This window comes from Shimia thalassica (assembly GCF_001458215.1).
Classification (GTDB): domain Bacteria; phylum Pseudomonadota; class Alphaproteobacteria; order Rhodobacterales; family Rhodobacteraceae; genus Shimia; species Shimia thalassica.
Window position 1 is genome coordinate 284,632 of record NZ_CYTW01000001.1, and the last position, 460,127, is coordinate 744,758.

Annotated in this window: 428 protein-coding genes, 5 tRNA genes, 1 other RNA gene and 1 riboswitch (2 of these 435 only partly in view); of the genes, 257 read left to right on the forward strand and 177 right to left on the reverse strand. The window is 55.7% G+C overall.

What is annotated here, in order from left to right; all coding sequences use genetic code 11:
• The 6 genes from PH7735_RS01315 to PH7735_RS01340 form a co-directional block, all read left to right on the forward strand.
• Window positions 1–50 carry the 3' end of a carbon-nitrogen hydrolase family protein gene (locus PH7735_RS01315; protein ID WP_058309535.1) on the forward strand. Its footprint begins 829 nt before the window's first position, so only the last 50 of its 879 coding nucleotides appear in the window; its start codon lies beyond the left edge, outside the window; the stop codon is at window positions 48–50.
• A gap of 81 nt (window positions 51–131) precedes the next feature.
• Complete coding sequence (gene infA / locus PH7735_RS01320) at window positions 132–350, forward strand: translation initiation factor IF-1 (protein WP_058309536.1); 219 nt, start codon at window positions 132–134, stop codon at window positions 348–350.
• A gap of 43 nt (window positions 351–393) precedes the next feature.
• The gene (locus PH7735_RS01325; RefSeq protein WP_058309537.1) at window positions 394–972 is read left to right on the forward strand and encodes a Maf family protein; all 579 of its coding nucleotides are present in this window, start codon (window positions 394–396) and stop codon (window positions 970–972) included.
• A complete protein-coding gene (locus PH7735_RS01330; RefSeq protein ID WP_058309538.1) occupies window positions 969–1,994 on the forward strand; it encodes a ribonuclease E/G in 1,026 nt (341 codons plus the stop codon). Before PH7735_RS01325 ends, PH7735_RS01330 begins: the two co-directional genes overlap by 4 nt.
• Window positions 1,991–2,173: a DNA gyrase inhibitor YacG gene (locus PH7735_RS01335; RefSeq protein ID WP_058309539.1), complete on the forward strand. Its 183-nt coding sequence runs from the start codon at window positions 1,991–1,993 to the stop codon at window positions 2,171–2,173. Before PH7735_RS01330 ends, PH7735_RS01335 begins: the two co-directional genes overlap by 4 nt.
• A 78-nt stretch (window positions 2,174–2,251) precedes the next feature.
• Window positions 2,252–2,326, forward strand: a tRNA-Phe gene (locus tag PH7735_RS01340).
• 772 nt (window positions 2,327–3,098) lie between these two features.
• Here PH7735_RS01340 and PH7735_RS01350 read toward each other — a convergent pair.
• On the reverse strand, window positions 3,099–6,407 hold the full coding sequence (locus PH7735_RS01350; protein WP_058309541.1) for a hypothetical protein: 3,309 nt from the start codon (window positions 6,405–6,407) through the stop codon (window positions 3,099–3,101).
• A gap of 438 nt (window positions 6,408–6,845) precedes the next feature.
• On the opposite strand from PH7735_RS01350, the gene PH7735_RS01355 reads away from it, so the two are divergent.
• Window positions 6,846–7,364, forward strand: coding sequence for a ParA family protein (locus tag PH7735_RS01355; protein ID WP_082645096.1), 519 nt, complete (start codon window positions 6,846–6,848; stop codon window positions 7,362–7,364).
• On the opposite strand, the gene PH7735_RS01360 is transcribed toward PH7735_RS01355, so the two are convergent.
• Window positions 7,353–8,485, reverse strand: a protein-coding gene (locus PH7735_RS01360) for an IS3 family transposase (protein ID WP_370737382.1) whose coding sequence is annotated in 2 segments (ribosomal slippage) — window positions 7,353–8,222 and window positions 8,225–8,485 — 1,131 coding nt in all. Because the reading frame shifts where the segments join, the coding sequence is not laid out codon by codon here. The two genes, PH7735_RS01355 and PH7735_RS01360, sit on opposite strands and share 12 nt — an antisense overlap.
• Window positions 8,486–8,787: 302 nt before the next feature.
• Window positions 8,788–9,408 carry a recombinase family protein gene (locus tag PH7735_RS01370; RefSeq protein WP_058309545.1) on the reverse strand — a complete coding sequence of 207 codons (621 nt, stop codon included), beginning with the start codon at window positions 9,406–9,408 and terminating at the stop codon, window positions 8,788–8,790.
• 112 nt (window positions 9,409–9,520) lie between these two features.
• Between PH7735_RS01370 and PH7735_RS01375 the strand changes: the two genes are divergently transcribed.
• From PH7735_RS01375 to PH7735_RS01460, 17 genes are all read left to right on the forward strand, one after another.
• Entirely contained in the window at window positions 9,521–11,299 is a 1,779-nt protein-coding gene (locus PH7735_RS01375; RefSeq protein WP_082645097.1) for an inositol monophosphatase family protein, read from the forward strand.
• A 59-nt stretch (window positions 11,300–11,358) separates the two neighbouring features.
• Window positions 11,359–11,619, forward strand: coding sequence for a hypothetical protein (locus PH7735_RS01380; RefSeq protein ID WP_058309547.1), 261 nt, complete (start codon window positions 11,359–11,361; stop codon window positions 11,617–11,619).
• Between the two features lie 523 nt (window positions 11,620–12,142).
• Complete coding sequence (locus PH7735_RS01385; protein WP_058309548.1) at window positions 12,143–13,549, forward strand: Wadjet anti-phage system protein JetA family protein; 1,407 nt, start codon at window positions 12,143–12,145, stop codon at window positions 13,547–13,549.
• Complete coding sequence (locus PH7735_RS01390; RefSeq protein ID WP_058309549.1) at window positions 13,546–14,388, forward strand: DUF4194 domain-containing protein; 843 nt, start codon at window positions 13,546–13,548, stop codon at window positions 14,386–14,388. The genes PH7735_RS01385 and PH7735_RS01390 overlap by 4 nt, the downstream gene beginning before the upstream one ends.
• Entirely contained in the window at window positions 14,381–17,983 is a 3,603-nt protein-coding gene (locus PH7735_RS01395) for an SbcC/MukB-like Walker B domain-containing protein (RefSeq protein ID WP_058309550.1), read from the forward strand. Before PH7735_RS01390 ends, PH7735_RS01395 begins: the two co-directional genes overlap by 8 nt.
• A complete protein-coding gene (locus PH7735_RS01400; RefSeq protein ID WP_058309551.1) occupies window positions 17,980–19,155 on the forward strand; it encodes a Wadjet anti-phage system protein JetD domain-containing protein in 1,176 nt (391 codons plus the stop codon). The genes PH7735_RS01395 and PH7735_RS01400 overlap by 4 nt, the downstream gene beginning before the upstream one ends.
• A 179-nt stretch (window positions 19,156–19,334) precedes the next feature.
• The gene (locus PH7735_RS01405) at window positions 19,335–20,315 is read left to right on the forward strand and encodes a helix-turn-helix transcriptional regulator (protein ID WP_058309552.1); all 981 of its coding nucleotides are present in this window, start codon (window positions 19,335–19,337) and stop codon (window positions 20,313–20,315) included.
• Window positions 20,316–20,727: 412 nt separating this feature from the next.
• Entirely contained in the window at window positions 20,728–23,268 is a 2,541-nt protein-coding gene (locus PH7735_RS01410; RefSeq protein WP_058309553.1) for a PD-(D/E)XK nuclease family protein, read from the forward strand.
• A 2-nt stretch (window positions 23,269–23,270) separates the two neighbouring features.
• Window positions 23,271–26,468: a UvrD-helicase domain-containing protein gene (locus tag PH7735_RS01415; RefSeq protein ID WP_058309554.1), complete on the forward strand. Its 3,198-nt coding sequence runs from the start codon at window positions 23,271–23,273 to the stop codon at window positions 26,466–26,468.
• 666 nt (window positions 26,469–27,134) lie between these two features.
• Complete coding sequence (locus tag PH7735_RS01425; RefSeq protein ID WP_058309556.1) at window positions 27,135–29,195, forward strand: hypothetical protein; 2,061 nt, start codon at window positions 27,135–27,137, stop codon at window positions 29,193–29,195.
• Complete coding sequence (locus PH7735_RS01430) at window positions 29,192–30,307, forward strand: OmpA family protein (protein ID WP_058309557.1); 1,116 nt, start codon at window positions 29,192–29,194, stop codon at window positions 30,305–30,307. The genes PH7735_RS01425 and PH7735_RS01430 overlap by 4 nt, the downstream gene beginning before the upstream one ends.
• Entirely contained in the window at window positions 30,304–31,647 is a 1,344-nt protein-coding gene (locus PH7735_RS01435) for an EH signature domain-containing protein (protein WP_058309558.1), read from the forward strand. The genes PH7735_RS01430 and PH7735_RS01435 overlap by 4 nt, the downstream gene beginning before the upstream one ends.
• On the forward strand, window positions 31,640–34,759 hold the full coding sequence (locus PH7735_RS01440; RefSeq protein WP_058309559.1) for a DEAD/DEAH box helicase: 3,120 nt from the start codon (window positions 31,640–31,642) through the stop codon (window positions 34,757–34,759). Before PH7735_RS01435 ends, PH7735_RS01440 begins: the two co-directional genes overlap by 8 nt.
• A gap of 99 nt (window positions 34,760–34,858) precedes the next feature.
• Window positions 34,859–35,650: a hypothetical protein gene (locus PH7735_RS01445; RefSeq protein ID WP_145865241.1), complete on the forward strand. Its 792-nt coding sequence runs from the start codon at window positions 34,859–34,861 to the stop codon at window positions 35,648–35,650.
• A gap of 830 nt (window positions 35,651–36,480) precedes the next feature.
• The gene (locus PH7735_RS01450; RefSeq protein ID WP_058309561.1) at window positions 36,481–37,176 is read left to right on the forward strand and encodes an ABC transporter ATP-binding protein; all 696 of its coding nucleotides are present in this window, start codon (window positions 36,481–36,483) and stop codon (window positions 37,174–37,176) included.
• Window positions 37,170–38,462, forward strand: coding sequence for an ABC transporter permease (locus PH7735_RS01455; protein WP_058309562.1), 1,293 nt, complete (start codon window positions 37,170–37,172; stop codon window positions 38,460–38,462). Before PH7735_RS01450 ends, PH7735_RS01455 begins: the two co-directional genes overlap by 7 nt.
• Window positions 38,463–38,476: 14 nt before the next feature.
• Entirely contained in the window at window positions 38,477–39,121 is a 645-nt protein-coding gene (locus PH7735_RS01460) for a DUF3299 domain-containing protein (RefSeq protein ID WP_158503160.1), read from the forward strand.
• Between the two features lie 102 nt (window positions 39,122–39,223).
• Here the strand turns inward: PH7735_RS01460 and PH7735_RS01465 are convergent, their stop codons facing one another.
• The 4 genes from PH7735_RS01465 to PH7735_RS01480 form a co-directional block, all read right to left on the reverse strand.
• Entirely contained in the window at window positions 39,224–47,125 is a 7,902-nt protein-coding gene (locus PH7735_RS01465) for a beta strand repeat-containing protein (RefSeq protein ID WP_058309564.1), read from the reverse strand.
• 141 nt (window positions 47,126–47,266) lie between these two features.
• Window positions 47,267–47,902 (reverse strand): ChrR family anti-sigma-E factor, encoded by a 636-nt coding sequence (locus PH7735_RS01470; protein WP_058311086.1) that lies wholly within the window; start codon window positions 47,900–47,902, stop codon window positions 47,267–47,269.
• A gap of 2 nt (window positions 47,903–47,904) precedes the next feature.
• Complete coding sequence (locus PH7735_RS01475) at window positions 47,905–48,420, reverse strand: sigma-70 family RNA polymerase sigma factor (RefSeq protein WP_058311087.1); 516 nt, start codon at window positions 48,418–48,420, stop codon at window positions 47,905–47,907.
• 148 nt (window positions 48,421–48,568) lie between these two features.
• Window positions 48,569–49,381 carry an SDR family oxidoreductase gene (locus PH7735_RS01480; RefSeq protein ID WP_233488290.1) on the reverse strand — a complete coding sequence of 271 codons (813 nt, stop codon included), beginning with the start codon at window positions 49,379–49,381 and terminating at the stop codon, window positions 48,569–48,571.
• A 110-nt stretch (window positions 49,382–49,491) separates the two neighbouring features.
• Between PH7735_RS01480 and PH7735_RS01485 the strand changes: the two genes are divergently transcribed.
• The 15 genes from PH7735_RS01485 to PH7735_RS01555 all read left to right on the forward strand — a co-directional run bounded on the left by PH7735_RS01485 (window position 49,492) and on the right by PH7735_RS01555 (window position 66,991).
• On the forward strand, window positions 49,492–50,172 hold the full coding sequence (locus tag PH7735_RS01485) for a TetR/AcrR family transcriptional regulator (RefSeq protein WP_058309566.1): 681 nt from the start codon (window positions 49,492–49,494) through the stop codon (window positions 50,170–50,172).
• Complete coding sequence (locus tag PH7735_RS01490) at window positions 50,169–51,203, forward strand: alcohol dehydrogenase catalytic domain-containing protein (protein ID WP_058309567.1); 1,035 nt, start codon at window positions 50,169–50,171, stop codon at window positions 51,201–51,203. Before PH7735_RS01485 ends, PH7735_RS01490 begins: the two co-directional genes overlap by 4 nt.
• A gap of 78 nt (window positions 51,204–51,281) precedes the next feature.
• Window positions 51,282–52,157 (forward strand): branched-chain amino acid ABC transporter permease, encoded by an 876-nt coding sequence (locus PH7735_RS01495; RefSeq protein ID WP_058309568.1) that lies wholly within the window; start codon window positions 51,282–51,284, stop codon window positions 52,155–52,157.
• A 4-nt stretch (window positions 52,158–52,161) separates the two neighbouring features.
• Complete coding sequence (locus tag PH7735_RS01500) at window positions 52,162–53,259, forward strand: branched-chain amino acid ABC transporter permease (protein WP_058309569.1); 1,098 nt, start codon at window positions 52,162–52,164, stop codon at window positions 53,257–53,259.
• Window positions 53,256–54,020 (forward strand): ABC transporter ATP-binding protein, encoded by a 765-nt coding sequence (locus tag PH7735_RS01505; RefSeq protein ID WP_058309570.1) that lies wholly within the window; start codon window positions 53,256–53,258, stop codon window positions 54,018–54,020. The genes PH7735_RS01500 and PH7735_RS01505 overlap by 4 nt, the downstream gene beginning before the upstream one ends.
• Window positions 54,017–54,790 (forward strand): ABC transporter ATP-binding protein, encoded by a 774-nt coding sequence (locus PH7735_RS01510; RefSeq protein WP_058309571.1) that lies wholly within the window; start codon window positions 54,017–54,019, stop codon window positions 54,788–54,790. Before PH7735_RS01505 ends, PH7735_RS01510 begins: the two co-directional genes overlap by 4 nt.
• Before the next feature lie 2 nt (window positions 54,791–54,792).
• The gene (locus PH7735_RS01515) at window positions 54,793–56,679 is read left to right on the forward strand and encodes an AMP-dependent synthetase/ligase (protein ID WP_082645101.1); all 1,887 of its coding nucleotides are present in this window, start codon (window positions 54,793–54,795) and stop codon (window positions 56,677–56,679) included.
• Between the two features lie 40 nt (window positions 56,680–56,719).
• Window positions 56,720–57,880 carry an ABC transporter substrate-binding protein gene (locus PH7735_RS01520; protein ID WP_058309573.1) on the forward strand — a complete coding sequence of 387 codons (1,161 nt, stop codon included), beginning with the start codon at window positions 56,720–56,722 and terminating at the stop codon, window positions 57,878–57,880.
• Window positions 57,881–57,937: 57 nt separating this feature from the next.
• Window positions 57,938–59,116, forward strand: coding sequence for an acyl-CoA dehydrogenase family protein (locus PH7735_RS01525; protein WP_058309574.1), 1,179 nt, complete (start codon window positions 57,938–57,940; stop codon window positions 59,114–59,116).
• Between the two features lie 4 nt (window positions 59,117–59,120).
• A complete protein-coding gene (locus PH7735_RS01530) occupies window positions 59,121–60,221 on the forward strand; it encodes an acyl-CoA dehydrogenase family protein (protein ID WP_058309575.1) in 1,101 nt (366 codons plus the stop codon).
• A gap of 20 nt (window positions 60,222–60,241) precedes the next feature.
• A complete protein-coding gene (locus PH7735_RS01535) occupies window positions 60,242–62,335 on the forward strand; it encodes a molybdopterin-dependent oxidoreductase (protein ID WP_058309576.1) in 2,094 nt (697 codons plus the stop codon).
• 72 nt (window positions 62,336–62,407) lie between these two features.
• Window positions 62,408–62,794, forward strand: a complete 387-nt coding sequence (locus PH7735_RS01540; RefSeq protein WP_058309577.1) for a RidA family protein — start codon at window positions 62,408–62,410, stop codon at window positions 62,792–62,794.
• 258 nt (window positions 62,795–63,052) lie between these two features.
• The gene (locus tag PH7735_RS01545) at window positions 63,053–64,819 is read left to right on the forward strand and encodes a PHA/PHB synthase family protein (RefSeq protein ID WP_233488256.1); all 1,767 of its coding nucleotides are present in this window, start codon (window positions 63,053–63,055) and stop codon (window positions 64,817–64,819) included.
• Window positions 64,820–64,822: 3 nt separating this feature from the next.
• Window positions 64,823–65,599 (forward strand): enoyl-ACP reductase FabI, encoded by a 777-nt coding sequence (fabI, locus tag PH7735_RS01550; protein ID WP_058309578.1) that lies wholly within the window; start codon window positions 64,823–64,825, stop codon window positions 65,597–65,599.
• A 3-nt stretch (window positions 65,600–65,602) separates the two neighbouring features.
• Window positions 65,603–66,991, forward strand: a complete 1,389-nt coding sequence (locus tag PH7735_RS01555) for a bifunctional enoyl-CoA hydratase/phosphate acetyltransferase (RefSeq protein WP_058309579.1) — start codon at window positions 65,603–65,605, stop codon at window positions 66,989–66,991.
• Between the two features lie 92 nt (window positions 66,992–67,083).
• On the opposite strand, the gene PH7735_RS01560 is transcribed toward PH7735_RS01555, so the two are convergent.
• On the reverse strand, window positions 67,084–68,682 hold the full coding sequence (locus PH7735_RS01560; RefSeq protein WP_058309580.1) for a phosphoenolpyruvate carboxykinase: 1,599 nt from the start codon (window positions 68,680–68,682) through the stop codon (window positions 67,084–67,086).
• Between the two features lie 361 nt (window positions 68,683–69,043).
• Here PH7735_RS01560 and PH7735_RS01565 point away from each other — a divergent pair, with 361 nt between their 5' ends.
• The 7 genes from PH7735_RS01565 to PH7735_RS01595 are packed head-to-tail and all read left to right on the forward strand — an operon-like array spanning window position 69,044 to window position 74,456.
• Window positions 69,044–69,745, forward strand: a complete 702-nt coding sequence (locus PH7735_RS01565; protein WP_058309581.1) for a response regulator transcription factor — start codon at window positions 69,044–69,046, stop codon at window positions 69,743–69,745.
• A 9-nt stretch (window positions 69,746–69,754) separates the two neighbouring features.
• Complete coding sequence (locus PH7735_RS01570) at window positions 69,755–71,476, forward strand: sensor histidine kinase (RefSeq protein WP_058309582.1); 1,722 nt, start codon at window positions 69,755–69,757, stop codon at window positions 71,474–71,476.
• A gap of 3 nt (window positions 71,477–71,479) precedes the next feature.
• Entirely contained in the window at window positions 71,480–71,935 is a 456-nt protein-coding gene (locus PH7735_RS01575; RefSeq protein ID WP_082645102.1) for an HPr kinase/phosphorylase, read from the forward strand.
• A 4-nt stretch (window positions 71,936–71,939) separates the two neighbouring features.
• Entirely contained in the window at window positions 71,940–72,866 is a 927-nt protein-coding gene (gene rapZ / locus PH7735_RS01580; RefSeq protein WP_058309584.1) for an RNase adapter RapZ, read from the forward strand.
• Window positions 72,863–73,255, forward strand: coding sequence for a PTS sugar transporter subunit IIA (locus PH7735_RS01585; RefSeq protein ID WP_058309585.1), 393 nt, complete (start codon window positions 72,863–72,865; stop codon window positions 73,253–73,255). Before rapZ ends, PH7735_RS01585 begins: the two co-directional genes overlap by 4 nt.
• Before the next feature lie 4 nt (window positions 73,256–73,259).
• On the forward strand, window positions 73,260–73,538 hold the full coding sequence (locus PH7735_RS01590) for an HPr family phosphocarrier protein (protein WP_058309586.1): 279 nt from the start codon (window positions 73,260–73,262) through the stop codon (window positions 73,536–73,538).
• A gap of 60 nt (window positions 73,539–73,598) precedes the next feature.
• Entirely contained in the window at window positions 73,599–74,456 is an 858-nt protein-coding gene (locus PH7735_RS01595; protein ID WP_058309587.1) for a lysophospholipid acyltransferase family protein, read from the forward strand.
• Window positions 74,457–74,520: 64 nt separating this feature from the next.
• On the opposite strand, the gene PH7735_RS01600 is transcribed toward PH7735_RS01595, so the two are convergent.
• On the reverse strand, window positions 74,521–75,396 hold the full coding sequence (locus tag PH7735_RS01600; protein ID WP_058309588.1) for a 3-hydroxybutyryl-CoA dehydrogenase: 876 nt from the start codon (window positions 75,394–75,396) through the stop codon (window positions 74,521–74,523).
• A gap of 162 nt (window positions 75,397–75,558) precedes the next feature.
• On the opposite strand from PH7735_RS01600, the gene PH7735_RS01605 reads away from it, so the two are divergent.
• The gene (locus PH7735_RS01605; protein WP_058309589.1) at window positions 75,559–76,377 is read left to right on the forward strand and encodes a DUF6473 family protein; all 819 of its coding nucleotides are present in this window, start codon (window positions 75,559–75,561) and stop codon (window positions 76,375–76,377) included.
• Between the two features lie 70 nt (window positions 76,378–76,447).
• Here the strand turns inward: PH7735_RS01605 and PH7735_RS01610 are convergent, their stop codons facing one another.
• Both PH7735_RS01610 and PH7735_RS01615 read right to left on the reverse strand, forming a co-directional pair.
• Window positions 76,448–77,377 carry an electron transfer flavoprotein subunit alpha/FixB family protein gene (locus PH7735_RS01610; RefSeq protein WP_058309590.1) on the reverse strand — a complete coding sequence of 310 codons (930 nt, stop codon included), beginning with the start codon at window positions 77,375–77,377 and terminating at the stop codon, window positions 76,448–76,450.
• On the reverse strand, window positions 77,377–78,135 hold the full coding sequence (locus PH7735_RS01615; RefSeq protein WP_058309591.1) for an electron transfer flavoprotein subunit beta/FixA family protein: 759 nt from the start codon (window positions 78,133–78,135) through the stop codon (window positions 77,377–77,379). Before PH7735_RS01615 ends, PH7735_RS01610 begins: the two co-directional genes overlap by 1 nt.
• Window positions 78,136–78,426: 291 nt before the next feature.
• Here PH7735_RS01615 and PH7735_RS01620 point away from each other — a divergent pair, with 291 nt between their 5' ends.
• Entirely contained in the window at window positions 78,427–79,215 is a 789-nt protein-coding gene (locus tag PH7735_RS01620; RefSeq protein ID WP_058309592.1) for an enoyl-CoA hydratase/isomerase family protein, read from the forward strand.
• 87 nt (window positions 79,216–79,302) lie between these two features.
• Here PH7735_RS01620 and PH7735_RS01625 read toward each other — a convergent pair whose 3' ends face one another.
• The 4 genes from PH7735_RS01625 to PH7735_RS01640 form a co-directional block, all read right to left on the reverse strand.
• Window positions 79,303–79,875, reverse strand: coding sequence for a cob(I)yrinic acid a,c-diamide adenosyltransferase (locus PH7735_RS01625; protein ID WP_058309593.1), 573 nt, complete (start codon window positions 79,873–79,875; stop codon window positions 79,303–79,305).
• Window positions 79,876–79,879: 4 nt separating this feature from the next.
• Window positions 79,880–80,098, reverse strand: coding sequence for a twin transmembrane helix small protein (locus PH7735_RS01630; RefSeq protein ID WP_058309594.1), 219 nt, complete (start codon window positions 80,096–80,098; stop codon window positions 79,880–79,882).
• A 65-nt stretch (window positions 80,099–80,163) separates the two neighbouring features.
• Entirely contained in the window at window positions 80,164–80,997 is an 834-nt protein-coding gene (locus PH7735_RS01635) for an SDR family NAD(P)-dependent oxidoreductase (protein WP_058309595.1), read from the reverse strand.
• Window positions 80,998–81,108: 111 nt separating this feature from the next.
• Window positions 81,109–81,732: an SH3 domain-containing protein gene (locus tag PH7735_RS01640; RefSeq protein ID WP_058309596.1), complete on the reverse strand. Its 624-nt coding sequence runs from the start codon at window positions 81,730–81,732 to the stop codon at window positions 81,109–81,111.
• Window positions 81,733–81,887: 155 nt separating this feature from the next.
• Between PH7735_RS01640 and PH7735_RS01645 the strand changes: the two genes are divergently transcribed.
• The 3 genes from PH7735_RS01645 to PH7735_RS01655 all read left to right on the forward strand — a co-directional run bounded on the left by PH7735_RS01645 (window position 81,888) and on the right by PH7735_RS01655 (window position 86,726).
• A complete protein-coding gene (locus PH7735_RS01645; RefSeq protein WP_058309597.1) occupies window positions 81,888–84,230 on the forward strand; it encodes a DNA topoisomerase IV subunit A in 2,343 nt (780 codons plus the stop codon).
• A 103-nt stretch (window positions 84,231–84,333) separates the two neighbouring features.
• A complete protein-coding gene (locus PH7735_RS01650) occupies window positions 84,334–85,611 on the forward strand; it encodes a DUF898 family protein (RefSeq protein WP_233488257.1) in 1,278 nt (425 codons plus the stop codon).
• The gene (locus PH7735_RS01655) at window positions 85,608–86,726 is read left to right on the forward strand and encodes a M48 family metallopeptidase (RefSeq protein ID WP_082645104.1); all 1,119 of its coding nucleotides are present in this window, start codon (window positions 85,608–85,610) and stop codon (window positions 86,724–86,726) included. Before PH7735_RS01650 ends, PH7735_RS01655 begins: the two co-directional genes overlap by 4 nt.
• Before the next feature lie 78 nt (window positions 86,727–86,804).
• On the opposite strand, the gene PH7735_RS01660 is transcribed toward PH7735_RS01655, so the two are convergent.
• Window positions 86,805–88,157 carry a cytochrome P450 gene (locus tag PH7735_RS01660; RefSeq protein ID WP_058309598.1) on the reverse strand — a complete coding sequence of 451 codons (1,353 nt, stop codon included), beginning with the start codon at window positions 88,155–88,157 and terminating at the stop codon, window positions 86,805–86,807.
• A 126-nt stretch (window positions 88,158–88,283) separates the two neighbouring features.
• Here PH7735_RS01660 and PH7735_RS01665 point away from each other — a divergent pair, with 126 nt between their 5' ends.
• The 3 genes from PH7735_RS01665 to PH7735_RS01675 all read left to right on the forward strand — a co-directional run bounded on the left by PH7735_RS01665 (window position 88,284) and on the right by PH7735_RS01675 (window position 91,277).
• On the forward strand, window positions 88,284–88,895 hold the full coding sequence (locus PH7735_RS01665) for a hypothetical protein (protein WP_058309599.1): 612 nt from the start codon (window positions 88,284–88,286) through the stop codon (window positions 88,893–88,895).
• 104 nt (window positions 88,896–88,999) lie between these two features.
• Window positions 89,000–90,175, forward strand: a complete 1,176-nt coding sequence (gene tuf, locus PH7735_RS01670; RefSeq protein ID WP_058309600.1) for an elongation factor Tu — start codon at window positions 89,000–89,002, stop codon at window positions 90,173–90,175.
• A 190-nt stretch (window positions 90,176–90,365) separates the two neighbouring features.
• Entirely contained in the window at window positions 90,366–91,277 is a 912-nt protein-coding gene (locus tag PH7735_RS01675; RefSeq protein ID WP_058309601.1) for a hypothetical protein, read from the forward strand.
• Window positions 91,278–91,282: 5 nt separating this feature from the next.
• On the opposite strand, the gene PH7735_RS01680 is transcribed toward PH7735_RS01675, so the two are convergent.
• Window positions 91,283–91,972, reverse strand: coding sequence for a lysophospholipid acyltransferase family protein (locus PH7735_RS01680; protein ID WP_082645105.1), 690 nt, complete (start codon window positions 91,970–91,972; stop codon window positions 91,283–91,285).
• Between the two features lie 122 nt (window positions 91,973–92,094).
• Between PH7735_RS01680 and PH7735_RS01685 the strand changes: the two genes are divergently transcribed.
• Window positions 92,095–92,170 (forward strand) — tRNA-Trp (locus PH7735_RS01685).
• A gap of 157 nt (window positions 92,171–92,327) precedes the next feature.
• On the opposite strand, the gene PH7735_RS01690 is transcribed toward PH7735_RS01685, so the two are convergent.
• Together PH7735_RS01690 and PH7735_RS01695 are read right to left on the reverse strand one after the other, a co-directional pair.
• Window positions 92,328–93,689: a tyrosine-type recombinase/integrase gene (locus PH7735_RS01690; protein WP_058309602.1), complete on the reverse strand. Its 1,362-nt coding sequence runs from the start codon at window positions 93,687–93,689 to the stop codon at window positions 92,328–92,330.
• Window positions 93,689–94,201, reverse strand: a complete 513-nt coding sequence (locus tag PH7735_RS01695; protein WP_058309603.1) for a hypothetical protein — start codon at window positions 94,199–94,201, stop codon at window positions 93,689–93,691. Before PH7735_RS01695 ends, PH7735_RS01690 begins: the two co-directional genes overlap by 1 nt.
• Before the next feature lie 215 nt (window positions 94,202–94,416).
• On the opposite strand from PH7735_RS01695, the gene PH7735_RS01700 reads away from it, so the two are divergent.
• From PH7735_RS01700 to PH7735_RS01705, 3 genes are all read left to right on the forward strand, one after another.
• Window positions 94,417–94,611: a helix-turn-helix domain-containing protein gene (locus PH7735_RS01700; protein ID WP_058309604.1), complete on the forward strand. Its 195-nt coding sequence runs from the start codon at window positions 94,417–94,419 to the stop codon at window positions 94,609–94,611.
• 61 nt (window positions 94,612–94,672) lie between these two features.
• Window positions 94,673–94,804 carry a hypothetical protein gene (locus PH7735_RS21130; protein ID WP_267885799.1) on the forward strand — a complete coding sequence of 44 codons (132 nt, stop codon included), beginning with the start codon at window positions 94,673–94,675 and terminating at the stop codon, window positions 94,802–94,804.
• Between the two features lie 29 nt (window positions 94,805–94,833).
• A complete protein-coding gene (locus PH7735_RS01705; RefSeq protein WP_058309605.1) occupies window positions 94,834–95,157 on the forward strand; it encodes a hypothetical protein in 324 nt (107 codons plus the stop codon).
• A gap of 90 nt (window positions 95,158–95,247) precedes the next feature.
• Here the strand turns inward: PH7735_RS01705 and PH7735_RS01710 are convergent, their stop codons facing one another.
• Together PH7735_RS01710 and PH7735_RS21215 are read right to left on the reverse strand one after the other, a co-directional pair.
• Window positions 95,248–95,697 (reverse strand): helix-turn-helix domain-containing protein, encoded by a 450-nt coding sequence (locus PH7735_RS01710; RefSeq protein WP_058309606.1) that lies wholly within the window; start codon window positions 95,695–95,697, stop codon window positions 95,248–95,250.
• Between the two features lie 18 nt (window positions 95,698–95,715).
• Complete coding sequence (locus tag PH7735_RS21215) at window positions 95,716–96,039, reverse strand: DUF4258 domain-containing protein (protein ID WP_058309607.1); 324 nt, start codon at window positions 96,037–96,039, stop codon at window positions 95,716–95,718.
• 306 nt (window positions 96,040–96,345) lie between these two features.
• Here PH7735_RS21215 and PH7735_RS01720 point away from each other — a divergent pair, with 306 nt between their 5' ends.
• From PH7735_RS01720 to PH7735_RS20655, 11 genes are all read left to right on the forward strand, one after another.
• Complete coding sequence (locus PH7735_RS01720) at window positions 96,346–97,470, forward strand: hypothetical protein (protein WP_058309608.1); 1,125 nt, start codon at window positions 96,346–96,348, stop codon at window positions 97,468–97,470.
• A gap of 221 nt (window positions 97,471–97,691) precedes the next feature.
• Window positions 97,692–98,960, forward strand: coding sequence for an AAA family ATPase (locus PH7735_RS01725; RefSeq protein ID WP_058309609.1), 1,269 nt, complete (start codon window positions 97,692–97,694; stop codon window positions 98,958–98,960).
• Between the two features lie 659 nt (window positions 98,961–99,619).
• The gene (locus PH7735_RS01730) at window positions 99,620–100,183 is read left to right on the forward strand and encodes a hypothetical protein (RefSeq protein ID WP_145865242.1); all 564 of its coding nucleotides are present in this window, start codon (window positions 99,620–99,622) and stop codon (window positions 100,181–100,183) included.
• Between the two features lie 2 nt (window positions 100,184–100,185).
• Window positions 100,186–100,407, forward strand: a complete 222-nt coding sequence (locus PH7735_RS01735) for a type II toxin-antitoxin system HicB family antitoxin (protein WP_145865243.1) — start codon at window positions 100,186–100,188, stop codon at window positions 100,405–100,407.
• Between the two features lie 141 nt (window positions 100,408–100,548).
• Window positions 100,549–100,983: a hypothetical protein gene (locus tag PH7735_RS01740; protein ID WP_058309612.1), complete on the forward strand. Its 435-nt coding sequence runs from the start codon at window positions 100,549–100,551 to the stop codon at window positions 100,981–100,983.
• Window positions 100,984–101,240: 257 nt separating this feature from the next.
• A complete protein-coding gene (locus PH7735_RS01745) occupies window positions 101,241–102,266 on the forward strand; it encodes an adenine-specific methyltransferase EcoRI family protein (protein WP_058309613.1) in 1,026 nt (341 codons plus the stop codon).
• A 22-nt stretch (window positions 102,267–102,288) separates the two neighbouring features.
• Window positions 102,289–103,311 carry a DNA adenine methylase gene (locus PH7735_RS01750; protein WP_058309614.1) on the forward strand — a complete coding sequence of 341 codons (1,023 nt, stop codon included), beginning with the start codon at window positions 102,289–102,291 and terminating at the stop codon, window positions 103,309–103,311.
• A 2-nt stretch (window positions 103,312–103,313) separates the two neighbouring features.
• Window positions 103,314–103,871 (forward strand): hypothetical protein, encoded by a 558-nt coding sequence (locus PH7735_RS01755; protein ID WP_058309615.1) that lies wholly within the window; start codon window positions 103,314–103,316, stop codon window positions 103,869–103,871.
• Between the two features lie 7 nt (window positions 103,872–103,878).
• Entirely contained in the window at window positions 103,879–105,051 is a 1,173-nt protein-coding gene (locus tag PH7735_RS01760) for an AAA family ATPase (RefSeq protein ID WP_058309616.1), read from the forward strand.
• 62 nt (window positions 105,052–105,113) lie between these two features.
• On the forward strand, window positions 105,114–106,319 hold the full coding sequence (locus tag PH7735_RS01765) for a 5-methylcytosine restriction system specificity protein McrC (protein WP_145865244.1): 1,206 nt from the start codon (window positions 105,114–105,116) through the stop codon (window positions 106,317–106,319).
• Window positions 106,320–106,453: 134 nt separating this feature from the next.
• Window positions 106,454–106,571 (forward strand) — tRNA-OTHER (locus PH7735_RS20655).
• Window positions 106,572–106,694: 123 nt separating this feature from the next.
• On the opposite strand, the gene PH7735_RS01770 is transcribed toward PH7735_RS20655, so the two are convergent.
• Window positions 106,695–107,435, reverse strand: a complete 741-nt coding sequence (locus PH7735_RS01770; protein WP_145865245.1) for a hypothetical protein — start codon at window positions 107,433–107,435, stop codon at window positions 106,695–106,697.
• 419 nt (window positions 107,436–107,854) lie between these two features.
• Window positions 107,855–108,676, reverse strand: a complete 822-nt coding sequence (locus PH7735_RS01775) for a sulfotransferase family 2 domain-containing protein (RefSeq protein ID WP_145865246.1) — start codon at window positions 108,674–108,676, stop codon at window positions 107,855–107,857.
• A gap of 515 nt (window positions 108,677–109,191) precedes the next feature.
• Between PH7735_RS01775 and PH7735_RS01780 the strand changes: the two genes are divergently transcribed.
• The 10 genes from PH7735_RS01780 (at window position 109,192) to PH7735_RS01825 (ending at window position 123,052) form a co-directional block, all read left to right on the forward strand.
• The gene (locus PH7735_RS01780) at window positions 109,192–109,659 is read left to right on the forward strand and encodes a hypothetical protein (protein WP_145865247.1); all 468 of its coding nucleotides are present in this window, start codon (window positions 109,192–109,194) and stop codon (window positions 109,657–109,659) included.
• A 145-nt stretch (window positions 109,660–109,804) separates the two neighbouring features.
• The gene (gene secE, locus PH7735_RS01785; protein WP_058309621.1) at window positions 109,805–110,002 is read left to right on the forward strand and encodes a preprotein translocase subunit SecE; all 198 of its coding nucleotides are present in this window, start codon (window positions 109,805–109,807) and stop codon (window positions 110,000–110,002) included.
• 367 nt (window positions 110,003–110,369) lie between these two features.
• Entirely contained in the window at window positions 110,370–110,903 is a 534-nt protein-coding gene (gene nusG, locus PH7735_RS01790) for a transcription termination/antitermination protein NusG (RefSeq protein WP_058311092.1), read from the forward strand.
• A 104-nt stretch (window positions 110,904–111,007) separates the two neighbouring features.
• Window positions 111,008–111,433 carry a 50S ribosomal protein L11 gene (gene rplK / locus PH7735_RS01795; protein ID WP_058309622.1) on the forward strand — a complete coding sequence of 142 codons (426 nt, stop codon included), beginning with the start codon at window positions 111,008–111,010 and terminating at the stop codon, window positions 111,431–111,433.
• Window positions 111,433–112,131: a 50S ribosomal protein L1 gene (rplA, locus tag PH7735_RS01800; RefSeq protein ID WP_058309623.1), complete on the forward strand. Its 699-nt coding sequence runs from the start codon at window positions 111,433–111,435 to the stop codon at window positions 112,129–112,131. The genes rplK and rplA overlap by 1 nt, the downstream gene beginning before the upstream one ends.
• A 246-nt stretch (window positions 112,132–112,377) precedes the next feature.
• Window positions 112,378–112,896 (forward strand): 50S ribosomal protein L10, encoded by a 519-nt coding sequence (gene rplJ, locus PH7735_RS01805; RefSeq protein ID WP_058309624.1) that lies wholly within the window; start codon window positions 112,378–112,380, stop codon window positions 112,894–112,896.
• 72 nt (window positions 112,897–112,968) lie between these two features.
• Entirely contained in the window at window positions 112,969–113,346 is a 378-nt protein-coding gene (rplL, locus tag PH7735_RS01810; protein ID WP_058309625.1) for a 50S ribosomal protein L7/L12, read from the forward strand.
• A 242-nt stretch (window positions 113,347–113,588) separates the two neighbouring features.
• Complete coding sequence (gene rpoB / locus PH7735_RS01815) at window positions 113,589–117,725, forward strand: DNA-directed RNA polymerase subunit beta (RefSeq protein ID WP_058309626.1); 4,137 nt, start codon at window positions 113,589–113,591, stop codon at window positions 117,723–117,725.
• 54 nt (window positions 117,726–117,779) lie between these two features.
• The gene (gene rpoC / locus PH7735_RS01820) at window positions 117,780–122,027 is read left to right on the forward strand and encodes a DNA-directed RNA polymerase subunit beta' (protein WP_058309627.1); all 4,248 of its coding nucleotides are present in this window, start codon (window positions 117,780–117,782) and stop codon (window positions 122,025–122,027) included.
• 146 nt (window positions 122,028–122,173) lie between these two features.
• Window positions 122,174–123,052, forward strand: coding sequence for a DMT family transporter (locus tag PH7735_RS01825; protein WP_058309628.1), 879 nt, complete (start codon window positions 122,174–122,176; stop codon window positions 123,050–123,052).
• On the opposite strand, the gene PH7735_RS01830 is transcribed toward PH7735_RS01825, so the two are convergent.
• Complete coding sequence (locus PH7735_RS01830; protein WP_233488258.1) at window positions 123,049–123,873, reverse strand: putative rhamnosyl transferase; 825 nt, start codon at window positions 123,871–123,873, stop codon at window positions 123,049–123,051. The two genes, PH7735_RS01825 and PH7735_RS01830, sit on opposite strands and share 4 nt — an antisense overlap.
• A 329-nt stretch (window positions 123,874–124,202) precedes the next feature.
• On the opposite strand from PH7735_RS01830, the gene rpsL reads away from it, so the two are divergent.
• From rpsL to tuf (PH7735_RS01850), 4 genes are all read left to right on the forward strand, one after another.
• Window positions 124,203–124,574, forward strand: a complete 372-nt coding sequence (rpsL, locus tag PH7735_RS01835) for a 30S ribosomal protein S12 (RefSeq protein ID WP_054000841.1) — start codon at window positions 124,203–124,205, stop codon at window positions 124,572–124,574.
• 15 nt (window positions 124,575–124,589) lie between these two features.
• Window positions 124,590–125,060: a 30S ribosomal protein S7 gene (rpsG, locus tag PH7735_RS01840; protein WP_058309629.1), complete on the forward strand. Its 471-nt coding sequence runs from the start codon at window positions 124,590–124,592 to the stop codon at window positions 125,058–125,060.
• Between the two features lie 21 nt (window positions 125,061–125,081).
• Window positions 125,082–127,199, forward strand: coding sequence for an elongation factor G (fusA, locus tag PH7735_RS01845; protein ID WP_058309630.1), 2,118 nt, complete (start codon window positions 125,082–125,084; stop codon window positions 127,197–127,199).
• A gap of 66 nt (window positions 127,200–127,265) precedes the next feature.
• On the forward strand, window positions 127,266–128,441 hold the full coding sequence (tuf, locus tag PH7735_RS01850) for an elongation factor Tu (RefSeq protein WP_058309600.1): 1,176 nt from the start codon (window positions 127,266–127,268) through the stop codon (window positions 128,439–128,441).
• A 184-nt stretch (window positions 128,442–128,625) separates the two neighbouring features.
• Here the strand turns inward: tuf (PH7735_RS01850) and PH7735_RS01855 are convergent, their stop codons facing one another.
• The gene (locus PH7735_RS01855) at window positions 128,626–129,399 is read right to left on the reverse strand and encodes a lysophospholipid acyltransferase family protein (protein ID WP_058309631.1); all 774 of its coding nucleotides are present in this window, start codon (window positions 129,397–129,399) and stop codon (window positions 128,626–128,628) included.
• Window positions 129,400–129,735: 336 nt separating this feature from the next.
• Here PH7735_RS01855 and PH7735_RS01860 point away from each other — a divergent pair, with 336 nt between their 5' ends.
• The 13 genes from PH7735_RS01860 to PH7735_RS01920 all read left to right on the forward strand — a co-directional run bounded on the left by PH7735_RS01860 (window position 129,736) and on the right by PH7735_RS01920 (window position 138,697).
• Entirely contained in the window at window positions 129,736–129,990 is a 255-nt protein-coding gene (locus tag PH7735_RS01860) for a hypothetical protein (protein ID WP_058309632.1), read from the forward strand.
• 149 nt (window positions 129,991–130,139) lie between these two features.
• Window positions 130,140–130,448, forward strand: a complete 309-nt coding sequence (gene rpsJ, locus PH7735_RS01865; RefSeq protein WP_044028221.1) for a 30S ribosomal protein S10 — start codon at window positions 130,140–130,142, stop codon at window positions 130,446–130,448.
• Window positions 130,449–130,463: 15 nt separating this feature from the next.
• Entirely contained in the window at window positions 130,464–131,189 is a 726-nt protein-coding gene (gene rplC / locus PH7735_RS01870) for a 50S ribosomal protein L3 (RefSeq protein ID WP_058309633.1), read from the forward strand.
• Window positions 131,186–131,803, forward strand: a complete 618-nt coding sequence (rplD, locus tag PH7735_RS01875) for a 50S ribosomal protein L4 (protein ID WP_058309634.1) — start codon at window positions 131,186–131,188, stop codon at window positions 131,801–131,803. Before rplC ends, rplD begins: the two co-directional genes overlap by 4 nt.
• A complete protein-coding gene (locus PH7735_RS01880; protein ID WP_058309635.1) occupies window positions 131,800–132,096 on the forward strand; it encodes a 50S ribosomal protein L23 in 297 nt (98 codons plus the stop codon). Before rplD ends, PH7735_RS01880 begins: the two co-directional genes overlap by 4 nt.
• Window positions 132,097–132,675: 579 nt before the next feature.
• A complete protein-coding gene (locus PH7735_RS01885) occupies window positions 132,676–133,710 on the forward strand; it encodes a fatty acid desaturase (RefSeq protein ID WP_058309636.1) in 1,035 nt (344 codons plus the stop codon).
• 264 nt (window positions 133,711–133,974) lie between these two features.
• Complete coding sequence (locus PH7735_RS01890; protein ID WP_233488259.1) at window positions 133,975–134,934, forward strand: Hint domain-containing protein; 960 nt, start codon at window positions 133,975–133,977, stop codon at window positions 134,932–134,934.
• Window positions 134,935–135,295: 361 nt separating this feature from the next.
• Complete coding sequence (gene rplB, locus PH7735_RS01895) at window positions 135,296–136,138, forward strand: 50S ribosomal protein L2 (RefSeq protein ID WP_058309637.1); 843 nt, start codon at window positions 135,296–135,298, stop codon at window positions 136,136–136,138.
• A 3-nt stretch (window positions 136,139–136,141) separates the two neighbouring features.
• Complete coding sequence (rpsS, locus tag PH7735_RS01900; protein WP_058309638.1) at window positions 136,142–136,423, forward strand: 30S ribosomal protein S19; 282 nt, start codon at window positions 136,142–136,144, stop codon at window positions 136,421–136,423.
• Window positions 136,424–136,426: 3 nt separating this feature from the next.
• The gene (gene rplV / locus PH7735_RS01905) at window positions 136,427–136,807 is read left to right on the forward strand and encodes a 50S ribosomal protein L22 (protein ID WP_058309639.1); all 381 of its coding nucleotides are present in this window, start codon (window positions 136,427–136,429) and stop codon (window positions 136,805–136,807) included.
• The gene (gene rpsC / locus PH7735_RS01910) at window positions 136,807–137,514 is read left to right on the forward strand and encodes a 30S ribosomal protein S3 (RefSeq protein ID WP_058309640.1); all 708 of its coding nucleotides are present in this window, start codon (window positions 136,807–136,809) and stop codon (window positions 137,512–137,514) included. The genes rplV and rpsC overlap by 1 nt, the downstream gene beginning before the upstream one ends.
• A 13-nt stretch (window positions 137,515–137,527) precedes the next feature.
• On the forward strand, window positions 137,528–137,941 hold the full coding sequence (gene rplP / locus PH7735_RS01915) for a 50S ribosomal protein L16 (protein ID WP_058309641.1): 414 nt from the start codon (window positions 137,528–137,530) through the stop codon (window positions 137,939–137,941).
• A 174-nt stretch (window positions 137,942–138,115) separates the two neighbouring features.
• Window positions 138,116–138,697: a pyridoxamine 5'-phosphate oxidase family protein gene (locus PH7735_RS01920; RefSeq protein ID WP_158503162.1), complete on the forward strand. Its 582-nt coding sequence runs from the start codon at window positions 138,116–138,118 to the stop codon at window positions 138,695–138,697.
• 168 nt (window positions 138,698–138,865) lie between these two features.
• Here PH7735_RS01920 and PH7735_RS01925 read toward each other — a convergent pair whose 3' ends face one another.
• The gene (locus tag PH7735_RS01925; protein WP_058309643.1) at window positions 138,866–139,333 is read right to left on the reverse strand and encodes a DM13 domain-containing protein; all 468 of its coding nucleotides are present in this window, start codon (window positions 139,331–139,333) and stop codon (window positions 138,866–138,868) included.
• Window positions 139,334–139,459: 126 nt separating this feature from the next.
• Between PH7735_RS01925 and PH7735_RS01930 the strand changes: the two genes are divergently transcribed.
• A complete protein-coding gene (locus tag PH7735_RS01930) occupies window positions 139,460–140,080 on the forward strand; it encodes a TIGR02466 family protein (RefSeq protein ID WP_058309644.1) in 621 nt (206 codons plus the stop codon).
• A 48-nt stretch (window positions 140,081–140,128) separates the two neighbouring features.
• On the opposite strand, the gene PH7735_RS01935 is transcribed toward PH7735_RS01930, so the two are convergent.
• The 6 genes from PH7735_RS01935 to PH7735_RS01960 are packed head-to-tail and all read right to left on the reverse strand — an operon-like array spanning window position 140,129 to window position 145,311.
• A complete protein-coding gene (locus tag PH7735_RS01935) occupies window positions 140,129–141,208 on the reverse strand; it encodes a CaiB/BaiF CoA transferase family protein (protein WP_058309645.1) in 1,080 nt (359 codons plus the stop codon).
• A gap of 12 nt (window positions 141,209–141,220) precedes the next feature.
• Window positions 141,221–142,045, reverse strand: coding sequence for an SDR family NAD(P)-dependent oxidoreductase (locus PH7735_RS01940; protein WP_058309646.1), 825 nt, complete (start codon window positions 142,043–142,045; stop codon window positions 141,221–141,223).
• Window positions 142,046–142,058: 13 nt separating this feature from the next.
• The gene (locus PH7735_RS01945) at window positions 142,059–143,207 is read right to left on the reverse strand and encodes an acyl-CoA dehydrogenase family protein (RefSeq protein ID WP_058309647.1); all 1,149 of its coding nucleotides are present in this window, start codon (window positions 143,205–143,207) and stop codon (window positions 142,059–142,061) included.
• Window positions 143,208–143,225: 18 nt separating this feature from the next.
• On the reverse strand, window positions 143,226–143,642 hold the full coding sequence (locus tag PH7735_RS01950) for a MaoC family dehydratase (protein WP_058309648.1): 417 nt from the start codon (window positions 143,640–143,642) through the stop codon (window positions 143,226–143,228).
• Window positions 143,639–144,121 (reverse strand): FAS1-like dehydratase domain-containing protein, encoded by a 483-nt coding sequence (locus PH7735_RS01955; protein WP_058309649.1) that lies wholly within the window; start codon window positions 144,119–144,121, stop codon window positions 143,639–143,641. The genes PH7735_RS01950 and PH7735_RS01955 overlap by 4 nt, the downstream gene beginning before the upstream one ends.
• A 2-nt stretch (window positions 144,122–144,123) precedes the next feature.
• Entirely contained in the window at window positions 144,124–145,311 is a 1,188-nt protein-coding gene (locus PH7735_RS01960) for a lipid-transfer protein (protein WP_058309650.1), read from the reverse strand.
• A 98-nt stretch (window positions 145,312–145,409) separates the two neighbouring features.
• On the opposite strand from PH7735_RS01960, the gene PH7735_RS01965 reads away from it, so the two are divergent.
• The 13 genes from PH7735_RS01965 to PH7735_RS02025 all read left to right on the forward strand — a co-directional run bounded on the left by PH7735_RS01965 (window position 145,410) and on the right by PH7735_RS02025 (window position 164,175).
• The gene (locus tag PH7735_RS01965; RefSeq protein ID WP_058309651.1) at window positions 145,410–146,345 is read left to right on the forward strand and encodes a LysR family transcriptional regulator; all 936 of its coding nucleotides are present in this window, start codon (window positions 145,410–145,412) and stop codon (window positions 146,343–146,345) included.
• A gap of 62 nt (window positions 146,346–146,407) precedes the next feature.
• Window positions 146,408–147,409, forward strand: a complete 1,002-nt coding sequence (locus PH7735_RS01970) for a GlxA family transcriptional regulator (protein ID WP_058309652.1) — start codon at window positions 146,408–146,410, stop codon at window positions 147,407–147,409.
• Between the two features lie 87 nt (window positions 147,410–147,496).
• Window positions 147,497–147,573 (forward strand) — tRNA-Met (locus tag PH7735_RS01975).
• A 138-nt stretch (window positions 147,574–147,711) separates the two neighbouring features.
• Window positions 147,712–148,338: a hypothetical protein gene (locus PH7735_RS01980; protein WP_058309653.1), complete on the forward strand. Its 627-nt coding sequence runs from the start codon at window positions 147,712–147,714 to the stop codon at window positions 148,336–148,338.
• Window positions 148,339–148,478: 140 nt separating this feature from the next.
• A complete protein-coding gene (locus PH7735_RS01985; RefSeq protein WP_058309654.1) occupies window positions 148,479–151,334 on the forward strand; it encodes a nidogen-like domain-containing protein in 2,856 nt (951 codons plus the stop codon).
• 154 nt (window positions 151,335–151,488) lie between these two features.
• Entirely contained in the window at window positions 151,489–153,147 is a 1,659-nt protein-coding gene (locus PH7735_RS01990; protein WP_058309655.1) for an ABC transporter ATP-binding protein/permease, read from the forward strand.
• Window positions 153,144–154,790 (forward strand): amino acid ABC transporter ATP-binding/permease protein, encoded by a 1,647-nt coding sequence (locus tag PH7735_RS01995; protein WP_058309656.1) that lies wholly within the window; start codon window positions 153,144–153,146, stop codon window positions 154,788–154,790. The genes PH7735_RS01990 and PH7735_RS01995 overlap by 4 nt, the downstream gene beginning before the upstream one ends.
• A 183-nt stretch (window positions 154,791–154,973) precedes the next feature.
• The gene (locus PH7735_RS02000) at window positions 154,974–156,572 is read left to right on the forward strand and encodes a cytochrome ubiquinol oxidase subunit I (RefSeq protein WP_058309657.1); all 1,599 of its coding nucleotides are present in this window, start codon (window positions 154,974–154,976) and stop codon (window positions 156,570–156,572) included.
• Between the two features lie 5 nt (window positions 156,573–156,577).
• A complete protein-coding gene (gene cydB / locus PH7735_RS02005; RefSeq protein WP_058309658.1) occupies window positions 156,578–157,741 on the forward strand; it encodes a cytochrome d ubiquinol oxidase subunit II in 1,164 nt (387 codons plus the stop codon).
• Window positions 157,742–157,756: 15 nt separating this feature from the next.
• Entirely contained in the window at window positions 157,757–157,870 is a 114-nt protein-coding gene (gene cydX / locus PH7735_RS02010) for a cytochrome bd-I oxidase subunit CydX (RefSeq protein WP_058309659.1), read from the forward strand.
• Window positions 157,871–158,049: 179 nt separating this feature from the next.
• A complete protein-coding gene (locus tag PH7735_RS02015) occupies window positions 158,050–159,168 on the forward strand; it encodes a hypothetical protein (protein WP_058309660.1) in 1,119 nt (372 codons plus the stop codon).
• A gap of 116 nt (window positions 159,169–159,284) precedes the next feature.
• The gene (locus PH7735_RS02020) at window positions 159,285–160,751 is read left to right on the forward strand and encodes a Y-family DNA polymerase (RefSeq protein ID WP_058309661.1); all 1,467 of its coding nucleotides are present in this window, start codon (window positions 159,285–159,287) and stop codon (window positions 160,749–160,751) included.
• Window positions 160,752–160,845: 94 nt separating this feature from the next.
• A complete protein-coding gene (locus PH7735_RS02025; protein ID WP_058309662.1) occupies window positions 160,846–164,175 on the forward strand; it encodes an error-prone DNA polymerase in 3,330 nt (1,109 codons plus the stop codon).
• Window positions 164,176–164,177: 2 nt separating this feature from the next.
• On the opposite strand, the gene PH7735_RS02030 is transcribed toward PH7735_RS02025, so the two are convergent.
• Window positions 164,178–164,849, reverse strand: coding sequence for a GntR family transcriptional regulator (locus PH7735_RS02030; RefSeq protein WP_058309663.1), 672 nt, complete (start codon window positions 164,847–164,849; stop codon window positions 164,178–164,180).
• Window positions 164,850–165,076: 227 nt separating this feature from the next.
• Between PH7735_RS02030 and phnC the strand changes: the two genes are divergently transcribed.
• The 5 genes from phnC (at window position 165,077) to PH7735_RS02060 (ending at window position 169,808) form a co-directional block, all read left to right on the forward strand.
• Window positions 165,077–165,871: a phosphonate ABC transporter ATP-binding protein gene (phnC, locus tag PH7735_RS02040; protein ID WP_058309665.1), complete on the forward strand. Its 795-nt coding sequence runs from the start codon at window positions 165,077–165,079 to the stop codon at window positions 165,869–165,871.
• Window positions 165,872–165,926: 55 nt separating this feature from the next.
• Window positions 165,927–166,829 carry a phosphonate ABC transporter substrate-binding protein gene (gene phnD / locus PH7735_RS02045; protein WP_058309666.1) on the forward strand — a complete coding sequence of 301 codons (903 nt, stop codon included), beginning with the start codon at window positions 165,927–165,929 and terminating at the stop codon, window positions 166,827–166,829.
• 67 nt (window positions 166,830–166,896) lie between these two features.
• A complete protein-coding gene (phnE, locus tag PH7735_RS02050; protein WP_058309667.1) occupies window positions 166,897–167,775 on the forward strand; it encodes a phosphonate ABC transporter, permease protein PhnE in 879 nt (292 codons plus the stop codon).
• Window positions 167,776–167,777: 2 nt separating this feature from the next.
• Entirely contained in the window at window positions 167,778–169,094 is a 1,317-nt protein-coding gene (phnE, locus tag PH7735_RS02055) for a phosphonate ABC transporter, permease protein PhnE (protein WP_058311094.1), read from the forward strand.
• Between the two features lie 96 nt (window positions 169,095–169,190).
• Window positions 169,191–169,808, forward strand: coding sequence for an LbetaH domain-containing protein (locus tag PH7735_RS02060; RefSeq protein ID WP_058309668.1), 618 nt, complete (start codon window positions 169,191–169,193; stop codon window positions 169,806–169,808).
• A 4-nt stretch (window positions 169,809–169,812) separates the two neighbouring features.
• Here PH7735_RS02060 and PH7735_RS02065 read toward each other — a convergent pair whose 3' ends face one another.
• The 3 genes from PH7735_RS02065 to phnF form a co-directional block, all read right to left on the reverse strand.
• Entirely contained in the window at window positions 169,813–170,214 is a 402-nt protein-coding gene (locus PH7735_RS02065) for a DUF1801 domain-containing protein (protein ID WP_058309669.1), read from the reverse strand.
• Window positions 170,215–170,274: 60 nt separating this feature from the next.
• Complete coding sequence (locus PH7735_RS02070; RefSeq protein WP_058309670.1) at window positions 170,275–171,456, reverse strand: alpha-D-ribose 1-methylphosphonate 5-triphosphate diphosphatase; 1,182 nt, start codon at window positions 171,454–171,456, stop codon at window positions 170,275–170,277.
• 87 nt (window positions 171,457–171,543) lie between these two features.
• On the reverse strand, window positions 171,544–172,275 hold the full coding sequence (phnF, locus tag PH7735_RS02075; protein ID WP_058309671.1) for a phosphonate metabolism transcriptional regulator PhnF: 732 nt from the start codon (window positions 172,273–172,275) through the stop codon (window positions 171,544–171,546).
• A gap of 101 nt (window positions 172,276–172,376) precedes the next feature.
• Between phnF and phnG the strand changes: the two genes are divergently transcribed.
• From phnG to phnN, 7 genes are all read left to right on the forward strand, one after another.
• The gene (gene phnG, locus PH7735_RS02080) at window positions 172,377–172,823 is read left to right on the forward strand and encodes a phosphonate C-P lyase system protein PhnG (protein ID WP_058309672.1); all 447 of its coding nucleotides are present in this window, start codon (window positions 172,377–172,379) and stop codon (window positions 172,821–172,823) included.
• Entirely contained in the window at window positions 172,820–173,389 is a 570-nt protein-coding gene (phnH, locus tag PH7735_RS02085) for a phosphonate C-P lyase system protein PhnH (protein ID WP_058309673.1), read from the forward strand. The genes phnG and phnH overlap by 4 nt, the downstream gene beginning before the upstream one ends.
• Window positions 173,389–174,474: a carbon-phosphorus lyase complex subunit gene (locus tag PH7735_RS02090; protein WP_058309674.1), complete on the forward strand. Its 1,086-nt coding sequence runs from the start codon at window positions 173,389–173,391 to the stop codon at window positions 174,472–174,474. Before phnH ends, PH7735_RS02090 begins: the two co-directional genes overlap by 1 nt.
• 259 nt (window positions 174,475–174,733) lie before the next feature.
• On the forward strand, window positions 174,734–175,603 hold the full coding sequence (locus PH7735_RS02095) for an alpha-D-ribose 1-methylphosphonate 5-phosphate C-P-lyase PhnJ (protein ID WP_058311095.1): 870 nt from the start codon (window positions 174,734–174,736) through the stop codon (window positions 175,601–175,603).
• A complete protein-coding gene (phnK, locus tag PH7735_RS02100) occupies window positions 175,600–176,370 on the forward strand; it encodes a phosphonate C-P lyase system protein PhnK (protein ID WP_058309675.1) in 771 nt (256 codons plus the stop codon). The genes PH7735_RS02095 and phnK overlap by 4 nt, the downstream gene beginning before the upstream one ends.
• Window positions 176,371–176,388: 18 nt before the next feature.
• Entirely contained in the window at window positions 176,389–177,069 is a 681-nt protein-coding gene (phnL, locus tag PH7735_RS02105) for a phosphonate C-P lyase system protein PhnL (RefSeq protein WP_058309676.1), read from the forward strand.
• Window positions 177,069–177,617, forward strand: a complete 549-nt coding sequence (phnN, locus tag PH7735_RS02110; protein ID WP_058309677.1) for a phosphonate metabolism protein/1,5-bisphosphokinase (PRPP-forming) PhnN — start codon at window positions 177,069–177,071, stop codon at window positions 177,615–177,617. Before phnL ends, phnN begins: the two co-directional genes overlap by 1 nt.
• Here the strand turns inward: phnN and PH7735_RS02115 are convergent.
• On the reverse strand, window positions 177,593–178,279 hold the full coding sequence (locus PH7735_RS02115; protein WP_058309678.1) for a DUF1045 domain-containing protein: 687 nt from the start codon (window positions 178,277–178,279) through the stop codon (window positions 177,593–177,595). The genes phnN and PH7735_RS02115 overlap by 25 nt on opposite strands.
• A gap of 52 nt (window positions 178,280–178,331) precedes the next feature.
• Between PH7735_RS02115 and PH7735_RS02120 the strand changes: the two genes are divergently transcribed.
• The gene (locus PH7735_RS02120; protein WP_058309679.1) at window positions 178,332–179,477 is read left to right on the forward strand and encodes an alpha-D-ribose 1-methylphosphonate 5-triphosphate diphosphatase; all 1,146 of its coding nucleotides are present in this window, start codon (window positions 178,332–178,334) and stop codon (window positions 179,475–179,477) included.
• A gap of 51 nt (window positions 179,478–179,528) precedes the next feature.
• Here PH7735_RS02120 and PH7735_RS02125 read toward each other — a convergent pair whose 3' ends face one another.
• Genes PH7735_RS02125 through PH7735_RS02135 form a run of 3 tightly spaced genes read right to left on the reverse strand, consistent with a single transcriptional unit; the run spans window position 179,529 to window position 182,300 of the window.
• Entirely contained in the window at window positions 179,529–180,902 is a 1,374-nt protein-coding gene (locus tag PH7735_RS02125; protein ID WP_058309680.1) for an FAD/NAD(P)-dependent oxidoreductase, read from the reverse strand.
• Complete coding sequence (locus PH7735_RS02130) at window positions 180,899–181,210, reverse strand: (2Fe-2S)-binding protein (protein WP_058309681.1); 312 nt, start codon at window positions 181,208–181,210, stop codon at window positions 180,899–180,901. Before PH7735_RS02130 ends, PH7735_RS02125 begins: the two co-directional genes overlap by 4 nt.
• The gene (locus PH7735_RS02135; protein WP_058311096.1) at window positions 181,191–182,300 is read right to left on the reverse strand and encodes an NAD(P)/FAD-dependent oxidoreductase; all 1,110 of its coding nucleotides are present in this window, start codon (window positions 182,298–182,300) and stop codon (window positions 181,191–181,193) included. The genes PH7735_RS02130 and PH7735_RS02135 overlap by 20 nt, the downstream gene beginning before the upstream one ends.
• A 282-nt stretch (window positions 182,301–182,582) precedes the next feature.
• Here PH7735_RS02135 and ilvD point away from each other — a divergent pair, with 282 nt between their 5' ends.
• On the forward strand, window positions 182,583–184,433 hold the full coding sequence (gene ilvD / locus PH7735_RS02140) for a dihydroxy-acid dehydratase (RefSeq protein WP_058309682.1): 1,851 nt from the start codon (window positions 182,583–182,585) through the stop codon (window positions 184,431–184,433).
• Between the two features lie 66 nt (window positions 184,434–184,499).
• Here the strand turns inward: ilvD and PH7735_RS02145 are convergent, their stop codons facing one another.
• The 10 genes from PH7735_RS02145 to PH7735_RS20660 all read right to left on the reverse strand — a co-directional run bounded on the left by PH7735_RS02145 (window position 184,500) and on the right by PH7735_RS20660 (window position 193,965).
• A complete protein-coding gene (locus PH7735_RS02145) occupies window positions 184,500–185,678 on the reverse strand; it encodes a thiolase family protein (protein ID WP_058309683.1) in 1,179 nt (392 codons plus the stop codon).
• A complete protein-coding gene (locus PH7735_RS02150) occupies window positions 185,650–187,155 on the reverse strand; it encodes an AMP-binding protein (RefSeq protein ID WP_058309684.1) in 1,506 nt (501 codons plus the stop codon). Before PH7735_RS02150 ends, PH7735_RS02145 begins: the two co-directional genes overlap by 29 nt.
• 9 nt (window positions 187,156–187,164) lie before the next feature.
• Complete coding sequence (locus PH7735_RS02155; protein ID WP_058309685.1) at window positions 187,165–187,695, reverse strand: biotin transporter BioY; 531 nt, start codon at window positions 187,693–187,695, stop codon at window positions 187,165–187,167.
• Between the two features lie 108 nt (window positions 187,696–187,803).
• Complete coding sequence (locus PH7735_RS02160) at window positions 187,804–188,400, reverse strand: energy-coupling factor transporter transmembrane component T family protein (RefSeq protein WP_082645106.1); 597 nt, start codon at window positions 188,398–188,400, stop codon at window positions 187,804–187,806.
• Window positions 188,400–189,074 carry an energy-coupling factor ABC transporter ATP-binding protein gene (locus PH7735_RS02165; RefSeq protein ID WP_058309687.1) on the reverse strand — a complete coding sequence of 225 codons (675 nt, stop codon included), beginning with the start codon at window positions 189,072–189,074 and terminating at the stop codon, window positions 188,400–188,402. The genes PH7735_RS02160 and PH7735_RS02165 overlap by 1 nt, the downstream gene beginning before the upstream one ends.
• Window positions 189,075–189,204: 130 nt before the next feature.
• Window positions 189,205–190,632 (reverse strand): TRAP transporter large permease, encoded by a 1,428-nt coding sequence (locus tag PH7735_RS02170; RefSeq protein WP_058309688.1) that lies wholly within the window; start codon window positions 190,630–190,632, stop codon window positions 189,205–189,207.
• Window positions 190,625–191,260: a TRAP transporter small permease subunit gene (locus PH7735_RS02175; protein ID WP_058309689.1), complete on the reverse strand. Its 636-nt coding sequence runs from the start codon at window positions 191,258–191,260 to the stop codon at window positions 190,625–190,627. Before PH7735_RS02175 ends, PH7735_RS02170 begins: the two co-directional genes overlap by 8 nt.
• A 71-nt stretch (window positions 191,261–191,331) precedes the next feature.
• Entirely contained in the window at window positions 191,332–192,345 is a 1,014-nt protein-coding gene (locus PH7735_RS02180) for a C4-dicarboxylate TRAP transporter substrate-binding protein (RefSeq protein WP_058309690.1), read from the reverse strand.
• A 237-nt stretch (window positions 192,346–192,582) separates the two neighbouring features.
• Window positions 192,583–192,807: a hypothetical protein gene (locus tag PH7735_RS02185; RefSeq protein ID WP_058309691.1), complete on the reverse strand. Its 225-nt coding sequence runs from the start codon at window positions 192,805–192,807 to the stop codon at window positions 192,583–192,585.
• A 405-nt stretch (window positions 192,808–193,212) separates the two neighbouring features.
• Window positions 193,213–193,965, reverse strand: a complete 753-nt coding sequence (locus PH7735_RS20660; RefSeq protein ID WP_082645107.1) for a hypothetical protein — start codon at window positions 193,963–193,965, stop codon at window positions 193,213–193,215.
• Between the two features lie 743 nt (window positions 193,966–194,708).
• Between PH7735_RS20660 and rpe the strand changes: the two genes are divergently transcribed.
• Window positions 194,709–195,398, forward strand: a complete 690-nt coding sequence (gene rpe, locus PH7735_RS02200; protein ID WP_058309693.1) for a ribulose-phosphate 3-epimerase — start codon at window positions 194,709–194,711, stop codon at window positions 195,396–195,398.
• A 204-nt stretch (window positions 195,399–195,602) separates the two neighbouring features.
• On the forward strand, window positions 195,603–195,926 hold the full coding sequence (locus PH7735_RS02205) for a hypothetical protein (RefSeq protein WP_058309694.1): 324 nt from the start codon (window positions 195,603–195,605) through the stop codon (window positions 195,924–195,926).
• A gap of 76 nt (window positions 195,927–196,002) precedes the next feature.
• On the opposite strand, the gene PH7735_RS02210 is transcribed toward PH7735_RS02205, so the two are convergent.
• Complete coding sequence (locus tag PH7735_RS02210; RefSeq protein ID WP_082645108.1) at window positions 196,003–196,521, reverse strand: SH3 domain-containing protein; 519 nt, start codon at window positions 196,519–196,521, stop codon at window positions 196,003–196,005.
• Window positions 196,522–196,628: 107 nt separating this feature from the next.
• Between PH7735_RS02210 and PH7735_RS02215 the strand changes: the two genes are divergently transcribed.
• From PH7735_RS02215 to PH7735_RS02225, 3 genes are all read left to right on the forward strand, one after another.
• On the forward strand, window positions 196,629–197,615 hold the full coding sequence (locus PH7735_RS02215) for a 2-hydroxyacid dehydrogenase (protein WP_058309695.1): 987 nt from the start codon (window positions 196,629–196,631) through the stop codon (window positions 197,613–197,615).
• A gap of 169 nt (window positions 197,616–197,784) precedes the next feature.
• The gene (ggt, locus tag PH7735_RS02220) at window positions 197,785–199,557 is read left to right on the forward strand and encodes a gamma-glutamyltransferase (RefSeq protein ID WP_082645109.1); all 1,773 of its coding nucleotides are present in this window, start codon (window positions 197,785–197,787) and stop codon (window positions 199,555–199,557) included.
• 59 nt (window positions 199,558–199,616) lie between these two features.
• Window positions 199,617–201,020: an FAD-binding oxidoreductase gene (locus tag PH7735_RS02225; RefSeq protein ID WP_058309696.1), complete on the forward strand. Its 1,404-nt coding sequence runs from the start codon at window positions 199,617–199,619 to the stop codon at window positions 201,018–201,020.
• A 63-nt stretch (window positions 201,021–201,083) separates the two neighbouring features.
• On the opposite strand, the gene PH7735_RS02230 is transcribed toward PH7735_RS02225, so the two are convergent.
• The 4 genes from PH7735_RS02230 to panC all read right to left on the reverse strand — a co-directional run bounded on the left by PH7735_RS02230 (window position 201,084) and on the right by panC (window position 204,028).
• The gene (locus tag PH7735_RS02230) at window positions 201,084–201,773 is read right to left on the reverse strand and encodes a glutathione S-transferase family protein (protein WP_058311099.1); all 690 of its coding nucleotides are present in this window, start codon (window positions 201,771–201,773) and stop codon (window positions 201,084–201,086) included.
• Between the two features lie 64 nt (window positions 201,774–201,837).
• On the reverse strand, window positions 201,838–202,380 hold the full coding sequence (sigZ, locus tag PH7735_RS02235; protein WP_199534961.1) for an RNA polymerase sigma factor SigZ: 543 nt from the start codon (window positions 202,378–202,380) through the stop codon (window positions 201,838–201,840).
• Window positions 202,377–203,186, reverse strand: coding sequence for a 3-methyl-2-oxobutanoate hydroxymethyltransferase (panB, locus tag PH7735_RS02240; protein ID WP_058309697.1), 810 nt, complete (start codon window positions 203,184–203,186; stop codon window positions 202,377–202,379). The genes sigZ and panB overlap by 4 nt, the downstream gene beginning before the upstream one ends.
• On the reverse strand, window positions 203,183–204,028 hold the full coding sequence (panC, locus tag PH7735_RS02245; RefSeq protein ID WP_058309698.1) for a pantoate--beta-alanine ligase: 846 nt from the start codon (window positions 204,026–204,028) through the stop codon (window positions 203,183–203,185). Before panC ends, panB begins: the two co-directional genes overlap by 4 nt.
• 204 nt (window positions 204,029–204,232) lie before the next feature.
• On the opposite strand from panC, the gene PH7735_RS02250 reads away from it, so the two are divergent.
• The gene (locus PH7735_RS02250) at window positions 204,233–204,580 is read left to right on the forward strand and encodes a hypothetical protein (RefSeq protein ID WP_058309699.1); all 348 of its coding nucleotides are present in this window, start codon (window positions 204,233–204,235) and stop codon (window positions 204,578–204,580) included.
• A gap of 176 nt (window positions 204,581–204,756) precedes the next feature.
• Complete coding sequence (locus tag PH7735_RS02255) at window positions 204,757–207,264, forward strand: GcvT family protein (RefSeq protein WP_058309700.1); 2,508 nt, start codon at window positions 204,757–204,759, stop codon at window positions 207,262–207,264.
• A gap of 76 nt (window positions 207,265–207,340) precedes the next feature.
• Here the strand turns inward: PH7735_RS02255 and PH7735_RS02260 are convergent, their stop codons facing one another.
• From PH7735_RS02260 to PH7735_RS02315, 12 genes are all read right to left on the reverse strand, one after another.
• On the reverse strand, window positions 207,341–207,928 hold the full coding sequence (locus tag PH7735_RS02260; protein WP_058309701.1) for a DUF937 domain-containing protein: 588 nt from the start codon (window positions 207,926–207,928) through the stop codon (window positions 207,341–207,343).
• 101 nt (window positions 207,929–208,029) lie between these two features.
• The gene (locus PH7735_RS02265; protein WP_058309702.1) at window positions 208,030–208,434 is read right to left on the reverse strand and encodes an EF-hand domain-containing protein; all 405 of its coding nucleotides are present in this window, start codon (window positions 208,432–208,434) and stop codon (window positions 208,030–208,032) included.
• Between the two features lie 63 nt (window positions 208,435–208,497).
• On the reverse strand, window positions 208,498–208,833 hold the full coding sequence (locus PH7735_RS02270; RefSeq protein WP_058309703.1) for a carboxymuconolactone decarboxylase family protein: 336 nt from the start codon (window positions 208,831–208,833) through the stop codon (window positions 208,498–208,500).
• Window positions 208,834–209,008: 175 nt separating this feature from the next.
• A complete protein-coding gene (locus PH7735_RS02275; RefSeq protein ID WP_058309704.1) occupies window positions 209,009–209,671 on the reverse strand; it encodes a DUF938 domain-containing protein in 663 nt (220 codons plus the stop codon).
• On the reverse strand, window positions 209,671–210,741 hold the full coding sequence (locus PH7735_RS02280; RefSeq protein WP_058309705.1) for an NAD(P)/FAD-dependent oxidoreductase: 1,071 nt from the start codon (window positions 210,739–210,741) through the stop codon (window positions 209,671–209,673). Before PH7735_RS02280 ends, PH7735_RS02275 begins: the two co-directional genes overlap by 1 nt.
• A complete protein-coding gene (locus PH7735_RS02285; RefSeq protein WP_058309706.1) occupies window positions 210,738–211,676 on the reverse strand; it encodes an aldo/keto reductase in 939 nt (312 codons plus the stop codon). Before PH7735_RS02285 ends, PH7735_RS02280 begins: the two co-directional genes overlap by 4 nt.
• A gap of 153 nt (window positions 211,677–211,829) precedes the next feature.
• On the reverse strand, window positions 211,830–212,411 hold the full coding sequence (locus PH7735_RS02290) for a VOC family protein (protein WP_058309707.1): 582 nt from the start codon (window positions 212,409–212,411) through the stop codon (window positions 211,830–211,832).
• A gap of 59 nt (window positions 212,412–212,470) precedes the next feature.
• Window positions 212,471–213,082, reverse strand: coding sequence for a DUF502 domain-containing protein (locus PH7735_RS02295; protein WP_058309708.1), 612 nt, complete (start codon window positions 213,080–213,082; stop codon window positions 212,471–212,473).
• 163 nt (window positions 213,083–213,245) lie between these two features.
• Window positions 213,246–214,328: a BMP family ABC transporter substrate-binding protein gene (locus tag PH7735_RS02300; protein ID WP_058309709.1), complete on the reverse strand. Its 1,083-nt coding sequence runs from the start codon at window positions 214,326–214,328 to the stop codon at window positions 213,246–213,248.
• 39 nt (window positions 214,329–214,367) lie between these two features.
• Window positions 214,368–215,288 carry an ABC transporter permease gene (locus PH7735_RS02305; protein ID WP_058309710.1) on the reverse strand — a complete coding sequence of 307 codons (921 nt, stop codon included), beginning with the start codon at window positions 215,286–215,288 and terminating at the stop codon, window positions 214,368–214,370.
• Window positions 215,288–216,367, reverse strand: coding sequence for an ABC transporter permease (locus tag PH7735_RS02310; RefSeq protein ID WP_058309711.1), 1,080 nt, complete (start codon window positions 216,365–216,367; stop codon window positions 215,288–215,290). The genes PH7735_RS02305 and PH7735_RS02310 overlap by 1 nt, the downstream gene beginning before the upstream one ends.
• A gap of 63 nt (window positions 216,368–216,430) precedes the next feature.
• Window positions 216,431–217,948: an ABC transporter ATP-binding protein gene (locus tag PH7735_RS02315; protein WP_058309712.1), complete on the reverse strand. Its 1,518-nt coding sequence runs from the start codon at window positions 217,946–217,948 to the stop codon at window positions 216,431–216,433.
• 320 nt (window positions 217,949–218,268) lie between these two features.
• On the opposite strand from PH7735_RS02315, the gene dnaE reads away from it, so the two are divergent.
• Entirely contained in the window at window positions 218,269–221,787 is a 3,519-nt protein-coding gene (gene dnaE / locus PH7735_RS02320) for a DNA polymerase III subunit alpha (RefSeq protein ID WP_058309713.1), read from the forward strand.
• 33 nt (window positions 221,788–221,820) lie between these two features.
• Here dnaE and PH7735_RS02325 read toward each other — a convergent pair whose 3' ends face one another.
• On the reverse strand, window positions 221,821–222,015 hold the full coding sequence (locus tag PH7735_RS02325) for a SlyX family protein (protein WP_058309714.1): 195 nt from the start codon (window positions 222,013–222,015) through the stop codon (window positions 221,821–221,823).
• A gap of 101 nt (window positions 222,016–222,116) precedes the next feature.
• Between PH7735_RS02325 and PH7735_RS02330 the strand changes: the two genes are divergently transcribed.
• From PH7735_RS02330 to hisG, 4 genes are all read left to right on the forward strand, one after another.
• On the forward strand, window positions 222,117–222,920 hold the full coding sequence (locus tag PH7735_RS02330; protein WP_058309715.1) for a crotonase/enoyl-CoA hydratase family protein: 804 nt from the start codon (window positions 222,117–222,119) through the stop codon (window positions 222,918–222,920).
• A 105-nt stretch (window positions 222,921–223,025) separates the two neighbouring features.
• Window positions 223,026–224,516: a histidine--tRNA ligase gene (hisS, locus tag PH7735_RS02335; protein ID WP_058309716.1), complete on the forward strand. Its 1,491-nt coding sequence runs from the start codon at window positions 223,026–223,028 to the stop codon at window positions 224,514–224,516.
• The gene (locus tag PH7735_RS02340; protein ID WP_058309717.1) at window positions 224,516–225,601 is read left to right on the forward strand and encodes an ATP phosphoribosyltransferase regulatory subunit; all 1,086 of its coding nucleotides are present in this window, start codon (window positions 224,516–224,518) and stop codon (window positions 225,599–225,601) included. Before hisS ends, PH7735_RS02340 begins: the two co-directional genes overlap by 1 nt.
• Window positions 225,598–226,296: an ATP phosphoribosyltransferase gene (gene hisG, locus PH7735_RS02345; protein WP_058309718.1), complete on the forward strand. Its 699-nt coding sequence runs from the start codon at window positions 225,598–225,600 to the stop codon at window positions 226,294–226,296. Before PH7735_RS02340 ends, hisG begins: the two co-directional genes overlap by 4 nt.
• A 37-nt stretch (window positions 226,297–226,333) precedes the next feature.
• Here hisG and PH7735_RS02350 read toward each other — a convergent pair whose 3' ends face one another.
• A complete protein-coding gene (locus tag PH7735_RS02350; protein WP_058309719.1) occupies window positions 226,334–226,765 on the reverse strand; it encodes a DUF1489 family protein in 432 nt (143 codons plus the stop codon).
• A gap of 199 nt (window positions 226,766–226,964) precedes the next feature.
• Here PH7735_RS02350 and PH7735_RS02355 point away from each other — a divergent pair, with 199 nt between their 5' ends.
• Both PH7735_RS02355 and PH7735_RS02360 read left to right on the forward strand, forming a co-directional pair.
• Window positions 226,965–229,244 carry an adenosylcobalamin-dependent ribonucleoside-diphosphate reductase gene (locus PH7735_RS02355; RefSeq protein ID WP_058309720.1) on the forward strand — a complete coding sequence of 760 codons (2,280 nt, stop codon included), beginning with the start codon at window positions 226,965–226,967 and terminating at the stop codon, window positions 229,242–229,244.
• A 298-nt stretch (window positions 229,245–229,542) separates the two neighbouring features.
• A complete protein-coding gene (locus PH7735_RS02360; protein ID WP_058309721.1) occupies window positions 229,543–230,634 on the forward strand; it encodes a mechanosensitive ion channel family protein in 1,092 nt (363 codons plus the stop codon).
• Window positions 230,635–230,652: 18 nt separating this feature from the next.
• Here PH7735_RS02360 and PH7735_RS02365 read toward each other — a convergent pair whose 3' ends face one another.
• The 3 genes from PH7735_RS02365 to PH7735_RS02375 form a co-directional block, all read right to left on the reverse strand.
• On the reverse strand, window positions 230,653–231,114 hold the full coding sequence (locus tag PH7735_RS02365; protein ID WP_058309722.1) for a phage holin family protein: 462 nt from the start codon (window positions 231,112–231,114) through the stop codon (window positions 230,653–230,655).
• Between the two features lie 10 nt (window positions 231,115–231,124).
• Window positions 231,125–231,385: a hypothetical protein gene (locus tag PH7735_RS02370; protein WP_058309723.1), complete on the reverse strand. Its 261-nt coding sequence runs from the start codon at window positions 231,383–231,385 to the stop codon at window positions 231,125–231,127.
• A gap of 160 nt (window positions 231,386–231,545) precedes the next feature.
• The gene (locus tag PH7735_RS02375) at window positions 231,546–232,793 is read right to left on the reverse strand and encodes an AI-2E family transporter (RefSeq protein ID WP_058309724.1); all 1,248 of its coding nucleotides are present in this window, start codon (window positions 232,791–232,793) and stop codon (window positions 231,546–231,548) included.
• 220 nt (window positions 232,794–233,013) lie between these two features.
• Here PH7735_RS02375 and cls point away from each other — a divergent pair, with 220 nt between their 5' ends.
• The gene (gene cls, locus PH7735_RS02380) at window positions 233,014–234,420 is read left to right on the forward strand and encodes a cardiolipin synthase (protein ID WP_058311101.1); all 1,407 of its coding nucleotides are present in this window, start codon (window positions 233,014–233,016) and stop codon (window positions 234,418–234,420) included.
• A gap of 4 nt (window positions 234,421–234,424) precedes the next feature.
• On the opposite strand, the gene PH7735_RS02385 is transcribed toward cls, so the two are convergent.
• On the reverse strand, window positions 234,425–236,356 hold the full coding sequence (locus PH7735_RS02385; RefSeq protein ID WP_158503164.1) for a capsular polysaccharide export protein, LipB/KpsS family: 1,932 nt from the start codon (window positions 236,354–236,356) through the stop codon (window positions 234,425–234,427).
• A 471-nt stretch (window positions 236,357–236,827) separates the two neighbouring features.
• Here PH7735_RS02385 and PH7735_RS02390 point away from each other — a divergent pair, with 471 nt between their 5' ends.
• The 3 genes from PH7735_RS02390 (at window position 236,828) to PH7735_RS02400 (ending at window position 240,147) form a co-directional block, all read left to right on the forward strand.
• The gene (locus PH7735_RS02390; protein WP_058311102.1) at window positions 236,828–237,892 is read left to right on the forward strand and encodes a Hint domain-containing protein; all 1,065 of its coding nucleotides are present in this window, start codon (window positions 236,828–236,830) and stop codon (window positions 237,890–237,892) included.
• A 390-nt stretch (window positions 237,893–238,282) separates the two neighbouring features.
• Window positions 238,283–238,903, forward strand: a complete 621-nt coding sequence (rpsD, locus tag PH7735_RS02395; protein WP_058309726.1) for a 30S ribosomal protein S4 — start codon at window positions 238,283–238,285, stop codon at window positions 238,901–238,903.
• 236 nt (window positions 238,904–239,139) lie between these two features.
• Complete coding sequence (locus PH7735_RS02400) at window positions 239,140–240,147, forward strand: serine hydrolase domain-containing protein (protein ID WP_058309727.1); 1,008 nt, start codon at window positions 239,140–239,142, stop codon at window positions 240,145–240,147.
• Window positions 240,148–240,218: 71 nt separating this feature from the next.
• Here PH7735_RS02400 and PH7735_RS02405 read toward each other — a convergent pair whose 3' ends face one another.
• Genes PH7735_RS02405 through zrgA form a run of 4 tightly spaced genes read right to left on the reverse strand, consistent with a single transcriptional unit; the run spans window position 240,219 to window position 243,314 of the window.
• Window positions 240,219–240,722 carry a DUF3299 domain-containing protein gene (locus PH7735_RS02405; protein WP_058309728.1) on the reverse strand — a complete coding sequence of 168 codons (504 nt, stop codon included), beginning with the start codon at window positions 240,720–240,722 and terminating at the stop codon, window positions 240,219–240,221.
• Window positions 240,723–240,763: 41 nt separating this feature from the next.
• The gene (locus tag PH7735_RS02410) at window positions 240,764–242,014 is read right to left on the reverse strand and encodes an ABC transporter permease (protein ID WP_058309729.1); all 1,251 of its coding nucleotides are present in this window, start codon (window positions 242,012–242,014) and stop codon (window positions 240,764–240,766) included.
• Window positions 242,011–242,712: an ABC transporter ATP-binding protein gene (locus PH7735_RS02415; RefSeq protein WP_058309730.1), complete on the reverse strand. Its 702-nt coding sequence runs from the start codon at window positions 242,710–242,712 to the stop codon at window positions 242,011–242,013. The genes PH7735_RS02410 and PH7735_RS02415 overlap by 4 nt, the downstream gene beginning before the upstream one ends.
• Before the next feature lie 2 nt (window positions 242,713–242,714).
• Window positions 242,715–243,314, reverse strand: a complete 600-nt coding sequence (zrgA, locus tag PH7735_RS02420) for a zinc uptake protein ZrgA (RefSeq protein ID WP_058309731.1) — start codon at window positions 243,312–243,314, stop codon at window positions 242,715–242,717.
• Between the two features lie 257 nt (window positions 243,315–243,571).
• Here zrgA and PH7735_RS02425 point away from each other — a divergent pair, with 257 nt between their 5' ends.
• From PH7735_RS02425 to PH7735_RS02440, 4 genes are all read left to right on the forward strand, one after another.
• A complete protein-coding gene (locus tag PH7735_RS02425) occupies window positions 243,572–244,099 on the forward strand; it encodes a TIGR00645 family protein (RefSeq protein WP_306341218.1) in 528 nt (175 codons plus the stop codon).
• Between the two features lie 114 nt (window positions 244,100–244,213).
• Window positions 244,214–245,299 carry a histidinol-phosphate transaminase gene (gene hisC / locus PH7735_RS02430; RefSeq protein WP_058309733.1) on the forward strand — a complete coding sequence of 362 codons (1,086 nt, stop codon included), beginning with the start codon at window positions 244,214–244,216 and terminating at the stop codon, window positions 245,297–245,299.
• Complete coding sequence (locus tag PH7735_RS02435; protein WP_058309734.1) at window positions 245,296–246,222, forward strand: prephenate/arogenate dehydrogenase family protein; 927 nt, start codon at window positions 245,296–245,298, stop codon at window positions 246,220–246,222. The genes hisC and PH7735_RS02435 overlap by 4 nt, the downstream gene beginning before the upstream one ends.
• Window positions 246,219–247,064, forward strand: coding sequence for an extensin-like domain-containing protein (locus tag PH7735_RS02440; protein ID WP_058309735.1), 846 nt, complete (start codon window positions 246,219–246,221; stop codon window positions 247,062–247,064). The genes PH7735_RS02435 and PH7735_RS02440 overlap by 4 nt, the downstream gene beginning before the upstream one ends.
• A gap of 1 nt (window position 247,065) precedes the next feature.
• Here PH7735_RS02440 and PH7735_RS02445 read toward each other — a convergent pair whose 3' ends face one another.
• Window positions 247,066–248,061, reverse strand: coding sequence for a DUF2125 domain-containing protein (locus PH7735_RS02445; protein WP_058309736.1), 996 nt, complete (start codon window positions 248,059–248,061; stop codon window positions 247,066–247,068).
• A 66-nt stretch (window positions 248,062–248,127) separates the two neighbouring features.
• On the opposite strand from PH7735_RS02445, the gene PH7735_RS20495 reads away from it, so the two are divergent.
• The 3 genes from PH7735_RS20495 to PH7735_RS02460 all read left to right on the forward strand — a co-directional run bounded on the left by PH7735_RS20495 (window position 248,128) and on the right by PH7735_RS02460 (window position 252,087).
• Window positions 248,128–248,658: a gamma-glutamylcyclotransferase gene (locus PH7735_RS20495; protein WP_058309737.1), complete on the forward strand. Its 531-nt coding sequence runs from the start codon at window positions 248,128–248,130 to the stop codon at window positions 248,656–248,658.
• 96 nt (window positions 248,659–248,754) lie between these two features.
• On the forward strand, window positions 248,755–249,957 hold the full coding sequence (locus PH7735_RS02455; RefSeq protein ID WP_058309738.1) for a hypothetical protein: 1,203 nt from the start codon (window positions 248,755–248,757) through the stop codon (window positions 249,955–249,957).
• A 3-nt stretch (window positions 249,958–249,960) separates the two neighbouring features.
• Complete coding sequence (locus tag PH7735_RS02460; RefSeq protein WP_058309739.1) at window positions 249,961–252,087, forward strand: peptidoglycan -binding protein; 2,127 nt, start codon at window positions 249,961–249,963, stop codon at window positions 252,085–252,087.
• 5 nt (window positions 252,088–252,092) lie between these two features.
• On the opposite strand, the gene PH7735_RS02465 is transcribed toward PH7735_RS02460, so the two are convergent.
• The 3 genes from PH7735_RS02465 to gloB all read right to left on the reverse strand — a co-directional run bounded on the left by PH7735_RS02465 (window position 252,093) and on the right by gloB (window position 256,452).
• Entirely contained in the window at window positions 252,093–253,061 is a 969-nt protein-coding gene (locus tag PH7735_RS02465; RefSeq protein ID WP_058309740.1) for a M23 family metallopeptidase, read from the reverse strand.
• Entirely contained in the window at window positions 253,058–255,382 is a 2,325-nt protein-coding gene (gene clpA, locus PH7735_RS02470; RefSeq protein WP_058309741.1) for an ATP-dependent Clp protease ATP-binding subunit ClpA, read from the reverse strand. The genes PH7735_RS02465 and clpA overlap by 4 nt, the downstream gene beginning before the upstream one ends.
• 302 nt (window positions 255,383–255,684) lie before the next feature.
• Window positions 255,685–256,452 carry a hydroxyacylglutathione hydrolase gene (gene gloB, locus PH7735_RS02475; RefSeq protein ID WP_058309742.1) on the reverse strand — a complete coding sequence of 256 codons (768 nt, stop codon included), beginning with the start codon at window positions 256,450–256,452 and terminating at the stop codon, window positions 255,685–255,687.
• Between the two features lie 61 nt (window positions 256,453–256,513).
• Here gloB and PH7735_RS02480 point away from each other — a divergent pair, with 61 nt between their 5' ends.
• The 7 genes from PH7735_RS02480 (at window position 256,514) to PH7735_RS02510 (ending at window position 262,966) form a co-directional block, all read left to right on the forward strand.
• A complete protein-coding gene (locus PH7735_RS02480) occupies window positions 256,514–257,254 on the forward strand; it encodes a class I SAM-dependent methyltransferase (RefSeq protein WP_058311103.1) in 741 nt (246 codons plus the stop codon).
• Between the two features lie 419 nt (window positions 257,255–257,673).
• Window positions 257,674–258,234 carry a F0F1 ATP synthase subunit delta gene (locus PH7735_RS02485; protein WP_058311104.1) on the forward strand — a complete coding sequence of 187 codons (561 nt, stop codon included), beginning with the start codon at window positions 257,674–257,676 and terminating at the stop codon, window positions 258,232–258,234.
• On the forward strand, window positions 258,234–259,772 hold the full coding sequence (atpA, locus tag PH7735_RS02490) for a F0F1 ATP synthase subunit alpha (RefSeq protein ID WP_058309743.1): 1,539 nt from the start codon (window positions 258,234–258,236) through the stop codon (window positions 259,770–259,772). The genes PH7735_RS02485 and atpA overlap by 1 nt, the downstream gene beginning before the upstream one ends.
• A 12-nt stretch (window positions 259,773–259,784) precedes the next feature.
• Window positions 259,785–260,660 carry a F0F1 ATP synthase subunit gamma gene (locus PH7735_RS02495; RefSeq protein ID WP_058309744.1) on the forward strand — a complete coding sequence of 292 codons (876 nt, stop codon included), beginning with the start codon at window positions 259,785–259,787 and terminating at the stop codon, window positions 260,658–260,660.
• Window positions 260,661–260,676: 16 nt separating this feature from the next.
• Window positions 260,677–262,101, forward strand: a complete 1,425-nt coding sequence (atpD, locus tag PH7735_RS02500) for a F0F1 ATP synthase subunit beta (protein ID WP_058309745.1) — start codon at window positions 260,677–260,679, stop codon at window positions 262,099–262,101.
• Window positions 262,102–262,112: 11 nt separating this feature from the next.
• The gene (locus PH7735_RS02505; protein ID WP_058309746.1) at window positions 262,113–262,508 is read left to right on the forward strand and encodes a F0F1 ATP synthase subunit epsilon; all 396 of its coding nucleotides are present in this window, start codon (window positions 262,113–262,115) and stop codon (window positions 262,506–262,508) included.
• Window positions 262,509–262,615: 107 nt separating this feature from the next.
• Window positions 262,616–262,966, forward strand: coding sequence for an H-type lectin domain-containing protein (locus tag PH7735_RS02510; protein ID WP_058309747.1), 351 nt, complete (start codon window positions 262,616–262,618; stop codon window positions 262,964–262,966).
• 81 nt (window positions 262,967–263,047) lie between these two features.
• On the opposite strand, the gene PH7735_RS02515 is transcribed toward PH7735_RS02510, so the two are convergent.
• Window positions 263,048–264,067, reverse strand: coding sequence for a ribose-phosphate pyrophosphokinase (locus PH7735_RS02515; protein WP_058309748.1), 1,020 nt, complete (start codon window positions 264,065–264,067; stop codon window positions 263,048–263,050).
• 116 nt (window positions 264,068–264,183) lie between these two features.
• Between PH7735_RS02515 and PH7735_RS02520 the strand changes: the two genes are divergently transcribed.
• Window positions 264,184–264,783: a 2-hydroxychromene-2-carboxylate isomerase gene (locus tag PH7735_RS02520; RefSeq protein ID WP_058309749.1), complete on the forward strand. Its 600-nt coding sequence runs from the start codon at window positions 264,184–264,186 to the stop codon at window positions 264,781–264,783.
• Window positions 264,784–264,786: 3 nt separating this feature from the next.
• Window positions 264,787–265,593 carry an alpha/beta fold hydrolase gene (locus tag PH7735_RS02525; RefSeq protein WP_058309750.1) on the forward strand — a complete coding sequence of 269 codons (807 nt, stop codon included), beginning with the start codon at window positions 264,787–264,789 and terminating at the stop codon, window positions 265,591–265,593.
• 131 nt (window positions 265,594–265,724) lie between these two features.
• Here the strand turns inward: PH7735_RS02525 and PH7735_RS02530 are convergent, their stop codons facing one another.
• The 5 genes from PH7735_RS02530 to PH7735_RS02550 form a co-directional block, all read right to left on the reverse strand.
• Window positions 265,725–266,771: a threonine aldolase family protein gene (locus PH7735_RS02530; protein ID WP_058309751.1), complete on the reverse strand. Its 1,047-nt coding sequence runs from the start codon at window positions 266,769–266,771 to the stop codon at window positions 265,725–265,727.
• On the reverse strand, window positions 266,771–267,247 hold the full coding sequence (locus tag PH7735_RS02535) for a YcgN family cysteine cluster protein (RefSeq protein ID WP_058309752.1): 477 nt from the start codon (window positions 267,245–267,247) through the stop codon (window positions 266,771–266,773). Before PH7735_RS02535 ends, PH7735_RS02530 begins: the two co-directional genes overlap by 1 nt.
• Window positions 267,244–268,176 carry a bifunctional riboflavin kinase/FAD synthetase gene (locus tag PH7735_RS02540; protein ID WP_058309753.1) on the reverse strand — a complete coding sequence of 311 codons (933 nt, stop codon included), beginning with the start codon at window positions 268,174–268,176 and terminating at the stop codon, window positions 267,244–267,246. The genes PH7735_RS02535 and PH7735_RS02540 overlap by 4 nt, the downstream gene beginning before the upstream one ends.
• A 279-nt stretch (window positions 268,177–268,455) precedes the next feature.
• Window positions 268,456–268,899, reverse strand: a complete 444-nt coding sequence (locus tag PH7735_RS02545) for a MaoC family dehydratase (protein WP_058309754.1) — start codon at window positions 268,897–268,899, stop codon at window positions 268,456–268,458.
• 103 nt (window positions 268,900–269,002) lie between these two features.
• Window positions 269,003–269,878 carry a TIGR01459 family HAD-type hydrolase gene (locus PH7735_RS02550; protein ID WP_058309755.1) on the reverse strand — a complete coding sequence of 292 codons (876 nt, stop codon included), beginning with the start codon at window positions 269,876–269,878 and terminating at the stop codon, window positions 269,003–269,005.
• Window positions 269,879–270,070: 192 nt separating this feature from the next.
• On the opposite strand from PH7735_RS02550, the gene PH7735_RS02555 reads away from it, so the two are divergent.
• The gene (locus PH7735_RS02555) at window positions 270,071–271,216 is read left to right on the forward strand and encodes an acyl-CoA dehydrogenase family protein (protein ID WP_058309756.1); all 1,146 of its coding nucleotides are present in this window, start codon (window positions 270,071–270,073) and stop codon (window positions 271,214–271,216) included.
• A gap of 128 nt (window positions 271,217–271,344) precedes the next feature.
• Here PH7735_RS02555 and PH7735_RS02560 read toward each other — a convergent pair whose 3' ends face one another.
• Window positions 271,345–273,303: a bifunctional 2',3'-cyclic-nucleotide 2'-phosphodiesterase/3'-nucleotidase gene (locus PH7735_RS02560; RefSeq protein WP_058309757.1), complete on the reverse strand. Its 1,959-nt coding sequence runs from the start codon at window positions 273,301–273,303 to the stop codon at window positions 271,345–271,347.
• A 153-nt stretch (window positions 273,304–273,456) separates the two neighbouring features.
• Here PH7735_RS02560 and PH7735_RS02565 point away from each other — a divergent pair, with 153 nt between their 5' ends.
• The gene (locus tag PH7735_RS02565) at window positions 273,457–274,635 is read left to right on the forward strand and encodes a winged helix-turn-helix domain-containing protein (protein ID WP_058309758.1); all 1,179 of its coding nucleotides are present in this window, start codon (window positions 273,457–273,459) and stop codon (window positions 274,633–274,635) included.
• A 587-nt stretch (window positions 274,636–275,222) separates the two neighbouring features.
• Here the strand turns inward: PH7735_RS02565 and PH7735_RS02570 are convergent.
• Both PH7735_RS02570 and PH7735_RS02575 read right to left on the reverse strand, forming a co-directional pair.
• The gene (locus PH7735_RS02570) at window positions 275,223–276,143 is read right to left on the reverse strand and encodes a manganese-dependent inorganic pyrophosphatase (RefSeq protein WP_058309759.1); all 921 of its coding nucleotides are present in this window, start codon (window positions 276,141–276,143) and stop codon (window positions 275,223–275,225) included.
• A 132-nt stretch (window positions 276,144–276,275) separates the two neighbouring features.
• A complete protein-coding gene (locus PH7735_RS02575) occupies window positions 276,276–277,277 on the reverse strand; it encodes a TraB/GumN family protein (protein WP_058309760.1) in 1,002 nt (333 codons plus the stop codon).
• Between the two features lie 120 nt (window positions 277,278–277,397).
• Between PH7735_RS02575 and PH7735_RS02580 the strand changes: the two genes are divergently transcribed.
• From PH7735_RS02580 to PH7735_RS02610, 7 genes are all read left to right on the forward strand, one after another.
• On the forward strand, window positions 277,398–278,066 hold the full coding sequence (locus PH7735_RS02580; protein ID WP_058309761.1) for a DUF2161 domain-containing phosphodiesterase: 669 nt from the start codon (window positions 277,398–277,400) through the stop codon (window positions 278,064–278,066).
• A 3-nt stretch (window positions 278,067–278,069) separates the two neighbouring features.
• Entirely contained in the window at window positions 278,070–278,843 is a 774-nt protein-coding gene (locus PH7735_RS02585; RefSeq protein WP_058309762.1) for a potassium channel family protein, read from the forward strand.
• Window positions 278,844–278,905: 62 nt separating this feature from the next.
• Entirely contained in the window at window positions 278,906–279,556 is a 651-nt protein-coding gene (locus PH7735_RS02590) for a sulfotransferase family 2 domain-containing protein (protein WP_058309763.1), read from the forward strand.
• 145 nt (window positions 279,557–279,701) lie between these two features.
• Window positions 279,702–279,989, forward strand: coding sequence for a co-chaperone GroES (locus tag PH7735_RS02595; RefSeq protein ID WP_058309764.1), 288 nt, complete (start codon window positions 279,702–279,704; stop codon window positions 279,987–279,989).
• A gap of 42 nt (window positions 279,990–280,031) precedes the next feature.
• Window positions 280,032–281,681: a chaperonin GroEL gene (groL, locus tag PH7735_RS02600; protein ID WP_058309765.1), complete on the forward strand. Its 1,650-nt coding sequence runs from the start codon at window positions 280,032–280,034 to the stop codon at window positions 281,679–281,681.
• A 140-nt stretch (window positions 281,682–281,821) separates the two neighbouring features.
• Window positions 281,822–282,655 carry a DMT family transporter gene (locus PH7735_RS02605; protein WP_058309766.1) on the forward strand — a complete coding sequence of 278 codons (834 nt, stop codon included), beginning with the start codon at window positions 281,822–281,824 and terminating at the stop codon, window positions 282,653–282,655.
• 36 nt (window positions 282,656–282,691) lie between these two features.
• Entirely contained in the window at window positions 282,692–283,159 is a 468-nt protein-coding gene (locus PH7735_RS02610) for a GNAT family N-acetyltransferase (protein WP_058309767.1), read from the forward strand.
• On the opposite strand, the gene PH7735_RS02615 is transcribed toward PH7735_RS02610, so the two are convergent.
• Entirely contained in the window at window positions 283,156–283,605 is a 450-nt protein-coding gene (locus tag PH7735_RS02615; protein WP_058309768.1) for an NUDIX domain-containing protein, read from the reverse strand. The genes PH7735_RS02610 and PH7735_RS02615 overlap by 4 nt on opposite strands.
• Before the next feature lie 66 nt (window positions 283,606–283,671).
• Here PH7735_RS02615 and PH7735_RS02620 point away from each other — a divergent pair, with 66 nt between their 5' ends.
• The gene (locus PH7735_RS02620) at window positions 283,672–284,391 is read left to right on the forward strand and encodes a lipase family protein (RefSeq protein ID WP_058309769.1); all 720 of its coding nucleotides are present in this window, start codon (window positions 283,672–283,674) and stop codon (window positions 284,389–284,391) included.
• Window positions 284,392–284,452: 61 nt separating this feature from the next.
• Here PH7735_RS02620 and PH7735_RS02625 read toward each other — a convergent pair whose 3' ends face one another.
• From PH7735_RS02625 to PH7735_RS02635, 3 genes are all read right to left on the reverse strand, one after another.
• On the reverse strand, window positions 284,453–285,529 hold the full coding sequence (locus PH7735_RS02625) for a 5-(carboxyamino)imidazole ribonucleotide synthase (RefSeq protein WP_058309770.1): 1,077 nt from the start codon (window positions 285,527–285,529) through the stop codon (window positions 284,453–284,455).
• Entirely contained in the window at window positions 285,522–286,010 is a 489-nt protein-coding gene (gene purE, locus PH7735_RS02630) for a 5-(carboxyamino)imidazole ribonucleotide mutase (protein ID WP_058309771.1), read from the reverse strand. Before purE ends, PH7735_RS02625 begins: the two co-directional genes overlap by 8 nt.
• A gap of 195 nt (window positions 286,011–286,205) precedes the next feature.
• Window positions 286,206–286,430, reverse strand: coding sequence for a YdcH family protein (locus PH7735_RS02635; RefSeq protein WP_058309772.1), 225 nt, complete (start codon window positions 286,428–286,430; stop codon window positions 286,206–286,208).
• A 158-nt stretch (window positions 286,431–286,588) separates the two neighbouring features.
• Here PH7735_RS02635 and PH7735_RS02640 point away from each other — a divergent pair, with 158 nt between their 5' ends.
• The 4 genes from PH7735_RS02640 (at window position 286,589) to PH7735_RS02655 (ending at window position 289,027) form a co-directional block, all read left to right on the forward strand.
• The gene (locus PH7735_RS02640) at window positions 286,589–287,002 is read left to right on the forward strand and encodes an Hsp20 family protein (RefSeq protein ID WP_058309773.1); all 414 of its coding nucleotides are present in this window, start codon (window positions 286,589–286,591) and stop codon (window positions 287,000–287,002) included.
• Window positions 287,003–287,004: 2 nt separating this feature from the next.
• On the forward strand, window positions 287,005–287,235 hold the full coding sequence (locus PH7735_RS02645; RefSeq protein ID WP_058309774.1) for a DUF1150 family protein: 231 nt from the start codon (window positions 287,005–287,007) through the stop codon (window positions 287,233–287,235).
• 118 nt (window positions 287,236–287,353) lie between these two features.
• Complete coding sequence (locus PH7735_RS02650) at window positions 287,354–288,220, forward strand: glycosyltransferase family 10 domain-containing protein (protein WP_058309775.1); 867 nt, start codon at window positions 287,354–287,356, stop codon at window positions 288,218–288,220.
• Between the two features lie 105 nt (window positions 288,221–288,325).
• Window positions 288,326–289,027: a vWA domain-containing protein gene (locus PH7735_RS02655; RefSeq protein ID WP_233488262.1), complete on the forward strand. Its 702-nt coding sequence runs from the start codon at window positions 288,326–288,328 to the stop codon at window positions 289,025–289,027.
• A 71-nt stretch (window positions 289,028–289,098) separates the two neighbouring features.
• On the opposite strand, the gene PH7735_RS02660 is transcribed toward PH7735_RS02655, so the two are convergent.
• The 3 genes from PH7735_RS02660 to trxB form a co-directional block, all read right to left on the reverse strand.
• Window positions 289,099–291,177 (reverse strand): bifunctional sulfate adenylyltransferase/adenylylsulfate kinase, encoded by a 2,079-nt coding sequence (locus PH7735_RS02660; protein ID WP_058309776.1) that lies wholly within the window; start codon window positions 291,175–291,177, stop codon window positions 289,099–289,101.
• A gap of 139 nt (window positions 291,178–291,316) precedes the next feature.
• Entirely contained in the window at window positions 291,317–292,996 is a 1,680-nt protein-coding gene (locus PH7735_RS02665; RefSeq protein ID WP_058309777.1) for an adenylate/guanylate cyclase domain-containing protein, read from the reverse strand.
• Between the two features lie 181 nt (window positions 292,997–293,177).
• Window positions 293,178–294,119, reverse strand: coding sequence for a thioredoxin-disulfide reductase (gene trxB, locus PH7735_RS02670; protein WP_058309778.1), 942 nt, complete (start codon window positions 294,117–294,119; stop codon window positions 293,178–293,180).
• Window positions 294,120–294,333: 214 nt separating this feature from the next.
• On the opposite strand from trxB, the gene PH7735_RS02675 reads away from it, so the two are divergent.
• Window positions 294,334–294,834 carry an Lrp/AsnC family transcriptional regulator gene (locus tag PH7735_RS02675; protein WP_058309779.1) on the forward strand — a complete coding sequence of 167 codons (501 nt, stop codon included), beginning with the start codon at window positions 294,334–294,336 and terminating at the stop codon, window positions 294,832–294,834.
• An 88-nt stretch (window positions 294,835–294,922) separates the two neighbouring features.
• On the opposite strand, the gene PH7735_RS20785 is transcribed toward PH7735_RS02675, so the two are convergent.
• The 4 genes from PH7735_RS20785 to lgt form a co-directional block, all read right to left on the reverse strand.
• Complete coding sequence (locus PH7735_RS20785) at window positions 294,923–295,069, reverse strand: hypothetical protein (RefSeq protein WP_199534963.1); 147 nt, start codon at window positions 295,067–295,069, stop codon at window positions 294,923–294,925.
• 143 nt (window positions 295,070–295,212) lie between these two features.
• Window positions 295,213–295,971, reverse strand: a complete 759-nt coding sequence (pgeF, locus tag PH7735_RS02680) for a peptidoglycan editing factor PgeF (RefSeq protein WP_058309780.1) — start codon at window positions 295,969–295,971, stop codon at window positions 295,213–295,215.
• Complete coding sequence (locus tag PH7735_RS02685; protein ID WP_233488263.1) at window positions 295,953–297,041, reverse strand: class I SAM-dependent methyltransferase; 1,089 nt, start codon at window positions 297,039–297,041, stop codon at window positions 295,953–295,955. The genes pgeF and PH7735_RS02685 overlap by 19 nt, the downstream gene beginning before the upstream one ends.
• On the reverse strand, window positions 297,022–297,909 hold the full coding sequence (gene lgt, locus PH7735_RS02690) for a prolipoprotein diacylglyceryl transferase (RefSeq protein WP_058309782.1): 888 nt from the start codon (window positions 297,907–297,909) through the stop codon (window positions 297,022–297,024). The genes PH7735_RS02685 and lgt overlap by 20 nt, the downstream gene beginning before the upstream one ends.
• A gap of 116 nt (window positions 297,910–298,025) precedes the next feature.
• Here lgt and PH7735_RS02695 point away from each other — a divergent pair, with 116 nt between their 5' ends.
• The 8 genes from PH7735_RS02695 (at window position 298,026) to PH7735_RS02730 (ending at window position 305,586) form a co-directional block, all read left to right on the forward strand.
• Window positions 298,026–298,265, forward strand: a complete 240-nt coding sequence (locus PH7735_RS02695; protein ID WP_058309783.1) for an accessory factor UbiK family protein — start codon at window positions 298,026–298,028, stop codon at window positions 298,263–298,265.
• Window positions 298,266–298,409: 144 nt separating this feature from the next.
• Window positions 298,410–299,123, forward strand: coding sequence for an ABC transporter ATP-binding protein (locus tag PH7735_RS02700; RefSeq protein WP_058309784.1), 714 nt, complete (start codon window positions 298,410–298,412; stop codon window positions 299,121–299,123).
• Window positions 299,124–299,127: 4 nt separating this feature from the next.
• Window positions 299,128–301,491 carry an ABC transporter permease gene (locus PH7735_RS02705; RefSeq protein WP_058309785.1) on the forward strand — a complete coding sequence of 788 codons (2,364 nt, stop codon included), beginning with the start codon at window positions 299,128–299,130 and terminating at the stop codon, window positions 301,489–301,491.
• A gap of 6 nt (window positions 301,492–301,497) precedes the next feature.
• Window positions 301,498–302,718, forward strand: coding sequence for an efflux RND transporter periplasmic adaptor subunit (locus PH7735_RS02710; protein ID WP_058309786.1), 1,221 nt, complete (start codon window positions 301,498–301,500; stop codon window positions 302,716–302,718).
• 231 nt (window positions 302,719–302,949) lie between these two features.
• Window positions 302,950–303,450 carry a type III secretion system chaperone family protein gene (locus PH7735_RS02715; RefSeq protein ID WP_058309787.1) on the forward strand — a complete coding sequence of 167 codons (501 nt, stop codon included), beginning with the start codon at window positions 302,950–302,952 and terminating at the stop codon, window positions 303,448–303,450.
• 30 nt (window positions 303,451–303,480) lie between these two features.
• Window positions 303,481–304,296 carry a pyrroline-5-carboxylate reductase gene (proC, locus tag PH7735_RS02720; protein WP_058309788.1) on the forward strand — a complete coding sequence of 272 codons (816 nt, stop codon included), beginning with the start codon at window positions 303,481–303,483 and terminating at the stop codon, window positions 304,294–304,296.
• Window positions 304,289–304,627, forward strand: a complete 339-nt coding sequence (locus PH7735_RS02725) for a tRNA-binding protein (protein WP_058309789.1) — start codon at window positions 304,289–304,291, stop codon at window positions 304,625–304,627. The genes proC and PH7735_RS02725 overlap by 8 nt, the downstream gene beginning before the upstream one ends.
• Window positions 304,624–305,586, forward strand: a complete 963-nt coding sequence (locus PH7735_RS02730; protein ID WP_058309790.1) for a 2-hydroxyacid dehydrogenase — start codon at window positions 304,624–304,626, stop codon at window positions 305,584–305,586. The genes PH7735_RS02725 and PH7735_RS02730 overlap by 4 nt, the downstream gene beginning before the upstream one ends.
• A 51-nt stretch (window positions 305,587–305,637) precedes the next feature.
• Here the strand turns inward: PH7735_RS02730 and PH7735_RS02735 are convergent, their stop codons facing one another.
• Entirely contained in the window at window positions 305,638–306,216 is a 579-nt protein-coding gene (locus PH7735_RS02735) for a thymidine kinase (protein WP_058309791.1), read from the reverse strand.
• Window positions 306,217–306,575: 359 nt separating this feature from the next.
• Here PH7735_RS02735 and PH7735_RS02740 point away from each other — a divergent pair, with 359 nt between their 5' ends.
• Window positions 306,576–307,031, forward strand: coding sequence for a hypothetical protein (locus PH7735_RS02740; RefSeq protein ID WP_058309792.1), 456 nt, complete (start codon window positions 306,576–306,578; stop codon window positions 307,029–307,031).
• Between the two features lie 2 nt (window positions 307,032–307,033).
• On the forward strand, window positions 307,034–307,936 hold the full coding sequence (locus tag PH7735_RS02745; protein WP_058309793.1) for a helix-turn-helix transcriptional regulator: 903 nt from the start codon (window positions 307,034–307,036) through the stop codon (window positions 307,934–307,936).
• A 353-nt stretch (window positions 307,937–308,289) separates the two neighbouring features.
• Here PH7735_RS02745 and PH7735_RS02750 read toward each other — a convergent pair whose 3' ends face one another.
• Together PH7735_RS02750 and truA are read right to left on the reverse strand one after the other, a co-directional pair.
• Window positions 308,290–309,411, reverse strand: coding sequence for a beta-ketoacyl-ACP synthase III (locus PH7735_RS02750; protein WP_058309794.1), 1,122 nt, complete (start codon window positions 309,409–309,411; stop codon window positions 308,290–308,292).
• 172 nt (window positions 309,412–309,583) lie between these two features.
• On the reverse strand, window positions 309,584–310,354 hold the full coding sequence (gene truA, locus PH7735_RS02755) for a tRNA pseudouridine(38-40) synthase TruA (protein WP_058311106.1): 771 nt from the start codon (window positions 310,352–310,354) through the stop codon (window positions 309,584–309,586).
• 121 nt (window positions 310,355–310,475) lie between these two features.
• On the opposite strand from truA, the gene PH7735_RS02760 reads away from it, so the two are divergent.
• On the forward strand, window positions 310,476–311,891 hold the full coding sequence (locus PH7735_RS02760) for a YcjX family GTP-binding protein (RefSeq protein WP_058309795.1): 1,416 nt from the start codon (window positions 310,476–310,478) through the stop codon (window positions 311,889–311,891).
• A complete protein-coding gene (locus PH7735_RS02765) occupies window positions 311,888–312,883 on the forward strand; it encodes a YcjF family protein (RefSeq protein ID WP_058309796.1) in 996 nt (331 codons plus the stop codon). The genes PH7735_RS02760 and PH7735_RS02765 overlap by 4 nt, the downstream gene beginning before the upstream one ends.
• Here PH7735_RS02765 and PH7735_RS02770 read toward each other — a convergent pair.
• Complete coding sequence (locus PH7735_RS02770) at window positions 312,875–313,288, reverse strand: group III truncated hemoglobin (protein WP_058309797.1); 414 nt, start codon at window positions 313,286–313,288, stop codon at window positions 312,875–312,877. The genes PH7735_RS02765 and PH7735_RS02770 overlap by 9 nt on opposite strands.
• Window positions 313,289–313,370: 82 nt before the next feature.
• Here PH7735_RS02770 and PH7735_RS02775 point away from each other — a divergent pair, with 82 nt between their 5' ends.
• From PH7735_RS02775 to PH7735_RS02785, 3 genes are all read left to right on the forward strand, one after another.
• Window positions 313,371–314,081 carry a VIT1/CCC1 transporter family protein gene (locus tag PH7735_RS02775; RefSeq protein WP_058311107.1) on the forward strand — a complete coding sequence of 237 codons (711 nt, stop codon included), beginning with the start codon at window positions 313,371–313,373 and terminating at the stop codon, window positions 314,079–314,081.
• Window positions 314,082–314,344: 263 nt separating this feature from the next.
• On the forward strand, window positions 314,345–317,254 hold the full coding sequence (gene ileS / locus PH7735_RS02780; protein WP_058311108.1) for an isoleucine--tRNA ligase: 2,910 nt from the start codon (window positions 314,345–314,347) through the stop codon (window positions 317,252–317,254).
• Between the two features lie 78 nt (window positions 317,255–317,332).
• Window positions 317,333–317,785 carry a methylated-DNA--[protein]-cysteine S-methyltransferase gene (locus tag PH7735_RS02785; protein WP_058311109.1) on the forward strand — a complete coding sequence of 151 codons (453 nt, stop codon included), beginning with the start codon at window positions 317,333–317,335 and terminating at the stop codon, window positions 317,783–317,785.
• On the opposite strand, the gene PH7735_RS02790 is transcribed toward PH7735_RS02785, so the two are convergent.
• Both PH7735_RS02790 and PH7735_RS02795 read right to left on the reverse strand, forming a co-directional pair.
• Window positions 317,782–318,474: a CDP-alcohol phosphatidyltransferase family protein gene (locus PH7735_RS02790; protein ID WP_058309798.1), complete on the reverse strand. Its 693-nt coding sequence runs from the start codon at window positions 318,472–318,474 to the stop codon at window positions 317,782–317,784. The two genes, PH7735_RS02785 and PH7735_RS02790, sit on opposite strands and share 4 nt — an antisense overlap.
• A 121-nt stretch (window positions 318,475–318,595) precedes the next feature.
• A complete protein-coding gene (locus PH7735_RS02795; protein ID WP_145865249.1) occupies window positions 318,596–319,402 on the reverse strand; it encodes an NAD(P)-dependent oxidoreductase in 807 nt (268 codons plus the stop codon).
• A gap of 162 nt (window positions 319,403–319,564) precedes the next feature.
• On the opposite strand from PH7735_RS02795, the gene PH7735_RS02800 reads away from it, so the two are divergent.
• Window positions 319,565–320,044, forward strand: a complete 480-nt coding sequence (locus PH7735_RS02800; protein ID WP_058309799.1) for a DUF4405 domain-containing protein — start codon at window positions 319,565–319,567, stop codon at window positions 320,042–320,044.
• A 44-nt stretch (window positions 320,045–320,088) separates the two neighbouring features.
• Here the strand turns inward: PH7735_RS02800 and PH7735_RS02805 are convergent, their stop codons facing one another.
• The 14 genes from PH7735_RS02805 to PH7735_RS02870 all read right to left on the reverse strand — a co-directional run bounded on the left by PH7735_RS02805 (window position 320,089) and on the right by PH7735_RS02870 (window position 333,173).
• Window positions 320,089–321,396 (reverse strand): DUF8689 domain-containing protein, encoded by a 1,308-nt coding sequence (locus PH7735_RS02805; RefSeq protein ID WP_058311111.1) that lies wholly within the window; start codon window positions 321,394–321,396, stop codon window positions 320,089–320,091.
• A 112-nt stretch (window positions 321,397–321,508) separates the two neighbouring features.
• Window positions 321,509–322,003, reverse strand: a complete 495-nt coding sequence (locus tag PH7735_RS02810) for a prepilin peptidase (protein WP_058309800.1) — start codon at window positions 322,001–322,003, stop codon at window positions 321,509–321,511.
• Between the two features lie 15 nt (window positions 322,004–322,018).
• Window positions 322,019–322,867, reverse strand: coding sequence for a tetratricopeptide repeat protein (locus tag PH7735_RS02815; RefSeq protein ID WP_058309801.1), 849 nt, complete (start codon window positions 322,865–322,867; stop codon window positions 322,019–322,021).
• Between the two features lie 32 nt (window positions 322,868–322,899).
• On the reverse strand, window positions 322,900–323,463 hold the full coding sequence (locus PH7735_RS02820; protein WP_058309802.1) for a tetratricopeptide repeat protein: 564 nt from the start codon (window positions 323,461–323,463) through the stop codon (window positions 322,900–322,902).
• Window positions 323,464–323,490: 27 nt separating this feature from the next.
• On the reverse strand, window positions 323,491–324,456 hold the full coding sequence (locus PH7735_RS02825) for a type II secretion system F family protein (protein ID WP_058309803.1): 966 nt from the start codon (window positions 324,454–324,456) through the stop codon (window positions 323,491–323,493).
• 14 nt (window positions 324,457–324,470) lie between these two features.
• The gene (locus tag PH7735_RS02830; RefSeq protein ID WP_058309804.1) at window positions 324,471–325,439 is read right to left on the reverse strand and encodes a type II secretion system F family protein; all 969 of its coding nucleotides are present in this window, start codon (window positions 325,437–325,439) and stop codon (window positions 324,471–324,473) included.
• Window positions 325,440–325,444: 5 nt separating this feature from the next.
• Window positions 325,445–326,911, reverse strand: a complete 1,467-nt coding sequence (locus tag PH7735_RS02835; protein WP_058309805.1) for a TadA family conjugal transfer-associated ATPase — start codon at window positions 326,909–326,911, stop codon at window positions 325,445–325,447.
• 14 nt (window positions 326,912–326,925) lie between these two features.
• Window positions 326,926–328,203 carry a CpaE/TadZ family protein gene (locus tag PH7735_RS02840; protein ID WP_058309806.1) on the reverse strand — a complete coding sequence of 426 codons (1,278 nt, stop codon included), beginning with the start codon at window positions 328,201–328,203 and terminating at the stop codon, window positions 326,926–326,928.
• A 337-nt stretch (window positions 328,204–328,540) separates the two neighbouring features.
• Entirely contained in the window at window positions 328,541–329,182 is a 642-nt protein-coding gene (locus tag PH7735_RS02845; protein ID WP_082645182.1) for an OmpA family protein, read from the reverse strand.
• A gap of 16 nt (window positions 329,183–329,198) precedes the next feature.
• Window positions 329,199–330,626: a type II and III secretion system protein family protein gene (locus PH7735_RS02850; RefSeq protein ID WP_058309808.1), complete on the reverse strand. Its 1,428-nt coding sequence runs from the start codon at window positions 330,624–330,626 to the stop codon at window positions 329,199–329,201.
• A gap of 186 nt (window positions 330,627–330,812) precedes the next feature.
• Window positions 330,813–331,679: a Flp pilus assembly protein CpaB gene (cpaB, locus tag PH7735_RS02855; protein ID WP_058309809.1), complete on the reverse strand. Its 867-nt coding sequence runs from the start codon at window positions 331,677–331,679 to the stop codon at window positions 330,813–330,815.
• 253 nt (window positions 331,680–331,932) lie between these two features.
• Complete coding sequence (locus PH7735_RS02860; protein WP_058311112.1) at window positions 331,933–332,112, reverse strand: Flp family type IVb pilin; 180 nt, start codon at window positions 332,110–332,112, stop codon at window positions 331,933–331,935.
• Window positions 332,113–332,278: 166 nt separating this feature from the next.
• The gene (locus PH7735_RS02865; protein WP_058309810.1) at window positions 332,279–332,458 is read right to left on the reverse strand and encodes a hypothetical protein; all 180 of its coding nucleotides are present in this window, start codon (window positions 332,456–332,458) and stop codon (window positions 332,279–332,281) included.
• 535 nt (window positions 332,459–332,993) lie between these two features.
• Complete coding sequence (locus PH7735_RS02870) at window positions 332,994–333,173, reverse strand: hypothetical protein (RefSeq protein WP_058309810.1); 180 nt, start codon at window positions 333,171–333,173, stop codon at window positions 332,994–332,996.
• A gap of 359 nt (window positions 333,174–333,532) precedes the next feature.
• On the opposite strand from PH7735_RS02870, the gene PH7735_RS02875 reads away from it, so the two are divergent.
• Window positions 333,533–334,345, forward strand: coding sequence for a lytic transglycosylase domain-containing protein (locus PH7735_RS02875; RefSeq protein ID WP_058309811.1), 813 nt, complete (start codon window positions 333,533–333,535; stop codon window positions 334,343–334,345).
• Window positions 334,346–334,358: 13 nt separating this feature from the next.
• Here PH7735_RS02875 and PH7735_RS02880 read toward each other — a convergent pair whose 3' ends face one another.
• The 3 genes from PH7735_RS02880 to PH7735_RS02890 all read right to left on the reverse strand — a co-directional run bounded on the left by PH7735_RS02880 (window position 334,359) and on the right by PH7735_RS02890 (window position 337,043).
• The gene (locus PH7735_RS02880) at window positions 334,359–335,732 is read right to left on the reverse strand and encodes an L-serine ammonia-lyase (RefSeq protein ID WP_058309812.1); all 1,374 of its coding nucleotides are present in this window, start codon (window positions 335,730–335,732) and stop codon (window positions 334,359–334,361) included.
• Window positions 335,733–336,428 carry a glutathione S-transferase family protein gene (locus PH7735_RS02885; protein ID WP_306341219.1) on the reverse strand — a complete coding sequence of 232 codons (696 nt, stop codon included), beginning with the start codon at window positions 336,426–336,428 and terminating at the stop codon, window positions 335,733–335,735.
• Window positions 336,429–336,587: 159 nt separating this feature from the next.
• Window positions 336,588–337,043 (reverse strand): hypothetical protein, encoded by a 456-nt coding sequence (locus PH7735_RS02890; protein ID WP_058309814.1) that lies wholly within the window; start codon window positions 337,041–337,043, stop codon window positions 336,588–336,590.
• A gap of 75 nt (window positions 337,044–337,118) precedes the next feature.
• On the opposite strand from PH7735_RS02890, the gene PH7735_RS02895 reads away from it, so the two are divergent.
• The 7 genes from PH7735_RS02895 (at window position 337,119) to PH7735_RS02925 (ending at window position 343,704) form a co-directional block, all read left to right on the forward strand.
• A complete protein-coding gene (locus tag PH7735_RS02895) occupies window positions 337,119–337,550 on the forward strand; it encodes a MarR family winged helix-turn-helix transcriptional regulator (protein ID WP_058309815.1) in 432 nt (143 codons plus the stop codon).
• Window positions 337,551–337,634: 84 nt separating this feature from the next.
• Window positions 337,635–338,423, forward strand: coding sequence for a ribose-5-phosphate isomerase RpiA (gene rpiA, locus PH7735_RS02900; protein ID WP_058309816.1), 789 nt, complete (start codon window positions 337,635–337,637; stop codon window positions 338,421–338,423).
• 9 nt (window positions 338,424–338,432) lie between these two features.
• Entirely contained in the window at window positions 338,433–339,788 is a 1,356-nt protein-coding gene (gene gor, locus PH7735_RS02905) for a glutathione-disulfide reductase (RefSeq protein WP_058309817.1), read from the forward strand.
• A 67-nt stretch (window positions 339,789–339,855) separates the two neighbouring features.
• On the forward strand, window positions 339,856–341,019 hold the full coding sequence (gene hflK, locus PH7735_RS02910) for an FtsH protease activity modulator HflK (protein ID WP_058309818.1): 1,164 nt from the start codon (window positions 339,856–339,858) through the stop codon (window positions 341,017–341,019).
• Window positions 341,016–341,885 (forward strand): protease modulator HflC, encoded by an 870-nt coding sequence (gene hflC, locus PH7735_RS02915; protein WP_058309819.1) that lies wholly within the window; start codon window positions 341,016–341,018, stop codon window positions 341,883–341,885. The genes hflK and hflC overlap by 4 nt, the downstream gene beginning before the upstream one ends.
• Window positions 341,882–342,079, forward strand: a complete 198-nt coding sequence (locus PH7735_RS02920; protein ID WP_199534964.1) for a DUF2065 domain-containing protein — start codon at window positions 341,882–341,884, stop codon at window positions 342,077–342,079. Before hflC ends, PH7735_RS02920 begins: the two co-directional genes overlap by 4 nt.
• Before the next feature lie 248 nt (window positions 342,080–342,327).
• Entirely contained in the window at window positions 342,328–343,704 is a 1,377-nt protein-coding gene (locus tag PH7735_RS02925) for a DegQ family serine endoprotease (protein ID WP_082645183.1), read from the forward strand.
• Between the two features lie 73 nt (window positions 343,705–343,777).
• On the opposite strand, the gene PH7735_RS02930 is transcribed toward PH7735_RS02925, so the two are convergent.
• Window positions 343,778–344,323 carry a peptidoglycan-binding domain-containing protein gene (locus tag PH7735_RS02930; protein WP_058311114.1) on the reverse strand — a complete coding sequence of 182 codons (546 nt, stop codon included), beginning with the start codon at window positions 344,321–344,323 and terminating at the stop codon, window positions 343,778–343,780.
• 229 nt (window positions 344,324–344,552) lie between these two features.
• Here PH7735_RS02930 and PH7735_RS02935 point away from each other — a divergent pair, with 229 nt between their 5' ends.
• Window positions 344,553–344,876 (forward strand): 2Fe-2S iron-sulfur cluster-binding protein, encoded by a 324-nt coding sequence (locus tag PH7735_RS02935; protein WP_058309821.1) that lies wholly within the window; start codon window positions 344,553–344,555, stop codon window positions 344,874–344,876.
• The gene (locus PH7735_RS02940; protein ID WP_233488264.1) at window positions 344,876–345,652 is read left to right on the forward strand and encodes an FG-GAP repeat domain-containing protein; all 777 of its coding nucleotides are present in this window, start codon (window positions 344,876–344,878) and stop codon (window positions 345,650–345,652) included. Before PH7735_RS02935 ends, PH7735_RS02940 begins: the two co-directional genes overlap by 1 nt.
• A gap of 23 nt (window positions 345,653–345,675) precedes the next feature.
• On the opposite strand, the gene PH7735_RS02945 is transcribed toward PH7735_RS02940, so the two are convergent.
• From PH7735_RS02945 to purD, 3 genes are all read right to left on the reverse strand, one after another.
• Window positions 345,676–346,299 (reverse strand): LuxR C-terminal-related transcriptional regulator, encoded by a 624-nt coding sequence (locus tag PH7735_RS02945; RefSeq protein WP_199534981.1) that lies wholly within the window; start codon window positions 346,297–346,299, stop codon window positions 345,676–345,678.
• A gap of 90 nt (window positions 346,300–346,389) precedes the next feature.
• Entirely contained in the window at window positions 346,390–347,283 is an 894-nt protein-coding gene (locus PH7735_RS02950; protein WP_058309823.1) for a bestrophin family protein, read from the reverse strand.
• 119 nt (window positions 347,284–347,402) lie between these two features.
• Window positions 347,403–348,665: a phosphoribosylamine--glycine ligase gene (purD, locus tag PH7735_RS02955; protein ID WP_058309824.1), complete on the reverse strand. Its 1,263-nt coding sequence runs from the start codon at window positions 348,663–348,665 to the stop codon at window positions 347,403–347,405.
• A 76-nt stretch (window positions 348,666–348,741) separates the two neighbouring features.
• Here purD and xseA point away from each other — a divergent pair, with 76 nt between their 5' ends.
• Window positions 348,742–350,226, forward strand: a complete 1,485-nt coding sequence (xseA, locus tag PH7735_RS02960; protein ID WP_058309825.1) for an exodeoxyribonuclease VII large subunit — start codon at window positions 348,742–348,744, stop codon at window positions 350,224–350,226.
• A gap of 5 nt (window positions 350,227–350,231) precedes the next feature.
• On the opposite strand, the gene PH7735_RS02965 is transcribed toward xseA, so the two are convergent.
• A complete protein-coding gene (locus PH7735_RS02965; RefSeq protein WP_058309826.1) occupies window positions 350,232–350,621 on the reverse strand; it encodes a hypothetical protein in 390 nt (129 codons plus the stop codon).
• A 39-nt stretch (window positions 350,622–350,660) separates the two neighbouring features.
• Window positions 350,661–351,695: an alkane 1-monooxygenase gene (locus tag PH7735_RS02970; RefSeq protein ID WP_058309827.1), complete on the reverse strand. Its 1,035-nt coding sequence runs from the start codon at window positions 351,693–351,695 to the stop codon at window positions 350,661–350,663.
• Between the two features lie 179 nt (window positions 351,696–351,874).
• On the opposite strand from PH7735_RS02970, the gene PH7735_RS02975 reads away from it, so the two are divergent.
• The 5 genes from PH7735_RS02975 to PH7735_RS02995 all read left to right on the forward strand — a co-directional run bounded on the left by PH7735_RS02975 (window position 351,875) and on the right by PH7735_RS02995 (window position 357,354).
• Complete coding sequence (locus PH7735_RS02975) at window positions 351,875–353,563, forward strand: NAD(P)H-dependent oxidoreductase subunit E (protein WP_058309828.1); 1,689 nt, start codon at window positions 351,875–351,877, stop codon at window positions 353,561–353,563.
• Between the two features lie 176 nt (window positions 353,564–353,739).
• Window positions 353,740–354,420 carry a lysoplasmalogenase gene (locus PH7735_RS02980; protein WP_058309829.1) on the forward strand — a complete coding sequence of 227 codons (681 nt, stop codon included), beginning with the start codon at window positions 353,740–353,742 and terminating at the stop codon, window positions 354,418–354,420.
• A gap of 44 nt (window positions 354,421–354,464) precedes the next feature.
• The gene (ftsY, locus tag PH7735_RS02985) at window positions 354,465–355,691 is read left to right on the forward strand and encodes a signal recognition particle-docking protein FtsY (protein WP_058309830.1); all 1,227 of its coding nucleotides are present in this window, start codon (window positions 354,465–354,467) and stop codon (window positions 355,689–355,691) included.
• Window positions 355,692–355,797: 106 nt separating this feature from the next.
• A complete protein-coding gene (locus tag PH7735_RS02990) occupies window positions 355,798–356,700 on the forward strand; it encodes a DMT family transporter (RefSeq protein WP_058309831.1) in 903 nt (300 codons plus the stop codon).
• Between the two features lie 48 nt (window positions 356,701–356,748).
• Window positions 356,749–357,354 (forward strand): inner membrane-spanning protein YciB, encoded by a 606-nt coding sequence (locus PH7735_RS02995; protein ID WP_058309832.1) that lies wholly within the window; start codon window positions 356,749–356,751, stop codon window positions 357,352–357,354.
• A gap of 108 nt (window positions 357,355–357,462) precedes the next feature.
• Here the strand turns inward: PH7735_RS02995 and PH7735_RS03000 are convergent, their stop codons facing one another.
• Window positions 357,463–358,158 carry a glutathione S-transferase N-terminal domain-containing protein gene (locus PH7735_RS03000; RefSeq protein WP_058309833.1) on the reverse strand — a complete coding sequence of 232 codons (696 nt, stop codon included), beginning with the start codon at window positions 358,156–358,158 and terminating at the stop codon, window positions 357,463–357,465.
• 23 nt (window positions 358,159–358,181) lie between these two features.
• Window positions 358,182–359,117: an alpha/beta hydrolase gene (locus PH7735_RS03005; protein WP_058309834.1), complete on the reverse strand. Its 936-nt coding sequence runs from the start codon at window positions 359,115–359,117 to the stop codon at window positions 358,182–358,184.
• 113 nt (window positions 359,118–359,230) lie between these two features.
• Window positions 359,231–359,309: riboswitch (SAM riboswitch) on the forward strand.
• Between the two features lie 61 nt (window positions 359,310–359,370).
• On the opposite strand from PH7735_RS03005, the gene metZ reads away from it, so the two are divergent.
• From metZ to PH7735_RS03035, 5 genes are all read left to right on the forward strand, one after another.
• Window positions 359,371–360,552, forward strand: a complete 1,182-nt coding sequence (metZ, locus tag PH7735_RS03010) for an O-succinylhomoserine sulfhydrylase (protein WP_058309835.1) — start codon at window positions 359,371–359,373, stop codon at window positions 360,550–360,552.
• A 301-nt stretch (window positions 360,553–360,853) separates the two neighbouring features.
• Entirely contained in the window at window positions 360,854–361,954 is a 1,101-nt protein-coding gene (gene folE2, locus PH7735_RS03020; protein ID WP_058309837.1) for a GTP cyclohydrolase FolE2, read from the forward strand.
• A gap of 144 nt (window positions 361,955–362,098) precedes the next feature.
• A complete protein-coding gene (locus PH7735_RS03025; protein ID WP_058309838.1) occupies window positions 362,099–362,329 on the forward strand; it encodes a hypothetical protein in 231 nt (76 codons plus the stop codon).
• 202 nt (window positions 362,330–362,531) lie between these two features.
• Window positions 362,532–363,980: a TrkH family potassium uptake protein gene (locus tag PH7735_RS03030; protein ID WP_058311116.1), complete on the forward strand. Its 1,449-nt coding sequence runs from the start codon at window positions 362,532–362,534 to the stop codon at window positions 363,978–363,980.
• A 1-nt stretch (window position 363,981) separates the two neighbouring features.
• Window positions 363,982–365,604, forward strand: coding sequence for a thiamine pyrophosphate-binding protein (locus PH7735_RS03035; RefSeq protein ID WP_082645112.1), 1,623 nt, complete (start codon window positions 363,982–363,984; stop codon window positions 365,602–365,604).
• 86 nt (window positions 365,605–365,690) lie between these two features.
• Here the strand turns inward: PH7735_RS03035 and PH7735_RS03040 are convergent, their stop codons facing one another.
• Window positions 365,691–367,451, reverse strand: a complete 1,761-nt coding sequence (locus PH7735_RS03040) for a serine protease (RefSeq protein WP_058311118.1) — start codon at window positions 367,449–367,451, stop codon at window positions 365,691–365,693.
• A 156-nt stretch (window positions 367,452–367,607) separates the two neighbouring features.
• On the opposite strand from PH7735_RS03040, the gene PH7735_RS03045 reads away from it, so the two are divergent.
• Complete coding sequence (locus tag PH7735_RS03045; protein WP_058309839.1) at window positions 367,608–368,537, forward strand: glycine--tRNA ligase subunit alpha; 930 nt, start codon at window positions 367,608–367,610, stop codon at window positions 368,535–368,537.
• Between the two features lie 8 nt (window positions 368,538–368,545).
• Here the strand turns inward: PH7735_RS03045 and PH7735_RS03050 are convergent, their stop codons facing one another.
• Window positions 368,546–369,178 carry a MarC family protein gene (locus PH7735_RS03050; protein ID WP_058309840.1) on the reverse strand — a complete coding sequence of 211 codons (633 nt, stop codon included), beginning with the start codon at window positions 369,176–369,178 and terminating at the stop codon, window positions 368,546–368,548.
• A gap of 98 nt (window positions 369,179–369,276) precedes the next feature.
• Here PH7735_RS03050 and PH7735_RS03055 point away from each other — a divergent pair, with 98 nt between their 5' ends.
• The 8 genes from PH7735_RS03055 to glmM all read left to right on the forward strand — a co-directional run bounded on the left by PH7735_RS03055 (window position 369,277) and on the right by glmM (window position 380,129).
• Entirely contained in the window at window positions 369,277–369,801 is a 525-nt protein-coding gene (locus tag PH7735_RS03055) for a DUF6446 family protein (protein WP_058309841.1), read from the forward strand.
• Window positions 369,802–369,804: 3 nt separating this feature from the next.
• A complete protein-coding gene (gene gltS, locus PH7735_RS03060) occupies window positions 369,805–371,016 on the forward strand; it encodes a sodium/glutamate symporter (protein ID WP_370737383.1) in 1,212 nt (403 codons plus the stop codon).
• Between the two features lie 10 nt (window positions 371,017–371,026).
• On the forward strand, window positions 371,027–373,252 hold the full coding sequence (glyS, locus tag PH7735_RS03065; RefSeq protein ID WP_058309843.1) for a glycine--tRNA ligase subunit beta: 2,226 nt from the start codon (window positions 371,027–371,029) through the stop codon (window positions 373,250–373,252).
• A gap of 98 nt (window positions 373,253–373,350) precedes the next feature.
• Complete coding sequence (gene ppdK / locus PH7735_RS03070; RefSeq protein ID WP_058309844.1) at window positions 373,351–375,891, forward strand: pyruvate, phosphate dikinase; 2,541 nt, start codon at window positions 373,351–373,353, stop codon at window positions 375,889–375,891.
• Window positions 375,892–376,042: 151 nt separating this feature from the next.
• Entirely contained in the window at window positions 376,043–376,696 is a 654-nt protein-coding gene (locus tag PH7735_RS03075; RefSeq protein ID WP_058309845.1) for a cell wall hydrolase, read from the forward strand.
• Between the two features lie 117 nt (window positions 376,697–376,813).
• Window positions 376,814–377,737 carry a dihydroneopterin aldolase gene (locus tag PH7735_RS03080; protein WP_058309846.1) on the forward strand — a complete coding sequence of 308 codons (924 nt, stop codon included), beginning with the start codon at window positions 376,814–376,816 and terminating at the stop codon, window positions 377,735–377,737.
• Between the two features lie 39 nt (window positions 377,738–377,776).
• Entirely contained in the window at window positions 377,777–378,796 is a 1,020-nt protein-coding gene (gene folP, locus PH7735_RS03085) for a dihydropteroate synthase (RefSeq protein ID WP_058309847.1), read from the forward strand.
• Window positions 378,786–380,129 (forward strand): phosphoglucosamine mutase, encoded by a 1,344-nt coding sequence (gene glmM / locus PH7735_RS03090; RefSeq protein ID WP_058309848.1) that lies wholly within the window; start codon window positions 378,786–378,788, stop codon window positions 380,127–380,129. Before folP ends, glmM begins: the two co-directional genes overlap by 11 nt.
• Window positions 380,130–380,181: 52 nt before the next feature.
• On the opposite strand, the gene PH7735_RS03095 is transcribed toward glmM, so the two are convergent.
• The 3 genes from PH7735_RS03095 to ilvC all read right to left on the reverse strand — a co-directional run bounded on the left by PH7735_RS03095 (window position 380,182) and on the right by ilvC (window position 382,554).
• Complete coding sequence (locus tag PH7735_RS03095) at window positions 380,182–381,060, reverse strand: DMT family transporter (RefSeq protein WP_233488265.1); 879 nt, start codon at window positions 381,058–381,060, stop codon at window positions 380,182–380,184.
• 35 nt (window positions 381,061–381,095) lie between these two features.
• A complete protein-coding gene (locus PH7735_RS03100; RefSeq protein WP_058309850.1) occupies window positions 381,096–381,446 on the reverse strand; it encodes a hypothetical protein in 351 nt (116 codons plus the stop codon).
• Between the two features lie 85 nt (window positions 381,447–381,531).
• Window positions 381,532–382,554, reverse strand: coding sequence for a ketol-acid reductoisomerase (gene ilvC / locus PH7735_RS03105; RefSeq protein WP_058309851.1), 1,023 nt, complete (start codon window positions 382,552–382,554; stop codon window positions 381,532–381,534).
• Between the two features lie 133 nt (window positions 382,555–382,687).
• Between ilvC and PH7735_RS03110 the strand changes: the two genes are divergently transcribed.
• Together PH7735_RS03110 and PH7735_RS03115 are read left to right on the forward strand one after the other, a co-directional pair.
• Window positions 382,688–383,143, forward strand: a complete 456-nt coding sequence (locus PH7735_RS03110; RefSeq protein ID WP_058309852.1) for an Lrp/AsnC family transcriptional regulator — start codon at window positions 382,688–382,690, stop codon at window positions 383,141–383,143.
• Entirely contained in the window at window positions 383,140–383,604 is a 465-nt protein-coding gene (locus PH7735_RS03115) for an Lrp/AsnC family transcriptional regulator (protein WP_058309853.1), read from the forward strand. The genes PH7735_RS03110 and PH7735_RS03115 overlap by 4 nt, the downstream gene beginning before the upstream one ends.
• Here PH7735_RS03115 and PH7735_RS03120 read toward each other — a convergent pair.
• Window positions 383,601–384,722, reverse strand: coding sequence for a Hint domain-containing protein (locus tag PH7735_RS03120; protein WP_058309854.1), 1,122 nt, complete (start codon window positions 384,720–384,722; stop codon window positions 383,601–383,603). The two genes, PH7735_RS03115 and PH7735_RS03120, sit on opposite strands and share 4 nt — an antisense overlap.
• Before the next feature lie 204 nt (window positions 384,723–384,926).
• Here PH7735_RS03120 and PH7735_RS03125 point away from each other — a divergent pair, with 204 nt between their 5' ends.
• Window positions 384,927–386,054 carry an aminotransferase class V-fold PLP-dependent enzyme gene (locus PH7735_RS03125; RefSeq protein ID WP_058309855.1) on the forward strand — a complete coding sequence of 376 codons (1,128 nt, stop codon included), beginning with the start codon at window positions 384,927–384,929 and terminating at the stop codon, window positions 386,052–386,054.
• Between the two features lie 53 nt (window positions 386,055–386,107).
• On the opposite strand, the gene PH7735_RS03130 is transcribed toward PH7735_RS03125, so the two are convergent.
• The 3 genes from PH7735_RS03130 to PH7735_RS03140 form a co-directional block, all read right to left on the reverse strand.
• Window positions 386,108–387,310, reverse strand: a complete 1,203-nt coding sequence (locus tag PH7735_RS03130) for a UbiH/UbiF family hydroxylase (RefSeq protein WP_058309856.1) — start codon at window positions 387,308–387,310, stop codon at window positions 386,108–386,110.
• A 58-nt stretch (window positions 387,311–387,368) separates the two neighbouring features.
• Entirely contained in the window at window positions 387,369–387,599 is a 231-nt protein-coding gene (locus PH7735_RS03135; RefSeq protein ID WP_058309857.1) for a hypothetical protein, read from the reverse strand.
• A gap of 123 nt (window positions 387,600–387,722) precedes the next feature.
• Entirely contained in the window at window positions 387,723–388,367 is a 645-nt protein-coding gene (locus PH7735_RS03140; RefSeq protein ID WP_058309858.1) for a pyrimidine 5'-nucleotidase, read from the reverse strand.
• Window positions 388,368–388,481: 114 nt separating this feature from the next.
• Between PH7735_RS03140 and PH7735_RS03145 the strand changes: the two genes are divergently transcribed.
• Window positions 388,482–389,120, forward strand: a complete 639-nt coding sequence (locus tag PH7735_RS03145; RefSeq protein WP_058309859.1) for a GntR family transcriptional regulator — start codon at window positions 388,482–388,484, stop codon at window positions 389,118–389,120.
• Here the strand turns inward: PH7735_RS03145 and PH7735_RS03150 are convergent.
• Both PH7735_RS03150 and carA read right to left on the reverse strand, forming a co-directional pair.
• Window positions 389,076–390,992 carry a glycosyltransferase gene (locus PH7735_RS03150; protein WP_058309860.1) on the reverse strand — a complete coding sequence of 639 codons (1,917 nt, stop codon included), beginning with the start codon at window positions 390,990–390,992 and terminating at the stop codon, window positions 389,076–389,078. The two genes, PH7735_RS03145 and PH7735_RS03150, sit on opposite strands and share 45 nt — an antisense overlap.
• Window positions 390,993–391,079: 87 nt before the next feature.
• The gene (gene carA, locus PH7735_RS03155; protein ID WP_058309861.1) at window positions 391,080–392,234 is read right to left on the reverse strand and encodes a glutamine-hydrolyzing carbamoyl-phosphate synthase small subunit; all 1,155 of its coding nucleotides are present in this window, start codon (window positions 392,232–392,234) and stop codon (window positions 391,080–391,082) included.
• A gap of 181 nt (window positions 392,235–392,415) precedes the next feature.
• Here carA and PH7735_RS03160 point away from each other — a divergent pair, with 181 nt between their 5' ends.
• From PH7735_RS03160 to PH7735_RS03170, 3 genes are all read left to right on the forward strand, one after another.
• The gene (locus PH7735_RS03160) at window positions 392,416–392,874 is read left to right on the forward strand and encodes a GatB/YqeY domain-containing protein (protein WP_058309862.1); all 459 of its coding nucleotides are present in this window, start codon (window positions 392,416–392,418) and stop codon (window positions 392,872–392,874) included.
• A 267-nt stretch (window positions 392,875–393,141) separates the two neighbouring features.
• Entirely contained in the window at window positions 393,142–393,798 is a 657-nt protein-coding gene (locus PH7735_RS03165) for a hypothetical protein (RefSeq protein WP_058309863.1), read from the forward strand.
• Between the two features lie 222 nt (window positions 393,799–394,020).
• On the forward strand, window positions 394,021–396,075 hold the full coding sequence (locus tag PH7735_RS03170) for a calcium-binding protein (RefSeq protein ID WP_058309864.1): 2,055 nt from the start codon (window positions 394,021–394,023) through the stop codon (window positions 396,073–396,075).
• A 2-nt stretch (window positions 396,076–396,077) separates the two neighbouring features.
• Here PH7735_RS03170 and PH7735_RS03175 read toward each other — a convergent pair whose 3' ends face one another.
• The gene (locus PH7735_RS03175; protein ID WP_058309865.1) at window positions 396,078–396,878 is read right to left on the reverse strand and encodes a phytanoyl-CoA dioxygenase family protein; all 801 of its coding nucleotides are present in this window, start codon (window positions 396,876–396,878) and stop codon (window positions 396,078–396,080) included.
• Window positions 396,879–396,964: 86 nt separating this feature from the next.
• Window positions 396,965–398,635: a phospholipase D family protein gene (locus PH7735_RS03180; protein WP_233488266.1), complete on the reverse strand. Its 1,671-nt coding sequence runs from the start codon at window positions 398,633–398,635 to the stop codon at window positions 396,965–396,967.
• Between the two features lie 146 nt (window positions 398,636–398,781).
• On the opposite strand from PH7735_RS03180, the gene PH7735_RS03185 reads away from it, so the two are divergent.
• From PH7735_RS03185 to PH7735_RS03195, 3 genes are all read left to right on the forward strand, one after another.
• A complete protein-coding gene (locus PH7735_RS03185; RefSeq protein WP_058309866.1) occupies window positions 398,782–399,435 on the forward strand; it encodes a protein-L-isoaspartate O-methyltransferase family protein in 654 nt (217 codons plus the stop codon).
• Window positions 399,436–399,493: 58 nt separating this feature from the next.
• Complete coding sequence (locus tag PH7735_RS03190) at window positions 399,494–400,912, forward strand: TolC family outer membrane protein (protein WP_058309867.1); 1,419 nt, start codon at window positions 399,494–399,496, stop codon at window positions 400,910–400,912.
• A gap of 72 nt (window positions 400,913–400,984) precedes the next feature.
• Complete coding sequence (locus PH7735_RS03195; RefSeq protein WP_058309868.1) at window positions 400,985–401,896, forward strand: hypothetical protein; 912 nt, start codon at window positions 400,985–400,987, stop codon at window positions 401,894–401,896.
• A 142-nt stretch (window positions 401,897–402,038) separates the two neighbouring features.
• Here the strand turns inward: PH7735_RS03195 and PH7735_RS03200 are convergent, their stop codons facing one another.
• A complete protein-coding gene (locus PH7735_RS03200) occupies window positions 402,039–402,359 on the reverse strand; it encodes a DUF6280 family protein (RefSeq protein WP_058309869.1) in 321 nt (106 codons plus the stop codon).
• Window positions 402,360–402,577: 218 nt separating this feature from the next.
• On the opposite strand from PH7735_RS03200, the gene efp reads away from it, so the two are divergent.
• Entirely contained in the window at window positions 402,578–403,141 is a 564-nt protein-coding gene (gene efp, locus PH7735_RS03205; RefSeq protein ID WP_058309870.1) for an elongation factor P, read from the forward strand.
• Between the two features lie 129 nt (window positions 403,142–403,270).
• Here efp and PH7735_RS03210 read toward each other — a convergent pair whose 3' ends face one another.
• Both PH7735_RS03210 and ygfZ read right to left on the reverse strand, forming a co-directional pair.
• Entirely contained in the window at window positions 403,271–404,077 is an 807-nt protein-coding gene (locus tag PH7735_RS03210; RefSeq protein ID WP_058309871.1) for a fructosamine kinase family protein, read from the reverse strand.
• Window positions 404,074–404,814 carry a CAF17-like 4Fe-4S cluster assembly/insertion protein YgfZ gene (gene ygfZ / locus PH7735_RS03215; RefSeq protein ID WP_058311120.1) on the reverse strand — a complete coding sequence of 247 codons (741 nt, stop codon included), beginning with the start codon at window positions 404,812–404,814 and terminating at the stop codon, window positions 404,074–404,076. The genes PH7735_RS03210 and ygfZ overlap by 4 nt, the downstream gene beginning before the upstream one ends.
• Before the next feature lie 71 nt (window positions 404,815–404,885).
• Here ygfZ and PH7735_RS03220 point away from each other — a divergent pair, with 71 nt between their 5' ends.
• Window positions 404,886–405,569: a TIGR04283 family arsenosugar biosynthesis glycosyltransferase gene (locus PH7735_RS03220; protein WP_058309872.1), complete on the forward strand. Its 684-nt coding sequence runs from the start codon at window positions 404,886–404,888 to the stop codon at window positions 405,567–405,569.
• Window positions 405,570–405,571: 2 nt separating this feature from the next.
• Here PH7735_RS03220 and PH7735_RS03225 read toward each other — a convergent pair whose 3' ends face one another.
• Entirely contained in the window at window positions 405,572–407,446 is a 1,875-nt protein-coding gene (locus PH7735_RS03225) for an ABC transporter ATP-binding protein (protein ID WP_058309873.1), read from the reverse strand.
• A 220-nt stretch (window positions 407,447–407,666) separates the two neighbouring features.
• On the opposite strand from PH7735_RS03225, the gene PH7735_RS03230 reads away from it, so the two are divergent.
• Entirely contained in the window at window positions 407,667–408,863 is a 1,197-nt protein-coding gene (locus tag PH7735_RS03230; protein WP_058311121.1) for a pyridoxal-phosphate-dependent aminotransferase family protein, read from the forward strand.
• Here the strand turns inward: PH7735_RS03230 and PH7735_RS03235 are convergent.
• Window positions 408,860–409,054 carry a hypothetical protein gene (locus PH7735_RS03235; protein ID WP_058309874.1) on the reverse strand — a complete coding sequence of 65 codons (195 nt, stop codon included), beginning with the start codon at window positions 409,052–409,054 and terminating at the stop codon, window positions 408,860–408,862. The two genes, PH7735_RS03230 and PH7735_RS03235, sit on opposite strands and share 4 nt — an antisense overlap.
• A 73-nt stretch (window positions 409,055–409,127) precedes the next feature.
• On the reverse strand, window positions 409,128–410,231 hold the full coding sequence (locus PH7735_RS03240; protein WP_058309875.1) for a pyridoxal phosphate-dependent aminotransferase: 1,104 nt from the start codon (window positions 410,229–410,231) through the stop codon (window positions 409,128–409,130).
• A gap of 93 nt (window positions 410,232–410,324) precedes the next feature.
• Here PH7735_RS03240 and PH7735_RS03245 point away from each other — a divergent pair, with 93 nt between their 5' ends.
• Together PH7735_RS03245 and PH7735_RS03250 are read left to right on the forward strand one after the other, a co-directional pair.
• A complete protein-coding gene (locus PH7735_RS03245; RefSeq protein ID WP_058309876.1) occupies window positions 410,325–411,395 on the forward strand; it encodes an SMP-30/gluconolactonase/LRE family protein in 1,071 nt (356 codons plus the stop codon).
• A 64-nt stretch (window positions 411,396–411,459) separates the two neighbouring features.
• A complete protein-coding gene (locus PH7735_RS03250) occupies window positions 411,460–412,254 on the forward strand; it encodes a crotonase/enoyl-CoA hydratase family protein (protein WP_058309877.1) in 795 nt (264 codons plus the stop codon).
• An 82-nt stretch (window positions 412,255–412,336) separates the two neighbouring features.
• Here PH7735_RS03250 and PH7735_RS03255 read toward each other — a convergent pair whose 3' ends face one another.
• From PH7735_RS03255 to PH7735_RS03270, 4 genes are all read right to left on the reverse strand, one after another.
• Entirely contained in the window at window positions 412,337–413,527 is a 1,191-nt protein-coding gene (locus PH7735_RS03255; RefSeq protein ID WP_058309878.1) for an MFS transporter, read from the reverse strand.
• Between the two features lie 74 nt (window positions 413,528–413,601).
• Entirely contained in the window at window positions 413,602–416,730 is a 3,129-nt protein-coding gene (locus PH7735_RS03260) for a valine--tRNA ligase (protein ID WP_058309879.1), read from the reverse strand.
• Window positions 416,731–416,896: 166 nt separating this feature from the next.
• A complete protein-coding gene (locus tag PH7735_RS03265; protein WP_058309880.1) occupies window positions 416,897–417,523 on the reverse strand; it encodes an HD domain-containing protein in 627 nt (208 codons plus the stop codon).
• Window positions 417,524–417,753: 230 nt separating this feature from the next.
• The gene (locus tag PH7735_RS03270) at window positions 417,754–418,191 is read right to left on the reverse strand and encodes an Lrp/AsnC family transcriptional regulator (protein ID WP_058311122.1); all 438 of its coding nucleotides are present in this window, start codon (window positions 418,189–418,191) and stop codon (window positions 417,754–417,756) included.
• A 109-nt stretch (window positions 418,192–418,300) separates the two neighbouring features.
• Between PH7735_RS03270 and PH7735_RS03275 the strand changes: the two genes are divergently transcribed.
• The 3 genes from PH7735_RS03275 to PH7735_RS03285 all read left to right on the forward strand — a co-directional run bounded on the left by PH7735_RS03275 (window position 418,301) and on the right by PH7735_RS03285 (window position 422,878).
• Window positions 418,301–419,434, forward strand: a complete 1,134-nt coding sequence (locus tag PH7735_RS03275; protein WP_058309881.1) for a type III PLP-dependent enzyme — start codon at window positions 418,301–418,303, stop codon at window positions 419,432–419,434.
• A gap of 104 nt (window positions 419,435–419,538) precedes the next feature.
• On the forward strand, window positions 419,539–421,836 hold the full coding sequence (locus tag PH7735_RS03280) for a xanthine dehydrogenase family protein molybdopterin-binding subunit (protein WP_058309882.1): 2,298 nt from the start codon (window positions 419,539–419,541) through the stop codon (window positions 421,834–421,836).
• A complete protein-coding gene (locus tag PH7735_RS03285; RefSeq protein ID WP_058309883.1) occupies window positions 421,814–422,878 on the forward strand; it encodes a T6SS phospholipase effector Tle1-like catalytic domain-containing protein in 1,065 nt (354 codons plus the stop codon). The genes PH7735_RS03280 and PH7735_RS03285 overlap by 23 nt, the downstream gene beginning before the upstream one ends.
• A gap of 75 nt (window positions 422,879–422,953) precedes the next feature.
• Here the strand turns inward: PH7735_RS03285 and PH7735_RS03290 are convergent, their stop codons facing one another.
• The 8 genes from PH7735_RS03290 to PH7735_RS03325 all read right to left on the reverse strand — a co-directional run bounded on the left by PH7735_RS03290 (window position 422,954) and on the right by PH7735_RS03325 (window position 430,703).
• The gene (locus tag PH7735_RS03290; protein ID WP_058309884.1) at window positions 422,954–423,625 is read right to left on the reverse strand and encodes a nitroreductase; all 672 of its coding nucleotides are present in this window, start codon (window positions 423,623–423,625) and stop codon (window positions 422,954–422,956) included.
• A 5-nt stretch (window positions 423,626–423,630) separates the two neighbouring features.
• Window positions 423,631–424,740 carry a TFIIB-type zinc ribbon-containing protein gene (locus PH7735_RS03295; protein ID WP_058309885.1) on the reverse strand — a complete coding sequence of 370 codons (1,110 nt, stop codon included), beginning with the start codon at window positions 424,738–424,740 and terminating at the stop codon, window positions 423,631–423,633.
• A 48-nt stretch (window positions 424,741–424,788) separates the two neighbouring features.
• Window positions 424,789–425,325, reverse strand: coding sequence for a cytochrome b (locus PH7735_RS03300; RefSeq protein WP_058309886.1), 537 nt, complete (start codon window positions 425,323–425,325; stop codon window positions 424,789–424,791).
• Between the two features lie 96 nt (window positions 425,326–425,421).
• A complete protein-coding gene (locus PH7735_RS03305; protein ID WP_058309887.1) occupies window positions 425,422–426,564 on the reverse strand; it encodes an SPFH domain-containing protein in 1,143 nt (380 codons plus the stop codon).
• 22 nt (window positions 426,565–426,586) lie between these two features.
• On the reverse strand, window positions 426,587–427,483 hold the full coding sequence (locus PH7735_RS03310) for a DUF2927 domain-containing protein (protein WP_199534982.1): 897 nt from the start codon (window positions 427,481–427,483) through the stop codon (window positions 426,587–426,589).
• 33 nt (window positions 427,484–427,516) lie between these two features.
• Entirely contained in the window at window positions 427,517–428,716 is a 1,200-nt protein-coding gene (locus PH7735_RS03315; RefSeq protein WP_058309888.1) for a toxic anion resistance protein, read from the reverse strand.
• 4 nt (window positions 428,717–428,720) lie between these two features.
• Window positions 428,721–429,626, reverse strand: a complete 906-nt coding sequence (locus PH7735_RS03320) for a 5-bromo-4-chloroindolyl phosphate hydrolysis family protein (protein WP_058309889.1) — start codon at window positions 429,624–429,626, stop codon at window positions 428,721–428,723.
• 240 nt (window positions 429,627–429,866) lie between these two features.
• The gene (locus tag PH7735_RS03325; protein WP_058309890.1) at window positions 429,867–430,703 is read right to left on the reverse strand and encodes a pseudouridine synthase; all 837 of its coding nucleotides are present in this window, start codon (window positions 430,701–430,703) and stop codon (window positions 429,867–429,869) included.
• Between the two features lie 63 nt (window positions 430,704–430,766).
• On the opposite strand from PH7735_RS03325, the gene PH7735_RS03330 reads away from it, so the two are divergent.
• Window positions 430,767–431,219 (forward strand): nucleoside deaminase, encoded by a 453-nt coding sequence (locus PH7735_RS03330; protein ID WP_058309891.1) that lies wholly within the window; start codon window positions 430,767–430,769, stop codon window positions 431,217–431,219.
• Window positions 431,220–431,251: 32 nt separating this feature from the next.
• On the opposite strand, the gene PH7735_RS03335 is transcribed toward PH7735_RS03330, so the two are convergent.
• Window positions 431,252–432,427 carry a M24 family metallopeptidase gene (locus PH7735_RS03335; RefSeq protein ID WP_058309892.1) on the reverse strand — a complete coding sequence of 392 codons (1,176 nt, stop codon included), beginning with the start codon at window positions 432,425–432,427 and terminating at the stop codon, window positions 431,252–431,254.
• A gap of 1 nt (window position 432,428) precedes the next feature.
• Window positions 432,429–433,121, reverse strand: a complete 693-nt coding sequence (locus PH7735_RS03340; protein WP_058309893.1) for a metal-dependent hydrolase — start codon at window positions 433,119–433,121, stop codon at window positions 432,429–432,431.
• A 283-nt stretch (window positions 433,122–433,404) separates the two neighbouring features.
• Here PH7735_RS03340 and gatC point away from each other — a divergent pair, with 283 nt between their 5' ends.
• The 5 genes from gatC to rnpB all read left to right on the forward strand — a co-directional run bounded on the left by gatC (window position 433,405) and on the right by rnpB (window position 437,208).
• Window positions 433,405–433,692, forward strand: a complete 288-nt coding sequence (gatC, locus tag PH7735_RS03345) for an Asp-tRNA(Asn)/Glu-tRNA(Gln) amidotransferase subunit GatC (protein ID WP_058309894.1) — start codon at window positions 433,405–433,407, stop codon at window positions 433,690–433,692.
• Entirely contained in the window at window positions 433,692–435,179 is a 1,488-nt protein-coding gene (gatA, locus tag PH7735_RS03350) for an Asp-tRNA(Asn)/Glu-tRNA(Gln) amidotransferase subunit GatA (RefSeq protein WP_058309895.1), read from the forward strand. The genes gatC and gatA overlap by 1 nt, the downstream gene beginning before the upstream one ends.
• Before the next feature lie 40 nt (window positions 435,180–435,219).
• Window positions 435,220–436,059 (forward strand): hypothetical protein, encoded by an 840-nt coding sequence (locus tag PH7735_RS03355; RefSeq protein WP_058309896.1) that lies wholly within the window; start codon window positions 435,220–435,222, stop codon window positions 436,057–436,059.
• A 7-nt stretch (window positions 436,060–436,066) separates the two neighbouring features.
• The gene (locus PH7735_RS03360; protein ID WP_058309897.1) at window positions 436,067–436,744 is read left to right on the forward strand and encodes an N-acetylmuramoyl-L-alanine amidase; all 678 of its coding nucleotides are present in this window, start codon (window positions 436,067–436,069) and stop codon (window positions 436,742–436,744) included.
• 85 nt (window positions 436,745–436,829) lie between these two features.
• Window positions 436,830–437,208: RNase P RNA component class A (gene rnpB / locus PH7735_RS09840), an RNA gene on the forward strand.
• A gap of 145 nt (window positions 437,209–437,353) precedes the next feature.
• Here rnpB and rsgA read toward each other — a convergent pair.
• Window positions 437,354–438,565, reverse strand: a complete 1,212-nt coding sequence (rsgA, locus tag PH7735_RS03365; protein WP_306341222.1) for a ribosome small subunit-dependent GTPase A — start codon at window positions 438,563–438,565, stop codon at window positions 437,354–437,356.
• Between the two features lie 291 nt (window positions 438,566–438,856).
• Between rsgA and rpmG the strand changes: the two genes are divergently transcribed.
• Both rpmG and PH7735_RS03375 read left to right on the forward strand, forming a co-directional pair.
• Window positions 438,857–439,024: a 50S ribosomal protein L33 gene (rpmG, locus tag PH7735_RS03370; protein ID WP_007814563.1), complete on the forward strand. Its 168-nt coding sequence runs from the start codon at window positions 438,857–438,859 to the stop codon at window positions 439,022–439,024.
• A 112-nt stretch (window positions 439,025–439,136) separates the two neighbouring features.
• Window positions 439,137–439,643 carry a GNAT family N-acetyltransferase gene (locus tag PH7735_RS03375; protein WP_058311125.1) on the forward strand — a complete coding sequence of 169 codons (507 nt, stop codon included), beginning with the start codon at window positions 439,137–439,139 and terminating at the stop codon, window positions 439,641–439,643.
• 64 nt (window positions 439,644–439,707) lie between these two features.
• On the opposite strand, the gene PH7735_RS03380 is transcribed toward PH7735_RS03375, so the two are convergent.
• Window positions 439,708–440,484 carry a Bax inhibitor-1/YccA family protein gene (locus PH7735_RS03380; RefSeq protein ID WP_058309898.1) on the reverse strand — a complete coding sequence of 259 codons (777 nt, stop codon included), beginning with the start codon at window positions 440,482–440,484 and terminating at the stop codon, window positions 439,708–439,710.
• A 120-nt stretch (window positions 440,485–440,604) separates the two neighbouring features.
• The gene (locus PH7735_RS03385; RefSeq protein WP_058309899.1) at window positions 440,605–440,814 is read right to left on the reverse strand and encodes a DUF1127 domain-containing protein; all 210 of its coding nucleotides are present in this window, start codon (window positions 440,812–440,814) and stop codon (window positions 440,605–440,607) included.
• Window positions 440,815–440,941: 127 nt separating this feature from the next.
• On the opposite strand from PH7735_RS03385, the gene PH7735_RS03390 reads away from it, so the two are divergent.
• Complete coding sequence (locus PH7735_RS03390) at window positions 440,942–441,850, forward strand: LysR family transcriptional regulator (RefSeq protein WP_058309900.1); 909 nt, start codon at window positions 440,942–440,944, stop codon at window positions 441,848–441,850.
• A gap of 19 nt (window positions 441,851–441,869) precedes the next feature.
• Here PH7735_RS03390 and PH7735_RS03395 read toward each other — a convergent pair whose 3' ends face one another.
• The gene (locus PH7735_RS03395) at window positions 441,870–442,835 is read right to left on the reverse strand and encodes an NADPH:quinone oxidoreductase family protein (protein ID WP_058309901.1); all 966 of its coding nucleotides are present in this window, start codon (window positions 442,833–442,835) and stop codon (window positions 441,870–441,872) included.
• Between the two features lie 303 nt (window positions 442,836–443,138).
• Here PH7735_RS03395 and PH7735_RS03400 point away from each other — a divergent pair, with 303 nt between their 5' ends.
• The 3 genes from PH7735_RS03400 (at window position 443,139) to PH7735_RS03410 (ending at window position 445,816) form a co-directional block, all read left to right on the forward strand.
• A complete protein-coding gene (locus tag PH7735_RS03400; protein WP_058309902.1) occupies window positions 443,139–443,507 on the forward strand; it encodes a helix-turn-helix domain-containing protein in 369 nt (122 codons plus the stop codon).
• Between the two features lie 107 nt (window positions 443,508–443,614).
• Complete coding sequence (hisN, locus tag PH7735_RS03405) at window positions 443,615–444,364, forward strand: histidinol-phosphatase (RefSeq protein ID WP_058311126.1); 750 nt, start codon at window positions 443,615–443,617, stop codon at window positions 444,362–444,364.
• A gap of 117 nt (window positions 444,365–444,481) precedes the next feature.
• A complete protein-coding gene (locus PH7735_RS03410; RefSeq protein ID WP_058309903.1) occupies window positions 444,482–445,816 on the forward strand; it encodes an 8-oxoguanine deaminase in 1,335 nt (444 codons plus the stop codon).
• A gap of 47 nt (window positions 445,817–445,863) precedes the next feature.
• Here the strand turns inward: PH7735_RS03410 and PH7735_RS03415 are convergent.
• Window positions 445,864–445,938: transfer RNA gene (locus PH7735_RS03415), tRNA-Gly, on the reverse strand.
• Between the two features lie 134 nt (window positions 445,939–446,072).
• Here PH7735_RS03415 and PH7735_RS03420 point away from each other — a divergent pair.
• Together PH7735_RS03420 and PH7735_RS20665 are read left to right on the forward strand one after the other, a co-directional pair.
• A complete protein-coding gene (locus PH7735_RS03420; protein ID WP_058309904.1) occupies window positions 446,073–446,435 on the forward strand; it encodes a hypothetical protein in 363 nt (120 codons plus the stop codon).
• 28 nt (window positions 446,436–446,463) lie between these two features.
• The gene (locus PH7735_RS20665; RefSeq protein ID WP_158503167.1) at window positions 446,464–446,622 is read left to right on the forward strand and encodes a hypothetical protein; all 159 of its coding nucleotides are present in this window, start codon (window positions 446,464–446,466) and stop codon (window positions 446,620–446,622) included.
• Window positions 446,623–446,639: 17 nt separating this feature from the next.
• Here the strand turns inward: PH7735_RS20665 and PH7735_RS03425 are convergent, their stop codons facing one another.
• The 5 genes from PH7735_RS03425 to fsa all read right to left on the reverse strand — a co-directional run bounded on the left by PH7735_RS03425 (window position 446,640) and on the right by fsa (window position 451,566).
• A complete protein-coding gene (locus PH7735_RS03425) occupies window positions 446,640–447,371 on the reverse strand; it encodes an NAD(P)-binding domain-containing protein (RefSeq protein WP_058309905.1) in 732 nt (243 codons plus the stop codon).
• A 106-nt stretch (window positions 447,372–447,477) separates the two neighbouring features.
• A complete protein-coding gene (locus tag PH7735_RS03430; protein WP_058309906.1) occupies window positions 447,478–448,392 on the reverse strand; it encodes a tyrosine recombinase XerC in 915 nt (304 codons plus the stop codon).
• Window positions 448,389–449,096: a DUF484 family protein gene (locus tag PH7735_RS03435; RefSeq protein ID WP_058311127.1), complete on the reverse strand. Its 708-nt coding sequence runs from the start codon at window positions 449,094–449,096 to the stop codon at window positions 448,389–448,391. The genes PH7735_RS03430 and PH7735_RS03435 overlap by 4 nt, the downstream gene beginning before the upstream one ends.
• A gap of 174 nt (window positions 449,097–449,270) precedes the next feature.
• Entirely contained in the window at window positions 449,271–450,764 is a 1,494-nt protein-coding gene (locus PH7735_RS03440) for a BCCT family transporter (RefSeq protein ID WP_058309907.1), read from the reverse strand.
• 148 nt (window positions 450,765–450,912) lie between these two features.
• Window positions 450,913–451,566 (reverse strand): fructose-6-phosphate aldolase, encoded by a 654-nt coding sequence (gene fsa / locus PH7735_RS03445; protein WP_058309908.1) that lies wholly within the window; start codon window positions 451,564–451,566, stop codon window positions 450,913–450,915.
• 129 nt (window positions 451,567–451,695) lie between these two features.
• On the opposite strand from fsa, the gene PH7735_RS03450 reads away from it, so the two are divergent.
• Window positions 451,696–453,891 (forward strand): primosomal protein N', encoded by a 2,196-nt coding sequence (locus PH7735_RS03450; RefSeq protein WP_058309909.1) that lies wholly within the window; start codon window positions 451,696–451,698, stop codon window positions 453,889–453,891.
• A 103-nt stretch (window positions 453,892–453,994) separates the two neighbouring features.
• Here PH7735_RS03450 and PH7735_RS03455 read toward each other — a convergent pair whose 3' ends face one another.
• Entirely contained in the window at window positions 453,995–455,059 is a 1,065-nt protein-coding gene (locus PH7735_RS03455) for a YeeE/YedE family protein (protein ID WP_058309910.1), read from the reverse strand.
• Window positions 455,060–455,184: 125 nt separating this feature from the next.
• Between PH7735_RS03455 and PH7735_RS03460 the strand changes: the two genes are divergently transcribed.
• The 4 genes from PH7735_RS03460 (at window position 455,185) to PH7735_RS03475 (ending at window position 459,278) form a co-directional block, all read left to right on the forward strand.
• The gene (locus PH7735_RS03460) at window positions 455,185–456,414 is read left to right on the forward strand and encodes an MFS transporter (protein WP_058309911.1); all 1,230 of its coding nucleotides are present in this window, start codon (window positions 455,185–455,187) and stop codon (window positions 456,412–456,414) included.
• 3 nt (window positions 456,415–456,417) lie between these two features.
• Entirely contained in the window at window positions 456,418–457,749 is a 1,332-nt protein-coding gene (locus PH7735_RS03465; protein ID WP_145865251.1) for an MATE family efflux transporter, read from the forward strand.
• Window positions 457,750–457,801: 52 nt separating this feature from the next.
• Window positions 457,802–458,671: a 50S ribosomal protein L11 methyltransferase gene (locus PH7735_RS03470; RefSeq protein ID WP_058309912.1), complete on the forward strand. Its 870-nt coding sequence runs from the start codon at window positions 457,802–457,804 to the stop codon at window positions 458,669–458,671.
• 253 nt (window positions 458,672–458,924) lie between these two features.
• A complete protein-coding gene (locus tag PH7735_RS03475; protein WP_058309913.1) occupies window positions 458,925–459,278 on the forward strand; it encodes a hypothetical protein in 354 nt (117 codons plus the stop codon).
• A gap of 170 nt (window positions 459,279–459,448) precedes the next feature.
• Here PH7735_RS03475 and PH7735_RS03480 read toward each other — a convergent pair whose 3' ends face one another.
• Window positions 459,449–459,649, reverse strand: coding sequence for a DUF1127 domain-containing protein (locus tag PH7735_RS03480; protein ID WP_058309914.1), 201 nt, complete (start codon window positions 459,647–459,649; stop codon window positions 459,449–459,451).
• Window positions 459,650–459,977: 328 nt separating this feature from the next.
• On the opposite strand from PH7735_RS03480, the gene ruvC reads away from it, so the two are divergent.
• Window positions 459,978–460,127 carry the 5' portion of a crossover junction endodeoxyribonuclease RuvC gene (gene ruvC / locus PH7735_RS03485; protein WP_058311128.1) on the forward strand. 357 nt of this gene lie beyond the right edge of the window, so 150 of the gene's 507 nt are visible here — the first part of the coding sequence; its start codon is at window positions 459,978–459,980; the stop codon falls past the right edge of the window.

A 460,127-nucleotide genomic window follows, 5' to 3' on the forward strand; every position in this document is an offset into this window, starting at 1 on the left:
CCGAACAATCCCCACGTGACAGCGAGGTCACATATCTGTCGATGAAGTGAGAAACGCCCTTGAAAATCAGGCGGATTGCGACCATTTAGGGGCAGCCCGCGTTCGGGCGGGTGTAATGTGAAGGAGAAAACATGGCCAAGGAAGAACTGCTCGAATTTCCCGGTGTCGTTAAGGAACTCTTGCCAAATGCGACATTTCTGGTCGAGCTTGAAAATGGCCATACGATCATCGCACATACGGCAGGCAAGATGCGCAAAAACCGCATCCGTGTTCTTGCAGGGGACCGCGTTCAAGTCGAAATGACCCCCTATGATCTGTCCAAAGGACGGATTAACTATCGCTTCAAATAAGCGTTCCATCGTCGTTGACGTGGCGTAGAACAGGACCGATGGCATGAAACTTATCCTCGGGTCAGGTAGTCCGCGCCGTAAGGAATTGCTTGCTCAGATTGGTGTAGTGGCGGATGATATTCGTCCGCCCGACATCGACGAAGACCCTCTCAAAGGCGAACTGCCCCGCCCTTATTGCGAGCGTATTGCCCGCGAAAAGGCCATGGCTGTGGTGTCGGATGCACAAGATATCGTTCTGTGCGCTGATACAACAGTTGCCCTGGGCCGCCGCATCATGGGGAAACCCGAGGATGCAGGCGAAGCTGCCGAATTTCTCATTGCTCTTGGTGGTCGGCGCCATCAGGTGATCACCTCGGTCGCATTGCGACGCGGAGATCAGCTTTGGGAAAAGACGGTTGTCAGCGCTGTCAAAATGAAGCGCTTGTCAGACGATGAATTGAATGCATACCTTGCCTCGAATGATTGGCAAGGCAAGGCTGGCGGCTATGCAATCCAAGGCCCTGCTGGCGCATTCGTGCCATGGATCAGCGGCTCTTTTACAGGAATTGTTGGCCTTCCCGTTGCCGAAACAGCATCTCTTTTGCTGGCTGCGGGGTATCCTCTTTACAAGGAAACACCATGAAGGGTTCACAGATCATCCTTGACCATCTGAACGGGCGCGAAGCTGCGGCCCTGATGGTGGACGGACGTCTCGAAGATGTGCTGATTGAAAATGATGCGCCAAATCCTGGGACAATCTACCGTGCGATTGCGGATCGACCCGTCAAAGGGCAGGGGGGCATGTTCCTCAAGTCGCCTGATGGCATGGTATTCTTGCGTCAGGTCAAAGGACTGGCGCCGGGCCAGCCCCTTTTGGTGCAGGTGACGGGATACGCCGAAGATGGCAAAGCCATCCCTGTCACGCAAAAGGTCTTGTTTAAAAGCCGTTATGCCATTGTCACTCCCGGTGCACCGGGCCGCAATATCAGCCGCTCGATCAAAGACGACGATCTGCGTGACATGCTTTTGGGCATCGTGAACGAGGTCATGGACGACGACGAAGATATGGGCCTGATCCTGCGATCTTCCTGTGCCACAGGCGAAGTCGGCGAGATCGCGGAAGATATTGATGCGATGTTGTCGCTTGCACGTCAGGTGATGGCGGATGCCGAAGGGCCTGCTGAGTTGCTCGTCGAAGGCGACACTCCCCATACCGAGGCATGGCGCGAATGGACGGATACCGCAGAAATTGTCACGCGTGAGGACAGTTTTGACACTCACGGTGTGCTGGATGCGCTGGAAGATCTAAAATCGATCCGTGTGCCCCTTGGAAGTGGCGCATCGATGTTTATCGAACCCACGCGTGCGCTTGTCGCCGTGGATGTGAACACCGGTGGCGACACATCGCCTGCGGCCGGCCTAAAGGCGAATATGGCCACGGCCCGGTCCTTGCCCCGCCAACTGCGCCTGCGCGGACTGGGCGGGCAGATTACGCTTGATCTGGCACCCATGCCCAAAAAAGATCGGCGTGCCTTTGAAAGCACGCTTAGAACGTCTTTGCGCGCTGATCAGATTGATACGACGATGGTCGGCTGGACACCGCTTGGTCATTATGAACTGCAACGCAAGCGGTCGCGTCTTCCCATTCTGGATGCCCTGTCATGACCTGCCCGGTTTGCAAGAAAGAAACCGACAAAGCCTATCGCCCTTTTTGCTCTAAACGCTGTGCGGATGTGGATTTGGGCAAGTGGTTGGACGGGGTATATTCCGTCCCGTCGCAGGATCCGGAAGAGCAAATTGAAGCATTTGAAGAGATCGCAAAACAAAACAGCACCCTACACTGATTTTTTTGCAGAATACCTCTGGACACCCTACTTCGGCTGACATAGAACGCCGCAACCCGAACGTAAACGTTCACCCGTGCCCGGGTAGCTCAGGGGTAGAGCAGTGGATTGAAAATCCTCGTGTCGGTGGTTCGATTCCGCCCCTGGGCACCACTAAGCCACTGAAAATAAACAATTTTATATGATATGACTTAGCCGAGGTATAGTGAAAATCAATGCTGTACCACCACCGTACCACTTTGATCTCATGTTAATCCGTCTTTTTGTGAGGTTAACAAATCTCTTTCATACGCACTCGAAGGCAATCCAGGCGTTTGGTTGAGCGGTCTCTGTTTTTGCAGATAGCCCCGACTGCCCACTTCTGAGAGTTGGCAAATTGAGCTGACTTTTTGGTTGGCATTGAAGATCAAGAAGGTGCCGCCGTCAGGTTTGGCCGCGTTTATAATCAAAGAAGTGTAAGGTGAAAGTAGTTTTGCTTTTCGTCACCACGACATATCCAAGCGGCTGCGGCAACGATCTCATCCGAGATCCTTAGATGGCCGAACAAATGTGGATCGGTTGCTCGCAGTCTATGCCTTAGTGTTTCTAGTTTTCCGCGGTTGTAACCAGTGCCGTTCTTGTCGCTTCGAAAGAACTCCAGAAAGAGGCCGTATTCCTTTTTTGAATAAAGCTCGAATTGCCCAAGAACGAGAAAGCGATGTTCGCCCATATCTTTAATAGCGGACCAAATCGGCTGATCTGGTCCGCTGAGGACTCTGTCCTTGTAAAGTCTAAGGCCGCATGCGCGCATTCTGGTCTCCCTTTCAACGGAAATTATGGAAACCGTGGCAAGGGACAAGATTGGTTTGAGGCGTAATGGCAACGACTTGTTTAGCGACCTCGTTCGGCGCAATTGGGTTGATCGGCCGAAGTTGCTAAGTGAAAGCTATGGCTTCTCGGAGATGAAGGGTTTTGTTCCCGTCAGAACTTCAATCTCGTTGATCGCGTTTAATGCATCGACGAATGCAAGCGCTTTTATCGCACGAGAATTCTTGTGTAGTGTTGCATCCAAACTGAAGCTCAAAGCGAGTGGGTGCTCCCCGTCAATTTCCCCATGTAGAATATATCTAAATGGCTCTTTTGACATTGCCTTCGCGTGCTTGAGGTCGAGGCTGGCTAGTTGTTTGGATTTCCAAATGTGGGGCATGTACCTTGCACAATCTGATGGTGATAGGAACACCAGCCCGTGCTCGCGGATTGCTCTTTCGATGCGTGTGCCACCCTTTTTGAAATCACCCCATTTGCTGATTGCATCAACCGTTATATCAATCACTACAGGACTCAGAAGAAAAACTGATTTCTTATTCTGGTTATGTATCAACCTGATGCGATCAATCGCCTGTTCGATTTCCTTTTCACGTATTTGCCGCAGAATTCGATCTCCCCATTTGTCAGGGTGAGCAAAAACTTCGATTGATTTCACTCCATCCCTTAACCGGATACCCCTTGAAACTTGTTTGAAGTCACCAGAAACGAACGCATCTCCAGCAGCCGCAGCATAGGCTCTCGCTCGAGCCTCAACGTCCCGAGGGCTAGGCTGTTCCCGACCAATGACAATGACAGAGTCCCTGTCTTCCCACCTGTTCTGGCCCCGGAGAGCCCCAAAGTGCCCCATTCTGGCGGCATCAGTTACTGTCAATGATTGAACGATACTCTTGTTGCTGAAGACCGCCGCACCTGGATATCTATCCAAAACGTCTACAACGTACTTTTTCAAGTTTCGGTTTTCGGCTTTTTGTTTGTCGGAAAGACGTGACCAATTCCCGCTGTCTTCAATCAGTCTGCGCTTCGCAAAATTGCAGCCAACGATCTGTGTGACATGTGCATGCCTTTCTACCGGATAGTGATGGCATTCCAGGTCGTTCCCAAATGCAATCTTAGCGAGGTCCATATCCGCAGTGCCATCAAGGTGCAAAAAGGGGGTGCTGCTTCCATGCGCCAGTTCCTTCACCCTCACAGCTATTAAGCCTGGCTCATTTTGAGAGGATTTGGGGTACTTCCCGCACTTGAAAACTGAAGTCACGAATTCATGAGATGCGTCCATTTCGGCTCGCAAACATTCAAACAGAATCTGAAGTCTACGAGCTGAATTCGCCGGCAAGACTTCCAATTTGGATGCCAAAGAAGCGAGATCACTGGCGCAGGTATCCCGCTCTTCCCGGCCAAGGGTTTTCCAAACAACGCGTTTGACATTACTAGACCTGAACCCTTTTAGGTCTTCAATTGCTACGTCAAGTAATTCCGAAGTCACACCAGCTGCCTTTAGAGCTGCCAGCGAAACACGATGTGGATTGAGCCCTGCCACTTTGAGCAGCGCTTGCTTAATCGGTTGGATGGCGTCGTCTTGAGCCAGAAAAGAGTCGCCGACTTGTACGTCCCGAAGGTCATCGCCACTTTGAGGCCTGTTTGACGGCGGAATAAGGTAATCCACCAATTCACTCAGCGACACGTGCGTGTCTTCAACCGCAAAATCTCTTGGTCGTTCATCAAACACGACCAAGTCCGGCTTTGCTTCAGCTGGAAGAGGTAGATATCCGAACTCGTGCGGCGCGAAAATGACCAGACCTTGCTTGGCCTTCAAGTGCTGTGCAATTTGTGCTTCTTGCCTCATATAGCCACAACTATCAGAATGAGGGCAAAGTTTGCACAAGTTGGCCCGAACTGAGATTCCATGCTGCGCAAGTTGCTTTGCCGCCGGAAAGGCTAGACACATTTTCGTCGACCGATCTCCTATCTCTGGATCGAGACGATCCCGACCAAGAAGCGTGATGGCTGGGGGCGCTTCCTGAGGCGTATTTGTCAGATAATCGCCATAAGCTTCCTGAGCTTTGTTGTGATCAGGCAGAAGCATCAGGCAAACCAACCCGTGGGCTTCATGTAGGAACCCTGGCTGACCACGTCTTCCGACGAGAGCCGCTGTTTTGCCGACGCCTTGGGCGCCGGAAAGCAGAATTCTTGAAGGTGAAGCCAAGTCATTCTCCTCCAAGCCTTTCCTTGTTTTTGAAAGCCAAGCCTTGGATAGTCTTCCCCAGTCTTTGATTGTCTTGAAATGCAAAGAAATGGCTTCTTTCCTGTCGATGTCGGAAGCCGGGTAAAAGGGCGTGGTTGCGGTGAAATCTGTGCTGGTTGAAAGAGGGCGACTTAAACCGGTGTTCAGGCCATTTCTGACGGCTTCTTCGTAGCGTTCATGACCAGTTTTCGAAGCGGCCAATAGTAGGTGGTCGAGGGCGTCGTTGAACGCAATTTCACCAGAAGCAACATATCCACCGATCACTTGGGATTCGTTGTAGATGTCTGTGTTTCCTGCGTCCTTGCCCTGGTGAAGTCTTGAGCAAGTTGCCGACAGGATGTTCCGGCCATCTTCAGTTGTTTTTCCCAAAGCAATGCTTTGCTTTGAAAGCGTAGCCTTTGCTTGCCTTGACTTTGGAATCCTTGGCTTTCCTTGTGTTTTCTTGTTTTCCTTTGGAAAGCTAATGGAAGAGGTCTCAAGGAAATCCTTTTCTTTCTTGAACACCCCTGATCGCTGCAAGCCTTGAAGAGGATCGGGTACGCCATCAAAAGTGGGAGAAGCAGTGTAATTTGGTTGTGCAATCAGAGCCAATTGCGTGTCGCTGCCAACGGTTTCAAACAGAAATCTGCGCTCATGTGTTTTAAGGGGGCGATCAGCAAGCATCCAGAAATGAAATTTTGCCAGATGATCTTTGCCTGGAACCCCGGCACTTGACGACGCTTGCCAAAAGGCTGACACGGATTTGAGAATCGGTAGCCGATTGCAGGTTCGAGACAAGGTCCACTGAGCCAGCCTTTCTGGATCATTCCATCCTAAATTCGCAGGTCTTTCCAGCTCGTCAATATCAAAATGAATTGCACGCGATCCAAGGTCTTCCAGCGTTGCCGGATGCCCGTTTTTCTCATTTGAACGACGAAGAATACTCTCTTGATTCTGGAATTCGGATTTGACCGATCCCATTATTATCATTTTGTTCGTCCGCCGCTCCAAATCTTGGAGAAGGCTCGCGAGATCTGACAAGCTGGATACTGAAACACAGTCATGCTTGAAGTACTTGGCTCGCGCATACTGGTCACAACCACCCTCGTGAAATCTTTTGGTAAGTAGTTTGTGTCCTGTCGCTTCTAAAACCGTAACTCTGTTGGATCCATTTTCTTGAAAACTTGTTTTGTGGGTTTCGCCCATTTTGACTGCTCCTTGAGCCGTCAAACGGGGGATGCGTTAAGGACATGTTTTGCAATGTATTCATAGTCTTTACCCGGCCTTTGCGGCTCTTGTTTTTTTGGCCGGCGGAATTGCCGACGGGAGCGTTTTTGCAGCAAAAGGTTTCGCAGAAATTTATTCGAGAACGCAAAGGGTTGAATGTCGTCAACCTTCAGGATTCCTTAACCTTTCCATGAATTTGAAATGCAAGTCATGCAAAGGCAAGGCTTGGAAAGACTTGTTTTGAAAAGCATTGGAAAGTCCCGAAATGGAAACTCGTGCCTTTGCTTGGCATTTCAAGAAATGTCTTCGATTTTCTTTGTTTGGCATCCAAAATCTATCAAATCCAATTTTCTTAAATCTTTCCGAAATCATGTTGCTGGTAAGTTGATTTTAGGTTTTTGAAGAAAGGAAATTACAATGCCTACCATTTCATTTTGCTCGACCAAAGGAGGCAGCGGAAAAACAACCTCCTGTGCAGTACTTGCGCTCGAACTCGCCCGAAGTGGCTGGAACATCAAAGTCATGGACACGGACCCGAAGAACTGGTTGACAAGTTGGGCTCTACTGAAACCTTTGCCGAAGAATTTGCAAGTTTACGCTGTGCCGCAAGATCAACTGACGGATGCCGCTGAAAGCCTCGCACTTCAGTCAGATTTCTTGCTCATTGATGTCGAAGGATCAGACGATGCGTCTCTCATTGACGCTGTCCTCGTAAGTGATTTTGTTGTTTCACCTTGCAGCAGCTCTCGAATGGATGCGCTTGCGTCTGTGCAAGTTTTGAAGCAAGTGCGCCAGAAATCTCGCATGCTGAAGCGGCCAATTCTTTCAAATGTTCTTATGACAAAGACCGCACCAGGTGCCATAGAGGTGGTCCTAGGTTTTAGACCAGTTTGCAGCCTTGTTAAGATGGATCAGGGTTTCAGTTCAGGCTGCTAGTCTCATTGGTTCGGCTTTGCTTGCATAGGCCTCGTCAGGGGTCAAGATGCCGTGGGTCGAGTGCGGGCGCTCAGCGTTGTAATAGGTCAGCCATTTGCCGATACCTGCCCGCATTTCTGATCCTGTCTCAAAGGCATTCAGATAGGCGCATTCATACTTCAGCGACCTCCAAAGCCGCTCAATCATCCGGTTGTCGCGCCACGCGCCTTTACCATCCATACTGATCTTGATGCCTGCGTCGATTAGCCTATCGATCCATGCCCCACTGGTAAATTGGCTGCCTTGGTCGGTGTTGAAGATTTCCGGCTTGCCATGCTTGGCTAACGCATCCTTCAATGCCTCGACGCAAAAGTCAGCATCCATGCTATTGGACAATCGCCATGCCAGCACCTTGCGACTGTACCAATCCATGATTGCGACCAGATACAGGAAGCCGCGACGCATTGGGATGTAACTGATGTCCGCACACCAAACTTGATTTGGTCGGTCGACCACGACGTTCCTGAGAAGATAAGGCCAAATCTTGTGTTGCGGATGCTTCTTGCTGGTGTTGGGCTCCTGATAGATGGGCACCAGGCGCATGAGCCGCATCAAACGGCGAACCCGGTGACGGCCGCATTTATGGTTATTGCGTTTCATATGCCGGGCCATCTGGCGCGATCCGTACCAAGGCGTTTCCAAGAACTGCTTGTCTATCATTTCCATAAACCGCAGGTTCTCGGCGCTTTCACCGACAGGCTGGTAGTAAAGCCGTGACCGCGACAGCTGCAACAGTTCGCACTGTTTACGCATACTTAACTTATGATCCCGGCTCACCATTTTTTGCCTCGCGTCCCGAGCAACTGATGCGAGGCTTCGGTCAAAAAATCCCGTTCCACCACCAACTGACCAATCTTGGAATGCAGCTTATCTACATCGGCGGCACTCATCTGCTCGGGGGCAGCACCCCGGCGTGTAAATGCTGTCGCCATGTTCTCTATAGCTGCCCGTTTCCAAGTCCCGATCTGCGTCGGATGCACACCGTATTTCTTGGACAGTTCAGCCAGCGTCATCTCTTCGCGGATCGCTTCAAGAGCAACCTTAGCTTTGAACTCAGGCGAGTGGTTCTTGCGTTTCTTCATTTGGGATCGTCACTTTCATCATGCGATCCACCTTAACAACTGGTCCGATTTCCGCGACCACCTCTGTTTTGCCTACTGACCCAATTCCAGGTGAACGCTTGTACATTCCAAATCTAATTGAAGATTGCCTCGTCACAGAATTTTGGAGTTCGATTTACTTGGCCGGCAGCGGCTTCGCTTTTTGGGATGGCATCGATTTGGAATTGGACAAGTCCGAGTTCGAGAAAGTGTACTTGATAGGGTAGCGACCAATCCGTCTCCATCAAGAGCTTCCCGCGACGGGACGCCCAGTGGGCCTCTGGCTACCTCTGCTTTTTGAGAAATGCCCTGAGGTTGCTCTCGGTCCACGGCTTTCCAGTAGAGGAGGCAATTTTCTCGGTGTTGAGCTGCTTTGCTACCGCGCTAACACCCAAACCCTTTGCCTTCAGTTCCAAAGCCCTATGGCTCGCCGCGGCTTCACGTTCTAGCTTTGACCCCATCCATTCAGTGTGCCGCTTCCGCCATTTTCCGAAATGTACTCCTGGATCAAATGACCAATCTGCGGTCAGAAGTGGATCAGGTGGAATCCGGATGAACGGAATATCTGTTTTTTCAAACCAACTGTCCAAGTAACCATGCCCGCGCCAGTTCTGAACCATCGAAAAGTCGACGATCAAAATCGTTGCATCGGCCGCATTGCAAGTATCTTCCAGCGCTTCAAGGCTATCCTGAATGTGAACACTGCCTCGATCTGGTGAAATCTCCAGAAACACTTCTTCCCGGATCAGGCCAAAGCCATGGTCTTTCGCATAGCGACGTATCATCTGCATTTGATAGCGAATTGTATTGCTCTCAGCTGCCGCAGCCTCAACATCCGATGGCAGGTCAGTGAACTGGGCCCACGTCACGGGTAATGTCCAATAGAACCCAACAGCTTTTGTCATTTGGCTTTCCTCTTTCTTCGGTCAGTCATCCGCAAAATCCCGAGGTATCCCCCAGACGGTCTCAACACAATTTAGGTTGGTGCCAATCGAAACAAATCAAGGGGTATCCAAAATGACAGAGAGCACCAACCAAGACCTTTCCGGCCTACTACTCACAACCGCCGAGGTTGTGAAAACTGCCGGAGCTATGATCCGGGCCGAGTTTCATCGTCCCGCTGGTCCACGGGGCACTTTGCACAAGGCAGTGATAGATAACGAAGTGGAAGCCTTCTTGAAGGCACAGTTGGTGAGTCTTCATCCTGCAAGCTGGCTGGGTGAAGAAACCGAAAGAACTGAAGTTCACGGGCCTGACACATGGGTTGTTGACCCGCATGATGGAACAGCCGACTTCATGAAAGGGTTGCGAGGATCCGCAATTTCGGTGGCACTTCTTAGAAACGATGAGCCTGTTCTAGGAGTTGTATTTGCCCCGACTGCTCCTGATGACAAGGGTGACTTGATCTGCTGGGCAAGAGGTGAAGATCTCACGCGCAACGGTTTGACCATCAAGCCAACGATGGATCGGAAACAGCTGATTGTTGGGCTGAACGCAGATGCCGCGGACTATGCTTTTGCGAACCATGTAAACTTAGGGGGAGCTCGCGTAAGGGCTCTTCCCAGTCCCGCATATCGGCTGGCATTGGCGTCTGTTGGCGAAATTGACGCCGCAATCAGCTTGGTAAATGGCCTTGCCCCCTGGGACATTGCCGGAGGGCATGCTCTTCTTATCGGTGCTGGCAAAACGCTCACCCAGAGGAATGGCCGGGTAGTCGACTACAAATCGGAAACGTTCAATGGAGTCATTGCGGGGGCGCCTGATATCGTAGAAAGGTTGAAATCAGCAAAAATAGAGCCGCATCCCAAATCAAGGCGCACCCCTGCGAGTCCGAAGGTGCGAATACAAATGGCTGATACTCTTGCTCGAGCGCAGGGTACGTTGCTGGGTCAATTGGCAGGCGATGCCTTGGGATCATTCGTAGAGTTTCAGGATGCGGCCACGATTGCGCACCAGCACCCGGAAGGCGTCGTTGAGCTTAGCGATGGTGGGACCTGGAACCTGATTGCAGGGCAACCGACCGACGATGGCGAAATGGCCTTGGCACTTGCCCGAAGCCTGTGCGCACAGGAGTGTTTCGATACAGAGCACGTAAAGCAGTCATATATTGACTGGCGTCGCTCGAGGCCGTTCGACATCGGGATGACCACTAGTCGGGCTATTTCCGCGCTAGAGACTGGAAGCGATGTTTCTTTCGATAGCCAAGCCAACGGGGCCTTGATGCGAGCCAGCCCAATCGGTGTTTTTGCACATGGAAATCCGGAATTGGCCTCAGAGATTGCTCGAAAGGACGCCCATCTGACGCACCCCAATCGCGTCACCGTGGCGGCAAATTCGGCATTTGCAGCAGCGATCTCGATTGGCACCGCCGGAGCTAACGAAGAAGAAATGTGGTCTGCTGCTTACGCCTACTCCGGAGAGAATAGCGGAGGAGATGTGGTTCGGAAGCGCCTCATCGATGCCCGAACAAAACGCCCGGCTGAGTATCAGCATCAGATGGGTTGGGTTCTGACCGCCTTTCAAAATGCGTTCTATTGTTTGATGGCTGGGAAATCTCTTCGTGATGCTGTGGTAAGCACGGTAGCTCAAGGCGGGGACACAGATACGAATGCGGCAATCTGTGGTGCGCTTGTTGGTGCCAGGCAAGGTCGTGATGCTGTTCCATTGCAATGGCGAAATGCCGTCCTTACGTGCCGGCCAATCGAAGGCAAGGGTATCCGTCACCCCCGGCCAAAAGCCTTTTGGCCCGATGATACGCTGGAGCTTGCCGAAGCACTTTTGGCTGCCAATCGATGACTGGCAGTCCATCACAACGAAATATGACGGAACACATAGGAAGGCATTGGGGAGGCGATATGAGTGATTTCAATCATCTGGACAAGCGAAGGAAAGTAGTGCTGCAAATCAAGCTGGATGGGTTCATCGAGGCCGCGGTGTTTACGGCAAAGGCCAACAGCGTGGGCCTTACCGAAGCCACGGCGCTTATTGTCCGGGCTTTGGCTAGGGAAATGGCAGCGCATTCGATTGATAGGGATTCGGCCCAGAACCTGTTTGTAAATGCCGTGCAACTTTCGTTTCAGGAGGGTCATTTGCGTTCAACCCAGCGTCAACACTGAAGGGGCTCCGCCGCTTTGAGGTTGATGATATGTGTGTGACGTCTGACACCCCTGCTTTTTTGAGAAACGCTCCGAGGATGCTCTCGGTCCACGGCTTTCCGGAAAACCCCCAGCCGTGGTCTATTGGTTGAGAAGAAACGAAACACAAACTAACGAGCAGGAGCAGAGAATAGTTTAAACTACTTTGGAAACTGTCCAAACATTGGGGGTAGCTCAGTTCGTTACGGAGTAGAGTTTCATGCACAGGTTGATATCTGGCCTAGAGTTAATACCTCTGGCGGCGGGTACTTTGTAAACCGGCAAGTCGATTTTTTGGGGTTCGCGTCAGGCACTACACATCCGACGAGTCGCGGTGTTCTGATTTTGCGGCACCAATTTGATTCTGTTCCCATTTTGTTCTGATCGTCAAGAGTTTGGTTTTAGTTGGGTCGTCAGGGTGTGACAGGTTTTGACACCCTCAAATGTCAAATCAGGTGAGCGCGTAGTAACAGGCCGCGTCACTACGATTAGAAGAGGGTAACGGATGGTTGCTTCGATATTCGGTTCTTTGGAGCCAAGTCAGTTCAGGATCTTCAGCACCGAAAACGCAACCTTCTATGCGGACTTGGTCGAATACCTTGCAACCGAGGTGTTTCGCTTTGCGGCGGAAACCATTCGCAAGAAACAGGTTCAGCGCGCCATTGAAGACTTCATCCTGGCACGTGAATGGCAAGCCAGCCTCTCCAGCGAAGAAGGTCTCCTAGATGGGCCGGTACATTACGCGGTCTACCGCCACCTTGTGAAATCCAAGTGGCTGGAGGAAGGCCGGGATGGCCTCAGAACCGTTGTTGACCTCAACAGTGAAGCGCGCCTTCTGCTTCAAGCATTACTGGACATCAAATCCGGAAAGGTTCGCTCCTTTGGCGGGGAAGTCCTTCAGGTGAAAACCCTGATAGACGCAGTTCGTCGCGACCCGGAAAGCACATCAGAGAACTTGACCTGGGCAGGTGCGCACGCTGAGCGCTTCATGACCAATCTACGAGCAATTGTTGGCGCTATGCGCAAGGTCGAGCAGAGTATGAAGGGTCAGTCCAGTGTATCCGGCATGATGGACGCTTTCTTCCACAACTACATCACCGATAATTACATCGCGGACTTCAGAAAGCTCCGCGGTGAAAACAGCCCCTACCGGTTTCGCCATGACCTCGTTGAAGATGTACGCGCCATGATGGAAGACGCCCTTCTTATCAACGTGCTTTCCTCGGCCTTTGTTCGCGAAGGCCGAGCCCCCTCTCTGGAGGAGGCTGAAGACAACATCATCAACTCTCTGAGTACGATTTCAGAGGTCTTCAGCAGTATCGACAGCCACATCGATATGATCGAGGCAACCAACTCTCGTATCGAGCGGCGCGTACTCAACATCAATCGCTTCCTTAGCCGCATGGGGGATGACCAGACAGGTCAATTTATCGATGCCGCCAAGCGTCTGGGGCGGTCGAAGCTTACCAGTAAATGTAAGCTTCCAGTCAGATATGACGTAATGGATGTGCTTCCTCATTATGACCGCGGCTCGCTGCATAAATCACGGCCACCACGAAAGATCCCGGCGCCGGTCATCGCAAGAAAGCGTATGAAGGATCCAGCCTTAGTGGCCTATGAGGCCGCCAAGCGTCACTATATTGATCGGACACGGGTCAACCCAGATCGGGTTCGGCAATTCCTTGATGTCAAAATGGGCAAGGAGATTTCTATTCGGGCATCTGACATCAAGATTGGCTCTTTGGATGAGTTCTTCATTTTTGAACGCCTGTTGATCATCAAGACGATCTTCCCCGATGACCTTAAAGAAGTAGAGATCAAGCGGCTCCCAACTCCACTTCAGAACGAGTGGATTAGTTGTTCCGATTTCGAAATTAAAAAACGCGCCGAAACATTGGAGATTTCACAATGATGATGCTGGATGACTTCGAGCGCGCTCTCGACCGCGAAATCAAGTACCGCCAACAAGGAGGCGACAATATAACGAAGGATGACGATGACCTAATCGTTGAACAGTTCCAGAAAGCAGCCCGCCAACTCATTGAGCGGCAGGTTCTACATGCTGATGACCGCCATAAAAGCGTCTACCGTCTAATCTGTCGGCACGAACCCTACTTCGACCGCCTCATGCATGGGCTGGGCTACGTCCTCCTGATTGACTCGATCTACGAATACATCATCGTGATGCCGGGCAACGTCGATGGCGCCACACGACGCGGAAAACTTAAAAAAGACGAAAGCCTCCTTCTTTTGACGTTGCGCATCATGTGGGAAGAAAGCTCCCGCGACGGTGAAATGGATGATCTTGGTCGCATCCTGATCGATACCGACTCCCTGCTTGATCGCCTGACCACACTGGGTGGCGGAAACACCCCGAGTAAATCCCGCCTCAAGGAAATGATGGATCTTTGGCGAACCAAGGGGTTTGTCCGGATTGGCGAGGAAGATCGTGAAGAGGAGATCATCCCGGTCACGATTATGCCGGCAATCAAACATCTGGTTACACCTGACCTCGTGAAGGAGATCGAGATCTTCCTGGATGCCGAGGACCCTGAAAGCGATGTCTTCGTAAACATCGAGAAGAACCGCGTCGCGGCTGAAGATGCTGTTCGACAGAAAGCTCTGAACACCTCAAAAAAAGAAGAGGTCCTAGAGACTAACTTCTTCGACGACCTGCATGCCGACATTCCCCAAGAAGAAGACACCCAGATGAGCAACTCCAAGGTTGCCGAGGAGATGCCTGATGTTTGAGCTCAAGCGTATCAGCGTGATGAACTGGAACCTCCTCGATCTGGAGGATATCGAAATTGACGGCATCACAGCCATCATCGGAATGATGGGATCCGGCAAATCGACACTTCTGGATGCCATTCAAACCGTGAAGACGGGTAATCAGGTATCAAAGCTGAGTCTCAACCGGGCCGCCAGTTCGATTAAATCGACCCGCTCGGTCAAGGAATACTGCCTGGGTGTTACAGAAGACACCATCCGTCTTGGTGTGACTAGGGATGCCTGTCACAGCATGCTTGTCCTGAGCTATCGAGATGACAAACTGAATGCGGAATGCGCGGTCGGCATCACGATGTTTGCCGATAAGGATGAACCTCGTGAGCACACCACCTGTCGCTTCATCGCAGAGGGCACGATGTTCTCCTTTGAGGAGTTTGCAGACCGGGAAGCAGATGGCACGCTTGTCGTTGATAGCCCGGAGATTATCCTGGAGCGCGTTCGCGAAAAATCAGGTCGTGGATACTCGGTGCACAACAACTCTGCCAAAGGCTTTATCGAGAACTACTTGCGCGCGATGCGCCCTAAAGGCGCCACTCCCAATGCGGATGACTACATCCGTCGTTTCCGCAATGCCATCGCGTTTCAGGAAATCAAGGATCCGACAGATTTTGTGCGGACTTTCGTTCTGGATGAGGATCCCATCCAAACTGATCGACTGCGTTCCAACCTTCAAACCTGGGATGAGATCTCAGATTCACTGGAGACACTGAAAAAGAAGATCGGTGACGCGCGCTCTTTGCGTGCTGCCTACGCAAGCGAAGCAGAGTCGATTTTCACAACCCAGGAGAACGCCTATCAGGCAGCCTGGTCCAAAGCGCAGATCTCCGAAATCAAAAGCGAAGAAGCCAGAGGTAAAGCGCGCCAGGCCGATGTTGACCTGGCTGATCTCTCTCAAGAGCGGTCTCGTGTTGACCAAAAAATTGAACGTGAAGAGGCCGCTCGAGAGGCAAAAAGAGAGCAGCACATGGCCTCCAGCTACACTCAATCGCAGGCGGTTGCAGAAGCCAGGATCGCCAGTCAGGAAAAGGATGTCAAAATCTCCGCTGGCAAGCTCAAGGGAATTCTGGAGCAGGGAGCATCGTTGCGTAACATCGATGATTTGAAGCGCTTTCTGCCTGCATCGGCGGGCTGTATGAAGATTGCAGCTGAGCGTCTGGAGCAAATTCGACGAGAATTTACCGGCTCTGGAACCCTACCTGTAGATACTGCTGAGATCTCCAAGCTCATTACGACCGTAAGTGACACTGAGAGAGTTGTTGCCTCGCTGAACGCTCAATACGAAGACATGGTTGTTGAGCAGCGAAAGACTGAAGATCAACGTTCCGAAAAACTGCGCCAACTGCGGTCTCGTGAGCAGGGTGGAAAGGGCATGGATCAACAGGTTCAAGACTTCATCGAGTATCTTGTTGAGGAAGGTATCGTTGCTGAAGCCCTACCTATGATGGTGGAGGTCACTCCAGGCATGGAAGACTGGGTACGAGCACTTGAGACACGGCTTGGAGCCTTCAAGCAGGCAGTCTATGTCGATCCGAAAAACTTTGACCAGGCTTATCAAATTCTTCGGAACCGCAAACAGGCTACCGGCCGCGGGTATGAGCGCGAACACCGCAACTGGAAGGTTCGCCTGATCAACACGCAAAAGCTCGCACGCGGCAAGGGGTTACGCAATGCAGCATCCAATGCCATCGTTTCGATCCTTGAGACAGACAATGACCTGATCAGAAAGTTCTTGGACTCGCAGTTCGGCGGGACAGTAATGGTCGATACGCTCGCCGAGCTGAAGCAGCAGTCGGACGCAATCATGAAGGACGGATCCCAAAGCCAAGGGTTCTCTGTTCGCGTGAACCGGATGGGTTCTCCTATTCTGGGCAGGGTTGCCCAAGAAAGCCTCATGTATGAACTCCAGACACAGGTTCAGGATCTGACATCGCAAATCGAACGTCGCAAGACTGACATCCAAAGACTGAAGAGTGGGGCCTCGATTTTCCATTCAGTTGGTCAACTCGATCCAGGGGCCGCCGGGGCTTTTATTGGTGAAATCGAAGAGGGCATCAAGACCCTCAAAAACCTCGAAAATGAGCGTGATGCAGAGCTTTCAGATGATGAGCGTGAGCTGATTGCTGACATCAAAACACATGGCGCGAACATCAATCAGCTCAAGATATACAGAGATGGAGATCTCGAGGATCGCAAGAATAAGCTGATCAGAGAGCAGGCGAGGGCGAGCGAAAAGGTCCGTGAGGAAGACAGTGCTCGTGCGCGGCATCAGGCTGAGTGCGATAACCTTGCAGAGGTCGACAAGGGCCCGGAAAATATGCGGTGGCGGAATGCCCTCTATCATATGGACCACCCTGCAAGGGGTCGCTCCATCGCGGCGCTGACCGCTCGCCTTGGTCAAATCTCCAGGCAGGATGAAGCCTGGCACATCGACAACATTGAGAGGCTTCGCAAGGAAAAACGTGAAGAGCTTGATGCCAATAGTGAAGCTGCGGGGCGCCGAGCTCGCCGGATGCGCGGCATTGCCACCTATTTGTCTGAATATGGCGAGGACATCGAACTTGCAAAGAAGTCTGCGCCCGACATTCTGAACTGGCTGGTGTCCCACGTTCTCCACATGGAAGACAATGAACTTCTAAAGTATCAGACTCAGATCGAAGAGTTTCGGAAGATTACCCGTCGGGAGGTGCGCGAGGTTTTCATGACCAAGCTCAATGACAACCTCAAGATCGCCCTTTCTGAAATGCGCAAGCTGAACAAGCGTATCCGGCGCCACAAGTTCGAAGGCATGACCTATGTCTTTGACTGGAAGATCGATCCGACCATGAAACCCCTCTACCAGATGGCAAAGCGGGTCTCGGACGAGGCAGACAAGGCGGGAACACTCCTCATGGAGGGTGGAGACGAAGTTCTGAACGAGGCAGTTGAGATCATTCGTGAGATCTTCAAATCTGAAGAAGGCGCCGCCAAATTCGAGGACTATCGACAGTACTTCGAATTTGAACTGGTGATGACCCGAGACGAGGTCACTGATGCCGATATCGACAATCAAGGTGTTGATGGCCTGAAGACAGACATCGCCGTGACAGGCAACCTGACGGATCGGATCGGCAAAGGCTCAGGTGGGCAGAAGCAAACACCCTACTATGTCGCTATCGCTGCATCTATGGCCGCGGCCTATTATCCAAATGCGCGACCGGGCGAAAGCATGGGCATGGGACTCGTCTGCTTTGATGAGGCCTTCAATAAGCTTGATATCCGCAGCACGCAGGAGCTCATTCGCCTCTACCGCGACCTGGATCTGCAAATTTTGATTGCCGCTCCAGAAGAGAAGCGGACCAGTTTCATGGAAGTGGCCGATACCATCGTCACTATCTCCAAAGCCCCAGGCGCCCCGGAACTCTTCATTGATGTGGAGAGGATCGGCGAAAAGACAAAAGACGAGCTGCGCAAAGCCAACCCAGAACACGTTGGAATCGCTGGCTTCCGTCAGAACGTGCTATCTGGCTACATCGGCCAGATGGCACCCAACAATGCTTCAACGGAGCCTGCTGAATGAGCGCGAGAAAGCGACATCAGGTTGCAGGAGAGTTGTTCGCCAAACTTCTTGACCGTTACGAGGCGGCAGAGCGGGATGGGCGACTAGGACCAAAGATTAGAGAGTTCGTATTCCAGGCGTTCCGAGATCCCGCCAAGCAAAAGCGGTTTCAGGAAGCTGTTCAGCACGCCCAACGCATCGGGGCTGTCCATGTCGAAATGGGCAATGGTGACCTCTCTCACTTGATGAAATGTGTAGTCCTGGCTGATGCCGATGTGCTCTACAAAATGACTGGTCGCCAACCAAAGGCAGGCAAGCTGACAGGCGCCAAGGGGGCTATGGAGAGCTTCTTAGGCACTTTGCCTGATAAACATCGAAGACATGCCACACAGGCCATGGAGAGACTTCTGGAGCATTGGGAACTTAACAAGCGCCCACACCGTTTGAGCGAAGATAACCTTCCGCCCGTCAAAGAATACCTCAAAGCCTACGGAGCCGCGCTCTCTAAAGATGTGACAGATGGTCGAGACCTGCGAACATACTCCAGGGTGGAGTGTGGTGACTCCAAGTTGATCGAGCGTCAACTAACACGGATCATGGCTGAACTCCGGGCAATCGAGTTTTATGGAGCCGATGTTGAAGACGACATGATCCGATCAGACTTAGGGCTGGAGAAGTTTCCCCATCTTGTTCAGTTCACGGCTGACATTCCATTTTCCCTGGCGCATTTTGAAAAAAAATTACACATGGGAATCCATCCCTCCATCATCGAAACGCTTGAAGTCACCCCGCTGCGTGCTCTCGTAACCATTGAAAACTACGCAAGCTTCAATCGCTATATCGCAGAGGCTATGGCTCCAAATACGGCCGTCCTGTACACAGGTGGCTGGCCGGGCTCAGGTGAGAAACAACTGATCGCCAAACTTTCGGAGCATGTTAGTCAAGGCGTATTTCATTGGGGTGACATCGACATGGCTGGCGCCGCCATTGCGGATGCAGTGGCACGCAGTTCCAAGGCGCCCGTTTTCCTACATCAAATGTCACCTGATCTGGCGCGTGAGCATGGTCAGCCTCGCATCGCCAAGGCAATCTCTGTTTCGAGGAATTCTCCAGCAAGTGAACTGATTTTATGGCTTTCTTGCGAAGGTGCCTTCACCTTAGAGCAGGAAGAGCTGGACCCAGTGCCGGTCTGAAACGCAAATTACGCTGATCTTCGCACGGCATAATTGCGCGCAAAACACTCGATCCAAAATCTGGTTGCATTGCCGGCCTTTAAGGCGAAAAACAACTTGCAATTCAATTAGGGGCTGTCTTTCAGTATAGTTGCATTGCCCAGTTTTTCGCGGGCGTAGTACCAATGGGGGCGAGGCAAATGTCTTTTGAGAAGGCGCGAGACATCCTGCGATTGGCTGACATGGCTATGTCGCGACATATGGGTGTCAGCCTGAGAGACATTGAAGAAGAATTTGGTGTCGCAAGGCGTACAGCACAGAGAATGACGCAAGCGCTGCATGAGATTTTCGGCGATAGCGTATCTGTTGAAGATTCCGATTCTGACATGATCCGACGATGGAAGATGAAGTCGACGGTTCTGGCCGGGTTGCATCTGAATGGAGCGGAGGAATTGGAGGCAATTGAAGTTGCTCTGGCTCGCCTCAATGAACCCGGCGACGTAAGGCAAAGACAGGCTTTGCAGGCGTTGCGGGACCGGCTTTTGGCGGCGCTACCGTCCACAAAGGCACGAATAGCGGAGATAGATGCAGAAACAGCTCTAGAAGCCTATGGTATGGCTGCGCGGCCGGGGCCTGTTGCACGTGCAGATCGCGGTGTTGTTGAGGCGATTGCAGAGGCGATCCGAGGCTTCAACGTGATGCGCATCGTCTACGGTCAGGAAGTACGGCTAGTGGAGCCTTATGGTGTTCTTCTGGGCGCGCGCCGTTATCTTGTGGCCCGGCAACCAGCCAAAGGACAGAACTTACGCCATTTTCGGCTGGATCGGATCGAAAGTGCTGAGGTGACGGAAGGCTGGTTCGAGCGGTCTCCGGATTTCGATCTCTCGAGTTATGCGGAGGCTGCGTTTGGCTCTTTTCACAACCCCGATCAAGTTCGCGACGTGGTCTGGCTTTTTAGTGAAGCAGCAGCTGACCGAGCTGAGAGCTGGCAATTTCACCCGAAACAGGTCGCCAAACGGCTGAGCGATGGTCGACTCGAAGTGCGGTTTCGAGCAGGGGGATGGCTCGAAATGACATGGCACCTCTACAAGTGGGGGGATGATGTCGAGGTTGTCGCACCAAAGGAGTTACGAGATCTTGTGCATGTAGTGCGCCGTTCTGATTTCGAGGCGCTACCATAAGTTTGTTTCTATTTTGTTCCGCTCGTCAAGTTTTGAGTTTGGAATTGGCCGCAGGGATATGACAGATTTTGACACCCCTGGGTGTCAAATAAGTACGGTGCTTAGGGGCAGGCTTAGTCCATTCGATTCGATGGGGGTAACGTGATGGTTGGTTTTAAATTTGTTCATACGTCAGATTTGCACTTGGGAAACGGGTTCGGAACGATAACGGAGGAGTTGCGTGGCCGGCTTATTGAGGCTCGTCATGGAGTGGTGATGCGTTTGGTGGAAGTAGCTCGAGGCCATGGCGCACAACGCATTATGGCTTTTACGGGCGTGCCTGTTACCTCTTTGGCGAGTGCCGGCAGAGATCAAAAAGGGGCGAGCCAATAGGGTAATGCGGATTGAATGAAAACAGAAATTTGGGGTAATCATGACATTTGAGTGGTCGAATTTTCAAACTCAACACCCATTAACCGGGGCGTGGCGGACTCTTACACCTGACCTTTTGGCTGAGGCCTATTTAGTGCCCAAAAGGTGTGAGCCGGATTGGGATAGAGCGCTTTCAAAACCAGACGCACCGTGGGCCGCAAGCTATGCGAAAATTCCCGAACAAGTTCGGCCGGTTGTAGAGAGCGCGTATCAAACTCTTTTGTCTGCGACACACGACGCCGATTTGGAAAATCTAAATCTGGGCAAGCTGCCTCCCTCCCGCGCTCGCAGCCACATCGAAGCCCTGCGGCAAATCGGCACCGACCTAGGAACCCTCCCGTCGGGTTTCTCGACAGTGCGCCACATTTTAAGTGGTGGCACCTCACTTGAAACTTTCCCCATGTGCCCGCCGCCCCCAGATGGTTTTGCAACTCCGCTGGAGTGCGCGCTTCACAAAACACTCTCGGAGCGCTTTGGCACAGCACCCTCAAGACCTTTGGTAGAGGCGCTTGCAACGCCTGGCACAGCCCTCCGGCATATTCAGGACAACCTCACTCTCTCGACTTCCCCTGCCATCCAAGACCTCACAACTCGCTTTTTAACGGTTAGAGACCGCGCCTCAGAGGCTGACTTGGCAGCTGCAATGGTGCGAAGGCTCTTGGATGACAATGTATCCCTTCAGGACATCTCTCTATTGGTGCCTGATGCGAGTTATCCAACGATGTTTTTGCAAACCTCGTTTGAAGCAAACGGCATTCCTATTTCCGGGCAGACCGAGGCGGCATCACGCGACCTTGAAACAGAAGCTTTGTGGTTGCTTGTTCAAGCTGCCCAACCGGCACCCCCTCCAATGGTCCTTGCATCCCTCTGCATATCTCCTTTGATGCCTTGGTCGGTCTCCGAAGGACGAAAGTTCGCAAGATCCATAATCGAGTATGGCGGCAAAACCGCACCGGAGAGCCTGAAGACTGTGATTGGTCAACGCCCGGCATCGTATCGCAGCTTGCTTGCCCGCCTTTCAGGTTTCTTTGATGTTGCGCCCGCTCTCGACGGAGCGAAAAAGAGACTGGGCGCGCTATGCAATTCGAAACGGAACACGAATTTCGACATTGAAGACTTGTTGAGAGATTTGAAACCCCACCCTTCGCCTCAATCAAATGCGCAAAGGATGGTCGAGGCTGTCAACATCTGGTTCGGAGACAGGGAACCAAGGAAGCCCACGCGACATCTCATTGTTTTGGGTTTCTCTGGGGCATCCTACCCGGCAAACGTCGGAACTAGTCCATTTTTCTTGGACAGCGAATTGCGGCTGATTGAAGAGACAACTGGTTTGCGCATCCTGACTCGCAGCGAGCGTTTGCATCGCAACCTCGCGCGGTTTTTGCGTCACCTTAGAACCACCTCAGACAATGTGTTGTTTGTTATGCCACAGCGTGATCTGGATGGGAAAAAAAGGCCTCAAGCACCTGCTTTCTCGCTTCTCAAACGTGCCCTCGTACCTGCATCGAACGGCAGTTTGGAGACACGTTTGGGAACGGTGCCACTGGAGGCGTGGCCATGCCGCGCGTCCCTATCAGATCCAAAGCCGGCACAGCCTGTCGCCTTGCCAAAGGACGGCCTTTTACACATGGGTCGGGACGTTCTTCGGACCCGAAAGGACGACAATGGGGTTATGAAGCGCCAATCGCCGAGTCGGCTTGAAACCATGTTGGTAAGTCCACTTGTTTGGGTGATGAATGAAGCGGGTGCCTCTCAAGTCGATTGGTCACCGTCCAAAATGGATGTTTTGGTTCAAGGTAGCTTGTTTCATGCTGTTCTTGAGCTCTGCTTCCCCGCTGGAGAACCTATCCCTGATGAGAGTGCTATACGAGCCCGTTTCGACGAGTCCTTTGATAAAGCTATGCTGCGAGAGGCGCCTTTCCTTCAAGAGCCCACTTGGAAAGTTGAAGCAGCCAGTCATCGGGCCGATGCCCTTAAAATCGTTCTGCATTGGCGCGAGCGACTGGAGAGCTTGAAAGCGAATATCTTGGCAAACGAGCAGTTCCTCGAAGGTTCTGCTCTGGGACTCCGGCTCAATGGTTTCGCTGACAGCCTCATTGAACTATCAGACAAACAGGTCATGGTCGTCGATTTCAAAGCGTCGAAATCCGACGGTCGAAGGGAGCGGATGGAAAAAGGATGGGACCTGCAAGTCGCTCTCTATCAGCACATGATCGCAGGCGCCGAGAATGAAGCAACCCAACAACTGAATGATCGTCAAACCGATCTGGCCATGGCATATCACCTTTTAAGAGACGGTGTGACGCTTTCGCATGGCGTTGCGTCACCCGTGCCAGGGCTGGAAGCGGTCGATGCTGATATATCGATCAAAGCTCTGGAAAAGCTCACCCATACAATCGCGCAACTTGGCGGTGGCACGATTCAGCTTAGCAGAGTCTCTGACGCTGAAACTTTCAAAAAGGAAAGCGGGATCGAGCCATACGCCCTAAAAGACAATTCTGTCGCGCTGGCATTGTCTCTCATCGATGAGGGTGAGGATTGACGATGGCGAAAGACTTCAAGATCATTCCCGCAAATGCTGGCGCAGGAAAGACCTACTTCCTGACGGAAACGCTGGCGGACTGGCTTTCGTCAAAAGAGGTGCGTCCGCAGAAAGTCCTGGCGGTCACATATACTGAAGCCGCCGCAGCCGAGCTACGCGAGCGTGTGAGAGCCCGTTTGCTCTCCGAAGGTATGGTCGACGAGACGCTTCTGCTCGACACAGCTTACATTTCGACCATCCACGGGTTGGGTCAACGACTGCTGAGCGAAAATGCATTTGCGTTTGGCGGATCTCCGTCTCCACGCTTGATTGAAGAGGCGGAAGCGGATTTCCTTATTCGACGCGCCTTGGCGTCTTCTGATGCGTTTAGCGAGATTTATGCCGATTTGGCCCGCTACGGTTTCTCATATAAGCCTCAGGCTGGGTCCGCCGAAGACCAATTTCGCTCACTTGTGCGCAAGACAATCGATCAGCTGCGTGCACTGGGAACCTCCGGTCAACGCTTGGGCATAGCTGCCGAGTCCGTTTTAGAACTGAAAGACATCTATGGAGCCGTAGAAATTGATGGTTCGCAGATAGAAGAAACTCTGCACGATGCCGTATGTCGGTTGCTTGACGAATTCCCGCAATCATTGGAACAGTCCCACGGCAGCAGTGCCGCTGCTAAGAAGGCCTTTCGAGCCAACTACGACGCCCTTAGCAGGGCTCGCAAGTGTGATGACCTGAGCCGGAACTGGAAGCTCTGGAAGGAGCTGCGAGCTCTGCGCCTCTCCGTCAGAGGCAACCCCACGCCGCAAGGCTATGATACGCTCGCACAAGCTGTGATGGTTGCAGCAGAGGGTATCTTGCGTCACCCTGGCCCTTTGGCTGACGCTTCGCGCCTCCTCGATATTGTCGTGATGGGCAGTCAAAGCATCATCGACGATTACTCAGTCGCCAAACAGAAAATTGGTGCGGTGGATTATGCCGACATGGTGTCCGGCGCGGAAAGGCTCTTGCGGGAGAACCCCGAGGTGCTGTCGGCGGTAGTTGGGGAAGTCGGCTGCGTTGTAATCGACGAATTCCAAGACACGAATCCTGTGCAATTTGCGTTCCTTTGGATGCTCGCTCAGCGAGCACCAAAAACCATTCTTGTTGGTGACGCAAAGCAATCAATCATGGGGTTCCAAGGCGCTGACGTGCGCCTCACAGAGGCACTTGTGACCCAGAACGCTGAAGCCGTCGAACGCCTGCCCAAAAACTGGCGTAGCAGCTCCGAACTCGTGCGGTTCTTCAACGCATTTTCCAAAGGCCTCTTTGGAGAAGAGTATCATCCTGTTGTTGCCTCTCGTTCCCAAGAGGACATCCAATTTCTTGAAATTCTGTCCTGCCCGAACACGCGTGGATCTCGAAAGGACAAGGCTCGTCCTTATCACAACGTCGCCATGCGGATTGATGCAATGCTCAGTGATTGTACTCTTATTGTGGATCCGAAAAACGAAAATTTGCGGCCCGCTATCGAAGAAGACATCGCGGTTCTCTGTACCTCTCACGCACAGATGGCCAACTACGCCAATGCACTACGGGCTCTAGGTATAGCAGTACAGATGGAACAAGCCGGCTGGCACGATAGCCCGGTGATCCAGCTAGCTCGTCACGCCATCGCGTTCGCAGCTGACCCCTCTGACGGTTACGCTGCACTAGGATGGTTGACCCTCGGGCCAACTCGGATGGATGTGGAAATCGCACTTCAGCAACTGACCGAAGGCACACTTTGCTCATCTTCGGCTCTGGAACCCTTGAGGACGCTGAGTGCAGAAGCGTCTTCGCAAACAACAGAAACCTTTGTAGCCAAAGTTCTAAACGCGACGGCTCTAATGGCTTGGTGCAAGGATCAGCCCAACTGCGAGCGGCTTGTCGCAGATCTTTTGCGCCTCCATCAGGAAGCGAAGATTTTTTCTGACCTGGACTGCGAGTTGCTTTCCGCCGAAGGTTTTTTCGGCAAATCTCCGTCCGTATTTCTAGGATGGCTTCTGGACCGCAAAGATCAGGCAGGCGCAAACGCGCGCCCCAGTCCTGACTCGGGCACTGGAAAAGGTGTCGAGCTCGTCACCTGGTTCAGCGCGAAAGGTCGAGAATGGCCCATCGTTTTCGTTTGTCAGTTGGACGAGAAGTTTGCCGCTCGCGCAGGTGAGATGAAATCGGACTTCTCCAACTTTGCAGACTTATCCAATGTGCTCGCGACAGCGCGACTTTCATACTTTCCAAAACTGGACATCAAAGAAAAAACGGAGGCATTCAAGGATCACCATCGCCCAAAAGATGAAATGACAGCAAGACGTCAGCTCTATGTCGCGATGACACGCGCAAGAGATCGATTGGTTCTGGAATGGCCAGAGGCATCGATTGGCAAAACGTCCGCTGGAGAAGACCGTTCTTTCGTAGATCTCTTTTTGGAGGAAGCTGACATCGAGATTCAGATGAGCGAAATGCGCGTGGGAACTGAACGCTTCTCAATTGGTCAGACCATTGGCGTCAAAGTGAAACCAGAGATTTTCGATTCTCCCGTCGAGGCCGCGGTGGAAACCCAAAGACGCTTTGACGCTTCAGGTGCAGCACTTCCTACACCAAACACACCATGGCGCCAGCAACCTTCCGGACTTGAGCAAGAGTTCGAGACCATGAAAGTGGAAGTGGAGGACTTCGAAATCGCAAAGGGAGTGAGGGGTCTTGAATTTGAAAGCGCAACCGAGCGCGGAACCGCCGCACATTTAGCCCTTCGAGCTTTTCTGCAAGAGCCAGACATTGATCCTCAAAGGGTGTCAGCCGCATCTAAGATACCGCTAGACAAAGTCGTCGAGTTGCAGGCTTACGCAAGTGAATTGGCTGCCTGGCTGAAGAACCGAGGATATGAGCGTATCCATCTTGAACTACCTCTTCAGTTTGTTGCTTCGAGCGGTGCGGAGATCAACGCGATAGTCGACTGCCTCGCAGAAGGCCCCGATGGATATCTGATTTTAGACCATAAAACAGGCGCTGTGGCTGAAACCGGCAAACGGTTCGCACACTATCTTCAGCAACTTGAAGCCTACGCGAAGTTGGTCGGCGCGATTTTCCAGCAGAAACCAGTCACGAAGTTGGCGATCAATTGGGTTGACGAGGGAAAAGTTAGCCTCGCTGCCGCATCTGCTGAAGCGAAGACTAGAAGTATCTCGTTCTAAAGTTGGAATATTTAAGAGTACTAAAACAACCCTCAGCTCGACGCGGAACCCGTTTTAAAAGCGGCTGTCACTGGGACACAGATGTACTTAGACGCAGGGTATTCGTTTTTGCGGCGAAGCTCTGAAACCAAAAAGAAAATTCACGATCAGAGGTTTGCGCTCTTTAGTCGATTATTAAGGCAGGTAGCCTCGCAGGAACGCCTCTCAGCTGAAAGGGAGCGAGAAATGCATATCGATCAAAACGTTCGTTTGCGCGCAAGAGCGTTTGTGGATCGAGGGTTCCGAACCCGACTTGCGCGTCTAAAGAGGAATTCCGCTCATGCCTGAAGACTGCGAACGCGAAATCCGCAAGTTGAGTTCTGCGAACATCACGGCCATTCAATTTTCATCCGCCCCGAATTTCAATGGAAATCCAAAGAACTTGTACTCGGGGCAGGCTGCGGATCTTCGCCTCACTGGGCGAGCGAGTTGGAGGCGTTTCAGTCCAAACGGTCATGATATCCAAAAAGAATGGCCGATCTTCGAAAGCAAAGCTGCGCAAAAAAATTTATTTGTGCGATACGGCGGGAACCACTTGAAGGATCCCGGCTTGTATCTCTCAGACCTCAACCTTAGGGTCCAGATCTGATTCAAATACAACCTTAGAGAACTTGACGGGAGAAGCACGTGCAATTCGAATTTGGCGATGACCTTGGACTTTTTCTGAAAGACGGCATTATCGCCCTAGCAGAAGCCTTGACTCTGTCCGATAGCCGTCCCGGATATTTGGCCGGTCTTTTTTTGTTACTCACTGTCATTGCGGGGATCCTTTACCTGCGTCGGACGTCCCGGCAAGTGAAGGCCGTAAAGGAACTGGATGCCCGAGTGCGCAAGCATGATGGCATCGAAGCCTTCGCCGAGGGCTATGACGAATTTCGTGCGTCACTGCGAGAAAACTATCGGACAAATCGGGATCGAGAAGCTGTTTGGGAGGCATTTGACGAATTCAATGAAACAGTGGTTCCCGATGACATTGATGGCCCTCTGCGCCTGCGAAATTCGATCCGACCTGCATCATTCCTAAATGTAGAAGATCTCGAGTTCGGCCCAGGTATCTATCGCATTTTTCCGAATACCTTCGTGTCAGCGGGCCTTCTGCTCACCTTCCTCGGACTGGTTGCGGCCTTACACCAGTTTTCGCAGTCCCTGAATGTGGGATCTGGAGGCATGGACCGTGCCATGCAGGACTTCATGCAGATTGCCTCTGCCAAGTTTGTCATGTCGCTGGTCGGTCTGTTCTGTTCGATAATCTTCACGTTCTTGCTCCGCGCGAGGCAAAACCGGATCGAAGCGGCTCTCAATCGGCTGTGTACCGGGATTGAACGTCGGTTGGTGTTTGTAAGCCTGGAAGACATTGGGTTCCGCCAACTTCGCGCGGCGACAGAACAGCGCGAGCATCTTCGCGAAATCGGAACAGGAATGATCGCCCAACTTCGAGAGCCGCTCGATGCCCTGCCTGAGGCCATCACTACTGCCATCTCCAGCAAGATGGATCCGATTTTCGACCGTGTTTCAACCATGGGAACCAGCAACATGGAAGGGCTGGTCGGCGACCTGTCCCAACAATTGTCTCATTCCGTCGGAAACGCCCTCACTCGGGCAAGCGATTCACTGGGTGAAGCAACCGACCGGATCGGTCTGATGGTAGACCGCATGAATACCTCGAATTCGCAAGCCGGAGATGGGCTCCGTGATGCCCTGGACGAGATGGCGCGTGCCATAACGGAAATGCGCACTGAAGTAGCCGCAAGCGGGCGTACAGCGTCTGAGGCAATGAACGACGGTGCAGATCGTCTGCTCTCTGTCATGAACGATACGCTGTCAAGCATCCGGGACAATACCGGCCAGGGGGCCGAGGCCATGAGGGCGGCTGCCGATGAGATGAAGGACGCGGCCGAAGGGTTCCGAAAAACCTTGGAAAGCGCAAGCCAAGAGAGTGCCGAAGCCGCACGACAGCGCATGGCTGCCAGTAGTGACGAGGCCGGCCAGGCGATCACAGGGGCTGGCCGCACGCTTCTCGACAGCTTCAATCAGACCAGCCAGGACATAGCCAAGCTTGGCACTGAGATGGGCGACGTGATCGGTGAAAAACTACTCTCGCGCCTTGAGGACATCGGCACCCGTTTGTCCGAGATGGCCGAAGCCGTGCAGCGTGGGGCATCCGGAGCCCAAAGCGCCGCGCAGGGAATGAACACAGGTGCAAGTGCTATCCAGGGCGCGTCCGAAGGCTTCCGGAGCGCCAGCCAGAGCCTGACGGCCGCAGCCGAACCGATTCGAGCATCGCAAGAGCGGATCGAAAACACCCTTCGCCGCGCCGGTGACCTGGTCGAGACGGTTTCGGAAACCTTGATGCAGAATTCCGCATCAGTGGCGGAAAACGCAGCGCATGTACTGGAAAGCGCCCAGACTGCGCTTGGCAGCGAACGTGAAGGCATCCGACGGAACCTCGAAGCTACCCGAGCTGTTATCGAGCAGTTGTCGGATGAGGCAGAGAAGCTGGACCAGATCGACATTATGCTGGGGCGTGCGCTCAAGGAATACAATGCACAGCTCGACTCAGCCCTTGGCTCGGCCCAGGATCACGTCGGTCAGATGCGTGATGCTCTGGCTCCGGGCCTCGACACCCTCAAGAGTGTCGTAGAACAGGCCGAAACCTTCATCCCGCGTCAACCGCGAGGCCAAGCATGAGAGCGCAAGCAAAGAAAATCCGGCAAGAAGAAGAGGAAGAAAGTGCCTTCGTCTCGATGACCGACATGACTGTCGGTTTCTTGTTCATCATGATGATTCTGCTGGCCTTCTTTGCCAGCCAGGCACGCGATTCCGAGACAGTTCCAATCAGCAGGTTTGATGCAATGGTTGAACAGCGCGACGAATGGCGAGACTTGGCGGAAACCCGTGCTGAAACCATCGAGCGCCTAGAGAAGGAACTGGAGGCCCTTCAGTTGCTAGTCGCCGAACTCACTGCACAAGTTGAGGCGCTGACTGAAGAAAGGGACGCCCTTAAAGCTGAAATTTCATCCCTCAAAGCCGACAACGAATCTCTGAAACAGCGCGTCATGGAACTCGAGGAGCTTGTCCAGAACTTGCAGGAACGGATTCAAGACCTTGAAGATCAGATTAAGGTCAAGGACGAGGAAATCGAGAAGCTGCAAGCGCAACTTGCCGAATTGAAAAAGGTCGATCCGCTCGAGGCATACCTTGCGCGCGTTTCAATGGCCCGGCGAGAAGTTCTGACCCGATTGCGCGACGCCATCCTTGCAGATTTTCCGGACCTCAAGGTCGAACTGAGCGAGGAGAGTGACGCCCTTAGGTTCCAAGGCGAAGGGCTATTTGCCTCAAATCGTTCGAATCTGACTCGTGAAAAGGTGGCAATTGTCTCGAAACTGGCAGAGCGTCTTGACGAGATCCTTCCCTGTTTCACCATTGGTGACGCATCGCGCTTCGACGAGGCTTGCAACCCGGCTTTTGCCCTGGTTGAGGCTGTCCAAATCGAGGGCCATACCGACAACAGGGGAACGGATCAGGTCAATCGGTCTCTGTCTGCTGCGCGCGCAAACAGTACGTTCTTCGCTATGACCGGAGCCGCGCAAGGCGTGATGCAGCATCTGAACCTGAAGCAGCAGCCGGTGCTTTCCGTAGCAGCTTACGGCCCTGATCGGCCTGTCACGACAAACGATACGCCGGAGGGTCGGGCCACTAACCGCCGAATCGACTTACGGTTCATTATGGTGACGCCGCAGGATACTGGTGGGATTGAGGTCATCCGCGAGGCTCTTGAAGCGGTGGGAGAGCGGCAGTGAACGACCAACCAGAACGCGCGGACAGCATAAACGCCCTACTAGGTCAACCGAACCCGCTCCGAAATCGTGTTCTGCCACCCTTGGACCAGATCAGCCGCTCGGTTACTAGCATTCTCTCCCGCTGGCCGGCCACCATCAAAGCACCGGAGGACCGTGATCGAGAAAAGCTCACTCTGAACATGCTTTTTCGTGTCCAGAACTGGAAATGGGAAAACATCACCACCCAGCGCGTAATCTCTTCTGCTGTGGCCGTCTTCGATGAAGAAAGGCGAACACGTGCGGACTTGGCGCCCGTACGCAGCTTCTATCTTTCGGAGATCGAGACACGCCAACCCGGCGCCTTCCTTAACGGCATGGTTGGTGTCTACATCGAAAGTTTCGAACCCGGCGCCTCTCATACGCGGTTGCTCGCTCAAGCTCTTGGGCAACGCAGAGCCGAACTCGGGGGGCGCCATCGCAAGCTGACTGAAACCTTGCCCTCGCTGTTCGAACCCGATGCCGCGCCACCGGATCTTGCGAAGATCATGCTGGATTCAGACGATCCGTATACGGCTCTCAAATCCATAGGCCTAAGCACCCCCCACACGTCAGGGCTTGCAAAAGCTGCGCACAAGACATTCGTCGAACGCTTGGCTCCAGACCTTGCAAGACCGGAGGCTCGGTCCAAATTCTTCAAATGGCTGACGCCCGAAAACGGACCAGTCCTTCAGGCGGGAGCAGGGCCTGCTGTCGAGGCCCTTTTGTCTGTATGGCGCAATCGTACGCCCCCGGACTCTCTGCGCAACGAGCTGTCGGAACGGATCATAGCAGCTTGGAAGGACCCGCGTTTGCATGCAGGCGGCATCTGGCCCGGTTTCGATGTAGGCCTAAAGAACCTGCTGCTGCGGTGGCTTACGCGAGAAAACATGGAGTTTTTCTGCGAAATTGTAAGCTTGTCCCAGGAAAGCCACATGTGGGAACCACGCCGGGATTTTTGGCTTGACCTATATGACCAGGGCCGTATTGACGAAGCTTGGGTGGCCTTCAGTTCCGACGCCCATCGCATTGCCATGAGCAGGTTGAGACGACAGGAAAACTCCGCCACGCGGTTTGGTCGACAGACGGCGATCCGTGATCTTTCACTGTTAGTTATGAGGATAGGGAACAAGATCGTCGTCGACGGTTGCCACAGCTACAAAACCCATATCTTCAGAACCGACGATCCGAATGCGCCAAAGTTGTACCAGATGAAGTACGACGCGGTGAAAATCCGGAACTCCTCTCGACTTTCACAAACACACTATTGGAGCGAGAGTCGAAAACTGGCTGTTTGGGAGCAGTGGGTCGAGCAGCATGTCTGATAACGCACCTATCCATACCTTTTCTGAGGACGCCATCGAGATCCGCTTTCCTGAGGCAAAGCAGGGGCTGCTCTCCCGCCTCATGGCTAAACCCTCCACACGCAGTTTCACCGACCTGGCGCCAGAAGATCGCGACCTGCTTTTTGCGATTGGTGATCTGCGAGCGTGGAAGGACAATCACCCAGGAGAGGTCAAGGTTGCGCCAGATCTACTGCGCATTTCCCATGATGCCGCGGCCAGCCTATCTGCACCGGCAGCCGATGCCTTGGGCCTGCCGCGTACTGTTGACCTGATGTTGCGAACAGACGTGACCGGCGTGCTTGGTCGCCCGGAATTCAAACTCCACTACGAATGGTTCCGCGAGGGTCATCGCGAGACACCGAAACGCATCGGTGCGATCCTTCGTACATCCAAGGGGCGCCGCCGTATTCCGCTTTGGATGAAACGCGCGCTTGAACTTTCTGACGGCTTCGACGCCAACCAGCCTATAGAAGACCACTGGCGGGCCTTGGCCGAGTTCCGCCGAGCCATCGAACCAGACTCCGAAATCGAGTCGAAAATGCCTGCCAATCGCGAGATGGCCGGTCTCTCGATGACCGCCTTCCTGCGTGGTCTCGAAGTTCGTATCGCCGACCGTTTCTCCATCTCGCCGGACAAGGCACTGGGACAGTTCGACGTGGTGCCCTATTCGGCAGAGCGGTTGGAAAACGCCGGTTTGACCGATGACATTTCAGAGGAGAACGCCGAACTGAGCGGAGAGGCGTTGGCCGTCTTCCAGTTCGGATTGCACCAGCATGGCGCAAAACCGGCCTACCGGCTCGGCAATAACGCATACGTTGTTATCGACAAGGGCGCCGCACCGGTCCTCGAGGAAATGGTCCGTGCCCAAAGAGCCCCGCGCGAGGAGCGACGTGCTTTTGTTGAGAACCCGCGCGCCTTTATCACAGAAGCTGTCAATCGGCACCTTGCCAAGACTGGGGAGCTGGACGGGCTCGACGATGCGCAGCAGGCCGAGATGGTGGAGGCAATCGCCGGTCCAGCGCTGATCGAAAGCCTAGAGTACTCGGAACGGGTAACGGGGGTGACTGTCTACATACGCACACCGGAGATCGGCGAAGGTAGCGGCACAACCTGGTTGCCAGAGGTCTTTGCCCCGCACCTCGTTGAAGAAATCAGGTCTTTGCCGGACCCTGACCTTAAGGCTTTGCGTGATCACATGGCTACGGTCTTGGAGACAGGCACACATACCCCCGCCAAGATTGGTGGTGAAGAGGTGCAGGTCACCCCTGCAAGGCTTGCCGCCATTGAAGGCGAGATCCAGCGACGTGAGGCGCTCGTCGCCGTCCGTGAAGAAGATGATGAACACTCAAAGGAAGCCGAAGGGCCGATCATCCTCGATACCAAGGAAAACTTCGATGACCTGACCTGGGAGGCAAAACTTTCCCCGCGTGCACCTTCCATCCCAGTCGTTCTGCCCGAGGCTATCCGCACTCCGCTCCATGAGCATCAGAAGGTCAGTTTCCACTGGGCAATAGAGGCCTGGGAGGCTGGACTTCCCGGCGTTCTGAACGCCGACGAACAGGGTCTTGGGAAGACCCTCCAGACCATCTCGTTCCTGGCCTGGTTGAAAGAGCACATGAAGCAACCCACTGCGGCAAACCGTGGTCCGATCCTCGTCGTTGCGCCGACCTCGCTGCTCCGGAACTGGGAACAGGAAGCTGGCACGCACGTCGAGGGCCGTGGCTTTGGCACCCTGATCCGCCTTTATGGCAGTTCACTGGGCTCGCAGAAACGACATGACGCGCGCGGTACGGAAACACAATCAGGGCTTCCTCAGCTGGATTTCGATTGGCTTGACGAGGCTTTCGAAGACGGGCGCGCCCATCGCTACTGGTTCCTAACCACCTACACAACGCTAGCAAACTACCAGCATTCGCTTGGGAAAATCCCATTCTCCACGATGGTTCTGGACGAGATTCAAAACATAAAGAACCGAGTGACACTGGCATCCAAGGCGGTAGAGGCCATGAACGCGGATTTTCGGATCGGCTTGACTGGAACCCCAATTGAGAATGCTGCCATCGATCTCTGGACCATCATGGACCGGATAGCACCGGGTTGCCTGGGTTCCGGGTCGGAATTCAAGACACTTTATGCGACGCCTGACGCCGAGAACATGGCAGAGCTCCACGGCCGTGTCTTCAAGCCACGTGGGTCTGTGCCGCCACTCGGCCTCCGCCGCCTGAAGGATGAGGTTGCGCGTGATCTACCCAAGAAGCGCCGTTTCCTCCATCCGCGTCTGATGCCAAAGGTTCAGGCTGATGCCTATGACCTCGCACAGATGAAGCTTGCCAATGGCGGACCAGGGGCTGCGCTGAAGATACTACACCACATCCGCTCTGTGTCGGTCCACCCCGGTGCGACCGCAGCATTGCCGCCTGAGGAATTCATTTCACAGAGCGCCCGATTGGATGCCGTGATCGATATCCTGCATCGGATAAGGGACGCGGGAGAACGCGTGTTGGTTTTCATCGAACATCGCGACATGCAGTTCCGCTTTGCCGAAATCGTTCGTCACTTGTTTGGGCTTGAAAAGATAGACGTGATCAACGGCGACACGCCAATTCCAAGACGGCAGGAAATCGTAAACCACTTCCAGCGGCATCTGACGGCGGACGGCGGTTTCGACCTGCTTATCCTTGGGCCAAAGGCAGCTGGTACTGGCCTAACACTAACCGCAGCTACCCACGTCATTCATCTTTCACGCTGGTGGAACCCGGCGGTCGAAGAGCAGTGCAATGACCGCGTCCACCGCATCGGTCAGGCGAGACCTGTCTCGGTCCATATCCCGATGGCGCTGCACCCGGAACTGGGAGCTCAAAGCTTTGACGCGCTCTTGCAGAGCCTCATGCAGCGCAAACGCAAGCTCGCAGAACAGGCGCTTTGGCCCATGGGTGACAGCGCGGCGGATGTCTCGGGGCTGACCGAAGCCATAGCAACCCCCAAGCGATGCAAGCATGCAGTGATCGCGGACAGTATGGCCGAACAATTTCGGCGCGATGGTTTGCCGATACCCAGCCCTGATACACTGGGCGCATGGGAACTGACATGATTTCTTGAAGTAGAAAGGCGCAACACAATGTTAAAGCGGGGCCTGATAATTGACGAACCTTGGATTGGACACATTCTCGAAGGCCAAAAGGATTGGGAAATGCGTTCGCAGGCAACCTCGCACAGAGAATGGTTTGGCCTGATCCGCAAGGGGAGCGGACTGGTGGTGGGCTTGGCCAGGCTCGTCGATTGCGGAAAGGCTCTCAGCCCCACCGAGATGATTGCTTCGCAGCACCATCACCGCATCCCGGTCTCCATGATCCGCAGCGGCGCGGTCTCGAAATGGGTCATCCCATGGAAACTTGAGGATATCCGACCACTTGAGCGCTCGGTTCCCTACGAACATAAGAGTGGCGCAGTTACCTGGGTCTTGTTTTCGGACGAGGTTTCAGCCCGCTTGGCTGAAGCACAAGAGGCTTCAACGCAAATTGCTTCCAATACCATCGCGACGCCGAGCCGTAAGGTCGACACAAGCCTTATCATGAGGGCTTCGGATCAACCGACCAGAGATGCTTTAATCAAGCAACAAACACCAGCTGCGTCGCCTTCCGTGCCTGAAGCCCAACGGCAACTTCTCGGCAGAAGCCGTATCACCGGTGGAAACCTTCGGAACAGTCATTTTTACATTGGAGACTTCCTCGACAAGTTCCCAGCCGACAGCATCGGTGGAAGCAGCAAAGAGGCCGCTGGCTCGAAAGAAATAACCGTGGATTGGGGTGGCCCTTCAACTGTAATGACAGACATCGACCGAACCAAACGCATGTTCCGGAAACGCGGCTGGGTGCGGCAGTTCTTCTTGGCTTATGGAGCACGCGAAAACGACACGGTCATAGTAACCGCCTCCGCACCATACCATATCCATGTCCACGTTGAACGCGGGTCCAAACCCTGAACCAGCTTTCGCGAAAGTCAGCATTGCAGACCGTCAGTCGAAAAAGACTACACTCGTCAATTTCTTTCCGTCGTCAGGGTTTCTGGGACCAAGGGCAACCCGAGCTGGTTGAGAGTTTGGTTCATCTTGTTGTTTTGATTATGCGGCCTGCTTGCCGTGAGCCAATCGCGAAAACTAGGTACAACCGGATACTTGTTTCTGTACCACTTCTGTACCATCGAACAAAATGTGGACAAAGCGCGATCCGAACGAGGAGTTAGTCGGGTGGAAGCTTAAATCGGTTTTATCCAAGATTAAGAAATTGTTTAAAAACGGATGGTTGCCCCAAGATAGTTCAATAAAATAGGCTTTTGTCTTCAATTGGGTGTTCTCGCCAATTTGGATTGAAAATCCTCGTGTCGGTGGTTCGATTCCGCCCCTGGGCACCACTTTTCCTCAAGATACGCAGTGCCTTGGATGGAAACTACTTCCGGGTTTGTTTGGCGTTGTTCCCGGAGCTGGAATGGTGATGCGCCGGCTTGTTTTTGCAGCTTTGCAAGTAGCGATTTGGGTCAAATCGGAGCAGGTCTGACTTCCATTGAAACTCTTCTAACGCCAAATTTGTGCCTATCCTTGCTCTAAGTTTCCGTGTTCCTCAGTTCTTCGGCCCTCTCAATTGAGGAACGTGATGCGGCCTCTTATGGCGTCTCACCGCGTCTTTTGACGTGCGTAGTCAAGAGCGCTGGGGTGGTTACCTGAAATGCTATTTGGGGGAACGACGGCACAGCTACTTGTCATGGTCAAAATAGACCCTAGGGTTAGCGCATCCTGGTTTTTCAAAAACGAATGTCATGTCCCTAATCAGCGTTCAATCTCTCAAATACTCATGGCCCGACAGTGCAAAAAACACGTTGGATGTTTCCACATTCGAAGTGGCCCCGGGGGAGCAGGTGTTTCTTAAGGGGCCAAGTGGGTGTGGCAAATCCACCTTTCTATCGGCACTGTCTGGTGTGATTGATGTGCCGGCAGGCAGCATGAGGATCGCGGGTCAGGACATTGCAAGCTTGGAGCCCTCCGGACGGGATCGGTTCCGTGTGGATCACATGGGGATCATTTTTCAGGTGTTTAACCTTCTTCCCTGGCTCAGCGCGATAGACAACGTCATCCTGCCTTGCCGGTTTTCAAAACGCAGGTTGCGGCAAACCAAGGGTGATCCACGGTCTGCTGCCCTGCGCCTGCTCGGAGAACTGGGTCTTCGGGACCAAGCGATCCTTGAGGCCCCTGCCATGTCCTTGAGTGTAGGCCAGCAGCAACGGGTTGCCGCCGCAAGGGCGTTGATCGGCGGCCCAGATGTTGTCCTCGCGGATGAGCCGACCTCGGCACTGGATGAAGAGGCCAGGAACGCCTTTGTCAGCTTGCTTCAAAGCGAATGTCGCGCGGCGGGGGCGGCGCTGGTTTTCGTGAGCCACGACCAAAGGCTGGAAACGCAGTTCGACCGATTGGTTGAATTTCGAGACATGAACAATGCGGGGGCGGTGCAATGCTGACGCTGAGTGTAAAGAGCCTCTGGAACCGCAAGTTCGTTGTTTTTCTGACGGTGTTGTCCATTGCATTGAGCACGGCGCTGATCTTGGGGGTGGACCGGCTTCGCAACGAAGCGAGAGAAGGGTTTGCCAATTCCGCGTCGGGTTTGGATTTGATCGTGGCACCTCGTGGAAACGATGTGCAGATATTGCTGGCCACCGTGTTTGGCGTCGGTTCGACTGGCGCTGGCATAAGTTGGGACAGCTTCGAAATGTTCGAAAGCAACCCTGCGGTGTCTTGGGCTGTTCCAATCATGATGGGGGACAATCACCGCGGCTTTCCCGTGATCGGGACGTCTGAAACCTATTTCGAGCACTTTCTTCACACCGGCGGGAAGCCTTTGGAATTTGCACAGGGGGCTGCGTTCCAAGGAAAGGAAAGTGCGGTTCTTGGTGCCGAAGTGGCCGAACGTTTTGACTATTCTCCGGGCAGTGTCGTTGTGAATGCCCACGGTGCCGGTTCGGTCGCTTTCGACGTTCACGACGAAGCCCCGTTTGTCGTAACGGGTGTTTTGGAGCGCACGGGTACTGCGGTTGACCGTATGGTCTTTGTGCCAATGGAGGGGTTTGATGCGCTTCACGATCAAAAGGAAGACGCGCAGGCAGACCCGTTTGCGGCATCGTCCGAAACAAACGTCATGCAATCGGATCACGAGGCGCACGACGACCACGAAGCAAATCACCACGGGCACGAACCCGAAAAGATTAATGCGATCTTTCTGGGACTTCACAGTAAAACATCGGTGCTCGCTTTGCAGAGGCTGGTTGCCTCTTATCCTGTCGAACCTCTTTCCGCAGTGATGCCGAATGTGGCGTTGCTCTCACTTTGGTCGGTCACGGGCACGGCGGAAACCGCGCTACAGATTATGGCCTTTGCCGTGGCTCTTGTCGGTGTGGCGGGCATGGTCGTGATGTTGACGGCCTCGCTAGAAGCGCGCCGTCGCGAATTTGCAATCTTGCGGTCCGTCGGCGCGACGCCTTTTGCCATTTTTCGTATGATTGTTCTCGAGGCCTTGCTGGTCGCTCTTGCCGGTGTCGTGCTGGGCTTTGTCTTGATGAGCGCCGCTATTGCTTTGGCGGCACCTGTCCTTGGGGCAAACTATGGCATTTATCTGGAACTTTCGCTGCCCAGTGTTCACGAAATCCTGTTGGCAGGGGCCTTGCTTCTGGGAAGCGTTCTTGCCAGCCTAGCGCCAGCCATTCGTGTGTACCGTATGACGCTTTCAGATGGCCTGACGATGCGAATATGATGATCGGAGCGAACATGAAAACGATTTTGATGGCCGGTGTCTTCAGCATGGCGGCGATCGCGTCCCAAGCTGAAACGACGCAAATCTATTGGGATGATCTGGCGCCCGCGCCAGAACCATATGAAAACCCGTTTGCAGGCATGGAATCCGATCAGCTGCAGCGTCTCGCGAATTTGCTGAGATATGAAACGCAATCACCGGAAGCTCTGGATGAAGCCGCGCGCAATGATGCTGCCAGCCTGCGACAGTCACTCACGGCTGAAGGGCTTGATGTGGATGGGCTCTTCGAGCAGCGGCTGGTGGTTATGCAAGCGCGGGAAAAGGCTGCCAACACCCCAAACGCCGAAATTCTGGGGCAGAGTATCCGCTTGGGCGGGTATGTGCTGCCGTTGGAAATGGAAGGGGAAAAGGCAATCGAGTTTTTGCTGGTCCCGACTGTGGGGGCGTGCATTCACGTTCCACCGCCGCCCGCAAACCAAATGGTTCATGTGTCTTATCCAAGCGGGTTTGCGGTCACTGGTCTGTATGATCCCGTTTGGATCACTGGTGAGATCCGCGCAGAACATGCCATGCGTGATGTCAATTACTCGGACGGCGCGTCTCAGGTTGCCGTGAGCTATACGATGCATGCCGGAGCTGTCGAGCCCTATACTGAATGACATGATCTGGCTGCTGTGTCAGGAAAACACCAATCAGTACCGAACAAAAGAAAAGCCCGCGCCTCTGATAAGAAGCGCGGGCTTTTTTTCTATGGCGTCTGTTTATGCGAGCAGGTCGAAGACGTTTCCGCCGATCTGAAGGTTGATCGAGGCTTCTCCGCCACCATCTACCAGGGCCCACATGATTTGGCCTGTGGGGCGGTAAATGATGAAGGCTTCTTCAACATTGTCATCCCCTGACCGTTCGCCTGCGGCTGTGGCAGTATGGGTTGTGTTGACCTGGAATTGGTCTGCGGTTGCTGATCCATTGCCGAAATGAAGAATGTCCCCATCTGCCGCGCTGTAATCCTGAACCCAGTCAGAGCCGTGATCGAAGATACCGATGTGATAGAACCGGTCACCACCGGCGCCACCGTTCAGCAAGTCGTGACCGAAGCCGCCGTTGACAAAGTCATCGCCATCACTGCCGAAGATTTGGTCAGCATAGGCGCTGCCTGTTAGGGTGTCATCGCCGGTTCCGCCAATAACGGTATCTGCCCCAAAGCCGCCTGCGATTGAGTCGTTGCCAGCGTCGCCGCGCAACTCGTCATTCCCGTAGCCGCCATCGACAGTATCGTTGCCAACGCCACCGTAAACCACGTCGCGCACGTCATCCTCGCTTGTGCCGCCGCGAAGGATGTCATCGCCGTCGCCACCAACCAAGGTGTCGCCACCGTCGCCGCCATCAAGGCTGTCATTGCCTTCATGCCCGCGAAGCATGTCGTTGCCGTCAAGGCCGGACAATGTGTCGTTGCCCTCGCCACCATTCATCGTGTCAGAGCCAGCTGTACCAGTCAGAACCAGATCATCAGGCCTGATCAGGGATGCCAGTTCGGAGAACGTCATGGAGCGGTCGCGGAATTCGACCATCTCCACATCAGACAGAATAAGGTGTGATCCGTCCGAGTTGGTGATGAGGAAGTCGCTGCCGCTTTGTTCCACAGTGACCAAGGCGCTGTTTGCCGTAATCACGGCGAGATCGTTACCAGGACCACCGCCAATCGCGTCAACACCTGCGCCACCATACAAGGTGTCATCGCCGTTGCCACCAAGCAGGGTGTCGTTCCCGTCGTTCCCTTCGATGCTGTCATCGCCGTCATGACCTCGGACAACGTCGTCGCCCGCCAAAGCAGAGATCGTATCGTCGCCGCCATCACCGGCAAGTGTATCCGCACCGTTGGTACCCAGAATGTTGCGACCGTCGGGCGGTACCAGGGCAGCCAATTCTGCAAAGGTCAGGGTGCCGTCCTGGAATTCGATATTCTCAACATCCGAGAAGACCGTGGTGGTTCCGAGGACATAGGTCACGACAAGGCTTGTACCACTGCGTGCAACTGTGATCGATGTGCTGGCATCCGCAATCACGGCGAGGTCATCGCCCGAACCACCAGACACAGTATCAGCTCCGGCGCCACCAATCATAGTGTCGTCGCCGTTGCCTGCCAACAGCCTGTCGTCGCCGTTGCCGCCGCGCATACTGTCGTTACCATCATAACCACGCAGGATGTCATTGCCGTCAAGGCTGGCAATGGTGTCGTCGCCTGCATCGCCTTCCATGGAATCGTCGCCGGTTGTACCCAGCAGGTTCAAGCCGGGAGGGGGCACCAAGTCTGCAACTTCTGCAAAGGTCAGCGTCCGGTCCTGGAACTGGATTGCTTCGATGTTATCATAGACAAGTGTCGTTCCGTCGGCAGTTGTGATCAGAAGGTTTGAGCCGCTTTGTTCGACCGCAACCGAGGTGCTGATGCCGGCCACGATTGCTGTGTCGTTGCCAGCGCCTCCGGACAATGCATCCGCTCCTGCACCACCGTTCATTGTATCGTTGCCGTTGCCACCCAACAGGGTGTCGTTTCCAGCGCCGCCGATGAGGCTATCGTTGCCATCATTGCCACGCAGGACGTCATTGCCGTCCAGACCCGAGAGAGTGTCGTTGCCGTCCGCCCCTTCGAGCGAGTCCGCGCCAGCAGTGCCCGTGAGATTAAGGTCATCGGGCCGCAGCAACGTCGCCAGTTCCGAGAACGTCATTGTGCGATCCTGGAATTCGATCGATTCAATATCCGAACGGACCAGATCGGATCCGGCACTCGACGTGATCAGGAAATCACTTCCAACCTGTTCCACATCGACCGAGGTGCTGTTGCCATCGACGATGGCGGTGTCTGTTCCAGCGCCCCCTTCAAGGGTATCTGCACCAGCATCACCTTCCAGAATGTCATTGCCTGCGTTGCCCTGAAGCAAATCGTCACCTGCGCCGCCTTGCAGGGAATCATTCCCGTTTTGACCACGCAGAAGATCATCGCCATTCAGACCAAACAGCGTATCGTCGCCATCCGCACCGTCCAGCGTATCGTTGCCGGATGTGCCTGCAAGGTTGAGGTTGTCAGGACGGATCAAAGCAGTAGCTTCTGCAAAGGTCATCGTCTGGTCGGCGAACTGGATCTTCTCGACATCAGCTGAGACCAGCGTTGTGCCGTCCGCTGCGGTGATCAGAAGATTGCTTCCGCTTTGCTCGACAGTGACCGATGTGCTGCCATCGTCGATGACGGCAATATCATCGCCCGCGCCACCCGCGAGGGTGTCGTCGCCCAGACCGCCAACAAGCGTGTCGTCTCCTCCACCACCTTGCAGGCTGTCGTTTCCGTCACCGCCTTGCAGGCTGTCGTTGCCGTCCAGTCCGCGCAAGAGGTCATCGCCTTCGAGACCCGAGATGGTATCGTTTGCCCCTTCGCCTTCCAAGGTGTCCGCACCAGCGGTGCCCACAAGGTTGAGGTCAAACGGACCAACCAGGGTCGCCAATTCGGCGAACGTCATCGTGCGATCCTGGAATTCGATGGTTTCGACATCTGTTTTCACAAGAGCAGAGCCGTCTGCAGAGATGATAAGGAAATTGCTTCCCGACTCTTCGACAGTTACCGACGTGCTTGTCGCAGAAATCACAGCCGTATCCGTGCCGGAACCACCTTCAAGCGTGTCGTCACCAGGTCCGCCATGCAAGGTGTCGTTGTTTGCGCCCCCCACGAGGGAATCATTGCCGGCACCGCCTTGGAGGTCATCGTTGCCAGCGTCACCGCGCAGGACATCATTTCCGTCGAGACCAGAAAGGGTATCGTCGCCAAGGTTGCCTTCCAGTGTATCAGCGCCAGAAGTCCCCGTCAGGTTCCGTCCGTTTGTATCAATCAGAGCGATAACTTCCGAGAACGACATTGTCCGGTCTTGGAACTGAATTGATTCAATGTCCGACCGGATCAGGTCTGATCCGTCAGGCAAAGTGATCAACAAATCGGAACCAACCTGATCGACCATGACTTCGGTACTGATCGCCGAAATCATCGCCGTATCTGTACCTGATCCGCCCTCTAGGGTGTCTTCACCGGCACCACCTTCGAGCATGTCTGCGCCGCCATCGCCGCGCAAAATGTCATCGCCATGACCACCATAGATGGTGTCGTTGCCAGAGCCGCCGGACACATCGTCGTTGCCGTCAGCATCGCTTTGGCCGCCATAAAGAATGTCGTTGTTCGCGCCGCCATCGACCGTGTCAGAACCGTCACCGGCATAGATGGTGTCGTTGCCGTCATCACCACTCAGCGAGTCATCGCCCGCAAGACCGACAATGCTGTCAGCGCCGCCGTCACCTGCAATCGTATCGTCATTGGGTGAGCCACGCAGATAGTCATCGCCGCTGGTGGGGCTGTTCGGAACCGCACGGCCAATCTGGCCAATGCTGTCAACCAACATGGCGTGGTCCCATACGACCCCATCCGCGAAGGTCACGCGTTCGATGGCGCTGGCGTTGTTCGCGCCCAGGCTATTGGCAAGCACCACAACATCACGTGTCGGGCCAAAGTCCAAAACGATGCTTTGGCTTGTCGGGCTTTGCAGCGTCACGGTTGCATGAATGGATTCAAAGTCGTGAATGATGACGTGGTCGATACCGTCACCCGCCACACCCAGATCGTTCACCGTGTCGATTCTGTCACCAAGATAGAAGTGATAGGTATCGCCGCCTGCGCCACCGACAAGGGTGTCATTTTCGGCACCACCCGTCAGCGTATCGTTTCCAAGGAAACCCTGAAGCGAGTTTTGCGAGCCGGACCCAACAATGACATCGTCAAAGTCCGAGCCGTGCAGGTTTTCGATAGAAATCAGGGTGTCAGTACCACCAAGACCGTCTGTGCTGGTGCCTGTGCTCAAGTTGGCGTCGATTGCCGATGTGGATGAACGGTATCTGACAAGGTCGGTTCCGTCGCCACCATCAAGGATATCGGTTCCCAATTCGCCCCAAAGCTCGTCGTTGCCGGCGCCACCTTCAAGGGTGTCGTCGCCATCACCGCCCAAAAGCAGATCGTTGCCACCCTGACCCTGGACAAGGTCGTCACCAACATAAGAGAACAGGCGGTTGTTAGAGGCGTTGCCTGAAATTGTATCGCTAAAGTCGGTGCCGTGGATGTTTTCGATGCTGATCAGCGTATCCGTGCCACCGACACCATCCGATGCGGTGCCTTGTGCAAGGTCAACGTTGATCGACGATGTGGATTCTCTGTAACGGGCAAGGTCACTGCCGTCGCCGCCATCCAGCGTATCATCGCCGGCTTCGCCCCAGATTTCGTCGTCGCCCGATCCACCGATGACCGAGTCATTGCCGTCGCCGCCGAGCATGGTGTCAGCGCTGCCGCCACCATTGATTGTGTCGTCGCCGCCATAGGCAAACAGGCGGTTGCCGCCGCTGTCGCCGGTAATCGCATCCCCGAACTCGGACCCGTGCACGTCTTCGATATTCAGAAGCGTATCCGATCCGCCGTCACCATCCGATGCGGTGCCTTGGTTCAGGTTCACGCGAATACCAGACGAGGCATTCAGATAACGAGCGATATCGTTGCCGCCGCCACCATCGATGATGTCATCGCCAGCTTCGCCCCAGATTTCGTCGTTGCCCGCGGCCCCTTGGATCGTGTCGTTGCCGTCGCCGCCAAGCATGGTGTCGCCACCGCCTGCAGCGTTGATCGAGTCGTCTCCGCCAAAGCCGAGCAAACGGTTCGAGCCGCTATCCCCGATGAGGGTGTCTCCGAACTCTGACCCGTGAGCGTCTTCGATGTTGATAAGAGTATCTGTGCCGCCGTCACCATCTGCGGCCGTGTCCTGACCCAGATTGACGTGCACGCCGGAAGTGGCTTCCAGATAGCGGATGACATCATCACCGGAACCACCGTCCAGCGTATCGTCGCCAGCTTCGCCCCAAAGTTCATCATCGCCCGAGCCCGCAGCCAGAGAGTCGTCTCCGTCACCGCCCAAAAGCGTGTCTGCGCCATCGCTTGCAAAGATACGGTCGTTGCCACCGCGACCCGAAAGACGGTTGCCGCCTGTGCTGCCGAAAATGTCGTCGCTGAATTCCGAACCAAACGCGTTTTCAATCGAGATCAGCGTATCGGTGGCACCTGTGCCGTCGATCACCGTCGAGGTGCTGAGGTTGATGTTTACGCCAGCTTCGTCATCAAGATAGCGAACCGTGTCATTACCGGCACCACCGTTCAGCGTGTCTGTACCGTGCCCGCCCCAGAGTTCGTCGTTACCGGCACCACCATCAAGCGTGTCGTCGCCGCCATCACCTTTGATCGTGTCGTTGCCCTCAAGGCCGTACACCGTGTCATCGCCTTCATAGGCCACAAGACGGTTTGAATGGGCACTACCGGTGATCATGTCCGTGTTATCGGTGGTGTGAACGTGTTCGATGCTGATCAGCGTGTCGCGATCCCCGAACCCGTCAATGCCGTAGCCCGCTTGAAGGTCAACAATCGCACCTGCGGTACCGCCGGTCAGATAGTCTTCGTCATAGTGGATGCGGTCTTCACCTGCGCCACCGTCAACGGTATCGGCGCCCGCCAGAGCCCAGAAGCCGTTGTCATCGCTGCCGCCGGTCATGACGTCCACAAATTGTGTGGCGCGAATTTGGTCGATCGAGATCAGCGTGTCGCGGTCACCGAAGGTATCGATGCCCCAGCCCTGACCAAGGTGTACGGTCACACCCTGTGTACCATATCCACGCACGCCGGTGATTGGATCAGGCGCACCATAGAGCACTTCGTCGTCATAAACGACGGTGTCACCATAGCCCGATCCGCCGTCCAGCGTATCGTTACCCTGGTTGCCGCTGAACCATTCCAGATCGTCTTGGTTCGGGTTGCCGCCGATCATGTGGTCGTCACCATAGGTGCCGCCAACTTCGAGCATGAACAAGGCTTCCGAGAAGTCGACTGTCATCGACCCAGAGGCGGTGCTGGCATGTCCTGTGATCAGGTTGATTGTGACCGCTTCAGTAATGTCGAAAACAATGTGGTGCCCATAGTTCGAGCCCAATGCGTCGAAACCTGTGATGATCTTGGTGCCCAGACCGTCGATCACGACGGTGTCGCGCGCGTCTTCGGTTGTTACACCAACAATCACGGTGTCGTTGCCGCTACCGGTGTATACAAGGTTTTTACCGTCGCGGGCGTCGATATAGTCGTCGCCGCCCCAGCCAAACAGGCGGTCGCCGTCAACGTCAGACCCCAGCAGAGTATCGTTCTGGTTGGTCCCGAAGGCGTATTCGATGCTGATCAGGGTATCGTTGTCACCCCAGCTGTCAGTGGCTGTTCCGGCGCGAAGGTCAACTTCAACACCCTGAGGCCCCTGTTCGAGGTAATAGGCCACCTGGTCAAAGCCGTCGCCACCATCCAGTGTATCGTCGCCCTGATCGCCCATCAGGGTATCGTCGCCACCCGCCAGCTGCAAAAGGTCAGCCGAGTCACGGCCATAGGCCAGGTCGCCGTCGCTGGAGCCTGTGATGGTGTCCGCCTGATCCGACCCGAAGACGCGTTCAATGCTGGACAGGGTGTCGATCGACCCGTGGGTGTCTCGTGCGATCCCGGTCTCGAGGTTGACGTTAACGCCGCCCCCACCTTGCTCAAGATAATAGGCAACCTGATCAGTGCCGTTGCCACCGCTCAGCGTGTCGTTGCCCTGATCCCCGATCAGGGTGTCGTCACCGCCTGCCATTTGCAGCAAATCCGCACCGTCGCGGCCATATACCAGATCACCCGAGTTTGACCCGTTCACGGTATCGGCCTGCTCTGATCCGAAAACCCGTTCGATGCCCGAAAGCGTGTCCGTTGCGCCGAATGTATCGGTTGCGACACCCGTTGCGAGGTTCACGTTGATGCCGAGCGTACCTTCCTCGAGGTAGTAGGCCACCTGGTCGATACCGCCGCCACCAGTCAGCGTGTCATTGCCTGCATCACCAACAAGGGTGTCGTTGCCTGCAAGACTTTGGATAAGGTCATTTCCGCCGCGACCATAAAGGAAGTCTCCGCCGGTTGAACCATTGAGCGTATCCGCACGAATAGAGCCGTAAACCCGCTCGATCCCAATCAGGGTATCTGTATTGCCATAAGTATCGATGGCAATACCCGCACCAAGATCTGCGACAACGCCGCGCGTCCCTTGTTCAAGGAAATAGGCAACCTGATCGATCCCGGAGCCGCCGTTAAGTGTATCGTTGCCTGCGTCGCCGACCAGAGTGTCGTCGCCCGCGAATGTCTGGATCAGATCGCCGCCGCCGCGCCCGAATACGAAATCCCCGCCAGAAGAACCGCTGATGGTGTCGCTGCGGTCAGAGGCATAAAGGCGCTCGATCCCGATCAATGTGTCGGTGTCGCCAAACGTATCAATCACGCTGCCGGTCGCGAGGTTCGCATTGATGCCCAGGGTTCCGGTGCCGAGATAATACAGGACCTGATCGTCACCACTGGCGCCATCAAGAGTGTCATCTCCGGCATACCCAATCAGAACGTCATCGCCGCCGCCGCCAAGAAGCAAATCGTTCCCTGCGTGTCCTGTAAGAGTGTCGTTGCCGGAAAAACCTGTAATCTGATCATCTACTGCGCCGCCAACAAGATTGTTGTTGCCGCTGTCACCGTTAATTACTGCCATCTGTTCGCGTTCCTATGTGCCCATAAAAATTTTTAGGAGCCTAGCACAGCAAATGGGGCATTTCGAAGAAACTTCTTTGGCAAATTGGACGGAAAAAACAAATATTAAGGCACCAGAGCGGAAGTTGAGCGCCCTCTGGGGTCAAATTCGGAAAAGAGGCTGCAAAAGCCGGGGCAGCAAGGCGTTGAATTTCAAAGATGCGTCGGTCGCGGCAAGACAGATACAGGTATCGCCTTCGTCCGCAATCGGGGTGTGCGTGACCGAGCTGTCTGCGATTTCGACATCCCCGCGGGCAAAGCGGCCCTGAACGTCGCTAAAGCTTCCTTGCAGGACCAGCGTCATCTCCATGCCACCATGGCTGTGGTCGGGCATGGCCATACCCGAAGGTATTGAAAGCAGGCGAACAGAACCGGCGCCTTTGTCCATCAGTATGCTTTGCTTCACGCCCCGCCCCAAAGACCGCCAGTCCGGGGTTTCTGTTTCAAACAGATCGGCAACAGGCGCGGGGTAGGGGCCTTTGGGCCGTGATGGTTTTTCTTCGGGTACGGGAACATCCAGCAAATCCAGAAGAGCAGCCTTCATCCCTGCAGAGACCGCGACGCATTTCTCTTCGTTCAGGATCACGCCGCCCACTTGTTGGTGGGCTTCCATTGCGGCACGGCACTCGACACACAAGGAAATATGCGCCGCCACAACCAGCGCAAAAGGTTCGGGCAGGTTGCCTGACACGTAGGCCACCAGCAGCGGCTCGGGGATATGATGCTGGATGTGCGACATGCTCATCGAAGCCCCTTCATCTCGTGGCGCAGGCGCGCCATTCCAAGGCGTATGCGAGATTTGATCGTGCCCAACGGCAGACCTGTCAGGCTTTCGATATTGCTGTGGGACAGCTCGCCAAGATAGGTTTGTTCGATCAATTCGCGTTGTTCCGGGTTCAGTTTGCCCAAGGCTGTGTGCAACTCTTGCGTTTCCTGTTCAAGCGCCAAAATCTGATCGGCGTCAGGCGTATCGTCTTCTTCGACAAGCAAAACCTCGGGCAGAGGGCGATCTTCCTTGCGGAACTGGTCAATCTGCTTGTTGCGCGCAATCTGATAAATCCACGCCGATACCTGTGCACGGTGCGGGTCGAACTGGCTGGCTTTGTGCCAGACGGCAAGCAAAACTTCCTGTACGATTTCCTCGGCGTGGGCGTTGCTGGCCCCACTGCGAATGGCAAATCCCTTCAGGCGGGGCGCGAAATGGTCGAACAGCTTTGCAAACGCAGCCCTGTCACGCTCATCCCGAACGGCAAGCATCCACTGTGTTTGTTGGGAAATTTCAGACGAAACTTTGGCGTCCAAGGAGCGGTTCTCTTCGATTGCATCGCACTTGCGGGTTCTCCTCACCATACCCGCCTTGCCGCTTTCGTCAAAAAAAACCGCTCTTGCGCCAAAGGTTCATAGTTTAGTGGGCAAAAATGTTACTGGCCGTTTCCACGTGCAGCCCGCCATCAAGCGGCAAAATCGCACCGGTAGTATAGGCACCAGCCTTGCCACAAAGGAACAGTGTCGCGCCCTGAATATCGCTGGCTTGGCCGATACGTCCCAATGGCACATTTTGCCCGACCTTTTGCGCAAGCTCATCTGAGCCTGTTGCGAATGCGGTCATCTTCGATTGAAACGGTCCGGGTGCAAAGGCGTTCACGGTGATATGCCGCGCAGCCAGTTCTTTGGCCAGAATGCGGGTCATGTGATGCACCGCAGCTTTGGAGGCCGCATAAGAATAGGCACCATCGCCCATCGGGGCCGTGCCCATCAGCGATCCGATATTAATGACCCGTGCAGGATCTTCGGGTTTTGCCGAGGCGGCAAGTTCGCCGAGCAAGCTTTGTGTCAAATACATCAGACCGCTGACATTGACATCCAGCACCTTTTGCCACGCATCAAATGGAAACTCGGTCAGGGGTGCCCCCCATGTGATGCCCGCATTGTTGATCAGAATATCCAGCGTATCAGTGCGGCTGCGCAATTGCGCGACAAGGTCATCAACACCTTCTTTCGAGCCGACATCACCGGCAAAAGCTTCGACAGATCCGGGGTGCCCAAGGCTTGCAATCTGTTCGGCGGCACCTTTGACAACAGCCTCTTTGCGCGAACAGATAAAGACCTTGGCGCCCCCCGCGACGAGGGCCGTCGCGATCATGAGACCGATTCCCGTGCCGCCTCCTGTCACAAGGGCGGTTTTGCCTTTTACCCCAAATAATTCTTCTAACATCAGCATTCCTTCCGCCTTGTGCCGTCACGTCAGATGTGCGCGGCAAGTTGACAACATACTCGGTAGTATGTTTGCCTTGAGCCAAGCCGTAAAGCGCAATTCAAGGAAGTGTCGTGACGTATTCTGCTGCTGAACAAGCCAAACCTGATCGCTATGAAGAAATCCTCTCGGCCGCCGCCGAGTGTTTTCGACAGCAGGGGTTTGCAGCAACGTCGATTGACACGGTTGCCCGCTATCTTGGATCGACCAAAGGGCGGATTTATCACTATTTTCCGTCCAAAATGGACCTTTTCAACGTGGTTCGTGACCGTGGCATGGAACTGGCCTTTGAAGGCGTGATGCCGGGGTATGAAACCAAAGGTGATCCGGTGGAACGTCTTGCCCTGATGGCGCACGGGCATGTGCTCACCATGATCCAGTGCCATGCATTCATGCAGGTCTTGCTGGATGGTCTGCGGATGCGTCGTTACGGCGCCACAACCGATTTTCAGCGACAGGCGCTCGAGCGTCACCTCGAACAGCGTAACGAGTTCGAGCGCATGTTCCGGGATGTCATTCAGGAAGGCATCGAGGCGGGGCAGTTCCGTGAAGGGGCTGTGTCGTTTGTCGTTCAAAGTTTCCTTGTCACCGTAAACGGGCCGGTTTTCTGGTACGTTGAACGGGAAGGGGACGACCTGACCAAATTTCAGCGCATCGCAGATGAGGTGGTGGGCTTTGCAATGGGGGGACTTGGCGTTCAATGGACAGCCGAGATGACCCGAAAAATCAAACAGAATACCGGAGTCTCGAAATGAGTGACCTTCCTCAAACAATGTTCGCCGTGCTGCAAAAGTACGAAGGCTATTCAGGCAAAGCCGAGGGCCCCGCAATTGCCGATGCGTCCGAATATCTTGAAGCCGCTGAAATCCCTGTACCGACGCCGGGACCGGGACAGGTTCTGCTCAAGCTGCGCGTGGCATCCGTAAACCCGTCCGACCTGCACTTTATCAAGGGAGAGTACGGCCAGCCCCGGATCAAAGGCAATCCGGCGGGATTTGAAGGATGCGGCGACATCGTTGCCACCGGAGCAGGTGCCGAAAAGCTGATGGGACAGCGTGTTTCTTTTGCTGTTGCGCTGGGCTGTTCAGGGGCATGGGCAGACTATGCCATCACGGATGCAATGAACTGTATTCCGCTGCGCCCCGACGTGTCTGATGACGATGGCGCTGCTCAAATTGTGAACCCGTTGACCGCGATGGCGATGGTGGACATTGCGCAGCAGGACGGAGACGCCTTTGTGGTGTCCGCCGCGACAAGCCAGCTTGGCAAACTGATGGTGTCACTGGGCAAAGATCTGGGTCTTAAACCGATCGCTCTTGTGCGCCGTGAAGACGCTGTGGGGCCGCTAAAGGAAATGGGGGCCGCAGAAGTTTTGGTCACGACAGACCCCGACGTCGTTAAGAAATTCGCGGCAGTGAGCGCAGATCTCAAGCCGCGCGTATTCCTTGATGCGGTGTCGGATCAAATGTCAGAGCAGCTTTTTGCGGCGATGCCAAACCGGGCGCGCTGGATCAGCTATGGCAAGTTGAGCAACGAGTTGCCGAAGCTAACGCAAATGGGGCAGCTCATTTTTCAAAGCAAAAAAATTGAAGGCTTCTGGCTGACAAGCTGGATGAGATCAACACCACCCGCAGACCAGATGCGAGTCATCGGTGAGGTGCAGGCAAGATTCGCGGATGGTCGCTGGAAAACCGACGTTTCGGCGCATCTGCCGCTTCGTGACGTTGTGTCAGGTTTGGCTGAAGCGCTGAAAAAGACTGACGGGAAAGTGATGATCACGCCATAGTAGGGATTGAGAGTCTTCGGAAGGAGGAGCCGGAGACATCTCGAATAGAAGCCGGAAAACCGGCACAGGGAGGACATTTTGGATAATCTTCAGCTCTTGATCAGTGGGCTTGCGAACGGCTGTGTTTATGGCCTGATCGCGCTTGGCTTCGTGCTGATCTACAAAGCGACCGAGGCTGTGAATTTCGCGCAGGGCGATTTCATGATGCTTGGCGCTTTCGTCACTATTGGACTTACGAATACGGAATATATGGGGCTTCCCTTCTGGGTTGCCCTACCGATCTCTCTTGGGGTTATGGCGGCGCTCGGGTATCTGCTTGACCGCTTGGTCATCCGCAGAATGTTCGGACAAAGCCAAACTGCGGTTGTGATTTTGACAATTGCTCTTGGGTTTGTGATCCGCTTTGTTGCGGGTCTGATCTGGGGCCACGAGCCACAATCACTGGAAAACCCTTTGGCGGGCAAAGAGGTGTCTTTCGGCGGCTTGGTGCTCGGCCTTGAGGACGTTGCCGTCATCATTGTCACCATCCTGCTTACCTGGGGTCTTTACGAGTTCTTTAACCGGACCAAGCTTGGCATGGCGATGCAGGGCGCATCGCAGAACCAATTGGCAGCCTACTACATGGGGGTGCCGGTGAAGCGGGTTCAGGGCCTGATCTGGGGTCTTGCCGGTGCCGTCGCCTGTGTCGCGGGTATTCTCTTTGCAGCAAAAGGTGCGGTGGATCCAAACACCGGTCTGATGGGCATCAAGGCATTCGCCGCAGCCGTCATCGGGGGCTTTGGTAGTCTGCCGGGGGCACTGGCAGGGGGATTGATTGTTGGCGTTATCGAGCCTTTCGCAAGCCGCTATGTCGCGGCCGGATACAGCCAGATTGCGCCTTATGCGCTGTTGCTGGCGGTTCTGATCTTCCGTCCACATGGCCTGTTCAGTCAGGTCCGCGTGAAGAAGGTATAAGCAGATGCGTATTGTATTCAAAACAAACTACATGCAGGACATCCGGCCCTGGAAAGACGGATATCAGCTCTCTTTGTATCTGATCTTGCTGGCTGTTGTGTTCGCCGCACCGTTCTTCATGGACGCGTTCTATCTGGGCGAGATGACAAACGTTCTGATCTGGGCCATTGCGGGGCTCGGGCTCATGATCCTGACCGGTCATACAGGGCAGGCAAGCCTTGGGCACGCAGCGTTTCTGGCCATGGGGTGCTATGCAAATATCATCCTGCTGGATGCTGGCGTTCCCTTCATGATCGCCTTTCCGCTGGCTGGTATCCTGACAGGTATCATCGGCATGGTCATTGCCATTCCGGCCTTGCGGCTGCACGGCATTTATCTGGCCATCGCGACCATGGCGATGTCTATCCTTGTGGATGACATCATCGTGCTGACCGAACCGTGGACCGGTGGCGTTGGCGGGAAATATGCGCCACCTGTGAATATCTTCGGCTTTATGGTCGACCGCTGGGGAACACCACGTGAATTCTACTACCTCGTGCTGGTTGTGTCCGTGATTGTCACGCTGGGTTATATCAACCTCTTGCGCGCACCTCTTGGCAGAAGCTTCATCGCATTGCGCGACTCGGAAGTGTCGGCACAAGCGATGGGTATCGACGTGGCACGCACCAAAGCCATCTCTTTCGCGATCTCTTGCGGGATTACCGGTTTGGCCGGCGCGTTGATGGGGCTTTTTGCAGGAGCCTTCAACAACGAAACCTTTAGTGTTGTTATCTCGATCCAGCTTTTGATGATGATCGTGATTGGTGGGCTTGGCTCAATCCACGGGGCGTTCTTTGGCGCCATTATCGTCGGGTTTCTTCCACAGTTCCTGTCGATTGCCAAAGAGTGGGTCGGTGCCATCGCAGGCGGATCCAGCGTTGCCATTCCGGGGCTGGAATTCGGCATCTTCGGCATGATCCTGATCATCTTCATCCTGTTCGAGCCGATGGGCATCTATGGGCGGTGGTTCAAGATCCGAACATGGTTCGAATTGTTCCCCTTCTATCGCAAGGACATGTTCAAGCGTCAGAAATCCTATCTGAAAACGGAGCGTCTGAGATGAGCCTTTTAGAAATCGAAAACGTAACGCTCAAGTTTGGCGGTTTGACCGCAGTGGACAACCTGTCCTTCTCGGTCGAGCAAGGCGAAGTCTTTGCCATCGTCGGCCCCAACGGTGCGGGTAAATCAACTGTGTTCAACCTGATCTCGCGGTTTTACACGCCGATCAACGGCAGCATCCATTTTGACGGTCATGACCTGTTGAAGGAAAAGGCGTCGGATGTCGCAAGCCATGGCGTGGCGCGGACATTCCAGAATATCGAGCTGTTTGAACAAGCCACCGTTCTGGAAAACCTGTTGGTTGGACGCCATCGCCATCGCCAGTCGAACTTTCTGACCGAGTTGTTTTTCACGCCGTCCGTGAAAAAGCAGGAAATTCAAAGCCGCCACTACGTTGAAGAAATCATCGATTTCCTCGATTTGCAGGCCTATCGCGAAAAGCGGATCGCGGGCCTGCCGTACGGGGTGCGTAAAGTGGTCGAGGTCGCACGCGCACTTGCAACCGATCCAAAGCTTCTTTTGCTGGATGAGCCTGCCTCGGGATTGTCGGTGGAAGAGACCACGGACATGCGTTGGTGGATCGACGATATTCGTCGGCAAATGGGGATCACCGTTCTGATGGTCGAACATGACATGGGGCTGGTGTCGGGGGTTTCCGACCGTGTGCTCGCAATGGCAGATGGGGCGCGGCTTGCGCTGGGCACCCCTGCAGAAGTGCAATCTGATCCGGCAGTGATCGAAGCTTATCTGGGGCATGCCGCATGAGTGACGCCATTCTGAAAATCCGAAACGTCGAAAGTTTCTATGGACCTATCATGGCCATTCGGGGGGTTTCACTTGACGTGCATCCCGGGCGGGTTGTCTCGATCCTCGGGGCAAACGGCGCTGGCAAAACAACGCTGATGAAAACCGTGTCCGGCGTGATGGACCCCGAAAAAGGGACGATCACCTTTGAAGGCGAAGAGATCCAGGGCAAAGAGCCCCACAAGATTGTGGAGCGTGGGATTGTCCACGTCCCCGAGGGGCGAGAGGTCTTTCCCCTGATGACGGTGGACGACAACTTGAGCCTTGGGGCCTATACCCGCAAGGACACAGCCGGGATCGAACAAGACCGCGAACTGGTCTTCAACTATTTTCCAATGCTGAAAGACCGCCGCAACCAAGAGGCGGGCACCTTGTCAGGTGGGCAGCAACAGATGCTGGCGATTGGACGTGGCCTGATGGCGCGACCAAAGGTGATGCTTCTGGATGAACCTTCGCTGGGCCTGTCGCCTCTGCTGGTTCAGGAAATCTTTGGCATCCTGAAACGTCTGAACGCAGAACAGAACATGACGATGATGGTGGTCGAACAAAACGCCAGCGCGGCGTTGGAACTGGCCACGGACGGGTATGTCATGGAAGTGGGGCGCATCGTGATGGATGGCACCGCCGAGGAATTGTTGAATTCTGAAGATATCCAGAATTTCTATCTGGGTGTTCAGGAAGAAGGCGTGCGCGAAGAGCGTCGCTGGAAACGCAAGAAGACGTGGAGGTAACCATGTTAGATACTGCAAACGCGCCTCAAACGGCCGTCATCAATGGTGTGACCTACAATGCTGAAGCGGGCCAGCGCCCAATTCACGTTGACGGGTGCACGACGATTTCCGCCCTGTTTGAAAAACGCTGCAAGGATCTGGGCGACCGGACCGTGCACCGTGAAAAAGATCTGGGGATCTGGAAAGACTATTCCTGGAACGACTATTGGGACCATGCCAAACGGATTGGTATGGGGCTTCGAAAGCTGGGGCTGAAACGCGGCGAAGTTGTCTCTATCCTTTCGGAAGACCGCAAGGAATGGGCCTATTTCGATATGGGTATTCAGGCGGTTGGCGGAATTGCGTCGGGGATTTACACAACCGATGCCGCCGCTCAGGTCAAATACCTTGTCAATGACAGCGACAGCCGGTTTCTGGTGGTCGAGAACGAAGAGCAGCTGGACAAGTATCTTCAGATCGAAAACGAGGTTCCGGGCCTGTTGAAGGTGATCATTCTGGAAGACGAAGGTCTTCATGATCTGGAGCATCCGAACTGCATCCTTATCAGTGACCTCTACGAGATCGGGGCCAAGGCCGCAGCCGATGAACCCGGTGCCTTTGAAGAAGAAATCGCCAAGGCACAGCCTCAGGATACGGCCTTGCTGATCTACACTTCTGGGACAACGGGCATGCCAAAGGGGGCGATGTTGTGCAATGAGAACATCATGGCTGCCGTCGAGGCCGGCGCACGTCGTCTGCAATGTCTGGAAACAGACAACCAGCTGTGCTTCCTGCCTTTGTGCCATATCCTTGAACGGGATGTGTCGATCTATTTCCCATTGGCGGCAAAATGCGTTGTGAACTTCGCAGAGAGCCCCGAAACGGTGTTCAACAACCTGCAAGAAGTGTCTCCGGATACATTCACGGCTGTGCCGCGTGTCTGGGAGAAAATCTACAGTCAGGTTCTGATCCTCGTGCAAGAGGCCACACCGATTGGGCGCGCTGCCTATGGCATGGCGATGAAGGCCGGAATGGCGCGCGCCGAATACATGATGCAGGCAAAACCTGTTCCGGCTGGTGTCGCAGCCAACTATTGGATTTGGGACAAGCTGGTTCTGCAAAACCTGCGCCGTATGCTTGGGCTCGACAAGATGCGGCGCGCCGGCACCGGCGCTGCTCCGATTTCTCCTGAACTGCTCAAGTGGTACTGGTCCATCGGCGTGCCTATGGTCGAAGGTTATGGCATGACGGAAACCTCTGGTCTTGCAACGATGAACACCCGCCATGAAAACAAGGTGGGCACCATCGGCACCCCAATTCCGGGATATGAATTGCGCATTGCCGAGGACGGAGAGATCCAGACCAAGGGCGCGAACAACTTTCAGGGGTATTGGCGCAACAACGAAAAAACCGCCGAGACCTTTACGGATGACGGTTGGTTGCGCACGGGCGACGTCGGCAAGCTGGATGAAGATGGCTATGTCACCATCACAGGGCGCCTGAAGGACATCATCATCACCGCAGGGGGCAAGAACATCACCCCGGCCGAAATCGAGAGCCGTTTGAAGTTTTCACACTATATCTCGGATGCCGTGATCATTGGCGACCGTCGTAAATATCTGACGTCGTTGATTATGATTGATCAGGAGAACGTTGAGAAATACGCTCAGGACAACAAGGTGCCTTTCTCGAACTTTGCCTCTCTTTGTGCGGCAAAAGAGGTCAAAGAGTTGATCGAAAACGAGGTCAAAGCGGTGAACAAGGAATTCGCCCGCGTCGAACAGATCAAGGATTTCCGTCTGATCGACGTGTTGTTGACGGCTGAAGATGAAGAGTTGACGGCGACGATGAAGCTCAAGCGCAGCTATGTCGAGAAGGCCCAGGCTCATCTGATTGAGGATATGTACTAAAAACGGAAACGTGAAAGAAATTACCAATGGGAGGAAAAATATGAAAAGTTTGGTAAAAAATACGGCGCTCGCGGCAGGTGTTGCCGCAGTCGCGTCGGTGGCATCGGCCGATGTTCAAGGTGTCTCGGACACCGAGATCGTCATTGGCTCGGTGAATGACCTTTCGGGCATCTTTGCCGCAGTGGGTGTCCCCGCTGTCAAAGGGTCAAACCTGTATTTTGACAAAGTGAACGCCGCTGGCGGCGTGCATGGCCGCACCATCCGGTACGTTGTGGAGGACAACGGTTACCAGATGCCGCGCGCGATGCAGGGCTACAACAAGCTTTTGAACCGCGACAAGGTTTTTGCCATGCTGGGAAGCCTTGGCACGCCGATGAACCTTGCGGGCTTCAAACTTCTGGACCCCAAAGGCATTCCGAACATTGCACCGCTTTCGGCCGCACGTCAGATGCTTCAGGATCCGATGCACAACAAGTTCACCTCGTTCTCGTCCTACTATGATCAGGCGCAGGTCGGTGTGAAGTACCTCGCGGGCAAGTACGGCAGCCAGGCGGTGTGTTCCATGTATCTGCCAACTGACTTCGGCAAAGAGATCCTTGAAGGCAGCCACGCTGGTGCAGAAGCCGCAGGTATCAAGTTTGTGGCCGAAACCACCCACAAGCCGGACGAGTCGGATTTTGTCGGATCGCTTTCGAAGCTGAAAGAAGCCGGTTGTGACATCGTCACCATGGCTGTTGGTGTGCGTCAGGCGATCACCATTGTTGGCACGGCCAAGAAAATGGGTCTGGCTGACATGAAGTTCCTCGGAACCTCTGCCAGCTTCCTGACAGTGGTGGCCAAAGTGCCCGGTGGCATCACCGAGGGGTACTATGCCGCTGCATCATGGCAGGATCTGTGGGCACGTGCAGACGAGCCAGCACCAAAAGCGTTTATCGAAGAGTATAACGCAAAATACGGTGAAAACCCCGTTGGCTTCTCGATGCTGGGCTATGCTTCGGCAGAGCAGGTTGTGAAAGCGCTGGAAATTGCTGGTCGTGACGTTGATCAGGAAAAATTCATCGCAGCCATGGAAACTCTAGATTACCAGGATGACCTTGTTGGCAACCACATGACATACGGCCCCGATGATCACCAAGGCGCAGACTCGGTCTACGTTTCGGTCGTCGAAGGTGGCGCATGGAAAAAGGTCCACGAAGAGTAAGGACCACTTCGCGGGCGCCCGACAGCGGGCGCCCGCATCTAGACATCAGGTGACATTATGACGGATTTGCAGGAGTTCCGCGCCGCTACGCGTGCGTGGCTGGAGGAGAATTGTCCGCAGGAAATGCGGCAACCGATGAACGAGGCCGACGTATGCTGGGGCGGACGCAACTGGGTTTTCCAGTCTGACGCACAGCGTGACTGGCTGAATGCTATGGCGGATCGCGGCTGGACCGTGCCGGAGTGGCCCAAAGCCTATGGCGGCGGCGGATTGAACGGCGACGAACAGCGTGTCTTGAAAGAAGAACTGGACCGCATCAATGCGCGCCCGCCTCTTCAAAGCTTTGGCATCTGGATGCTTGGACCCGCGTTGCTCGAATTCGGGACGGACGAGCAAAAACGTCATTATTTACCACAAGTTGCACGCGGAGAGATCCGTTGGTGTCAGGGCTATTCCGAACCCGGTGCGGGATCGGATCTGGCCGGTGTGCAGACCAAAGGGGTCGATGCCGGTGACTATTTCGAAGTGACAGGCCAGAAGATCTGGACATCATATGCAGACAAGGCCGACTGGATCTTCTGTCTTGTACGGACCGAACCGGATGCGCCCAAGCATAAGGGCATTTCTTTCCTTCTGTTCGACATGGCCAGCGAAGGTGTGACCACCAAACCGATCAAGCTGATTTCCGGTGCATCGCCCTTCTGCGAGACGTTCTTTGATGGTGTGAAAGTGCCCAAGGACCAGATCGTGAGCGAACGCGGCAAGGGCTGGACCGTTGCCAAATATCTGCTGACCCACGAACGCGAAATGATCGGGTCGTCAGACGCCGCGCTGTTCGGGTCTGAGGACCTTGTTGAAGTGGCGCGGGATGCGATTGGGTTGAATGAAAACAATCAGTTGGACGATCCTGTCCTGCGCGGCAAGATCGCGGACTTCCTGATTGATGAACTGGCGTTTGACGCCGAACTGGCACGTGCCAAAGACTGGATGCGGGCCGGGAACCAATTGGGGGTCGAGTCTGCGACGCTGAAATACACTGGTACCGAGCTGAACAAGCGACGTCAGGAACTGATCATGGAAGCAGGCGGGCTTGAGGCTCTGGAATGGGATTTTGCCAATGCCGAAAGCGATGAAAAAGCTTCGCTCTGGTTGCGTTCGAAAGGCAATTCCATCGAAGGCGGCACATCGGAAGTGATGTTGTCGATCCTGTCCAAAGCGGTTCTGGAGTTGGGGTAAGATTATGATTTTGTTGACAGAAGAACAGCAGATGATCCGCGATATGGCGGCGGGCTTCCTAAGCGACAAGGCCTCGGTTGATGCGTTCCGTGCGCAGCGCAATGCGGGTCAGTCAGGTGACACCTCAATCAATAACGAGATGGCCGAAATGGGGTGGTTCGGGATGCTGACCAGCGAAGACGCTGGTGGGGTCGATATGGGGGCACAAGCCGCCGGTTTGGTGGCCGAAGAAATGGGCCGCAACCTGACCACATCGCCCTTCCTGTCGTCGGCTGTGATGTCGGCGGCGGCACTGCGGGTGGCGAGCGAAACCGAGTGGGCGGGCAAGGTCGCCTCGGGTGAGGCTGTCGTTGCACTGGCCATGGACGAGCACATCAAACACCGTCCTGATATGGTTGGTACAAAAGCCGAAGCCTCGGGTAACGGTTTTGTACTTCGTGGTACAAAACGGTTTGTCGGGGATGGCGGTGCTGCGGATCGCCTGATTGTGACGGCAATGACCGATGATGGTCTGGGGTTGTTCTTGATCGACCCAACCACGGATGGTGTAACAGTTGATCCGGTCAAAACCGTGGATAACCGCAACGCGGCGAACCTGACACTGGACAATGTTCAGGTCGACGGCTCGGCGTTGCTGGCGAAAGGGGACATCGCAGAAGAGGCGCTTGGCACAGCCCTTCGTGTTGGACGATCTGTCGGAGCCGCAGAGCTTGTGGGGGTCTCGAAAGAAGCAGCTGATCGCACGGTGGCCTATCTGAAAGAGCGCAAACAGTTTGGCGTGACCCTTTCGCAGTTTCAGGCGCTCCAGCATCGCGCGGCGGATCTGTATACGCAAATCCAGACCACAGAGTCCGTGATCGCGGCGGCTTTGAAAGCGATTGATGAAGGTCGTGACGATGCCGAGTGTCTGTCGAGAGTGGCAAAGGCCAAGGCGTCGAAAACGGCGAACCTTGCGGTGCGCGAAGCGGTTCAGATGCATGGCGGTATTGGCATGACAGATGATCTGGACATTGGTCTGTTCATGAAAAAGGCCCGCGCCTGTGGCGAATATCTGGGTGACGCGACCTGTCACGCGGAATGGTTGCTGCGCGAACGCGGCGTATAATCGGGAAAGCGAGGTAGACCATGACCCAGCCAATGACCCATCACCGCAGCTGTAACATCTGCGAGGCCATGTGCGGCCTGATCATCACGCATGACGGCGATACGGTGTTGTCCGTGAAACCCGATCCTGACGATCCTTTGTCGCGCGGGCATATCTGCCCAAAGGCCGTGGCGTTGCAGGATTTCCGTGTTGATCCCGACAGGGTGACCCGTCCGCTCAAGAAAGTGGACGGTGCCTTTGTCGAAATCAGCTGGGAAGAAGCCTATGACTTTGCGGCGCAGCGTCTTCAGGAGGTGCAGCAGGCCCATGGCAAGGATGCGGTCGGGGTCTATCTTGGCAATCCGAACGCGCACAAATTCGGGAACCTTTTGAACCTGCCAAGACTGGTCAAGGCTCTGGGTACGGTGAACCGGTATTCGTCTGCGACAGCCGATCAGATTCCCCATCACGTGGCCTCGATCCATATGATGGGGCATCCCATGCTTATTCCCGTGCCGGATGTCGAACGCACCGATTTCATGGTTATCATCGGAGGAAACCCGTTGGTGTCGAACGGGTCGATGATGACAGCCCCCGGTTTTGGCAAGCGCATGGACGAGATCAAGGCGCGCGGTGGGCGGGTCGTTGTGATTGACCCGCGGCGCACCGAAACGGCGGAAAAAGCGACCGAGCATCATTTCATCAAGCCGGAAACTGATGCCTTTTTGATGTTTGCCCTCCTGCACGAGATTTTCGAAGCGGATCTCGTTGATTTGGCAACGCTTGCCGGGGTGGTTGACGGGCTTGAGGCGTTGAAAAAGGCCGTCGCACCGTTTGATGCGGATAAAGCGGCCGAAATGACAGGGATTCCGGCGGACACCATCCGTCAGTTGGCCCATGATTTCGCGACGGCAAAATCGGCCGTGTGTTATGCGCGGATGGGCGCATCCACGCAAAGCTTTGGAACGCTTTGCCAGTGGGCCAATAATGCCCTGAACATCGTCACGGGTAACTTTGACAGTGAGGGTGGGGCAATGTTCACCACGCCCGCGCTGGATTATGTCGGAATGACAAGCCGGAGAGGACAGGTCAGATCCTATCCCGAGAAACGTTCGCGTGTTTCAGGGCAGCCTCTTTATAACGGAGAGTTCCCGATTTCGGTCATGGCTGAAGAAATGGAAACCTCTGGTGAGGGTCAAATTAAGGCGATGGTGACAGTTGCGGGCAATCCCGTGCTGACCGCGCCAAACGGACGGCGGATCGAGGAGGGGCTTGAAAAGCTCGACTTTATGCTCTCGGTCGACATTCACATCAACGACACGACGCGTCATGCGGACCTGATTCTCCCGGGGACTGTGGCGCTGGAAGAAGTGATGTATGATATGGTCTTTCATACCTTTGCGGTGCGCAATACTTCCGGGTTTGCGCCTGCGCTTTTCGATCCGCCAAATCAAAACCCGCAGGAATGGGAAGTGATCGCCCAGCTCACGGCCCGGTTGACCGGCGCCAACAGCATCGGGCCGGACCCGACAACCACGCTTGGGGCGTTGTTGCCCAACGGGTATCATGCGGATCGCGTGTCCGTTGACGCCTTGTTGAAATCCGGCACACCGATTGATCTGGGGCCGCTGGTGGCGAACCTGAAAGACCGGCTTGAGACGCCGGACAAACGGATAAACCTTGCGCCACAGGCCTTTCTTGAGGATCTGCCACGGTTACTGGAGTTTGAGCCGCCGGTGACGGATGAGTTCCCTCTGCTTATGATCGGGCGCCGTCAGGTGCGCAGCCATAACAGCTGGACGCAGAACAGCCTGCGTCTGGTTAAAGGGAAAAACCGTTGCACCGTTCAGCTTAATCCGGTTGATGCGGCGCGTCTCGGGATCGAGGATGAGGCCAATGTTATCGTCGAAGGGCGTGTTGGTTCGGTCGAGATGGCGGCAGAAGTCACAGACGAGATGGCACCCGGTGTGGTCTCTATTCCGCAAGGTTGGGGTCAAAAGAATGGCAAGATCGGCATCGCCCGCGATGTCGGGACGATTTCCATCAATGACCTGACAGATGACTCGCGAATTGATCCGGTAAGCGGCAACGCGGCCTTTAATGGCGTGCCTGTTGCAGTAAAACTGGCCAGCTGAGAAAATACATGACGACATCAAGAGCGGTCTGGGGCACTCTCGGACCGCTCTTTGTTATTTGGAGACTGCCCTATGAAAGCTCTTGCCCCGAAATCCATTGCGCCGCCCTTTGCCAAGTATAGCCATGGTGTTGAAACCGAGTTGCGCCGGGTTGTTCTGACAAGTGGGCAATTGGGCGTGGACAGAAAAGGCGTGATCCCCGAAGGCGCAGAGGCGCAGGCCGATATCTGCTTTGGCAACATTGACGCGATACTGGCCGAAGCGGGGCTGGACCGGCACGCGGTTCTGAGGATCAACGCCTTCGTCACGGACAGATCACATATGGCGGGATATATGGCAGCGCGGGATCGCTATCTTGAAGGTCTGGAGGTGTTGCCCGCCTCTACGTTGGTGATTGTGTCCGGTTTCACACGTCCCGAGTTTGTCGTCGAAATCGAAGTCATGGCCGCCGAGCGATAGAAATTGCGGCGGCTTTGAGCGCCAGTTCTCGAACATTTTGAGGGTCTTTTGCCTTTGCGCGGCGCTGTCTGTTGAGACAGTCGGCGTATTTGTGCCTTTTATGCGGGCAAACCCTATGCGTTGCGTGCAATCCCGTCATGCTGGTTACTCTGACGCATGTCACGTCATAAAAACTCTACTTACATGGGCTTATAAGCTGTTTGCAGGTGCAGCATTTTACCTGCGCGATCTGTTCGCAACCTGAGCTGGAAAAGTTCGATGACAAAAAGACCTGTAAAAACCCATACCAATCCCAAGGCCCGCACCGGCCATGATGCCATGGCGGATGTTGCCGAAACCATCGATACGGCGGCCCATGCCGCGCTGAGTTCCTTGACCGGAGGGCTGTCGCCTGCCGCCTTGGGCCAAGTCTATGCGGATTGGGCGCTGCACCTTGCGGCATCGCCGGGGAAACAGGCAGAGCTTGGCGTGAGCGCCGTTGAGAAGTTCGCAGAGTTTCAAAGCTATCTCATGCGATGTGCGATGTCGCAGGGGGACAAACCCTGTCTGCAATCGGGCAAGCGTGATCGCCGTTTCCGGCATCCGGATTGGGATGCCAAGCCGTTTGGGGCCTATAAACAGGGGTTTCTTCTGGCGCAACAATGGTGGGAAGAAGCAACCACGGGCATTCATGGTGTGAGCGCGGCGAACGAAAAAGCCGTTGGGTTTGCCGCCCGTCAGGTTCTGGATGCCATGTCGCCCGCCAATTTTCCGATGACCAATCCCGAGATCATCGAAAAGACGGTTGAAGAGAACGGCGCCAATATCATGCGCGGGTATCAAAACTATATCGATGACATGAAACATACCGTTCTGCATGAACGGTTCGGCGCTGACTCCGGCTATAAGGTCGGGGAAAACCTTGCGGTTACGCCGGGCAAGGTGGTGTTCCGCAATCACCTTATCGAGCTGATCCAATACGAACCGACCACGGACAAGGTGTGCCCCGAACCGGTTCTGATCGTGCCGGCGTGGATCATGAAATACTATATCCTTGATCTCAGCCCCGAAAATTCGATGGTCAAATACCTGACCGAGCAGGGGTATACCGTGTTCATGATCTCGTGGCGCAATCCGGGTGCAGAAGACGCCAAGCTGGGATTTGACGATTATCGCCGTATGGGACCGCTGGCCGCGATTGACGAAGTGCAAAAAATCACCGGATCAAGCCGCATCCACGCCGCAGGCTATTGCCTAGGGGGCACTTTGCTCAGTGTGACAGCCGCCGCAATGGCGCGCGATGGCGATGAACGTTTGGCCTCGATGACTTTGTTTGCCGCCCAGATCGATTTTACCGAAGCCGGCGAATTGATGTTGTTTATCAACGAAAGTCAGGTGTCCTTCCTCGAAGATATGATGTGGAAAACCGGTTATCTGGACGCAACCCAGATGTCTGGCGCCTTTCAGTTGCTGCGGTCTTCGGATCTGGTTTGGTCACGTATCCAGCATGAATACCTTATGGGGGAAAAACCACGGTTCAACGATTTGATGTCGTGGAATGCGGACACGACGCGCATGCCGTACCGGATGCATTCCGAATACCTGCGCAAGCTGTTTCTGAACAACGACTTTGCGGAAGGCAAATTCATGGTCGGGGACAACACCGTGACCCCCTATGACATTCGCCTTCCCATCTTCTCGGTTGGAACGGAAACCGACCACGTTGCCCCGTGGAAGTCGGCCTATAAAGTCGAACAGCTGACGCATTCTCCGGTCACGTTTGTTCTGACGAACGGGGGGCACAATGCGGGTGTCGTGAGTGAACCCGGGCATCCAAGGCGTCACTATATGGTGCACTCGAGCAAAGACGAGGACCAGTATTTGTCGCCAGACCATTGGCAGGACATTGCCGAGCACAAAGACGGGTCCTGGTGGCCCGAGTGGGTGGCTTGGCTGGACGCGCAGCAACAGGGCGAAGAAATTGTGCCGCCAAAAATGGGCAAAGCGCTCTGCGATGCGCCCGGCACCTATGTCATGATGGAGTGACCCATGTTTCCAAAAAGTGAATTTCTGAAAGGTAAACGCGGCCTGATTGTCGGCGTTGCCAATGATCAATCGATCGCTGCAGGATGTGCCACGGTTCTGGCCAATGCGGGCGCCGACCTTGCGCTAACGTATCTGTCGGACAAGGCCAAGCGGTTTGTCGCACCAGTTGCCGAGGCAACGGGCGCGAAAATGTTGCTGCCCCTGGATGTCACTAATGACGCCCAGATGGAGGCCACTTTTGACGCCATCAAAGAAGAATGGGGTGGCTTGGATTTTGTGCTGCATTCCATTGCCTTTTGTCCGCAACAGGATCTGCACGGTCGGGTTACAGACAGCTCTCGGGAAGGGTTCTCGCAGGCGATGGATATTTCGGTCCATTCCTTTGCGCGTCTTGCCCGCCTTGCCGAACCGTTGATGAAAGACGGGGGCAGTCTGCTCACCGTGAGTTATTATGGCGCCGAAAAAGTGGTGGATCATTATAACGTCATGGGGCCGGTCAAAGCTGCGCTTGAGTCGTTGACCCGCTATATGGCGGCAGAGCTGGGACCGGTGGGTATTCGCGTCAATGCAATTTCGCCCGGCCCGCTTATGACTCGTGCGGCCAGCGGGATTGATCACTTTGACGATCTTGCCCACCACGCCGAAAACCGCGCGCCTTTGTGCAGACTGGTGACCATCGAGGAAGTTGGGCAGGCAGCCCTTTGTCTGTTGTCGGAACAATCCAGCGCCATGACCGGAAACATCATGTTCGTCGATGGCGGCTATCACGTGATGTCCTGAGCCATGCAGTATATCGAAAACCGAACCTTTGACGAGATCAGTGTCGGAGACACCGCCGAAATGGTGCGTGTCCTGACCGCGCGTGACATTGATCTGTTTGCGATCATGTCGGGGGATGTGAACCCGGCGCATCTGGATGCCGAATTCGCGCGTGACGACATTTTTCACAAGGTGATCGCCCATGGCATGTGGGGGGGCGCGTTGATTTCGGCTGTGTTGGGCACGCAATTGCCCGGACCGGGGACCATCTACCTCAACCAATCGCTCAGCTTTCGCCGCCCCGTCGGTCTGGGAGACCGCATTCGGGTGGTGGTGACCGTTCTTGAAAAGGACGCCGAAACCTCGCGGATCAAATTGGGCTGTGCCTGTTTGAACGACGAGGACAAAGCCGTGATCAAGGGGGAGGCGGAAGTGATCGCGCCCTCGAAGAAAATTCGCCGGCAACGTGCGCATTTGCCGGATGTGCATCTTCATCACCACGGTGCGGCCTATAGCAGTTTGCTGGCTGCGGCGCAGGCGGCGTCGACGATTCGGATTGCCGTGATCTGCCCCACGACGCCACGGTCCCTGAATGGCGCGATGGATGCCTTTCGACAGGGGTTGACCCTGCCGACCCTGATTGGTCCCGAAGAAGACATCCGCGATGTGGCCGACGAAATCGGAGTGGATCTGACAGGCGCGACAATTGTAAATGCAGCTTCGGTCAAGGACGCGATCCAGCGAGCCGTTGAAATGGTCGCCGCGGGCGAGGTCGATGCACTGGATGAGGGCACCGCACGTATTCGGGCATTGGTCAAAGGGATCACACCGGCCCTGTCCACAGCGGTTTCAATGAGTCACGCGTTTGCTTTGGATGTTCCGGGCTATCCAAAGCCGCTGATCGTGACAGACGGGTTGTTGAACACAAAGCCAACGCTCGAGACAAAGCGGGACATCATCGAGAATGCGCTAACACTTGCGCGGGCCTTGAATGTAGAAACCCCGAAGGTGGCGATTTTGTCCGCCTTTGAAGAGATCACCTCGACGGTTTCCGCAACTCTGGACGCTGCCGCTTTGTGCAAAATGGCACAGCGCGGCCAGATTTCGGGTGGTGTTCTGGACGGGCCAATGGCCTTTGATACGGCGATTTCCAAGACCGTTGCCAAGGCATTTTCCGGTCGCCCCGACGTGGCGGGAGAGGCAGATATTCTTGTCGCGCCCGGGCTTGAGGCCGGCAATGTCATTGCCAAACAGTTGATGCATTTTGCAGGGGCTGAAATCGCCGGTGTGCTTTTGGGCGCGCGCGTGCCGGTGATTGTGAATGGCCGTGCAGACAGCACGCGTTCCAAAGTCGGGGCAGCTGCGCTGGCTGTTTTGTTGCGGCAACAACAGCGGCAATCACTGGTTTCCTGATGCCTGTGAAAATGTTGCAACGATTTGTTATGTAAGGAAAAAGCCCCGGATCAGCGATCCGGGGCTTTTGTCTTTTTCGGCGGAAGTGCCGCTTAACCGATTGCAGCAGCTTTCACGTCAGCATCGATATAGGGCAGGTACTGTTCGAAGTTGTTCGAGAACATATCAACCAGTTTTGCAGCCTGACGATCATAAGCGTCGCCGTCATCCCATGTCCGGCGCGGGTCCAGCAGAACCTCGGCCACACCTGGGACGTTTACAGGAACTTCAAAGCCAAAGTTGGGATCCTTGCGGAATTCAACTTCGTTCAGGGTGCCTTCCAGAGCGGCGGTCAGCAGAGCGCGTGTCGCACGGATCGGCATACGCGAACCTGTGCCATACGCGCCGCCGGTCCAACCGGTGTTGACCAACCAGCAGGTTGCGCCGTGCTGGGCGATCTTTTCACGCAGCAGGTTACCGTAGGCTTCTGGGCGACGTGGCATGAAGGGGGCGCCAAAGCAGGTCGAGAATGTGGGCTCGGGCTCGGTCACGCCGCGCTCTGTGCCGGCCACTTTCGAGGTGAAGCCGGACAGGAAGTGATACATGGCCTGAGCAGGTGTCAGGCGCGCGATTGGAGGCAGAACACCAAACGCATCACATGTCAGCATGATGATGTTTTTGGGGTGGCCACCGATCGCAGAGTCCGACGCATTCGAGATGTAGTTCAGCGGGTAGGCGCAACGCATGTTGGCGGTCAGGCTGTCATCTTCGAAGTCGAGTTCTTTGGTCTCTTCGTCATAGACCATGTTTTCGATCACTGTGCCGAATTTCGACGTGGTCGCATAGATCTCTGGCTCGGCTTCAGGGTTCAGGCTGATGGTTTTGGCATAGCAACCGCCTTCGAAGTTGAAGGTGCCGTTGTCGGACCAGCCATGTTCGTCATCCCCGATCAGAGTGCGGTCAGGGTCAGCAGACAGCGTGGTTTTACCCGTGCCGGACAATCCGAAGAACACGGCAGTGTCGACAGGGTTGTCATTGGCGTGGTTGGCCGAGCAGTGCATCGGCATGATGCCCTTTTCAGGCAGCAGGTAGTTCAGCAGGGTGAAAACAGATTTCTTGTTTTCGCCAGCATACTCGGTGCCGCCGATCAGGATCAGCTTCTTGTCAAAGTTCATCGCGATCACGGTTTCCGAACGACAGTTGTGACGCTCTGGGTTCGCTTGGAACGATGGGCAGTTGATGACGGTGAAGTCAGCCAGGAAGTCGTTGAGGTCGTCACGGTCGGGACGACGCAGCATGTGGCGGATGAACAGGCCATGCCAAGCCAGCTCTGTCACCATACGCACATTGATAGAGTGCTTGGGATCAGCGCCACCGATGAGGTCCTGAACAAAATAGTCGCCGCCCTTCATATGCTCGACCATGTCGGCATAGAGGTTGTCAAAACCTTCGGGGGACATCGCGGCGTTGTTTTCCCACCAGATGCTATCCGCAACACTGTCGGTTTTCACGACGTGTTTGTCTTTGGGAGAGCGGCCGGTAAATTTGCCTGTCGAAACGAGAAATGCGCCGCCGTTGCCAAGCGTGCCTTCGTCTCGTTTGAGCGCGGCTTCAATCAGCGCGGGCTCCATGAGGTTATAATAGACATTACCCAGCCCATCGATCCCTTGATCTTCGAGGCGGAATTGCGGGTTTACCCGTCCAAATGTCATAGTCAAACTCCTGTAGCCGGCTCGTACGAGGCGGCGGTGCTAGATTTTGCGACCGAATGAGGCCACTGTCTTTCATCAGGCAAAATGCCCGGTGGCGGGGTCATAGCATGAGGATTTGCTGATTGAACAGGACGCTTTATCGCAGTTAGCGCAACCAAGTGTATGTTAACGCCACCAACAGGCAGATCGGTCAAAAACCGCCCAAATAGGTGAGTCATTTTAGCCATTGGTAAGGGAAAACTGGTTGAAATAAGCGGGGTTTACGGCCTGATTCGCGTTTTGGGATTGCTAAAAGTCATGACCAAGGGGCATACTGGCGGAAAAAACAGGCAATAAAAACGAGTAGTAAAGGGACCTCCCAATGTCGAAAATCGCTTTGGTGGACGATGACAGGAACATCCTGACATCTGTGTCCATGACCCTCGAGGCAGAGGGGTTTGAAGTCGAAACTTATAATGATGGCCAGCAAGCGCTGGACGCATTTAACAAAAACCTCCCCGATATGGCCGTGCTGGACATTAAGATGCCACGCATGGACGGGATGGATCTATTGCAGCGCCTGCGCCAGAAAACGCAGATGCCGGTGATCTTCCTGACATCGAAAGATGACGAAATCGACGAAGTGCTTGGCCTTCGTATGGGGGCTGATGACTATGTGAAAAAACCGTTTTCACAGCGTCTTTTGGTCGAACGTATCCGGGCACTGTTGCGCCGTCAGGAAGCCTTTGATGGCGAAATCGTTGCGGATACAGAAGAAACCAAGGTTATGAACCGTGGCGAACTGATCATGGACCCCCTGCGCCATTCAGTAAGCTGGAAAGGCGCCGACGTGACGCTGACTGTGACTGAGTTCCTGCTTTTGCAGGCGCTGGCACAGCGTCCGGGTTTCGTGAAAAGCCGTGACCAGCTTATGGACGTTGCTTACGACGATCAGGTTTACGTCGACGACCGTACAATTGACAGCCACATCAAGCGTTTGCGCAAGAAGATGCGCACAGCAGATCCAGAGTTCTCGGCAATTGAGACGCTCTATGGGATCGGCTATAGATACAACGAAGAATAAGCGCTGATAATGGCTCTTGCCGAAAGGATTAACGTGCGCGAGGTGGCACAAGGGCGGGATGGAGATGTTGTATTGGGGGACGACTGGGTCGCCCCCGAAGCCAACGTCGAGAGCGAGATGCGCGGACGCAGAGAGCGTCGGCGCCTTTTGCCGTTGAGTAAATCTCCGCTGACCCGAAAAATTATTACATTCAACCTGATCGCCTTGGGCGTTCTGGTGATTGGCATTCTATTTTTGAATTCGGCCCGCGATAGCCTTGCGGTGCAGCGCGCTGGTGGCTTGATGTCCGAGGCGCGTTTGATTTCTGGTGCATTTGTGGCCCAGATGCCAACAGGTGCGCCCGTTAACCTTGCGACCGGTGATGGTGTCGATGTCGAGCAGACCCTCGATCTTTTGCCATTGCGGCAGGGGACACATGTTTATCTTTTCGATGGTGGCAAGTCTCTTGTCGGGACGGCACAGGGCACCGAAACGAATGAAGCCGCAGAGGCGTTTTCCGAACGGCCACAGGGCACCCCGTTTACCAGTGCGTTGAACTGGCTTTGGGGTCTGGTCGCCGGTGAAGAAAGCGCTGTTATCTATGATTTGCCCAGTGTGGTTGAACAGGCCACAGGCCTTGTTGACCAGATCGGGTCAGAAGGCGAAATTCTGACCACCATCAAGGGCCCTGAAAACAGCACTGTTTTTGCCGCGGGCGTGCCGCTGGAACACAACGGAACTGTTGTCGGCACCGTGGTTCTGACAAGTGCCGCAGGTGAACTGGATCAATGGGTGCGCAGTGAACGTGAACGCGTCCTGCAAATGTTCCTGATTGCAACGGTGGTCTCTATCGGGCTGTCGATGGTTCTGGCCTCGACGATTTCGAACCCTCTTTCGGATTTGGCAGCGGCGGCCGAGATTGGTCGAGACAACAACAGCGCCCGGACAGTGAACCCTGGACGTGTGCGTATCCCTGATTTGACGGCCCGTCCCGACGAGATCGGGCGCTTGTCGGGGGCGCTGCGCGGTATGGTTTCTGCTTTGTACGACCGGATTGACGGCAACGAACAATTCGCCGCCGATGTGGCTCACGAAATCAAGAACCCCTTGGCCAGCCTCCGGTCTGCGGTGGGCTCGTTGCGCATGGTGAAAAAGGAAGAGCATCGCGAAAAGCTCTTGGATGTGATTGATCACGATGTGCGTCGCCTCGACCGCTTGGTCAGCGATATCTCGAACGCGTCCCGCCTTGACAGTGAATTGGTCAAGGAAGAGGAAGAGTTGTTCAACCTTCTGAACATGCTGAACAATATCGCCCAGTATTTGGGAGAAGACGCAGGCAGCAAGGGGATCGACTTTATCACCGATTTGCCAGAGAATCCGATCGAAATTCGAGGTCTCGAAGCGCGTCTTGCGCAGGTGTTCGTCAACCTGATCACCAACGCAATCAGCTTTTGTGAAGACGGTGATGCCATTCGCATCTGGGCGCGACGTCGCGAGAACCGCGTGCTGGTTGTTGTCGAAGACACCGGCCCCGGTATTCCGGATCAGGCATTGAACAAGATTTTCAACCGGTTCTATTCCCAGCGTCCAGAAGAGCAGTTCGGCAATAACTCTGGTCTTGGTCTTGCGATTTCGAAGCAAATTGTCGAAGCGCATGGCGGCGTCATCTGGGCAGAAAACATCCGCCCGACAGATGCCGATATCACATCCGAGCCTTTGGGCGCCCGCTTTGTGGTTGGGCTTCCGGTTTGATCCATGGAACAGGGGCAATCGCTGTCTGATTTACACTCTGACGGTATGCAATTGCTGCACGCGACAAGCGTCGCGTGCCACGGCAAGGCGGTTCTCATTCAGGGGTGTTCTGGCACCGGAAAATCGACGCTTGCGTTGCAACTTATTGCATTAGGTGGCGTTCTGGTCGCGGATGATCGCACGCAGCTGTGGCAGGGACACACATCGCTTATGGTGGATGCCCCCGACAGGCTCAGGGGATTGATAGAGGCACGTGGTGTCGGGATTTTGCGCGCGGTTCCGGCCGGGCCCACACCTTTGGCGCTGGTTGTCGATCTGGATGAGCTGGAAAAAGACCGGCTGCCCGAACGGCACGAGACGATGTTGCTGGGTCAATCCGTCCCCTTGCTTCGGGGTGTTTCAGAGCCACATTTTGCACCAGCGATACTGCAACTCCTCGCGCATGGCAGAGAGGCCTGAAAAGATGCCGGAAAACGCATCCAAAGTGCAAAGATTGGTGTTGGTCACCGGTCCCTCGGGGGCAGGGCGGTCCACCGCGATCAAGGCATTGGAAGATGCCGGCTATGAAACGATCGATAACCTGCCTCTGGGCCTATTGGAAAGCTTGATGACGGTCCCGCGTCTTAGCCGCCCCTTGGCGTTGGGCGTGGACGTGCGTAACCGGGATTTTTCGCAATCGGCGTTGATCTCGGCGATGGACATGTTGCATCGCACACCGGGGATTGCGCCGGAATTGTTGTATCTGGATTGCCAGCCTCAGGTGCTGCAGCGTCGTTACAGCGAAACACGGCGCCGCCATCCGCTGGCGCCCGCGGAAAGCCCGATGGAGGGCATTCAGCGCGAGCTAGACCTGTTAGAGCCGATCAAGGCGCAGGCGGATATCCTGATCGACACCAGCGAACTGTCGCCCCATGCCCTGCGTGCCGAAATTGAACGCTGGTTTGTGTCCGAGGGCGCGCCGCGGCTTGCACTGACGATCCAGTCCTTCAGCTACAAACGTGGCTTGCCCATGGGGGTGGACACGGTGTTTGACTGCCGGTTTTTGCGCAATCCCTATTGGGAGCCGTCACTGCGCAAATTGAATGGCACCGATCCACGGGTTGGCGCCTATGTCGGGTCGGACGAAAGGTTCGCGCCTTTCGTGACCAAGTTGCATGAAATGCTGGATATGTTGCTGCCCGCGTATGTCGCAGAGGGGCGCGCGCATTTTTCCATAGGCTTTGGGTGTACCGGAGGGCAACACCGATCGGTTTTTGCCACTGAAACCTTGGCGCAAGGCCTTGCAACTCGGGGCTGGCAGGTGTCAATTAGGCATCGCGAACTGGACCTGCAAGCCGAGCGCGCAACAAGGTCAAGATTCGCTGCAAGTGACAAGGATGGACAGATTTGATCGGAATAGTGATCGTGGCACATGGTGGGCTCGCCAAGGAATACTTGGCAGCTGTTGAGCATGTGGTCGGATCACAATCTGGCATTCACGCAATCACCATAGAGGCCGAACATGACAGAACGGCCAAACAAACCGAAATTTGTGCTGCGGCCGATTCTGTGGATCAGGGAGATGGCGTTGTCGTCGTCACCGACATGTTTGGCGGATCACCGTCCAACCTGAGCCTGCGGGCATGCGCACCAGACAATCGTCGGATCGTTTATGGTGCCAATCTTCCTATGTTGATCAAACTTGCCAAAAGCCGACACATGTTGGTGCCCGACGCGGTGCGCGCCGCATTGGATGCAGGCAGAAAATACATCGACAGCCAGAATATCAATACGGACTAATGCCATGACTGAAACTGTGACCCGTACCCTCAAGATCGTAAACCAAAAGGGGTTGCACGCGCGTGCCTCTGCAAAGCTGGTTGAGGTCGTCGAGGGCTTTGATGCCGCGGCAGAAGTTTCCAAGGATGGCTTGAGTGCTTGCGGAGACAGTATTATGGGGTTGCTGATGCTGGCTGCGTCAAAAGGCACAACGGTCGAGGTCGAGACCTCAGGACCTGATGCGACGCCGCTGGCCGATGCAATCGAGGCGCTGGTGGCTGATAAATTCGGCGAAGGCGTCTGACACCCGACATGGGTGGGGAACGGGAACAAAGCTTTGTCTAAGGCGACATCTGATACGGAAATGGCTGCGAACCAGCAGCAAGGCGAAGTCTATGACCGTCGCACGCTCACCTATGCCAACAGTTTTGATGACCGCTGGACGTCAACCGCGATCCGGACGATTGAATGGCTCACCGGGAAATTCAAGATCCTGCGGATGGTGAACAAGTTTGAACGCGCCAACGCGGAATACCGCGGCCAGAAGTTCTGGCGCGGGGCTCTCAATATCATGGGCATCGAATTGCAAACACCCAAAGAGCAACTCGACAATATTCCGAAAGAAGGGCCTGTCATCGTCGTGGCCAACCATCCCCACGGGATGGTCGACGGCATGATTTTTGCAGATCTGATTGGGCGGGTCCGAGAAGACTATCGCATTTTGACACGTTCGGTTCTGACCGGACTGGACGAAGCGGCAACCTCTTTCATGATCCCTGTGCCCTTCCCGCACGACCCCGAAGCACAACGCAAAATGGTCGAAATGCGCGCGAATGCGATGTCACATCTGGCCAATGGGGGGGTCGTTGCCCTGTTCCCATCGGGTGTTGTGATGTCATCAGACAGTTGGTTCGGACCTGCAATTGAGCGCGAATGGAATGTTTTCACCGCGAAGATGATCCGCAAATCCGGCGCGCGTGTTGTGCCAATCTTCTATCCCGGGTCAAACTCCCGCGCCTATCAGATTGCAAGCCAGGTGTCGCCAACCCTGCGCCAGGGGTTGCTGCTGCATGAAATCGTGCGCTCGTGCAACAAACCCCAAGCCCCGATTATCGGTGAGCCATTAACCGACGAACAGATGGAATTGCTGGAAAAAAGCCCTCGCCAATTTATGGCATGGCTGCGCCAGCATACGCTTGATCTCGGCAAAACGGCGCCCTGAGGCTTCTTCTGGCCTCAAATATCCCGGAGCGCGAGGCAGAGCCTCGCATTCCCGATTTCCTGTATCACCGTGTCGGAAGCGGCACTTCTCCGCGATAGTCGTAAAAACCGCGCTTGGTTTTGCGACCCAGCCAGCCCGCTTCTACATATTTGGTCAGCAACGGACAGGGGCGGTATTTTGTGTCCGCCAGACCTTCGTGCAAAACATTCATGATCGCCAGACAGGTGTCCAACCCGATAAAGTCGGCAAGTTCAAGCGGACCCATCGGGTGGTTGGCGCCCAGCTTCATAGCGTTATCGATTGAAGCCACATTCCCAACCCCTTCATAGAGGGTATAGCAGGCTTCGTTAATCATCGGGATCAACACGCGGTTGACGATAAAGGCTGGGAAATCTTCCGCACTTGCGGCTGTTTTGTCCAACCGGTGCACGATGCCAAGACAGGTTTTGTAAGTGGCTTCATCCGTCGCAATACCACGGATCAACTCGACAAGTTTCATGAGCGGCACAGGGTTCATGAAATGAAACCCCATAAAGCGTTCGGGGCGGTCGGTGCGGCTTGCAAGACGTGTGATCGAAATGGAAGACGTGTTCGATGTCAGAATCGTGTGTGGTTGCAAGTGGGGCAACAGCGCATCAAAAATCTTGTGTTTGATTTCTTCGCGTTCGGTTGCGGCCTCGATCACAAGGTCGGTTTGTCCAAGGTCCGGCAGTTGCAATGTGGTTTTGATACGCCCCATGGCTTCGTTTTTGGCGTCTTCGCTAATGGCCTCGCGCGAGACTTGTCGGGCCATGTTCTTGTCAACACGCTGGATGGCGGCGTCCAGCGCGTCCTGACTGATGTCGTTGAGCACGACATCATACCCTGCCAGAGCCATCACATGGGCGATCCCGTTCCCCATTTGGCCTGCGCCAACCACGCCGATTGATTTGATTTCCATGATCCGGTCCTCTTGCACCTTTGAAATTGACCATATGCCTCTGCGTCATGGACCTGCAAGGGCGTAGAGCCATGAAAACTAGAGTCAAAGTGGAACATTAGCGGTTTCGAAATAGCTTTCGGCGAATCTGCCAGTGGGTGAGAATTAAATTGGTGGGTAATCATGTCCTATTTAAAAAGAGGGGGCGGCTCCCTCGACTATTTGCCGTATCGACTGGCCGAGTCCCGTTTGCTGTTTCGGGGACCCAAGCCGGACCTGAAAGGCCGGTTCGTGGCTTTCCTTGGAGGCACGGAAACCTATGGAAAGTTCATTCCCGAACCTTTTCCTGATTTAATTGCGCGGGAAACGGGCTGTGCGAGTGTGAATTTTGGCGTTTTGAACGCGGGGGTGGATGTGTTCCTGTCTACACCTGCGGTCTTGCAGGTGGCGCAACGGTCGCGAAAAACCGTGATCCAGTTGCCCGGGGCGCAGAATCTGTCGAACAGGTATTATCGCGTGCATCCCCGCCGCAATGACCGGTTTATCGGGGCGTCCAATGTGATGAAAATGGTCTTCAAAGAGGTGGATTTTACGGAATTTCATTTCACGCGTCACATGTTGGGGGTTCTTGCCGCACGCGCGCCCGACCGGTTCAAGATACTCAAGGACGAATTGCAGCAGGCCTGGGTCGCGCGGATGAAAATGCTGGTGAACATCATTGGCGGCGAGATCATTTTGTTATGGATGGCCGACCACAGCCCCGATGATCGGCAGTTCCATCACGATGTCGGGCATGATCCGGTGTTTGTGAAACGTGACATGCTCGAAATCCTGAGGCCTCTGGTCAGCGACATCGTTGAGGTGGTGGCAAGTGAGGTTGCGCTGTCGAAAAGGGAAGAGGGGATGGTGTGCGGCGAGATGGAGCGCGTCGCGGCGCGGCGTATGCTTGGACCTGCCGTTCACGAGGAGACTGCGACGCGTTTGGTCAAATACCTTGCCTAAAGCAAAAGACCCGCCATGTGGCGGGTCTTTCTATTCTTTCAGTGCGATTACCTAAAATCGACGAAAAGGCTTAGCCCAGTTTTTCGGTCAGTTCGGGAACTGCCGCGAACAGGTCAGCAACCAGACCAAAGTCTGCAACCTGGAAGATTGGAGCTTCTTCGTCTTTGTTGATCGCAACGATGATCTTCGAGTCTTTCATACCAGCAAGGTGCTGGATGGCGCCGGAGATGCCGACAGCGACATAGAGATCCGGAGCAACAACTTTACCAGTCTGACCAACCTGCAGGTCGTTCGGTGCATAGCCCGAATCGACAGCGGCGCGCGATGCACCAACAGCAGCATTCAGTTTGTCAGCCAGAGTTTCGATCAGAGCGAAATCTTCTTCAGATCCAACACCACGACCACCGGACACAACGATGCCGGCTGAAGTCAGCTCTGGACGATCCGATTCAGCAACCTTGTCTTCAACCCATTCCGACAGGCCTGGGTTTCCAGCGGCTGCAACGGTTTCGATCGAAGCCGATCCGCCTTCGCCAGCTGCGTCAAAGGTCGATGTCCGGAAAGTGATGACTTTCTTGGCATCCGACGATTTGACGGTCTGGATTGCGTTACCGGCATAGATGGGGCGCTCAAAGGTCGACCCGTCCACAACAGCAGTTGCTTCCGAAACGATCATCACGTCCAGCAGAGCCGCAACGCGAGGCATCACGTTCTTTGCGTCTGTTGTTGCTGGTGCAACGATGTGTTCGTAGCCATCAGCCAGCGACACGATCAGGGCTGCAGTCGATTCTGCGAGGCGGTGGCCCAGCGAGTCGTCTTCAGCAACCAGAACCTTGGCAACGCCATCGATTTTGGCAGCGGCTTCACCAGCTGCGGCAGCAGAACCACCAGCGGCCAGAACAGTCACTTCACCGAGCGATTTCGCAGCGGTGACAGCTTTGGCGGTGGCGTCCATCGCCAGTTCGCCATTGTTAACTTCTGCGAGAAGAAGAACAGCCATTACACAGCCCCCGCTTCTTTGAGTTTCTCTACCAGCTCGTCAACCGAACCAACGATGATACCAGCGGCACGGGCAGCAGGCTCGGTTGTCGAAACGATCTCGAGACGTGGTGTCACGTCAACGCCGTAATCAGCAGCAGTCTTTTCATCCAGCGGCTTTTTCTTGGCTTTCATGATGTTTGGCAGCGACGCATAGCGTGGCTCGTTCAAACGCAGATCAACGGTCACGATGGTTGGCATCGAAACTTTGACAGTTTGCAGACCGCCGTCAACTTCGCGGGTCACAACAGCTTTGTCGCCATCGATGTCCAGCTCGGAAGCAAAGGTACCCTGCGACCAACCCAGAAGGGCCGACAGCATTTGACCAGTGGCGTTCATGTCGTTGTCGATAGCTTGCTTACCGGCCAAAACGATACCGGGCTGCTCTTCTTCAACAACTTTTGCCAGAATTTTAGCAACCGCCAGAGGTTCGATGTCCTGGTGGACGTCGTCTGCAGCGATAACCAGGATCGCGCGATCTGCGCCCATGGCCAGCGCGGTGCGCAGTGTTTCCTGAGCTTGCTTTACGCCAATGGAAACAGCAACAACTTCGTCTGCTTTACCAGCCTCTTTCAGGCGAATGGCCTCTTCGACAGCAATCTCATCGAACGGGTTCATCGACATTTTCACGTTAGCGAGATCAACTCCGCTTCCGTCCGCTTTCACACGAACCTTCACGTTATAGTCAATCACGCGCTTGACAGGCACGAGTACCTTCATGGGCGTTGGACTCCTTAGTGTGTATGAGCCGGGACTCCGACTCGACCAAATGCTCTCACCGACGTGATATAATCTTGCGCGGCCGCAAAACAGCGCAAAATCGTCACGTCACAGTCATACGACGTCGCGTTTTGTGATTTGAGGCCAGAATTTTGCAAGAATGTTGCGAAGACGACAGGAATTTGACGTTAGGGCAAGGAGAGGTGTCCCAACGTCGCATGATCTCTGGGCTTTCCGTCGGGCGGATTCCGGTCTTTGATGAGGTCAAATCCGAAAGAGGAGATCGGGACGATGACTGAAGAGGCAAACGTACTCTATTCAACAGACGGCCACGTGGCGACCATACGTCTGAATCGCGCGCGGGCCATGAATGCCCTGAACGCGGCAACACGCGCCGAAATCCGCGCGGCACAAGCCAAGGCCGAAGATGATGATAACATTCGCGTTGTGATCCTGACCGGATCGGGATCGTCTTTTACCTCGGGAACGGATTTGAAAGAACTTGGCGAGTTTCGCGGCAAGCACGGCATGTTCGATATTTCGGTGCGCGACTATAAGCCGATCATCGATGCCATCACCAAAAGTGACATGATCTATATTTCTGCCATCAACGGTGTTGCCGGTGGTGTGGGGCTGTCTATCGCGCTGAGTTGTGATCTGTCCCTGATGGCGGAAAGTGCGACCTGTTTTGCGCCCTTTTCCAATATCTCGCTGGTACCGGACGGGGGGCTGACGTGGTTGTTGTTGCAACACATGGGGTCGAAACGTGCCTTTGCCGCAATCGCCGAAGCAACCCATATTTCGGCCACAGAGTGTGAAGACATGGGATTGGTGAACCGTGTGGTGGGGGATGATGCGCTTGAAGAAGAGGCGGCAACATGGGCCGCGTCACTGGCCGAGCGCGCGCCTTTGAGTTTGAGATATGCCAAGCGGATCATGCGGGCGGCGCACACCCAGAGCCACGAACAGATTTCGCTGATGGAAAGCGAATATCAAAATATGTGTGCCAATTCCGAAGATTCGATGAGCGCGGTTATGGCGTTCATTTCAAAGCAGAAACCTGTCTTCAAAGGCAAGTGAAGGTTTTGGGGGCTCTGCCCCCAGACCCCCGGGATATTTGACGCCAAGAGAAGAAATAGGGCGCATGCCTTGAAAGGCAGTCCGGAGTTAGCGGTTCGCGCCGGGCACCCAAAGAACGTCGGCCTTGCCTGCATCATTTGCGATGCGGGCGGCCACAAAGAACCAGTCGCTCAGGCGGTTCAAATACATGATCACCTGAGGGTTCACGTCTTCCGAGCGCGACAGTTCGACCGAGAGACGTTCGGCGCGTCGCGCGACCGTGCGGCAGAGGTGCAGGTGCGCCGACAAGGAAGAGCCGCCCGGCAGAATGAAGCTGCGCAATGGTTCAAGCGTTGCATTCATGGCGTCGATTTCCGCTTCGAGGCGGGTCACCTGTGATTCAACCATGCGAAGCGGCGGGTATTCGGATTCGGCGTCCTTGTCCATTTCCGGGCGACACAGGTCTGCCCCGAGATCGAAAAGGTCATTCTGGATGGCAGAGAGTTGGGCATCCATCTCATCGGCCGCATAAAGGCGTGCCATGCCGACGGTGGCGTTCAATTCATCCGACGTGCCATAGGCATTTACGCGTGCATCAAATTTGGCCACGCGATCGCCGTTGCCAAGCGCGGTTGTGCCTTTGTCGCCGGTGCGGGTGTAGATTTTGTTCAGAACAACCATCAGATCAGCCTCCGCTACGCAACCAGACAAAGAGCAGGATCAAGACCACGGCCACGAATTGGGCGCCAATCCGGTAACGCATGACCCTGTTGGCGTGCTTGCGGTTGAATTCACCGCCTTTGGCAAAGCCGCCGATCCCGATCATGAGGATGACCAGTACGCTTAGAGAGGCCGCTGCGACGACCCAAAAAAGAGGGTCACTTGCAAGTCCGTTGGATTCCATTTGTGCCTCCTGAGCGTTCGGTATGGCGCGAAGAAAAGATCGCTTTGCTGCTATGTAACAGGGTTTCAGCTCTTGGCAATGATCCAGTCCAGCCAGCGTGTTGGAAGGATGCGTCTGCCGATGCCGCTGATATAGGTGGCGGTGGTGACATAATACCTCGGTTTCGGGCGTTTGCTTTCAAGCGCCTTGACGAGTTTGGCGGTAACAGCCGAGGGCGGCAGTTCGAAAGGATCGGGACCATTAGGGCCATCATAGAGACGTTTAAGAAGGCTGCTGCGGTATTGATCGGCGCGCGCAGACTGTTTCCAGTTGATCCACTTTTCAAAGTGCGGAATCGAGTTGATCCGGATTTTTGTGGTAATGGGGCCCGGCTCTATCAGGACGACGTCAATTCCGGTGTCACGCATTTCGATGCGCAGGGTATCTGTTAAGCCTTCGAGGGCATATTTTGTGGACGCATAGGCGCCGCGCCAGGAATAGGTCACAAATCCCAGAACAGAAGAACACTGCACGATGCGTCCGCTGCCCTGTTTGCGCATGGTGGGAATGACCGCGCGTGTCAGTTCATGCCAGCCAAAGAAATTAGCTTCGAAAATTTCGCGAAGCCCGTCCGTTGGCAGGTCTTCAACTGCACCGGGCAGACCAAAGGCCCCATTGTTGAACAGCGCGTCCAGCGTGCCCCCCGTTGCCGCCAGCACCTCGGACAGGCCGGCGTGAATTGATGCTGTGTCAGCGTAATCGATACGGGGGCTTTCAAACCCTTCGGCGCGCAGGCGCTCGCAATCGGCTTCTTGGCGGCAAGAGGCAAAAACACGCCATCCGCGGTCGCGTAATCCGCAGGCGGCATCATAGCCGATTCCGGAAGAGCAGCCTGTGATAAGTATGGATCTGGTCGACATGACAAGCCTTTCAAAACTGCTTGCCAAGAGTGCTAGGGGATTCGAAAGGTGATCTCAACAGCTGAAACGGAAAGGCGCGACTGTCTGGGCGGATCGGACCGGGTGCTCGGGTCAGGAGGCTGTTTCAAGAAGGCTTTCAGCAGCCCAGCCGACACGGCCCGAGTCGATTACACGGAATTTGACCCAACCCTTGCCCGGATCCTGGAGCACCAAAATCTTCTCGCCCTTGGATAACTTGGCGAGAACATTGTACTGCGTCCCGGGTCCGTTTCGCATGTTGATGCGATTTGCACGAACTTTGCGCAAATCGCGCGGCGCTTCGGGTTGGGTCAAACCTGCCAGCGTTTGCGTTCCATTCTGAGTGGTGGCTGTCTGGGGAACACTGGCGGGATCGGAAAGAGTAAAGAGGGCTTCGTTAGATGTGTTTGCGAACGGGGCCGAGACCAGCGACTGGTTCGGCGCCGGTGTCGGGGCCGTAAACGCGACCTGTTCGACAACGGGCTGATTTGCAGATTGCGCAGCAAAAGTGGTTGGCACCGCCGCAACGGGTGCTGCTAAAGACGCGACCTGAACAGGTTCGGTCGATTGCGTGCTGGTCACCTTGGGCGGAGGTACACTTTCGTCAGCGTATTTCTCAAGGCGTTTGGGCGTTTCAGGAACAAAGTCCCCGCCGCCGCTGAATTCATAGAAAGCCCACCCTAGAAAGGCAAAGCTCAAGAAAATGAACCGTGTCATATGTAACGCTCCCTAAGGAATAACTCGCAATGAAAATACCGGATAGTATTTCAACAGAGTATCACAGGCGCCGACGATTCTATTAATGGAAAAAATACAGGGAATTTCCCCGTGGCTTTCTTGTTCGTGGCGACGCTTGGGGCTACACCAAGAGCATGACAGATACGATCGACGAAGAAGACATCCCCGGAACCGAGGTTACTGAAACGCTGCGCCGTGCCATTGGCGAGCGGTATTTGACCTATGCGCTGTCGACGATCATGCACAGGGCGTTGCCCGATGCGCGTGATGGTCTCAAGCCCGTACACCGTCGGATTCTCTATGCCATGCGCGAATTGAAGCTGGCTTCAAACGGGGGCTTTCGTAAGTCCGCCAAAATTTCCGGCGACGTGATGGGCAACTATCACCCGCATGGCGATGCGGCGATCTATGATGCGATGGCGCGTCTCGCGCAGGACTTTAACGTGCGGTATCCTCTGGTCGACGGGCAGGGGAACTTTGGCAACATCGACGGGGATAACCCCGCTGCGGCGCGGTACACAGAAGCTCGCATGACGCCGGTTGCAGAAGCGCTGCTTCAGGGGCTGAACGAAAACGCCGTTGATTTTCGCGAGAACTATGACGGCACGCTGACCGAGCCTGTGGTGCTTCCGGCGACCTTCCCGAATTTGCTGGCCAACGGGTCAAGCGGGATTGCCGTAGGCATGGCCACGAACATTCCGCCGCACAATATTTCCGAGCTGTGCGATGCCTGCTTGCATATGATCAAGACGCCTGATGTGCGTGAAGATACATTGTTGAACTATGTGCCCGGACCGGATTTCCCAACGGGCGGGGTTATCGTTGAGCCACGCGAAAGCATCGCCCAGGCCTATCGGACGGGGCGCGGATCTTTCCGGTTGCGTTGTAAGTGGGAGATCGAGGACCTCGGGCGTGGACAGTGGCAGGTTGTTGTTACCGAAATTCCCTATCAGGTTCAAAAATCCAAGCTGATCGAAAAAATCGCCGAGCTGATCCAGACCAAAAAGATCCCCATTCTGGCGGATATCCGGGATGAGTCGGCTGATGATGTGCGCGTCATCCTCGAGCCTCGTTCTAAAAACGTGGATCCTGAAGTTCTGATGAACATGATGTTCCGCAACAGCGATCTCGAAGTTCGTTTCAGTTTAAACATGAATGTGCTGATCGATGGCGTGACGCCAAAGGTCTGTTCGATGAAGGAAGTGCTGCGGGCATTCCTTGATTTCCGTCGCGAGGTCTTGATCCGCCGCTCGACCCACCGGATGGAAAAAATTGACCACCGTCTGGAAGTTCTGGAAGGCTTTATCATTGCCTTCCTCAATCTGGATCGTGTGATTGATATCATCCGCTATGACGATGCGCCGAAACAGGCGCTGATGGCCGAAGACTGGGGCATCGACCATGTTCGGGCCACAACCGAGCGTGATTATGTATCCCCGCTGCCGGCCAAGGGCGAAGGTGAGCTGAGCGAAGTTCAGGCCGAAGCCATTCTCAACATGCGTTTGCGCAGCTTGCGCCGCTTGGAAGAGCTGGAACTGATCCGCGAGCGCGATGCCTTGATGGAAGAGCGCGCGGGGCTGGAAGATTTGCTGGCAAGCGAAGACCTGCAATGGGGACGGATTGCCGAGCAGCTTAAAGAGGCCAGACTTCAGTTCGGCAAAAACTATGAAGGCGGCGCAAGACGCACCGTGTTTGCCGAGGCGGGCGAGATCGAAGACGTGCCGCTTGAGGCGATGATCGACAAAGAGCCGATCACCGTGGTGTGTTCCCAGATGGGATGGATCCGCGCGATGTCAGGCCATATCGATCTGACGCGCGAGTTGAAGTTCAAGGATGGCGACGGCCCCCGTTTCATTTTCCACGCGGAAACCACGGATCGTTTGCTGGTGTTTGGCACCAACGGACGCTTCTATACGGTGAGCGCGGCAAACCTGCCCGGTGGTCGTGGTATGGGAGAGCCGTTGCGGTTGATCGTCGATCTGCCCAACGAGGTCGAGATCGTCGATATCCTGATCCATAATCCCGAGAACAAGTTGCTTGTCGCATCTTCGGCAGGAGATGGTTTTGTGGTGCCTGAAAAGGATGTCATCGCGCAAACCCGCAACGGCAAGCAGGTTTTGAACGTAAAAGACGATGCAAGGGCCATGATCTGTCATCCGGTGAGCGGAGACCACGTTGCCGTCGTGTCCGAGAACGGAAAATTCCTTGTGTTCCCCGTGGCAGAGTTGCCAGAGATGGGGCGCGGCAAAGGGGTCCGGTTGCAGAAATATAACATGGCACGCGGACGTCAGGGGACGTTGGAGCTTGATGGAGGGCTTGCCGATATCACCACGTTCAACTGGGCTGATGGTCTGAGTTGGGAGATGGGCGGCGGGAAAACACGCACCGAACCCGACATGAGCGAATGGCTGGGCAAGCGGGCGGGCGTGGGCAAAAAGCCCCCCTATGGGTTCCCGCGCAATCACAAGTTCACCTGATCAGAGGTTGAATGATAAGAAGAAGTCGCCCCTTATTGATCGGGGCGGCTTTTTTGTTTCCGAGTCGTTATGAGTTCCACGTTTTGTCCAAAAGGCTTTTTGCATGACCGATGATTCCCCCTGGACCAAAGGGATGGGTGACGATGGGGACGAAGGCCCCAAAGATCTTGGCGCGACCTTTGTCGAGAATACCCTTTATGGACCCGATCTGAATGTTCTGGATGGCGAGTTTATCGGTGATCGTGGGCGTGTCTTTGGCCTTGCTCTGAAAACGGGTCTTCTGACGGTGCTTACCTTGGGGTTTTACCGCTTTTGGATGAAAACCCGATTGCGGCGCTGGTACTGGTCCGGCGTGCGTGTTGGGGGTGCTCCGGCAGAGTATACAGGCGATCCGCTCGAGAAACTTCTGGGTTTCCTGATCGCGGTTGCCTTTCTGGCCTTCTATATCGGGATCGTTAATCTTCTTTTGATGTTCGTCAGCTTTTCCTTGTTCGAGGGCAATTTTGCGGCCTACGCCTTGAGTTTTGCAGGTGTTGTGCCGCTTTGGTTCTATGCGCGGTATCGGGCGCGTCGGTATGTTTTGGCTCGTACCCGCTGGCGCGGTATCCGGTTCGGTCTTGAACCGGGGGCATGGGGGTATGCGTGGCGGGCACTTGTGCATTGGGCGGTAACGATCCTGACCGGAGGGCTGCTTTGGCCGCGCATGACTTTCTGGCTCGAGAAGTACCGGACCGACCGAACATGGTACGGTGATGTCCGCCTTGAGCAGGAAGGCAAATGGACCATGTTGTACACGGCAACCAAACACGTTTTCTTGGCAGCGGTGGTTGCGGGGATTGCGGCGCTTCTGCTTTGGGCCGACAACATCTGGGGTATTTCGGTTGCCTTAGTCGCTGTGATCTGGGGCGGTTTCGGTCTGGCTTACTATAAGGTGAAAACCTGGGAACTTTTGACAAATGCCAAACGGGCAGGGGGGATTGTGTTTCATGCCCGTCCCAAGCCCCTGCGCGTGTTCTGGATTTACGTTCTGGGTTATGGGCTGAGCAGCTTTGTCGTAACTATCTTCCTTGTTCCTATCGGATTTATGCTTTTGGCCCTGATGGGAGGTGTCGAAGCCTTGGCCTCGGGCGGGGCTGCGAACCTGACGTCTCTTTCTTCATGGGCTCTGACCGCGGTGTCGATCGGGTCCTACTTCGCGATATTTTTGGCATGGGGGGCGGTTGCGCATGCCTTTGTGACTATGCCGCTATGGCGCCACTATTCCGAAACTCTAACGGTCATAGACCCTCAGGCCCTGCATCTGGTGCAGCAGAGGGGGCGCGACAGTTTTGAAGAGGCCGAAGGCTTTGCCGAAGCATTGGATGTGGGGGCCGCGATATGAGCTCGATTATTCCCAGAGTGGTCCGCTCCGGAACCTTGCCACCTGATGCAGATGCCGTGTTGTTCGATGGCCGTACCGCGCATGCAAAGAGTGTGCAGCTTTGGGTGAATCAAAACGCGGGCGTTCTGGAAATTCGGGGAGAGGGGATCGACCAAAACTGGCCAATTGCAGATATTCGCTTGATCCCTGATCAGGCCGGCCAGAAGGGGTTGGTGCTTGGATGTGAGGCTGCGCCACTGGCACGGTTGTTGAGCGCAAACCGGAATTTGATGAACCAGTTTCCAGCCCTGCACAAACGGCGGGCCAATATCTCGCGGTGGCGGCTGCTGCGGTGGGCGGCCGGTGCGGTGGCGTCCGTTGCATTAATCATTCTGGTGCTGGTGCCTTTAATGGCGAACCAGTTGGCAGGCATGATTCCCGCAAAGGGGGAACATGCTTTGGGGCAAGCGACGCTGGAACAGATTCGCACAGCGCTTGACGAGACCGGCATCGCTCCGTTGCCATTTTGTGAAAACGAAGAGGGGCTGGCGGCCCTTGCCAAAATGGAAGCGCGGCTGAGCCCGCAAAAGGATCCTTTGACGGTTCGTGTGTTGGACCATGACATGGTGAATGCGTTTGCCTTGCCTGGGGGCCATATCGTGTTTTTCAGGGGCCTGATTGAGGCGGCGGACACACCCGAAGAAGTGGCGGCGGTATTTGCACATGAAATGGGGCATGTTGTGTCACGCGATCCGACGCGTCACGCGTTGCGGTCTGCCGGGTCCATTGGGGTGCTGGGTCTTTTGTTCGGTGATTTTGCGGGGGGGGCCTTGGTGCTATTCCTGACCGAACAACTGATTGAGGCGCGCCATAGCCAGCAAGCGGAAACAGATGCGGATGCCTTTGCTTATGATGTGCTGTCCCAAGCGGGCGTGCCTCCTTCGGCTTTGGGTGATATGTTCGATACGTTTCGGACACAGTTTGGTGATGCAGACGGGGTGCAGGCGCACTTTTTGAGCCACCCCAAATTGAGCGCTCGTATCGCCGATGCGCGCGCCGCGACCCCTGACGGGTTTGAGGCCCAACCCATATTGACCGACGTCGAATGGCACGCCCTGCAAAACATTTGTGACTAAGTAGGGCACGCCCGCCATCTTCGGGGCTGTGCCCCTGCCAGATGTTGGGCCAAGCCGCGCGATGCGCGGCGGTCGCGTCTAGACCGGTGTCGCGGTCAGCCAGACGCCGGTGTCCGGGCGCAGGGTCAGGATCATCACCGGTTCCGGCGGGCGCCCCGCGACCAGATCAAAGCGAAACCTTTGCAGCAGCGTGGCAAGGATGAGCACGGCTTCCTGAATGGCAAAGCTGGCCCCGATGCAGATGCGGGGTCCGTCCCCGAAGGGAAGGTAGGCATATCTGTCGACCGCTTTGCGATCCGCAAAACGTTCCGGATCAAAGGCGTTGGGGTTCTTCCAAAGGTCATGGTGGCGGTGCAGCGCATAAACCGGAAGCATAACCGTGTCGCCAGGGTGGATATCGCGGCCACATAACACATCAGATTCTTTGGCCGTGCGCGACAGGATGCCAGCAGGGGGGTAAAGCCGCAGTGCTTCGTCAACAATCATGCGCAAATACGAAAGGTCGCCAACGTGTTCGGTTTTCACAGGGCCACCGCCCGTGACATCGGCTATTTCTGCGCGGGCCTTGTCCTGTACCTCGGGGGCAAAGGCACAAAGATAGGTCGACCATGCAAGGGTGAGGGCGGTTGTCTCATGCCCCGCCACAATAAAGGTCAACAGGTTGTCGCGCAGTTCAGCTGTATTCATCTTGCGCTTGGTTTCCGGATCCTGACCGGAAAGAAGCATATCGAGAAGGTCAGGCACCGCCGACGCCCCGCGTTTGCGGCGTTCGACAATCGCCTGATCCGCAACCTGTTTCATCTGAGCGACGACAGGTCCGGAGGTAAAGCGGGACGGGCGCGGCACCCAATCGGGCACCCCGAGCATGTCGAGAATCGATACTTTGCCCGCCGCCGCGATATAGGCATCGATCGAACGATGAACCGCGTCGCTGTCAAAGCTGCCCTCTCCCGAAAAGGTCACGTCCGAAATCACGTCAAATGTTGTGCGCACCATTTCTTCCATAAGGTCAACCGCACGGCCATTGGACGCTGCGATGCGGTCTGCGCTGCGCTGGGCCGCGGCAATCATGATTGGGCCAAGGCTTTGAACGTTGCGGTGGGAGAACACAGGCGCGGCCGTGCGTCGTTGCCAGCGCCAATGCGCGTCTTCGGCGATAAACAGGCTGTCTCCGATTGCGGGGCGCAGAATGTTTTTGGTGGCTTTCGATTTAGGATAATTATTCACGTTCTCGAGAAGAATCCTGCGGATCGCCCCCGGTTCCATAACCATATGCCACCGGATGCCTGTGCGGCCCGAGACCATCGGCTGGCGGACAGCCAGTTCGGGCAGGATGCTAAGCAGGTTCGTGCGTGCAGCCCGCAATGACCCCATCAACCCCAAGGGTTCAGTGGCAAAGGGAACATAGGCGGGAAAAGCTGGATCGTGCATAAATCTCTCCTGATGCAAAATAACATAGGTCGGTCAGGCGCCCGCAGCAAATCTCAGAGCGTTGATTGCGTGGTGAGAAGGCATGAGGTATGCCGCTTGGGATATCTTTTCGTAGGACCCAGTCGAATGATCCGTATCTTTGCCGTTTTTGCCGTTCTGTTCGCTTTGGTAGGTTGTTCCGTGCCAACAACGCCGGTGGATGAACCTCTTGTTGATCTCGGGGACTTTGTTCTGGGGCACAATATTGCGGTCACCAAGAACCTGACCAAAGGCCCGTTGTCGCGTGAAGGATCGCCTGAACGCTGGGAAGCTTCGGTCGAGAGTGCGGTTGATGCCCGCCTTGGCCGGTATGACGGCGAACGGCTGGTACACCTTGGAATCAACGTTGCCGGCTATGTGCTGGCCCAACCGGGTGTGCCGGTTTTGATGGCGCCAAAATCCGCGCTGATCCTGACTGTAACCGCATGGGATGATCAGGCTGGCAAAAAGTTTAACGCCGAGCCAAAGGAAATAATTGTCCTTGAAACCTTCACAGGGTCTTCCTTGCTGGGGTCGGGCTATACGATGCGGCCGGAAGAGCAAATGGCCAATCTGTCCTATAATGCGGCCAAGGCAATTGAAGAGTGGCTGCACGAGAATCGCGCCTGTCTGAAACCGAATCCAAGCTCTGCAGAATTGGCGGCATGCTGGAAAGACAACAAAGACAGCAGATCGCGCGAAGCACTCGAAAACCAATAGCGCGAAGTCGCGCTTGATTTTTGCTGCGCAAAGCAATATGTCGCGCGCGGTAGACACATTTGGGCCACTCGGGCCCACCCATCCAACTAGAAGGCGCCTCGATCATGGCTAAGGAAAAGTTTGAACGCAGTAAGCCGCACTGCAACATCGGCACCATCGGTCACGTTGACCACGGTAAAACGACGCTGACCGCAGCGATCACCAAGCAATTTGGTGACTTCAAAGCGTATGACGAGATCGACGGCGCGCCCGAAGAAAAAGCTCGCGGCATCACCATCTCGACTGCACACGTTGAGTATGAAACCGAAAACCGTCACTACGCACACGTCGACTGCCCCGGCCACGCTGACTATGTTAAGAACATGATCACTGGTGCGGCTCAGATGGACGGCGCTATTCTGGTTGTGAACGCTGCTGACGGCCCAATGCCTCAGACTCGTGAGCACATCCTGTTGGGTCGCCAGGTTGGCATCCCTTCGATGGTTGTTTTCATGAACAAAGTTGACCAGGTTGACGACGAAGAGCTTCTCGAGCTCGTTGAAATGGAAATCCGTGAACTGCTGACCGAATACGACTATCCAGGTGACGACATTCCTGTGATCGCTGGTTCGGCTCTGGCTGCTCTGGAAGACCGTGACGACAACATCGGCAAAGACAAAATTGCCGAGCTGATGGCGGCTGTTGACGAATACATCCCACAGCCACCACGTGCTGTTGACGAGCCTTTCCTGATGCCGATCGAAGACGTGTTCTCGATCTCGGGTCGTGGTACAGTTGTAACCGGCCGTGTTGAGCGTGGCGTGATCAATGTTGGCGACAACATCGAAATCGTTGGTATCAAAGACACCACCACAACCACCTGTACCGGTGTTGAAATGTTCCGCAAGCTGCTGGATCGCGGTGAAGCAGGCGACAACATCGGCGCTCTGCTGCGTGGTATCGACCGTGAGTCGGTTGAGCGTGGTCAGGTTCTGTGTAAGCCAGGTTCGGTTACACCACACACCAAGTTCGAAGCAGAAGCCTACATCCTGACCAAGGATGAAGGTGGCCGTCACACGCCATTCTTCGCGAACTACCGTCCACAGTTCTACTTCCGTACAACTGACGTGACCGGCACAGTTGAACTGCCAGCAGGTACCGAAATGGTCATGCCAGGCGACAACCTGAAGTTCAACGTCGAGCTGATCGCACCAATCGCGATGGAGCAAGGCCTGCGCTTTGCGATCCGTGAAGGCGGCCGTACCGTTGGTTCGGGTGTTGTATCGAAAATCGTCGAGTAATCTCTCTTCGATCTGAATACCGGAAAGGCCGCCCAAGGGCGGCCTTTTTGCTTTGCAGCTGTATCCCGCGCTTGTCCCAATCAAAATTGACAGCGGTTCCCACATTTCGAACGCCATTCTCTTTTCCAGTGCCGTTATGCAAAAGTGTCGATATGCTGCGGTAAGCACTTTTGATTTCAGGATATTGTGAATGGCAGATCAGTCCGGATTTCCCTCAACCATCCAAGACCACGTGAGCATGTTTGCCAGCAAAGACTGGCAAGGCATTGACGCCAAAGGCTTGCGGCAAGCGGCCTTGGTGCCGACAATGCTGAATATCGAGGAGCAGGCCTTTTATCTTTGGCTGACCCGCGAGTGGTTTCAGGGATGCGGCGCGGTGGCTGATCTTGGGTCTTTTGCAGGCGGATCAGCGGCGTGCCTTGCGGAAGGTTTCAAGCAGGCAGAGAAATCCGAGATCGTTCATGCCTATGACAAATTTGAGGTTGGCAAATACCGGGCCCTGACAAAGCGGCATGCGCGCTATCTTGCGCGGCCTCCTGCATCGGAATGCGGTTTGTCCCCGCGTCCTTTGCCCGAGTTTTCAGGGACGGACCTGTTGCCCTTGGCGCAGTTTTTTCTAGAGCCTTGGGGCGATCAAATCAAACTGCATAAGGGCCGCATAGAAGAGCTGGGCTGGCATGGCGGTGATATTGAGCTTTTGGTCATGGATGCCTCTAAAACGGCTGAAACGATGGACCTGATGAGTCGCCAGTTTTTCCCGCACCTGATTCCGGGCAAGTCGGTGGTGGTGCAGCAGGATTTCCTCTGGTGGCAGCAGCCGTGGATCGCGGCGCAGATGGCATTGTTACAGCCCTATTTTGAGCCGGTTGCCTATATCCCCAAACACTCGGTTTCATTCTTGTGCACCAAGGCGGTCCCTGTGGATGTTCTGAAGGATATAAGCGTCGCAGAGTTCGGGGATCGCGAGATGATTCAGGCGCTCAGGAATATGAAACAACGCCTAAAGGGATTTCCGCTGGACCGGTATATGCGTCGGCTGATCGAGGCCGTGAAAGCCAATCCAGAAAAACGAAAAGCCTTTCAATTCGAGACGAAACCCTAAGCCGCCTATCCGCGGCCACTTTGCTTGTCCGAGGCGGCCGTGATCTCTTCAAGGGCCTGTTCGAGATCAAGACGCAGTGTTTCGTAGGTCTCGTCGTCGGCTTTGCGGGGGACGTCCTGTTCCCATTCCTTGCAAAGGAAGACACCTTTGGAAAACGGAGTGGGCAACCACATATCGTCCCAGGTTGGCAGGGCGATAACGCGCTTTTGCGAGAAGGACACGGTGAACACGCGTTTTCCAGAGGAGCGGGCCCAGACGATCGGGACGGTCGAACATACGCGCGCCGGACCGCGGGGGCCATCCGAGGCGATCCCGATAGAGACGCCGTTGCGGATTCGTTTGAGAATCTCTCTGGAAGCCACGACATGGCGGGTGCGGCTGTTCATGGAAATACTGTCAAATCCAAACCGGCGCTGCAGATCACCTGCCAGCCGTCCGGCACGGGCATCAGACGTCAGCGAACAGATCGGCGCGAGGGACGTGTCAAAAATGTAAGGAGACATCATCAGGCGCTGGTGCCAGATCGCGACAATGACGGCCTCTCCGGTTTGAACGGCCTCTTCCATGGGTTCAAAGCCGACCCGTTCCCATCGTGATGTGACATGACAGAATCGGACATACAGCTCGAACAAGGTTGTTGCAAAGCTCTGGACCAGCTGGCTGTCTGCGATCTTTTTTCTCAAACTCACGGGCATCTCTCCTGTGTCCGGTTACTACCTGCTCGGGGCGTGCGGCACAACCAACGGGAAAACCACGCATTAGGTTGTTTTTTCCTCTTGAGTCCTCTCGCGTAGTGGCATAGGAAACCCGTGGCCTTAGGGGTATAGCTCAGTTGGTAGAGCGACGGTCTCCAAAACCGTAGGCCCACAGTTCGAGTCTGTGTGCCCCTGCCATTTACAACTATTTGAGAATAAACAGCTTTTAGGCAATAGGCCTTGGCGATAGGTAAGGCCTAAACGGCTTTATGTAACGCCCAATTGTAACATTTGCCCGATTTGCCCGATTTCGTAACGCAGGCGACCCAGAGTAACCAGAGCAACACAATAGGCGTTACTCAGCCGCTTGAGCCGCCCCTGCGCCCCGCAGGACAGCCAAAACCACCTCTAACGGTTGCCCCGACGCTTGGGCGTATTCCATGGCTTTCAGCATAACCTCTGGGGGCAGATCATCCCCCGTCGCGTCGGTTTTGGGTTTCGGCGTTGACGACAGACCACCCGCGATTGCGACCAATTGCTTTTGGGCAAGCGCCTCAGTGACCCAGCCGTACGTTGAGGCAGTCATGGTAGGATCGGCATGCCCCGCAAATTGCGAAACGGTTTCCAACGGAACGCCTTGTTCGATCAGGTGCGTAATTCCGCCGTGCCGACGCGAATGCAGCCCAGCCGTTACGCCCAGATTGTTTGCAGCCGTTTGCACCATTGAGGACACCGCCGACGGACGCCAGACGCGCCCTGTGCGAGGATCAGGGAACACCAGCCGATCGACATTCCAGACGACGCCCTTGTCGGCTTCCTTGCGCCGCCGTAGCAGGGCCAAAGCATCGGGCACGAGATAGACCTTGCGGCCAAGTTCGCCTGTTTTGGCGCTTGTTTTGGTGCCCCGCCGAATTCGGAAGATACCGCCCGCCTCTTCTGTCACATCTTCGATAATGACAAACGGCGTTTCCGCGTTCAAATGCACATGGGCCCAAGGCAGGCCAAGGGTTTCTTGCTTGCGGCAAGCCGTTAGAAAACCGAACTCGACCACATCGGCCAAATCGGCGTCGTTTCGGTTCAGCTTTTCATGGCCGTTACGCAGGGCATCAACCAAGATTTGCGTTTCATCCGCCGTTGCCATTTTGACGTTCGGGCCCCGCTTGGGCACAGGGGGAGCCTTCACACCTTCGACGCGGACGTTCCAAGTAATCAGACCTTCATCATAGGCATGAGCCATAGCCTTTTTGAGAAAGCCCCAGATGTGGTGCACGTTCCGCGCCCCGTTTCGGCTTTGCCCCGCTTTGGGATGATCGACTGGCCAGACTTCTTTCCGCGCCGCATCGACAAGCGCCACAAACGCGGGTTTCCGCACGTCTGTTAGCTTCATCGCCCCGTTCATGAGCCGTAACACCCCGTTAGCCAATTGGGCATCCCTGTGGGCCGTTTTCAGCGCCTTGTTGGCTCTTTGGTATGGGAGAAAAATTTGCAGCAGGAACCATTCAAGCGACCCATCGGTGACGGGCGCGGCGGGGTTGTCCCGTAGTTGCTTTTCGAGCGCGTTGGCATCCCGTAGCGCCGCCGCTTTGGATTTCGCCTTGATGGTTTTGTTTTTGCGGATCAGGACGGGCGACCCGTCGGCCCGGACGGACCCAGCAGGGCAGGGAATACGAAGGGCCGCAAGCCACTTGCCCCCATCACGTTGATAGACTGACGCCATTATTTCGCCCCCCTGTTCGCGCGCCAAAAGGCGGTTTGACAGCGACCCGAACAGAACTTCGCATCGGATCGGCGGACAGGGAACAGGCCCCCGCAATGATGGCAGGCACGAAAGTCGGGCCGCTCTTTCCAATCTTTTGCCGCATCGAAGCCCATCTTGGCACGTAAAGTCCCGTAATTGACGAAGGGTACCATGTCCTCGCTTAAATCGACGTTGACTTCGCCAGAGTGGATCAGTTGCGAGCAAATCAGGTTCAGCTTGGACGCTGTCACCCGTTCGCGGGCAGGGTCGTCGAGAAAGGTAGAATCGCCGCCGTCGTCGAGCGGGGCCCAGAACCCGTAGATTTCGCGCAGGAAGGCAAAGATATCTTCTTTGTGGGTATATTGGAAAAGCGGGGCTTCATAGCGCCAATCCGCTTCGCGGTTCGCGTCGATTTCTTCGATCGACAATTGCGACATTCGTGCCGCCCAGCCGTCGATTTTCTGGTTATTCCAGAGTTCAGCTTTTCGCATATTCGCTCCTATGCACTTTTGGGCCTTCAAAAGGGACGGTGGGGTAACGGCTGTACGTCATAGATGCCGTAAGAATGCATTGCAAGACCGAATAGGTGTTTATAACCGTAGCGTTTTGCATATAAGTAAGGCGTAACCCTTTTAATCCACACGAAGGCTGTTTACCAAAGTTAAGAGAGCCCACGAGGGGCGCATAAGACAGTAGGAGAAAACCAATGGCCGAAGAAAAGGTATTTATGAGCCCAACCGCGTTTGCAGAAGCCATGGGCGTGTCGAGCGTTACGGTTCACCGTTGGATCAAGGCGCGGACGTTGAAAGCGGTTCAGCGAGGCAAAGTCGTTTTGATACCGCGATCGGAAGTGGGCAGGTTCGCCAAGGAGGCCGATGATAGTATCGGGGCAACCGAATGAGCAAGAAGCACATCACCCAGACACCCATAGGGCTCGAATTTCGGACCTGTCGGACAGTTGCGTGCATCCAGATAAATACAAACGCCGATATTCCTCGATTGTGGCGATGATGGACGGCCTAACGGATACCCCAGCCACCGAACCCGACGCGATGGAAGCCAACCTATCGGGGCGTCGGCCAAGGATCGCCTGACAGCCGCCATTGCAGCGCACAGGAAACGGTTGGAGCGGGAATTCGAGGCCGCAACCTACGCCAAGGCCGTCGAACTCGCACATTACGCCCACGACGAGCGTTTCGAAACCTTGATCGCCAACGTTGAAAAAATGAACGAGCGTTTGACGCAGCTTTTGAAGTCAAAGCACGTTCTGGACCTCAAGGATTACAAGGCGCTGAAAAAGGTTATGGCTCCACAGGGCAACCCGTCGCCCGAGGCGCTACGCCACGCTTGGGAAGTCTTCGAAAGCTTGGGCATTGAACCAATGAGCGACAAAGAAATTGCCTTGGTCGAAACGTTTAAGGCCAGCGCTGCAGCGATGAAGAAATAGCAGCGGTTGCCGCAACCGATAAAAAGCCCCCGCCAGAGGTGGCAGGGGCTTTGCATGTTCAACAAGCTTGTTTCCTAGACGAAACGACAGTCAGGCGACCGCCCAATGTTCGCCTTCCAGCTTGAATTTGTGATGTTCTAATTCAACGATCTGTCGATCAAGCGCAGCAAGGCCTTTAACGAGTTCGTGGATTTTTTCGTCAGATCGCGATGCGGCATAGAGCAAGCCGACCGCCACACTTGCAGGGCCAGTCACTTTCGCGTCCCGTTCTTTTTCCCAGCGTTGGATATTCTTCACCGACGTTTTGATAAGGTCAGCCAGCGCCCTTTGCGACATATCCAATTCAATTCTGATAAAGCGAAACTCAGCCCCCGTCATGACATGCGGGCTCGCTATGATATCCATCGCAATTTCATGATGCAGCCCGTCCAGATTGGCAATCGAAGTCGCAGAGCCATATGGCGTCTCGGTAACTTCAACGCCGCCCTCCAACCAGATAGATGGCAGGCCACAGTCCACGTAATGGAACAGTTCAGACATAGTTCTCTCCTTTCGCTTTCAGCGACCGCCCCTATGCGCGGTTATGACGGTGACAATCATCGCGCCATTGTGAATGGCGCAGACAACGGACACCCGCATACCAGCGGCGACCCCTGAAACCTTCCCTTCCCAACTTCCCTTGTCAGGGTTCCATGACGGACCCGAGGCCAATGTCCCACGTTCGAGCACACGCAAGATCATGCGGCGGGTTAAATCCCGCTCTAGCATTCTTGATTTTGCATGGTCCGTAATGACCACCATGTGGTGTACATTGGCGTAGTTACGGACGTTCTTTATGAATAGGTCAGGCCCCATAAAGGGGATTGGTTCGGCTTCGTTCATGCCCTCAATATGAGGGTGTTATTCACGAATATCAACACCAAAGTTGTTAAGGTCGGGTGAATGCGGCGTTATTGGCCAAGGGCGTTTTCAACAAGCATTAGCGGTCACCATAACCGCTAAACAGCCTCAAGCCCAAGCCCTGACAACCTGTAAGGTCCTGCAAATAAACAGAATTTTTGGTCGCCAAATCGGGTTCAGGGGATTAAGATTGAGAGGCCCCGCGAGCGCCGCAAACGCTCAAACGAGGCCTGTTGTTCGTCGCGGACAGCAGCAAACAAAAACGACCTTGTAACAGAAGGACGCCTCATGGCTAAAAATACATCACCCCCCATTGCAACGCAACCGAAACGCCGTTGGCGCGTCTCGAATGATGAATGGAACGATATTCTGAACGTTCGGCATGGCCTATGGCGTTGCGGATACATCGTCATTCCAAGCGACGAAACGGGCAAAAAGCCTTTGTTCAGCAAATGGCCGCAATTCCAATACGACCCGCAGGACCCAGAACCCGCAATCCCGCGACAAATGACCAACGCGGGGACCTTATCGAAGCTTCCTCACTTAGGAACAGGCGCGTCGACTACGGGGCTTGTTACCTTTGATCTGGACCTAGACGACGCCGACGCCGTTGCCGACGCGCGCGCTTCGATCGAAGATATTGCAGGCCCCGCACCGCTCGTGCGTTTTCGCGATAATAGCCCCCGTCTCATGCTGATTTACGGCGCAGGCAAAACCACCCCGAAACTCGCCAATGACGGCTTTGTTAAAACCCCGTTCGGGGCGATTGGCTGCGACGCAGCCCACGCGGGGCAGTTTGTGCATCTACACGGCCTGCACCCATCAGGCGCGCGCCTGCAATACGAAGACGCGACCCCATGGCAGACCCCCACGCACAGCCTAACGAAAGTTGAAGGCGAGGCCCTACCCCAGATCGCCAAGGCCCTTGCGCACAGCTTGGGCGGCGACGTTGGCGGCATGGCCGTAGCTGGCAAAGGGTTTGCGGGGGATATGCGGACCAAACGCGGCGAGGTAGGCCTTCGCGACGCCGTTGCCGACCTTGTGACAGGGGCCAGCATCACAAACAGCATGGAAACGATCGCCGAAATCCTAATCAACGATCTGGACGTTGCCGACCACGCAGCCGAAGAACTTATCGAAGGGCTGATAATGGCAGGCGAACGTATGACACCAACAGAGGCCAAACGATACGACAACGCCCGATCGCAGCTTGGCACCGACGGACGGCAAGGTATCGGGATTTGTCGCGCGATTGGAATGTATAAAGATAAACGCATCGAAGATGATTTGCGCCCCGTTAAAATCGAAGAACAGGGCCAAATGGAAATCTTGGCAACAGCCTTTAAACGCGCAGACCCAGAGGTTCGAAAGGTGTTTTACGAAAAGCTGAAACAGATCGCCCCGAAGGCTTGAATTTGCCCCGCCCCCGCTGGACCTGATAGGTCAGTATGGGCAGAATAGAACGACAAATAGAAAGGTCCCGCCAATGAACCATAAAACGAAAAAGACGCCCCAAAGGAGCGCCTTGTCCGAATGCGAAGTAATACCACGAACTTCCCAAAAACCAACAGGTTTCAGTTTAGCGTGATGCATTCTGCAAGGCAAGAGGGGCCCAATACCAACAGGCCAAATCTATGCCACAAGACAACAACGCCGCGCCCCTGAGCGGGCTTGATGAAAGCCAGCTAGACGCCGCCCAACTTTCGTTCGACGCGCCGCCAGAAATCCCAAGAGCCGACGGCAAGATATGGGATGAAAAAGGTGGGAACTGGATAGCCCCAGCAGGAAAGAAAACCGACGCAGAACGGCTTGAACAGTTCGCGGTTCGCTTTGGGTCCGACACGGCCATTCCCAACCTAGAGGATAACTGGCTTATCCGCGATATCATGCCTATGAACGGCGCGGTGGCGATGTATGGGGCTCCCGGCTCGGGGAAGTCCTTCCAATCCTTAAGCATGGCCCTATTTATCGCAGCAGGGCGCGCATGGTGCGGGAAGGAGGTCGAGCAAGGCCTTGTCGTCTATGTGGCCCTTGAGGGGGGCGGCGTGTTTTCCAATCGGGTTTTCGCCGCCACAAAGCACCACCACTTAACCGACGACGAACTTGCCAACTTCGCCACGATCAACGCAACCGTGAATTTGCGGGAAAAAGACAGCGGCGCGGAATTGCGGCATTGCCTGACAGCAATCGAAAACCACACAGACAAGAAAATCGTATTGTTGATTGTGGACACCCTGAACCGCGCGTTTGGGGGCGGCAACGAAAACAGCCCCGAAGATATGGGCCAGCTAATCGGCGAACTCGACACGATCCGCGAACAGTTCGACACAACCGTTCAGCTTGTCCACCACAGCGGCAAAGATGTGGCCCAAGGGATGCGCGGCCATTCCAGTTTGATTGGCGCAGTCGACACCGAAATCAAGATCGAACGAAACGACGAAGGGCGGCTTATGACCATCTCGAAACAACGGGACGGCGAAGATGGCGAACAGTTCGGGTTCAGGATCGAAGGTTTTGACGTTGGAACATCGCCCAAGGGACACCCCGTAAAATCCGCCGTTGCCGTGCCAGCCGACAAAGACGCAATCAAAGCGGCTAACAAGAAAACCGCGCAAGGGACAAATCAGACGATCGTTGTAAACGCCCTGAAACAACTTACCGCCGAACCAGAGGCGAAGAAAAAACCGAGCGGGACAGGCTGGCCCGAAGCGGGGCTGTATCACATCGTCTCTGTTGATGATCTTTTGAACCACGCAAAAGGGAAAATAACGCCGCCCGAAGAAGGGAAGAAAGACAGGCGGCGGGAACACCTACTTCGAAGCTTGAACGATATGATCGAAAAAGACGGGCTTTGCATGAATGACGGTTTTGTTTGGGACCCGAAGATGAAGATCACGAAATGATACCCAAAGACAAAAACCCCCTTCCCTCAAGAGGTACCCAAACCCCAACCCTAAAGGGTTTTGGGGGTTTTGAGTACCTTTCACTTAAGGTTTAGGCACTCAAAAGACCTCAAATGGGGGTTTTGGGTACTTTGAGTACCAAAGACAAAAAAACACCGAAAGGACCCCACCCCATGAATTGCCGCCATTGCCACGCCTTCACACGCGCCGACACGATCTGTCCGTCTTGCGCCGACGTCGACAGCGCCTTGTCCACCGCCGTCCAGACTGCCAACCTCGTCTTGCAGGCCCACCACAATCAGGCCCTGAGACGGGCCGCACAGGCCGAGAGATGAACCGACGACCGACCATAGGGGGAAGAATGCGCCAGAACCCCCCCCCGAAATTAGCCGATCTCATGGCCTCTGGCGGCGACCCAGCACCCAGCACAGCCGAAAAGGTGTTATATTGGCTTAAATCGGCGATTTTTGCGCCCCGTACGGTTTCCCGAGATCGCGCGCGACGGGTTTCCATAATCAGGAGAAAACAGCATGGGACATAGGGGAAAAGACAACCGTTTCATCCCGACAAAAGACGATCGCGAGATGGTAATCACACTCCGCGCAAACGGGGATAACCAAACCACGATCGCACGAAAAATCGGGATCGACGTTAAGACGTTGACCAAGTATTTCCGAGGCGAATTAGACGCAGGCAATGGCGAGATCGAAGCGACGCTCTCTCGCGTTCTCATGCGGAATGCCAGTCAGCAGGCCAGCATCCAAGGAAGCAACCAAGCCGCGAAGCTTATTTTCGACTATACCTTGGGCATGTCACCCGAACAAAAGCACCGCCTTGTTCACCAGAACGGCGGCACCGCGATGGATGACGACGACAAGCAACACGCTGTCTCCATCCTCGACGCCAAGATTGCCCCGTACCTCAAGGATTTTGAGGAAGGCCAAGAAATACTGGCGCGGATGGAAAAATATGGCGTGGTCGGCGACGATATAGAGGATGCGGAAGTCTACGACGACGAACCGATCGACGGTGAACCGTTGCGGATTGAGGCCCAGCCCGAGCCCAAGAAAAAGAAGAAAAAGAAACGGAAGGCGAAGAAAAAGCCGAAGGCCGAACCATCCATCGAACTCGCACCGACCCCAGAGCCCGAGCCCGAGCCAGAACCCGAAAAGTCAAAATTGCCGCGTCGATCAGGACGACGCCCCCCGATATGGAAGCCCTGACCATGACCAGATATACCGCCGTCGTTCACAAGGACACCGACACCGATTACGGCATCCACATTGCAGGCCTGCCCTTATTCAGCAGCGCCGCGTCGATTGATGATGTCCCCATGCGGGCGCAAGCTGCGTTGCGTTTATTTGCTGAAACGGAACCTCTGCCCGACCTCGCGTCTCTTGACATCGAATTGGACAGCGCGGCATTTGTCGTCGAAGTCGATATCTAGTCGAATAGGTCTATACAACCGCTGTCGAGCTGTCGAATAATCAATCCTTAACAATACCTTAACACCACTTTGCGTTTCAGGTAAGCTTGTCTCACACCGCAATGCGTAGCCCAGAGGGCATGGCAAGAGGGAAAAGAGACTATGACACCACGACTAAGCGACGTTCCAGATGCCGTATTCGAGACGATCGACGACACACCAATCGCCCCATTCATTGAACAGTTGAAGCGTTGCCGCGCGTTACACCACGATTACAAATTCTTGGGCCCTTGCGGAAAAATATTCGAGCCGTTCCCCCATGAACTGAAGGCGTACACCGCCGATTTCTTCGCCGCGCGTCGTTTTATTGAGGCTATGCCGTCAGAAGCGTTCAGGAAGACCGCCCACGGCGGCGCATTCCTTGCCGAATTCGCGCATTTGATCTCGCCAGACATTGAACACGTTTCAGCAGCCGCCGCGTTGTTGGAGTTGGGACACAAGTTGACCGAACGGACGGCGTTTGTCGAAGTCAGCATTTCGAAGAAATGGATGTTCGAACTAAAAACCGCGCGCCTTCGCGCAAAACTGGAAGGATAGGGCCCATGACCGACACCAGCGCCGAACTCTTTCAGGTATTGCAGTAAAGCCGCCGTTTGAACCGACGCCTGAGATAACTGCTGACCTATCGGTTCCGTTGAGGGTCTAATAAGGGCGCTAGAAAATTTGTTGTTGGAGCTTCCGGATTTCGGCGTGGGACACCAGTGCTCTGGGAAAGGCTTCCAGGACTAGGATGCAGTTTACAGGGCCCTCGTTTAGAGTTAGTTCTGTCAGTCCAATCACGACAGGAGAACGGCATGACGACCGCCAGACTGAGCTCGGCACGCCAAGCCAAACAGGACGAGTTCTACACATCACTCCACGATATCGAACTCGAGCTCGAACATTATAAAAAGCATTTCAAAAACAAGATCGTATATTGCAATTGTGACGATCCTAGAGCGAGCAACTTTTATAACTATTTTGCCGAAAATTTCGAACGACTTGGCCTAAAAAAGCTCCTTACAACCTGTTATCGTAGTCAAGATTGCAGACAATTTAGCCGCGGTGCCTCGGATCAAGCCGTCTTTTTGGAGCTTTCGGGCGAAAGGGCGGAAGATAATGGAAGCAATCGAGACGCAGCAATTGCCCGTCCCTTGCAGGGGGATGGAGATTTTCGGAGTGCCGAATGCATCCGATTTCTTAAGCAAGCTGACATCGTGGTGACCAATCCGCCGTTCTCCTTGTTTCGTGAGTACGTGGGCCAGTTAATTGAACACAAAAAGAAATTTCTGATTATCGGAAACATGAATGCCTTGACCTATAAGGAGGTTTTCCCTCTCTTCCAGCATAATCAAATGTGGTATGGTCCAAGCATACGTAGCGGGGACCGAGAGTTCCAAGTTCCAGCCGACTATCCGCTTAATGCTGCGAGCACGAGGGTTGACCGAGAGGGCAATAGATTTGTCAGGGTGAAGGGGGTTCGGTGGTTTACAAACCTTGACTACCATTTAAGGCACAAGGATCTGGAACTCCAAATGACTTACAAGCCAGAAAACTACCCCAAATATGCAAACTATGATGCAATAGATGTTAGTAAAACTATGAACATACCAAAGGACTATTCCGGCCTAATGGGCGTGCCGATCTCCTTTTTAGACAAGCACAATCCAGATCAATTTGAAATATGTGGCTCCAGTAAAACCCTCAGTCTCCCGATGTCGCAGATTGCAGAAAAAGGAACATACCAGCAAGGAGGACCACGCTTCTACTTGCCAAACGGCGACGGCACTTTTCGGCGCATGTATGACCGGATCGTTATCCGAAACAGGCGGCTAAAATGAAAAACTTCAAAAAGGGTAAGCCATGTCGTACCGCTATTTGGGAAACAAGACCCGCCTAGTTGATTGGATCGTAGGCGTTATTTCACGCGAAATTCCAATAGGATCGTCCATCGCCGACCCGATGTGCGGCACAGCGTCAGTAGCATTTGCGCTAGCACAGGCAGGATACTCGGTCATGGCGGCGGACGCGTTGAGCTTTCCAGTGGTTCACGCACATGCGCGGCTGATTGCAAAGAAGGCGCCAGATTATGAAGCGCTGGGCGGCTATGAGGGAGCTTTAGATTGGATGCGCTCAGTTCAACCAATTGAAGGTTACTTTTTTCGAGAGTTCGGTGATGAAGGCCAACCGGCAAACGGTCGGTCTTCAAGGCGCTATTTCTCAGCGAAAAATGCAGCACACATCGACGGAGTTCGTGCAGGGATTGAAAAAATGAGAAAGGCTGGAGAAATAAGCGAGACGGAACAGTATGTAATGCTCCAACATCTTATCCTTGCGACCAATAAGGTGGCCAACATTAGTGGTACCTATGGGTACTTTAGGCGAACTCTATCAACGTCTGCTCTTAGGCCTCTCAGTTTCGAGGCGCTCAAATTTGACCGCACGATTGGAAATCATGCGGTCGTGCAGGGTAATGTTGAGGACCTCGCACCCAAACTGAACACGGACGCCGTGTACCTCGATCCACCTTACACCAAAAGGCAATACGCTGGGAACTACCATGTATTGGAAACTCTCGCCCGAGGGGATGAGCCAATTGCTGTTGGTGACGGAGGGCTTCGTCCTTGGCAAGAGCAAGCCTCTAAGTTTTGCTACAAACGAACGGCGGCCGACGCTTTTAGAGAAACACTCGAGCGTCTCCGGGTTCCACATATCTTTATATCGTATAGTGAGGACGGTCAGGTTGGCGAAAAGGAACTGTTGTCAATCTTGAGAGAATTCGGCAAAGTCGCGATGCATGAACATCCTTATTCCCGGTACCGCAGCAATGCTAAAGGGAAAGATGGTACCGTTCTCGAAAGACTTTATCACGTGAAGGCAATTTGATTATGCAAGGCAAGCTGGAAATTCAAAGCATCTGGTGGCGCAATGTTCAACCCGGCGAGTTTTACAACATCGAGCGGCATCACCAAATCGACGGCGGGGGTGGATCGCTTTATATTGAAATTCCTGCTTCTCTTGTCGCTGAAACGCTCGACTTTTTGGGCGTGACTGCGGCTGACGCTGAAGCTGGTCCGATTGTTGTTGATGCGAGTGCTGTCGATGATGCCAACGTTTCCGGCCCTATCGAATTCAAGTCTAAGGCTGGAGGCCGACTTCGCATTGCAAATCAAAACCGCCAGGCTCCCAATTCGCTGCGGCATCCGGCATGGACAGCTGCGAGAAACTTCCCATCGGCCCCCGACACTGTCGGCAGCAAAGAGGACGCGCTGCCCTTTTTTCCAAAAGGCGGGCTCAGGATCTATATTGCGAAATCAAATGCGGGAGAGTACTTCGCGGGTTTCACAAGCGGTTACCGCCCTGCGAATATGTCGAGAAACAGTCCAATGTGGGATCTGTACCCCGATGGAAATCGGCCAGTCGGTGGCGTCATAAAGGCAGGTTGAACAAGATATGCCTGACGCAATCAAAAATATCCTACTTTCATGGGGTCGAGGGCGGAATGCTTTGTTGTATGGCCCGCCGGCAACAGGCAAAACTCGCTTAATCAGCGAGCTTTTTGAAATCCTCAACAGTCCACCCGAAGCCGAACAGGGGATTTGGCTAGACCCCGCCGAAACCGAAACACCGTTTGTTCGACCGGAGTTGGAAATCCCGATCCCCCGACCGGTCAAAGTTGTTTGGACAACTTTTCACCAATCGTATGGATATGAGGATTTCGTTCTCGGTCTCAGACCTGAAATGACTTCTGAGGGGACGCAGCTCCGGCCTTGGTCTGGAGTTTTCCTCGATGCGGCCCTCGAAATTTCCGACCCCGAAACCGACGTAAACTCAGTTGTAATTTTCATTGACGAAATCAATCGGGGTAATGCAGCGAGAATTTTCGGCGAGTTTATGACCTTTTTGGATTTCGACTATAGAGAAGAGGGAAGTGTCCCTCTCCCGTTGCCGTTAAGACAGCTGTCATTTGAAAGTGGTGTAAGTGAGGAAATCCGACGACCCGGCGGCAAGACGGCCACAATTCCTGAAGGGTTCACCTTTCCCAAACACGTGTATGTTGTTTCCACAATGAACAGCGTTGATAGAGCTGCAGTACCGATCGACAGTGCTCTGGCACGCCGATTTGACCGTATTGAGATGCGGCCAAACCTAGACGTTCTTGGAAAACTTTGGGGGCTGACAAGAGAAACAATCAATGCACCAACGGACGAAAATTGGGAGACATTGTCCCCGTTTGAAACCACCTACTTGCTACTCGATCGTCTGAACGCCTTAATTGCGGGCGACCTTGGGCCGGAGTTCGAGCTTGGGCACGGGCTTTTGGTTTCCATCCAAGCCGCCGCAAGCGATACAGGGGTTCCAATTTCTGAGGATCAAGTTTGGCGCGACATAGCGCGTGTCTGGGACGACGTGTTGTTCCCTCAGCTTGAAGACAGGTATTCTGGCCGCCCCGAACAGCTTATAGAATTGCTACGGGTCGATAGCCCTCCTGCCACCGGTGAAATCGCATGGGCGCTGCGCACTACTATAGGCAACAGCTCGCCAACTCGTACGCTTGCGCCCGTTCGAGTTAGCGACCTTGATCTAGAAATTGTCAAAAGGTCCTTCAGGTGGCTTACGAGGTAATCGCGCAACCTCGAATTGAGCTCCAAGAGTACGGCGAGCCGGTTTTATACAGGGCGGACAAAATGGATCTCGATCTTTTAGCTAGCGCAAATAAGCGTTGGCGAAGAGAATTGGGAATTCCGTTTGATCCAATTCGCGTAGAAATCCACGATGAAAATATGGTGAAACTACGTGCCGAAGCGGTAACTGGAGTACTTCGCATAGGCAAAGTCGACATAGAAATTGCTCCAAAATTTCTCAGCGCCGAGACCAAAAATTGGCAAACAGTACTTTGGCGAATTCTTTCGGTCGTAGAGGGAGGGCACGTTGATGAAAATTTGACGACGGCCCAATCAATCGCTTCGCAGTCTTTACCTGATCTGCTTGCGGAGATGTTTCTTAAGTCCTACGCAAGAGGCGCAGCCCGCGGACTTCCTCGCGGCTATCGGAACGAGCAGAGAAGCGGATCTATGCTGCGCGGAAGCATCGATACGTCGCGCCTCGGAGATTGGGTCGCACGTCCGTGGGAGCTTCACTATGTAACGGATTTCTTGACCGACGACACGGCCCTTGCTCGGCTTCTTCGTTGGTCGGCCAACTGCCTTGCTGCAACAGTAAAAACGCCTGCGCGATCTAGGGCCCTCCTTGAGATCGCAGCCGGCTTAGCTCATGTCGGAAGACATCCCCCCCACATTGCTGATGCAAGGCAAATAGGTCTCGGTATCCAATATAGAGAACTTGAGCCTGCTCGAATTGTTGGGTTGCTATTACTTGAAGGGTTTGGAGTTCACCATGCAAAAGGCAACTTTTCACTTTCTGGATTTCTCTGGAACTCGGACCTGATCTACGAAAACTATGTCTTTTGGCTTTGCCAAAGAGCGGCTGCGCATCAGGGAAGCCGTGTAGACAAGCGCAGGATTGTATTTGGTGAAGTTGTCTCCGGAGGCGGCACAAAATTGGTAACAGAGCCAGATGTTGTGTTTCGCGACACCAAGGGCACGCCGATTGCCGTATCGGACGCTAAGTACAAACGCTTGGGGACCCGCCCTAAATCATCGGACACCTATCAGCTAGTTACTGCGGCGCATGTCCTTGGGTGTCAACGTGTTTCTCTCACGTACCCAGTGGCTCAAGATAGATCACCAACATACTGGCGGATTTCGTCTAGTTTAGGCGGGCTTGACATCGTGTTAACGGCTCTTCCTCTTAACCTAATGCTACTCTTGCAACCAAAGGGGCCGCAACAATTAGTTGACGCTATCCATGGCTGGCTCAGTAACAAGTTTTAACTTTGAAGCGCTGCTCACTTCAGCGAGAAGGAGCTCAGGCTGGCCTTCGATCGCTATCGCATCCTTTGTGCAGAGCGTGCACTGCTCAAAATGTAACATCCAAATGTAACACGACAGGCGTTGTCAGGGGTTGCAGGGGCATACTTGAGTAACATCTGGGCTTCCGAAACCCCAATAAATAAGGGGTTTCAGATTTCTTGGGTAGGTCTCCAAAACCGTAGGCCCACAGTTCGAGTCTGTGTGCCCCTGCCATTTTCCACAAAACTGAAAAGAAATTGATATGTTACCACCGAGGATATCTTGCGCAAATTCGGCAAAGCCCGAAGTCTCTTCTTCCATGACTTTTTCCTATTTTTTTTGCTGCTTTGCCGCTGATTAATCTTCGGCCTCTACCGCGTCTAAAGAAGCCAGAAGTCTTGCGGGACAATGAAATGAGTTATCTTTTAGAATCTTCCTACAGTAGCCGGAGATCAAAAGAAGAAGGTGAGACTCACTCACAAGTGGTAAAGGTAACTTGTCTGGAAATTCAATTATTCTAACGACCGGATAAACGCCAAACGATGAAATGGAAACTGACTTTACACAACCCTTTGGATCGTGATTGGGGTCAGCAACAATGACAAACCCGCTAACTTCATTTTTCTGAGAGGCTTGCCACGCTCCATAGCATCCAGCGCCAAGTCGCGAGATGCCGTTGTCGACTATGTCTCGCACTGAAGGATGTGCGGCAGAGACATCCAAGCCACGCGCCTGAAGGTCTGCTTTGTCAATCGCCTCCTTGTTTTCGATATCTGGTAGGAAAACAACTATGTAGTTGGCCTTGGGACTGAAGAGACTTTTTTCGGTAAACCAAGTTGAACTCTCACCAACTAAAGAGGCGTATGTGAGGCTCAATTCAGCTACAGAACTGATTGTAGAAGCGGCGAAAAACATGTCATCAGCAGATGCCGCACCCAAAATCTCTAATCTGACCGGTTCCGTCCATTGGATCAGGCTATCGTGGCTAGGATTTTCGCGGGTGTATCTATCCTTGCGCTCAAGGAAGCTCTCCTCCTCAGCATATGCGGTCGAGAAAAGAAGCATTGAGTTGGTCAAACAAAAAAGTACAGCCAACATTATTACCCATTTAGTTCGATCCAACCGGCCACAACAAAAAGATGAATCGGTAGCTTTTGAGTGTCTCAATTTCATTTATCCCCGATCTCATAGATTCGCAGAAAAGCATCAAAGAACTCTTGCCTCTCAGAAAGGCAAAGTCCTTTTTGTAAGTTACGCAACATCACAGCCATAAGCCGATTCATAACTTCACACGTTCCTCAAAGCGCCCCTCAAAACACAAAGCCGCTGTCGCCAAGCTGATGACAAGCGTTTCTGCGGATGCGCGAGATCGCTTTGCCACTTTTGGGCCATTGGTCACGTCGAAGGGTGTATTTTGTCAGCGCTGAGGGACCGATTGCGATCCAGCATAACCGAGGCAGGGATAAGCACGGGCAGGCCGCATCGAGATGCGCGGCCTGTGTATCGTTTTTCGTCGCTTAAGGTCTCGGGAAGATAGTTCCTTCAGAGTCGCTGCATGCTGTCTGAGTGCTGTCATTGGGAAACAGCTTGGCAGCTACTTTTTGCGCGTGTGGCAAAAGCTCTTTTTTAGGGAAGTACTCGTCATCCTTGATCGCCTGACGCGTCAGTTTGAAGTTTTCCCAACCTTCGACAGGCGCATCAACAACAACGGGTTCTTTTTTGGCGTAGTGAATCTTTTTGATCCGCGCAAAGGTGCCTTGTGTTTCAAAGTCGGTCACAGACATGTCGAGTTCTTTTTCAACGAGATTGAGCACATCGTTTACTTCGCAATCGTCGACGTTGATCGTGATGACCCGACCAAAGGGCAATGTCCAAACCGGTTGGAATTGCGCACAGACATGCGGGTCGGATGTTGAGGGGCGCTCGCGTGGGATCTTTTTCAAGACTTTCACGAAGTCATTAAATGACAAGCCGTCTTTTGACATGCTGATGCCGGCACGATTTTGAATCTGGGTATCGATCACGTTGTACCGCACGCAATGGCGGAACTGCGAGATAAGCCGTTTGGCGGGATCACGGGTGACCTTGAGAAGGGTCCAGTTGTCTGGGTCGGCTTTCGCGAATGCCTGTTTGCGCTGCTTGTAGACCTGAGAGTTGTAATAGACCTTGTTGCGGAAATCGTGCGGCCAATGCGAGAAATAGTTGGCGGCGGGCAAAAGGTTTTCTTTCAGAAGGAACCAGATGATCGCATGAGAACAGGCAGATTTGGGCGAGAAGGACAGCACCACCCGTTTCTGGCTGAAAATCAGCGGCATCGGTGTCACGTTGAGCTGTTGCATTTCAAAAGATCTCTTACAGAAAAGGCCAAAGGCATCGCGGTTATGTCATGCGGAACAGGGTCGCATTCTTGGTGGGTCGGTCGCATTGAAAATCAAAGCAGAACACGGGAAAACCTCCCGACCGCAGCGTTATAGGCCGAAATTTTTGTGCGTGTAAGAGGGCACATGGTTGCGGCCGAAAACTGTTCCGAATTTGCCAGATCAAGTGCCATGTTCCGTTTGGTGTGATCCGGGATCGGGCCATAATGAAATGGGGGAACACCTTGCGGTGATCCATATTGACCCGGTCGGGCTGGTCTGTTCTTTCATGGTGCAGAGAAGTTTTGATTCTGCGACAAGTGTCACGGAATCGCCCTACTTTTGACCTTTAATCACCCTAATTGGCCTTCAAAATGTCACGATACATCCATGGATGTGCCGGGATTGGGTGCTGCTGCCAACGAAACCCGTCCCGTAGGGGGAAACAGGCACATGTGATTGATTCGCCTGTGCCAGAAACATGGGAAGTGGTTGCCATGACCAGTAAGCACGGACTTTTCCGGTCCGATGGTCGGCCTGCGCGTCAGTATGGCGAAGAGATCATCGAACCAGGACAGGAATTCAATGAAGAGACGCTGGATGTCATCCGGTCTCTTGTTGATGAGAAGCATGATGCAACAGAAGCCTTATCAGGCTTGGAGACCGATCATGCACCAGACGCGGAATGGGAGGCGCCGAAAGTCTCGGATGATGACCCTGAGCCGCCTGAAGGCCTCTTGGGCATAGAATTGCGGGACGACGAACCGCAGCCCGCGTTAAAGCCGTTATTGCATTTTTCCGAACCACAAGAAGAGGCGCCCCTGTCGCCGCCAACAGATTGGGTGTCCAAGGCGCATCAGGATGCGCAGGGTGGCGCGCGCCGCCGATTGCTGTGGCGTGTGGATACCTATGCGCGCGGGGTTGCTGTGGTGTTTTTGGCAGTTGTTGCTGTCTGGGCTTTCTGAGCAAAGCTGACACCCTTGGCGGCTTTATCGGAAAGACGCATCGGGGTCGCAACCTCGATGCGTTTTCTCTTGGGGCAATCGACCCCTTGAAATTGTCTGGCGCGCCGCGTATGTGAGCCTCTGATCCAGTCAAAGAAGAAGCATCATGGCCAAAACCAATCCACTTACCTTTATTCAGCAGGTCCGTGCAGAGGTCTCGAAAGTCGTCTGGCCAACCCGCCGCGAAGTTCTTTTGACAACCGTTATGGTTTTCATCATGGCCGCACTGACAGCGGTGTTCTTCTTCCTGGTTGATCTCATCGTCAGAAGCGGACTGCAGGGCATCCTGTCAATGTTCGGCTAAGCCATTCCGGCTTTGACGCGAGAATTCGAGCCGCGATTCGGGGCTTGATTACAAATCAGTTAAACAACAGCCGAGTTTCTTTGCGCAGGGCGGTCAGCGGCGCAAAGCGTTTCCGGCGAAAGCGGTGTCCTTCATTGGGGCTTTGCCGCAACGGATGTTGTCGGTCCTTATCGCAACGAATTTCGTCAGATATTTCGTTTGTGCTTGAACCGAGAGCGTTTGGGATGTAATTCCCGCAGGAAATCCGGAAATGGCGTGCGGCGATTCGTGTTGCGCGCCGCTTTTTTGTTCCGGCCAAGGCGGCAACGCCTTTAGCAATGAGATTATTTCCGGCCTTGGGTCGGATGAAGACGGGAAGAGCGATCAAATGGCGAAACGGTGGTACTCGGTTAGTGTTCTGTCGAACTTCGAAAAGAAGATCGCTGAGCAAATCCGCACGTCGGTTGCCGAAAAGGGTCTCGAAGACGAGATCGACGAAGTGCTGGTTCCGACCGAAGAAGTGATCGAAGTGCGCCGTGGTAAGAAAGTTACCACAGAGCGCCGTTTCATGCCGGGCTATGTTCTGGTCCACATGGAAATGAGCGATCAGGGTTATCACCTGATCAACTCGATCAACCGCGTCACTGGTTTTTTGGGCCCGCAAGGTCGCCCGATGCCAATGCGTGACGCAGAAGTGAACGGCATCCTGAACCGCGTTCAGGAAGGCGAAGACGCGCCGAAGTTGTTGATCTCGTTCGAAGTGGGCGAAAAGGTCAAAGTCAACGACGGCCCATTCGAAGACTTCGACGGCATGGTCGAAGAAGTTGATGACGACAACCAGCGCCTCAAGGTGACGGTGTCGATCTTTGGCCGCGAAACGCCGGTCGAACTGGAATTCACTCAGGTCACAAAACAGATCTGAGTTTAACCGAGTGGGAGGCGAGCGCATCGCGATGCGCGGACTGAACCACACAACTAGAGCCCGAGGAACGCGTTCCGAGGGTGTTGGAAAGAAGGAGAGGCCACATGGCCAAGAAACTCGCCGGCACGATGAAGTTGCAAGTGCCCGCCGGTCAAGCAAACCCGTCGCCGCCCGTAGGTCCGGCTTTGGGTCAGCGCGGCATCAACATCATGGAATTCTGTAAGGCATTCAACGCCAAGACACAGGACATGGAAGCTGGTGCACCTTGCCCGACTGTCATCACATACTATCAGGACAAGTCCTTCACCATGGACATCAAGACGCCTCCTGCGTCTTACTACCTGATCAAGGCCGCTGGTCTTAAATCCGGTGCAAACCTGCCCGGTCGCGAGACCGTTGGTTCGGTGACCCCTGCTCAGGTGAAAGAAATCGCCGAAGCAAAAATGAAAGACCTGAACGCAAACGACATCGATGCTGCTATGCAGATTATCCTTGGTTCGGCACGTTCGATGGGCATCGAGGTAAAGTAATGGCTAAACTTGGTAAGCGCACAACTGCTGCTCGTGCAGCGTTCGCAGGCAAAAGCAACCTCACCGTTGAAGAAGCTGTCGCTCTGGTCAAGAACTCGGCAACATCGAAGTTCGACGAGACTGTAGAAATCGCAGTTTGTCTGGGTGTTGACCCACGTCACGCGGACCAGATGGTTCGTGGTGTTGTTGGTCTGCCTAACGGCACAGGTAAAACTGTACGCGTTGCTGTTTTCGCACGTGGTCCAAAAGCTGAAGAAGCTCAGGCCGCTGGCGCTGACATCGTTGGTGCAGAAGATCTGATGGAAACCGTTCAAGGCGGCACCATCGACTTTGATCGCTGCATTGCAACACCTGACATGATGCCTGTTGTTGGTCGTCTGGGTAAAGTGCTTGGTCCACGTAACCTGATGCCAAACCCGAAAGTTGGAACTGTGACTATGGACGTGGCTGATGCCGTGGCCAAAGCCAAAGGTGGCGAAGTCCAGTTCAAAGCTGAAAAAGCTGGTGTTGTTCACGCCGGTGTTGGCAAAGCTTCCTTCGACGAAGCCAAGCTGGTTGAAAACGTTCGCGCCTTTATGGACGCCGTTTTGAAAGCCCGCCCAACAGGTGCCAAAGGCGCATACGTCAAGAAAATCGCTCTGAGCTCGACAATGGGCCCCGGCGTAACAATTGACGTTGACAACGCTGCCGCGCAATAAGCGCTAAAGAATTCTTCGGGGCAACCCGATGAATGGCGGGGCCGCGACATAGGCCCCGTCCTGTCCGAGACGGAGGGTGAAGGAAACTTCATAATTCCTTCCTGAGATGGGAAACGAGACGAGAATTTTCCGTAAGGTTTCGACCTTCGGGCGATCTGGCCTCGGGACCCGTAGACAAGGACCCGAACGGTGGGGCAACCCGCCAAAACTGAGCCGGGGAGAGATCCCCAAATTTGGAGTAAAACTGTGGATAGAGCCCAGAAAGAGAAATTGGTCGACGAGCTCGGCCAGATCTTCGAAAGCTCTGGCGTCGTAGTGGTTGCACACTACGCGGGCCTCACGGTTGCTGACATGCAGGACCTTCGCGCACGTGCTCGTGAAGCGGGTGGTGCTGTTCGTGTTGCCAAAAATAAGCTCGCCAAGATCGCCCTCGAGGGTAAGCCCTGCGCAAGCATCGCTGACTATCTCGATGGCATGACCGTTTTGACCTATTCCGAGGACCCTGTGGCAGCTGCCAAAGTGGCCGAGGACTTCGCCAAGGAGAACAAAAAGTTCGCTATCCTTGGTGGTGCAATGGGTGAAAACGCGTTGGACCGTGCCGGTGTAGAAGCCGTGTCGAAAATGCCTTCGCGCGAGGAGCTTATTGCTTCGATCGTTGGCTGTATCGGCGCACCTGCTTCGAACATCGCTGGTGCAATTGGCGCGCCTGCAAGCAACATCGCTGGCATTCTGTCGACCATCGAGGATCGTGCAGAAGCTGCGTAAGCAACTTGAGAACCGCGTGTGGGTAAATACCCGGCGTTGGAACACATAATATATATACGGAAAGAGTCTAAAATGGCTGATCTGAAAGCACTCGCAGAAAGCATCGTGGGTCTGACCCTGCTGGAAGCACAAGAACTGAAAACCATCCTCAAAGACGAGTATGGCATCGAGCCCGCTGCTGGCGGCGCTGTAATGATGGCTGGTCCTGCTGACGCCGGTGGCGCATCTGCAGAAGAGCAAACTGAATTCGACGTCATCCTGAAATCGGCTGGCGCTTCGAAAATCAACGTCATCAAAGAAGTCCGCGCCCTGACTGGCCTGGGCCTCAAAGAAGCTAAAGAGCTTGTTGAAGCTGGCGGCAAAGCTGTCAAAGAACAAGTTTCGGCTGACGAAGCTGCAGACGTCAAAGCGAAGCTGGAAGCAGCTGGCGCTGAGGTCGAAGTTAAGTAATCATTGCCGGGGTTTCCCCGGATGTGATTTCAGGCTGGGTACGGGTTTTCCCGTGCCCAGCCGAACCTGTCTCAGAGAAGGCTTTTGCGAAAGCCTTGCCTAAGACCAGGTTCAAAGATCGGGAGGCTTCCTTTGGGACGGAGGCCGGGAATTGATCGAACTGTTTGGTCGTCTCGGATGGGGGCGATGCCGGGGCCCGACGGCAGGCGCACTCGCATGAGAAACGAAAGGTGACACCGACCATGGCTCAGACCTACCTTGGCCAAAAACGTTTGCGTAAATATTACGGCAAAATCCGCGAAGTGCTGGAGATGCCTAATCTTATTGAAGTTCAAAAGGCTTCATACGACCTGTTTCTGCGTTCTGGCGACGCGAACGTGCCCACCGATGGTGAAGGCATTCAGGGCGTATTCCAATCGGTCTTTCCGATTAAGGACTTCAACGAAACCAGCGTAGTTGAGTTTGTCAGCTACGAGCTGGAAAAGCCCAAATACGACGTCGAAGAGTGCATGCAGCGCGACATGACCTATTCAGCTCCGCTGAAAGTCACATTGCGCCTGATCGTGTTTGATGTCGATGAAGATACCGGTGCGAAATCGGTTAAAGACATCAAAGAACAAGACGTTTTCATGGGCGACATGCCTTTGATGACGCCAAACGGTACGTTTGTTGTGAACGGCACCGAGCGTGTGATCGTGTCCCAGATGCACCGTTCGCCTGGTGTGTTCTTTGACCACGACAAAGGCAAAACCCACTCGTCGGGCAAGCTGTTGTTCGCTTGCCGGATCATCCCATACCGTGGGTCGTGGCTCGACTTTGAATTCGATGCAAAAGACATCGTCTTTGCACGTATTGACCGTCGTCGTAAGCTACCTGTCACCACGCTGTTGTATGCGCTGGGTCTGGATCAGGAAAGCATCATGGATGCTTACTATGAAACCGTCGACTTCAAGCTTGAAAAGAACAAGGGTTGGGTTACCAAGTTCTTCCCTCAGCGGGTTCGTGGCACACGTCCGACATACGATCTGATTGACGCTGCAACTGGCGAAGTCATCGCGGAAGCCGGCAAAAAAGTAACGCCGCGCGCCGTCAAGAAAATCATCGACGAAGGCAAAATTACCGACCTGCTGGTCCCGTTTGACCACATCGTTGGCAAGTTTGTTTCGAAAGACATCATCAACGAAGAAACCGGTGCGATTTACGTCGAAGCCGGCGATGAGTTGACGCTGGAATTCGACAAAGACGGCGACGTGATCGGCGGTTCGCTGCACGATCTGATGCAGGCTGGTGTCGAAGAGATTCCGGTTCTGGACATCGACAACGTCAATGTTGGTCCCTACATGCGCAACACCATGGCGATGGACAAGAACATGAACCGCGAAACCGCGCTCATGGACATCTATCGCGTGATGCGTCCGGGCGAGCCACCCACTGTTGATGCGGCGTCTGCCCTGTTTGACACTCTGTTCTTCGATTCCGAGCGTTATGACCTGTCGGCCGTTGGTCGTGTGAAAATGAACATGCGTCTGGCTCTGGATGCAGAAGACACCATGCGCACCCTGCGCAAAGAAGACATTGTCTCTTGTATCAAGGCGCTGGTTGAACTGCGTGACGGCAAAGGCGACGTGGACGATATTGACCACCTCGGCAACCGTCGTGTGCGTTCCGTTGGCGAGCTGATGGAAAACCAGTACCGAGTTGGTCTGTTGCGCATGGAACGCGCAATCAAAGAGCGTATGTCATCCGTCGAAATCGACACTGTCATGCCTCAGGATCTGATCAACGCGAAACCGGCTGCGGCTGCTGTTCGTGAATTCTTTGGGTCTTCGCAGCTGTCGCAGTTCATGGACCAGACCAACCCGCTTTCCGAAGTCACCCACAAACGTCGTCTTTCGGCGCTTGGGCCAGGTGGTCTGACACGTGAGCGTGCCGGCTTTGAGGTTCGTGACGTTCACCCGACCCACTATGGTCGGATGTGCCCGATTGAAACGCCTGAAGGTCCAAACATTGGCCTGATCAACTCGTTGGCTACGTTCGCGCGCGTCAACAAATATGGCTTTATCGAAACACCTTATCGCGTCGTTAAAGAAGCGAAAGTGACCGACGAAGTCCACTATATGTCCGCGACCGAAGAAATGCGTCACACCGTGGCGCAGGCCAACGCGACGTTGGACGGTGACGGCAAGTTCATCAACGATCTGGTGTCGACACGCCAGAACGGTGACTACACACTTGCGTCGCGTGAAGCTGTCGATCTGATCGACGTTTCGCCAAAACAGTTGGTCTCTGTGGCTGCGTCCCTGATCCCGTTCCTCGAAAACGACGATGCGAACCGTGCTCTTATGGGCTCGAACATGATGCGTCAGGCCGTGCCGCTACTGCGTGCCGAAACTCCGCTGGTCGGAACCGGTATCGAAGAAATCGTTGCACGCGACTCGGGTGCTGCGATCATGGCGAACCGCGCTGGTATCATCGACCAGGTGGATGCACAGCGTATCGTTATCCGTGCAACCGAAGATCTGGCGATGGGCGATGCGGGCGTAGACATCTACCGCATGCGCAAGTTCCAGCGGTCGAACCAGAACACCTGTATCAACCAGCGTCCGCTGGTGAAGGTGGGCGATCTGGTCACCAAAGGCGAAGTTATCGCTGATGGTCCGTCGACCGATATTGGTGAACTGGCTCTGGGTAAAAACGTGGTTGTCGCGTTTATGCCTTGGAACGGTTACAACTACGAAGACTCGATCTTGATCTCCGAGCGCATTGCGCGCGATGACGTCTTTACGTCGATCCACATCGAAGAATTCGAAGTTGCGGCACGTGACACGAAGCTGGGCCCAGAAGAAATCACACGCGATATTCCGAACGTCGGTGAAGAAGCGCTGCGTAACCTCGATGAGGCTGGCATTGTTTACATCGGTGCGGATGTAGAGCCGGGCGATATTCTGGTTGGTAAGATCACCCCCAAAGGTGAATCGCCAATGACGCCAGAAGAAAAGTTGCTGCGCGCCATCTTTGGTGAGAAAGCATCTGACGTGCGTGATACCTCGCTGCGCGTCAAGCCTGGTGACTTTGGTACTGTTGTCGAAGTGCGTGTCTTTAACCGCCACGGTGTGGAAAAAGACGAACGTGCGCTTCAGATCGAACGCGAAGAGGTGGAACGCCTTGCTCGTGACCGTGACGACGAGTTGGCAATTCTTGACCGTAACATCTATGCTCGTCTTCAGGGCATGATCATGGGCAAGACAGCTGTCAAAGGTCCAAAAGGTGTCAAATCCGGTGCGGAAATCAACGAAGAGCTGCTGCAAACCCTGACCCGTGGTCAGTGGTGGCAACTGGCCCTCGAAGATGAGAAAGACGCGCAAATCGTTGAAGCTCTGAATGAGCAATACGAAATTCAGAAGCGCGCTCTGGATCACCGCTTTGAAGACAAGGTCGAAAAAGTCCGTCGCGGCGACGATCTGCCTCCGGGTGTGATGAAGATGGTCAAAGTCTTTATCGCCGTGAAGCGCAAGCTTCAGCCGGGTGATAAAATGGCCGGTCGTCACGGGAACAAAGGTGTTATTTCCAAGGTTGTGCCGATGGAAGACATGCCGTTCCTCGCCGACGGTACGCCAGTCGACTTCTGTCTGAACCCACTGGGTGTGCCTTCGCGTATGAACGTTGGTCAGATTCTTGAAACCCACATGGGTTGGGCCGCGCGCGGTCTGGGTCTGAACGTTGACGAAGCTCTGCAAGAGTACCGTCGTTCGGGTGACCTCACTCCGGTGCGTGAAGCGATGCATCTTGCCTATGGTGACGATGTCTATGACGAAGGTATCTCCGGCATGGCAGAAGCCCAGCTTCTCGAAGCCGCAGGTAACGTCATCAACGGTGTGCCAATCGCGACTCCGGTCTTTGATGGTGCGAAAGAAGCAGACGTCAACGATGCGCTGGTGCGTGCCGGGTTCTCTGAATCGGGTCAGTCGACCTTGTTCGATGGACGTACCGGTGAGCAGTTCGCTCGTAAGGTGACTGTCGGCATCAAGTACCTGCTGAAACTGCACCACCTTGTGGATGACAAGATCCACGCGCGTTCGACCGGACCATACTCGCTCGTCACACAGCAGCCGCTGGGTGGTAAAGCACAGTTCGGTGGTCAGCGTTTCGGTGAGATGGAAGTCTGGGCACTCGAAGCATACGGCGCCGCTTACACCTTGCAGGAAATGCTGACGGTGAAATCGGATGACGTTGCGGGCCGGACCAAAGTGTACGAGTCGATCGTCAAGGGTGAGGACAACTTTGAAGCGGGCGTGCCGGAATCGTTCAACGTTCTGGTGAAAGAAGTCCGCGGCCTCGGCCTGAACATGGAACTCCTGGATGCGGAGGTAGAGGAGTAAGGGCCTCGCGCTCTTACCCCTCTCTCCCTTCCGCACAAATTTGAGGACATCAAAATGAACCAGGAAATCACAAACAACCCGTTCAACCCAGTTGCACCGGTTAAAACCTTCGACGAAATCAAGGTCTCGCTGGCATCGCCAGAGCGGATCCTGTCGTGGTCGTATGGTGAGATCAAAAAACCTGAGACGATCAACTATCGGACGTTCAAGCCCGAGCGTGATGGTCTGTTCTGCGCACGTATTTTTGGCCCGATCAAAGACTACGAATGTCTCTGCGGCAAATATAAGCGCATGAAGTATCGCGGCGTTGTCTGCGAAAAATGTGGTGTTGAAGTTACGCTTCAAAAAGTACGTCGCGAGCGTATGGGCCACATTGAACTGGCGTCGCCTGTTGCACACATCTGGTTCCTGAAATCGCTTCCGTCGCGTATCGGCTTGATGCTGGACATGACATTGCGTGATCTGGAACGCGTTCTGTACTTTGAAAACTATGTTGTCATCGAGCCTGGTCTGACCGACCTGCAATACGGCCAGATGCTGACTGAAGAAGAGTTCATGGACGCGCAGGATGCCTATGGCATGGATGCTTTCACCGCCAACATCGGTGCTGAAGCGATCCGTGAAATGCTGGCTGCGATCGATCTGGAATCCGAAGCTGACCAACTGCGTGCCGATCTGGCCGAAGCCACTGGTGAGTTGAAGCCCAAGAAGATCATCAAACGTCTGAAAGTCGTTGAATCCTTCCTCGAGTCGGGCAACCGTCCAGAGTGGATGATCCTGACAGTTATTCCTGTGATCCCGCCAGAGCTGCGCCCGCTGGTGCCGCTGGATGGTGGCCGTTTCGCGACGTCGGATCTGAACGATCTGTATCGCCGCGTGATCAACCGGAACAACCGTCTGAAGCGTCTGATTGAACTGCGCGCACCTGACATCATCGTCCGCAACGAAAAGCGGATGCTGCAAGAGTCGGTTGACGCATTGTTCGACAATGGCCGTCGTGGCCGCGTGATCACCGGCGCCAACAAGCGCCCGCTGAAATCGCTGTCTGACATGCTGAAAGGTAAGCAAGGTCGCTTCCGTCAAAACCTTTTGGGTAAGCGCGTCGACTTCTCGGGTCGTTCGGTCATTGTGACCGGTCCGGAATTGAAGCTGCACCAATGTGGTTTGCCGAAAAAGATGGCGCTTGAGCTGTTCAAGCCTTTCATCTACTCGCGTCTTGAAGCCAAAGGTCTGTCTTCCACTGTGAAGCAAGCCAAGAAGCTGGTCGAAAAAGAGCGTCCCGAAGTTTGGGATATCTTGGACGAAGTGATCCGCGAACACCCCGTCATGCTGAACCGTGCGCCTACGTTGCACCGTTTGGGCATTCAGGCGTTCGAACCCGTTCTGATCGAAGGTAAAGCCATCCAGCTTCACCCGCTGGTTTGTTCGGCGTTTAACGCTGACTTTGACGGTGACCAAATGGCGGTTCACGTTCCTCTGAGCCTCGAGGCACAGTTGGAAGCACGTGTTCTGATGATGTCGACGAACAACGTTCTGTCGCCAGCAAACGGCGCGCCGATCATCGTTCCTTCGCAGGATATGATCTTGGGTCTGTACTATACGACCATCGAACGCGAAGGCATGAAGGGCGAAGGCATGGTCTTCTCCTCGATTGACGAAGTTCAGTACGCTCTGGATTCCGGCGCGGTGCATTTGCACTCGAAGGTGACGGCCCGTATCCCGCAGATTGACGAAAACGGTATGGAAGTCATGAAGCGCTTCGAAACCACTCCGGGACGTGTTCGTTTGGGGTCTCTGCTGCCGCAGAACGCCAAGGCGCCTTTCGAGCTGGTCAACAAGCTGCTTCGTAAGAAAGACGTTCAGGCCGTGATTGATACCGTCTACCGGTATTGCGGTCAGAAAGAGTCGGTTATCTTCTGTGACCAGATCATGGGCATGGGTTTCCGCGAAGCGTTCAAGGCCGGTATTTCGTTTGGTAAAGACGACATGGTCATTCCTGATGACAAGTGGGGCATCGTTGATGAAACCCGCGATCAGGTTAAAGACTTTGAACAACAGTACATGGACGGCCTGATCACTCAGGGTGAAAAGTACAACAAAGTTGTTGATGCGTGGTCGAAGTGTAACGATCAGGTCACCGACGCTATGATGAACACCATTTCGGATGTGAAGCGCGATGATAATGGCGCCGAAGCAGAGCCGAACTCGGTTTACATGATGGCGCACTCTGGTGCGCGTGGCTCGGTTACGCAGATGAAACAGCTGGGCGGTATGCGTGGTCTGATGGCCAAGCCGAACGGCGACATCATCGAGACCCCAATTATCTCGAACTTTAAAGAAGGTCTGACCGTTCTCGAGTACTTCAACTCGACCCACGGTGCCCGTAAGGGTCTGTCGGATACCGCTTTGAAAACTGCGAACTCGGGTTACCTGACACGTCGTCTGGTTGATGTTGCACAAGACTGTATCGTTCGTATGCACGACTGTGGAACGGAGAACACCATCACTGCAGAAGCTGCCGTGAACGACGGTGAAGTCGTCGCGACACTGGCCGAGCGTATTCTGGGCCGCGTTGCTGGCGAAGATATCCTGCGTCCGGGTACGGATGAGGTTCTCGTTGCAAAAGGCGAACTGATCGACGAACGCATGGCGGACTCGATCGACGAAGCCGGTGTGGCCTCGACACGCATTCGCTCGCCTCTGACATGTGAGTCGGAAGAAGGCGTTTGTGCCCAGTGTTACGGTCGTGACCTTGCGCGTGGTACACGCGTGAACGTTGGCGAAGCAGTCGGGATTATCGCGGCTCAGTCGATTGGTGAACCCGGTACACAGCTGACCATGCGTACATTCCACATTGGTGGTGTTGCGCAGGGTGGCCAACAGTCCTTCCTCGAAGCATCGCAAGACGGTAAAATCGTATTTGAGAACGCTGCCGTTCTTGAGAACGACAAAGGCGACCTGCTGGTGATGGGCCGTAACATGAAACTCATCATCATCGATGAGAATGGCGAAGAACGTGCCAACCACAAGGTTGGCTATGGTTCGAAGCTGTTCGTTCGTGACGGTGAAGTGATTGCTCGCGGTGCCAAACTGTTCGAATGGGATCCGTATACTTTGCCAATTCTGGCCGAGAAGTCGGGTACATCGAAATATGTTGACCTTGTTTCGGGTATTGCTGTTCGCGAAGACACCGATGAAGCAACCGGTATGACACAGAAGATCGTGTCGGACTGGCGTGCGGCACCAAAAGGCAACGAGTTGAAGCCGGAAATCATTCTGGTGGACGCAGATGGCGAACCAGTCCGCAACGATGCGGGCAACCCGGTTCACTATCCGATGTCTGTGGATGCGATTCTGTCGGTTGAAGACGGTGAACCCGTCAAAGCTGGTGATGTTGTTGCGCGTATTCCGCGTGAAGGTGCCAAAACCAAGGACATTACCGGTGGTCTGCCACGTGTTGCGGAACTGTTCGAAGCTCGTCGTCCGAAAGACCACGCGATCATCGCCGAAATCGATGGTTATGTGCGCTTTGGACGTGACTACAAGAACAAACGTCGTATCTCGATCGAGGCTTCGGAAGAAGGTCGTGATCCGGTTGAATACATGGTGCCCAAGGGCAAGCACATTCCTGTTCAGGAAGGTGACTTCGTTCAAAAGGGCGATTACATCATGGACGGCAACCCGGCACCTCACGACATTCTGTCGATCATGGGTGTAGAAGCTCTGGCCGACTATATGATCGACGAAGTTCAGGACGTTTATCGTCTGCAGGGCGTGAAGATCAACGATAAGCACATCGAAGTGATCGTGCGTCAGATGTTGCAAAAATGGGAGATCTTGGACTCAGGTGAAACCACTTTGCTCAAAGGCGAACACGTCGATAAACAAGAATTCGATGCCGCCAACGAAAAGGCTTCTTCGGAAGGTCGTCGCCTTGCGTCTGGCGAACCGATCCTCTTGGGTATCACCAAAGCTTCGTTGCAGACACGTTCGTTCATCTCGGCGGCGTCTTTCCAGGAAACCACACGTGTTCTGACCGAGGCATCTGTCCAAGGTAAGAAAGACAAACTGGTTGGTCTGAAAGAGAACGTCATCGTTGGTCGTCTGATCCCGGCTGGTACTGGTGGGGCAACCCAGAAAGTTCGTCGTGTTGCTCAGGATCGTGACAACGTTGTTCTGGAAGCGCGTCGTGAAGAAGCCGAAGCAGCAGCAGCTCTTGCTGCGCCCTCGGAAGAATTCACAGCGGATTCTGTTTTCGACAGCGGCTTGGTTGAGACACCGGAAAGCCGTGATCAGGACTAATCGCGTCCTCATATGATTTTGCAAAGGCCTCCGACATCGTGTCGGGGGCCTTTGTCGTTCCGGGGCCATGCTCCTGTGATTTTGGGCTTGGAGAAAGCATCAATGCGCCTTACCGTCGGCTGGTTTGCAGCTGATCGGGGGGCGGGATGCATAACCTTTCGGATAACATGAAAGGCGCGGTGCTGATGATGTGCAGCATGGCCGCCTTTACGTTTAACGACACCTGCGTCAAGCTGATCGGCACGGACATGCCGCTGTTCCAGCTGTTGTTCCTGCGCGCCTGTATCACGTCGGTTTTGATCTACGCGATGGCCCGTTCTATGGGCGCAATCCGGTTGCGGTTTCCTCGGCGTGACTGGGCCCTGATCGGGTTGAGAACCGCAAGCGAGATCAGTGCCGCCTATTTCTTTATTACGGCCCTCATGCACATGCCGATTGGCAATGTGACCGCTGTTTTGCAGGTGTTGCCCCTGACCGTCACGCTGGGAGGCGCCCTGTTTTTTGGTGAGCGCGTAGGATGGCGCAGGATATCGGCCATCTTGATTGGCTTCTTTGGAATGCTGCTGATCGTGCGGCCGGGTCCGGATGGGTTTGACACCTATGCGTTCTATGCGCTGGCGGCCGTCGTGTGTGTGACCGCGCGCGATCTGTCTACGCGAAAAATGTCTTCAGAAGTGCCCTCAATGACAGTGACGCTGTCGGCGTCTTTGGGGGTTCTTTTGTTCTCCGGCGTGGCAACGCTTGGGGAAACATGGGTGGCTGTTTCACAGCGGGACATGATGCTTTTGGGGGGCGCATCGTTCTTCATAATCGGGGGGTATCTGTTTTCGGTGTTGGTGATGCGCGTTGGCGAAGTCGCCGTGGTCGCCCCTTTTCGCTACACAGGGCTGCTTTGGGCGTTGTTGCTGGGGCTGGTGGTGTTTGGCGAATGGCCCGATGCGATCACCCTGATCGGGGCGGCAATCGTTGTGGCAACAGGGGTGTTTACCCTCATCCGCGAAGGCCATGTTCGCCGCGCGCGTTAGGTCGCGCTGTAAAGTTCCCGCACACGATTTGCATCAATGTTAAAGACCTTGCGAAGATGGGCTTCGCCTTTGGCATCCAGAGGATCAAGGCGGACAGGGCGCACGTTTGCCTTCTGACGCGAGTCATTGTGCGCATTGTGCCCGCGCATAAACATGTCTTCGCCGGTAAAACTGACAACGGGCATGAAGCGGGCCAGCCGGCTGTGGCCAAAGTTCATCACGGTGTTCTTGACGCTCTTCTTGGCGGAAACCGCAAGTCCGGCTGTCCAGAGAGGCTCGACCGTTGGTTTCGCATCAAGACCGTTCGCCGTCGGGCGTACAATCCAGCCTTGATTGAAATCTATGGCAACGTGGCGGTTCTTGCGTAACAGCGGGCGCAGGTCCTGCGCGGCGTCTCGAAGGCGTTCGACATAGTGAATACCCACCGCGTCATCGTCATCCATGCGAAATTGCAGGCAGGGTTCTGTGCGCCCGTCACGCAGGCTGTTGATCGCTTCTTGCATGACCGGACGGTGCGGGCCGGGGGGGCGTTCCTGAATGACCGCTTGCGGCAGATCGTCCAGCAACCCGACAAGCCGCTCACGATAATGGGTCGGAAGGTCGTCACCGATTACGACGAGAAACTGAAAGTTCTGATCTGTTTGGGCCTTCAGTGGCGGCAAGGTCAAAGCCTCGAAAGTGCGAAAGCGGTCTTCCATCCGTTCGGGCGAATAGAGATAGGCGGATCGTTCTTCGGTGCTGTCATGTTCGACCTGAAAACCTCCGATGGCAGGCCATGAAAAACGGCAAAGCCCGATCACTTGCATATCCTGGCTGTCCATGTCAGTTCTCCTGCTCTGCGATCTCGGGGCACCATTGCATTGCCTTCCTGGCAAGGCAACCTGACCAAGCTGTTGACAAGCGGTGCGACTCCTCATATATGCCCCCTCATCCGGCATAAGAGGTCCACCTTTTTACGCCGAAATCAAATCTGTAGTGGTCAAGGTCCGAGCTGCTTTGAAGCTTCGACCCTCTGTTACAACACCGCGTCGTTTGCCTCGGAATGGAAACGATTGCGGTTTTTGCGCTTGCCTATGGGTGAGTTGCAGCAACCTTAGCCGCATGGAGTTCGCTTCGTGCAAAACTTGTAGCAAACGGGGAAAGATACCGAATGCCAACGATCCAACAGCTGATCCGCAAACCGCGCCAGCCGAAAATTAAGCGCTCGAAGTCGCAACACCTGGAGCAGTGCCCACAGAAACGTGGCGTGTGCACACGTGTTTACACAACGACTCCGAAGAAACCGAACTCTGCTATGCGTAAAGTTGCGAAGGTTCGCCTGACCAACGGTTACGAAGTGATTTCGTACATCCCAGGTGAAAGCCACAACCTTCAGGAACACTCTGTTGTTCTGATCCGCGGCGGTCGTGTAAAAGACCTTCCGGGTGTCCGCTACCACATTCTGCGTGGTGTATTGGATACCCAAGGCGTCAAAGACCGTAAGCAACGTCGTTCGAAATACGGCGCGAAGCGTCCTAAGTAAGAAGGAGAGGCTGAGATGTCACGTCGTCACGCCGCTGAAAAACGCGAGATTCTGCCCGACGCCAAATATGGCGATAAGGTTCTGAGCAAGTTCATGAACAACCTGATGATCGACGGTAAAAAGTCGGTTGCAGAAACCATCGTTTACAACGCCCTCGATCGCGTTGAGACAAAAATCAAACGTGCCCCCGTGGAAGTTTTCCATGAAGCATTGGACAACATCAAACCTTCTGTAGAGGTTCGTTCGCGTCGTGTGGGTGGTGCTACCTATCAGGTGCCGGTCGAGGTTCGCCCCGAGCGCCGTGAAGCTTTGGCCATTCGCTGGCTGATCACTGCTTCGCGTAAGCGTAACGAGAACACTATGGAAGAGCGCCTTGCTGGTGAACTTCTTGACGCAGTGAACTCGCGCGGTACCGCAGTTAAGAAACGCGAAGACACCCATAAGATGGCCGAAGCCAACAAAGCTTTCAGCCATTATCGTTGGTAACTCCCAGAGGACATTAGACCAATGGCACGCGACTATACACTGAACCATTACCGTAACTTCGGTATCATGGCGCACATCGATGCAGGTAAAACAACCTGTTCGGAACGCATCCTGTACTACACTGGCAAATCCCACAACATTGGTGAGGTGCACGATGGTGCAGCCACCATGGACTGGATGGAGCAAGAGCAGGAACGCGGAATTACCATTACTTCGGCTGCGACAACCACATTCTGGGAACGCACTGAAGATGGTCAAACTGCGGATACACCCAAGCACCGTCTGAACATCATCGACACTCCCGGCCACGTTGACTTCACCATTGAAGTTGAGCGTTCGCTGGCGGTTCTCGATGGTGCTGTCTGTGTTCTGGATGCGAACGCTGGTGTCGAGCCCCAAACCGAAACCGTGTGGCGTCAGGCTGACCGCTACAAGGTTCCGCGTATGGTTTTCGTCAACAAGATGGACAAGATCGGCGCAGACTTCTTTAACTGCGTTCACATGATCGAAGATCGCACAGGTGCGGTTGCTATTCCGGTTGGTGTTCCAATCGGCGCAGAAACCGAACTTGAGGGTCTGGTTGATCTGGTCACCATGGAAGAATGGCTGTGGCAGGGTGAAGACCTTGGCGCGTCGTGGATCAAAGCACCGATCCGCGAAAGCCTGCAGGACATGGCGAACACATGGCGTGCCAAGATGGTCGAAGCGGCTGTCGAAATGGACGACGACGCGATGATGGAATACCTGGAAGGCAACGAGCCTGACGTTCCAACCCTGCGCGCACTGCTGCGCAAAGGGACACTGGAAATGGCATTCGTTCCTGTTCTTGGTGGTTCTGCCTTCAAAAACAAAGGTGTTCAGCCTCTGCTCAACGCCGTAATCGACTATCTGCCCAGCCCGCTGGACGTTGTTGATTACATGGGCTTTGCGCCGGGTGACGAAACCGAAGAACGTAACATTGCACGTCGCGCAGACGATGACATGGCGTTCTCGGGACTGGCGTTCAAAATCATGAACGACCCCTTCGTTGGATCGCTGACCTTTACACGTATCTATTCGGGTACGCTGAACAAAGGTGACACTCTCTTGAACTCGACCAAAGGTCGTAAAGAGCGTGTTGGCCGGATGATGATGATGCACTCGAACGACCGTGAAGAAATCACGGAAGCGTTCGCAGGCGACATTATCGCACTGGCGGGTCTGAAAGACACCACCACTGGTGACACTCTGTGTGCCGTAAACGAGCCTGTTGTTCTTGAAACAATGACGTTCCCCGATCCTGTGATCGAGATCGCTGTTGAGCCCAAGACAAAAGCTGACCAAGAGAAAATGTCTCAAGGTCTGGCACGTCTGGCTGCAGAAGATCCATCGTTCCGTGTGGAAACTGACCTGGAATCAGGCCAGACCATCATGAAGGGTATGGGCGAACTTCACCTGGACATCCTCGTGGACCGTCTGAAGCGCGAATTCAAAGTGGAAGCAAACATCGGTGCGCCGCAGGTTGCTTATCGCGAGACCATTGGTCACGAAGTCGAGCACAGCTACACCCACAAGAAACAGTCGGGTGGTTCGGGTCAGTTCGGTGAGGTTAAACTCATCATCACCCCGACAGAAGCTGGTGAAGGCTACTCGTTCGAGTCGCGTATCGTTGGTGGTTCGGTTCCCAAGGAATACATCCCTGGCGTTGAAAAAGGCATCAAATCGGTTATGGACAGCGGCCCTCTGGCTGGCTTCCCCGTGATCGACTTCAAAGTCGCCCTGATCGACGGTAAGTTCCACGATGTTGACTCGAGTGTTCTGGCCTTCGAAATCGCTGCACGTATGTGCATGCGTGAAGGCATGCGTTTGGCTGGCGCCAAACTTCTCGAGCCAGTGATGAAAGTCGAAGTGATCACTCCGGAAGAATATACCGGTGGTATCATTGGCGATCTGACATCGCGTCGTGGTCAGGTAACTGGTCAGGAACCTCGCGGTAACGCTGTTGCAATCGATTGTTTTGTGCCTCTGGCCAACATGTTCGGTTACATCAACACACTGCGTTCGATGTCTTCGGGCCGCGCCCAGTTCTCGATGCAATTCGATCACTATGATCCGGTTCCATCGAACATCTCGGAAGAAATTCAGGCGAAATACGCATAAGCGTACGCCCAAGCGAAATTGGGGAAGCGGTTTGCGCTTCCTCTCTTCAGATCAAAGGAGGCCATCATGGCTAAGGAAAAGTTTGAACGCAGTAAGCCGCACTGCAACATCGGCACCATCGGTCACGTTGACCACGGTAAAACGACGCTGACCGCAGCGATCACCAAGCAATTTGGTGACTTCAAAGCGTATGACGAGATCGACGGCGCGCCCGAAGAAAAAGCTCGCGGCATCACCATCTCGACTGCACACGTTGAGTATGAAACCGAAAACCGTCACTACGCACACGTCGACTGCCCCGGCCACGCTGACTATGTTAAGAACATGATCACTGGTGCGGCTCAGATGGACGGCGCTATTCTGGTTGTGAACGCTGCTGACGGCCCAATGCCTCAGACTCGTGAGCACATCCTGTTGGGTCGCCAGGTTGGCATCCCTTCGATGGTTGTTTTCATGAACAAAGTTGACCAGGTTGACGACGAAGAGCTTCTCGAGCTCGTTGAAATGGAAATCCGTGAACTGCTGACCGAATACGACTATCCAGGTGACGACATTCCTGTGATCGCTGGTTCGGCTCTGGCTGCTCTGGAAGACCGTGACGACAACATCGGCAAAGACAAAATTGCCGAGCTGATGGCGGCTGTTGACGAATACATCCCACAGCCACCACGTGCTGTTGACGAGCCTTTCCTGATGCCGATCGAAGACGTGTTCTCGATCTCGGGTCGTGGTACAGTTGTAACCGGCCGTGTTGAGCGTGGCGTGATCAATGTTGGCGACAACATCGAAATCGTTGGTATCAAAGACACCACCACAACCACCTGTACCGGTGTTGAAATGTTCCGCAAGCTGCTGGATCGCGGTGAAGCAGGCGACAACATCGGCGCTCTGCTGCGTGGTATCGACCGTGAGTCGGTTGAGCGTGGTCAGGTTCTGTGTAAGCCAGGTTCGGTTACACCACACACCAAGTTCGAAGCAGAAGCCTACATCCTGACCAAGGATGAAGGTGGCCGTCACACGCCATTCTTCGCGAACTACCGTCCACAGTTCTACTTCCGTACAACTGACGTGACCGGCACAGTTGAACTGCCAGCAGGTACCGAAATGGTCATGCCAGGCGACAACCTGAAGTTCAACGTCGAGCTGATCGCACCAATCGCGATGGAGCAAGGCCTGCGCTTTGCGATCCGTGAAGGCGGCCGTACCGTTGGTTCGGGTGTTGTATCGAAAATCGTCGAGTAATCTCTCTTCGATCTGAATACCGGAAAGGCCGCCCAAGGGCGGCCTTTTTGCTTTGGGGTGAAGCGTTTTGCAGGGCGCGTCTGTGCTGTCAGTTAGGTCAGGCAATTGCTAATCGTGCTGCTGGCAGGTCAGGCGGCAAAGCTAACCAAGACCCATGAAGGTGACCGGCAAAGGCGCGGGGTAATTACCCCTTGTCAAAAACGGCCATCATCGTGTTACGCAGGCGCGTGACGTCTTCATCAACCGTCGCCTCTGGATCGCATTTGAAGGGCGGCAAGGCTTCTACACGGATTGTGCCGCTTTTGGGTACGAAACGTCCGCGCGGCAAAAGCTGATCAGAGTCATGGATGACGATGGGGCGAATCATGCGGCCGGTTTCGCGTGCGACCAGAACTGCACCGGCTTTGAACTCGCCCAAAGACTCGGATTTGGTGCGTGTCCCTTCCGGAAACAGGACCACAGACCGGCGTTCAGGCATCGAGTGCACTGCCGCGCTGAGGGTGGCTTTGGCGACTTTGCCGCTCTTGCGGTCAATTTCCACCAGACCCGCGCCCTTGAACCCTGTCTTGAGCAGGGCGGCATCGCACAGTTCTTTCTTGGCGGCAAAGGTGAACCATTTGCTGTCCGGGACAACATCCATCAACACAAAGCCGTCGAGATGGCTGCGGTGGTTGATAACGATGACGCTGTTTGAATCCTGTGCAAGGTCCTGCTTGTTGGCTTCTGACATCTCGGCGCGGATGCTCAGCAACCACAAAAGGCGAGAGCAAGCCCGTTTAACCAACCGCCAATACCATCCACGAAATCCGGTACGTTTCGCGCAGATCAGCGGGACAAAGGCGATAAACAAAAAGTAGAGCGGCCCAAAAAGGATCAGCATGATGCGCTTGAGGACGCGGGTCGGGAAACCGTCGATCGGCGTGGTCGCGTTGCCATGCGGCTGAGGGGCGTTTGCCATAATACCTGTCACTTATTCTGGCCCTAAAAGGGCATGGGGCCATGAAAGGTCTTATCTGTTTGAACCGTACAGCGTCACGACACGCGCTGACAAAATGGGCGAACCCGTCTCTTTCGTTTGTCTATCAGGCAATAAGTGAACCTGTGCAACGAAAAAGCTGACCTACGGGAAGTTTGACGCGATCGGGCTGGGTAGCTGAACGGGGAGCCAAATTGGTTCGTTGGGCGCATGATGATCGTGTATGAAGCGGAAATCCACTTTGAAGCTTGTACGGTTTCTCATATACCCGCCAAACGGGATGGTAGCCCGTGAATCAATTTAGTGAGTGAACGAGACATGAAAAAAGTAATTATTCCTCTGATGGCGGTAGGCTTCGTGGCCGCTTGTGGTGGTGCGCCATCGAATAACCAGATGACGGTTGATCGCGATGGTGCGAATTTTTCAGGCACGGCTGGCTCGGACTGGACAGATCAGGATTTGCGTACGAATGCCTTTGCCGCATTGTGCCCAACAGACCAAAAGGTGGCGAACCTGATAGTTTCGCGCGATGAAAAGGGCGTCGCAAAGTTTAGCGGCACATGCGTTAAGTAAGACTTGCCAACACCGATACAGCGCTCTATATCGCGCTAGTTCTCAATGAGAACACGAAGGCGGGGTGATTCCCGCCTTTTGGGTTCGACGAGGGTTCGCGGTGGTCGCAGATCCTCCTCTCAACTCCAACGCCAATAAAGGCTAATGTAATGCAAAGCCAAAACATTCGCATTCGGCTGAAGGCTTTTGATTACCGTGTACTGGATGCCAGCACTCAGGAAATCGTGAACACTGCAAAGCGCACCGGCGCTCAGGTTCGTGGCCCGATCCCACTTCCCAACAAGATTGAGAAGTTCACAGTTCTTCGTGGTCCCCACGTTGACAAGAAGTCCCGCGATCAGTTCGAGATCCGTACGCACAAGCGTCTGCTCGACATCGTTGATCCGACCCCCCAGACCGTGGACGCGCTTATGAAGCTCGACCTGGCGGCTGGCGTTGACGTCCAGATTTCGGTTTAAGGAGGGTATAGGAATATGCGCTCTGGTATTATCGCGAAAAAAGTGGGCATGACCCGCTTGTTCATGGAAGACGGCAAGCAGATCCCTGTAACCGTTCTTCAACTGGAAAACCTGCAGGTTGTTGCACAGCGTACTGTCGAAACCGACGGTTACACCGCTGTTCAGCTGGGCGCTGGTTCGGCCAAAGCAAAACGCACATCGCAAGCGATGCGCGGTCACTTTGCAAAGGCGAACGTTGCTCCCAAGCGTAAGGTTGCGGAATTCCGCGTCTCCGAAGATGCCCTGATTGAAGTGGGGGCTGAAATTTCAGCAGAACACTATCTTGAAGGTCAAAAAGTTGACGTCGCTGGCACATCGATCGGTAAAGGTTTTGCCGGTGCTATGAAGCGTCACAACTTCGGCGGTCTGCGTGCTTCGCACGGTGTTTCGATCTCGCACCGTTCGCACGGTTCGACCGGCCAATGTCAGGACCCCGGCAAGGTGTTCAAAGGCAAGAAAATGGCGGGTCACATGGGTGCCGTTCGTGTAACGACCCAAAACCTTGAAGTTGTTAAAACCGACGCCGATCGTGGTTTGGTTTTCATCAAAGGCGCCGTACCTGGTCCAAAATCAGGTTGGGTGACTGTCAAGGACGCCGTGAAGAAGAAAGCCCCTGAAGGTCTGCCTTTCCCGGCCGGTCTGAAAGTTGCTGCAACTGAAGCGCCTGCGGAAGAAGTTGCCGCGGAAGGTGGTGAAGCATGAAACTTGACGTGATCAATCTCGACGGCGGCAAAGCCGGTTCGATCGATCTGGACGAAGCACTGTTTGGCCTTGAGCCACGTGCAGACATCCTGCACCGTGTGGTTCGTTGGCAGCGTAACAACGCTCAAGCCGGCACTCACAAAGTGAAGACTCGTTCGGAAGTCAAATACTCGACCAAGAAGATCTATCGCCAAAAAGGCACCGGTGGCGCACGCCACGGCGCTCGCTCGGCTCCGATCTTCCGTGGTGGTGGGGTCTATAAGGGACCGGTTGTTCGTAGCCACGGCCACGAGCTGACCAAAAAGTTCCGTAAATTGGGTCTGCGTCACGCGCTGTCCGCCAAAGCGAAAGCTGGCGAACTGGTTGTGATCGAGAATGCCGACACCGAAGGTAAAACTGCCGCGCTGGCCAAGCAGGTGAAAAACCTGGGTTGGAAACGTGCACTGGTTATTGATGGCGCAGCCGTCAATGAAGGTTTCCTGAAAGCAGCTAGCAACATCGAAGGTCTGGATATCCTGCCGTCGATGGGCGCAAACGTCTATGATATCCTCAAGCGTGACACTCTCGTGATCACCAAAGCGGGTATCGAAGCTCTGGAGGCTCGTTTGAAATGACCGCTAAGGCAGAACATTACGACGTGATCCGCAAGCCGATCATCACTGAAAAATCCACAATGGCATCCGAAAACGGTGCAGTTGTTTTTGAAGTGGCTATCGACTCGAACAAACCTCAGATCAAAGAAGCTGTTGAAGCTCTTTTTGGTGTGAAGGTCAAAGCGGTGAACACCACTATCACCAAGGGTAAAGTCAAGCGGTTCAAAGGACAGCTCGGCAAGCGTAAAGACGTGAAAAAAGCGTACGTGACCCTGGAAGAAGGCAACACAATCGACGTGAGCACTGGTCTCTAAGATTTGTCTTTTTGAAAATTGACGAAGCCCCTCGCAAACGCGGGGGGCTTTTTCATTTGGGGGAGGGGCCTCGCGCCGAGATCGTGATCACCCAATCCGGTTTCCCCCTCACGCCCTAGCACCGCGCGTCCTTGATGGATCGAATCGGCATCTTTCGCACGTTCAGCGAAGACAGCTAGATGGGGTGGTCTGACAATCGTCGGGCCGCGAATTCTTCGTCGGCGAAGGAACGCTCAAAAAGCAGGTTCTTTTGTTGCACAGAACAGGGGTGGCGCAAACGCGCACTAACCTGCCAGTTTTCGGGGCGCGAAGAGGCGGAGCTGTTTCGCAAAATTCCCGTCTAAAATACTCGGGATGCCTTATTCTTAGGGCGATGACGTTAGCGCCTCTCTTCCTTGGCAAGGGGCACCGTTGAGTCTTCGCGCAGGGTTTGTGGCTGGTATGTCCCCATATCAGGGGCACTCAAACCTGTGGCAGATCGCCTTCTCCGCAAGATTTGATGAATCAATCCAAAAAGCGGCATTTGCGCTACGTCAATCTTCGTATAAGAGGGCTTCAAACTGAGGAAAAAGCAGTCTTATGTTCGATCAATCAAATTCCTCTGGGCAACGCCCCGAGGCACGGGCCGCCAGAGAGTGGGTCAAAGTTCTCGCCAAGTATCGTGAACCGAGCACACTGCGCAGCGTTTTCGAATTTGCAGTGACCATTGGTCCTTTCCTGCTGTTGTGGGTTCTGGCGTGGTGGTCTCTGTCCGTCAGCTATTGGCTCACCTTTGGTATTTCGGTGATCAACGCGGCGTTTGTTGTTCGTTTGTTTGCGATCCAGCATGATTGCGGACACGGCGCGTTTCTGAACAACAGAACAGTTAGCGACTGGCTTGGTCGGTTCTTGGGTGTTCTGACACTCACGCCATATGATGTCTGGCGCCGTTCGCATTCGATTCACCATAGTTCTGCGGGCAACCTCGGGCGTCGCGGATATGGTGACATTCATACGATGACCGTGGCCGAATATATGGAACTGTCCCCACGCAGCCGCCTTATGTATCGGTTGTACCGGAACCCGCTTATCTTGTTTGGTTTTGGCCCTGCTTACCTGTTCTTGTTCCAGAACCGGCTGCCGCTGGGGTTCACTGACCGCGCCAAATACTGGGTCAGTGCAATGGGCACCAACATTGCCATTCTGGTTGGATTGGGTGTGATTTACTATTTCGGTGGCCTGATGCCGATCCTGCTGATTTTCCTACCGTCTACGCTTCTGGCCGCAACGGCTGGGATGTGGCTGTTCTATGTGCAGCACCAGTTCGAGGGCACACATTGGAATTCCGAAGAAGACTGGCAGCTTCACGAAGCCGCGCTGGAAGGCAGCTCGCACTATGTGATGCCACCCGTGTTGCAGTGGTTGAGCGCCAATATCGGCATCCACCACGTGCACCATCTGTATAGCCGGATCCCCTTCTATCGCTTGCCCGAAGTTCTGAGAGACTATCAAGAACTTGCCGAGAGCAACCGCATGACGATCCGCGAAAGCCTTGGCAGCGTAAATTTGAACCTGTGGGACGAAGAAAGCAGACAGCTTTTGTCCTTTTCCCAAGTGCGCGCGCGCTACAGCTAATCCGGTCTTTTTTATGTCGAAAGCTGCGGCCGACATTTTCTGACTGGCGCAAAATAGAATTGAATGGCCCTTCGTTGCAAGACGGAGGGCCTTTTTTATGCACAAATTACTAGGCCCGACGTTTCCTGAACTGCGTTCGATTTTCCCGATCCAAAGGGCGTAACGCCTCCCGGCAGATTGGGGTCATACATTTTTCAGATTTGATCCACTTTTTCTCCATACCCATCTGCGACTGTTTGCTGTGGAATACCTCGGAGACTGCGCATGCCCCCCATTAACCTGATCGTCAACGGCACCTTTGATGCCCAGGCCGCGGGCTGGAGTGGGACCGACATCGAGGCCAATCACAGGGAAAGAGCGTATCTTGGAAACGGGTCCTCGAACCGGGTTGCTGAAATGGATGGGCGATCCGGATTTGTTACCGTTATGGAGCAAAGCTTCGATGTCACCAGTTCAACGGCGACGGAGCTGACATTTGATTCCGCGTTGCGAACTGCGTCGAATGGCAATGCGGGTCTCGAAGGGTTCACCGTCGAAATTCTGGATAGCAGCAATACCGTGATTGCGTCTTTGACGGTGCTGCCCACGGCGAATTCGCTGACGGGATATTCATTGCCCGTGACCTTTCCGGCTGCTGGAACCTACACGCTGCGTCTTACAGAGCTGGGACCGAACGATAGCCTTGGAGCTATTGTCGATAACATCGAACTGATGGTGTGTTTTCGTGGACAGACGCACCTTCGAACACCATTGGGCGAAAAACCTGCGAAGGACATCGCCGTGGGCGATCTTGTCGAAACTGAAAATGGACCCAAAGCCGTGCGCTGGGTTGGCCGCAGAAAGCTTGCAATGTCCGAAATTGCGAGTGATCCAAAACTATACCCCGTCAAGATCTCCGCTGGGGCGTTTGGTCGGGAATTTCCGGCCTCTGATCTTTGGGTGTCGCGACAACATCGTATGTTGGTAAGTTCTCCGGTTTGTTTGCGTATGTTTGGCCAAAGCAATGTTTTGGTCTCTGCCATTTGGCTTACCGCCTTGCCAGATATCTATGTGGATACGTCTGTGACCGAAGTTGACTATGTGCACATTCTTTTTGATGAACATGAGATTGTGTTTGCAGAAGGGTGCCCCAGTGAAAGCCTGCTTCTGGGGCCAGAGGCGAAGAAGTCATGTCGTCAGAGGCGCTGGATGAGATCTACACGTTGTTTCCGGCTCTTAAGATGATGTCGCCTACCGCAATGACCACCCATTGTATTCCCAAAAGGGCACAGCAGAAAAAACTGTTGCACAGGCTTTCCAAGAACGGACGTGTTGCATTGGAAAACTATGATGATGTATCCTCAATCCGTCCGGCAGCCTGACAGATATTGGTCCTTTTGACCAATGATCCCGGATGCACTGGACACCTCTTCTATCCGCTGCTATTAGCAGCCATCGCACTAGCCTCAGATTCGTTCTGGGGCCGGTTCGTTTTGAATTGGGCACCTGCGGGGGCCTACACCATCGGCCACCTTCGGGGGGCTAAACATAGCGGAGATATCGGGCGAACCCGTTGCTCCGCATTGCTAAACGGAAGACAGAAAGCATGGCACTCAAGTCGTATAAACCGACGACGCCGGGCCAGCGTGGGCTGGTTCTGATCGACCGTTCGGAGCTTTGGAAAGGGCGTCCGGTCAAATCTCTTACTGAGGGTTTGACCAAATCGGGCGGTCGGAACAACACCGGACGGATCACCTCGCGTCGTCGCGGCGGTGGCGCAAAACGCCTTTACCGTATTGTTGACTTCAAACGTAATAAATTCGATGTTTCGGCAACCGTCGAACGTATCGAATATGACCCTAACCGTACCGCCTTCATCGCATTGGTGAAGTACGAAGACGGCGAGCAAGCATACATCTTGGCTCCGCAGCGTCTCGCAGTTGGCGATCAGGTCATTGCTTCGGCAAAAGCCGACATCAAGCCGGGCAACGCAATGCCGTTTTCGGGCATGCCAATCGGTACCATCATTCACAACATCGAACTGAAGCCAGGCAAAGGCGGTCAAATCGCTCGTGCCGCTGGTACTTACGCTCAGTTTGTTGGTCGTGACGGTGGATACGCTCAGATTCGCCTCTCGTCGGGTGAATTGCGCATGGTCCGTCAGGAATGCATGGCCACCGTTGGTGCCGTGTCGAACCCCGACAACTCGAACCAGAACTACGGTAAAGCCGGTCGTATGCGCCACAAAGGCAAACGTCCTTCGGTCCGTGGTGTGGTTATGAACCCGATCGATCACCCTCACGGTGGTGGTGAAGGTCGTACGTCTGGTGGTCGTCACCCGGTTTCGCCTTGGGGCAAACCAACCAAAGGTGCTCGTACCCGCAACAAGAACAAAGCGTCGCAAAAGCTTATTATCCGCTCGCGTCACGCCAAGAAGAAGGGACGTTAATATATGTCTCGCTCTGTATGGAAAGGCCCCTTTGTGGATGCTTACGTGCTTAAGAAAGCCGAAGCTGTCCGTGAGTCGGGTCGCAACAATGAAGTGATCAAGATCTGGTCGCGTCGTTCCACCATTCTGCCCCAGTTCGTGGGTCTGACATTTGGTGTGTACAACGGTCAGAAGCACATCCCAGTTAACGTCACCGAAGACATGATCGGTCAAAAGTTCGGTGAATATTCACCAACTCGCACCTATTATGGTCATGCGGCCGACAAAAAAGCGAAACGGAAGTAAGTCATGGGCAAGGCAAAGAATCCACGCCGCGTGGCTGAAAACGAAGCAATGGCAAAAGTCCGTATGCTTCGCACCAGCCCGCAAAAACTGAACCTGGTAGCTGGCATGATCCGCGGCAAGAAAGTTGAGAAGGCGCTCGTCGACCTGACTTTCTCGAACAAGCGTATCGCAGCAGACGTGAAGAAGTGTCTTCAGTCCGCAATCGCCAATGCTGAAAACAACCACAACCTGGATGTTGACGAGCTGATCGTTGCCGAGGCGTATGTTGGTAAAAACCTGACTATGAAGCGCGGTCGTCCGCGGGCTCGTGGTCGTTTCGGTAAAATCATCAAGCCGTTCTCGGAACTCACCATCAAGGTGCGTCAAGTTGAGGAGCAAGCCTAATGGGTAATAAAGTTAATCCGGTCGGCATGCGTCTTCAGGTCAACCGCACCTGGGACAGCCGTTGGTACGCAAATACCAAAGACTACGGTGATCTTCTTCTCGAAGACCTGAAAATCCGTGAGTTCATTGGTAAAGAGTGCAAGCAAGCTGGTATTGCTCGTGTGATCATCGAACGTCCGCACAAAAAGTGCCGCGTCACGATCTACACTGCACGTCCAGGTGTCATCATCGGCAAAAAAGGTGCAGACATCGAAGTTCTGCGCAAGAAAATTGCCTCGATGACTGACTCGGAACTGCACCTCAACATCGTTGAAGTTCGCAAGCCCGAGCTCGATGCTGCTCTGGTTGGTGACTCGATCGCACAACAGCTGGAACGTCGTGTTTCGTTCCGTCGCGCAATGAAGCGTTCGGTTCAGAACGCAATGCGTATGGGCGCTCTGGGTATCCGGGTGAACGTTGCTGGTCGTTTGGGTGGTGCTGAAATCGCGCGTACCGAATGGTACCGTGAAGGCCGCGTGCCTCTTCACACTCTGCGTGCTGACATCGATTATGCGCACTCCGAAGCGATGACTCCTTACGGGATCATCGGGATCAAAGTCTGGATCTTCAAAGGCGAGATCATGGAGCACGATCCTTCGGCACATGATCGCCGGGCACAAGAAGTCCAGGATGGCCCTGCACCTCGCGGTGCTGGCGGTCGTCGCTAAGGGAGACTGACAAATGCTTCAACCAAAGCGTACTAAATTCCGCAAGATGCACAAAGGCCGTATCAAAGGCCTCGCAAAAGGCGGTTCTGACCTGAACTTCGGTTCGTATGGTCTGAAAGCCACTCAGCCTGAGCGTGTGACTGCGCGTCAAATCGAGGCGGCTCGCCGCGCGATGACACGTCACATGAAACGTCAGGGCCGTGTTTGGATCCGTATCTTCCCCGACGTACCGGTCACTGCAAAGCCGATCGAAGTTCGTATGGGTAAAGGTAAGGGTTCTGTGGACCGTTGGGTCTGCAAAGTTAAGCCCGGCCGCGTGATGTTCGAGATCGACGGCGTCAATGACGACGTTGCTCGCGAAGCTCTGCGTCTTGCTGCGATGAAACTGCCGGTGAAAACCCGCGTTGTTGTTCGCGAAGACTGGTAAGTTAGTTCGCCCCACGCGGGGCTTCTGACAAAGAATTGACCCCCTGACCGCAAGGTTGGGGGGTCTTTTTTTGTGCATAATGCATAGGTTGGGTTTGAGGGCCTTTTTTGGCCGACGTTCAGAAGGGGATCAGGTGTCATGGAGAATTATGCGGAGCTGATGTTTCACGAGGCTGTGGCTGATCTGCAAAAGGCGGATGGCTCTTTCGAAAAGTATCAGGTGGGCTACAGGCATCGTACGCAAGAGAGCCTGTCGTCTGATGATATCGGTTTCATCCAATCTCTCAACAGCTTCTATATGGCGACGGTGACCCCGGACGGCTGGCCCTACGTGCAACATCGTGGTGGGGCACGGGGGTTCTTGAAGGTGGTGGATACCCAGCGGTTGGTCTGTGGTGACTACAGGGGCAATCGGCAGTTCATCTCAATGGGCAACCTGCAGGCAAGTTCGCGGGTGTCGTTATTCTGCATGGACTATATGAAAAAGGCGCGGTTGAAGATCCAAGGCGAAGCGAAGTTGCAAAAAGCAAGTGAGGTGGCGCCAGATGTGCTGTCGTTGCTTGGCAAAGACGGGCCAGCAGTTGAGCGGGTGCTGACCGTGGAAGTCGTGGCGATTGACTGGAATTGTCCCAAGTATATTCCCGATCTGTTTCCGGCAGATGTCGTGAAGCAGGTTGTGGCGCGGGAAATGCAAGCGTTGCGCCAGGAAAACGCGGCGTTGAAAGCGGCGCTGGGGGAAAGGGACCAGGCGGGATAGTTTCAGGTTCTGAGTATCGTCTTCAAGGGAAAGTTTTAAGTGCGTCATACTTGCAGATGCGGGGGCACCTTGTTGGTTTCGGAGGTGCGAGGGTGTTCTGGATCCCCACGTATGAAGGTTGTCAAATGTCCAAGTCCGTAGGTCGCACAAGATTGTCCAACCTAACTGTTAGCGATACTTCGCAGCTGTGATGAACTCGCCAAAAGCCTCGCACCAGATCACCACAGTGGTGTAGGCGTTGATGTCCACACCTGCGGGAACATCGAGGATAACACCGTTGAAGGTTTTCACGTCGCCGATGCGGACGGACTGGTCTTTGACCGCTTCGAAAGAGGCTTCGTCGTCGACGAACTCAGGCACGAGGTAGAGTTTGTAGTCGGGACCCGGAGCAAGATCACCCATGTGAACGATGCGTTCGGGCGAGACACTGATGGTGCCTTCGCCCCAGTGGAACAGGTCACTGCCCTTGAGATCGCGGGTGAACTCGGCGGAATAAGTGGCCCCTGCGGCTTGGGCCTCGAGAACTGCCTGATCGGGGCCTGCAGGGGCGGTTAAAATGGGCAGGAAATAGATGCCCAGAGCAAAGCCGATAGCCAGTGCCAGCCCGTGAGTTCCCAACAAAATGAGTTTCCGCATATCCTCTACTCCGTTTTGATTACATAGCATATAGTTTGGTTTGACTGTAATTGAGTTGAATTGGTGGTGAGGATTATGACAACGCAGCCTCTCGCGCTGAAGAAGAGGTTGGGGTAAACCGCTGGGATGGCCCAGATCGAATCTCTCTTTGTGACCCGCTTTTACCGTGCGATGCTCTCCGAGTATGGCACTGCTATCAACAACGACGAACTTGTCGTGTCTTGCTATTCCATCGCCGAAGACGATGAAGCCGGACAGGAATGGTGCGAGAACGAAGGGTATCCGGGCTATACTTCTTATGCGTCGCTGACCGATCTGCCTTGGCGGTTTCCGATCTTTGCCGACATGGTTGCCGCGCTTGATAAGCACGTTGCCGCCTTTGCAGAGGATCTCGAGTTCAATCTTGAGGACAAAAAGCTGGTTCTTGAGGATATCTGGATCAACATCCTGCCGGAAGGCGGGCTGCACACGTCTCACCTGCATCCGCATTCGGTGATCAGCGGCACCACATATGTCTCGCTGCCGGATGGGGCAGGGGCGTTGAAACTGGAAGATCCGCGCTCTGGTCGGATGATGGCCGCACCTGCGCGCAAACAGGGCGCGCGTCGTGACATGCAGGCGTTCATCTATATGAAGCCCGAAATCGGCGAGGTTTTCTTGTGGGAAAGCTGGCTTCGCCACGAAGTGCCGATGAACATGGCCGAAGACGAGCGTATTTCGGTAAGTTTCAACTACAAATGGGAATGACCCGAGCCCAAGCCGAAAATTGATCCGCTTGGGCCCAAGGGCAGAGACCTATTCAGCCAGTTCAGCCAGGATTTCTGCCGTGTGTTCTCCACGCGTGCAGGCGGTGTTGATCTTGCCGACATGCCCACCAAAACGCGGGGCAGGGGCGGGTTGCATATTGCCGTCGTGGGTTTGCCAGACATGTCTGGCCTGCATATGCGGCGCATGCATGGCCTCATAAGGGGACAGGACGGGCGCCACACAGGCGTCTGACCCATCAAACAGGTCTGCCCAATGCAGGCGCGGTTCGGCCAGAAAGATGTCTTCCAGACGGGCGGTCAGTTTGGTCCAGAGTTTCGCATCATGTTGTCTTTGAAACTCGGGGTCGTGGGACAGGCCAAGTTTTTCAAGGAAGATGGCATAGAACTGTGGTTCGAGGCATTGCACACTGACATAGCCCCCATCGGCACAGGTATAGGTACGGCTCCAGTGTGGGCCATCCAGCAGGCTTTGACCGCGATCCATTGACAACATGCCGGTCTGGCGAATGGCCATCAGCAGCGTCATCATATGCGCCGACCCGTCGACAATCGCGGCGTCCACCACGGTGCCTTTGCCTGTCGTTTTGGCGTTGAGGATGCCCGACAACACCCCAACAACGAGATAGAGCGCACCGCCGCCAATATCCCCCACCAACGTTGCGGGTGTAATTGGGGGCGACCCGGGTTCGGATGCATAGTGAAGCGCGCCGGACGTGGCGATATAGTTGAGGTCATGCCCCGCCGTTTCGGCGCGTGGGCCCGTTTGTCCCCATCCTGTCATGCGTCCAAATACCAAAGCAGGGTTTTCCGCATGACAATCCGCAGGGCCGAGGCCCAAACGCTCCATCACGCCGGGACGAAACCCTTCGATTAAGGCGTCGGCGGTCGAGATGAGCTTTTTAGCCGTTGCAATGTCCTCTGGATCTTTCAGATCAAGCACAATGGACCGTTTGCCACGATCAAGGATGGACCCGTCTGTCGTAACCTGTCCGGATTTGCCTTTGCGATGGATGGTGATGACATCCGCGCCCAGATCAGCCAGCATCATGGCCGCAAAGGGGCCAGGGCCCAAGCCTTCGATTTCGATAACGCGAATGCCGTTCAACATGGTTTTGTTCCTTTACGCGGTCAGGCCGCCGCCAACGATCAGTGTTTGACCTGACACATAGTTCGATTCAGGACAGCAGAAGAGATATACCCCGTCGGCGGCTTCTTCCGGTGTGCCCGGACGTCCGAGAGGCACCATCGAGGCAAACCCGCCAGCAACCTTTTTCGGGATGCCGATGCCAACTTCATTACCATCCACCGTGATGGTTTTCTTTTCATCCGTGGCTTCGGTCAAACGCGTTTCGATATACCCGAATGCGATGCAGTTCACGTTGACCTTGAGACGCCCCCATTCTTTGGCGAGGGTCTTGGTCATGCCCAACATGGCAGATTTCGCGCTGGAGTAGTTGACCTGACCGACGTTCCCACCGGTGCCTGCGATGGACGAGATATTGACCACTTTGCGGAACACCTCGCGCCCTTCTTCGGCTTCTTGTTTTGCGGCGCCTTTGATGAACCCGCTGGCAGCGCGCAAGATGCGGAAAGGGGCTTTTACGTGCACATCCATCATCGCGTCGAACTGTTGGTCGGTCATATAGCCGATCATGCTGTCCCACGTGTAGCCGGCATTGTTGACGATGATGTCGACCCCGCCAAAGGTTTCGATGCCGGTGCCGATAAAGCGTTCTGCAAAGCCGTCTTCCGTCACACTTCCGGGGACCGCAGCGGCGTTCCCGCCTGCCGCCTTGATTTCATTCACCACGTCAATCGCGGGATCCGCATCGAGATCATTTACAACAATATTCGCGCCTTCCGACGCCAGCTTGAGCGCGACCGCACGGCCAATCCCGTTGCCTGCGCCCGTGATATAGGCGGTTTTTCCGTCAAGTTTACCCATTGGTAGATCCTTTTCAGTCGACGTCCAGAGAACGCGCGATGAGTTCTTTCATGATTTCATTTGTCCCGCCGTAAATCTTTTGAACGCGGGCATCCGTATAGAGTTCCGAGATCAGGTATTCGTTCATATACCCGTACCCGCCGTGCAACTGCAGACAGTTGTCCACGATCTCGCATTGCACGTCTGTTGACCACCATTTGGCCATAGCGGCCTTTTCGGCGGTCAGTTTTCCCTGATCCAGTTCCGCAAGGCATTGATCGACAAAAGCGGCCAGAATTTCGATTTTTGTGGCGGCTTCGGCCAGCTTGAAGCGGGTGTTCTGAAAATCCATGATCCGCTGACCAAAGGCCTTGCGTTCGCGCACATAGTCGAGCGTGGTGTTCAGGGCACATTGTGCGGCCCCCAAGGCGGAATAGGCGAGGATCAGACGTTCCCAAGGAAGTTGGCGCATGAGCTGGTAAAAGCCTTGGCCTTCTTCCAGACCCAGCAGGTTGGTTTGCGGAACGCGCACGTCCTGAAACGAAAGCTCTGCGGTGTCGTTGCGTTTCATGCCCATCTTGTCGAGACGACGCCCGACAGCGAACCCTTCAAGGCCCTCGGTCTCGATCATGATCAGCGAAACGCCTTTTGAGCGCGACGACGGATCAGTTTTGGCAACCAGAACAATCAGATCGGCGCTGCCGCCGTTGGTGATGAAGGTTTTCGAGCCGTTGATCAGGTAATTGTTCCCGTCCTTCACAGCGCTGGTTTTCACCGCCTGCAGGTCTGATCCGGTACCGGGTTCGGTCATCGCGATTGCGGCCACTTTTTTACCGCTGGCAAGGTCGGGAAGCCACTTGGCCTTTTGCTGCTCTGTGCCAAAAGCCGTGATGTAATGTGTCGCGATATTATGGACCGAAAAGCCCCAGCCGGAATCACCAATTTTGGCCTGTTCCAGAAAACTAACAGCGTCGAAATGACGGCTGAGGCCAAGGCCGCCGTGTTCTTCGGGAATGGTGGCGCCCAGAATGCCGATCTCGCCCGCCTTTTTCCAAAAATCCTTTGGGACAAGGCCGTCTTTTTTCCATTGGTCGCGGTTGGGTTGGAATTCATCTTCGAGAAAGCGCCGCACCGAATCGCCAAAGGCGTGATGCTCTTCTTCCATCCAGAGGTGATGGGTCATGGGAATATCCTTGTTTTCTCAGGCGGCGCTGACCAGCGCTTCGCCACGCAGAGTCTGGGTGCCGTCGTCGACTTTGGCCGTGAGCGCGACACGCAGCATCGGTGTGCCGTCCTGCTCGAAACGCTCGGTCACGCGCCCTTCACAGGTCACGGTGGCATTTACGGGCGTGATCGCCGTAAAGCGGGTCGACAGACCCCGCAGCCGATCAGAGCCAGCCCAATCGGTTGCGACACGGCCCAGCTGCGCCATCGACAGCATGCCATGCGCAAAAACATCGTCCAGACCGGCGCGCTTTACAAAGTCGAGGTCGATATGGATCGGATTGTGATCACCCGAGGCCCCTGCATAGAGTGCAAGCTTGGTGCGCGACACAGGACCAAACGTGATGGTGGGCAATGTGTCACCAACGGCGGCGGTTTCCGGGGAAATCGTCATCCCTGTTTCTCCTTTGGCAGTCGATGGATCAGTGTGCGCTCTGCCACGGCGAGAACACCACGCTCGGGGTGTCTGATTTCCAGTTCAAGGTTGGCGATTTCCAATGCGCCGCCTTTGGCATCCGCAAAGCTTTTCACGCGCGAGATGACTTCGACAGTGTCACCTGCATAAATCGGGCCATGGTAGGTATAGCTTTCCGATCCATGCAGAACATAGCGGTTGTCGACCTTGATCACGTCCTGCGTATCAGGCACGCCATTACGTTTGCCGATTTTGGCGGCGGCCATCTCGATGACAACGGGATAGGTCGCTGGCGTGACAACATCTGGATGGCCAGCGGCGCGTGCGGCATCAGCGTCAAAGTGGATCGGGTTGGTTTCCCCAATTGTTTCGGCGAAGAAGGCCACCGCCCCGCGTTCCACGGTGACGTTGATGGGCGCAGTTTCGTGCTCCGCCGTGTTTCTGTCGAAAATACCCATCGTTATGCCGCCTGATACAGGGTCACAACGCAGGCGCCGCCCAGTCCCAGATTGTGTTGCAACGCTGTTTTGGCGCCGTCCACCTGACGACGGTCTGCCGTTCCTCGCAGTTGATGGGTCAGCTCATAACACTGCGCCAAACCGGTTGCCCCCAGAGGATGCCCCTTGGACAGAAGGCCACCAGACGGGTTGGTGACGAATTTACCGCCATAAGTGTTGTCGCCATCCGCAATGAATTTTTGCGCGCCTCCTTCGGGGCACAAACCCAGCCCTTCATAGGTGATCAATTCGTTGTGGGCGAAACAGTCGTGCAGTTCGACGACATCAACGTCGTCAATGCTGATACCCGATTGATCCTGTACCTGACGGGCGGCGGCGGCGGTCATGTCATAGCCGACAACCTGCATCATATCATGCGCCTCGAAGGTTGACGGAAAATCGGTGGTCATGGATTGCGCCTTGATCGAGACCGTAGTCGGGATGTTGTGCTTTTTGGCAAAGGCTTCCGAGCACAGGATCGCCGCAGCGCCGCCACAGGTGGGCGGACAGGCCATCAGGCGGGTCATGACGCCCTCCCACATCATGGGGGCCTCCATCACCTGTTCTTCGCTTATTTCGGTGTTGAACAGGGCAAGGGGATTGTTGGCCGCGTGACGCGAGGCTTTTGCGCGGATTTTGGCAAAGTCATTCAGCTGCGTTCCGTGTTTCTCCATGTGCGATTTTCCGGCACCACCGAAATAGCGCAAGGCCAAGGGCACCTGGCTGTTGCCGACAAGATCGTCCGTTTCTGAATCAAAGTCGTCAAACGGGGTCGGGCGATCGGTCCAGTGGCTGCCAAGAGCGCCCGGCTGCATCTGTTCGAATCCGACGGCGAGGACACAGTCGGCGATGCCGTGTTCGATAGCTTGGCGGGCAAGGAACAGGGCGGTCGATCCTGTTGAGCAGTTATTGTTCACGTTGACCACCGGAATTCCGGTCATTCCCACATGATACAGGGCTTTCTGGCCGCATGTTGAATCGCCGTAGACATACCCTGCATAGGCTTGTTGAACGTCGTCATAGGACAGGCCCGCATCAGCCAGCGCGTCGCGGATCGCGGCTGCGCCCATCTGGTCATAGCTGTCGGAAGCGCCCGGTTTGGCAAATTTGATCATGCCTACGCCGGCAACGATTGTGGAATTCTTGCTCATGGTGTCCTCCTCGAATCCATGTGTTGTGCAAATTATGTGGTTGACGGGAGGCATCTTGCAAATTCAAAAATGTCCCAAGGTATTCCTTGGGGGAATGGATGAATCTTACAAAGCTCCGCTACATTGTCACCGTTGATCGTGAAGGGTCCATTTCGGGAGCCTCCAAAAATCTGCACATCACGCAATCTGCGGTGACCAAGGCGGTCGCCGATGTCGAGGCGGAGCTGGGCTTTGCCCTGTTTGACCGTCGTGCCCGCGGCGTCGCAGCCACGGCGGACGGGCGCGAGTTTATAGATCGGGCGTCACGGATTCTGTCGGATATGGACCAACTGGTCATGGACACCAAAAGCGGCCGCGATTCACGTGACCGTGTCTTGCGGATCGGAATTGCGCCGCCCTCATTGGAAGGGCTTATGAACCGTGCGGTGCGGTCACTGGTTCTGGATCATCCAGAAGTGCGGGTGCATCTGCGTGGCACACCGTTTGAGGCGGGGTTGCAGTTGCTGCGACAGGGGGATCTGGACACGTTTGTTGCACCGCTGAACCCGTTGTTGAGTGAAGCCGGATTTGTGACGGCGCCTCTGCCGCCATTGCGGGCCCGTATGTTTGCCCGCAAAGGGCATCCCTTGTCCGGCCGCAAACTCAAAGCCAGAGAAATTGCCGCCTTTCCCATGATTTCGCCAGACATCACGGGGCCGCACGTGTCGCCCATAATCGGCATTCTGGAACACCACGAGGGCGATCCGGCCCGTGGCCTGCATATCCTTGAGAACTTCCCGATGGCGGCAGGAATTATCGAGCGCTCCGATGCGGTCGGGGTTGTGGTCGATACTTATGTTCAAAGCCAAACGTTCCGCAGCCGGTTTGTTGTGCTTGATTATGACATGGGAGAGCCTTTGCCGATGGTGATGGCCTTTCGCGCTGGGCTTCAGCCGTCACGGGCCCTAGGTTGGCTTCAAGCTGCGTTGCAAAAGCATCCGCCTATGGCATCGATGCCCTCTGGCGCGGGTGCACCAGACAGTTTCACCACCTGATGACCTTGCGGTAAGTTGGGGCGCATTGGTAAGGTGACACCTTCAGTTTGAAGAGAGTGAAAATGACCAACGGACTAATTCCAAAAGGCGTGGCCCATGTTGAGTTGGAGACCACACCCGATCCAGAACATTTTGTCTTTTTGCTTTTGCCCAACATGTCGATGTTGGCCTTCAGTGCTGCGATCGAACCCTTGCGAATTGCCAACCAGCTGACGGGGAAGGTCCTGTATCGATGGACAACGATGTCTGAGGACGGCGCCAGCGTGCGGGCGTCCAACGGCATTGAGATCGGTGTGGACAGCCCAATGGGAGAGACCAAGCCCGGCAGCTATGTGTTTGTGTGCTCGGGGGTCGAGCCAGATAAGGCGACCACCAAGTCTGCTGCCGACTGGATACGGTATCAGTGGCGCACAGGGCGTGTCGTTGGCGGCCTGTGCACGGGTGCCTACGCCTTGGCGCGCGCAGGGATTTTGGGTGGCAAAGAGTTTACGCTGCACTGGGAAAACCAGTTGCCGTTTCGCGAAAGCCATCCCGATTTGAACGTGCAGGAACAGCTTTATGTTGTTGATGGCAGGATCATGACATGCGGCGGCGGTGCGGCCGCCACGGATTTGTTCCTCAAGCTGATCTATGAAAAACACGGCCCGATGTTGTCACAAGCCGTTTTGAACATGTGTTTGCATTTCGTGCACCGTTCGGATGGCGACAGCCAGACCTCTTCAAAATCCGCATCACTTGGTATTCGGAACAAAAAGCTGCTTCAGATTATCAACCTGTTTGACGAAGAAATCGAACAGCAGGTTGATCTGGACGAAATTGCCTATCGTGTTGGGGTTTCCAGACGGCAAATGGAGCGTTTGTTTTCGCACCACATCGGGCGCACACCGAAACGGTATCTGATGGATTTGCGGCTTCAGCGCGCGCGCGCCTTGATGGCCGAAACCGATTTGCCCGTTTCCGAGGTCGCCTTTGCCTGCGGCTTTGAATCGACTTCACATTTTTCAAAGCGATTCCGCGAGCGTTTCGGGGTCTCGCCCTATTCTTTTTCGGTCTCGACCAGCTAGAAATCGACTGGAACAGACAAAATCCGGAAAACTGCAACTTTCTCTCTTGACCCCGATGCGGGACTCTTCTAAATCGCAGCGCACCGTGGCGGTATAGCTCAGTTGGTTAGAGCAGCGGAATCATAATCCGCGTGTCCGGGGTTCAAGTCCCTGTACCGCCACCATTTACCTCTCTGAATGGTTTCACGAAACGTCCCACCGGTAATGAACGGGTGTGGTGCATTCTGTCGCGCGCTGTCACATGGACAAGACGTTTCAATCGGCGTTTACTAAAGCCACGCGCCTTAGAAGGAACTTCAGTCATGCGTTTTGAAGTTAGCCGATTCTTGAAGCCAGCAAATGTGACGATCGGGATCATTTTGCTGATGGGTGCCGTATCATCGGGAGGTTTTGCAATGGGTTCTTCACACAACAACGGACAAATGGACATTCAGGTGCCCGCGTCTTTTGGCGATCTCGAAGGATATGTTGCTCCCGGAGATTCCGAAGCATTGCCGACTGGTTTTTTGCGGATTTATTCAACCAAAGACATCCAATCGGTTGCCGGTTTGCCGGAAGCAGTCCAAGCACAGGCTGCGCTGGTGAGGAAACTCGATCCGTTGTCACTTCAGTCAGGAATTCAGGATGCGACGGACGCGGCTGTTCAGTTGGGTGTGACACCATCGGATTTTGATCGGGTTGCGTATTCGTCAGCGGGAAAACGTGCAAAGTCCAACCGAATCCTTGCCGTTGAGGGCAAAAATGGATCGCGCGCGTTTTTTGTTGCGCGCATTGCCGCGGACCAACCGGATGGTGCTGTTCCCGGAATTTTTCACTGTGTAGAACAGGCTCAATTACCAGTTGCATATAGCGCGACATACCTTGGCAAAATAGCGCCAAGTACTTTGATAGAGATCAAAGAAGAAATATGCCAAAAGCCGAAGATGTGATAAGAAATAGGGATTAACGCCCGTAATTCGGGCGACTCGCTTATTTCGAGCAATCAGAAGGCCTCCATACATCGGTGGCCCTATTGAGGCGAAAAATATCTTTGAAGGCCACGAAAGTGGCAGATTAGGGGGGAGTTCCTATGGCTAATACTACAACCGAAAGTGCAATTTCCAATACGATCTCGGCCTCGGGCCGATCCCTTTTGGCGGATATCACGCATGACACCGTTTGGTTCGATGTCACTTTGCAATATTATTTGGGCAACGGTGATGTTCTCGCGTGGGACACAGAGTTTCGCGACGCTTACCTAGGTGATCCAGACGATTATTATAGCGGATCGCCGGACGCGGCATACGCGTATACAACTCAGACCGAGCGTGCCTTTGAAATGATCGACTCCGTCATTTTTACGGATTTCGAACGCGTGACAAACGCGGCCACCGCACAGGCCACCGCCGATCTGGTTTATGTGACGTCCGTGAACAACGATGAAAGCCTCGAAGGCTTCCACCAGCTTCCTCCGGGATCCACGCGAGCGGCGGACGACTTCTGGGGCTTTAGCACGTTTACCAGTGACCAAGCATCTATGAATGTCGCGCCCGAAGTTGGCGGCGGCGAGTACCTGAACTGGACCCTGATCCATGAAATCGGCCACGGTTTGGGCCTGTTGCATCCCTTTAGCGGCGACCCCTCCGTCACACTGGCCAGTGTTGGCGCGGCGTTGGATAACGAACGCTATACCGTGATGTCCTATGATGGGGCGACCGATGCAAATGCCTATGGCCATGCGGTCACGCTGATGGCGCTGGATATTGCTGCGCTGCAAGAACAGTATTTCAGCGAAACCTATGCCGAAGGCAACTCTACCTATTCACTGTTTGATGCTCAGGCAGAAGCCTTGCGTCTCAATGAAGGCGATATGCACATTGGCCGTGCCTATGCAACGATTTGGGATTCCGGCGGTACGGACACTCTCGAATATGGCAGCTCTGCCAATTCTGTATTGATCAACCTGAACGATGCAACTCTGGACCGTTCGGCAGTGGCTGCGGATGCGTCCCCTGCTGTTACCGCGCTACAGCACACCGATTTCTTCGGCTCGCTGGCGGCAAACCTGCGCACCGAAATCACGGATTCGAATTATAATGCAGGCGGTTTTTTCTCGCGTGTTCTTACCGAGACTGACGGCACGTTCTCGGGCATTGATGGTGGTTTTGCAATCGCACATGGCGTGGACATCGAGAATGCCACCGGTGGACAGAACGAAGACCTTCTGATCGGGAACGAGGAAGCGAATACCCTGACAGGGAACGACGGCAACGATGTTCTGATTGGCGGCGGTGGCAATGACACACTGGATGGTGGTGAAGGCTGCGATATCGCGTCTTTCTCGGGCGCGCGCGCAAACTATACGATCACAGACAACGAAGACGGCACGATCACCGTGGCCCATAACGGTGCAGGCGTGGATGGCACGGATACACTGGTCGATGTGGAACAGGCGCAGTTCAGCGATGAATTGACAAGTCTGGGTGATGAAGGTGCACTGGAATTCACACCTGTGACCAGCAACAGCTTTGTCGATTTTGGCGACAACGTTTTGTATCGCAACGATGACGGGTCCCAGTCGAATGTCGACATTACTTCGATCTTCGAAGACGGGATCACCGTCGGTGATACAACGTATACAACGATTTCGGTCAACACGAATGGCAACGTCACCTTTGGTGGTAGCCTGAGCACCTATACACCGTCACGGATTGAAGGGTCAGGGCGTCAGATTGTGGCCCCGTACTGGGCGGATGTGGACACCCGCAATCCATCTGAGGGAACAAATCCCGGCAACGTCTATTGGGATTTTGATACGGACCGCGACTCGTTCATCGTGACGTGGGATAATGTTGGGTACTACAGCCGCCATGTCGATCTGCTGAGCAGTTTCCAGCTCGAGATGATGGATCGCGGCTGCGGCAATATCGAAATCATTTTCCGCTATGGTGATATCGCCTGGACCGCAGGCGATGCCTCGGGCGGTGAGAATGGTGTTGGTGGGACAACCTCGCGCGCAGGCTTCTCGCTCGGCGAAACCTATTTCGAGCTTCCTGCATCGGGTAACGAGCCTGCCATGCTGAGCCTTGAATCCCTGTCGGGTAACCTTGGCGTTGCCGGTGTTTGGCAATTCATCGTGTCGGGCGGCTTTGTCCAGGGTGTTGGCGGTGAAGAAGACGATGATATCCCGGGCACAGACGGTGACGACAACGTGCTTGCAGGGCAAGGCAACGATACCGTGCGCGCAGGCGACGGTGACGACTCGGTCTTTGGTGGTCAGGGTAACGACAGCATTGATGGCGGCGACGGTGACGATGTCCTCGACGGTGGTAGCGGTGTTGACACCATTATCGGTGGTCGCGGCAATGATACCATCGCTGACGGCGGCACCGACGATGACCTTTATGATGTGATCTACGGTGGTGAAGGCGACGATGATATCGATGGCGGCTTCGGCAATGACTCGATCCGTGGCGACGCCGGAAACGACGTGATTGCGGGTGGCTTTGGTGCGGACACTGTTATTGGTGGCACCGGCAATGACACCCTGACCGGCTCAGCCTACTCCGACCAACTGTTTGGTGGGGATGGTGATGACTTTATCAACGGTGGCTGGGGCCATGACCGTGTGAATGGGGGCGACGGCGCTGACCGGTTCTTCCACATCGGTATCTTTGATCACGGGTCGGACTGGATTCAGGACTATGACGCCTCTGAAGGAGATGTTCTTGTGTTCGGTATCGGATCCGCAACACCAAGTCAGTTCCAGGTCAACACCACGCACACTGCCGATAGCAGCGGCAACCGGTCCGGTGACGACAGCATCGAAGAGGCTTTTGTGATCTATCGCCCAACTGGCCAGATCATGTGGGCATTGGTCGATGGCGCCGGTCAAAGCGAAATCAACCTGCAGATCGCGGGACAGGTTTACGACTTGCTTGCCTGATACAAGATCTCTTCAATCCACAGAAAAGGCCCGGTTTGTCCGGGCCTTTTTGCTGTTGGGCTCGGCGGATATGTCGCGTCATCTGCCCCCTTACATTTTGGCATGAAACGAATATTGGACGGAAACCACGAAACGGCTCCAGCGTAGGAACTCTATGAAGCGGCCCAAGACAGAAAAAACGGCTGTTCAACAGCGGATTGATGAGGCTTCCAAGCCCGGCCTGCGTGCTGCGTCTCGTTTGTTGGTTCTGGCGTCTCTGATGTGGCCTGTTCAAGCCGCCGCCGCAGCGGTTTTGGTTGACCGTTGGGCAAACGGCGAGGTCGATGGCGCATTTGTTGCGGTTGCCTTTTTCATCTTGGCAGGTTTTGCGCGCGCCGCGTTGGATCACCGCGCGGGCGGCATTTTGTTCCGCACTGCAGACGCCGTTATTGCCGTTGAAAGGCATACGCTCCTGTCCCGCGAAGCACGGCGCGCCACACAGATTGTCAGCTCGGCAGAACTGGCTGCGCTTGTATCCCAGAAGCTGCCGATGCTGGTGCCCTACCTCACCCGCTTTAAGCCCGCGATGGCGCGTGTCCGGATCGTGCCCTTCTTGTTGCTGCTGATTGTCTTTTGGTTCAGCTGGATTGCGGGGCTCATTCTGTTGGTTGCCGGACCGCTGATCCCCGTTTTCATGGCACTCATCGGGATTGCGGCACGCGAGGCCAGCAACCGCCAGATGGTTGAAATTGGCGACATGAACCGTTTGTTGATGGACCGCTTGTCGGCGCTCGCGGATATTCGGTTGCTGGACGCCACTTCACGCGCAGAGGACGATTTTGCAACGCGGGCCGAGGGGCTTCGGGCGCGTACAATGGCGGTTTTGCGTGTTGCGTTTTTGTCGTCTACGGTTCTGGAGCTGTTTTCGGCAATTGGGGTGGCCATGGTGGCCGTCTATGTCGGGTTTTCCCTTTTGGGTGAGATCCCTTTTGGCGCCTGGGACAGTGGCCTTACCTTGGCCGAAGGTGTGTTCCTGCTGCTCATTGCGCCCGAATTTTTCCAACCGCTTCGGGACATGGCCGCGGCGTGGCATGACAGGGCGGGGGCCTTGTCTGTTCTGGACGAGATGAGCCGCCTCGAAAGCACAACCGGTCGTCAAATTCCAGGCGAGGGCGACAAAGCGGCCGTTCTGACGGGCGCGGCGGTTGTGAATACACGCAAAGTGCAGGTCATGCGTGGAGATCAGGCCGTCGACCTTCCGGATTTGACGCTTCATCCGGGTGAGGCGGTTGCGCTGACCGGCAAAAGCGGCGCAGGAAAGACATCCTGCCTGATGGCTCTGGCGGGGCTTATCCCCGTTGAGAATGGCGAAATAAATGTTGCCGGCGTGGCGCTGTCTGATGAAACGGCCGATGCGTGGCGCACCCGTGTCGCATTCATTCCACAGCTTGTTCATTTGCCCGACGTGACATTGCGCGGCTTCATTGACCCTGACGAAACCGGTGTTGATCCGACCAAAGCGCTGAACGCAGCACAGGCAAGCCATGTGGTGGCGGCCTTGCCAGATGGTTTGGAAACTCGGCTTGGAGAAACGGGTGCTGGTGTGTCCGGCGGGGAAGCGCGGCGTCTTTTGCTGGCGCGGGCGATTTATCGGGGAAGCGAAGTTATTTTCGCGGATGAACCCACGGCGGATCTGGATGCGGATACCACAGCCAAGCTGGTTGAAATGCTGCGCGGTCTGGCCAATCGGGGGGCCATTGTTCTTGTCGCGACACATGATCCGGATGTGATCGGTCAAATGGATCGCAGCATTTCGGTCGAGGTGATGGCATGAGCGCGCTTTGGAAAGCCTTTGTTCTGATCTGGAATGCGGCGCCTGCCGCGATGTGGCGTGGTGCCTTGATGGCGGTCGCTGTTTTGCTGATGGGCGCGGCGCTGCTGGGATTGTCAGGGTGGTTCATCACCGCGACGGGGCTTGCCGGGATCGCAGGCATCGGCATTGCGTTTGATGTCTTTCGCCCCAGTGCGGGCGTGCGCTTTTTGGCCTTGGGGCGGGCCGGTGCGCGCTATGGTGAACGGATTTTCACCCATGACGCGACCCTGAGGGCGCTGTCCACTTTGCGGATCAGCCTGATGCGTCGCCTGTCGCGGCTGTCCCTACCAGAGATGCAGCGTTTGCGAGGCCCCTTGGCCCTGACACGGATCACAGCGGACGTAGACGCGTTGGATGGCATCGTTTTGCGGGTCGGACTGCCGATTGCGGCGGGGCTGATCACGCATGTTGTCGTGTTTGTTGGTCTGTGGGCTTTGACCGATATCGCTTTGGCGGTCACGATTGCCTGTGGGTATGTCTTGGGTGGTGGGATCATTCTTTTGCGGTTGGCGCGTCGCACCTATGCGCCCTCGCGCCATGCCGAAGAGGCCAGCCAGACCCTGCGGCGCGACACGATAGGTCTGATGCGCGGCCGATCCGATCTGTTTTTGCAGGGGCGCGTGCGATCGAGTCTGGACCGCTTGCATGATACGGATGACGCGATGCGCGCCGCAATGGAGAGTCTGGACACCACCGAACGGCACGCCGGAATGGCGCTGTCGGTGCTGGGTACCGTTGTGTCCGGTCTGGCATTGGCGATTGGATCGTATCTTGTGACCAACGGTGAACTTGATCCTGCGCGGGCGGCTATCGGATTTTTTGTTGCGCTGGCGCTGGCAGAAACCTTGTTGCCTTTGCGCCGTGGCCTTGCCGAAATCGGACGCATTCGCGATGCTGCAGAACGGATTTTTCAAGTTGAAGAACAGGGGCAGGGCCCCGCGCGGATCGGTGGTCAGGCCAAAGGGCACGGCATTGATGTGCGGGCGGTCACCTTTCGCCGCTCAGACACAGCTGTGCCGGTCCTTGAAAACCTGAGCCTCAAGGTGGCAGCCGGAGAAACCGTTGCGCTGACCGGTCCCAGCGGATCCGGAAAGTCAACGCTTTTGGCCATCCTGGCAGGCACCGAGCCCGATTTTGAAGGACACGTCACAATCGCGGGTCAGGACCTGTGTGCGTTTGGCGAAAGAGAGTTGCGCAGCAAGCTGACCTTTGTGCCCCAGCGCGCAGCTCTGGTCTCGGGAAGCATATTTGACAATCTGGCGTTGGCCAAATCGGATTTGAGCGAAAGCGAAGCCTTTGAGATTTTGGATGTGGCCTGTCTGACATCGGTTGTGGAACGTCTGGTAGGTTTGCAGGGCACGCTGGGCGAAGGAGGCGCCGGATTGTCCGGCGGAGAGGCCCGACGTCTTGTTCTGGCCCGCGCCCTGTTGCGACGTCCGTGCGTTTTGCTTTTGGATGAGCCGACCGAAGGCCTTGATGCCGCTACGGCACGTCATGTGTTGTCCAATATACGTGCCTTGGTGCCAGAAGCGGCCATCCTGATGGCGTCCCACCGGACCTCTGAAATTGAAAGTGCGGACCGGATCGTCTCAATCAAGGGCTAAGCGCGCTCAATTCCTGATCTTTTGCGAACGAACTGCCTCGGGTGAAGGCGGCAAAGATTAAATATACATTAACAATATAGCTTTTTGATTTGGATCAAACACAACCCGGCAGGTGCGGGCGTAAAGACAAAATTAGATGAGTCTTGGGTGCACCTTTGCACCGTATGTGTTGGAGATTTAGAAATGGAGCTAGATATTGTCGAGCTGTCGCGTTTGCAGTTTGCGATGACAGCGATGTATCACTTCCTCTTCGTGCCGCTCACGCTGGGTCTTTCGATCCTCGTTGCGATCATGGAGACGGTCTATGTCATGACGAACCGCCCGATTTGGCGTCAAATGACCAAATTCTGGGGCACCCTCTTTGGGATCAACTTTGTGTTGGGTGTGGCTACCGGAATTACGATGGAATTTCAGTTCGGCATGAACTGGTCCTACTACAGCCATTATGTGGGGGACATCTTCGGGGCACCGCTTGCGATTGAAGGGCTGATGGCCTTCTTCCTCGAGGCGACCTTTGTGGGGTTGTTCTTCTTTGGCTGGGACAAGCTCAGCAAAGTTGGCCACCTTGTTGTGGCGTGGCTGGTTGCAATTGGATCGAATTTCTCGGCTCTCTGGATTCTGATTGCCAACGGGTGGATGCAAAATCCGGTTGGTGCCGAGTTCAACCCGCTTTCAATGCGAATGGAGATGACGTCCTTTTTCGACGTGGTCTTTAACGAGGTCGCACAGGCCAAATTCGTACACACAGTTTCCGCAGGATACGTGACGGCTTCGGTTTTTGTGCTGGGTGTTTCGGCGTGGTATCTCTTGAAAAATCGCCACGTTGAACTGGCCCGCCGTTCGATCACTGTTGCGGCTGCGTTTGGATTGATGTCGGCCTTTTCGGTTGTGATCCTTGGAGACGAGTCCGGATATTCGACGACACACAGCCAGAAAATGAAATTGGCCGCGATCGAGGCCATGTGGCACACAGAACCGGCTCCGGCGGCATTTACGCTGGTCGGGTTCCCGGATGATGAAGCCCGTGAAACGCATTACGCCGTGCATTTGCCCTATGCGATGGGGTTGATCGGAACGCGGTCGCTGACCGAAGAAGTGCCGGGCATTGCCGAACTGGTCGAGAACGCCGAAGCCCGGATCAAGACCGGTATTTTGGCTTATGACGCCCTTATGGATATTCAGGCATTGCGGGGCGCACCCGTGCCACCCGAATTGCGGGCACGGTTTGAAGAACACAGTGCCGACCTCGGGTTTGCCTTTCTTCTGAAACGGTATGTGGATGATCCGCGCGACGCCACCGATACGCAGATCGCGATTGCTGCGAATGATACCGTGCCAAAGGTCTGGCCACTGTTCTGGGCCTTCCGCCTGATGGTGGGACTTGGGTTCGGTTTCATCGCGACGATGGCCTATTTCTTTTACATGGCGTCTTTCCGCGGGATGCAGTTTCCGCGCCCCGCTTTGCGTCTGGCGGTTATCATGATCCCTGCACCTTGGATTGCTGCCGAATTGGGGTGGTTTGTGGCCGAGTTCGGGCGCCAGCCGTGGACAGTGGATGGTGTTTTGCCAACGGCCCTGTCGGTGAGCCATCTGAGCGTGACAGAGCTTTTGATCACGCTCGCAGGATTTGTCACCTTCTATACCGTTTTGTTCGTGATCGAGATGGGGCTGATGCTCAAGTACATCCGCAAAGGCCCTTACATGGATGTTGATGAAACCGACGTGTGGACAAAACGTCATGTGGCGCGCCTTGGTCAGGCGAACGCCACCCCAGCGGAGTAAAGCTGATGATCCTTCATGAATTGATAGACATAGAAATCTTGCGTGTGATCTGGTGGGCCCTGCTCGGGGTGTTGCTGATCGGATTTGCTCTGACCGACGGGTTTGATATGGGCGTGGGCGTTCTTATTCCCTTTGTTGGCAAGACCGACGTCGAGCGCCGTATTGCGATCAACACCATTGGCCCCGTCTGGGAAGGCAACCAGGTTTGGTTTATCCTTGGGGGTGGTGCCATCTTCGCGGCATGGCCACCGCTTTATGCCGTCAGCTTTTCAGGGTTTTACCTTGCGATGTTTGTGGTTCTGTCAGCACTGATCGTGCGCCCCGTTGCGTTCAAATACCGGTCCAAACGCGAAGACCCTGTGTGGCGCAACACCTGGGACTGGGCCTTGTTCGTGGGCGGTGCGGTGCCGGCGTTGATATTCGGCGTCGCTGTGGGCAACGTCCTGCAAGGGGTGCCGTTCCATCTCACTGACAGTTTGATGCCGATGTATGACGGGACGTTTTACGGCAAGTTCCTTGGGCTGCTGAATCCTTTTGCCCTTCTCGCGGGTGTCGTGTCCCTGTCGATGTTGATCATGCACGGCGCAGCATGGCTGAGCCTCAAGGCGGAAGACCCGATCAAGGCAAGGGCGCGGTCCATCGGAACAGTGTCGGGAATCGTGGCTTTTGCGGCTTATGCGCTGGCGGGGCTCTGGCTTGCTTTCGGGATCGATGGTTATGCGTTTGCCGGAAACGTGATCACGGATGGCCCTTCGAACCCCTTGTTTAGTGACGTTATCAAAGGGGACAGCTGGTTGACGGCCTATGCGACACGCCCGTGGATTGTGGTCGCACCGATTATGGGCTTCGCCGGTATCGGGCTGGCTGTTTTAGGACTGCGGGCAGGGCGCGAAGTGTCGACCCTGCTGTTCTCTAAAATGGGCATCACCGGCATCATTTCGTCGGTAGGGTTGACCATGTTCCCCTTTATCCTGCCGTCTTCCAAAGATCCCCACAGTTCGCTTACCGTCTGGGACAGTTCGTCTTCGCAACAGACGCTGTTTGTCATGCTGATCTGTGCCTTGATCTTCATGCCACTCATTCTGGCCTATACGGCGTGGGTCTACAAAGTTCTGTGGGGCAAGGTGACCGAGGCGGATGTCACCGAAAATTCCCACTCTGTTTACTAAGGAAAGGAGCCTGATATGTGGTATTTTGCTTGGATTTTGGGGCTTCCGCTGGCGGCGATGTTCGCTGTGCTGAACGCCATGTGGCTTGAAATGCGCGAGGATGCGCGTCTGGCCGAAGAAGATCACTGATCTGTCATTCCGCGTCCCTTTGACAGAGGTGGGGGCAGGCAAAGAAATTTGCCTGCCCCACATACCGTTAATACGTTGCAGCAGCGCCCCAGTCGCGGGGAAACCGCTGGTCACGGCTGGCAGCTCGGGTGGCGCGCCTTTATCCTGTGTCACGAAAAGTATTGTCTAGGTGTTTCGAAATGAATGGAATTTTCAAAGGTCCGATCGCTGGCCTTCTTGTTGCGATGGTTGCGTCATCTGCGGCCGCGCAGAACAGCGAGAAACGCTATCCCGATCAGGAAGCCGCGACATTCGAGGCCTATGGTCTTTTGAATGGCGGAGTGGTCGGGTTTGACGATGGGGTCGACACCTACTCGAAAGCGGTCGACAACGGCCACGCGCCCAGCCGCTTGGGCTTTTGGGTCCGGCAGCCTTTCTATGGGTCAAACCTTGCCTTTAACTTTGAAACCGCGATTGGACTTCGCCCGTCGTCAGGTGTGAACCAGGTCGCGTCTCTTGATAACTTTGCGTGGGGTCGCCGGAAAATCCGCAAGATCGAGTTCATCCTCAAGACCGACAAGGCGGGTACGTTTTATCTGGGGCAGGGCAGCGTCTCGACCGATGGCGCGGCCATGAACGACTTGTCCGGAACATCCCTTGCCCAAGGGTCGGGGATTGGGGACATGGCAGGGGCCTATCTGTTTCGCAACAGCGCCGGTTCTTTGACCGCGCGCGCCATAGGCACCACGATGCCGAACTTTGACGGGGGGCGGCGTTTGCGCGTGCGCTATGACACGCCCGAGGTCGCAGGGTTCAGCCTCTCGGCAAGCTATGGTGAAGAGGTTCTGGCCTATAATGCCGACTTCACAACCCAGAACGCAGCACTGCGGTATGGCAAAAAGGTCGGGGCTTTCAAAATGAAGGGCGCCCTCGGCTATGCCAAGGTCGAACTGGCGGCCGGGGCCGAGCGTCACGATACAATTGGATCATTCTCTGTTCTGCACGATTCCGGTTGGAACCTGTCCCTTTCGGCGGGCGACCGCGAAGAAAGTGGTGACTATACCTATGGCAAGGTCGGCTATCGCGCCAACTGGTTGTCGATTGGCGAAAGTGCGGTTTCGGTCGACTATTATGCTGGCAACGATATGAGCATCGCGACGAGTTCTCAATCCGAGGCATGGGGGCTTGCCTTTGTGCAGAATGTGAAAAAGCACAATGTTCAGCTTTATGCCGCCTATCGTCGCTATAGCCTGTCTGAACCGGGCACCACTTATCAGGATGCATCTTCCTATATGCTGGGGGCCGCCTGGCGGTTTTGAGTGAACGCCCCGCCGCAACCGGCGGGGCGATTTTCTTTCGGAGATGTAAAAGACTCGACTCTTGATGTTGGTAAAACTATTTTGGAACAAATAGTGAACATTTGGAATCGAAAGTCATGCAGCGACGCATCGTGTCATTGTGGTTTCCAAGGCTGTCTTCGGATCGTGTCCTGCGGGGGAGGTCCGTGGACGGCCCTTTTGCGCTGACAATCCATCAAAGCAATACAGAGCGGCTGTATTGCCTGAATGTCGAGGCCGAGGCACAGGGGCTGAGCCGTGGCATGGGGTTCTCTGACGCGCGGGCCTATTGCCCGGATCTTCAGACACGTCCGGCCGACCTGCAGGGGGATCAGAGGTTTCTGGCGGCTTTGTTGCGCTGGGCGGGCAAGTATTCTCCGTGGGTCGGTTATGAAGGGAACGAGGGGCTTGTGCTTGATGTGACCGGCGCATCGCATCTGTTCGGTGGCGAAGCGGGCATGTTGGGCGACATGCGGTTGCGGTTGATGTGTGCGGGGGTGGATGTGCGTATCGGTCTGGCAGATACGCGCGGCGCGGCATGGGGTTTGGCCCGCTTCGGAGAAGGGGTTGCCGCAAAGGGCGGCACGGGGATTGCTCTGGCCGGTTTGCCGGTGGCGGCGCTGCGTCTTGAGGAAAAGATATGCACCGGCCTTGAGCGGTTGGGCGTGCGGACGGTCCAGGAGTTGCGCGGCCTTCCGCGGGCCACGGTGACGCGCCGGTTCGGAAATGACGTGTTGTTGCGGCTGGATCAGGCGCTGGGCGATCGGCCCGAAGGGGTGACGCCAGAGGCCGAAGTGGCCCCACTTGCCGTGCGTTTGACGTTTCCCGAACCGATTGGCCTGAGCGGAGATGTGCTTGCGGGGACAGAGCGGCTTTTGTCCCAATTGTGTTTGCGTCTCAAAGCCGAAGAACTTGGCGTGCGGCGTCTTGAACTGACATTGCGGCGTGTGGATCAGGCCAGCCAGCAGGTTGAACTGCGTCTTGCCAGACCGCTGCGGGATGTCGAGAGCATCCTGCCCCTGTTCGAGCGCGGCCTCTCTGAAGTGGATGCGGGTTTCGGGATTGACCAGATGCGGCTTGAGGCGGTGCAGGCCGAACGTTTGCCGGCACGTCAGCTGAGCCATGTCGAGGCCCGCAGCAAGGATGGGGTGAGTGATCTGATCACGCGGCTGGGCAGCCGGATCGGGTTGGACAATATTCACCGGATGGTGCCCGCCGACAGCCATATTCCCGAGCGTAGTTTTTCCATCGCTGCGGCAGCCTATAGTCCTGCAGCGGGGCGTTGGCCGGTGGCGCGCCCGCGCCCGGTGGTTCTGTTTCCGCCAGAAGGGGTGGCGGCAGAGGGGCGGCATCCTCCCAAACATTTCCAGTGGCGCCGCATGCGGTTGACGGCGGCGCAGGTTTCGGGGCCCGAGCGGATCGCGCCGGAATGGTGGTTGCCGGATGAAAACTGGCGGTCAGGTGTGCGCGATTACTGGCGGGTGGAAACCCGTCAGGGGCGACGGCTGTGGATGTACCATACGCCGCAGGCACCGGGATGGTATGTACAGGGCGAATTCGCGTGAGGCGGGTTTGCGCACAAGGGCGCGCCTGCGGCGCGACAGCTGTATGCCCGCCCGAAGGGCGGGCGGTGCCTCCGGCGGGGATATTTTTAGCCAGATGAAGGACCGGGTGGGAGCATATGCGGAACTGTGTGTGACATCGAACTTCACCTTCTTGACGGGGGCGTCACATCCCGAAGAGTTGGTGACGCGGGCGGCCGAATTGGGGTTGGAGGCGATTGCGATCACGGACCGCAATACGCTGGCCGGGGTGGTGCGGGCCTATTCTGCGTTGAAAGAGCTTCAGCGTGAGGCGCAAGAGGCGATTGCGATCCGCTCTGAGCATCGGGTGGATTCCTGTTCGCGTCAGGAGATCGGGGATCGAAACCCGATTGTACGTCCCGATACCGTGACATTACCGCGATTGATTGTGGGCACCCGGTTGGTGGTGCGTGACAGTGCGGTGGAGTGGGTGGCGCTGCCGATGGATCGCGCGGCCTATGCGCGGCTCAGCCGGATATTGACGCTGGGCAAACGGCGGGCCGAAAAAGGCGATTGTATTTTGGATATGCGCGATCTGGTGAAAGGATGCGCCGGCATGATCCTGATCGCTTTGCCACCTGATACGAGGGGCGAAACCGCAGACCACATTCGCACCTTGGCACAGGTTTATCCGGGGAATGTGTTTCTGGGGGCGGCGCCCCGGTATGATGGCCGGGATCAGGCATGGCTGGCAGAGTGTGCGGTCCTGTCCCGGCGGGTGGCCACGCCGATGGTGGCTGTCGGGGATGTCTTGATGCATCGCGCCAACCGTCGACAGCTGGCGGATGTGCTGACCTGTCTGCGCGAGCATGTGACGATTGACGGGATCGGGGTGCGTGCCCTTCCCAATGCCGAACGTCGGCTGAAGGGGGCAGAGGACATGGCGCGGATGTTTCGCAATCATCCGGCGGCGCTGCGGCGGGCTTGTGATATTGCGGTGCGCTGTACGTTTTGCCTGAGCGAGTTGTCCTATGAGTATCCCGACGAAGTCAGCGATGATGAACCCCCTCAGGCGCGGTTGGCACGACTGTGCGAAGAGGGGTTGAGGCGGCGCTGTCCCGAGGGCATCCCGCCCAAGTATCGGCAGATGGCAGAGAAAGAGCTATTGCTGGTCGAGGAGTTGGGGTTTGCGGCCTATTTCCTGACCGTACATGACATCGTGCAATATGCGCGCAGCCAGAACATTCTGTGTCAAGGGCGCGGGTCGGCGGCGAATTCGATCCTGTGTTATGCGCTGGGCATCACCGATGTCAGTCCCGAGCACATCACCATGGTGTTTGAACGGTTTGTGTCGCGCTATCGCGGCGAGCCGCCGGATATCGATGTGGATTTCGAACACGAGCGCCGTGAAGAGGTGATCCAGCACATCTATGAAAAATACGGCCGCCACCGTGCAGGGCTGTGTGCCACGGTGATCCATTTCCGATCGCGGGCGGCCATCCGCGAGGTGGGCAAGGTGATGGGGCTGTCACAGGATGTGACGGCGAGCCTGTCCGGCCAGATTTGGGGCATGTCGAGCCAGGGGGCGGACCCTGACCGGATGCGCGAAATCGGGTTGGATACCAGTGATCCCCGCCTGTCGCAGACGGTACGTCTTATTCGTGAGATCATCGGGTTTCCCCGACACTTGTCCCAACATGTGGGTGGGTTCATCGTGACCAAAGGACGTCTGGACGAGCTTTGCCCGATTGAAAACGCGGCGATGGAGGACCGCACGGTTATCGAGTGGGACAAGGATGATATTGATGCCTTGGGCATTCTCAAGGTGGATGTGCTGAGCTTGGGAATGCTGACCTGTATTCACAAGTCGTTTGATCTGATTTCCGAGTTCAACAAACAGGACTATTCCATCGCAACGGTGCCGCAGGGGGATGCGGCGACCTATGACATGCTGTGTGTGGCGGATGCCGTTGGCGTGTTTCAGGTCGAGAGTCGCGCACAGATGAATTTCCTGCCACGGATGCAGCCTCGCGAATATTATGATCTTGTGATCGAAGTGGCCATTGTGCGTCCCGGTCCCATTCAGGGGGGCATGGTGCATCCTTATATTCGTCGTCGCCAAGGCAAAGAACCGGTGTCCTTCCCTTCGAAGGATCTTGAGACGGTTCTTGGCAAAACGTTGGGCGTGCCGTTGTTTCAGGAGCAGGCGATGCAGATCGCGGTGGTGGCGGCGGGGTTCACGGCGGAAGAGGCGGACCGGCTGCGGCGGTCGCTGGCAACATTCCGGCGCATGGGCACGATCAGCACCTTTCGTGACCGGTTTGTGGGCGGCATGCTGGAACGTGGATACGAGCAGGCATTTGCCGAGCAGTGTTTCAGCCAGATCGAAGGGTTCGGGGAATACGGGTTCCCCGAAAGCCATGCGGCGGCCTTTGCGATGTTGGCCTATGTGTCGGCATGGCTCAAGCGGCACCATCCGGCGGTCTTTGCCTGTGCGTTGTTGAATTCACAGCCAATGGGGTTTTATGCACCGGCCCAGATTGTACGCGACGCCCGCGAGCATAATGTCGAAGTGCGCCCCGTCTGTGTCAACAACAGCGAATGGGACAACCGGCTTGAACGGCGCATGGATGGGGCTTTGGCCCTGCGATTGGGGTTCCGCCAGATCAAGGGATTTCGACAAGAGGACGCTGATTGGATCGTCGCGGCACGCGGCAACGGCTATCCTGATCCAGAAAGCCTCTGGACCCGTGCCAGCATCGCCCCGCCGGTGCTTGAGCGTTTGGCCGAGGCGGATGCGTTTTCGGTGATGGGGCTGACACGGCGGGCGGCGTTGTGGCAGGTGAAGGCGGTGAAGGGCAAGGCGCCGTTGCCCTTGTTTGATGACCCCATCGAAGGCGAGGGTATTCACGAACCCACGGTCGATCTGCCGGCGATGAATCTGGGGGAAGAGGTGGTCGAGGATTACGTTTCGCTGCGACTGTCCCTAAAGGCGCATCCTATGGAATTGTTGCGTCCGATGATGAAGGGGCTGACGATTCATTCGGCATTGCCCGACGTGCCGATGGGGCGAGTGTCGGTGTGCGGGCTGGTGATCACACGCCAGCGCCCGGGGACCGCATCCGGTGTGATTTTCCTGACGCTTGAGGATGAAAGCGGGGTCAGCAATGTGGTGGTCTGGCCCAAGATGTACGAGCAATACAGACGTACGGTTATGGGCGGGCGCCTGCTGCGGGTGACAGGGTATCTTCAACGAGAAGGGATCGTTGTTCACCTGATCGCGCAACACATCGAGGACATGTCACATATGCTGGCCGAATTGGGCCACCCGATGGATGATGCCGTTGGCATCACCCAGCCACAGGCAGATGAAGCCCCGCGCCCCAGACCCGTTCGGCACCAATCCAGCGCGCGCCACCCGCGCGAACAGGCCAAACGGTTGTTCCCGAGCCGCGATTTCCACTAGGCTCAGAGCGCGGTTAATCCCTGTGCTTCGATGATTTCCAGAACCTCGCGGGATTCGCGGCGGCGATGCTGGCGCAGCTCGCGCCGTGCGCCATTTGAGTCACCTGTCGCCAGAATGTGCAAAAGGGTGCGATGATCTTCGGTCGCGCGTGCCAATTGTTCGCGGTGCGCGAGCGTGGTCATCAAAACTCGGTGCAGCTGATCCAGAAGCGGGTCGAGCATGCCGTGCAGACGGTCGTTGCCCTGCAACGCAATCACCTGTTGATGGAACGAGTCATCCGCAGCCAACCAAGCCGATAGATCCTTGGCTTCGAGCGCACGCGTCATCGCATCAAGCGTTTCATAAAGAGGGGCCAGCGCGGTTGGCGTTGGCGCAGCCTCGGCGAGAGTCACACCCGCTTGGGGTTCCAGCGCACTCAGAATGTCATAGAGCGATTGCACGTCCGAGGGCGAAAGCGCAACGACCAGCGCGCCATGGCGGGGGATCAGACGGATTAACCCGTCGGCCTGCAACCGGATCAGGGCTTCACGAACGGGGGTGCGGCTTATCCCAAGGCGGGTCGCAAGTTCGGGTTCCGGGGCTTGAAAGCCCGGAGGCAAGCGGTTTTCGCGGATATCGGATTTAAGCCGGGAATAGGCATCAGCGACGAGAGTCTTTTTGGGGAAGTCTGGCATGATAAGAGTACAGTGCGCCGTTAAGGAAAAAGAATTACGTATGCATTGTAGCGGACGTCGGACTCTGGGCAAGTTGGAAAACCACTGAAAACCCGAATAAATCGACGCGGATCGCCGTGAAATGTAACGTTTTGATGATGCGGCGATTTACAAAAGTTTCACCAAACTGACAAAAGTCCGTATTCAACCCTTCGTACCTCCTGCCGAGATATTGCAGGGGATGCATCGTGCTTCAGATCGAACAACTCACCAAAAAATTCGGCCCAAATACGGCCGTGGACTCCGCCACAATCGAGGTGAACGAGCCCGCGATGATCGGCATCATCGGCCGGTCCGGCGCGGGGAAATCCACGCTGCTTCGCATGATGAACCGTCTCAGTGACGCGACCTCTGGCAAGATCATCTTCGAGGGCCGCGACATCACCAGCCTCAAGGGTGGCGAAAAGCGTCGATGGCAGTCGGAATGCGCGATGATTTTCCAGCAGTTCAATCTGGTGCCGCGCATGGACGTGGTGTCGAATGTTCTGCATGGCACGCTGAACCGCCGGTCGACATTTTCGACAATGTTCAACCTGTTCCCGTCCGAAGACATCCACCGTGCGATTGATATTCTGGATCGTCTTGGCATCGCGGCGCACGGTCCCAAACGTGCCGAAGCCCTTTCCGGTGGCCAGCAACAGCGTGTCGCAATTGCCCGCGCCCTGATGCAGGACCCCCGCATCATTCTCGCGGACGAGCCCATTGCCTCCCTTGATCCGATGAACGCCCAGGTGGTGATGCAATCCCTGCGCAGCATTCACGAAGAAGATGGCCGTATGGTTGTAGCCAACCTGCACACGCTCGACACTGCGCGCCGATATTGCGACCGCGTGATTGGCATGCGTGACGGGCGTATCGTTTTTGATGGCACACCCGAACAACTGACAACCGGTGTCGCCCGCGACATCTACGGTGCCGATGACAGCTTTAACGAAGCTTACACATCCACCGAAATCCAAACGCTGACCCGCGTCCCCGCCTGAGATTCATCTGCCCTGTCCAGTTTAGGCGGGGCTTTACCAACTGGAGATAGAGAAGATGAACAAACTTATCGCTGCCGTACTGGCAACCACTGCCCTGACCACACCGGTTCTGGCTGAAGAAATCAAAGAATTCCGCATCGGCCTGTTGGGTGGTGAAAACGCTCAAGACCGCATGAACAACAACGAATGCCTTCGCGCGAAAACAGAAGCGTTGCTGGGTGTGCCCACCAAACTGTTCGCACCTGCCGATTACAATGGTGTTATCCAGGGCCTGCTGGGCGGTACTCTGGACATGGCATGGTTGGGCGCTTCGGGCTATGCGAAAACCTTCCTGTCTGACCCTGAAGCTGTTGAGCCTATCTTGGTCAAAGTGAACACCGATGGCGGCTACGGCTATTACTCGATTGGTTTTGCACGCAAAGACAGTGGCATCACTTCGCTGGACGACATGAAAGGCAAAGTCTTTGGCTTTGGCGATCCCAACTCGACTTCGGGCTTCCTGATCCCTTCGATCGAAATTCCTGAAGCAACCGGTGCGACCATGACATCGGGCGACTATTTCGGCGAAGTTAAATTCACCGGCGGCCACGAACAGACCATCGTTGCGGTAAACAACGGCGACGTTGACGGCGGCGTAACCTGGGCTGACGGTCTGGGCGAATGGGAAGACGGATATCAGTCGGGCGCCCTGCGTCGCGCTGTTGATGCCGGTCTCGTTGACATGAACGATCTGGTTCAGATCTGGCAGTCCAAGCCAATTCCAGAAGGCCCAATCGTTCTGCGTAAAGACCTGCCCGAAGACGTCAAAGTCAAGTTCACGGCCCTGATGGCATCCCTGCCAGCCATGGACCCCGATTGCGCATATGGCGTTCTGTCGGGTGAAGCGAAAGGCGTTATGCCAATCGGTCACGACGCTTACGAAGTGATCATCGAAGCACGTAAACTGAAATCGAACTAAGTTCGGTCTCCACACGTTATCAGGCCCCGTTTCTTGCGGGGCCTGTTTTTCAGGACGAGGGGCTCTCATGTCAGAACTAACTGGCGATACCGACCATATGCGCGACGAATACATGACGCAGGTCCGCCGCAAGCGTATGCTTGATGGGATCTTGCTGATCATTTTCGTGGCACTGATGATGTCCGGTTTCATGATCGCAGATGATCGCAATGCCGGAGGGTTCTGGGACGGCCTGCACCGCTTTTTTGACTTTCCCAAAGAAGTGCTGGGCGAGGCTGGCGAAAAGATCGCCGAGCTGCCGGGTCACCTTGTAAAATTCTTTCCGTCTCTGATCGAGACAATCAATATTGCGGCCGCATCAACATTGATCGGTGCCATGATTGCGATGGTGTTTTCGTTGCTGTCGACACGCGGATTGGCACGCTGGCCGCGTCTGATCCCACTGTTCCGCCGTATCATGGATATCATGCGCGCAATCCCCGAGATTGTGATCGCGCTGGTCCTGATTTTCATCATGGGCGGTGGGCCGGTGCCTGCGATGATTGCGATTGCGTTCCACACTGCGGGTGCGCTGGGCAAGCTGTTCTCTGAAGTGAACGAAAATGCCTCTCTCAAGCCCGTGGAAGGGCTGCAATCTGTCGGAGCAAGCTGGATCCAACGCATGTGGATTGGCGTGATCCCTCAGGTGGCACCGAACTATCTGAGCTACGCCTTGTTGCGGTTTGAAATCAATATTCGCGCCTCGGCTATCCTTGGTTTTGTTGGCGCAGGCGGCATTGGCTATGAACTCAAAAACGCAATGAGCTGGGGCAAGGGCCAATATGACGAGGCCGCTGCCATCTTTATCCTGTTGTTCTTCTCGATTGTTGTGGTGGACCAACTGTCCAGCACATTCCGCGAACGCCTGACACACGGCAAAAAAGTAAAAATGAAGGTGACGGCATGACCATGACCGCAACCGACGCTGATCATCTCAAGATCGAAGCGGCCCGCATATTCTCTCGCAAGCGCATGGTATCTTTCGGGGTTCCGCTTATTGTTCTGGCGTATCTGACGTATATTTTCTTTGCTTTTGATGTGCCGGGTCTGGCCAAGCGGTTTGAAATCGACAACGCCCGTGCGCTGGTCGCTGACAGCTACAGCTATAAAACCCACGTGAGCCGTGACAATCGCACCGGAGACGTTTCGGTGTCGATCGAAGGGGAACGCAAAGGCACCTATGCGGCGGGAACGTCACCAGAATGGGTCGCACTTGGCGCAGAAACGGTGATTGATCTGGGCAAGGGGCATGTGGTCACCTATGGCGCCGACAACTTCGTGTCATACGATATTCCGGGATACGGAATGATCACCGCCCAACCCAGTCGCGCCAAAGGGGTTCAGGCCGAGTTGCCTCAGGGGGACGTGCCGGAATGGATCAACTCTTCGAAAAACCGTTTGACGGTCACAACCGAAGAAGGTCGTTTGACAGTCACCCGGAACCGTACCGAAACTTTCCGCTATTTCATCGGCTGGGAATTGTTCTGGTTCACACTGGACAGCCCCTATCACGGCATGGGTCCTGTTGAAGTAATGAACCGCGCCCTTAACGGAGAGGCTGCCGAAATCTGGAGCGATTTCTGGAACAACAAGATGTGGCGGCACGCCGATGTGGCCTGGGCGATTTTTGAAACGATCCTGATGGCCTTTCTTGGTACGATGGGGGCCGCGATGGTTGCTTTGCCGCTGGCCTTCCTTGCTGCCAAGAATTTCTCGCCCTTTACCGTGGTTCGCCAGATCACGCGCCGTTTCTTTGACTTTTTCCGCGGCGTTGACGCACTGATATGGACAATTGTTTTGTCGCGCGCCTTTGGGCCGGGTCCATTGACCGGCGCCCTTGCGATCCTGATCACCGACACCGGAAGTTTTGGTAAAATGTTCTCGGAAGCTTTGGAAAACGTCGACGAGAAACAGATCGAGGGTATTCAGTCTACGGGCGCCAAGCCGTTACAGCGTTATCGCTTTGGTGTGATCCCCCAAGTGACACCGGTCTTGTTGAGCCAGATTCTGTATTATCTGGAATCCAACACGCGCAGCGCGACCATCATTGGCGCGATCACAGGCGGCGGTATTGGTCTGTTGCTCACGCAGGCGATGATCACGCAGAAAGACTGGGAAGAGGTGTCCTATTACATCGTGCTGATTATCTTGATGGTGATGGCGATGGATTGGTTCTCTGGCTGGTTGCGTCGCCGTCTGATCGCAAGCGACGAAAGCGGACATTGATCGCACGCGCTGCAGCACTGTGTCGGGGGCATTCACCTTTTGCCCCCGAAGCCCCGCAACGGGCATTGGAACTTATGCAGAATTCAAGAGGCGACCATGGCTCGATTGACCGCAGAAAAGCCGTTCATTCACCCTGATTGTGAACTTCACGATGCCACGTTCGGGCGCTTTGTCGAGATCGGCAAAGGCACCCGTATCGTCAACAGCCATTTCGGGGATTATTCATACTGCGACCGCATGGCGGACATTGCGAATGCCGAAATTGGCAAGTTCGCCAACATTGCAGCAACGGTGCGCATCGGTGCCACCGATCACCCCATGGAAAATGCAAGTCTGCATCACTTTCTGTATCGGTCTTCCGACTATTGGGACGATGCAGGCGTCGATGATGCCTTTTTCGCGCACCGTCAATCGCGCCGTGCCACAATCGGTCATGACACCTGGATTGGTCACAATGCGATGATTAAACCCGACGTCGCGGTGGGCCATGGGGCTATTGTGGCATCCGGGGCGATCGTGACCAAAGACGTTCCACCCTACATGATTGTGGCCGGCATTCCGGCGGTTCCATTGCGGGAAAGGTTTTCGTCAAACGTGGCAGATCGCCTTTTGGCGTTGGCATGGTGGGATTGGGACCACGCGCGACTTCGCGCGGCTTTGGAAGACTTTCGCGCGTTTCCGGCAGAAGCGTTTTTGGAAAAATACGGCGGCTAGCCGATCATTTCAGATGATAGGTCAGCGCGCTTTTTATCAAAAGGCGTAACCTGTCATCAAAGGTGGTCCGACCTGATTCAAATACGACACCGCGATTGCCATCAAACGTAAAGTCCTCGGGGAAAAGCGTCTTGAAATCGGAAATCAGTGTTGTTTGACAATGGGTATACATCGCCAGCCCACCGGTTTTGGGAACACCCAGCCGTACCGTTGACCCCGATTTCGTGACCGGTGTCAGATAAGACGGCTGTCCCCATTTTAACGTCTCTTCAATCGTGCCGGCCTCGGGTGTTTCGATGGCCGTCTCGAAAATCATTTCGCGCAGCGCCATAAACCCGACACGCTCGGGGTCTGGAAACCGGTCAAAAGCAGCTTTGACATCTGGGTCGGCAAAAGGCGTGGGCATTGTTGCTCCTGAGAGATCCTGAGCCAAAGCCTAACCTTGATCACCGTACCACGAAAGCTGTTATTCCGCAGCCATAGGCAGGGCACGCCCGGCCTGGAAAAAGCGATGGGCCGCTTCCCCGACCAGATGGGTGATCCGGCCACCGGAAATTGTCCCTTCGATTGCGCGTGTTTGTTCATTGATAATGGCGATGTCAGCGCGTCGCCCATGATCAAAATACCCACGATCAGCAAGGCCCATGATGTTTGCGGGGTTCTGCGAGATCAACGCCCAGGCTTTGGGCAGCGACAACAGACCATCATCTGCAAGCCGGAAGGCCGCCTGTGCCAGTGCCGGATAATAATAGTCAGACACCAATGCATCACAAAGGTCATCCTCGACCAGTTCGATCGCGGCGATGTTGCCGGACTGCGAACCACCGCGCACGATATTGGGGGCCCCCATAAGGACATGGTCTCCAACAGCTTTGGCCAACGCAGCAGCAGGTCGCGCCGTCGGAAATTCACAGATACGCGCCCCGATCATGGAAAACCGTTCGCGGGTGTCCCCATCCGGATCATCATGCGACCCATAGAGAACACCGAGCTGGTCAAACCGTTCTGCCAGCTTGCATAGGTAACGGGGCACATGCGGGGTTTGTTCCTGTGCTTGATGGACCAAATGCATATGCTGTTCCGGTGTGCGTCCCGCTTTCTTGGCCCAGATCGCGATTTCTTCGGGGCGCAAACGGGCAAGGTGCACCGCTTCGTCGAGGTGATTGTTGAAAACTACGTAGCCGATTTTATGGCGCTCGACTGCCGCAAGAAGCTGTTCAGCGGTGTCAACCGTGTGGGTTTCACACCGGATCTGGACACGCAGGTCGGTTATGGAATGCTGGCAATACCCTGCAAGTGCATCCAACAAGGTTTCGGCATACGCCGGCCCCCGATGCCCACCTTCCCAGCTCCAGCTTTGTGCAAGCCATGCCGTTGTGATCCCGTGCGCAGCTGCGTCACGATCTGTTGCACGCAGGCCAGTTTCCAAAGGGAACGGCGCCGAAGGGCGGGGTGCAATGTGGCGTTCAAAAGCATCGCCATGCAGATCGATGATGCCCGGCATCAGCAGGTAACCCGCAAGGTTCACTTCGGGAAGGGGACCCTTTGAAATCCGGCCATGCTCGATCGCGAGGGATCGTTTCTGCATTTCGCCGTCTCGAAGAACTGTCGCACCCGTCAGGCGCAAAGATAAAGGATGTCTGGGCATCGAACCACTGCTCACTAAAGCACTTTTCTGTGCTTCTAGGCAGGTTGTATGTCGCACGCGTGACAACACACGGAAAATCTGCGGCGGTTATGGCGTGGCATCTTGTGCCAAGGTGAGCGTGACCCGATCTCCGGCGAACCATGTCGTGCCATATTCGACTGGCGTGCCCTGAGGATCGACATTTATTCCGACTGTTCGCAAAATCGGATCGCCTTCAAGGATGCGCAGATGAAGCGCCTGTGTGGCTGTCGCCCGTTTCGCCGTCAGACGCGTTGATGCCCGGGTATAGTCTTCGACGCCACAGGCCTTGAGGGCTTCGGTCACTGACTTGAAATCCTGAATATACTGCAAAATCTCGGGAAACCTGTCGGCGGGAAAAACGGATCTGAAAACGGCCAAAGCTTGTCCGTCGGCAAGGGAAAGCCCGTCATAGACATGTACGTAATCCCCCTTGGCCAGACCAAGGGCCTCTGCTTCACGTTGGTCCGAGGCGCGGGTTTCGCAGGACAGGATTTCTTTTCCCGGCAAGAGCCCGGATTTTTGCAAGTTGGCGTGAAAACGGACGCGTTTCCCGATGGGGTAATCGGTTGGAACTTGTGCCACAAACACGCCTGATCCGCGTCGCGCATGGGTCAGACCCGCATCTGACATTGCCTTCAGGGCATGACGCACCGTGTGCCGGTTTACCCCGAACCGCGCCGACAACTCGGCCTCGGTCGGAAGCTTGTCACCGGGCGCATACCGCCCCTCTGCAATGTCCGCGGTGAGCGTCCTTGAAATGGCCGCCCAGACGGGAGTTCTTTTTTGTCCTGCGTTCATGTCATGAAACTTTCACCAAATTGCGGATTGCCCGACTCGGGCCAAATGCGTAACATTTGTCTAGTTGTATAGAAAAGTAGACAAATCTGCAAGGTGTCTAGATGACCAGTGAATTAGCCCGCCGCGACTGGATGAGCCTTTTGGCCAAAGCCCCGGCGCAAACATTGCAAAGCCTTTGGCAGGCAACGGGACTTGATCCAGAGTTCTCTTGGCTGCGCTCCCCCGAGATCGGCGCAACTATGGTGCGTGGTCGCATGGGGGGAACAGGCGCGCCGTTCAATCTTGGGGAAATGACGGTCACCCGTTGCTCACTCCAATTGACAAGCGGGGAAGTGGGGCATGCCTATATTCAGGGGCGCGATAAAGCCAAGGCTCGGATCGCCGCAATCATTGATGCCCTGATGCAAGGGCCGCAGGGGGAGAACCTGCGCGCCACGTTGATTGCGCGACTGGAGGCGGAAATGCTTGCCGCAAAATCCAAACGGGCGGCCAAGGCAGCGGCGACCAAGGTCGACTTTTTCACCATGGTACGGGGAGAGGATCAATGAATTCAGATATCCTCAAAGGTGGATTTGCCAATGTGCCGGTCGAGTCGGCGCATGCGTTCCGCGACATCATGAATGTGATGGCAAAGCCGGGTGAGATACGGGAAGTGGCCGGGGCGATGCCCCCTGCGCCCTTGTCGATTGCTGCAGGTGTGACGCTTCTCACTTTGTGTGATCCGGAAACGCCGGTCTTTCTGGCGGAATGCACCGATACCAAAGATGTGCGCGACTGGATTGCGTTTCACATCGGGGCGCCGATTTCGAACAAGGCAGACGCTATGTTTGCGGTTGGCACGTGGGCCACATTGGCGCCGATTGAAGAATTTGCCATTGGCACGTCCGAGTATCCGGACCGGTCTGCAACTTTGATTGTCGCGTGTGACACACTTGAAAGCACTGGCGCGGTTTTGCGCGGGCCGGGGATCAAGACCACAACACACCTGTCTTTGCCTGAAACGCGGGCCTTTCAACAAAACGCCGCGCTGTTTCCGTTGGGCTTGGACTTTTTGTTCACCGCAGGCAACCGCATCGCGGCGGTGCCTCGCACAACAAAAGTGGAGACCAGCTGATGTATGTTGCTGTCAAAGGCGGTGAGCGTGCGATCGATAACGCGCATGCATGGCTTGCAGAAGAGCGTCGTGGCGATCCGAGTGTCGATGAGCTGTCCGTTGCGCAAATTTGCGAGCAGCTGAGTCTGGCTGTAAATCGGGTGATGGCCGAAGGGTCCTTGTATGATCCGGACCTTGCTGCGCTTGCAATCAAACAGGCCCGCGGGGACATGATCGAAGCGATCTTCCTTATTCGGGCATACCGCACGACCTTGCCCCGTTTTGGATATTCTTCTCCGGTTGAGACGGCGAATATGGCCTGTGACCGCCGCATTTCGGCGACGTTCAAGGATGCGCCGGGCGGTCAGGTTCTTGGGCCGACGTTTGATTATACCCACCGGTTGCTGGACTTTGCGCTAGCCGCCGAAGGTGACACACCCGAAGCCGCAGAAGGCATCGCCCGTCACGAACCCACGCCTCACATCACCGAGTTTTTGAACCAAGAAGGCTTGATCCAGACCGAAGAGGACACGGACAAAACGCCCGGGGATCTAACGCGTGAACCGTTGGAATTGCCAGCCAATCGCGCGCTGCGGCTGCAATCGTTGTCGCGCGGCGACGAGGGATTTGTGCTGGGCATGGCGTATTCAACGCAACGTGGCTATGCGCGCAACCACGCGTTTGTCGGTGAATTGCGGATCGGGAAGGTCGATGTCGAAATGGAGATTCCCGAATTGGGGTTCTCGATCGATATTGGGGAAATCGAACTGACCGAATGTGAAACGGTGAACCAGTTCACCGGATCGAAAACAGAACCACCTCAATTCACACGGGGGTATGGGTTGGTGTTTGGCCAATCAGAGCGCAAGTCGATTTCGATGGCTTTGGTTGATCGTGCTTTGCGCTGGAAAGAGTTGGGCGAAGACAACCTTGGAGCGCCTGCACAGGACGAGGAATTCGTGCTGTACCATTCAGACAACATTCAAGCGACCGGCTTTCTCGAACACATCAAGCTGCCGCACTATGTTGATTTCCAGTCCGAGCTAGAACTGATCCGCAAATTGCGGCGTGAAGCTATGGGTGAAATGAAGGAGGCCGCGGAATGATCACGGCCTCACTCACTTGCGTAAATCCCGAACGAAAATCACTTTTTGGAAAAAACGTCAAAACCGGAATCCGGGTAGCGTTTCATCAGCACTTTGCCAATCAGCGCTGCGGAAAAAATCCCCAGCATAAAAATCACTGTCCATATCAACATTGGTCTCTCTCCTCATTGTTTTTGGGGTCTGAGACTTCGGACTACTCGACAGGGGGGGCGATTTAATGGCGCTTTCGGGTGAAAACCGGCCATATCTTGACCATTCTATGGCTGATTACAATTTTGCATACCTAGACGAACAAACCAAACGCATGATCCGGCGCGCGATCCTGAAAGGGCTTGCTATACCGGGATATCAGGTTCCCTTTGCCTCGCGCGAAATGCCGATGCCATATGGCTGGGGCACCGGCGGTGTTCAGGTGACGGCTGCGGCGCTCACACCGGACGACACGTTGAAAGTGATCGATCAGGGGGCAGATGACACCACCAACGCCGTGTCGATCCGCAAATTTTTTGAAAAGACGGCGGGGGTCGCCACGACCGAGGAAACAGGGCAGGCGAGCGTCATCCAGACCCGCCATAGAATTCCCGAGGAAGACCTGCGTGAAGATCAGATCCTAGTGTATCAGGTTCCGATCCCGGAACCGCTACGGTTTTTGGAACCCTCTGAAGTGGAAACGCGCAAGATGCACAGCCTTGAGGAATACGGGTTGATGCACGTCAAGCTTTACGAAGACATCAGCCGCCACGGGGCAATTGCAACGGCCTATGCCTATCCGGTCAAGGTTGAGGGTCGGTATGTGATGGATCCGTCTCCTATTCCGAAATTCGACAACCCCAAGATGGAAATGGCCGCGATCCAGTTGTTTGGAGCAGGGCGCGAGCAACGCATCTATGCTGTACCGCCCCATACACAGGTCGTGAGCCTCGACTTTGATGATTATCCGTTTGAGGCAAGCAAGGCAGATGCGCCTTGTGATCTGTGCGGTGCCGAAGACAGCTATCTCGATGAGGTCATCATGGATGACGCCGGTACGCGGATGTTTGTCTGTTCGGATACGGATTATTGCACGGGCCGCCGCAAGGCCGGACATATTGGTGCACAAGGCACAGCTTTTGAGGAGGACGCGGCATGACACCGCTGCTCAAGGTTCAGAACATCCAGAAACTCTATGGCAAGCGCATCGGGTGTACGGATGTGAGTTTCGATCTCTATCCCGGCGAGGTGATGGGCATCGTTGGGGAAAGCGGATCGGGTAAATCCACGTTGCTTAACTGTCTTGCTGGACATTTGGCCCCCGATGCCGGCGAGGTAATGTTCGACACACGCGCCGAGGGGATGAAGGACACTGTAACCATGTCCGAGCCGGAACGCCGGATGCTGTCACGCACGGACTGGGCCTTTGTGCACCAGCACGCGCGCGATGGTCTGCGCATGAACGTCAGCGCAGGCGGAAATGTTGGCGAACGTCTTATGGCCGTGGGTGCGCGTCACTATGGTGATATCCGCGATCAGGCCATCGATTGGCTGGGCCGCGTCGAGATACAGGAATCCCGTGTGGACGACCGCCCGACCCAGTTTTCTGGTGGCATGCAGCAGCGCTTGCAGATCGCACGCAACCTTGTGACCGGCCCGCGCCTTGTCTTTATGGATGAACCCACCGGTGGTCTTGATGTGTCGGTTCAGGCGCGCCTGCTGGACCTGCTGCGCGGCCTTGTTCGTGAAATGGGCCTGAGCGCGATCATTGTCACACATGATCTGGCCGTGGTCCGGCTTTTGGCGGATCGGCTGATGGTCATGAAAGACGGGCATGTGGTCGAGACCGGCCTGACCGATCAGGTGCTGGACGACCCGCAACATGCTTATACACAACTTCTCGTCAGCTCTGTGCTGCAAGTCTGATCCGGAAAAGAGACTGATATGATCGAGATTTCGAATCTGTCGAAAACCTTTACGCTTCACAATCAGGGCGGTGTTGTCATCCCCGTGATGGATGGGGCTGAACTGACTGTGGCCCGCGGGGAATGTGTGGCGCTGACCGGGGCATCCGGGGCGGGCAAGTCGACCCTGATGCGTATGGTTTATGGCAATTACCTTGCTGCATCCGGACACATCTTGATTGACGGGCTGGATGTAACACAGGCCGAGCCGCGCCAAATTTTTGAGTTGCGCCGCCATACGCTTGGGTATGTTAGCCAGTTTTTGCGCGTTGTGCCGCGTGTGCCGACGCTTGATGTCGTGGCCGAGCCATTGCTGGCCATTGGTGTCGAAACAGAAACGGCCCGTGATCGGGCGCGTGATCTTCTGACACGGCTGCGCATTCCGGAAAGGCTTTGGTCACTGAGCCCGACATCCTTTTCTGGTGGCGAGCAACAGCGCGTGAACATCGCGCGCGGATTTGCCCACACCTATCCTGCGATGCTGCTTGATGAACCAACAGCCAGTCTTGATGCGGCCAACCGTGAAACTGTTCTGGGCCTCATTGAAGAGGCCAAAGCGCGTGGGGCGGCAATCATCGGCATTTTTCACGATGAGGCAGCCCGGGATCGTGTCTGTGATCGTGAAATCGATGTGGCCATCTATACGCCAAAGGTGGCGTGATGGCAGCGCGTCTCATAGCGGTTGTTGGCCCATCCGGCGTTGGCAAGGATACCGTGATGCATGCGTTGGCCGCATCCGATCCCAGCATGTCGCTGGTGCGTCGGGTCATAACCCGGCCAAGTGATGCGGGCGGCGAAGACTTCGACGGTGTCACATGTGACGAGTTTGACCTGCGTGTTGCGCGCGGGGACTTTTGCCTGTGGTGGGATGCACATGGCCTGTCTTATGGCATCCCGAAATCCCAGATCGAGCACCGCCCCGAGGGGACCGTTGCGCTGGTCAACCTGTCGCGATCTATTCTGGACGAAGCTCGCGCCAGCTTTGACGGTTTCCGTGTCATTTCATTGACGGCAAACCCTGAAACCCTTGCACGCCGCTTGGGTGGTCGCGGGCGAGAAACGCAGGACGAAATCCTTCGCAGACTGGCCCGCGCTGGACATGCACGCCCTCAAGGCGAAGATGTTATCGAGATATGCAATGATGGTGCGCTGGACGAAACGATCCAGGCGATCACTGTCGCGCTCTACCCGGAAAGGGCAGTGCGATGAATTTCGTGGAACATGCCCGTGTCATCTTCGCCAACCAGCGTAAGATCACGGATCTCAAATGGGCTGGGCAGCAGATCCACAAGATGCGGCGTCAAAGCGGTGGTAACCTGTGCGGCATCGTCGGTGCCGAGTTTGCCGGTCAACGTGATGTGAAAGCGAAACTGGTCCATCACATAGGGGTATCCCCATTGCGCCAGAAGCTCTTCTTGTCGCGGTGTCAGGTCGGCTTTGCGGCGGCGGGCCAGTTCGGCGTCGCTTGGGGGTGCACGAAACGCGTCAAGGCCACGGACAATGGCCGAGGCCACATCCGCCAAAGGGGATTGATCCCCCTGAACAGTCAACGCAACAAATCCACCCAATCGGGTCAACGCCAATCCTTCCAGATCGATAGGGGGCAGGCGTTGCGCCAGATCGTCAAAGTCCTGTGCAAGCATCGCGGCACTTTTGCCTTCGGCCAGCCGAAAGGGTGGTTTGATCGTGCCATGCAGCCCGTATTTGCGGGGTGTCTGGGTCAGCGGTGCGATGTCGTGGGGCAAGCCCTCAATGTCGGGGTGGGCTACGGCGCATCCCCGTTCAATATCCCAACCCAGCCAGCCTGCACCGAAGTCGGCCAATGCGCCACGCGGTGGGGTGTAGTAGATGCCATATCGGGTAAACTGCACGTCGGGTCTCCGTTTTTTTCCTTAGCCATTGCCAGAAGCGCGTAACACTCTGATGACACATGACATGATCCTCGCCAATGCCACTCTTGTTCTGCCAACCGAAACCATACGGGGTAGTATTGCTGTGCGTGGCGACAAAATTACCGCCGTTGCCTCTGGAACAGCTGTCCCTGTTGGTGCCGAAGACTGTGAGGGGGATTATATCGCCCCGGGTCTGATCGAACTGCATACTGACAATCTCGAGCGGCATATACATCCGCGCCCCAAGGTGGACTGGCCGCATCAAGCCGCCATCGTGGCGCATGACGCCGAGTTGGCCAGTGTTGGCATTACGACTGTTTTCGACGCAATTCGGGTGGGGTCGATCATATCGGACCCAAACAAGAAATATGGGAAATACGCCCGCCAGATTGCCAATGAAATCCTGTCCATGCGGGCACATGGCGGGTTGAAGATCAGCCATCACCTGCATCTGCGGGCCGAAGTGTGCTCAGAATCTCTTATTGAAGAACTTGAGGAATTCGGTGTCGAAGATCGCGTTGGTATCGTGAGCCTGATGGATCACACGCCCGGACAGCGCCAGTTCTCGGATCTGTCAAAATACAGGGACTATATTACCGGTAAATATGGCATGGGTCCGGATGCGTTCGACGGGTATGTCGACTTTCTATATGGCCTGCGATCCACCTTGGGCGAAAAACACGAGCAGGCGACCGTGGCAGCGGCCAAGCGTTATGGTGCGGTGCTGGCCAGTCATGATGACACCACTCAGGAACAGGTGCGGGTGTCGTCAGGTTACGGGATACATCTGGCAGAATTTCCGACAACCGTGGAGGCGGCCCGCGCCTGTCACGACCATCAGATTGCCACCATCATGGGCGGCCCAAATCTTGTGCGTGGGGGGTCCCATTCGGGAAACGTTGCGGCGATTGAGCTGGCGGACATGGACCTGTTGGATATCATTTCTTCGGACTATGTGCCGTCCTCGCTTTTGTTGGGCGCTGTTCAGTTGGGACAGCACTGGGGTGATATGGCGAAAGGCATTGCCACCGTCACATCAACGCCGGCCCGTATGACCGAGTTGCATGACAGGGGCTGTCTTGAAGTTGGAATGCAGGCCGATCTTATCCGTTTCCGTCTGACCGAAGGGGTGCCGGCCCTGCGCGCGGTCTGGAGTAAGGGCAACCGTGTCGCGTAACGGGTGCGGCGCGCGTTGCGGGGCAACGACGCCCCGCCCGCCGTCCCGTTTCTAGCTTTCAGGGCGATCAAGGGCAGCCAGCTCACCAAGGCTTACGGGCTTGATCGGGCTACGGACGCGCAATGGCGCAATGGTATCCATGCTTTGGCCGGTGTGTTCTGACAGAAGGTTGGCCAGTGTCAGCCCGCACATGCGCCCCTGACAGGGACCCATGCCCGCGCGGGTTGCCGCCTTGAGGTGGCGCAGATCACTGGCGCCATTGCGCATCGCCAGACGCAGGTCGCCTGCTGTTGTCTCTTCGCATCTGCAGACGACCGCGTCATCCGGTGGTGTTAGAAACTCTTGTGCAGGTGCATAGGCCGCGTCCAGAAACGGGCGGATTGCACGCGCACGAAACCGGTGGTTCAGGGCATGGGCATTCACATGCGGTGCCACTTCGGGGCGCAGTCCATGAAGACGGCAAAGGATTGCATTGGCGGCAATGACACCTTCGGCCCGGGCTGCGTCCGCACCATGAATGCCACCGCTGTCTCCGGCAATCCAAATCCCATCGACGGGTGTTTTGCCTTCGTCATTACGCTCGGGCTGCCAACAGCGCTGTGCCTTGTTCCAGATATGAGGCACACCTGCGGCGCGAGACAGCTGGGTTGCGGGAACGACGCCTTGATGTGAAAGCACAAGGTCGCACAAAAGCGATTGAGGCTTTCCTTTTGACGTGAACTGAAAGTGCAAGCGGTCCTCATCCAGCGTGACGCGAAACGCCCGTGCGCTTGCGTATCTCGCCACGCCCGCTTTGCGTATTTTGCGCAAAAGGCCCAGACCTTTGAAAATCGAATGCCGGTCCAGAAGGGCGCGGGGCAGGTGCACAAGGCTGGTCGCAAGCATGAACGGCGTCTGTGTTTCGACAAGCGCCAGAGGTGGACGGTCTGCATCGATCATCTGGCTTGCGATAAGATACAAAAGCGGTCCGGTTCCCGCGAGCACCGCATTGCGCGGCATGAGATCCGAGGATTTCATCAAGATCTGCGCCGCACCAGCAGGCATCACACCCGGCAGGGTCCATCCCGGAAATGGTGTGGGGCGTTCCTGTGCCCCTGTCGCGATAAGGATATGTGGCGCATCCATGCGCTGACTTTTCTTGTGACGCGAGACGACCACCGACGGGCCGGCCTCGACGCGCCAGACCGTACTTCCAAAGAGGCAGGTGATGTTGGGGTGATCCAATCCGGCCACAAGGTGCGCCCCTTTGGAATAGTCCTCCCCCAAGTGGGGCACACGTCCGTTGTTGATGGCGACGTTGCGATAGATCTGCCCGCCTGCACGGGGCTGTTCATCCAGCAAGACAACTTTGGCCCCACCACGTGCCGCGGTTGCGGCCGCGGCCATGCCTGCGGGACCTGCGCCGATGATGATAAGATCCGTCATCGCGCATCTCCGAGGGTGCGAAATCCGGAGTGACGGCGCACCGTCATGCCGTTTTGCACTTCAACCATGCAGCTTTGTACGTTGGGTTGTCCGTCCAGTTCGACAAGACATTCAAAGCAAACACCCATCATGCAAAAGGGAAGCTTTGGTGCGCCAGATACGCCTGTTGTACGGAACGCTGCCCCATCGTGTACCAGCAGTGCTGCGGCCAATGTGTCGCCCGCACATGCGTTAACCGATACGCCATCCAAGGTAAAAGACACGGTGGCCGTTTGGGATGTTCGGCGCTCAAACCTTGAATCTTGCATCAGAGAACGCCTCCAGATCAGGGGCCAGATCGTTTTTGTCCAGCCAGTCCACCAGTTTGCTTGCATGCATCGGCGCAAGGGTGACGCCGCTGTGACAGGTCACAAGATAAGTTTCGGACCCGTCCGGTGCTTGGGCATAGATCGGATAGCCATCCGAGGTCATCACACGCAACGCGCCCCAGCTTCGAATGATATTCACGTCTGCCAATGCGGGCCAGACATCAACGGCGTGGCGGGCAAGGTCCTGCATCTTTTCCAAAGTTTCGCGGTCATCCAGTCCAGCTTCGGCCTTGGTGCCCCCGATTTGAATACCGCCTTCATCCACTTGCCGGAGTGTTGAGGACAAAAAGGGAAGCTTTGAATGAAGCCGTTCCGTGATCAGCAATTCGCCACGTTGCGGGCGGATTGCCGCGTGAAACCCGAGCTTTGGCCCAAGGTTCTTTGCGCCAAGACCGGCACAAAGAACAAGGCGGCCTGTCTGATGTGTTTGACCGTCCGCATTTGTTAGGATTGTTGCATCACCGGTTTTGGTGATGTCGGTCACGTGCCAGTTGCCAAGCACCGTTCCATTCATGTTCAACACCGCCCGACGCAAAGCCGACAGCAAACGCAGCGGGTTCACGTGTCCGTCGTGCGCAGTAAACGTTGCCCCAACAACCGCCTTGCCAATGCCCGGCAATGCCTGCCTCAGCGCGTTGCCTCTCAGTACGTCGTAGGAAAAGTCAGGCCCCAATGTCTTGGCCTGTGCGGCGAGATCATCAACGTAGTGCTCCAGTTCCTCTTGGTTCGTGAAAAACTCGTACCCGCCACACATGTCGAGTGCGAGATCCATTCCGGACAGGTTCTCTAGCTCTTGCGAAAACGCGGGCCATGCGCGCACCGCATCCCACGTCCACTTGGCATAAGGCGCAAAGCGTGCCCCCTTGCATTGCAGCCAGGTCAATCCAAAGTTGCCAAGGCTTGCGCGATGATCCGTGTCGGCCCCGTCCAGAACGGTCACTTTGTGCCCCGCACGCAGCAAGCCGAATGCGACCGACAAGCCGACCACGCCTCCGCCAATTACCGTTGTGTCCGCCGCCGTTGTTTGCATGCGCGACACACTGACAGAACCGCGTCCGACGTCAATGGGAGACCCTGTGGAATCCGGCCCAAAGCGTCCAAACGAACGTGGCGCACCATGGCGGTGCACGCCGTTGGTTTTCCCGAGAAGAAACCGCGCTTGCCTTACATGATCTGAAATCGAGGTTTTAGTTCGTCTGATGGCCATTTCCAGCAACAAATTTACGCGACTCCTCTTGCAAAACAGTCGCTCAGGTGGCACCCGTCGGGATCAGACCCGCGATAGGACCAACCCAGTTCAAGGAGAGCTGCCATGCCTGATCTTCGTTCCAAAACCTCTACGTTTGGCCGCCGTATGGCCGCTGCCCGCTCGCTTTGGCGCGCAACCGGCATGCAAGACGGTGATTTTGGGAAACCGATTGTCGCTGTGGTGAACTCTTTTACCCAATTCGTCCCTGGTCACGTGCACCTGAAAGACATGGGTGGGCTGGTCGCCGCCGAGATCGAAAAGGCCGGTGGTGTTGCCAAAGAGATGAACACGATTGCCGTAGATGACGGTATCGCGATGGGCCACGATGGCATGCTGTACTCTTTGCCGTCTCGCGAAGTGATCGCAGACAGTGTCGAGTATATGGCGAATGCGCACTGCGCCGACGCACTGGTGTGTATTTCGAACTGTGACAAGATCACGCCCGGCATGCTGATGGCCGCGATGCGTTTGAACATTCCTGCAATCTTTGTGTCTGGCGGACCGATGGAGGCAGGCAAGGTTCTGCTTCAGGACGGAGAGCACAAGGCCGATCTGGTGACCGCCATTGTGGGCGCGACCGATCAGGACCGCTCGCAAGAAGATGTCGACAAACTGGAACGTTCGGCTTGCCCGACCTGCGGGTCCTGCTCGGGCATGTTCACGGCCAACTCGATGAACTGTCTGGCCGAAGCGCTGGGCCTTGCCCTGCCGGGCAATGGATCGCTTCTCGCGACGCACTCGAAACGCAAAGGTCTGTTTGAAGAAGCCGGCCACAAGATCGTCGAGCTGTGCGAACGCTGGTACAAAGAAGGTGACGAAACGGCTCTGCCACGCGGCATTGCGACGTTTGAAGCGTTTGAAAACGCGATGGCGCTGGACATTGCCATGGGCGGATCGACCAACACGGTTCTGCACCTTCTGGCGATCGCGCACGAAGGCAACGTCGACTTTACCATGGCCGACATGGACCGGATGAGCCGCCAGATTCCGCACCTTTGCAAAGTGGCGCCTTCGACCCCGAAATACCACATGGAAGACGTGCACCGTGCAGGCGGGATCGCGCGTATTCTTGGTGAGCTGGACCGTGAAGGAAAGATTCACCGTGACTGTGCCACAGTGCACGAGAAAAACGTCGGTGCATTCATTGATAAATGGGACGTGCGCCGCGACACCGCTGGCAACGAGGCCCGTGATCTGTTCATCGCGGCCCCCGGTGGTGTGCGCACCACGCAGGCGTTCAGCCAGTCGCGGATGTATACCGAACTGGATCTGGATATCGAAGACGGCTGCGTCCGCGATTTCGAAAACGCTTATAGTGAAGAAGGCGGTCTTTGCGTGTTATTCGGCAACCTTGCAGAGCAGGGCTGTATCCTGAAAACCGCTGGCGTCATCAAAGAGATGTATGAATTCGAAGGCACGGCTGTTGTGTTTGAATCGCAAGACGACGCGGTGTCGGGCATTCTGGGCGGCAAGGTCAAGCCGGGTTCGGTTGTCGTGATCCGTTATGAAGGCCCCAAAGGTGGACCGGGCATGCAGGAAATGCTGTATCCAACGGCGTATCTCAAATCGATGAAACTTGACACGACCTGCGCCTTGGTCACGGATGGTCGCTTCTCCGGTGGTACCGCGGGTCTTTCTATCGGACACGCTTCGCCAGAAGCCGCCGAGAAGGGCGTCATTGCGTTGGTTGAAGATGGCGACAAGATCACCATTTCGGTGCCCGAGCGGTCGATCCAGTTGAATGTTTCGGAAGACGTGCTTGATGCGCGCCGCGCGGCACACCCGCAAGCCGACAAAACATCGTGGAAAGCGGTCGGGCGTCCTCGCGCCGTTTCCACAGCGCTCAAAGCCTACGCCGCACACGTTGCCAATGCGTCTTTGGGTGCGGTTCGGATCGTTGAAGAAGACGACTAAGCCTGCTTAAAAATCTCATGAAGCGGGGTCGTCATTACGGCCCCGTTTTGCATTCTGGCCCAAGCCTCAAAGAGAAATCGGGCGGAACGCCGCGCTAAGACCCATGCCGCCGCCGATCCCGATCATGGCCATGGCAAGGGCGTTGTCCGGTGCGGGGTGCCGCACCAATTGTGAAAAAAGCCGCGTCACAAGGATGGCCCCCGATGCGCCAAAGGGATGCCCCAGTGCGATAGCGCCGCCCTGCGGATTGGGCAGGGTCTGTGGCAAACCCAGCTGATCCAGACAGGCAAGCACCTGCGCGGCAAAGGCCTCGTTGAATTCCAGATGAGTCAGGTTGGGCAGCGCCAAATCCGGATGACGCGCCATCAATTTTCGGGTCGAGGCCACGGGGCCCAGACCAAGGATATTTGGATCAACACCCGCGGCGGCTGCGTCCACAAAAGCAAGGGCTTTCGAATGGCCAAGCTTTTTTGCGTGCGCCATGGAGGTGACCACCACCGCGGCGGCGCCATCATTCAAAGGGCATGCGTTTGCAACCGTGACTGTTCCGGTTTTTGAAAAGGCAGGCCGCAATTTGGCAAGACGTTCCGGCGTCAAACCTTCTCGGGGGCATTGGTCTGTCATCTCATCCTGTACCGCCGCGATCTCGTCTTGAAAGACCCCCTCTGATTGTGCGGTTAGGGAGCGCGCGTGCGATTGCAGCGCAAAAGCATCCTGACGGTCACGCGAGACCCCAAACCTGTCGGCAACCGTATCTGCGGCCTCTCCCATTTCCGGGTCCCCGATGTTTTCCGGAGAAAACCGTGCGCGCGTATAATAATGTGGGTCGCCACCTGTGCGCGACGGAAGGGCCCGCAAGGGTTTGCGGCTTTGGCTTTCGACGCCTCCGGCCATGATTGTTTGACCTGCACCCGCCTGCACCAACCGGCATGCCTGTATGACCGCTTCAAGACCTGATCCGCATTGCCGGTCGACCGTAACACCGGACACCGAGACATCCCCCCACGCCGTCAACGCCGATAGCCTTGCGATATTGCCGCCGGGGCCTGCGGCGTTTCCGAGGATAACATCATCCAGCTGGCTTGGCTCAAGCTGCGCGTCCGTCACGGCCGCCTGCATCACCGGAGCAGCCAGATCCTGAACATCCAAATCGCGAAACATGCCACCAGCGCGCCCGATGGCGCTGCGTCGGGCCGCGATGATTACGGGTTGGAGGTCAGGGGCCAAGAGGCGCAAGTTTGTCATCCTTTGTTTCAAGCCACGCTTTCAATGTGGCGCGATCCGGTTTGCCGCTGCTGGTCAGAGGCCATGCCTGGACCTTAAAAAAACGGCGGGGCAGCTTATAGCGTGGCAGACGCAGGCGCAGCTGCGCGCGTACCTCTCCAAGCGGGGCATTCCCGCAAACGATAGCGTTGATTTCCTGCCCGCGCGACGGGTGGGTCAGGCCAATCACGACAGCTCCTTCAAGGCCGGGAATTTCCGAAAGGGCGGTCTCGACTTCTTGCGGATAAACGTTGTGCCCTGACGTGATGACCATACCGCCTTCGCGCCCCAAAAGAGACAGGCTGCCATCATTGTTGAGGCGCCCCACATCCCCCACGGTGGCCCAAGGGCCTTCGCGGCGAAAACCGCTGTTACGACCGCCCCAGAGATAGCCATCAATCGCAAGGTCGCCCCGCACGAAGATTGTACCATCTTCGCCTTGCGAAACTTCCTGACCGTCTTTGCGGATCGACAAGGACACGTGCGGAAAGGGGCGTCCGACACTGTGCGCCGGAGCGGATGAACTGTTCGGGCCATGCGTGTTCAGGCTCACAAAGCCGAGCTCGGACGCACCGTAGTATTCGTGAAGGCGGGCTTTGGGAAAGGTGGCGCGCGCCTTCTTCAGAAGGTTTGGGTCCAGCTTTGCACCTGCTGTTGTGATCTCGCGGATCTGGTCCTGAGGATCAGATTTGCACAGCGCGCCCAAAAGTGTGGGCACCGCAACGATACGCCGCGCGTTCGACATTGCCCTTTGTGCGGCAACGGGTTCGAACTGGGTCAGACCAAAGAAGCTCGCGCCCAGGTCCAGTGTCTCGGCAAACGCATAAAGGGTGATGCCGTGCGCCAATGGGCCGGGGGCAAATGTGTGGCTGTTTTCGGTCAGCGCAAAGGCAATGCGGCTTGCATCCAGAGAGGCGCGCCATGAATGGCGGGCGCGTGCAAAGGCCTTGGGCTGTGACGTGGTGCCAGAGGTAAATCCAACAAGGAAGATATCGGTGCCCGCAGTCCAGGGAAGAGGAACGGGCGGCGCCAGAAATGATGCAAAATCCGGGGTGTCGACACGGATGACAGGAATGCCCAACCGGCTTGCAGACTCGATCAGCGCCGTCTGGGTGGACAGGCAGAAAAGCGCATCTGGCGGCAGCTTCGCCAGTGTCTTTTGATGGAGCGAGTCCGGCCAGTGAGGGTCAAGCAGTTCAACCGCATGCGGGGTGGCAAGACAGGTGGCCAAAAGAAAGGCGGCAGAGGGATGGTTACCAGCGGCATAGGCAAACAGACGCCCCGCATCGGGCAGGGTCAGGTCTGGTCGGGATCTTGCAGGCAGGGCGGCAAGGGCGGCGTTTAGACCCATGACCGTCTCATACAGTGCGCCATAGGTCAGCGACGTGCCGGAAATGCACACCGCCAGCGTATCTGGACGCTGGCGGGCATAGGTTTCTATCGCGTTGCGTAAGGGCAAGCGGTCTCCTTAGAGAGTTGGAAAGGCGCGGCGCAGACCATGGGTCAATACAGCGGCAATTGCAACTTTGACCAGATCTCCGGGAATGAAGATCGAGTTGTTAATGAAGGCGACCCCCAAAGGAATCTGTGATGCAAAAGCATACCAGAGAATGCCGAAGGTGTGCATCACGACGATCCCGCCAAATGCAATGAAGGCACCCAGCAGCCAAACATTTGCGCCGGGTTTGCGACCGATCAGCCAGCCGATGATGAAGGAACACAAAGGCCATGCAAGAACATATCCCGCCCATGGACCAGCCAGTGCCGCGATACCGCCCCGGCCCCCTGCCAGAAGCGGCAGTCCGATTGCAATCAGCGCGAGGAAAAGAACCATGGCCAGACCGCCGCGCTTGGCGCCTGCGATGCTACCGGCCAGCATGACGCCCAAAGACTGGGCTGTGATGTTGATGCCAAATCCGGTTGGAATTGGCGGGACAATGCCCAATGCGGCGGTGAGGGCCGCGAAGAGAGCGATATAGACAATGCTCTTTGTGTCCATGGTGTTTGGTCCTTCTTTTTTCTGTTCCGGAACGGGTCCGGCGTTTGGCTGCCTCGTACGAAGGCGGGCCACGACAAGACAAGTGCAGGTGCAGAAAAATGGGCGATTTTAGGGACGATATCCTCTGGATTCGATGGCATCAGAAATATCGTCCGCCATCTTCAACGTGCGGATGGCGACGGGCATCGCCACGGCAATGACCGATCGTTCAAGTCCGCGCGTCTTCTGTGCCTCTCGCACGTCTTGCGTGACTTGGGCCAGAACGGGGATGAAACGCAGCGCCAGAGAAATGGCCAGACCGACCTTGGCGGGATTGACGCCAATCGGCTTGAGAAAGCCCAGCCCCGTCGTGATCGTGTCGATCATATCGCTCGAACGGGTGGTCAGGGTGACAAGGCTTGCCAAAAGGATCAAAGCAGCCAAGCGCAACACCACGTAGGAGGCCTGCTCCAGCCCCGCAAGCCACCATTGAAGCGCAAAAAACACGGCGAAAATCCACAACAAGGGTCGCAATTGCTGCCAGGCTTGTTTGAACGAGAGTTGTGCAAGAGGGTACAGAAGCAGCACGGCCACCATCGCGGCCAGTGTTACGGCAAGACTGTCGTTCAAAAACAGCAGTGTGGCAGCGACCATCAAGACCAGCATCTTGGGCGCGGGCGACATTTTGTGCAGGAACGATTTTCCCGGAGAGTAGAGATCAAGCATCAGGTCATCCGTTTGACATAGGCGGGCACCGCCACGGAAGGGATGTTGTCTTCGACCACGCGGCCTTCGTCAAAAACGATTACCCTGTCAAAGTCGTGCAACAGATCGAGGTCGTGGCTGATCAAAATGACTGTTTGCTCGAGGGCCATAATCGCTTCGGATACACGCCTCTTGTTGCGCAGGTCCAGCAGCGTGGTCGGCTCGTCCATGATGATATAGGACGGCTCCATCACCAGAACGCCTGAAATCGCCAAAAGCTGTTTCTGGCCACCCGACAAAAGATGTGCGGGATGTTCGCGCAAATCACGCATGTCATAGCGCGTCAGGATTTCATCCGTCTTTTGTGCAATCTTTTCCTTCGAGAAGCCGAGATTTTTCATACCAAATGCGAGGTCTTCCTCGACCACGGGGAAAACGATCTGGTTGTCGGGGTTCTGGAACACAAACCCGACTTTCTGACGAATGTCTTTCCCGTGTGTTCTGGTGTTCAGCCCGTCTATTTCGACCTCCCCCTCGGTGGGGAGGACCAGACCGTTCAGCATGCGCGCAAAAGAGGATTTTCCTGAACCATTGGCACCGATCACCGCAATCCGCCGCTCGGTCAGGGACAGGGAAACATCCCGCAAAACCGTGCGGTCCGCGTAGGAGAGCGAGACATTGTGAATATTGATCATAGCGGCGCCTGTGTCTGTGGTTGGGCGCTATTACCGCAAATGTCGGAGGTGTTGAAGGTGCGGGAGCCTCCGGCGGGGATATTTGAGGCCAAGAGAAGCGAGGGGCCGCGCATTAAGGCGGCCCCGTCCATCAGGCAAGTGATGGCAACCAAAGCACGATCGATGGAAAGGCGACGAGCAAGGCGATTGTCACGGCGTCCGCGACAAAAAACGGAGTGACGCCTTTGAACACATCCTGCACCGTCAGGTCATCGCGGACCCCGGCCACTACAAAACAGTTGAGGCCAATCGGAGGGGTGATCAGACAGAATTCGGCCATTTTCACCACCAGAATGCCGAACCAGATCGCACACATCGGACCGGACATGCCAAACGAGCTTTCGGCGGCGGTGACGGCTTCACCTCCGTTCAGGGCCATAATCGCGGGATACACCACTGGCAAAGTCAGGAGCAGCATGCCGATTGCATCCATAAACATGCCCAGCACCGCATAGGCGAGGAGAATGCAGATCAGGATCAGCCAGGGCGACATCTCGAGAGATGTAATCCAGTCCGAGAAGGCGCCCGGCAAATCGGCAAACCCGAGAAAGCGGACGTAAATCAAGACTCCCCAGATAATGGTGAAGATCATCACGGTCAGTTTGGCGGTTTCCAGAAGAGCCGACTTTAGTTCTGGCCAACGCATGCCGCGGAACAAAGCCATCAGGAAAACGATAAAGGCGCCCACGGCCCCACCTTCAGTCGGAGTGCCCCACGCGTCGCCAAAGGGGTTGTAGACAAAGAAGATGATGATCACGACCACAGCCACGATAGGCAGGGCAGGCGGCAGCGATTCAAACCGTTCACGCCATGTGAACCCGGTAACTGGCGGGCCGACGGATTTGAAGATCACGGCAATGCCCACAATCATGCCACCATAGATGATGGCAGAGAACGCGCCGGGAATGAAACCTGCGAGCAGCAGTTTACCTACGTCCTGTTCTACGATGATGGCATAGATCACAAGGATCGCCGAGGGTGGGATGAGAGACGCCAATGTGCCGCCAGCAGCAACCACACCTGCGGCAAACTGTTTGTTATATCCCGCCTTGAGCATCTCAGGGATGGCGATGCGGGCAAAGACCGCTGCGGTGGCGACAGAGGCGCCCGAAACGGCGGCAAAACCCGCAGTCGCAAAGATCGTCGAGACCGCAAGCCCGCCGGGCACCCAGGCGATCCAGCGTTTGGCGGCCTCGAACAGGGCAGTGGTCAACTTTGCGTAATAGGCCAGATAGCCGATCAGGATGAAGGTCGGGATCAGCGAAAGAGCCTGGCTGGATACTTTGGAGTGGGGCACAGATCCGGCAATCGCGATTGACTTTCCAAGAGCGCCGTCCCAGATCTCGCGCCGTTCGTTCCAGTACAGGAATTTCTCTGGCGCGTAGCCCATTTTGGCCCAAAAGATCCAGATGATGCCGATAAAGCCGGCCAGCGCCGCGGCGAACGCCACGCGCATGCCAAGCACGACCATGACAAGCATGCCTGAGGTGACCCAGAGGCCAATGGTAATGTTATCCATTGTCATGGCCTCCCAATTGGTCGGCTTCGGCCAGCGCCTGTTCTTCGATGGATTGCACCAACGGCACGGCAACCGGGCTTTCAAGCCCCAGAACAAGAGCGCGCCCATATCCCCAGACCTGAATCATAAGACGCAAACACAGAACGGAGAAGGCAACCGGCACGATCAGTTTGGAAGGCCAGATGGGAATGCCGATATCGATCGAGCTGTCACGTGAACAGAGCGGGCGTGCGCAGTCAAAAGAGCGTTCGAAATGTGCCCAGCTTCCCATAACGAGCGCAATCATCAAGAGCAGGATCAGCACGACAGACAGGAGTTCCGCGGCCCAGAGCACACGGCCGCTGAGCTTGCCGATTACCATGTCCATCCGGATGTGAGAGCCGTCCCGCTGGACGTATGCAATCCCCATAAAGGCGATCAGGGGCATTAGGGCTTCGATCCAGTCGACATACCCCGCCAGCGGTGACGCGAAAAACTTTCGCCCCCCCACGGAATAAGCGGCAAGAAACATGAGGCTGAAAACGGCAAGGCCGCTTATCAACGCGAAAACCTGTTCAAGTTTGAGAAGTTGCCTGTCGAGACGGCTGAGTAGACTGCCATCCTCTAACACGGCGGAAGAACCAGCCATGTCCGCCCCCTTTGATTTTGATGCAAAGCGGCCCCGAAGGATATCGGAGCCGCCAGAAGTGTCACTTTATATCAGTTGCTTGCGCGATGATCGGCAAGGGTTTTGACAACAAGCTCATAGAGTTCCTGACCGGGGAGCCCCTGGCCTTCCATATCCGCGATCCAGGCATCGCGAATCGGATCAGCAGCTTTGGCGCGGAATTCAGCGAGAACGGCTTCGTCGATTTCAACTTTGGCGACGTTTTTCTCGGCCAGAACGCTGTCCCACTTTTCAAGCAGGGTGGCATAGTTCGCCAGATAATGGTCAAGCGCTTCGTCAACAGAGCTGTCCAGAGCTTCGCGATGGGCGTCTGACAACATGTCATAGGCATCGATGTTGACCACAACGGGGCAGTTCACGGTGCCGGGATTCAGGTTTGCAGTCCACCAGTCGGCCTGATTGATTGTGCCAAAGGCAAGGTGTGCGTGTTGGGCAAAGGCCACGGTGTCGACAACGCCGCTTTCCATTGCTTGATAGGCTTCGGTCGCTGTGACCGAGGTTGGCACGCCGCCAACTGCCTCAAACGCTTTGCCAAGACCGCCAGTCGCGCGCACCCGCATGCCTTCGAATTCGGCCAGTGTGTCGCGAGGGTCGCCTGTGCCCACAAGGTTGTATTGTGGCATCGGGGACGTCATCAAAAGTTTGGCGTTCCACTGTTCCATTTCTTCGGCCGCTGCGGGGTGGGCATAGACGGCCTTGGATACGGCAACTTCTTCTTCGAGGTTGGAAACGCCAAGGAAAGGCAGTTCCAGAACGGTTACAACACGGTTTTTGTCACGGTGATAGCCTGCGCAGAACTGGGCCATTTCAAACGCGCCGATGGAGATGCCATCAAGGTTCTCGCGGTTTTTGGACAGACCGCCATAGCTGACGTTCATGGTGAATTCGCCATTGGTTTTTGCGGATACCAACTCGGCAAGCTTTTCAACATGCTCTGTAAAGGCACGACGCTTGCCCCATACAGACACGTTCCATTCAGTAGCAGCGGCCTCGCTTGCGAACGCAACAGCAAGGGCAGCAACAGCAGTTTTACCTAAAAAATTCATGATACTTTTTTCCTCCCAAAAGCACGTCTATTTTTTTTGTGCTTCGCGCAGCCTAGCCGAGCAAAATACGCATGGGTAGCCCGTTTTTTCGAAGACATATTTCGGGCTATGCGATCAGGAAGAAGGAAGGGGGCAATTCATATGTTGCCGTAAAATGAAGAGGCCCCGCTCAAAAGGGCGGGGCTTTTCGGGCATCCTCACGTTGTAAGGATGCGTTCGCGCGTTTTTATTCTCGGATCAGATATAGAGGCTGTCTTTGAATACGTGCATAGCAATGTCTTCACGACGCAGACCACGTTCCGCCAGTTCGGCGTCGGTCATTGCCTGATAAGCTTCAGCTTCTTTGACACGTCCGTTTGCTTCGGCGAGCGTGACAAGCATTTTTCCAAATGCGACGAATGGAGCTGCCAGAATGCGAAGTGCTGAGTCGCGTGCTGGAAAGTGAATAGATGTAGCTGCCATGTTTGACCTCATTCAAAAGAAGATTGGCCTCCCTTTGAACCTAAAATGGGTCAGTTATGTTGACTTTACCAGATACAGTTGGACATATCCGCGTTGCGCCTAGCGCAAGGCATTGGAATTGTGAAGCTTTCCGGTTTTTACACTGCTCAAATTTGTGGCGGTTTGCGAACAGTTGGATCTCTTTGAATTCAGGTTGTTAAGAAGTCCAGATTCCGACCCAAAATGCGTGACTTCCTGAATGTCACCTTGGTCGCGATCACGGCTGCACAACGGAATCATGTCGGAAAAGGGGGGCGGGGTTCACAAAACGGCCTGAGTCGTTTGTTTCCCATCGCGATAAAGGCGGGCACGCGGGGAAAAGAAAAAGCTGCGCCTTAAAGAAAAGGCACAGCTTTTAGATCGTCGTTAGCGTTTTGCTTTTGCTGCGGGCTTCTTTGCAGTCTTTGTTGGCGCAGAGGCTTTGGGGGCTGCAGCTTTGGCAACAGGGGCCGGTTTGGCAGCTGCTGGCATCGCAGGTGGTTTTGACGGAGCGGTGCGGCCACGTTTTGCTGCAGGCTTTGTTTCAACTTCTGCGACTTTCGCGACTGGTGCAGGTTTGGCAGCGGGTTTCGCAGGTGCCTCTGCTTTTGGAGCCGCCACTGTTTTTGCAACCGGTGCCGCAACACTTTTGGGCGCAGGTTTGGCCTTGGGCTCTGCTTTTGGGGCAGCTTTTGCCACTGGCGCTGCTTTAGGGGTTGGTGCAGTTTCTTTGGCCGCAGGGGCAACTGCTTTGGGAGCGGCTGGCTTGGCGGGTGCCTTTTTCACAGGGGCGGCTTTTTTGGCCGCAGGAGCCGCAGGCGCAGCCTTTTTCGCCGGCGCAGGTTTAGGTGCTGCGGGCTTTGCGGCTGGCGTTGCAACCTTGGCGGCGACCGGTGTTTCGGCTTTGACAAGTTTTGGTTTCGCAGGCGCCGCTTTCTTGGCGGGGGCTTTCGGCGTGGCAGCGCGCGATGTCGCCTGACGCGGTTTGTCGGTTACGCCGTATGTCGCCACGAAAGGGTTGCTGTCATACAGGGCACGACCCATGGCATAGCTAAATCTCAGTTGCTGTTCAAAAGCGGTGGCGAGCACCTGCATGTTCTGCATTGAGGCAACATACGGGGTCATAATAATAGTTGTCATTTCAGTTCTCCTGGATACCTGGGCCACCTTCAACCTGGCAGTCCACGTGGGCCATCCAGCACCTGGGAGACCCTGTGCCAGACGATTGTCTATGATGCCGTTGCAAGTCCTTTGACCTCAGCGGCTTGCTCTGACCAAACGCGCGAGCGCTGCGACGACCAAAACGCCAACCAGCAGCTGAATCCACGCAGACCCGGTGCCGTTTTGCAGCATCGGAGTGCTTGCCTTCGCAAGCGAAGCGCTCGTCAGTAAGGCGCCTATAGCCGTAAGCAACTTCATGCGGTTGTTTCCTTCCTGCCGAATTCGATTTTGATCGATGTCTGTCGCGGTGTTTGCAAAAGCACGGCAGAAACCGCGCAGCATTTTCGGGCGCATGTGGCGAAGCGGGACAGACATGTAATTGCAAAGCCGGACAAAGTCGCAACCGATACGTCTTGGCATGGCCAAATTGACGTGGGTAAAAGTGCTTTTGCTGTCAGAGCAGACATGTTCTTTCCCTCTAATCAAGATGATTATGTTGCAGTGCAGCATGAAATTGCAATGACATGACCCCGGGTTTTCGGCGAAAATGCGCTTAAATTTGTCTTTTTGTCACGAAAATCGGCGTAAATGAAAAAATATGAAGCTACCAATGCTGCATTGCAGCGTTGAGATGCGAGCGGGTGATTGCACTTTGCGCCTGATCGCTCCATTTTCGCAGCAATTCGCGAATCGCCTGCCACCACCAGAACAGAGAGACCCACATGTCATTTGATCGTTCTATCAAGATCGCCCCGTCGATCCTGTCCGCTGACTTTGCCAATTTTGGTCAAGAAATTCAGGCCATCGAGGCGCAGGGTGCCGATTGGGTGCATGTGGATGTGATGGATGGCCATTTCGTGCCGAACCTGACCTTTGGTCCTCCTGCCGTCAAAGCGTTCCGTCCGCATGTGAAAACCTTCATGGACGTGCACCTCATGATTGCTCCTGTCGATCCCTATATCGAGGCCTATGCCGAGGCAGGCGCAGACATGATCGTCGCCCACTTCGAGGCAGGCCCGCACCCGCACCGTACCTTGCAAGCCATTATAGCCACCGGTGCCAAGGCTGGTATCAGCCTCAACCCTGGCACTCCGGCCAGCGCGGTCGAATATCTGCTGGACCTTTGTGATATGGTTTTGGTGATGAGCGTGAACCCCGGTTTTGGCGGGCAAAAGTTCATTCCGTCGAGTGTTGATAAGGTCCGTCAGGTTCGCGAGATGATCGGAGACCGCGAGATCCACATTCAGGTTGACGGTGGCGTTGATCCAAATACGGTCGGACCATTGGTCGCTGCCGGAGCTGACTGCTTTGTCGCGGGATCAGCCGTGTTCAAGGGCGGCTCTGTCGCCAATCCCGAGGTCTATGGCGAAAACATTCGTGCGATCCGGGCAGCGGCCGAAAAAGCAGTTTGATCGCAATTTAGGGGGGAAGTCTGCTCGGTCACTTGAGCGCCTTCCGCCTTTTCCGAAGTCTCCAAAGATAAAAGCAATGTGCGTTTCGCGCAGGCTAAAGTCACGGCCGTTTGGTCTTTCCCTTGGTTTACAAGCCGCGCACGCCTAAGGTTCGTCTATTCGCGATATCCTTTTTAGACAATTTTGAAAGCTTTGGAGATTTAGATGAAAAAGTTACTTTTGATGACGACACTTGGACTGGGCGTGATTGCAGGACCAGTATTGGCCGGCAGTGGTTCCACAGAATGGTTATCTATTGTGGGTAAAAAACTTGAGAATGGTGATCTCACGGTGGTTTTGAAAAGCAATGGCAAGGTCAAAGGCTCGGGTATCGAAGGTGTTTGGGAAGAGCGGGATGGCAAGTATTGCCGGACGTTGACCAAGCCTAAGAAATTTGCCGGAACCGAGTGTCAAACGGTCACTCTCAAAGGGAACGAGGTGACTTTTGTGAATCCCAACGGACGCAAGTCCACATGGACCGTCAAGTAAAGCAAGGCACGTGGGCGTTCTTGTGTTCGCATCCGGGCGCCCTTGAGCAAACAAAGCGCATTGCGACCGTTAGGCGTTATTCGCGCAGTTCATCCGCAGACACACCCCAAAGCACTTCTTTGGGGGCCCAGCCTTTATAGCCGCCCGAGCTGATCTTGCACCAATCTGCGTTGCATTCGCCCAATCGGGCAACAACGCCCAGTTCAAGATGCGCTACGGAAGGGGTGTTGCTTTCGGGACGAACGGTTAGGGGCAGCATGTCTTGCTCAACCACAACAGTGCGCACACCTGACAGCAAAGAGTAGTGGACCCATCCACCGGCACCTTCCATGTCGCGGACACGCCGCCAATGGCCATGTTCGGCTGTGATCTCAAGCGGCATGGATCGCCTTGTATAGACCCAGTCAATGCGATGGGTCAGCGACGGACCGCGACGCACGTTTGCTTTGCTGGCCTTAAGCGAGACATAGCGCGGCAAAGGAAGATTTGTGACGGGGCCACGGGTTTGGTCCGCGAATGCCGTGCCTGCCAAAACAAACAAAAGCATCGCAGCACAAAAGGCGCCTACGAATTGGTTTTTCAGATTTTTTGTCATCTGCACTGATTTTCTGCTCGGTAACGACACGCGGGTTCTTGTGCCCCGTCTATGTGTAAGGCACTGTGACATCAACGCGATGAAATGCAATGGATTGGGAGGCCTGAATGCCAAAGGAACGCCTGAGTGTTGTTGTAACGCGACGCTTGCCAGAAGCTGTCGAAACACGACTCTGCGAACTGTTCAATGTGCGCTTGCGGGAAGAAGATACCCCCATGAGTCGGCAAGAGCTTGTTGAAGCGATGAAAACCGCTGATGTGCTGGTGCCCACGCTGAGCGATGCCATTGATGCACCCATGATCGCCCAGGCCGGAGAGCGGCTTAAGCTGATTGCCAACTATGGGGCAGGGGTCGACCATATCGACGTTGAAAGTGCCCGCCAACGTGGTGTGCTGGTTTCCAATACGCCGGGTGTTGTCGCGGACGATACCGCCGACATGACGATGGCGATGATGATCGGCGCAATCCGGCGTGTGCCCGAAGGGTTGCGCATGATGGACAAAGGCGAATGGACCGGATGGGCGCCCAACGCCTTGCTTGGTGGTCGTCTTGGGGGGCGTCGTCTCGGGATTTTGGGTATGGGTCGCATCGGACAGGCCGTTGCTCGCCGTGCCAGTGCATTTGGCATGCAGATTCACTATCACAACCGTCGGCGCCTTCGTTCCGAAGTCGAACAAAGCCTTGAGGCAACCTATTGGGAAAGCCTTGACCAGATGGTCGCGCGGATGGACGTCATTACGATTCACAGTCCGCACACGCCATCGACGTTTCACCTTATGAATGCGCGGCGCCTGAAATTGATGAAGCCGGATGCATATCTGATCAACACGTCGCGCGGCGAAGTGGTGGATGAAAACGCATTGGTGCGCATGTTGAAGGCGGGCGATATCGCCGGCGCGGGGCTTGATGTTTACGAGCATGGCATCGAAATCAATCCAGACCTTTTGAAGCTGGATAATGTTGTGATGCTGCCGCACATGGGCTCGGCGACGGTCGAGGGCCGCCTCGAGATGGGAGAAAAGGTCATCATCAACATCAAGACGTTTGATGATGGGCACCGTCCCCCGGATCTTGTTGTGCCAGCGATGCTTTGACCAAGGCGTCTGCGGCACCACTGCTGCGGACGATTTTTGATATGTGCGCGAGGGTGCAGACCGCGCCTCGCACAGGGCCATGGCTGCGATACACGTCTGCTTTCCACTTTGCGCTATCTTGATCGCGAAAACAGACTAGCATGCAGCCCTGCGCTTTCAGGGGGGTAATATGCCAGCATTTTTCCGTTCAATGACCACCGCGTTTTGCGTTTTGGGATCATCACTTTTTGCACAAGACGCCGCCGATGCCGTTGCGCCAGAGGCCGCAACCGCGCTGGGCAGGGCCATGGTTGCAGGGCTGGAACAGCAATACCAGTCCAAGCAGATGGGCCATCCTGTCGAGGGCCAGAACTGGATGGTTGTTGCCGCGCATCCGCTTGCCGTCGAGGCCGGTGGTCGTGTGTTGGCGGAAGGCGGAACAGCCGCTGACGCCATGGTCGCCGTTCAAGCCGTGCTTGGTCTGGTAGAACCACAAAGTTCCGGGCTGGGTGGGGGTGCTTTTCTTGTCTGGTACGATGGCGAAAGCGGAGAGATAACCACGCTTGACGGTCGCGAGACCGCGCCATTGTCCGCGACCCCACGCATGTTGTTGCGCAACGATGGCGAGCCATTCAAATTTTTCGAAGCCGTTGTAGGCGGGTTGTCCGTTGGTGTACCGGGCACGCCGATGCTGATGGAGGAAGCCCACAAACGATGGGGGAAATCCCATTGGCGCGGCTTGTTCGATGAAGCGATCGATTTGGCCGACGAGGGCTTTGCCGTGTCTCCCCGCATGGCGGGATCGGTTGAACGCGATGCTGCCCGTTTGGCGATGCACCCCACGACCGCTGCCTATTTCCTTCCTGACGGGATGCCTGTGCAGGCGGGACAAACTCTGGTCAATCAGGCCTACGGCGAATCCCTGAAGTTGTTGGCCAATCAGGGCGCGGCGCCGTTCTATTCAGGCGAGATCGCAGATGACATTGTTGCGGCGGTTCAGAACGCACCGCGCGCAGGACATTTGCAGCAGATTGATCTGGCCTTGTACCAAGTCAAAGAACGGCCCGCCGTCTGTGCCGATTATCGTGGATATGACGTGTGTGGTATGGGGCCACCCTCTTCTGGTGCTTTGGCCGTGGGGCAAATCCTCGGGCTGTTGTCACCTTTTGATATGACGGGTCTTGGCGCGGAGAATCCTCATACGTGGCGGTTGATTGGCGATGCCACAAGGCTGGCGTTTGCGGATCGCGGACGGTACGTCGCGGACAGCGATTTTGTTCCGGTTCCTGTTGAGGGCATGCTCGCGCGCAGCTATCTCAATGACCGGTCCGAACTGTTGAGACGCGAGAACAAGCTGCCCGAGGTCGAGGCCGGAACGCCTGAGTTTGATCACAGCCTTAATCTCGCGGATGACGAAGACAGGGCCGCACCGTCAACGTCACATATTTCGATTGCCGATCAATACGGGAATGTCCTGTCGATGACGACCACGATCGAAAACGCCTTTGGCAGCCGTGTCATGACGCGCGGGTTTCTTTTGAACAACGAGCTTACGGATTTCTCGTTCCGCTCGCATCGTGGTGGCATCCCGATTGCCAACCGTGTCGAGCCGGGAAAGCGTCCACGGTCCTCTATGGCGCCGACCATTGTATTGGAGAACGGCAAGCCCATTCTGGCGATAGGATCGCCCGGAGGAAGCCGGATCATTTCCTATGTGGCCAATACGATCATTGCCCATCTGGATTGGGGGATGGATGTTCAGAGCGCCGTTGCCATGCCGCATCGTATCAATCGGTTTGGTCTATATGACATCGAAGAGGAAAGCCTTGCTGAAGGTCTCGTCGAAATGGGATTTGAAACCAAGGTGCGCGGCCTGAACTCGGGGCTTCATGTGATTTCAATCGGTGACACGCTTTTGGGGGGCGCAGATCCCCGCAGAGAAGGTCTGGCTTTCGGAGGGTAACTTTCATATAAGTTACGAAAGAGACCATTAGCTTGTTAATGGGATGGGGGAGAGACGAGATGGTTCAGGCGATCGACTTGCCACGTAATGAAACGGGTATTGCATCGGTTTTGGGTGTGCTCAAACAGCGTTTCGGAGAAAAGTTCCAAACCGGTGAGGCAATCCGCGAGCAGCACGGCCACACGACAACGTGGATCAGAACACAGGCGCCGGACGCCGTGGTTTATCCTCAAAACTCGGATGAAGTTGCCGAAGTTGTCAAAATCTGCGCCGAGCACAAAGTGCCCGTGATCGGATTTGGTACAGGAACCTCTCTGGAAGGTCATGTGAATGCGCCGGCAGGGGGCATTTGTGTCGACCTGACCGACATGAACGAGATTGTCGCGGTACACGCAGAGGATCTTGATTGTGTGGTGCAACCGGGCGTCACGCGCGAGCAGTTGAACACCTATTTGCGTGATCAGGGTCTGTTTTTTCCAATTGATCCCGGTGCGAATGCGTCACTTGGCGGGATGACCGCCACGCGTGCCAGCGGCACCAACGCTGTGCGCTATGGCACGATGAAAGACAACGTTCTGGCGCTTGAGGTGGTGACACCCAAGGGTGATGTGATCCGCACGGCCAGCCGGGCAAAGAAATCCAGTGCAGGATATGACCTGACCCGATTGATGGTGGGATCAGAAGGCACATTGGGCTTGATCACGGAAATTACGCTCAAACTGCAAGGTGTCCCCGAGGCCATGTCGTCTGCGCGGGTGTCCTTCGACACTGTAGATGCGGCTTGTCAGGCGGTGATGATGACGATCCAGTACGGGATTCCCGTGGCGCGGATCGAATTGCTGGATGCGCTTACGGTAAAGGCGGTGAATGCCTATTCAAAGCTAACGTTGCCCGAAGCGCCATTGCTGTTGCTTGAATTTCACGGGTCCGAAGCAGGGGTTGCGGAACAGGCGGAACTGTTCGGCGGGATTGCAGAGGAATTTGGCGGGACCGGGTTTGAATGGACCTCAAGCGCGGAAGAACGCAATAAACTGTGGCAGGCCCGTCATGACGCCTATTGGGCTAGCGTGGCCCTGCGCCCCGGTGCCAAAGGCATTTCCACGGATGTTTGTGTGCCCATTTCGCGATTGTCCGAATGTGTGAATGCAGCGCAGGAACGCCTTGATGAACTGGGCTTTATCGCGCCAATCGTGGGCCATGTCGGGGATGGTAATTTTCACACCTTGCCGCTGATCGACATGGACAACCCTGACGAGGTCGCCAAGGCGGATGAATTCGTCGGGTGGCTCAACGATCTGGCGATCTCGATGGGCGGGACCTGCACGGGGGAACATGGCATCGGACAGGGCAAGCGTCCCTATCTGGTTAAGGAACTGGGCGGAGCAGTCGATATGATGGCCGCGATCAAGGCCGCGATTGATCCCGACAACATCATGAACCCGGGCAAAATTCTCTCGCTTTGACGAGACCTGACATCGCGGATCACGGATTGAACAAGGGGGTGCCGCATGGGCACCCCGTCTGGCTCAGCAACAGCCGCAGCCCTGTTTTTCGGCTGGCACGTCGCAACCACATCCCAGATAGGTCTTCTCCGAGAGGTAGAACCCGGCAAAAGCATCGCCGAAATCTGCGGCGACGGAGGTCTCTGCCAACTCGGTTTCCATCATCGCGTTTTGCCACGCTTTCAGCTTGGGGCGCAGGCCAATCAGGTCATAGCCCGAGTGTTGCTCGATGATATGGGCGCGGTGCAACAACACCAGCCACGCAATATCAACAAGCCCGACCGTATCGCCATTGAAAAACCGTGTGTTGCCCAGCGCCTTCTCGATCTTGTCAAAAGCCATGCCCAGTTTGGCGCTGCGTTGCTCCAAATCGCTCAGCGTCCGGCTGCTCATCGCCCCGCATTGGACGAGGTAGTTCTTGGATGCCAGATAAGACCACGCCCGGTTCAAAGCCTTTTGCTCGGGTGAGACACCTTCTTCGAGCGGCGGATAAGCCTCTTCAAGGTATTCAATAATCGCCTCTGACTCGAACAGAGCCGTACCGTTTTCCGTCACCAGAAGCGGCACCTGCGCGTTGGGGGAGATGTCGAGGAACCAGTCCGGCTTGTCCGAAAGCGAGATGTATTCGACCTGATATGGCAGGCCTTTGGCCTCCAACAAGGCGGTTACGCGCTGCACGAAAGGGCAGATCTTGAAGCTGATGACTTTAAGCATTTTTTGCATCCTTTGATGTGTCTTCACCAAGGAAGAAGGACGGCATCACAAAAAGACAAAAAATTTAGCAGGGTCCGCAGGATTTTTTCCGGCGGGAATAATCAATCACCGCTCCATTGTGATCCAGCGTCAACGCGCAACAACGGTCAAACTGTCCGCGAAGCGCATTGCGCGCGGTCTTCACGCGGGACTTCAGAGTGGAGTAGCTGATGCCCTCTGCCTCGGCATAGTCGCGTTGTGACACGCCCTCCAAGTCAACAGCTGTCAACAGCGCCGCCTGTGCGTCGGGCAAGCCCGTTATAAAGGGCCGCAGGCAGGGTTCGAACTCATCCTGCGGGTCCAGATCTTCATCCGCATACCAAAGATCATCGGCGTCCGGCAGCGCGCGCCCTTGCTTGCGGTAATGGTCGATCGTGGCATTGCGCGCGACGGCAAACAGCCAACCTCGAATGCTTTTGGCTGATTGCAACTCGTTCAGGTTCATGTGTGTCTTCAGCAGGATGTCTTGCAGCAGATCATCTACATCCGCTGCATTGGCCACCCGATTGTGCAAGAACCCTTTCAAAGCGGTGCGATACTCTGCCCAGATCTGGTCAGTTGAGATCACCTGTAAACCTGATCTTCGCCGGGGAAGCTGCGGTCTTTGACCTCTTCTGCGTATTGTTCAACGGCACGTTCGATTGCCGGTCCCAGATCGCCGTAAACCTTGACGAACTTTGGTGTCCATTCGTTCAAGCCCAGCATGTCTTCGAGCACGAGAATTTGCCCGTCACACTCGGCGGAGGCGCCGATTCCGATGGTTGGGATGTCAATCTGCTTCGAGATTTTTGCGGCGAGTGGCTCAACCATACCTTCCAGCACAACCGAAAACGCGCCAGCTTCGGACACGGCTTTGGCGTCGGCCTCATGTGCGGCCCAGCTGTCTTCTTCGCGGCCTTGGGTTTTGAAACCACCCATCACGTGGCTGGATTGCGGCGTGAGACCAATGTGGGCCATGACAGGGATGCCGCGTTCTACAAGGAAAGTGATGGTTTCCGCCATGCGGGCCCCACCCTCGAGTTTGACAGCGCCGCAACCGGTTTCTTTCATGATCTTGGCCGCGTTCCGGAACGCAATCGACGGCGATTCTTCGTAGGTGCCAAAGGGCATGTCGACAACGATCAGCGCCTTTTCCGTGCCTTTGACAACTGCCTTGCCGTGCATGATCATCAGATCAAGAGGAACGCCGACGGTGCTTTCCATGCCGTGCATGACCATCCCGAGGCTGTCACCCACAAGAATAAAGTCTGCGTATTTGTCGACGATGGCGGCCGTGTGCGCATGGTACGAGGTCAACGACACGATGGGCTCGCCCCCTTTGCGCGACGCAATTTGTGGCACAGTGTTACGGCGGATTTTGACTTGTTTGCTCATGGTGTGACGACCCTTTGATCAATCAGAAGAATGCCGCCGAACTCGACCGAGATCATAATGGCAGCAGGAGAGGTGAGGTCGCCGGACAGATCTGAAAGATCTTCGGCGCCTACGATGTCGAGCCCACACAAAGTGGCGCGGGGTTCGGCGGAAACTGTGGTTGAAATCAGATCGCGCAGGGCTTCGATTGTTGTGCCCTTTGCGGCGGCCTGTTCGGCGGCAGTCAAAGACTGAGACAGCACCAGCGCGGCGGCACGGTCCTCAGGCGTCAGGCGGACGTTGCGCGATGACATGGCCAGACCATCCGGCTCTCGTACGGTGGGGACGCCGCGAATGTCGATGGGAAAGGCCAGATCGCGTGTCATACGTTTTATGACCTGCAGCTGTTGATAGTCTTTTTCACCAAAGCAGGCGATGTCCGGCTGAACAAAGTTGAATAAGCGCGCCACGACGGTGGTGACACCCCGGAAATGCCCCGGCCGCACCAGCCCGTGCAGCATGTTGGCCATGCGGGTGGTTTCAACGATGGTTTCGTCTCCGCCGGGGTAAACTTCCTCGACCGAAGGGATCAAAACGACGTCCACTCCGGCCTGTTTCAACATCTCCAGATCGCGGGCTTCGTCCCGTGGATAGCTTTCCAGATCTGCGGCTTCGCCAAACTGTGTGGGGTTCACAAAAATGGTCACCACAACACGATCGGCGGCCTTTTTGGCGGCTGCCACAAGAGACATGTGCCCCTCGTGTAAAAAACCCATTGTTGGCACCAATCCCACCGATTCTCCGGCAGTGCGAAATCGGCGGACCAGAGTGCGACAGTCAGCAATTGTGCGACAGACTTCCATACGAGGCGCATTCCTATTATTTTCTGCCGCTTTTCTTAGCAGTTTGTGCTGCGTTGCGGCAAGGATTTTGGCGAAGAGAGGTATTCTTACGGGGCGGCATTTACCTCTTTGAAAGTCGGGATCACAAACTTTCCTTAATCCCTGCGTATTGGTGTCTTGAATGCTGTTTAGGCCGGTGAGGATAACTTTTGAAGTGAGGTCGACATGGGTCGCGTTCTGCCGTTTATTTTCCTGTCTTTGGCATTTGTGGTGTTTTTTGCGGTGGACGCCCATTCTCGTAAAACAAACGCTGGTGTTTCGGTCGCCGAACAGGCCGATCAAACACCCTTCGAAGGGAAAGAGGCCGCGGCGGGCGACTCTGCCGTGGAAGATCAGGTTACGCTTGGCGCGTCGCGCATCGCGCCCAGCCTGCACGCCCCAAGCCTCAATGTCGAAGTCACGCCGTCCAAACCGGTAGTGCACCGTGTCGCTGCAAACACTCAAAGCACCTTTGGCGTGGGGACATGTTACATGGACGGATCGCGTCGCCGCTGCCTGCTTGAGGCAGACTAGGACTCCCCTGTTTTCTTCAGGTGTTTTGCGCTGTCTGTGCCTTCCTGAGACCCGAACACCAACACAGCCGATCCACTTGGTCGGTTTTGTGCGTTTTTGGGTCGGCTGGACCCGTCATGCCGGATTGTGATTTGCGAGATTAAGGGCAATTCTGAATCAACGGAGTCGCCCGCGACATGAAAACTCAAGTCAAAGCACTGGTTGTTGGCGGTGGTGCCGTCGGAACCTCAATTGCCTATCATCTGGCCAAAGCGGGCTGGGATGATGTGATGCTGATCGAGCGTGACGAACTGACGTCAGGTTCCACATGGCACGCAGCGGGCCTGCTGCCCCTGTTTAACATGTCCTATGCGACAACCCACATCCACCAATACTCGGTCGATTTCTACAAGACCCTGGAAGAAGAAACCGGTCTGAACGCGGGTTTCGCTGTCGTGGGCAACCTGCGCATGGCGCAAACTGACGAGCGTATGGACGAATATATGCTCTATGCCTCAACCGCGGAAACTTGCGGCGTTGCCTATGAATGGCTGACCCCGGACCAGATTTCAGAGCGTTGGCCGCTGATCCGCACCGATGATCTTAAAGGTGCGATTTACCATACCGAGGACGGTTATATTAACCCGGCTGACGTGACCATGGCGATGGCCAAAGGTGCCCGTCAGCGTGGCGTCGACATCGTTCGCAAGATGCAGGCGGATGAGTTCCACTGGACCGGCACCCACTGGGAAGTCACCTGCACCAAGATGGTGGAAAAGGGCGGAAACCTTGTTCCCGGTGATGAACAGGTTGTCATCACGGCCGAGCATGTTGTGACTGCCAGCGGAAACCACGCACAGCGCACCGCCAAAATGCTGGGCATCAAGATGCCTGCGATCCCTGTGGAACACACCTTTATCGTCATGGATCAGGACCCCGAGTTGGTCAAATGGCGCGAAGCAGGCAACCCAGAGCACCCTGTTGTGCGTGATGCCGACAACGAATCTTATGCTCGCGAAGAGCGCGGCGGCTGGATTTTAGGCATTTACGAGCGCGGTGCGCCGGCACGCTTTGAACACAGTGTGCCCGACAGCTTCCGTGCGGATCTGTTCCCACTGGATCTGGACCGGATTGCCGAACAGTACATGGCAATGACCGAGCGCGTGCCTTCTTGCGCTGAATCCGGCCTCAAAGACGACTTCAACGGCCCGATCTGCTATACGCCCGACGGCAACCCGTTGGTTGGTCCCGCACCAGGCCTGCGCAACATGTGGCTGGCCGAAGGGTTTTCCTTTGGGATCACAGCGGCAGGCGGCACTGGATACTATCTTGCCCAGATGATGGTCGACGGCGAAGCCGAGATCGACATGGCGTCGCTTGACCCAAAGCGGTATTCGTCCAACTGGATGACCACCGAGTTTGCAGCGCGTAAAAACGAAGAGTGCTACGAGCACGTCTATATCCTGCACCACCCTGACGAAGAACGCCCTGCTGCGCGTCCCTTGCGGACGGTTCCGGCATTCGATCGCCAAAAGGCGCGCGGCGCGCAGTTTGGTTGGGTGAATGGTTGGGAGCGCCCGAACTATTTCGGACCTGTTGATGCGCCGGAAAACTTTGACCACGACGCGCGGTCTTTCCGTCGCGGTGGCTGGTGGAAATACGCGGTCGAAGAAGCCAAAGCGATCCGTGAAGGCGTTGGTCTGGTTGATGCATCGGCCTTTACCAAACATGTTGTCAAAGGCCCCGGCGCGACACAGTTCCTTGACTGGTTCACCTGCAACAAACTGCCCAAGATTGGCCGGATCAATCTGACCTATGCGTTGACGTCCCACGGTACGACCCGCACGGAATACACCATCGTGCGTAATGGCGAGAACAGCTATTACCTCGTCTCTGCAGGGGCATGGACCGAGTATGACGCCGACTTCCTGCGCAAGGCCGCCGAAGACAAAATGGAAGAGTTCGGCTATATCGAGATTCAGGATGTGACCACCCAATGGGGCGTTTTCGCGATCGCCGGACCCAAGTCGCGTGATGTCCTCAAAGAGGTTATCAACGATCCCGATCCCGCCAATGCGCTGACCAACAAGGCCTTCCCGTGGCTGTCGGCGAAACAGATCGAGCTGGGCATGTGTCCTGTGAATGCGATCCGTGTGGCCTACACTGGCGAACTCGGCTGGGAGCTTCACCACCCGATCGAGATGCAGAACTATCTGTTCGATCTTCTGGAAAAAGCAGGCGAGAAATACGGTATGAAGCTGGTTGGCGCCCGTGCGCAAAACTGGCTGCGTCAGGAAAAATCCTATCGCGCCTTTGGCAATGAGCTGGGCCGCGATGCGACACCGGCCGAAGCCGACCTGCCGCGTTTCATTGACCTGTCCAAAGATTTTAACGGCAAAGAGGCTATGGTCGAGACAGGTATCCGGTCAAAGTGCTGTACCATTTTGATTGATGGACCTGCGGATGCCGATCCATGGGGACGGGAAGTGCTGTATACGCCTGAAGGCGAGCGCGTTGGCCGTTTGACCTCGGGTGGTTATTCCGTGGCCTTCGAGAAATCCATTGGTATGGGTTATGTCAAACCGGAACTGGCCGTTGAAGGCACAAAGCTGAAAGTCAAAATTCAGGACAAACTCTGGGATGCCGTTGTCACTTGTGACAGTCCCTATGACCCGACCAACGCGACCATTCGCGTGAACGGGTAAACGGCAAAGATTGATGTAAAAAGGGGCCGTAGTGCATTGCACCACGGCCCCTTTTCTTTTGCGCTGTGAAGTGACCCTATTTCAGGAACTTGCCCATGATATCGTCAAGGGCAGAGCCGTCTCCGTCCGCGTCCAGCAGATCAGTCAACTTTGACAGATCCATGCCACCGGAGTTGCCCCCGAGCAGGGAGCTTGCCATGCCCATCAAACCACCGCCAGCACCGCCACCTGACATCGCATCCAGCGTGTCATCGGGCAGAGATTTTTGAAGCCCACCTTGAAGCATGGCGGCCATGGCGGGCAGGAAACTTTGCACTGTGCCAAGATCAAGGCCGGCCTTTTCCGCAGCTTGACCGGTTAGAGCAGAGGCTGCCTCTTGTCCGCCGAGAAGCTGTTCCAGAAAGGCCGCGCCCTGCGCTTGACCGGATTGCGAAGCAGCAGCAGTTGGATCTTCAAACAGTGCAGCCTGGTCTTCGCCTTTGAAATTTCCAAGCAGGTCGCCGAGATTGCCCGATGCGGCCTGTTGCTGTGCGGCAGAGCCCAGAGCAGGCGCCAGCATTCCAGCCAATTCGCCCGCCTTGTCGGCGTCCAGGCCGAACTGTGCGGCCATGTTGGCAAGACCTTCGCCGTTTTGTGCCTGTTGAAGAAGAGAAAGTATCGACATCCGAATACCCTGTTTTAGAGATGAGTTACCCGTACAAAAACAAATCCCCCACCCGAAGGGCAGGGGAAAAAACGGGTGCAAACATCAGGTTCGGTGCGGACCTAAAAGTCTCCTTGGCCTAGCATGCCGTCTTTGTTTTTGTCGTGTGTCTTGAACCAGCGGGTCAATGCCTCGCGGAATTCGTCGCGCGTGACTTTGCCATCCAGATTGAGATCGGTGTATTCCCGCGCCAACCCGTGAACGGAACGCAGTTGCAGCGGCGCACCGGTTTCCTTTGCCGCTGCCGCGCGGGCCTCGTCGAATGCGGTGTATTCCGAACTGTCCAAAGCACCATCGCTGTTTTTGTCAAACGTCTTGAAGACATTGGTGCGGTATTCTTCCAGTTCTCCCAAGGTGAGGAAACCATTCTGGTCCACATCCATTCTCTTCATGAAGGCAGGCGCTTCGGCCCAAAGAGGCGTTCCGGCCAGACAAAGGGCGAATAGGGCGGGGAAAGCGGATTTCATCTATATGGTCTCCGTAAGACATAAGGCGTTCACGGAGACCATATATGGTTTCGACAGGGTATGTCAGCCTGCCAATTCGTCAAAACACTCGAGAGCTTTGGCGGCATACATCATCGAGGGTCCGCCACCCATCTGGATGGTCATGCCCAAAACGTCGCCCACTTCTTCGCGAGTAGCACCTGCTTTGTGCAGCGCTTCGCAATGCAGCACGATGCAAGAGTCACAGCGCATAGCGACAGCAATCCCCAAGGCAATGAACTCTTTTGTTTTGAAGTCCAGCACACCGCCTTCTTTAACGGCCTTGCCCAAGCCGCCAAAGGCACGGGTTGTGTCGGGGATGGCTTTGTTCAAATTGCGCAATTGGTTGCGCGTGCCGTCGAGTTTGTCAGTCCAGCTCATTTTCGTCTCCTGAAAATATATCCTGAGATTGGAATATAGAGGTACACATTCCATTCTTTGATTGAGATCAGGTGACATCAATTTAGATACACAAAAGGGGCGCTGCCCCTCTTGGCCCGTTGGGCCAATTCACCCCGGGATATTTTTCGCCAGAAGAAGAGAGAGAGCCTGTCCCTTATTCGGGCTTTCGCCAGAGAATAGACAGGTTATTTGCAGGCATTTCGACCATATCTAGGTAGTCGAGGAAATGGGACTGGCCCCATTCCAAAACATCAAAGTCGCTTTTGTACCCGATTTCCGGGTCTGCGTCTTGCAGGCTTTGGTGAAAGCTGGTGTCGCCGTCGCTGGTCATTTCGCCGTCACGCATGAAGGGCCCGTACACCATCAAGACCCCACCAGGGGCCAGAGCGATAGCCGCTTCACGGATCAGGGTTTGGGTCTCGGGGGTGCTGATTAGGTGTAAGAGGTTCGACAGCATGATGAGTGACTGTCCTGTGTGTGTCGCGCCCCAGCCAGTCGCGGTTGCATCCAGGGGGATTGCAGCTGTGATATTGCTCAAAGCGCTTTCGGCGATGTAGGCGTTAATACTCTTGCGCCGGTCTGCATCGACTTCGGTGGGTTGCCACTGGAACCGGGGCAGGGCGGTGGCCAGAGCAATGATATGCTGTCCGGTTCCGCTTGCGAGTTCCAGGGCTTTGCCCTCATCGACGGGGGCGTGCATTTTGGCGACCTCGACAACATCTGCGACGTTGCGGGCGGCAGAGGGCGCATAGAGACGGTCGTTGTCTTGCGGTGTTGTGACCGATGCAGTTGGTGGGAGTGTGTCGCGACGGGGCATCAGAAGAACCTTTTGGGATCGAGTGCCGATTGTGTGACGGCGTCAATCCGGGACGGCGCACCAGAGACGATGTCGGCAATCAATTGTGAAGCGGCGGGGGCTGTTTGAAAGCCGTATCCCCCTTGGGCTGCGATCCATAAAAAGCCGGAATCCTGAGCGGCGGGGCCCAGTGCCAGATTACGGTCGGGGGCAAAGGTACGCAGTCCTGCCCAGCTTGTTTCGAGGCGTGTGACGGTCTCGGTCACGTGGTCCTGATAGTGCGCAATCCCTTCGGCAAGTACGAGATCATCCGCCCATGCATCATGTGGCGATTGCGGGTCTTCTTCCGAGGGGGAGATCAGCAATTTTCCTGCGTCCGGTTTTGCATACCAGTCTTCGCGCGGGCCCATCAACATGGGCCAGTCAGTGATATCATGGCCACCTGGGGCGGGAATGCGCGCCATTGAGCGGCGCAACGGGGTGACACCGAGAGGCGCGATCCCCGCAAGTTCCGCGATGATGTCGGCCCATGGGCCGGCCGCGTCAAAGAGCAGTTTTGCTTCGAATATGGTCTGGCTGGCGGTGACAGACCATCCCGTTTCCGTGCGCTTTATGGCCGTGACGCGATGATCTGTCAGGATGTCGGCGCCATTGCGTTTCGCCGTGCGGGCGAAGTCCTGCAAAAGCCGGTCTGCATCAAGGTCAAGCGCATCGTCATGAAAGGCAGCCATGCGCACCGTTGCGGGATTCAGGATCGGAATTTTCTGGAAGGCTTCCTCCAGAGGCAAAGGGGGCATGACGAGATCTTTGCAGGCGGCATCAAAGTCGGTTTCGTCGCCGTCTTTGCCAACAAGCATCAGCCCGCGTTTGCGCAGATAGCCACCGGTTTTGAAATAGGCGGCACTTGCGCGGGACAATGCACAGGTCGATGGCGATCCGTAGTTTTCTTCAAACATCGCTGCGGAGCGGCCAGAGGCGTGATATCCAAGGCCTGTTTCTGCCTCTAAAACACAAACGGTCCCTAGTGAGGACAGGCGTGCAGCTGCAGAGATTCCGCCGATTCCCCCACCAATGATCAGAAAGTCGATCATGCCTCTTCCAATCTGTCTGTTGCAGGGGCTGGTGTGGGCGACAAGGCAGTGAGTCTTTCGTAAAGAGCAGCATCCATATCGAACCCGATCGCGTCCAGTGACGGGGCAAGTTGATTTATATTGCGCGCCGAAAGAATGGGCATGGGCGCAGAAGAATGTCGTGCCGCCCAGGCCACTGCGAGCGTGGCCGGATGAACATCCAGTTCGGCGGCGACAGCGACGAGTTCTGATGCCGTCTGTTGCATCCAGTCCTTGGCATAACGCGCGGCATACCGGCTATCGGTCGACAGGCGGCCCTGTGGGGCGCCGGATTGGTATTTGCCAGTCAGAAGGCCGCCCCCGAGAGGTGAATAAGGCGCGACGCTGAGGCTTTGGTCGATAGCCATGGGAAGGATTTCTACTTCCACCTGCCGTTTCACAAGGTTGTACATGGGTTGCAGGATCGCAGGAGATACCCTGAAAGATGCCGAGACAGAGATTGCCTTCATGACCTGCCACGCTGCGAAGTTGGACAGACCGATATAGGAGATCAGCCCGTCGTCCTGAAACCGTGCGAATGTTTCGAGCGTTTCCGCAAGTTCGGTGTCAGGGTCAAAACGGTGCAGATAGAGGATATCGACGTGATCCATATTCAGCCGTTTTCGGGACAGGTCGAATTGGCTGCGCAGATTTTGCGCTCCGGCACCTTGGGTGTATCCAACCTTGGTTGCAATCACGAGACGCGCCCGATGGGGGGCGGCGAGACGTCCCAAAATGGTTTCTGACGCGCCATCCGTATAGACGTGGGCGGTATCAAAATGCGTGATCCCAGAAGCCAGACAGGCCTCGAACATCTCTTGCGAGGCTGTTTCGTCTGCTTTGCCGCCGAATTGCATCGTGCCAAAGGCAAAGCGGCCTATCGGGGTTCCATCGGAGCTTGAAAGAGTCTGTTTCATGGTGTGACGTTGCCACGACTTGAAACAAGGGAAAAGGAAATTGTGCGCCCCAAATGCAAAACGGGGGCATCAATCCTGACGCCCCGATTTTTCGTTGCTATGACTATGTTTAGGCGCTGGGTTTGGGCCATTCCTGCCCACCGGCGCGATGCATCAATAGGGATGACGTGGGCCGCGATCCTCGGACAGTGACTCTTGCGTCTCAAGAAACAGCTGCTCAATCGCATCGGCCAGATGTTTTTCCTGAATGTTATAATCGCCGCTTTCCAAACGGTGGCGGTGGGCGCGTATCATCACATCGGCATGGGTGCAGCCCGTAGGTGGCTCGAACTTGTAATAGGCAAGTTCAATCAACAGCCCCATCGGGTCTTTGAAATAAAGCGAATTCATGAAGCCGCGATCCCGTACGCCAGAATGCCGTATGCCACGCGCGTCGAGCCTTTCTTCGGCAAGATGGAAGCTCGCCAAAGAAACGTTGAACGCCAGATGATGCACGCATCCGGGCTCGGTTGGCGTGCGACGGGGATCTGCGGTGCGGTTTTCGTCGGTAAACACAGTGATCAAACGCCCGTCACCGGGATCGAAATACAGGTGCCCTTCGTTCGGGTTATCCAGATTTGGCTGGTCAAAAACGAACGGCATGCCCAGCACGCCTTCCCAGAAATCAATAGATGTCTGTCGGTCGGCACCGGTCAGCGTGATGTGATGAACGCCCTGCACTTGAATCTTACGCATGTTTTATCTCCCCAACGGGGCTGAAGATAGCATGTTCACGGAAAGTGGCAAAGCAACGGTTAGGTGTCGGTGGGCGGGTTTCTGTCCTGTTGAACCTTGCTGATTTCGGCACCGACACCGCGACCAAAGAAGCTAAGCATCTCGAGAACCTTATGCGGCGCCAGTTTGATCTGTTGAACATCGTCCGGCCGAAAGGCCGCTGCAATACCGGTTTGCGGGTTTGGAACATCCGGCAGAAAGACCATGATGTTGTGTTCATCAATGCGTTCGACTTCAAACCCGATGCGGGCCATGTCCCCCTGGCGCACGATCACGACCTTGAGATCGCCCATGGAGGTGTCCTGCTGGATGGTGCCGCTCAGGATCCCTTTGATGATGGCGTACCCCGGCACGCGGTCACGCAGGAAAGAATCCAGCGCCTCGATCCGCGTTCTGATCGAGCCGACATAGGCCAGCAACCCGATAAGAAAAATGAACAACACTAACGCCAGCAGCGTCAGAACATTGAGCAATATCACCCCTAGCAAGGTTTCAATGTCCAATGCCTCGATGATGGGTGACATGACCTGTCGAAGCGTTCCGAAAATCTTGACCAAAGCGAACAGAAAGAAAAAAACGGGAATCATCAAAAGAATGCCGGTTACGAGCGTCTTGACGATAAAGGATTTCATGGGCTCTCCTGCGATGTGGGTGCGATGCTTAAATGTCAGAGCCCGCAGTACCACCCTAGCCCGTGTCATCTCGTGACGTAAACCTTGATGACGGTTTCCTTGCCCCACAAGAAAAAGACCCGCCGGAAGGGGCGGGCCTTTCGTTCGTTCATTGAAACTTGGATCAGTTAGGGATTTCTGCGTCGAGACCTTCGACATAGAAGTTCATACCGGCCAGACCGTCGTCACCAAAGTCCGCGGCAGTTTCACCCGCAGCCAACCATGCCGAGCCGTCCTGCTTGTTAATTGGACCTGTGAATGCGTGGTATTCACCCGATGCCAGCGCGTCACGAAGAGCTTCTGCTTCGGCTTTTACGTCCGCAGGAACCGCATCCGAAATTTCGCCGATGCCAACCATGCCAGCGCCGATGCCGTCCCATGTCGAGACTGATGCCCAAGTGCCATCCATGACAGCTTTGGTACGGGCGACATAGTAGGGGCCCCAATCGTCAATGATCGAAGAAACGCGTGGGAAAGGTGCATATTCGCCCATGTCAGAAGCCTGACCAAAGGTGACAACGTTGCCGGCAGCCTGAGCCGCAGCCTGAGGCGCGGTCGAGTCTGTGTGCTGCAGGATCACGTCTGCGCCTTGCTCGATCAAAGCTTTGGCAGCGTCAGCTTCTTTCGCAGGATCAAACCATGTGTAAGCCCAAACGATCTTGAACTGGACGTCGGGGTTCACTTTCTTGGCATGGAGATACGCCGAGTTGATGCCACGGATAACTTCAGGGATCGGGAAGGATGCGATGTAACCAATGGTGTTGGTTTTGGTCATCTTGCCAGCGATGTGTCCCTGTACGGCGCGACCTTCGTAAAAGCGTGCCGAATAAACCGAAACGTTTTCAGCTTGCTTGTAACCAGTGGCGTGCTCGAACTTCACCTTTGGGAATTTCTTTGCAACGTTGATGGTCTGATCCATGTAGCCAAACGATGTGGTAAAGATCAGGTCAGCACCGTCCAGCGCCATCTGTGTCATCACGCGTTCTGCGTCCGGGCCCTCTGGCACCGATTCCACATAAACGGTTTCAACCTTGTCACCGAAAGCTTCGACAACAGCCTTGCGGCCCTGGTCGTGCTCATAGGTCCAGCCGCCGTCACCCACGGGGCCGACATAGACAAAGCCTACTTTGGTTTTGTCTGCGGCCATGGCAGTGGTCGCCAGACCCAGCGCCACAGCGGCGCTTGTCAGAAGTTTGGTCAGTTTCATTCGGGTAGTCCCCCTGTTGGTTTGAATTTTAACACCCCGTCAGTGCGAGGCATGGAATGCGCGGCCAAGCGAGGCGGGTGCACCGCTCTTGTCGGCCGACATAATAACCAGAACCAGAATGGTTATCAGATATGGCGACATTGCCAAGTACTCGACCGGAATTGCGACTCCGGCGGCTTGCAAGTTCAACTGCAAAACGTTGATCCCACCAAAGAGATACGCGCCCAGCAACGCACGCCAGGGCTTCCAACTTGCAAATACGACAAGAGCCAAGGCAATCCAGCCGATACCGGCGGTCATGCCTTCGGTCCATTGCGGCACACGGATCAGGCTGATGTAAGCGCCGCCGATACCGGCACAGGCGCCACCGAACATAATGGCCAGCACGCGAACTCGCACGACGTTATAGCCCAAGGCATGTGCCGCATCGTGGTTTTCACCAACCGCCCGCAAGACCAGCCCACCACGCGCGTATTTGAGCCAAGCCCAAACAGCAGCCGTCAACCCCAACCCGAAATAGAGGATCGGATCGTGGCTGAACAGGATTGGACCGACTACGGGCAAATCGCTAAGTACGGGGATATCAAGACGGGCCATCGCAGGGGGTCGCACGCCAACATAGCTTTGCCCCATCAACGCCGAGAGCCCCAGCCCGAACAACGTCAGCGCCAACCCGGAAGCGACCTGATTGGCCAATGCAAACTGGGTCAGAAACGCAAACAGCAATGACAGCAAGGCACCGCAAAGCGCTGCGGCGATCACACCCAGGAACGGAGACGTGGTCTCGACCGATATCGCAAAGCCAGCGATGGCGCCGACGATCATCATGCCCTCGACCCCGAGGTTCAAAACGCCCGCGCGTTCGACAACAAGTTCCCCAATGGCCGCCAGCAACAACGGAGTCGCCGCTACCATAAGAGATGCGATCAGCAGAACAGGATTAATTGCAGACAGATCCATTATGCTGCTCCCTGAATGGCGAATTTAACACGGTAATTGGTCAGAAGATCCAGTGCCAGAAGGAAGAACAACAGCATCCCCTGGAACACCTGGATGGCGGCCGCGGGTAGTTGAAGTTGCGACTCTGCAATGTCACCGCCGATATAGGTCAGCGCCATCAACAACCCCGCCAGCAAAATGCCCACCGGATGCAACCGGCCCAAAAACGCCACGATGATTGCGGTGAACCCGTATCCGGCGGCAAAGTCGATGTTGACCTGACCAGAGGGCCCCGAGACTTCAAACAGGCCCGCCAACCCGGCCAGCGCCCCCGATGTGCCCAGACAAAACAGGATCAGACGCGTCGGGTTCACCCCGGCAAACCGTGCCGCGCGCGGCGCTTCGCCTGAAAGACGAATATTAAAGCCAAGGATATGCTTGTTCAGCAGAATATAGGCCAGAATGACCGCAATCATTGCGGCTGCAACACCCCAGTGCAAACCGTAATCGGCAGCAATCCAGCTGGTCGCAGACTCCCAGTCGGCGATATTACGCGAGCCCGGAAATCCAAACCCTTCAGGGTTCTTCAGCAATCCCAAAGACATTTTTGCCAACAATTGGTCGGCCACATATACCAGCATCAAAGACACCAGAATTTCATTGGTGCCGAATTTGACTTTCAACAAGGCGGGGATCATCCCCCAGGCCCATCCACCCAAAGCCCCGGCAATCACCATGAATGGGAAAAGAAAAACACTGTCCGACGGATAAAAGGCCAGCCCAGCACCGGCACCGCAAAGCGCGCCGATGATGTACTGGCCTTCGGCGCCGATGTTCCAGATGCCTGCGCGAAACCCCAAGGACAGACCGATCGCGATCAGGATCAACGGGGCGCCCTTCACCAACAATTGAGGTCGATAGTAAAACGCATATTCCCCAAACAGCGGATCCCAGAAAATCGTGCGGATGGCTTCAAACGGGTTCTTGCCCAACGCGGCAAACAACAACCCTCCGGCAATCATTGTCACCACAACAGCGATCAGCGGGGTCGAGAGCGAAAGCGCGCGCGACGGCTGTGGCCTTTTTTCAAGTCTCAACATGACGGGCACTCCCCAGATCTTTCAGTGTTCTTGAAATACTCCCGCCAGAGGCGTCCCGCAGTCTCATACATGCGCATCCTCCAGATCATGAGCACCTCCCATCATCAAACCGATCTCATCAACAGTCAGGCCAACTGCAGGACGAATTTCACTCAACCGTCCTTCGTTCAGCGCGCCAAAGTGGTCAGAGATTTCCATCAACTCGTCCAGATCTTGCGAAATCACGACAAGAGCGGCGCCGTTTGCTGCAAGGTCCAGAAGTGACTGGCGGATAGATGCGGCCGCGGCGGCGTCAACGCCCCATGTTGGCTGGTTCACAACAAGAACTTCAGGGTCTTGCAGAACCTCGCGGCCAATGACGAACTTTTGCAAATTGCCCCCTGACAAGGATCTTGCCGCGCTCGCGGGCCCCGGTGTCCGCACGTCAAAAGCCGAAATGATTTTTTCAGCAAACGAAATGGTCTCGGACCAGTTCACAAAATTGTTCTTGATCAACTTCTGTCGAATGGCACCGGTCAAAAGCGCATTTTCAGTAAGGCTCATATCCGGTGCTGCGGCATGTCCCAAGCGTTCTTCAGGTGCGGCAAGGATGCCAAGTTCACGACGTTCGTTTGGCCCCATGTGGCCCACCGCTTTGCCTTTCACGACAACCGCCTGTGACTCGGTTTTGGCTTCTCCGGACAGGGCCGCCAGCAGTTCGTCCTGACCGTTTCCGGCAACGCCGCCAAGGCCCAGAATTTCGCCAGCCTGTACCTCAAAAGAGATGTCCTTGAGGCGCGTTCCAAAAGGGTTCGAAGAAGACAGCGACAGGTTTTTGACTTCCAGAACAACCTCTCCGCCTTCGTTGGCGGTGCGTGTCGGGGTGTGCAGGGTATCGCCCACCATCATTTCTGCCATTTCGCGCGCTGTGGTTTCTGCGGGAATACAGGTGCCCACGTTTTTGCCCAGCCGCAGAATCGTTGCATGATCACACAAGGTGCGAATTTCTTCGAGTTTGTGAGAAATATAGAGGATCGACGTCCCTTCGGCCTTTAGCTTGTTCAGTGTCTTGAACAGAATTTCGACCTCTTGCGGGGTCAGAACCGACGTGGGCTCGTCCATAATCAGCAGTTTGGGGTCCTGCAAAAGACACCGGATGATTTCAACGCGCTGGCGTTCGCCTGCCGAAAGGTCGCCTACCGTGCGATCCGGATCCAGAGGCAGACCATAGTTTTCGGACACATCGCGAATCCGCGTCGCAAGATCCCGCATCGGGGGCGGATTTTCCATACCCAAGGCCACGTTCTCGGCGACGCTGAGCGCATCAAACAGCGAGAAATGTTGGAACACCATGGCGACGCCGGTTGCGCGGGCCACACGGGGTTCTGAGGGGGCAAAGGCCCCGCCTTTCCATGCCATCGTGCCCGAGTCGGGTTTCACGAGACCGTAGATCATTTTGACCAAGGTTGATTTGCCTGCGCCGTTCTCGCCAAGAAGCGCGTGAACTTCGCCTTCCTGGATTTCGAACGAGACGGTGTCGTTGGCCACCACACCTGGATAGGCCTTGGTCAGGCCGGAAATGCTGAGCAACGTCCCTGTCATTAGCGCTGTTGTCCTTATTGGGGCTTCGGCATGCAAACCGGAATGCCCATTGATTAAGCGTTGCCACCCTAGGTAGCGGTTGGGCCTTCAGGCAAGTGCTACTTACCAAGCATCATGGCGTCATGATTGGTTATGCTGAAAAACAAGGCGGGTGCAAGCTCCTGAAATGCTAAGATATTCATCCGAACGGACCTGTGTGGTCTTCAGCTTTCATTTGAAAGACCCAAAGGGGTTCCCTTGAAAAGTTGATTATTCTTTGGGCAGTATATCAGTTAACGATCGCCATTCCAAACCGGACGGGGCTGGGATAGCTTGTGATCATGAGCAGCACACCCCGATTCATTCATCTCCGTGTCCACACCGAATACTCGCTTCTTGAGGGGGCGGTTCGGCTTAAGAAACTGTTTGGCATGTGCAGCGATGCCAATATGCCGGCGGTCGCAATCACCGACACCAACAGCCTGTTCGCGGCGCTCGAATTTTCGGTTGCCGGGCAGGGCGCGGGGGTGCAGCCCATTGTTGGCATGCAAGTCGATCTCACCTTGCCGCATAACGACCCTTCGGGGCGCACGCAGCCCCCGAAACCAGCCCCAATCGTGCTGCTTGCCCAGCGGGAAGAGGGGTACGAGAACCTGATGAAGCTGACGTCGTGCCTCTATGTGGGCAAGGGCGGGCAGTTGCCGCAGGTCACAATGGAAGAGCTCGCAGAGCATTCCGAGGGTTTGATCTGTCTCACTGGCGGACCCGACGGCCCGATGGGGCGTATACTGCGCAATGGCCAGCGACCTGTCGCCGAGGCCATGATGCGTCAGTTCAAGGATATCTTTGACGATCGACTTTATGTGGAATTGCAACGCCATCCGGGCGAAGGCGGGCAACCCGAAGCGGAACGCTTGACCGAACGTCCTTTTGTCGAGATGGCTTACGCGATGGATATTCCGCTGGTTGCGACCAACGATGTCTATTTTCCAAAAACAGAAATGTACGAGGCGCACGACGCCCTTATTTGCATTGCAGAAGGCGCGTATGTGGACCAGCAGGACGGACGTCGCCGCCTGACGCCTCAGCACTATTTCAAATCGCAAGAAGAGATGATCACCCTTTTTGCCGATCTGCCGGAAGCGATTAAAAATACGATTGAAATCGCACAGCGATGTGCCTTTGCCACCTATCGGCGTGATCCCATTCTGCCAAAGTTTGCAGATGACGAGGTTGCCGAGTTGCGCCGTATTGCCAACGAAGGCTTGCAAGCCCGCCTTGCCGTGATCCCCCATGCGGTCAGCGTCGAAGAGTATCAGGAACGGCTTGATTTCGAGTTGGGCATCATCGAAGGCATGGGGTTCCCCGGTTACTTCCTGATCGTTGCCGACTTTATCCAATGGGGCAAAGATCAGGGTATCCCTGTCGGGCCGGGCCGTGGGTCGGGTGCGGGAAGCCTTGTGGCCTATGCGTTGACGATCACCGACCTTGATCCGCTGCGATACTCGTTGCTGTTCGAACGGTTCCTGAACCCCGAACGGGTTTCCATGCCCGATTTCGATATCGACTTTTGCATGGACCGCCGTGAAGAGGTCATCAAATACGTTCAGGAAAAATATGGGCGCGACAAGGTCGGACAGATCATTACCTTTGGTGGCCTGCTGTCAAAGGCGGCGGTGCGCGACATCGGACGTGTACTGCAAATGCCCTACGGGCAGGTTGACCGCCTGTCAAAGCTGATACCGGTCGAAGGCGTCAAACCGATGTCTATCGTTGACGCGCTCAAGGAAGAACCGCGTCTGCGGGAAGAGGCCCGCAACGAAGAGGTGGTCGCACGCCTTCTGGAATACGGCCAGCAGGTCGAAGGCCTCTTGCGCTCGGCGGGTACCCACGCTGCGGGGGTCGTGATCGGTGATCGCCCGCTGGATGCGCTGGTACCGCTGTATCAGGATCCCAAATCCGACATGCCTGCCACCCAGTTCAATATGAAGTGGGTTGAACAGGCCGGTCTGGTCAAGTTCGACTTTCTGGGCCTGAAAACCCTGACCGTGATCCAGAATGCGATCGAGCAAATCCACAGCACGGGCCGCCCGTTGCATGTCGCCGCCGATGGTACGCAGCTTTATGAACCTGCCGAGGGGGCAGAGAACCAGATCAACGCCATCCCGCTGGATGACGAGCCCACCTACAAACTATACTCGGATGCGAAAACCGTCGCTGTGTTTCAGGTGGAATCCACCGGCATGATGGATGCGCTCAAGCGCATGAAGCCAACCTGTATCGAGGACATCGTGGCGCTTGTGGCGCTGTACCGTCCCGGTCCGATGGAAAACATTCCGACCTATTGCGAGGTCAAGAACGGCCTTAAGGAAATCGAATCTGTTCATCCGTTGATCGACCACATCCTTGAAGAAACCCAAGGCATCATTGTGTATCAGGAACAGGTGATGCAGATCGCACAGGTGATGGCCAACTACACGCTTGGCGGCGCCGACCTGTTGCGTCGTGCGATGGGTAAAAAGATCAAAGAGGCGATGGACGCCGAACGTCCAAAATTCGAAAAAGGGGCGGGCGAAAACGGCGTTCCGGCCAAGAAGGCCTCGGAAGTGTTCGACCTTCTCGAAAAATTCGCCAACTACGGCTTTAACAAATCGCATGCGGCGGCCTATGCGGTTGTGTCCTATCAAACCGCATGGCTCAAGGCGAACCACCCTGTCGAGTTTATGGCCGGTGTGATGAACTGCGATATCCACCTCACAGACAAGCTGGCGATCTATTTCGAGGAAGTGAAGAAAAAGCTGGCACTGCCCTATGTGCCGCCCTGCGTGAACCGGTCGGATGCGACCTTCAAAGTGGTGGATGGTGCGCTGGTCTATGGGCTGGGTGCGCTTAAAAACGTCGGTGTTGAAGCCATGCATCTGGTTACCAACGGGCGCAAAGTGGACGGCGTGGAAAAACCATTTGCAACGCTCTATGACGTGGCGCGGCGGGTTGATCTGAAACGTGTGGGGAAACGTCCCCTCGAGATGATGGCGCGTGCCGGTGCGTTTGATCAACTGGACAGCAACCGTCGCCGCGTGATGGAGAGCCTCGACTCGCTGGTGGGGTATTCTGCCGCCATTCACGAACAAAAGAACTCCAATCAGGTGTCCCTGTTTGGTGAAGCTGGTGATGATTTGCCAGAGCCGCGGTTGTCTCCTGTGGGGGATTGGTTGCCGGCAGAGCGCCTTGACGAAGAAGCGCGCGCCATCGGGTTTTTCCTGTCGGGGCACCCGTTGGAAGACTATATGCCTGCGCTCAAGCGGAAAAAAGTTCTGACAATGGACGAGGTCACGGAAAAGGCGCGCGCCGGGCGCTGTGTGGCGAAAATGGCCGGACGGGTATCGGGCTGTCAGGAACGCAAATCGGCACGCGGTAACAGGTTCGCCTTTGCCCAGCTCTCCGACCCGACAGGCGCTTATGAAGTGACCATTTTCTCAGATACGCTCGAGAAATGCCGCGATCACCTTGTGACCGGCGCCAAGGTTGTCGTGACCGTCGAGGCCGAGGTTGAGTCGGATCAGCTCAAGCTGTTGGCGAAATCCATTGCACCAGTTGAAACTGTTGTCGCAGATGCAGGCGGGGCGGGGCTTCGGATTTTTGTTGAAGACGTTGCCGCGATTGGGCCTGTGGCCAGTGTTCTCGCTCAGGCGGCAGAAGCTGTAAAAAGCGGCGGGCGTGGTCCGGTAAGCTTTTGCCTGATGGATCCGTCGCTACCGGGTGAGGTCGAGATGGACACCGGACGCGAATTTCCTGTGAACCCCCAGATCAAAGGCGCGATCAAATCGCTGGATGGGGTGATGTTGGTGGAAGAGTTCTAGGGCATCCTAGAACAGTTCCTCCATCCCCGAACATCAATAGTGGGGCGGGCGTTCGTCTCCGATCACGACGCCGCCTGATCCCGCCGCTTCGCGATCTGCCTCGCGCTCCATCAACATGCGCACGCGATTGATCAGCAATGTGATCTCGTTGTCTTGTCTGGCTACAACATCAGACAGTTCGTCGACTGTCTTAGTCAGGTGGGCGATTTGTTCTTCAAGCTGTTCCATAAAAGGTCGATAGGCTGCGCGCCTTCAGGGGTCAAGCGACGTCGCGTCGTCGTTGACCAATGGCCGTCACAGGCGTGACCCTTTCACAGGGAGGAAACACTATGGGCATTTCAGTTGAAATACATGGCCGGACTCTGGTCGTGACGATCTGCCGGCCAGAGGCAAGAAACGCTGTTAATCCGGAAACGGCCAAGGCGCTGCATCAGGCATTTCTGGCGTTTGAGGCGGACGCTTCTGTCGATGTTGCCATCCTGACCGGCGACGGCGGAACCTTTTGCGCAGGGTTTGATCTCAAGGCTGCGGCATCCGGCGACGGGCAGGACTGGATTGCCGAGGTGGAAATTCCCGACGGCTGGGACGATGCCCTTTCCCAGCCGATACCGGGGCCGATGGGTCCGTCGCGCCTGATGCTTTCCAAGCCGGTCATTGCGGCCGTAGAAGGGTATGCTGTTGCGGGCGGGATCGAGCTTGCCGCGTGGTGTGACATGCGCGTCGCGGCCGACACGTCGACCTTTGGTGTATTTTGCCGCCGTTGGGGGGTGCCGTTGATCGACGGCGGCACCGTGCGATTGCCACGTCTGTTGGGGCAGGGGCGGGCAAATGATCTTATCCTGACAGGACGGCCCGTCGCCGCGAACGAGGCCCATGCCATGGGGCTCGTGGATCGGGTTGTTCCCGAAGCACAGGCGCTGGATGCTGCGCTCGAACTCGCTGAAAGCCTGTCGCGCTATCCCCAGGCCTGTATGCGCGCGGATCATTTGTCTGCGCGGATGTCCGGCCCCGATCTGGCCTGCGCTCTTACTCGAGAGTGGCAATCCTACGAGACGTTTTTACAAGAAGGACAACATGGCGCATCAAGATTTGCCGCAGGCAAGGGGCGCAGCGGCGATTTTAACGATATTTAAGCGCTATCTTTGCATCTGAGACCCTGTGTTACAGAGGGTTCGCTTGCCCCTCGGCGGGGCATTGGGTAAAGGCACGGGCGACGTAACCCGAAAGGACCATGAGACATGGCCAAAGTGAAGAAAGCCCCCCGCCCCAAGGCAGAGACGCCTAAAGGTTTCCGCGACTATTTCGGCGCAGAGGTGACAGAGCGCACCCATATGCTGCAAAAGATTGCCGGGGTTTATCATCATTACGGGTTCGAGGCGCTGGAATCATCAGCTGTTGAAACCGTTGAAGCGCTGGGCAAGTTCCTGCCTGATGTAGACCGCCCGAACGAAGGCGTGTTTGCATGGCAGGAATTTGACGAGAACGACAAGGGCGCATGGATGGCGCTGCGGTATGACCTGACCGCGCCGTTGGCGCGTGTTTATGCGCAGCACCGCAATGAGTTGCCGACCCCCTATCGTCGGTTTGCAATGGGGCCGGTCTGGCGCAACGAAAAGCCGGGACCGGGTCGGTTCCGCCAGTTCTATCAATGTGACGCTGACACCGTTGGTACCGCCAGCATGGCTGCCGACGCGGAAATCTGTGCCATGCTGTCCGACACGCTGGAAACCGTTGGCATTCCCCGTGGTGACTATCTTGTGCGCGTGAACAACCGCAAGGTCATGAACGGTGTGCTTGAGGTGATGGGCCTTGGTGACGATCAAGCGGCGCGCGATAACGTTTTGCGCACCATCGACAAGTTCGACAAGGTTGGCGAAGCAGGCGTGCGTGAATTGCTGACCAAAGGGCGCCTTGATGCGTCTGGTGCGTTTATCGACGGTGTTGGTCTGTCCGAAGATCAGGCAGAGCCAGTGATCGCGTTTTTGACATCCAAAGCGGCTGATGTCGCAAAGACCTTTGACAACCTGCGCGGTGCCGTCGGAACCTCAAGCGTTGGCGCGGAAGGCATTTCCGAACTGGAACAGATCGCTGAACTGCTGGATGCCGGTGGTTATGGTGCGGATCGCATCGAAATCGACCCAAGCATTGTGCGCGGTCTGGGCTATTACACGGGGCCCGTTTACGAGGCTGAACTCACCTTCGAGATTTTCGACGAGAAGGGCCGCAAGCGCCAGTTCGGCTCTGTTGCCGGTGGTGGGCGTTATGATGACCTTGTGAAACGCTTCACCGGTCAGGCAGTTCCAGCGACAGGTGTGTCGATTGGCGTAGATCGTCTTTTGGCCGCTTTGCGCGAAAAGGGACGTTTGACCAGCACTTCGGTGGGTCCCGTTGTCGTGACCGTCATGGACCGTGATCGAATGGCGGACTATCAGGCGATGGTGTCGGAACTGCGCAATGCGGGCATTCGCGCCGAAGTGTATCTTGGCAACCCAAAGAACTTTGGCAATCAGCTGAAATACGCGGACAAGCGCAACTCTCCTGTGGCCGTGATCGAAGGCGGTGACGAAAAAGACCGTGGTGTCGTGCAAATCAAGGATTTGATCCTTGGCGCACAAATTGCCGAAAGCGCCACACTGGAAGAGTGGAAAGAGCGCCCAAGCCAGTTTGAAGTGCCCCGTGATCAATTGGTTGCCAAGGTGCGCGAAATTCTCGAAGGACAAGCGGACTAATGCCACGCAAAGCTAAAATCAGAGCGCGTGCAGCCGAGCTGCAGGCCTTTTTCGAGGCGGCGGGTGCGACGCCGGTCGAAACGCCCCTTCTACAGCCTGCAGAAGTGTTGCTCGACCTATATGGTGAAGACATTCGCGGTCGCGCCTATGTCACATCCGACACGCTGCGGGGCGAACAGATGTTGCGCCCCGATTTCACCGTGCCGGTTGTTCAGATGCATATGGACCATGGTGCCGAACCCGCGCGCTATACCTACTCCGGTCAGGTGTTTCGTCGGCAAGAGGACGATCCGAGCCGCGATAATGAATACCTTCAGGTCGGCTATGAGGTTTTTGATCGCAAAAAGCCTTCTGAAGCGGACGCTGAGGTGTTTGCCCTGATGCAGGAGGTTCTGACGCCATTGGGGTTGCGGGCCGCAACGGGTGATATCGGTATTTTGAAGGCCGCGGTAGCAGGTCTTGAAACCACCGAGCGGCGCAAACAGGCCCTGATGCGGCACATCTGGCGTCCGCGAAGGTTCCGCCAGTTGCTCGACCGTTTCTCAGGGCGCAGCGAGGTGCCGGCAACGCGTTCTGCGCTTATTGCCAATCAGGATCCGATGCAAAACCAGTTCCCCGTGATCGGTTTGCGTTCCGAAGCGGAAATCGCGGCGCGGATTGAGGCCCTTAAAGAAGATGCCAAGGCACCTTTGCTGTCATCTGGGCAGGTCGAGCTGATCGAAGCCCTTTTGGGTGTGCGTGAAAAGCTGCCTTTCGCATTGGAGCATCTGCGAGATATCGCCGTGGATATGCCGGCAATCACCGAAGCGGTCTTTCGCCTGAAAGATCGTATCGATGCCTTGTCGAAGCGTGATGTGGATGTCGGGAACCTTGAGTTCGAAGCCAGCTATGGGCGCACGTCCATGGAATACTATGACGGGTTTGTTTTCGGCTTCTATGCGCCGGGCCGTGCGGATTTGCCCCCTGTGGCAACGGGCGGGCGGTATGATGCGCTGACCCGTGTTCTTGGGCAGGGTCGTGAAATCCCCGCCGTGGGCGGTGTCATTCGCCCTGATCTTGTTCTGCAATTGGAGGGCGGGATATGACGATCAAGCTGGGAGTGCCGTCCAAAGGGCGGTTGATGGAAAAGACATTTGACTGGTTTGGCGCACGTGACGTTGGACTGTCCCGGTCAGGATCGGATCGTGAGTACGCCGGCTCTGTCGAAGGAATCGACGGTGTTGAGCTGGTTTTGCTGTCTGCTGGTGAAATCCCGCGCGAATTGGCTGCGGGTCGTATCCATCTTGGCGTGACGGGTACCGACCTTGTGCGCGAAAAGCTGGGGCAATGGGAACAACAGGTCGAAGAGCTGGCGTTGTTGGGCTTTGGTCAGGCTGACCTGATTATTGCGGTTCCGTCTTGCTGGGTTGATGTTGATACTCTCGACGATCTGGATGCCGCGGCGTCGGCGTTTCGTGCCCAACACGGGTTCCGTCTTCGACTCGCAACCAAGTATCACCGGCTTGTCCGCGAGTTTCTGCGCGACAATGGCGTGGCGGATTATCAGTTGGTCGACAGCCAGGGCGCCACGGAAGGCACGGTTAAAAACCTGACGGCCGAGGGCGTTGCGGATATCACCTCAACAGGCGATACGCTGCGTGCAAACCACCTGAAAATTCTGGGTGATGCACTGGTTCTACAGTCTCAGGCGACGTTGTTTCGTTCTCGTACGGCAAGCATGAATGATGCAGAACGGGCAACCCTCAAAACTCTGAAAACCAAACTGCGTCTAGAGCGCTGATTGGGCGGCGGGTGCTGGGGTGACCCTTGCACCCGTCTTAGCGTACGCCGATTTCCGCAAGCGCTGCCGCCAGTTCGGTTGGAATGTCGTCATCCTGCTTTCGTGAACCGCGTAGATCGGCAGGGCTGTCTTCTGGGTTGAGATACCGCCACCCTTGAAACGGGCGTCTCAGGGCGATTTCCGTGAGTGTGATTTCCGGATCAAGAACAATTGCGCAGCGCCGAATGCCATCGCTGCCGAACACTTCATCCAGCCGCAAAACGCGTTGGCGGCACTGGATGGACCCTTTGATGACCCAAAAAATCGACCCTCCATTCAGAAGCTCTTTTTCGCGTTTGGGCCACATGCGTGTCACGTGGCGTGGCAGGCCATCTTCGGATTGCGCGATTTTCGCCTCTTGCCACACTGCAAGAGACTCAGGGCTTTCGCTGCCGACAGACAGCTTTACAAGATTGACGAGTTTGCTCACCGGGAATCCACCGAGTCGTATTGGTTTCGACCTCTATATTGTAGGTCGGTTGTTGGTATGGGCAAGGTATTGTGGTACATTGGCCTCTCACGACTAAAAATAATCCCATACGCCGTCGATTTGTCGTTGAGAATGCCCGTCGTCGCGTAGTAATCAGACCGCCACTCAAGCTGCCACCGAAAACGACAGGATTCGAAATATGACTCGATTTGCCGCCCCCATCGCAGAACAGATCTGGGATATGAAATATCGCTTCAAGCAGGCGGACGGCAAACCGATCGACCAAACCGTTGAGGATTCCTGGCGCCGTATTGCGCGCGATCTGGCGAAGGTCGAAAAACAGCCCGATGTCTGGGAAGAAAAATTCTATAGCGCATTGGAAGATTTCAAATATCTGCCTGCCGGCCGCATCACGGCGGGGGCGGGCACTGCGCGTAATGTGACCCTGTTCAACTGCTTTGTTATGGGCACGATTCCGGACAGCATGGCAGGTATTTTCGATATGTTGAAAGAAGCTGCGCTGACCATGCAGCAAGGTGGCGGCATCGGCTATGATTTCTCGACCATCCGCCCCCGTGGCGCGGATGTAAAAGGCGTGGCTGCAGATGCGTCCGGCCCGCTGTCCTTTATGGATGTTTGGGATGCGATGTGCCGCACAATCATGTCCGCTGGATCCCGCCGCGGTGCGATGATGGCAACCATGCGCTGTGACCATCCGGATATCGAATATTTCATCACGGCGAAATCCGATCCCGCACGGCTGCGTATGTTCAACATGTCTGTGCTTGTGTCCGATGCCTTTATGGAAGCGGTCAAGAATGACGGTTCATGGGAACTGAAATTCGGTGACAAGGTGTACAGCACTATTGAGGCCCGTGATCTTTGGAACAAGATCATGCAGTCGACCTATGACTATGCCGAGCCGGGCGTGATTTTCATCGACCGCATCAACACAATGAACAACCTCAATTATTGCGAGGATATCTCGGCGACAAACCCATGTGGTGAACAACCATTGCCGCCATATGGTGCCTGCTTGTTGGGGTCGATCAATCTGGCCCGTCTGGTATCAAACCCGTTTGAAGCGAACGCCGAACTGAACGATGAGGTCCTGAACGATCTGGTCGCCACAGCCGTGCGCATGATGGACAATGTTGTCGACGCCTCGCGGTTCCCATTGCCCGAACAGGCACAGGAAGCCCAGAATAAGCGCCGTATCGGTCTCGGTGTTACGGGATTGGCTGACGCGCTCTTGATGCTTGGTCTGCAATACGGCAGCGAAAAAGCTGCGGTTCAGACCGAAGTCTGGATGAAGGCGATTGCGCGCGCGTCCTATTTGGCGTCTGTCGAGTTGGCAAAAGAAAAAGGCGCGTTCCCGCTGTTTGACAAAGACAAATACGTCAACGGTGGTCTGGTCGCGCATATGGATGACGACGTGAAAGAGGCGATCGCGGAACATGGTATCCGCAACGCGCTTTTGACATCGATCGCCCCGACCGGCACGATCAGCCTTTATGCGGGCAACGTGTCTTCGGGTATCGAGCCGGTGTTTGCTTATGCCTACACACGCAAGGTTCTGCAAAAAGACGGCAGCCGCACCGAAGAAGAAGTTGTGGATTACGCGGTCCAGATGTGGCGCGACAAATTTGGCGACAAAGAGCTTCCCGACTATTTCGTCAACGCCCAGACCTTGGCGCCGGCGGCACACGTCCGGATGCAGGCCGCCGCGCAGAAATGGATCGACTCGTCGATTTCCAAAACCATCAACTGCCCCGAAGACATCTCTTTCGATGAATTCAAAGACGTGTACATGCAAGCCTGGGATACGGGCTGTAAGGGCTGTACCACCTATCGTCCCAATGATGTGACAGGCTCGGTTCTGGCTGTGTCGGAAACCGCTGAAAATGCACCGGGTGAAAAGCCAGAAGATCACGTGACAGACGGTGAAGTCATTTATATGTCAGAACCACTCGAGCGTCCGCAGTCTTTGGAAGGCGCGACCTACAAGCTGAAATGGCCTGACTCAGAGCACGCGATTTATCTGACGGTGAATGATGTCATTATCAACGGCCACCGCCGTCCGTTCGAAGTGTTCATCAACTCCAAAAACATGGAGCACTATGCATGGACGCTTGCTTTGACCCGAATGATTTCGGCTGTATTCCGTCGCGGCGGAGATGTGTCCTTTGTTGTGGAAGAGTTGAAAGCCGTATTTGATCCACGCGGTGGCGCATGGATGGAAGGCAAATATATTCCTTCGATCCTTGCGGCCATTGGCGGCGTGATCGAGCGTCACATGATCAACATCGGCTTCATCGAAGGCGAAGGCATGGGACTCAAGACCGACCCAAAGGCCGAGGTCATCGCGGTAGGTGAAGCACCACGTGGCAAAGCCTGCCCCAGCTGCGGTCAATTCGACATGCGCATGATCGAAGGCTGCATGACCTGCGGAAGCTGCGGTCACTCTAAATGCGGATGATCCGTTAGGGGCAGGATTATCAGCCCCTGCTAAATTTTCAATTTTGCGCGTCCCCTTCAAGTGTTGGGGGCGCGTATTTTTTTGGTGACAACATCATCTGGCTGACTGGAGTCTGCTCTTCCTCAAAAAGGGGCAAGCGCAGGGTTTGACTATGCCGTTTGGGTCACTTGGCTCTTTCTCGCGACTTTTGAAAGAAGCGGACAATTGTGAAAACAGGTTGTATGCTGGTCTTCTTGATGCCTCCTTTTGGGAACGAGCAGGCCAACAACCGATGCGCAAATGGAAGCAATAGAACCTCATGTCCTTGATTGATGCTGTCACCAACCTTGTTTCGAGAGTTCAGGTATGGCTTTCCTCTGCGGACCAAACGGGGCTGGCAGTGTCCATTGTTCTGGTTTCGATTGTGTTCGGATTCCGCAAGCCCGTTGCGAAAATGGTGATATGGGCGCTGGATCGGTTGATGACCCGCCTCTCTGTCGGTCTCTCGGATCAGACAAAAGCTGCATTGGTTGTGCCGACCTCTGTCTTGATTGTGACTTTGTCCCTGTTTTTGACGCTGGACGTTTTGCAGTTTCCACCGTTCGCGGATTCACTTGTTCGACGCATTTTGACTTCGGTCGCCGTTTTGGCCGTGTTTTCCGGTTGGTATAATCTCTGTGGTCCTTTTGTGTCGCTTTTGAGCGGCGATAGCCGGCTTGACCTGAAAATGGAGAGCGGCTGGATGGAACGTGTCGCGCGGTTTGGTGTGGTTCTGTTCGGGATCACGGCTCTGCTGACGGTCTGGGAGGTCGATATTGCTTCGGCTCTGACGGGTGTTGGGGTTCTTGGCGCGGGGCTGGCCATCGCCACGCAGGATCTTATCCGCAATCTGGTCGCCGGAATGAACAACATCAGCGAAAAACGCTTTTCCGTCGGGGATGTCGTTCAAATCGAAGGCGCGTTTATTGGAACCGTCGAGAAGATTGATCTACGGTCTACGCTTTTGCGGGGGTTCGATCAGATCCCGCGCTATATCCCGAATTCGGAATTATCGAACGCGGTGGTTTTGAACTATTCCCAGCGCAGCAACCGGCGTGTGTTGCTGAGCATTCCGTTTCTTCTTTCAACGACCCCCGAACAACTGTCCGGCATTTGCGACGGGTTGCGGGTTCACCTTAAAACAAGCGGTGACTTCGATACCTCGGAAGAGGCGCCGCAGTACGTCTACGTAGAAGGCTTGTCCGACAGCGCAATTCTGGTGATTTTCTATGCGTGGACCACGACGCCCGACTATGAAAACTCGTTGCGAGTGAATGAAGCACTGACGCTCAAAATCCTCGAACTCTCTCAAGAGTTCGAGGCTTCGTTGGCTTATCCGACACAGACGATTGAAATGGCCAAACCCGACTGAGATCGAGCGTTCAGACGATCAGCTTTTGATATTCTTGATCACGGCCTTTGCGACTGATCCCGCGATGCCGGGGGCAATTGCGCCCAGCGGGTCGCGGGCCATGCCTTTGATGGCATCGGTTGTTGCCTTGGCTTCGTTGGCAGCGGCACGAAGCTCTGCTTCGATATCCTCAAGCGCCATGTCGCGCACTTCCACAACGGGGGCCGTTTCCTGCTCGACGTTGGATTTTCCGGCGAGTGAAACCAGCATTGCGGCAACTACCAGATTTGCGATCGAAATGATTAAGGCTGCTGTTGGTTGAGACATCGACGCAGACAGGGCCAGAAAAGCCGACACATTCAGCATTATCAACCCGACGCCCGCTGCAATTCCGGCTGCTGCCATCATGCCGGTTTGTCGTCGCAATACCGCAAGGTGTCGTTGGGCGATCAGACGCTCAGAGCGTAAAACGATGGAGATATTTCTTGAGATACGGTTCATGGAGTATGTCCTATTTCGAGCGGCCGATCATATAGCCGATAGCAAAGGCGCCGAATGCAAGCAGCAAAGGCTGTTTGTGCGGGAACTCTTCAAGGTGGGTCATGACCTCGGAGATTTCTTTGTCCCAATCGATCGGGGCTTCTGCTGGGGGCGCGTCTTCGGTCTGGGTGGAAGGCACCTTCTCTTCAGGCTCGGCCTGTTTTTCAGGGCGTTGGTCCAACTGCTTTTTCAGCTCTGCCAACTCTGCTTCAAGTTCCGCTTTGGTTGCCACTTTCCTTCCCCTCTTTTTGTTGGTTTGCACCTGCCGTGAAAGGATCGACTTGGATCCCAATATGGCGATGCGACGGGCGGGCTGGGATGCCTGCTTTATCCAATCGTGATTGTCCGGCTCCGGCTTTGCCAAGTAAATTACTTGCTAGAGCGTCCGGCAATCAGGAATCACGATTATGAAAATCTTGTCTTAACTCTTCTACTTCCTTTTCCAAATCCGCTTTTGACGCAGTCAGCTTGAATTCCGGGTTGCGTTCCTGCGGCGGATCAGAGGCGGGCACAGTGTCGGTTTCCGGCTCTGTCGGACCTTCGTCAGCCGCATCCGAGAATTCCCCCCAGACCGTGATCAGCAATCCCGCCAGTACGGGCCCCAAGATAAGGCCCGCAGCACCAAACGCTGCAAGGCCGCCGAGTGTGCTCACGAAAATCCAGAGGTCGGACATTTGCGCGTCTCGTCCGACAAGGCGGGGCCGCAGCACGTTGTCGATGGTGCCAACGACCAAGCCCCCCCAAAGCCCCAAGGCGATGGCGGGAACTGTTTCGCCAGAAAACCCGAGATAGATCGCGCCCCCGATCACAATCGGTGTCGCGCCCACAGCGGGAACAGCCGCAAGGATCATCATAATGACGGCCCAGAAAACGGCACCATCAAACCCTGCCAGCCAGAATCCCATACCGCCAAGTGCACCCTGGATGACACCGATCACCAAGGATCCCTTGATGGTGGCGCGGCTCACGGAAATGATCTTGGAAGACATCGCGGACTGCAATTCATGTGGCAGGCCCGAGTATGTCAAAATCTGTTCAAATACAGAGCGCTTCATCGGCAAAAAGAAGAACATTGCATACAGGAAGGTAAACAAGCCAACAAAGAAGCTGGCCGTCCCGTTCGTCACATGCGCGAGCGATGACACCAGAAAAGAGGCCAGCTTGCCTAGAAGCTCTGTGGCCTTTTCATAGAGTTGCGGGCCTGCGTTTTCGAGCTCATCCCCATAAGGAAGCCACTCGGGTGTCTCGAGCGTTCCAGCCTTGAGCGCATTCACATCCTCGGAAAGTACTTCCAGCAATCCGCTCGAATCCGCGATGACAACAGAGGCCTGTGTCCCTGCAAGGTAGGCGACACTGAGCATCGGCACGATCACCAGAATGATGCCAATCAAAAGCGTTAAACCGCTTGCCGGTCCTTCACGCCCTCCCACCAGCGCAAGAATCTTGAGATACAAAGGGCGTGCAAGAGCCGCGCAAATGCCAGCCAGCATGAGCGGGATCAGAAACGGCTTGGCAACATCAATGAAGAAAATTGATATGAGCAAGGTCGCAGCAAACACAGAAACGGTGCTGAGGCTAAGTGACGACAGATTAAACTTTTCTGGCCCGTTTTCGTGGTGCTGTTGGCTTTTGTCGCCCATCCTTGTCCCCCAAAGTATGTCCTGACGACGATAGGGGGCGAAAGCCTGCTTGTCGACGACTACCGGATCGCCTTCGCAGGCGCGGCGCAGGTCCGTCAGGGTTCTCGGGCCGCGAGCGCGCGCCAGTGATTTACCTTGCCAGCAAGGTGGTGGCACGATCTAGTTGCAAGGGCGCGTCAAAACGGTGCCGCATATTTGCGGGCCAGAAAGCGAGGTTGTTATGGTTAGTCTTTCATTGGCACTTTTGATTGCGCTTGAGGCTGTCGCGATTTGGTTTGCATGGCGTGCGATTGCATCTGCACGAACCTCGCAAGGGGCCATCGGGTGGGTCGTGTTTCTGATTGCGGCGCCATATTTAGGTGTGCCTTTGTACCTGTTCCTCGGGCACCACAAATTCAAAAGTTACATCAAGGCCCGCAAAAGCAGCGAAGAGGTTATCGATGGTCTAAGGACCTATCGTGAAGCCAATGCGCCGGTTGTACCGCCAAAATTTCCTGTCGGCGCACTGGAAGAGATTTCCGATCTGCCGGTTGTCCGCGGCAACGACATGACGCTTCTGACCGATGGGGCTTCCACATTCAAAGCCATCTTTTCAGCGATAGACAATGCACAAAGCTATGTGCTGGTTCAGTTCTATATCGTGAAGGATGACGACTTGGGGTGTGCCCTGCGTGTCAGGATGATCTCGGCGGCAAAACGTGGCATCAGCGTCCGGTTCGTCTGTGACCCGGTTGGCAGTGTCAAACTCTCACAGGGTTACCGCGATGATCTGACTGCGGCCGGGGTCGAGGTCGTCGAGCCAAGCAAAATGCGCGGTCCCAAAAACCGCTTTCAGCTCAATTTCCGTAATCACCGCAAAACCGTCATCGTGGATGGAACAACTGCTTTTACCGGTGGGTTCAATGTGGGCGATGAATACATGGGGCGTGATCCGAAGTTTGGAAACTGGCGCGACACGCATGTCATGATGTCGGGCCCTGTGGTGGCGCAGTTGCAATTGATTTTCGCTGAAGACTGGCATTGGGCAACCGGCGAGACCTTGATCGATCCGTTGAACTGGCAAACCGAACATGCACCGGCAGACAAGTCCGCAATGATCGTGCCAACGGGCCCCGGGGATGAAATGGAAACCGGTGCCTTGTTTTTCTTTACCGCGATTGCCAATGCCCGAAAGCGGATCTGGATTGCGTCGCCCTATTTTGTGCCGGATGTCGATGTCCTGACCGCGCTAAAGCATGCCGCGCTTCAGGGCGTCGATGTGCGCATTCTTGTTCCGGAAGTGATCGATCACAAAATCCCCTGGCTTGCGGCCTTTGCATACTTTGACGAAATCCGCGAAGCCGGAGTGCAGGTGCTGCGATATAATGACGGCTTCATGCACCAAAAGGTTTTGGTTGTTGATGACCACATGGCGGCCATCGGTACCACGAATATGGATATTCGGTCTTTCAGATTGAACTTTGAAACCATGGCGGTGTTTTTTGACAAACAGGCCGCCCAATCCGTCTCCGACATGTTCGAAGCCGATTTCAAAAAGTCCTTCGTTTTGGAAGAGACTCTGGCCGAACAGCCAAGGCATATTCGAACCGGTGCACCGATTGCGCGCCTGTTTTCGCCAGTGCTGTAACGCTCTAGCGGGTCGTGGCCTGCGCGAGGTACGCCGCAATCGCGATCCTGCCTTGGGATTGAACCGTCGGAGTGTCGTAGTCTTCAACAAATCGATTGAAGAGTTGCTCTCCGATGAAGAAGGGCAGGGTCGTGCGTTTCTCTGCGTCTTGCAACAGATTGCCGGACAGGAACGCCTTCCAATCGGGAGAGTTGATGCCAAATAACGTTTCCGGCGTGTTGAGGCCATCGTGCAGCTGTTGCCAGACAAGGAACCTTGCAGCTTCTCTTGCCACGGCCATCCAGCATTCCCCCTGGATGTCCACGCCATAAATCACGCCCTTGTGGAAGTGGGCATTTATCCCGACAAAATCGCCGTGGGTTGCGGCCTGCATGACCCGCGCCCCCTTCACGGTGTCGTTCATACGTATGAGAGCCGAAAGCAATGCGTCTATGGCTGTCTTGTCCTCGGGGTCGTCAATGTGGTCCAGCGGCTTTCGGGAAAGCTCTTTGATCCAATAACCGGGACCAAAGGCTGTTTGCCGGTTTCTGGCGCGCGTATAGGTTTCGATCCAATCGGCGCTGTGTCGAAACAACTTGGCCCGCGATGCGCCTTTGGATTCTGAAATCTTTTCTTCCAGCCGTTTTCCGGGGGCATGGCTCAGCACGACAAGGCCTTCTTCAGGCCATGCCATCAAACAGCGGTTGGCCTGACAGGTTTCTTGCGTGAATACGTTTTCGAGGTAGTCCAGTTCACCTTTCAGGCTTTGAACGGTGTGGGTGGAGTCCGCGCCTGCGAACTTTTTGACGATGACTTTTTCGCCGTTAACGCGTCCCAGATAAACCTGACTGGTTGGGGCAAACTTCAAAACCCGCCGAATGTCGGCATCCTGAACTTCGGGAAATTGCAAAAGGGCTGCCTGAACCGCGTCCGCGGCTTGTTTCTTTCTGGCGATGCGTTGGGCCCAAGAGGTCTCTTGCGTCTCCTGCGCCGCCAAGCGGGCGCCGTCAAATCCCGACATCGAGAACCTGCGCATCAGTTTTTCTTCAAGAGCATCATCGTCCAAGGAAAAACAAAAGGTGTTAAAATACCTGTAAAGGAAGCGGGCATAGTCAAAAGTGCTGGCCAAGGCCTTGGGAAGCATCGCAGAAAATTGGTCCGGGGTTTCAACCGTATGACACACATGATGGAAATCAGATTGCCCAAACAGGATGGCTGGCTTGCTGTGCAAAAAACCCTCAATAGACACAGCTGAATTAAAGCTGACGGTGACGGCACAGGCGGCCAGAATATCATGGATGTTTGCGTCGGTTGGCAAAACATCCAGACCTTCCTGAAGAAGTTTGAAGATCAGTTCGGACTCTTCGCGAATGTTTGCACTTGGGTGGGCTTTGACGACGACGGTGCGGCCATCAGCCTTTTGCGCAACAGTGCGCAGCATGGTTTCGGCGTCGCAAAATGCGGTGCCTTGTGTCTGAGGGAAATCACCCTGAAGGAAGACTGCGATACACCCTTCTGGAATTTCGGTGAATTCCTTTTTCGGGCTGTATCTGGATCGGCGTTTCAGAACCAGTTTTTCGACAAGACCGGCAAAAAACAGATTGGCCTTTTCGGCATCTACATCATCCGCTCGGAATTCCGCATCAGCGGCGCTGCTTTTGGCAAGCACTCCTTTCGGGTCCAGATGATAGAATGGCGGCAGGTAGGCGAGCGTCGCGTTCAGGGCGTTCTCTTGAGTGACCGCGCCATTTTCAATGATGTGCAGATTTTCGGCTTCCAGAAGGTTTGACCAATCCGACACTTCCGGATCGCGCAGGGCTTCCTCGCGGCGACGCACGTCTACCGTGACACCACGTTTCTCAAGGGTTTTGCCAATGGCTTTGAACAATCTGAGGTGGGGACGTTCTGCGTAACTGTCGGTGAAACGCCCCGGAAGATGAAAAACCACCTTTGCCATTTTCTGGTTCATTTTGTGCAATCTGTTTGTGCCTTGAGCTGGGGTCACGTTACAGGACGGGTTCGGAATGTCACGCTTTGCCTGCGGCCATAAACTTCGGCGGAAAAGAGCGTTCCGCCCGACCGCCCGACCATTCCCGCTTTAGGTGGCGGCGTCTAGGCTGGTGCTACTTTTTTGGGCTTTGCAGCACTTTTGGACGATAGAAAACTCTGACCGTTTGTCGAGATGCGCGTTGGTATCGAGATCTCGGCGTGGCGATGCACATCAGCGTGAAAAGGGGGGTGTTTTTTAAGGATTAGCGTGGCTTGGAAGGGAAATAATAGCATGGCGCGCAGGGCAGGTTTTTGCCCCCCTCAACATTAATGTCGATTTCTAAACACACATTATGAAAAAACTTTTTGGGACTTTTCAGATAGAATCGCCTCTGTTAATCTTTACCCAATAAAAAAATAAATGGCAGGTTATCAGGCAATGAAGACGGGCTTTCTAGGCACGTTTGTCATCTCCTGGTCGCAAACAGAAGTAGATGGCCTTGAGGCCGCACCGATGCAGTCGCTCGAAACGGGCGCGGTGTGGTCGTGGCGTGGGGAAGCCGTACGCGTAGACGGGCCCACTGAGCTATTGCGTCTAGATGTGGCCGAAGGCGAGGCAAACATCCGGAAAAGGGCCGCCCGTATGGTACGACGGCTGGTTGGGGCAGCTATCGATCAAACGCGGCGGATTGAAGATATCGAGGTTGAGGAACCATTGATTGATGGCGGTTTCGTCGTCACCAATGGTGCGCAAAGTTATACGGTAACTGTGATCGAGGTCGAAGGAAGTCAGCCGTTGCTGATGTTCCTTGATGATGTGCCTCCGCGCAACACCGAGCTTTGGGTGGTTCACCACACATTGGATGCTTTGGACAACAACCAGACAACCGGTCCCGCGACCGGCGGTGTGATTTGTTTTACACCCGGCACGCGCATACTGACCCCGGATGGGCCACGTCTTGTGGAAGATCTGCGTGAGGGTGACAAAGTTCAAACCAAAGACAACGGCGCAGAAGAAGTGTGCTGGATCGGCAGCCGCCGCATGACCGGCGCACGCTTGTTTGCAATGCCAAAACTGCGTCCGATCCGCATCCGGGCAGGGGCCCTCGGGATCGAGCGTCCCGATGAAGAGCTGGTCGTGTCCCCTGAACATCGAATGCTGTTGAAAGGGCACGCTGCACGCGCCTTGTTCAACACACCCGAAGTTCTGGTGTCGGCACGCGAGTTGGTGAATGGTTCGAATGTCGCGATCGATTATGCGCTGAAAGAAGTGACATATGTTCATTTGCTTTTGCCCAGCCATCAGATCATCTGGGCGAACGGTGTAGAAACCGAAAGCTATCATCCCGCAAACGCAGCTTTGTCGACATTGACAGACGGCGACAGGGCGCGACTGCTCAAAATGATGCCGGATCTGGAAATCGATCTGAACAGCTATGGCGCCTACGCACGGCGTAACCTAAGCACCAGCGAAGCTGCGATCCTGAAACACGAAGCAGCCTAGTATCAAAACTTTGGTGTGACAAAGAATGCCCCGCTTTTGGCGGGGCTTTTACTTTTTGCGCCTTTTTGACAAACGGAGAGCTGTCTCGTATCGGGCCTTACAGGTTGCACAGCCCTGTGCGGTATGTGGGGAGGGACTGCCTTGCCGTCTGGCTGTGAAGGGCCAAGGCTCTTGAATCATGCACATCCTTGGACCAAGCGAGATGAGTAGGACCAAGGGCAAAATGGCGTAGGGCAAGTTCCTTTTAACAGTCGCTTGACTCTCCGTTGGCCTCGTCTATAAGCGCGGCTTCATTGGTGTTGGTGGCCCTCGCAAGAGGATGCCTGTCACGTCGGCAAAATCCGGCGAGAGGACAACGCCCTTCGAAACCTGAACGAAGGAGATCAGCAGATGACAAAAAGAACTGCTGCCAAGTACAAGATTGATCGCCGCATGGGCGAAAACATTTGGGGCCGCCCCAAATCCCCAGTAAACCGTCGTGAATATGGCCCCGGCCAGCACGGTCAGCGCCGCAAAGGCAAGATGTCGGACTTCGGTCTGCAGCTGCGTGCCAAGCAGAAGCTGAAAGGCTACTACGGCGACATGACCGAGAAATCGTTCCGTCGTATTTATGCCGAAGCCGAGCGAGTTAAAGGCGACACCGGTGAAAACCTGATCGGTCTGCTCGAGCGTCGTCTGGACGCTGTTGTTTACCGCGCCAAGTTCGTTGCGACCGTTTTTGCTGCACGCCAGTTCGTGAACCACGGCCACGTCAAAGTGAACGGCAAGAAAGTCAACATCGCGTCTTACCGCGTTAAAGAAGGCGACGTGATCGAAGTTCGTGACCGTTCCAAGCAGTTGGCTGTTCTTCTGGAAGCTGTTGCTCTGCCCGAGCGTGACGTTCCTGACTACATCGATGTAGATCACTCGAAAATGACCGCTACTTTCGTTCGCGCCCCTGGCCTGTCGGACGTTCCTTACCCGGTCGTTATGGAACCCAACCTGGTGGTTGAATTCTACGCGAAGAACTAACGTCTGTTAGGTACCTTCGCCGAAAAGCACTGATATTAGAAAAGCCGCTCCATCTGGGGCGGCTTTTTGCTGTTTACGGGTACATTTCTTGCGGTGGGGGCAGGGTTGCGCGTTGCTCCTGTTGGGGCGACTCAAACCGGGCAGTGCGCTGCAAAGATGTCATTTGCCCCACTTGTCTGGGTGTCCGCTTTCCCTGACTATGGCAAACGACACGTCGTATACGCAAAGTTGAAAACATGTTGCCACTGGGCGCAATCCGCGAGTTCCGCGAAGCCAAACCTGATATCGCGATGGGGGTTGGCCTTTCTCGGGGTGAAAATCCGCCAGAGATATTCTGCGAAGGACCGCTTTGGAGCGGGGACGAAGAGCAAGTTGGCCAAGACGCACGCTGGCATATCGGCTCGATTACAAAGTCGATGACGTCAACACTGGTCATGCAACAGGTGGATCGGGGCAATCTTGATCTGGCGCGTCCGGTTGGCGAATACCTTGCCAATGTCGATGAGGTTCATCTCGGCTGGCGGGCGATAACCCTTTTGCAGGTGTTAAGCCACACGGGCGGTCTTGCCGCCAATCCCCCCTTTTGCCAGTTCCGGAAGTGGCGCGATTTGGGCTCCGCGATTGGGCGGCGACGGGTTCTGGAAGAAGCTTGGAGAAAGCCGCCAAAATTTCGAACTGGAACGCATCGCTATTCGAACCTCGGGTATATGCTGGCTGGCCTCGTTCTTGAGGACGTGTTGAAGATGCCGTGGGAGGACATTCTGCTTCAACACATCGCAAAGCCGCTGGGATTAACGAGCCTGGGTTTCGGAGCACCTACCGGTCAGTCCGATCCCAAGGGGCATCAGAAGCGGTTCTTCCGGCTTCGACCGATGTGGCGCACCGATGTCGCCTCTGACAATCCGCGTTGGCTTGGCCCTGCGGGGACGATCCATATGTCTATGAAGGACATGCTGGCTTATGGAAGGGCGCACCTGAACGCGCTGCGGGGCGCGCATCCGGAATTCCTGTCACAAGACAGCAGCATGCGTATGCAAACGCCTGTAAGCCAAAACTATGCCTTGGGATGGGTCATCGAAAAAGACATCGTTTGGCACAATGGGTCCAACACGATGTGGTATGCGCTTCTCATGATTGATCCGGAATCCGACACTGTTTTTGCGGCGACGCAAAATGCAATGATGCGGACGCAAAAAATCGATGCACTCGCGCGGAGAACACTGCGGGCTGCGCGGGGCTCTTAGAAACGGGGCATTTCGGAAGGTGGCGAACTGCATCAAACCCCTCGAAGTTGGCGTTTAGACGTGCGCCAGTTTTAGTACGGGGCAACCTTGTCTGCCGAGATGACATAGCCGATGTCGGCCAACTGGGTCTTGAGGGCCGCTGTGCCGAACATGCCTGTCACTTCGACGGATTCAAAAAGGCCATCGCTTTGGTAAGGTTTTTCTGTGGTCACCAGAACAAGCTGGTTTGCCGGAGGAGGCGGGACGTGGACGCAGGCCCCTACATAAGGCACGAGGATAAATGACGTCACACCCGTTCCGTCCAGTTCCAGCGGCACGATAAATCCCGGCATCCGCACTGTCTTGCCATTCCAATCGGTGCGCACGCCGGTGGCAACCGGTTGCTGGCCAAACTGCTCGGCGGAATCGTGTTCGATAATGCCCTGTAACGATCTGGGCAGCGCGGTTTGCCCTTCCGGCAGCAGGTCTGCCCATGCAAGATCGATCACGTCGTCGGACATGGCGCTCTGTGGCAGCAATGCTGAAGCTGCGGACAGCAAAAGCAACTCTCGTCGACCAAACTTGTGATTACTCATCGTCGGTTTCCCACTGTTCAGGGTGTCAGGCGCGCTTTGCCTTACATTCTTACGATCATACCATCCGCCAGCGACAGGCGATAGGCGCGGTATGCAGGTGCTAGGCTCACAATTGCGCCAGCGACAACAACGCCAAGCAGAACCCAGCCCTCATGCGCCGATGGGGCCTCAAGGGGAAGCCACAATCCGAATGCCTTGTCTACGACCGGACGCGACAGGAATAACCCGAGATAGAGCAAACAAAGCCCGAGCAATGCCCCAAGTGCAGAGGTCACTGTTGCCTCGAACACCAAAAGCCCGAGGATCGTTGAAGGTTTTGCGCCCATGGCGCGATAGATCGCCATCTCACGCCTTCTTTCGTTCAGGCTCGAGAAAATTGTGGCCATCATGCCAATGAGGGCGGTCACAACCACCATGGCGGACACAACCAGAAGCGCTGTTTCGGCAATTCCAACGATGCCCCAGAGCTCTTGCAACGCGACACCCGGCAGAACGGCCAAAAGAGGTTCCTCGCGGTATTCGTTTATGGCCCTTTGCAGGGCGAAGGTCTGCAATGGGCTGTTCACCCCGACCAGCGCGGCGGTCACCGCTTGAGGTTGCAGGTCCATTTGACGGATGACCTCTGTGGGCGTGGGCGCACCGGGGGCTTGGGCGCCGCTTTTCCAGTCCACGTGGATGGCCTCGATAGCTTCGAGGCTGACGATCACCGTTCGGTCAACGGGCGTTCCTGTTTTCTCGAGAATACCCGAAACGCGAAAGGGTTGGTCTTTGTGCTCGGTGAACGACGCGATGCCGTGGGCAACCACAATAGGAGAGCCGACTTCGTAGTTCAGGGCGGCTGCAACATCTGCGCCAATAACCGCATCGAACAGGTCTGTCATCAGTGCGCCATCGGACACGGCGAGGCCGCGATCCCTGCGGTATTTGTAGCGCTCAAAAAACTCGACGCTTGTTCCCATAACCCGGAACTGCTTGTGGCTGTCACCCAGTGAAATCGGAACGATCCAATCCACCTCGGGTCGCTGTGCTATGTCTTGGTAGCTTTGCCACGTGACGTTGTTGGTCGCATTCCCAATGCGGAACACAGAGTAAAGCAAAAGCTGAACTGACCCCGATCTGGCACCGACAATCAGGTCAGTTCCGGAAATCGTGTCTGCAAAGCTGGCTTTGGCGCCAGTGCGGACTTTCTCGACACCCAGAAACAGGGCAACCGACAGGGCGATTGCCAGAATAGTCATGCCAACCGTCAGCATCCGCGCCAAGAGCGATCCTATGACAAGTCTCAATATCATTGGTTTGGCCTTGTGATGACGGCGATGTCCTGCATGTGCAGAACGCGGTCAAAGCGGCTCGCCATTCCGGGATCATGACTGACCATCAACAATGTGGTGCCGAACGCGCGAACCTGTTCGAACAACAGATCAAGAAATGCCTGCTGGCTTCCGGCATCAAGCGCGGATGTGGGTTCGTCGGCGATGACAATTGGTGGTTGGCCGATCAGGGCGCGCGCAACCGCGACGCGCTGTTGTTGGCCCACGCTGAGAGTAGCGGCTTTGGCCGAAATTACTTCTTCCGGCAAACCAAGCGCAAGGCAAAGATCTTTGGCTGTTGATGGGGCATGACCCGCGCGCCCCCGCCGTTCCGGAGCAAAGCCAAGCGGTAACATGACATTGTCCAGCACAGAGCCAAAGGGAAGCAGGTTGAATTGTTGAAAGATCATGCCGATCTTTTCGACGCGATATCTGTCACGGGCTCCGCTCGAAACCGCACCCAAATCTTGGCCGTCCACAGAGACCTGACCGGACTCGGCCAGCACTGTTCCACAAATCATCGACAAAAGGGTCGATTTTCCAGAGCCGCTTTCCCCGAGCAGCATCACCGTTTCGCCCGGTGAAACGGATAGGTTCGGGACGCAGATCTCAAAAGACCTGCGTCCTGGCCATCGGAAACGGACATCCGACAGGGATAGAATTGGGTCCGGTGTTCCCAAAGTCAGAACATGCCGCGCAGATCGAGGGTTGGTGCATCGCGCTCGACCTCAAAGGCTTTGGCGCCTGCACTGGAAACGATCTGCACCTCCAGTTCCAGAGCATTCGGGAATGCTTCAAAATAGGCGAAATCGATTTTGCTGATAGCGTCTGGATTATCGCAGTTCAGCACATATTCGGCATGAAACTCGGTGTGGCTGGCCTCTTCGTCATGGTCGTCATGTTTTGCGTGATCGTCATGATCATCGTGATCGTCATGATCATCGTGCTTGGCATGCTCATCGTGGTCCTCTTCGGCTTCCAGCTCGGCACTTGCGCGTGTGACAGTGCATTTCGCAGCGTCGGGAAAGCTGAATAGATCGAGCGGCTTTGCCAAAGTCGCCACGGCGTTTTCAATTGCGGCACGATCTTCATCGCTCGTCGCGGCATACTCGAAGCCAACAATATCAGCCCCCGGAGCGTGCAGTTCCATTGCGATGGTTTTGCCTTCCATCGCGATGTTGAGTTCTCCGACACCATGTTCATGAGAATCCAGTTCGCGGGTTCCTTCCGCAAACGCTGGAAGGGCCAGTAAAGACAATAGGATTGGGAGGTTCTGTTTCATGGAAAACCTTTTTGTTTACGCTGAACTCTATGTATCAGCTGACGCGATTCCAAATGTTATATGAAGTGTTACGTTATAAGATAACAATCGTCAAACACCGCCTCATCCCGTCCAAATCGATGCCTCGGGCCTGACTTGCTTTCGCCTGTTGGCAGGATTGCAACGCGGTTTTTCTTATATCTTGTAAGACATTGGACGTATTGCCACTTGCCTTCAGGACTCTTATTGGAAGCGCAAGAAACGCGAGGGGCATGTTTATGGCAAATCAGATCGAAAAAAGCTTCGAAAAAACTCTGTTTGGATCTCGGTGGCTCATGGCGCCGATGTATCTGGGGCTTGTTGTTGCCTTGGGCATGCTGGTGTTTGTTTTTGTGCATGAAGTCGCGAATTACCTGCCATTGGTGCCTTCGATGAATGCGGACAAGGTGATCCTTGTTGTGTTGACGTTGATTGACCTGACACTGGCGGGCAACCTTTTGTTGATCGTACTGTTTTCCGGATACGAAAGCTTTGTGTCAAAACTAGATGTTGCAGAGGCGTCTGAACGTCTGGGCTGGATGGGAACCGTTGATTTTTCCGGCCTCAAGATGAAGCTGATTGCATCCATCGTGGCCATTTCTGCCATCCATCTTCTGAAGCGGTTCATGGAAATCGGAAAAGGCAAAAGCGATATCGGGTTCGGCAACAGCGAACTGATGTGGCTTGTCGTGATCCACATGGTGTTTGTTCTGTCCGGCGTCCTGATGGCATTGATGGATTATCTGACGGCGAGAGCTAAAAAGTAAGAAAGCGTCGTGATTGCGTGACCACAAACACGCAACACAAGGTAAACCTGTTTTGAAACCTTCCAAAGCACGCAAGCCAACGCTAAGAGACTTGGCGTAGCAGGAGTACATTTTATGTCGCGCATTGAGCCGCAACCGGGGATCATGGAGATCGAACTCTACGTCGGTGGCAAAGCCACGGTAGACGGCGTTTCCGACGTCGTGAAGCTTTCGTCGAACGAAAATCCATACGGATGTTCAGATACCGCAAAAGAGGCTGTCGCCAAAGCGGGCCACAATCTGCATCGTTATCCCAACACCGATCACGCGTCTTTGCGAGCTGCGATTTCAGAGGTTCATAACCTTGATGCTGACCGCATCATTTGTGGTGTCGGGTCGGACGAAATCCTGCAATTTATTGCCCAGTGTTTTGCCGGCCCCGGCGATGAGGTGATCTATACCGAGCACGGGTTTTCGATGTATCCGATCCTTGCCCATGCGGTTGGTGCAACGCCGGTCAAAGTTGCCGAGCGTGAGCGCGTCGTCGATGTCGATGCGATCCTCGCCGCATGCACTGACAAGACCAAGATCGTTTTTATTGCCAATCCGGCCAATCCGACAGGTACGATGGTTGGCAGCAACGAGATGGCACGCCTTGCATCGAGCCTTCCGGATGGGGCGATCCTTGTGCATGACGGTGCCTATACCGAATATGTCGAGGGCTTCGATGGTGGTGCAGGTCTGGTTGATGCGCAAAGCAACGTGATCATGACGCGCACCTTCTCAAAAATTTACGGGCTGGGTGGCCTGCGGATCGGTTGGGGATATGCGTCGAAAGACATAGTTGATGTGCTGAACCGTGTGCGCCAGCCCTTCAACCTTTCGGTTGTGCAGATGGCCGTTGCAGAAGCCGCTGTTCGGGATCAGGCCTTTGTCAAAAAGTGCCGGGAAGACAACGCGCGGATGCGCGCATGGCTGGCCGAAGCATTGGCCGAGCTGGGCGTTCCTTCGGATACATCCTGCGCAAACTTTATCCTTGCGCGGTTCTCGTCTCGGGAAGAGGCCGAAGCCTGTGATGACTATCTCAAGACACAAGGTCTTATCGTGCGTCGGACAACCGGGTATGATTTGGCGAACTGTCTTCGCATCACTGTTGGGGACGAGGCGGGATGCCGCCGCGTGGCCCACGCCATTGGCAAGTTCAAGGACGGCGCCAGATGACCAAACCTGTCTTTGATCGCGTGGCCCTCATTGGTTTGGGCCTGATTGCATCGTCCATGTTCTGGGCGATCAAACGCGGTGGATTGGCGGGTGAAGTGACGGGTTATGCGCGGTCACAGGCAACGCGCGACACGGCACGTGATATCGGGTTGTGCGATCGTGTCTGCGATACCGTGGCAGACGCCGTTGAAGGGGCAGACCTTGTTGTGCTCTGTGTGCCTGTGGGAGCGATGGGAAGCGTTGCAGCGGAAATGGCCGCATCACTGAAGTCCGGCGCGATTATTTCCGATGTTGGGTCGGTAAAGCGCGCGGTGATTGATGCGGTTCAGCCTCATTTGCCAGAGGACGTGCACTTTGTACCGGCGCACCCATTGGCAGGGACCGAGCATTCCGGACCTGAATCCGGTTTTGCCGAACTCTATGACAACCGCTGGTGCATTATTGTGCCTGCTGACAAAGACACCTCTCCCGAAGCCGTCGCGAAACTGCGTGCACTTTGGGAAGGGATGGGCGCCAACGTTGATCAGATGGACGCAGATCACCACGATCTGGTGCTGGCTGTGACCAGCCATGCGCCGCACCTGATTGCCTATACGATGGTTGGTGTTGCCGATGATTTGCGCCGCGTGACGGACAGCGAAGTCATCAAATATTCCGCCGCCGGTTTCCGCGACTTTACCCGCATCGCAGCAAGTGATCCGACCATGTGGCGCGATGTGTTTTTGAACAACAAAGACGCGACGCTCGAAATTCTGGGACGTTTCACCGAAGAGCTGTTTGCACTGCAACGTGCGATCCGGACCGGTGACGGCGATCATCTGTTTGATTATTTCACCCATACCCGCGCGATCCGCCGGGGTATTATTGAAGCGGGCCAAGACACAGAAGCTCCGGATTTTGGTCGAGGAGCGCCAAAATCATGATCCGGTCAGCGGGCATAGTGCTCGTGTTGGTGGCAACAGCCGCAGTTGCCAATGCGCCGAACAGCTCGATCCGGCCGGTATCCCGTCAGGATGTCTTTCCGCCGGCCTTGCCAAGTTTTGCGCCGGCGCAGTCCATCCGTCCCCGCCTTCGGCCCGGTGTTTCGGCGACGCCCGCGATCAGATCCAGCCGCACCGAAGCGATTGATCCGTTGCCAAAGGCCACGGTCGCCACGGCAGCGACAGGGGCGATGTTGACACAGCGGGGCGACGAAGGCGGCTCGACAGCCAAGTCGAGCACATCCTCAAAAAACAAAGTTGGCAAAGTCTGTAAAGACCGCAAGTTGCGCGGCACGGAAGTTGGCTCTGTTCCTGCCAAGCTTTCAGGATGCGGGATCAACAAAGGCGCAATCAAGCTTTACTCGGTTTCCGGCGTCACGCTCAGTTCTCCGGCGGTGATGGAATGTGACACGGCCCGCGCTTTGAAAAAGTGGGTCGAGGGCGGCATGTCCAAGTCGGTCAAACGGTATGGTGGGGGCGTTGTCGAACTCAAGGTTGCCGCTGGATATGCGTGCCGGACCCGCAACAACCGAAAAGGCGCGAAAATATCAGAGCACGGCAAAGGGCGTGCCATCGATATCTCGGCCTTAAAGCTCAAGAACGGCAATACGATTTCGGTTCTGAACGACTGGGGGCGCGGCAAGAAGGGCAAAATGCTCAAGAAAATGCACAAGCAAGCCTGTGGTCCATTTGGCACGGTTCTTGGGCCCGAGGCCGACCGGTATCACAAGGATCATTTCCACTTTGACATCGCCAAGCATCGTGGCGGCCCCTATTGCCGCTAGATTAACGTAGGCGAATGATCGGGGCTGGTCCGATTGGAAGCGGCCCGAGCCATGTGCGTTCTCGTGAAAACTTGAGTGGAATATCCAGTGTCTGTGCATTTCCGGATAGTCTGGCCAAAGCTTCCAGCGCGGCTTCGCTCGTATTGATGATGCTTTCGGGAAGGTCGCCGCTGCTTCTGGCCACGGCAAGGATATCGCGCCAGTTCGTGGCGCGAATTGTGACTTCCCCTGTCGGATAACCCGCAGCGTTGATGTCGACCTTGCCTGCGGCCTGCAGGTTCAGATCTCCCCAGGCGATTTCGGCGTGTTTCAGGTTCATCTGGGTTGGTTGGGATCGGTCTTCTTCGATCACGCTCAGATCAAGAGGGCGTTCAAAAGTGATGTCCATGTCCATCTGAACCGTTTTCAACGTGTTGGGCAGGCTATCATCGCCGGACAGTCGATAGGCAACGGGCGGCGCCAAATCCACGGCATCCACTGCAAACCCATAGGAGGCATGGGTGTCGGGCAACCTGTGCAGGGCAACTCGGAGTTCACGTGCGCTCAACTGCCAGTCCTTTGACGACTTTACCTGAAGCTGTCCGATCAAAAGATTGCTGCGCTCAAGCGGCAGCGAGGTTGCTTTGCCAAGAACGAGTGATGCCCGCATGTCTTCTGTTGCAATGCGAATTTTCTCGTCAGGGAAAGACAGAGTTTGCGTGTCGGGCCAGATCGCGATCAGGTGGTTCGGGCGATAGCTCAGCGCAAAAAGCTGGAAAAAGGGCAGGTCGATGGCCGCGCCAGTCTCGGGGTCTGCCAGTGTCAGATTGTCAAAGGTTGCATCAACACGGTTGGGAAAGCCCGAAACACTAAGGTCTTCGTATTCGGCAACCCAACCATCGGCGCGACGATCCTCGAACCAGGCGCTGAAACCGGATTTGGCGGCGGAAGAGGCCACAAACCAATAGGCCGTCCACCCCGCGGCCGCGACAATAATCAGGATCAGCAAACGTTTCATATTGGGCCCTCTTTCACATCCCGTTGCTTTGTTGTTTAACGGCGCAAAATCAGAAGGGCCAGCAAGATGACAATGTGGGTATTCGGATACGGGTCGTTGCTTTGGAATCCCGGTTTTGAATTCGAGGAAAAACGGATCGCGTCCCTTCCGGGGTGGCATCGCAGTTTTTGTATGCGGTCCATTCACCATCGCGGCACGGTCGAACAGCCGGGTCTCGTTCTTGCGCTGGATGCCATGGCAGAAGCACAATGTCAGGGATTGGCCCTCTCGGTTGCGCCCCATCGTCAGGCGGAAACACTGGAATACCTGCGCGAACGCGAGTTGGTTTCGTCGGCCTATCTGGAAAAAACGCTTGATATCACCCTGTCTGACGGGCGGCGCGTCGAGGCCGTAACCTATGTGATCGACCCGCATCACGTGCAATATTGCCACCTTGATCTCGAAGAGCAGGCCCAGATTATTGCGACGGCCGTCGGGGGGCGTGGCCCCAACACCGATTATCTGCACAACACGGCATCTCACCTCATTGAGCTGGGCATTCAGGATGAAGAATTGGACTGGTTGTCGGCGCGTGTGCGCGAATTGACATCATCTTGAAAAGCGTTTGCTGCGCCGCTGCATAAGTTCTTGGCAGAGGCCCTGCATCGCAGTAGTGTGACCGAAGAAAAAAACTAAGTGTCAGGAGCTGTCCACATGGACCAGCCAGACCGCAAAGTCGAGCCGCATTTCTCTCAACCCGTGCGCCAGATCATGCTTATGCTGATCGTGCTTGGGCTGACGGCGGCGTTGGGGTATTTCGCCTTGCCCCGCGTTATGCCTGTGTTTGAGGCGAACCCGTATTTGAACGGGTTCATTCTGTTCGTCTTTCTGATCGGTGTCGCCGCCTGTTTCGGGCAAGTCCTGTCTCTGATTTCGTCTGTGCGCTGGATTGAATCCTTCGCCATGGGAGACGCCGAAAACGATGCTGTCGTGGCACCGTCGCTTCTGGCGCCGCTTGCCACCCTGCTGCGTAGCCGTGGCGCCCACAGCCAGATCAGCGCAACATCAACCCGATCCATCCTTGATTCCGTGGCGACACGTATCGACGAGGCACGTGAAATCACGCGCTATCTCGTGAATATGCTGATCTTTCTCGGTCTTTTGGGAACGTTCTATGGGCTTGCCACAACGGTTCCTGCCGTTGTCGACACGATCCGCAGCCTTGCCCCCCAAGAAGGAGAAGCAGGCGTCGAGGTGTTCTCGCGCCTGATGTCCGGCCTTGAGGCGCAATTGGGCGGTATGGGGGTTGCTTTTGCCTCTTCGCTGTTGGGGCTGGCAGGGTCGTTGATTGTTGGCTTGCTCGAATTGTTTGCCGGCCATGGCCAGAACAGGTTCTACCGCGAGTTGGAAGAATGGCTCAGCTCGATCACACGTGTCGGGTTCTCTGCCGGAGACGGCGATGGGGGCGCGGATCATGGTGCGTTAACCGGGGTGATGGATCACCTTGGACGCCAGATTGATGTTCTCGGAGAGCTGTTTGTTCAAGCCGAGGCCAATCGCCATGCACTGGAAGAGCAGGTGTCGAGCCTTGTAGACTCGGTGCGGCGGATGGCGGATGGCATGGAGGCCAATGCGCCAACGTCACAAGCGCTGTTCCGGGCTGCCGAAGGGCAGGAAGAGTTGATTCATTTGCTGCGCAACCGTCAGGAAAATGAAGGGCTGGATGCGGAAAGCCGCATGAGGCTGCGTTCGATCGACGTTCAGATGCTGCGCATTCTTGAGGAAGTGTCGGCCGGACGTCAGGAAAGCATGGGACAGCTTCGCAATGATCTTGCAGCGTTGGCGCGTGTCTTGCGCGACTCTCGTGGTGATGCGGGCCCGGCCGAGCAGGCGACACCGCCTGTAGGAGACGCCTAGGGCATGGCGCTGTCTCGTCGTACAGGACAACGGTTTCAGGCGTCTATCTGGCCCGGTTTTGTCGATGCGATGACCGGTCTTCTGCTGGTGCTGATGTTTGTCCTGACCATTTTTATGGTTGTTCAGTTTGTCTTGAGCGAAACGATCACAGGTCAGGAAACCGAGCTAGATGCGCTTTCGGTCGAAGTGGCAGCCTTGGCGCAGGCGCTTGGTCTCGAACAGCAGGAAAACGAAGATCTCGAACAGCGGGTCGGCGGACTTCAAGCGACACTCACAAGTGCGCGGTCTGAAGCCGAGCAACAGGCCGCCCTGATCTCGAGTCTGACCGCCGAACGGGAAGCCCAAGATATCGCACTACAGGATGCACGAACCCGCATCACCAGCTTTGAAGCGCAGGTCGCAGCGTTGATTGCAGACCGCGACTCGGCCCTGGGTACGATTGCCGACCTCGAAGGGCGGCGGGATGAATTGCTCAGTGAACAAGAGTCGCTGAATGTGGCGCTGGCATCCGCCCGTTCCGAAATGGACGCCCAGGTCGAGGCCGCGCGTCTTGCGGCGGCACAACGTGAAGCCCTTGAAGCCATGATTGCGGACCTGAACAAAGATCTTGCAACCGAAACAGATGCACGCACCGATCTTGAGACGGCATTGAGCGAAGAAGAAAAGGCTCGTTTGGCCGAAGCTGCAGCAGCCGAGGCGTTGCGGGAGAAATTGCTGAATGCGGATGCCGAGCTGACTGCGATGACCCTTTCACTCGAGGCGCAACGTAAAAAGGCCGAAGACACCCTTACGCTTCTTGCAGCAGCGGAAGTTGCGCAAAAAGATCTGGATCTCAAACTTGCGGCAGCATTGGTGTCTGGTGAAAATGTGGAAACCGATCTGGCTTCTGCTTTGGCCTCACTGGAATTGGCGCGGTCCGACATTATTGCCAAAGATCAGGAAATCGCTTCAACACAGGTTCAGCTTGCGGCGGCCTTGCTTGGCCTTGAACAGGCAGATCTTCGTGTGTCCGATTTGCAGGGGCAGCTTGCGACGTTGCAAACAGAATTGGCAACATCCCAAGCCGAAGCCGGTGAAACGGCAACGCAACTGACAACCAACCTTGAGGCGCTGGAAACACAACTGGCTGCGGCTCTTGAGGCCAAGCTTTCGGCAGAGAGTCGCGCGCGCACGGCAGAAGAAACGGGCGCAGCCCTCGAGGATCAGCTCGCGGCGGCGCTGGCGGCCAAGCTCGCAGCCGAGGTGAATTTGACGGCCCAAGGGCAAGTCGAAAAACAATTGGCCAGTGCTTTGGCGGCCAAACTTGCTGCGGAACGTGAGGCCGAGGACAACCTGACTGCGGCGCAGGAACGAGAGGCGCTTTTGTCAGCCGCCAATCTGGCGCTGGATGAAGAGCAGGCCCGTTCGGCAGAAGGGCAACGCCTTGTTGCGGTTTTGAACCAACAGGTTGCTGCTTTGCGGTCGCAGCTGACCGGGCTTCAGGCCTTGTTGGACGATTCAAAAGATCGCGATCAGGCCGCACAGGTGCAGTTGCAAACTCTGGGACAGGATCTGAATGCCGCTTTGGCACGCGCCGCCGTGGAAGAGCGCAAACGGCGTCAGCTAGAAGAAGAAGAGCGCAAGCGTCTTGAGGCCGAAGCCGCGGCATTGAAAGATAAAACGCGTGATCTTGAAAAGTTCCGCTCAGAGTTCTTTGGGCGCCTGCGTGACGTTCTTGGTGCGCAAGAGGGGGTCCGTATCGTCGGAGACCGGTTTGTCTTTTCTTCGGAGGTTCTGTTCGGCGTCGGCAGTGCAAACTTGTCGGACGAGGGCAAAGCGGAAATTGCAAAGGTTGCAGACATTCTGGCGCGCATCGCCGGGGAAATCCCTGCCGAAATCGACTGGATCCTGCGCGTCGACGGGCACACCGACAATCAGGCGTTTTATGGCAATGGCAAATACGCGGATAACTGGGAGCTGAGCCAGGGGCGCGCCTTGTCCGTTGTGCGTTACATGATTGACGGACTGGGTATCCCGCCAGAGCGGCTTGCCGCTAACGGATTTGGCGAATTCCAACCGCTTGATCCGGCGCTCACACCCGAAGCTCGCGCCAAGAACCGTCGGATCGAATTGAAGTTCACCGAGAAATAAGTCGCTTAATCGAGCGTGAAGCGTACTTCTTTTTGCGCGACGGCCTGACCTTGACGTTGAAGCGTCGCAGTGCCGACATAGTTCCCGGCGGGCCATCCTTGGGAGGGTCGTTTTTTGCCATAGGCACGGCTATAGCGGGCCTGTTCCTTTTTCAGAACAACCGATGTTTCAAACAGTGTGCCGTTGGGCCCATTGACGTTCATATGCAGAATGTCGCCCGCGTCGCTTCCAAAACCAAATGCCCAGATAACAAGCGCTTTGGGCTGTCCCTGCCAATTTGTGTCGGATATCGGCAGCGCGGAAATGTCGTCATAAGGCGGTACTTCATCGTCGATCCCAACCGAGATGAGGCCTGTGGGCACATGGGGAATTGGTGTGTCCCACAATTGCCGTAGATCCGAAGTGCATGTGCCGGTGCTATCGGCATCAAAGGGATCAACCACTTTCCCGTCTTTGCGCACGGAAAAATGCAGGTGCCGGAACTCGGTCCGCCCCGAAAGACCAACCTGCCCCAATACATCCGATGCTTTGACCGTCTGGCCCTGTTTGACTCGAACAGATTGGTATTTCATGTGACAGTATTGGGTTTCCCAACCTTCGCCGTGATCGATCACAACACCATTGCCGCATTCTTTGCCTGACACGTCTACCGTATCGGTCGGGTTGGCCTTGTCTTTCATAGTGTTTCGCACGCCACGCACCACGCCATCGGCCGCCGCCAAGACATCAAACCCACGAAAGTATGTGTTGATGTCGAGGTTTCCTGACATGGCAAAATCGGTGCCCTTGTGCCCGTTGTAGGTCAGGCTATCGCACGCAACATCAAGGTCGGCCGGACCGGGATCGCGATCGACATAGTTTTGGATATAGCACGTTTCGCCCAGTTCACAGTCAACGGGCTGCGTAAACGAAGGCTCCCCCGCTGCAGAAACTGCAACGAGGGAGCCAAGTATTGCCAGAACTGTCTGTTTCATTCTGCTGTGAGAAGCGGAGGCTTGTTTCCTGTGATGCGGGGTTTGTCCGGGCCGGACAACTTGAGCTTCAGCTCACCATCCTTGACCGTGACTTTGACCACACCACCTTTGGCAAGGCTTCCGAACAGCAGTTCTTCTGCCAGTGGCTTTTTGATGTGCTCTTGGATGACACGGCCCAAAGGGCGCGCGCCCATCTTGTCATCATATCCCTTGTTTCCAAGCCATTCGGCAGCTTTCGGTGTCAGTTCGATGGTCACGTTGCGATCCATCAACTGCGCTTCAAGTTGCAGCACGAACTTTTCGACGACGCGCATGATCACTTCTTTTGGAAGCGGCGCAAAGGAAATGACCGCATCCAGACGGTTCCGGAATTCCGGCGTGAATGTGCGTTCGATGGCGGCCGTGTCTTCACCTTCACGGCGATCACGGCCAAAGCCGATTGCAGCTTTTGCCTGTTCCGAAGCGCCAGCGTTCGACGTCATGATGAGGATGACATTGCGGAAGTCCACAGACCGGCCATTGTGATCGGTCAGCGTTCCGTGATCCATCACTTGCAGCAAGATATTGAAGACATCGGGGTGTGCTTTTTCAATCTCGTCAAGCAAGAGAACACAATGCGGGTGCTGATCGACGCCATCGGTCAACAGGCCGCCCTGGTCAAACCCGACATAACCGGGAGGGGCGCCAATCAAACGGCTGACGGCGTGTTTTTCCATGTATTCCGACATGTCAAACCGCAGCAGTTCCACTCCAAGCGTATCGGCAAGCTGTTTGGCCACCTCGGTTTTTCCCACACCTGTCGGACCGGCAAAGAGATAGTTGCCAATCGGCTTTTCAGGTTCACGAAGTCCGGCGCGGGCCAGTTTGATCGCGGAAGACAAAGAAACGATGGCGTTGTCTTGCCCAAACACGACCCGCTTGAGGGAGCGTTCCAAGTCTTTGAGAACTTCGGCATCGTTCTTGGACACGTTCTTTGGCGGAATGCGGGCGATCTTGGCCACCACGGCCTCGATCTCTTTCACACCGATGGTTTTCCGGCGCTTTGAGGCGGCAACCAGATGTTGCGCTGCCCCCGCTTCGTCGATCACGTCAATCGCCTTGTCCGGCAATTTGCGGTCGTTCATGTACCGCGCGGACAATTCAACCGCGGTTTTGATGGCATCGGCCGTGTATTTCACGCTGTGATGCTCTTCAAAATACGGTTTCAGACCCTTGAGGATTTTGACAGTGTCTTCAACAGTCGGCTCCATCACGTCGATCTTCTGGAAGCGACGGCTCAGCGCCCGATCTTTTTCAAAGTGCTGACGGAACTCTTTATAGGTTGTCGACCCCATCGTGCGCAGTTTGCCGCCCTGCAACGCAGGTTTGAGCAGGTTCGACGCATCCATAGCACCGCCGGATGTCGCACCGGCACCAATCACGGTGTGGATCTCATCAATGAACAATACGCCATTGGGGTGCTCTTCGAGTTCGGTCACAACGGCCTTGAGGCGTTCTTCAAAATCACCGCGATAGCGTGTGCCTGCCAGAAGCGCGCCCATGTCGAGCGAGAAGATCGTTGTGTCGGCCAGAACCTCGGGCGTTTCGCCCTTGACGATCTGATGCGCCAACCCTTCTGCAATGGCTGTTTTACCAACGCCGGGATCGCCCACCAAAAGAGGGTTGTTCTTGCGGCGGCGGCACAGCACCTGAATGCAGCGCTCAACCTCGGAGTCGCGACCAATCAGAGGGTCGATATCGCCTTTGCGTGATTTTTCGTTCAGGTCCACGCAATATTTGGCTAGCGCGCTTTCCTTATTAGAGTCGCTTTCGCTTGCGTCGACGGTTTGGTCATCTTCCATGTCAGACCCGGTGACGGGCCGGCTTTCGCCGAATGCGGGATCTTTGGCGACGCCATGCGCGATATAGTTCACGGCATCATAACGCGTCATGTCCTGCTCTTGCAGGAAGTAGGCCGCGTTGGATTCGCGCTCGGCAAATATGGCGACAAGCACGTTTGCGCCTGTGACTTCTGTTCGGCCAGAAGACTGCACGTGGATTGCAGCGCGTTGGATAACCCGCTGGAATGCGGCGGTCGGTACAGCCTCGGACCCTTCGATATCGGTGACGAGGTTGGACAAATCGTCGTTGATGTACTCTTCCAGTGCCGCGCGCAGTTCATCGACGTTGACGCTGCACGCCTGCATGACGCGCAAGGCGTCTGGTTCTTCGAGCAACGACAGAAGCAGATGTTCCAACGTTGCGAATTCGTGACGACGGGCGTTTGCCTCGGCGAGGGCCGCATGGATGGCCTGTTCAAGTGTATTCGAGAATGAAGGCACTGCTCTCGTGCTCCTCTAGTTCTGGGTTGCGGGAAATCTGGCCCCTCACAACCATGGCCTCATAACTTTAAAGTTTGGTCTATCTGACGTCAGCTTCAAGGACTTTCTGCAGAAATCCGGTCACAATTCTAAGTGAAGAGGTCGGAAGGTGCAGGAATTGGCGGTTAAGTCAGGCGTGCAACAAACAGCAGACAGGGCAGGGCAAACGTATTGCCCCGGTGCATAAGGAATACCGGTTCGGCGGCACATCCCGTTACAGAAGAGTCTATGCCCGTTACGGCAAAGTTCAACCCTGACAGCGCTTAGAAATTATCTTTGCGTTTTCGGACCTCGGTAAAAACATCGACCGCTGTGGCCCCGTCCATCCCGACAGCACGCTGCAGCGCAGGGTCGTGACCGCGCAAGAATGGGTTTGTGGCCATCTCTTCTGAAAGCAATGAAGGCACGGTCGCAAGACCCTTTTCGCGAGCTTCACGGATTGCGGCGACGCGAGCAAGAAGGTCAGGATTGTTCGGATCGACAGTCAGAGCGAACCGCGCGTTAGATTCCGTGTATTCGTGGCCGGAACACACAATCGTGGATTCCGGCAGGCCCGCCAGTTTTGTCAGGCTCTCGAACATCTGGGCTGGGCTGCCTTCAAACAGACGACCACATCCCAAGGCCATAAGGCTGTCTGCGGTGAAGACTGCGCCAGTGTCCGCGAGGTAGAAAGCAACATGGCCGATTGTGTGACCGGAAACATCAAATACCTGAACCGCTTCGCCGCACACGATCAATGGGTCGCCTTCGCTTACCGCGATATCCAAGGCGGGTAGGCGGTGGGCGTCGGCCTTTGCGCCTATGACCTGAGCGGGGTGATCTTTCAAAAGGTCAGGCAACCCGTCAATGTGATCCCAGTGGTGATGTGTCAAAAGCACATGCGACAGCGTCCATCCCCGCGATTTGAGTGCCTCACTGATCGGGGCCGCATCCGGAACATCAACGACGGCGGTTTCGCCCGTAGAGGCGTTATGGATCAGAAAACTATAGTTATCTGAGAGGCAGGGGATCGTAACGATCTCAAGGGGCATGGAATTTCGCCTTTTCGTTGCTATGTTGAGTCCAGATTTGCCGATCAGACGGGCGGTTGCAATGCATCTTGATGTGCAGGACCTCAGGAATTTCTACTACCGAAGCACTTTGGGGCGCGCGGCCCAGAAGGCTGTGCGCGACGAAGTGCTGATGCTTTGGCCGGAAGCCAAAGGAATGACCGTCGCGGGCTATGGCTTTGCGGTTCCGTTGTTGCGGCCCTATCTGCCGGATGCACGTCGGGTTATCGGGCTTATGCCTGCGCCCCAAGGCGTCATGCCTTGGCCCGCCGGTATGCCGAATGTGTCGGTGTTGTGTGAAGAAACGCTCTGGCCGATCGAGACCGGCCATCTGGACCGCTTGGTTATGATGCATGGCCTTGAAACCTGCGAGCGTCCTGCGGATCTTTTGACCGAAGCGTTTCGCGTTTTGGGGCCAGGCGGCAAGGCATTGTTTATCGTGCCCCACCGGGCCGGAATGTGGTCACGCAGTGATGCCACGCCCTTTGGATATGGAAGGCCCTATTCCATCGGGCAACTCGAAGCCCAGCTACGGCAGTTCGGCTTTATGCCAGAGCGCAACCGGGCGACGCTTTATCAGCCGCCCTCGCATAAACGCTTTTGGCGCAAGACGGGGCGTGTCTGGGAGAGCATGGGTAAAACCCTGTCGCCCGTAGTGGCTGGCGGTGTGTTGATGGTCGAGGCGAGCAAACGCGTGCATGCGTCGAGTGGTCCCGGGCTGCGTGCGGTCGTGCGCAAGCCGTTGGGTGTGTTGGCACCCAAACCCGAAACCGCGCCTGTGTAAAAGCCGCGGCCCCAGCAGCAAAGTTGAAAGGCGCTTGAGGTGTCCTGCATGAAGTGGATATCCTTCGTGGAGAATCTCTGCCCGATAAACGGGATAGGATCACTTCGCAAATGCCCCGAAATGACCCGTTTGCGCTAACGGAGCAGGGCAGTTTTTGGGCGGGAATCGCTAAAAAGGAGCCTTAAACTCACTTTTTTTTGACGCCTCGTCACTGGCAAAGGGTCGCACCCGCGCCAAGGCCCTTAAAACATGGGGTTTTTCGCAATCCGGCAATATGTCAAACAATGTTGCTAGGTGGGCTTTGCTCTGCTACATCCCTGACGGATTTTACTGCCCTGAGCAATCAGGGTCATGAAACGCCCCCGACGACTGCATACTTTTGTATGCAAAAATCGGGGCCAGAAAGCGGAAGGGTGGACGTGTCCGAACCAGCTTCGATCTCCTTCGGCATCGCCGAGCGATATGCCACCGCGGTCTTTGAGATCGTGAAAGAAAATGATGCGATCGAGAGACTTGAAACCGGTCTCACCGATCTGAGTAACGCACTGGCCGATAGCGCAGACATGCGCGATCTGATCACTTCTCCGGTTTACAGCCGTGATGTGCAGGCACAGGCCATTGCCAAAATTGCCAAACAAATGGGTCTTCAGCCTGTGCTGAAAAACGTTCTGGGTCTGATGGCCGAGAAACGCCGCTTGTTTGTTCTGCCTCAGCTGATTGAACAGCTGACTGCGATGGTCGCGGCAGAAAAAGGCGAAGTGACAGCCAATGTTGTTTCTGCCAAGGCTCTGACCAAAACCCAAAGCGAAAAACTGTCCAAGACTTTGGCGGCGCGCGTTGGGAAAGAAGTCAAAATCAATGCGACTGTTGATGAAGCACTCATCGGCGGTCTCGTCGTTAAAGTGGGTTCGAAGATGATTGATACGTCAATCGCCTCCAAACTCGACTCCCTCCAGAATGCAATGAAAGAGGTCGGATAATGGGTATCCAAGCAGCCGAAATCTCTGCGATCCTTAAGGACCAGATTAAAAACTTTGGCCAAGAAGCCGAAGTGGCCGAAGTCGGCCGTGTGCTTTCCGTCGGTGACGGTATTGCGCGCGTCTACGGCCTGGACAACGTTCAAGCCGGTGAAATGGTTGAATTCCCAGGCGGTATCATGGGCATGGCCCTGAACCTTGAGAACGACAACGTTGGTGTTGTTATCTTTGGTTCGGACCGTGACATTAAAGAAGGTGACACTGTTAAGCGCACCAACTCGATCGTGGACGTGCCAATCGGCAACGGTTTGCTGGGTCGTGTTGTTGACGGTCTGGGTAACCCGATCGACGGCAAAGGTCCGATCGAAGCGACCGAGCGCGGTATCGCTGACGTTAAAGCGCCTGGCATTATCCCACGTAAATCTGTTCACGAACCAATGGCAACCGGCCTGAAATCGGTTGATGCGATGATCCCGATTGGCCGTGGCCAGCGTGAGCTTATCATTGGTGACCGTCAGACAGGTAAAACTGCTGTTGCTCTCGATGCGATCCTGAACCAGAAATCGTACAACGAAGCTGCTGGCGACGACGAAAGCAAGAAACTGTACTGTGTGTACGTTGCTGTTGGCCAAAAGCGTTCGACTGTTGCGCAGCTGGTGAAGAAGCTGGAAGAAACCGGTGCGATTGAATATTCGATCGTTGTTGCTGCAACCGCTTCCGAGCCTGCTCCTATGCAGTTCCTGGCACCTTACGCCGCGACCGCAATGGCAGAATTCTTCCGTGACAACGGCCGCCACGCTCTGATCATCTATGATGATCTCTCCAAGCAAGCTGTGTCCTATCGTCAGATGTCGCTTCTGCTGCGTCGTCCACCCGGACGTGAAGCTTATCCTGGTGACGTTTTCTACCTTCACTCGCGCCTTCTGGAACGTTCGGCCAAGCTGAACGAAGATTACGGTTCCGGCTCGCTGACCGCGCTGCCCGTAATTGAAACCCAAGGTGGTGACGTTTCTGCGTTTATTCCGACCAACGTGATTTCGATCACCGACGGCCAGATCTTCCTGGAAACCGAATTGTTCTACCAAGGTATCCGTCCTGCTGTGAACACCGGTCTGTCGGTTTCGCGTGTTGGATCTTCGGCACAAACCAAAGCGATGTCTTCGGTTGCCGGTCCTGTTAAACTGTCGCTGGCCCAGTATCGCGAGATGGCTGCGTTTGCTCAGTTTGGTTCCGACCTTGATGCTGCAACCCAGCAGCTGTTGAACCGTGGTGCACGTCTGACCGAGCTGATGAAGCAGGCTCAGTACTCGCCTCTGACCAACGCTGAGATCGTCTGTGTAATTTTCGCTGGCGTGAACGGTTACCTCGACAAGATCGACGTTTCCGAAGTGGGCCGCTTCGAGCAAGGCATGCTGCAGCACCTGCGTGGCAAACATGCTGATCTGCTTCAGTGGATCACAGACGAAGATCCCAAGATCAAAGGCGACGCCGCCGATAAAGTGAAAGCAGCACTCGACGAATACGCCGCTGATTTCGCGTAAGGGGCCTGACAGATGCCAAATCTTAAGGACCTCAAAAACAGGATCGAGAGTGTGAAAAACACTCGGAAGATCACGAAAGCCATGCAAATGGTTGCCGCGGCGAAACTTCGCCGCGCGCAGGAAAGCGCGGAACAGTCGCGTCCTTACACAGAACGGTTCAATGCCGTTCTGGGTGGGCTGGCTGCTTCTGTTGGTGGATCAGACTCTGCGCCCAAGCTGCTCAGCGGCACAGGCAAAGACGATGTTCATCTGCTGGTCATCATGACTGCTGAACGTGGTCTGTGTGGCGGTTTCAACTCGAACATTGCCAAACTTGGCCGTGCTCGGGCACAGGAACTGCAGGCACAGGGCAAAACAGTGAAAATCATCACTGTTGGCAAAAAAGGCCGCGACAGCATCAAACGAGAGCTGGGCGATCACTTCGTTGGTCACGTCGACCTGACCGAAGTGAAGCGCGTCGGATATGATAACGCTCAGGACATCGCTCGCGATATCCTGACACGTTTTGATGACGAAGAGTTCGACGTTTGCACAATCTTCTTTGCGAAGTTTGTAAACGTTGTAACCCAGATCCCAACGGCTCAGCAGATCATCCCGGCCTCCTTTGAGGATGCTGGCGATGAAGGCACAGCGACGTTGTACGACTACGAGCCAAGCGAAGAAGCCATTCTGGCCGACCTGCTGCCGCGCGGAGTTGCAACTCAGATCTTTGCAGCACTGTTGGAAAACGGTGCATCCGAGCAAGGGTCACGGATGTCCGCAATGGACAATGCGACGCGCAACGCTGGCGAAATGATCGACAAACTGACCATTCAGTACAACCGCTCGCGTCAGGCTGTGATCACCAACGAGCTTATTGAAATCATCTCGGGCGCTGAAGCGCTCTAAGAACCGGAGACGAAACATGGCAAACGCAAAAGGCAAAGTGACTGCGGTCATTGGCGCCGTTGTGGACGTGCAGTTCGAGGACGCCCTGCCGGAAATCCTCAACGCACTCAACACGGAAAACAACGGTAAGAAACTGGTTCTGGAAGTTGCCCAGCACCTTGGTGAAAACACTGTCCGCGCAATCGCGATGGATGCGACCGAAGGTCTTGTTCGCGGTCAAGCCGTAGAAGACACAGGCGCACCAATCGCTGTTCCAGTTGGCACAGGTACACTTGGTCGTATTCTGAACGTGACTGGTGACCCGGTTGATGAAAAGGGTCCGGTTGACGCAACCGCTACACGCCCAATTCACGGCGACGCACCAGCATTCGCTGAGCAGTCGACAGCAACCGAAATCCTGACCACAGGTATTAAGGTTATCGACCTTCTCGCGCCTTACACAAAAGGTGGTAAAATTGGTCTGTTCGGTGGTGCGGGTGTGGGTAAAACCGTTCTTATCATGGAACTCATCAACAACATCGCGAAAGTGCACTCGGGTGTGTCCGTATTTGCGGGCGTGGGCGAGCGTACACGTGAAGGTAACGACCTTTACCACGAGATGATCGAATCCGGCGTTATCGTTCCTGATAACCTGCCTGACTCGAAAATTGCTCTGGTTTACGGCCAGATGAACGAGCCTCCCGGTGCGCGTATGCGTATTGCTCTGTCGGGTCTGACCCTTGCGGAACAGTTCCGTGACGAAACCGGCGCAGACGTTCTGTTCTTCGTGGACAACATCTTCCGCTTTACACAGGCTGGTTCGGAAGTTTCGGCTCTATTGGGTCGTATTCCTTCGGCGGTGGGCTATCAGCCAACACTCGCAACCGACATGGGCGCGATGCAAGAACGCATCACCTCGACCAAGTCCGGTTCGATTACGTCGGTTCAGGCCGTGTACGTTCCTGCGGATGACCTTACCGACCCTGCACCTGCAACGTCGTTTGCGCACCTTGATGCGACAACAGTTCTGGATCGTGCGATCTCGGAAAAGGGTATCTACCCTGCCGTGGATCCGCTTGGTTCGACCTCGCGTCTGCTTGACCCGCTGATCATCGGCGACGAGCACTACAAGGTTGCTTCGGACGTTCAGCAGATCCTGCAGCGTTACAAGTCGCTTCAAGACATCATCGCCATCCTTGGTATGGACGAACTGTCGGAAGAAGACAAAATGGCTGTTGCCCGTGCGCGTAAGATCGAGCGTTTCCTCTCGCAACCGTTCGACGTTGCGAAAGTGTTCACCGGCTCTGACGGTGTTCAGGTTCCGCTGGAAGACACCATCGCTTCGTTCAAAGCCGTTGTGGCTGGCGAATATGATCACCTGCCCGAAGGCGCCTTCTATATGGTTGGCGGCATCGACGAAGTGATCGCAAAAGCCGAGAAAATGGCTGCTGAAGCGGCCTAAGGAGGCCCCTGATGGCAAACACGATGCAATTTGACCTGGTCAGCCCTGAGCGTAGCCTAGCTTCGCTCGAGGTGACCTCGGTCCAGATCCCCGGCGCAGATGGCGATATGACTGCCATGCCCGGTCACGCTGCGGTGCTGACATCGTTGCGTCCCGGTGTTGTGAAAGTTCAATCGGCTGACGGTGAGAAAGATTTTGTTGTGACCCGCGGTTTCGCGGAAATCTCGGCAGATTCTATCTCGGTGATTGCCGAGCACGCCCACGTGGGAACGGAAGTGACCAAAGCAGATCTGGAAGATGTCCTGACTGCAGCCAAAGGCGCTGTGGAAACGGCCAACTCGGAAGACAAAGACGCGGCAGAGAAATTTGTTGCTGACCTGGTTTCCCTGATGGACGCGATGGATTGATCTAGGTTTTCAAAAGTTTAAAGAAGGGGCTGCACTTTCGAGTGCGGCCCCTTTTTTGTTGTATTGCGGAACAATTTCACCATAGTGAAAATAATCTGGAAGGCCCTATGAAACGACTAAGAACACATCTCGTTGGAATCGACCAAGGCGATGCCCCGATATTTTCAGACTTTGAAAATGGTGGGGAAATGTGGACAGGGCATGGCGCACGTGAACGCCGCGTTCCAATCGCGTTTTCGGAAACGTTTCTAAGTGTCCCTGCGGTGCATGTAAGCCTGTCACTGTCTGACATTGACAGTGGTCCGCACCAGCGCGCCGAGGTCGTGGCCGAAAAAATCTCCTTGTCCGGATTTGACCTGGTGTTTCGCACCTGGGGAGACAGCCGCATTGCGCGTGTTCGCATGAGCTGGCTGGCAATTGGTGAGTTGGCCAATGATGATGATTGGGAAATTCGCTGAATTCCGACTTCATTTCATGAAAAAGGGCGCCTTGTCGGGCGCCCTTTTCACGTTTGGAATCATAACCATCTGCCGGTTGAGTCAGGCGCGGAACATGCCTTCGTAAGCGGGCTCTAGGGTCTCTGTTTCAAACAAAGAAGACACGCTTGTACCATTCCAGATGTTGAGGATTGCCTGCGCGAACATTGGGGCGGTGGGCACGATGCGAATGTTTGGCGCGTCCAGAACCGGCTGGGTCGGCTCGATGGAATCCGTAATCACCAAAGATTTCATAACGGATTTGGTAACCCGGTCGACGGCTGGGCCGGACATGACACCGTGCGTGATATAGGAATGCACTTCGGTTGCGCCGTGATCCATCAGGACTTCGGCCGCTTTGCAAAGCGTACCCGCGGTGTCGCACATGTCATCAACGATCAGGCATTTCTTGCCCTCGACGTTCCCGATGACGGTCATCTCGGCAATCTCACCGGGCTTTTCGCGGCGCTTGTCCACGATCGAAAGTGGGGCGCCAATACGTTTGGCCAATTCGCGTGCGCGGGCAACACCCCCAACGTCAGGCGAAACAACCATGACGTCTTTCAAATCTTCGCCTTTGAACTGGTTCAGGATGTCCAATGCAAAGATGGGCGAGGCATAAAGGTTATCCACCGGAATATCGAAGAAACCCTGAATCTGTGCAGCGTGCAGATCCATTGTCAAAACGCGCTCAACGCCGGCTTCGACCAGCATGTTTGCAACCAGCTTGGCCGAGATGGGCGTGCGGGCTTTGGCGCGGCGATCCTGACGGGCATAGCCGAAATAGGGAATAACGGCCGTGATACGCGCAGCTGACGAACGACGCAGCGCATCAACCATGATGAGCAGCTCCATCAAGTTGTCATTAGCCGGGTTCGATGTGGGCTGAATGATAAACATGTCTTCGCCGCGAACGTTTTCGAACACCTCGACAAAGATCTCTTGGTCGTTAAAGCGTTCGACACGGGCATCAACAAGACCCAGCGTTTTGCCGCGGTGCATGGACATGCGTCGCGCGATGGCCAGTGCCAAAGGTTTGTTGGCGGTACCCGTGATGAGTTTCGGTTCCAGGATGGTAGGCATATGAGTGGTCCCCAGGTCATAAGTCCGTCTGCGCAGATGACAGATTCGTAACGTTGCACCTCGCTTAACATGGCCCTAACGTCTGGCAAAGTGATGGAGCAGCGCGGAGTCAGCAAATGACACATATAGACTACTATTTCTCGACGATTTCACCCTATGCCTATCTTGCGGGCGACCGTTTTGAGGCTGTGGCCAAGAAACACGGGGCGAAAGTGACCTATAAGCCGCTTGATATTATGGGTCTGTTCGGACGCACAGGGGGGACGTCTCCCAAGGATCGCCACGTAAGCCGTCAGGAATATCGGGCACAAGAACTGGAGCGTCAGGCCCAGAAGTTGGAAATGGACTTCAATCTGAAACCCGCGCACTGGCCCACGAACGCGGCACCGTCGTCTTATGCGATCATCGCAGCACAAAAAGCGGGTGGTGGTGACCTTGGTAAACTGTGCCAGTCCGTGCTGCGTGCCTGCTGGGCGGGTGAGCAGGATATCGCACAGGATGAGGTCGTGAAAACTTGTTTGAGCGAAGCTGGATTTGATCCCGCTCTTGCGGATAGCGGCCTTCTGGTCGGCGCAGAAACCTATTCCAGAAATCTGGAAGATGCGGTGTCGGCAGGCGTATTTGGATCGCCCTTCTACGTAACGGAAACCGGTGCTCGTTTCTGGGGGCAGGACCGTCTGGAAGACCTTGACCTTCATTTGGCAGGAAAGCTCTAAGACATGAGTTTGGATACACCGGCGACTTTGCCCCTGCACAGCCGTGTTTTTGGCCATGGACCAGAGCAGGCTTTGGCGTTGCACTGTTCCTTGGCACATTCCGGCGCCTGGAAGGGAATCGCCGGTGCATTGGAAGATGACCTTTCTATTCAGGCGCTGGACCTTCCCAGTCACGGACGCAGTCCGGACTGGGACGGGACGGGTGATCTGACAGAAGCGTCGTTGAAGGCCGTCTTACCCTTTCTGGATCGTCCGATGCATCTGATCGGGCACAGCTATGGGGGTGTTTTAGCGCTTATGCTGGCCTTGGAACGTCCGAAGTATGTCAAAAGCATTTCGGTGTACGAGCCGGTTCTCATGGCGGTTGCCAATGAAGATGCGCCCGAGTTGGGCGATTGGAACCGTGAACACATGCGTGAGGTAAACAGCCACATCAAAGCTGGTGATCCGGCTATGGCCGCAAGGTTGTTCATGCGCGTGTGGGGGGATGGGCGTCGCTGGGATGATCTGCCTGCTGAGTTGCGCGAAGGATCAACCCGCAGAATCACCTTTATTGGCGACAGTCAGCCCGCGATCATGGAAGACAATCAAGGCGTGGTGGCACGGCTGGGGAATATCAAGGCGCCCTTGCTTGTGATGGACGGAGGTGAGTCGCCGGAGTTGATGCATATTGTGCAAGAAGGCATTGCCGCGCGTGTTGAAGGCGCCGTGCATCGCCGGTTTGAAGGGCAGGCTCACATGGGCCCGGTCACAAATCCAAAGGATGTTGCTGCCGAAATTCTGTCCAACATACGTCGCGCAACCCCGTAAGGTATGCTCCCGCCCTTTTTTGCCGCAGCGCTGCTGCGTTGAAAAACGTTGGGCCAAGCCGCGCCAAAGGCGCGGCTTCATCGCTTGTGGATACCTTGATAGATCACGCCGGTTGCAGATCTTCCCGGCGGTTAGTCCGCTCCAATGAGCGAGATAAACTGGTCAATCTGCTCATTAGAAAGGGACCAGTCACAGACTAGGCGCGCCTCCAGCATTTCAGCGGGATCATCGCCTTCCAGTTCTCCAGACCACACATAATACAATGCACCCGCATCATGCAGGCGCTGGTGCGCGGCACGGGGGAAGCTGCAGAAGACAATATTGGCCTGCGGGTCGTGCATGAATTTGACGCCAAGGTCTTTCAGCCCCTTGGCAAGCCTTGCGCAGTTTGCATTGGCCTGCTGCGCGTTCTGACGCCAAACATCATCCGTCAGATAGGCATTCATTTGGGCCGAGAGATACCGGTGCTTGGAAAAGAGGTGCGCGCCACGCTTGCGGCGCAATTCAAATTCCCATGCCTTATCCGGATCAAAAAAGATGACGGCTTCGACGCCAACACAGCCATTTTTGGTGCCACCGAAACTGACAACATCAACGCCAGCCTTCCATGTCATATCCGCAGGTGAGCAATCGAGCGCAACCAGAGCATTTGCAAAGCGCGCCCCGTCCAGATGCACAGGAAGGTCAAACGATTTTGCCACTTTGGTCAGCGCGTTCAGTTCCTCAAGACTGTAAACGGTTCCACGTTCGGTCACCTGCGTTATGGACACAGGGCCCCGCTGTGGTCCGTGCACGCCGCGTGTCTCTTCACGCCGTATCGACTGTTCCAGAGCTGTAGGGGTCATTTTTTCGCCCTCGCCGACCAGGGTCAGCTTGGCACCGCCTGCAAAGAATTCCGGAGCGTTGCACTCGTCTTCCTGAATATGGGCCACAGGCGCGCAAAACATGGTCTGCCATGGCTGGCAATAACAGGCCAAGGCAAGCGAGTTGGCGGCGGTTCCTGTCGCAACAAGAAACACCTCTGCGTTTGGGGCTTCGAAAATATCGCGGATTTTGGTGCGCACTTCATCCATGATAGGGTCGGCACCATATGGCATGGCATAGCCTTGGTTGGCATCTGCCAAAGCCGTCAAAACACTCGGGTGCGCCGGTCCGGCATTATCAGAGGCGAAAAACATCAGGCGGGCTCCTCAATGATGTAGTCTTCCCAGTCGTCTTCGTCGACTTCGAATTCTGAAACTGTACGATGCTGTATGGAAACACCAGCCTGATGAACCGAGTTGGGATCACCCGAAATCAGAGGGTGCCAATTGAAAAGCGGCTTGCCTTCCCAAAGAAGGCGATAGGCACAGGTTTGTGGCATCCAGTACGCATGATCGTCGATGTTGGAAGGGCTCATCACAATGCATTCCGGCACAAACTGGTGGCGAATGTCGTACTGAGTACAGTGACAGGTGCTGTCATCCAGCAGTCTGCACGCCACACAAGTGAGTTCAACCTGTCCGGTTTCCGCATCTTCCAGTTTGTTCAGACAGCATTTGCCACAGCCGTCACACAGCGCTTCCCATTCTTTCGGGGTCATCTTTGACAGCGGTTTGCGTTCCCAAAAACGATTGGCAAGACCCTTGCGTGGGATGGGATCAGAGGTTGTCATAACGCAGCCAGAATCTCGCGACAGGTCGCGCAATCGGCGTCGATCTGCGCCACAAGGGCCTCAAGCCCGTCAAATTTCCATTCAGGGCGCAGAAAATCGATCAGCGCTATCGACAATTCGGTGCCATAAAGATCACCGGAAAAGTCAAAGATATGGGTTTCGATGTTGGCTTTGTTGACACCAAACATGGGGCGGACACCGACCGATGCCGCGCCTTGATAGCTGCCTTGGTGCGGGCCTTCCAGAACATCGACAAGAACTGCATAGACACCAAACTTGGGTGGATGCAGGCCGTCGATGGACATGTTGGCGGTTGGAAACCCAAGGTCGCGGCCGCGCTGGTCGCCCCCGATAACAGGGCCATCAACACGGTGCCAGTGACCAAGCATCGTCGCAGCATCACGAGGCCGACCTTCGGTCAGCGCTTTGCGGATCTCGGTAGACGACACCTGAGTTTCGGCGTCCCGAACAAGGGGGGCAATGGTCACGTCAAATCCCATCTCTTTACCAAAAGCCTGCAGGTCTTCGGCGGTGCCTTTGCGCCCTTTGCCGAAACAAAAGTCCGCACCCACAACAACGTGGCGCAGGCCAAGGCCATCCGCCAGAACATCGCGCGCAAAATCCTTGGGGGTCAGGCCGGACAGTGTCGCATTGAAGGGCAACTCATAGAGCCGCTCTACCCCAAGTTTTTCGAGCCGGTTTGCGCGTGTTTCCGCACTTGTCAGCCGAAAGGGCGGGGCATCGGGGGCGAAGAATTCGCGCGGATGGGGCTCGAACGTGACAATACCCAAAGGCGCGTCGTCGTTGGCCTTGCGCGCGATGTCGATGACCGATTGATGGCCAAGGTGCACGCCGTCAAAGTTTCCGATCGCAGCGCTCGCGCCGCGATCCTGTTCGTCTACATACTGATAGTCACGAATGATCCGCATATGGCAGGGTTAGCCTTAGCTGACAGCGGGTGCAAGAGTGTCAGGCACGGTTGCCCTACTCAAACCCTAAAGCGCTGCGGCACAGGGGGCGGTGAGAGGCGAAAGCGAGGCGGTGCTTTGCAGGTTCACCTCGGTCCAAAGCCCTGTGATGTTCCCGAGAGGGCAGGTTCTCTCACCCCGATCACCAAGTGATGGTACAGGCGCCGCTTCACGTGTACCCTAAACGCAAAAAGCCGCCAATATTGGCGGCCTTGTTTGTTTTGATCTGCTCTGACGGGATCAGTCGAATTTGCGAGAAGGTGCCAGCACCATTGCCTCGCCGATCAGAACCTTTTTGCCGTCAACCGAGCAATGGCAATCAAGTTTCACGCGACGTTTGGAAAAATCGATGTCCACAACTTTGACTTCGGCATAGACCATGTCGCCTGGACGTACTGGCGCCAAAAACTTGAGGGTTTGCCCCATGTAGACAGTCCCGTGGCCGGGAAGCTGCTCTCCGATAACGGCAGAGATCAACCCAGCGGTCAACATCCCGTGGGCAATGCGCCCCTCAAAGATGGTGTCATTGGCGTATTCGTCATCCATGTGAACAGGGTTATGGTCGGTGGAGACCTGTGCAAACATCTCGATGTCTTCGTCGGTGACGACTTTACGAAGATAACGGGACATACCCATCTCGATGTCTTCGATGCAGATCGTTCCACGTGGCAGGTTGTCCAACATTCCACCCTCCGGATTTTGATGGCCTTGAAATATTCAAGCGACTCTCGTCGCCGTTCCGCAACTTTATTACTTTGCAGGCGCAGAAAATCAAGCCCTAATCTGCCTAGCGCAGCTGTCCAATGGCAAAATTTGGTGCCACATTTTCCTTTGCCAGATAGGTTTCCAGCGCTGCAGGATCCGGATCCTGTACGGTTTTTGTTTCTGCAGCGGCAAGGCCACCGGAAATAAACAGAGAATCAATATCCTCACCCATGCCACCAAGAATGTCCGTCTGTGCCCCGTCACCGATTGCCAGAATGGAGGCCGAGGGGACGTCTTTGCCTGTCGCGGCAAGGCGGCGGCGTGCCAGATCGTAGATCGGCGGATGGGGTTTCCCGAAATAGAGGCTTTCACCGCCCATTTCCGTATACAGACCCGCCAGCGCACCGGCGCACCATTCGCGTGTCTCTCCGCGATCAACAACGATGTCCGGATTGGCGCACAACAGTTTGAGACCCTTGGTCTTGGCAAACAGGAAGTCGGCCCGATTTGTTGCGGGATCAGCCATCGGATCAAACGGGCCACAGCAGACGATGCCTTCGGCTTCTGCCAGTGGCACGCGCGTAATTTCTACGGGGTTGTCAATCACTTCCAGTGGTGTGAAGAACTGTTCATCCCGCCGCCATTCCCCCATGAAATAGACCTTTTGGCCTACGGCGCCTGTGAACATGGCAGCGCGGGCAGAATCGCCCGAAGTCGCGATCGTATCGTAGGCATCGGCGGGAACGCCGAATGTTTCGAGCTGAACCGCAACGCCCGCGCGCGGTTTGGGAGAGTTGGTCACCAGCACAACCGTACCGCCTTTTTTGCGGTACTCCTGCAAAGCGGCGACCGCTTCGGGATAAGCTGTGACGCCGTTGTGGACGCAGCCCCAGAGGTCGACAAAAAGCGCCTCGTAACGGTCTGAAATCTCGGAAAGCGCGGAGATGATCTGGGTCATGACGGTGTCCTGTCGGCAAGAGGTTTCGGGGGCAGGTATGTCAAAGCGACGGGTGTGTTTCCAGCATAAAACCCAGATATCGGAGACCTGATTTGTCAGGCGCTGGGATTTTTGCTGCGTTGCGGCGGGCGCGACGTTCCAGTGGACAGAATTTGGATCATGCGGAACCATGTTCCGAAGGGAGGAACAACAATGGATCAACATCTGTTTCTGGGAGAAGAGCACTCGATTCTACGCGACCAGTTGCGTCGCTTCGTAGAAGAGCGGGTGAAACCCAACGGAGACGCTTGGGAAGAGGCAGGCATGGTCCCGCGCGACATCCTGCGCGAGATGGGGGACCTCGGGTTTCTCGGGGTGCGCTATCCCGAGACATACGGCGGCAGCGATATGGACACGCGCGCAACCGTTGTTCTTGCGGAAGAGCTTGGAAAGTCCACGTTCTCGGGGTTTGCAATCACTGCGCTGGTGCACACGGATATGGCGTCTGTCCACATCTTTAACGCCGGAAACGAGGCGCAAAAGGCGCAGTACATGCCCGACATCATCGCAGGTCGCAAGATTACGGCCGTTTGTGTGACCGAACCGGGAGCGGGGTCGGACGTACAGGGCATGCGCAGCCATGCGCGACGTGAGGGAGATCACTATATTCTGAATGGATCCAAGATGTTCATCACAAACGGTGTGCATGCGGATCTGTATTGTGTGGCGGCGAAAACGGACCGCGAAGGCCCGTCGAGCCAATCGGTGACCATGTTTTTGGTGGAAAAGGGCGTGGAAGGGTTCAGCGTGAGCCGAAATCTGGACAAACACGGCTGGCGATCTTCGGATACGGCCGAGTTGTCGTTTCAGGACGTCCGCGTTCCGGTCGAGAATGTTCTGGGGGCTGAAGGGCAGGGGTTCTATGCGATCATGCAGAATTTCCAGAACGAGCGATTGGTGGCGGCGGCTGCGGCTGTCGGGGAATCAACGGCTGCGATTGAGCTGACCACGGCCTATGTCAAAGAACGTCAGGCCTTTGGAGCGCCACTCTGGTCCAAACAGGCCATCCGGCAAAGACTGGCGATGTTGTCGGCGCGGGTCACAGCAGCGCGGGCGCTGGTCTATCAAACGGCAGCGCGCGATGCGAATGGCGAAGACGTGGTGCGTGAAGTGTCGATGCTCAAAGCGCTTTGTGGCGAGCTTGTGAACGAGGTTATGTATGATTGCCTGCAGTTCCACGGTGGTGCGGGGTATTTGCGGGGCATGACCATCGAACGCATGGCACGTGACGCACGGGTTCAGTCGATTGGTGGAGGGGCAACAGAGGTCATGTTGGAAGAGGTCGCCAAACGGATGTAATCCCCGGTCTGGGGAATGGGGCGCTGCCCCGCCCCGAAACGCAAGCGTTTCGGGACTCCCCGGGATATTTTGGCCAAGAGAAGATTGGGTGCGGGCCCCGACCGTCCAGGATGGTCGGGGCCTTGTTTTCAAAGGGTGATACGGAACCGGGCAAAGCCATCTGGACCGTCGCCGGCGGGTTCGATTTCCACGCCTTCCACCTTGTCGGAATAGGCCGCGGCCGCAGGGCCAGTATCGAACAGGACGGTGGTGTCGGGCAGGGGAGCGAACGACCAGTTGGCATCGGCGCGGGGGCTGATTGTGCCTTGTTCGACGATATAGCGTACGATCACGTCGCGGTTGGTGTCTGGCCCTTCAAAGATCACGGTTTCTGAACTTGCGCCCGGGAAGTTCCCGCCGCCACCTGCGCGGTAGTTGTTGGTAGCGATGACGAACTGCTGGTCGTCTGTGACTGGTTGCCCGTTGAATGCCAGATTGACGATCCGAGAGGCGTCTGGGTTGGCTATTTCGCCTTTTGCGGTGAAACGCGACGGCTGGCTCAGGTCGATTTGATAGGTGACGCCATCCACTACATCAAAATTGTAGGACGGGAAGTCGGGGTTCAGAAGGACCTGATCGGGCTTTCCGGCTTCGACCTGGTTGAATATTCCCGCCGAGCGTTCCAGCCATCCTTTGAGCTGTGCGCCATTTACAAGGACGGCGCGGGCTGTGTTGGGATAGAGATAGAGGTCGGCCACGTTGCGGATGGCCACATCTCCGACAGGGACGTCAGTGTAATATTGGGGGCCGCCGCGGCCGCCGGCCTTGAAAGGGGCCGCTGCTGACAGGATGGGCAGGCCTTCGTATTCGGTGCCCTTCATCATCTGGCCGATATACCATGTTTGCGCTATCGAGACGATTTGCACCGAAGGGTCATCGGCCACCAGAGCAAAATAGGAATGCAATGGTGCATCTGTTTTACCAACCGCGCGACGCACATAGGCCAGTGTTGCGTCATGCTCGGGGCGCACGGCCTGTTCAATCGCGGCAATGCTGGAAACCAGCGGTGTGATCGAGCGGTCTTCGTTCCGCTTTGAGATGGGACGGGCTTCGCTGGAGTGTGTGACAACCTTCCATGTGTTGCCGTCGCGTTCCAGCATCAGGTCAATCAGACCCATGTGAGAGCCCCAGAAGCCACCCATCGTGGCAGGTTTGCCCATGATGGTGCCTTTTTCGACATCAACCCCGGCCATGTTGTCATATGCCGGTGACGGGAATACGCGGTGGTGGTGTCCCGTAAGTATTGCGTCAATGCCTTCTACAGCGGCCAGAGGGATTGAAGCGTTTTCCTGCCCCTCGATATGGTCCGCCTCGCCGATGCCCGAGTGGCTGAGCGCGATGATGATATCGGCCCCGTCTTCTTTCATCTGCGGGACCCATGCACGGGCGGTTTCAACGATGTCGCGGGCCTGAACCTTGCCCTCGAGATGACGGCGGTCCCAGTTCATGATCTGCGGTGGAACAAATCCAATCAAACCAACACGGATCGGATGCGTCTGGCCTGATCCGTCGGTGATCTGGCGGTCAAGGATGACATAGGGCTTCAGAAGGGTTTTGTCATCGCGAGGGGTTGCGCCCTGTTCAAGGGAAACGTTTGCACACACGACGGGGAACTTGGCCCCACCCAGCGATTTCATCAGGAAGTCCAGGCCGTAGTTGAATTCGTGATTGCCAACCGTGGCCCCGTCAAAGCCCAGGACGTTCAATGCCGAGATAATTGGATGTTTGTCCCCTTCTGCCATCCCCCGTTCATAGGCGATGTAATCCCCCATTGGATTGCCTTGCAAAAAGTCCCCGTTGTCGAACAACAGCGAGTTTGTGCTTTCCGCGCGCACATCATTGATCAGAGACGCCGTGCGCGCCAGACCAACCGTGTCGACCGGTTTGTCCCCATAATAGTCATACGGGAAAACGTGCACGTGCAGGTCTGTGGTTTCCATGATCCGCAAATGCGCCTGATTGGAGGCCGCGATTGCAGAGTAGGGGTGAAGGGCAACAAAGCTGGCACCGGCACCAAGGAAAGCACGGCGATTAAGAGTGAAAGCCATTGGGGACTCCTGTTTCTTGAATGAAAAGGATTTAAAGGGAGATTGTGACGCGGCTTTATCGATTGGTCAAAATATTCGTGACAGGCCACGTTTGAAAGGGCTGGACCACATCCGCACAAAGCCCAACAATAGAGCAGCGAACAGGGGGCATTTGTGGCTTTATTACAAATCGACAACCGTCAGGCGCGGCATTTATGGCTGTCTGCACAAGGGATAGACCGCGCGCCGACAGGGCCGCTGGATTTGCCCGAGATCATTCGTCAGTTGGGATTTGTCCAACTGGACACCATTCAGGTCGTGTCCCGCGCACACCATCATATCCTGTGGAGCCGCAATCAAAACTATCGTGAACCGATGCTGGACCGGCTTATGGCACGGGATCGCGCTGTCTTTGAACATTTTACGCACGACGCGTCTGTTCTGCCGATGGAATTCTTGCCCATGTGGCGGCGACAGTTTCAACGCAAGCAGGCGCAGCTTGATCGTGCTGGGTGGTTCAAAGGTCTGCCGGACAAACCCGAGCGGGATGCCATCAAGGCGCGGATTGAACGCGAGGGGCCCCTGTCGACTCATGCGTTTGACACCAAGGTCGAAGGCAAGCGTGAAATGTGGGCGCGTCCGCCCCACAAAAAAGCGCTGGATTACATGTGGTACAGTGGCGAATTGGCGACCTGTCACCGTGTGAATTTCACCAAATACTATGATTTGGCCGAACGGGTTTTCCCTGCTGCGCTTTCTGAAGTTGCTCTCACAGACGAGGCGCAGATTGACTGGCTGTGCCGCGCCGCACTTGATCGGATAGGCGTCGGAACATCAGGCGAGATACAACAGTTTTGGGATGCCGCCAGCGCGCAAGAAGTAAAGGCGTGGCTTGGGCGGGCGAAAACGGACCTGCAAGAGGTCGAGGTGCAAACCGCAAAGGGCGATTGGGTCACGGCATTTGCCCCTACCAATCTTGAAGATCGCCTTGCCGGGGTGGCGTCTCCGACGTCACGGCTCAGAATTTTGAACCCGTTTGATCCTGTGGTGCGGGATCGCAAGCGTCTGTTCCGTCTGTTCGGGTTTGATTATCGCAATGAGATGTTCGTGCCAGCCGCCAAGCGCCTTTGGGGATATTATGTCTTCCCGATTTTAGAGGGAGACCGGTTTGTGGGGCGGATTGAGCTCAAGGCCGATCGAAAGAAATCACTGCTGACCGTTGTGAATTTCTGGCCCGAGCCCGGTGTGCAATGGTCGGCACGGAGGTTCGGAAAACTAGACGCCGAGCTTCAGCGCCTTGCGCGGTTTGTCGGCGGGGATACGATCACGTGGAGCAAGGTAATTCCGATCTAAGCCGAGCCAAATGACGCGTTATGTCAGAATGGCAGGAATGACCGGTTTGAGCCCAATTTGACGAATGCTGCGCTAGACGTGAAAGTCTGCTTTGACCACAGTGAGTAAAAGTTTCATGTCTAACTCTTGATACAGGTGTCCTAGTCTTCTGAAAATGACAAAGGAGTGCATATGACAAAACTGAAAACCTCACTTGCGATAATTGTTGTGTGCACCTTCACTTGGCTCTGTTTTTTTGGAAACCTGTTACAACAGACGCCTTCAACATTGACTGTAGTAGTTTTCGTCATTTGCGCTGGGTCTTTTGGAACGCTGGTTTTTCTGAGAGCTTTCTCATTTATGATTTGGCTGAAAGAGCGGCTCTTCGGTTAAGTTCCAGCCGTGTGAGACATGGCTTCACTTGCGTTCGATTACAGTTCTGATTGGAGTAGTTCCACCCTCCCAAAAAGGACGGCTTTGGGAACGCTTTCCAGAAAGCCGACGTTGGTCAATTTTCAATAGATGGCAGCTAAGTCCCGCAAAGTTGGCATAAAGAAATGAAAAAGGGCGCCCCGAAGGACGCCCTTTCGTAATCTTGTAAAGTCAGATCAGACCTTGAGGTTCGGGATGATCTGCTTTTTGCGCGACATGATGCCGGGCAGGACAACGTTGTTGCCTTCGACGGTTGCGCCAAAGCTTTTCTCTGCAACGCCTTTGACCACATCGTTCGGTACCAGCAGGGTTGCTTCTTCTTTCAGGATGTCGACAACAAACAACAGAACCTCGTCAACGCCGTCTTCGGCTGCGACGGTTTTGAAGGTCTCCATCAGGCTCTCTTTGCGGTCCAGCGGGATTTCCGGAGCAGTTGTTTCCAGAACCGAAACGCGGAACTTGGTGCCGTCGACTTCGTATTCTTTCGAGTCCATGCGGATCAGTTCAGCATCCGAGAATGCCGAAACGTCAGATTTCGCAGCGAACATTTCCGCAGCGTATTCTGTGACGTTGATGCCCAGATCAGCGGCCAGTGCGGCAACGACTTCGCGGTCACGGTCTGTGGTTGTAGGCGAACGGAATTCCAGAGTGTCCGACAGGATGCAGGTCAGAGCCGCGCCTTTGATGTTCTCGGGCATCTTGGCTGCGTCGTCGCCCATCAGATCGTACATGATGGTCGCAGTACAGGCCAGCGGACGGATTGTGATGTCGATTGGGCCTTTGGTTTCCAGACCGCCAACCAGTTTGTGGTGGTCGATGATGGCCTGAACGTCTGCACCGTTGATGTTTGCGGGCAATTCGGCAGGGTTGTTGGTGTCGACAACAACACAAGCCTGATCGTCAGCTACATCTTCGATGATGTCCAGCATGTCAAAGCCCCAGCGGTTCAGCATGAACGCAGCTTCTGTGTTGGGCTGACCCAGCAGAACGGGCTTGGCGTCAACGCCTTTGACTTCGTTCAGATACCAAGCCCAGATCAGGGGCGATCCGGTGGAATCTGTATCAGGAGATTTGTGGCCGAAAACGAGGGTTGTCATAATCAGGTGTCCTTCATGGAATGCGGTATTTTGCGCGCCTTATAGGGGCTGGGCACGTCGTTGTCACGTCCCGTCAACGCGGCTGCGACACGAGGTCTAAGAGTGATGCTGCAATGCAGCAATCTGGTTTTGTTATTCGCCGTCATGCACCAGAGGGGCAACGGCAAATCCCTGCTTTTGAAGCAAAGACAAGAGGCCGTCTTCCCCCGGCAGATGCAGCGCCCCCACGGCCACCAAGGCCGGAGATTGCGCGAGTGAGTCGGCAAGCGTGCGAGACCAAAGCAGATTGCGGTCTGTCAAAAGCGCCTGCTCGAACTCTTCGAGTATTCCCGTCACACGGTCGTATTGCTCTGGTCCCGCTTTTTCAAAGGCCTGTGCACGGGTGAATTCCCACGCCAGCGCGACCTCTTCATCAAAGTAAAAGTTCACCAGATCCGATGTCGTGTCGTGGCCCGCGAGACCAAAGGCAACCGCATCACGTAAATCGGACACCTGCTTTTCAAGAGGGTCGCCCGCCAAAATCTGCAAAAGGCCCTCGGTGTTGTCGAGTGAGCTGGTTGCAAGCCCTTTATCCTTGGCGATGCGTTCTATCTGTCGGTCCAAACCGATTTTTCCGGCCCGCTGTTCTTCAAGGACACATGGGGGCACGGCCAGCGCCAGACCCAGAAACCAGGGCTGGTATTTTGCTGCCATAAACCCCGGAAGCCCGGCCTCTTCGATGCGCGGCAAAAGCGTATTCCAGGTGTCTTCTCCCAATCGATCAATCAGACTCGGCCCCTCGGTGATCATGAACAGGGCACTGTTGGATGTCAGGGTTGTGAGAAAGGCGGCTTCATCTTCGCTTGTCATCTCGAGAACAAGAGCGTCGACCTTGTCATACAAAGGCTGCACACGAGCGAGCGTTTCGGCATGCCGCGGGTTGCTCAGGTGCAACGTGCCAACGATGTAAGAGGTCACATCGTTTTTGGATACTTGCCAAATCAGCCCCTTTGCAAAGGGTTGCTGATGCGCCGCGGTGCGCATCTCGGTCTGTTTCTTTTCAGGAAGTTTGGAAAAGACAGATGTATCTGGACATTCTGCAAGGGCAGGGGATGCGATGAAAAAGGCCAGAAGGGCAGAAAAAATGCGTTTCACGGTCAGCCTCAAAGGAAATGATGTGATTTCTAGATAGAGGCGTGACCATAAATCACAAGTCCGACAAAACCGCTCATCTCTGTATTTGGCAGGGACACGTTTTGGCGCTACTCCTTAGGTATGGCGAAGATCAGCGAAACAGAACTCTACTCTCCTGTAAAAGCGTGGCTTGAAACGCAGGGTTTTGACGTAAAAGCCGAAGTCGGCGCAGTCGATGTCATGGCGCGCCGCAAAGACGAAGACCCTCTCATTGTCGAGTTGAAAACCGGCTTTTCACTGACGTTGCTGCAACAAGCGGTTGCCCGTCAAAGTGTCAGCGATTGGGTCTATGTCGCAGTGCCGCGCTGGTCCGGCAAACCGGGGTGGCGCAGCTTTAAGGCGAATGTTGGGCTGTGCAAGCGGCTCGGCATTGGTGTTTTGTCTGTACGGCTGAAAGACGGTCATGTTCAGGCCCATTGTGACCCTGTTGAATACCGCCCGCGCAAATCGAAACCCCGAAAAGGGGCTCTGCTCAAGGAATTCGACAGGCGCCAAGGTGATCCCAATGTCGGCGGCACACGCGGTGCAATCACAACCGGATACCGCCAAGAGATGGAGCGTTGTGCGCATTATCTGGCACAGCATGGCGCCTCTCGCGGGCGAGATGTCGTCAAAGGGGCCGAAGTGCCGCAAGCCACACGCATGATGCGGGACAACTATTATGGATGGTTCAAAAACGTCGAAAGAGGCGTTTACGTTTTGTCGCCCGCAGGTGTTGATGCCCTGCGCAATCTTGCGCCGGAGGCATAAGGGATGTCCGAACTAAAGACCAAAGTGAACGCGCTTTATACCGGCCAATCCCGTTTGGCGGTGCTGTTCAGGTATGGTCTCATCCTGTTTGATCTCATGAGCATCAGCTATTTCATTCTGGTGACGCCTTTGCCGCATACATCAACAATTGATGCGGTGAACCTTTTGATCGGAGTGGTTATTCTTGTTGATTTTTTGGCCCGCTTCTGGATCTCCCAAGACCGTCTGCAACACGCATCTCGGATTTATGTGATTGCCGACGTGCTGGTTCTGCTTTCACTTGCGCTGAACCGGTTCTCGCCGTTTGATCTCGCGTTTTTGCGGATTTTACGGGGTTTGAGGTTGGGCCATTCGCAATTTCTGCTTCAGGATCTCAGGCGGGCAAGCCGGTTCTTTCGCCGTCGTGAAGATGCCATTGTGGCTGCCGTCAACATGTTCGTGTTCGTGTTTACCACAGCATCGATGATCTACACGTTTTTTGGAAAGGTCGGGACCGGATACAGCGGTTATGTTGATGCCGTCTATTTCACGATATCAACCCTCACCACTACAGGATACGGAGACATTACGCCGGTCTCAGTCATGGGCAAGATTGTCTCGATGGGGATCATGGTTGTTGGTGTTTCTTTGTTCCTGAATTTGGCGCGTTCGATTGTGATGCCTCCAAAGGTGCGTCACACCTGTTCAAGCTGCGGTTTGAAGCGTCATGACGAAGATGCCGTTCACTGCAAACATTGCGGCGAGATTATTCACATTGAAACGATGGGCGCGAGCTAAGACCCGTTGACAGTCACATCGTCTGTTGAAAAGTAGCGGGCGGAAATCGAGTTAAAGCAAAAATGTATTCCCCTAAACACAAAGCCCTTTTTGTCCATATCCCGAAAACAGGCGGGCAAAGCGTCGAAACCGTTTTCTTGCAAGATTTGAACCTGACCTGGCAGGAACGGGATGCCCTTTTGTTGCGCCCCTCAAAACGTCGGGACGGCCCCGAGCGTTTGGCCCATCTTTACGCCGATGAGTATGTGCGTCTGGGATACCTGACCCAGTCAGAATTTGATGCCGCCTATCGGTTTTCCATCGTGCGCCACCCCTTTAGCCGCATGGTCTCTGAATACAGATATCGTGCCGACTCCGCCGAGCGGCGCAAGAAACAAGGCAAACGGGCGCATTTGCCGGATTTCGACCGCTTCATTCGGCGCGAATTCGAAGACGACCATAGCGATATGGCGCGGCACCTCGCGCCACAAGTGTCGTATCTACTGGATGAGAACGGTCATCTGTTGGTGGAAAACGTGATGCGCCTTGAAACGCTGAACACCGAGATCGAGCCGGTTTTGCGCCGGATCTTTGGACGGACCGTTGATTTGCCACATCGCAACGCCTCTGTTGGATATAGCGACATCTCGGTTGAGCGGTTGAGTCTCGATCAAAAAGCCTTTCTTTTCCAGAAATATCAGGATGATTTCGAAGCCTTCGGTTACGAACGCTAAATCACTGCTCAAAAAAACTGCATCGTTCGTGTTGACTCGGGTTTTCTCACCCCCTACCTATTCGCTGTTAGCACTCGCCGGTAGGGAGTGATAGCGGCTCCGCTGAGGGGTCAGGGAGACAATTTTAGTTAGGGAAACCTAGACAATGGCACTTACACCGCTGCACGATCGCGTCCTCGTACGCCGCACCGAAAGCGAAGAAAAAACCGCTGGTGGACTGATCATCCCCGATAGCGCAAAAGAAAAGCCCGCCGAGGGTGAAGTTGTTTCCGTAGGCGCTGGCCTGCGTGACGACAAAGGCGCCCGCGTAGAGCTGGACGTCAAAGCGGGCGACCGCGTTCTGTTCGGCAAATGGTCGGGCACCGAAGTTTCCGTCGACGGCGAAGAGCTGTTGATGATGAAAGAATCCGACATCATGGGCATCATTGCCTAATTCGTCGCCTTCTCAATTTAAGTTTTACTAGGAGCAATCATAATGGCTGCTAAGGACGTAAAGTTCGACACCGATGCCCGCAATGCAATGCTGCGCGGCGTAAACATCCTCGCGGATGCTGTCAAAGTAACCCTGGGCCCCAAAGGCCGTAATGTCATTCTCGACAAATCCTTTGGCGCACCACGTATCACCAAAGATGGTGTATCGGTTGCTAAAGAGATCGAACTGGAAGACAAGTTCGAAAACATGGGCGCGCAGATGGTCAAAGAAGTGGCGTCGCGCACCAATGACGAAGCTGGCGACGGTACAACAACCGCAACAGTTCTGGCTCAGGCCATCGTCAAAGAAGGCCTCAAGCAGGTTGCTGCTGGTCTGAACCCAATGGATCTGAAGCGCGGTATCGACCTGGCGACTGCCACTGTCGTTCAGGGCATCAAGGACATGGCTCGCGAAGTTAAAGATTCGGCTGAAGTCGCTCAGGTTGGTACAATCTCGGCAAACGGCGAAGCTGAAATCGGTCAACAAATCGCAGACGCGATGCAAAAAGTTGGCAACGAAGGCGTTATCACTGTTGAAGAGAACAAGGGTCTGGAAACAGAAACCACTGTTGTTGAAGGCATGCAGTTCGACCGCGGTTACCTGTCGCCTTACTTTGTCACCAACGCTGACAAGATGATTGCAGATCTCGACGACTGCATGATCCTGCTGCACGAGAAAAAACTCTCGTCGCTGCAAGCCATGGTTCCATTGCTCGAGTCGGTGATCCAGTCGCAAAAGCCACTGTTGATCATTGCTGAAGACGTTGAAGGCGAAGCGCTGGCAACTCTGGTTGTCAACAAACTGCGCGGCGGCCTGAAAATCGCAGCTGTCAAAGCACCTGGTTTCGGCGATCGCCGCAAAGCCATGCTGCAAGACATCGCGATCCTGACCGGTGGTCAAGTGATCTCGGAAGATCTGGGCATGAAGCTCGAGAATGTCACAATGGACATGCTGGGTTCGGCCAAGAAAATCGAAATCACCAAAGACGAAACAACCATCGTGGACGGTGCTGGCGAAAAAGCAGAGATCGAAGCACGTGTTGCTCAGATCCGCGCACAGATCGAAGAAACTTCGTCGGACTACGACCGTGAGAAGCTGCAAGAGCGCGTTGCCAAACTGGCAGGCGGTGTTGCTGTTATCCGCGTTGGCGGCATGACCGAAGTTGAAGTGAAAGAACGCAAAGACCGCGTTGACGATGCACTGAACGCGACCCGCGCAGCGGTTCAAGAAGGTGTGATCGTTGGTGGTGGTGTTGCTCTGGTTCAGGCCGGTAAAGCACTGGAAGCTCTGGAAGGTGCAAACTCTGACCAGAACGCCGGTATCGTTATCGTTCGCAAAGCAATCGAAGCGCCTCTGCGTCAGATCGCTGAAAACGCTGGTGTTGACGGCGCAGTTGTTGCTGGCAAGATCCGCGAAAGCGACGAGACTTCGTTCGGCTTCAACGCTCAGACCGAAGAATATGGCGACATGTTCTCGTTCGGCGTTATCGATCCTGCGAAAGTTGCACGTACTGCTCTGGAAGATGCTGCATCGGTCGCTGGTCTGCTGATCACAACCGAAGCCATGGTTGCCGACAAACCGTCGAAAGACGGCGGCGCAGGCGGCGGCATGCCCGACATGGGTGGCATGGGCGGCATGGGCGGCATGATGTAATCACGCCGTTTCCGCTTGGAAACAGAAAGGGTCGCCTTCGGGCGGCCCTTTTTCTTTGAAGGTAAACGCTCAAATCCATGTGATGAAAAGGTGACCACTTAGGGGCTGCAAAAGGCAGAGGTCCCGCTATAAGCGTCGGCATGCGTTTGTTTCTCCTCACCACTCTGACCATGATCGCTTTTGCGTCGAACTCGGTATTGAACCGGTTGGCCTTGGCCAGTGGTGATATGCAGGCAGATACCTTTGGCACGATCCGGCTGGTTTCGGGCGCCGCCATCTTGAGCATTCTGGTTCTCTGGCAGAAACGCGGTTTCGCGATTGGCGGATGGGCCCGGCTTGCTGCGGTTTTGGCCTTGCTTGCTTATATTTTCGGGTTTTCCGCGGCCTATGCGGAACTTGCTCCGGGGTTCGGGGCGTTGATCCTGTTCTCGGTCGTACAGGTTACGATGTTTGCAGGCGCGGTATTGTCACAAGACGACGTGCCCCGGCAACGATGGCTTGGCGCGGGGCTTGCCCTGGCGGGGCTGGCCTGGCTTTTGTGGCCTTCCGGGAATCTGACGTTTTCCTGGCCCCATATTGCGGCGATGGCGTTTGCTGGCGCGGGGTGGGGTGTCTATTCCCTTTTGGGGCGCGGCGCGAAAGACCCTTTGCAGGCAACGGCCATGAATTTTCTTTTGGCGGCCCCTGTGGCGGCGGTGGTTCTGCTGGCTGGCGGTGGCATAGGTGCATTACCTGTGATGTCCGTGGCATGGGCCGTTCTGTCTGGTGCGGTCATGTCTGGATTGGGATATGCCCTTTGGTATCACATCTTGCCCATGCTTGGGGCCACACGCGCCGCCGTGGCGCAATTAACCGTGCCTGTGATCGCGCTGGCCGGTGGGTGGGCCTTTCTTGGCGAGGCGTTGTCTCTTCGGTTTGCCATGGCGTCTGTCCTGATCATGGCAGGTGTGCTGGTGTCCCTGCGTCAGAGATAACTTGCAGCTGAGGCATTCAATCCCTATCCCCGTGTTATGATTATTCGAGCATATGATCCCGCTGAAGCCGCTGTAGTGCGCAATGTGTTGACCCGCGCCTTTGGGCAGGAAGACGAGGCCGATCTTGTCGAAGCGCTTCGGGAAAACGGCGATATTGCATTAGAGTTGGTGGCCGAACACAAGAAGAAGGTGGTTGGCCATGTGGCCTTGTCGCGGATGGCGGCCCCCGAGGGGTGGCTTGCTCTTGCGCCTGTCTCGACCGATCCCAAAATGCAGAAAAAGGGCGTCGCAGGAGCCCTTTGCCAAATGGCCATACAATACGCCAACGCTCCGGTCGTCGTATTGGGAGACCCTGTGTTCTATGGACGTTTGGGGTTTGATTTTGCACGGACGGCGCGGCTCAAGTCACCTTTTCCGATCAAGGCGACGGGCCTGTTTGCCCCTGAGCTGGCCGAGGAGAAACCCGCACTTGAATTGGTCTATGCGTCGCCCTTCTTGGGCTAACGCGGTTTCACCAGCAACTCTAACGGATCGTAATTTATTCCGGTGGTGCCCCATGCGACGTTGGGAAGGCTGTCCGGCTTGAACCGCAAGGTGTCCATCTCGGACCGGCTGAAATAACGGCGGCGGGTGACAATTGCTTCGGGGTCTTGCCACGTGTCGTCCAGTTCGCCGCTTGTCACGGTGCACCGAAAATAGATGTCCACCTGATGAAAGCGATCTTCAGGGTTGTGAAACTCGTTAATGAGGCAGGGCGCGCCAACCGAAATCGTCAGCCCCGTTTCTTCATACACTTCACGGATCAGATTATCGGGCAGGGATGCCCCTTTTTCGACCCCGCCACCGGGGGCGCACCACAAATCGTCTGTCGCATCCGGAAAGGCATTTACCAGAAGCAGTTTGTCGTCTTTCATCAGGATGGCACGCACGGCGAGACGCGGAAGAGACATTAAGACACGCTTTCCTTTTATGTCGTGCCCCTTTTGTAATGCGGCTTGAACCGCTATCTCAAGAGAATGAAACGTCTCGCGCTCTTTCTTTTTTTGCTTCCGGCACCTGTGTTTGCCGATTGCATTGTTCTGTTGCACGGGCTTGCGCGCACTGAAACGTCCCTGTTGGTGACCGAAGGTGTCCTGCGTTCTGCTGGCTATGACGTGGTGCGCCCTGGTTATCCTTCGACCAAAGAGACAGTTCAGCGTTTGATCGAACCCACCATTCCCGACGCGGTTGCGGAATGTGGCGATCAGACCGTGCACTTCATCACCCATTCAATGGGCGGGATTCTTCTGCGTCTCTGGATGCTGGACAATCGCCCTGAAAACCTTGGGCGTGTCGTGATGCTGGCGCCTCCAAACAAGGGCACCGAACTTGTCGACGTGATGAGTGAAATCGAGGCTTTTGAGTGGATCAACGGACCGGCAGGTGCCCAATTGGGCACCGATGGATTGCCGTCACATCTTCCCGGCGTAGATTATCCGGTGGGCGTGATTGCCGGTGATCGATCGCTCAATCCGTTTTATTCGGCCATGATCGAAGGGCCGGATGACGGCAAGGTCTCAGTTGAATCAACCAAAGTGGACGGCATGGCGGACCACTTTGTACTGCCTGTGACCCATACGTTTATGATGAACAATCCCGAAGTCTTGGCCGAGGCCATCTACTTTATCGAGAACGGGCATTTTCACAAACACATGAAGCTTGAAAATATGATCCCGACGCTGGACAGGGATGAATGATCAGGCTCCGTTTCGGCGGGGCAGGGGTGAAAGGACATATTGCCCTTTCACGTCGCTTTGATCAGGAAGCGCTTTTTTGAATGCGGTTGACGTGACCCATTTTGCGGCCCGGCTTTACATCGTTTTTACCATACAGATGCAGCGCATTGTTGGATTCGCGCAGGATTTGCGGGACATGGTTGATGTCATCGCCGATCAGGTTCTCCATGACCACATCGTTATGACGCTGGCCATCACCCAGAGGCCATCCAACCACCGCACGGATATGCTGCTCGAACTGGTCAACCGCACAGCCGTTTTGTGTCCAGTGGCCCGAGTTGTGTACGCGAGGTGCGATTTCGTTCACGATCAAACCCTGTGACGTGACGAACAGCTCCACACCCATAACGCCTACATATTGCAGCTCGTTCAGGATACGCGCGGCCAACAGGACCGCATCCATCCGCTGACCCGCAGACAGTTTGGCAGGTACGGTGGTGGTGTGCAGAATGCCGTCGCGGTGTACGTTTTCACCGGGGTCGTAACACGCGACATCGCCCGTCAGGCCACGAGCCGCAATGACAGACACTTCGTGAGAGAAGTCGACGAACCCTTCAAGGATCGATGGTGCCCCCGCCATGTCAGCAAAAGCTTGTGCAATGTCTTCAGATGATTTGATCCGTGCCTGGCCTTTGCCATCGTATCCGAACCGGCGGGTTTTCAGGATCGCAGGTGCGCCGATGGTTGCCACGGCTTCTTCAAGCTCATCCAAGGTGTCAATCGCGGCAAAGGGTGCTGTTTTGAGGCCAAGGCTTTGCAGGAATTGCTTTTCGGTGAGCCGGTCCTGACTGACGCGCAGTGCCTCGCGACCCGGGCGGATCGGACGGTGTGCTTCGAGAATATCAAGCGCCGATGTTGGGATGTTTTCGAATTCATAGGTGATGACATCGACCTGCTCTGCAAAGGTCTTGAGAGCCTCGGCATCGTCGTATGACGCGGTTGTCACATGGCGCGCGACTTCGCCAGCGGGCGGATTGGCACCGGGCTCGAAAATATGGGTTTGAAAGCCCAAACGCGCAGCCGCGACAGACAGCATCCGGCCCAATTGGCCGCCGCCGAGAATTCCGATGGTGGCGCCTGGAGGAAGAGGGTTAGTCATCTTGCGGCTCATCCGGAATCGAGGCCGACAGGGCGTCGCGCCATGCATCAAGTTTCTCTGCCAGATCGGGGTCCTGCAGGGCAAGTATTCCGGCAGCCATCAGGCCAGCGTTCGAAGCGCCAGCGGCACCGATTGCCATGGTGGCAACGGGAAAGCCTTTGGGCATCTGAACAATCGAATAAAGACTGTCCACACCGGACAAGGCACGGGTTTGAACGGGAACACCAACAACGGGCACGCGGGTTTTCGAGGCCATCATGCCGGGAAGGTGTGCGGCACCGCCAGCGCCAGCAATGATCACCTGCAAGCCTCGGCCTGCTGCCTCTTTGCCGTAGGACCACAAACGGTCAGGCGTGCGGTGGGCGGATACGATCTTTTTTTCGTATGAGATGCCCAGCTCGTCCAAAATGTCGGCTGCGAGTTTCATGGTTGGCCAATCGGATTGGCTGCCCATGATGATTCCTACCTTTATGTCCATCATTTGCGCCTCTGTCTGATGAGACGCCGCTTATAGACGATGCGGCTATTTTCGCAATCGTATAGCCGAAACAGCCCGCAAAGCGGGACTTTGTGCCGCTGAAAGCAGCATCTCGTTTGATTGATGGGGGCAATCGACGCCCGAGAGCCGCCTCTCAGAAGAGAATTTCACTCAATCGGGGCGCATTGGCGGGATGCATCAGGCGATAATGTCTGGCGTGAGACGGTCTTCGATTCGCGCGATAAGGTCTTTCAAGCGCAGTTTCTGCTTTTTGAGGCGCTGAATCGTGAGCTGATCGCCGGTGCCCCGTTCGATAAGGGCGTGAATCGCTTCGTCCAGATCGCGGTGTTCCTGCTTGAACACAGCCAGTTCCACTTGCAGCACTTCATCGGTTTTCATCGACAGGTCATGAGGTGCGTTCATTTGGGGAGAATCCTGAATAGTTCCAGACCTATAGCATAGCGTTTCTTGCTTCCTGTGCAAAGCCCTTGCGCTCGGGCACGTGCCTCCCCATATTTGGGTCAAAGGGCTGCCGATATGGGGCCCACCAACTGACTGTCGCTTAAGCCAAGGACGTGTCGATGACAAAACTGACTTTGGGCTCATATCCCCACATGCTGGGGTTCGAGCAACTGGAACGCCTTCTCGAACGCACCTCGAAAACGGGGAACGAAGGCTATCCGCCTTTCAATATCGAACAAACTTCGGATTATTCCTATCGCATCACGCTGGCCGTGGCCGGTTTTCGGGATGAAGACCTGTCAATCACGGTCGAGGATCGCCAGCTGGTTATCCGTGGCCGCCAATCCGATGACGGGATGGATCGCGTGTTTTTGCACCGGGGAATCGCTGCAAGACAGTTTCAGCGGTCATTTGTTCTCGCAGATGGGGTTGAAGTGGGCGAAGCCATCATGGAAAACGGTTTGCTGCATGTCGACCTGAGTCGCGAGCGCGCGGAAACTGTGGTGCAGACCATCCAGATCAATAAGGGATAACGATGTATAATAATTACGAGTTCGAAGGTATGGATGAAAGCCGCGTCGTTTATGTGCGCGAGGTGCCTGTCGAAGACCTGCCCGAAGACATGCAGGAACAGGCCGAGGGCGCAGATGTGCTCTATGCGGTATGTGCCGCAACGGATGGCGAACGTCTGGCCGTTGTGAAAGAACGCAATATGGCGTTTATTCTGGCGCGTCAGAACGATTTTGCGCCGGTGACTGTGCATTGATCACGCCGAAAGCACCGGTTGCATTTGGAATATTCTGAGACCAAGGCCCCTTGCGGGCCTTGTTGTCGTTTAGGCGCTTGGCGCGTATGACTTTGAGACGCCAGAAGAAAGAGGGCCCATGTCCGACACATCGCCAGCAGTCGCTGTTCTGCCATATGGTAAAAAGCTTGGGTATCGTCCGGGGCAGTTGCCTTTGGATGCGTTGAACTGGCCACTCGGGCAACCCGAGCGTCTCAAGGGGCGACTTCTCAAAGATCTGGGCGCCGACGACCATCTGGTGATCTATCCGGCCAGTACGGCGCACATCCGGCCCTCGTTCGGCACGCGTGCAAAAGTCTCCATGATGGTGGTCGAACCAAGAGCGCTTCAACAGCGCCATTATGACCGTCTTAAATGGTCGCACAAAAGGTTCCATCGCGTACTCTGTGCCAATGAACCCTTTCTGGCGTCCATTCCGAATGGCGCTTTCTTTCCTTTCGGATCGACCTGGGTGCCCGACTGGCGGGATCTGGACACCACCAAAACACACAACATGTCTTTGATTGCCTCTTCCAAACGCGATCTCGAAGGGCATGTCTTGCGTCACGAGACTGTGGAATGGGCCACGGCCGAAGATCTTGATGTCGACGTCATGGGGCGCGGGTACAAACCGTTTGAGGTCAAATCGGACGGGCTGGCGCCTTATCGGTATTCCGTAGTGATCGAGAACGTCCGCGAGCCCGACTATTTCACAGAAAAGCTGATTGATGCGATTCTATGCGAATGCGTTCCAATCTATTGGGGATGTCCGAATATTGACCGGTTCTTTGACACGTCGGGCATGATCCTGTGCGAAACCGAAGAAGAGGTTCGCGCCGCCGTCCGTACGGCGGATGAGGATGGGTTCAACGCGCGTCTACCTGCGCTACGCGCGATCAAGGACCAAGCTGCTCACTTTGGGGATTTGGAAAAGAGGGCTGCACAGGTCGTGCTCGATGCGACCTGACACTTGGTTTATTGACGTAATGTCGGGCTTATCTCCCCCCTAGGCCTCGATTGTTTGCCTCGGGTTTTTATGGACAAGTGAAATGCGGGGTGCCAATCTTGGCATATGAGACACATTTTTCGGACTGCTTTGCTGGCCGCGGTGGGACTTGCATTGGGGAGCGGCGCGCCTCAGGCGCGGATCGGTGACTGTTCGGTTGACGCCATGCTGGTGTTCGATGGCTCGACCTCGATGGCTGAGATCAGCTTTGAGACCGGGCCAAACACGCGCATTAAAGAAGCGCGGCAGGCGATCCGGCAGGCGATGCCCGATATCGCGCCCTATCGTCGGGTTGGCTTGATGGTCTACGGTCCGGGACCGAACGGTGCTTGCGAGAATGTCGACCTGCGGTTTGGGCCGATTGCCGACTCGGCGGGGCCGGTTATTGATGCCGTAGATGCCCTTCGACCTGATGGCCTGACACCGTTGACGGACGCGGTGCAGCGGGCGGCGGAAACGCTGGATTTTCGCAATAGCGCCGGTGTTGTAGTGTTGGTCACCGATGGGAATGAAACCTGCGGAGGTCGCCCCTGCGAATTGGCGCAAACATTGAGGGCGACGGCTCGTGACCTCACGGTGCATGTGATCGGTTTCCGGGCCGAGGTGGATTTTTTCGCATGGAACAACCCGGAGCAAGATCCGCAAAATGCGACAACAGTTGCTCGTTGTCTTGCTGATGAAACGGGTGGTTTGTTTGTCACGACAGAGACCGTGAAAGAACTGGTCGCGGCATTGCAAAGGACTTTGGGGTGTCCTGTGATCGGATAGTCTCAGAATTTTGTTGCCCATATAAAAAGGCCGCCCCTAGAGGCGGCCTTTCGTATTCGTAAACTGGCAGCTTATTGCGCAGCAATAAGGCCCATGCTTTCCAGCTTGAGGATAACCTGGTGTGCGCAGTTATCAACGTCTGCACCTTCGGTTTCAACGCTCAGCTCTGGGTTGGCAGGCACATCATATGGGTCAGAGATACCTGTGAACTCTTTGATTTTGCCTTCGCGTGCCAGCTTGTAGAGACCTTTGCGGTCGCGCTTTTCACACTCTTCGATCGATGTCGCAACGTGTACTTCAACGAAAGCACCGAAAGCTTCGACATCTTCACGTACCGCGCGGCGGGTTGTTGCATAAGGCGCGATAGGCGCACAGATCGCGATACCACCGTTTTTGGTGATTTCAGAAGCAACATAACCGATGCGACGGATGTTCAGGTCGCGGTGCTCTTTCGAGAAGCCCAGCTCGGACGACAGGTTCTTACGAACCAGATCACCGTCAAGCAGAGTAACCGGACGGCCACCCATTTCCATCAGTTTGACCATCAAAGCGTTGGCAATGGTTGATTTGCCCGAACCCGAGAAACCAGTGAAGAAAACGGTAAAGCCTTGCTTCGAACGTGGTGGCTTGGTTTTGCGCAGTTCTTTGACAACTTCTGGGAACGAGAACCACTCGGGGATTTCCAGACCTTCGGCCAGACGGCGACGCAGTTCGGTGCCCGAGATGTTCAGGATGGTGACGTTGTCGCGATCTTCGATCTCGTCGTTTGGTTCGTACTGAGCACGCTCTTGGACCCAAACCATGTGTTTGAAGTCGACCATTTCGATGCCCATTTCTTCTTGGTGCTCGCGGAACAGGTCCTGAGCATCATAGGGGCCATAGAAATCTTCGCCTTGGCTGTTGCTGCCGGGGCCAGCGTGGTCGCGACCAACGATGAAGTGTGTGCAGCCAAAGTTGGCGCGGATCAGACCGTGCCATACTGCTTCACGTGGGCCAGCCATACGCATCGCCAAAGGCAGAAGTGACATGGTTGTGGTCGACGCAGGATACTTGTCCAGAACAGCTTCGTAGCAACGAACGCGTGTAAAGTGATCAACGTCGCCAGGCTTGGTCATGCCAACAACAGGGTGGATCAGCAGGTTCGCCTGAGCTTCTTTCGCAGCGCGGAAGGTCAGTTCCTGGTGCGCACGGTGCAGTGGGTTACGTGTTTGGAACGCAACAATGCGGCGCCAGCCCAGCTTGCGGAAGTATGCGCGCAGCTCGTTTGGTGTGTCGCGACGGGCACGGAAGTCATAGTGTACAGGCTGTTGGATGCCGACAACCGGACCACCAAGGTAAACCTTGCCAGCAGTGTTGTGCAGGTAGTTCACAGCAGGGTGCGCATCGTCGTCAGCACCGAAAACTTTTTCAGCTTCTTTCGACTTGTTTGGAACCCAGTTGTCCGTGACGGTCATGGTGGCGAGAATAACGCCTTCCTGATCGCGCAGGGCAATGTCCTGGCCAACTTCGAGCGAAGCTGCGAATTCTTCGGACACATCCAGTGTGATCGGCATTGGCCAAAGCTGACCGTCTGCCAGACGCATGTTTTCTACAACGCCGTTGTAGTCTTCTTCGCCCAGAAAGCCTTTCAGCGGGTTGAAGCCGCCGTTCATCAGAAGCTCAAGGTCACAGATTTGACGTGGTGTCAGATCGTGGCTGACGAGGTCGGCCGCTTCGACTTTCAGTTTCTGAGCGCTCTCATAAGAGACAAACAGCTCGGGGATGGGAGCCAGATTGTTTTCCATTGGATGGTTCCTGTGTTTGATAGGGGCCAGGCCACTTGCAGTGCCTGTAAGTTCCGCGTGCAATGCATTGTAATCAGCGAGCTTGCGGGCGAGAAATTGATCTGTGAGGCGCACTTTTTCTGTCGCACCGCGCGACGTAAGGGTATACGCAAAGCGCTGTCGCTTATCCGGGCCGGATCGTTGATTTATACTGATGAACCCGGCTTCCACTGCGGTGCGCAATAAGGTGTTTAGACGCCCCAGTGAAATCTCTAGTGCCGCCGCCGTCACCCTTTGAGATGCCTCTGGCGCCGTATCTAGCTGGCGCAGAAGACGGAAGAGCAGGTCTTCCTCATCAGAATTGGTTTTGGGTGTCTTAGACGACATAATAAATCGACTCAAAGTGTGTTCACGGATGAACACATCTCATAGTTCGGTTTTTCTGCAAAGTATTTTTTTGGTGAAAAACGGATTTTTTGTGCGTCGGATGGCCGCAATATCGCATTCAAGCAAGTGTTGCCGGGAATTAAGTCCGAATTGCAGGCGTTAAGGCGGCGTCCAATGTGCTTGCCCGCTCAATCGCAAGTGCTTCGACCGGTTGCAATACGCCCCGAAGGCTTAATGTTCGCAATTCGAGGTGCTCACAATCAACGTTTGCCGCATTCAAAGTTTCTTTGGACACAAGCAACTCAACACCCAGTGCCTTTGTTTCGGCTTCAAGGCGGCTGGCCGTGTTGACCGTGGCGCCGATTATTGTGCGTGGCGCATTTTCCGCGGCACCGATTTCACCAAGAACGAGATCCCCAAGGTGCAGCCCGATGCCAATCGCAACCTGATCTGCCTTTTCTGCCGCCAAGGTTTTATTGAAGGTTTCAAGAGCTGATCCAATTCCTTTGGCCGCATTCATGGACGCCTGTGCAGAGGCTTGTTCTGTTTCCAGTTCGAAAACCGCCAGCAGGCCATCGCCAAGGTATTTGTCCACGGTCCCACCTGCGCCGGTGATCGAGGGCACCACCGCATCAAAGAACCGGTTCAGCAGAAACACGACATCGTAAGGCAATTGGCCCGTCGTGCGGGCGGTAAAGCCGCGCATATCGAGAAACAGAATTGCCAGTCGTTTTTCCTGCCCCAGACTTTCGTGAGAACGGGCAAGCTGTCCGTCCGGATGAAACACGCGCAGAACTGTTGCGGGGGCCGTCGGGTGAATCTGACAAGCCAGCCGTGCATTCGGCGGGGCATTTACCGCCTCAAGCGCACGTTTTTCTTCTTCACTTGGGGGATGCAAAAGATCCTTGCCCTCTTCAATAATGACCCGACAGGTTGTGCATCTGCCCCGTCCGCCACACAGCGCCATATGCGGCACGCCAGATGCGCGAGACATCTCAAGCAGGGTCATGCCCTTGCGCCCGCTGATCTCGGGGCCGTCCACAAACTGAATTTTCAATGATTTGCTGGCGCGTCCCCATCTGCGCAACGCCCAGACAAGCAAAACAACCGCCAAGATGCCCCAATAAAAACTCAGCCCAAACTCCGTGATGTCCAGTAAAGCCGCAAAACTCTCGGCAGACGGAAAATTGTAGAGTGTTGCGAGTTCCGCAGAGGTTTCGGGATCAAAAAGGCGCGCACGTTGAATGCGGCCTTGAACCATGAAACCGGCAAGGGCGAATGCCGGAATTAATGTACCAAGCGAGATCATCAGGGGAAGGCTACGGCGCCACCACGCTTGCAGACGCAGCCAGAAATGCAGGCCGATACAACCATGACACCACACGATCAAAAGCAAAATGGCCTGATTGCGTCCAGAGGAGGTGTTCCAGATCAGCCCGGAAATATACCCCATGCGATCATTGACGCCAAATTGTTGAAACGCCACGCGGGTGTGTACGAAATGGGCCATCAACAACAATGGAATGATCAGCCCCAAGATGATCTGGGCGGCTTCCCAAAGAGGCATGCGCAAGGTACGCCGTTTTGCCAGCCGCCCAAAGGCCAGACCCGCGTGCATCAAAAGCGCGGCATATAAGATGATGCCACCAAGGGCACTGCGCGTGATAACTTTGCGCCAGTCTTGCGCCTGCTCCATAAGCTCAAGCGAAAACAGGCCCAACCCGATATTCAGGAGATGAAAGAGGACATAGGTAAACAGCACGAGCCCGGATGCGATGCGGGCTTTGGTTGTCCAATGTCCTTGCCACAATGCGCTCATGAAACCACTCCTTCGATGTAACGAAGGTGACCAAGCCCGACCTCGCGGTCAAGGCACGAGACATGTGCGCAAATGTGTGTCGGCACTGCCAGAAAGAAATATTCGGGGATTTTGGCGTGCAATTTGTCGGCCCGTTCCGGCCAGATGTCGGGGGCGTGGCCCCCGACCTAAGACCTGAGGGTTATTCCTGCTCTGCAAGAAAACGCTCAGCGTCGAGCGCAGCCATACATCCCATACCCGCCGAAGTTACCGCCTGACGATATTTGTGATCTGTCAGGTCACCCGCAGCAAAGATGCCAGCAATCGAGGTTTCCGTTGTGCCGGGTTTCACGCTGACGTAGCCGCCATTGTGGGTCTCAAGCGTGTCCTTAACCAGTTCATTGGCTGGAGAGTGGCCAATCGCCACAAACACACCCTTGCAGGGGATTTCGGTGATTTCGCCGGTTTTCACGTTGCGCACTTTGACGCCTTCAACGCCCAGCGGCATATCGGTGCCAACCACTTCTTCAAGTTCGTGGAACCAAAGGGGTTCTATCTTTTCATTCTTAAAAAGTCGGTCTTGCAGGATCTTTTCCGAACGCAGTTCGTCGCGGCGGTGGATCAAAGTCACCTTTGACGCAAAGTTGGTCAGGAACAGGGCTTCTTCTACGGCGGTGTTTCCGCCGCCGATGACAACAATTTCCTGTCCCCGGTAGAAAAAGCCGTCACAGGTCGCACAGGCCGAGACACCGAACCCTTTGAACTTTTCTTCCGACGGCAGGCCCAACCATTTTGCGCGCGCACCGGTGCAAAGAATCACGGCATCAGCAGTATAGATCGTGCCGCTGTCGCCGGTTGCCGTGAAGGGGCGCGACGTCATGTCGAGATTCGTGATGATGTCGCCGATGATTTCGCATCCCATCGCGGCCGCATGTTCCTGCATTTTGATCATCAGATCCGGACCCTGAACTTCGGTAAAGCCGGGATAGTTTTCGACCTCTGTCGTGGTTGTAAGTTGGCCACCGGGTTCGATTCCCTGCACGAGGATCGGTTCAAGCATCGCGCGGCTGGCATAGACGCCTGCGGTATATCCCGCCGGGCCAGAACCAATGATCAGAACCTTGGTGTGTTTCGAGTCGGCCATGTGGCACCTTTCCAGTTGCAGAAATCCGTCAGACAGGGGATATAGCCATCCCCGTCGCTCGGGAAAACCCCGCATCGCTTCAAAAGAATATCTGCCCAATTCTCGCGCAATGCTCGAAATAGGTGCAATATGATGTTGCGCTAACGTGAAACAATATTGCGCGCGCGGCGGTCGATGATATAAGAACCGCAAAAATCACAGTGAAAGACTCAGTATGCCCGGTACCCGGCTCGATCCGATCGATCGCAAAATTCTGGCTGAACTTCAGGCAGACGGCCGCATGACCAATGTGGAATTGGCCAAGCGGGTTGGAATTTCCGCACCGCCCTGTTTGCGTCGAGTGCGCACGCTTGAAGAAGCGGGGTTTATTCGTGGGTATCATGCAGATGTAGATGCACGCGAACTCGGCTTTGAGGTGCAGGTTTTCGCAATGGTGGGTCTGGTTAGTCAGGCCGAAGCAGATCTAAGCATCTTTGAAGAACGCTGCCGGAATTGGTCGCTGGTTCGCGAATGCCACATGTTGAACGGTGAAGTTGATTTCATTCTAAAATGTGTCGCGCCGGATTTGTCCACATTCCAGCGTTTCCTGACAGAGGATTTGCTCAAGTCCGAAAACGTGGCGAGCGTGAAAACGTCGTTGGTAATCCGCGGTGCCAAAGATGATCCCGGCGTTCCGTTCGATGTTATGGAAGAGCGCCTCAATCGGGATGCGTGATCCGTCGACCTGACGATATGTTCTAAAGCAACAAGGCCGCCTCACGAAGAGGCGGCCTTGTTTGCATTTGCTGTTGTGACGCGCCGTATCAGGCGGCGTTCTTCAGTGGAACAGCCTGGACTTTACGCTTTGCGATAAAAGCCTTGCGACGAGCGCCGCGTTCCCATGGCATTGCCGGTGCATCCGATTTCGAACCTGCAACAACCGATTTGATGAAGCGAGTTTTTCCAGCCATTTGATTTCTCCTATCTGTGTGTTCGTTATTTTGTGAACACTCTGTTTCCTGCCTTGAACCTAATCTCGTATCCAAATGGGGCAGAGATGGGGCGGGAAAGGTCAGATTTTAGGAAATTGTCGGATTGTTTTCGGGGCAGGCTGTCACAAACGTATTGTCGAAATCAGGCGACCATAGTCGACTTCTTTTGCATGCGTTGCGCGCCGGTAGGAAAAAAACCTGTCTGGGTCGGAATAGGTACAATGGCGAATCCACTCTGCATGGCCGACACCTGCCTGACGCAGACGGTGCAGCCCGTATGAGGGCAGATCAAACATCATCCGGTCCCCGTCGCCAGATGCAAAGAAGCGACTGTTTTCGAAATCGCTCATCAGGAAGTTGTCAAAAAATTCGGGGCCTACCTCATAAGCGCTCTGGCTGATCGACGGGCCAATCACCGCAACAATGTTCGCGCGCTGAGCCCCCTGTTCTTCCATCGCATCAATGGTTGCTTCAAGAACACCATCCAACGCCCCTTTCCAACCTGCATGGGCGGCGCCGACAACGCCGGCGTCTGGGTCTGCAAACAACACGGGCTGACAGTCGGCTGTCAGAATGGCCAACACCATCCCCGGAGTTTTCGAGACCATCGCGTCTGCCTTGCCGCGTGCCCCGATGATGGGGCCATCAACAACAACCACATCTGGTGAATGGACCTGATGCACCGATGCCATTTGGGACATGGGCACATCCATGGCCGTGGCGACACGTTCGCGGTTGATCTGGACGATTTCACTTTGGTCCGAACTGCCCGTTCCGCAATTCAGCCCCTCGAACACGCCCGAAGACGCCCCACCTTTGCGGGTGAAGAAACCATGTTGAATGGGGGACAATGCGTCCGACGTCAGGATTTCAAGAGCCATGTTTCACATCCGGGAGGGGGCGCTGCACGTTTTGGAAAGAGCGCCAGAACTTTGAATAGAGTTCCCATTTCATGCGGATGCGTCAAGCGTCGATGTGCAGCGACATGACTTTTCAGCGCCTCTCCGTCAAGCTTGGTGGCAAGCGCTTGCGCACGTTGCGTGATGCCCAGACGCTCAAGGAAAAGACCTTGTGGAGTGAGCTTGCTATGACCCGAAGGGGTGGCCTTGGCGATCACTTCAAAATCAACATGCGCCGTAAGATCCGCCTTCCCGGGAGATGACAGCGGGTTTGTAGCTGCATGGCGCTCGAGGGCTTGAAACGTGTCCCCGAGCGACCGCCAGTCGCCATAATCAATGAACAGGGCCATACCGCCCTGCGCCTCGATTCGCGCACCGATGGCGGTGGATATCGGGCCTGCTTGCGGGCAAAGCTCGACGAGATCTCCGTCTTTTGTGTCGTCTTGCCGGTGTGCAAGGGCGGGCTGCGGACAGGGCGCGCCAAGGCCCCAGACCAAAGTGCCATCCGCAGCACCAATCATCCGCTCGCACCACATATCGCCACGCCGTTCGAATTGGCGAATGGGCAAGGCATCAAAGAACTCGTTTGCCACCAGAAACAACGGCAAATGGGTTGGCAAATCTTCCACCGTGTCGTGCCAGACAGGGGCAGCCCCCAGCAACGCACGCTGTTTTTCGCGCAGTGCGGGCGACGCTTCTACCAAATGGATATTGGCGGCGTCCACAAATCCGGGTACAGCGCGCGCCACCCGCAAGATGTCTGCCATCAATGTGCCGCGACCGGGGCCCAGCTCGGCAAGCGTAAATGCGGCAGGCGCCCCCTGATCGAGCCAGCTTTGGGCAAGCGACAGACCAATCATTTCGCCAAACATCTGCGAGATTTCGGGGGCCGTCGTAAAATCTCCGGTCTGGCCCAGCGGATCGCGCGTGCTGTAATATCCCGCCGTTGGATGAAACAGACATTCCGCCATAAAGTCCGAAAGCCGCAAGGGCCCATCCTGTGCGATACGCGCCACCAGAAGGGCATTCAGGTCAGCCATTGCGTCGTGCATACCGGATCACCCAAAGCCCGCCAAATATCATGGGCAACGACAAAATCTGCCCCATGGTCAAACCCACACCACCCATCTGAACGGCAAGCCCCAAAGGGTTTCCTTCGCTGACGAAATGCGCATCAGGCTGGCGCAAGAATTCGACACAGAACCGCGCCAAACCGTAGCCCGCAAAAAATACACCCGCGATCAGCCCCGGATGCGCCAGTGCCCCACGTCGGAAGGCCAGCCAGAGCAGGACACCCCCCAGAACAGCGCCTTCCAGAATGGCTTCATAAAGCTGGGACGGGTGACGGGCGCATATCTCGCCCGCAACCTGCCCGCATTGCTGGGAGGCATAGCCGGGAAAGGCGACCCCCCACGGAAGATCGGTAGGGCGCCCCCAAAGCTCTCCATTAATAAAGTTGGCGATCCTGCCCAGCAAAAGCCCGGCCGGCGTGCCCAGGGCCATGGCATCTGCCAGTTGAAGCCGTGGAATGTCGTGTTTTCGCGCGTACAACCACGCTGCGATAACCACCCCCAGAAAACCGCCATGAAAGGCCATACCGCCTTCCCAAATTCTGAGGATTTCGGCAGGATTTTGGGTATAGTAGGCCCCTTTATAAAACAGGACATACCCAAGACGCCCTCCCAGAATGACGCCGATAATGATCCACGTCAGCAAGTCTTCCAGCTGATGTGATGACATCGGTGCCCCGCGCACACCCCAAAGTGCCGGGCGTTTCAGGGCATAGGTCACAACCTTCCATCCGATAAGAATGCCAACAATATAGGCCAAAGCATACCACCGAAGGGCAAACTCCATACCGAACAGGGTAACCGAAAAGATCTCGGGTGAAATTTCGGGAAAAGGGATCATCGCGCGCATGGGCCTCACATGCCAATTGAAATCAGGGGAAGTCAACCACCTGTGCGGAACTCTCCCATTGTGCCCGGCCTTGTTGCACCCCATATAAGGTCCAACGCAAATTGCAGGAGATCCCCATGCAACCCCGTAACAAGATTTTGGACGATGTTTCCCAACTGATGACCAACGCTATGGGCGTGGCTCAGGGGGCCAAAGACGAAGCAGAAAACGCGATGAAGTCCATGATGGACCGCTGGTTGGCGGACCGTGACTTTGTAACCCGCGAGGAATTCGATGCTGTACGGGCCATGGCCCAAAAAGCACGCGAAGAAAACGAAGCGCTGAAAGCCCGCCTTGATGCGCTGGAAGCCAAGTAAACAATTGGGGACTTCGGTCCCCTTTTTTTGTGACCCGATGAAACCGCACTTCTTCTGGCGGTAAATATCCCGGGGTGAATGGGCCTTTGGGCCCAGAGGGGCAGCGCCCCTGTGCGACCCTGAAAAACTGTTCTACGGTGAGGTATGTCTACACCGCTAAACACTTTCAAAACACAAGGCCTGACCAAAGTGTACGGGACCGGTCCTGCTGCGGTCCATGCCTTGCGGGGCGTTGATCTCGAAATCCCTAAGGGCGATATCGTTGTGTTGTTGGGACCGTCCGGTTCGGGAAAATCCACTCTTCTCAACATTATCGGCGGGCTGGACCGCGCAAGCGCCGGCACAGCGTATTTCGAAGACCAGAACCTTACGGATATGTCGGACCGCGAACTGACGCGCTATCGCCGTGACCACGTTGGGTTTGTTTTCCAGTTTTACAATCTCATGCCGTCGCTGACAGCGCGTGAAAATGTCGAACTGGTCACCGAAATTGCGCAGGACCCGATGGATGTGGATGACGCTCTGCGTCTTGTTGGTCTCGGCGACAGAATGGACCATTTTCCGGCGCAGATGTCGGGGGGCGAACAACAGCGCGTCGCCATCGCCCGCGCGATTGCCAAAAATCCAACTGTCTTGTTTTGTGATGAACCCACGGGCGCATTGGACTCCAGCACTGGCCGCGCTGTCCTGCATGTTCTCAACGACGTGAATGCGAAACTGGGTGCAACGGTCATGATCGTGACCCATGCAGCCGCAACCGCGGCCATGGCCCACCGTGTCATCCATTTTGCGGACGGGGCGATCCGGACGGTCGAAGAGAACGCCCATCGGGTGAGCCCGGACGAAATCGAATGGTAACCGCATGAGCCCGCTCAATCACAAGCTTTTGCGCGATCTCTGGCGAATCAAGGGGCAGGCCGGCGCAATCGCTTTGGTGGTTGCTGTCGGGGTAAGCCTGCTTGTGATGATGTCGGGCATGCTGTCATCCTTGCAAGACACGCGCGAGACTTACTATGAGCGATACCGCCTCGCCGAGGTCTTCGCGCCTGTAACCCGAGCCCCTTTGAACGTGCTGGATCAGGTGGCACAGATATCTGGTGTTGCGTCCGTGCAGGGGCGCATCACTGGTGGTGCTCTGGTGGATATGCCCGGGCAGGCACTTCCTGTACGGGCCAGCGCCCTGTCTGTTCCCCGGTATCAGGCATCACGTCTCAACGATTTTTATCTCAAGCATGGTCGCGCACTGGATCCTGCCCGCACCGACGAAGTCATTGTCCTCGACAGCTTTGCCCAAGCGCATGATTTGCAACTGGATGACACCCTGTCGGCCACTATGAACGGCGCACGACGCAGTTTTTGGATTGTTGGGTTTGCCATGGCGCCTGAGTTTCTGTTCACCACAGCCCCCGGCGAATTTGTACCGGACGATGCGCGTTTTGCCGTGCTCTGGTTGAATGAAGATGCCTTGGCCGCAGCCTTTGACATGAAAGGCGCCTTTAACGAGGCTTTGTTATCCTTGGAACGCAACGCAAAGCCCGAAGCGGTTCTGCTGGCTGTTGATGGCGTGCTGGACCGTTTTGGCGGGCAGGGGGCCTATCTTCGAAAAGACCACATGTCGGATCGGTTTATCTCGGAAGAGATCAGCGGGCTTCAGGCCACGTCGGTTGCGGTACCCCCCATCTTTATGGGGGTCGCGGCCTTTCTTCTTTATATCGTGATCACCCGGATGGTTCAGTCTGAGCGCGAGCAAATCGGGCTTATCAAGGCGTTCGGATATTCTGATTTCGAGGTTGGATATCATTATTTCAAGCTGGTTCTGGTGATCGCCGTCGCGGGCGCGGGGTTGGGATGTGTTCTGGGGCTTTGGGGGGGGCGTGCCATGGCTGGTGTTTATCAATCAGTCTATCATTTCCCCTTTCTTGTTTTTCATATCGAGCCTGCGCCGCTTGTGTCTGGTGTTGGCGTATCGGTCCTGGCGGCGTCTGCCGGAGGGCTATTCGTGTTGCGCCGTGTGTTCGCCCTGACGCCAGCAGTGGCCATGCGTCCGCCCGCACCCATGGATTTTTCAAGATCGGGCGCAATGAACGAAAGATTGAAAAGCTGGCTGGATCAACCCAGCCGAATGGTCGTGCGTCGAATTTTGCGCAATCCGGGGCGTCTGTTCGGCGCGGTATTAGGGGTTGCTGTCGGCATGGGGTTGTCGTCGGCCCAAATGTCTTTGATGTCTGGCTTTGATGACACGCTTGACCTTACGTTTGGCGTGATTGACCGGTCGGATGTCTCGGTCAGTTTCTTTGAAACAATGCCCGCGGAAACGGTGTTCGACATGAAGCATCTGCCGGGCGTGGTCGAGGTTGAACCGACCCGTGCGGTCGGCGCAGTTTTGCGAAACGGGCGAAACAGTTATCGGGGCACGGTGTCCGGCCTTCCTGCCAATGCAAGATTGAACCGCGCTGTTGATAAAGACATGGCCGATATCGTGATGCCAGAGACGGGCATCGTGCTGGCCAAATCTCTGGCGGACATTCTGGAAATTCAGCCGGGAGAGATGCTGCAGGTCGAAGTCTTGCAAGGGCGACGCCCCGTATTGACCGTGCCGGTGGCCTCGATTGCCGAAACTCTTTTAGGGTCGCCTTCTTTTATGCTGATGGACAGTCTGAACCGCGAGCTTCGCGAACGGGGGCAGGTTTCGGGCGTGTATCTGAGGGTCGACAGTGATCAACTGCCCGCACTCTATGAGGCGTTAAAGGCCATGCCGTCGGTTGCTGGCGTGACCCGACGCGAAGATGCGCGGGCCGCGATGCAAAAGCTGATGGATACGGGGGCAGGTGCCATGCGCTATGTCATGGCGGCGATAGCGGGAATCATTACTTTTGGTATTGTTTATAATGCTGCACGTATCGCTTTTGGCGAACAGGCACGTGATCTCGCCAGTCTGAGGGTGATGGGGTTCACACGGGGAGAGACCGCTTTTGTGCTTTTGGGAGAGCTCGCGGTTGTGGTTCTTTTGGCCATCCCGCTGGGCGTCGGGATCGGGTACTATCTTTCGTTTCTGATTGCGGCGGGGTTCAGCACGGATTTGTACCAGATCCCAACCACATTCCGTCCCGATGCCTTTGGCATTGCAGCGCTCGCGGTGGTTCTGGCGGCACTGGTGTCGGGCTGGCTGGTGAAACGCGATATTGACAGGATCGATTTGGTCGCCACTTTGAAGACAAGAGAGTAAAGGCAGATGGCAAAGAAATCATCTCGACGCATTCTGACACTCGGAGCAGCGGCCGTGGTGGGCGCAGGGTTGGCCGCTGCGTTCTGGCCGCAACCGGTGCTGGTGGACATGGGCGATGTCAAACGCGGGGCCATGATGCAAACCGTGGATGAAGAGGCGCGCACCAAAGTGCGTGATCCTTACGTGGTTTCGACACCCATCGCTGGGCATCTTTTGCGCGTTGACCTGTTGCCCGGTGATCGCGTTGTCAAAGGGGAAACGGTCGTTGCACGGATGCAACCCACGAACCCTTCGGCGCTTGATATCCGCACCCGGGAACAAGCCCGCGCAGCCATTGCCGCGTCCGAAGCAGCCTTGCGTGTGGCACAGGCGGATTTAAACAAGGCGTTGGCGGATCGCGATCTGGCAGAAAGCGATTTGGCACGCGCGCGTAAACTGTTTGAACAGGAAGCCGTTGCCGAAGCCGCGCTTGATCGCGCCATAAGCCAGTGGCGCACGGTCGAGGCCACGGTCGATACCGCGCGCGCTGCAATTTCGATGCGGATTGCCGATCTGAACAACGCGCGGGCCAACCTGATCAGTTTTGATACAAACGGAACATTCAAAAGCGCAACAAGCGAAGCCATCAACCTTCCATCGCCGATCTCTGGCGTTGTTTTACGCGTGATCCAGCAAAGCGAAACGATCCTTCCCGCAGGGGCGCCAATTCTGGAAGTCGGTGACACGAACACTGACCTTGAGGTCGTGGTCGAGCTGTTGTCGACAGATGCCGTCAAGGTCGCCGTCGGGGATCGCGTTCTGATCTCCAACTGGGGTGGGCCGCAGGATTTGAACGGCATTGTCGAACGCGTCGATCCTTGGGGATTTACCAAATATTCGGCGCTGGGCGTGGAAGAACAACGCGTCAATGCCATCATCCGGTTTACGGATTTGCCGGAAAACCGCGTGTCTTTGGGCCATGGTTTCCGTGTGGAAACGCGCATCGTTGTTTGGGAAAACGAAGATGCACTGCTCGTGCCATCCAGCGCGTTGTTTCGGGATCAATCCTCATGGGCGGTATTCAGTGTTGAGAACGGTGTCGCGCACCAAAAAACAGTGACCATTGGGCGTAACAACGGATTTGATGCCGAGGTGATTGAGGGGCTGAGCAGCGGCGAAACAGTGATTTTGTACCCTTCTGCCGGGCTCGCGAACGGAAGCAAAGTAGCGTCACGCAGCGCGCCCTAGGGCACAGAAATGCGCGTATGAGTGCTTTGCAGGGAACGGCGATTTCTTGTGCCTCGCCCAGAGAAATCCACAACTTATTGCGTTATCCACAGATATTTTGCTTTACACGACGCCGGAAGCGCAGCACCATATCTAGTAAGGGAGGTGCAAATGTTCGCTTTCCCTAGAGCAGGCACCAAGCGTTAGCGGATCTGCCAATCCACTGGCGCAACAGCAAAAAGAGGTGGGGCCATGGCATTATCAGAGCAGTTTTTAGAAGACGACATTCATCCGATCGACATTGTCGAGCACATAGCGGAGTACCACGACTGGAGCTTTGATAGGATCGCGGATGACCAGATTGCAATGGCTGTCGAAGGACAATGGCGGACGTATTCAATTACGCTGGCCTGGTCAGCCTATGACGAAACGCTGCGTCTGGTGTGTTCCTTTGAAATGGAACCGCCAGAAGAAAAAATCCCTCAGCTGCACGAGACACTGAATGCCATCAACGATCAATGTTGGGCAGGGGCGTTTACGTTCTGGAAACCTCAGCAATTGATGATCTACCGGTATGGGTTGGTGTTGTCGGGTGGTCAGGTTGCCAGCCCCGATCAAATCGACACGATGATCCGTCTGGCGGTGGGAAGTGCTGAAAGATTCTACCCTGCGATACAGCTTGTGGTCTGGGGAGACCGTAAAGTTGAAGATGCGATGCAGGTCGCCATTGCAGAGGCTTACGGTCGCGCGTAACACTGCCCCCTAGGTAAACAGGGGGCACTCATGGATATGAATTTCGTGGCAGAGCAGGGGCTTGTGCTTCTGGGGTGCGGGAAGATGGGTTCGGCCATGCTGGAAGGCTGGCTGAAGGATGGATTGCCTGCGTCTTCGGTCTGGGTGCAGGACCCCTATCCAAGCGAATGGGTGCAAAACAGCGGTGTCCATGTAAACGAGGGTCTTCCGGCAAAGCCCGCAATCGTTTTGATTGCAGTCAAGCCTCAGATGATGGCGGATGCGCTTCCTGTACTGGTGGCCATGGGCAATGGGGGAACTCTGTTTCTTTCTGTTGCGGCTGGCATTGGCATTGATCATTACGAAACGGTTTTGGGCCAGGATACCCCTATCATTCGGGCGATGCCGAACACACCTGCGGCTGTCGGGCGCGGAATTACCGCGATAATTGGCAATGCGCGGGCTGACATATCCCAGATGGATTTGGCCGATAGCCTGTTGTCTGCGGTTGGACAGGTTGTCCGGTTGGACAATGAAGGGCAAATGGATGCCGTGACCGGCGTGAGCGGGTCTGGCCCGGCCTATGTGTTTCACATGATTGAAACACTGGCCGCTGCTGGTGAGGCTCAAGGTCTTGCACCAGAGCTGGCCATGTCACTTGCAAAGGCCACGGTTGCTGGCGCTGGTGCATTGGCAGAAGCCGCCGATGAGACGCCAGCGCAGTTGCGCGTCAACGTCACAAGCCCGAATGGCACGACGCAGGCGGGATTGGGCGTTCTTATGGACGAAGAAGCCGGATTGCCCGCACTCATGAACAAGACCGTTGCAGCAGCGGCAGACAGATCTCGGGAATTGGCCAATGGATGACATCGATTTCGACGATTTTCTCAAGGTAGATATTCGTGTTGGCAGGGTCGTCGATGCACAGCCCTATCCGGAAGCACGCAAACCAGCGATCAAGCTGTGGGTCGATTTCGGAGGAGAGCTTGGCGTGCGCAAAAGCTCGGCCCAGATCACCAAACACTACACGCCCGAAACGCTGATCGGAAAACAGGTTATGGCCGTGGTGAATTTCCCGCCCCGCCAGATCGGCAAGTTTATGTCCGAGATTCTGGTTCTGGGCTTGCCTGACGAAAACAACGAAGTGGTGTTGATCGGCCCCGATCAACCTGTTCCCACCGGTGGGAGGATGCATTGAAAAAGCTATTTATTACAAGACCATTGCCCGAAAGTGTTTTGAGCGCGGCGCGCGAAGTTTTTGATACAAGTGTTAGACAAAGCAACCTGCCTTTGAGCGCTCATGATCTACGCTGGGTTTTGCGTGAATACGACGTGGTTTTGCCAACTCTGGGGGATATCTTCTCGGCCGAAGTGTTCGAGGATGTGCCTGACCCAAGGTGCAAACTGTTGGCCAATTTTGGGGTTGGATACAATCACATCGATGTCGCCGCAGCGGCGCGTTCCGGCATTCTGGTGAGCAATACGCCAGGGGCTGTGACCGATGCCACGGCGGATACGGCGTTGTTGTTGATGTTGATGAGTGCACGCCGCGCCGCAGAGGGTGAACGTCTTGTGCGGTCCGGTGCATGGGAAGGATGGCATCCGACCCAAATGCTGGGCATGCATCTTTCGCGCAAAACGGTTGGTATCATCGGATTGGGCCGGATTGGTCAGGCGATAGCACAACGGTGTTTCTATGGCTTCGGGATGCGGGTGCGTTATTTCAGCCGTACACCAAAGATGATGGAATTTGATGCACGTCGCTTTGAGTCACTGACCGAGATGGCACGCGAAGTTGATGTGCTTGTCGCCTGCGTGCCGGGTGGGCCCGAGACCCGACATCTCGTTGGTGCCGATGTTTTTCATGCAATGCAGCCACATGCGCATTTCGTAAATGTATCTCGTGGGGATGTTGTCGACGAAACGGCTCTGGTTGCCGCATTGCAAGACCGTCGGATTGGCGGGGCTGGGCTGGATGTTTACGAACACGAACCCAAAGTGCCGGATGCGCTTCGTGCTTTGGACAATGTAACGTTGCTGCCGCATTTGGGCACCGCTGCCCATGAGGTGCGCAACAGCATGGGTATGATGGCAATAGACAACCTCAAAGCGTTCGCAGCGAGCACGCCATTGCCCAACGCCGTCAACGCCGTCTAGCAAGACAGACGGGCCTCCGGATCACATCCACGCGGATGGGTCCGGTAGTCCCTATTCGCCCATTGCTTGGCGCCAGTGACGGCGACAGAGGGACACATAGGTTTCATTGCCGCCGATTTGCACCTGTTCGCCCTCTTGAACTGGTTTTCCGGTTTCGTCCTGTCGAACCACCATCGTGGCCTTCTTGCCGCAATGACAAATGGTGCGCACTTCGCGAATTTCATCCGCCAAAGCCAGAAGTGCCGCAGAACCTGGGAAAAGCTTGCCCTGAAAATCAACTCGAAGCCCATAGCACATCACCGGCACACCCAGATCATCCACGGCGCGTGCCAGTTGCCAAACCTGATCTTCGGTCAGGAACTGTGCCTCATCAATAAAGACACAAGCCACAGGACCGGCGTCCAGTCGCGTTTCAATCATCTCGAACAAATTGTTCTCGGCGACAAAAGTGTCGGCCTCGCTGCCAATGCCAATCCGTGATGCGATGCGACCCGTTCCGGCCCGATTGTCGAGATTGGCAGTCAAAAGGTAGGTTTGCATGCCGCGTTCACGATAGTTGTGGGACGCTTGCAGCAGGAGGGTCGATTTCCCCGCGTTCATAGTGGAGAACTGAAAGTACAATTTGGCCATGCGGGGGTCATACGGTGAGGGTCGGGGCAGATGCAATAGGGGATAAGAGAAGAAAACTGAGGGCCGGAACCGCAGAGTGGGCCTGCGGCTCCGGCGCTGCCGGAGTACTCTTTAAAGGGCCTTCCTGAGAGCGACTCTCTGGGGATGATAGAAGGCAATACTCGTTATCCGGCAGTCCATCCCTTCCAACAAACGCAAAAAGGGAGCCTCACACATAACCGGCACTGCTGCCGGCCACTCACAAACGTCTCCCGTGACACGAGAGACACTTTACAAATGACATTTCCTGCATATCCCTTTAAGGGGAAACGAATTATCTAATTCCCCATCGGGGAAAAGTAGCGTTAGGGGAAATGAGTATGGACAGTGTTGGGTCCTATCTAAAAAAGCACGCTGAAGCGTTGGTCAAAGACGTCGGGATCGAGGCGGCCTGTGAATTGACGGGCAAGTCCAAGGCCACTTTGGGCCGGTACTATTCCCATAATCCCGAACATGACGACCGGTTTATGCCGATTGACGCCGTCGCGCGACTTGAGGAAGCGTCCTCGTACCCGCATGTCACGGCTGCATTGGCCGAGCTGAAAGGCATCACCCTGTCCTATGACGATCGTCGCCGGAATACCCGCGAAGGCGGCGTGAATTCGGATGTGATCGCGCTGAGCCAGCGTTTTGCGATGCTGATGGCGGAATACAGCCAGTCCATCGAAGATGGCATCATCACTGTGAACGAAGCCAAGCGCCTGTTGAAAGAAACGTTGGCGCTGCAGCACGTGTTGCTGGATATGAAGTTACACCTCGAAGAGGGTGCAAACTAAGGATGTCGGGCGCGACTCCGCGTCGTGAGCTTGTCAAAGCCGAGCAGTATACGCCCGATTTGCTACAAGAGTTTCTGGTAGAACTGGAGACAACGCGCCATTCCTCAGAAGTCTGGAGATTGATTGTTAAACTCGGGCAAGCATTAAACTTGCCTTATGTCGATCTCATCTCTGCCAGCAGTTACTCCAACTGGAAAAAGACTCTTTTTGTTCGCACGTCTTATGATTCGAGCTGGCTGAACAGCGTGAATCAGGATCCGGATCTGGCAAAGTGGTCCTATTTTCGATCGCATGCGATGCACTGTTTGACGCCCATTGCCGTTGGTGTTGAGTTCGCGGAAGAGTACAAGCACATTCCCCAGTCCCGTTATGAGGTCCTGCACGAAGCAGGGCGTCGCGGGATTCGTGCGGGCTTTTCCATCCCCTTGCGTGTTCACGCCCCGCCACAGGCCGCGCTGATTACGTTTTCGGGGAATCACTCAAAGCGCGAGATGGAGCGCATTATCCAAACACATGGGTGGGTGCTTCATGCTGTGGCACTTACTGGGCACCAGCGTTACCTGACCCATTTCGCTTCCGAGTTTTCGGAACGGAACAAGATTACGACCAAGCAACGCGAGTTGCTCGAGATGATCGGCAATGGCCAACAAGACAAGGTGATTGCCGATCAGCTGGGCGTGACTGTTTCGGCTGTGCGCCAAAGGATGAACAACATCCTGAAGAAAACTGGCCTGTCCAATCGGGCCGAGTTGGCGGCCCTTGCGATGAGCATGGGAATTTTACCTGATCCATTGTCCCGAAATGCGGGTGATCAGCAATCCGTTCTTGTTGAAATGGGTTTGCCGCGGCTCGGTGATCATCCCACATTGTCCCCGATGGTGAAAACACGAAGACGAGACCCGTAAGACGGTTTTGCGGTTTTAGAAAAGTCATAGGGTGCTTCGAATTCGAAGCACCCTGAGCCACTCACTCACATGACTATTGGAAAACCGGCTTTTGCACGGGATGGTACAAAAGTCTGACGCTTGGATGCAATATCACCCAGGTGCCCGGCAGCGACCGTCTGGGGAAACAGTATTGGCGCGGGCAACGCCTCTCTCCGCATGTGAAACTATCGCATGAATCCAGTGCTGTCTGCTGAGGAAAACCTTAGTTTCGCCGTCACCTTAACTGTTATTTATGACAGTTTTCAGCTTCAAACCTGTTAATTGTGCCATGCAATTCTCAAATTATGCTGCGGTGCACGAATCGGAGGCGTTTAGTGACGACGCACCAAAATTGACCCTACGGAATATCCGGCCCCAAAAGAGCAGATCAAACCGTAGTCGCCAGCGTGTAAATCATCCGAGTTTTGCGAGAACGCGATGATCGATCCGGCCGAGGATGTATTGGCATAGTCTTGCAGGATATTCGGCTGTTCGCCGGGCTCTGGTGTGCGTCCCAGCACTTTCTTACCGATAAAATCATTCATCGACTTATTGGCCTGATGCAACCAGATGCGTTTGAGATCGGTGTTCTTGACGTCATTTTCTGCCATCTGGGCCAGAATGTGTTTGGACACCATTGGAAGAACTTCTTTAAAGACTTTGCGCCCATTCTGCATGAACTGCATGTCGCGGCGGTCTTCCATGCCATAGGGGCGCGAACGACGCAGAAAGCCGTTGTTGTTGCGAATGTTGTTCGAGAACTGGGTTGCGCAGCTGGTCGAGAGTATTTCGAAATACTCGCCTTTTGCGTCCTCTTCCCGTTCGATTACGGTCGCGGTGGCCACGTCACCAAAAATGAAGTGGCAATCGCGGTCGCGCCACTCAAGGTGCGCAGAACAGATTTCGGGGTTTACGACAATCGCTTTGCGCACAGATCCGGCGCGGACCATATCGGCTGCGGCCTGAATGCCGAATGTTGCAGAAGAACAGGCAACGTTCATGTCAAAGGCAAACCCACCTGCTCCCAAGGCTTCTTGGATTTCGACAGCAACGGCAGGGTAGGCGCGTTCAAGGTTAGAGGCCGCACAAATCACCAGATCAATGTCTTCGGCAGAGACCTGTGCCTGTGTCAGCGCCTTTTTACAGGCATCCAAGGCCATTTCGGCCATCAGTGAGACTTCGTCATCAGAACGCTCGGGTAGCAACGGATGCATGATGTTCGGATCAAGCACGCCGGTTTTGTCGATGACATACCGCTGTTCGATGCCAGAGGCCTGAAAAATGAAATCGCTGGAGGAATGCGGTACGGGCGTTGCTTCTCCGGCTGCAATCGCATCGGCGTTTTTCTCGTTCATCAGATCCGCATAGCCGTTAAAGGCTTCAACCAATTCGTCATTGGTGATGACTTGATCTGGCGTAAAGACGCCGGTGCCTGTGATTGCTGGCTTGAACATGACGGACCTCTAGATTTTGCTGGGCTCTAGACATCACCTTAGCATGATAAAGGGTCAAGGGTTGCCTTAAGGTAAATCAGATGATCCCACCCGATTATAACCTGTTTTAAAGGAAATCCACGGTTTCGAGGGACCCGTTCCCTGCTTCGGCATTCAGGTACGTTGGCGCGCGTTACGCGCTGAAGGGATTATCCGGATATTCAACACCCGCGAGATAAAGTCCCTGTGGTGGACAAACGGGGCCACATCCGGACCTGTCACAGGCATCCAGTACGTCTTTTACCTTTGAGGGGGGCCACCCCCCCGCGCCGACACGTTCGAGTGTGCCGACAAAGCTGCGCACCTGGTTGTGCAGAAACGATCGCGCCCTGACGTGGAAATGGATTTCAGGGCCCCAGAGTGTCTGAACACGCTCGACGCGCAACTCATCAAGCGTTTTGACCGGGCTTGCGGCCTGACAGATCGAACTGCGAAAGGTCGTAAAATCATGGTTGCCAAGAAGGTGGTTCGCGCCTTCCTGCATCGCATCGACGTCCAGCGCATGGTTCACTTGCCAGACCAGCCCGGCTTGATGTGTCGCCGGGGCCCGTCGCATCAGGATGCGGAACAGATAGCGTCTTTCCACCGCTGAGAAGCGGGCGTGCCACGTATCATCAACTCGCTGGGCATCGACAATTGCGACAGGCAGCGGTTTGAGATGATGATTAAGTGCTTCGGACAGGCGGAACGGATCCCAGTCCTTTTGCAGATCGCAATGGGCGACCTGAGCCAACCCGTGCACACCGGCATCGGTTCGGCCCGCTGCCGCAATTGTATGTGGGCCGGGTTCAAGTTTGGCCAGCGCAGCCTCAATCGCCCCCTGAACCGAGGGTTGATCTGCCTGTCTTTGCCAACCGGCAAAAGGGGCACCGTGATATTCGACTTTGAGCGCAATTCTGGGCATGGCGCTCGGATAACGCATTCGTGCCGGAAGGAAAAGCGGGGAGAGACCTTTGCAGTCTCCCCTCTAGCAATCTCATGCATCGGCCCCTAGGTTGAAACCAAAGTTAATTCAGGGGCGACAATTGGTTATTTCCTCGTTGGCAGACAGCGTCACACGCAGCGTTGAAAGCGTGAGCGATACGATTTCGGAAGCCCTTTTTGAACCTGTGATCCGATTGGGCGTCACCGGTCTGGCGCGCTCGGGAAAGACGGTTTTCATCACATCACTGGTTGCCAACCTGCTTGATCGTGGCCGGATGCCACAGCTGTCTGCACAGGCGGGCGGGCGTATTGTTGCGGCGTATTTGCAGCCACAGCCTGACGATACGGTGCCGCGGTTCGACTATGAAACCCATCTGGCCGCTTTGCTGGGGCCAGACCCGCAATGGCCGGACAGCACACGCGCGGTAAGCGAGTTGCGCCTGTCGCTCAAGGTGCAACCGACGGGGCTTCTTGGGGGATTGCAAGGGCCGCGCACCGTGCATCTGGATATCATTGACTATCCCGGTGAGTGGTTGCTGGATCTCGGGTTGCTCGACAAAAGCTTTGATCAATGGTGCGACGAAACATGGAAATGGCTGGGCGAACGCGAGAGCGCACAGGGTTTTTTGAAGGCCGCCCGCGAAGTTGATGTCACCGCCCCTCATGAAGAGGCCACGGCGCAAGATCTTGCCAAACGGTTCGCGTCGTATTTACAGGTGGCCCGCACAGAAGGGTATTACCGCTGTTCTCCGGGGCGGTTCCTGCTTCCGGGGGATCTGGCGGGTTCGCCCGCATTGACGTTCTCGCCTATTCCTGTTGAGACTGCGTCCAAGAGGGGCAGTCTGCACCGTGAAATGGAGCGCCGCTTCGAGGCTTATAAATCCAAAGTGGTGAAGCCGTTTTTCAGGGACCATTTTTCCCGCATTGATCGCCAAATCGTTTTGGTTGACGCACTGGGAGCGATCCATTCCGGTCCTGAAGCCGTTGAAGACATGCGCAGTGCTATGTCCGAAATTCTGAGTGCGTATCGTCCGGGATCAAACAGCTTCCTTGCCCGTATATTGCGTGGAAAACGTATTGAGAAAATCCTCTTTGCGGCCACCAAGGCAGACCACCTGCATCATACGCAGCATCCGCAACTGACGGGAATCATGCAGGCCTTGACCAGAGATGCGTCGGACCGGGCGCGCTTTTCAGGCGCGGACACCTTGGCCCTTTCTCTGGCGTCACTTCGGGCCACAACAGAAGAAACCCTCAAGCATGACGGACGAGAGTTGGATTGTGTTCGAGGCACGTTACTGGAAACCGGCAAACAGGCGGCTTTCTTCCCGGGGGCCTTGCCCGAAGACCCCAATGTATTGCTGGCCCCTGCACGCGAGGGGGCCAAAACATGGTTGGATGGCGACTATCAGGTGATGAATTTTGCACCAGCCCAGCTCAGCCTGAAGCCGGGTGAAGGTCCGCCGCATATTCGGCTGGATCGCGCTGCCGAGTTCCTGATTGGAGATAAGCTATGACCAAAGGTCCCGTACTCATTGATCTGGAACATGACGAGGCACCTTCTGTTGCCGAAGCCCCGCCCGTACCAGACCTGACACAAGTTTTGCCCGAAGGGCAGGCGATGCAGGTTGCGGCGCAATTGGCCGCGCGCAAACCGTCCCGTTTGTCCCGTTGGTTCTGGGGCCTTCTCGGGCTGATCCTTGGCACGGTGGTGTCTATTGCGGCTTGGAACTTTGTCACGGCTTTGCTGGCGTCGTCACCAATCCTCGGGATGATCGTTTCTGCGCTGGTCGCCGTGTTTGTTGTTGTATGCTTGGTCATTGCATTGCGCGAAGCGGCCGGATTTGCGCGATTGCGGCGGGTTGATTCTCTGCATCATGCGGCCGAGGCCGCCCTAGTCTCGCAAGACCTCAAAGAGGCGCGCGGTGTGGCCGATCAGCTGGGCCGTCTCTATCGGGGGCGTGCCGACACGGCATGGGGGCGAGAGCGCTTTGCGGAGCGTCGTGATGATGTGATGGACGCCGATGGGCTGCTGGCCTTGGCCGAAACAGAAATTCTGACCCCGTTGGATCAGGCGGCCCAGTCCGAAATCGAAACCGCCGCGCGTCAGGTTGCTACGGTAACCGCATTGGTGCCCTTGGCATTGGCCGATGTCGTGGTGGCCATGACGTCTAACGTGCGCATGATCCGTCGCATCGCCGAGGTTTATGGCGGGCGCTCGGGGACATTGGGCAGTTGGCGATTGTTACGCGCTGTCATGACACATCTGGTCGCGACAGGGGCGGTTGCCGTAGGGGACGACATGATCGGCACCCTTGCAGGTGGAGGCGTTCTGGCCAAGCTGAGTCGTCGTTTTGGCGAAGGTCTGGTGAACGGCGCTTTGACGGCCCGCGTCGGGGTGGCCGCAATGGAAGTGTGCCGTCCATTGCCGTTTGTTCAGGCAAAACGCCCGTCCGTTGCCGTGATCATCAAACGCGCCTTGACCGGCCTGTTCAGCGAGTCAGCCTAGCATCGGCGGTAAATCCGCAGGGCGTCGGATCTGTTCGATTCCATAGCGGAACCCATTGCCAATGCGGTGGGCCAAAGCGGAAAACGCTTGGGCCAACTCTGGTGAAAGCGTGTCTTGCAAAACCTCGTCAAACAACCCCAGCCACTGGGCAAAGTGTTCGGGCTGAATTTCCGGCGTTTGCAAATGCACGCGCATGGGTTGGCCATCATACCCGCGTTCTTTGAGGATCGCATTACGCCAGAAAGCGGCGATTTTTTCTTCGTGCGCGGGCCACTCGTCGGCATCGATATGGGCGGCAAACACGGGTCCCAGATCGGGGTGCTGTCGGATGCGGGCGTAGAATCGGGACACCACATCAGAAATTTCTTCGGGCGAGATTTCAAACATCTGCAATGGATTGGACATGTCGGCCTCTGGTCTGGAGTTCACGTGGCATGTGGCATGGCGACAGCTTGAAGTGCAAGGGCACCCGGCGCATGATTGCCGCATGAAGGATCATGGCCATTCACAAGAAGAAGTCGAGCGCCGGATCGGCGATCCGCCGGGGCGCGGTTACTTGCGTGACCTTGTTTATGGCGGGATTGACGGATCGGTCACAACGTTTGCCATTGTGGCGGGGGTTGCAGGTGCGGGTCTGTCCCCACTGATCATTGTCGCGTTGGGCCTTGCCAATGTTCTGGCAGACGGGTTTTCCATGGCCGCAGGGAACTATTCCGGCACCAAGGCCGAGTTGGATGACATCGAACGCTTGCGCGAAATCGAGCTGCGCCATCTACAGGAACATCCCGAAGGGGAACGCCGCGAGATCCGTGAAATTCTTCGTCTCAAAGGTCTTGATGGGGCCGTATTGGAGGCCGCAACAGATGCGATTGCGCAAAACAAGGAAGCCTCGGTTCAGTTGATGCTGGAAGGGGAATACGGATTGGCTGGTGTGGACCCCCATCCGATGCGTGCCGCGGTCGCCACTTTTCTTGCCTTTTTGATTGCTGGCATGATCCCGCTTTTGCCATTCCTTTTGGGGCTGGATAACGCGTTTCGCCTGTCTGCGATTGCAACCGGCATGGTCTTTTTCGGGATTGGCGCATTGAAAAGCCGTTGGGCGCTGACCCCTTGGTGGCGTTCCGGTCTGGAGACCCTTTTGATCGGTGGGCTGGCCGCTGCCATTGCCTTTGGAGTCGGGACATTGTTCCACGCCTGAGACCTCTGTCGGTCACATGATCTTCCAGTGTTCGTCACTGCGTCGACACGGGCGAAGATGAAGCAGGCACTGCTTGCGTTTGAGCCTTTACGCCTTGGGGCAGCGGGCCTATAACGCGGGCCATGACCCGCCATTTCGCGATCATTATTCGAATTATTTGCCCGGCGCTCTGATACAGACGAGCCGCCGGGACAAGGCGTATGGAAATCCGCGCCGCCCCTCGCATTCCCGAACATGATCCGAACAGACAAGGACGCCAAAAGATGTGCGCCGAAACTCCCGAATATAAATCCACTCTGAATCTGCCCAAGACCGACTTTCCGATGCGGGCGGGCCTTCCCAAACGCGAGCCCCAGTGGCTTGAGCGTTGGGCAGATATGGGCATCTATGACCGCCTGCGTGAAAAAGAAGGTCGTGAACCCTTTACCCTGCATGATGGCCCTCCCTATGCGAACGGCCACCTGCACATCGGTCACGCCCTGAACAAGACGATCAAGGACATGATCGTGCGCTCTCACCAGATGATGGGCTTTGATGCGCGTTACGTGCCGGGATGGGATTGTCATGGTCTGCCCATCGAGTGGAAGATCGAGGAACAGTATCGCAACAAAGGTAAAGACAAGGACGACGTCCCTGTCATCGACTTCCGTCAGGAATGCCGCAAATTTGCCGAGGGCTGGGTTGATATCCAGCGGGATGAATTCAAACGCCTCGGCATCACCGGCAACTGGGAAAATCCCTATCTGACGATGGATTTCCATGCAGAACGTGTCATTGCCGAAGAATTCATGAAGTTCCTCATGAACGGGACGCTTTACCAAGGGTCGAAGCCCGTGATGTGGTCACCGGTTGAAAAGACCGCACTGGCCGAAGCCGAGATCGAATACCACGATCACAAATCGCACACCATCTGGGTGAAATTCCCCGTTGTCCGCGCGGTCGAGCCTACTGGCGCGCGCTCGGGTCTGTTGGGTGTGAATGTTGTTATCTGGACGACGACCCCTTGGACGATCCCCTCAAACCGTGCCATCGCCTTTAATCCAGAGCTGTCCTATGGCCTGTATAAAGTCACCAAGGCACCTGATGATAACTGGGCGAAAAAGGGCGATCACTATCTTCTGGCGGATAATCTGGCCGAAGATGTGATGAAATCGGCCAAGGTCGAAGAATTCATCCGCAAGCGCGACGTAACAGCCCAGCAGCTGGACCTGATCATCTGTGGTCACCCGCTGCGTGGAGTCGAGGATGGTCAGGGTGAATGGGACTATGACGTGCCCATGCTGCCCGGTGATCACGTGACAGACGACGCCGGAACCGGTTTTGTGCACACCGCGCCAAGCCACGGCGCGGATGACTTTATCCTTGGGGTGAAGCATGGTCTGCAAATGACGCACAACGTCATCGAAGACGGCTCGTTCCGTGCGTCGTTGCCTTTGTTTGGTGGTGAAGTGATCATCACTGCCAAAGGCAAGGAAGGCAGCGCAAACACCGCCGTCATCAACAAGCTGGCCGAGGTCGGCGGGTTGATTGCCCGTGGTCGCGTGACCCACAGCTATCCGCACTCCTGGCGTTCGAAGGCGCCGGTGATCTTCCGGAACACGCCACAATGGTTTGCGGCCGTGGACAAGGATGTCGAGGATGGACAGGACCAGTACGGGACTACGATCCGCGAACGCGCACTGACCTCGATTGACAAACTGGTCAATTGGACGCCGCAAACAGGCCGGAACCGTCTCTATTCCATGATCGAAACGCGGCCTGACTGGGTGTTGTCTCGCCAACGCGCCTGGGGTGTTCCTCTGACGTGCTTTACCAAGAAAGACGCCTTGCCGACGGACGAAGATTTCCTGTTGCGCGACGAGGCCGTGAACGCACGCATCGCAGAAGCCTTTGAAGCGGAAGGTGCCGATTGCTGGTATGCCGACGGCGCCAAAGAGCGTTTCCTTGGAAGCGACTACAACGCTGACGATTACCAACAGGTTTTCGATGTGTTGGATGTGTGGTTTGATTCCGGTTCGACCCACGCCTTTGTTCTGCGCGACCGTGAGGACGGAACCGCCGACGGGATCGCAGACGTCTATATGGAAGGCACAGACCAACACCGCGGCTGGTTCCACTCCTCCATGCTTCAGGCCTGTGGAACCTTGGGACGCGCGCCGTATCGCAACGTTGTCACGCACGGCTTTACGCTGGACGAGAAGGGCAACAAAATGTCCAAATCGTTGGGCAATACCATCGTACCGGAGAAGGTCGTGCAACAATACGGTGCCGACATCCTGCGTTTGTGGGTGGCCCAAACCGATTACACAGCGGACCAGAGAATCGGACCTGAAATCCTGAAAGGTGTCGCTGACAGCTATCGTCGTTTGCGGAATACCATGCGGTTCATGCTGGGTGCACTCGACAGCTTTAGCGAAGCGGATCGCGTCGCGCATGCCGACATGCCGCCGCTGGAACGCTGGGTGCTGCACCGTTTGGCAGAATTGGACGAGAAAGTCCGCGAAGGTTACAAGTCCTATGACTTTATGGGTGTGTTCAACGCGATCTTTAACTTTGCGACCGTAGAGCTTTCGGCGTTCTATTTCGATATCCGCAAGGACGCCCTCTATTGCGACGGAGACACGGATCGCCGTCGCGCTACGCGCACGGTGCTGGATATCCTGTTCCATCGCCTGACGACATGGCTGGCGCCAATTCTGGTGTTCACCATGGAAGAAGTCTGGCTCGAGCGGTTCCCGGGCGAAAAGTCATCGGTTCATCTGGTTGATATTCCCGAAACACCGGCCGAGTGGCTGAATGCCAATCTGGCCAAGAATGTCTCTGAATTGCGTCGTGTGCGCCGCGTTGTGACCGCAGCCTTGGAAGTGGAGCGTCAGAACAAAGTCATCGGATCGAGCCTTGAGGCTGCGCCGGTGGTTCATGTGTTGGATGCCGATGTTATGGCAATTCTGCGCGTGCTGCCTGTTGATGACCTTTTCATCACATCGGGTGTCTCGCTCAGCAGTGATCCATTGCCAGATGAAGCGTTCCGCTTGCCAGAAGTCGACGGCGTTGGTGTTGTGTTTGAAAAGGCCGAAGGCGAAAAATGCCAGCGGTGTTGGAAAATCCTTCCCGACGTTGGCCAGCACAAGCACGTGGGCGTGTGTGGCCGCTGTGATGAGGCTTTGGGCTAAGGTCCTACACGACCCGAAACTTGCGTAATCTTGGGCGCCCCGCTTGCGGGGCGCTTTTTTGTAGCGCAGGATGCGGGCATGTTTGAAAGAACCGTGGATACCCCGACAGGGCCGATGCGTCTTGTCGAAGACTATGGCGCCATCGTGCGCACCAACTGGGGGCAGGGCCGTCAGGACGACACACCTTTGCTGCTTGAAGCCGAAGCACAGCTCAAAGACTATTTTTCCGGAAAACGCGAAGCGTTTGATCTGCCCTTGCGAGTTGACGGATCAGATTTCCAACGTGCGGTGTGCGACGCGATGTTGGACATTCCGTTTGGATATACCTGCACCTATGGCGACATATCCAAAAAGCTTGGCGTACCTGCGCAGGCGGTGGGGCAGGCGTGTGGGGGAAATCCGATACCGGTGATCATTCCGTGTCACCGCGTAATGGGGGCAAAAGGCCTGACCGGGTTTTCCGGCGCAGGTGGTGTTGAAACAAAGGTTCAGCTTTTGCGACTGGAAGGCGCAGGCGGCTTTTTGATCTAGTCGTTTTCGGGAATGATCTGCTGTGCGACACCCGCAAACAGCAAATACACACTTGTCACGACCAGTCCCCAATGCGCCCAGCTTTGAGGGTGGAAATCCACCCAAGCGGCCCATCCGGCAAAGAATGTCCATCCGATCGCCATAGGCAAAGAGACCGTGCGCCAGCGTTCCGTCCGGACGGGATGAATGAATTTCAGGGGCAGGAACATCGCCACAGCCAACACCGCGACCAGCGCAAAAGATACCCAGAAGTTTGGTTCGAGGGCGAAGATCACCAGCACAACCATATTCCAGCATCCGGGGAAGCCGGAAAAGGAATTATCCTTTGTTTTCATGCGGGTGTCTGCAAAATACATCGAGCTTGCGAAGGTGATGACGATGATCGAAAACCAACCTGTCCAGCCGTCCATAAGACCCGATTTGAACAAAGCAAAAGCGGGAATAAAGACATAGGTTAAATAGTCGATGATCAGATCCAGCAGGACACCATCAAACTCGGGTGCATATTTTTTGACGTGATACCGGCGCGCCATGGGGCCATCCAGACCGTCGACAAAAAAGGCCACGACAAGCCACAAGAACATGAGGCTCCACTTGCCGTCTACGGCGGCAAGCATGGACAGCATCGCAAACACCGCACCGGTGGCAGTGAAAAGATGAACAGACAGGGCGCGGTTTTCAGGGGTCATAGGCAAGGGTCATGCCGGAAAACAGCACGATGTGCAATGATTGCGGGGCCCTTGGTGGCGATGACGTGCGGGTATTTGCCTCAAACGTCAGGCAACCTTGGGGTGAGCGTCGTTAAACAGGCTACTTTCGCGGTTTCAGCGCTCGAATCGCGCCTTGTACCGTTTCAGGAAGCGTCGTGTCCGCCGATGCCGGGGCCGCGTCGAGGGCCGAAGCCACATCTTTGACCAGAATTCCAATAGAGTTATCCTCGGCGCAGCCATCGCGCGCAAACTCGATATCCTCAAAGCCCGAGGCGAACCAGTTTTGCCCTGACGAGGTGTGGATCAGAGAAAGCAGTTTGTCTTCATCAAGCCCCGCATCATCAGCCCAGTCCAGAACCAGACGCGTCATGGCCGTGTGAGAGGCCGCCAGCAAGTTGTTCAGGACCTTGGCCTGCATGCCAGCGCCAAAGGGCCCCATCCGGTGAAAATGCGCGCCCATTGCATCAAACAGCGGCTGATGTTTGTCCAAGGCATCTTCATCACCCCCGAGCATAAAGGAAAGGCGGGCCTTTTTGGCCGCAATGGCTGCTCCGGACATGGGCGCATCGATCAATGTGATCTTTTCGGGCAGGCGTTCTCGAAGGTCGCGCACATATCGCGGTGACAACGTAGACGACACAATCACGGTTTCGAGGTGGGGTGCCTGCGAGAAATTCTGAGCGCCGAACAACACATCCTCGGTCTGCGGAATATCCCGTACAACCGTGATCAGCGTGCGCAGGTTTTGCGAAAATACCTCTTTCGTGACCATTTCCAAGCCGAGGCCATCAAATTCGCCTGAAGCGCGCACGTCATAGCCGATTGCATCAAACCCCGCAGCCCGCAACGCCGCGAGCATCGGCGCCCCCATTCGGCCGCATCCGGCAACACCAATTCCAGTCAGCACCTGTTGTTCTCCCTTTGGGTTGTGACGCCAATCAACGTGATGCACGGCCCTAGGTCAACAGCCTATGAAAAATCACAAGATTCCCAAGAAATTCACAAATTCCAGAGACGGAATTTCGCGGCCTGTGCGTGTTACCTGCAACCAATATTGACGGAGATGATTATGCCAAAATTACGTGCTTGGGCGACACCGCTCACGGTCGCAACTTTTCTGACGATGGGGGTGACCGGCCTGTTGCTGTTCTTTCATCTGGACATCGGATTAAACAAGCTGTTGCACGAATGGGTTGGCCTGTTGATGATTTTTGGGGTGGGGGCGCATCTGGTTTTAAACTGGCGACCGTTTTCCACTTATTTCAAGCGTCAATCCGCAGTCGTGATCATGGCCAGTGGCGCGGCTGTTCTTATGTTGAGCTTTATACCCGTGCAATCAGGTGGAAATCCCATGTCGAGCGTCTTTCAATCGCTGCAAGCCGCGCCGATTGAACAGGTAATCGCGCTTTCCGGGAAAGGGGCAGAGGATGGCTTGGCTGCGTTGCAGGCCGAGGGTGTTCTGGTCGAACCCGGCCAATCCATCATGGCCGCCACAGGTGGCAGCCGTGACGCAACGATGCAGGTCATTAAGGTTCTGTTCGCAGACTAATCCGGGTGTGGCGCCCAAATATTAGGGCGCCATCCCGCGATGATTTACTTCACGATGTGTTCGTCTTTGACAAACATATTGGCCCAGGCCCGATCAATCAGTTCCGGCGTCATTTGATAGGGAATGCCTTCGAAATCACAAATCGAAATCATTTGATCGATCAGGAATACAGGCTGATAGTTTGCATAGACGTTATCGATCGTTGGGTACTTTTTCTTCAACAGATGCACCAAGGTGGCCTCATTTAGAGGGACCTTCTTTTTCTTGGCGACAAGCGCAAAGATCTTGAGAAAGTTTTGCTGGCTTGGCCCGTCAATTTTGATTTTGAAAAAGATACGGCGCAGGGCAGCCTGGTCAAAAATTTCGTTCGGGTGGAAGTTGGTCGAAAAGATCACCAGCGTGTCAAAGGGAACTTCGAATTTCTCCCCCGATTGCAAAGCAAGGATGTCCTTGCTCTCTTCCAAGGGAACAATCCAACGGTTGACCAGTGATTGGGGTGGCTCTTCCTGACGTCCAAGATCGTCCACGATAAAAATACCGCCGGTCGATTTCAACTGTAGAGGCGCCTGATAGGTGCGCGCGGTTGGGTTATAGACCAGATCCAGCATGTTGAGGGACAATTCACCCCCTGTGATAACCGTCGGGCGGTCACATTTCACATATCTTGAATCAAAACGGGCAAGGCGTCGCAACGAGGTTTTGTCTTCGACTTCTGCCTCTGCCTTGGAATGCACGATAGGATCATAAACGGTGATGACCTGCCCTGCGTATTCAATCGCGTAGGGGACATAGATCTTGTCTCCCATTGCGTCCCGGATACCGTTTGAAATAGACGACTTACCGTTGCCAGGGGGGCCATACATCAGGATCGAACGACCCGAGCCAACAGCAGGGCCCAGATGGTCCAGCAAGCTGTCCGGAAGGATCAGGTGCCCCATCGCATCAGTAAGCTGTTTGCGGCTGATCTGGACGTTGCGGATCGATTGGCGTTTGACCTGTTCACGGTACACATCCAGAGGCACTGGCATCGCGCCAAAATATTCAGACTGTGCAAGCGCGTCGAGTGCACGGGCTTTGCCGGCGTCGGTCAGCTGAAACCCCATTTCATTACCGCTGTTGGCATTCAGCGTGCCGGTCGCTTCGAGAAAACGCTGTTCACGGGCGACATCAATCAACTCTTGGGTCACTGCGGCAGGCAGACAGATTGCCTTTGCGACGTCACTGACCATGTCCACGTTTTTGCGAAACATCGTTTTCAACATGATGTCACGCATCATCACGATGGGCAGGCGCATGTCGGTAAGACGTTTAGGGGCCGGTGGGGCCATGACATTGCCGTTTTGCATATTCATCAGTGTAGCCTCGGAAGTTGGCAATTGATCTTGCATCCGTGCAGAGGTCGCACTCTGCCCGATAGGTTCAGCTTTACTTAACTCGATAAAGATGGCGAAACTCGGGCCGAGATCAGGCCCCGTAAAGGATTCCGAGGATCATGTAGATCGCCAATGCCCCACCAAGGGCAAGACCCATAGGGAAATCCCAACCCTGTTCCCAGCTTTCCCAATCGGGAACAAGCCTACGCACAGGGGAGTATTTGGCGAGGCGATGCGTGATCCATGCCGCCAGCAACGTTGCGGAAAAAATCACGACCAGCAGCTTTGTATCGCCAAATGCGATGAAAGGCGCGGCGGCGGCGGCAAATTTTGCATCCCCCGCCCCGATCAACCCGCCCGCATTCAAGAGCATTCCAATCAGCAAAACCACGACAAGGTGCGAGAAACGCCACCCATAGTCGACGATGGGCAGGGCAATCAGGCCCACCACAACGAACACAGCGATCAGAGCCAAAACAGAGTGGTTGGGAATGCGCATGGAACGCATATCGCTCCAGGCCACGTAGAAACATATGGGCAGGACGAAGGGCGCAAACCATGCGGCCGACCAGACAGTAATTTCCATGCGTGCCTCGGCGTCTTAGCTGTTTTCAAGCGCGCGCAGTGAACGCACGGCGGCCTCGAAATGCTGCGGATGGGTGTCGATTGCTTCACGCAACAGGGCTTTGCCAGTTTCGGTGTCGCCTTGCTTGATCGCCGAAAGCGCCATTGTGTGCAAAAGCTGTGCCCGTTCGGTTTGAACCATCGGGATCACAGGAAGCGAATATTTACGCTGTGCACCACGCGCGAGAACAATGTTGTTCTTGGCGGTAAACAGGCTGCTGTCGTTGCGGATGGCCTCGCCGAACAAACGCTCAGCCTCGGCATAATCGCCACGGCTCAGCTTGGAATATCCCCAGTTGTTCAAAACGCCAGCAGGGCGGGTCGTGAGACCCACAGCGGTTTCGTAGAAACTGTCGGCTTTGCTCCATTCCTGATTGCTGTCAGAAATCATCGCTTCAAGGCGATAGCGTTTGTAAGTCTCGTGAGTTGGAGGGATCGAATCCAGCGTTTTTTCTGCGCCATCCCAATCGCCGCCGCGGATCTGTGCATCGGCCAGATCAACAAGATCAGCATCGGTGCTGTCTTTGTTCTTGGTCACTTTTTGCCAGGCTGGAACCGCTTCGGTATAGCGCTTTGCCCGCACAAACGAGAGCGCCAGCCCCCGCTGAAGGTCGATCCGGTCCTGATTGTTTTCTAGCGTGCGTTGAAAGTACTTCACCGCCTCGTTCGGGTCTGCAACCGTCAACATGACGTCGCTGAGGTTTGTCTCATCGACCGCATTCACGTCTTGAATGGCGCGTTCAACCGACGCGTTGTCAGACTCGCCGCATGCAGACAGTGCCAGTGCACCAGTCAAACACAACGGGACAAGGAAAGTGTGGCGCATATTTTGCGTCCTTTTACTGCTCTCGTCTCAAACTATGGTGTCTTGCTGAGCAGATAATCGCTTCCGCCACGCCGCACCAATTTGTATTCTTGGTTTTGCCCGTCATCATACGCGGGATTTTTCGATTTTGCGAGCGCTAAGCGCAAATTATCGCGGATTGAGTCACTTTGGCCATTATCCAAAGCAAAGGCTTTGCGGAAAATCTGTTCGGCCTCTGCGTATTCATCCCGCTCCATAAGAACGACACCTAGATTGTTCCACGTATCGGCGCGGTTTTCATCTTCGTTCAGGCTATCGCGAAACTGTTTTTCGGCCTGTCCCAATCGCCCCAACGCTAAATTGGCCGACCCGAGGGAAGAGAGCACATCCGCCGTCATGCCATATTCGCCAGCGGCCCGGATATAGGCGTCCAAAGCAAGCTCGTATTGTGCCGCTTCCATCAGGCGATCGCCAACAATCAACCCATCAACAGCTTGTCCGCGCCCAACACCGGTGGGCGCATAGGGGCTGTCTTTTGACGCGCCAAGGCCGCCCGAAGAACAGGCGGCCAAAGCGAAAGTCACACATAACAGCGCCATCTTGAAGGCGTGTCTCATTTTGCCAATTCACCCACGTTTGTTGGTTCACTGCCCCATCTGGGTAACATTGTGTATCGACGGTCCGATCAGAATGATCAAAAGCGGCGGCACGGTTAGCATCATTGTGGCAAGTGTCATCTTGGTTGGCAACTTGTTTGCGGCTTCTTCAGCACGCATCACGCGTTTGTCACGCATTTCGCCTGCATAGACCCGCAAAGCATCTGAAATCGATGTACCAAACGATGCCGATTGGATCAAAACGGTGACAAAGCTCGACACGTCCTGCACACCACAACGTTCCCCCATATCACCCAGAACCTGTGATTTGTCTTTACCGGCTTTCATCTCGTAAGCGACGATCTGAAACTCGTCCGCAAGGGCAGGGTAAGAGGCGCGAAGTTCGCCAGCGACACGGTTGATGGATTGGTCCAGAGACTGGCCCGCTTCGACGCAAACCAGCATCATATCCAACGAGTCCGGGAACCCGGCCGTGATTTCTTCTTTGCGGGTTTCGACGCGGCGTGTCACCCAGTATTTGGGCAGCAGATATCCGGCGGCACCCGGCCCGAGGATATACATCAGCGTATCCTGCGTGGTCGCCCCTTCAGGCCCTTTGATGAACATGAAGTACAAAACACCGAACACCAGCCCGACGACACCCAACAACATTTGGGCAAGGTGGAACGCGCGCACAGCATCGCGGGATTGATAGCCGGCCTGCATCAGTTTGAGGCGCAGGCTGGACAGCTCTTCCTCGTTCTGTGGTTCAAGGAAGGATTTGTATTTGGCCAGCTTCTCGTTAGACGAGGCGCGTCGCAGTTTTTCCTTGCGGTTTTCCTTGCTCTGGGCCTTTTCGTTTTCGACCTTTTTCAGCTTGTCGAGTGGGTCATCACGCTGTTTCAGCATGAACACAACGGTGGCCAGTACAAGGACAAGCCCAATCGCACCGACAGCGATCACCGGGCCGAAGGGTCCAAGGGCACCTGTCAGAATTTGTGTGATGGCTTCCATGAATCTTCTCCGGATTACACTTTGATATTTGTCAGGACGCGCATGACGAACAGGTTTACGGACAGGAACAAACCAACAGCGATACACGCCGGAATAAACAGTTCGTGCGTTTTCACGCCGTCATAGTAGTGAGGGTCGCTCAGATTGATGAAAATCAGCGCGGCAACAGGGAACCCGGACAGGAATTTTCCCGACCATTGCGCTTCGGCCGTGATCGCTTTGACGCGGCGAAACAGGCGGAAGCGGGCGCGGATCACTTTGGACAGGCCGTCCAGAATTTCCGCCAGGTTACCACCCGATTGTTGTTGGATGGCGACGGCCACCGCGAGAAACCGCATGTCTTGCATGTCAAGACGTTCGGCCATGTCTTTGAGAGCCTCGCCCACATCGCGGCCATAGGCACTTTCATCTGCGATCACGCCGAATTCAGTCGCCAGCGGGTCCTCGACTTCTTTCGCGACGATCTGGATTGCCGAAACAAAGGGGTGACCGACACGCAGTGAGCGCACCATAAGTTCGATAGCGTCCGGCAGCTGTTCCTCGATCATGCCAAGGCGTTTACCGGCCTTGTGGCTGACCCAGAAATAGACCCCTCCGACACCTGCGATTGTTCCGATGACGGCGTTCATTGCCAGGCCGGATTCGGTGCCAATGGTCAGAGCCAGAAAAGCAAAGACGCTGACGCCGGCCATGATGCCCATGAGCTGTTTCGGCGTAAAGGCGATGGCGGCTTTCTGGGCCTTTGAGGCCAGCAGCGAATAAAGCGGGATGGTGCGTGCTTTGCCGTGCTGCTGCATTTCCTTGCGCAGCTGTTCAAGTACCTCTTCGCGGCGCGCGCCCTTGTCGAGCATTTCAAGGCGGCGGTTTACGCGATTGTTGAGGCTGATCGAACGTCCGAAAACGGTCAGATAGACGCCTTCGACCAAGACGACAACGCCGACAAAGATCAGGCCATAGATGAGGAGTTCAGGGCTAAAAGGCATATCGGTTACCCCGCTGTCGGTTCATAGATGGAAGGCGGCAAGTCATAACCCCACAGGCGGAACCGTTCGGAATAGTGGCTGCGAACGCCCGTTGCGGTGAAGTGGCCTTCAATTTTGTTGTCGGGCGTCAGACCTGTGCGCTGAAAGCGAAAGACTTCCTGCATGGAAATAACGTCGCCTTCCATACCGGTGATTTCGGTGATCGAGGTCATGCGGCGCGATCCATCCTGCAGACGGGACGCCTGAACGATCAGGTTTACCGCCGAGGAAATCTGCGAACGCACGGCTTTGAGGGGCATTTCGATCCCGGCCATCGCAATCATGTTCTCAAGACGCGCAATACCATCGCGCGCGTTGTTGGCGTGAATGGTTGTCATGGATCCGTCGTGGCCAGTGTTCATGGCCTGCAACATATCAATCACTTCTTCACCACGCGTCTCGCCGACGATGATGCGGTCCGGACGCATACGAAGCGCGTTTTTCAGACAGTCGCGCGGGGACACCTCGCCTTTGCCTTCGACGTTCGGCGGGCGGCTTTCCATGCGGCCAACGTGCGTCTGTTGCAGCTGGAGTTCCGCAGTATCCTCGATTGTCAGGATGCGTTCCGCGTCGTCAATAAACGAGGAAAGCGCGTTCAAGGTTGTGGTTTTACCTGAACCCGTACCACCCGAAACGATCACGTTCAGGCGGGTGGCAACTGCGGCCTGAAGATAGGCTGCCATCTCTTCCGAAAATGCGCCAAAGTTCACCAGATCGTCGATGCCCAGTTTGTCTTTTTTGAATTTCCGGATCGAAACCAGCGATCCATCCACGGCAATTGGCGGCACCATGGCGTTGAAACGCGAGCCATCCTGAAGACGGGCATCCACATAGGGGTTGGATTCATCAACGCGGCGGCCAACAGCGGAAACAATCTTGTCGATGATCCGCAAAAGGTGCTTTTCGTCTTTGAACGTAATGTCGGTCAGTTGCAGTTTACCTGCACGCTCGACAAAAATCTGTTGCGGGCCGTTCACAAGAATATCGTTCACGGTTTCGTCTTGCAGCAACGTTTCCAGCGGACCGAGGCCGGTGACTTCGTCGTAAAGCTCTTGGTTCAGTTGCGTGCGTTCATCGCGGTTCAAAACAATGGCGCGCTCTTGCAGAACTTCGCTCGAAATTGCACTGATTTCATTGCGCAGATCGTTTTCGCTTGCATGTTCAAGGGCCGAAAGGTTCAGGTTGTCCAGCAACTCACGGTGCAGTTCCAGCTTGATCTCGCCCAGACGCTCTTTGCGCTTGCGCTCTTTGTCTGCGGGTGCGGCTTTTGCCGGTTGTGATTGCACCTGCTTGCGCGCGACCGTTTTTCGCTCTGGCGCGGGCGCAGTTGTCGCTGTTGCCGAAGCGGTTTCCGCCTTTGCCGGCCCAGACGCAGGTTTGCCCGCCGGTGGCACCGGTTTGGGAGCGTCCTGCTTTTTGTATCTAGAAAACATCGAGATCTCCTGGGTTAAGCGGCTTTGGGATCGGTCTGATCCAGGCTGTGTAGATTAACGGCGAGCTTTGCGATTTCTTTGCGCAGCGGATTTTTAGGGGCGGAAACAGCCAAGGGTTGGCCGTGGTCCGAACCTTGCATGACCTGGCGACCACCGTCGGGCAGCAAGACGTCAATCGAGATGTCCAGACTCTCGGCCAGACGTTTGACGCGAGACTTGCCAGCCAGATCTGTAAACTTTGGCGATCGGTTCAACACATAGCGCAGCTTTTCAAATGGCAGGTCTTCGGCTTGAAGTGCGCGCTTGAGGCGCATCGTGTTTTGCGCGGAACGCATATCGATTTCGAGCGTTGCGAAATACACATGCGCCGCGTTCAAAACGGTTTCGGACCATTGAACAAGCGTCGAAGGCATATCCACGATCACATAGTCAAAGTGGCGACGTGCCGTATCAAGAATGCGCTCAATGTCTTCGGATGACACCAGATCCAACGGGATCATGTCTGTTGGCGATGTCAGCACATGCAAATGCTCATCGTATTGCACCAAGGCCTGTCCAAAACTGTCGGCATCCATGCCTTCCGTGTCGGACAACAGCTCGAAAACAGCTTCACGGCGCTGAAGATCTAGATAGGTCGAAATCGATCCGAATTGCAGATCAAGATCGATCAGACACACCGACGGGATGTCTTTCTTGTCTGCTTTGACAAGTTCCCAAGCGAGATTGACGGCAAGAGTGGTTGCACCGGTGCCTCCTGCAAGGCCGTGGGTGGCAATGACCACACCTTCACGAGACTGCCCGCCGTTTTGAAGAACAACAGCAGGGGCCTCGGTTTGTTGAACGGCTTGTGTAACCGGGATTTCGACGGATTGTGGTTGTGGATCTGGCGCTCTCAGGCGCTCGATCACCTCTTTCAGCTCGCCGGAAGGAAGGGGGTAGGGGACAAACTCATCAGCACCATGGCGCAAAAGCTTATGCAACGAGGCGGGTGTCACATCTTCTGCAATAAGGATCGTGCGAATACCCCGGCCTTTGGCGGCCGAGATGACCTCCATCAACTGCGAGAGGTTGTCTTCGTCATAGTCATCAATGGCGAGTGCAATGAATTCAAGGCTTTGGGCGTCTGGCTGATCAAAAAACTGTAGCGCATCATTAAAGCTGAGATCCCCCCACTGTTCGCCAAGGGTCTCTTCCATATCGACAATAAGAAGCTCGAAATTCTGCACATCACGGCACACGGTGCATGCCAGGATCGGGCTCGGGTCCTCTTGTATCGGTGTGTTACTCGTCATCTTTGCCTCGGTTCTTAACACTGGCGCCGCTTTGTGAATTTCGTTCTGATGACACGCACACGTCACCAAAGGCCGAAACTCGCGAACACCACGTCCGACTCATTCGCCAGACGCAATTCGTTCTTTGGAATGAACTTGACCCCGAACTTGGGCAACATTGGGGCTAAAAAGCCGAAATTGTGCGGTATCTTTGAACGATCAAGAAAAGATTAGGTGATTGTTTTCAAACAAAGTCAGCGATCTTTTGGCGCAAAATGCAAAAAACTAAAGGCAAACAAAGAAAAACCCCGCAGGCTTGCGCGCAACGGGGATGTTTTTGTGGGCGGGGCCCTGGGGTTTAGCTGCCGCCAGACGAATAATCGGAGGTGTTGATGCCGGTCAGAGTGCTTTGCCCTGTCGCGCTTTCCACATATTCGCGGTAAACAACCTGGCCGTATTTTCCGTCCAGGATCGTAGGGTGTCGCTGCACAAAACCGGACACTTCGGTGACTGTCCGTCGGTTTTTGAGTTCGCGGCCCTGTGAAACGATCAAAGGTTGGGTTTCACCTTCGGAAACGATCGCCTCGAGCCGGCTGCGGCTGATACCCTGCGAGCCGAGATATTTCACAACCGCTTTGGCGCGGCGCAGGCCGAGATTGTAGTTATAAGTGCTTGAGCCCACGGCGTCGGTGTGTCCGTAAACGCGGAAAGTCACTTCGGGGAACTGATTGATCCAAACCGCCTGTTGGCGCAGGACCGTACGGGATTGTTGATCAAGGCTTGTGCTGTCGAACGCAAAGTTCACGGTCGAGGGCACTTCTTCGGCAAAACGGCTTGCGAGTTGGATCACAAAGCTTTGTTCGCCAGTCTGAATGGCGGTGTTGTTCACCGTCGCTGCGCCGAAGTGGCCTTTGTCGACAACAGCGCCGGCTTCACGATACGAACTCATATCGCAGGCTGCGAGGGCGATCAAAGCGGTGGTTGCCAATAGGAATTTCATGTTGCCCGCCATTGCCTTAGTCCATCACATAGCCATAAGAGCCACTGAAATCTTGCTTCGCGACCTCGCCAGCCGCACCCCGTTTCGGGGCATTTTCACGCGCAACGCGCCCAAAGAGGAAAAGATCGGATTCGCTGGGTGGTTTGACGCGATCGGTGGGCAAGGCCAAGGCTTCGCCACGTGTTGGCGTCACAAGGTGCGCTGTGACAATGATCACCAGTTCGGATTGTGATCTCTGGAAATCGGCGCTGCGGAACAAAGATCCCAGTACCGGAATATCGCCAAGCCATGGCACCTGGCCACTGCTGTCCTGGAAATCATCCAAAAGCAGACCCGCGATTGCGAAGCTTTCCCCATCGCGAAGCTCAACAGTGGTGGAGGTTTCACGACGCTTAAATCCGTTGATCGTGAATGTTCCGTCTTCATAGCTGTTTGATGAATCAACGGACGACACCGCTGCATTCAGCTCGAGATTGATCAAATCGCGATCTACGACGCGGGGGATAAAGTTGAGTTCAACACCAAAGGGTTTGAATTCGATGGTCACCGCCCCGTTTTCCTGACTGACAGGAATCGGGTATTCGCCGCCCGCAAGGAACTTTGCTTCTTGTCCGGAAAGGGCAGTCAGGTTCGGTTCAGCCAAGGTGCGCACGACACCTTTGCTTTCCAATGCTTCCAACAAAAGCCCGACCTGTACGCTGCCAGCGGAAAAGCCAAACAAAATGGCGCCATTGTTATCATTGGTCGCGGGCAGGCTCCCTCCGAGGGATGTATCAACCGCTCCGTTGGTCACTGTCGTGTTCGTGCCACCTTTGATACCGGTGCTGCCGCCGCCAATTGCGCCTTCCATTGCGAGGGACGCACTCAGCGATTTGGCAACGGTACGCTGCATTTCGGCAAATCTGACTTTGAGCATGACTTGCTGGACGCCACCGACGGTCATCAGGTTCGAGACGCGTTCCGGTGCATACCGCTCTGCAAGGTCCATGGCTCGTTGCAAGCGTTGAACGCTGCTGACTGTACCGGACAAGACAATACCGTCATTGGCTGTGCGAACTTCGATTTTTTCACCGGGCAAAATCTGACGCAGGCGTTCTTTGAATTCGCTGATATCTGCTGCAACACGAACGTCTACGTTAGTGATCAGGCGTCCGGTGCCATCCAAAAGCGTAAGAGTGGTCAAACCGGGGGCCTTGCCCAAGACATAGATCGTGCGATCAGACAGGGATGAAATGTCGGCGATCGCTGGGTTTGCGATGCTAAGCTCGGCAAAAGGAACATCACTCTCGACGACAACCGCACGGTTCATCGGCACGCTAAGCGTGGATGTGGACCCACTGCGCACAACGCGAAGTGTCTCCGCAGTTGACTGCGTAGGTAGAATGGGTGCTGCAACGACGGCCATCCCCAGAAGGGCGGCGCCGAGAAGTCTTCGATATGTCATGTGACCTGCCTTTTTGATCACGCCTCAGAAGTGGATCTTGCGTCCACTTTTTTGTCACTGTGCGACAAATTGGGTTTCATTGCAAGAATCAATGGGTTTGGGGCCTCAGTTGATGTGTGCCGTGGGCAACAGGGTGACATGCAAAAAAGGCGCCGCAGTGAGCGACGCCTCGTTTTTACGGTTTTTTCAGTTTGTGCAGGGGATCGGAATTTGCACCACTTCTGCACCGCGACGGGTTTTGATGGTACAGACGCGTTCTTCCTCTATGCGCTCCACGATTTTCTCTTCGGGCGCTTCGATGCCCAGCAGACTGCGCTGATCGACTTCGACGACAGAGGCGACGGTGTCGTCTTCTGCGCCGACAAGAGCAAGCATCAGATCACCGGTCTTTTGGGCCTGTGCTAAGGATGCAACCTGTTGGGGCTTTGCTGCCACAGTTACGGTCTTGGCCACGTTGCCTGCTTCGATCTCACCGTCTGCGCTTTGGTCGATTGCAATCAACGTCACACTGGTCTGGATCAGTTTGGTCACTTCGTCGTTGCCCAATTCTCCGCCCATGCCTTTGACGCGACCGGTCCAATAGACATCAACCCGGTCTCCGGGACGCAGAAAGCCTGAAACGCCGCTGGCCACATCCACTTTGATCGCGAAGGCACGCATGCCCTTTTGAAGCCGTGTTGTCAGGCCTGCATCTTCTCCAGGTTTGGTCACCTTGATTGCGAGAATGGCTTCTTTTTCTTCCATTGCGCGCACAACGTAGCGGACCACATCTTCCCCATGCGGGAATAGATCTTCCTTGGTTGCGAACACGCCTTCTGGAAGCGCATCTTTCGGGAACTTCACCAACTGTATGTCCTCAACCGTCAGCTCTTCACCATATTTCATGGGGCGCGTGGTCACGAACACATCTGTTGTGGCGATCTCCGGCTTCTTTGACGCACGTTCTTGTGCCAAAGCCGATTGATATCCCTCGATATAATTTTGGGCCATATAGACGGCAAAACCGGCCAATCCCAGTCCAATGAGCAGAACTACAGCAAATATCGCTCGCATGCTCTTTACCTCTTCGTTGCTTATCGCGCCATCCTGCTACCCATTGGCGCGCATACGGGTCCATAGAGCAGTCAACCATCATATTGTGGCCAAAAAATGCCAGATAAGGGATTGTTTCGTGTCGTTTGGACCAAAGTCTTTGCGATGATCCAGAATTGGAGTTGCCTTGCCTCTCTCGAGGTCGATGCAACTTTTTTCTGTACCCAGAATCAGAGTTTGAAACCTGATCCGCGGCATCTCAGTTAGGTGACCTCTAGTCGTTCAGGCGCTCTTGGATTGTAGAGCCTGTATCGTTCGCAAGACCAACCGTACCACCTTCGATAACGGTCATCGCTGCGATACCCAAGGCAACGATACCGGCGCAGATAACAACCCAGTCGACTGTTACGGCCCCGGTTTCGTTCCGATGGAATCTTGCCAAGAAATGTTTCATAGCCTGGCCCTTCATTGTGATTTCAGAAAACCCGCCCGATAGAATCAGGTCCTGCTGAATACCGCTGTACTCGTTACTAAGAGGTTCGCAGCCCTCGGTGCTTTACAAAAAGAGGCCGCGCCGAAAGAACGGCACGGCCCCAATATGTTCGCTCTATGCGTATGGCTTAGTTGCCAACTTCGCCAGCGATGTCGCCAGCAGCTTGAGCGGCCAGAGATTCAGTGTTCGATTCAATCGCGGTGTAAGCAGCAACAGCCAGGCCAACAACAGCAGCGGTCAGAACAACCCAGTCTACAGTTACAGCGCCGTTTTCGTCTTTGCGGAAGTTTTTGATAAATTTGATCATGGTTTTGTCCCTCCAAAGGATCAGTCTAATTGCGTGTCACCTTGTCGGGCCTAAGGTGAACCGCTCTCTCTCATTGGTTCGTTCCCGACTTGGTATGAAGGTAATATCCACTTGGATTGGGGCGCGAATTGGGCACGAAACGTGCCTTTTTGTAGTGTTTTAATGAATATCGCGACAATCGTTGCCAGATTCCCATTTTCTTCATGTTTTTGGGGGATGCAGGCGGCAAAACGGATTCGGGGGCGATGTGACTGGCCTTTCCGGACCCGAAAAGAGATGTGCGATTCCCGCAGGTTTACCTTTTCAAGGCCGGGAGAGGGGCGTTCGATCCGCAGCTGGGGCGATTGCGCTTCGATCAAACTGCCGCGTTGATCCAGCTTGACCTTCTAGGGAGCCTTCAGACGGAAAGGGGGGGGGCTGGTCCGGATTATTCCGAAGAATATCGAGTCGTATCGGCGCTATGCAGTGCACCCATAGAAAAAGGCTGCACCGGAAACCGGTGCAGCCTCAAAACTTAAACCGTCAGGCGTATGGCTTAGTTGCCAACTTCGCCAGCGATGTCGCCAGCAGCTTGAGCGGCCAGAGATTCAGTGTTCGATTCAATCGCGGTGTAAGCAGCAACAGCCAGGCCAACAACAGCAGCGGTCAGAACAACCCAGTCTACAGTTACAGCGCCGTTTTCGTCTTTGCGGAAGTTTTTGATAAATTTGATCATGGTTTTGTCCCTCCAAAGGATCAGTCTAATTGCGTGTCACCTTGTCGGGCCTAAGGTGAACCGCTCTCTCTCATTGGTTCGTTCCCGACTTGGTATGAAGGTAATATCCACTTGGATTGGGGCGCGAATTGGGCATGAATCGTGCCTTTTTCGAACTTTGACAGAAAATGCGAAAAATCTGGCAAGCTGCTGAAAATTAAATAAAAAATTAGATATCATTGCGGTGGTGGGTGCCTGCCTTCGTGCGAATTGGGCATTTTTGACACCTTTCGCCGCTTTTTTTCGGGGATAACTGGCTCCAAAAGATGAATTTTGAGAGACTCACACTCAAAGAACGGCAAAAAAGTCGGGCAGAGCAGATGATTTTTAGCAGGATATTGATTCCGGGGCTTCTCGCCCTCGGGTTGACTTTGCCGGTGGCCGCCGAGTCGCCTGCACCTTTTCCTGATTTCAAGGCTAAACGGGTAAAACCCCCAAAAGCAGGCCAGAAAAAGAGAATCACGGTTCAAATTGATCAGACCGCGTCGGTTGTGGCGACTGCGAAACCCGTGACGCCTGCTGCAAGCGGATCTGACACTGTTTCATCCAGCTATGCGTGGTTCTGGGATAAGGTTTCGCCGGACCTTGCTGCTTCGGGACCGGGGCGGTTGCGCCCTGCGCTTGATGCATTGCAAGCCCCGCCTCCCGGAGAGGGCGTGGCAGCCCCACGTTTGCAGAACATGCAGGCATTGGCTAAAAAACATGGTGTCGACATTCTCACGGCCACGATTGGCACGAATGTCTCGCCTGCGCTTGTTCTTGCAGTGATTTCTATTGAATCGGGTGGCCGTGTTGACGCGCTGAGCAGTGCAGGGGCGTCCGGCCTGATGCAATTGATGCCGGCTACTGCAGACCGCTTCGGGGTCGCGGATCGTGCCGTGCCCGCGCAGAACATCAAAGGGGGCGTGGCGTTTCTGGATTTCCTGATGGAGCGCTTTGACAAAGATCCGATGCTGGTTCTTGCAGGCTATAATGCAGGTGAAAATGCCGTGGCCAAGCATCAAGGCGTGCCGCCCTATAGCGAAACACGTGACTATGTGCCCAAGGTTTTGGCAGCGTATCAAGTGGCGCGCGGTTTGTGTCGCACGCCACCACAGCTTTTGTCGGACGGGTGTGTTTTCGTCACGCAATAACGGACGTCAGCGATCAACAGTTCGGGACGTTGACGGCAAGCCCCCCAAGAGATGTTTCCTTGTACTTTTCGTGCATGTCATGGCCCGTCTGACGCATGGTTTCGATCACCGCGTCCAGCGGCACAAAATGCTGACCATCCCCGCGCAGCGCCAATGAGGCCGCCGAGACGGCCTTGATCGCGCCAAGGCCGTTGCGTTCGATGCAAGGCACCTGAACAAGGCCCTTTACGGGATCGCAGGTCATGCCAAGGTGATGTTCCAAGGCGATTTCGGCGGCGTTCTCGACCTGCTCCGGGGTGCCGCCCATGACGGCGCACAATCCTGCTGCGGCCATGGCTGAGGCGCTTCCGACTTCGGCCTGACATCCGGCTTCTGCTCCGGAAATGGAGGCGTTGAATTTAACCAGCCCGCCAATTGCTGCAGCAGTGAGCAGAAACTCCTCGATCTTGCCTGACGACGCACCCGGCACATGGTCCAGCCAGTATCGGATGACGGCGGGCAACACACCCGCGGCGCCATTGGTTGGTGCCGTTACCACCTGACCACCGGCGGCGTTTTCCTCGTTCACGGCCATGGCATAGGCGCTCATCCAGTCGTTGATGGTATGTGGCGCGTTCAGATTCATGCCGCGTTCCGCCTGCAAGGCATCATGAATGCCTTTGGCGCGGCGGCGCACACTCAAACCACCGGGTAATATGCCGTCAGTGGTCAGCCCGCGTTCGATACAGGTGTTCATGACATCCCAGATTCGGGCACATCCGTTTTTAAGACTGTCGGTGCACCCGCGCGAGACTTCGTTTGCGCGTTTCATTTCGGCAATCGAATTGCCAGAGATCTGCGCCATTTCAAGCATCTCTGCAGCAGATTTGAACGGATAGGGCACGGGGGCACCTTCATCCGTGTCTTGGCCCGCGGCCAATTCGGCCTCGGTCATGACGAAACCACCACCGATTGAATAGAAGGTCTCTTGCAGGGTGACATCGCCTTGGGCATCAGTCGCCATCAAGACCATGCCGTTGGCGTGGCCGGGAAGATTGGGACCAAAATCAAAGGTCAGATCTTCGTTCGGGTTAAAATGAAGTTCGGGCAGGCCTTCTGGTGTTACGACGTTGTGCGCATTGATCCGCGCCAGCGTGGCTTCTGCCTTTGCGCCGTCATAGGTGTCCGGCAGGAAGCCGGCGAGGCCGAGAATGGTTGCGCGGTCGGTGGCATGCCCGACCCCGGTAAAGGCCAATGACCCGTGAAGTGTGGCGCGCACGCCGTGGAACTCAAACGGCGAGGCGCGCATCTGGTCCAGAAACCGTGCGGCGGCAACCATCGGCCCCATAGTGTGAGACGATGACGGGCCAACGCCCACTTTGAACATATCGAAGACAGACAGAAACATTTAGAGTGCCACTCCTTCTGGCGGGGTTGGCGGTGTTGGGGCTGTGAAAGGGTGGGGGGCCATCCCCTCAGCGGCACACAGGGCCAAAGCGGAGGGGCGCATTTCAATCCGTGCGGCAAGGGCGTGCAGATGGGGCCAATCTTCAAGAGAGAACCAATCCGTGTCGTCTCGAGGATAAAGCGCCATCCAGCGCAACATCGGCCCCATATAGAGGTCAAGGATCGACAGATTTTCAGGGTTGTTGAACCACAACTGGCCCTCGCCAGCATATGTGTTCAAAATTTGCAGCCCGTCGGTGATATTGGTTCTGGCCCCTGACAGCAGGGCTTGGTGATGTGCCGGATCGGGACCGGCATATTTTTCGGGATAAAAGCTCATCCGCAAATTGGCGTGCAGCGTGTTTGAAAGGTAAAACAACCAGCTTAGGAACGACGCGCGTTTGGGGCTTGTGGCCGCGGGGGCCAGCCGTCCCGAGCGGTCAGCCAGCCAAAGAAGAATGGCGGCGGTTTCAAACATGGTGCCGTCTTGTGTTGCCAGCGCGGGAATTTTGGCGGCCGGATTGATGGCACGAAATTCCGCGCTTTGCTGTGCCTTCCGAGACCGGTCAACCAAAACCGTTTCAAATGACAAGCCAAGCTCTTCGAGCGCAAGGCGCACGATTCCCGACGCGTTGTCGGGGGCATAGTGAAGTCTCAATGGGTCTTTCATGGCCAAAGAATAGGTCGGGGAACAGGCGCGCGGCGGTCACAAAACGACGTTTCCTATCGGAAACGCGCTTTGTCGTGAAAAGAGGCTGCTTTATCTTGTGTCCAGAGGTGTCGCCGACGAGCGCAGGGGCCTTGAACGACCTGTCCATTACTGTGCCGCCCGACGGCGGCGACGGTTGCGCAGGGATTGACCGTCTTTGAGGTTCAGCACAAGCAAAGTGATGTTCGTGCCGCCCGCCAGGAGTTCCACGCCCTGAACAGAGTAAAAGAGCATGTCCAGTTGATCTGCGTTTGCGCGGACGGCAAGGAAGATCGCACTGGGCAGCAGGATCAGCATGCCATTGGCGGCGATGAGTTTCATCCGTCGCATTTTGCGGGCGACCTCAGGCAGTTTCCATCCTTTGCCCAATTTGCTGCCGGTCGCGCCTGCAAGGGCCATCATTGGTATCAAAAGGGCCATTCCCCAGAGAATGGATTGCTTGGTAGCCGCGATAGCTGCGTGATCGAAAAAGAGTTCAGAGACCAAGGTGCTTGTCCAGAACGTCGTGATCGTCAGCAGGGCGATGGATGCGGAAGCAACATGAAGTTTGAGCAGGGGAGACATTGTGAAATCCTTTATGATAGCATACTATGTAAATTGATATTGTATAGCCTGCTATGCAATCGCATATTTGCGCACATGGAATTTGCAAAAACGCACTCGGCCGGATTTCTGGCCAATCACATGGCACGCCTGTTCGCAGCGGGGCTTCAGCAGCGGTTCAAGGAGTTGGACCTTGCGCCAGCACAGTTCATGGTTCTTCTCGAGTTGTGGGAAGAGGATGGCCTGACTCAAGCCGTCCTGACGGATCGGCTGGATGTCGAGCAGGCGACAATGGCGAATACCTTGTCGCGAATGCAGCGGGACGGGCTCATTGACCGGATTGCGAACCCGAAGGACAAACGGACACGGGGCATCAAACTGACGCCCAAGGCCCGCGAGGTTCGGCAAAAAGCGCTGGCCGCGGCGGCGACACAAAATGCCGAGGCCCTCAAAGGATTGAACGAACAAGAGGCTGAAACTCTGATTGCGCTGATGCAGAAGGTGATTTTAACGCTCAAGCGCCGATAGATGTGTGAGAAACTGCTGTTTTCCCATAGCCCCCTGCACGCATCTTTCATATAACCTGTGCAACAGGAACAAGGGAGTCGTCGTATGTCCGGAGAATTGTCGCCCATCGACAAAGCCAAATTCGTCGCTGCGAAGAAAGCGGCCGAGTACGTCGAAGACGGGATGCGCGTCGGGTTGGGGACCGGCTCAACTGCAGCTTGGCTGGTACGGTGTCTGGGCGAAATGGTCCGCGACGAGGGCCTGCGTATCAAAGGCGTTCCAACGTCAACGCGCACAGCACAGTTGGCCCGCGAAGTCGGCATTCAGGTTGTCAGCCTAGATGAAGCCAAATGGCTGGACCTGACAATTGATGGTGCGGACGAGTTTGACGGTGACCTGAACCTGATCAAGGGCGGCGGCGGCGCGTTGTTGCAGGAAAAGATCGTGGCGACCGCTTCGGATCAAATGGTTGTGATTGCCGACGTCGGAAAAGAGGTCGAAACGCTTGGTGCGTTTCCCTTGCCGGTCGAGGTTATCCCCTTCGGATGGCAAACCACCCAAGCCTTGATCGAAGAAACATTGGTGAGCATTGATGTGCTTGGGCGGGCGTCCACGTTGCGCATGAACGGTGACAGCCCGTTTGTTACCGACGAAGGCAACCATATTCTTGATTTGCATCTTAATCGCATCGGTGATGCGCGCCAGTTGGCGATGGTGTTGAATCAAATGCCGGGTGTGGTTGAAAACGGTCTGTTCATAGATATCTGTGACGCAGTTGTTGTTGGATATGGCGATGGCCGCGTGGAAGTGCGCGACATCAATGCCGGCACGATCGAAGAGGCGATGTTGGACTTTGCAGAGACCGACAACCTTTTCACTGATCTGGTAGACTAAGGGCATAGAATGGCTTTTGATTATGATCTGTTTGTCATCGGTGGTGGTTCCGGTGGCGTAAGGGCTGCGCGTGTTGCGGCCCAAGAAGGTGCCAAAGTGGCACTTGCCGAAGAGGAGCGCTATGGCGGGACTTGTGTGATCCGCGGCTGTGTGCCGAAAAAACTGATGGTGTTTGCCAGCGAATATGGCGACATGGTCGACGACGCACAGGCCTATGGATGGGATATCAAACCCGGTGCGTTTGATTGGGATGTGTTCCGCGGCAAGCTTTATGCCGAGCTGGACCGTCTGGAAAATGTGTATCGCGGTATTCTCAAAAACAACGGCGTTGATACCTATGATCAACGCGCGAAAATTGCGGATGCGCATACGGTCGAATTGACCGATGGGACGCGCAAGACCGCAAAGCATATCCTGCTGGCAATGGGTGGACGCCCTGTAAAACCGGGGATTCCGGGGGATGAACTCGGCATCACGTCGAATGATATCTTCCACCTCGAGAAGCTGCCCGAGTCGATCCTGATTGTGGGCGGTGGATACATCGCAAGCGAATTTGCAGGCATTTTGAACGGCTTGGGTGTGAACGTGACCCAATACTATCGCGGTGCTCAAATCCTGCGTGGGTTCGACGACGAAGCACGTGGTTTGGTCAGCGACGAGATGTGCCAGAAAGGTATCAATCTTCACTTGGGCACGAATATCGTGCGCATGGAAAAAGAGGGCGACAAGATTCGCGTCGTTGCGACGAATGGCGATGAAAACCTGTTTGATCAGGTGATGTTTGCCACCGGACGTGTGCCAAATGCGGATGATATGGGCCTTGAAGAGGTCGGCGTTGAACTTGGCCGCAAGGGGCAGGTTGTGGTCGACGACTATAGCCAGACAGCGGTGCCTTCGATTTATGCGGTTGGGGATGTCACGGACCGTGTCAACCTTACGCCGGTTGCGATCCGTGAAGGCATGGCCTTCGTGGAAACCGTGTTTAAAGGTAATCCGACCAAACCGGATCACGAATTGATCCCGACGGCGATTTTCACACAGCCGGAAATGGGCACTGTGGGCCTCTCTGAAGAAGACGCGCGCGAGCAGGAACCGATCGAGGTTTATGCAACAAGCTTTAAGCCGATGCAGCAGTCCTTTGCGGGACGCAGCGAGCGTGTTCTGATGAAGCTGGTGGTCAGCCAGAAAACCCGTAAAGTTCTTGGATGCCACATTGTGGCCCCCGGAGCGGGCGAAATGATCCAGTTGGCCGGTATCGCGGTCAAGATGGGCGCGACCAAAGAAGATTTCGATCGGACCGTGGCGGTGCACCCGACCATGTCGGAAGAGATCGTTACAATGAAAAGCCCGACGCGTACGGGTTGAATTTCGCGGCGCATGCCACAGGTTCTGTAGGCATGCGCTGCAACAGTTAGGGAAGGGATGAACCTTTATGGCAGGGAATAGTGGCGGCCCGTGGGGCGGCGGCGGAAATCAAGGCGGCAGTGGGGGCGGCGGTGGAAACCGTGGCAACAACGGCGGCAATAACGGTGGCGGCGGCGGTGGTCGTGGCCCCGGTGATGAAGGCCCCCAGATCCCCGATATCGATGAGCTGATGAAAAAAGGCCAAGATCAACTGCGTGTCCTTATGGGCGGTCGCGGTGGCAATGGCACTGGTCAAGGTGGGGGCGGACAACGCCCTGCCGGTGGCGGCGGTATCAATAAAGGTATGGTTGGGCTCGGAGCGCTTGCCGCTGTTGTTGCATGGGGCATGGCGAGCTTCTATTCGGTCAAGCCCGAAGAAAAATCGGTCGAGCTGTTCCTGGGCAAGTACTATGCCACAGGCGAGCCTGGTTTGAACTTTGCGCCTTGGCCTTTCGTTACAGCAGAAATCCTGCCTGTGACCCGCGAGCAAACCGAAGAAATCCCATCTTCGGGACGTTCGGGTGATGGCCTGATGCTGACTGGAGACGAAAACATCGTCGACATCGATTTTCAGGTTGTTTGGAACATCGGTGATCCAGCGCAATACCTGTTTAACCTGCGCGATCCTCGCAACACGATCCGTGCAGTGTCAGAATCCGCGATGCGCGAGATTATCGCTCAATCCGAGCTTGCTCCGGTTTTGAACCGTGACCGTGGTGTCATTGCGGACCGTCTTCAGGAACTTATCCAGTCAACACTCGATAGCTATGACTCTGGTGTCAACGTCGTTCGGGTCAACTTTGACGGTGCGGATCCGCCCGAGCCCGTAAAAGACAGCTTCCGCGAAGTGCAGTCTGCTTCGCAGGAACGTGACCGTCTTGAAAAGCAAGCTGACGCCTATGCAAACCGTGTTCTTGCTGGGGCCCGTGGTGAAGCCGCGCAGGTTCTGGAAGAATCCGAAGCGTATCGGGCGCAGGTTGTGAACGAAGCTGAAGGTGAAGCCAGCCGTTTCTCGGCTGTTCTGGAAGAATACCAGAAGGCACCGGAAGTCACCCGTAAACGTCTCTATCTGGAAACGATGGAAGAAGTTCTGGGTCGTGTCGACAAAGTGATCATCGACGAACAGAGCGGTGGACAGGGCGTTGTACCTTACCTGCCTCTGAACGAACTGAATAAGGGAGCAAAGCAATGAGGAAGACAACTTTCCTGCTGCCCATCCTCGTCGTAGCGGTCGTCGCGATTTACTCGGCACTGTTCATTGTTGATGAGCGTGAAAAAGCGCTGGTTTTGCAATTCGGTCGTGTCGTTGACGTGAAAGAAGAGCCGGGCCTTTATTTCAAGCTGCCTGTCATCCAAGAGGTCGTGTCCTATGATGACCGTATCCTCAGCCGCGAAGTTGGCCCGCTTGAGATCACCCCGAAAGATGATCGTCGTTTGATCGTCGACGCGTTTGCACGGTATCGCATTGCCGATGTCGTTCAGTTCCGTCAGGCGGTTGGTACAGGTGGTATCGCGCAAGCGGAACTGCGTCTGGACAACATCCTGCGGTCGCAAACACGTGAAGTTTTGGGGCAGGTCAGCTCGAACGACATTCTGTCGTCTGACCGGGCTGCTTTGATGCTGCGTATCCGGAACGCCGCAATTTCCGAGGCCCGTGGTTTGGGTCTGGAAGTCATCGACGTTCGCCTGAAGCGTACAGATTTGCCACAAGCCAACCTTGAAGCAACCTTTGCACGGATGCGCGCAGAGCGTGAACGGGAAGCTGCCGACGAGATCGCACGTGGTGAAGAAGCCGCTCAACGTGTTCGCGCCCAAGCTGACCGTACCGTGGTCGAGCTGGTCTCGGATGCGAACCGTCAGTCTGAAATCGTTCGCGGTGAAGCTGATGCGAAGCGGAACGCCATTTTTGCCGGTGCCTTTGGTGCGGACCCTGAATTCTTTGAATTCTACCGCTCGTTGGCCGCCTATCGCGGTGCCCTTCTCGAAGGGAACTCGACCATGGTGATGTCGCCAGACAGTGACTTCTTCAACTATCTGAAGTCGGCGACCCCTGAATGATCGGGACCGCCTTACTGGCGATTGGCCTTGTGCTGATTATCGAGGGGCTGGTGTACGCACTGGCCCCTTCGCTTATTGAAAGCTTGCTGGAAGCGTTGCGCGCTTTGCCCGAAAACCAGCGGCGAAATATGGGATTGGCCGCAATGGCCCTTGGCGTTGTGTTTGTCTGGCTGGCAAAATCACTCGGGGCCTAGCCCCCTTTAGGATCATTGTTTCAATCTCATCACGATATGTTCACATTATTTTGTGGGCTTGCGATGTGCGCTAGGTTGCAGATGATAGAGTGCATCGCCACTTTTAGACCAGTCCAGAGCACGGCGCCTTCCGGCTGTCTTGCTACAAAAGAAATACAGGAGACAAGTCATTGACTACTCAGGCAATCGCAAGCCGACCAATCGCGCAAGCCCGCGGTCTTTGGGTCGCCGTGGTGGCTCTGATTGTGATGGTGGCACAAACCACAATCGCGCAGGCCCGTCCCGAAAGTTTTGCTGATCTCGCCGAAAAGATCAGCCCCGCAGTCGTCAACATTACTACTTCGACTGTCGTTGCAGGGCGGACCGGCCCACAGGGTATCGTGCCCGAAGGGTCGCCGTTCGAAGATTTTTTCCGTGAATTCCAAGACCGTCAGGGCGAGGGTGATCGCCCGCGTCGTACATCGGCTCTCGGGTCCGGTTTTGTCATTTCCGAAGACGGGTATGTCGTGACCAACAACCACGTGATTGACGGCGCAGACGAAATCCTGATCGAGTTCTTTTCGGGTGAGGAATTGCCCGCGAAGCTGATTGGTAAAGATCCAAACACCGATATCGCCCTGTTGAAAGTCGAGTCAGACAAGCCGCTGCCATATGTTTCATTTGGGAACAGCGATACGGCACGTGTGGGTGACTGGGTGGTTGCCATGGGGAACCCTCTTGGCCAAGGGTTTTCGGTGTCGGCCGGCATCGTTTCGGCACGCAACCGTGCCCTGTCGGGCAGCTATGATGACTACATCCAGACTGATGCCGCGATTAACCGAGGCAACTCTGGGGGACCGTTGTTCAACATGGACGGCGAAGTTGTCGGTGTGAACACGGCGATTTTGTCACCAAACGGCGGATCGATCGGGATCGGGTTCTCGATGACTTCCAATGTTGTGACCAAAGTTGTCAAACAGTTGAAAGAATTTGGCGAGACCCGCCGCGGGTGGTTGGGTGTGCGCATCCAGAACGTCACCGAAGACATGGTCGAAGCGGTTGATGGCCTGGACGAAGCGTCCGGTGCGATGGTGACGGATGTTCCAGAAGGCCCGGCCAAGGAAGCCGGCCTGCAAGCTGGCGATGTGATCACCATGTTCGACGGAAACGAGGTCAAAGACGTGCGTGGTCTGGTCCGCCAGGTGGGCAACACCGACGTTGGCAAAACCGTGCGTGTGATTGTGCTGCGCGATGGTGCGACACAGACACTGAAAGTGACATTGGGCCGTCGTGAAACCGCGGAAAGCGCAGGACCGGAAGCCGTACCTGCCGAGCCTGAAACGGTTGAAAAAGATGTGCTTGGCTTGACCGTCACCCCGCTGACAGAAGAAATGCGTTCGGAACTGGGCGTTGCAGAAGGCACGGAAGGTCTTGTCGTCACGAAGGTAGACGAGGCTTCGAAAGCCTTTGAAAAAGGCCTTCGCGCAGGGGACGTTCTCACCGAGGCAAGCCAGCAAAAGCTGACCAGTGTTGATGATCTGGAAACGCGCATTGCCGAAGCAAAAGAAGCAGGGCGTAAATCCCTCTTGCTGCTTGTGCGTCGTGGCGGTGAACCCCGTTTCGTTGCGCTGAATATCGAAGACTAAAAAGGTCATAGGCTTAAACGAAAAGGGGCGCCGCGCGGTGCCCCTTTTTTCTTTGTTCAGCGGTGGACCTGTCTCAGGTCTTGTCGCGTTCCACCGCGACCAATCCAAGTGATCGGGCCGCTTCGAGTGACAGGATCGAACTGTCCAACCCTTGCGGAGATTGAAAACGCCGGATCGCGGAAAGCGTTCTCTTGTCCCGAACGCCCGTCACCGCACCATGATAGAAGCCACGGGCCGCGAGGGCACGCTGTACAGAAGAGGTGAATTCTTCGGTCCAGACATCTTCACACGGGGTTTGGAACCAGGTTTCCCGGCGTTCCTTGACGATTTTTTGGCGGGTTTCACTTCGGAAAATGGCTGGTGAAATAACCGTGCCGTCATCCAGAACTTCGGCGGGTTGCACCATGACCTGTTCAGTTACGGTTTCAATCGTGGCGGGCGACACTTCGCGTCCCCAGCATGTACCGGGCTCGGCCCCCGGCGGGGCCAGAGCAACACTGCGCACCAGATCGGGTTCTCTGAGCGCTTCGAGATCCTGCGCAACAGCGCCGGTTTCTTCGCAACCGACCAAAGGCAGCGTTGCCAGAAGCGTCAGCGGTAACAGAAAGCGAATGGTCATGCGCGGGCCTCGGATGTGCAATTGGTGGCACTGGTTTGGGTCTTCATACCCTTCTTTCGCGTTCGCAGAAAGCTTTATGCCACTTTGCATCTGTGTCGCACAAAACAGCAGCAAGGCAAAACTCTGCGAGAATTGTCACAAGTGACACGCTCATAGTCGCAAATTGGGGTGGCAGAGTTCGTGTCTGGATACTAATTAGGAACAAACACACGCAAGGAAAGTTCCAGTCATGGCAAAAATTACCTATGTCGAACACAACGGTACCGAGCATACAGTTGACGTGGCCAACGGCCTGACTGTTATGGAAGGTGCCCGCGACAACAATATCCCCGGCATCGAAGCGGATTGCGGCGGGGCATGTGCCTGTTCGACCTGTCACGTTTACCTGCACCCAGATTGGGTCGAGAAAGTGCCAGCCAAAGATGACATGGAAGAAGACATGCTCGACTTTGCTTACGAGCCTGATCCCGCACGGTCGCGTCTGACTTGTCAGATCAAGGTGACCGACGAACTGGACGGTCTGGTTGTGCAAATGCCGGAAAAACAAATCTGATGCTGGCGATGGCGCGGCGTCACGGTTTGTTCTTTTTGCCGCGTCACGTACGCCGCGCGGCCCTTGTGTCGCTCTTTGTTTTGGCGGGGGGCGCAAGCGCTTTTGCCGACATCGTCTCGGCACGATACGTCGACCCAACGTCGGTCTATGCCCATGGCGCAGTGCCCGAAGGCGAATATGCCGGTATCGAGTTTCGCCTGTCGGGGGGGCGTGTTCTGACGTCTTCCGCGGGCGAGGCTGTTTACGAAGATACAGCACCCCGTCTGGTCGATGTGAACGGCGACGGCACGCCAGAAGTTCTGAGTGTCATTTCCTATTTCGACCGCGGTGCGGCGTTGCGCATCTGGGGGGAAGTCGCGGATGCGACGACCGCCAGTGGCACTTCTATGGCGGTTCTTGCAGAAACCCCCGCGATTGGGCGACGCCATCGCTGGTTGGCGGTTGTCGGCGCAGCTGATCTGGATGGGGACGGATATGTCGAAATTGCCTATATCGACCGCCCGCACCTGGCCAAGACCCTGCGGGTCTGGAGGTATCGCGACGGGACCCTGACGCAGGTTGCAGAGCAAGGGGGCCTCACCAATCACCGGATTGGAGAGACCCATATTTCCGGCGGCATTCGCGATTGTGGAGATGGTCCGGAAATGATCACGGCCACTGCGGATTGGACACGGATTATCGCAACCCGCTTTGCGGACGGCACATTGACCACCCGCGATATCGGACGGTTCACCGGACGCCGCAGCATGACCGAAGCGATGGCCTGTCGAGGTTAGTGCCCCCGCGTGCCAGAGTGACTTCAGCGTTTTGAGAACTGGTGGCCCGCATTGGTGACATGATCGCCACTGATGGTTCCAAGCGATTGAAACAAGGCGGCAGTATTGCTGGCGCCGAACTTTTTCAACAATTTGGCGCGGTGCACTTCGACAGTGCGATTCGACATCTTCAGAACAATCGCGATTTCTTTTGATGTCATGCCTTCACTCATCAGGGAAAACACTTCGCGTTCGCGACGGGTCAGCTGTTGGTAAGGACGCGTTCCGGACAGGTCCGCAAAGCTCCAGACTGCGCGCATTAACGGGTCTTCCGGCGTAAACGAATGCCCGCGCACACGGCACCAGAACAAATCACCACCTTTGCGCATCATGACCCGCTCATCCCAATACATGTTGGACTGGCGCAGCGACTCGACACCGCGATTGCGAATATTTGTGAACTCTTCCTGACTTGGATAGAGAATGGCAAAGGTCTGATCGCGCAAGGTTTCCCGAGGATAGCCGAACATGTCTGCGAAAGTCTGGTTACAATCGCGGATGACACGGTTTTCGGTCACGACGATCCCGACCGGCACAAAGTGATATGCCAGTTCGGTAAAGTCGCGGTTCTCGTAGGCCGCGTTGATCAAGGCGTCTGTTGATGACAATTCGGACACGTGTCCGTTCCCCGTTCTTGGATTTGAGGCACAATAAAACGCTGTCAGTGCGCTGGCAATTTTTTTAAGCGTGAAAAAGCGTTAGCTGAGATAATAGTTCGTAGGGCGCAGTGGGGCAGGCGGCGTCACCCCGATGTGTGGGGCCATGCTAATTTCAATGGTTCTGCACAAGGCATCCAGTGGCAGCCCGTTCACGGTTTCACCAAAGGGATGCGCCAGTTCTTCGGTCACTTCGGCCAATCCGAAAAAGACATAGGCCATGATGCAGACATAGACAGGGGTCATCCATCCGGCGCTGTCAATCAATGCCAGCGGGGTTAACAGGCAATAAAGGTATGTCGTTCTGAAGATCAGCAACGAATACACATAGGGCAAAGGCGTGGCAGCGATCCGCTCGCAACCGGCCTGTGCCGCACCGATATTCGCGATACGCTCGGACAGGGCCTTTTGTCCAAAACCATCCAGTGCCCCTTTTTCAGAGGCCTCGATCAGCAGCGCGTTCAGATCATTCAGGGCCGCACAGGGGGGATGGGGCTGAGAAGAATAGTCTTTGTGACACCAGTCACGCGCCTTTTGGTCGTCTGGTAATGCCCGAAGTTGGACACGGTGCAGATGGATAAAAGCCGTGGCCGTGCGCAATATCGAAAGACGCAGGTCTTTGTCTGTAATGAAAAGGTCGGTTTCCCGCGCCAATGACCGCATATCGGAAACTAGCTGCCCCCACAAACGGCGCCCTTCCCACCAGCGTTCAAAGGCAGCGTTGTTTCGAAATCCCAGAAACAGTGATAACGCCACCCCAAAAGCGGCCAAGGGGGCCGCACTGGTATGCGGTAACGTCAAGAAATCAGCGTCCAGTGCCACGATGACAATTGAAAACGCCAAAAGCCCGAGTAGACGCGGGGCCACCTTGGGCAGTACGGACCCTCGAATGGAAAACAACAAATCAAGAAGACGGGGCGTATCGCGAACAATCATCTAAATGTTCTCAACTCTTATGAAAGCGAGCATCAGACCGATTGTCCTGACTACGCTGTAAAAAGGGGGACAAAGCCCCCTCTTTTTATAAGTTCAGGCGCAGCATTTTGGGAAGCGTTTTAAAGAGCGCGCCACCCGATATCGCGACGGAAGAAACCGCCGGGCCAGTCAATCGCGTCAATCATGTCATAGGCGCGATCGCGGGCTTCCTGCAGCGATGCGCCACGCGCGGTGACGTTCAAAACGCGCCCGCCTGTTGCGATGACATCGCCATCTTTGGCTGCAGTGCCGGCATGGAAAACCATGTTTTTGCTGTCTTCGGGCTGGCCGTCCAGTCCTTTGATCACGCTGCCTTTTTCATACGATTCGGGATAGCCGTTGGCAGCCATGACCACGGTGATTGCGTGGTCGTCGGCCCAGTTCACCTTTGCGGTGTCTAGGCGTTCTTCGGCGGCGGCATGCATGAGGTCCATGGCTTGGGCACCAAGGCGCATCATCAGAACCTGACATTCCGGGTCGCCAAAGCGGACGTTGTATTCCACAAGGCGGGGCTGGCCGTCTTTGATCATCAGACCTGCATAGAGGATACCCTGATAAGGGACACCGCGTTTGGCCATTTCGTCCATTGTCGGGCGAATGATTTCGTCCATCGCCTTTTGCGCGATTTCATCGGTCAGGACAGGGGCAGGAGAATAGGCGCCCATGCCGCCCGTGTTCGGGCCAGTGTCGCCTTCGCCCACACGTTTGTGGTCTTGTGCGGTGCCGATGGGCAGCGCGGTTTTGCCGTCGCACAGGATAAAGAACGAGGCTTCTTCGCCGTCCATAAATTCTTCGATAACCACTTCTGCGCCAGCGCCACCAAAAGCGCCGCCGAACATGTCGTCGATGGCGTCCAAAGCGGTCTGTTCGTCCATCGCAACGATCACGCCTTTGCCCGCGGCCAAACCGTCGGCTTTGACAACGATGGGGGCACCTTGTTCGCGGATATAGGCCTTGGCCTGTGCGGCATCAGTGAAATGGCCATAGGCCGCTGTCGGGGCGTTTGCCGCGTCACAGACCTCTTTGGTGAAGCTTTTCGAGGCTTCGAGACGCGCGGCCCCTTCGGATGGGCCAAACACCAGAATGCCGGCCTCGCGCAGGCGATCTGCAACGCCGTTGGCCAGTGGGGCTTCGGGGCCGACGATGACGAACTCGATGGCGTTCTCTTCCGCAAAATTGACCACTGCACCGCCGTCGTTGATGTCAAAGCTGGCGCAGTCAGCGATTTTGGCAATGCCTGCATTTCCCGGTGCCACGATAAGCTTGTCGCATTTCGGGTTTTGCATGACAGCCCATGCCAGTGCATGCTCGCGTCCGCCGCTTCCGAGGATGAGGATATTCATTGGGGAGTGCCCTTCTGCTTGGCCTTCGTTCCCGCGCGTTCTAAGCTGTGGCGAACAGTCTGACAAGCGAGGCCAAATGTCCGACCTGATTGATTCCCCGATTGAGGGCGAAAATGCCCCGGAATTTAGCGTATCGGAAATTTCCGGCGCCCTGAAACGTACGATCGAAGGTGCCTTTGGTCGGGTTCGGGTACGCGGAGAAGTCGGCCGCGTGATGCTGGCGCGTTCGGGGCATCTTTATTTTGACGTGAAAGACGACCGGTCGGTTATCGCCGCAGTCAGCTGGAAAGGGCAGGTCAGTAAGCTGTCCATGATGCCGGAAGAAGGCATGGAAGTCATCGTAACCGGCAAGCTGACAACCTTTGGAAGCCAGTCGAAATACCAGATCAATGTCGATGACGTGACCGTGGCCGGTGAAGGCGCGTTGATGGCGATGCTGGAAAAGCGCAAGAAACAGCTTGCCGCCGAAGGATTGTTTGAGACGGACCGAAAACGGCCGTTGCCCTATTTGCCAGAAGTGATCGGTGTTGTGACGTCGCCCAGCGGGGCGGTGATCCGGGATATTCTGCACCGACTGCGCGAACGGTTTCCACGTAAAGTGATGATTTGGCCCGTCGCCGTTCAAGGTGATCAATGTGCGCCCCAGGTGGCGCGTGCCATCGACGGCTTTAACCGGATGACCCCCGGTGGGGCTATGCCGCGACCGGACTTGATTATCGTGGCGCGTGGCGGGGGCAGTATTGAGGATCTATGGGGATTTAACGAGGAAGTTGTCGCGCGTGCTGCGGCGGCCAGCGACATTCCCCTGATTTCGGCTGTTGGACACGAAACAGACACGACACTGATCGATTTTGTCTCTGATCGACGGGCGCCAACACCAACGGCCGCTGCAGAAATCGCGGTGCCTGTCCGCCTTGATCTGATGGGGTGGACGGATGAACAGGGGGGGCGTTTGACCCGTGCCTTGACCGAGGGCATCACGCGTCGGGGTCAACGTCTGCGGGACTTGTCGCGCGCCTTGCCGCGCCCCGAGACGTTGTTGCAATCGCCATCACAAAGGCTGGACAACGCGTCCGAAGCCTTGCCGCGCGCCCTTCAGGCTGGCGTGCAGCGCCGGCAGGTCAAACTGAGCGAAGTCAGCGGCAGCCTGCGTTCGTCAACACTGCAGCGCATGATTGATACCAAACGGCAGGCTTTGGGGCGGCGGTCTGACCGGTTGAGTCCTCTGGCTTTGACGCGTGAGGTTGCGCGACGCAGCGACAAGGTCTCTGACTTGTCCCGACGTCTGAACGAGGCTGGAACGCGCCGTGTCGAGACCCTGCGCGAGAGGTTGGGCAACCTTGACCGAATGCGGGAAACACTCGGGTATCAGGCCACGCTCGAGCGCGGTTATGCCGTGGTGCGTGGAGATGGCGATCTTGTGACGTCAACAAAAGCGGCAGGCAAAGCAGGCGAGATTGAACTCGAATTTGCAGATGGCCGGATCAAGCTCGGTTCAAAAGCCGCCCCGAAAAAGACCGCCAAACCCAAGCCGCCGCCAACCCAAGGCAGCCTTTTCTGAAAAGGCTAGACGCCGACGTCAGGGCCAAGGCACACCATCTCGTCGCCGCTTTCGACCTCGTAGAGGATTGTGGGGTCGTTGCCGGTGGCGAATTCGGCGCGCATGCCGTCTCCGTCCGTGTAAAATAGCCAGCATTGCGGTTCCGGGTTGTCCTCGTAAAGGAAACAGATTTCCGGCCCGTTTTCATACCAGACCCCATCCCGGCATTTCCCGTCCAGGAAAGACCACCGCACCCTGCGGTCGGGCAAGTATTCCTCGACGCCGTATCGTTGACCTTCGGCGCCGAAAAACAGGATTTTGCCGACAGTGCGGGCATCAAATTCCTGCGCAGTGAGTGGGGTGTCTGCCAATGCCGGTAGGGGCAGCAATAGAAAAAAGACAAATAGGTATCGCATAAGCCCAGCCTGCCAGAACGAGGCGCATCCTGCCAAGGTTTATTGCGCGGGTTTCTCAAGGGCTGCGACCCTCGGGTTCATAACACGGCGCCAGAAGTGAGGGAAAAGCGCAAGTGTTCCCATCACCGGCAATGAACGCGGCAGGGTTGGCATTGTCTGTTCATCCAGTCTTAACGAAGGATAGCTTCGCAGGGGATGCATGTGATGGTCCGAATGCCGTGGGGCGTTCAACATCAGGGCGGAACTATAGAAATGTGGTGTATTCCAACTGTGTTGTGGGCCGACAGGCTCTAGCTTGCCGTTGTCGCGAAGTGTCCGGCGCAGCCCGTAGTGCTGAACATAGTCCGAGACCAGCAGCTGCATCTGGGCATATCCCGTGAGTGCGACAAGAGCCAGAACACCGCCCGTTCCCCAAAAAACTGCTGCGACGATAATCATGGCAGCAGCGCCTGAAACATACGCAAGATAGGGGTGGCTCAAAACCGATGTCGGGGAATGCGCATTGGCCCGCATGCGGTTTTCTGCCTCAAGACCCGCACGGAAGGATCCGATCCAAGCACGGGGCCAGAAGTGATAGAAGCTTTCATTCAACGCGGGGCTGTTGGGGTCGCGGTCGCTGGCCACCCAGATGTGGTGTACTTTCGGGTGGGCAGAAGCATGATGCCCGAACAGCAAAGAGACATAGACCAAAATGCCCAGCCGCCTTGGAAAACGGGCCTGTTTATGGATCAATTCATGCGCGTTTGCGTTGCTGACCTGTCCAAAGAACAAACCAAACGCGATAAAACAGGCGATCCGTTCCAGCCACGACAGTCCGCTAGGGCCGCCTATGGCATAAACGGCGATCCAGATCAGGGCGAGATGCGCCAATCCCAGAAACACGGCAAGGCCTTGACCCACAGGGAATTCACCGTCTTGGCCTCGACGGGCGGCAGCCCCGTGCACCAGCCGGTCCATGACGTAAACAAAAACGGTTTGATATAGCACGGCAACGGCGCAGAAAATCCCGCCGAACAGACCCGCCAGAGTCAGGAAAGCGACTGGAAGAAGCGTGGCGATCGAGAACCAGAGCATAAGCGGCCTTGCCTGTGTGAAGCCTTGTTTCCCATCAAATGGGAACGCGCGCAAATCAGAAGTCAAACGGCAGAAACTTCAAGAGAACGCATACGGACGTATGCATGTCGCTTTTGGTATCCCTACCAGCCCCGACAAAAGGCTATTTTCCGACCTGAATCAAGATGAAGGAACCAAGGATGGCACTGGACGATTCGAAAAAAGGCATCTGGAAATCTGGCAAGGGCAAAGGCCGCAAAACCCCCAAAGGGCGCCAGCTGGATGATACAGCACACGCGGAAGTGCTCGAATTGCTGGGTGATCGCCCCCGCAACCGGGACCTGTTGATCGAATTTCTACATTTGATCCAGGATGCATATGGTCATTTGTCGGCCGCACACATCCGTGCCTTGGCCGAAGAGATGCGGACCGGACAGGCCGAAGTATATGAAGTTGCCAGCTTCTATGCGCATTTTGATGTCGTCAAAGAAGGCGAGACACCTCCGCCGGCGTTGACCATTCGGGTGTGTGATTCCCTGTCGTGTGAACTAGCTGGTGCGCAAGAGTTGAAGAAGGCGCTTGAGGACGGGCTTGACCCGACCGAGGTGCGTGTTCTTCGGGCGCCCTGCATGGGCCGTTGCGATACGGCTCCCACGCTCGAGTTGGGGCACAAACACATTGACCACGCCACACCGGAAAAGGTGTTGGCGGCCATTCATGCCGGTGAGACCCATGCCGTCATCCCCGACTATCAGGGGTATGCCGAATATGTGGCCGACGGTGGATATCGCAAGCTGAAAGAACTGCGCGCGAATGGAAACTGGGAAGAGGTTCAGGCCAAGATCAAAGAAGCCGGACTTCGTGGTCTGGGCGGCGCAGGTTTCCCGTCTGGCACCAAATGGGGCTTTGTGCGTGCGAACGCCGGGCCACGTTATGTGGCGGTGAATGGCGACGAAGGCGAACCCGGAACTTTCAAAGACCGGCATCACCTTGAACGTGAACCCCACATGTTCCTTGAAGGGATGTTGATCAGTGCATGGGCGGTAGAGGCCGACAAAGCCTTTATCTATATGCGTGACGAATACCCTGCGGTCCTTGAACTGTTGCGTCGCGAGATTGCCGCCCTCGAAAAAGCGGGTATTGTCGAACCCGGCTATATCGACCTTCGTCGTGGTGCAGGGGCCTATATCTGTGGCGAAGAAAGCGCGATGATCGAGTCAATCGAGGGCAAACGCGGCGAGCCGCGCCACCGTCCTCCGTTTGTGGCTCAGGTTGGTATCTTCGGCCAGCCCACATTGGTGCACAACGTGGAAACCCTCTATTGGGTGGCCCGCGTGTGCCGTGTTGGCCCCGAAGTCATGAATTCGGTCGAAAAGAACGGTCGCAAGGGGTTGAGAAACTATTCGGTTTCCGGTCGCGTCGCAAATCCGGGCGTATTTCTTTTGCCTGCGGGATCAACGATCACCGACATCATTGAGGCCGCTGGCGGTATGGCAGAGGGACATGTGTTCAAAGCCTATCAACCCGGCGGACCGTCGTCTGGTCTGTTGCCGGCCTCAATGAGCGATGTGCCGTTGGACTTTGATACTTTGCAGCCTCATGGCACCTTTATCGGGTCGGCTGCGGTTGTGGTCCTGTCGGAAAAAGACAGCGCCAAAGAGGCTGCCTTGAACATGCTGCGGTTCTTCGAGGATGAAAGCTGTGGCCAATGTACGCCATGCCGTGTCGGCTGTGAGAAAGCGGTCAAGCTGATGCAGGCCGACACATGGGACCAAGACCTGCTGGAAGAGTTGAGCCAGACAATGGTGGATGCATCGATCTGTGGTCTGGGGCAGGCTGCGCCAAACCCGATCCGCATGACCATCAAGCATTTCCCTGAAGAAGTCTGACGCAAGACCTCGTCAAGGTGACAGCGCCCCGGCAAATTGTCGGGGCGTTTTCGTTTGAAACACGAGGGTTGGCCTGTGCCTCGAGGTGGGCTTTATGCTCGTGGGTCCGCGACGGCATTGAAGACAGATCGCCCGCGCTGGGCTAGCCTGTCCGAAAAAAGGGAAGCTGTGCTCACATGACCGTTCTTGAAGAAATCGCGCTGCGGCAATCAACGATGTACACTTGCATCGTCGTTGGGTTGGTGTTTTCGGCTTTGTATGGCGCAGCTTTTTGTTATCGCGGACCAAGCAAGCTGAAAACCTTGATCAAGGCGGTGCCGTTGTTGGCATTTGCTGTGGCAGGGTTTGCCAATTTTGCGGCACCTTTGGTTGTGGGCGGGCTTGTCCTTTCTGCGGTAGGCGACATCGCATTGTCACGAGATGGCGAGAAACCCTTTTTGGTGGGTTTGGTTGCGTTCGCGACGGCGCATCTTCTCTACATCGTACATTTTTTTCAGATCGGGGATCTTTCTCTTGTTTCCCCAATTGCGGCCCTGGTGATCGTTGCTTTTGCAGTGTCGACCGAGTTCTGGCTCATCCCGCACACCGAAAAGATGAGGGCACCTGTCCGGGTTTATGTCTTGCTCATTTGCGGAATGGGGCTGAGTGCCTTGTCCCTTGACGAGCGTGACATCGCGGTTCTCGGGGCCTTTGCATTTATGGCGTCGGATACGATCTTGTCGATCCAGCTTTTTCGCATGAAAGAGACCTCGGGCTGGCAGGTGCCTGCCTCGGTTGCGCTTTGGGGGCTTTATGCACTGGGTCAATGTGCCATCCTTGTCGGGGCCGGCTTTGCGCGCCCGCTCTTTCAAATCTGACAAATCCCCATTAGGTGGGGAGAGACATTTTTCCGGAGGCCCCAATGGCGTTTTTTTCAAAGCTCAAAGATCGGCTGTTTAAATCATCGTCCAAGCTCGAAGAGGGGCTCGACGCGATCATCGAGGATGGTGGCGAAGAGGTGATGGCCGAGGCACCGTCGCCGGAAAAAACGCCTTCGACACCAACGGAGGATGCACCGGCTGCGACAGCCACACCTCCAGCGCCCGAACCAGAGCTTGAGTCTGTACCAGAACCGGCACCAGAACCTGCGGCTCAAGAGCCAGAGGTCGAGGTTTCGACGCCAGATGTTGCCGAAGAAACCCCTGTTTCCGCACCGGAACCTGCTTCTTTGGAAGAGGTCGCACCGGCGTCCGAGGCGAAACCCGGCTTTCTTGCCCGTTTGACAGGGCGCAGCAGCGCGCAACCAGTCGTCAAACGCGTGCTGGACGACGACATGCTTGAACAACTCGAAGAGTTGTTGATTGCCTCGGACATGGGGGTCGATACCGCCCTGCGCGTCACAGCCAATATTGCAGAAGGCCGTTTTGGCAAACGTTTGTCGACGCAAGAAATCAAACAGATTCTCGCCACGGAAATTGCGCGCGTGATGGAGCCGGTGGCCAAACCGTTGCCTTTGTATCCCACCACTCCGCAGGTGGTTCTTGTGGTTGGGGTGAATGGATCGGGCAAAACCACAACCATTGGTAAATTGGCCAGCCAGTTTAAATCTGCCGGTAAAAAAGTGGTTATTGCCGCCGGTGATACGTTTCGGGCTGCGGCCGTTGAACAGCTTCAGGTTTGGGGGGATCGCGCAGGCGTGCCTGTCTTGACGGCTCCGGAAGGGTCCGATCCTGCAAGCCTTGCCTTTGATGCCATGACCAAAGCTCAGGAAGACGGGGCAGACCTTCTTTTGATTGATACCGCAGGACGGTTGCAAAACCGCGCGGATCTGATGGAAGAACTCTCCAAAATTGTGCGTGTCATTCGCAAGAAAGATGAGACCGCGCCGCATAATACATTGCTGGTTCTCGATGCAACAACCGGTCAGAACGCGGTCAATCAGGTGGAAACCTTCCAGAAACTCGCGGATGTCTCGGGGCTTGTCATGACCAAACTGGATGGCACGGCCAAGGGCGGTATCCTCGTTTCTTTGGCGGATAAGTTCGGTTTGCCCATCCATGCCATCGGTGTAGGAGAGCAGATTGACGATCTTGCCCCGTTCGATCCCGAAGAATTTGCTGCGGCTCTGACAGGTGTAAAGCAAGATTAAACCAAATTTCCGGTGCCTTTGGGGGTGCCACAGGGCCTGGTGTCGTTTGTAACAGACGCTTTGGGCAGACTGACACACCTACAAGCCGCGGGGCAAAGATTTCGACATGAGCGAATGGTTCGCCGCGATAGAAGGCACTCCGGCCGGCGAACAGCTTGCGCTTATGCTGGCTCTTTTGGCGGCGTTTCTGCACGCTGTTTTCGGCGCGCTTCAAAAAGGGCGTCATGATCCGTGGTTGTCGCGCGGAGCGATTGATGCCGCGTTGTTCTTTCTCTCGATGCCCGTCGCCTTGTTTCTGGTTCCTTGGCCCGAGGGGAATGTCTGGTTCATTCTTCTGGGCGCGATTGTCATTCATTTCGTTTACAAAGTGGGCATGGCGTTGGCCTATTCGCGCGGCGCGTTCACTGTTGTCTATCCCGTCGTGCGCGGCACGGGGCCGCTTTTTACCGTCATCGGTGCATGGCTGATCTTTGGCGAGAGCTTTGCCCCGATGCAGTGGTTCGGCATTGCTATTTTGCTGGCGGGCATATTCGGGCTGGCCGTCTATAATATGATTTTCATCGAAACCGGCCGGGAGACCTTGATCCCGGCCCTGTGGCTGGCCGTGGGAACAGGGGCCTTGGTGGCGATCTATACCACGTATGATGCTTACGGCATTCGTGCCACGCCGAACCCGTTCACATTTTTGGCTTGGTTTTTCTTTGTCACTGCAATCGACTTTCCCATTATTGCCGCGCTGCGCTGGAAAAACATGACGCATCGCCCGCCTTTGCAACCGCTGCTGTGGCGCGGCGTGATCGGGGCTCTGGTGGCATGGGGCAGCTTTGGGTCGGTCATGTTGGCGACGCGGCTGGGCAAAGTGGGAGAAGCCGCCGTTCTACGCGAAACCTCGCCGGTGTTTGCTGCCGTGATCGGGTGGTTGGTTTTGCGCGAAACGGTCGGGCCGCGCCGTATCGCGCTCATGTCGTTGATTGCGGTTGGTGCGGTGCTGGTTGAATTGGGCGGCTGATTGCGCCAAGTAGAACAGAACGCCAGACAGGATAGGCACAGGAAAATCATGAGCGACGCAAAGAAGATCAACCCGATGCTGAAAATGGCATTGGAACTTGGACCCGTAATCGTGTTTTTCGCGGCCTATCTGAAGCTGCGGGAAGAAACCTTTTTGATCGGTGGCACCCCTTATGACGGGTTCATCGTGGTCACGGCCGGGTTTATTCCGCTGATGATGGTGTCGACCGGTATCTTGTGGAAGCTGACAGGGCACCTGTCCAAGATGCAGATCGCGACGCTGGTGCTTGTTGTTTTGTTTGGCGGTCTGTCTGTCTGGTTGAATGACGACAGGTTCTTCAAGATGAAACCAACGATGATCTATTTGTTGTTTGGCGGCGCCTTGGGTGTCGGTCTGCTGCGCGGGCAATCTTACCTGAAATACGTCATGGAAGAGATGCTGCCCCTTCAGCAAGAAGGTTGGATGATCCTGACCCGCCGTTTGACCGGGTTCTTTATCCTGCTGGCTGTCTTGAACGAGGTGATCTGGCGCACGCAAAGCACGGACACATGGGTGTATTTCAAGACCTTCGGTTTGTCGGCCGCGATCTTCGTGTTCTTTATGACCCAAGGCAGTATCTTTCAGAAATACGCCCTTGAAGAAAAAAAAGACTGATCGCAGCCCCCATCCATTCATTGGGTTTGAGAGTGTTCATGTGAAAAGGGCGGGGTGATCACCGCCCTTTTCACGTTATCTGGCTTTCTAACCCGTTCAGGTCACATATCAGTCGCGCTTGAACAGGACGGATTGCGCGTCTTTGTCCTGTCGGAAATCACCACGCTTTTCCGCATGCAGCGCACGACCGCGCACCACTGCGTCGCGTGTGCCCATTTGCTCAAGCCAACGCGACAAGTTGGGTTTGTCATCCATTGTTTGTTGTTGGCCTTCCCAAAGCGATGCCCATCCCCAGATCGACATATCGGCAATGGAATAGAAATCTCCGGCAACAAATTCGTTTTTGGCCAGTTGCCGGTCAAGCACACCGTAAAGGCGGGCAACCTCGTTCCGATAGCGGTCTTTGGCATAGGGAAGATCGTTGGGGGGATCCATGGCAGGGGCATATTTCAGGAAATGGTGTGCCTGTCCGGCCATGGGACCAAGCCCGCCCATTTGCCACATCAACCATTCTTCTACAGCGACCCGTTCGCGCTCTGTCGTTCCCCCGAACTGGCCGGTTTTTCGCGCGAGGTATTGGAGAATGGCGCCGGATTCAAAAACCGAGATCGGCGCATTGTCCGGCCCGTCGTGATCAACGATGGCGGGCATGCGGTTATTCGGGGCGATCTTGAGGAAATCCGGGGCGAACTGATCTCCAGCGCCAATATTCACGAGGTGAGTGTTATAACTCAGGGCCATTTCTTCAAGGGCAATTGAGATTTTCCACCCGTTGGGGGTGGGCCAAAAATACAAGTCGATCATGTCGCGCTCCGGTTATGTTGCGCTCATGATGCCTGTTTCGCAAAGATGGGCAAGAGGTTGAAGCGCCCGAGACCGCGTCGAGACACCGAAGGCGCGTTTTCAGCTTCATCAAACAGACGCCGAAGGTGGTGCAACGGCAACCGATCGGGCGTGCGCAAAAGCGCCTGATAAAAGGGAAACACGCCGGGTCGCAAATATGTAGACCAGTGACAGTACCAATGCTTTGGGCGGGCGATGGGATACCCTTGATGGTTTAGTGCCTCTAGAACCGAAATGTGGTCCAGACGCGTGGTCAGTGCATTCGCCGCGGTGAATCCGCGGCCCAAAGACCGGTCCACGCGGGTGGATGCCGGCACGCAGCTTTCGAACAGAAAATCATAGACGGCGTTTTCATGGCTGACGATGTTGAACAGTTCGCAGGTTTTCCCGGCCTCCGTTGCAAGCGCCTGATGAGCGTGGCTTTGATGCGTGGCTGCGTTCATTACCAAAACCCGGCTGACATCATGCGTTTGCAAAAATGTCAGGGCGGTCAGGGCGAGATGCGCCCCAAGCGAATGTGCCACGATATGGACAGGTTTTTCCGGGGCTTGGTCGCGCACCATCTCAATGACCCGCGCCAAGGCCCGTGCCGCGCTTCTGGACGTTTCTCGGGCTGCCCATAAAGTGCCTCTGGCGTGCCAGCCGAAAGCGATGGCAAGCCCTTCATCAGGAGAGCCGGTGCCAAACCCGAGGTTCTTTGGCCAGCTGAGCGCCTTGGGGTTGGCAAGGTGGTCGGCACCAGAAAAAATGTGCCTGTGCGGGCAATGGATACGATCATATGGCAGAAAGCTGTAGCCGTGGATCATGACCACGACCGGCCCGTTTTGCGTGAGCGCATGGGTGAGTGTCGGGGCAAGCGATCGATGCCCGCCATGTAAGACGGGGATATCTCCTTCGGCGTTGATCCGTATGACTGGCATGGTCGGTTCCCCACAATATCTAGTGTGCGGTATTCCGAATGTTTGCGTATTTTGGATGAAACTGCGGTTACATCACCGTGACGGTGTTGACCTGCCACGCCTTGCTGACTTAAAGAGCGGCCCGTGGCGATTTGTTTACCGGATTGCGGGCCACGTAAAATATGCCGCTAAAGAGGTCAGGACGAAGGAGACCCCTGTTCGCTTGGCCGATCGGGGTTTTTTTAGTTTGGGCGACTGGCCCAAGGAGGACGCGATGAGCAATTGGAAAACACGCACCAACCTTGTCCACGGCGGCATTCGACGCAGCCAATACAACGAAGTCAGCGAGTCTATCTTTCTGACCCAAGGCTTTGTCTATGACAACGCGGAACAGGCCGAAGCACGCTTTGTACAGGCGGGCGATGACGAGTTTATTTATGCACGTTACGGCAATCCGACTGTAGCGATGTTCGAAGACCGGATTGCGCTTCTGGAAGGCGCGGAAGATGCATTTGCAACGGCCTCTGGTATGGCGGCTGTCAACGGGGCGCTGACCTCAATGCTCAAGGCCGGCGATCACGTGGTTGCGGCGCGCGCCCTGTTCGGCTCATGTCTTTATATTCTTGAAGATATCCTGACCCGTTTCGGTGTCGAAGTGACTTTGGTGGATGGTGTTGATCTCGCCGCGTGGCAGGCCGCAGTGCGCGAAGATACCAAGCTGGTGTTCTTCGAATCCATGTCGAACCCGACGCTTGAAGTGATTGATATCAAGGCCGTGTCGGAAATTGCCCACGCAGTTGGGGCGCTTGTTGTGATCGACAACGTGTTTTCGACCCCGGTGTTTTCCAATGCGATCGAACAGGGCGCCGATGTGGTGATCTATTCGGCTACAAAACACATCGACGGTCAGGGTCGGACGCTTGGCGGTGTGATCCTTGGCACCAAAGAGTTCATCCGCGGCACAGTTGAACCGTACATGAAGCATACAGGCGGAAGCATGTCTCCGTTCAATGCGTGGGTCATGCTCAAAGGTTTGGAAACCATTGATCTGCGTGTTCGGGCCCAAGCCGTGAGCGCATTGAAGCTGGCCGAGGCGCTGGACGGGCATCCAAAGCTTGAGCGCATGATCTATCCCGGCCTGAAAACGCATGCGCAAAACGATCTTGTACAGCGTCAGCTGGGCGGAAAGGGCGGCACCGTTGTGTCTCTGGACCTGAAAGGAGGCCAGGAAGCGGCCTTCCGGTTCCTGAACGCGATGGAAGTGGCCGTGATTTCCAACAACCTCGGCGATGCCAAGTCGATTTGTACGCATCCGGCAACGACCACTCATCAGCGTTTGCCTGACGAGCAAAAGGCCGAGTTGGGCATCACTCCCGGCCTCGTGCGTTTTTCTGTGGGTCTGGAAGACGCGGATGATCTCATCGCGGATTTGCTGAAAGCCCTCGAATCAGCTTGAGTTGGCATGATGCACTGACATTCTCGGTTTTCCGGCGCCTTTTGTGGGGGCCGGACGCCGAATTTATTGCGGACATAATCAAGATTTGTCGTGATTTTACTCTGCGAAAGATGCGCGAAACCTTGGGGTCTGCGGGCGGCGGGCCTTTGACCATGTTGGCATTCAGAGCCCTTATCCTTGAAAAACTTCCCTAAACTCTGATCCGATACGTCGTTTCCGACGTATACCCTTTCGAAATTGGCAATTCCGAACCCGATACATTAAGTTAAGTGGGTCGCAAGACGCGAAAGGCTGGAAACGCATGAACATTCACTCGCCAGAGACATCTGAGATCAACGACCGCTTGGAGGCCAAACGCGCCTTGGCGGCGCTGCGTGCATGGGCGTCAAAAGCGACGCCAACAGAGATTGCCGAACTGGACCCCGCCATCGCCCGGTTGCTGCCTGACCAACCCTTGGCAAATTATCCTGACCTGAGCCGGGAATACCCGTCCGATTTCGAGATCACACCGGAATACCATGCAAGCCTGCCAGATTTGCAAAACGGACCATCGAGCCTCATTCGCGGTGAAAAACAGCTGATTCAGCACGTGGGCATTTCCAATTTCCGCCTGCCGATCAAATTTCACATTCGCGAAGGCGACGATATCACGCTGCAAACCAGCGTGACCGGAACCGTGAGCCTTGATGCCGAGAAGAAAGGCATCAACATGTCCCGCATCATGCGGTCCTTTTACCGGCATGCAGAGAAGACATTCAGCTTCGAAGTCATGGAGGCCGCGCTTGCGGACTATGTGACCGATCTTGAGAGTCTGGATGCGCGGCTGCAGATGCGTTTCTCTTACCCGATGCGGATCGATTCGCTGCGGTCGGGGCTGTCCGGCTATCAATACTATGACATCGCTTTAGAAAAAGTTCAGCAGAACGGCGTTCTGCACAAAATAATACACCTCGACTTTGTGTACTCTTCAACGTGCCCCTGTTCGCTCGAGTTGAGCGAGCATGCCCGCCAATCGCGCGGTCAGTTGGCGACTCCCCATTCCCAAAGATCAGTGGCACGGATTTCCGTTGAGGTTGTAGAGGGCGACTGTCTTTGGTTCGAAGATCTGATCGAAATGGCCCGTGCGGCAGTGCCAACCGAAACGCAAGTTATGGTAAAGCGGGAAGACGAACAGGCATTTGCCGAGCTGAATGCGGCCAATCCCATCTTTGTCGAAGATGCGGCGCGCCTGTTTTGTGAACAACTTAAGGCGGACCCGCGCATCGGAGATTTCCGCGTGATTGCAAGCCATCAGGAAAGTTTGCACAGCCACGACGCAGTGTCCGTGCTGACAGATGGCCCCTTGTTTGCATCCACCAGTCTGGACCCCAAACTGTTTAATACGCTGTTCCACGTGGGCTAATGGATCAAAAGCGGTTGCTGCCAAAAGGACACAACGCGCGTTTGCTCAACTAAATTTTACCCGCGTTAAGTTCATTGTGCTCTATCATCGGGGCGTGGGAGGAAACCAAAACGCCCGTTTGTGGGATCACGCACGAGGTTTCCAATGAGCAAGACAGAACCAACCATCGAATTTCATGACGGGCGCTTGCTTCAGCGTCTGGACCTGTTTCTTGTGTCCCAGGGCATGGGTTTTAACGCCGGCACAGAAAAACGCAGGCGCCTTCACGATGCCTTTGCGCTGGACGCCTTAAGCGATTGCCAGCTGGCCTATATGGGCATGACGCGCGCTGATATTCCGGCCTTTGTTTTTGCCGACCTTTTAGGCAGTTCCTAAGACACCGCGCCCCCGAACGAGAAAATTCGTATGGTATTCGGCGCGGTCTGTTTTTAGACCAATCGAGGCATCGACCGGCGACGGGGCTAACAAGAAGCTCTGAATAATATTTGGGGAATTGGGCGTTTGCCCTCGCGCTTGCCGCGGTCAAATCGCGGCTGAAAGCTTGACACCGGCTCGGGGCCGCGCCAACGCTTCGATCATGTTTGATATGCGCCCTGTTGGATACGTGATTGGCCTGATGGTGGCCATGCTTGGCCTGACCATGTTGTTGCCCTTTGCCGTCGATCTGGCGAACGGGAACGGCCACCATTCCGTTTTTCTGCAAAGTGCTTTGCTGACGTTTCTTGTTGGCGGCTTTGTTGCCTTGTCCTGCCAGACTGCCAAGGTCAAAGGGCTCACACTTCAACAGACCTTTTTGCTGACGACGGGTGTTTGGCTGGCCCTGCCGATTTTTGGCGCTTTGCCCTTTTTGTTCGGGGCTACCGAATCAAGGCTTGTTGATGCCGTCTTCGAAGCTATGTCCGGCCTGACCACCACGGGGTCGACGGTTCTGTCTGGTCTGGACGGTCTTCCAATGGGCCTCAACCTGTGGCGCGCCATGTTGCAATGGCTGGGCGGCATCGGGATTATTGTTGTTGCGATGGTGTTCTTGCCCGAATTGCGGGTCGGGGGGATGCAAATCTTTAAATCCGAAGGTTTCGATACCATGGGCAAAATCTTGCCCCGGGCGACCGAAATCTCAAAACAGATTTCCGGCATTTACGTCGGCATCACACTGGCATGTTTTCTCACATATTTCATCATGGGGATGCCTGCTTTTGATGCGGTGATCCACGCGCTCACCACTGTAGCGACAGGCGGTTTTTCCAATCACGACGCTTCATTTGGTGCGTTTTCGGGCCCGTTGGAATATGCAGCAGTGGTGTTCATGATCCTCGCGGCTTTGCCTTTTGTGCGTTACGTGCAGCTGGTCAATGGCCACAGCAGCGCCTTGTGGCATGATAGTCAGGTGCGCGGTTTCCTGATGACGCTGGTTGTGCTGGTTATCCTGTTTAGCGTCGTCTTGGGCTATATGTTTCCCAGAAGCTGGGAACAGTCCTTTCGCGAAGCCCTGTTCAATGTAACCTCGATCATTTCGGGCACAGGGTATGCCAGCGTTGATTATATGGTCTGGGGCAGCTTCTTTGTGACCATGTTCTTCTTCATCGGCCTGATCGGGGGCTGCGCGGGTTCAACGGCCTGTTCGATCAAGATCTTCCGCTATCAATTGCTGTTTTCGGCCACTCGGGCACAGATCAACCGTATCCGAAACCCCAATGGTATCTTTGCGGTGCGCTATGAAGGTCGACGTGTCAGCGAAGATGTCTTGAACTCGGTGATGAGCTTTTTCGTGTTCTTTACGGTGACTTTGGGCGTGCTGGCCGTACTCTTGGCTTTGACCGGTCTCGACTTTGTAACGGCCTTGTCCGGTGCGGCAACGGCGGTGGCCAATATTGGACCGGGACTGGGCGACACCATTGGACCCGCCGGAAACTTTGCCACGCTGAATGACACTGCAAAATGGTTGCTGATCGCAGGTATGCTGATTGGCCGTCTCGAGCTTTTGGCGGTTTACGCCATCCTTACCCCTCAATTCTGGAGAGCCTGAAATGACTTCAACAACCGCAGAACAGGACGGGGCGGTCCGCCCTCTGGGTGCACAGATTTCGCATATGCTGAAACAGCGCGGCGTTGATACGATCTTTGGTATCCCCGGTGTTCATAACGTTGAAATGTATCGCGGCATTGAAGAGGCCGGCATTCAACACGTGCTGGCCCGCCATGAACAAGGTGCCGGCTTCATGGCAGACGGCTATGCCCGCGCCACAGGCGGGTTTGGTGTGTGCTATGTGATTACAGGTCCGGGATTGCTCAACACGCTTACACCGCTTGGACAGGCCTACAGCGACTCGGTTGCTGTGCTGGCGATCTCATCCTGCCTTGACGAGACCGCAGCGCGACGCGGTCAGTTGCATCAGATGCTGGATCAGGAAGCCGCCGCAGATACGGTTTGTGATTGGAGCCATGAGGCAAAAAGCCCTGAGGCCGCATATACACTTGTTGATCGTGCGCTTACCGAGTTTGCGGCGCAGCGCAAACGCCCCAAACACATGCAGGTTCCGATTGCGCGTTTGGGAGCGATGGCCCCGCAAGCGCCGGTTGCTGTTGGTGCGAAACAAACGGCCGGGCGCAGAACGCCCGGAGATTTGTCAAGTTTTGCCGCCACAGTTCTGGCCGCGCAAAAGCCGCTGTTTATCTTTGGAGGCGGCGTTGGCCGGCATGGCAACGAAGAGACCGTTCGCGCGGCCATGCACCGCTGTGGTGCCGCCGCATTTACGACCTATGCAGGGGGCGGGCTTCTGGAGGCTGACGATCCCATGAGCTTTGGCTGTTATCTCGGCCGTCCCGAAAGTGAACGTTTTATTGCCGAGTCCGATTTGGTGATCGCCATTGGCACGGAACTGTCGGAATGTGATTTGTGGCGCAACGAATTGGGGCACACTGGCACATTTGTACGCGTGGATATTGACCCAGAGGTCCTGTCGGACGAACACCGCGCAGACATTGTCTTTCATGCTGATGGTATCGCGTTTCTGGGAGAGCTGCTTTCTCATTTTCCGGATGAGACTCCGGCAAAGTGGGATGCAGATCAGATTTCTGCAGCAAAGGCGCGCTTCAAGGCGGAAACAGACGCCGAACGTCCCGGCATCGTCGAGATCTGCGATGCATTGGCCAGCGTCATGCCCGAAGACGCCATGGTTTATTCCGATATGACCCAGTTTGCCTATGTCGCCAAAGAGGTCTGGAACATGCCGCGGGCGGGGCATTGGCACCACCCTTCGGGGTTCGGCACATTGGGCTATGCCTTGCCAGCATCGATCGGGGGCGCGGTTGCACGCGCTGGGTTGCCCACGGTTTGTATCGCGGGTGACTATGGCTTTCAGTATACCATTCAGGAATTCGGCACCGCAGTAGAGCTGGGGCTGCCGCTTCCGATACTGTTGTGGGACAACGGCAAACTGAAAGAGATCGAAGACAGCATGGTGGCCAGCCAGATCGCGCCCAATGCCGTGATTGCCCAGAACCCTGATTTCTGCAAGCTGGCCGAGGCATATGGCGCGCATGCGAAGGCCCCGAAAACACTGGATGAACTGCAAGCCGCGCTTCTCGAGGCGTTCAAGGCAGACCGGCCCACGCTGATCCATATGACGCCTGAACTGACCGCCAAGTAAGCGGGCGGATGTTGTATGGCGACAAGCCCGCTGTAAAAGAAAAAGCCGGGGACAATCCCCGGCTTTTTTATTGTGTGATGGTTGCCTTAGTTCCAGCAACTCACCAGAACGGTCATACCCGTCCCGATCCGCGTGAGCTCCTCGGGAAGCAGCGTGGCCGACGGGGATGCTCCCTGCACATTGACACCTGCAGTTTCCAAGGCCTGACGGATGGCGTCCGAGCCGGCAGCAAAGTTCACGTTTTCAGGCAGCGATTTTGCATTGGTTGCATCGCGGGGCAACAGCATTCCGATGACGCCGCCCTGACTGTCCAGAACAGGACCGCCCGCGTCGCCGGCAAGGGCTTTCAGGTTCAGGCGCTTAAGGGCGACATCCCCATCCAGTCCCCGCACATCCGCCAATTGACCAAATGTCATGGTCGGAGCCCCAAGAACGCCTTCATAGGAATAGCCCGAAACCGCGATATCGCTTTTCAGGCGCGCATCACCCTGACGCAGGTTTGCTACACGCATCGGCGCGAGGTTTTTTGCAGGGCGCAAGACGGCCAGACCCAAAGCGGCGTCATTCATCACGACGCTGGCTTCGTGCCCACCTTCCAAGGTGATCTTGCTACAGCTTTGAACCGCTTCGGACGTGGTCACCACGGTTCCTTTGGTATCAATGAAAAATCCCGAACGCGCCATCTTGGGTTTGCGCAACTCAAGCCCCGCCAGAAGATCTATGCTTTGGGCGCTGTTGCTGCCAGCAGCGGGGTCCAGAACCCCTGTGGTACGTTTAAAAGATGCTTTCATCTCCGACAAAACGCGCTGGCGGCGTTCTTCATCACCTGTTGGCCACACAAGGGTAAAGCCCTTGATCTCGCCGTCTTTCAGGGTGGCTTCCGTATGCGAAACGATCCGTGCGTTTTCCCCCGTCAGGACAAAGCTATCCTTCTTGCGGCTGCGTTCGCCCGTCAACGGCACGATTTCAAGGGTCTGCATGATGTCATAAAGACCAAAAAGCGTGGTTTGATCACCCGCTTGCGAAATCATGAGCACCTTGGCGGCAATATCTCCGGTGGGTTCAAAGTGCACAAAGGGAAATTCGGTGGCCCCTTGTTTCACAACACCGCGCGGGATAAGCATTTCGATCCCAGCCGCGAAATTCGTTTCTTGCTGAAGGTTCATACCTTCCAGAACTGCAAAAAACTGTTGGCGCAGTGTATCGCGCTGCAATGTGGTCATCACACCGGTTTCGTCAAACCCGTTGGCACGTTGCCACGCCGCCATCGAGGCGCGCGTGCCGCGGCCAAACGCGCCATCAATCGACGCGCTGTAAAATCCGGCCCATTGCAGCCAGCTTTGAAGCTCTTTGCGTTCTTCGCGTGACAGCAAGGCTTCGCTTGCCCGTGCCTCGCGGGGGGTCTCGTCCGGAACGGCGGGGACGGCTTCGGCCTGTTGTTGCAGACTGGGCACATCCTCATTTTGCGCTGCTGGCGTCGCCGGTTGCGCGGGCGAGGGCAGGTCCAGAAGGTTTTCACCCACCGGCCAGAATTGTGATCTATAGGTGGTCGACAGGGCAATATAGCTGTCGCGGGGAATAAGACCTTCGCTGCGATACACCCGCAGAACGGTTTCCGCATCTGCACGGGTATAAGGCCCGAGAGCCACACCATACCAGCCACCGCCAAGGGTGAAACCGTTCACATCTTCAAGGCGCGTTCCATATTCCCTAATTTGTTCTGTTGCTTGGGCAAGGCTGGGTTGCGCTTCGATTTGCACCCAAACCACATCCTGATCTTGCTGGGCAAATGCCGCACGAAGGCCGAAAATGAGGGTAAACAGCACAGGCAAGAAAAGCCGCGTCATAATCATAAAAATCCTTTTGCGTTTCCGATAGTCGCACATGTGTTGCCATGTTTATCAGGTCTGAGGCCTGTTGCACCCCAATTTTGAGATTTGGCGCAATTGACCCCGGTCCTGTGTCGGCATAGGTAAAACGCGCGTTTTCAAGGGGCAGAACTTATGGCTGACACCGATACCAAACCTCGAAGCTTTCAGGAAATCATCCTGCGGCTTCAGAATTATTGGGCTGAAAAGGGCTGTGCAGTGATGCAACCCTACGACATGGAAGTAGGGGCGGGTACGTTTCACCCCGCGACGACCTTGCGCTCTTTGGGCAGCAAATCCTGGGCTGCGGCCTATGTACAGCCGTCGCGGCGCCCAACAGACGGGCGTTATGGCGAGAACCCCAACCGTTTGCAGCACTATTATCAGTATCAGGTGTTGATCAAACCCAGCCCGCCAAACCTTCAGGAACTGTATCTGGGAAGTCTTGCCGCGATTGGCATCGATATGGACCTGCACGACATTCGTTTTGTCGAAGACGACTGGGAATCACCCACGCTTGGGGCTTGGGGTCTCGGTTGGGAAGTCTGGTGCGACGGCATGGAAGTCAGCCAGTTCACCTATTTCCAGCAGGTCGGTGGACATGATTGCCATCCTGTGTCCGGAGAGCTGACCTATGGGCTCGAGCGTCTGGCCATGTATGTTCTTGGCGTCGACCACGTGATGGAAATGCCGTTCAACGATCCGCAGGGCCCTATCGCGCTGTCCTATGGCGATGTGTTTCAGCAGACCGAACAGGAATATTCACGCTGGAACTTTGATGTGGCCAACACCGATGTGTTGCTGAAGCAATTCGAAGAAGCCGAAGCAGAATGCGAAAGCATCCTGTCCCAAGAGCATATCGATCCAAAGACCGGCAAGCGGATCATCATGGTGCATCCGGCTTATGACCAGTGCATCAAAGCCAGCCACCTGTTCAACCTGCTGGACGCGCGCGGCGTGATCTCTGTCACCGAACGTCAGGCTTATATCGGCCGCGTGCGGGCTTTGGCCAAACAATGTGCAGATGCCTTTGTTCTGACCGACGCCGGAGGATATGCAGCGTGATATCTGCCTCAGGCAAGACCTGGCAAAAGTACCTTTGCGCCTGCTGTGACCATGCCGATGGCTATGGCCACCAGGATCATGCCCATCAATCGGGTCATGATCGTGCGCGCGGTGCGGCTCAGGTATTGTCCGATATCTCCTGCAAAGAACAGGACAACCGCCAGTATGGCAATGACTGCCCCAACACAAAGGGCGTAAGCCGCCCAGCCCGTGGACCCTTGGGCGTTATGCGCAAACAGGATCAGGGTCGTCATTGTGCCCGGACCAACCAGCATCGGAAAGGTCATGGGGTAAAAGGCGATACTCTCGCTTTCGGTGACATTGGCCTGTTCGCTTTCGGTGCCGTGGTGGGCCGGGCTTTCGCGCCCGTTCAGCATGTGAAAACCGATTTGCAGCAAGACCAGTCCGCCTGCGACGCGGAAGGCATCTACCGAAATATCGAAAAAGTTAAGGATCGCCGAACCGCCAACGGCGACCACGGCACAGCAGGCTGCGGTGTAGATGACCACCTGAATTGCGGTCTTGCGCTGGTCCGAACGGGTTTGATCTTCGGTCAAACTCAGGAAAATCGGCAAATTAACAAACGGGTTCATTACGGCAAAAAGCGCGCCGAACATGGAAACGGCAAAACCATCCGACATGAGATGCGTCCTCGATACTGGCAAATGTTGCCGGTGACTATGGGTGGCCCTACCTCGTTTCGCAACAGCAACAATACAAATGGACTTGGGGCAGCATCATGCTTGGAAAAATAATTGCGGGGGCGATCGTGATCACTGGATTGGCCGCCGGCGTGGCGATGTATTACCTGCAGGTTTACCACTATTATGAAACGATCGAGGCCACAGGAACGAACGATGTCGAAATGACATTGTTGGTGACAGAACAGCCCGAGCCGATTTTGTACGATAGTTTTGAAGCCATCAACGCGACCTCTTCTCCGATCCGGTATCGGGCGTGTTTCACCACAACCCAATCCCTGTCGATGATGAAAGAGACCTATGTTGCGTTTGAAACGCCCGAGCCGCTTGTTGCACCCAATTGGTTCTCTTGCTTTGACGCCGAAGAAATCGGGTATGCTCTGGAACGTGGCGAAGCCCTTGCCTTTATGGGTACGGAAAACATCGAATACGGCATAGACCGGGTCGTCGCCGTGTTTCCGGATGGGCGCGGTTATGTCTGGCATCAGATCAACCATTGTGGCGAAAAGGTCTTCAACGGCGAACCCACCCCCGAAGGGTGCCCCCCAAAACCGGGATACTAAACCGTGGACAACCCGTTCTTCGTTCCTGACATGCTAACGGCAACTCTAGGGTTTGCCGTGTTTCTTCTGGGTGCACGGCTGACCCGGAAGGTGGCGTTTCTGCGCGAGTTCAACATACCGGAACCCGTGACAGGCGGTTTGATCGCGGCGGCTTTTTTCGGGTTGGTCACCTATTTTACGGGTCGTCCGATCCAGTTCGCAATGGAAAGCCGTGATCTGTTTCTGGTGTTGTTTTTTGCGTCCATCGGTCTGAACGCGCGTCTTTCGGATCTGCTCGAAGGGGGCAAGCCGCTTGTTCTTTTGTTGATCCTGACAGTGCTGACCATTGTTATTCAGGATGTGATCGGGGTCGTTGGCGCGATGCTTTTCGGTTTCCCAATGCAGGCAGGGGTCTTGTTTGGGTCGGCGTCGTTGATCGGGGGCCACGGCACTGCAATTGCATGGGCGCCCGATGTTGCGGAAGTCTCAGGATTGGACAACGCAGCCGAACTTGGGGTTGCCGTTGCCACGATTGGTCTTGTCATTGCGGCCTTGATTGGCGGCCCTGTCGCCAAATACCTGATCGAACGCCATGACCTCTCACCACGACGCCCCGATGAGGCCCACACCGTTGGTCTGCCCTTCGACAAAGAAGGACATCAAAGCCCGATTACACACATAAGCCTGATGCGGGTGATGTTGGCGTTGAACATCGCCATTGTCGGCGGATACCTCCTGTCCGGAGTGATCGAAGAGGCCGGCCTGAAGCTGCCCTTGTTTGTGCCATGTTTGATTATGGGCATCCTGATCGGAAATATCGTTCCGGCGCTGTTTCCCAAAGCCCCGCCAATTGCGCGCACACCGTCGCTTTCCGTGATTTCGGACTTTTGTCTGGGCGCGTTTCTGGCGATTTCCCTGATGACACTGGATTTCGCCTCTCTTCAGGGATTGGGCTTGCCCATTTTTGTAATTCTTGCGGCACAAACCGTGTTTGCCGTCGCATTTGTAACGTTTGTGCTGTTCCCCGTTTTGGGGCGCGGCTATCGCGCGGCCGTTTTGGCCGCAGGCTTTGGTGGGTTTGCGCTGGGCGCGACCCCGACCGCCATCGCCAATATGACCGCTGTAACCAAGAGATACGGGCCTTCGCCCATTGCATTTGTTGTTTTGCCCTTGGTTTCAGCCTTTTTTGTGGATATCGCCAACGCGATTGTCATACAGGCAATTGTGAACTTCTGAGGACCTCCTGATGCCCGATCTTCTGATTGAACTGTTTTCCGAGGAAATCCCGGCCCGCATGCAAGCGCGTGCAGCCGAGGACCTGAAAAAACGTGTCACCGATGGTTTGGTCACAGCGGGTTTGACCTATGCTGGGGCGCATGGCTTTTCGACGCCGCGCCGCCTGACCCTGGCGATGGAAGGTCTGCTGGCCGAAAGCCCGACTGTGCGTGAAGAACGCAAAGGCCCAAAGGTCGGCGCACCTGACAAGGCCATCGAAGGCTTTTTGCGTGGCGCAGGTGTGTCGCGCGAGGATCTGGAAGAACGTGAAACCCCCAAAGGGCCCGTATATTTCGCAACGATTGAAAAGCCGGGCCGTCCCGCCGCCGAGATCGTCGCAGAAGTTCTGGAAGACACGATCCGGAATTTCCCTTGGCCCAAATCGATGCGCTGGGGATCAGGTGCGTTGCGCTGGGTGCGCCCGTTGCATTCGATCCTGTGCATTCTGACAGATGAGACCGGACACAGTGTTGTGCCTCTGGATATCGACGGGCTTGCGTCCGGTGACACCACCGAAGGACACAGGTTCATGGGGGCGGGCCGTTTCGCGGTATCGGGTTTTGAAGACTATGAAGCCAAGCTGAAACGCGACCATGTGGTGCTGAACGCTGCTGAACGCGCCGAACATATCTGGAACGATGCAACCAACATGGCCTTTGCCCAAGGGTTGGAAGTGGTCGAAGATAAGGGGCTTCTGGCCGAGGTGTCAGGTCTTGTGGAATGGCCCGTCGTCCTGATGGGAGACATTGCTGACGATTTCCTTGGCCTGCCGCCGGAAGTGCTGCAAACCTCGATGAAAGAACACCAAAAGTTCTTTTCGGTGCGCAATCCACGGACCGACCGGATCGAAAAGTTCATCACCGTTGCCAACCGCGAAACCAAAGACAATGGGGCAACTATTCTTGCAGGAAACCAAAAGGTGCTGTTTGCGCGCCTGTCGGATGCGAAATTCTTCTGGGAGAACGACATCCGCGTTGCCAAGACCGGCGCACAAGAGTGGCTCGACAGTCTGGAAAACGTGACCTTCCACAATAAGCTGGGCACACAGGGCGCACGGATCGAGCGGATTGCCACGCTCGCCGGTGAACTCGCGGGTGTCGTCGATGCAGATGCCGCTGTGATCGGCAAGGCGGCTCGCTTTGCCAAAGCCGACCTCAGCTCGGAAATGGTGTACGAATTCCCAGAACTGCAAGGTTTGATGGGACGCTACTATGCCGCCGCAGCCGGATTTTCGGCAGAAGTCGCTGCCGCCGCAGAAGAGCATTACTCGCCTTTGGGGCCATCTGATGATGTTCCGTCCGCGCCTGTGTCAGTTGCGGTGTCGCTTGCAGACAAGCTCGACACCCTCACAGGTTTCTGGGCGATTGATGAGAAACCGACCGGATCCAAAGACCCTTATGCCTTGCGTCGTGCGGCGCTTGGGGTGATCCGTCTGGTTCTGGAAAACGACCTGCGCCTGCCGCTTGACGGATATTGCGACACGCAGTTGCTGCGTCATGAAGCGCACCAGACCGATAACGAAAAAATGGGGCAAGTGCTGCTGGATGATCTCAGCAAAGAGATTGCCGAACACGGTGTTCTTGGCGCAGTCGCCCGCACAGTCAAAGGCGCGATCGACGGCGACCTGACCGAGTATATGCTTGAACTTGAAACGCGTGTGCCTGACACATCGCGCGATCTTCTCGGGTTCTTCCATGATCGCCTCAAGGTCTATCTGCGTGATCAGGGCCTGCGGCATGACGTGATCGACGCTTGCATCGCGATGCCTGGCAATGATGATCTGAACCTGCTGGTAAAGCGTGCAACCGCGTTGGGCACGTTCCTTGGCACTGAAGATGGGGAAAACCTGCTTCAGGGCTTTAAGCGGGCCAACAACATTCTGACCCAGGCCGAAGAAAAAGACGGCGTCGAGTATAGCTTTGGCGCGGACCTGAAATACGCGGAAGACGACAGCGAAAAAGCGTTGTTTGCGGCGCTGGATGCGCATGAAGGGGCGATCACTTCGGCCATCGAGGCCGAAGATTTCGCAGCCGCCATGGGCGGCATGGCCGCGCTTCGGGCACCGATTGATGCTTTTTTCGAGGCCGTGCAGGTCAATAGCGACAATGAAGTTGTCCGCCGCAACCGTCTGAACCTGCTTTCGCGTATCCGCAATGCCTGTCTTGGCGTGGCGGATCTGCGCAAAGTCGAAGGCTAAATCCATTCCGACCCGTGGGGTGACGCACGGGTCGGAAACCTTTTCCTTGCCTCGCAAGGCTTTGCGCGTATGCTGCCAGCCCAAAGAAAGGTGCCGCAGTGCAGCAAGATAACCCAGATATTACATTCATCACGCCCACCGCACCTGTGGCCACCGCCACGCATGGCGGGCGGGCTAAATGCCTGCAACGTCTGGTGCGTCTGGATCTGCCGGTACCAAGCACGGTTGCCTTGTCCTTTGACGAGGTGCACCGGATTGCCGCCGGCGAAACACCGTCGATGGATGAGCTTCTTGCACCGCTTCATCAAGGTACGCTGATCTGCGTGCGCCCCTCTTCGGAAGACCCCGACTGGGGTGGTCCGGGGGCCGTTTTGAATATCGGTATGAATGACGCAAAATTCGCCGAACTTTCGGAAAAACTGGGTCATGATGCTGCGAGCGCGATCTATGCGCGCTTTATCCAGTCCTATTCGACACATGTTGCGCGTCTTGATCCCGACATGTTCGACGATCTTGATCTGAGCGCGAAAGACACCTGCAAGCAACTGCTCGAAGCCTATGAGCTGGAAGCAGAAGAGCCGTTTCCCCAAGATGTGGGCGATCAGCTGGCGGGGGTTCTGCGCTCGATGGCGCGCGCGTGGGAAGGAACCACAGCACGGTTGCTGCGTCAGGCCAAAGGCGCGCCTGCCGATGCAGGGCTCGGGCTGGTTGTGCAGGAAATGGTGTTGGGGCTTGGCCATGCCGAATGCGGCTCGGGTGTGCTTCAACTGGTGAATTCCACCACAGGATTGCCCAAGATCACAGGCCGTTACCTGAGCCAGTCACAAGGGCGCGATGCCTTGCAAACAGGGGCTTCTGCGCTGTTTTTGGAAAAAGATACCCGTGGACCGTCACTGGAAGACGCCGCGCCAGAAGCGTTTGAAGCCCTCAAGCAGCAAGCCGCGTTGATGCGGGTGAAACTGCGTGAAGAGATGCAGATCGAATTCACCATCGAAAATGGCCAAGTCTACATCCTTGATGGCGTGCGCGTACAACGGTCTTCGCGCGCTGCAGTGCGGATCGCGGTTCAGTTGGCGCAGGACGGGATCATTCCGGCCCAAGAGGCGCTGATGCGGATCGAGCCGCGGGCCTTGAATGAACTGTTGCACCGGCAGGTCGATCCGGAAGCCGAGCGTGATGTGATCGGCAACGGGATCGCGGCCAGCCCGGGCGCAGCGACAGGACGTATCGTTTTTTCCGCCGCCGAAGCGCAGGCAAGTGCGGCCCGTTCCGAGGCCTGCATTCTGGTGCGTCGCGAAACAACTCCAGAAGATATTCGCGGTATGCACGCCGCAAGCGCGGTCCTGACCGAACGCGGAGGCATTACAAGCCATGCTGCCGTGATCGGACGCGGTCTTGGCCTGCCTTGTGTGGTTGGGGCGTCTTCGTTGCGGTTCCAGCTGCGCAAGAAAAGCCTGCTGGCGCCGGATGGTCGCGTCTTTAAAGAGGGCGACATCATTACAATCGACGGCACCGATGGGGAAATCCTTGCGGGTGAACCCAAGATGCTCGAAGCCGCCTTGGATGATGCCTTTCAATCGTTGATGGCATGGGCGGATGAGGAACGTGATCTGGACATTCGCGCCAACGCCGACACGCCCGCCGATGCGCGCACGGCCCGAAACTTTAATGCCAACGGGATCGGGTTGTGCCGGACCGAACACATGTTCTTTGAGGCCGACCGGTTGACCGTGATGCGCGAAATGATCTTTGCGGATGCCTCGGAAGACCGCCGCAGTGCGCTCGACAAGCTTTTGCCGATGCAGCGCGAGGATTTCATCGAACTGTTCCGCATCATGGAAGGCCAGCCGGTTTGCATCCGGTTGTTTGACCCGCCTTTGCACGAGTTTCTGCCCACCGAACGCGCGGGAATGCGCGATCTGGCCGAGGCATTGAACCTGCCGCTGTCGACTGTGACGCGTCGGGTCGAGGCTTTGGGGGAATACAATCCGATGCTCGGGATGCGCGGTGTGCGTCTTGGGATCACGGTGCCGGAAATCTATGACATGCAGGCGCGAGCGATTTTCGAAGCCGCGATTATGGCAAACCGCAACGGTGCGAATGTGGTGCCTGAAATCATGATCCCGCTTGTCAGCGCCAAACGGGAAGTCGAGCTGGTGAAGACGCGGGTCGATGCGGTTGCCGCCGCTGTGCGCACAGAGCAGGGCTTGGATTTTGACTATCGGCTGGGTGTCATGGTCGAGACCCCGCGCGCGGCATTGCGGGCCGAGGATATCGCCCCGCATTGCCACTTCTTCAGTTTCGGTACGAATGACCTGACCCAGATGGCATATGGCCTGTCCCGAGATGACGCGGGCCGGTTTATGTCGGCTTATGTTCAGCAGGGTGTTTATCCCGAAGACCCGTTCCATACCTTGGATGCCGATGGCGTCGGGGAACTGGTGAAATTGGGCGCGGAACGGGGTCGTGCGGCGCAACCGGACCTCACACTCTCGGTTTGTGGCGAGCATGGCGGCAGCCCCGAATCAATCGCTTTCTGCCGGAAAGTGGGAATGGACTATGTTTCTTGCTCTCCTTTCCGTGTTCCGGTGGCGCGACTTGCAGCAGCGCAGCTTGCGATCAGGGACAAAATAGGGTGATTCCTGCATTTTTAGCGCCAACATATTGACATTCCAGCAACCCTCTAGGTGCTAAAATCCGCTGGACTGGACGAATTTGCCTCATTCGTGTAACACACCGCGAAACGCTCGGACGGGGGAGGGTCCGTCAAACATCGGGTGTGAGGAAGATATGCGCTATTTTATTACTGTAATATTCGCAGCGGTTGTCATGTCGGGATCGGCCTTTGCCGAGATTCTAACTGTAGACCCTGATCAGAGAATTGAAGTTCGCCAAGGCCGTCAAGCCAAGGCGGATGTAAACGGATTCAATATCAAAGAACTGCTCAAGTCCAACCGCTCGAAAAAAGCCGTTGTTCCCGAGACCATCGTTTATTCACGCAGCTGGATTGACGGGCAACCCAAAGCCAGCGGTCGTGACGATCAATGGCAATGTCTGGCCGAGGCTTTGTATTTCGAAGCGCGCGGCGAAAGCGTCAAAGGACAGTTCGCAGTCGCAGAAGTGATTATGAACCGTGTTGACCACGACTATTACCCCACCAGCCTGTGCGGTGTGATCAAACAAGGGACCGGGCGCAAGTACCAGTGCCAGTTCACGTTCACATGTGACGGGATTGCCGAGAACATTCACGAGAAAGCGGCGTATGAACGTGTAGGTAAAGTTGCACGTTTGATGATCGACGGCGCGCCTCGTGTGCTGACCGACGGGGCAACCCACTATCACACGAAAGCAGTCAGCCCCAGCTGGTCGCGCAAGTTCAAGCGCACCACCACGATCGGTGTCCACCACTTCTATCGCCAGCCCACTCGTCTTTCGCAAAACTAAGACAGACAACCACGGCCACCTGACGTGTTTCGTCTCTGGTGTGCCGTGTCTTGCCCTGTTAAAGCCGCCAGCAGGCACTAAACTGCCCTGATCTGACCCCAAAAGGAGCGGCGGACAATGACGAACGAAATTCGCCTGGCTTTTGCCCATCCCGATGAACGCGCTGCGGCCACATCCGGCCCTGATGCCCTCGACCGGATTTCCCTGCGCGACCACATTGTCGAGGTCGAGATCGGCGCGTTTCAGGCCGAGCGCGGCACGACCCAGCGCGTTTGTTTCAACATCGTCGTCGAGGTCCGTCCTCTCACAGGCGAGATTGATGACGACGTTGACCGCATTCTTTCCTATGACCGAGTGACCGAAGCGATTGCCTTCGAGTTGGCGGCCGAGCGTCTCAACCTGTTGGAAACGCTGGCGGATCGTGTGGCAGAGCGGATTTTGCTGGAACCTCAGGCCATGCGCGTTTTTGTGCGTATCGAAAAGCTTGACCGGGGTCCTGGTGCACTGGGTGTCGAAATCGTGCGGGCGCGCACCGTGGTACAGCCCGTCGAAGCCATCGAAGATGAAAAACCGCATCCGCGGGTGGTGTACCTGACAAATGATGCGGTGCACTCGGACAGGTTGAAAGGCTGGATTGATCAGCTGGACGCAGAAGCCGTACCCCTTATATTCTGTGTTGGCCCTCATGATTTGCCTCTGCCCGAGACAGGCCATGCCATGACACAGCGCCGTATTGATTTGTTGGCAATGGAGCAAAACGCTTGGGTTCTGGCCGCACGTGATCACCGGTGTGTTGTGGTTAGCACACGCACCGAACTCGACTGGGCCATGAAGAACGGTCAGATTTGCGTCTGGGCGCCTTCCAAGATCGTATTGGATGCTGTTGAGGGGCCCGCCGTTGGCACCGAAGGTGCGGTGGCGTTGGCGGCGTGGTTTGCCCGCGAAATGGAAGCCCGCCGCATGATCGGTATCGGCGAAACCCTGCCGGAAAATGGACCGGTGCCTGTTCGATCCATCGCTTTGGACGATGACGTGATCTAGGTTCTTGCCAAGAGCCGTTGAAAAGACCATCAAAATCATATGAAGACTTATTACCGCGCGATCCCGCAAACCGATGTTGCGCGCCCCAAAGGGGCGCTTTCCTTGGCCGGAGGGTGGACTTGGTTCACACATGTCGAAGTTCTGCGCCGCGGCGCGGCACCGCAGGTTGTCGAAGCGTCCGAGGTGCCAAAAGACACGCTTGAAATGATGGTCCGTGATCGCGGGTACATTGGGCCAATGTCGCTGGCAGAACCTCAAATCATGGGCATCCTGAATGTGACCCCCGACAGCTTTTCGGACGGAGGACAGCACAATGATGCGTCGGACGCCGTTCGACGTGCCCGCACCATGCGGGATCAGGGCGCAGACCTGATCGACATCGGCGGAGAATCCACCCGTCCCGGAGCGGTCGAGGTTCCTGTAGATCAGGAAATACAACGCACATCGCCTGTGATTGCGGCGCTTTCGGCGGAACTGAATGTCCCAATCAGCATTGATACCCGCAAAGCGCCTGTTGCTTCGGCCGCGCTAGAGGCGGGGGCGTTGATGGTAAATGACGTGGCGGGGTTTACGTACGATCCTGCATTGGCACCTTTGTGTGCTGCGCGCGGCGTGCCGGTCTGTGTGATGCACGCACAGGGGGACCCTGCGACGATGCAGGATAATCCACAGTATGATGATGTGCTGCTGGACGTGTATGATTTCCTTGAAACACAAATCGGCATGCTCGAAAGCCTAGGGATTCCGCGACAACAGATCGTGACTGACCCCGGCATCGGTTTTGGCAAAACAATGGACCATAATCTGCGCCTCTTGGCGCGTCTGAGCCTGTTTCACTCTTTGGGGTGTCCGATTTTGCTTGGGGCATCGCGTAAAGGGTTCATCAAGGTGATCGGACAGGCACCCGACCCCGAGGGGCGTGTCGGAGGATCTGTTGCCGTCGCTCTAGAAGGAATTGCGCAGGGTGCACAGATTGTTCGTGTTCATGACGTAGAAGAAACAAGACAAGCCTTGCATCTTTGGCAGGCGGTAACGACGGGAGAATATGATGGGGCGTAAGTTTTTCGGAACCGATGGTGTGCGAGGCACTGCAAACCAATATCCCATGACCGCTGAAATGGCGCTGCGAATTGGAACAGCTGTCGGGCGGTATTTCCGCAATGACGGGCAAAACAACCACCGTGTTGTGATCGGCAAAGACACGCGTCTGTCCGGCTATATGTTCGAGAACGCCCTGACGGCGGGGTTAACCTCGACCGGGATGAATGTGCTTTTGCTGGGACCTGTGCCAACCCCTGCGGTCGGATTGCTGACCACGTCGATGCGCGCTGATTTGGGGGTCATGATTTCGGCCAGCCATAATCCGGCACAAGACAATGGTATCAAGTTTTTTGGCCCCGATGGGTTCAAACTGTCTGATGAGGTCGAGGCCGAGATCGAAGCCCTTATTGAAAGCGGTGTAGAGCCGGCGCAGGCCGTTAACATTGGACGCGCCAAACGGATTGATGACGGGCGCTTTCGCTATATCGAACGGGTCAAGTCATCGTTGCCGTCTTCTGTCCCTTTCAAGGGCCTGAAGGTTGTTGTGGATTGTGCCAATGGCGCAGCCTACAAAGCGGCGCCCGAAGCGTTGTGGGAACTTGGGGCTGAGGTGATCGAGGTCGGGACACAACCCGACGGTTTGAACATCAACCGCGATTGCGGGTCGACCTATCCGCAAACCGCCGCCGAGGCCGTTGTTGCGCATGGTGCACATGTCGGCATTTCGCTGGACGGAGACGCCGACCGCGTCATGATCCTTGATGAAAATGGCAAAGTGGCTGATGGCGATCAGATCATGGCCCTGTTGGCCAGCCGATGGGCGCAGCAGGGACGCCTCAAGGGGGGCGCTCTTGTCGCGACAGTAATGTCCAATCTGGGGCTGGAACGGTTTCTTGAGGGGCAAAACCTGCGTCTTGAGCGGACAGCGGTCGGTGATCGGTATGTTGTCGAAGCGATGCGCAAGGGCGGCTTTAACCTTGGGGGCGAGCAGTCAGGCCATATTGTCATGACGGATTACGCCACAACCGGCGATGGCCTGATGGCGGGGCTTCAGTTCCTCGATGCGATGGTCGAGACCGGAAGACAGGCGTCCGATCTGACACAACAATTCGAAACCGTGCCCCAGATGCTCAAAAATGTTCGGTTTGCAGAGGGGCAGACACCGCTCGAGGCCGAGCCTGTGAAGGCGGCGATCAAAGCTGCGGAAACAGCTCTGGCAGGGCAGGGACGGTTGTTGATCCGCAAATCAGGCACGGAACCTTTGGTGCGGGTGATGGCCGAATGCGAGGACGCAACCCTTCTCGAGACAACAGTGGATTCAATTGTGGGGGCCGTCGAGGCCGCGCTCTGATAAAGGCGCCCCCTGTGCCTTTGGCCATAGCCAAAGAGGGCAGGGCGCCTTATCAACCGGCCGCGAACAATCGCTTTAACGCGCCATACTGGCTCAGCCCGACTCCGGCGAGGATAAGCCCGAGCGCCAGCAAAAGGCTGGGTGGGAGAGGTTCGTTGAGGATCAGTGCTCCAAGAAGAACCGACCAGACCGGTACGAGATAGTTGGTCAGGCTCATAAACGTGGGGCCTGCACTGCGGATCACCAGCACCCTCAGCAAATTTGCAGCCGCTGTTGGCACCAGACCAAGGATCGCCAGAATAAGCAGGGTCCGCCCTGTTGGGATCGGGGGTGGCCCTTCTGCGATCCATGCCGCTGGCAACACAATAAAAGCGCCAATGATCAGCAAAATGGTTGCCAATCCGATTGGGTCAATCGGCGGCAGACGCCGCACAAGAACCGAACTGAGCGCATAACAACAGGCCGCGCCCAAACAGGCAAAGCGGCCAAAAATCTCCATCGAGGCACCAGTGCTTTCAAAGGCCTGCCCGCCGATCAGAAGCACAACACCGACAAACCCCAAAAGAAACCCGAAAACCTTGCGCAGCGTTAGATGCTCACCAGGCACCAGAAAATGCGCCAGCGGCAAAACAATCAGTGCAACCGCGGCCATGCTCACACCGGCAAATCCGGATGTCACAAACTGTTGGCCCCAGCTGAGAAGAATAAAGGGAACGGCCGAACTGAGTGCGCCGATAATGATCAGATTAGGCCAGTTTTGACTGGTTCGGTCGGTGAACAAGGCAAACCCGCGCGACGCCCAGATGGCTGTCATCAGAATAGAGGCAAAGCTGATCCGTGCCGCAGCCAACCAAAAGGGTGTGATCCCTTCCAGCGCCATCTCGATCACAAGAAAGGTCGACCCCCAGACAATGCCGAGGGTGGCGACCATTAACCAACTTTTTCTGGTAATTTCAGGGGGCTGTGTCATCCGGCGCTGTTCAGGATCGCACGTGCAAAGCTAAAGAACAACGCGCCATTCCCCAAGGTGACAAGGATGCCCGCGATCTTCCAGCCGATCGGCGTCGGAACACCGGGTTTCGAGCGGGCAACAGCCGTTGCCAGATAAAGCTGATACACCGTCAAAAGCCCCCATAGCCCTGCCAACACGCCAACAGGCGTGGACAGCACCAGCAAAATCGCGATCAACGGTTGGTGGAACAACGCCGTGCCAAAGTTACCAACCCAGAAGGTTTCGCCTGTTGGCAGCTGTGCTGACAGCAGGGCACGAAACCACGCCACGCTAAACATTTTGGGACCGGTTGTCTTTTCTTCCATGTCGCTCACCCTTGCTCTTTGCGCAGACCTTGTAACGAAAAAGGGCGCCCCGCAAGGCGCCCTTTCGAACTCGTGCCTTGCGGGCTTAGTTCTTTTCTTTGTCGACCATTTTGCCAGCCGAGATCCATGGCATCATGCCACGCAGCTTGGCGCCGGTTGCTTCGATCATGTGCTCGTCGTTTGCACGACGCGACGCTTTGATTGTTGGCTGACCAACAGCGTTTTCCAGCATGAAGTCACGAACGAATTTACCTTGCTGGATGTCTGTCAGAACATCTTTCATGCGGGCTTTGGTTTCGTCGTAGTTCAGGATACGTGGGCCGGTGACGTACTGGCCGTATTCTGCAGTGTTCGAGATCGAGTAGTCCATGTTGGCGATGCCGCCTTCATAGATCAGGTCAACGATCAGCTTCACTTCGTGCAGGCACTCGAAATAAGCCATTTCTGGTGCGTAACCAGCTTCGACCAGAGTTTCGAAGCCACAACGGATCAGTTCAACCAGACCGCCACACAGAACAGCTTGTTCGCCGAACAGGTCGGTTTCACACTCTTCGCGGAAGTTGGTCTCAATAATACCCGAGCGACCGCCACCGATAGCCGAGCAATACGACAGACCGATTTCCAGTGCTTTGCCGGTTGCATCGTTGTCTACAGCAACGAGGCATGGAACGCCGCCGCCTTTGGTGTATTCGCCGCGCACGGTGTGACCTGGGCCTTTTGGCGCCATCATGATCACGTCTACGCCTTCTTTAGGCTCGATCAGGCCGAAGTGTACGTTCAGGCCGTGTGCGAAAGCGATGGCTGCGCCGGGCTTGATGTTGTCGTGAACGTATTTCTTGTATGTTTCTGCCTGCAGTTCGTCGGGCATTGTGAACATGATCACGTCACACCAGGCAGCCGCTTCCGCGATACCCATAACGGTCAGGCCTTCGCCTTCTGCTTTCTTGGCCGAAGCCGAACCTTCGCGCAGAGCAACAACAAGGTTTTTCGCACCCGAGTCACGCAGGTTCAGAGCGTGCGCGTGGCCTTGCGAACCATAGCCTAGAATGGCTACTTTTTTGTCTTTGATCAGGTTAATGTCGCAATCGCGATCGTAGTAAACGCGCATGTCGGCGCTCCCTCTATTGAATGTCTGAAGCGGACTATACGCCTCTGGTCAGGATGTTCGAGATGCGGCGCGCATATAATTTCCGGAAAAATACACATTTTCATTCGTCTGAATCTGAAATAATGATGAATTCATGCTTGATGATCTCGATAGACGTATTTTGCGCCATATGCAGGTCGACCCTGCGATCTCGATTCCGGATTTGGCGGATCGGCTGAGTCTGACAACGTCGCGGCTGACCCGGCGTATCGAAAAACTTGAAACGCTTGGCATTGTCCGCGGACAGCGTGCCGTCATCGATTGGCAGGCTTTGGGGTACGCTGTCGAGGTTTCCCTGAGGGTCACATTGGATAAAACCAATCCGCGCGCGTTTGATGACTTTATCGCGGCCGCGCGGGACATTCCGGAAGTCATCGAAATCCAGACGTTTCTGGGGCGGGTGGATGTGCGCCTGTCCGTGATTGCGCTGGACATGCCGCACTATCAGCAGATTTACCGCACACGTATTCTCAGCCTACCGCATATCGCAGACATCGAAGCCCTGATGCATGTGGCCCGTATCAAGTCCGAGGAGACCCTGCCGATATGACCGATCTGGATGACATTGATCGCAAGCTGGTCTTGGCCTTGGCCGCCGATGCAACCCAATCTGCAGGGGCGCTTGGCCGCACATTGGGGCTGAGCCAGCCCGCGACGTGGCGGCGTATCCGGCGGTTGTACGACACGGGTATCATCAAGGGGCGCAAGCTTGATCTGGATGCCGAAAAGCTGGGCTTTGGGGTGACTGTGTTTCTCGGGGTAAAGCTGGCGACCAAGGGTCGGGTCTCGCTTGAGGATTTTGAACGCGCTGTGGTCGCTATCCCAGAAGTGCAAACGGTCGAGCATGTTCTGGGCATGTACGATTATCGGCTGCGTGTGACGGCGCGCGACATCTCGGATTTCGAGCGTGTTTTGCGTCGCCGGATCATGACGCTTCCGGCTGTGGGCAATGTCGAAGCCAACGTATTGTTAAGCGAAGAACAGCGACCGGGGCCTTTGCAAGACGCTTAGTCGTCAACCATAAGAAGCATGGCTTCGGTCTTGGTCAGGCAGCGCCGCACCGGCATGTGCTGTAATCCTGTCTCTTTTTCAAAAAGCTCTCCGAAAATCGTCTTGAGCTCGGTCAGGGCCTCAATCAGCGCTGGGTCTTCCTGAGGGATGTTGTGCGCCGAGGGATAAAGGCTCTCGCTCAGAAGACCGTTGGCCCAGACCAATTGATGATCGTCGAACAGGACATGCACATATTCCACCCAGCCGGACGTGCGAAGTGTCACGAGGCGATTGTCGATCATATGCTTGGCCGCCACCAGTACGGCATGTTCCGCGAAAAGCAGGCTGATCGCAGGGCCGCTGCGCAAAATGCGGTGGTTCTGCGATACTTCCAGCGCAGCGTGGTCACCAAAAGTATTGGCGGCGATATGCACTGGTGCCATGGCACCGACCGCGCGCATGCGACGCCGCCCAACCCAACGCACCGGTTGGGCGCCTTGATCATAGGTCATGACCATCTGTCCGGGAACCAATGTTTCGATGTCTACTTCACCGGTCGGGGTCAAAAGCTTTGTACCTGCGGCGAAACAAATGACGGACGCAGTGTAGTCGCCGACGTAAAACAGGTTGTCGCCATCTTCCAACGGGTCATCAAAGTCGCCGTCGCTATTGAAATCGATGTCCTGATTGCGATCCAGTGTCAGACCACCGGGTTCACTGGCTGCAACTGCAAGGTCAGTGCCGGGCGCGATGAAAAGCTGGTTAAAGGTCGGTCCGCCATCATCGGGGACCAGAACATTTGCGTTAAACCTGACGTATCCGTCTCCGAGACCGCTCACGTCCCCCTGGATAGACGCGGTCTGCCCCGGGTTCTGGGGCGAATAATTGTATTTGACGATGCCCGCCTGATAGTCCGCGATCGAGTCATATACGGTGATGTCTGAAATGGCGCTGCTGCCCGACAGCTGCCCGTCTGCCGTGTCATTTACGGTTGAAAAGACGACGATATCGTCGTCCTCAAAGGGCTGCGTGCCACCCGTAATTGTCGCGGTGCCTTGGCCCTCGTTACCTGCACTGCTGTTGGTAGAGACGTTTGCACCGTCCAAAACATCGATGCCAAAAACGACAAACTCGCCCATCTTATCACCCTCAAAACCACTGACCCAACACAACGACGAATCGAATATCGCTATTTTTCGACAACCTTATGGCATCTCGATTCTGCTGCCAAATATTTGCGAATACGCGTTGGGGCGATATCGAATTGCGTATGTCTTTCACTTGGGCTTTGTTAATGATTAGTTTCGGGGCTTGGTCCCGTAAAGAGAAACACGGAGTATCTTATGCCCAACACCCCTAATTCTGTAGATCCGGACGGTCTTGCTGAATTTTCCGTCGTATTTACGGATCGGTCGCTGAACCATATGTCCCAGACGTTTCAGGCTGTGATGCGTGATATTTCGGGAATGCTGAAAGACGTTTATCAGGCCGAGGCCGTGGTCCTGGTTCCCGGTGGGGGCACCTATGGCATGGAAGCCGTCGCACGACAGTTTGCACGCGATGCTAAAACGCTTGTTGTGCGCAACGGGTGGTTTTCCTACCGCTGGAGCCAGATTTTCGAAGCCGGCGGGTTTGCAGCAGAAAGCACCGTGCTCAAGGCGCGCCCCTCGGGCAATGATGTGACCGCACCCTTTGCGCCTGCACCGATCGAGGATGTTGTGGCAAAAATCGCCGAACAAAAGCCCGACATCGTTTTTGCCCCCCACGTCGAGACATCTGCAGGGGTGATTTTGCCGGATGCCTATATCAAAGCCATGGCCGATGCGGCGCATGACGTCGGCGCGTTGATGGTTCTGGACTGTATTGCGTCGGGATGTGTCTGGGTCGATATGGAGGCTCTTGGTGTGGATGTGCTGTGCTCGGCCCCGCAAAAAGGGTGGTCGGCATCTCCCTCTGCTGGTCTGGTGATGTTGTCTGCGCGTGCGATCGCACGGCTGGACGAAACCACGTCAGACAGTTTTGCCCTCGATCTCAAGAAGTGGCATTCGATCATGCAGGCCTATGAAAACGGTGGCCATGCCTATCACGCAACGATGCCAACAGATGCATTGCGGGCCTTCCGCGATACAATGCAGGAAACCAAAGAGTATGGCTCTGACAAGCTGCGTGATGCGCAGTGGGCGTTGGGCAATGGTGTGCGTGCAATGCTGGCCGAAAAAGGCATCAAGAGCGTCGCGGCGGACGGCTATGGCGCGCCGGGCGTGGTTGTCAGCTATACCAGTGATCCAGCCATTCAAAACGGTAGCAAATTTGCAGCAGAAGGCATGCAGATTGCGGCAGGTGTGCCTTTGGCGTGCGACGAACCTGACGGGTTTATGACATTCCGTCTGGGGCTGTTCGGCCTTGATAAACTGTATGACGTTGACGGCACGCTGGGACGTCTCAAGGCCGTTCTGGATAAAGTTTTGTAATCCAGGTTGTCTTGCACAGGGGCCAGAACACTGGCCCCTGATCCGCCGCTTTGCTAGCGCGCGCCCAGCCCCATTTGCATCAATGTCTTGCGCACGGGTTCCATTGAATAAAGCGCATTGAGGCCCATCGCCCGTGCATCCCGCAATGGTCGGGCTTCGACCATTGATGCGCGGTTCAAGAGGTCGATGCCTTTCACCCGCAACTTCACTTCGGCAAACCGTTTGCGATGGTAGGTCTCGAGCATTTTATTGCTGCCCAGATCAGATGGATTGGCGCGGGCCAGATCCAGCAGGATGCGCATATCGCCCAGCGACATGTTCAGACCTTGCGCCCCAATGGGGGGGACAACATGCGCGGCCTCTGCAACAAGGGCCAGTCGTTCGCCATAAAGACGTTCGGCCGATTGCGAGATGATCGGCCAGATGGTGCGCCGCGAGGCAAGTGTCAGCGGGCCAAACAAAGAGCAGCTTCGTTCGGTCATTTCCCGTTCAAAATCTGCCACGTCCATTTCGAACAATTCGGTCGCACGCGGGCCACGTTCCATCCACACCAGTGCAGATGAAGGTTTGCGCTGATAGTCGGGCAGGGGCACCAGTGTAAACGGACCGCCGGAACGGTGAATTTCCGTAGAAACGTTCTCGTGCGGGATCGGGTGTGTCACCGCAAAGGCAAGAGCCTTTTGGCCATAGCGGGTGGTGTGCACACCGATGTCAGCGGCCTCTCGCATTGTTGAATTGCGCCCGTCCGCCGCAATAACCAGACGTGCCCGTGTACGGCTTCCGTCTGACAGTGTCACGCGCGCTTCGTTTGTGCGGGTAAAAAGGGTGGTCGTGGCGGTGCCAAGGCGCAGATCAACCTGTTCCATCTCTGCCAGCCGAGCCAGCATCTCGCGGCGCAACAGCCAGTTCGGCAGGTTCCAGCCAAACGGCTGATCCGATATGTCCGAAGCGTTGAAGTTTTTCACAATCCGCGGCTCTGGCACGTCGCCGCCCGCGTCCACAATGCGCATCACCTGCAAGGGGGCTGCATGCGGGGAAAGCCGGTCCCAGATGCCCGCTTCATCAAGCAAGGTTCTGGCGGGTTGCAGAAATGCGGTTGTACGCAAATCCGAACCGTCCGCGTCACGCTCTGTGACGGGGGGTGTCGGATCAACGCATTGCACGGAAAAGCCTGCGCTGGCAAATGCGGCAGCCGCAGTAAGCCCGGCGATACCGCCGCCGGAAATAAGAATATCGACTTGGGATTCGGTGGTCATTGGAGCCTCCTGCCGCTCAATCTAGCGCTGTGCGGCAGGGGTTCCAAGAGGTCGTTTGTCACCCGCGGGCAACAATAATCAGCAAGAGGTAAATCACCGGAACGGCACAGAGTGCAGGGATGTAAAGACCGGGTACGCCAAATGCATAAATGGCCGAGCCCCAGGCCACGACAACGGCAGCCAGCACGGCATAGATCATTTTCAGACCTTGGGCGCTGATGGCTTCATCGTCATGCGCGTCGGTTGCGACTTCTACTTCGATTTCTGGGTTTGTGTCGGTCAGGCTCATTACGCGGTCTCCGATGAGGGGTTAATCTTCCTGTTTGCTTATTACGCTGCAGTGCAGCAATCAAGACATATTCTGAAACGTGAATTGATATATCGAGAGGTTTGAATTTGTGTTTCGCCCTTTCTAAGAGAGCTTTCGCAGGAAGGCGGACAGGTCGTCCGTGTGGTGGTGGATATGGTCCGCTTCGTGCGGATCTGGTGCAACATGAACGGTTTTCATGCCCATTTCATGCGGAACCATGAGGTTTCGCTGCTCATCCTCGAACATCGCAGCGGTCTGCGTGGTCACGCCGTCCAGTTCGAAAACGGCTTCAAACGCGGCTTTTTCCGGCTTGGGAAGGAAGCCTGCATGCTCGACACCGTAGACTGCGTCAAATAGACCGTTCAGCCCGCGCGCCTCCAGAACCCGCTCGGCATACGGGGCGGTGCCGTTGGTGTAGACGATACGACGCCCCGGCAAGGCGCGAATTTCAGACGCGAGCGCGTGATCTGTTTCCAGATGATCAAGCGAGATATCGTGAACGTCGACCAGATAGGGAGCAGGGTCCACATCATGTTCGCGCATCAGACCGGCAAGGGTTGTGCCGTACTGGGCCCAATACTGTTTGCGCAATTGATCTGCGCGCGGTTGGTCCACGCCAAGCGCGTTCATCACATAATCCGTCATCCGCACCTCGATCTGATCGAACAGGCGGCACTTGGGCGGATAAAGTGTGTTGTCGAGATCAAAGACCCAAGTCGAAACGTGAGAGAAAGCTTGTTTTGGCATGGCCTGTAGATAGGGTGTGCCCGAGCCGCGTGCAATGGCAGGGTTGCATGTTATGCCCTGCCTTTCGTAACCTGACCGCCAGCGCCGCAAGAGCGCAAAGGGGAGATTATTAAAATGGCGCCAAGCAAACAGCCGCACCGGGATGCGTATTCGCTGATCCTCGAAGCGATTGATGTCGGGGTCTACAAGCCTGGTGATCGTCTGGTCGAAAGCGATCTGGCCGAACGTTTCGGCGTGTCGCGCACGCCCATCCGGGAAGCCTTGCAGCGCCTTGAAACGCAATCCCTTTTGGCGCGGGACGGGCGCAGCCTGATCGTGTCTTCCCTTGATCACAACCAAATGGCCGAATTGTATGTCGTGCGCACGGAACTGGAGGGGTTGGCTGCCCGTCTTGCGGCGCGTCATGCCACAGCGGAAGAGGTGCGCGTCCTGAAGGACATGGTTGAGGAAGACCATGCCCTGGTGAACGACCCTTCGGCCCTTGCGCGCGCAAACCGGCGGTTTCACAAACAAATCCATCTGGCGTCCCACAACCGGTATCTGGTTCAACAGCTGGATCTGGTGCACCGCTCGATGGCGCTTATGGCGACGACGTCAATTGCGGCGGAAGGGCGAGGGGAAGACACCCTTGTTGAACACGCGGCCATCGTGAAAGCGATTGAAGAACGGAATGAAAGCGGTGCCTACGAAGCGCTCAAAGCCCACATTTCACAGGCTTTCGTCACCCGCCTGAAGCAGGACACTGACGCCTGAGTGGTGGGCGTCGAGCCCTTCTTTTGTCTTTCCATGGGCGGTCTTGTCCCAAAAATACGGGGCAAACAGCAATTCGTAAAAGGCCTTGTACGCGGCAATCGTCGCTAGTGGAAAATAGAGCACCATCGTCAACACCCACGGATAAAGGCGCGGGCGGTCCAGACCGCTAACGGCCCAAAGTGATATACAGGCATTGACGATGCCAAACACACTAAGAGCGGACGCCACGCCAAACGACAAAGGGCGGGGGATCAAAGTATCACCGGTCAGCGTGAAACCAAATGCATTGCCCCAGAACAGCCAGAGCAAGGGCGCGAGCAAAAACTGCGAAAGGGTTGCCGCAAAAATAAGCTGTAGCCCCAGAAACTTGCGTCCACCAATTTCCGAGATCAACCGCATCGGCCGTCGCATATGTACAAGGTAGGTGATCATATATCCCTTGAGCCATCGTGAACGCTGTTTGATCCACGGCAGCGGGCGACAGTTTGCCTCTTCCTGTGTGACACAAGGCAAAAGCTCTGTGCGATAGCCAAACCGGGCCAGACGCACACCAAGATCCGCGTCTTCTGTCACGTTATGGGCGTCCCACCCGCCAATGGTCTCGATCACCTCGCGGCGCAGAAAAAGGGTCGTGCCGCCAAGGGGAATGGCAAAGCCCAACCGCGCCAAACCGGGCAGAATGATGCGGAACCACGTTGCATATTCGATCGTAAAGCACCGTGAAATCCAATTCGTGAACGGGTTATAGTAATCAAGGATACCCTGAACACAGGCGACATCTTGCGGCGCCGATTCAAAATGACAGGCAACTTTTTCAAGCTGATCTGGCGCGGGGGCGTCTTCGGCATCCCAAATGCCAACGATGTCGCCGCGACAAAAATCCAACGCATAGTTCAGGGCGCGGGGCTTTGTGGTCAATCCATCGCCAGCGGGCACAACCACCACCCGCATCCAGCTGGGCAAGGTGGAATTGGCAATCGTGCGATGCGTGATGTCATCATGTTCTTCCAAAACAAGAAGCACATCCAACAGCGCCTTTGGATAGCTGAGACGGGACAATCGCCTGATCAGGGCGCCCGCGATATCGTGCTCTTTGAACAAGGGCACCATCACGCTGATGCGTGGCAGTTTTTGTTTCATGGTCACGCGCATTGGTGGGGGCCGTTCGCCGGCGCGCGCAAGGGTCGCAAAAAGCTTCATGAAGAAGATCGCGCATTGCGCAATCAGGACCCAACCCAATAGCGCGAGAAACGTGGCCTTTGGCGCAAGTATGATTGCCGTGATCAAGACAAGCAGACAGGCGCACAACATGCGATGTGACAAGGTATGGGCCGATGAGGGACGACAGCTGTATTCGGTGTTGGGCCGCGCTTCGGCCTGCGCAACCAGCTCTTTGCGGTAAAGATCTCTGAGAATAGACGTAACAGCGTCCTCAGAGGCCACCGCGATTTTTGCCCGCTGCAACGAGGCAGGAAGTGCATCGCGCAGTGCTGCAATACGCTCGGGGCGTCCGGTCACCAGAACAACGCCATCTGTGTTTTGTCGCCATGCCAAAACGTTGTGCTTGAGACAAAAGCCGGGCGCGAGCAATGAGCGCAGGGCCGGTGAGGGGGCTGGGGCCGTTTCTAAAGAGACAAAGTCATACCCTTCGGCTTGGGCAAAGGCTTTGGAACATGCCTCGGAACCGATCGCCCCTTCGGACACCAGAATTTCACCCAAAGTGGCGTCCCACAAGTCCAACTGCCGGTGCGCACCAAGCATCGCCTTGGGCGATACGCTTGAATGGCTTTGCAATATCTGGGCAACACTTTGGGGCCGCTGAAAAGGAAGGGCGGCTTCAGAGAATTGATGTTTGGAACTGGGATTGTTCATTACCGCCCTAGCACAGCCTTTCGACAGGCTGTGCCGGGGTGGTTAACAATGGGTTAATCTGACGCCTTTTCTAAAAAAGCGTGCCGATTATGCGCGTGCAGCCATTTGGTCTGCGAACTTTTCGAACAGATAGAAGCTGTCCTGCGGACCGGGGCTGGCTTCCGGGTGGTGCTGAACCGAGAAGACGGGCTTGTCAGACAGGCGGATGCCGCAGTTGGATCCATCAAACAAAGAAATGTGGGTTTCCAGCACACCGTCCGGCAGGGTTTGGCTGTCGACAGCAAACCCGTGGTTCATGGATGTGATTTCCACCTTGCCTGTATCGTTGTCTTTTACAGGGTGGTTTGCACCGTGGTGGCCGTGGTTCATTTTTACCGTTTTGGCACCAAGAGCGAGTGCCAGCATCTGGTGACCCAGACAAATACCAAAGACAGGCAGATCAGCTTCCAGAACACCTTTGATCATGGGCACGGCATATTCACCGGTTGCCGCTGGATCGCCGGGACCGTTTGAAAGGAAAACGCCGTCTGGGTTATGCGCCAAAACCTCTTCCGCCGTTGCGGTGGCCGGTAGAACGGTCACATCACATCCAGCGGAGGCAAGGCAACGCAGGATGTTACGCTTTGCGCCAAAGTCGATCGCAACAACTTTGTGCTTGGCGTTTTCCTGACGTGCATAGCCATCGGGCCACGCCCAACGCATTTCATCCCAACGATAGGATTGGGCGCAAGTGACTTCCTTGGCGAGGTCCAGACCTTCAAGACCGGAAAAGGCGCGGGCTTTGGCAACCAATGCAGCGGTGTCAAAATTTCCATCCGGATCATGCGCAAGCGCCACGTGCGGGGCACCTTGTTGGCGGATCGCACGGGTCAGGCGGCGCGTGTCGACACCACCAATCGCAATCCGGCCACGCGAGGCAAGCCAGTTTGACAACGTGTCGGTCGAGCGCCAGCTTGACGGCTCGGTCGGATCCCACTTGACCACCATGCCGGCAGCAACAGGGTCAGCGGTCTCGTCGTCTTCGGGGGTGACACCGGTGTTGCCGATGTGAGGGAAAGTAAAGGTCACAACTTGTCCGGCATAAGACGGGTCGGTCATGATTTCCTGATAGCCTGTCATTGCAGTGTTAAAGCAGAGCTCGGCGACTGTTTCTCCGGTGGCTCCGAAACCGCGTCCGTAGAACAGGGTTCCGTCTGCGAGTGCAAGACATGCGGTCGGTGTGTTCTGGGTATCTGTGGGCATTCGCGACTCTCCGGATGACAAATTGTCGGGAAACTATGTCGAGGCGGGCGCAGCGTCAAGGGAAGGCGAAAATACAATAGTGTTAGTTTTCAATGGTTTAATATTTTAACGCCAAGGTTGCCTCGCGGAATAGCTTTATATATGGTCCAAGCCTTGTGTTTATCAGCAAACGGCTAAGTCAATGACACTGAGAGAACAGATCAATACGGCCCTGAAACAGGCGATGCGTGATCGCGCTGCGGAGCGGCTTTCAACTTTGCGTCTTATCAGCGCTGCGATCAAAGATCGTGACATTGCGGCACGTGGTGAAGGCAATGAAGACGGTGTGGGCGAGGCCGAAGTGCTTCAGATCCTCTCCAAGATGGTCAAGCAACGCCAGGAAAGCGCGCGCACCTACGAAGAAGGCGGGCGTTTGGACCTTGCAGAGCGGGAACTGAACGAGATCACCGTGATCGAGGAATTTCTTCCAAAACAGCTGGGAGATGCCGAAGTCGAGAAAGCCATCACCGATGCGATTGCAGAGGTTGGGGCAAGTTCGATCCGTGACATGGGTAAGATCATGGGCGCGCTCAAGTCGAAATACACAGGCCAGATGGACTTTGGAAAAGTGGGTCCAATGGTGAAAGATCAGCTCAGCTAGGGCGCGGTAACGCAGTTGTGACACTGGTTCATCTTGCGGTGGATATGGTGTTTTTCCTTGTTTTACTGCCTAAAACTGTGGCGAAAACGGGCTGAAACACCGGCGCGCGACCCGCACCTCTTTTAAAGAGGTGTATTGAATGCTATATTGAATACGGATAAGGCGTTTCGCTCCTTTTGGGCGAACCGTCTATGAGTCGTTATTAAATTGACCCCTATCCACCTTTGTGGGTTCGAGGCCAGAGCCACTTTGCAGAAAGCAGATCGCATGGCATTGTATCATCTTTATGAAGACCGGCACACGAATTCCGTGGGCGTGTCGCAAAACGAACGTGGTTTGTTTGCCCTTGTGGAGCTGTTCCTTTTGACAGCCATTTTGGTTGGCGTTGTTTTCACGGTTTACGTGGATGCCGTGATCCTTGGTAACGGCCTGTCCGAAAGCTCGATCACGGAAAACCTGCACAACCTGTTTATTCTGGCATCGTCTTTGGCGTTTATCGCGGGTGCGGTGCGCTTTCCGGAAAAGCGCGGGTATCTCGCAATTGTCGGCACGCTGTTCATGGGGTTGTTCATCCGCGAAAACGACGTCTGGTTTGATTTCATCTGGCAGGGTTTCTGGCAAGTGCCCGCCGCGATTGCCCTCGTGATCGGATCAACTGTTGTCTGGCGTAACCGAGAGACCGTCACGGAACCGTTCTTCCAGCATTTCGACAGCCGTTACTTCACGTTTGTCTACTTGGGATTCCTTTTGCTGGTCGTCTTTAGCCGCCTGTTTGGAACAAGTGCCATTTGGGAGGCCGTGATGCAGGGCGCCTATACGCCCGGTTTCAAAACGGTGATTCAGGAAGGCTTGGAACTGCTGGGCTATACAATTGTGTTTTACGGGTCGCTGATGTCCCTGTGGAACCGGTTCGGCGACAGGTAACCTCGCCCCCTTTTTAAATTCGAACATTTGCGGCGGGCCCTCTGTTAGGGCCCGTTTTGATTCGTTGCCGTGTGGTCAGAGATTTCAATTATATTTCAATCATTTGCGACGCGATTAACGGCGCAGAGCAATTTCGGCTACACTTTGATCATTCGTTTTTCAGGGGGACCGGCGTCTCTTTTGCCGGTGTCCGCACATACCAAGTTATTTTAGGAGAGGAATATGACCAATTATTACGATGCGCAAAGCGCGCCGCATTTGGTGAATACCTTTTCAGACAGAACACAAATCGGGTCGGCAATTACCCCCCTGATCGATGGCGGCTATGTCATCGTCTGGGCCTCGCACGAGGAAGCTGGTGGAAGTCAAACGGATGTCAAAGGCCAGATTTTTGCCGATGACGGATCGCCCGTTGGCGAAGAGCTGTTGCTCAACCAAGAGACCGAAGGAACCCAGACCCAGCCAGCCGTCTATGCGCGCCCCGATGGTGGATTTCAGGTGCTTTACCGCGCGAATGGTGCGGATTCTTCCGGTTCCGGTATTCTTGGGCGGGGATTTGACGCAACCGGCACGCCCGTTTCGGATGAGTTCCTGATCAATGCGGGCGCCGAAGACGGCACCCAGTTTGATCCAGAGTTCGTCATCCTGTCGCATGATTTCGGAAACCGGGTGTTTGAAGAGATGGTCGCGGTCTGGCTGTCACTGCCCACCGGTGCAGACGCGGCAACGGGCCTCGCCGCCACGAACATAGGGCTGGAAGCGGGGTCTCATTCCTACGTGCGGGACCTTGATGGGGGAAGCCGACCCGATCAGCCCCACGGGGCAGAAGATCCGCAGCGCTCGCGTCCGGATATCGCGCTTTTGAATGATGGACGGGCGGTTGCGGTCTGGCATGTTGCCGATGTGCATGATCTGGCCTCGGTTTATCCTGGCATCGTTGGGGTGATCTCGGATTCAACCGGCCTGTTGTCGTCCCGCAGGGAATTCACCGTCGCAACCCGCCCCGAAGGATATCCCATAGCCGACCCCTCTGTTGCCGCTCTGAGTGATGGCGGATTTGTTGTGGCCTATCACACGGACCCCTTCGACAACGGGAACTATCGGATCAGCTGGGTGACATATGATGAAGACGGAGACCGGGAACGCAGCGGCATGGTACGCCGAGACGGGGGTGTCCCGAACGACGAAGGCATTGTCATCTTTCCTATCGGGACGACCTTCGCTCCAGAATTCAACAGTCAGGTTGTCGGGCTTCCCGGTGGTGGCTTTTTGCTGTTGTGGTGGTCGCCTGCCCATGAAGACTCGCCCAATGGTATCTACGCGCAGGAGTTCAATGCGGAAGGAGACGCCCAGCACGGCATCGTCGAGCTTGTCGCCGACACGCCCATCAATGGCGACATCGAGGTGGCAGCGCTTGATGACGGTGATCTGGTTTTGACGTGGACCTCAAACGCGGCTGGTACAGACGGCTACGATATTATGTCCCAACGCATTTCCCGTCTGGGGGATTTGCGCGGGGATGACGAAGACAATGTCTTGGTCGGAGGATCGCTGTTTGACCGGATCGAAGGGGGCGCAGGGGACGATACCCTGACCGGCGGCAATGGCGGAGACACCCTGATTGGGGGCGCCGGCAACGACATCATAATCGGGCACGGTGATACACGCGACAAGCGCGACGTTGTCTATGCAGGTGACGGCGACGACAGCGTCAGTGGCGGCTGGGGGAATGACGAACTGCGTGGCGATGCCGGAAATGACACGCTCGAAGGCGGCTTCGGGTCCGACACCGTAATTGGGGGCGCGGGCCATGATCATGTCAACGGTTCGGCGTGGTCAGACATGTTATTCGGCGGCGGCGACGATGACTTTGTAAATGGCGGTTTTGGCCACGACAGTCTGAATGGGGGAGCGGGGGCTGATACCTTCTTTCATCTGGGGACTGCAGATCACGGTTCAGACTGGATTCAGGATTTTGATGATGCCGAAGGGGATATTCTTGTCTTCGGGGACGTTTCTGCCACTGCGGACGACTTTCAGGTCAACTATGCCCATCGCGACTTTTCCGGCTCGGACTTCGTGGACGAGGCCTTTATTATCTATCGTCCAACAGGACAGATCATTTGGGCCTTGGTCGATGGCGGGGCTCAGGCCAGCATCCAGCTTCAGATTGCTGGCCAAAGGGCGAACATCGTCGACAGCGTGCCAACGGACGGCCCTGCCAGCATGCCGGCAGAAAGCCCCGCCGACATGTCCAACACGGATTTCCTGTTCTAGGATTAATTCGCGGGCCAGATAACGGGGAACCAATCTTCACGCAGCTTTTGTCCGGGTACCATACCGTGTTCGGGGAAGGGCGGAGAGGTCGGTCCGGGGCGCTCGATATATCTGGCGTCGTCCCCCACCAGCCGGAGCGAGAACGCCCGCCGTCTCGAGGGCGAGGTGTTGCCACGGGCGCCATGCAGGATGTCATAATTGAACGCCACCGCATCGCCCGGCATCATGTCCCATTCACGAATGGTCATGCCTTCGGCATCCGGGTCCGGGATCGGCATATAGTCGTCTTCATTGGGAAAGAAGCTTTCTTCGCTGACCCAACGTGTGGGCAAAACAGGTTTTTCCCATTTGTGAGATCCGGCAACCGTGCGCAAGGCCGCCTCTTTCACTGTATCCAGAGGTGACCAGAAGCTTACGGTTTGCTTGCCGCCTACGAAATAATACGGCCCATCCGTGTGCCATGGTGTGGCCATCGAGGTGCCGGGTTCTTTGACCAGAACATGGTCATGAAACACCTGAACCTCTTGGGATCGCATCAGGTCCGCAGCCACTTCTGCTGCCGGGGACGTGCGGATCACGGTTTCGAACTCGGGGATGCGTTGCCAGTTACAGTAATCATCAAAGAAACGGCCGGTTTCGCCGTCCTTTTTGTTTTCCGAAGCATAAGGGCCCGGTTCAGTCATGTTCTTGGCCACGCCTGCGCGCAGGTCTTCCACATGATCGGCAAAAAGGCCGCGGATCAAGATCACACCATCACGTTGAAAGTCGGCAATATCTTTTTCGGTCACAAGGGGATGCGGCATGGGGAAAGCTCCGTCTGTCTAGATGCGCCGAAGCTGCGCTCACACCGCGGAAAGGTCAACCAGTTGTGCTGGAAAAATGTGCAGATCTAAAGAAGCCAATCCAGCGGCAGCCAGCCGCTAAAGGATACTATCGCACGATACAGCCTGCTGACATTTGGCTCCGATGTCAGGGTTGTCTGCGTGCCGTCGTCTTCTGTTGATATCCAAACAAGTGCGCCTTGGTCGTCCTGCTTAACTTCATAGGCAAACCGCGGCGAATCAAGATGTTCTGATATCCATGTCGCGATCGTTGGACTTTCTATCAAAAGCCCCATTTCACAGTTCAGCCATGCCGAGCGCGGATCAAGATTGTAAGACCCGATAAAGGCGCGCTTGCGATCAAACGACATGACCTTGGCATGCAGGCTTGAAGCGGACCCCGCAAGGATTTCGGGCAAGCTGAGGTTGCTATGTTTCTCGCGCAACGCTTCGAGTTCGAACAGGCGCGTTCCGTTCTCCAAAAGGGCAGGGCGCTTGCGCATATAGGCCCCGTGCACGGGGGCAACATCTGTGGCTTCCATTGAATTGGTCAGGACTCGCGTTGCCACGCCATTTTCCGAAAGCTGATCAAAAATGTTCAGTGCATTTTTCGACGGCACGAAATAGGCCGACACCAGATCAACGCTCGTCTCGGCCTCAAGCGCAAAAGACGCCAGATCATGTGCGAGAAATCCTTCGGTTGATTTGCCTTTTAGCCCTTTTGTCGGCGGGTCCGAAAACAACCGGACATTTGTCCACTCAAGCGGCAGGTGCTTTTCCTGAATCCCCTGGGCCAGGGGCGAATGCAGGATCGCATTGTGGTACCCCGACCCGCGCGCGGTCTGTCGCGCGGCATCGGCGCTATCGGAAATTGAGGGCTCGTCCGGCAGGTGTGCGGGCAATACATAATCTGCGGCATAGACAGAGCCACTGTTCCAGTAGGCATCAAAGTTGTCCGAGATCTGATCGACGATTTCGCCCAAGGCCAGCACATCCACATCAACATAATGAAAGCCCTTGCCGAACTCGAAATAGATGTCCCCAATATTGCGCCCGCCAACGATCGAGGCAAACCCGTCGAACGTGATCGATTTGTTGTGCATGCGCCGGTTCAGACGCGGAAAGTCAAAAAGGTACGAGGCCAATTTGGGCTTGCGCAACGTGAACGGGTTGAAAATCCTGACTTCTGCGCTGGGCATGTTGTCCAGTTCAGCAAGCATGTTGTCGAGCCCGGAAATGCCATTGTCGTCCAACAGCAAACGAACGCGCACACCGCGCTTTGCTGCGGCTCGTAACTCGTCCAGAAGCATCACGCCGGTCGTGTCATCTTGCCAGATATAATACTGAGCATCGATCGAGGTTTGCGCTTCCTGGATCAACAGCGCGCGCGCCGTAAACGCATCGCGGCCATTGGAGAGTGGCAGAACGCCTGTTTTGCCTTCATGACGCGCAACAGCGTTTTCAACAATCTGCCCCAAACTCGACGTCCATGACGCAGAGGTATGGGTTGTGGCCTCGTTGAAATTCTTGTCCGGCAAAGGAAAGACCGCACGACACACAAAAATCGCGGCGGCGATCATCAGTCCAATCGAGAGTAGGGCACGCAGCAATCTTTTCATACCCAAACTATAGCAATCCAAATCCGTGACTGCATAGCGGTGCTGTTCAAGATTTTTGCGCACCGCACGTGGCTTGATTCCGTCCAGTGCTTTCAGCGCTGGAATTTGACCAGTGTGCATTCATGTGGTGGTGCACGAAGACTGCACTGATCCGCGAAAACAGCGGCAAATAGACCTCAGGCGAGGATTTAGCCGTATCAGCGTTGCCGAGCCTTTCGATCTGTGGCAAGACGAACTGAACCCGAGTCTGAACGAACGAGTTTAGTATGGCTGACTATGACGCATTGCGCGAAACCATGGTGGATACCCAGATCCGCCCCTCGGATGTTACCAAGTACACAGTGATCGATGCGATGCTGTCTGTGCCCCGCGAGGCCTATGTGCCGCGCGAAAGACGTCAGGTGGCCTATGTTGGCGACCATGTGGCGTTGGACACCGGACGTGTTGTGATGGACCCTCGGGTTCTTGCAAAGATGCTGGATCTGGTCGACATCCAAAACGATGAACTGGTGCTGGATATTGGATCCGGCCTTGGCTATTCGGCGGCAGTGATCGCCCGCATGGCCGAAGCGGTTGTTGCTGTCGAAGACGACGAAGACCGCGTGAGCGAAGCCCAGACCATTTTGTCCGAGCAGGGCGCAGACAATGTGATCCTGCATCAGGGCGAACTGAGCGACGGCGCAAGCGCGCACGGCCCTTACGATGTCATCACCATCCAAGGCGCAGTTGAAACCTTGCCCGAGTCCATTCTGGCCCAGCTGAAAGAAGGCGGTCGTATCGTCTGTCTGTTTCAGGAAGGCGCCCTTGGAATTGTGCGGATCGGGTATCTGATCGACGGGCAGATCAACTGGCGGTTTGCCTTTAATGCGGGCGCTCCGGTTCTACCGGGATTTGAAAAGCACCGCGTTTTCAAATTGTAATTTAAAAAATATCAGCGCAAGGTCACATTGCGCTGAAACACGACAGGTCGGGGGTCACATGGCTCGAGGAATTCTGAACTCGGTGAAGGCCGGGTTTTTTGCAGTATCGGCAGCGGTGATCGTACCGGTTGCTTCTCACGCTGAAACTTTGGCGGATGCGCTAGCCAGCGCATACACACACAGTGGTCTTCTGCAGCAAAACCGCGCTCTGTTGCGTGCTGCTGACGAAGATGTGGCGGCCACCTATGCCCTGCTGCGTCCCGTTCTGAACTGGTCAAGCACCGTAACACAGGATTTCGGGACCTACTCGTCGTCCTCGACAAGCGGTCTTGATGTGAGCCTTGATTCGACCGAAGCGTTCTTTGGTCTCGGCTTCGAGCTGCTCCTTTATGATAACGGCGCGACACGCTTTGCGGTGGATGCTGCCAAAGAAACGGTTCTGTCGACTCGTCAAACGCTGGTGAATGTTGAACAGGCAATCCTGTTCGAAGCCGTTCAGGGCTTCATGGACGTTGTGCGGGATGCACAAATTGTTCAGCTTCAGCAAAACAACCTTCGCCTTGTGGCCCGCGAATTGCAGGCTGCCAAAGACCGTTTTGAAGTTGGTGAAGTCACCCGAACCGATGTCGCCCTTGCCGAAGCCCGCCTTGCTGGCGGTCGTGCGGATCTTGCCGTGGCACAAGGAAACCTGATGCAGGCACGCGAACGTTTCGCAGCCGCCACAGGTCACCAGCCGGGTGCCTTGGTGGCACCTTCGGTTGCACCGAAAACACCTGCGTCGCTCGATGACGCCAAAGCCGTCGCCATCCGGTCTCACCCGTTGATGATCAAGGCACAGCACGACATCACCACTGCCGAAATCGGCGTCATGCGTGCCCGCGCCCTCATGGGGCCGTCGGTCAAGCTGCAGGGCTCCTACGGCCTTACCGAAGATTTTAGCGACCCCTACAGCACCCACGCCGGAAGCGTCGGTATCAGTGCCACAGGCATCATCTATCAAGGTGGCCGCCAGTCCGCGCTCTATCGTCAGGCCATGGCCAACCGCGACGCGACACGTGCGGGTCTGCACGACACGCGCCACGCGATTCGCCAACAAGCCGGTAACGCATGGGCCATCCTGTCCGCAGCGACTGCACAGCTTGCCGCCAGCGGCGAACAGATCGAAGCCTCGCAAATCGCATTTGACGGTATTCGTGAAGAAGCCAAACTCGGGTCGCGTACAACACTTGATGTGTTGATCGCGGAACAAGACCTGCTGGATGCAAAATCCAACCGGATCACCGCGCAAGCGGCGCAATACTCTGCCGCATATGGCGTTTTGTCTTCGATGGGCCTTTTGACGGCGGACCATCTCAACCTGAATGTCGAGAAATACGACCCTGTTGCTTATTACAACCTGGTTGAAGATGCGCCCACGATCAGCTCGAAGCGCGGCAAGCAACTCGACAAGGTTTTGCGCGCAATCGGCAAAGAGTAACAATTTTCGCTATCTGTTGTGCGAAAATTCCCGAGGGGCTAAACTCTTTCGGAGGCTAGAGTGGTATGTGCAATGTCTGATCCAGTAAGCAATGCGGAAATCGAAGACGTGCTGTCGTCAATTCGGCGGCTTGTCTCCGAAGGGGGACGTCCGGTTGAAGCGGGGCTTGTGAAATCGCATGTGCATAAAGCGGAAACCCCTGTTGCCGACACGCCCGAGCCTGCTGACCGTCTGGTTCTGACCCCCGCGTTGCGGATCGCCGACGAAGAGGAACTCCCCTCTGAGGATACCTCTGAAGAGGTCGAAATCATCAGTGAAATAAGCGCTGATGCGCTGGCTGACGAGGCGGACGAAGACGTGTCAGACGAGGCGCAGGAAGACGCATCCGAACTGGTGTTTACACATGTGGACTATGACGCCGAAGACGACAGCGAAACCTGGGTTGAAGACGCCGAAGACACCATCGAAGAGGTCTATGACGAAGACCAGCCCGGCGACGAAGTTTACGACATCGAAGCCGAATCCGAGGACGCGCTAGAGGCCGAAGACGGCTTTGCGCTGCCGGACCCCGATTCGCGGATTTTGCGTTGGGAGAGTGTCTCCAACCCGAAGATCGAACCATACGAGCCGGATGAACCGGGTGACAGCGATTATGCTGGCACAAATATTGAGCCGCTCCAGTGGCATGGTCGTGATTACCAGGACACGACATCCGCTGATCTGGCTGACACAATGGCAGAAAGCATCGAGGCCGAAGCCGTGGCCTATGCCGAAGAAGAGATTGAACACAGCATCGCGCCGGAACTGAGCGAAACAGACGGCGATGAGTCCATCACTTTGGATGAGGCAATGCTGCGCGAGATGGTGGCTGATATCGTGCGTCAGGAATTGCAGGGCACATTGGGCGAACGTATTACGCGCAATGTGCGCAAACTGGTCCGCCGGGAAATCCACCGGGCGCTGGCCGCTCACGATTTGGGCTAGGGCATTTCTGCCCGCTCAGCGGGATAACGTCCAAGCGCGGCTCGCAGCGGACCTAATCTGATCAACAAGCCTATCGATTTTGCACAAAAGAAAAGCGCGCCTATGTGGCGCGCTTGTTCTTAAAAGTGCTTAGGTGATGTGATCAGGCGGCTTCTGCCTGTTGTGCAGCATTGCGACGTTCGCTTTCTTCGCGCGACAGCGCAACCGAGGTGCGAACACCTTTTGCCACAAAATCCATCAAGCCCGAAACAACACGTTCATTCGGGTCAATTCCTGCACAGCTCAACACTTCGCGACCATCGCGCGAACGTGCCCAGCGGGCAATTTGTTCTGGGCCATTACCGTATTTTTTGTCATCGGCAATGGCATCGTCCAAAGCGGCCAGCACCACGGCAGCAAAAAGTTTGCGTGCGCGGTTACCTTGTTCATTATTGAAAGCCGTTCCATCAACGAAATCTCGCATCTCGTCGTCCTTGTATTATTGCTCTTGCGTTTTCGGCGTGGCGCCCGTTATGGCGTACTCTTGTCGATTCGGATAGGGCGTTTATGCATAACATCTATGCAAAATACGCATGGCTTGATGAAAGCTATCTACGAGATAGGTTGCCTTGCCTCCTGTCAACGGGCCAGATATAGGTGCTGGCAATCTCATATCAACCCTTTTGACACGGTTTTGTCACAATGCCCAAGATCAACGGAAATGAAATTCGCCCCGGCGCTGTGCTGGAACATAACGGTGGCCTTTGGGCTGCGGTAAAGGTCGATCACGTGAAGCCCGGCAAAGGCGGCGCCTTCGCTCAGGTCGAAATGCGCAACCTGCGCAACGGTTCGAAACTGAACGAACGCTTCCGCAGTGCCGACAAGGTCGAGCGCGTGCGCCTGGAGCAAAAAGATCAACAATTTCTGTATGAAGACGACGGAATGCTGATCTTTATGGACACCGAAACCTACGAGCAAATCCAGCTTCCTGCTGACTTGCTCGGAGAGCGTCGCCCCTTCCTGCAGGACGGTATGACCATCGTTGTCGAGTTCTACGAAAGCGAAGCGTTGAACGCGAGCCTGCCTCAGAAAGTGACCTGCAAGATCGTCGAAACCGAGCCTGTTGTAAAAGGTCAGACCGCTGCAAATTCATTTAAACCTGCGGTTCTCGACAACGGTGTGCGCGTCATGGTGCCGCCTTTTGTCGGCCAGGACGAAGACATCGTGGTGAACACAGAGACCATGGAATACGTTGAACGCGCCTAAATGACGTCGCGTCTTTTTTTGAAAGGCCTGCCTTTTGGGCGGGCCTTTTGCATTTTTGGGCAGAGCGCGGTGGAAATTTGAGCGAAAAAATCACAGATTCCGGTGTCGCGGGGGCCGGATTTGACAGAATCAGACCCCCAAAGAGGTCAGCCTGCTGTCGACCATCCCGACATATCCCGCACCAAACAGACGCAGGTGGACCAGTGCGGGCCAAAGTTGATAGACCGGCATCCGTTGCTGCCATCCGGTCGCGGGCGTGCCATAGCCCTCCCAGAAGGCATCCGGCGGGGTGGCGAACAGATGAAGCATGGCAAGATCCACTTCGGGATCGCCAAAATAGCACGCAGGATCGATCAAAAAGGCATGGCGCGGTGTAAACACGGCGTTCCCAACCCAGAGGTCCCCGTGCAGCAGTGCTTTCGGAGGATCCGGAAGCAGCTCGGGAAGCCTCTCGATCAAAACATCCAGTCGCTTGCGCAGGTCAACGGGCACGCCTTTCGATAAGGCGCGCAGGCGATTTTCGCCCCAAAATGCAAACCAGCTGGTTTCGGGTGTGTTGCGAATGGGGACCGACCCAAAGGCATAGTCCTCCTGCCATCCGAAATGCGCGCCTGTGGTGCGGTGCAACTGTCCAAGGCTCTGCCCAAGGTCCCGCCAACCGGCGGGCGTCGGTGCGGCTTCTGGCAGGGCTTCCAGAAACAGATGCGGGCCATAGCTGCCAAGAACTTGCGGGCTGCGGGCGCCTGTCTGTGCAATAGCCAACAACATACGGGATTCCACAGCCGTCAAAGGGCCGGATTTCGACACAAGGCTTTGGCCGTCTTCCAAGGTCAGGAAGGAGACATCCGACAGGTCCCCGCCATGCAGCCGTTGTGCGGCGACAACCGGTTGCCCGAAAACATGCCTGATAGCAGTTCTCAGGTCGTCCGGGATCATTTGGTCCAGGAAACCTTTGCCGTGCCGGCTTCCATGTCCGGACCCGCGCGATCAAACCGCAGATAGGCAATGGCGCTGTCGCCGGATCGTGTCAGAAGGGTGCCAACCGCCTTGCCGCCCGAGGTGATTTCTGTGCCGGTTTCCGCAGGGCCAGTGACCGAAACCACAGACAACCCTTTGCGCAACTCGGTTTTGTGTTTCATGCGCGCGGTGACTTCCTGACCCACATAACAGCCTTTGCGGAAATCAACGCCGTTGAGCCGCTCGAAACCGGATTCAAGGATATAGCTGTCGCCGGTCAATTCGATGCCGGTTTCCGGCACACAATGGGCCACACGCAAGGCATCCCAATCCGTGGTGTCATCTGATTGTTCGGTTTCGCGATAGGCGCGCCATCCCAGTTCGGGAAGACGTGGGTCTGTCATGGCGTCTTCGGGCGCTTCACCAAGGCCACGATGCACGAACAGCGCGCTTTCCGCGATATCGACCTGCGCGCGCAGCTTGTACATGGTCAGGCGCGGCACAAGCGTTTGTGCCAGTTCGGACTCCACATCAAGAAGGATGCTGTCCCCGCGGCGCGACAAGAAGAAATCCGCGAGGTATTTCCCCTGAGGCGTGAGGATGGCGGCATAAACCAACCCCTGATCAAGGTGGCTGACGTCATTGGTCACCAATCCCTGCAAGAAATGCTCGGCATCGGGTCCTTTGATTTCGAAAACGCTACGTTTGCGGGTCATGGTCATTCCTGTTCTTACGGCTTCCAGTCATATAGACAGAAAAATGCCATGCAACAGGGCAGGAGACAGAAATGCGCGCACCGGTATCCGTCGTGATCCCAACCTTGAACGCTGCGGCGCCCCTTCCGGCCTGTCTTGCGGCGCTCTATGAGGGCGTTCAGGCAGGCATCATTCGCGAGCTGATCGTGGTGGATGGCGGCTCTGACGATGATACCAGAACCATCGCCGACGAGGCAGGTGCGACGCTGGTGTCCTCTGCGCCGTCGCGGGGCGGGCAATTGCGGGCCGGTGTGGCGGCCTCAAAAGGTGGCTGGGTGCTTGTCGTGCATGCCGATACCTGTCTCGAAGAGGGCTGGAGCGACGTTGCAGAAGCCCATTTTGCCACCTCTCGAAAAGCAGGGTATTTCCACCTGTCGTTTGATCAGGGCGGCATGGCTGCCCGCTTTGTTGCCGGTTGGGCCAATCTGCGGTCACGTCTGTTTGGGCTGCCCTACGGGGATCAGGGTCTGTTGATCGCGCGGGATGTCTACGATGCGCACGGCGGGTTCGAGGATATCCCCCTGATGGAAGATGTCGCGATGGCACGCGCCTTGAAGGGACAGCTTGCGCCGTTGCAGGCAAAGGCCATCACCAGCGCCGACAAATACCAACGTCAAGGGTGGCTGCGTCGCGGCGCGCGCAACCTGTCAACGCTGGTGAGATACCTCGTTGGGGTCTCTCCGCAAACGCTTGCCGAAAGCTATCGACGCCCCTGACCCTAAAATCCCGGCAGACGCGACAGCAACCGCCCAAGCCAACCCTGTTGGGGCGTGGGCTCGTTCATATCGGGTGTGATACCAGCGTCCCTGAGCGCCTTTTCTTCGGCTGTTTGCCCGTCAGTGTTGAATTGAAGATTGTGCAGGTCGGCATAGATGCCACCACGTTCTAGAAGCTCTTCATGGGTGCCCTGATCCACAACAACGCCCTGATCCATCACTACGATCTTGTCCGCTTCGCGCACGGTGCTCAAACGGTGCGCAATGACAAGTGTTGTGCGGCCTTTGGCAAGACGGTCCAGCGCTTCCTGAACCACGGTCTCGGATTGTGCATCAAGCGCGCTGGTTGCTTCGTCAAGCAGCAGGATAGGGGTGTTGCGCAAAAGAGCACGCGCAATCACCACACGCTGGCGCTGGCCCCCTGACAGGGCCGTGCCCCGTGGGCCGACACGCGTCTCGAGGCCATCTGGCAGCGCTTTTACAAAGTCGCTGACATGCGCCGCATCCAGCACCTGTTTCAACCGCTCTTCGGAAACATCCGTACGCCCCAGCAAAACGTTCTCACGCAGGGTCTCGTCGAACAGCAACGCCTCTTGCGACACGACCGAAAACATATCGCGCAGGTCCGAGATCGACATTTCGTCGGTGGGCACATCGCCAATAAGAACCTGACCTTTGTTTGGGTCCACAAGACGGGTGAGCAGATTGAACACGGTGGACTTGCCAGCGCCCGAGGCACCGACAATCGCCGTGGTCTTTCCGGGGTCTGCCGTGAAACTCGTGCCGCGCAGAACCTGTGTGTCGCCATAGGTCAGTGCCACATCGTCAAGCGTGACCTCAGGCACACCTTCGGGGGCCGGTTTCGGGTTTTCGGGGGAAACCAGCATGGGACGTGTTTCGACGATATCTTTAATGCGCTCGATGCTTGCGGCTGCGACCTGCCACATACCACTCAGGGCACCAAGACGGCGCAGGGGTTCAAACGCAATCGACAAAGACGTGAAAAAGCTCATGAACTGACCGGTCGTCTTTTCACCGGCAATGATTTCTCCACCGCCATAAATCAGAACAGCAAGGAACCCGAAGCCCGCCATAATATCCACAAGGGATGTCAGGGACGCCGACCCGATCCGCACGCGGACTTCGGTGCGAACCAGCTGATTAGTCAGCTTTCCAAAACGGCCGGATTGATATTCTTCAAGCCGGTTCAGCTTGACCGGCGTAATGCCGTGGAAAACTTCATCAAGCCGTGTCGCCATATCGGCGCCCAGATCGCGGGCTTCACGTGCCCGACGGCGCACAAAACGCTGTGCAATCAGCGAAGGCAACACCAACAACGGAATGCCGACCAAGGCCACGGCCGTCCAGCGCCAATCAACGTAGATCGCAACAGAGAACAGCGAAATCAGGGCGAACATATCCCGCCCCGCACCTGTGATAATGGCAGTCCAGACACCGTTGATCGATTGAACATCGCTTTGAACGCGCTGGATCAGGAATCCGGGGGGATGGGTCTGGTGATAGGAATTGTCCTGCACCATGAGCCTGCTCAGCATCAGCTGGCGCAGGTCCGCAGACGAACGTTGCTGGATATAACTTAGCGTGACCTTGTGCACCATGCCTGCAACAGCACGCACCAGAAAGATCCCGAACATGGTCAGACCGACACGCCACAATGCTTCGGGGTCACCCGCCGTAAAGACATCGTCAAACATGGGCATCATCATATAGCTGATGGCGCCCATCATCGCGCCTTCCATCGCCATGAACACCATCGCCAGCATAAGCAGCGGCGTGTGGCGTTTCAGGAAGTTGGACCAAAGCCACAAAAACAAACCGCGGTTGTTCTTGCGCGTGGCGGCGTCGGTTTTGCTCATATTAAAGGCACCTTGTTGTTGCACCCTTTCAGAGGTGACGTAACCACAGTCGCAAGGCATTTCTGCCCGTTTTGGTGACGGATACTCTATGCATGAAGCGCAAGAGATGTCCAGATTTCCCGCACGAAATCAAATTGACCCGATGCAAAGCCATGCGCGGGATTGACGGCGGCCAACGGCGCGATAGGGTTCGCCTGATTTCTTGTTGGAGTTTCGCGCCATGACCCTATCCAAAGGTCGTCCCTATCTTGCCATTCCTGGCCCGTCGGTTATGCCCGAAGAGGTCTTGCGGGCCATGCACCGCAGTGCGCCCAATATCTATGAAGGCGAGCTGATCGACATGACTCACGGGCTGGTGCCTGATCTGAAACATGTTGCGGGCACCCGACACAATGCTGCGATCTACATTGGCAACGGCCACGCCGCATGGGAAGCTGCCCTGTCCAACGTGATTGCACCCGGTGACCGCGTTCTTGTACCTGCGACGGGCCGTTTCGGATTTGGCTGGGGCGAAATGGCCGAAGGGCTTGGCGCCGAAGTCGAGGTTCTGGATTTTGGCCGGCAACACGCAATGGACATGACCAAGGTTGCCGAAAGCCTTGCCGCCGACAAAGACCACCGGATCAAGGCTGTGCTGGGCGTTCATGTCGACACGTCCACATCCGTGCGAAATGATATCGCCGCCTTGCGCGCAACCATGGATGAGGTCGGGCATCCCGCTCTTTTGATGGCGGATTGCATCGCGTCGTTGGGGTGTGACCGGTTTGAAATGGACAACTGGGGCGTAGACGTCATGGTCTCTGCGTCGCAAAAGGGGCTGATGGTGCCGCCGGGTCTTGGTTTTGTGTTCTTCAATGACAAGGCCGCAGCGGTCCGGTCGGATATGCCACGTGTCAGCCGGTATTGGGACTGGACGGATCGCGCCAACCCTGAGTTTTATTACCAGCTGTTCTGCGGCACGGCGCCGACGCATCACCTTTATGGGCTGCGAACTGCGCTGGACATGATTCTTGATGAAGGTCTCGAAAACATCTGGGCGCGTCATGCGACACTGGCTCGGGCGATTTGGGCCGCAGTCGAGGCTTGGGGGCAGGCGGGCCCGATCGCTCTCAACATTCAGGACACCGCATTGCGCAGCCATGCGGTGACCTCGCTGCGGATCGGGGCGCCTCATGGCACCGCGCTTCGTCGCTGGACCCAACACGAGGCAGGGCTGACCTTGGGGATTGGTCTGGGCATGTCGACGGAACAGGATCCGGGCGGTGATGGTTTCTTCCGGTTCGGCCATATGGGACATGTCAACGCCCAGATGATCCTCGGCATGCTTTCAACGGTTCAGGCCGGTATGACAGCGCTTGATATCCCGTTTGGAGATGGCGGACTGGACGCCGCCACCGCAGTCATCGCCAAAGGTTAAGGATACCGGCCCTGAGCGCGGAAACGCCGCTCGAGACGTGTGATTGCATGGTTCAATATCCAGCCCGCCAATACCACGGCGGGCAGGCCCCAAATCGCGAGCAAAACGCCGAACAACCACAACAGGTTCACAAAAATCATGACCAAAGCGGGCTTGGTGTAATTCTCGACACGTTTGATTGGTTGGGCCATTGCACGTCCTTTCAACAGAAAGGATATCGCAAATTTCCGGTCTGGCCAGCCACGCTTGCGTGAGGCGAGGCGATCAGCCGAGTTCTGCCAAAACCAAAGGAAGCGCCTCGGCCAGAATGGCCATTTCCGCCCGAGGGCCACAGCTGACGCGGATACAGCGGTTCTGTGGCACGACAAAAGGCATGCGCACGAATACGCCGCGCGCGACCAGCCCGTCCAGAACAGCCTTGGCATAAGCCCCGTCGCGACCACAGTCGATTGCAACAAAGTTGGTCGCAGAGGGCAGCGCCACAAGCCCGTTTTCGGCGGCAATACGTGTGATTTCAGCGCGGGCCCCGACGACTTTTTCACAGGTGGCGTTCAGCCATTCATCATCATGCAACGCGGCCAGCGCACCCGCCTGTGCCGCACGGTTCATGCCAAAGTGGTTGCGGATTTTTTCGAAGTTGCGGATCAGATCGGCGGCCCCCATGGCATATCCGACACGGGCACCTGCCATGCCATAAGCCTTGGAAAAGGTGCGCATGCGGATCACGCGCGGGTCTTCGATATCGATCACAGGGGCGGTGCCTTCGGGGGCAAACTCGACATAGGCTTCGTCCAGCACCAAAAGGGCGCCCTCTGGCAGCGCCTCAAGCGCGGCAACAATCGCCTCGCCGGAAATCCATGTTCCCATGGGATTATCGGGATTCGCGAAATACACCAGCTTGGCATCAACCTCTGCCGCCTTCGCCAGTAGCGCAGGCAGATCCTCATGATCGTCGCGATAAAGAACCTTGTGCAATTCACCGCCAAAACCGGCCACATGGTAATTAAAGGTCGGATAGGCGCCTTCGGATGTGACCACCGTATCTCCTTGTTCGACCAGCAGGCGCACAAGATACCCCAGAAGACCGTCAATGCCTTCGCCCACCACGATGTTTTCCGCAGCAACCCCGTGAAGTTCGGCCAAAGCATGGCGCAACTCGAAGCTTTCGGGATCGGCGTACATCCAGATACCGTCACTTGCCTGTTTCATCGCATCGATGGCACGCGGTGACGGGCCAAAGATGTTTTCGTTCGCCCCAAGTCGGGCGCGAAACTCTTTGGCCATGGCGCGTTCCTGCGCTTCGGGGCCGACAAAGGGCACGGTTGCGGGCAGGGTCTGGGCGAGGGCGGTATAGCGAGGTCCGGTCATGAGCGCAGATAACCGCATGCCATTGCCGTGGGCAAGGCTTGTGTGAACATGAAAACACCGTCAGGTTGCACCAGAGGAACGAGGGAGACGGAAATGCGCATCATCTTAATCTTGCTGTTGATCGGGCTTGGGTATCTGGCCTTCTGGCCAGTGCCGGTGGAACCGGTTGCTTATGAACCGCCCAAAGATGCGGGCTTTACGGACGATTTCGCACCGAATGACGTGTTGGACAAGGCCGTGACCGTTTCATTGCCAGACGGCGATTTCGGGCCCGAGGATATCGCGGTCATGAAAGACGGAACCGTTTATACAACGTCGCACACCGGTGTCTTGTACCGCATTGATGGCGCAACCCCGGTCGAGGTCGACCGGTTGAACGGGCGCCCGCTCGGGCTCAAGGCCGGGCCGGACGATGCTTTGTATATCTCGGACAGCTTTCGCGGCGTCATGCGCTGGTCAGGGCCCGGAACACTGGAAACGGTTGCGGATGAAATCGACGGGGCGCCGATTGTCTATGCCAACCAACTGGATGTGGCGCGCGATGGCACGATCTTCTTTTCCAACTCCTCTGACCGGTTTGACCCCGAAACCATGGGCGGCACCAAGCCGACATCGGTTCTGACGATCTGGGAGCAGTCGGACACAGGGTATGTGGCGCGCCGGACGCCGGACGGCCAGATCTCCAAGATTGCCCAAGGCTTTGTGTATACAAACGGCGTTGCCCTGTCGCCGGATGAAGATTTCCTGCTGATCGCCGAAACCGGCCGCGCGCGTATTCACCGGCTGTGGCTGCAGGGGCCAAAGGCCGGAACCCAAGAGGTGTTTCTGGACAACCTGCCGGGCTATCCCGACAACATCGAGGCACAGGGCGACGGCACCTACTGGTTGGCATTTGCCAGCCCGCGCGTCCCGTCAGAGGCGTTGATGCCCTATCCCTTCCTGCGCAAGGTTCTGTGGCGTCTGGGGCCAAAAGTGCGCCCCGCACCAATCCATCGCGGCATGCTGATCCAGTTTGATGGCGACGGGGCCATTCTGCGCACGGTTCAGGACCCCGATGGCCGGCTTGGCATCACCACTGGCGGCAAGGTTGTGGGCGATCATCTCTACATCACCACCCTCGATTCGCCGTGGTTTGCACGCCTGCCTATCGCGGAAATGCCCTGACGTTCTTGTGGAAAGACACGCGCTTTGGCGGCACAGTACGCCAAAGCGATTAAGGGAGGCCGCAATGTCGCGCGTATCAGTAGAAGTTGAAAATCACATTGCCCGCGTCACGCTCACCCGTGGCGACAAAATGAATGCTCTGGATCCGGCAATGTTCGACGGCATTATCGAGGCCGGCGAGGGGCTTCTTGATCGAACAGACGTCCGCGCGGTTGTTCTGGCCGGCGAGGGCGAGGCCTTTTGTGCCGGTCTGGATGTGATGAGCTTTGGCGCTCTGGCCAGCGGCGATCCAAAAGACATCCTGATGCCGCGCAGCCATGGTGACAGCAACCGGTTTCAACAGGTGTGCATGGTCTGGCAAAAGGTTCCGGTGCCGGTGATCGCTGCCCTCAAAGGCGTATGTCTGGGCGGCGGGATGCAGATTGCTCTGGGCGCCGACATCCGGATTGCTGCACCGGGCACGCGCCTGTCGATTCTGGAAATGAAATGGGGTCTGGTGCCGGATATGGGCGGCATGGCCATCCTGCCGCGCCTGTTGCGGTCTGATGTCTTGCGCAAGCTGATCTATACCAATGACCTGATTGATGCGGCTCAGGCCGAAGCATGGGGGCTTGTGACCGAATTGGCCGACGATCCCGAAGCCGCGGCTCTGGCCCTGGCCGAACAGATCGCAGGCAAAAGCCCCTCGGCGGTTCGCTCAGCCAAGGCGCTGATCGGATATGCCGAAACCCATTTGGCGGATATCGAGGCTGTCTTGCTGGAAGAAAGCCGCGCGCAGGCCGAATTGATTGGCAAACCCCACCAGATGGAAGTTGTCATGGCGAATATGCAAAAACGTGCGCCCGTCTTCAAAGACTGACGCCCCCAAGACCGAAAAACGCCTGTCGCGAGAGGTCGCGACAGGCGTTTTTTTATTTCTGTCTCTTTCCAAAAAGCGCGGTCTATGACGCCTTCATGGCTTTGCGCCCAAGGACAAGCGTCGCAACGGTGAGCAGACCAAACGCTGCCATCGACATGGGAATTGCACGGTGCGAGCCGTCAAACAGGAACGTGGCCAAAGCGGCCCCTGCGGCCCCGAAACTCATCTGGATTGCCCCGACAAGCGACGTGGCAAAGCCGGGCATGTCCCCTGCGGGCTCCAGCGACAAGGCAACCGAGGTGGGCAGCAGCGTGCCAAAGGCAAAAACATAAAGACAGATCGCCCCCCAGAAGACCGGTAAAACCGGATCGGCCAGCGTGACGGCAAAGCACGCAACAGAACCGACCCCGATACAGACCACGGCAAAGGTGTTCACCTTCATCAGGCCATGCGTCTTGAGAAGATGGCGCACCGTCATGGCCCCGGCGGTATTCGCGGCCGCGGCAAGGGCGAACAGCGACCCAAAGGCCTGTGGTGACACGTCATAAACCGTTTCAGTCAGCACCGCCCCGACAGAGAGCATGGCGGCATAGCCCGCAAAGGTCAGGCCGCCCATAACCATGGGAATCAGAAAAGTCTTGAGCGAGAACAGATGCCGCGACGCTGTCGAAACGAACCCGAACGAGAACCGTTCCGGGCGGCGTTTCCCGCCCGTTTCCTCAAGCAAAAACACCGTATAGACCAGAAAGATAAGCCCGAGCCCCGCAAGCGCCCAGAAAATCGCGCGCCATTCAAACAACACCAGCAGACCCGATCCAAAGACGGGCGCGATCAAGGTGGCGATGGTCAGAATGGCGGTCAACATGGCCAGAATGCGCGCGGCCTCGTTCCCGGAACTGACGTCCCGCACCATCGCGCGGGCAATAACAGGTGTGCCTCCGGTAAGGCCCTGTAGGGCGCGCATCCAGATCAGAAACTCAAAGCTGGGCGCCATCGCACATGCAACCGTCGCAGCGGTAAAGCCGACCAAAGACAGGATCAGCGCCAGACGCCGCCCGAAGGCATCCGAAAACAGCCCCCAGAACAGCTGACCAATGGCATAGGCGATGAAGTATGCGCCAATCAGCAACGACCCCATGGCATCCGGCACGCCAAAGTCGCGGGCGATCAGGCCGGTTGCTGGAAGAACAATGTCGATTGAAATCGCGGTAAGACCCGTGATTCCACCGAAAAAAATCATAGCGTCAGAGCGATCGAATGCAGATTTGCTCATGAGAAAACCTCAGGAATGGAAAGAGGCGCCCGAAATAACGGGCGCCTCGAAAGGTCAATGATATGCTAAGAGGATCAGTCCAGTTCAGCAAGCCGCGCAAGAGCGGCATTGAGTTTGGCTTCTTCCTCTTCCCGCGCGGCGAGGTTTTCGCGCGCTTCTTCCACCACTTCGGCAGGGGCCGATGCGACAAATTTCGGGTTGTTCAGGCGGCCGCGTAGACCCCCCAGTTCTTTGGCCAGCTTGCCGAGGGTTTTCTCCAGACGGGCCTTTTCTTCGTCCACGTCGATGATATCCGCCAACGGCAGGCCAAACGTCCCCCCGTCAACGGCGACGGTGACACAGCCTTTGGGGAAATCCGCAACATCCGTCAGGCTGTCGATACGGGCGATCTTTTTGATCAGGGCTTCGTTGCGGGCCCAGGCACCTTTGCCTGCGTCATCCAGTTCCGTGACCAGCATCGGCACTTTCAAACCGGCAGGGACATGCATCTGCGAGCGTGCCGAGCGCACGTTGTCGATGACCGAAATGACCCAGTTCATCTCGCGGTCGGCATCTGCGTCAACCAGATCACTACCATAGGTCGGCCAATCGGCGTGCACCAGCATCCCGCCGCGTTTGGCGGTTTCGCCCCACAGCTCTTCGGTGATGAACGGCATGATTGGGTGCAACAGGATCAGACACTGGTCCAGAACCCAGCCCATCGTGGCGCGGGTTTCGGCCTTGACCGCCTCGTCCTCGCTACCAAGCAGAGGCTTGGCGAATTCCACGTACCAGTCGCAAACCTTGCCCCAGACAAAGGCATAGAGCCCCAAAGCCGCATCATTGAAACGATAGGCATCCAGCGCCTCGTCCACCAGCTCGCGCACCTTGGCAGTCTCGCCAATGATCCATTTGTTCACCGTGGCGCTGGCCTGTGGCACCTCCGAAGACGGCGCTCCGTTGAGATAAACTTCGTTCATCTCGGCAAAACGCACCGCGTTCCAGATTTTTGTGCCAAAGTTCCGATAGCCGGCGATGCGCTGCATATCCAGCTTCAGAACGCCGCCCATGGCCGCCATCGCCGCAGACGAGAACCGCAGCGCATCGGCACCGTATTCGTCGATGATTTCCAGCGGATCGATCACGTTGCCGGTCGACTTGGACATCTTCTTGCCTTTGGCATCGCGCACGAGGCCATGCAAATAAACGGTGTCGAACGGAATGTCGCCCACCACGGCCAGCTGCATCATCATCATCCGGGCAACCCAGAAGAACAGGATGTCCTGTCCGGTGATCAGGGTCGACGTGGGGAAATACTTTTGCATTTCCGTGGTGTCTTCCGGCCAGCCGAGTGTGCCGATGGGCCAGAGGCCGGACGAGAACCATGTATCCAGCACATCTGCGTCACGCCAAACCGGATACACCAGCTTGGTCGGGTCCTGAGACACTTCGTATGCGGCAAGGCCAGCCGCAAATGTGGAAATTGCTTCGGACCGGTCGGCAACCTCGATGACGGTCGCATGGTTCAATGGCGTCGGCAGGCGGGCTTCGTCGTCTTTGAACTGGGATTTAACCTCGTCAAAGGACGCTGCACAGTGATGCGTCTCGTCGCCGATCAACAGCTGCTGGTCCGACAGAAGACGCCCCATTTCAACCAGGTCCAGAACGCCATCGCCTTCGTCGTCATAAACGCCTTTGGCCGTAAGGTTGAGACCATACCAAACCGGAATTTGGTGCCCCCACCAAAGCTGACGCGAGATACACCAGGGCTCGATATTCTCGAGCCAGTGATAGTATACCTTTTCGCCGCTGTCGGGCATGATTTTCACGTCGCCATTGCGCACGGCGTCCAGCGCCGGACCAACAACTTTTTCCGCGTCGACAAACCACTGGTCGGTCAGCATCGGCTCGATCACAACTTTCGAGCGGTCCCCGAACGGCTGCATGATGGGTTTGTTTTCAACCATCGGCACAACAACCGTGATGTCATTGCCCTCGTCGTCTTTCTGAACGGCGGTTGTCATCACCGCGAGACCTTCGTCGGTGATCTGCTGAACAACGATTTTACGCGCTTCAAAGCGGTCCAGACCCCGAATGTCATCGGGCACGAGGTTGATGGCATCAACTTCGTTTTCGGTAAAGCTGTCGCCTTTTGCGTGACCTTGCGCCTTGGCGGCTTCGTCCGCATAGGGCGCGCCATCTGCCCGCATGTGACCCTTCATGTCCATCAGACGGTACATCGGGATGCCGCCACGTTTGGCAACCTGATAGTCGTTAAAGTCATGCGCACCGGTGATTTTCACCGCACCCGACCCAAAGTCCTTGTCGGGGTATTCATCGGTGATGATCGGGATCAGACGGCGATGCTCTTTCGGGCCAACCGGAATTTCAACCAGCTTGCCAACAATCGGCGCATAGCGCTCGTCTGACGGGTGCACGGCAACGGCGCCGTCACCCAGCATGGTTTCGGGGCGGGTGGTGGCAATCGAGATATAATCGCGCTCTTCCTCAAGCGTGACATTCCCGTCTTCGTCTTTTTCAACGTAGGTATAGGTCGCACCACCGGCCAGCGGGTATTTGAAGTGCCACATGTGGCCCGCGACTTCGATGTTCTCGACCTCAAGGTCCGAGATCGCGGTTTCGAAATGCGGGTCCCAGTTGACCAGACGCTTGCCGCGATAGATGAAGCCTTTGTTGTACATATCAACAAAGACCTTGATGACGGCATCATGGAAGTTGCCGCTGGCTTCGTCTTCGGGGGCACCGGGAGCGCCGGACATGGTAAAGGCCGTGCGCGAGAAGTCGCAGGATGCGCCAAGACGTTTCAGCTGGTTGATGATTGTGCCGCCGCTTTCGGCTTTCCAGTCCCAGACCTTTTCAAGGAAGGCATCCCGACCCAATTCGCGACGCGAGGGCTGGTTGGTTTCGGCAAGCTTGCGTTCCACAACCATTTGCGTGGCAATGCCCGCGTGGTCCGTACCTGGTTGCCAAAGGGTGTCAAACCCCTGCATGCGCTTCCAGCGGATCAGGATATCCTGAAGCGTGTTGTTGAACGCATGGCCCATGTGCAAAACGCCTGTGACGTTCGGCGGCGGGATCATGATGCAATAGGTGCTGGCATCCGGTTTTGCATTTGCACCAGCCGTAAAACAGCCAGCTTTTTCCCACGCCTCGAACAGACGTGTTTCGGCTTCGGCCGCATTGAATGTCTTTTCCATCGCCATGGGTCATGATCCTGCGTGATTGGGAGTTTCCAGATCACTTACCGAATGGCGCGCCAAAGGGGAAGCGGGCGCAACCAAATTGTGCGCTTCTGCCTCTAATTAGACGGGTTTCGAAACATATTGCGGGGCAGGCGGGGGATGCCCTGCCAAAGCAAGGCATCAAAAGTCACATCTGTGCGCGCTCTGCCGCAACAGCAGAATCCGTCAAAGGCAGGCGTTCGCCGCTGCGGATCACACTGGCCGCATAGGGCTCGCGCGCAAAAACCTCTTCGACCATCGGCGCAAAGAACGAAAGCGGCAGGTCGTCGTATTCCGGATCAAAAGACGCCTGATCCCAGCGTTCACAGAATTCCGCGCAGTCATCGAAATAGGCATGGCCGACATGGCGGTCCCGCTTGTGCTGGTCAAACCCGTCGAGGTGATGGCCGTAATACAGCATCTGAAAATCACCATGGGTCTGAACGCACCATGTGCATTGTTCGCGCACAAAAGGCTTCAGGATCGTGGCGGCGTATTCGTCATGGTTATAGGGCGCATAAATGTCGCCGATGTCATGCAGCAGGGCCGCGACAACCCAATCTGTATCGGCGCCATCCCGCCAAGCGCGGGTTGCGGATTGCACGGAATGCCCCAGACGGGTGATCTGATATCCGGACAATCCCTCGTCCAGATCCACCAAGGCCTTCAAAAGGCGTCGGGCCGTGTGTTTGGTGTGATCGATTTCATGGGCTGTCAGGAATTCGTATTCTTCCTTGGTGCCATCTTTCATCTGCGTGAAACGAACCTTGTCCATCTTCTGGCTCCTTCGAACATGTTTGCGCCGCGCCGGCCAACAGGACCGTGGATTGATCAGTGCGGATTTTGGCGCGCAAGGCAAGCGTTTCCGGCATGGTCTGGCTCGTCGTCAAAACACGCCAATCGGCCTGTTGCACGTGTCCGCCTTAAAGGTCTCGTAACAGTTTGTTTTGTACATTTTGGGTCCGCCAGATGGTACAAAACATAAGATTTGCCAAAAAAGGCCCGCTAAGCGCGGGCGCGGTCCAGCTTTGTCGCCAGATGAATCAGGCTTTCCGACCCCTTCACACCACGCGTTTCCCCGATGAGATCAAGCGTTTCATCCAGTTCCGACGTGCTGTCCGCCGCCACCTGAACAATCAGATCAACCCTGCCAGAGCAGGTATGCACGGTTTCAACGGCGGACAGTGTTTTGAGTCGTTGCAAAACAGCCGGTCCAGACCGCAATTCAATCGAAACCAGCACGGTTGCACGGATGCGTGGGCGCACGACCTCACCCAGCCGAAGCGTATACCCCGCAATTGCGCCGCTTTCCTCCAAACGCTCTAGCCGGGCCTGAACGGTGGTACGCGCCAGGCCCAGTTTTCGGGCAAGCGTTGCAACAGGTGCACGCGCGTTGTCCGTCAGCAGGGTTAATAGTTTGCGATCTGTTTCGTCTAATTGCATCCAGGTCTCGGCGATATGACGTTCGATATGTTCATAATAACCAAAGTGCCGCATGAAATCGACGGGAAAGCTGCGCAAACTTAAAAGAAACAGGACGTGAGGTAGAGTTATGCGCAATCAACCGGCCCTTTGGCCGTCACCAGAATGGCACCTTAAAAAGTTCACACCGGATTTGCCGGTTTTGTATTTCTCGCCGGATGTGCTGCAATCAACAGCGAAGCGGTTTCTGGGCGGTTTTGATGGTCTGGTGACCTATGCGGTCAAAGCCAACGATGATGCCGAAGTGCTGGCCAACCTCGTCGCCGCAGGCATTGCCGCGTTTGATGTTGCGTCGCCGCCGGAAATGCGGCGCGTGCGCGATGCCAAACCGGATGCCGTTTTGCACTATCACAACCCTGTCCGCTCACCTGACGAGATCGCACAGGCGGTGGGGCATGGCATCGCAAGCTGGTCCATCGATTCCGTAACCGAGCTGGACAAACTGGCGGATGTACCCCGCCAAGGCACTGAAATCGCAGTGCGTCTTCGCTTGCCCGTTGCGGGGGCGGCCTATGATTTTGGAGAGAAATTCGGGGCCGATCCTGACCTTGCCGTGACCCTCTTGCAAAAAGTGGTCGAGATGGGGTTCGTGCCATCACTTACCTTTCATCCCGGAACACAATGCGGCGACCCTCAGGCGTGGGCTGTGTATATCGTCGAAGCGGCGGATGTTGCGAAACGGGCCGGTGTGCGGCTGGCTCGGTTAAACGTCGGAGGCGGATTTGCCGCCCACCGCAGCGGAGCGGCCCCGGATCTCGAAGCCATATTCGACCGTATCTCTCAAGAGACGCACCGTGCCTTTGGCCTTGATGCTCCACAGCTTGTTTGCGAACCGGGCCGCGCGATGGTGGCCGAGGCCTTTACTCTTGGCTTGCGCATCAAAGCCATCCGGGGAGAAGACGCCGTATTTTTGAACGATGGCGTCTACGGAGCGTTGACAGAATTGCGTGATATCGGTGTTCCGGATCGCATTCAGGTGATGCGTGCAACCGGAGAACCGGTAGAGGGCGCCCTGCGATCCCGCGTGATATTCGGGCCTACGTGTGACTCGTTGGATCGTCTGCCGGATCCGCTGCCTCTACCCACGAATATTGCTGAAGGAGACTATGTTCTGTTTCGCGCGATGGGCGCCTATTCTGCTTCGATTTCAACGGGCTTTAACGGGTATGGCCTGCAGGATGTGGTGACTGTCGCCGCGCTTTAGGAAAAGGACATTGAACAACGACGTGGCGTAGGGGCTGTTGGGGCTGGACTGCAAAGGCCTGCTGGTTAAAGTTAACCTCTTATGGACCAGCAAAGGGCGCCTTCATGGACAAGTTCGGTAAAAGCCAATCGGTAAGACGCGTGGAAGATCTGCGGTTTCTGCGCGGCGAAGGCAAATATGTCGACGACATCACCCCCGAAAACGCACTGTTTGGCGTGTTTTTGCGGTCTCCGGTGGCGCATGCGACCATCACTGAACTGGACGTCAGTGATGCCAAGGAAGCCGACGGTGTCCACAGCGTTCTGACTGTGGAGGATCTCAAGCGTGCCGGAATGCAGGTCGCGATGCAGGCCATGACGCTGGACAATCGGGATGGCAGCACGTCGGTGAACCCTTACCGGCCGATGCTGGCAGACGGAAAGGTGCGGTTTGTTGGTGAACCGGTTGCGCTGGTTGTGGCCGAATCGCTCGATCAGGCGCGGGATGCTGTTGAAATGATCCTGTTCGATTATGAGGAATTGCCGGCCCATATGCTGCGGGAACGCGGCGGAGAACCGCTGCATGACAATGTACCCGACAACCTTGGGTTCGACTGGGGCATGGGCGACGAGGCCGCGGTTGCCACCTTGTTTGAGAGCGCCGCACATGTTGTCTCTCTCGAAATTGATGACAATCGCGTCATCGTCAACCCGCTTGAGCCGCGTGGCTGTTTTGCCGAATGGGAAGACGGACGACTGCATGTTTCTGTCAATGCCCAAGGCGTTTGGGTGCCGCGCGATCATCTGGCTGCCGGTTTTGATCTGCCCAAAGAACAGGTGCGCGTCACCAATCCGGATGTCGGGGGCGGCTTTGGCCTCAAGGGGATGGTGCATCCCGAAATGTTCTCGGTCGCACAGGCCGCGCGTTTGTTGGACAAGCCCGTGCGCTGGATGTCCGAGCGGACCGAGGCGATGCTGGGCGACAATGGCGCGCGCGATCTGATCTCGACCGCAGAAATGGCTTTTGATGAAAACAACAAGGCGGTGGCCTATCGTGTAATCTCTCGCTGCAATTTGGGAGCCTACAGCTCGCAATTCGGCCAACTTATTCAAACGCGTCTGTTTAGCCGGGTTTTGATGGGCGTGTACGATGTGCAGGCAACATGGCTGAATGCGGAAGGTATCTATACCAACACTTCACCTGTTGATGCCTATCGCGGTGCTGGACGTCCCGAAGCCATTTATGTGCTTGAACGGTTGATGGACCGCGCTGCCAGAGAATTGGGGGTCGACCCGTGGGAATTACGCCGCAAAAACTTCATTGCTCCTGATGCCTTCCCCTATGCAGCGTCGACCGGAGAGACTTATGACGTTGGCGATTTCCCCAAGGTCTTGTCACGGGTGGCCGAATTCGCGGATGTCGCAGGCTATGAGGCGCGCAAAGCGGCAAGCGCCGCGAATGGCAAACTTCGCGGTCAGGGCCTGTGTTACTATATCGAAAGTATTTTGGGCGATCCTTCCGAAGGCGCAAAAGTCGAATTCAGAGAGGATGGCACCGTCGCAATCTATGTCGGCACACAAAGCAACGGACAGGGCCACGAAACGGTCTATGCCCAGTTCCTGTCGGATCAGACGGGCATCCCTGCTGAGCTGATCGAAGTCGTTCAAGGCGACAGTGACCGGATCGCCCGGGGTGGCGGGACAGGCGGCTCGCGGTCGGTCACGGTACAGACCTCGGCGACACTGGCGACGGTTGATGTTATGATGGCAGCCTTTCTGCCGTTCCTGTCGGAAAAGATGGGCGTGGATGAGAGCGATATTCGCTTTGACGACGAACGGTTCCGCGCGGACGGGTCCAACCTGACACCAACGGTTCTGGATGTGGCGGACATGGCACGCGAGGACGGGCGAACTGACCTGCTGACCCACGAAGCCCGCATGACATTGCCGGCACGGTCGTTCCCCAACGGGGCGCATGTGTGCGAAGTCGAAATCGACCCCGAAACCGGTCAAACCGTGGTGGACCGCTATACCGTGGTGGATGACTTTGGAAACCTGATCAACCCGATGCTCGCCGAAGGGCAGGTTCACGGGGGGGTTGCCCAAGGGGTCGGGCAGGCGTTGATGGAACACGTCGGCTATGACGAAGACGGTCAACTGCTCACGGCAACGTTTATGGACTATGCCATGCCAAGAGCGAATGATCTGCCTATGTATATGTTTGATACGGAACCTGTTCCGTCAACGGCGAATATCATGGGCATGAAGGGATGCGGTGAGGCCGGAACCGTCGGTGCGATGGCGGCAACCGCGAACGCGGTACAGGATGCCCTTTGGGATCTGGGTGTGCGTCAGGCGGACATGCCCTTTACACCAGTGAAAGTTTGGGAATTGCTCAAGGATGTCTCTCACACGGCTCGGTAAGAAACTTTTTGGATGGCTCGGGCGCCCCCTGCGCTCGGACCACACGAAAACACGCAAGCGTGGGCCACAAATCCATGTGATCATTCTGGATGGCACGATGTCCACGCTTGAGCCGGGACATGAAACAAACGCCGGACAGACCTATCGTCTATTGCAGGAAATGAACGGCGAGCTGACGCTTTACTACGAAGCAGGCGTTCAATGGCACACATGGCGCAGCTCCGCAGACGTTCTGATGGGGCGCGGTTTAAACCGACAGATCAGGCGGGCCTACGGGTTCCTTGCGTCCCGCTACCGTCCCGGCGACAGGATTTTCCTCATGGGGTACTCGCGTGGCGCATTTGCAGTGCGGTCGCTGGCGGGCGTAATTGACCGCGTGGGTCTGATCAGGGCCAATTGCGCAACCGAGCGGAACGTGCGCCAAATCTACCGCCTTTATGAGAAAAATCCTGACGGTGAAGCATCCAGAGCCTTTGCTCGGGAATATTGTCACGATCACGTCGAGATCGAAATGATCGGGGTCTGGGACACGGTAAAAGCGCTTGGTCTTCGCCTTCCTGTGTTGTGGCGCCTGACCGAAGAACAGCATGCGTTTCACAACCATCACTTGGGCCAGAGCGTGAAACACGGGTTTCATGCGCTTGCGCTGGACGAAACCCGCGAAGTGTTCGAGCCGGTTCTGTGGGAATGTCCTGACGACTGGCAAGGGCAGCGCGCGGAACAAATGTGGTTTCGGGGCGCGCATGGCGATATTGGCGGGCAACTTGGCGGGTTCGAGGCCGCCCGCCCGCTCGCAAACGTGCCACTGGTCTGGATGCTGGAATGCGCCGAGACCTGCGGTCTTCCCTTACCGCCGGATTGGCAAAGCAGATTCCCGATGGATCCGCAGGCCCCGTCGGTTGGCACATGGCAAAGCTGGGGCAAAATGTTCCTGCTTCGCAAAGCCCGCGTTGTGGGGCTGGATCGCTCTGAAAAAATACACCCCACCGCCCGGGCCCATGTCGAAGCCGGCGCCCTCAAAGCGATTCAGGTCGCTGAGTAACCGATCCAAGGCGCGCCTTCTTCTGGCTCAAAATATCCCGGGGGTTCGGGGGCTGGCCCCCGATCGTTGCGAATGTTAGTCCCGCCAGTCCACCATGTCATCCAACCGCGCACGGTCGGTGCGAAACCCGTTGGCCGGATGTGTGTCGTCCCGATACCCGAATGAAATTGCAGCAAGGATCAGCTGTTCTTTGGGAATCCCGAAATGGGCGCGCACCGTATCAGCATAAAACGCCAAAGCGGCTTGGGGGATGGTGGCAATTCCTTGGGCTTGCGCACTCAGACAAAACGCAGTGATAAAGCCTCCGCAATCCAGCGCGCCATAGGCCCCCAGTTCGGCCGCGGTTGTAATCACCGCAACATGGGGGGCTCCAAAAAACGCGTAGTTCTCGCGCATCTGTGCGACGCGCCCCGCTTTGTCGCCGCGTCCGATCCCGACCGCTTCGTACAACTGCAAACCACATGTCTGACGGCGGGTTTTGCGTGCACCGCTATAGCCTGACGGGGGGGCAAAATCGGTCGACGCCGCTTCTGTATCAAAGGCGTCGAGCATGACCTTCCGAAAGGCGTCGGTTGCCACGCCCGATGTGAGCGTCACCTGCCATGGCTGTGCGTTGCACCATGATGGCACGCGACCCGCATCGGACAATATGGTCTCGATCACATCGCGTGGTACGGGTTTGTCTTGAAACCCGCGACAGGAATGGCGTTCAGCGAGCAGGTCTTGAAGGGCAGAATGATGTGTCATTGTCTCTATTGGTTCTGTGCCATGATATAGCCGACTGCAGCCGCGGCACAGAGCCCCAGCACGACGGCAATTGCAATTTTCCAGCTTGAATAGGGGCGTTCGCCCTGCACCCGTCCGGTTTGGCCGTTGACGACAAACCGATAGGTCTTTCCACGATATTTATAGGCCGCCAGCCAAACAGGCAGAAGAATGTGTTTGAAGGTTACGTCGCTGACTTTGGTGTCGACCTGATGGATCATTTGGCGATCTCCACCGATGTCAAAACGCACATCCCGTTCGATGGTCCGGTCCATCAGGGCACGTGCCTCGTCATATCCTTCGGGCAAATCAACGGCGTATCCTTCGGCGCGAAACCCCGCGAGGTATTCGGGTGCATAGGGTTGCAAATCCCGCAGATCCCAAGGTTGCAACGCATCGGTATAGCTTTTGGGAAGGGATCGAGACGCCAGAACCAGCACATCGTCAAAAAAACGTGCAACCCGACCAGAGACCGGTGTCCAGCGGATCTTTTGAACCTGTTGTTGTTGGCGTTTGCCATCAACCATCACCGTGCGGGTCTCGTAATAGACAATACCGCGCTGGCCGGAATACCGCGAGGCCGTTTGCGCGTCATAGGTCCAGAAAGGCACATAGATGCCGTCCATCCTGCGACCCTTTCGGGCATAGTCTTTCAACCCGTTCGGGGCAAACCAGAGCCGCCCCAGCCAGTCGCTCATGGCTTTGTGTGCTTCGCGTTCCGTCCATTTGAAGGGCAGCACGGCACGTGGTTTTATGTGGCGGTGGGTGCCTGTGTCCGTCACGACGGGTGTGGCACAGAACGGGCATTCCAGACTGTGATTAAGGGCATCAAACTCGACCTGAGCCGCGCAGTTCGGACAGGTCGATACGCGCGTTTCTTCTATTTCTTGCTGTGGCAGTTGATTGTTCAGCGCGTCGCGAAAGTCCAGTTCACGGATGACAGGGGCCTCTTGACCAACCAGCATGGTGGTGTGCCCGCAGTGGTCGCAGGTCAGCGTTCCTTTGGTGGGATCAAACCGATAGTCCGCGCCGCATTGTTCACACGGAAACCGGTGAAGTTCTTCGGGTGTGGGGGGCAGCGGCGGAGTTTGTGTCATTGCAAGTGCGGTCTCGGTCAAAAGGGGAAAGAAAACAGGCGTGCCGGATCAGAGGTATTTATGAAGGACGCGTGGAACCATGATCCGCAGCGCATTGTCTTTTAACAGAAAATGTCGGCCAACATGAAAGATGATATGGGCCGCTATGACAATCAAAAGGCCATTAAAGACAATTTCATGCACCTCTTCGGCGAAGTTGTGCAGCCCCTTGCCGCCGATTCCGGGGGTGATCTGAAACCAGTCAAACGCCCGAATGGCAAAGGGGGCCGCAAGACCGGCAAATGCGCCTGTGGCGACCATTATTGGCACGCCGATTTGCAACACCTTGTGCGAGAGTTCATGAAAGCGTTTGCCCCAAGCGGGAAGTTTCGGACCGGGACGCCCTGCCAAACCTTTGCGCACATACATGCCCAGCCAGAGGGCCGTGACCAGCGCCAGCAAAACGCCCATACCGGCGTGCGTCGACAGGGCATCCGCTTTGGCAAGAGCGCCCTGCACGTCGTCTTCCGGTTCAACAAGGAAAAAATAAAGGATCAGCCCAGCAGAGAGCCAATGCAACCATTTCAGGAAAGAGCGACGGTTCACAGCAATTCTCCGTTTTGGTGGCCTTGTTGCCTATTCATACGCGCCTTCGGTCGAAAAGGAACGACCTCTCGCGCAAAGCGTCGGAACTTTCGCCTGTCAGGTGCCGGGGGGCGGTGGCGGAAGGATGGTAAAAAGCTGCGCCAGTTCGATCACATCTTCTGCGCGTTTCCAGCCGTCCTGACCCGCGGTCCAGACATAGGTTTCGCGCGTGACCTCGCCAGCGGTGGCCATGCGACCAAGTGCGGCCTTTGAAAACGGACCTTTGGTGGCCCCGTTTTCGGCGATGTGCCAGACATGTTCGACCGGAGGGGGCGGGGGCGGCGCGTTATACGCAGCGGAGGCTTGAGGGGCAGGGGCGGCAGCGGGCTGTGCCGGACGCGCGCCCCAAGGGCCCTGATTGGCCATTTGCTGGGCCATGGCCATACCAACGCCCATGCCCATTCCTGCACCCATGCCGGAATTCGGGGTCTGGGCGGCGGCAGTCATGGCTTCTGCTGCCGAAAACTGGGTGTATCTGCCCAGATCGCCGACGATGCCCATTGACGTGCGCTTGTCCATGGCGGCTTCGACAGCGGGGGGAAGCGAGATGTTTTCGATATAGAACTCTGGCATCGACAGGCCGTATTCTGCCAGCGTGCCCGAAATCTCGGCTGTGATCAGTTTGGACAGATCAGCGGTGTTTGCGGCCATGTCCAGCACCGGAATACCCGATCCAGCAATGACGCGGCTGAATTCCTGAACGATGATATTGCGGATCTGAAAGCTGATTTCATCCATGGTGAATTCGCCATCGGTCCCCACAATCTCGGTCAGGAAACGGGCGGGATCCACAACGCGGATCGCATAGGTCCCAAAGGCACGCAACCGCACAGGGCCAAATTCGGGATCACGACAGATGATCGGGTTTTTTGTCCCCCACTTGAGATTGCCAAAGCGGGTTGTACTGACAAAGTAGATTTCGGATTTGAACGGCGACTTAAAGCCGTGATCCCAATGCTGAAGGGTTGTCATCACCGGCATGTTGTTTGTCTCGAGCATATAAAGGCCGGGTGTGAACACATCCGCAAGTTGGCCTTCATGCACGAACACGGCTGACTGGCTTTCGCGAACCGTCAACTTGGCACCGTATTTGATTTCGTGGCCCTCGCGTTCGAACCGCCAGACCAACGTGTCGCGCGTGTCATCAACCCAATGGATGACGTCGATGAATTCACCGGTCAGAAAATCGAAAATACCCATCAGGCGTGTCTCCTTGCGACGGTCAGTAAATGCGGCCCGCCTGTTCGCGAGCCAGAATGTGGACGACGGGGCGTGCCTGCTCCAGTGACATGCCCAGCTGAAGGCGCGGGTCATACAGGATCGCAAGCAGCGACTCGTCATGAGTTGTCAAAAGCGCGAATTCATCATCATCGTTAAAGATGGACGGCCGCGCAGTGGGGCTGTCGTTGGCAAGGCCCAGCCCTTGTGCAATTTCTTCGTGATAGCACGACTTGCGCATCAGGTCCGGATGTTCGCTGCGCACCAGAGCAACAGCCTTTTTGTAGTCATGATCATTGCCTTCGGAAGAGAAGGCCACAACCAGACAATCGATGGAACGTTGCACGTTCAAAAAGAGCGACATGGTAGCCGTGCTGGCACCGGGGATGATCTGGCGCAGGCGTCGGGCCAGCTGATCTTTGTCATCTTCCCCCATTACCAGAACGTGGAAATTGGGCCGTCCGGAATTATAGCTGATGGCGTGATTTGTGACGCTCGCCAGCCGCCCGACATACCCCTGAACAAGCGCGGTATCCTGAGCGCGCATGTCCGACGAGACCGAAGCGCCATACTCTACGCTGACGCGCACAGGGCCGGACCACCGGCGCAATTTCCCCGCGGTTCCGTTTGCAGGCTCGAGCCCACCGCCGCTTGCATATTCGTCATAAAAGGCAATCTGTTCGAAATTGCGGGCCATCATATCCGGCGTATAGGGCGTGTCCGGACCGCCGCCATCGGTGCGCAAAAGACCGCGCGCCAAAAGATCGGCCTGTACCCGACCATAATAGATCTGAAGATCCCTGCTGGCATCCGACTGCACCTGTGGTGCGGGTTTGGGCGCAGGCGGGGGGCTTGTTGTGGGCACGACTTCGCAGGCTGCCACAAGTGACAGCCCCAACATCAAGATGGATTTGCGAAACCGTCCCACAGTGGTTCAGCTTGCAGGAAGCGACGCCGAGGCCGAGTCACCCAGACCGGATGTGCGCGCCTTGGCCGCCGCGAGGGTGTCGCGCAAATCCGCTTCCATTTTCTGGAGATCCGCTTCGGCGGCGCTGCGTTTTGCTTTGCCTTCATCCGCAATCTCGAGAGATTCCTGAATGGTGCCGATCAAGTCCGCATTTGCCTGTTTCACGGCCTCGATGTCAAAGACACCGCGCTCCATTTCCTGACGGATGACCTTGTTGCTTTCGCGCAGGTTGGCAGCGTTCGAGGTCAGCAATTCATTGGTCAGATCATTGGCTTCGCGCACTGCCCCCGCAGCTTCTGCGCTGCGTTGAATGGTGACGGCTTGGGCCAGCTGGTTTTCCCAAAGGGGGACAGTGTTGACCAGCGTAGAATTGATCTTGGTGATCAGGCTTTTGTCGTTTTCCTGAACAAGCCGGATCGACGGCAAGGACTGCATGGTGACCTGACGGGTCAGTTTGAGGTCATGCACACGGCGTTCCAGATCATCCCGTGCGGCGCGAAGATCACGCAGTTCCTGCGCTTTCATCACCTGTTCATCTTCGGGTGCGGCTTGGACCTCAGCCTCTTTGGCAGGAATGTCCGTTGTATCCAAAGCGGTGATCTTTGCTTCGCCCGCCGCAATATAAAGTGCCAGCTCATCATAGAAGGCGAGTGTTTTTTCATAGAGAAGATCAAGCGATTTGATGTCTTTCAACAACGTGTGCTCGTGGCGCAAAAGCTCTTCCGTGATCCGGTCGATCTGTCCCTGAACCTGCTCGTACTGGGCAGTGAACTTGGCAAACGGGGCCGCACGCCCCATCAGTTTTTCCCAAAAAGACCGCTCGCGGCGCACATCCAGTTCAGAAACCGAAAATCCGCGGATGGTGGTAACGATGTCGCGCAGGCTGTCACCGGCCGGGCCTACATCTTTGTTGCGCACATCGGCGAGCATGGCCTGGCTGATCTCTTGCAGTTCGGCCTGTGCCTTGGATCCGAAATGTACGATGGAACCGGTGTCGCGCATGTCCAGCTCATCCATGCGACGCGTGATTTCGGCACTCAGAGGTGCATCAGCCTCGGCAAGCGGAACAACGGCACTGGCCTCGGATGGTTCGGCCAATTCGACGGCTGTTACATCTTCAAGCTCTTTCAATGCGGCTTGGGCCTCTAGCGCGGTCTTCTCGGACATGGACTCACCTCTCATAGGTTTGGGTGCCAGTGACACCCTCGCGCTGCAGCCTGTCGCGCAGCACTTCGATTTCAATTGTCAGGTCGCTTTTGTCATCCAACAAGAGCCTTTCTGTACGGGCGGCGAAATTCTGCTCTAGGTCGTCGAGCAGGGCCTCGTAGTCTTTCCGCGCTTCGGGGTCCCGATTGCGGGCATAAACGTCCGAGAACTTGATGGTCGCGTCGCGGGCACCCATCAAGTAAACGCCGAGATATTTTCGTGCAGCCGTCAGATCGCGCGGATCTTCTTCAACGGTGCGGAACAACCGGCGCGCGGCCGTCTGGAACTGGGCAACGCGGGCCTCGAGGCCGCGATCGCCGCAACGTTTGATGGCGTCGCCCATGGCCTCAAGGTGGCTTTCGGCCCCTTCAATGGCGCGGGCCACACGGTCGTTCTGAAAGTGATCGACACCTTCCATCCCCTTATCGCTCAGAGGATCAGGCCCAAAGGCCATCATGTGCAAAACGGCGCCAACCACGGCATAGATGATCGGAGCGGCGATACCACCAGTGGCGGCCCATCCCGCAAGCGCGAGACCGCCCCCGGTCAAAAGCGATCCCAGAATTTTGCGTGGCAGCGCCGGACGTCTTGCGACCTTGCGGGCCTCATAGGCTTCTTGCGCCAACAACCCTTCGCGGGTCAGCCACGCGGCAAGAAGCAAAGTACCAAGAGCCAGCAGGTTTAGCGCCATCGCAACCGGACCATCGCCAAAGGCCTGCCAAATCAGGGGGAAGGGGGCGAAAAACAAAAGGTTGGCGCGTCCGCCGGCACGACTGCGCCGCGCGCCCTCGAACGGGGCGGGCTGCGGCGGTCGGTTTTGTGATTGGGGGGTGCCGGTCGGGCTATGCTCTCCGCCGTATCGCTGTGCCATCAGACGCCCCCGGAAATTGAAACATACAGGATCAATACGAGCAGCAGCACATAGGCCAATTTTTGCAAAGCGGTGCCCGACATCTGGCATGTTCCTCTGAATACCTGCTGTAAACTTAAGCAGTCCAGCATGATCTTGCTAGGGGGAACATAGCACAGTGTACGTCAGAAAATCCGGCAATTTTCCTTTGTTCATAATTTCTTGGCATCGAGGCGCAAAGTTTGAACAAAGTCTGCCGGATCATTTCCGCTTTGTCGGCTTCGCACGAGAGGTCGGGCCGGGCTTGGGCGCGTTGGGGTTGCGGCGCTTGCGTTCCGGTTTCCGGCGGGTTTCCGGCGGTGTCGCACCGTCCAGGCCCAATTGATCCCGCATGACGCGGCGACGGATTTCTTCGACTTCACCCGACTTCAGATTACCAAGCTGGAATGGCCCGTAAGATACACGGATCAACCGGTTCACACCCATTCCGACGGCTTCCATGGCGCGGCGAATTTCGCGGTTGCGCCCCTCGCGAATGCCAACGGTCAGCCAGGCATTCGCCCCCTGTTGGCGATCCAGCGTCACTTGCATGGGCTGGAATTTTTCGCCTTCGATCACGATGCCCTTGCGCAAAGGATCAAACGTCCCGTCGGTGGGGCGACCGTTGACGCGGACCCGGTATTTCCGAAGCCAGCCTGTCGAGGGCAATTCAAGCTGACGCTTGAGCCCGCCATCGTTGGTCAACAACAGCAGACCTTCAGAGTTGAGATCGAGGCGCCCAACGGTCATGACCCTAGGCAGCGTCTCGGGCAGTTCGTCAAAGATGGTCTTGCGTCCCTGTTCATCTTTGTGGCTGGTCACCAGCCCCGTGGGCTTGTGATACAGCCACAGACGTTCGGGCTCAGGTTCGGACAAAGGCTTGCCGTCGACGGTGATCTTGTCCTCAGCCGTGACATTCAATGCCGGGCTTTGGATTTTGCGACCATTGACGGTCACACGACCGGCTTCGATCATGCGCTCGGCCTCGCGGCGGCTGGCGACGCCTGCGCGGGCCAGAACTTTGGCGATGCGGTCGCCTTTGGGTGTTTCTTGGGTCATGGAGGTGTCCTAACCCGCTTTGGGGGATTGCGAAAGGGGGCTTGGCAGGGCACATCAACAACTATGGTGTTCACAAGTTATATGGAACAAGCGCTGGAAGAGGCGCGAGCGGCGGCGAAACGGGGAGAAGTGCCCGTGGGCGCTGTGATCGTGTCGCCAGAGGGCAAGGTGGTTGCGCGCGCCGGAAACCGTACGCGCGAGTTGCATGACCCCACCGCCCATGCCGAAATCCTTGCCATGCGTCATGCCTGTGCAAAATTGGGCAGCGAACGGCTTGTTTCGCATGATCTTTATGTGACGCTTGAACCCTGTCCGATGTGCGCCAGCGCAATTAGTCAGGCACGGATCGCGCGGGTGTATTATGGGGCGGCCGATCCGAAATCCGGAGGTGTGGCACAGGGGCCGCGCGTGTTTTCACATGCACAAAGCCATCATGTGCCGGAAGTCTATGATGGGATTGCCGCCGCCGAAGCCGAAACCCTTTTGAAAGACTTCTTTGCGCTTCGGCGGGAATAGGAAACGGGGCCGTTTTGCCAGCCCCGCCTTAATTAGGCGTCGATCACAAAAATCTCTCGCGGGATGTCCGCAAGCGGTTTGCCGCCTTCGGGTGTGATGACAAAGCTTTCGGTGATCGCAAGACCCCATTCTGGTGTCCAAAGGCCGGGCATCAGGTGAAACGTCATGTTTTCCTCGATCCGCGAGGTGTCGCCGGGCCGCAAGCTCATCGTGCGTTCGCCCCAATCCGGGGGATAGCTGAGACCAATCGGATAGCCGGTGCGGTTGCCTTTGGTATATCCGGCTTTGGCAAAGCTCTCATAAACACATGCGGCGACCTCTTCGCAGGTGACGCCGGGGCGTGCCGCTGCAAAGGTGTCTTCAATCGCCCGCAGAACGGCACCTTCTGCGCGCCGGATGTCCTCGGGAGGAGAGCCGAGAAACAGGGTGCGGCTGATGGGACAGTGGTAACGGTGATAGCATCCCGAAATCTCGAAATATGTGGCCTCTCCTTTGGTAAGAGGGCGGTCGTTCCATGTGATATGTGACGCCGAGGCCTCGAGCCCCGAGGGCGCAATGGGGGCGATCGCAGGATAATCACCCGCCAGTCCGGGAAGTCCCGCAACACCGGCGGCCTGCACCTCGGCGACCAGTTCGTGCTTCGGGCGTCCTTCCCGAAAACCTGTGCGCAGGGTCGCGTGCATATGCGCGCTCAATTGTCCGGCTTTGCGCATCAGGGCCAGTTCTGTGTCGCTTTTCACGGCACGTTGCCAGTTCACAAGACCCGTTGCATCCTCAATCACATCGCGCCCAAAGGCGGTTTCGAGAACACGGTGCGATGCCGCCGAATAGTAGTAATTGTCCATCTCAACCCCAAGGCCTGATGTCCAGTCGCGCTCTCTCAGCAAGGTCACAAGAGAATCATAAGGGTGATGCACGGGGTGCTGAACATGCTCCTCGGGCCAGTCGAACAGATTTGACGGATCAAGCCAGGACGTCTGGGCCGCGCCGGGTTTGTCCTGTGTGCGCCCCCACCAAAGCGGTGATCCACTGGAATGCAGAATGACGGCTTGCGGGACATAAAAGCTCCAACCGTCATAACCTGTCAGCCATGCCATGTTGGACGGGTCGGTGACGATCAGGGTCTCGATCCCCTGTTGTGACATAGCATTTCTGGTGCGTGACAGCCGGTCATCGTATTCGGCCTTTGTGAAATCTGATGATGCCATGTCAGAGATCCAATGCTTGCATGACTTCGGGTTCAATCACATCCACGCCGGGCAGGCCCTTGGCCAGTTTTTCGGCGGATTGCTCGAGAATCGGGAAGGTGCGGTAATGGCAGGGGATCACGGTTTTGAAGTCGAAATACCGTTTGGCGGCATAGGCCGCGCCCTTCATGTCCATCGTAAAGTGGCCGCCGGCACAAAGAATGCCAATGTCCGGTTTATAATAGTCGCCGATCCAATCCATGTCGGCCATGATGTCGGTATCTCCCGAGATATAGACCGTTTTGCCTTCGGCGCGCAGGATATACCCGCATTCCGAACCGGCGGCCTTGGGGCCGTCGTCCGATCCGAAGGTCGACGAGTGTACCGCGTTCACCATGGTGAGCGTGACCCCGCCCAGATCGACCGTGCCGCCTTTGTTGAAACCGACGGTTTCCATGCTTTCCTGTTCACTCCAGAACGACATCAAGTCGTACTGGCCGACAATCGGGATCGAAAGCTTGCGGGCCAGTGGCAACATGTCTGCGACATGATCAAAATGTGCATGCGTAAGGATCAGGTGCGTCGCGCCGCTGATTGCGGCCTCGTGCTGGTCTTCAGGCAGCATCGGGTTGCCGGTCAGCCAGGGGTCTACCAACAGGACCTTGTCACCGGTTTCAATTCTGAACGAGGCATGTCCCAGCCATATGATTTTCATCTCAAAACTCCCTGTGTTTCGAAATCAGCCTAGCACCTTTCATCAAGGAAGAAAGACACCTTGAGCGGGCTGCGATACTTCCTCTGAAATTAAGGTCCGACAGGGGCCGTGATTTGGTTCCGCCGCGCCGTCAGGCGCGGCCCGGCCCAACGCTGTACCTGCAGGTCTGCTGCTGGTAAAAGGGGCGGGAGAGCCGCTTTCCACGATCAAAACCGGCTCAGTGCTTGCACCGCCGTAGCGGGAAGGCTAAAGGCTGTTTCCAAGTTTTAACTGGAGTTTTGGCATGTCGATTGACAAGGACACAGCCGCACGTGTGGCCAAGTTGGCGCGCATCAAGGTGGAAGATGACGCGCTGCCCGCACTGGCACAGGAATTCAACACCATTCTCGGCTTTATCGAACAGCTGAATGAAGTGGATGTGGAAGGTGTCGAGCCGATGACATCGGTAACCCCGATGCGTCTGAAACGTCGCGAAGATGTGGTGACGGATGGCAATCAACAAGAAAAAGTTCTGGCCAATGCGCCTGACGCCCGCGAGGGCTTTTTCGCCGTGCCGAAGGTGGTGGAATAATGACTGATCTCAACACTCTGACCCTCGCCGAAGCGCGCGACAAGCTGCGCTCCAAAGATGTGACCTCGGTCGAACTGACCCAAGCCTGCCTGTCTGCAATCGAGACATCCGGTTCGCTGAACGCCTTTGTGCACAATACGCCTGAAATCGCATTGGAGCAGGCCAAGGCCGCTGATGCGCGTCTGGCGGCGGGTGATGCATCGGCAATGTGTGGTCTGCCATTGGGGATCAAGGACCTGTTCTGCACCAAGGGCGTTCCTTCTCAGGCCGCATCAGGGATTCTGGAAGGGTTCACCCCCGAGTACGAATCCACCGTGACACAAAACCTGTTCGATGCGGGTTCGGTCATGCTGGGCAAGTTGAACATGGACGAATTCGCGATGGGCTCGTCGAACGAGACATCGGTATATGGCAACGCAGTCAGCCCATGGCGTCGTGGTAACGAAGACACCCCGCTGACGCCGGGTGGATCTTCTGGCGGGTCGGCCTCTGCTGTTGCTGCTGATCTTTGCCTTGCCGCGACCGGTACGGATACAGGCGGCTCGATCCGCCAGCCCGCGGCCTTTACGGGCATCGTCGGGATCAAGCCGACCTATGGCCGTTGTTCGCGCTGGGGCGTCGTCGCTTTTGCGTCCTCGCTGGATCAGGCGGGTCCGATGACCAAAACCGTGCGCGATGCAGCGATGATGCTGGAAGCCATGTGTGGCCATGACCCCAAAGACAGCACCAGCGTTGACCTTCCCGTGCCGAATTTCGAGGCGATGCTGACCGGCGACATCAAGGGCAAAAAGATTGGTATTCCAAAAGAGTACCACATGGACGGTATGCCCGATGAAATCGAGGCCCTGTGGGCCGAGGGCCGCGAGATGCTCAAAGCTGCGGGTGCCGAGATCGTTGATATCAGCCTGCCGCACACCAAATACGCGCTGCCGGCCTATTACGTGATTGCGCCAGCCGAAGCGTCGTCGAACCTTGCACGCTATGACGGCGTGCGGTTCGGGCATCGTGCGTCTTTGGCTGCGGGTGACGGTATCACCGAAATGTATGAAAAGACCCGCGCCGAAGGCTTTGGACACGAAGTTCAGCGTCGCGTGATGGTCGGCACCTATGTGTTGTCGGCAGGTTTTTATGACGCGTACTATAACCGTGCGCGCCGTGTTCGCGCCTTGATCAAGAAAGACTTTGACGATGCTTTCGCTGCCGGGATCGATGCGATCCTGACACCGGCAACACCGTCGGCGGCATTTGGTCTGGGCGAGATGACCGACGAAGATCCAGTGAAAATGTATCTCAACGATGTGTTCACCGTGACAGTGAACCTCGCTGGGCTGCCCGGCATTTCGGTTCCGACAGGTCTGGATCATCAAGGGTTGCCTTTGGGGCTTCAGTTGATCGGGCGTCCATGGGAAGAGGGTGATCTGCTGAACACCGCTTATGCACTGGAAAGCGCGGCAGGATTTGTAGCCAAACCCGGCAAATGGTGGTAAAACTGCTCAAAACCAAAAAGTAAGAGCAGGTTCTGACATTATGCGAGTGTTTCTGACGGGCTGTGCCCTCGTGGCTTTGGCCGCGTGCCAACCGGCGATTCCGGATAGCGCTGCGGGGGTTGGCTTTGACAATCCCGTAAACTCTCCTCAGGTGCAAAAGCAGCGGGACGAGGCGATAACGGCAGGGACAACTGCCGCTATTCCTCCTGCCCAGACCGTGTCTGAAGAGACCTTGGCGACGTTGCAGCGCACGTCGGTGCCTGCCGCGACGCCCGCGCCACAACCGGCGCCGGTTCCGGTCGCAGCGGCCCCCAAGCCGCAACCGCAACCTGTTCCTGTCGCGACTGCTGCAGTGGCGACCGCTGCTGTGGCAAGCACACCTGAGCCGCCCGCACCGTCCAGCAGTTCCGCAAGCACGCCTTTGACCACACCGGATGGGGTCGTGCATGCAAGCCCGTCCAATCCAGCGCCTGTTTTGATGAATAATCCGGGCCTGTCGGATGAGAACAACTTTGAAGCCGTCGGCGCACGTCGCTCCATTGATGCGGACGCCGAACGTCTTGCAAATGCACGTGCCAACTACAAAGTTATTGAGCCAACTGCCGTGCCAAAGCGCTCGGGCAGCGGAGGCCCCAATATCGTCTCTTATGCCCTCGTTTCCAAAAATGCAGTGGGCACCAAGGTCTATTCGCGCGTGGGTCTCAAAAACGCCGCCCGTTATCAAAAGGCCTGTGCAGGGTATCCTTCCGACAACGAGGCACAAGCCGCGTTTCTCTCCAAAGGGGGGCCTAAGCGCGACAGGCTTGGACTGGACCCTGACGGGGATGGCTTTGCATGTGGATGGGATCCGTCCCCCTATCGCAAAGCCGCTGGCGGCTAGGTCCTGAATGCCGGATTTATCCGCACCCGTTATCCAAGCGCCCTGCGAAAGCTTTGGCCCGCGCCGGAACAATGCGCGGCCTGATCTGGTCGTCGTTCACTATACTGCGATGGATACCGCAGAGGATGCGCTTGAACGGCTGTGTGACCCAGAAGTCGAAGTCTCCGCCCATTACCTGATCGCCGAGAACGGTCGCCTTTGGCAGATGGTTCCCGAAGAGATGCGTGCGTGGCATGCCGGTGCCGGAGCATGGGGGGATATCGCCGACGTCAATTCACGTTCGATCGGTATCGAGTTGGCAAATACGGGGCAGCATCCGTTTCCGGAACTTCAAATGCGGGTGCTCGAAAGTTTGCTGCGAGACATATCTGCTCGTTGGGGAATATTGCCAGAAGGGGTGATAGGTCACTCGGATATGGCGCCGGGGCGAAAATGTGATCCGGGACCGCGATTCGATTGGACAAGGCTGGCCTTGCAGGGGCTTGCGTTGCGCCTGCCCGAGGGGGCAGCCAAAGCGCCGAACTGGGATGTGTTTCGCAACACCGTGAAGGCCTTCGGCTTTCCCGACGTGCCGGACGAAACGCTTCTTGAGGCAGTGCGACTGCGGTTTCGCCCTTGGGGGCGGGGGGCGCTGGATGCTGAGGACATGCGTGTCTGTGACGGGCTTGCTCGCCTTTTGCCATGATCTTTGCGGAAAAGCGCAAAAACCTTTTCGGATCACAACGTGCTGTGATTGACCTGCCGTGCCTGAGGGCCTAAGTCGGCAAGGCACAGAGGGCTGGATGGCCGCGGGGGCGCAAGCCCGCGAGGAAAGTCCGGACTCCACAAGGCAACGGTGCCGGGTAACGCCCGGCCGGGGAAACCCGAGGGAAAGCGCCACAGAGAACAGACCGCCACTGCTTGCAGGGGTAAGGGTGAAACGGTGGAGTAAGAGACCACCGCGCTGATGGTAACATCGGCGGCACGGCAAGCCCCACCGGGAGCAATGCCAAATAGGGATCGCGCGTGGCCTTGGCCACAGGGGTGTCTTGCCCCGAGCAGATCCGGGTTGGCAGCTAGAGGGGTTTCGGTAACGGAATCCCAAGATGAATGGTCATCCAGGAGAGGGAACTCTCTGGACAGAATCCGGCTTATAGGCCCTCTGTGCATATACGACCCAACACCAGCGTATCAGCGCCCCGATGGGGCCCACAGGGATGAGGGATGGCCCGACTGAACGGCCCATCCCCCTCGTTTTAAGATCACATAGCGGCCAGCGTAGTGGCCTTCCCGTTGTCCGGGAAGCAGGCCCCGATCATAGTCTTCGCTTTTTCTTTTCCTTCAGGACTTGGCGAATTGTTTTTCCAAAGGCTTTGTCCTTGGAGCGTCTCTCGGCAAGGCTGGCAGAGTTATAGGCATCCTCGGCCAGCAGCTTGCGCCATCTTTCAAGCCGATCCCGACTGATCTCGCCCTTTTCAAGCGCATTCAGGACGGCGCAGCCGGGTTCGCTCTGGTGTTGGCAATCGTTGAACTTGCACTGAGTGGACAGCTCCTGCAGGTCTGCAAAAACGCTCTCGATACCAGCGGTCGCATCCGCCAGTTGCAATTCGCGCATGCCGGGCGTGTCTAGAACCAGACAGCCCCCCCGCACGAGATGCAATTGCCGCCGTGTGGTCGTGTGTCTGCCCTTGGCATCGTCTTCCCGAATCGATTGCGTTTCAATCGACGTGTTTCCGGCCAGCGCATTGGTCAGAGTGGACTTGCCCACACCGGATGATCCCAGAAACGCGACGGTTTTTCCGGCGCCGCACCATCGCGCCAGCTTCTGTGCGGGTTCTTCGCCTCTGGCATCCAGCGCAACCACGGTCGCATGGTCCGAGATGGCACGGGCCTGTTCGACAAACTCTTCGTGGGACGGGGCAAGATCGGTTTTGGTCAGGACAATCACAGGTGTGATGTCCGAGTCCAAGGCCAGCGCGATATAGCGTTCAAGACGCGCCACGTTGAAATCCTGATTGCACGAGGTCACGATAAAGGCGGTATCGATGTTGGCCGCAATCAGCTGGACCTGACGGTCAGATCCTGGCGCCTTGCGTTTGACAAGGCTTTTGCGCTCAAGGACCCGGCTGTGCTTTTGTGTGTCCGGATCGAACAGCACCCAATCACCCACCGTTACGTCCTGATCCGGAGGTAGGGTCAGGTCAAGATCGTTGCCAACGGCATGAAGCCCGCTGCGGTGCACTTCAATGATCCTGACAGGCGGATTCTGTGTGAGTTCGTCAATGCTGATCTGGCGGGCAAAAAAGGGCTGCCAGCCCAGCGTGTCGATTTTAGATTTCTGAATTTCTGTGGCCTCGCTCTTGGTCGAGGTCGGCAGAAAACTGGAATAGTCCCGTGTCATCGTGGGAATACTTTCATATGTCGTCCGAAAGGGGCTTTCGGATTTGTAAGGCTTTGTGTGTATTGAGGTCGCAAACAAGCCTGCCGTCAAATCAAAGATGACGGGCGCTTCGTGATTTGTTTGCATCGGAAGGCTTTGCGCCTCCCAGCCTTACCGGGACATAAAATCTCCATTGTCTTCATGCTTTTAATATTCGTGGCATGTGTGGTATTCAAGACCAAGCCACCAGATGCGGGATTTTCCCGTGCTTTGTGCGGCCAGACGTTGCCGGTTTGCCTTAAATCGGTCTGACCCACGAGAAAAATTGAGATTGCTCAAGTTTCTTTGGGAAACGCCATTGACTCGGGCGCGCGCATCATTAAAAGGCAGGCTTCATGAGAATTTCACGGGCGCTGCCGCCCGCGCAGGAGAAGAACAATGGCGAAGCCGACGACCATCAAGATCCGTCTGAACTCGACCGCGGGCACGGGCCATTTCTACGTGACCAAGAAAAATGCGCGAACCATGACCGAAAAGATGGTCGTACGCAAGTACGACCCGGTGGTGCGCAAGCATGTCGAGTACAAGGAAGGCAAGATCAAGTAAGATCGCCCCTTGAGACTAAATGCAAAAGCCGCACCCTAGGGTGCGGCTTTTTGCTTTTCCTAGCATGGACCGCGCCCTGAATTCAGACTCTTTTGATTTCAGAGAGGTCGCCATGAGACCACCAATACACATTCGCCGCGCCATGCCCGGAGACCGCAGTGCGGTAACCCAGTTGTTTCGCAAATCCTATCCGCAGCTTTTGCCGGACGAATATTCCGCGCCCACGCTGCGTGCGGTTCTGCCCCATATTACAACGGCGCAACCTGGCCTGCTGGCCTGTGGGACCTATTACCTTGCGCAGGATGATCAGGGCGCTGTCATCGGGGCAGGAGGGTGGACCGACGTTAGCCCTGCGCGCGGTGTAAGCCGCGAAGGGGAAGGGCACATCAGGCATGTAGCAACCCATCCCAGCCATCTGCGTCGGGGAATCGCACGGGACCTGATCGAGCATTCGCTGTCAGCGGCCCGTGACTTTGGTTTGAGCCGCATGCATTGCATGAGCACGCTGACAGCAAGACCGTTCTATGAGGAAATGGGATTCGAAGCGGTGGGCGAAATCGAACTAACGCTGGCGCCGGGGGTTCATTTTCCGGCGGTTCAGATGATTAGCGAAATCTGATCCTTGAAATGCAAAAGGGCCGGTCACATGGACCGGCCCTTGGCGTTCTAAACGACTGTGCTGCTTACTCGCGGTTGCCGAACAGCGACAAGAGCATCATGAACATGTTGATAAAGTCCAGATACAGGCTCAACGCGCCCATGATCGCGGCTTTGCCCAGCCACTCTTGATCGCCCGAATGGGCCATCTGCAGGTAAGTTGTTTTGATCTTCTGTGTGTCATATGCGGTCAGACCAGCAAAGATCAGCACGCCAAGGATCGACACCGCAAAAGCGATTGCAGGCGAGCCAAGGAAGATGTTCACGATCGACGCAACAACGATCCCGATCAAACCCATGATGAGGAACGAACCCCAACCCGAGATGTCTTTCTTGGTGGTGTAGCCCCAGAGAGACAGACCGGCAAAAGCGATCGAAGTGATCAGGAACACCTGCGCGATTGAATATCCGGTGAACACGATAAAGATCGAGCTCATCGAGACACCCATTACGGTGGCGAACACGTAGAAGAACAGTTGTGCGCCAGCAGCCGACAGGCGGTTGATTGCGGCACCAAATGCAAAGACCATCAGAAGAGGCGCGAACATGATCACCCACTTCAGAGGTGACGCGTAGATCGCATAACCCAGCGATGTCAGATAGGTATCTGCATTCAGCTGGCCGCTTGCTGCGGTTGGATCTGTGGTGGTTGCCAGACCTGCAAGAGCCCAGGCTGCGACGAAAGTGATCAAGGTGCCTACGGACATTGTGCCGTAGACTTTGTTCATGTGGGCGCGAAGCCCTTCGTCAATCTGGGCCGTGCGGACGCCCGCAGAGCTCCGGATTGTGTCAAATTCAGCCATTAAAGCCTCCGAGATTAAACTAGTTGTGCCGCCGGATCGCTCCGGCAGCCGTCTTGGTAAATATCGGTCAGCTTTCAGTCTTTTTCAAGGCGTTTAGCCCCGAAAATACTGTTGATTGGGTTATCCGCGCCAGTTGGCCGGAACATCCCACGCAAAACGTTTTGCTTCTGCCGAGGCTTCTTCGCGTGTCAGGCCCATATCAAGGAGGGCCGCATCGTCCAGACCGGACAGTGCGCGACGTTGACGATACAACGCCATCAGGCCGCCAAGAGTGGCTTTGTTAGAGGAGGAGAGGCCGGCGTAGCGACCGAGTGTTGCGATGAAGGTCATAGTCCTGTCCTTTCTAGAATGAAGATGGTTTCGTGCGTTTCCATCAGATTGCTTGATGTATATGGGGGAGTATGATTTATTTTGAAAACGAATGTTTGTGAGATGAAATATCAATAACGGTGATGTAATGCGGAACCTTGATGTTACTACGTTGCGTAGTTTTGTTGCAGTTGCCGATCTTGGGGGGGTAACCAAGGCGGCGGGTTTCTTGCATCTCACCCAGTCAGCGGTCTCTATGCAGTTGAAAAGACTTGAAGAGTTGATCGGGGTCTCTCTTCTCGACCGATCGGGGCGCGGGATCGCTCTTACGCCGGCCGGCGAGCAGCTTTTGGGGTATGCGCGCCGCATGGTGTCCTTGAATGACGAGGTTATCCGGCGTCTGACACATGAAGAATTCGAGGGTGAAATCACTTTGGGTGTGCCTCACGACATCGTTTATCCGGTGATTCCACGTGCGATGCAGCAATTTGCGGCCGCTTATCCGCGTGTCAAAGTGCATTTGATTTCATCGTATACGCGGGCCCTGCGGTCACAGTTCGACAAGGGCGAGTGCGATTTGATCCTGACCACAGAGGCACAAAGCGCATTCGGGGCTGAGTTGCTATGCACCTTGCCGATGGCTTGGGTCGGTGCACCCGGTGGGGCCACTTGGCGCCGCAGACCGTTTCGGTTCGCCTCTGGCGCCAATTGCGTGTTCCGTTCAAACGCGATCCGCGCCTTGGATGAGGTCGGCATCGAGTGGGAAATGGCCGTTGAGACCAATTCGGAACGCACGGTCGAAGCAACGGTAAGTGCCGATCTCGGGGCGATGGCCATGATTGAGGGGACACAGCCGCCCTATCTCGAAGTGATCGAGCATAATGGCGCGCTGCCTGATCTCGGGGTGCAGAATATCAATCTTTATGGCGCAGAGGCTGGCAAGGGCGATGTGATTGCCTATCTCGCGGATTTGCTGCGCAAAGGGTTTCATCCGATGCAGGGGCGGTACGATATTCAGTCCGCGCACCGCCGACATGCAAATGCAGGCGCCCGCTAAGGGGCGCCTGTGCGGGGGGTTAGAGCCCCATTGTAACCACAACTTTGCCGGTGGATTTGCGTTTGCGCAAAAGATCCATGGCCTCGTTGGTTTGTTCCAGTGGTAGCGTGTTGCTGACGTGCGGTTTGATCCGTCCTTCGCCGTACCATTGGAAAAGAGTGGTCAGGCTGTCGACGACGACTTGGGGTTTGAAGGCGATATATCCCCCCCAATACAAACCCATCACAGTGAGGTTCTTCACCAAAAGGTGATTGGTCGGAACCTGAGGGACTTCGCCGCTAGCAAAACCAATAGGCAACAAACGCGCCTCTGGGTTGCAGGCCCGGAAGGCCGCTTTCCACTGTTCGCCACCAACCGGATCATAGACAACATCCGCCCCGCCAAGCGATTTCACAACCGAGCGGATATCCTCGTTTGTTGCATCAATGAGGTGATCGGCACCGGCTTTCTTGGCGACCTCGAGCTTGTCCGCGCCGCGCGCACAGGCGATGACGTTTGCGCCCATGAGCTTGCCGATTTCAACCGCTGTCAGGCCAACACCACCGGCAGCGCCAAGGACCAAAAGCGTCTCGCCGGGTTGAAGGCGGGCGCGATAGTCGAGCGCAACGTGGCTGGTGCCGTAGGCAATCAAAAACGCAGCGGCGTCTTCAAATGGCATGTCATCGGGCAAAGGAACGGCGCGAGAGGCATCAAAACAGCCATATTCGGCCAATCCGCCCTGTCCGCCAAAAACGGCAACGCGGGTTCCAACAGCAGGGCCGTTTGTGTCTGGTCCCAAGGCGTCAACAACACCGGCCACTTCCATGCCGCCAATAAAGGGCAGGGCAGGTGTTTCCTGATAGGTGCCTTTTTGCATGAGCAAATCTGCAAAGTTGAGGCCGCAAGCACCTACTTTAACGCGAATCTCTCCGGGGCCAGGTTCAGGCATGGGCAAGTCCAAAACCTCGGGACGGGTCTCGTGAGATGTGATCTGATAGGCGCGCATTAAGGTCTCCTGATTGATGTGCTGTTTTTAATCGTTCGGGCGAGCTTGTCAAAAAACATTTGAAAAACAAGATTGTTCGCCTGTTCCGTTGCGTTCGCATTTCTCCTCATGATTGCACGAGTGCGGGCGGGAGTATCCGAAGGCTTGTGTCAAAATTCTTGATCTGTTGAGGAAAACTGTTAAAGTGGGGCGATCGCCGTTGGGAAAAGCGGTGACAGGACAACAGGGGCATTTGCCTGCCCGCCAGGGGATCATGGCAAGCGTGGCATGTCACTTAACAGAGTAATTGTGAGGAGTCGTTTGATGACCCATCCAGTAGACGTACATGTCGGCAAGCGCATTCGTCAGCGTCGTTGGCTAACAGGCATGACACAACAGCAACTTGCGCAGCAGGTTGGTATCAAGTTTCAGCAGATTCAGAAATATGAAACCGGTGCGAACCGGGTCAGCGCATCGCGCCTCTGGGATATTGCTGACGCTTTGGATGTTCCGGTGAGTTTCTTCTTTGAGGGGATCGAAGACGCCGAAGCTACCGAGTCGACTTCAAATGTGCCCGCCGATCTGATGGGAGACAAGGAAGCACTTGATTTGGTGCGGTCCTACTATTCCATCCCCGAAAACCAGCGTCGGCGTTTGTTCGAACTGGCACGGGTTTTAAGTGACGTAGCTTGAGTTTGAGCCTCTGCTGGGCTAGCGGTGACTGAAACCCATCCGCTCTGCAGAGGCCCAGTCAAGTGAACATCACCGAACAAAATGATATTGTCGAAGCGGCGCACGCGATGGCGGATGCCGCTAGATTTGCGATTCTCCCTTTTTTTCGGGCGCAGGGACTTTCTGCCGACAACAAATTGGCGGGGGGATTTGACCCCGTCACCGAAGCGGACCGCGCCGCAGAGCGTGCAATGCGTGATGTTCTTGCACGGTTGCGGCCGCATGATGCCATCTTGGGCGAAGAATACGGCCACAGCGACGGGACGTCCGGTTTGACCTGGGTCTTGGACCCGATTGACGGCACACGCGGATTTATTAGCGGAACACCGACATGGGGTGTCTTGATCGCCCTGTCTAACGATGCCGGTCCGGTTTTCGGAATTATTGACCAGCCCTATATTCGTGAACGGTTTGTGGGCGGCTTTGGTGCATCATTTGTGGATGGCCCGAGCGGGCCCATGGATTTGGCGTGCCGGAAAGAAAGCACCCTCGAAGAGGCGATATTGCTCACCACTTTCCCTGAGGTGGGGTCTGCGACGGAGGCTGCGGCCTTTGGGGCCGTTTCCGAGAAGGTGCGACTGACGCGCTATGGGATGGATTGTTATGGGTATGCTCTTGTCGCAACAGGGCAGGTCGACCTTGTGATTGAGGCGGGTCTGAACGCCTATGACATTCAGGCGCCGATTGCTGTTGTCGAGGCCGCTGGCGGCATTGTCACCGATTGGCAAGGCGGTCCGGCACATGACGGAGGCCGCGTCATTGCCGCCGCAAATGAAAAAGTACATGCAGAGGCTTTGGCGATATTGAGCCAGTATTGACCTGATCGGATTGCTGGGCCAATTTGGCCAAGCTTCGAGTCCTTTGCCCGTATTCTGTCGGAGCGCTTCACACTTCACTCACCGAAACGGGCCAGATGAAGTGTGAAAGGACTCTTGATGGCTGAAATTCTCATAAAAAATGCATCCCATGTTTTGACCATGGATGATGCGCGCCGTGAAATGGCCGGTATTGATATCCGTATCAAAGACGGGGTGATTGCCGAAATCGGGCATGGGCTTGCTGGTGGTGCGGAAACGGTTCTGGCCTCTGGCTGTGTTGTGACGCCGGGGGTGGTCAACACGCACCACCACCTTTACCAAACCCTGACGCGCGCGGTTCCGGGGGGGCAAGACGCGCTTTTGTTTGGATGGTTGCAGACGCTCTATCCGATCTGGAGCAGGTTTGGCCCGGACGAAATGTTCATCTCGGCGCAGGTGGGATTGGCGGAATTGATGCTGTCGGGATGTACGCTGACATCAGATCATTTGTACCTGTTTCCAAACGGCGCACGTCTGGAAGACACGATTGATGCCGCGGCAGAGATCGGCATGCGATTCCATCCCACTCGCGGCGCGATGAGCATCGGTGAAAGCGACGGGGGCTTGCCACCGGACATGCTGGTTGAGCGGGAAGAAGACATTCTGAACGATGCGATCCGGTTGGTCGACCGGTTCCACGATGCTTCGGAGGGATCGATGTGTCGTGTTGGCGTGGCGCCGTGCTCGCCCTTTTCGGTCAGCCGCGACCTGATGCGCGATGCTGCTATTCTCGCGCGGGATAAAGGGGTGATGTTGCACACCCATCTTGCCGAAAATGATGAAGACATTGCCTATAGTCTTGAAAAGTTTGGCTGTCGTCCGGGCCAGTACGCCGAAGATCTGGGCTGGACAGGTGATGATGTGTGGCATGCCCATTGCGTCAAGCTTGATGGTCAGGAAATTGATCTGTTTGCACGGTCCAAAACAGGTGTCGCGCATTGTCCTTGCTCGAACTGTCGTTTGGGCAGCGGTATCGCGCCCGTGCGGGCAATGCGAGACGCAGGGGTGCCTGTCGGGCTGGGTGTGGATGGCTCGGCCAGCAACGATGCGGGAAACCTTGTTCTGGAAGCGCGGCAATCCATGTTGCTACAGCGGGTCAGCCAGGGGGCGGATGCCATGAGCGCCCGCGAAGCGCTCGAGATCGCAACGCGCGGCGGGGCCGAGGTTCTGGGCCGCTCTGATTGCGGACAGATTGCCGTTGGCAAGCGCGCCGATCTTGCGATCTGGGATGTCACCGGAATTGAAAGCGCAGGAAGCTGGGATCCCGCAGCGATTCTTCTGGCTGGTCCAACGCAGGTGAGAGACCTGTTCATCGAAGGGCGTCAGGTCGTGCGTGATGGAATCGTGACAACGCTGGATCTGCCAAAGGTGATCGAACGTCAAAACGCGATGGCGCAAAAACTGGCCTCTTGAAACGCGAAAAGCGCAGGGCGAACCCTGCGCTTTTTCGTTTGACCTTTTGGAGCGGGCGAGGCGATTCGAACGCCCGACCCTAACCTTGGCAAGGTTATGCTCTACCCCTGAGCTACGCCCGCATCATTGAGTGAGGCGTGAGATATAAAGAGTTGGGCTGAGCCGCAAGAGGAAAATCGACCAGAGTGCAAAAAAATGTCACTGAGGCGACGGGATTTCTTCTCGAATACGTTTAACCCGCATGAGGACACGAAAAATGCACCAGATGACCCGTCGATCTGCACTTGCTTTGCTCTTTGGGGCGCCTGTTATGGCGTTGGCCCATGGCGGGCACAGCACCGCAAAGATTCGCGCAACGGCGAAAGTGCTGAAAAACAGGAATCGGGTTGTGACGCTTAAGCTGACCGTTCTCAACACGGCAAGCACGGCATTGATTCTGGAAGATGTTTCTGTCGCGGGGGCCGAAGTCCTTTCAACAAAAGGGGCGGCCAAGGCTGCAGGCTTTGACGTGATTGAAATGGTGGTGCGACTGAGGTTCTCAAACGACGTGCCGGATGAATTTACGGTGGTGTTGGATTTTGGAGAGCAAGGGCAGGCCCATGTTTCGGCAAGCCCCTAAGGGGGGCCGCCCGAGGAGGAAGAAAGAGATGAAGATACTGGAAAATATGCGCCTTGGAGCATTGTCACTGGCAATTGTTCTTGGCATCGCGGCCGAGGGCCATGCGGCCTTTGACACTTTGGCAGTCCAACATTTTGTTCAGAGCGATCAAGTTGTTGCCGCCTGCGTGGATGCAAAGACCAGCTAAGGCGGCTTGGCCCTGACCTAGCTCCCTGTCTCGAGTTTGGTCAGCCCCTCATTGAGGGTCGCGCCCGTTCCTGCGGCCTCCATGTGTTGGCGCAGACGTTGATTATATCCCCCCGGGGTGTTCAGGGCCTCGATCAGGCTGGCTGCGGTTGATGCCTCGAGGCCGGAGGTCACGAGGTGGCGCAAAAACATCTCTCCCTGCGCCTGATCCTCGACCCGCGCAGCCAGCCAGCGCGCTGCGTCGTCGACCATTCGAGCAACAGGCGACAAAACGGCCTGAGCGCAAAGATATGCTGACATTTCTTCCGCAGAACGAAGCTTGAAAATTTGATTTCTGGCACCAAACAGGGTTTCGATCAGATCCGCGTCCCCCTGCATCATGATCGCTGAACCGCCGGTCGCAATTGACGGGAACGGCATCATGATCGCAGCGGCAGTTGCGGGTGACACCATGTCGTCCGCTTCCTCCAGTGTAGCGCCGGCCATAACGGTGATGATGCGCTGATCAGAGCGAAAGGTCAGGGCAGACAAAATGGCAGGTGCCGCCTCTGCCATGAGGCCCAGAAACACGATATCAGTGTTGTCCAGAACGGTTTGGTTGTCAGCAACGGTGACGTTTTCATAAGTCTTGGCCAATGCCGCAGATTTGTCCGTGCCGCGTTCAGAGACCGTGATTTGATGGCCGTCTGCTGCGATGCCATGCACAACGGCGGATGTGATCGTTCCAGTTCCTAAAATACCAATACGCATTGAGAAACCCTGTGTTGATGTTTCAAGAGAGTGCAGCACACAGGTGCGCGGGTGACACTCGGATGACGACGTCGTTGTGGACGTTTCCGTCACCTTACCTCAAAGCCTAGGCCTTTGGGTGGGTCCGGTTATAGACGTCCATCAGGCGTGCGGTGTCCACCGCAGTATAGGCCTGTGTGGTCGACAGCGAGGCGTGGCCCAGAAGTTCCTGAATCGCGCGCAGATCGCCGCCAGCCTCAAGCAGATGCGTTGCAAAACTGTGGCGCATGGCGTGGGGCGTTGCCGTCGAGGGCAAACCCAGCTGCATCCGTGTTTTTTCCATAACACCCGACACGATACGGGGCGACAGGCGTCCCCCACGTACCCCGCGAAACAAAGGCCCGTCGTCTTCTTTGGGATGGGGGCACAGGTCCAGATAGACCTGCACCGCGTCGCGCGCGGCATCAAGCACGGGCACGACACGTTCTTTGCCGCCTTTGCCAAGGATGCGCAGAACCGCCGGAAGGGGCGCATCCCGACCATCAAGGCCAAGGGCCTCGGAAATGCGCAGGCCGCATCCATAAAGAAGCGTGACAACCGCCATATCGCGCGCACCTACCCACGGGGTTTCGGATTGAAGCTCGACTGTATCAATCACCGCGCGCGCTGCGTCTTGATCCAGAGGGCGGGGCAGTTTCTTTTGGAATTTCGGGGCCCGCGTCGACAAAACGGCGGTTGGGTCAAAGCTCTCTCGTTCCGCCAGCCAGCGATAAAAGCTTTTGACGGCAGACAGCTTTCTGGCAAGCGACCTTGCCCCGACGCCATTGCCACGCGTAAAGGCCATCCATGCGCGCATATCGGTGACACTTATGCGGGTGAGGGGGCCAAGCCCCTGCGATTCCCCTTTGTGCAGGGTCATGAACGACAGGAATTCTGTCAGATCCCCATGATACGCCGTGAGGGTGTTTTGTGCGGCGCCACCAAGCGCCGACTGGCTGGCCAGCCACGTTTCAAGAGCGTCCGCTGCTGCGGGCGAGATCACGACAGCCAGCGCCGCATGGCGCGTTCAAACACCCCTGCAAAGAAAGCAAGCAAATCTGTGCCTTGTTGCGGGGTGAACTGGTGCGGGTCTTCTGCCCCCATCACGAGCATCCCCGGCAGACGACCGTCGCCAAAGTCCAGCTTGAGACAGGCTTCGGACCGGATCCAGTCGGAATCCTCGCCGTAAATCTGCTCGGACCCGGAATGCAATTGGCGCAAAGTCACCTGCCGCAGCGGTACATTACGCCCGCCGTTCAGATAGTCATCAATGAAACCGGGTTCGGCAACGGACAGAACATCGCCCAGTTTCTTGATGGCGGGATCATCTTCGGACTGAACCGATTCCAGAACAAGCCGCACCGAATCGACGCGCAGAATGTCGGCCACTTCACCACCGAGATCATGAAGGAAAGGTTCGAATTCGACAGGATCCAACATGCGCAGGATAGCGCGATGCACCTGATTGGTGCCGGCAAGGTTTTCATAAGCGGCGGCGATCACGCTGCGATGGGTGTCTTCCAGCCGGTCAAGCCGGGCTTCCAGACGCTCCATCGCGATGCCGCGAAGGTCGACAATGTTTCCGCCCATGGTCTTTTCATTGGCGGCGATCAGGGCGCGCATCAGATCCTGATCATCCAGAACCATATCAGGTTGCGAAATGATCTTTTCACGCAATGAATCGTCGATTTTTGCCGTGCTGCTCATGTCTGTCTCGTTCTTGTTTTTCGCGACTTTATCAGAGACCAAGGTGAAATGCCTCACCTTTTTTATGGCAAAACGAGACAGGCGGACTTTAGCTGTGTGGCTTCAAATAAAGCCACAACAACAACCCGATAAAGGCAAACACCTCGATATTCATTAGGGTATCAACGAAATTCGTCATGTCCGGTGCCCCCGCTCTTCTTTCAAGGTGCGTAACAGGCAAACCACCAGAACAAGCACGATAAAGACAAAGGGCAGGGCCCCAAGGGCGATAATGCTTTTCACCGCTTCGATGCTTCCGGACAGGATCATCACAAGGCCCAAAGCCCCGAGAACCGCCCCCCACGCCAGTTTGACTTTGGCCGGGGGATTAAGGTCGCCACCTGTTGAAAACATGCCCAGCACAAATGCCGCGCTTACCACGCTGGTTATCACGAACAGAAACGCCGCGATCACGACAACGGCGCTGGTCAGCATCGGCAGCGGAAACAGGTCCAATACGGCATAGGTCACACCATCCAGATTTGTCTCAACGACGTCGAGCAGGTGAGAATGGTCTTCAAGGATGCTGTGAAATCCAATGCCGCCAAAAATTCCAAACCAGAGGATTGAGAAAACTGTCGGGCCGATAATCACACCGGTCAAAAACTCGCGAATTGTGCGGCCACGCGAGATGCGTGCAATAAATACGCCCACAAAAGGGGCCCAGGACAGCCACCAGACCATATAGGTCAGGGTCCAGTCCGCGAACCAGTTGTGCACCTGCGTGTCCATGAACGTATAGGTCTGAAACCCCTGTGGAAGGACTCTCGCGATATAGTTCCCAAACCCTTCGACGATACCGCTCATGAGATAGGCTGTAGGGCCGATCAAAAGAAGATAGCCCAAAAGCAGTCCAGCCAGAACCATCGCGGTGTTCGACAAAAGGGCCATGCCTTTGTCCAGTTCAACCATCAACGGCAGAATGTAACATGCGACCAGAACACCAAAAACGATCAGGGTGAGCCGCAAGCCGCTATCCTCGAAACCGAACAGCACGTCGAGGCCGTCTTTGACTTGGAAAACCCCCATCGCGACCGAGCCGCCAAGGCCAATCGCAATGGCCACAATGGCCAACAGGTTCGAGATCCACGCAAAGCCGCTGGCAAACAAGCCGTCTCCGAATGTGTCGGTGATAGGGGCGCCAATCAGGCTCGGTGTGCCGCGTCGAAATGAGAAATAGGCGATCACCAGACCGGTGAGCCCGTAAATGGCCCACGCATGAAACCCCCAATGAAAATAGGTCGCAAGCAAGGCTTCCCCTGCAGCAACCCGTTCGCCGGCATAGCTTTTGACCAAGGAATAGTGTGTCAGGGGTTCCGCCGTACCCCAATATAACAGGCCCACGCCCATCCCCGCGGAGAACAGCATGCTCAACCAGGAGGCCGTTGAAAATTCGGGCAGTTCATCCTCTCGCCCAAGACGAATATTTCCATAAGGCGAAAGCGCGAGATAGAGGCTGGTCAGCAACAAAAAGCTCACCGTGAGCATGATGAACCATGCGCGGCTGCTGAACTGCAAGGCGACGGCCTGTTGGGCAAAGGCCGTCAAGCTTGCCGTGTCCACGATGCCCCAAACAGCGATAAAGCTGGTGATGGACAGCGCGATCAACAAAAGGGGATTGCGAAACATTGGGCCGCTTTCGGTTCAGGGACACTGGGAATAGGTCATATCATAGGTGGCGCGTGTGATTGAGCGATACAATAGACTTGCAGCCCACAAATGAAAAAGGCGCAGGGGACCCTGCGCCTTTGAAACATTTTTTCCGCTTGAAGTGCCCTCAGAGGATTTTGATGCCCGCCGCTTTGATGTCGGCCAGGAATGTATCAAGACCTTTGTCGGTCAAGGGGTGGTTCACCATCGATTTGATCACGCCGGGAGGGGCCGTCATCACGTCCGCACCCAAAAGCGCGCTTTGTGTCACGTGGTTCACGGTGCGAATCGATGCGGCAAGGATCTGTGTATCAAAACCGTAGTTGTCATAGATCGTGCGAATATCCGCGATCAGATCCATGCCATCGATGTTGATGTCATCCAGACGGCCGATAAAGGGCGAGATGAAAGTGGCGCCAGCTTTTGCAGCGAGCAGTGCCTGATTTGCCGAGAAGCACAGGGTCACGTTGACCATATGTCCGTCATCGCTCAGCGCTTTACAGGCTTTCAAACCATCCCAGGTCAGCGGGACTTTGACAGCAATATTCTGGGCGATCTCAACAAGCTTGCGGCCTTCGGCGATCATTTCGTCTGCGTCGGTGGCGGTCACTTCGGCCGAAACCGGCCCGTCGACCAATGCGCAGATTTCCTTCGTGACTTCGATGATGTCACGGCCGGATTTTTTGATCAGCGACGGGTTGGTGGTCACGCCGTCAACCATGCCTAGATCGTTGAGTTCAGCGATGGCATCGATTTCGGCGGTATCAACGAAGAATTTCATTGCGCGTGTCCTTTGATGGGTTGGCCTTTGTTCAGCTTGCCTTTAGCGCAAGTTTTGAGATGCTGGAAGCCCCAAGCGCAGAAGCCTTGGGGGAAGAGGCCACAGGCAGGGCCGGAAACCGAGGCAAAAGTGGACGAACAGGATTTCTTTGGAGAGGGCGAACTGGTCGCGGTGTTAACGACACAACCGCTGGATCGAAAGCTTGACTACAAGGCCCCCGAGGGCGGGTGTTTTCGGGGTGCTTTTGTCGAGGTGCCGCTTGGCCCTCGCAAGGTTCTGGGTGTGGTTTGGGCAAAAGGGCGCGGCGATTTCGATTATTCCAAAGTGCGCCCGGTCAACCGGGTTCTGGAAGTTGCGCCAATGCGGGACGAGATGCGCGGATTTCTGGAACGTGTCTCGGAATATACGCTGACACCGATGCATGCGATGCTGCGTCTGGCCACGCGCGCGCCCGGTCTGTCCGATCCGCCGTCGATGCGCAAAATCTATCGCCTTGGCGAAGGCGAGCCGTCACGCCAGACAGATGCTCGTAAACGTGTTGTCGAAACCCTGACAGAATATGGCGGGCTGGCGTTCACTCTCAAGGAACTGAGTGACATGGCCGGCGTCACATCTTCCGTGGTCAAGGGATTGGTCAAACAAGGCGTGGTGCGCGAAGAAGACACGCCGCGCGATGTGCCTTTCTTCCGCCTCGATCCTGAACATGCAGGCAAAGACCTGACGGCGGATCAGGCCGTCGGCGCAGATGCCCTGCGGGCTGGCGTGCGGTCCGGAAAGTATGGGACAACGCTTCTGCGTGGGGTCACAGGGTCCGGGAAAACCGAGGTTTACCTCGAAGCCGTTGCCGAATGTCTGCGCATGGGGCGACAGGCGCTTGTCCTCTTGCCCGAAATCGCGCTGACCGCCGAATTTCTGACGCGTGTCGAAGCGCGCTTTGGATCAAAGCCTGCGGAATGGCATTCGGGCGTGACGATGACCGAACGCCGCCGGATATGGAAAATGGTCGGGCAGGGCGGGGCACAGGTTGTCATCGGGGCGCGGTCCGCACTGTTTCTGCCCTATCAGAATTTGGGATTGATCGTTGTCGATGAAGAACACGACACCTCTTACAAGCAAGACGATGGTGTTCTGTACAACGCCCGTGACATGGCTGTTTTGCGTGCCAGCATTTGTGGGGCAAGGGTGGTTCTGGCCTCCGCAACGCCCAGTCTGGAAAGCTGGGCCAACGCAGAGGCGGGCAAATACGAAAAGCTCGAGCTGACTTCGCGGTTTGGCGAGGCTGTTCTGCCAGAGATGAAGGCGATCGACATGCGCGTCGAAGACCTGCCGGGCAGCTGCTGGATTTCGCCGTCGTTGCAAAGGGCCGTGAACACGCGGTTGGAGAAAGGCGAACAGTCACTGTTGTTCATCAACCGACGTGGCTATGCGCCGGTGACGATTTGTCGGGCCTGCGGTCACCAGATTGGATGTGACCATTGTGATGCGCGGATGGTGGAACACCGTTTCCTGAAACGCCTTGTGTGCCACCAGTGCGGTGAAACCAAGCCCATGCCTGAAGAGTGCCCTTCTTGTCATGTCGAAGGCAAGCTTGCCCCGGTGGGGCCGGGTGTCGAGCGCCTCGCGGAAGAGGCCGAAACACTTTGGCCAGAGGCAAGACTGGCCGTGCTATCGTCGGATCTTTTCGGATCTGCACGCGCCCTCAAGGAAGGGATCAACACCATTGCGGAAGGCGGGGCAGATATCATTATCGGCACTCAACTTGTTGCCAAAGGTCACAACTTCCCGCTGCTCACGCTGGTTGGTGTGATCGATGCCGACCTTGGCTTGCAAGGCTCGGATCTACGCGCGGCTGAGCGTACCTTTCAATTGATGCGTCAGGTGGCAGGGCGCGCTGGGCGCTCCGAGAAAAAGGGACAGGCCCTGCTTCAGACGTTTCAACCGGAACACCCTGTCATCAGGGCCATCCTCTCCGGAGATGAACTGGGTTTCTGGAAAACAGAAGCCGACGAACGCCGTCACGCCGGGGTGCCGCCTTTTGGACGGATGGCCGGGATCATCCTGTCCTCGCCAGATGTCCAGCAAGTGTTTGACCTCGGCAATGCTCTGGCCCGATCCGATGGCCCGATGCGCGCCATCGGTGCACAGGTCTTTGGACCCGCGCCTGCCCCCATCGCACGCGTGCGGGGACGACATCGCGTAAGGCTTCTGGTCAAGGCAGAAAAAAGCGCCCCCATTCAGGCTGCATTGGCGCAATGGGTTGGACAGTTCAAACTGAAAGGCGACATTCGCCTGTCCGTCGACATCGACCCGCAAAGCTTCTATTGATCTTTAGGTAACGCCTTGCCCGCAGGCCACGCGCGCGAGCAAGATCTTCTTCTGGCCTCAAATATCCCGGAGCGCGAGGCAGAGCCTCGCTCCTACACTGGAATTAGGCAGTGGCCGTTTTGGGGCCACGCTGGTCGATCAGAATATCTGTCGCCATCGCGCCTATCCACATACAGAACAAAGCGGCCCAGGCTGTACCGGCAAAGATCGACCCGCCAGTCACACCGGCCCCAATCGCGCAGCCACCAGCCAACATAGCACCAAACCCCATCAGCACCGCCCCAGTCATCGAACGGCGCATATTGCTCTCGCCCTCAAATCCCTGAAACTTGAATTCGCGTGTCACAATGGCGGCCAGAAACGATCCTATGACCACGCCGGGCACCAGACCGATGTCAAACTCAAGCACCGCATCGCGATCCAGAAAGAACATCAAAGTGTGTGCGGACGGTCCCGAGAATGTCGCGCTTTCGATCTGAACGGGTTCGAACGCCACTTGGGCCAGCCCGTATGTCAGCACCCAGCCGACAGCGACCGAAAAACCGACTCCCGACGCAAACACAAGCCGTTTCGCGCCAATCCGGTTTTTTCGCGCCAGAACAAGCGCAAGGCCAGCCATGACAGCGCCGAACACCAGACCGGACAGATCGGGCAGACCAAAGGCCGCGATCAGGTCGACATTGCGGCCCCCGTCCGTGATCCAGAGACCTGCGATTTTGTCCCGCCACCCCGACAGAACACCGGACAGACACATCTGGGCGACAACCGCAAAAATCAGGCCGGAAACCACCGAACGCAGGTTTCCATTGGCAGCCAGCACCAAAAGCCGGCCGGAACAGCCCCGCGCCAGCACCATGCCGACGCCAAACAGAAGGCCGCCGATAATCGCACCGGACCATGACCCCGGCACGGCCATCATCCGTGCGTCAGCGGTATGCATCAAACCCAGAGCCTGAGCACCCTGCACCCAGACGATTGCGGTTGAGATGGTCAATAGCCAAACGGCAACCTTGTCGCCCAACTCGCCACGGGCAAATTCCACCGTTGCCGCGCGCAGACAGAATTTGGACCGCTGCGCCGCGACACCAAAAATGATGCCTGTGATCAATCCCAAAACCGCCGCAGTGGGCGCTTCCCCAATTCTTTCAACAAGAGTAAGAATGTCCATGGAAACCCCTTCAAGAATATGAATGAGTGGATGTATGCCTGCTATACCGGCTTTGACCTTGATTCAGATCAGAGAAGGACGTGAAACTGCTCGCCTTACCTTTGCAAAAGGCGTAGGTGCGAAGCATGTTAAGTAAAATCTCTACCGATGACGCGCAGCACCTTCCGCTGTGGCGTAGGCCAGTGTCACTGTTGTTCGTGATGGCTTTTGGCATGCCGATCGCCTTTTACGCGTGGTATGCTCTGCTCAACAATTTTGTGATTGAGGCTGCCGATTTTGATGGCCGTGATATCGGGCTTTTGCATGCCGTGCGCGAGATACCGGGATTTCTGGCGGTTGGTGTGATCTTCATCATCCTGTTTGTGCGTGAACAGGTTCTGGGGATGGTGTCGCTTGCATTGCTCGGGGTGGCCACCGCATTCACGGCCTGGTTCCCATCGCTGGGTGGTCTCTTGACGCTGACATTTCTCAGTTCTGTCGGCTTTCACTATTACGAGACCGTCAACCAGTCCCTTCAGTTGCAGTGGATTTCCAAAGAGCGTGCCCCGCAGACATTGGGGTGGCTCCTGGCGACCGGATCGGCCAGTACGCTGATTGTGTTCGTTCTGATCGTGTTGATGTGGGATACGCTGAACCTGACATACAACATTGTCTTTATGACGGCCGGATTTACCACTGCGGCCATCGCTTTGTTTTGCCTGTTTGCCTATCCACAGTTCGAAACTGGCACGCCGCAATCCAAGAAAATGGTGCTTAAGAAACGCTATTGGCTGTATTACGCGCTGCAATTCATGTCCGGCGCGCGGCGTCAGATTTTCATGATTTTCGCAGGCTTCATGATGGTCGAAAAATTCGGCTTTGAAGTGCACGAACTCACCGGCCTCTATCTCATCAACCTTGTGATCAACATCATCGCGGCCCCTTTGCTCGGCAAGGCAGTGTCACGGTTTGGCGAACGCGCCACGCTGATCTTTGAATATGCAGGGCTGGTCATCGTGTTTCTGGCCTATGGCGGGGTCTATTGGTTTGGCTGGGGCGTGTTTGTTGCGGCCTTCCTGTATGTGGTCGACCACATCCTGTTTGGGCTGGCATTGGCGCTCAAGACCTATTTCCAGAAGATCGCCGATACCGAAGATATCGCCCCGACGGCGGCTGTTGCCTTTACGATCAATCATATTGCTGCCGTGGCACTTCCTGTACCTTTGGGGCTTTTGTGGGTCTTCTCGCCGGGGGCGGTGTTCTTTCTTGCGGCCGGAATGGCGTTGATTTCACTGTCGTTGGCATTGCTCGTGCCGCGCCACCCCGAAAAGGGCAACGAAACCCGTCTCAATCGATACTTTGGCGTTTTGGGGTAAGCGATGTCAGCGCGCGGAAGGTTTCTCGACGGGTCTACGATGGGGCATGTGGTACGCATGACCCTGACGGGGGCGACGGGGATTACCTTTGTGTTTCTCGTTGATCTTGCAAACCTGTTCTGGCTGTCGCAACTGGGCGATCCCCAGATCGTCGCCGCCATCGGATACGCCTTTGCGGTTCAGTTTTTCTCGGTCAGCACCGGCATTGGCCTGATGATTGCGTCCACCGTTATGGTGTCCAAGCGGATCGGCATGGGACAGCGCGGTCGCGCCCGACGCGAAGCCACAAGTTCGATGTTGATCACCGTGGCGTTTCAGGCCCTTGTTGCGGCGTTGATCGTGATCTTCCGACACAAGTTGCTCGGGCTGGTGGGCGCCCAAGGGGAAACCGCCGAACTGGCCGCGCGCTATCTTGCCATGACCGTTCCGTCCCTGACCATTATGGCGGTTGGCCTGGTCGGGTCTGCGGTGTTGCGGGCAGAAGGTGACGGCAAACGCGCGATGTTTGTGACACTGACCTCCGGAAGCGTGTCTATGGCCGTTGATCCGTTTCTGATCATCTATCTTGATCTGGGATTGGATGGTGCGGCCATTGCGCTGAATATTTCTCGGGTGATTTTGGCGATTATGGCGCTGCGCTTTGCCATCGGAACCCATAACCTGTTGGCGATTCCGCGTTGGCGTACAATCAAACGCGTGTTCATTCCCTATTTCGCCATTGCGTTGCCAGCAATCCTGACCCAGATTTCGACACCCTTCGGGAACTATCTGCTGACAGGCGTGATCGCCAGCTTTGGCGATGATGCGGTCGCGGCGTGGGCCGTGGTGAACCGCCTGACGGTGGTGGCCTTTGGCGGCATCTTCTCGTTGTCGGGGGCAATCGGCGGGATTTATGGGCAAAACTTCGGGGCCAAGCAATATGACCGTCTGATGAGCACATTTCGGGATTCACTGGTCTTTTGTGCGGGCTACACGGTGGTGGCGTGGATACTACTATCCTTGTCCGCAAACTGGATGATTGGCGTTTTTGGTCTGACTGCGGAAGGGGCCGCGGTTTACAAGGCTTTTGCATATTACGGATCTGCGGCCTTTGTTCTGGTTGGGGCCCTGTTCGTATCAAATGCGACTTTCAACAGTTTGGGCAAGCCGATCCGGTCAACCATGGCAAACTGGACGCGGGATGGTCTGTTGATGTTGCCAGCGGCATGGCTGGGTGCGGCGTGGTTTGCCGCCCCGGGTGTTGTCTATGCCCAAGCCTTGGCGGGCGGTTTGGTCGGGGCACTTGCGGCCCTGTGGAGCTGGCATTTCCTGCGCGGGTTTCACAGCCAGCCTTGACGCGCCTGCCGCTTGGGCCTAGGCCGCTTGCAACCTGATAGGAGTCCGCAAGATGCCCACCTTTACAGCCCTCACGACATTGTCCGGCAAAGAGAACGCCGACAAGCTTGGCGAAGCGATGGAACGTCTGGTTCCCGAACCCACAGGTGTCGGCGTTTTCGAGATCGAAGACGGGTCCGGTCTGTGGGAAATTGGCGGCTATTTCATCGAGGCTCCGGATGAGGCCGGGCTGGCACTCTTGGCAGTGGCTTTCGGCGCCAAACCTTTTGCGGTGTCGGAACTTCCCGAAACGGATTGGGTCGCCAAGGTGAAACGTGAACTGGCCCCTGTCGAGGCCGGACGCTTTTTTGTCTATGGCAGCCACGATGCGGATAAAGTGCCGGAAAACAGCGAGCCTCTTTTGATCGAAGCCGCCATGGCCTTTGGCACCGGTCACCACGGCACCACTCTTGGATGCCTGAAGGGGCTGGACCGTCTCGCCAATGCGGGGTTTGTTGGGCAAAACGTTGCGGACATTGGCTGTGGTACAGCTGTTCTGGCGATGGGCGCTGCCCGCATCTGGCCGAACACGGTTTTGGCCAGTGATATTGACGAGGTCGCTGTCGAGGTGGCCCTTGCCAATGTGATGGCCAACGGGCTCGAGGGGCGCGTGCATTGCGTCGAGGCCGCAGGTTTCGGCCATCCTGACCTCAAGGCAAAGTCGCCTTACGATCTGATCTTTGCAAACATCCTCAAGGCGCCGCTGGTTGACCTTGCCCCTGATATGGGCGCCAACATCGCGCAGGGCGGCCATGCCATTCTGTCCGGTATCCTGAACGAGCAGGCCGACGATGTTGTCGCGGCTTATGATGCGGCAGGGTTCGACGTGCACACCCGTGAAGAAATCGGCGAATGGACCACACTCACGCTGACGCGTCGCTAAAACGTATAACGCGCGAGTCGAATCGCAACGCAGCATGAGATGGGCAGAGGTCCGGTAAAGAGACCGGAAATTCCCATATGGAAACAATGGCGGCACCCCTTGGGGTGCTGTTTCTATTTGGGATTAATGACTTTGACGGTTTCGCCTCATTTGTCTTGAATTTGCCCCATTTTCGCCGTTTTGCCCCATTTTTGCCACATTTTGAGTGGAATTAGGTCATGTTTGGTGGGGGCCAAACTCAGTGAGTGCTGCAATGACCGACTCATATACAGAATTTCAGGCACGTGTTGCTCGCATCTATGATGGTGAAAAGAGCAAGCGGAGCTTCTTTAAAAAGCGGACGTCACAGACGTTGGATCGCGACGGATACTTTGTAATCCGCGGAGCGGCCCGTCGTCGGAGTTTCCCGTGGACTGGTCTGTTGCTGGTGGCTGTTGCCTTTTTTGGCACCAAGGGCGCAGTGATGGCCAAAGTTGGCCCCGACTTTTATTCGCAACAAGTAAACCGTCTGGCACCCGCAAGTGTGATTGAAGAGGCCGGTGCATGGACAATGCGCCCGGATCCGATTTCCCGCTGGGTTGCCATGCAAATCAAATCTCTCGGCTGATCCCTCCAAGTCAGCTTGAAACGGCTCCGGTCTCTCTCCCGGAGCCGTTTTCTATTGGGCAATCGAAATTTGTCTGGCGATTGCACAAAAGAAAACCGCAGCCTGGGAGGAGGCTGCGGTTTCCTTGATCTAAACGATCTGAAAACGGGTGAAACGAGGTTTCTGTCCCGTCAGCGGATGTTTTCGATGTCGTGGCGTGAAAGACCGATATCGTCCAGTTCGCGGTCGGTCAGACCAGCCAGAGCGCCGCGAGTTACGCGGGTGTCGTTCCATGCAACAACAGTCGCAACCAAAGCTGCGAAGGATTGGCCAATACGGCCAGCAAAACCAGCAGTTTCATACTGCGCACGGGTGGTGTCATAAGCGGCCATATCAATTTCCTTTTCTGTGGTTGATGGTCGTCGTTCTCGTAAAGCGGCATTTAGGTGCGCCCTGCATACAAAACAAGCGGAATAAATCGCATAGGTGATATGCGATTCCTGCATAGATCAAAGGGGGCGAAACCCCCTTAAAAACTTGGCTGAAACGCCCCTGAAAAGTGTCGCGAACAGATGGTAAAGTGGTCGCTTTTTGATCCCGCAATGCAATCGGAACATAGCTCGGCAGGACCTATGCTTATTGCGCAAAGCTCTTGGCGTTTGTTCTGGTTTTGTGCTAATGCTTCAAAAAAGCAACACTAAATCAACGGGCGGGCAGAAAATGCGGGTTTTGGGAATTGATCCCGGTTTGCGCAACATGGGGTGGGGGGTGATTGATGCCGATGGCAGCCGACTCAGTCACGTTGCAAACGGTATTTGCCATTCGGTTGGTACGGAATTGGCCTCGCGGCTTTTGTCTTTGCACGAACAG

Bases quoted from the DNA above. Each gene is read 5' to 3' on its own strand.
- infA (WP_058309536.1), top strand. From the start codon at position 132: ATGGCCAAGGAAGAACTGCTCGAATTTCCCGGTGTCGTTAAGGAACTC.
- PH7735_RS01325 (WP_058309537.1), top strand. From the start codon at position 394: ATGAAACTTATCCTCGGGTCAGGTAGTCCGCGCCGTAAGGAATTGCTT.
- PH7735_RS01330 (WP_058309538.1), top strand. From the start codon at position 969: ATGAAGGGTTCACAGATCATCCTTGACCATCTGAACGGGCGCGAAGCT.
- PH7735_RS01335 (WP_058309539.1), top strand. From the start codon at position 1,991: ATGACCTGCCCGGTTTGCAAGAAAGAAACCGACAAAGCCTATCGCCCT.
- PH7735_RS01350 (WP_058309541.1), bottom strand. From the start codon at position 6,407: ATGGGCGAAACCCACAAAACAAGTTTTCAAGAAAATGGATCCAACAGA.
- PH7735_RS01355 (WP_082645096.1), top strand. From the start codon at position 6,846: ATGCCTACCATTTCATTTTGCTCGACCAAAGGAGGCAGCGGAAAAACA.
- PH7735_RS01370 (WP_058309545.1), bottom strand. From the start codon at position 9,408: ATGACAAAAGCTGTTGGGTTCTATTGGACATTACCCGTGACGTGGGCC.
- PH7735_RS01375 (WP_082645097.1), top strand. From the start codon at position 9,521: ATGACAGAGAGCACCAACCAAGACCTTTCCGGCCTACTACTCACAACC.
- PH7735_RS01380 (WP_058309547.1), top strand. From the start codon at position 11,359: ATGAGTGATTTCAATCATCTGGACAAGCGAAGGAAAGTAGTGCTGCAA.
- PH7735_RS01385 (WP_058309548.1), top strand. From the start codon at position 12,143: ATGGTTGCTTCGATATTCGGTTCTTTGGAGCCAAGTCAGTTCAGGATC.
- PH7735_RS01390 (WP_058309549.1), top strand. From the start codon at position 13,546: ATGATGATGCTGGATGACTTCGAGCGCGCTCTCGACCGCGAAATCAAG.
- PH7735_RS01395 (WP_058309550.1), top strand. From the start codon at position 14,381: ATGTTTGAGCTCAAGCGTATCAGCGTGATGAACTGGAACCTCCTCGAT.
- PH7735_RS01400 (WP_058309551.1), top strand. From the start codon at position 17,980: ATGAGCGCGAGAAAGCGACATCAGGTTGCAGGAGAGTTGTTCGCCAAA.
- PH7735_RS01405 (WP_058309552.1), top strand. From the start codon at position 19,335: ATGTCTTTTGAGAAGGCGCGAGACATCCTGCGATTGGCTGACATGGCT.
- PH7735_RS01410 (WP_058309553.1), top strand. From the start codon at position 20,728: ATGACATTTGAGTGGTCGAATTTTCAAACTCAACACCCATTAACCGGG.
- PH7735_RS01415 (WP_058309554.1), top strand. From the start codon at position 23,271: ATGGCGAAAGACTTCAAGATCATTCCCGCAAATGCTGGCGCAGGAAAG.
- PH7735_RS01430 (WP_058309557.1), top strand. From the start codon at position 29,192: ATGAGAGCGCAAGCAAAGAAAATCCGGCAAGAAGAAGAGGAAGAAAGT.
- PH7735_RS01440 (WP_058309559.1), top strand. From the start codon at position 31,640: ATGTCTGATAACGCACCTATCCATACCTTTTCTGAGGACGCCATCGAG.
- PH7735_RS01445 (WP_145865241.1), top strand. From the start codon at position 34,859: ATGCGTTCGCAGGCAACCTCGCACAGAGAATGGTTTGGCCTGATCCGC.
- PH7735_RS01450 (WP_058309561.1), top strand. From the start codon at position 36,481: ATGTCCCTAATCAGCGTTCAATCTCTCAAATACTCATGGCCCGACAGT.
- PH7735_RS01455 (WP_058309562.1), top strand. From the start codon at position 37,170: ATGCTGACGCTGAGTGTAAAGAGCCTCTGGAACCGCAAGTTCGTTGTT.
- PH7735_RS01460 (WP_158503160.1), top strand. From the start codon at position 38,477: ATGAAAACGATTTTGATGGCCGGTGTCTTCAGCATGGCGGCGATCGCG.
- PH7735_RS01465 (WP_058309564.1), bottom strand. From the start codon at position 47,125: ATGGCAGTAATTAACGGTGACAGCGGCAACAACAATCTTGTTGGCGGC.
- PH7735_RS01470 (WP_058311086.1), bottom strand. From the start codon at position 47,902: ATGTCGCACATCCAGCATCATATCCCCGAGCCGCTGCTGGTGGCCTAC.
- PH7735_RS01475 (WP_058311087.1), bottom strand. From the start codon at position 48,420: ATGCTTGCCGTTCGGGATGAGCGTGACAGGGCTGCGTTTGCAAAGCTG.
- PH7735_RS01490 (WP_058309567.1), top strand. From the start codon at position 50,169: ATGAGTGACCTTCCTCAAACAATGTTCGCCGTGCTGCAAAAGTACGAA.
- PH7735_RS01500 (WP_058309569.1), top strand. From the start codon at position 52,162: ATGCGTATTGTATTCAAAACAAACTACATGCAGGACATCCGGCCCTGG.
- PH7735_RS01505 (WP_058309570.1), top strand. From the start codon at position 53,256: ATGAGCCTTTTAGAAATCGAAAACGTAACGCTCAAGTTTGGCGGTTTG.
- PH7735_RS01510 (WP_058309571.1), top strand. From the start codon at position 54,017: ATGAGTGACGCCATTCTGAAAATCCGAAACGTCGAAAGTTTCTATGGA.
- PH7735_RS01515 (WP_082645101.1), top strand. From the start codon at position 54,793: ATGTTAGATACTGCAAACGCGCCTCAAACGGCCGTCATCAATGGTGTG.
- PH7735_RS01520 (WP_058309573.1), top strand. From the start codon at position 56,720: ATGAAAAGTTTGGTAAAAAATACGGCGCTCGCGGCAGGTGTTGCCGCA.
- PH7735_RS01525 (WP_058309574.1), top strand. From the start codon at position 57,938: ATGACGGATTTGCAGGAGTTCCGCGCCGCTACGCGTGCGTGGCTGGAG.
- PH7735_RS01530 (WP_058309575.1), top strand. From the start codon at position 59,121: ATGATTTTGTTGACAGAAGAACAGCAGATGATCCGCGATATGGCGGCG.
- PH7735_RS01535 (WP_058309576.1), top strand. From the start codon at position 60,242: ATGACCCAGCCAATGACCCATCACCGCAGCTGTAACATCTGCGAGGCC.
- PH7735_RS01540 (WP_058309577.1), top strand. From the start codon at position 62,408: ATGAAAGCTCTTGCCCCGAAATCCATTGCGCCGCCCTTTGCCAAGTAT.
- PH7735_RS01545 (WP_233488256.1), top strand. From the start codon at position 63,053: ATGACAAAAAGACCTGTAAAAACCCATACCAATCCCAAGGCCCGCACC.
- fabI (WP_058309578.1), top strand. From the start codon at position 64,823: ATGTTTCCAAAAAGTGAATTTCTGAAAGGTAAACGCGGCCTGATTGTC.
- PH7735_RS01555 (WP_058309579.1), top strand. From the start codon at position 65,603: ATGCAGTATATCGAAAACCGAACCTTTGACGAGATCAGTGTCGGAGAC.
- PH7735_RS01560 (WP_058309580.1), bottom strand. From the start codon at position 68,682: ATGACATTTGGACGGGTAAACCCGCAATTCCGCCTCGAAGATCAAGGG.
- PH7735_RS01565 (WP_058309581.1), top strand. From the start codon at position 69,044: ATGTCGAAAATCGCTTTGGTGGACGATGACAGGAACATCCTGACATCT.
- PH7735_RS01570 (WP_058309582.1), top strand. From the start codon at position 69,755: ATGGCTCTTGCCGAAAGGATTAACGTGCGCGAGGTGGCACAAGGGCGG.
- PH7735_RS01575 (WP_082645102.1), top strand. From the start codon at position 71,480: ATGGAACAGGGGCAATCGCTGTCTGATTTACACTCTGACGGTATGCAA.
- rapZ (WP_058309584.1), top strand. From the start codon at position 71,940: ATGCCGGAAAACGCATCCAAAGTGCAAAGATTGGTGTTGGTCACCGGT.
- PH7735_RS01590 (WP_058309586.1), top strand. From the start codon at position 73,260: ATGACTGAAACTGTGACCCGTACCCTCAAGATCGTAAACCAAAAGGGG.
- PH7735_RS01595 (WP_058309587.1), top strand. From the start codon at position 73,599: ATGGCTGCGAACCAGCAGCAAGGCGAAGTCTATGACCGTCGCACGCTC.
- PH7735_RS01600 (WP_058309588.1), bottom strand. From the start codon at position 75,396: ATGGAAATCAAATCAATCGGCGTGGTTGGCGCAGGCCAAATGGGGAAC.
- PH7735_RS01605 (WP_058309589.1), top strand. From the start codon at position 75,559: ATGTCCTATTTAAAAAGAGGGGGCGGCTCCCTCGACTATTTGCCGTAT.
- PH7735_RS01610 (WP_058309590.1), bottom strand. From the start codon at position 77,377: ATGGCTGTTCTTCTTCTCGCAGAAGTTAACAATGGCGAACTGGCGATG.
- PH7735_RS01615 (WP_058309591.1), bottom strand. From the start codon at position 78,135: ATGAAGGTACTCGTGCCTGTCAAGCGCGTGATTGACTATAACGTGAAG.
- PH7735_RS01620 (WP_058309592.1), top strand. From the start codon at position 78,427: ATGACTGAAGAGGCAAACGTACTCTATTCAACAGACGGCCACGTGGCG.
- PH7735_RS01625 (WP_058309593.1), bottom strand. From the start codon at position 79,875: ATGGTTGTTCTGAACAAAATCTACACCCGCACCGGCGACAAAGGCACA.
- PH7735_RS01630 (WP_058309594.1), bottom strand. From the start codon at position 80,098: ATGGAATCCAACGGACTTGCAAGTGACCCTCTTTTTTGGGTCGTCGCA.
- PH7735_RS01635 (WP_058309595.1), bottom strand. From the start codon at position 80,997: ATGTCGACCAGATCCATACTTATCACAGGCTGCTCTTCCGGAATCGGC.
- PH7735_RS01640 (WP_058309596.1), bottom strand. From the start codon at position 81,732: ATGACACGGTTCATTTTCTTGAGCTTTGCCTTTCTAGGGTGGGCTTTC.
- PH7735_RS01645 (WP_058309597.1), top strand. From the start codon at position 81,888: ATGACAGATACGATCGACGAAGAAGACATCCCCGGAACCGAGGTTACT.
- PH7735_RS01650 (WP_233488257.1), top strand. From the start codon at position 84,334: ATGACCGATGATTCCCCCTGGACCAAAGGGATGGGTGACGATGGGGAC.
- PH7735_RS01655 (WP_082645104.1), top strand. From the start codon at position 85,608: ATGAGCTCGATTATTCCCAGAGTGGTCCGCTCCGGAACCTTGCCACCT.
- PH7735_RS01660 (WP_058309598.1), bottom strand. From the start codon at position 88,157: ATGCACGATCCAGCTTTTCCCGCCTATGTTCCCTTTGCCACTGAACCC.
- PH7735_RS01665 (WP_058309599.1), top strand. From the start codon at position 88,284: ATGATCCGTATCTTTGCCGTTTTTGCCGTTCTGTTCGCTTTGGTAGGT.
- tuf (WP_058309600.1), top strand. From the start codon at position 89,000: ATGGCTAAGGAAAAGTTTGAACGCAGTAAGCCGCACTGCAACATCGGC.
- PH7735_RS01675 (WP_058309601.1), top strand. From the start codon at position 90,366: ATGGCAGATCAGTCCGGATTTCCCTCAACCATCCAAGACCACGTGAGC.
- PH7735_RS01680 (WP_082645105.1), bottom strand. From the start codon at position 91,972: ATGCCCGTGAGTTTGAGAAAAAAGATCGCAGACAGCCAGCTGGTCCAG.
- PH7735_RS01690 (WP_058309602.1), bottom strand. From the start codon at position 93,689: ATGGCGTCAGTCTATCAACGTGATGGGGGCAAGTGGCTTGCGGCCCTT.
- PH7735_RS01695 (WP_058309603.1), bottom strand. From the start codon at position 94,201: ATGCGAAAAGCTGAACTCTGGAATAACCAGAAAATCGACGGCTGGGCG.
- PH7735_RS01700 (WP_058309604.1), top strand. From the start codon at position 94,417: ATGGCCGAAGAAAAGGTATTTATGAGCCCAACCGCGTTTGCAGAAGCC.
- PH7735_RS01710 (WP_058309606.1), bottom strand. From the start codon at position 95,697: ATGTCTGAACTGTTCCATTACGTGGACTGTGGCCTGCCATCTATCTGG.
- PH7735_RS21215 (WP_058309607.1), bottom strand. From the start codon at position 96,039: ATGAACGAAGCCGAACCAATCCCCTTTATGGGGCCTGACCTATTCATA.
- PH7735_RS01720 (WP_058309608.1), top strand. From the start codon at position 96,346: ATGGCTAAAAATACATCACCCCCCATTGCAACGCAACCGAAACGCCGT.
- PH7735_RS01725 (WP_058309609.1), top strand. From the start codon at position 97,692: ATGCCACAAGACAACAACGCCGCGCCCCTGAGCGGGCTTGATGAAAGC.
- PH7735_RS01735 (WP_145865243.1), top strand. From the start codon at position 100,186: ATGACCAGATATACCGCCGTCGTTCACAAGGACACCGACACCGATTAC.
- PH7735_RS01740 (WP_058309612.1), top strand. From the start codon at position 100,549: ATGACACCACGACTAAGCGACGTTCCAGATGCCGTATTCGAGACGATC.
- PH7735_RS01745 (WP_058309613.1), top strand. From the start codon at position 101,241: ATGACGACCGCCAGACTGAGCTCGGCACGCCAAGCCAAACAGGACGAG.
- PH7735_RS01750 (WP_058309614.1), top strand. From the start codon at position 102,289: ATGTCGTACCGCTATTTGGGAAACAAGACCCGCCTAGTTGATTGGATC.
- PH7735_RS01755 (WP_058309615.1), top strand. From the start codon at position 103,314: ATGCAAGGCAAGCTGGAAATTCAAAGCATCTGGTGGCGCAATGTTCAA.
- PH7735_RS01760 (WP_058309616.1), top strand. From the start codon at position 103,879: ATGCCTGACGCAATCAAAAATATCCTACTTTCATGGGGTCGAGGGCGG.
- PH7735_RS01765 (WP_145865244.1), top strand. From the start codon at position 105,114: ATGGATCTCGATCTTTTAGCTAGCGCAAATAAGCGTTGGCGAAGAGAA.
- PH7735_RS01770 (WP_145865245.1), bottom strand. From the start codon at position 107,435: ATGTTGGCTGTACTTTTTTGTTTGACCAACTCAATGCTTCTTTTCTCG.
- PH7735_RS01775 (WP_145865246.1), bottom strand. From the start codon at position 108,676: ATGCAACAGCTCAACGTGACACCGATGCCGCTGATTTTCAGCCAGAAA.
- PH7735_RS01780 (WP_145865247.1), top strand. From the start codon at position 109,192: ATGACCAGTAAGCACGGACTTTTCCGGTCCGATGGTCGGCCTGCGCGT.
- secE (WP_058309621.1), top strand. From the start codon at position 109,805: ATGGCCAAAACCAATCCACTTACCTTTATTCAGCAGGTCCGTGCAGAG.
- nusG (WP_058311092.1), top strand. From the start codon at position 110,370: ATGGCGAAACGGTGGTACTCGGTTAGTGTTCTGTCGAACTTCGAAAAG.
- rplK (WP_058309622.1), top strand. From the start codon at position 111,008: ATGGCCAAGAAACTCGCCGGCACGATGAAGTTGCAAGTGCCCGCCGGT.
- rplA (WP_058309623.1), top strand. From the start codon at position 111,433: ATGGCTAAACTTGGTAAGCGCACAACTGCTGCTCGTGCAGCGTTCGCA.
- rplL (WP_058309625.1), top strand. From the start codon at position 112,969: ATGGCTGATCTGAAAGCACTCGCAGAAAGCATCGTGGGTCTGACCCTG.
- rpoB (WP_058309626.1), top strand. From the start codon at position 113,589: ATGGCTCAGACCTACCTTGGCCAAAAACGTTTGCGTAAATATTACGGC.
- rpoC (WP_058309627.1), top strand. From the start codon at position 117,780: ATGAACCAGGAAATCACAAACAACCCGTTCAACCCAGTTGCACCGGTT.
- PH7735_RS01825 (WP_058309628.1), top strand. From the start codon at position 122,174: ATGCATAACCTTTCGGATAACATGAAAGGCGCGGTGCTGATGATGTGC.
- PH7735_RS01830 (WP_233488258.1), bottom strand. From the start codon at position 123,873: ATGGACAGCCAGGATATGCAAGTGATCGGGCTTTGCCGTTTTTCATGG.
- rpsL (WP_054000841.1), top strand. From the start codon at position 124,203: ATGCCAACGATCCAACAGCTGATCCGCAAACCGCGCCAGCCGAAAATT.
- rpsG (WP_058309629.1), top strand. From the start codon at position 124,590: ATGTCACGTCGTCACGCCGCTGAAAAACGCGAGATTCTGCCCGACGCC.
- fusA (WP_058309630.1), top strand. From the start codon at position 125,082: ATGGCACGCGACTATACACTGAACCATTACCGTAACTTCGGTATCATG.
- tuf (WP_058309600.1), top strand. From the start codon at position 127,266: ATGGCTAAGGAAAAGTTTGAACGCAGTAAGCCGCACTGCAACATCGGC.
- PH7735_RS01855 (WP_058309631.1), bottom strand. From the start codon at position 129,399: ATGGCAAACGCCCCTCAGCCGCATGGCAACGCGACCACGCCGATCGAC.
- PH7735_RS01860 (WP_058309632.1), top strand. From the start codon at position 129,736: ATGAAAAAAGTAATTATTCCTCTGATGGCGGTAGGCTTCGTGGCCGCT.
- rpsJ (WP_044028221.1), top strand. From the start codon at position 130,140: ATGCAAAGCCAAAACATTCGCATTCGGCTGAAGGCTTTTGATTACCGT.
- rplC (WP_058309633.1), top strand. From the start codon at position 130,464: ATGCGCTCTGGTATTATCGCGAAAAAAGTGGGCATGACCCGCTTGTTC.
- rplD (WP_058309634.1), top strand. From the start codon at position 131,186: ATGAAACTTGACGTGATCAATCTCGACGGCGGCAAAGCCGGTTCGATC.
- PH7735_RS01880 (WP_058309635.1), top strand. From the start codon at position 131,800: ATGACCGCTAAGGCAGAACATTACGACGTGATCCGCAAGCCGATCATC.
- PH7735_RS01885 (WP_058309636.1), top strand. From the start codon at position 132,676: ATGTTCGATCAATCAAATTCCTCTGGGCAACGCCCCGAGGCACGGGCC.
- PH7735_RS01890 (WP_233488259.1), top strand. From the start codon at position 133,975: ATGCCCCCCATTAACCTGATCGTCAACGGCACCTTTGATGCCCAGGCC.
- rplB (WP_058309637.1), top strand. From the start codon at position 135,296: ATGGCACTCAAGTCGTATAAACCGACGACGCCGGGCCAGCGTGGGCTG.
- rpsS (WP_058309638.1), top strand. From the start codon at position 136,142: ATGTCTCGCTCTGTATGGAAAGGCCCCTTTGTGGATGCTTACGTGCTT.
- rplV (WP_058309639.1), top strand. From the start codon at position 136,427: ATGGGCAAGGCAAAGAATCCACGCCGCGTGGCTGAAAACGAAGCAATG.
- rpsC (WP_058309640.1), top strand. From the start codon at position 136,807: ATGGGTAATAAAGTTAATCCGGTCGGCATGCGTCTTCAGGTCAACCGC.
- rplP (WP_058309641.1), top strand. From the start codon at position 137,528: ATGCTTCAACCAAAGCGTACTAAATTCCGCAAGATGCACAAAGGCCGT.
- PH7735_RS01925 (WP_058309643.1), bottom strand. From the start codon at position 139,333: ATGCGGAAACTCATTTTGTTGGGAACTCACGGGCTGGCACTGGCTATC.
- PH7735_RS01930 (WP_058309644.1), top strand. From the start codon at position 139,460: ATGGCCCAGATCGAATCTCTCTTTGTGACCCGCTTTTACCGTGCGATG.
- PH7735_RS01935 (WP_058309645.1), bottom strand. From the start codon at position 141,208: ATGTTGAACGGCATTCGCGTTATCGAAATCGAAGGCTTGGGCCCTGGC.
- PH7735_RS01940 (WP_058309646.1), bottom strand. From the start codon at position 142,045: ATGGGTAAACTTGACGGAAAAACCGCCTATATCACGGGCGCAGGCAAC.
- PH7735_RS01945 (WP_058309647.1), bottom strand. From the start codon at position 143,207: ATGACCCATCACCTCTGGATGGAAGAAGAGCATCACGCCTTTGGCGAT.
- PH7735_RS01950 (WP_058309648.1), bottom strand. From the start codon at position 143,642: ATGACGATTTCCCCGGAAACCGCCGCCGTTGGTGACACATTGCCCACC.
- PH7735_RS01955 (WP_058309649.1), bottom strand. From the start codon at position 144,121: ATGGGTATTTTCGACAGAAACACGGCGGAGCACGAAACTGCGCCCATC.
- PH7735_RS01960 (WP_058309650.1), bottom strand. From the start codon at position 145,311: ATGAGCAAGAATTCCACAATCGTTGCCGGCGTAGGCATGATCAAATTT.
- PH7735_RS01965 (WP_058309651.1), top strand. From the start codon at position 145,410: ATGAATCTTACAAAGCTCCGCTACATTGTCACCGTTGATCGTGAAGGG.
- PH7735_RS01970 (WP_058309652.1), top strand. From the start codon at position 146,408: ATGACCAACGGACTAATTCCAAAAGGCGTGGCCCATGTTGAGTTGGAG.
- PH7735_RS01980 (WP_058309653.1), top strand. From the start codon at position 147,712: ATGCGTTTTGAAGTTAGCCGATTCTTGAAGCCAGCAAATGTGACGATC.
- PH7735_RS01985 (WP_058309654.1), top strand. From the start codon at position 148,479: ATGGCTAATACTACAACCGAAAGTGCAATTTCCAATACGATCTCGGCC.
- PH7735_RS01990 (WP_058309655.1), top strand. From the start codon at position 151,489: ATGAAGCGGCCCAAGACAGAAAAAACGGCTGTTCAACAGCGGATTGAT.
- PH7735_RS01995 (WP_058309656.1), top strand. From the start codon at position 153,144: ATGAGCGCGCTTTGGAAAGCCTTTGTTCTGATCTGGAATGCGGCGCCT.
- PH7735_RS02000 (WP_058309657.1), top strand. From the start codon at position 154,974: ATGGAGCTAGATATTGTCGAGCTGTCGCGTTTGCAGTTTGCGATGACA.
- cydB (WP_058309658.1), top strand. From the start codon at position 156,578: ATGATCCTTCATGAATTGATAGACATAGAAATCTTGCGTGTGATCTGG.
- cydX (WP_058309659.1), top strand. From the start codon at position 157,757: ATGTGGTATTTTGCTTGGATTTTGGGGCTTCCGCTGGCGGCGATGTTC.
- PH7735_RS02015 (WP_058309660.1), top strand. From the start codon at position 158,050: ATGAATGGAATTTTCAAAGGTCCGATCGCTGGCCTTCTTGTTGCGATG.
- PH7735_RS02020 (WP_058309661.1), top strand. From the start codon at position 159,285: ATGCAGCGACGCATCGTGTCATTGTGGTTTCCAAGGCTGTCTTCGGAT.
- PH7735_RS02025 (WP_058309662.1), top strand. From the start codon at position 160,846: ATGAAGGACCGGGTGGGAGCATATGCGGAACTGTGTGTGACATCGAAC.
- PH7735_RS02030 (WP_058309663.1), bottom strand. From the start codon at position 164,849: ATGCCAGACTTCCCCAAAAAGACTCTCGTCGCTGATGCCTATTCCCGG.
- phnD (WP_058309666.1), top strand. From the start codon at position 165,927: ATGAACAAACTTATCGCTGCCGTACTGGCAACCACTGCCCTGACCACA.
- phnE (WP_058309667.1), top strand. From the start codon at position 166,897: ATGTCAGAACTAACTGGCGATACCGACCATATGCGCGACGAATACATG.
- phnE (WP_058311094.1), top strand. From the start codon at position 167,778: ATGACCGCAACCGACGCTGATCATCTCAAGATCGAAGCGGCCCGCATA.
- PH7735_RS02060 (WP_058309668.1), top strand. From the start codon at position 169,191: ATGGCTCGATTGACCGCAGAAAAGCCGTTCATTCACCCTGATTGTGAA.
- PH7735_RS02065 (WP_058309669.1), bottom strand. From the start codon at position 170,214: ATGCCCACGCCTTTTGCCGACCCAGATGTCAAAGCTGCTTTTGACCGG.
- PH7735_RS02070 (WP_058309670.1), bottom strand. From the start codon at position 171,456: ATGCCCAGACATCCTTTATCTTTGCGCCTGACGGGTGCGACAGTTCTT.
- phnF (WP_058309671.1), bottom strand. From the start codon at position 172,275: ATGAACGCAGGACAAAAAAGAACTCCCGTCTGGGCGGCCATTTCAAGG.
- phnG (WP_058309672.1), top strand. From the start codon at position 172,377: ATGACCAGTGAATTAGCCCGCCGCGACTGGATGAGCCTTTTGGCCAAA.
- phnH (WP_058309673.1), top strand. From the start codon at position 172,820: ATGAATTCAGATATCCTCAAAGGTGGATTTGCCAATGTGCCGGTCGAG.
- PH7735_RS02090 (WP_058309674.1), top strand. From the start codon at position 173,389: ATGTATGTTGCTGTCAAAGGCGGTGAGCGTGCGATCGATAACGCGCAT.
- PH7735_RS02095 (WP_058311095.1), top strand. From the start codon at position 174,734: ATGGCTGATTACAATTTTGCATACCTAGACGAACAAACCAAACGCATG.
- phnK (WP_058309675.1), top strand. From the start codon at position 175,600: ATGACACCGCTGCTCAAGGTTCAGAACATCCAGAAACTCTATGGCAAG.
- phnL (WP_058309676.1), top strand. From the start codon at position 176,389: ATGATCGAGATTTCGAATCTGTCGAAAACCTTTACGCTTCACAATCAG.
- phnN (WP_058309677.1), top strand. From the start codon at position 177,069: ATGGCAGCGCGTCTCATAGCGGTTGTTGGCCCATCCGGCGTTGGCAAG.
- PH7735_RS02120 (WP_058309679.1), top strand. From the start codon at position 178,332: ATGACACATGACATGATCCTCGCCAATGCCACTCTTGTTCTGCCAACC.
- PH7735_RS02125 (WP_058309680.1), bottom strand. From the start codon at position 180,902: ATGACGGATCTTATCATCATCGGCGCAGGTCCCGCAGGCATGGCCGCG.
- PH7735_RS02130 (WP_058309681.1), bottom strand. From the start codon at position 181,210: ATGCAAGATTCAAGGTTTGAGCGCCGAACATCCCAAACGGCCACCGTG.
- PH7735_RS02135 (WP_058311096.1), bottom strand. From the start codon at position 182,300: ATGCAAACAACGGCGGCGGACACAACGGTAATTGGCGGAGGCGTGGTC.
- ilvD (WP_058309682.1), top strand. From the start codon at position 182,583: ATGCCTGATCTTCGTTCCAAAACCTCTACGTTTGGCCGCCGTATGGCC.
- PH7735_RS02145 (WP_058309683.1), bottom strand. From the start codon at position 185,678: ATGACAAACTTGCGCCTCTTGGCCCCTGACCTCCAACCCGTAATCATC.
- PH7735_RS02155 (WP_058309685.1), bottom strand. From the start codon at position 187,695: ATGGACACAAAGAGCATTGTCTATATCGCTCTCTTCGCGGCCCTCACC.
- PH7735_RS02160 (WP_082645106.1), bottom strand. From the start codon at position 188,400: ATGCTTGATCTCTACTCTCCGGGAAAATCGTTCCTGCACAAAATGTCG.
- PH7735_RS02165 (WP_058309687.1), bottom strand. From the start codon at position 189,074: ATGATCAATATTCACAATGTCTCGCTCTCCTACGCGGACCGCACGGTT.
- PH7735_RS02170 (WP_058309688.1), bottom strand. From the start codon at position 190,632: ATGGATAACATTACCATTGGCCTCTGGGTCACCTCAGGCATGCTTGTC.
- PH7735_RS02175 (WP_058309689.1), bottom strand. From the start codon at position 191,260: ATGGCTGGTTCTTCCGCCGTGTTAGAGGATGGCAGTCTACTCAGCCGT.
- PH7735_RS02180 (WP_058309690.1), bottom strand. From the start codon at position 192,345: ATGAATTTTTTAGGTAAAACTGCTGTTGCTGCCCTTGCTGTTGCGTTC.
- PH7735_RS02185 (WP_058309691.1), bottom strand. From the start codon at position 192,807: ATGGCAGCTACATCTATTCACTTTCCAGCACGCGACTCAGCACTTCGC.
- PH7735_RS20660 (WP_082645107.1), bottom strand. From the start codon at position 193,965: ATGACAACTATTATTATGACCCCGTATGTTGCCTCAATGCAGAACATG.
- rpe (WP_058309693.1), top strand. From the start codon at position 194,709: ATGTCATTTGATCGTTCTATCAAGATCGCCCCGTCGATCCTGTCCGCT.
- PH7735_RS02205 (WP_058309694.1), top strand. From the start codon at position 195,603: ATGAAAAAGTTACTTTTGATGACGACACTTGGACTGGGCGTGATTGCA.
- PH7735_RS02210 (WP_082645108.1), bottom strand. From the start codon at position 196,521: ATGACAAAAAATCTGAAAAACCAATTCGTAGGCGCCTTTTGTGCTGCG.
- PH7735_RS02215 (WP_058309695.1), top strand. From the start codon at position 196,629: ATGCCAAAGGAACGCCTGAGTGTTGTTGTAACGCGACGCTTGCCAGAA.
- ggt (WP_082645109.1), top strand. From the start codon at position 197,785: ATGCCAGCATTTTTCCGTTCAATGACCACCGCGTTTTGCGTTTTGGGA.
- PH7735_RS02225 (WP_058309696.1), top strand. From the start codon at position 199,617: ATGGTTCAGGCGATCGACTTGCCACGTAATGAAACGGGTATTGCATCG.
- PH7735_RS02230 (WP_058311099.1), bottom strand. From the start codon at position 201,773: ATGCTTAAAGTCATCAGCTTCAAGATCTGCCCTTTCGTGCAGCGCGTA.
- panB (WP_058309697.1), bottom strand. From the start codon at position 203,186: ATGAGCAAACAAGTCAAAATCCGCCGTAACACTGTGCCACAAATTGCG.
- panC (WP_058309698.1), bottom strand. From the start codon at position 204,028: ATGGAAGTCTGTCGCACAATTGCTGACTGTCGCACTCTGGTCCGCCGA.
- PH7735_RS02250 (WP_058309699.1), top strand. From the start codon at position 204,233: ATGGGTCGCGTTCTGCCGTTTATTTTCCTGTCTTTGGCATTTGTGGTG.
- PH7735_RS02255 (WP_058309700.1), top strand. From the start codon at position 204,757: ATGAAAACTCAAGTCAAAGCACTGGTTGTTGGCGGTGGTGCCGTCGGA.
- PH7735_RS02260 (WP_058309701.1), bottom strand. From the start codon at position 207,928: ATGTCGATACTTTCTCTTCTTCAACAGGCACAAAACGGCGAAGGTCTT.
- PH7735_RS02265 (WP_058309702.1), bottom strand. From the start codon at position 208,434: ATGAAATCCGCTTTCCCCGCCCTATTCGCCCTTTGTCTGGCCGGAACG.
- PH7735_RS02270 (WP_058309703.1), bottom strand. From the start codon at position 208,833: ATGAGCTGGACTGACAAACTCGACGGCACGCGCAACCAATTGCGCAAT.
- PH7735_RS02275 (WP_058309704.1), bottom strand. From the start codon at position 209,671: ATGCCCCGTCGCGACACACTCCCACCAACTGCATCGGTCACAACACCG.
- PH7735_RS02280 (WP_058309705.1), bottom strand. From the start codon at position 210,741: ATGATCGACTTTCTGATCATTGGTGGGGGAATCGGCGGAATCTCTGCA.
- PH7735_RS02285 (WP_058309706.1), bottom strand. From the start codon at position 211,676: ATGAAACAGACTCTTTCAAGCTCCGATGGAACCCCGATAGGCCGCTTT.
- PH7735_RS02290 (WP_058309707.1), bottom strand. From the start codon at position 212,411: ATGCGTAAGATTCAAGTGCAGGGCGTTCATCACATCACGCTGACCGGT.
- PH7735_RS02295 (WP_058309708.1), bottom strand. From the start codon at position 213,082: ATGAAATCCTTTATCGTCAAGACGCTCGTAACCGGCATTCTTTTGATG.
- PH7735_RS02300 (WP_058309709.1), bottom strand. From the start codon at position 214,328: ATGAAACTGACCAAACTTCTGACAAGCGCCGCTGTGGCGCTGGGTCTG.
- PH7735_RS02305 (WP_058309710.1), bottom strand. From the start codon at position 215,288: ATGGATCTGTCTGCAATTAATCCTGTTCTGCTGATCGCATCTCTTATG.
- PH7735_RS02310 (WP_058309711.1), bottom strand. From the start codon at position 216,367: ATGTTGAGACTTGAAAAAAGGCCACAGCCGTCGCGCGCGCTTTCGCTC.
- PH7735_RS02315 (WP_058309712.1), bottom strand. From the start codon at position 217,948: ATGACAGGGACGTTGCTCAGCATTTCCGGCCTGACCAAGGCCTATCCA.
- dnaE (WP_058309713.1), top strand. From the start codon at position 218,269: ATGAGCAGCACACCCCGATTCATTCATCTCCGTGTCCACACCGAATAC.
- PH7735_RS02325 (WP_058309714.1), bottom strand. From the start codon at position 222,015: ATGGAACAGCTTGAAGAACAAATCGCCCACCTGACTAAGACAGTCGAC.
- PH7735_RS02330 (WP_058309715.1), top strand. From the start codon at position 222,117: ATGGGCATTTCAGTTGAAATACATGGCCGGACTCTGGTCGTGACGATC.
- hisS (WP_058309716.1), top strand. From the start codon at position 223,026: ATGGCCAAAGTGAAGAAAGCCCCCCGCCCCAAGGCAGAGACGCCTAAA.
- PH7735_RS02340 (WP_058309717.1), top strand. From the start codon at position 224,516: ATGCCACGCAAAGCTAAAATCAGAGCGCGTGCAGCCGAGCTGCAGGCC.
- hisG (WP_058309718.1), top strand. From the start codon at position 225,598: ATGACGATCAAGCTGGGAGTGCCGTCCAAAGGGCGGTTGATGGAAAAG.
- PH7735_RS02355 (WP_058309720.1), top strand. From the start codon at position 226,965: ATGACTCGATTTGCCGCCCCCATCGCAGAACAGATCTGGGATATGAAA.
- PH7735_RS02360 (WP_058309721.1), top strand. From the start codon at position 229,543: ATGTCCTTGATTGATGCTGTCACCAACCTTGTTTCGAGAGTTCAGGTA.
- PH7735_RS02365 (WP_058309722.1), bottom strand. From the start codon at position 231,114: ATGAACCGTATCTCAAGAAATATCTCCATCGTTTTACGCTCTGAGCGT.
- PH7735_RS02375 (WP_058309724.1), bottom strand. From the start codon at position 232,793: ATGGGCGACAAAAGCCAACAGCACCACGAAAACGGGCCAGAAAAGTTT.
- cls (WP_058311101.1), top strand. From the start codon at position 233,014: ATGGTTAGTCTTTCATTGGCACTTTTGATTGCGCTTGAGGCTGTCGCG.
- PH7735_RS02385 (WP_158503164.1), bottom strand. From the start codon at position 236,356: ATGGCAAAGGTGGTTTTTCATCTTCCGGGGCGTTTCACCGACAGTTAC.
- PH7735_RS02390 (WP_058311102.1), top strand. From the start codon at position 236,828: ATGAAGACGGGCTTTCTAGGCACGTTTGTCATCTCCTGGTCGCAAACA.
- rpsD (WP_058309726.1), top strand. From the start codon at position 238,283: ATGACAAAAAGAACTGCTGCCAAGTACAAGATTGATCGCCGCATGGGC.
- PH7735_RS02400 (WP_058309727.1), top strand. From the start codon at position 239,140: ATGTTGCCACTGGGCGCAATCCGCGAGTTCCGCGAAGCCAAACCTGAT.
- PH7735_RS02405 (WP_058309728.1), bottom strand. From the start codon at position 240,722: ATGAGTAATCACAAGTTTGGTCGACGAGAGTTGCTTTTGCTGTCCGCA.
- PH7735_RS02410 (WP_058309729.1), bottom strand. From the start codon at position 242,014: ATGATATTGAGACTTGTCATAGGATCGCTCTTGGCGCGGATGCTGACG.
- zrgA (WP_058309731.1), bottom strand. From the start codon at position 243,314: ATGAAACAGAACCTCCCAATCCTATTGTCTTTACTGGCCCTTCCAGCG.
- PH7735_RS02425 (WP_306341218.1), top strand. From the start codon at position 243,572: ATGGCAAATCAGATCGAAAAAAGCTTCGAAAAAACTCTGTTTGGATCT.
- hisC (WP_058309733.1), top strand. From the start codon at position 244,214: ATGTCGCGCATTGAGCCGCAACCGGGGATCATGGAGATCGAACTCTAC.
- PH7735_RS02435 (WP_058309734.1), top strand. From the start codon at position 245,296: ATGACCAAACCTGTCTTTGATCGCGTGGCCCTCATTGGTTTGGGCCTG.
- PH7735_RS02440 (WP_058309735.1), top strand. From the start codon at position 246,219: ATGATCCGGTCAGCGGGCATAGTGCTCGTGTTGGTGGCAACAGCCGCA.
- PH7735_RS02445 (WP_058309736.1), bottom strand. From the start codon at position 248,061: ATGAAACGTTTGCTGATCCTGATTATTGTCGCGGCCGCGGGGTGGACG.
- PH7735_RS20495 (WP_058309737.1), top strand. From the start codon at position 248,128: ATGACAATGTGGGTATTCGGATACGGGTCGTTGCTTTGGAATCCCGGT.
- PH7735_RS02455 (WP_058309738.1), top strand. From the start codon at position 248,755: ATGGACCAGCCAGACCGCAAAGTCGAGCCGCATTTCTCTCAACCCGTG.
- PH7735_RS02460 (WP_058309739.1), top strand. From the start codon at position 249,961: ATGGCGCTGTCTCGTCGTACAGGACAACGGTTTCAGGCGTCTATCTGG.
- PH7735_RS02465 (WP_058309740.1), bottom strand. From the start codon at position 253,061: ATGAAACAGACAGTTCTGGCAATACTTGGCTCCCTCGTTGCAGTTTCT.
- gloB (WP_058309742.1), bottom strand. From the start codon at position 256,452: ATGCCCCTTGAGATCGTTACGATCCCCTGCCTCTCAGATAACTATAGT.
- PH7735_RS02480 (WP_058311103.1), top strand. From the start codon at position 256,514: ATGCATCTTGATGTGCAGGACCTCAGGAATTTCTACTACCGAAGCACT.
- atpA (WP_058309743.1), top strand. From the start codon at position 258,234: ATGGGTATCCAAGCAGCCGAAATCTCTGCGATCCTTAAGGACCAGATT.
- PH7735_RS02495 (WP_058309744.1), top strand. From the start codon at position 259,785: ATGCCAAATCTTAAGGACCTCAAAAACAGGATCGAGAGTGTGAAAAAC.
- atpD (WP_058309745.1), top strand. From the start codon at position 260,677: ATGGCAAACGCAAAAGGCAAAGTGACTGCGGTCATTGGCGCCGTTGTG.
- PH7735_RS02505 (WP_058309746.1), top strand. From the start codon at position 262,113: ATGGCAAACACGATGCAATTTGACCTGGTCAGCCCTGAGCGTAGCCTA.
- PH7735_RS02510 (WP_058309747.1), top strand. From the start codon at position 262,616: ATGAAACGACTAAGAACACATCTCGTTGGAATCGACCAAGGCGATGCC.
- PH7735_RS02515 (WP_058309748.1), bottom strand. From the start codon at position 264,067: ATGCCTACCATCCTGGAACCGAAACTCATCACGGGTACCGCCAACAAA.
- PH7735_RS02520 (WP_058309749.1), top strand. From the start codon at position 264,184: ATGACACATATAGACTACTATTTCTCGACGATTTCACCCTATGCCTAT.
- PH7735_RS02525 (WP_058309750.1), top strand. From the start codon at position 264,787: ATGAGTTTGGATACACCGGCGACTTTGCCCCTGCACAGCCGTGTTTTT.
- PH7735_RS02530 (WP_058309751.1), bottom strand. From the start codon at position 266,771: ATGTTTTTCGCCTCTGATAATGCCGGACCGGCGCACCCGAGTGTTTTG.
- PH7735_RS02535 (WP_058309752.1), bottom strand. From the start codon at position 267,247: ATGACAACCTCTGATCCCATCCCACGCAAGGGTCTTGCCAATCGTTTT.
- PH7735_RS02540 (WP_058309753.1), bottom strand. From the start codon at position 268,176: ATGCGGATCATTCGTGACTATCAGTATGTAGACGAACAGGATCGCGGC.
- PH7735_RS02545 (WP_058309754.1), bottom strand. From the start codon at position 268,899: ATGTTGGACAACCTGCCACGTGGAACGATCTGCATCGAAGACATCGAG.
- PH7735_RS02550 (WP_058309755.1), bottom strand. From the start codon at position 269,878: ATGACCCAGATCATCTCCGCGCTTTCCGAGATTTCAGACCGTTACGAG.
- PH7735_RS02555 (WP_058309756.1), top strand. From the start codon at position 270,071: ATGGATCAACATCTGTTTCTGGGAGAAGAGCACTCGATTCTACGCGAC.
- PH7735_RS02560 (WP_058309757.1), bottom strand. From the start codon at position 273,303: ATGGCTTTCACTCTTAATCGCCGTGCTTTCCTTGGTGCCGGTGCCAGC.
- PH7735_RS02570 (WP_058309759.1), bottom strand. From the start codon at position 276,143: ATGACAACCCTCGTTTTCGGCCACAAATCTCCTGATACAGATTCCACC.
- PH7735_RS02580 (WP_058309761.1), top strand. From the start codon at position 277,398: ATGGCGAAGATCAGCGAAACAGAACTCTACTCTCCTGTAAAAGCGTGG.
- PH7735_RS02585 (WP_058309762.1), top strand. From the start codon at position 278,070: ATGTCCGAACTAAAGACCAAAGTGAACGCGCTTTATACCGGCCAATCC.
- PH7735_RS02590 (WP_058309763.1), top strand. From the start codon at position 278,906: ATGTATTCCCCTAAACACAAAGCCCTTTTTGTCCATATCCCGAAAACA.
- PH7735_RS02595 (WP_058309764.1), top strand. From the start codon at position 279,702: ATGGCACTTACACCGCTGCACGATCGCGTCCTCGTACGCCGCACCGAA.
- groL (WP_058309765.1), top strand. From the start codon at position 280,032: ATGGCTGCTAAGGACGTAAAGTTCGACACCGATGCCCGCAATGCAATG.
- PH7735_RS02605 (WP_058309766.1), top strand. From the start codon at position 281,822: ATGCGTTTGTTTCTCCTCACCACTCTGACCATGATCGCTTTTGCGTCG.
- PH7735_RS02610 (WP_058309767.1), top strand. From the start codon at position 282,692: ATGATTATTCGAGCATATGATCCCGCTGAAGCCGCTGTAGTGCGCAAT.
- PH7735_RS02615 (WP_058309768.1), bottom strand. From the start codon at position 283,605: ATGTCTCTTCCGCGTCTCGCCGTGCGTGCCATCCTGATGAAAGACGAC.
- PH7735_RS02620 (WP_058309769.1), top strand. From the start codon at position 283,672: ATGAAACGTCTCGCGCTCTTTCTTTTTTTGCTTCCGGCACCTGTGTTT.
- PH7735_RS02625 (WP_058309770.1), bottom strand. From the start codon at position 285,529: ATGACTAACCCTCTTCCTCCAGGCGCCACCATCGGAATTCTCGGCGGC.
- purE (WP_058309771.1), bottom strand. From the start codon at position 286,010: ATGATGGACATAAAGGTAGGAATCATCATGGGCAGCCAATCCGATTGG.
- PH7735_RS02635 (WP_058309772.1), bottom strand. From the start codon at position 286,430: ATGAACGCACCTCATGACCTGTCGATGAAAACCGATGAAGTGCTGCAA.
- PH7735_RS02640 (WP_058309773.1), top strand. From the start codon at position 286,589: ATGACAAAACTGACTTTGGGCTCATATCCCCACATGCTGGGGTTCGAG.
- PH7735_RS02645 (WP_058309774.1), top strand. From the start codon at position 287,005: ATGTATAATAATTACGAGTTCGAAGGTATGGATGAAAGCCGCGTCGTT.
- PH7735_RS02650 (WP_058309775.1), top strand. From the start codon at position 287,354: ATGTCCGACACATCGCCAGCAGTCGCTGTTCTGCCATATGGTAAAAAG.
- PH7735_RS02655 (WP_233488262.1), top strand. From the start codon at position 288,326: ATGAGACACATTTTTCGGACTGCTTTGCTGGCCGCGGTGGGACTTGCA.
- PH7735_RS02660 (WP_058309776.1), bottom strand. From the start codon at position 291,177: ATGTCGTCTAAGACACCCAAAACCAATTCTGATGAGGAAGACCTGCTC.
- PH7735_RS02665 (WP_058309777.1), bottom strand. From the start codon at position 292,996: ATGAGCGCATTGTGGCAAGGACATTGGACAACCAAAGCCCGCATCGCA.
- trxB (WP_058309778.1), bottom strand. From the start codon at position 294,119: ATGGCCGACTCGAAACACACCAAGGTTCTGATCATTGGTTCTGGCCCG.
- PH7735_RS02675 (WP_058309779.1), top strand. From the start codon at position 294,334: ATGCCCGGTACCCGGCTCGATCCGATCGATCGCAAAATTCTGGCTGAA.
- PH7735_RS20785 (WP_199534963.1), bottom strand. From the start codon at position 295,069: ATGGCTGGAAAAACTCGCTTCATCAAATCGGTTGTTGCAGGTTCGAAA.
- pgeF (WP_058309780.1), bottom strand. From the start codon at position 295,971: ATGGCTCTTGAAATCCTGACGTCGGACGCATTGTCCCCCATTCAACAT.
- PH7735_RS02685 (WP_233488263.1), bottom strand. From the start codon at position 297,041: ATGCACGACGCAATGGCTGACCTGAATGCCCTTCTGGTGGCGCGTATC.
- lgt (WP_058309782.1), bottom strand. From the start codon at position 297,909: ATGCGCGCGATGATCCCTTTTCCCGAAATTTCACCCGAGATCTTTTCG.
- PH7735_RS02695 (WP_058309783.1), top strand. From the start codon at position 298,026: ATGCAACCCCGTAACAAGATTTTGGACGATGTTTCCCAACTGATGACC.
- PH7735_RS02700 (WP_058309784.1), top strand. From the start codon at position 298,410: ATGTCTACACCGCTAAACACTTTCAAAACACAAGGCCTGACCAAAGTG.
- PH7735_RS02705 (WP_058309785.1), top strand. From the start codon at position 299,128: ATGAGCCCGCTCAATCACAAGCTTTTGCGCGATCTCTGGCGAATCAAG.
- PH7735_RS02710 (WP_058309786.1), top strand. From the start codon at position 301,498: ATGGCAAAGAAATCATCTCGACGCATTCTGACACTCGGAGCAGCGGCC.
- PH7735_RS02715 (WP_058309787.1), top strand. From the start codon at position 302,950: ATGGCATTATCAGAGCAGTTTTTAGAAGACGACATTCATCCGATCGAC.
- proC (WP_058309788.1), top strand. From the start codon at position 303,481: ATGGATATGAATTTCGTGGCAGAGCAGGGGCTTGTGCTTCTGGGGTGC.
- PH7735_RS02725 (WP_058309789.1), top strand. From the start codon at position 304,289: ATGGATGACATCGATTTCGACGATTTTCTCAAGGTAGATATTCGTGTT.
- PH7735_RS02735 (WP_058309791.1), bottom strand. From the start codon at position 306,216: ATGGCCAAATTGTACTTTCAGTTCTCCACTATGAACGCGGGGAAATCG.
- PH7735_RS02740 (WP_058309792.1), top strand. From the start codon at position 306,576: ATGGACAGTGTTGGGTCCTATCTAAAAAAGCACGCTGAAGCGTTGGTC.
- PH7735_RS02745 (WP_058309793.1), top strand. From the start codon at position 307,034: ATGTCGGGCGCGACTCCGCGTCGTGAGCTTGTCAAAGCCGAGCAGTAT.
- PH7735_RS02750 (WP_058309794.1), bottom strand. From the start codon at position 309,411: ATGTTCAAGCCAGCAATCACAGGCACCGGCGTCTTTACGCCAGATCAA.
- truA (WP_058311106.1), bottom strand. From the start codon at position 310,354: ATGCCCAGAATTGCGCTCAAAGTCGAATATCACGGTGCCCCTTTTGCC.
- PH7735_RS02765 (WP_058309796.1), top strand. From the start codon at position 311,888: ATGACCAAAGGTCCCGTACTCATTGATCTGGAACATGACGAGGCACCT.
- PH7735_RS02770 (WP_058309797.1), bottom strand. From the start codon at position 313,288: ATGTCCAATCCATTGCAGATGTTTGAAATCTCGCCCGAAGAAATTTCT.
- PH7735_RS02775 (WP_058311107.1), top strand. From the start codon at position 313,371: ATGAAGGATCATGGCCATTCACAAGAAGAAGTCGAGCGCCGGATCGGC.
- ileS (WP_058311108.1), top strand. From the start codon at position 314,345: ATGTGCGCCGAAACTCCCGAATATAAATCCACTCTGAATCTGCCCAAG.
- PH7735_RS02785 (WP_058311109.1), top strand. From the start codon at position 317,333: ATGTTTGAAAGAACCGTGGATACCCCGACAGGGCCGATGCGTCTTGTC.
- PH7735_RS02790 (WP_058309798.1), bottom strand. From the start codon at position 318,474: ATGACCCCTGAAAACCGCGCCCTGTCTGTTCATCTTTTCACTGCCACC.
- PH7735_RS02800 (WP_058309799.1), top strand. From the start codon at position 319,565: ATGCCAAAATTACGTGCTTGGGCGACACCGCTCACGGTCGCAACTTTT.
- PH7735_RS02805 (WP_058311111.1), bottom strand. From the start codon at position 321,396: ATGAATATGCAAAACGGCAATGTCATGGCCCCACCGGCCCCTAAACGT.
- PH7735_RS02810 (WP_058309800.1), bottom strand. From the start codon at position 322,003: ATGGAAATTACTGTCTGGTCGGCCGCATGGTTTGCGCCCTTCGTCCTG.
- PH7735_RS02815 (WP_058309801.1), bottom strand. From the start codon at position 322,867: ATGCGCCACACTTTCCTTGTCCCGTTGTGTTTGACTGGTGCACTGGCA.
- PH7735_RS02820 (WP_058309802.1), bottom strand. From the start codon at position 323,463: ATGAGACACGCCTTCAAGATGGCGCTGTTATGTGTGACTTTCGCTTTG.
- PH7735_RS02825 (WP_058309803.1), bottom strand. From the start codon at position 324,456: ATGGAAGCCATCACACAAATTCTGACAGGTGCCCTTGGACCCTTCGGC.
- PH7735_RS02830 (WP_058309804.1), bottom strand. From the start codon at position 325,439: ATGCCTTTTAGCCCTGAACTCCTCATCTATGGCCTGATCTTTGTCGGC.
- PH7735_RS02835 (WP_058309805.1), bottom strand. From the start codon at position 326,911: ATGTTTTCTAGATACAAAAAGCAGGACGCTCCCAAACCGGTGCCACCG.
- PH7735_RS02840 (WP_058309806.1), bottom strand. From the start codon at position 328,203: ATGACGAGTAACACACCGATACAAGAGGACCCGAGCCCGATCCTGGCA.
- PH7735_RS02845 (WP_082645182.1), bottom strand. From the start codon at position 329,182: ATGAAATTCCTATTGGCAACCACCGCTTTGATCGCCCTCGCAGCCTGC.
- PH7735_RS02850 (WP_058309808.1), bottom strand. From the start codon at position 330,626: ATGACATATCGAAGACTTCTCGGCGCCGCCCTTCTGGGGATGGCCGTC.
- cpaB (WP_058309809.1), bottom strand. From the start codon at position 331,679: ATGCGAGCGATATTTGCTGTAGTTCTGCTCATTGGACTGGGATTGGCC.
- PH7735_RS02860 (WP_058311112.1), bottom strand. From the start codon at position 332,112: ATGAAACATTTCTTGGCAAGATTCCATCGGAACGAAACCGGGGCCGTA.
- PH7735_RS02865 (WP_058309810.1), bottom strand. From the start codon at position 332,458: ATGATCAAATTTATCAAAAACTTCCGCAAAGACGAAAACGGCGCTGTA.
- PH7735_RS02870 (WP_058309810.1), bottom strand. From the start codon at position 333,173: ATGATCAAATTTATCAAAAACTTCCGCAAAGACGAAAACGGCGCTGTA.
- PH7735_RS02875 (WP_058309811.1), top strand. From the start codon at position 333,533: ATGATTTTTAGCAGGATATTGATTCCGGGGCTTCTCGCCCTCGGGTTG.
- PH7735_RS02880 (WP_058309812.1), bottom strand. From the start codon at position 335,732: ATGTTTCTGTCTGTCTTCGATATGTTCAAAGTGGGCGTTGGCCCGTCA.
- PH7735_RS02890 (WP_058309814.1), bottom strand. From the start codon at position 337,043: ATGTCTCCCCTGCTCAAACTTCATGTTGCTTCCGCATCCATCGCCCTG.
- PH7735_RS02895 (WP_058309815.1), top strand. From the start codon at position 337,119: ATGGAATTTGCAAAAACGCACTCGGCCGGATTTCTGGCCAATCACATG.
- rpiA (WP_058309816.1), top strand. From the start codon at position 337,635: ATGTCCGGAGAATTGTCGCCCATCGACAAAGCCAAATTCGTCGCTGCG.
- gor (WP_058309817.1), top strand. From the start codon at position 338,433: ATGGCTTTTGATTATGATCTGTTTGTCATCGGTGGTGGTTCCGGTGGC.
- hflK (WP_058309818.1), top strand. From the start codon at position 339,856: ATGGCAGGGAATAGTGGCGGCCCGTGGGGCGGCGGCGGAAATCAAGGC.
- hflC (WP_058309819.1), top strand. From the start codon at position 341,016: ATGAGGAAGACAACTTTCCTGCTGCCCATCCTCGTCGTAGCGGTCGTC.
- PH7735_RS02920 (WP_199534964.1), top strand. From the start codon at position 341,882: ATGATCGGGACCGCCTTACTGGCGATTGGCCTTGTGCTGATTATCGAG.
- PH7735_RS02925 (WP_082645183.1), top strand. From the start codon at position 342,328: ATGGTGGCACAAACCACAATCGCGCAGGCCCGTCCCGAAAGTTTTGCT.
- PH7735_RS02930 (WP_058311114.1), bottom strand. From the start codon at position 344,323: ATGACCATTCGCTTTCTGTTACCGCTGACGCTTCTGGCAACGCTGCCT.
- PH7735_RS02935 (WP_058309821.1), top strand. From the start codon at position 344,553: ATGGCAAAAATTACCTATGTCGAACACAACGGTACCGAGCATACAGTT.
- PH7735_RS02940 (WP_233488264.1), top strand. From the start codon at position 344,876: ATGCTGGCGATGGCGCGGCGTCACGGTTTGTTCTTTTTGCCGCGTCAC.
- PH7735_RS02950 (WP_058309823.1), bottom strand. From the start codon at position 347,283: ATGATTGTTCGCGATACGCCCCGTCTTCTTGATTTGTTGTTTTCCATT.
- purD (WP_058309824.1), bottom strand. From the start codon at position 348,665: ATGAATATCCTCATCCTCGGAAGCGGCGGACGCGAGCATGCACTGGCA.
- xseA (WP_058309825.1), top strand. From the start codon at position 348,742: ATGTCCGACCTGATTGATTCCCCGATTGAGGGCGAAAATGCCCCGGAA.
- PH7735_RS02965 (WP_058309826.1), bottom strand. From the start codon at position 350,621: ATGCGATACCTATTTGTCTTTTTTCTATTGCTGCCCCTACCGGCATTG.
- PH7735_RS02970 (WP_058309827.1), bottom strand. From the start codon at position 351,695: ATGCTCTGGTTCTCGATCGCCACGCTTCTTCCAGTCGCTTTCCTGACT.
- PH7735_RS02975 (WP_058309828.1), top strand. From the start codon at position 351,875: ATGGCACTGGACGATTCGAAAAAAGGCATCTGGAAATCTGGCAAGGGC.
- PH7735_RS02980 (WP_058309829.1), top strand. From the start codon at position 353,740: ATGACCGTTCTTGAAGAAATCGCGCTGCGGCAATCAACGATGTACACT.
- ftsY (WP_058309830.1), top strand. From the start codon at position 354,465: ATGGCGTTTTTTTCAAAGCTCAAAGATCGGCTGTTTAAATCATCGTCC.
- PH7735_RS02990 (WP_058309831.1), top strand. From the start codon at position 355,798: ATGAGCGAATGGTTCGCCGCGATAGAAGGCACTCCGGCCGGCGAACAG.
- PH7735_RS02995 (WP_058309832.1), top strand. From the start codon at position 356,749: ATGAGCGACGCAAAGAAGATCAACCCGATGCTGAAAATGGCATTGGAA.
- PH7735_RS03000 (WP_058309833.1), bottom strand. From the start codon at position 358,158: ATGATCGACTTGTATTTTTGGCCCACCCCCAACGGGTGGAAAATCTCA.
- PH7735_RS03005 (WP_058309834.1), bottom strand. From the start codon at position 359,117: ATGCCAGTCATACGGATCAACGCCGAAGGAGATATCCCCGTCTTACAT.
- metZ (WP_058309835.1), top strand. From the start codon at position 359,371: ATGAGCAATTGGAAAACACGCACCAACCTTGTCCACGGCGGCATTCGA.
- folE2 (WP_058309837.1), top strand. From the start codon at position 360,854: ATGAACATTCACTCGCCAGAGACATCTGAGATCAACGACCGCTTGGAG.
- PH7735_RS03025 (WP_058309838.1), top strand. From the start codon at position 362,099: ATGAGCAAGACAGAACCAACCATCGAATTTCATGACGGGCGCTTGCTT.
- PH7735_RS03030 (WP_058311116.1), top strand. From the start codon at position 362,532: ATGTTTGATATGCGCCCTGTTGGATACGTGATTGGCCTGATGGTGGCC.
- PH7735_RS03035 (WP_082645112.1), top strand. From the start codon at position 363,982: ATGACTTCAACAACCGCAGAACAGGACGGGGCGGTCCGCCCTCTGGGT.
- PH7735_RS03040 (WP_058311118.1), bottom strand. From the start codon at position 367,451: ATGACGCGGCTTTTCTTGCCTGTGCTGTTTACCCTCATTTTCGGCCTT.
- PH7735_RS03045 (WP_058309839.1), top strand. From the start codon at position 367,608: ATGGCTGACACCGATACCAAACCTCGAAGCTTTCAGGAAATCATCCTG.
- PH7735_RS03050 (WP_058309840.1), bottom strand. From the start codon at position 369,178: ATGTCGGATGGTTTTGCCGTTTCCATGTTCGGCGCGCTTTTTGCCGTA.
- PH7735_RS03055 (WP_058309841.1), top strand. From the start codon at position 369,277: ATGCTTGGAAAAATAATTGCGGGGGCGATCGTGATCACTGGATTGGCC.
- glyS (WP_058309843.1), top strand. From the start codon at position 371,027: ATGCCCGATCTTCTGATTGAACTGTTTTCCGAGGAAATCCCGGCCCGC.
- PH7735_RS03075 (WP_058309845.1), top strand. From the start codon at position 376,043: ATGCGCTATTTTATTACTGTAATATTCGCAGCGGTTGTCATGTCGGGA.
- PH7735_RS03080 (WP_058309846.1), top strand. From the start codon at position 376,814: ATGACGAACGAAATTCGCCTGGCTTTTGCCCATCCCGATGAACGCGCT.
- folP (WP_058309847.1), top strand. From the start codon at position 377,777: ATGAAGACTTATTACCGCGCGATCCCGCAAACCGATGTTGCGCGCCCC.
- glmM (WP_058309848.1), top strand. From the start codon at position 378,786: ATGGGGCGTAAGTTTTTCGGAACCGATGGTGTGCGAGGCACTGCAAAC.
- PH7735_RS03095 (WP_233488265.1), bottom strand. From the start codon at position 381,060: ATGGTCGCCACCCTCGGCATTGTCTGGGGGTCGACCTTTCTTGTGATC.
- PH7735_RS03100 (WP_058309850.1), bottom strand. From the start codon at position 381,446: ATGGAAGAAAAGACAACCGGTCCCAAAATGTTTAGCGTGGCGTGGTTT.
- ilvC (WP_058309851.1), bottom strand. From the start codon at position 382,554: ATGCGCGTTTACTACGATCGCGATTGCGACATTAACCTGATCAAAGAC.
- PH7735_RS03110 (WP_058309852.1), top strand. From the start codon at position 382,688: ATGCTTGATGATCTCGATAGACGTATTTTGCGCCATATGCAGGTCGAC.
- PH7735_RS03115 (WP_058309853.1), top strand. From the start codon at position 383,140: ATGACCGATCTGGATGACATTGATCGCAAGCTGGTCTTGGCCTTGGCC.
- PH7735_RS03120 (WP_058309854.1), bottom strand. From the start codon at position 384,722: ATGGGCGAGTTTGTCGTTTTTGGCATCGATGTTTTGGACGGTGCAAAC.
- PH7735_RS03125 (WP_058309855.1), top strand. From the start codon at position 384,927: ATGCCCAACACCCCTAATTCTGTAGATCCGGACGGTCTTGCTGAATTT.
- PH7735_RS03130 (WP_058309856.1), bottom strand. From the start codon at position 387,310: ATGACCACCGAATCCCAAGTCGATATTCTTATTTCCGGCGGCGGTATC.
- PH7735_RS03135 (WP_058309857.1), bottom strand. From the start codon at position 387,599: ATGAGCCTGACCGACACAAACCCAGAAATCGAAGTAGAAGTCGCAACC.
- PH7735_RS03140 (WP_058309858.1), bottom strand. From the start codon at position 388,367: ATGCCAAAACAAGCTTTCTCTCACGTTTCGACTTGGGTCTTTGATCTC.
- PH7735_RS03145 (WP_058309859.1), top strand. From the start codon at position 388,482: ATGGCGCCAAGCAAACAGCCGCACCGGGATGCGTATTCGCTGATCCTC.
- PH7735_RS03150 (WP_058309860.1), bottom strand. From the start codon at position 390,992: ATGAACAATCCCAGTTCCAAACATCAATTCTCTGAAGCCGCCCTTCCT.
- carA (WP_058309861.1), bottom strand. From the start codon at position 392,234: ATGCCCACAGATACCCAGAACACACCGACCGCATGTCTTGCACTCGCA.
- PH7735_RS03160 (WP_058309862.1), top strand. From the start codon at position 392,416: ATGACACTGAGAGAACAGATCAATACGGCCCTGAAACAGGCGATGCGT.
- PH7735_RS03165 (WP_058309863.1), top strand. From the start codon at position 393,142: ATGGCATTGTATCATCTTTATGAAGACCGGCACACGAATTCCGTGGGC.
- PH7735_RS03170 (WP_058309864.1), top strand. From the start codon at position 394,021: ATGACCAATTATTACGATGCGCAAAGCGCGCCGCATTTGGTGAATACC.
- PH7735_RS03175 (WP_058309865.1), bottom strand. From the start codon at position 396,878: ATGCCGCATCCCCTTGTGACCGAAAAAGATATTGCCGACTTTCAACGT.
- PH7735_RS03180 (WP_233488266.1), bottom strand. From the start codon at position 398,635: ATGCACACTGGTCAAATTCCAGCGCTGAAAGCACTGGACGGAATCAAG.
- PH7735_RS03185 (WP_058309866.1), top strand. From the start codon at position 398,782: ATGGCTGACTATGACGCATTGCGCGAAACCATGGTGGATACCCAGATC.
- PH7735_RS03190 (WP_058309867.1), top strand. From the start codon at position 399,494: ATGGCTCGAGGAATTCTGAACTCGGTGAAGGCCGGGTTTTTTGCAGTA.
- PH7735_RS03195 (WP_058309868.1), top strand. From the start codon at position 400,985: ATGTCTGATCCAGTAAGCAATGCGGAAATCGAAGACGTGCTGTCGTCA.
- PH7735_RS03200 (WP_058309869.1), bottom strand. From the start codon at position 402,359: ATGCGAGATTTCGTTGATGGAACGGCTTTCAATAATGAACAAGGTAAC.
- efp (WP_058309870.1), top strand. From the start codon at position 402,578: ATGCCCAAGATCAACGGAAATGAAATTCGCCCCGGCGCTGTGCTGGAA.
- PH7735_RS03210 (WP_058309871.1), bottom strand. From the start codon at position 404,077: ATGATCCCGGACGACCTGAGAACTGCTATCAGGCATGTTTTCGGGCAA.
- ygfZ (WP_058311120.1), bottom strand. From the start codon at position 404,814: ATGACCCGCAAACGTAGCGTTTTCGAAATCAAAGGACCCGATGCCGAG.
- PH7735_RS03220 (WP_058309872.1), top strand. From the start codon at position 404,886: ATGCGCGCACCGGTATCCGTCGTGATCCCAACCTTGAACGCTGCGGCG.
- PH7735_RS03225 (WP_058309873.1), bottom strand. From the start codon at position 407,446: ATGAGCAAAACCGACGCCGCCACGCGCAAGAACAACCGCGGTTTGTTT.
- PH7735_RS03230 (WP_058311121.1), top strand. From the start codon at position 407,667: ATGACCCTATCCAAAGGTCGTCCCTATCTTGCCATTCCTGGCCCGTCG.
- PH7735_RS03235 (WP_058309874.1), bottom strand. From the start codon at position 409,054: ATGGCCCAACCAATCAAACGTGTCGAGAATTACACCAAGCCCGCTTTG.
- PH7735_RS03240 (WP_058309875.1), bottom strand. From the start codon at position 410,231: ATGACCGGACCTCGCTATACCGCCCTCGCCCAGACCCTGCCCGCAACC.
- PH7735_RS03245 (WP_058309876.1), top strand. From the start codon at position 410,325: ATGCGCATCATCTTAATCTTGCTGTTGATCGGGCTTGGGTATCTGGCC.
- PH7735_RS03250 (WP_058309877.1), top strand. From the start codon at position 411,460: ATGTCGCGCGTATCAGTAGAAGTTGAAAATCACATTGCCCGCGTCACG.
- PH7735_RS03255 (WP_058309878.1), bottom strand. From the start codon at position 413,527: ATGAGCAAATCTGCATTCGATCGCTCTGACGCTATGATTTTTTTCGGT.
- PH7735_RS03260 (WP_058309879.1), bottom strand. From the start codon at position 416,730: ATGGCGATGGAAAAGACATTCAATGCGGCCGAAGCCGAAACACGTCTG.
- PH7735_RS03265 (WP_058309880.1), bottom strand. From the start codon at position 417,523: ATGGACAAGGTTCGTTTCACGCAGATGAAAGATGGCACCAAGGAAGAA.
- PH7735_RS03270 (WP_058311122.1), bottom strand. From the start codon at position 418,191: ATGCAATTAGACGAAACAGATCGCAAACTATTAACCCTGCTGACGGAC.
- PH7735_RS03275 (WP_058309881.1), top strand. From the start codon at position 418,301: ATGCGCAATCAACCGGCCCTTTGGCCGTCACCAGAATGGCACCTTAAA.
- PH7735_RS03280 (WP_058309882.1), top strand. From the start codon at position 419,539: ATGGACAAGTTCGGTAAAAGCCAATCGGTAAGACGCGTGGAAGATCTG.
- PH7735_RS03285 (WP_058309883.1), top strand. From the start codon at position 421,814: ATGTCTCTCACACGGCTCGGTAAGAAACTTTTTGGATGGCTCGGGCGC.
- PH7735_RS03290 (WP_058309884.1), bottom strand. From the start codon at position 423,625: ATGACACATCATTCTGCCCTTCAAGACCTGCTCGCTGAACGCCATTCC.
- PH7735_RS03295 (WP_058309885.1), bottom strand. From the start codon at position 424,740: ATGACACAAACTCCGCCGCTGCCCCCCACACCCGAAGAACTTCACCGG.
- PH7735_RS03305 (WP_058309887.1), bottom strand. From the start codon at position 426,564: ATGGGTATTTTCGATTTTCTGACCGGTGAATTCATCGACGTCATCCAT.
- PH7735_RS03310 (WP_199534982.1), bottom strand. From the start codon at position 427,483: ATGTTGGGGCTGTCACTTGTGGCAGCCTGCGAAGTCGTGCCCACAACA.
- PH7735_RS03315 (WP_058309888.1), bottom strand. From the start codon at position 428,716: ATGTCCGAGAAGACCGCGCTAGAGGCCCAAGCCGCATTGAAAGAGCTT.
- PH7735_RS03320 (WP_058309889.1), bottom strand. From the start codon at position 429,626: ATGGCACAGCGATACGGCGGAGAGCATAGCCCGACCGGCACCCCCCAA.
- PH7735_RS03325 (WP_058309890.1), bottom strand. From the start codon at position 430,703: ATGACCCAAGAAACACCCAAAGGCGACCGCATCGCCAAAGTTCTGGCC.
- PH7735_RS03330 (WP_058309891.1), top strand. From the start codon at position 430,767: ATGGTGTTCACAAGTTATATGGAACAAGCGCTGGAAGAGGCGCGAGCG.
- PH7735_RS03335 (WP_058309892.1), bottom strand. From the start codon at position 432,427: ATGGCATCATCAGATTTCACAAAGGCCGAATACGATGACCGGCTGTCA.
- PH7735_RS03340 (WP_058309893.1), bottom strand. From the start codon at position 433,121: ATGAAAATCATATGGCTGGGACATGCCTCGTTCAGAATTGAAACCGGT.
- gatC (WP_058309894.1), top strand. From the start codon at position 433,405: ATGTCGATTGACAAGGACACAGCCGCACGTGTGGCCAAGTTGGCGCGC.
- gatA (WP_058309895.1), top strand. From the start codon at position 433,692: ATGACTGATCTCAACACTCTGACCCTCGCCGAAGCGCGCGACAAGCTG.
- PH7735_RS03355 (WP_058309896.1), top strand. From the start codon at position 435,220: ATGCGAGTGTTTCTGACGGGCTGTGCCCTCGTGGCTTTGGCCGCGTGC.
- PH7735_RS03360 (WP_058309897.1), top strand. From the start codon at position 436,067: ATGCCGGATTTATCCGCACCCGTTATCCAAGCGCCCTGCGAAAGCTTT.
- rsgA (WP_306341222.1), bottom strand. From the start codon at position 438,565: ATGCAAACAAATCACGAAGCGCCCGTCATCTTTGATTTGACGGCAGGC.
- rpmG (WP_007814563.1), top strand. From the start codon at position 438,857: ATGGCGAAGCCGACGACCATCAAGATCCGTCTGAACTCGACCGCGGGC.
- PH7735_RS03375 (WP_058311125.1), top strand. From the start codon at position 439,137: ATGAGACCACCAATACACATTCGCCGCGCCATGCCCGGAGACCGCAGT.
- PH7735_RS03380 (WP_058309898.1), bottom strand. From the start codon at position 440,484: ATGGCTGAATTTGACACAATCCGGAGCTCTGCGGGCGTCCGCACGGCC.
- PH7735_RS03385 (WP_058309899.1), bottom strand. From the start codon at position 440,814: ATGACCTTCATCGCAACACTCGGTCGCTACGCCGGCCTCTCCTCCTCT.
- PH7735_RS03390 (WP_058309900.1), top strand. From the start codon at position 440,942: ATGCGGAACCTTGATGTTACTACGTTGCGTAGTTTTGTTGCAGTTGCC.
- PH7735_RS03395 (WP_058309901.1), bottom strand. From the start codon at position 442,835: ATGCGCGCCTATCAGATCACATCTCACGAGACCCGTCCCGAGGTTTTG.
- PH7735_RS03400 (WP_058309902.1), top strand. From the start codon at position 443,139: ATGACCCATCCAGTAGACGTACATGTCGGCAAGCGCATTCGTCAGCGT.
- hisN (WP_058311126.1), top strand. From the start codon at position 443,615: ATGGCGGATGCCGCTAGATTTGCGATTCTCCCTTTTTTTCGGGCGCAG.
- PH7735_RS03410 (WP_058309903.1), top strand. From the start codon at position 444,482: ATGGCTGAAATTCTCATAAAAAATGCATCCCATGTTTTGACCATGGAT.
- PH7735_RS03420 (WP_058309904.1), top strand. From the start codon at position 446,073: ATGCACCAGATGACCCGTCGATCTGCACTTGCTTTGCTCTTTGGGGCG.
- PH7735_RS20665 (WP_158503167.1), top strand. From the start codon at position 446,464: ATGAAGATACTGGAAAATATGCGCCTTGGAGCATTGTCACTGGCAATT.
- PH7735_RS03425 (WP_058309905.1), bottom strand. From the start codon at position 447,371: ATGCGTATTGGTATTTTAGGAACTGGAACGATCACATCCGCCGTTGTG.
- PH7735_RS03435 (WP_058311127.1), bottom strand. From the start codon at position 449,096: ATGAGCAGCACGGCAAAAATCGACGATTCATTGCGTGAAAAGATCATT.
- PH7735_RS03440 (WP_058309907.1), bottom strand. From the start codon at position 450,764: ATGTTTCGCAATCCCCTTTTGTTGATCGCGCTGTCCATCACCAGCTTT.
- fsa (WP_058309908.1), bottom strand. From the start codon at position 451,566: ATGAAATTCTTCGTTGATACCGCCGAAATCGATGCCATCGCTGAACTC.
- PH7735_RS03455 (WP_058309910.1), bottom strand. From the start codon at position 455,059: ATGGACATTCTTACTCTTGTTGAAAGAATTGGGGAAGCGCCCACTGCG.
- PH7735_RS03460 (WP_058309911.1), top strand. From the start codon at position 455,185: ATGTTAAGTAAAATCTCTACCGATGACGCGCAGCACCTTCCGCTGTGG.
- PH7735_RS03465 (WP_145865251.1), top strand. From the start codon at position 456,418: ATGTCAGCGCGCGGAAGGTTTCTCGACGGGTCTACGATGGGGCATGTG.
- PH7735_RS03470 (WP_058309912.1), top strand. From the start codon at position 457,802: ATGCCCACCTTTACAGCCCTCACGACATTGTCCGGCAAAGAGAACGCC.
- PH7735_RS03475 (WP_058309913.1), top strand. From the start codon at position 458,925: ATGACCGACTCATATACAGAATTTCAGGCACGTGTTGCTCGCATCTAT.
- PH7735_RS03480 (WP_058309914.1), bottom strand. From the start codon at position 459,649: ATGGCCGCTTATGACACCACCCGTGCGCAGTATGAAACTGCTGGTTTT.